This is a genomic window from Gammaproteobacteria bacterium (ex Lamellibrachia satsuma) (assembly GCA_019623805.1).
Taxonomy (GTDB): Bacteria; Pseudomonadota; Gammaproteobacteria; order Chromatiales; family Chromatiaceae; genus QGON01.
Genome location: CP053680.1, coordinates 115,343 through 576,715, shown reverse-complemented (window position 1 = coordinate 576,715; position 461,373 = coordinate 115,343). Strand labels below are relative to the sequence as shown.

At 53.0% G+C, this 461,373-nt stretch carries 407 protein-coding genes, 6 tRNA genes and 8 pseudogenes (1 of these 421 running past the window's edge); 225 read left to right on the top strand and 196 right to left on the bottom strand.

What is annotated here, in order from left to right; genetic code table 11:
• From HPY30_02590 to HPY30_02550, 9 genes are all read right to left on the bottom strand, one after another.
• Positions 1-29, bottom strand: partial view of a 3-oxoacyl-ACP synthase gene (locus HPY30_02590; GenBank protein QYZ64972.1) — the start only. 772 nt of this gene lie to the left of the window's left edge; the window shows 29 of its 801 coding nt (coding positions 1-29); it begins with the start codon at positions 27-29; its stop codon lies beyond the left edge, outside the window.
• On the bottom strand, positions 23-1,210 hold the full coding sequence (locus HPY30_02585) for a beta-ketoacyl-[acyl-carrier-protein] synthase family protein (protein QYZ64971.1): 1,188 nt from the start codon (positions 1,208-1,210) through the stop codon (positions 23-25). Before HPY30_02585 ends, HPY30_02590 begins: the two co-directional genes overlap by 7 nt.
• A 32-nt stretch (positions 1,211-1,242) precedes the next feature.
• Positions 1,243-3,555 (bottom strand): MMPL family transporter, encoded by a 2,313-nt coding sequence (locus tag HPY30_02580; protein QYZ64970.1) that lies wholly within the window; start codon positions 3,553-3,555, stop codon positions 1,243-1,245.
• Positions 3,552-4,460, bottom strand: coding sequence for a lipid A biosynthesis acyltransferase (locus HPY30_02575; protein QYZ64969.1), 909 nt, complete (start codon positions 4,458-4,460; stop codon positions 3,552-3,554). The genes HPY30_02580 and HPY30_02575 overlap by 4 nt, the downstream gene beginning before the upstream one ends.
• Positions 4,457-4,750, bottom strand: coding sequence for a hypothetical protein (locus HPY30_02570; GenBank protein ID QYZ64968.1), 294 nt, complete (start codon positions 4,748-4,750; stop codon positions 4,457-4,459). Before HPY30_02570 ends, HPY30_02575 begins: the two co-directional genes overlap by 4 nt.
• Positions 4,732-6,066, bottom strand: coding sequence for an acyl-CoA synthetase (locus HPY30_02565; protein ID QYZ64967.1), 1,335 nt, complete (start codon positions 6,064-6,066; stop codon positions 4,732-4,734). The genes HPY30_02570 and HPY30_02565 overlap by 19 nt, the downstream gene beginning before the upstream one ends.
• Entirely contained in the window at positions 6,063-6,701 is a 639-nt protein-coding gene (locus tag HPY30_02560) for a ketosynthase (protein QYZ64966.1), read from the bottom strand. Before HPY30_02560 ends, HPY30_02565 begins: the two co-directional genes overlap by 4 nt.
• Entirely contained in the window at positions 6,698-6,946 is a 249-nt protein-coding gene (locus tag HPY30_02555) for an acyl carrier protein (GenBank protein ID QYZ67880.1), read from the bottom strand. The genes HPY30_02560 and HPY30_02555 overlap by 4 nt, the downstream gene beginning before the upstream one ends.
• 104 nt (positions 6,947-7,050) lie before the next feature.
• Positions 7,051-7,704 (bottom strand): YdcF family protein, encoded by a 654-nt coding sequence (locus tag HPY30_02550; protein QYZ64965.1) that lies wholly within the window; start codon positions 7,702-7,704, stop codon positions 7,051-7,053.
• 254 nt (positions 7,705-7,958) lie between these two features.
• On the opposite strand from HPY30_02550, the gene HPY30_02545 reads away from it, so the two are divergent.
• The 3 genes from HPY30_02545 to HPY30_02535 all read left to right on the top strand — a co-directional run bounded on the left by HPY30_02545 (position 7,959) and on the right by HPY30_02535 (position 12,689).
• Entirely contained in the window at positions 7,959-10,439 is a 2,481-nt protein-coding gene (locus HPY30_02545) for a hypothetical protein (GenBank protein ID QYZ64964.1), read from the top strand.
• A 429-nt stretch (positions 10,440-10,868) separates the two neighbouring features.
• Positions 10,869-12,137 carry a foldase gene (locus tag HPY30_02540; protein ID QYZ64963.1) on the top strand — a complete coding sequence of 423 codons (1,269 nt, stop codon included), beginning with the start codon at positions 10,869-10,871 and terminating at the stop codon, positions 12,135-12,137.
• Positions 12,138-12,140: 3 nt separating this feature from the next.
• Positions 12,141-12,689, top strand: a complete 549-nt coding sequence (locus HPY30_02535; protein ID QYZ64962.1) for a redoxin domain-containing protein — start codon at positions 12,141-12,143, stop codon at positions 12,687-12,689.
• A gap of 52 nt (positions 12,690-12,741) precedes the next feature.
• Here the strand turns inward: HPY30_02535 and HPY30_02530 are convergent, their stop codons facing one another.
• On the bottom strand, positions 12,742-14,934 hold the full coding sequence (locus HPY30_02530) for a M1 family peptidase (GenBank protein ID QYZ64961.1): 2,193 nt from the start codon (positions 14,932-14,934) through the stop codon (positions 12,742-12,744).
• A gap of 135 nt (positions 14,935-15,069) precedes the next feature.
• On the opposite strand from HPY30_02530, the gene HPY30_02525 reads away from it, so the two are divergent.
• From HPY30_02525 to HPY30_02475, 11 genes and pseudogenes are all read left to right on the top strand, one after another.
• Positions 15,070-16,149 carry a PDZ domain-containing protein gene (locus tag HPY30_02525; protein QYZ67879.1) on the top strand — a complete coding sequence of 360 codons (1,080 nt, stop codon included), beginning with the start codon at positions 15,070-15,072 and terminating at the stop codon, positions 16,147-16,149.
• A 38-nt stretch (positions 16,150-16,187) separates the two neighbouring features.
• Positions 16,188-17,486, top strand: coding sequence for a tRNA 5-hydroxyuridine modification protein YegQ (locus tag HPY30_02520; GenBank protein QYZ64960.1), 1,299 nt, complete (start codon positions 16,188-16,190; stop codon positions 17,484-17,486).
• A 116-nt stretch (positions 17,487-17,602) separates the two neighbouring features.
• The gene (locus HPY30_02515; GenBank protein QYZ64959.1) at positions 17,603-19,246 is read left to right on the top strand and encodes a phospholipid carrier-dependent glycosyltransferase; all 1,644 of its coding nucleotides are present in this window, start codon (positions 17,603-17,605) and stop codon (positions 19,244-19,246) included.
• A complete protein-coding gene (locus HPY30_02510; protein ID QYZ64958.1) occupies positions 19,243-19,614 on the top strand; it encodes an EamA family transporter in 372 nt (123 codons plus the stop codon). Before HPY30_02515 ends, HPY30_02510 begins: the two co-directional genes overlap by 4 nt.
• Positions 19,615-19,616: 2 nt before the next feature.
• Positions 19,617-20,738 (top strand): DegT/DnrJ/EryC1/StrS aminotransferase family protein, encoded by a 1,122-nt coding sequence (locus HPY30_02505; protein ID QYZ64957.1) that lies wholly within the window; start codon positions 19,617-19,619, stop codon positions 20,736-20,738.
• Positions 20,735-21,715 carry a glycosyltransferase gene (locus HPY30_02500; GenBank protein QYZ64956.1) on the top strand — a complete coding sequence of 327 codons (981 nt, stop codon included), beginning with the start codon at positions 20,735-20,737 and terminating at the stop codon, positions 21,713-21,715. Before HPY30_02505 ends, HPY30_02500 begins: the two co-directional genes overlap by 4 nt.
• Positions 21,716-21,720: 5 nt before the next feature.
• The gene (locus tag HPY30_02495; protein ID QYZ67878.1) at positions 21,721-22,644 is read left to right on the top strand and encodes a formyltransferase; all 924 of its coding nucleotides are present in this window, start codon (positions 21,721-21,723) and stop codon (positions 22,642-22,644) included.
• Between the two features lie 34 nt (positions 22,645-22,678).
• Positions 22,679-23,722 (top strand): bifunctional UDP-4-keto-pentose/UDP-xylose synthase, encoded by a 1,044-nt coding sequence (locus HPY30_02490; protein QYZ64955.1) that lies wholly within the window; start codon positions 22,679-22,681, stop codon positions 23,720-23,722.
• 75 nt (positions 23,723-23,797) lie between these two features.
• Positions 23,798-24,706: a 4-deoxy-4-formamido-L-arabinose-phosphoundecaprenol deformylase gene (locus tag HPY30_02485; GenBank protein QYZ67877.1), complete on the top strand. Its 909-nt coding sequence runs from the start codon at positions 23,798-23,800 to the stop codon at positions 24,704-24,706.
• Positions 24,707-25,350: 644 nt separating this feature from the next.
• A pseudogene (locus HPY30_02480) lies at positions 25,351-26,882 on the top strand (IS1182 family transposase).
• A gap of 222 nt (positions 26,883-27,104) precedes the next feature.
• Positions 27,105-27,449 (top strand): 5-carboxymethyl-2-hydroxymuconate Delta-isomerase, encoded by a 345-nt coding sequence (locus HPY30_02475; protein ID QYZ64954.1) that lies wholly within the window; start codon positions 27,105-27,107, stop codon positions 27,447-27,449.
• 244 nt (positions 27,450-27,693) lie between these two features.
• On the opposite strand, the pseudogene HPY30_02470 reads toward HPY30_02475, so the two are convergent.
• From HPY30_02470 to HPY30_02455, 4 genes and pseudogenes are all read right to left on the bottom strand, one after another.
• Positions 27,694-27,834, bottom strand: a pseudogene (locus HPY30_02470) (transposase).
• A gap of 168 nt (positions 27,835-28,002) precedes the next feature.
• On the bottom strand, positions 28,003-28,371 hold the full coding sequence (locus HPY30_02465) for a hypothetical protein (protein ID QYZ64953.1): 369 nt from the start codon (positions 28,369-28,371) through the stop codon (positions 28,003-28,005).
• 129 nt (positions 28,372-28,500) lie between these two features.
• A complete protein-coding gene (locus HPY30_02460; protein QYZ64952.1) occupies positions 28,501-29,085 on the bottom strand; it encodes a cytochrome C biogenesis protein in 585 nt (194 codons plus the stop codon).
• 516 nt (positions 29,086-29,601) lie between these two features.
• Complete coding sequence (locus tag HPY30_02455) at positions 29,602-31,650, bottom strand: elongation factor G (protein QYZ64951.1); 2,049 nt, start codon at positions 31,648-31,650, stop codon at positions 29,602-29,604.
• A gap of 315 nt (positions 31,651-31,965) precedes the next feature.
• On the opposite strand from HPY30_02455, the gene dinB reads away from it, so the two are divergent.
• From dinB to HPY30_02435, 4 genes are all read left to right on the top strand, one after another.
• Positions 31,966-33,105 carry a DNA polymerase IV gene (dinB, locus tag HPY30_02450; protein ID QYZ67876.1) on the top strand — a complete coding sequence of 380 codons (1,140 nt, stop codon included), beginning with the start codon at positions 31,966-31,968 and terminating at the stop codon, positions 33,103-33,105.
• 71 nt (positions 33,106-33,176) lie between these two features.
• A complete protein-coding gene (locus tag HPY30_02445) occupies positions 33,177-34,274 on the top strand; it encodes a hypothetical protein (protein ID QYZ64950.1) in 1,098 nt (365 codons plus the stop codon).
• Between the two features lie 51 nt (positions 34,275-34,325).
• The gene (locus HPY30_02440) at positions 34,326-34,637 is read left to right on the top strand and encodes a hypothetical protein (protein ID QYZ67875.1); all 312 of its coding nucleotides are present in this window, start codon (positions 34,326-34,328) and stop codon (positions 34,635-34,637) included.
• 156 nt (positions 34,638-34,793) lie between these two features.
• The gene (locus tag HPY30_02435; protein QYZ64949.1) at positions 34,794-36,023 is read left to right on the top strand and encodes a YeeE/YedE family protein; all 1,230 of its coding nucleotides are present in this window, start codon (positions 34,794-34,796) and stop codon (positions 36,021-36,023) included.
• A gap of 72 nt (positions 36,024-36,095) precedes the next feature.
• Here HPY30_02435 and HPY30_02430 read toward each other — a convergent pair whose 3' ends face one another.
• Positions 36,096-36,305 carry a hypothetical protein gene (locus HPY30_02430; protein QYZ64948.1) on the bottom strand — a complete coding sequence of 70 codons (210 nt, stop codon included), beginning with the start codon at positions 36,303-36,305 and terminating at the stop codon, positions 36,096-36,098.
• Positions 36,306-36,546: 241 nt separating this feature from the next.
• Here HPY30_02430 and mazG point away from each other — a divergent pair, with 241 nt between their 5' ends.
• From mazG to HPY30_02415, 3 genes are all read left to right on the top strand, one after another.
• Entirely contained in the window at positions 36,547-37,353 is an 807-nt protein-coding gene (gene mazG, locus HPY30_02425) for a nucleoside triphosphate pyrophosphohydrolase (protein QYZ64947.1), read from the top strand.
• Positions 37,354-37,361: 8 nt separating this feature from the next.
• Positions 37,362-38,225, top strand: a complete 864-nt coding sequence (locus HPY30_02420; GenBank protein ID QYZ67874.1) for a DUF4743 domain-containing protein — start codon at positions 37,362-37,364, stop codon at positions 38,223-38,225.
• A 162-nt stretch (positions 38,226-38,387) separates the two neighbouring features.
• Positions 38,388-40,481 (top strand): carboxy terminal-processing peptidase, encoded by a 2,094-nt coding sequence (locus tag HPY30_02415; protein QYZ64946.1) that lies wholly within the window; start codon positions 38,388-38,390, stop codon positions 40,479-40,481.
• Between the two features lie 33 nt (positions 40,482-40,514).
• Here the strand turns inward: HPY30_02415 and HPY30_02410 are convergent, their stop codons facing one another.
• A complete protein-coding gene (locus HPY30_02410; GenBank protein QYZ64945.1) occupies positions 40,515-41,738 on the bottom strand; it encodes a hypothetical protein in 1,224 nt (407 codons plus the stop codon).
• A 171-nt stretch (positions 41,739-41,909) separates the two neighbouring features.
• Here HPY30_02410 and HPY30_02405 point away from each other — a divergent pair, with 171 nt between their 5' ends.
• From HPY30_02405 to HPY30_02370, 8 genes are all read left to right on the top strand, one after another.
• Positions 41,910-43,484 (top strand): glutamate--cysteine ligase, encoded by a 1,575-nt coding sequence (locus HPY30_02405; GenBank protein QYZ64944.1) that lies wholly within the window; start codon positions 41,910-41,912, stop codon positions 43,482-43,484.
• Between the two features lie 181 nt (positions 43,485-43,665).
• Positions 43,666-44,856, top strand: coding sequence for an O-succinylhomoserine sulfhydrylase (locus HPY30_02400; protein ID QYZ64943.1), 1,191 nt, complete (start codon positions 43,666-43,668; stop codon positions 44,854-44,856).
• Positions 44,856-45,440 carry a methyltransferase domain-containing protein gene (locus HPY30_02395; protein ID QYZ64942.1) on the top strand — a complete coding sequence of 195 codons (585 nt, stop codon included), beginning with the start codon at positions 44,856-44,858 and terminating at the stop codon, positions 45,438-45,440. The genes HPY30_02400 and HPY30_02395 overlap by 1 nt, the downstream gene beginning before the upstream one ends.
• Positions 45,441-45,694: 254 nt before the next feature.
• Positions 45,695-46,228, top strand: a complete 534-nt coding sequence (locus tag HPY30_02390) for a glycine zipper 2TM domain-containing protein (GenBank protein ID QYZ64941.1) — start codon at positions 45,695-45,697, stop codon at positions 46,226-46,228.
• Positions 46,229-46,298: 70 nt separating this feature from the next.
• Positions 46,299-46,592 carry a ribosome biogenesis GTPase RsgA gene (locus HPY30_02385; protein QYZ64940.1) on the top strand — a complete coding sequence of 98 codons (294 nt, stop codon included), beginning with the start codon at positions 46,299-46,301 and terminating at the stop codon, positions 46,590-46,592.
• A 13-nt stretch (positions 46,593-46,605) separates the two neighbouring features.
• Positions 46,606-47,286, top strand: a complete 681-nt coding sequence (locus HPY30_02380) for a response regulator transcription factor (protein ID QYZ67873.1) — start codon at positions 46,606-46,608, stop codon at positions 47,284-47,286.
• Positions 47,283-48,635 (top strand): histidine kinase, encoded by a 1,353-nt coding sequence (locus HPY30_02375; protein QYZ64939.1) that lies wholly within the window; start codon positions 47,283-47,285, stop codon positions 48,633-48,635. Before HPY30_02380 ends, HPY30_02375 begins: the two co-directional genes overlap by 4 nt.
• A gap of 178 nt (positions 48,636-48,813) precedes the next feature.
• Positions 48,814-49,107, top strand: coding sequence for a hypothetical protein (locus HPY30_02370; protein ID QYZ64938.1), 294 nt, complete (start codon positions 48,814-48,816; stop codon positions 49,105-49,107).
• Positions 49,108-49,117: 10 nt separating this feature from the next.
• Here the strand turns inward: HPY30_02370 and rsgA are convergent, their stop codons facing one another.
• The 3 genes from rsgA to HPY30_02355 are packed head-to-tail and all read right to left on the bottom strand — an operon-like array spanning position 49,118 to position 51,664.
• Positions 49,118-50,128 carry a small ribosomal subunit biogenesis GTPase RsgA gene (gene rsgA / locus HPY30_02365; protein QYZ64937.1) on the bottom strand — a complete coding sequence of 337 codons (1,011 nt, stop codon included), beginning with the start codon at positions 50,126-50,128 and terminating at the stop codon, positions 49,118-49,120.
• Positions 50,128-50,406, bottom strand: coding sequence for a cytochrome c (locus HPY30_02360; protein QYZ64936.1), 279 nt, complete (start codon positions 50,404-50,406; stop codon positions 50,128-50,130). The genes rsgA and HPY30_02360 overlap by 1 nt, the downstream gene beginning before the upstream one ends.
• Positions 50,407-50,422: 16 nt before the next feature.
• Positions 50,423-51,664, bottom strand: coding sequence for a M48 family metallopeptidase (locus tag HPY30_02355; GenBank protein QYZ64935.1), 1,242 nt, complete (start codon positions 51,662-51,664; stop codon positions 50,423-50,425).
• 130 nt (positions 51,665-51,794) lie between these two features.
• Here HPY30_02355 and orn point away from each other — a divergent pair, with 130 nt between their 5' ends.
• Entirely contained in the window at positions 51,795-52,343 is a 549-nt protein-coding gene (gene orn / locus HPY30_02350) for an oligoribonuclease (protein QYZ64934.1), read from the top strand.
• Positions 52,344-52,436: 93 nt separating this feature from the next.
• Positions 52,437-53,504, top strand: a complete 1,068-nt coding sequence (locus HPY30_02345) for a VanZ family protein (protein QYZ64933.1) — start codon at positions 52,437-52,439, stop codon at positions 53,502-53,504.
• Here HPY30_02345 and queG read toward each other — a convergent pair.
• Complete coding sequence (queG, locus tag HPY30_02340) at positions 53,493-54,569, bottom strand: tRNA epoxyqueuosine(34) reductase QueG (protein QYZ64932.1); 1,077 nt, start codon at positions 54,567-54,569, stop codon at positions 53,493-53,495. The genes HPY30_02345 and queG overlap by 12 nt on opposite strands.
• Before the next feature lie 100 nt (positions 54,570-54,669).
• Here queG and HPY30_02335 point away from each other — a divergent pair, with 100 nt between their 5' ends.
• The 8 genes from HPY30_02335 (at position 54,670) to HPY30_02300 (ending at position 64,644) form a co-directional block, all read left to right on the top strand.
• The gene (locus HPY30_02335; GenBank protein QYZ67872.1) at positions 54,670-56,178 is read left to right on the top strand and encodes an NAD(P)H-hydrate dehydratase; all 1,509 of its coding nucleotides are present in this window, start codon (positions 54,670-54,672) and stop codon (positions 56,176-56,178) included.
• Positions 56,168-56,623: a tRNA (adenosine(37)-N6)-threonylcarbamoyltransferase complex ATPase subunit type 1 TsaE gene (gene tsaE / locus HPY30_02330; GenBank protein QYZ64931.1), complete on the top strand. Its 456-nt coding sequence runs from the start codon at positions 56,168-56,170 to the stop codon at positions 56,621-56,623. The genes HPY30_02335 and tsaE overlap by 11 nt, the downstream gene beginning before the upstream one ends.
• 111 nt (positions 56,624-56,734) lie before the next feature.
• The gene (locus tag HPY30_02325; GenBank protein QYZ64930.1) at positions 56,735-58,057 is read left to right on the top strand and encodes an AMIN domain-containing protein; all 1,323 of its coding nucleotides are present in this window, start codon (positions 56,735-56,737) and stop codon (positions 58,055-58,057) included.
• Between the two features lie 80 nt (positions 58,058-58,137).
• The gene (gene mutL / locus HPY30_02320; GenBank protein ID QYZ64929.1) at positions 58,138-59,955 is read left to right on the top strand and encodes a DNA mismatch repair endonuclease MutL; all 1,818 of its coding nucleotides are present in this window, start codon (positions 58,138-58,140) and stop codon (positions 59,953-59,955) included.
• On the top strand, positions 59,955-60,899 hold the full coding sequence (gene miaA / locus HPY30_02315) for a tRNA (adenosine(37)-N6)-dimethylallyltransferase MiaA (GenBank protein ID QYZ64928.1): 945 nt from the start codon (positions 59,955-59,957) through the stop codon (positions 60,897-60,899). The genes mutL and miaA overlap by 1 nt, the downstream gene beginning before the upstream one ends.
• A 208-nt stretch (positions 60,900-61,107) precedes the next feature.
• Positions 61,108-61,842 (top strand): hypothetical protein, encoded by a 735-nt coding sequence (locus HPY30_02310; GenBank protein QYZ64927.1) that lies wholly within the window; start codon positions 61,108-61,110, stop codon positions 61,840-61,842.
• Positions 61,843-62,732: 890 nt separating this feature from the next.
• Entirely contained in the window at positions 62,733-63,752 is a 1,020-nt protein-coding gene (locus HPY30_02305) for a hypothetical protein (protein QYZ64926.1), read from the top strand.
• A complete protein-coding gene (locus HPY30_02300; protein ID QYZ64925.1) occupies positions 63,745-64,644 on the top strand; it encodes a DMT family transporter in 900 nt (299 codons plus the stop codon). Before HPY30_02305 ends, HPY30_02300 begins: the two co-directional genes overlap by 8 nt.
• 86 nt (positions 64,645-64,730) lie before the next feature.
• Here HPY30_02300 and HPY30_02295 read toward each other — a convergent pair whose 3' ends face one another.
• Positions 64,731-66,545 (bottom strand): Na/Pi cotransporter family protein, encoded by a 1,815-nt coding sequence (locus tag HPY30_02295; protein QYZ64924.1) that lies wholly within the window; start codon positions 66,543-66,545, stop codon positions 64,731-64,733.
• 1,476 nt (positions 66,546-68,021) lie between these two features.
• Between HPY30_02295 and HPY30_02290 the strand changes: the two genes are divergently transcribed.
• Both HPY30_02290 and HPY30_02285 read left to right on the top strand, forming a co-directional pair.
• Positions 68,022-68,660: a PEP-CTERM sorting domain-containing protein gene (locus HPY30_02290; protein QYZ64923.1), complete on the top strand. Its 639-nt coding sequence runs from the start codon at positions 68,022-68,024 to the stop codon at positions 68,658-68,660.
• 67 nt (positions 68,661-68,727) lie between these two features.
• A complete protein-coding gene (locus HPY30_02285) occupies positions 68,728-68,913 on the top strand; it encodes a carbon storage regulator (GenBank protein ID QYZ64922.1) in 186 nt (61 codons plus the stop codon).
• A 125-nt stretch (positions 68,914-69,038) separates the two neighbouring features.
• Here the strand turns inward: HPY30_02285 and HPY30_02280 are convergent.
• Positions 69,039-69,114 (bottom strand) — tRNA-Val (locus HPY30_02280).
• A 116-nt stretch (positions 69,115-69,230) separates the two neighbouring features.
• Here HPY30_02280 and gltX point away from each other — a divergent pair.
• A complete protein-coding gene (gene gltX / locus HPY30_02275) occupies positions 69,231-70,640 on the top strand; it encodes a glutamate--tRNA ligase (protein ID QYZ64921.1) in 1,410 nt (469 codons plus the stop codon).
• Positions 70,641-70,656: 16 nt separating this feature from the next.
• Complete coding sequence (locus tag HPY30_02270; protein ID QYZ64920.1) at positions 70,657-72,366, top strand: glutamine--tRNA ligase/YqeY domain fusion protein; 1,710 nt, start codon at positions 70,657-70,659, stop codon at positions 72,364-72,366.
• Between the two features lie 20 nt (positions 72,367-72,386).
• On the opposite strand, the gene HPY30_02265 is transcribed toward HPY30_02270, so the two are convergent.
• Positions 72,387-73,634 carry an IS701 family transposase gene (locus HPY30_02265; GenBank protein ID QYZ64919.1) on the bottom strand — a complete coding sequence of 416 codons (1,248 nt, stop codon included), beginning with the start codon at positions 73,632-73,634 and terminating at the stop codon, positions 72,387-72,389.
• 847 nt (positions 73,635-74,481) lie between these two features.
• Here HPY30_02265 and HPY30_02260 point away from each other — a divergent pair.
• The 3 genes from HPY30_02260 to purF all read left to right on the top strand — a co-directional run bounded on the left by HPY30_02260 (position 74,482) and on the right by purF (position 76,807).
• Positions 74,482-74,557 (top strand) — tRNA-Ala (locus HPY30_02260).
• Between the two features lie 162 nt (positions 74,558-74,719).
• The gene (locus HPY30_02255) at positions 74,720-75,208 is read left to right on the top strand and encodes a CvpA family protein (GenBank protein QYZ64918.1); all 489 of its coding nucleotides are present in this window, start codon (positions 74,720-74,722) and stop codon (positions 75,206-75,208) included.
• 84 nt (positions 75,209-75,292) lie between these two features.
• The gene (purF, locus tag HPY30_02250; GenBank protein QYZ64917.1) at positions 75,293-76,807 is read left to right on the top strand and encodes an amidophosphoribosyltransferase; all 1,515 of its coding nucleotides are present in this window, start codon (positions 75,293-75,295) and stop codon (positions 76,805-76,807) included.
• A gap of 189 nt (positions 76,808-76,996) precedes the next feature.
• On the opposite strand, the gene HPY30_02245 is transcribed toward purF, so the two are convergent.
• Positions 76,997-77,845 carry an SDR family oxidoreductase gene (locus HPY30_02245; GenBank protein ID QYZ64916.1) on the bottom strand — a complete coding sequence of 283 codons (849 nt, stop codon included), beginning with the start codon at positions 77,843-77,845 and terminating at the stop codon, positions 76,997-76,999.
• Between the two features lie 232 nt (positions 77,846-78,077).
• Here HPY30_02245 and pomA point away from each other — a divergent pair, with 232 nt between their 5' ends.
• The 8 genes from pomA (at position 78,078) to nudB (ending at position 84,095) form a co-directional block, all read left to right on the top strand.
• Complete coding sequence (gene pomA, locus HPY30_02240) at positions 78,078-78,839, top strand: flagellar motor protein PomA (GenBank protein QYZ64915.1); 762 nt, start codon at positions 78,078-78,080, stop codon at positions 78,837-78,839.
• 14 nt (positions 78,840-78,853) lie between these two features.
• Positions 78,854-79,729 carry a type VI secretion system protein TssL gene (gene tssL / locus HPY30_02235; protein QYZ64914.1) on the top strand — a complete coding sequence of 292 codons (876 nt, stop codon included), beginning with the start codon at positions 78,854-78,856 and terminating at the stop codon, positions 79,727-79,729.
• 79 nt (positions 79,730-79,808) lie between these two features.
• On the top strand, positions 79,809-80,429 hold the full coding sequence (locus HPY30_02230; protein QYZ64913.1) for a PilZ domain-containing protein: 621 nt from the start codon (positions 79,809-79,811) through the stop codon (positions 80,427-80,429).
• On the top strand, positions 80,426-80,701 hold the full coding sequence (locus HPY30_02225) for a hypothetical protein (GenBank protein ID QYZ64912.1): 276 nt from the start codon (positions 80,426-80,428) through the stop codon (positions 80,699-80,701). The genes HPY30_02230 and HPY30_02225 overlap by 4 nt, the downstream gene beginning before the upstream one ends.
• Before the next feature lie 96 nt (positions 80,702-80,797).
• Positions 80,798-81,055: a zinc ribbon domain-containing protein gene (locus tag HPY30_02220; GenBank protein QYZ64911.1), complete on the top strand. Its 258-nt coding sequence runs from the start codon at positions 80,798-80,800 to the stop codon at positions 81,053-81,055.
• An 8-nt stretch (positions 81,056-81,063) separates the two neighbouring features.
• Positions 81,064-81,690, top strand: a complete 627-nt coding sequence (locus HPY30_02215) for a DUF502 domain-containing protein (protein ID QYZ64910.1) — start codon at positions 81,064-81,066, stop codon at positions 81,688-81,690.
• A 94-nt stretch (positions 81,691-81,784) separates the two neighbouring features.
• Positions 81,785-83,572, top strand: coding sequence for an aspartate--tRNA ligase (gene aspS, locus HPY30_02210; GenBank protein QYZ64909.1), 1,788 nt, complete (start codon positions 81,785-81,787; stop codon positions 83,570-83,572).
• A 64-nt stretch (positions 83,573-83,636) separates the two neighbouring features.
• Complete coding sequence (gene nudB, locus HPY30_02205; GenBank protein ID QYZ64908.1) at positions 83,637-84,095, top strand: dihydroneopterin triphosphate diphosphatase; 459 nt, start codon at positions 83,637-83,639, stop codon at positions 84,093-84,095.
• Positions 84,096-84,174: 79 nt separating this feature from the next.
• Here nudB and HPY30_02200 read toward each other — a convergent pair whose 3' ends face one another.
• The 5 genes from HPY30_02200 to HPY30_02180 all read right to left on the bottom strand — a co-directional run bounded on the left by HPY30_02200 (position 84,175) and on the right by HPY30_02180 (position 88,489).
• A complete protein-coding gene (locus tag HPY30_02200; GenBank protein QYZ64907.1) occupies positions 84,175-84,651 on the bottom strand; it encodes a nucleoside deaminase in 477 nt (158 codons plus the stop codon).
• Positions 84,652-84,656: 5 nt separating this feature from the next.
• Positions 84,657-85,655 carry an ABC transporter permease gene (locus tag HPY30_02195; GenBank protein QYZ64906.1) on the bottom strand — a complete coding sequence of 333 codons (999 nt, stop codon included), beginning with the start codon at positions 85,653-85,655 and terminating at the stop codon, positions 84,657-84,659.
• Between the two features lie 3 nt (positions 85,656-85,658).
• Positions 85,659-86,537: an ABC transporter ATP-binding protein gene (locus tag HPY30_02190; protein ID QYZ64905.1), complete on the bottom strand. Its 879-nt coding sequence runs from the start codon at positions 86,535-86,537 to the stop codon at positions 85,659-85,661.
• 12 nt (positions 86,538-86,549) lie between these two features.
• Positions 86,550-87,389, bottom strand: a complete 840-nt coding sequence (locus tag HPY30_02185) for an HDOD domain-containing protein (GenBank protein QYZ64904.1) — start codon at positions 87,387-87,389, stop codon at positions 86,550-86,552.
• A 95-nt stretch (positions 87,390-87,484) separates the two neighbouring features.
• The gene (locus HPY30_02180; GenBank protein QYZ64903.1) at positions 87,485-88,489 is read right to left on the bottom strand and encodes a folate-binding protein YgfZ; all 1,005 of its coding nucleotides are present in this window, start codon (positions 88,487-88,489) and stop codon (positions 87,485-87,487) included.
• Positions 88,490-88,610: 121 nt separating this feature from the next.
• On the opposite strand from HPY30_02180, the gene HPY30_02175 reads away from it, so the two are divergent.
• The 5 genes from HPY30_02175 (at position 88,611) to HPY30_02155 (ending at position 95,326) form a co-directional block, all read left to right on the top strand.
• Complete coding sequence (locus HPY30_02175; GenBank protein QYZ64902.1) at positions 88,611-90,425, top strand: RNB domain-containing ribonuclease; 1,815 nt, start codon at positions 88,611-88,613, stop codon at positions 90,423-90,425.
• A 210-nt stretch (positions 90,426-90,635) separates the two neighbouring features.
• Complete coding sequence (locus tag HPY30_02170) at positions 90,636-91,184, top strand: hypothetical protein (protein QYZ64901.1); 549 nt, start codon at positions 90,636-90,638, stop codon at positions 91,182-91,184.
• A 221-nt stretch (positions 91,185-91,405) separates the two neighbouring features.
• The gene (gene dsrA, locus HPY30_02165; GenBank protein ID QYZ64900.1) at positions 91,406-92,671 is read left to right on the top strand and encodes a dissimilatory-type sulfite reductase subunit alpha; all 1,266 of its coding nucleotides are present in this window, start codon (positions 91,406-91,408) and stop codon (positions 92,669-92,671) included.
• Between the two features lie 45 nt (positions 92,672-92,716).
• Positions 92,717-93,793 (top strand): dissimilatory-type sulfite reductase subunit beta, encoded by a 1,077-nt coding sequence (dsrB, locus tag HPY30_02160; GenBank protein ID QYZ64899.1) that lies wholly within the window; start codon positions 92,717-92,719, stop codon positions 93,791-93,793.
• Between the two features lie 285 nt (positions 93,794-94,078).
• Positions 94,079-95,326, top strand: a complete 1,248-nt coding sequence (locus tag HPY30_02155; protein QYZ64898.1) for an IS701 family transposase — start codon at positions 94,079-94,081, stop codon at positions 95,324-95,326.
• Positions 95,327-95,564: 238 nt separating this feature from the next.
• Here HPY30_02155 and putA read toward each other — a convergent pair whose 3' ends face one another.
• The 5 genes from putA to HPY30_02130 all read right to left on the bottom strand — a co-directional run bounded on the left by putA (position 95,565) and on the right by HPY30_02130 (position 103,857).
• Positions 95,565-98,708 (bottom strand): bifunctional proline dehydrogenase/L-glutamate gamma-semialdehyde dehydrogenase PutA, encoded by a 3,144-nt coding sequence (gene putA, locus HPY30_02150; GenBank protein QYZ64897.1) that lies wholly within the window; start codon positions 98,706-98,708, stop codon positions 95,565-95,567.
• 98 nt (positions 98,709-98,806) lie between these two features.
• The gene (locus HPY30_02145) at positions 98,807-99,985 is read right to left on the bottom strand and encodes a hypothetical protein (GenBank protein ID QYZ64896.1); all 1,179 of its coding nucleotides are present in this window, start codon (positions 99,983-99,985) and stop codon (positions 98,807-98,809) included.
• A 171-nt stretch (positions 99,986-100,156) separates the two neighbouring features.
• Complete coding sequence (locus tag HPY30_02140; GenBank protein ID QYZ64895.1) at positions 100,157-100,936, bottom strand: outer membrane lipoprotein-sorting protein; 780 nt, start codon at positions 100,934-100,936, stop codon at positions 100,157-100,159.
• A complete protein-coding gene (locus tag HPY30_02135; protein QYZ64894.1) occupies positions 100,933-103,215 on the bottom strand; it encodes an MMPL family transporter in 2,283 nt (760 codons plus the stop codon). Before HPY30_02135 ends, HPY30_02140 begins: the two co-directional genes overlap by 4 nt.
• A gap of 48 nt (positions 103,216-103,263) precedes the next feature.
• Complete coding sequence (locus HPY30_02130) at positions 103,264-103,857, bottom strand: TetR/AcrR family transcriptional regulator (protein QYZ64893.1); 594 nt, start codon at positions 103,855-103,857, stop codon at positions 103,264-103,266.
• Positions 103,858-104,006: 149 nt separating this feature from the next.
• Between HPY30_02130 and HPY30_02125 the strand changes: the two genes are divergently transcribed.
• The 4 genes from HPY30_02125 (at position 104,007) to hrpB (ending at position 109,243) form a co-directional block, all read left to right on the top strand.
• Entirely contained in the window at positions 104,007-104,204 is a 198-nt protein-coding gene (locus HPY30_02125; GenBank protein ID QYZ64892.1) for a nodulation protein E, read from the top strand.
• Positions 104,201-106,063 carry an AAA family ATPase gene (locus tag HPY30_02120; protein QYZ67871.1) on the top strand — a complete coding sequence of 621 codons (1,863 nt, stop codon included), beginning with the start codon at positions 104,201-104,203 and terminating at the stop codon, positions 106,061-106,063. Before HPY30_02125 ends, HPY30_02120 begins: the two co-directional genes overlap by 4 nt.
• 154 nt (positions 106,064-106,217) lie before the next feature.
• Positions 106,218-106,721 (top strand): DUF1269 domain-containing protein, encoded by a 504-nt coding sequence (locus tag HPY30_02115; GenBank protein QYZ64891.1) that lies wholly within the window; start codon positions 106,218-106,220, stop codon positions 106,719-106,721.
• Positions 106,718-109,243: an ATP-dependent helicase HrpB gene (gene hrpB, locus HPY30_02110; protein ID QYZ64890.1), complete on the top strand. Its 2,526-nt coding sequence runs from the start codon at positions 106,718-106,720 to the stop codon at positions 109,241-109,243. The genes HPY30_02115 and hrpB overlap by 4 nt, the downstream gene beginning before the upstream one ends.
• 23 nt (positions 109,244-109,266) lie before the next feature.
• Here hrpB and mobA read toward each other — a convergent pair whose 3' ends face one another.
• On the bottom strand, positions 109,267-109,875 hold the full coding sequence (gene mobA / locus HPY30_02105; GenBank protein QYZ64889.1) for a molybdenum cofactor guanylyltransferase: 609 nt from the start codon (positions 109,873-109,875) through the stop codon (positions 109,267-109,269).
• Between the two features lie 336 nt (positions 109,876-110,211).
• Between mobA and HPY30_02100 the strand changes: the two genes are divergently transcribed.
• The gene (locus HPY30_02100; GenBank protein ID QYZ67870.1) at positions 110,212-111,108 is read left to right on the top strand and encodes a crotonase/enoyl-CoA hydratase family protein; all 897 of its coding nucleotides are present in this window, start codon (positions 110,212-110,214) and stop codon (positions 111,106-111,108) included.
• Here HPY30_02100 and HPY30_02095 read toward each other — a convergent pair.
• Positions 111,093-113,654, bottom strand: coding sequence for a response regulator (locus HPY30_02095; GenBank protein ID QYZ64888.1), 2,562 nt, complete (start codon positions 113,652-113,654; stop codon positions 111,093-111,095). The two genes, HPY30_02100 and HPY30_02095, sit on opposite strands and share 16 nt — an antisense overlap.
• 357 nt (positions 113,655-114,011) lie before the next feature.
• On the opposite strand from HPY30_02095, the gene HPY30_02090 reads away from it, so the two are divergent.
• Together HPY30_02090 and HPY30_02085 are read left to right on the top strand one after the other, a co-directional pair.
• Positions 114,012-114,254 carry an acyl carrier protein gene (locus HPY30_02090; GenBank protein QYZ64887.1) on the top strand — a complete coding sequence of 81 codons (243 nt, stop codon included), beginning with the start codon at positions 114,012-114,014 and terminating at the stop codon, positions 114,252-114,254.
• A gap of 5 nt (positions 114,255-114,259) precedes the next feature.
• On the top strand, positions 114,260-115,468 hold the full coding sequence (locus tag HPY30_02085) for a beta-ketoacyl-[acyl-carrier-protein] synthase family protein (GenBank protein QYZ64886.1): 1,209 nt from the start codon (positions 114,260-114,262) through the stop codon (positions 115,466-115,468).
• A gap of 19 nt (positions 115,469-115,487) precedes the next feature.
• Here the strand turns inward: HPY30_02085 and HPY30_02080 are convergent, their stop codons facing one another.
• The 4 genes from HPY30_02080 to HPY30_02065 form a co-directional block, all read right to left on the bottom strand.
• On the bottom strand, positions 115,488-116,348 hold the full coding sequence (locus HPY30_02080) for a methyltransferase domain-containing protein (GenBank protein QYZ67869.1): 861 nt from the start codon (positions 116,346-116,348) through the stop codon (positions 115,488-115,490).
• A gap of 207 nt (positions 116,349-116,555) precedes the next feature.
• On the bottom strand, positions 116,556-118,514 hold the full coding sequence (locus tag HPY30_02075) for a response regulator (GenBank protein ID QYZ64885.1): 1,959 nt from the start codon (positions 118,512-118,514) through the stop codon (positions 116,556-116,558).
• Between the two features lie 231 nt (positions 118,515-118,745).
• Positions 118,746-119,819, bottom strand: a complete 1,074-nt coding sequence (locus tag HPY30_02070) for a response regulator (GenBank protein ID QYZ64884.1) — start codon at positions 119,817-119,819, stop codon at positions 118,746-118,748.
• Between the two features lie 284 nt (positions 119,820-120,103).
• Entirely contained in the window at positions 120,104-120,910 is an 807-nt protein-coding gene (locus HPY30_02065; GenBank protein ID QYZ64883.1) for a response regulator, read from the bottom strand.
• A 196-nt stretch (positions 120,911-121,106) separates the two neighbouring features.
• Here HPY30_02065 and HPY30_02060 point away from each other — a divergent pair, with 196 nt between their 5' ends.
• Both HPY30_02060 and HPY30_02055 read left to right on the top strand, forming a co-directional pair.
• Positions 121,107-121,961, top strand: coding sequence for an ATPase (locus tag HPY30_02060; protein QYZ64882.1), 855 nt, complete (start codon positions 121,107-121,109; stop codon positions 121,959-121,961).
• A gap of 10 nt (positions 121,962-121,971) precedes the next feature.
• Positions 121,972-123,042, top strand: coding sequence for a homoserine O-succinyltransferase (locus tag HPY30_02055; protein ID QYZ64881.1), 1,071 nt, complete (start codon positions 121,972-121,974; stop codon positions 123,040-123,042).
• Positions 123,043-123,096: 54 nt separating this feature from the next.
• Here HPY30_02055 and HPY30_02050 read toward each other — a convergent pair.
• Positions 123,097-123,173: transfer RNA gene (locus HPY30_02050), tRNA-Asp, on the bottom strand.
• A gap of 180 nt (positions 123,174-123,353) precedes the next feature.
• On the opposite strand from HPY30_02050, the gene HPY30_02045 reads away from it, so the two are divergent.
• Positions 123,354-123,896: a hypothetical protein gene (locus HPY30_02045; GenBank protein QYZ64880.1), complete on the top strand. Its 543-nt coding sequence runs from the start codon at positions 123,354-123,356 to the stop codon at positions 123,894-123,896.
• Here HPY30_02045 and HPY30_02040 read toward each other — a convergent pair.
• Both HPY30_02040 and HPY30_02035 read right to left on the bottom strand, forming a co-directional pair.
• Positions 123,893-125,461 (bottom strand): inorganic phosphate transporter, encoded by a 1,569-nt coding sequence (locus tag HPY30_02040; protein ID QYZ64879.1) that lies wholly within the window; start codon positions 125,459-125,461, stop codon positions 123,893-123,895. The two genes, HPY30_02045 and HPY30_02040, sit on opposite strands and share 4 nt — an antisense overlap.
• Positions 125,462-125,520: 59 nt before the next feature.
• A complete protein-coding gene (locus HPY30_02035) occupies positions 125,521-126,090 on the bottom strand; it encodes a DUF2959 domain-containing protein (protein QYZ67868.1) in 570 nt (189 codons plus the stop codon).
• 251 nt (positions 126,091-126,341) lie between these two features.
• Between HPY30_02035 and HPY30_02030 the strand changes: the two genes are divergently transcribed.
• Together HPY30_02030 and dgt are read left to right on the top strand one after the other, a co-directional pair.
• Positions 126,342-126,782 carry a glycine zipper family protein gene (locus HPY30_02030; protein QYZ64878.1) on the top strand — a complete coding sequence of 147 codons (441 nt, stop codon included), beginning with the start codon at positions 126,342-126,344 and terminating at the stop codon, positions 126,780-126,782.
• 14 nt (positions 126,783-126,796) lie between these two features.
• On the top strand, positions 126,797-128,152 hold the full coding sequence (gene dgt / locus HPY30_02025) for a dNTP triphosphohydrolase (protein ID QYZ67867.1): 1,356 nt from the start codon (positions 126,797-126,799) through the stop codon (positions 128,150-128,152).
• Positions 128,153-128,165: 13 nt separating this feature from the next.
• On the opposite strand, the gene HPY30_02020 is transcribed toward dgt, so the two are convergent.
• The gene (locus HPY30_02020) at positions 128,166-131,267 is read right to left on the bottom strand and encodes an EAL domain-containing protein (protein QYZ64877.1); all 3,102 of its coding nucleotides are present in this window, start codon (positions 131,265-131,267) and stop codon (positions 128,166-128,168) included.
• A 458-nt stretch (positions 131,268-131,725) separates the two neighbouring features.
• On the opposite strand from HPY30_02020, the gene HPY30_02015 reads away from it, so the two are divergent.
• Entirely contained in the window at positions 131,726-132,973 is a 1,248-nt protein-coding gene (locus tag HPY30_02015) for an IS701 family transposase (protein QYZ64876.1), read from the top strand.
• A gap of 62 nt (positions 132,974-133,035) precedes the next feature.
• Here HPY30_02015 and HPY30_02010 read toward each other — a convergent pair whose 3' ends face one another.
• Positions 133,036-133,404, bottom strand: coding sequence for a hypothetical protein (locus HPY30_02010; protein ID QYZ64875.1), 369 nt, complete (start codon positions 133,402-133,404; stop codon positions 133,036-133,038).
• A 136-nt stretch (positions 133,405-133,540) separates the two neighbouring features.
• Between HPY30_02010 and tcdA the strand changes: the two genes are divergently transcribed.
• Positions 133,541-134,320, top strand: coding sequence for a tRNA cyclic N6-threonylcarbamoyladenosine(37) synthase TcdA (gene tcdA, locus HPY30_02005; GenBank protein ID QYZ64874.1), 780 nt, complete (start codon positions 133,541-133,543; stop codon positions 134,318-134,320).
• On the opposite strand, the gene HPY30_02000 is transcribed toward tcdA, so the two are convergent.
• From HPY30_02000 to HPY30_01990, 3 genes are read right to left on the bottom strand one after another with little or no spacing between them, the layout of a single operon-like run.
• Positions 134,317-134,910: a methyltransferase gene (locus HPY30_02000; protein QYZ64873.1), complete on the bottom strand. Its 594-nt coding sequence runs from the start codon at positions 134,908-134,910 to the stop codon at positions 134,317-134,319. The genes tcdA and HPY30_02000 overlap by 4 nt on opposite strands.
• 33 nt (positions 134,911-134,943) lie before the next feature.
• Positions 134,944-135,576, bottom strand: coding sequence for a DsbA family protein (locus tag HPY30_01995; GenBank protein QYZ64872.1), 633 nt, complete (start codon positions 135,574-135,576; stop codon positions 134,944-134,946).
• Complete coding sequence (locus HPY30_01990; GenBank protein ID QYZ64871.1) at positions 135,566-137,548, bottom strand: potassium transporter; 1,983 nt, start codon at positions 137,546-137,548, stop codon at positions 135,566-135,568. Before HPY30_01990 ends, HPY30_01995 begins: the two co-directional genes overlap by 11 nt.
• Before the next feature lie 128 nt (positions 137,549-137,676).
• Here HPY30_01990 and rnr point away from each other — a divergent pair, with 128 nt between their 5' ends.
• From rnr to HPY30_01950, 8 genes are all read left to right on the top strand, one after another.
• The gene (gene rnr, locus HPY30_01985) at positions 137,677-140,004 is read left to right on the top strand and encodes a ribonuclease R (protein QYZ64870.1); all 2,328 of its coding nucleotides are present in this window, start codon (positions 137,677-137,679) and stop codon (positions 140,002-140,004) included.
• A 2-nt stretch (positions 140,005-140,006) separates the two neighbouring features.
• Positions 140,007-140,750, top strand: a complete 744-nt coding sequence (rlmB, locus tag HPY30_01980; protein ID QYZ64869.1) for a 23S rRNA (guanosine(2251)-2'-O)-methyltransferase RlmB — start codon at positions 140,007-140,009, stop codon at positions 140,748-140,750.
• A 146-nt stretch (positions 140,751-140,896) separates the two neighbouring features.
• Complete coding sequence (locus HPY30_01975; protein ID QYZ64868.1) at positions 140,897-141,364, top strand: Rrf2 family transcriptional regulator; 468 nt, start codon at positions 140,897-140,899, stop codon at positions 141,362-141,364.
• A 198-nt stretch (positions 141,365-141,562) separates the two neighbouring features.
• Positions 141,563-142,456 (top strand): 50S ribosomal protein L3 N(5)-glutamine methyltransferase, encoded by an 894-nt coding sequence (prmB, locus tag HPY30_01970; protein ID QYZ64867.1) that lies wholly within the window; start codon positions 141,563-141,565, stop codon positions 142,454-142,456.
• 23 nt (positions 142,457-142,479) lie between these two features.
• Complete coding sequence (locus HPY30_01965; GenBank protein ID QYZ64866.1) at positions 142,480-142,803, top strand: general secretion pathway protein GspF; 324 nt, start codon at positions 142,480-142,482, stop codon at positions 142,801-142,803.
• Positions 142,804-142,833: 30 nt separating this feature from the next.
• A complete protein-coding gene (hemN, locus tag HPY30_01960; GenBank protein ID QYZ64865.1) occupies positions 142,834-144,219 on the top strand; it encodes an oxygen-independent coproporphyrinogen III oxidase in 1,386 nt (461 codons plus the stop codon).
• A gap of 289 nt (positions 144,220-144,508) precedes the next feature.
• Positions 144,509-145,924 carry a sugar transferase gene (locus tag HPY30_01955; GenBank protein ID QYZ64864.1) on the top strand — a complete coding sequence of 472 codons (1,416 nt, stop codon included), beginning with the start codon at positions 144,509-144,511 and terminating at the stop codon, positions 145,922-145,924.
• A gap of 106 nt (positions 145,925-146,030) precedes the next feature.
• Complete coding sequence (locus HPY30_01950) at positions 146,031-146,777, top strand: WecB/TagA/CpsF family glycosyltransferase (GenBank protein ID QYZ64863.1); 747 nt, start codon at positions 146,031-146,033, stop codon at positions 146,775-146,777.
• A 93-nt stretch (positions 146,778-146,870) separates the two neighbouring features.
• On the opposite strand, the gene HPY30_01945 is transcribed toward HPY30_01950, so the two are convergent.
• A complete protein-coding gene (locus tag HPY30_01945; GenBank protein QYZ64862.1) occupies positions 146,871-147,149 on the bottom strand; it encodes a hypothetical protein in 279 nt (92 codons plus the stop codon).
• 75 nt (positions 147,150-147,224) lie between these two features.
• Here HPY30_01945 and HPY30_01940 point away from each other — a divergent pair, with 75 nt between their 5' ends.
• The 7 genes from HPY30_01940 to HPY30_01910 all read left to right on the top strand — a co-directional run bounded on the left by HPY30_01940 (position 147,225) and on the right by HPY30_01910 (position 155,072).
• The gene (locus HPY30_01940; protein QYZ64861.1) at positions 147,225-148,682 is read left to right on the top strand and encodes an O-antigen ligase family protein; all 1,458 of its coding nucleotides are present in this window, start codon (positions 147,225-147,227) and stop codon (positions 148,680-148,682) included.
• Positions 148,679-149,662 (top strand): hypothetical protein, encoded by a 984-nt coding sequence (locus HPY30_01935; GenBank protein ID QYZ64860.1) that lies wholly within the window; start codon positions 148,679-148,681, stop codon positions 149,660-149,662. The genes HPY30_01940 and HPY30_01935 overlap by 4 nt, the downstream gene beginning before the upstream one ends.
• A complete protein-coding gene (locus HPY30_01930) occupies positions 149,628-150,953 on the top strand; it encodes a glycosyltransferase family 4 protein (GenBank protein QYZ64859.1) in 1,326 nt (441 codons plus the stop codon). Before HPY30_01935 ends, HPY30_01930 begins: the two co-directional genes overlap by 35 nt.
• Positions 150,954-151,072: 119 nt before the next feature.
• A complete protein-coding gene (locus HPY30_01925) occupies positions 151,073-152,185 on the top strand; it encodes a hypothetical protein (protein ID QYZ64858.1) in 1,113 nt (370 codons plus the stop codon).
• Between the two features lie 473 nt (positions 152,186-152,658).
• The gene (locus HPY30_01920; protein ID QYZ64857.1) at positions 152,659-154,506 is read left to right on the top strand and encodes a carbamoyltransferase; all 1,848 of its coding nucleotides are present in this window, start codon (positions 152,659-152,661) and stop codon (positions 154,504-154,506) included.
• Between the two features lie 9 nt (positions 154,507-154,515).
• Positions 154,516-154,920 (top strand): sxtJ, encoded by a 405-nt coding sequence (locus tag HPY30_01915; GenBank protein ID QYZ64856.1) that lies wholly within the window; start codon positions 154,516-154,518, stop codon positions 154,918-154,920.
• Positions 154,920-155,072, top strand: coding sequence for a hypothetical protein (locus HPY30_01910; GenBank protein ID QYZ64855.1), 153 nt, complete (start codon positions 154,920-154,922; stop codon positions 155,070-155,072). Before HPY30_01915 ends, HPY30_01910 begins: the two co-directional genes overlap by 1 nt.
• A 55-nt stretch (positions 155,073-155,127) precedes the next feature.
• Here the strand turns inward: HPY30_01910 and HPY30_01905 are convergent, their stop codons facing one another.
• Positions 155,128-156,375 carry an IS256 family transposase gene (locus tag HPY30_01905; GenBank protein ID QYZ64854.1) on the bottom strand — a complete coding sequence of 416 codons (1,248 nt, stop codon included), beginning with the start codon at positions 156,373-156,375 and terminating at the stop codon, positions 155,128-155,130.
• A 645-nt stretch (positions 156,376-157,020) separates the two neighbouring features.
• Between HPY30_01905 and HPY30_01900 the strand changes: the two genes are divergently transcribed.
• On the top strand, positions 157,021-158,664 hold the full coding sequence (locus HPY30_01900; protein ID QYZ64853.1) for a hypothetical protein: 1,644 nt from the start codon (positions 157,021-157,023) through the stop codon (positions 158,662-158,664).
• 299 nt (positions 158,665-158,963) lie between these two features.
• Here HPY30_01900 and HPY30_01895 read toward each other — a convergent pair whose 3' ends face one another.
• The 4 genes from HPY30_01895 to HPY30_01880 form a co-directional block, all read right to left on the bottom strand.
• A complete protein-coding gene (locus tag HPY30_01895) occupies positions 158,964-160,112 on the bottom strand; it encodes a glycosyltransferase (protein QYZ64852.1) in 1,149 nt (382 codons plus the stop codon).
• 169 nt (positions 160,113-160,281) lie between these two features.
• Positions 160,282-160,357: transfer RNA gene (locus HPY30_01890), tRNA-Lys, on the bottom strand.
• A gap of 100 nt (positions 160,358-160,457) precedes the next feature.
• Positions 160,458-161,096 (bottom strand): DUF971 domain-containing protein, encoded by a 639-nt coding sequence (locus HPY30_01885; GenBank protein QYZ64851.1) that lies wholly within the window; start codon positions 161,094-161,096, stop codon positions 160,458-160,460.
• An 81-nt stretch (positions 161,097-161,177) separates the two neighbouring features.
• A complete protein-coding gene (locus HPY30_01880; protein ID QYZ64850.1) occupies positions 161,178-162,062 on the bottom strand; it encodes a taurine catabolism dioxygenase TauD in 885 nt (294 codons plus the stop codon).
• A 112-nt stretch (positions 162,063-162,174) separates the two neighbouring features.
• Between HPY30_01880 and HPY30_01875 the strand changes: the two genes are divergently transcribed.
• Positions 162,175-162,657, top strand: coding sequence for a sterol-binding protein (locus HPY30_01875; protein ID QYZ64849.1), 483 nt, complete (start codon positions 162,175-162,177; stop codon positions 162,655-162,657).
• A gap of 62 nt (positions 162,658-162,719) precedes the next feature.
• Here HPY30_01875 and HPY30_01870 read toward each other — a convergent pair whose 3' ends face one another.
• The 6 genes from HPY30_01870 to HPY30_01845 all read right to left on the bottom strand — a co-directional run bounded on the left by HPY30_01870 (position 162,720) and on the right by HPY30_01845 (position 168,560).
• Positions 162,720-163,517: a glutamate racemase gene (locus HPY30_01870; GenBank protein ID QYZ64848.1), complete on the bottom strand. Its 798-nt coding sequence runs from the start codon at positions 163,515-163,517 to the stop codon at positions 162,720-162,722.
• A 112-nt stretch (positions 163,518-163,629) separates the two neighbouring features.
• A complete protein-coding gene (locus tag HPY30_01865; GenBank protein ID QYZ64847.1) occupies positions 163,630-164,520 on the bottom strand; it encodes a U32 family peptidase in 891 nt (296 codons plus the stop codon).
• 5 nt (positions 164,521-164,525) lie between these two features.
• Positions 164,526-165,521 (bottom strand): U32 family peptidase, encoded by a 996-nt coding sequence (locus tag HPY30_01860; protein ID QYZ64846.1) that lies wholly within the window; start codon positions 165,519-165,521, stop codon positions 164,526-164,528.
• A 27-nt stretch (positions 165,522-165,548) separates the two neighbouring features.
• A complete protein-coding gene (locus HPY30_01855; protein QYZ64845.1) occupies positions 165,549-166,463 on the bottom strand; it encodes a TIGR01212 family radical SAM protein in 915 nt (304 codons plus the stop codon).
• A gap of 4 nt (positions 166,464-166,467) precedes the next feature.
• Entirely contained in the window at positions 166,468-167,067 is a 600-nt protein-coding gene (locus tag HPY30_01850) for a radical SAM protein (protein QYZ64844.1), read from the bottom strand.
• A 77-nt stretch (positions 167,068-167,144) separates the two neighbouring features.
• Positions 167,145-168,560, bottom strand: coding sequence for an HDOD domain-containing protein (locus tag HPY30_01845; protein ID QYZ64843.1), 1,416 nt, complete (start codon positions 168,558-168,560; stop codon positions 167,145-167,147).
• A gap of 229 nt (positions 168,561-168,789) precedes the next feature.
• On the opposite strand from HPY30_01845, the gene rpsF reads away from it, so the two are divergent.
• The 7 genes from rpsF (at position 168,790) to radA (ending at position 174,908) form a co-directional block, all read left to right on the top strand.
• On the top strand, positions 168,790-169,227 hold the full coding sequence (gene rpsF, locus HPY30_01840; protein QYZ64842.1) for a 30S ribosomal protein S6: 438 nt from the start codon (positions 168,790-168,792) through the stop codon (positions 169,225-169,227).
• A gap of 29 nt (positions 169,228-169,256) precedes the next feature.
• The gene (rpsR, locus tag HPY30_01835; GenBank protein ID QYZ64841.1) at positions 169,257-169,481 is read left to right on the top strand and encodes a 30S ribosomal protein S18; all 225 of its coding nucleotides are present in this window, start codon (positions 169,257-169,259) and stop codon (positions 169,479-169,481) included.
• A 32-nt stretch (positions 169,482-169,513) separates the two neighbouring features.
• Positions 169,514-170,416: a DUF2232 domain-containing protein gene (locus HPY30_01830; GenBank protein QYZ64840.1), complete on the top strand. Its 903-nt coding sequence runs from the start codon at positions 169,514-169,516 to the stop codon at positions 170,414-170,416.
• 45 nt (positions 170,417-170,461) lie between these two features.
• The gene (gene rplI / locus HPY30_01825) at positions 170,462-170,911 is read left to right on the top strand and encodes a 50S ribosomal protein L9 (protein QYZ64839.1); all 450 of its coding nucleotides are present in this window, start codon (positions 170,462-170,464) and stop codon (positions 170,909-170,911) included.
• Positions 170,912-171,040: 129 nt separating this feature from the next.
• Positions 171,041-172,447 carry a replicative DNA helicase gene (gene dnaB, locus HPY30_01820; GenBank protein QYZ64838.1) on the top strand — a complete coding sequence of 469 codons (1,407 nt, stop codon included), beginning with the start codon at positions 171,041-171,043 and terminating at the stop codon, positions 172,445-172,447.
• Positions 172,447-173,529, top strand: coding sequence for an alanine racemase (alr, locus tag HPY30_01815; protein ID QYZ64837.1), 1,083 nt, complete (start codon positions 172,447-172,449; stop codon positions 173,527-173,529). The genes dnaB and alr overlap by 1 nt, the downstream gene beginning before the upstream one ends.
• A gap of 2 nt (positions 173,530-173,531) precedes the next feature.
• Positions 173,532-174,908 carry a DNA repair protein RadA gene (gene radA / locus HPY30_01810; GenBank protein QYZ64836.1) on the top strand — a complete coding sequence of 459 codons (1,377 nt, stop codon included), beginning with the start codon at positions 173,532-173,534 and terminating at the stop codon, positions 174,906-174,908.
• A gap of 124 nt (positions 174,909-175,032) precedes the next feature.
• Here the strand turns inward: radA and HPY30_01805 are convergent, their stop codons facing one another.
• Positions 175,033-175,404: a PilZ domain-containing protein gene (locus tag HPY30_01805; GenBank protein QYZ64835.1), complete on the bottom strand. Its 372-nt coding sequence runs from the start codon at positions 175,402-175,404 to the stop codon at positions 175,033-175,035.
• Entirely contained in the window at positions 175,401-176,093 is a 693-nt protein-coding gene (locus tag HPY30_01800; protein ID QYZ64834.1) for an FHA domain-containing protein, read from the bottom strand. The genes HPY30_01805 and HPY30_01800 overlap by 4 nt, the downstream gene beginning before the upstream one ends.
• A gap of 556 nt (positions 176,094-176,649) precedes the next feature.
• Between HPY30_01800 and HPY30_01795 the strand changes: the two genes are divergently transcribed.
• The 9 genes from HPY30_01795 (at position 176,650) to fliJ (ending at position 186,523) form a co-directional block, all read left to right on the top strand.
• Complete coding sequence (locus HPY30_01795; GenBank protein QYZ64833.1) at positions 176,650-178,125, top strand: sigma-54-dependent Fis family transcriptional regulator; 1,476 nt, start codon at positions 176,650-176,652, stop codon at positions 178,123-178,125.
• Between the two features lie 122 nt (positions 178,126-178,247).
• A complete protein-coding gene (locus HPY30_01790; protein QYZ67866.1) occupies positions 178,248-179,477 on the top strand; it encodes a PAS domain-containing protein in 1,230 nt (409 codons plus the stop codon).
• Entirely contained in the window at positions 179,474-180,826 is a 1,353-nt protein-coding gene (locus HPY30_01785) for a sigma-54-dependent Fis family transcriptional regulator (GenBank protein QYZ64832.1), read from the top strand. The genes HPY30_01790 and HPY30_01785 overlap by 4 nt, the downstream gene beginning before the upstream one ends.
• A 53-nt stretch (positions 180,827-180,879) precedes the next feature.
• Positions 180,880-181,197 (top strand): flagellar hook-basal body complex protein FliE, encoded by a 318-nt coding sequence (gene fliE / locus HPY30_01780; GenBank protein ID QYZ64831.1) that lies wholly within the window; start codon positions 180,880-180,882, stop codon positions 181,195-181,197.
• Between the two features lie 65 nt (positions 181,198-181,262).
• A complete protein-coding gene (gene fliF, locus HPY30_01775; GenBank protein QYZ64830.1) occupies positions 181,263-182,942 on the top strand; it encodes a flagellar M-ring protein FliF in 1,680 nt (559 codons plus the stop codon).
• Entirely contained in the window at positions 182,932-183,981 is a 1,050-nt protein-coding gene (gene fliG / locus HPY30_01770; GenBank protein QYZ64829.1) for a flagellar motor switch protein FliG, read from the top strand. The genes fliF and fliG overlap by 11 nt, the downstream gene beginning before the upstream one ends.
• Positions 183,935-184,654 (top strand): flagellar assembly protein FliH, encoded by a 720-nt coding sequence (locus tag HPY30_01765; protein QYZ64828.1) that lies wholly within the window; start codon positions 183,935-183,937, stop codon positions 184,652-184,654. The genes fliG and HPY30_01765 overlap by 47 nt, the downstream gene beginning before the upstream one ends.
• Entirely contained in the window at positions 184,655-186,064 is a 1,410-nt protein-coding gene (gene fliI, locus HPY30_01760; protein ID QYZ64827.1) for a flagellar protein export ATPase FliI, read from the top strand.
• Between the two features lie 27 nt (positions 186,065-186,091).
• Positions 186,092-186,523, top strand: coding sequence for a flagellar export protein FliJ (gene fliJ / locus HPY30_01755; GenBank protein QYZ64826.1), 432 nt, complete (start codon positions 186,092-186,094; stop codon positions 186,521-186,523).
• A gap of 59 nt (positions 186,524-186,582) precedes the next feature.
• On the opposite strand, the gene HPY30_01750 is transcribed toward fliJ, so the two are convergent.
• A complete protein-coding gene (locus HPY30_01750) occupies positions 186,583-186,867 on the bottom strand; it encodes a flagellar protein FhlB (protein ID QYZ64825.1) in 285 nt (94 codons plus the stop codon).
• Entirely contained in the window at positions 186,864-187,997 is a 1,134-nt protein-coding gene (locus HPY30_01745) for a flagellar hook-length control protein FliK (GenBank protein ID QYZ64824.1), read from the bottom strand. The genes HPY30_01750 and HPY30_01745 overlap by 4 nt, the downstream gene beginning before the upstream one ends.
• Before the next feature lie 127 nt (positions 187,998-188,124).
• Here HPY30_01745 and HPY30_01740 point away from each other — a divergent pair, with 127 nt between their 5' ends.
• On the top strand, positions 188,125-188,907 hold the full coding sequence (locus HPY30_01740) for a pentapeptide repeat-containing protein (GenBank protein QYZ64823.1): 783 nt from the start codon (positions 188,125-188,127) through the stop codon (positions 188,905-188,907).
• Positions 188,908-188,994: 87 nt separating this feature from the next.
• Here the strand turns inward: HPY30_01740 and amrA are convergent, their stop codons facing one another.
• The gene (gene amrA / locus HPY30_01735) at positions 188,995-189,573 is read right to left on the bottom strand and encodes an AmmeMemoRadiSam system protein A (protein ID QYZ64822.1); all 579 of its coding nucleotides are present in this window, start codon (positions 189,571-189,573) and stop codon (positions 188,995-188,997) included.
• A 137-nt stretch (positions 189,574-189,710) separates the two neighbouring features.
• Here amrA and rdgC point away from each other — a divergent pair, with 137 nt between their 5' ends.
• Positions 189,711-190,622 (top strand): recombination-associated protein RdgC, encoded by a 912-nt coding sequence (gene rdgC, locus HPY30_01730; protein QYZ64821.1) that lies wholly within the window; start codon positions 189,711-189,713, stop codon positions 190,620-190,622.
• 298 nt (positions 190,623-190,920) lie between these two features.
• Here rdgC and HPY30_01725 read toward each other — a convergent pair whose 3' ends face one another.
• The 10 genes and pseudogenes from HPY30_01725 to HPY30_01680 form a co-directional block, all read right to left on the bottom strand.
• On the bottom strand, positions 190,921-191,928 hold the full coding sequence (locus HPY30_01725; protein ID QYZ64820.1) for an NAD-dependent epimerase: 1,008 nt from the start codon (positions 191,926-191,928) through the stop codon (positions 190,921-190,923).
• Positions 191,929-191,967: 39 nt separating this feature from the next.
• Complete coding sequence (gene tviB / locus HPY30_01720) at positions 191,968-193,245, bottom strand: Vi polysaccharide biosynthesis UDP-N-acetylglucosamine C-6 dehydrogenase TviB (GenBank protein ID QYZ64819.1); 1,278 nt, start codon at positions 193,243-193,245, stop codon at positions 191,968-191,970.
• A gap of 187 nt (positions 193,246-193,432) precedes the next feature.
• Entirely contained in the window at positions 193,433-194,236 is an 804-nt protein-coding gene (locus HPY30_01715) for a lytic transglycosylase domain-containing protein (protein ID QYZ64818.1), read from the bottom strand.
• On the bottom strand, positions 194,220-194,729 hold the full coding sequence (locus HPY30_01710) for a transglycosylase (GenBank protein QYZ64817.1): 510 nt from the start codon (positions 194,727-194,729) through the stop codon (positions 194,220-194,222). Before HPY30_01710 ends, HPY30_01715 begins: the two co-directional genes overlap by 17 nt.
• Positions 194,730-194,743: 14 nt before the next feature.
• The gene (locus tag HPY30_01705; GenBank protein ID QYZ64816.1) at positions 194,744-195,577 is read right to left on the bottom strand and encodes a hypothetical protein; all 834 of its coding nucleotides are present in this window, start codon (positions 195,575-195,577) and stop codon (positions 194,744-194,746) included.
• Positions 195,502-196,269, bottom strand: a complete 768-nt coding sequence (locus HPY30_01700) for a hypothetical protein (GenBank protein QYZ64815.1) — start codon at positions 196,267-196,269, stop codon at positions 195,502-195,504. The genes HPY30_01705 and HPY30_01700 overlap by 76 nt, the downstream gene beginning before the upstream one ends.
• Positions 196,262-197,107 (bottom strand): hypothetical protein, encoded by an 846-nt coding sequence (locus HPY30_01695; GenBank protein QYZ64814.1) that lies wholly within the window; start codon positions 197,105-197,107, stop codon positions 196,262-196,264. The genes HPY30_01700 and HPY30_01695 overlap by 8 nt, the downstream gene beginning before the upstream one ends.
• Complete coding sequence (locus HPY30_01690) at positions 197,073-197,750, bottom strand: hypothetical protein (protein ID QYZ64813.1); 678 nt, start codon at positions 197,748-197,750, stop codon at positions 197,073-197,075. Before HPY30_01690 ends, HPY30_01695 begins: the two co-directional genes overlap by 35 nt.
• A 16-nt stretch (positions 197,751-197,766) precedes the next feature.
• A complete protein-coding gene (locus HPY30_01685; protein ID QYZ64812.1) occupies positions 197,767-198,312 on the bottom strand; it encodes a hypothetical protein in 546 nt (181 codons plus the stop codon).
• Positions 198,313-198,324: 12 nt separating this feature from the next.
• Positions 198,325-199,098: pseudogene (locus HPY30_01680) on the bottom strand (hypothetical protein).
• Positions 199,099-199,315: 217 nt separating this feature from the next.
• Here HPY30_01680 and HPY30_01675 point away from each other — a divergent pair.
• Positions 199,316-201,040 (top strand): DUF4080 domain-containing protein, encoded by a 1,725-nt coding sequence (locus HPY30_01675; protein ID QYZ67865.1) that lies wholly within the window; start codon positions 199,316-199,318, stop codon positions 201,038-201,040.
• Positions 201,041-201,067: 27 nt separating this feature from the next.
• On the opposite strand, the gene HPY30_01670 is transcribed toward HPY30_01675, so the two are convergent.
• From HPY30_01670 to HPY30_01630, 9 genes are all read right to left on the bottom strand, one after another.
• Positions 201,068-201,421, bottom strand: coding sequence for a VOC family protein (locus HPY30_01670; GenBank protein ID QYZ64811.1), 354 nt, complete (start codon positions 201,419-201,421; stop codon positions 201,068-201,070).
• A 76-nt stretch (positions 201,422-201,497) separates the two neighbouring features.
• Positions 201,498-202,007, bottom strand: a complete 510-nt coding sequence (locus tag HPY30_01665) for an SRPBCC family protein (protein ID QYZ64810.1) — start codon at positions 202,005-202,007, stop codon at positions 201,498-201,500.
• Positions 202,008-202,041: 34 nt separating this feature from the next.
• Entirely contained in the window at positions 202,042-202,968 is a 927-nt protein-coding gene (locus HPY30_01660) for a hypothetical protein (protein ID QYZ64809.1), read from the bottom strand.
• A 243-nt stretch (positions 202,969-203,211) separates the two neighbouring features.
• Positions 203,212-203,436 carry a transposase gene (locus HPY30_01655; protein ID QYZ64808.1) on the bottom strand — a complete coding sequence of 75 codons (225 nt, stop codon included), beginning with the start codon at positions 203,434-203,436 and terminating at the stop codon, positions 203,212-203,214.
• An 8-nt stretch (positions 203,437-203,444) separates the two neighbouring features.
• Entirely contained in the window at positions 203,445-203,807 is a 363-nt protein-coding gene (locus HPY30_01650) for a DDE-type integrase/transposase/recombinase (protein QYZ64807.1), read from the bottom strand.
• 95 nt (positions 203,808-203,902) lie between these two features.
• Positions 203,903-204,400: a cupin domain-containing protein gene (locus tag HPY30_01645; protein QYZ64806.1), complete on the bottom strand. Its 498-nt coding sequence runs from the start codon at positions 204,398-204,400 to the stop codon at positions 203,903-203,905.
• Between the two features lie 82 nt (positions 204,401-204,482).
• Positions 204,483-204,857, bottom strand: a complete 375-nt coding sequence (locus HPY30_01640; GenBank protein QYZ64805.1) for a hypothetical protein — start codon at positions 204,855-204,857, stop codon at positions 204,483-204,485.
• Positions 204,858-205,286 carry a DNA polymerase III subunit chi gene (locus tag HPY30_01635; protein QYZ64804.1) on the bottom strand — a complete coding sequence of 143 codons (429 nt, stop codon included), beginning with the start codon at positions 205,284-205,286 and terminating at the stop codon, positions 204,858-204,860.
• Positions 205,287-205,395: 109 nt separating this feature from the next.
• The gene (locus HPY30_01630) at positions 205,396-206,895 is read right to left on the bottom strand and encodes a leucyl aminopeptidase (GenBank protein QYZ64803.1); all 1,500 of its coding nucleotides are present in this window, start codon (positions 206,893-206,895) and stop codon (positions 205,396-205,398) included.
• Between the two features lie 117 nt (positions 206,896-207,012).
• Between HPY30_01630 and lptF the strand changes: the two genes are divergently transcribed.
• Positions 207,013-208,119, top strand: coding sequence for an LPS export ABC transporter permease LptF (lptF, locus tag HPY30_01625; GenBank protein QYZ64802.1), 1,107 nt, complete (start codon positions 207,013-207,015; stop codon positions 208,117-208,119).
• Positions 208,116-209,183, top strand: a complete 1,068-nt coding sequence (lptG, locus tag HPY30_01620; GenBank protein ID QYZ64801.1) for an LPS export ABC transporter permease LptG — start codon at positions 208,116-208,118, stop codon at positions 209,181-209,183. Before lptF ends, lptG begins: the two co-directional genes overlap by 4 nt.
• A 175-nt stretch (positions 209,184-209,358) precedes the next feature.
• Here lptG and HPY30_01615 read toward each other — a convergent pair whose 3' ends face one another.
• On the bottom strand, positions 209,359-209,808 hold the full coding sequence (locus HPY30_01615) for an RDD family protein (GenBank protein ID QYZ64800.1): 450 nt from the start codon (positions 209,806-209,808) through the stop codon (positions 209,359-209,361).
• Between the two features lie 165 nt (positions 209,809-209,973).
• On the opposite strand from HPY30_01615, the gene HPY30_01610 reads away from it, so the two are divergent.
• From HPY30_01610 to HPY30_01595, 4 genes are all read left to right on the top strand, one after another.
• Positions 209,974-210,333 carry a PilZ domain-containing protein gene (locus tag HPY30_01610; GenBank protein ID QYZ64799.1) on the top strand — a complete coding sequence of 120 codons (360 nt, stop codon included), beginning with the start codon at positions 209,974-209,976 and terminating at the stop codon, positions 210,331-210,333.
• Positions 210,334-210,608: 275 nt separating this feature from the next.
• A complete protein-coding gene (locus HPY30_01605; GenBank protein ID QYZ64798.1) occupies positions 210,609-213,161 on the top strand; it encodes a PAS domain S-box protein in 2,553 nt (850 codons plus the stop codon).
• 4 nt (positions 213,162-213,165) lie between these two features.
• A complete protein-coding gene (locus HPY30_01600) occupies positions 213,166-213,801 on the top strand; it encodes a response regulator transcription factor (protein QYZ64797.1) in 636 nt (211 codons plus the stop codon).
• 6 nt (positions 213,802-213,807) lie between these two features.
• Complete coding sequence (locus HPY30_01595) at positions 213,808-215,079, top strand: MFS transporter (GenBank protein ID QYZ64796.1); 1,272 nt, start codon at positions 213,808-213,810, stop codon at positions 215,077-215,079.
• Here the strand turns inward: HPY30_01595 and HPY30_01590 are convergent.
• Positions 215,076-215,360 carry a hypothetical protein gene (locus HPY30_01590; protein QYZ64795.1) on the bottom strand — a complete coding sequence of 95 codons (285 nt, stop codon included), beginning with the start codon at positions 215,358-215,360 and terminating at the stop codon, positions 215,076-215,078. The genes HPY30_01595 and HPY30_01590 overlap by 4 nt on opposite strands.
• Positions 215,361-215,623: 263 nt before the next feature.
• Here HPY30_01590 and cmoA point away from each other — a divergent pair, with 263 nt between their 5' ends.
• From cmoA to HPY30_01575, 3 genes are all read left to right on the top strand, one after another.
• Positions 215,624-216,349 carry a carboxy-S-adenosyl-L-methionine synthase CmoA gene (gene cmoA, locus HPY30_01585; GenBank protein ID QYZ64794.1) on the top strand — a complete coding sequence of 242 codons (726 nt, stop codon included), beginning with the start codon at positions 215,624-215,626 and terminating at the stop codon, positions 216,347-216,349.
• Positions 216,313-217,320: a tRNA 5-methoxyuridine(34)/uridine 5-oxyacetic acid(34) synthase CmoB gene (cmoB, locus tag HPY30_01580; protein QYZ64793.1), complete on the top strand. Its 1,008-nt coding sequence runs from the start codon at positions 216,313-216,315 to the stop codon at positions 217,318-217,320. The genes cmoA and cmoB overlap by 37 nt, the downstream gene beginning before the upstream one ends.
• 68 nt (positions 217,321-217,388) lie before the next feature.
• On the top strand, positions 217,389-218,393 hold the full coding sequence (locus HPY30_01575; protein ID QYZ64792.1) for a hypothetical protein: 1,005 nt from the start codon (positions 217,389-217,391) through the stop codon (positions 218,391-218,393).
• Between the two features lie 85 nt (positions 218,394-218,478).
• On the opposite strand, the gene HPY30_01570 is transcribed toward HPY30_01575, so the two are convergent.
• The 33 genes from HPY30_01570 to HPY30_01410 form a co-directional block, all read right to left on the bottom strand.
• Positions 218,479-219,888 carry a dihydrolipoyl dehydrogenase gene (locus HPY30_01570; protein QYZ64791.1) on the bottom strand — a complete coding sequence of 470 codons (1,410 nt, stop codon included), beginning with the start codon at positions 219,886-219,888 and terminating at the stop codon, positions 218,479-218,481.
• 43 nt (positions 219,889-219,931) lie between these two features.
• Positions 219,932-220,243 carry a hypothetical protein gene (locus HPY30_01565; GenBank protein QYZ64790.1) on the bottom strand — a complete coding sequence of 104 codons (312 nt, stop codon included), beginning with the start codon at positions 220,241-220,243 and terminating at the stop codon, positions 219,932-219,934.
• Positions 220,244-220,394: 151 nt separating this feature from the next.
• Entirely contained in the window at positions 220,395-220,925 is a 531-nt protein-coding gene (locus HPY30_01560) for a hypothetical protein (GenBank protein QYZ67864.1), read from the bottom strand.
• A gap of 38 nt (positions 220,926-220,963) precedes the next feature.
• Entirely contained in the window at positions 220,964-221,569 is a 606-nt protein-coding gene (locus HPY30_01555) for a YbhB/YbcL family Raf kinase inhibitor-like protein (protein ID QYZ64789.1), read from the bottom strand.
• A 63-nt stretch (positions 221,570-221,632) separates the two neighbouring features.
• On the bottom strand, positions 221,633-223,144 hold the full coding sequence (locus HPY30_01550) for an NADH-quinone oxidoreductase subunit M (GenBank protein ID QYZ64788.1): 1,512 nt from the start codon (positions 223,142-223,144) through the stop codon (positions 221,633-221,635).
• A 48-nt stretch (positions 223,145-223,192) separates the two neighbouring features.
• Entirely contained in the window at positions 223,193-224,710 is a 1,518-nt protein-coding gene (locus HPY30_01545) for an NADH-quinone oxidoreductase subunit M (protein ID QYZ64787.1), read from the bottom strand.
• Between the two features lie 13 nt (positions 224,711-224,723).
• Positions 224,724-226,316, bottom strand: a complete 1,593-nt coding sequence (locus HPY30_01540) for a hypothetical protein (GenBank protein ID QYZ64786.1) — start codon at positions 226,314-226,316, stop codon at positions 224,724-224,726.
• The gene (locus HPY30_01535) at positions 226,309-229,605 is read right to left on the bottom strand and encodes a DUF2309 domain-containing protein (protein QYZ64785.1); all 3,297 of its coding nucleotides are present in this window, start codon (positions 229,603-229,605) and stop codon (positions 226,309-226,311) included. Before HPY30_01535 ends, HPY30_01540 begins: the two co-directional genes overlap by 8 nt.
• 18 nt (positions 229,606-229,623) lie before the next feature.
• On the bottom strand, positions 229,624-231,090 hold the full coding sequence (locus HPY30_01530) for an NADH-quinone oxidoreductase subunit M (protein QYZ64784.1): 1,467 nt from the start codon (positions 231,088-231,090) through the stop codon (positions 229,624-229,626).
• 296 nt (positions 231,091-231,386) lie between these two features.
• Positions 231,387-231,926 carry a GTP-binding protein gene (locus HPY30_01525; protein QYZ64783.1) on the bottom strand — a complete coding sequence of 180 codons (540 nt, stop codon included), beginning with the start codon at positions 231,924-231,926 and terminating at the stop codon, positions 231,387-231,389.
• Positions 231,923-233,125, bottom strand: a complete 1,203-nt coding sequence (locus tag HPY30_01520; protein QYZ64782.1) for a hypothetical protein — start codon at positions 233,123-233,125, stop codon at positions 231,923-231,925. The genes HPY30_01525 and HPY30_01520 overlap by 4 nt, the downstream gene beginning before the upstream one ends.
• A 201-nt stretch (positions 233,126-233,326) precedes the next feature.
• The gene (locus HPY30_01515; protein QYZ64781.1) at positions 233,327-233,944 is read right to left on the bottom strand and encodes a riboflavin synthase subunit alpha; all 618 of its coding nucleotides are present in this window, start codon (positions 233,942-233,944) and stop codon (positions 233,327-233,329) included.
• Positions 233,945-233,962: 18 nt separating this feature from the next.
• Positions 233,963-234,988: an amino acid ABC transporter substrate-binding protein gene (locus tag HPY30_01510; GenBank protein ID QYZ64780.1), complete on the bottom strand. Its 1,026-nt coding sequence runs from the start codon at positions 234,986-234,988 to the stop codon at positions 233,963-233,965.
• 49 nt (positions 234,989-235,037) lie between these two features.
• Positions 235,038-235,241: a DUF2782 domain-containing protein gene (locus HPY30_01505; GenBank protein ID QYZ67863.1), complete on the bottom strand. Its 204-nt coding sequence runs from the start codon at positions 235,239-235,241 to the stop codon at positions 235,038-235,040.
• Positions 235,242-235,567: 326 nt separating this feature from the next.
• On the bottom strand, positions 235,568-237,376 hold the full coding sequence (locus HPY30_01500) for an ABC transporter ATP-binding protein (protein ID QYZ64779.1): 1,809 nt from the start codon (positions 237,374-237,376) through the stop codon (positions 235,568-235,570).
• Positions 237,376-237,774 (bottom strand): hypothetical protein, encoded by a 399-nt coding sequence (locus tag HPY30_01495; protein ID QYZ64778.1) that lies wholly within the window; start codon positions 237,772-237,774, stop codon positions 237,376-237,378. The genes HPY30_01500 and HPY30_01495 overlap by 1 nt, the downstream gene beginning before the upstream one ends.
• Before the next feature lie 97 nt (positions 237,775-237,871).
• Positions 237,872-240,328 (bottom strand): EAL domain-containing protein, encoded by a 2,457-nt coding sequence (locus HPY30_01490; GenBank protein ID QYZ64777.1) that lies wholly within the window; start codon positions 240,326-240,328, stop codon positions 237,872-237,874.
• A gap of 143 nt (positions 240,329-240,471) precedes the next feature.
• Positions 240,472-241,095 carry a V-type ATP synthase subunit D gene (locus HPY30_01485; protein ID QYZ64776.1) on the bottom strand — a complete coding sequence of 208 codons (624 nt, stop codon included), beginning with the start codon at positions 241,093-241,095 and terminating at the stop codon, positions 240,472-240,474.
• Positions 241,092-242,510 (bottom strand): V-type ATP synthase subunit B, encoded by a 1,419-nt coding sequence (locus HPY30_01480; protein QYZ64775.1) that lies wholly within the window; start codon positions 242,508-242,510, stop codon positions 241,092-241,094. The genes HPY30_01485 and HPY30_01480 overlap by 4 nt, the downstream gene beginning before the upstream one ends.
• Positions 242,507-244,297: a V-type ATP synthase subunit A gene (locus HPY30_01475; GenBank protein ID QYZ64774.1), complete on the bottom strand. Its 1,791-nt coding sequence runs from the start codon at positions 244,295-244,297 to the stop codon at positions 242,507-242,509. The genes HPY30_01480 and HPY30_01475 overlap by 4 nt, the downstream gene beginning before the upstream one ends.
• Positions 244,298-244,324: 27 nt before the next feature.
• Entirely contained in the window at positions 244,325-244,957 is a 633-nt protein-coding gene (locus tag HPY30_01470; GenBank protein QYZ64773.1) for a hypothetical protein, read from the bottom strand.
• On the bottom strand, positions 244,954-245,301 hold the full coding sequence (locus HPY30_01465) for an ATPase (protein ID QYZ64772.1): 348 nt from the start codon (positions 245,299-245,301) through the stop codon (positions 244,954-244,956). Before HPY30_01465 ends, HPY30_01470 begins: the two co-directional genes overlap by 4 nt.
• Before the next feature lie 7 nt (positions 245,302-245,308).
• Complete coding sequence (locus tag HPY30_01460) at positions 245,309-245,746, bottom strand: ATPase (protein QYZ64771.1); 438 nt, start codon at positions 245,744-245,746, stop codon at positions 245,309-245,311.
• Between the two features lie 41 nt (positions 245,747-245,787).
• Entirely contained in the window at positions 245,788-247,665 is a 1,878-nt protein-coding gene (locus tag HPY30_01455) for a V-type ATP synthase subunit I (GenBank protein QYZ64770.1), read from the bottom strand.
• Between the two features lie 24 nt (positions 247,666-247,689).
• Positions 247,690-248,727 (bottom strand): V-type ATPase subunit, encoded by a 1,038-nt coding sequence (locus HPY30_01450; protein ID QYZ64769.1) that lies wholly within the window; start codon positions 248,725-248,727, stop codon positions 247,690-247,692.
• 7 nt (positions 248,728-248,734) lie between these two features.
• Positions 248,735-249,058 carry an ATPase gene (locus tag HPY30_01445; protein ID QYZ64768.1) on the bottom strand — a complete coding sequence of 108 codons (324 nt, stop codon included), beginning with the start codon at positions 249,056-249,058 and terminating at the stop codon, positions 248,735-248,737.
• Between the two features lie 213 nt (positions 249,059-249,271).
• Positions 249,272-249,685: a SirB2 family protein gene (locus tag HPY30_01440; protein QYZ64767.1), complete on the bottom strand. Its 414-nt coding sequence runs from the start codon at positions 249,683-249,685 to the stop codon at positions 249,272-249,274.
• A 75-nt stretch (positions 249,686-249,760) separates the two neighbouring features.
• Positions 249,761-250,483: a tRNA (N6-threonylcarbamoyladenosine(37)-N6)-methyltransferase TrmO gene (gene tsaA, locus HPY30_01435; protein ID QYZ64766.1), complete on the bottom strand. Its 723-nt coding sequence runs from the start codon at positions 250,481-250,483 to the stop codon at positions 249,761-249,763.
• Positions 250,484-250,505: 22 nt separating this feature from the next.
• Positions 250,506-251,219, bottom strand: a complete 714-nt coding sequence (locus tag HPY30_01430; protein QYZ64765.1) for an SDR family oxidoreductase — start codon at positions 251,217-251,219, stop codon at positions 250,506-250,508.
• Positions 251,220-251,383: 164 nt separating this feature from the next.
• Complete coding sequence (locus tag HPY30_01425; protein ID QYZ64764.1) at positions 251,384-251,974, bottom strand: hypothetical protein; 591 nt, start codon at positions 251,972-251,974, stop codon at positions 251,384-251,386.
• Positions 251,971-252,810 (bottom strand): glycosyltransferase, encoded by an 840-nt coding sequence (locus tag HPY30_01420; protein ID QYZ64763.1) that lies wholly within the window; start codon positions 252,808-252,810, stop codon positions 251,971-251,973. Before HPY30_01420 ends, HPY30_01425 begins: the two co-directional genes overlap by 4 nt.
• Before the next feature lie 70 nt (positions 252,811-252,880).
• Positions 252,881-254,869 carry a response regulator gene (locus HPY30_01415; GenBank protein QYZ64762.1) on the bottom strand — a complete coding sequence of 663 codons (1,989 nt, stop codon included), beginning with the start codon at positions 254,867-254,869 and terminating at the stop codon, positions 252,881-252,883.
• Positions 254,870-254,910: 41 nt separating this feature from the next.
• Positions 254,911-255,927, bottom strand: coding sequence for a PAS domain-containing protein (locus HPY30_01410; protein ID QYZ64761.1), 1,017 nt, complete (start codon positions 255,925-255,927; stop codon positions 254,911-254,913).
• A 342-nt stretch (positions 255,928-256,269) separates the two neighbouring features.
• Here HPY30_01410 and HPY30_01405 point away from each other — a divergent pair, with 342 nt between their 5' ends.
• The 4 genes from HPY30_01405 (at position 256,270) to lysS (ending at position 261,258) form a co-directional block, all read left to right on the top strand.
• The gene (locus tag HPY30_01405) at positions 256,270-257,067 is read left to right on the top strand and encodes a sigma-70 family RNA polymerase sigma factor (protein ID QYZ64760.1); all 798 of its coding nucleotides are present in this window, start codon (positions 256,270-256,272) and stop codon (positions 257,065-257,067) included.
• Positions 257,068-257,613: 546 nt separating this feature from the next.
• Positions 257,614-258,423, top strand: coding sequence for a hypothetical protein (locus tag HPY30_01400; GenBank protein ID QYZ64759.1), 810 nt, complete (start codon positions 257,614-257,616; stop codon positions 258,421-258,423).
• Positions 258,424-258,511: 88 nt separating this feature from the next.
• Positions 258,512-259,610, top strand: a protein-coding gene (gene prfB, locus HPY30_01395) for a peptide chain release factor 2 (protein QYZ64758.1) whose coding sequence is annotated in 2 segments (ribosomal slippage) — positions 258,512-258,586 and positions 258,588-259,610 — 1,098 coding nt in all. Because the reading frame shifts where the segments join, the coding sequence is not laid out codon by codon here.
• A gap of 151 nt (positions 259,611-259,761) precedes the next feature.
• Positions 259,762-261,258: a lysine--tRNA ligase gene (gene lysS, locus HPY30_01390; GenBank protein ID QYZ64757.1), complete on the top strand. Its 1,497-nt coding sequence runs from the start codon at positions 259,762-259,764 to the stop codon at positions 261,256-261,258.
• 345 nt (positions 261,259-261,603) lie between these two features.
• Here the strand turns inward: lysS and HPY30_01385 are convergent, their stop codons facing one another.
• From HPY30_01385 to HPY30_01370, 4 genes are all read right to left on the bottom strand, one after another.
• Positions 261,604-262,641 carry an SO_0444 family Cu/Zn efflux transporter gene (locus HPY30_01385; protein ID QYZ64756.1) on the bottom strand — a complete coding sequence of 346 codons (1,038 nt, stop codon included), beginning with the start codon at positions 262,639-262,641 and terminating at the stop codon, positions 261,604-261,606.
• Between the two features lie 30 nt (positions 262,642-262,671).
• The gene (locus tag HPY30_01380) at positions 262,672-265,872 is read right to left on the bottom strand and encodes an efflux RND transporter permease subunit (protein ID QYZ64755.1); all 3,201 of its coding nucleotides are present in this window, start codon (positions 265,870-265,872) and stop codon (positions 262,672-262,674) included.
• A 10-nt stretch (positions 265,873-265,882) separates the two neighbouring features.
• Complete coding sequence (locus HPY30_01375; protein ID QYZ67862.1) at positions 265,883-266,851, bottom strand: efflux RND transporter periplasmic adaptor subunit; 969 nt, start codon at positions 266,849-266,851, stop codon at positions 265,883-265,885.
• A 213-nt stretch (positions 266,852-267,064) separates the two neighbouring features.
• The gene (locus HPY30_01370) at positions 267,065-268,330 is read right to left on the bottom strand and encodes a TolC family protein (GenBank protein ID QYZ64754.1); all 1,266 of its coding nucleotides are present in this window, start codon (positions 268,328-268,330) and stop codon (positions 267,065-267,067) included.
• 229 nt (positions 268,331-268,559) lie between these two features.
• Here HPY30_01370 and HPY30_01365 point away from each other — a divergent pair, with 229 nt between their 5' ends.
• Complete coding sequence (locus tag HPY30_01365; protein QYZ64753.1) at positions 268,560-268,730, top strand: hypothetical protein; 171 nt, start codon at positions 268,560-268,562, stop codon at positions 268,728-268,730.
• Between the two features lie 121 nt (positions 268,731-268,851).
• Here HPY30_01365 and HPY30_01360 read toward each other — a convergent pair whose 3' ends face one another.
• From HPY30_01360 to HPY30_01345, 4 genes are all read right to left on the bottom strand, one after another.
• On the bottom strand, positions 268,852-269,169 hold the full coding sequence (locus tag HPY30_01360) for a hypothetical protein (GenBank protein QYZ64752.1): 318 nt from the start codon (positions 269,167-269,169) through the stop codon (positions 268,852-268,854).
• A gap of 170 nt (positions 269,170-269,339) precedes the next feature.
• Positions 269,340-269,867 carry an NADH-quinone oxidoreductase subunit F gene (locus HPY30_01355; protein ID QYZ67861.1) on the bottom strand — a complete coding sequence of 176 codons (528 nt, stop codon included), beginning with the start codon at positions 269,865-269,867 and terminating at the stop codon, positions 269,340-269,342.
• A gap of 98 nt (positions 269,868-269,965) precedes the next feature.
• Positions 269,966-270,196: a sulfurtransferase TusA family protein gene (locus HPY30_01350; GenBank protein QYZ64751.1), complete on the bottom strand. Its 231-nt coding sequence runs from the start codon at positions 270,194-270,196 to the stop codon at positions 269,966-269,968.
• A 77-nt stretch (positions 270,197-270,273) separates the two neighbouring features.
• A complete protein-coding gene (locus HPY30_01345) occupies positions 270,274-270,882 on the bottom strand; it encodes a TetR/AcrR family transcriptional regulator (GenBank protein QYZ64750.1) in 609 nt (202 codons plus the stop codon).
• 399 nt (positions 270,883-271,281) lie between these two features.
• On the opposite strand from HPY30_01345, the gene HPY30_01340 reads away from it, so the two are divergent.
• Entirely contained in the window at positions 271,282-271,989 is a 708-nt protein-coding gene (locus tag HPY30_01340) for a DUF2202 domain-containing protein (protein QYZ64749.1), read from the top strand.
• 96 nt (positions 271,990-272,085) lie between these two features.
• A complete protein-coding gene (locus HPY30_01335) occupies positions 272,086-272,529 on the top strand; it encodes a hypothetical protein (protein QYZ64748.1) in 444 nt (147 codons plus the stop codon).
• 196 nt (positions 272,530-272,725) lie between these two features.
• On the opposite strand, the pseudogene HPY30_01330 reads toward HPY30_01335, so the two are convergent.
• Positions 272,726-272,968 (bottom strand): annotated as a pseudogene (locus HPY30_01330) (IS630 family transposase).
• A gap of 63 nt (positions 272,969-273,031) precedes the next feature.
• On the opposite strand from HPY30_01330, the gene HPY30_01325 reads away from it, so the two are divergent.
• Positions 273,032-274,197 (top strand): IS3 family transposase gene (locus HPY30_01325; protein ID QYZ64747.1). Its coding sequence is split into 2 segments (ribosomal slippage): positions 273,032-273,293 and positions 273,293-274,197, totalling 1,167 coding nucleotides; the frame shifts between segments, so codons are not numbered across the junction.
• A 149-nt stretch (positions 274,198-274,346) separates the two neighbouring features.
• Here HPY30_01325 and HPY30_01320 read toward each other — a convergent pair.
• Both HPY30_01320 and HPY30_01315 read right to left on the bottom strand, forming a co-directional pair.
• The gene (locus tag HPY30_01320) at positions 274,347-275,144 is read right to left on the bottom strand and encodes an IS630 family transposase (GenBank protein ID QYZ64746.1); all 798 of its coding nucleotides are present in this window, start codon (positions 275,142-275,144) and stop codon (positions 274,347-274,349) included.
• A 198-nt stretch (positions 275,145-275,342) separates the two neighbouring features.
• A protein-coding gene (locus tag HPY30_01315; protein ID QYZ64745.1) for an IS3 family transposase occupies positions 275,343-276,508 on the bottom strand; the annotation gives its coding sequence in 2 pieces (ribosomal slippage) (positions 275,343-276,247 and positions 276,247-276,508; 1,167 coding nt in all).
• A gap of 271 nt (positions 276,509-276,779) precedes the next feature.
• Between HPY30_01315 and HPY30_01310 the strand changes: the two genes are divergently transcribed.
• Positions 276,780-277,922, top strand: coding sequence for an outer membrane beta-barrel protein (locus HPY30_01310; protein ID QYZ64744.1), 1,143 nt, complete (start codon positions 276,780-276,782; stop codon positions 277,920-277,922).
• A gap of 23 nt (positions 277,923-277,945) precedes the next feature.
• On the opposite strand, the gene HPY30_01305 is transcribed toward HPY30_01310, so the two are convergent.
• Both HPY30_01305 and HPY30_01300 read right to left on the bottom strand, forming a co-directional pair.
• Positions 277,946-279,271, bottom strand: a complete 1,326-nt coding sequence (locus tag HPY30_01305; GenBank protein ID QYZ64743.1) for a HAMP domain-containing protein — start codon at positions 279,269-279,271, stop codon at positions 277,946-277,948.
• A complete protein-coding gene (locus HPY30_01300) occupies positions 279,268-280,005 on the bottom strand; it encodes a response regulator (protein ID QYZ64742.1) in 738 nt (245 codons plus the stop codon). The genes HPY30_01305 and HPY30_01300 overlap by 4 nt, the downstream gene beginning before the upstream one ends.
• Positions 280,006-280,259: 254 nt before the next feature.
• Here HPY30_01300 and HPY30_01295 point away from each other — a divergent pair, with 254 nt between their 5' ends.
• Positions 280,260-280,580 carry a hypothetical protein gene (locus HPY30_01295; protein ID QYZ64741.1) on the top strand — a complete coding sequence of 107 codons (321 nt, stop codon included), beginning with the start codon at positions 280,260-280,262 and terminating at the stop codon, positions 280,578-280,580.
• A gap of 72 nt (positions 280,581-280,652) precedes the next feature.
• Here the strand turns inward: HPY30_01295 and HPY30_01290 are convergent, their stop codons facing one another.
• Together HPY30_01290 and HPY30_01285 are read right to left on the bottom strand one after the other, a co-directional pair.
• Positions 280,653-282,353, bottom strand: coding sequence for a bifunctional protein-serine/threonine kinase/phosphatase (locus HPY30_01290; protein ID QYZ64740.1), 1,701 nt, complete (start codon positions 282,351-282,353; stop codon positions 280,653-280,655).
• A gap of 81 nt (positions 282,354-282,434) precedes the next feature.
• A complete protein-coding gene (locus HPY30_01285; GenBank protein ID QYZ64739.1) occupies positions 282,435-283,901 on the bottom strand; it encodes a NarK family nitrate/nitrite MFS transporter in 1,467 nt (488 codons plus the stop codon).
• 485 nt (positions 283,902-284,386) lie between these two features.
• On the opposite strand from HPY30_01285, the gene HPY30_01280 reads away from it, so the two are divergent.
• The 4 genes from HPY30_01280 to HPY30_01265 all read left to right on the top strand — a co-directional run bounded on the left by HPY30_01280 (position 284,387) and on the right by HPY30_01265 (position 291,386).
• Entirely contained in the window at positions 284,387-286,825 is a 2,439-nt protein-coding gene (locus HPY30_01280) for an NAD(P)/FAD-dependent oxidoreductase (GenBank protein QYZ64738.1), read from the top strand.
• An 11-nt stretch (positions 286,826-286,836) separates the two neighbouring features.
• The gene (nirD, locus tag HPY30_01275; GenBank protein ID QYZ64737.1) at positions 286,837-287,166 is read left to right on the top strand and encodes a nitrite reductase small subunit NirD; all 330 of its coding nucleotides are present in this window, start codon (positions 286,837-286,839) and stop codon (positions 287,164-287,166) included.
• 61 nt (positions 287,167-287,227) lie between these two features.
• Positions 287,228-289,432, top strand: a complete 2,205-nt coding sequence (locus tag HPY30_01270; protein QYZ64736.1) for a molybdopterin-dependent oxidoreductase — start codon at positions 287,228-287,230, stop codon at positions 289,430-289,432.
• 64 nt (positions 289,433-289,496) lie between these two features.
• Positions 289,497-291,386 (top strand): dimethyl sulfoxide reductase anchor subunit, encoded by a 1,890-nt coding sequence (locus tag HPY30_01265; protein ID QYZ64735.1) that lies wholly within the window; start codon positions 289,497-289,499, stop codon positions 291,384-291,386.
• Positions 291,387-291,760: 374 nt separating this feature from the next.
• Here HPY30_01265 and HPY30_01260 read toward each other — a convergent pair whose 3' ends face one another.
• From HPY30_01260 to HPY30_01215, 10 genes are all read right to left on the bottom strand, one after another.
• Complete coding sequence (locus HPY30_01260; GenBank protein QYZ64734.1) at positions 291,761-293,365, bottom strand: ABC-F family ATPase; 1,605 nt, start codon at positions 293,363-293,365, stop codon at positions 291,761-291,763.
• 300 nt (positions 293,366-293,665) lie between these two features.
• Positions 293,666-294,355 (bottom strand): DUF2461 domain-containing protein, encoded by a 690-nt coding sequence (locus tag HPY30_01255; protein QYZ64733.1) that lies wholly within the window; start codon positions 294,353-294,355, stop codon positions 293,666-293,668.
• A 65-nt stretch (positions 294,356-294,420) separates the two neighbouring features.
• The gene (gene hemF / locus HPY30_01250; protein ID QYZ64732.1) at positions 294,421-295,347 is read right to left on the bottom strand and encodes an oxygen-dependent coproporphyrinogen oxidase; all 927 of its coding nucleotides are present in this window, start codon (positions 295,345-295,347) and stop codon (positions 294,421-294,423) included.
• Positions 295,348-295,507: 160 nt separating this feature from the next.
• Positions 295,508-295,831, bottom strand: a complete 324-nt coding sequence (locus HPY30_01245) for a hypothetical protein (GenBank protein ID QYZ64731.1) — start codon at positions 295,829-295,831, stop codon at positions 295,508-295,510.
• A gap of 111 nt (positions 295,832-295,942) precedes the next feature.
• Positions 295,943-296,602 carry an FHA domain-containing protein gene (locus HPY30_01240; protein ID QYZ64730.1) on the bottom strand — a complete coding sequence of 220 codons (660 nt, stop codon included), beginning with the start codon at positions 296,600-296,602 and terminating at the stop codon, positions 295,943-295,945.
• A 60-nt stretch (positions 296,603-296,662) separates the two neighbouring features.
• Entirely contained in the window at positions 296,663-297,394 is a 732-nt protein-coding gene (locus tag HPY30_01235; GenBank protein QYZ67860.1) for a serine/threonine-protein phosphatase, read from the bottom strand.
• A gap of 189 nt (positions 297,395-297,583) precedes the next feature.
• The gene (locus HPY30_01230) at positions 297,584-298,345 is read right to left on the bottom strand and encodes a DsbC family protein (GenBank protein QYZ64729.1); all 762 of its coding nucleotides are present in this window, start codon (positions 298,343-298,345) and stop codon (positions 297,584-297,586) included.
• Between the two features lie 3 nt (positions 298,346-298,348).
• Entirely contained in the window at positions 298,349-298,831 is a 483-nt protein-coding gene (locus HPY30_01225) for a YajQ family cyclic di-GMP-binding protein (GenBank protein ID QYZ64728.1), read from the bottom strand.
• A 100-nt stretch (positions 298,832-298,931) separates the two neighbouring features.
• A complete protein-coding gene (gene xerD, locus HPY30_01220) occupies positions 298,932-299,837 on the bottom strand; it encodes a site-specific tyrosine recombinase XerD (protein QYZ64727.1) in 906 nt (301 codons plus the stop codon).
• Positions 299,837-300,325, bottom strand: coding sequence for a methylated-DNA--[protein]-cysteine S-methyltransferase (locus tag HPY30_01215; protein ID QYZ64726.1), 489 nt, complete (start codon positions 300,323-300,325; stop codon positions 299,837-299,839). The genes xerD and HPY30_01215 overlap by 1 nt, the downstream gene beginning before the upstream one ends.
• Positions 300,326-300,876: 551 nt before the next feature.
• Here HPY30_01215 and HPY30_01210 point away from each other — a divergent pair.
• The 4 genes from HPY30_01210 (at position 300,877) to HPY30_01195 (ending at position 305,040) form a co-directional block, all read left to right on the top strand.
• On the top strand, positions 300,877-301,323 hold the full coding sequence (locus tag HPY30_01210) for a YcgN family cysteine cluster protein (GenBank protein QYZ67859.1): 447 nt from the start codon (positions 300,877-300,879) through the stop codon (positions 301,321-301,323).
• Positions 301,320-302,384: a DUF3549 family protein gene (locus HPY30_01205; GenBank protein ID QYZ64725.1), complete on the top strand. Its 1,065-nt coding sequence runs from the start codon at positions 301,320-301,322 to the stop codon at positions 302,382-302,384. Before HPY30_01210 ends, HPY30_01205 begins: the two co-directional genes overlap by 4 nt.
• A 283-nt stretch (positions 302,385-302,667) precedes the next feature.
• Positions 302,668-303,846 (top strand): Hsp70 family protein, encoded by a 1,179-nt coding sequence (locus tag HPY30_01200; protein ID QYZ64724.1) that lies wholly within the window; start codon positions 302,668-302,670, stop codon positions 303,844-303,846.
• A gap of 28 nt (positions 303,847-303,874) precedes the next feature.
• A protein-coding gene (locus tag HPY30_01195; GenBank protein QYZ64723.1) for an IS3 family transposase occupies positions 303,875-305,040 on the top strand; the annotation gives its coding sequence in 2 pieces (ribosomal slippage) (positions 303,875-304,136 and positions 304,136-305,040; 1,167 coding nt in all).
• Here HPY30_01195 and HPY30_01190 read toward each other — a convergent pair.
• Positions 305,037-305,270 carry a hypothetical protein gene (locus tag HPY30_01190; protein ID QYZ64722.1) on the bottom strand — a complete coding sequence of 78 codons (234 nt, stop codon included), beginning with the start codon at positions 305,268-305,270 and terminating at the stop codon, positions 305,037-305,039. The genes HPY30_01195 and HPY30_01190 overlap by 4 nt on opposite strands.
• An 87-nt stretch (positions 305,271-305,357) precedes the next feature.
• Here HPY30_01190 and HPY30_01185 point away from each other — a divergent pair, with 87 nt between their 5' ends.
• The 6 genes from HPY30_01185 (at position 305,358) to HPY30_01160 (ending at position 313,507) form a co-directional block, all read left to right on the top strand.
• The gene (locus tag HPY30_01185; GenBank protein ID QYZ64721.1) at positions 305,358-307,136 is read left to right on the top strand and encodes a right-handed parallel beta-helix repeat-containing protein; all 1,779 of its coding nucleotides are present in this window, start codon (positions 305,358-305,360) and stop codon (positions 307,134-307,136) included.
• Positions 307,137-307,195: 59 nt separating this feature from the next.
• Positions 307,196-308,158 (top strand): hypothetical protein, encoded by a 963-nt coding sequence (locus HPY30_01180; protein ID QYZ64720.1) that lies wholly within the window; start codon positions 307,196-307,198, stop codon positions 308,156-308,158.
• A gap of 92 nt (positions 308,159-308,250) precedes the next feature.
• On the top strand, positions 308,251-309,216 hold the full coding sequence (locus HPY30_01175) for a hypothetical protein (protein QYZ64719.1): 966 nt from the start codon (positions 308,251-308,253) through the stop codon (positions 309,214-309,216).
• A 53-nt stretch (positions 309,217-309,269) separates the two neighbouring features.
• Entirely contained in the window at positions 309,270-309,863 is a 594-nt protein-coding gene (locus HPY30_01170; protein ID QYZ64718.1) for a hypothetical protein, read from the top strand.
• 64 nt (positions 309,864-309,927) lie between these two features.
• Entirely contained in the window at positions 309,928-311,940 is a 2,013-nt protein-coding gene (locus HPY30_01165) for a dynamin (protein ID QYZ64717.1), read from the top strand.
• The gene (locus HPY30_01160; GenBank protein ID QYZ64716.1) at positions 311,891-313,507 is read left to right on the top strand and encodes a GTP-binding protein HSR1; all 1,617 of its coding nucleotides are present in this window, start codon (positions 311,891-311,893) and stop codon (positions 313,505-313,507) included. Before HPY30_01165 ends, HPY30_01160 begins: the two co-directional genes overlap by 50 nt.
• Positions 313,508-313,538: 31 nt before the next feature.
• Here the strand turns inward: HPY30_01160 and HPY30_01155 are convergent, their stop codons facing one another.
• Entirely contained in the window at positions 313,539-313,667 is a 129-nt protein-coding gene (locus HPY30_01155; GenBank protein QYZ64715.1) for a hypothetical protein, read from the bottom strand.
• Positions 313,668-313,828: 161 nt separating this feature from the next.
• Here HPY30_01155 and HPY30_01150 point away from each other — a divergent pair, with 161 nt between their 5' ends.
• The gene (locus tag HPY30_01150) at positions 313,829-317,401 is read left to right on the top strand and encodes a hypothetical protein (GenBank protein ID QYZ64714.1); all 3,573 of its coding nucleotides are present in this window, start codon (positions 313,829-313,831) and stop codon (positions 317,399-317,401) included.
• Positions 317,402-317,406: 5 nt separating this feature from the next.
• Here HPY30_01150 and HPY30_01145 read toward each other — a convergent pair whose 3' ends face one another.
• The 6 genes from HPY30_01145 to HPY30_01120 form a co-directional block, all read right to left on the bottom strand.
• Complete coding sequence (locus HPY30_01145; GenBank protein QYZ64713.1) at positions 317,407-318,333, bottom strand: hypothetical protein; 927 nt, start codon at positions 318,331-318,333, stop codon at positions 317,407-317,409.
• 21 nt (positions 318,334-318,354) lie between these two features.
• Positions 318,355-319,293 carry a hypothetical protein gene (locus HPY30_01140; GenBank protein ID QYZ64712.1) on the bottom strand — a complete coding sequence of 313 codons (939 nt, stop codon included), beginning with the start codon at positions 319,291-319,293 and terminating at the stop codon, positions 318,355-318,357.
• Between the two features lie 367 nt (positions 319,294-319,660).
• Positions 319,661-320,053, bottom strand: coding sequence for a hypothetical protein (locus HPY30_01135; GenBank protein QYZ64711.1), 393 nt, complete (start codon positions 320,051-320,053; stop codon positions 319,661-319,663).
• Between the two features lie 216 nt (positions 320,054-320,269).
• A complete protein-coding gene (locus HPY30_01130; protein ID QYZ64710.1) occupies positions 320,270-320,479 on the bottom strand; it encodes a dodecin domain-containing protein in 210 nt (69 codons plus the stop codon).
• A 218-nt stretch (positions 320,480-320,697) separates the two neighbouring features.
• Positions 320,698-323,262, bottom strand: coding sequence for a DNA mismatch repair protein MutS (mutS, locus tag HPY30_01125; GenBank protein ID QYZ64709.1), 2,565 nt, complete (start codon positions 323,260-323,262; stop codon positions 320,698-320,700).
• A 222-nt stretch (positions 323,263-323,484) separates the two neighbouring features.
• Entirely contained in the window at positions 323,485-323,766 is a 282-nt protein-coding gene (locus tag HPY30_01120; GenBank protein QYZ64708.1) for a cupin domain-containing protein, read from the bottom strand.
• Between the two features lie 162 nt (positions 323,767-323,928).
• Here HPY30_01120 and HPY30_01115 point away from each other — a divergent pair, with 162 nt between their 5' ends.
• On the top strand, positions 323,929-324,465 hold the full coding sequence (locus HPY30_01115; GenBank protein QYZ64707.1) for a hypothetical protein: 537 nt from the start codon (positions 323,929-323,931) through the stop codon (positions 324,463-324,465).
• A 38-nt stretch (positions 324,466-324,503) separates the two neighbouring features.
• Here the strand turns inward: HPY30_01115 and HPY30_01110 are convergent, their stop codons facing one another.
• On the bottom strand, positions 324,504-325,175 hold the full coding sequence (locus HPY30_01110; protein QYZ64706.1) for a class I SAM-dependent methyltransferase: 672 nt from the start codon (positions 325,173-325,175) through the stop codon (positions 324,504-324,506).
• Positions 325,176-325,337: 162 nt separating this feature from the next.
• On the opposite strand from HPY30_01110, the gene pncC reads away from it, so the two are divergent.
• From pncC to HPY30_01065, 9 genes are all read left to right on the top strand, one after another.
• Positions 325,338-325,844 (top strand): nicotinamide-nucleotide amidase, encoded by a 507-nt coding sequence (gene pncC, locus HPY30_01105; GenBank protein QYZ64705.1) that lies wholly within the window; start codon positions 325,338-325,340, stop codon positions 325,842-325,844.
• Positions 325,837-326,382: an RNA 2',3'-cyclic phosphodiesterase gene (gene thpR, locus HPY30_01100; GenBank protein QYZ64704.1), complete on the top strand. Its 546-nt coding sequence runs from the start codon at positions 325,837-325,839 to the stop codon at positions 326,380-326,382. Before pncC ends, thpR begins: the two co-directional genes overlap by 8 nt.
• Before the next feature lie 165 nt (positions 326,383-326,547).
• A complete protein-coding gene (gene recA / locus HPY30_01095; protein QYZ64703.1) occupies positions 326,548-327,579 on the top strand; it encodes a recombinase RecA in 1,032 nt (343 codons plus the stop codon).
• Positions 327,580-327,623: 44 nt separating this feature from the next.
• Positions 327,624-328,031, top strand: coding sequence for a regulatory protein RecX (locus tag HPY30_01090; GenBank protein ID QYZ67858.1), 408 nt, complete (start codon positions 327,624-327,626; stop codon positions 328,029-328,031).
• 437 nt (positions 328,032-328,468) lie between these two features.
• A complete protein-coding gene (alaS, locus tag HPY30_01085; protein QYZ67857.1) occupies positions 328,469-331,096 on the top strand; it encodes an alanine--tRNA ligase in 2,628 nt (875 codons plus the stop codon).
• Between the two features lie 105 nt (positions 331,097-331,201).
• Entirely contained in the window at positions 331,202-332,431 is a 1,230-nt protein-coding gene (locus HPY30_01080; protein ID QYZ64702.1) for an aspartate kinase, read from the top strand.
• 195 nt (positions 332,432-332,626) lie between these two features.
• Positions 332,627-332,821 carry a carbon storage regulator CsrA gene (gene csrA / locus HPY30_01075; protein QYZ64701.1) on the top strand — a complete coding sequence of 65 codons (195 nt, stop codon included), beginning with the start codon at positions 332,627-332,629 and terminating at the stop codon, positions 332,819-332,821.
• 208 nt (positions 332,822-333,029) lie between these two features.
• Positions 333,030-333,122 (top strand) — tRNA-Ser (locus tag HPY30_01070).
• 83 nt (positions 333,123-333,205) lie between these two features.
• Positions 333,206-333,282: transfer RNA gene (locus tag HPY30_01065), tRNA-Arg, on the top strand.
• A 30-nt stretch (positions 333,283-333,312) separates the two neighbouring features.
• On the opposite strand, the gene HPY30_01060 is transcribed toward HPY30_01065, so the two are convergent.
• Both HPY30_01060 and HPY30_01055 read right to left on the bottom strand, forming a co-directional pair.
• Positions 333,313-334,473 carry a tyrosine-type recombinase/integrase gene (locus tag HPY30_01060; protein QYZ64700.1) on the bottom strand — a complete coding sequence of 387 codons (1,161 nt, stop codon included), beginning with the start codon at positions 334,471-334,473 and terminating at the stop codon, positions 333,313-333,315.
• A 341-nt stretch (positions 334,474-334,814) separates the two neighbouring features.
• Entirely contained in the window at positions 334,815-335,015 is a 201-nt protein-coding gene (locus HPY30_01055) for a hypothetical protein (GenBank protein ID QYZ64699.1), read from the bottom strand.
• Between the two features lie 375 nt (positions 335,016-335,390).
• On the opposite strand from HPY30_01055, the gene HPY30_01050 reads away from it, so the two are divergent.
• The 5 genes from HPY30_01050 to HPY30_01030 all read left to right on the top strand — a co-directional run bounded on the left by HPY30_01050 (position 335,391) and on the right by HPY30_01030 (position 339,571).
• Positions 335,391-335,606, top strand: coding sequence for a hypothetical protein (locus HPY30_01050; protein QYZ67856.1), 216 nt, complete (start codon positions 335,391-335,393; stop codon positions 335,604-335,606).
• 42 nt (positions 335,607-335,648) lie between these two features.
• Complete coding sequence (locus HPY30_01045) at positions 335,649-335,882, top strand: hypothetical protein (protein QYZ64698.1); 234 nt, start codon at positions 335,649-335,651, stop codon at positions 335,880-335,882.
• 52 nt (positions 335,883-335,934) lie between these two features.
• The gene (locus HPY30_01040; protein ID QYZ64697.1) at positions 335,935-337,155 is read left to right on the top strand and encodes a site-specific integrase; all 1,221 of its coding nucleotides are present in this window, start codon (positions 335,935-335,937) and stop codon (positions 337,153-337,155) included.
• Positions 337,156-337,571: 416 nt separating this feature from the next.
• Positions 337,572-337,763, top strand: coding sequence for a type II toxin-antitoxin system Phd/YefM family antitoxin (locus HPY30_01035; protein ID QYZ64696.1), 192 nt, complete (start codon positions 337,572-337,574; stop codon positions 337,761-337,763).
• Positions 337,764-337,792: 29 nt separating this feature from the next.
• On the top strand, positions 337,793-339,571 hold the full coding sequence (locus HPY30_01030; protein ID QYZ64695.1) for a DEAD/DEAH box helicase family protein: 1,779 nt from the start codon (positions 337,793-337,795) through the stop codon (positions 339,569-339,571).
• Positions 339,572-339,618: 47 nt separating this feature from the next.
• On the opposite strand, the gene HPY30_01025 is transcribed toward HPY30_01030, so the two are convergent.
• Together HPY30_01025 and HPY30_01020 are read right to left on the bottom strand one after the other, a co-directional pair.
• Positions 339,619-340,356 (bottom strand): ATP-binding protein, encoded by a 738-nt coding sequence (locus tag HPY30_01025; protein QYZ67855.1) that lies wholly within the window; start codon positions 340,354-340,356, stop codon positions 339,619-339,621.
• A 14-nt stretch (positions 340,357-340,370) separates the two neighbouring features.
• Positions 340,371-341,915 (bottom strand): IS21 family transposase, encoded by a 1,545-nt coding sequence (locus HPY30_01020; GenBank protein ID QYZ64694.1) that lies wholly within the window; start codon positions 341,913-341,915, stop codon positions 340,371-340,373.
• A 195-nt stretch (positions 341,916-342,110) separates the two neighbouring features.
• Between HPY30_01020 and HPY30_01015 the strand changes: the two are divergent.
• The 4 genes and pseudogenes from HPY30_01015 (at position 342,111) to HPY30_01000 (ending at position 347,262) form a co-directional block, all read left to right on the top strand.
• A pseudogene (locus HPY30_01015) lies at positions 342,111-343,445 on the top strand (restriction endonuclease).
• A pseudogene (locus tag HPY30_01010) lies at positions 343,445-344,461 on the top strand (site-specific DNA-methyltransferase). The pseudogenes HPY30_01015 and HPY30_01010 overlap by 1 nt, the downstream one beginning before the upstream one ends.
• A gap of 219 nt (positions 344,462-344,680) precedes the next feature.
• Complete coding sequence (locus HPY30_01005) at positions 344,681-345,754, top strand: IS630 family transposase (GenBank protein ID QYZ64693.1); 1,074 nt, start codon at positions 344,681-344,683, stop codon at positions 345,752-345,754.
• A 155-nt stretch (positions 345,755-345,909) separates the two neighbouring features.
• Positions 345,910-347,262, top strand: a complete 1,353-nt coding sequence (locus HPY30_01000; protein QYZ64692.1) for a hypothetical protein — start codon at positions 345,910-345,912, stop codon at positions 347,260-347,262.
• Between the two features lie 114 nt (positions 347,263-347,376).
• On the opposite strand, the gene HPY30_00995 is transcribed toward HPY30_01000, so the two are convergent.
• On the bottom strand, positions 347,377-348,729 hold the full coding sequence (locus HPY30_00995; protein ID QYZ64691.1) for an IS1182 family transposase: 1,353 nt from the start codon (positions 348,727-348,729) through the stop codon (positions 347,377-347,379).
• 344 nt (positions 348,730-349,073) lie between these two features.
• On the opposite strand from HPY30_00995, the gene HPY30_00990 reads away from it, so the two are divergent.
• From HPY30_00990 to HPY30_00980, 3 genes are read left to right on the top strand one after another with little or no spacing between them, the layout of a single operon-like run.
• Entirely contained in the window at positions 349,074-351,179 is a 2,106-nt protein-coding gene (locus HPY30_00990; protein ID QYZ64690.1) for a UvrD-helicase domain-containing protein, read from the top strand.
• Positions 351,180-351,181: 2 nt separating this feature from the next.
• Positions 351,182-353,251 carry an ATP-dependent endonuclease gene (locus HPY30_00985; protein QYZ64689.1) on the top strand — a complete coding sequence of 690 codons (2,070 nt, stop codon included), beginning with the start codon at positions 351,182-351,184 and terminating at the stop codon, positions 353,249-353,251.
• Entirely contained in the window at positions 353,244-354,992 is a 1,749-nt protein-coding gene (locus HPY30_00980) for an ATP-dependent helicase (GenBank protein QYZ64688.1), read from the top strand. Before HPY30_00985 ends, HPY30_00980 begins: the two co-directional genes overlap by 8 nt.
• Positions 354,993-355,137: 145 nt before the next feature.
• Here HPY30_00980 and HPY30_00975 read toward each other — a convergent pair whose 3' ends face one another.
• From HPY30_00975 to HPY30_00965, 3 genes are all read right to left on the bottom strand, one after another.
• A complete protein-coding gene (locus tag HPY30_00975; protein ID QYZ64687.1) occupies positions 355,138-356,280 on the bottom strand; it encodes a hypothetical protein in 1,143 nt (380 codons plus the stop codon).
• A 37-nt stretch (positions 356,281-356,317) separates the two neighbouring features.
• The gene (locus HPY30_00970) at positions 356,318-357,565 is read right to left on the bottom strand and encodes an IS701 family transposase (GenBank protein QYZ64686.1); all 1,248 of its coding nucleotides are present in this window, start codon (positions 357,563-357,565) and stop codon (positions 356,318-356,320) included.
• 753 nt (positions 357,566-358,318) lie between these two features.
• Positions 358,319-359,371 carry a Fic family protein gene (locus HPY30_00965; protein QYZ64685.1) on the bottom strand — a complete coding sequence of 351 codons (1,053 nt, stop codon included), beginning with the start codon at positions 359,369-359,371 and terminating at the stop codon, positions 358,319-358,321.
• Positions 359,372-359,756: 385 nt separating this feature from the next.
• On the opposite strand from HPY30_00965, the gene HPY30_00960 reads away from it, so the two are divergent.
• On the top strand, positions 359,757-360,242 hold the full coding sequence (locus HPY30_00960) for a hypothetical protein (protein ID QYZ64684.1): 486 nt from the start codon (positions 359,757-359,759) through the stop codon (positions 360,240-360,242).
• Between the two features lie 91 nt (positions 360,243-360,333).
• Here HPY30_00960 and HPY30_00955 read toward each other — a convergent pair.
• Positions 360,334-361,146, bottom strand: a pseudogene (locus HPY30_00955) (DUF429 domain-containing protein).
• 302 nt (positions 361,147-361,448) lie between these two features.
• On the opposite strand from HPY30_00955, the gene HPY30_00950 reads away from it, so the two are divergent.
• The 3 genes from HPY30_00950 (at position 361,449) to HPY30_00940 (ending at position 363,862) form a co-directional block, all read left to right on the top strand.
• Positions 361,449-362,360 (top strand): DUF1738 domain-containing protein, encoded by a 912-nt coding sequence (locus HPY30_00950; GenBank protein ID QYZ64683.1) that lies wholly within the window; start codon positions 361,449-361,451, stop codon positions 362,358-362,360.
• 135 nt (positions 362,361-362,495) lie between these two features.
• On the top strand, positions 362,496-363,209 hold the full coding sequence (locus HPY30_00945) for a hypothetical protein (GenBank protein ID QYZ67854.1): 714 nt from the start codon (positions 362,496-362,498) through the stop codon (positions 363,207-363,209).
• Complete coding sequence (locus tag HPY30_00940; protein QYZ64682.1) at positions 363,209-363,862, top strand: hypothetical protein; 654 nt, start codon at positions 363,209-363,211, stop codon at positions 363,860-363,862. The genes HPY30_00945 and HPY30_00940 overlap by 1 nt, the downstream gene beginning before the upstream one ends.
• 32 nt (positions 363,863-363,894) lie before the next feature.
• On the opposite strand, the gene HPY30_00935 is transcribed toward HPY30_00940, so the two are convergent.
• The 6 genes from HPY30_00935 to HPY30_00910 all read right to left on the bottom strand — a co-directional run bounded on the left by HPY30_00935 (position 363,895) and on the right by HPY30_00910 (position 368,422).
• Positions 363,895-364,485 carry a mobile mystery protein B gene (locus HPY30_00935; GenBank protein QYZ64681.1) on the bottom strand — a complete coding sequence of 197 codons (591 nt, stop codon included), beginning with the start codon at positions 364,483-364,485 and terminating at the stop codon, positions 363,895-363,897.
• Positions 364,482-364,949: a mobile mystery protein A gene (locus HPY30_00930; GenBank protein QYZ64680.1), complete on the bottom strand. Its 468-nt coding sequence runs from the start codon at positions 364,947-364,949 to the stop codon at positions 364,482-364,484. The genes HPY30_00935 and HPY30_00930 overlap by 4 nt, the downstream gene beginning before the upstream one ends.
• A 219-nt stretch (positions 364,950-365,168) precedes the next feature.
• A complete protein-coding gene (locus HPY30_00925) occupies positions 365,169-366,014 on the bottom strand; it encodes a hypothetical protein (GenBank protein ID QYZ64679.1) in 846 nt (281 codons plus the stop codon).
• The gene (locus tag HPY30_00920) at positions 366,001-367,308 is read right to left on the bottom strand and encodes a hypothetical protein (protein ID QYZ64678.1); all 1,308 of its coding nucleotides are present in this window, start codon (positions 367,306-367,308) and stop codon (positions 366,001-366,003) included. The genes HPY30_00925 and HPY30_00920 overlap by 14 nt, the downstream gene beginning before the upstream one ends.
• A gap of 22 nt (positions 367,309-367,330) precedes the next feature.
• The gene (locus tag HPY30_00915; GenBank protein QYZ64677.1) at positions 367,331-367,726 is read right to left on the bottom strand and encodes a hypothetical protein; all 396 of its coding nucleotides are present in this window, start codon (positions 367,724-367,726) and stop codon (positions 367,331-367,333) included.
• A 12-nt stretch (positions 367,727-367,738) separates the two neighbouring features.
• Positions 367,739-368,422 (bottom strand): hypothetical protein, encoded by a 684-nt coding sequence (locus HPY30_00910; protein ID QYZ64676.1) that lies wholly within the window; start codon positions 368,420-368,422, stop codon positions 367,739-367,741.
• 183 nt (positions 368,423-368,605) lie between these two features.
• Between HPY30_00910 and HPY30_00905 the strand changes: the two genes are divergently transcribed.
• The 3 genes from HPY30_00905 to HPY30_00895 all read left to right on the top strand — a co-directional run bounded on the left by HPY30_00905 (position 368,606) and on the right by HPY30_00895 (position 371,761).
• Positions 368,606-369,466: a hypothetical protein gene (locus HPY30_00905; protein QYZ64675.1), complete on the top strand. Its 861-nt coding sequence runs from the start codon at positions 368,606-368,608 to the stop codon at positions 369,464-369,466.
• Entirely contained in the window at positions 369,456-370,112 is a 657-nt protein-coding gene (locus HPY30_00900) for a hypothetical protein (GenBank protein QYZ64674.1), read from the top strand. Before HPY30_00905 ends, HPY30_00900 begins: the two co-directional genes overlap by 11 nt.
• A 95-nt stretch (positions 370,113-370,207) precedes the next feature.
• Entirely contained in the window at positions 370,208-371,761 is a 1,554-nt protein-coding gene (locus HPY30_00895; GenBank protein ID QYZ64673.1) for a hypothetical protein, read from the top strand.
• Between the two features lie 98 nt (positions 371,762-371,859).
• On the opposite strand, the gene HPY30_00890 is transcribed toward HPY30_00895, so the two are convergent.
• The 3 genes from HPY30_00890 to HPY30_00880 form a co-directional block, all read right to left on the bottom strand.
• Positions 371,860-373,383, bottom strand: coding sequence for a type IV secretory system conjugative DNA transfer family protein (locus HPY30_00890; protein QYZ64672.1), 1,524 nt, complete (start codon positions 373,381-373,383; stop codon positions 371,860-371,862).
• Positions 373,384-373,483: 100 nt separating this feature from the next.
• Positions 373,484-373,765 (bottom strand): hypothetical protein, encoded by a 282-nt coding sequence (locus tag HPY30_00885; protein ID QYZ64671.1) that lies wholly within the window; start codon positions 373,763-373,765, stop codon positions 373,484-373,486.
• Between the two features lie 43 nt (positions 373,766-373,808).
• Complete coding sequence (locus tag HPY30_00880; protein QYZ64670.1) at positions 373,809-374,105, bottom strand: hypothetical protein; 297 nt, start codon at positions 374,103-374,105, stop codon at positions 373,809-373,811.
• 454 nt (positions 374,106-374,559) lie between these two features.
• Here HPY30_00880 and HPY30_00875 point away from each other — a divergent pair, with 454 nt between their 5' ends.
• Complete coding sequence (locus HPY30_00875; protein QYZ64669.1) at positions 374,560-374,790, top strand: hypothetical protein; 231 nt, start codon at positions 374,560-374,562, stop codon at positions 374,788-374,790.
• Between the two features lie 171 nt (positions 374,791-374,961).
• On the opposite strand, the gene HPY30_00870 is transcribed toward HPY30_00875, so the two are convergent.
• Positions 374,962-375,654, bottom strand: a complete 693-nt coding sequence (locus HPY30_00870; protein ID QYZ64668.1) for a sprT domain-containing protein — start codon at positions 375,652-375,654, stop codon at positions 374,962-374,964.
• 707 nt (positions 375,655-376,361) lie between these two features.
• Between HPY30_00870 and HPY30_00865 the strand changes: the two genes are divergently transcribed.
• Positions 376,362-376,709 (top strand): hypothetical protein, encoded by a 348-nt coding sequence (locus HPY30_00865; GenBank protein QYZ67853.1) that lies wholly within the window; start codon positions 376,362-376,364, stop codon positions 376,707-376,709.
• Positions 376,706-377,710: a relaxase/mobilization nuclease domain-containing protein gene (locus tag HPY30_00860; protein QYZ64667.1), complete on the top strand. Its 1,005-nt coding sequence runs from the start codon at positions 376,706-376,708 to the stop codon at positions 377,708-377,710. Before HPY30_00865 ends, HPY30_00860 begins: the two co-directional genes overlap by 4 nt.
• Here the strand turns inward: HPY30_00860 and HPY30_00855 are convergent.
• Positions 377,707-378,872 (bottom strand): IS3 family transposase gene (locus HPY30_00855; protein QYZ64666.1). Its coding sequence is split into 2 segments (ribosomal slippage): positions 377,707-378,611 and positions 378,611-378,872, totalling 1,167 coding nucleotides; the frame shifts between segments, so codons are not numbered across the junction. The genes HPY30_00860 and HPY30_00855 overlap by 4 nt on opposite strands.
• Positions 378,873-379,129: 257 nt before the next feature.
• Complete coding sequence (locus HPY30_00850; protein QYZ64665.1) at positions 379,130-381,994, bottom strand: toll/interleukin-1 receptor domain-containing protein; 2,865 nt, start codon at positions 381,992-381,994, stop codon at positions 379,130-379,132.
• Positions 381,995-382,442: 448 nt separating this feature from the next.
• Between HPY30_00850 and HPY30_00845 the strand changes: the two genes are divergently transcribed.
• The 6 genes from HPY30_00845 (at position 382,443) to HPY30_00820 (ending at position 391,009) form a co-directional block, all read left to right on the top strand.
• Complete coding sequence (locus HPY30_00845; GenBank protein QYZ64664.1) at positions 382,443-383,690, top strand: IS701 family transposase; 1,248 nt, start codon at positions 382,443-382,445, stop codon at positions 383,688-383,690.
• Between the two features lie 167 nt (positions 383,691-383,857).
• The gene (locus HPY30_00840; protein ID QYZ64663.1) at positions 383,858-387,070 is read left to right on the top strand and encodes an AAA family ATPase; all 3,213 of its coding nucleotides are present in this window, start codon (positions 383,858-383,860) and stop codon (positions 387,068-387,070) included.
• A protein-coding gene (locus tag HPY30_00835) for an IS3 family transposase (protein ID QYZ64662.1) occupies positions 387,067-388,232 on the top strand; the annotation gives its coding sequence in 2 pieces (ribosomal slippage) (positions 387,067-387,328 and positions 387,328-388,232; 1,167 coding nt in all). The genes HPY30_00840 and HPY30_00835 overlap by 4 nt, the downstream gene beginning before the upstream one ends.
• A 37-nt stretch (positions 388,233-388,269) precedes the next feature.
• A complete protein-coding gene (locus tag HPY30_00830; GenBank protein QYZ64661.1) occupies positions 388,270-388,674 on the top strand; it encodes a hypothetical protein in 405 nt (134 codons plus the stop codon).
• Positions 388,671-390,707: an AAA family ATPase gene (locus HPY30_00825; GenBank protein QYZ64660.1), complete on the top strand. Its 2,037-nt coding sequence runs from the start codon at positions 388,671-388,673 to the stop codon at positions 390,705-390,707. The genes HPY30_00830 and HPY30_00825 overlap by 4 nt, the downstream gene beginning before the upstream one ends.
• A gap of 50 nt (positions 390,708-390,757) precedes the next feature.
• Entirely contained in the window at positions 390,758-391,009 is a 252-nt protein-coding gene (locus HPY30_00820; GenBank protein QYZ64659.1) for a hypothetical protein, read from the top strand.
• A gap of 69 nt (positions 391,010-391,078) precedes the next feature.
• On the opposite strand, the gene HPY30_00815 is transcribed toward HPY30_00820, so the two are convergent.
• Both HPY30_00815 and HPY30_00810 read right to left on the bottom strand, forming a co-directional pair.
• Positions 391,079-391,408 (bottom strand): hypothetical protein, encoded by a 330-nt coding sequence (locus tag HPY30_00815; GenBank protein ID QYZ64658.1) that lies wholly within the window; start codon positions 391,406-391,408, stop codon positions 391,079-391,081.
• A gap of 41 nt (positions 391,409-391,449) precedes the next feature.
• On the bottom strand, positions 391,450-393,069 hold the full coding sequence (locus tag HPY30_00810) for a hypothetical protein (GenBank protein ID QYZ64657.1): 1,620 nt from the start codon (positions 393,067-393,069) through the stop codon (positions 391,450-391,452).
• A 394-nt stretch (positions 393,070-393,463) separates the two neighbouring features.
• On the opposite strand from HPY30_00810, the gene HPY30_00805 reads away from it, so the two are divergent.
• From HPY30_00805 to HPY30_00760, 10 genes are all read left to right on the top strand, one after another.
• Positions 393,464-395,152: an HDOD domain-containing protein gene (locus HPY30_00805; protein QYZ64656.1), complete on the top strand. Its 1,689-nt coding sequence runs from the start codon at positions 393,464-393,466 to the stop codon at positions 395,150-395,152.
• 61 nt (positions 395,153-395,213) lie between these two features.
• Positions 395,214-395,573, top strand: coding sequence for an ATP-binding protein (locus HPY30_00800; GenBank protein QYZ67852.1), 360 nt, complete (start codon positions 395,214-395,216; stop codon positions 395,571-395,573).
• Between the two features lie 11 nt (positions 395,574-395,584).
• On the top strand, positions 395,585-395,917 hold the full coding sequence (locus HPY30_00795) for an STAS domain-containing protein (protein ID QYZ64655.1): 333 nt from the start codon (positions 395,585-395,587) through the stop codon (positions 395,915-395,917).
• Between the two features lie 9 nt (positions 395,918-395,926).
• Positions 395,927-396,721 (top strand): ABC transporter permease, encoded by a 795-nt coding sequence (locus HPY30_00790; GenBank protein ID QYZ64654.1) that lies wholly within the window; start codon positions 395,927-395,929, stop codon positions 396,719-396,721.
• Positions 396,722-396,742: 21 nt separating this feature from the next.
• Positions 396,743-397,567, top strand: a complete 825-nt coding sequence (locus HPY30_00785; protein ID QYZ64653.1) for an ABC transporter ATP-binding protein — start codon at positions 396,743-396,745, stop codon at positions 397,565-397,567.
• The gene (locus HPY30_00780; GenBank protein QYZ64652.1) at positions 397,564-398,553 is read left to right on the top strand and encodes an MCE family protein; all 990 of its coding nucleotides are present in this window, start codon (positions 397,564-397,566) and stop codon (positions 398,551-398,553) included. The genes HPY30_00785 and HPY30_00780 overlap by 4 nt, the downstream gene beginning before the upstream one ends.
• Complete coding sequence (locus HPY30_00775; protein ID QYZ64651.1) at positions 398,546-399,175, top strand: hypothetical protein; 630 nt, start codon at positions 398,546-398,548, stop codon at positions 399,173-399,175. The genes HPY30_00780 and HPY30_00775 overlap by 8 nt, the downstream gene beginning before the upstream one ends.
• 191 nt (positions 399,176-399,366) lie before the next feature.
• A complete protein-coding gene (locus tag HPY30_00770) occupies positions 399,367-400,080 on the top strand; it encodes a protein-L-isoaspartate(D-aspartate) O-methyltransferase (GenBank protein QYZ67851.1) in 714 nt (237 codons plus the stop codon).
• A 14-nt stretch (positions 400,081-400,094) separates the two neighbouring features.
• The gene (locus tag HPY30_00765; protein QYZ64650.1) at positions 400,095-402,539 is read left to right on the top strand and encodes an SAM-dependent methyltransferase; all 2,445 of its coding nucleotides are present in this window, start codon (positions 400,095-400,097) and stop codon (positions 402,537-402,539) included.
• A gap of 236 nt (positions 402,540-402,775) precedes the next feature.
• On the top strand, positions 402,776-405,379 hold the full coding sequence (locus HPY30_00760; protein QYZ64649.1) for a hypothetical protein: 2,604 nt from the start codon (positions 402,776-402,778) through the stop codon (positions 405,377-405,379).
• Positions 405,380-405,473: 94 nt separating this feature from the next.
• Here the strand turns inward: HPY30_00760 and HPY30_00755 are convergent, their stop codons facing one another.
• A complete protein-coding gene (locus HPY30_00755; GenBank protein QYZ64648.1) occupies positions 405,474-406,142 on the bottom strand; it encodes a DUF2459 domain-containing protein in 669 nt (222 codons plus the stop codon).
• Positions 406,143-406,364: 222 nt separating this feature from the next.
• Here HPY30_00755 and glgC point away from each other — a divergent pair, with 222 nt between their 5' ends.
• Entirely contained in the window at positions 406,365-407,609 is a 1,245-nt protein-coding gene (gene glgC / locus HPY30_00750; GenBank protein ID QYZ64647.1) for a glucose-1-phosphate adenylyltransferase, read from the top strand.
• A gap of 153 nt (positions 407,610-407,762) precedes the next feature.
• Here glgC and HPY30_00745 read toward each other — a convergent pair whose 3' ends face one another.
• The 9 genes from HPY30_00745 to HPY30_00705 form a co-directional block, all read right to left on the bottom strand.
• Complete coding sequence (locus tag HPY30_00745; GenBank protein QYZ64646.1) at positions 407,763-408,041, bottom strand: amphi-Trp domain-containing protein; 279 nt, start codon at positions 408,039-408,041, stop codon at positions 407,763-407,765.
• Positions 408,038-409,435, bottom strand: coding sequence for a metallophosphoesterase (locus tag HPY30_00740; protein QYZ64645.1), 1,398 nt, complete (start codon positions 409,433-409,435; stop codon positions 408,038-408,040). Before HPY30_00740 ends, HPY30_00745 begins: the two co-directional genes overlap by 4 nt.
• A 24-nt stretch (positions 409,436-409,459) precedes the next feature.
• Positions 409,460-410,149: a histidine phosphatase family protein gene (locus HPY30_00735; GenBank protein ID QYZ64644.1), complete on the bottom strand. Its 690-nt coding sequence runs from the start codon at positions 410,147-410,149 to the stop codon at positions 409,460-409,462.
• Positions 410,146-411,123 carry an NUDIX domain-containing protein gene (locus tag HPY30_00730; GenBank protein QYZ64643.1) on the bottom strand — a complete coding sequence of 326 codons (978 nt, stop codon included), beginning with the start codon at positions 411,121-411,123 and terminating at the stop codon, positions 410,146-410,148. The genes HPY30_00735 and HPY30_00730 overlap by 4 nt, the downstream gene beginning before the upstream one ends.
• Positions 411,124-411,148: 25 nt before the next feature.
• Positions 411,149-412,252 carry an HprK-related kinase B gene (locus HPY30_00725; GenBank protein QYZ64642.1) on the bottom strand — a complete coding sequence of 368 codons (1,104 nt, stop codon included), beginning with the start codon at positions 412,250-412,252 and terminating at the stop codon, positions 411,149-411,151.
• A complete protein-coding gene (locus HPY30_00720; protein ID QYZ64641.1) occupies positions 412,249-413,136 on the bottom strand; it encodes a GAK system ATP-grasp enzyme in 888 nt (295 codons plus the stop codon). The genes HPY30_00725 and HPY30_00720 overlap by 4 nt, the downstream gene beginning before the upstream one ends.
• Positions 413,129-413,998, bottom strand: coding sequence for a phosphotransferase (locus HPY30_00715; protein QYZ64640.1), 870 nt, complete (start codon positions 413,996-413,998; stop codon positions 413,129-413,131). The genes HPY30_00720 and HPY30_00715 overlap by 8 nt, the downstream gene beginning before the upstream one ends.
• Positions 413,999-414,094: 96 nt before the next feature.
• Positions 414,095-414,769, bottom strand: a complete 675-nt coding sequence (locus HPY30_00710; GenBank protein ID QYZ64639.1) for a hypothetical protein — start codon at positions 414,767-414,769, stop codon at positions 414,095-414,097.
• An 11-nt stretch (positions 414,770-414,780) separates the two neighbouring features.
• Positions 414,781-415,251, bottom strand: coding sequence for an NUDIX domain-containing protein (locus HPY30_00705; protein QYZ64638.1), 471 nt, complete (start codon positions 415,249-415,251; stop codon positions 414,781-414,783).
• 91 nt (positions 415,252-415,342) lie between these two features.
• Here HPY30_00705 and HPY30_00700 point away from each other — a divergent pair, with 91 nt between their 5' ends.
• The 3 genes from HPY30_00700 (at position 415,343) to HPY30_00690 (ending at position 419,431) form a co-directional block, all read left to right on the top strand.
• Positions 415,343-416,536 (top strand): GAK system CofD-like protein, encoded by a 1,194-nt coding sequence (locus HPY30_00700; GenBank protein ID QYZ64637.1) that lies wholly within the window; start codon positions 415,343-415,345, stop codon positions 416,534-416,536.
• 142 nt (positions 416,537-416,678) lie between these two features.
• On the top strand, positions 416,679-418,169 hold the full coding sequence (locus tag HPY30_00695) for an HlyC/CorC family transporter (protein ID QYZ64636.1): 1,491 nt from the start codon (positions 416,679-416,681) through the stop codon (positions 418,167-418,169).
• Positions 418,169-419,431, top strand: a complete 1,263-nt coding sequence (locus HPY30_00690; GenBank protein QYZ64635.1) for an HlyC/CorC family transporter — start codon at positions 418,169-418,171, stop codon at positions 419,429-419,431. The genes HPY30_00695 and HPY30_00690 overlap by 1 nt, the downstream gene beginning before the upstream one ends.
• A 73-nt stretch (positions 419,432-419,504) precedes the next feature.
• Here HPY30_00690 and HPY30_00685 read toward each other — a convergent pair whose 3' ends face one another.
• Positions 419,505-420,752, bottom strand: coding sequence for an IS701 family transposase (locus HPY30_00685; GenBank protein ID QYZ64634.1), 1,248 nt, complete (start codon positions 420,750-420,752; stop codon positions 419,505-419,507).
• Positions 420,753-421,022: 270 nt separating this feature from the next.
• Here HPY30_00685 and HPY30_00680 point away from each other — a divergent pair, with 270 nt between their 5' ends.
• The 10 genes and pseudogenes from HPY30_00680 (at position 421,023) to HPY30_00635 (ending at position 430,966) form a co-directional block, all read left to right on the top strand.
• The gene (locus HPY30_00680; protein ID QYZ64633.1) at positions 421,023-421,568 is read left to right on the top strand and encodes a CBS domain-containing protein; all 546 of its coding nucleotides are present in this window, start codon (positions 421,023-421,025) and stop codon (positions 421,566-421,568) included.
• Positions 421,569-421,570: 2 nt separating this feature from the next.
• The gene (locus HPY30_00675; protein QYZ64632.1) at positions 421,571-422,914 is read left to right on the top strand and encodes an ArsB/NhaD family transporter; all 1,344 of its coding nucleotides are present in this window, start codon (positions 421,571-421,573) and stop codon (positions 422,912-422,914) included.
• Positions 422,915-422,949: 35 nt separating this feature from the next.
• The gene (locus HPY30_00670) at positions 422,950-423,420 is read left to right on the top strand and encodes a CBS domain-containing protein (GenBank protein QYZ64631.1); all 471 of its coding nucleotides are present in this window, start codon (positions 422,950-422,952) and stop codon (positions 423,418-423,420) included.
• Positions 423,421-423,486: 66 nt separating this feature from the next.
• Positions 423,487-423,948, top strand: a complete 462-nt coding sequence (locus tag HPY30_00665; protein QYZ64630.1) for a universal stress protein — start codon at positions 423,487-423,489, stop codon at positions 423,946-423,948.
• 21 nt (positions 423,949-423,969) lie between these two features.
• Positions 423,970-425,765: pseudogene (locus HPY30_00660) on the top strand (Na/Pi cotransporter family protein).
• A gap of 85 nt (positions 425,766-425,850) precedes the next feature.
• Positions 425,851-426,105: a hypothetical protein gene (locus HPY30_00655; GenBank protein ID QYZ64629.1), complete on the top strand. Its 255-nt coding sequence runs from the start codon at positions 425,851-425,853 to the stop codon at positions 426,103-426,105.
• 125 nt (positions 426,106-426,230) lie between these two features.
• The gene (locus HPY30_00650) at positions 426,231-426,704 is read left to right on the top strand and encodes a carbohydrate-binding protein (GenBank protein QYZ64628.1); all 474 of its coding nucleotides are present in this window, start codon (positions 426,231-426,233) and stop codon (positions 426,702-426,704) included.
• A 39-nt stretch (positions 426,705-426,743) separates the two neighbouring features.
• Entirely contained in the window at positions 426,744-427,082 is a 339-nt protein-coding gene (locus tag HPY30_00645) for a TraR/DksA family transcriptional regulator (protein ID QYZ64627.1), read from the top strand.
• 842 nt (positions 427,083-427,924) lie between these two features.
• Positions 427,925-429,493 carry a chain length-determining protein gene (locus tag HPY30_00640; GenBank protein ID QYZ64626.1) on the top strand — a complete coding sequence of 523 codons (1,569 nt, stop codon included), beginning with the start codon at positions 427,925-427,927 and terminating at the stop codon, positions 429,491-429,493.
• Between the two features lie 354 nt (positions 429,494-429,847).
• Positions 429,848-430,966, top strand: coding sequence for a glycosyltransferase (locus HPY30_00635; GenBank protein QYZ64625.1), 1,119 nt, complete (start codon positions 429,848-429,850; stop codon positions 430,964-430,966).
• A gap of 60 nt (positions 430,967-431,026) precedes the next feature.
• Here the strand turns inward: HPY30_00635 and HPY30_00630 are convergent, their stop codons facing one another.
• A complete protein-coding gene (locus HPY30_00630) occupies positions 431,027-431,806 on the bottom strand; it encodes a hypothetical protein (protein ID QYZ64624.1) in 780 nt (259 codons plus the stop codon).
• A 225-nt stretch (positions 431,807-432,031) separates the two neighbouring features.
• On the opposite strand from HPY30_00630, the gene HPY30_00625 reads away from it, so the two are divergent.
• From HPY30_00625 to nusB, 7 genes are all read left to right on the top strand, one after another.
• A complete protein-coding gene (locus HPY30_00625; GenBank protein QYZ64623.1) occupies positions 432,032-433,285 on the top strand; it encodes a serine hydroxymethyltransferase in 1,254 nt (417 codons plus the stop codon).
• A 103-nt stretch (positions 433,286-433,388) separates the two neighbouring features.
• Positions 433,389-433,901: a transcriptional regulator NrdR gene (nrdR, locus tag HPY30_00620; GenBank protein QYZ64622.1), complete on the top strand. Its 513-nt coding sequence runs from the start codon at positions 433,389-433,391 to the stop codon at positions 433,899-433,901.
• Positions 433,898-435,019, top strand: a complete 1,122-nt coding sequence (gene ribD / locus HPY30_00615; GenBank protein ID QYZ64621.1) for a bifunctional diaminohydroxyphosphoribosylaminopyrimidine deaminase/5-amino-6-(5-phosphoribosylamino)uracil reductase RibD — start codon at positions 433,898-433,900, stop codon at positions 435,017-435,019. Before nrdR ends, ribD begins: the two co-directional genes overlap by 4 nt.
• Positions 435,020-435,234: 215 nt before the next feature.
• Positions 435,235-435,894 carry a riboflavin synthase gene (locus tag HPY30_00610; GenBank protein ID QYZ64620.1) on the top strand — a complete coding sequence of 220 codons (660 nt, stop codon included), beginning with the start codon at positions 435,235-435,237 and terminating at the stop codon, positions 435,892-435,894.
• An 89-nt stretch (positions 435,895-435,983) separates the two neighbouring features.
• The gene (gene ribB, locus HPY30_00605; protein ID QYZ64619.1) at positions 435,984-437,099 is read left to right on the top strand and encodes a 3,4-dihydroxy-2-butanone-4-phosphate synthase; all 1,116 of its coding nucleotides are present in this window, start codon (positions 435,984-435,986) and stop codon (positions 437,097-437,099) included.
• Positions 437,100-437,161: 62 nt separating this feature from the next.
• Positions 437,162-437,635 carry a 6,7-dimethyl-8-ribityllumazine synthase gene (gene ribE / locus HPY30_00600; protein ID QYZ64618.1) on the top strand — a complete coding sequence of 158 codons (474 nt, stop codon included), beginning with the start codon at positions 437,162-437,164 and terminating at the stop codon, positions 437,633-437,635.
• Positions 437,632-438,063 carry a transcription antitermination factor NusB gene (nusB, locus tag HPY30_00595; GenBank protein ID QYZ64617.1) on the top strand — a complete coding sequence of 144 codons (432 nt, stop codon included), beginning with the start codon at positions 437,632-437,634 and terminating at the stop codon, positions 438,061-438,063. The genes ribE and nusB overlap by 4 nt, the downstream gene beginning before the upstream one ends.
• 139 nt (positions 438,064-438,202) lie before the next feature.
• Here the strand turns inward: nusB and HPY30_00590 are convergent, their stop codons facing one another.
• The gene (locus HPY30_00590) at positions 438,203-439,555 is read right to left on the bottom strand and encodes an IS1182 family transposase (protein ID QYZ64616.1); all 1,353 of its coding nucleotides are present in this window, start codon (positions 439,553-439,555) and stop codon (positions 438,203-438,205) included.
• An 81-nt stretch (positions 439,556-439,636) separates the two neighbouring features.
• Positions 439,637-440,050, bottom strand: a complete 414-nt coding sequence (locus HPY30_00585; GenBank protein ID QYZ64615.1) for a phosphate-starvation-inducible protein PsiE — start codon at positions 440,048-440,050, stop codon at positions 439,637-439,639.
• A gap of 89 nt (positions 440,051-440,139) precedes the next feature.
• Between HPY30_00585 and thiL the strand changes: the two genes are divergently transcribed.
• From thiL to HPY30_00570, 3 genes are all read left to right on the top strand, one after another.
• The gene (thiL, locus tag HPY30_00580; protein ID QYZ64614.1) at positions 440,140-441,114 is read left to right on the top strand and encodes a thiamine-phosphate kinase; all 975 of its coding nucleotides are present in this window, start codon (positions 440,140-440,142) and stop codon (positions 441,112-441,114) included.
• A complete protein-coding gene (locus tag HPY30_00575) occupies positions 441,107-441,595 on the top strand; it encodes a phosphatidylglycerophosphatase A (protein QYZ64613.1) in 489 nt (162 codons plus the stop codon). The genes thiL and HPY30_00575 overlap by 8 nt, the downstream gene beginning before the upstream one ends.
• Before the next feature lie 101 nt (positions 441,596-441,696).
• Positions 441,697-442,239, top strand: a complete 543-nt coding sequence (locus HPY30_00570; protein QYZ67850.1) for a TIGR02281 family clan AA aspartic protease — start codon at positions 441,697-441,699, stop codon at positions 442,237-442,239.
• 73 nt (positions 442,240-442,312) lie between these two features.
• Here the strand turns inward: HPY30_00570 and HPY30_00565 are convergent, their stop codons facing one another.
• The 3 genes from HPY30_00565 to HPY30_00555 all read right to left on the bottom strand — a co-directional run bounded on the left by HPY30_00565 (position 442,313) and on the right by HPY30_00555 (position 444,439).
• Complete coding sequence (locus tag HPY30_00565) at positions 442,313-443,125, bottom strand: GTP cyclohydrolase I FolE2 (GenBank protein ID QYZ64612.1); 813 nt, start codon at positions 443,123-443,125, stop codon at positions 442,313-442,315.
• Positions 443,126-443,310: 185 nt separating this feature from the next.
• On the bottom strand, positions 443,311-444,183 hold the full coding sequence (gene ispA, locus HPY30_00560; protein ID QYZ67849.1) for a (2E,6E)-farnesyl diphosphate synthase: 873 nt from the start codon (positions 444,181-444,183) through the stop codon (positions 443,311-443,313).
• A 19-nt stretch (positions 444,184-444,202) separates the two neighbouring features.
• A complete protein-coding gene (locus HPY30_00555) occupies positions 444,203-444,439 on the bottom strand; it encodes an exodeoxyribonuclease VII small subunit (protein ID QYZ64611.1) in 237 nt (78 codons plus the stop codon).
• 176 nt (positions 444,440-444,615) lie between these two features.
• Between HPY30_00555 and parE the strand changes: the two genes are divergently transcribed.
• From parE to HPY30_00540, 3 genes are read left to right on the top strand one after another with little or no spacing between them, the layout of a single operon-like run.
• Complete coding sequence (gene parE, locus HPY30_00550; GenBank protein QYZ64610.1) at positions 444,616-446,502, top strand: DNA topoisomerase IV subunit B; 1,887 nt, start codon at positions 444,616-444,618, stop codon at positions 446,500-446,502.
• Between the two features lie 55 nt (positions 446,503-446,557).
• Complete coding sequence (locus HPY30_00545) at positions 446,558-447,112, top strand: hypothetical protein (protein QYZ64609.1); 555 nt, start codon at positions 446,558-446,560, stop codon at positions 447,110-447,112.
• A 49-nt stretch (positions 447,113-447,161) separates the two neighbouring features.
• Positions 447,162-447,785, top strand: a complete 624-nt coding sequence (locus HPY30_00540) for an SCO family protein (GenBank protein QYZ64608.1) — start codon at positions 447,162-447,164, stop codon at positions 447,783-447,785.
• Between the two features lie 91 nt (positions 447,786-447,876).
• On the opposite strand, the gene ppx is transcribed toward HPY30_00540, so the two are convergent.
• Entirely contained in the window at positions 447,877-449,391 is a 1,515-nt protein-coding gene (gene ppx, locus HPY30_00535) for an exopolyphosphatase (protein QYZ64607.1), read from the bottom strand.
• A 282-nt stretch (positions 449,392-449,673) separates the two neighbouring features.
• Between ppx and HPY30_00530 the strand changes: the two genes are divergently transcribed.
• Positions 449,674-450,243, top strand: coding sequence for an NUDIX hydrolase (locus HPY30_00530; GenBank protein QYZ64606.1), 570 nt, complete (start codon positions 449,674-449,676; stop codon positions 450,241-450,243).
• A gap of 16 nt (positions 450,244-450,259) precedes the next feature.
• On the opposite strand, the gene HPY30_00525 is transcribed toward HPY30_00530, so the two are convergent.
• Positions 450,260-451,099, bottom strand: a complete 840-nt coding sequence (locus HPY30_00525; GenBank protein ID QYZ64605.1) for an NYN domain-containing protein — start codon at positions 451,097-451,099, stop codon at positions 450,260-450,262.
• Positions 451,100-451,471: 372 nt separating this feature from the next.
• Here HPY30_00525 and HPY30_00520 point away from each other — a divergent pair, with 372 nt between their 5' ends.
• The 4 genes from HPY30_00520 to pgl all read left to right on the top strand — a co-directional run bounded on the left by HPY30_00520 (position 451,472) and on the right by pgl (position 456,193).
• Entirely contained in the window at positions 451,472-452,326 is an 855-nt protein-coding gene (locus HPY30_00520; GenBank protein QYZ67848.1) for a sulfite exporter TauE/SafE family protein, read from the top strand.
• Between the two features lie 71 nt (positions 452,327-452,397).
• Positions 452,398-453,930 carry a tryptophan 7-halogenase gene (locus HPY30_00515; protein ID QYZ64604.1) on the top strand — a complete coding sequence of 511 codons (1,533 nt, stop codon included), beginning with the start codon at positions 452,398-452,400 and terminating at the stop codon, positions 453,928-453,930.
• A 55-nt stretch (positions 453,931-453,985) separates the two neighbouring features.
• Positions 453,986-455,521, top strand: coding sequence for a glucose-6-phosphate dehydrogenase (gene zwf / locus HPY30_00510; protein ID QYZ67847.1), 1,536 nt, complete (start codon positions 453,986-453,988; stop codon positions 455,519-455,521).
• Positions 455,522-456,193 carry a 6-phosphogluconolactonase gene (gene pgl, locus HPY30_00505; GenBank protein ID QYZ64603.1) on the top strand — a complete coding sequence of 224 codons (672 nt, stop codon included), beginning with the start codon at positions 455,522-455,524 and terminating at the stop codon, positions 456,191-456,193.
• Positions 456,194-456,280: 87 nt separating this feature from the next.
• Here pgl and HPY30_00500 read toward each other — a convergent pair whose 3' ends face one another.
• Positions 456,281-456,658: a hypothetical protein gene (locus HPY30_00500; protein QYZ64602.1), complete on the bottom strand. Its 378-nt coding sequence runs from the start codon at positions 456,656-456,658 to the stop codon at positions 456,281-456,283.
• Between the two features lie 487 nt (positions 456,659-457,145).
• On the opposite strand from HPY30_00500, the gene HPY30_00495 reads away from it, so the two are divergent.
• Entirely contained in the window at positions 457,146-458,165 is a 1,020-nt protein-coding gene (locus HPY30_00495) for an efflux RND transporter periplasmic adaptor subunit (protein QYZ67846.1), read from the top strand.
• A gap of 31 nt (positions 458,166-458,196) precedes the next feature.
• Positions 458,197-461,247 (top strand): efflux RND transporter permease subunit, encoded by a 3,051-nt coding sequence (locus HPY30_00490; protein QYZ64601.1) that lies wholly within the window; start codon positions 458,197-458,199, stop codon positions 461,245-461,247.
• The last annotated feature ends 126 nt before the right edge of the window (positions 461,248-461,373 follow it).

Sequence of the window (461,373 nt, the reverse complement as noted above, 5' to 3'; positions counted from 1 at the left end):
GCGGGGGCCTCCAGATAGAAACTCAACATGAGGTTCGCCCGAAGAGAAGACTGCAGTTACTGCCGCCAAAGCCGAAGGAGTTACTCAATACCCGGGTTACAGGCTCTGTTTTAGTCGAGCACTGTATGTTGAGTCCAAGGGTTGGGTCCGGTGATTGGGTGTTGAGGGTGCCGGGTATAAAACCCGCTTCAATCGTCAGGCAGGCGATGATCGATTCGGTGATCCCCGCCGCACCAAGCGTGTGTCCGGTCCAGCCTTTGGTGGAACTGCACGGGGTTGATGACGGAAAGAGCCGATTGATCGAGTTGGCCTCAGCCCGGTCATTGCTGGGTGTCGCGGTGCCATGCAGATTGATGTAGTCGATCTCATCAACTGTCAGTTCTGCCCGGTTCAGGGCTTGCTTCATGGCGAGTCCGGCACCGGCGCCATCCGGTCTCGGGGTGGAGATATGGTAGGCATCGCTGCTTTCGCCATAGCCGAGCAGTGCGACGCCTGATTCGGTCGTGCAATTTTTTTCCAGAATCATAAATCCTGCCGCCTCTCCGATGGAGATGCCGTCGCGGTTCTGGTCGAAGGGACGGCAAGGCTGCCCGGAGACCAGTTCCAGTGAGTTGAAGCCGAAAAGTGTCGTGAGACAAAGTGAGTCGACACCGCCGACGATAGCGGCATCACAGAGTCCGGTGGAGATGAACCGGTGGGCGTCACAGAAGACCTTGGCACTGGATGAACAAGCGGTGGAAACTGAGAATGCGGGGCCTTTCAGACCCAGTTTCTGCCGCACAAATTGGGTTGCCGAGAAGAGGTCGTGGCTGCCTTTGAAGTGATACCCGGCAGGCCAGCGTCCACTCTTGCGCAGCTCCAGATAGGCCTGCTCGGTGCTTAGGATGCCCGAGGTGCTGGTGCCGAGGAAGAGTCCAATGCGGGTTGGATCAACGCGGGATTTGAGGGACTCGACTGCGGTAAGAAAGCCGTCCTGCTGGAGTGCCATCAGGGCCAGGCGGTTGTTGCGGCACTCGGACTGCCGGTCGCCCTCATCCAATGGCCGGTTTTCCAGATCGGCCACGCGCCCGATCCAGGTATCGAGAGGGGCATGGCCGAAGTCGTTGGGCTGGAGTCCCCCTTTGCCTTCGAGCAGAGCGCTTCGTAGTGCCTCTCTTCCATCTCCAGCAGCACTGACGGTGGTGTATGCAGTTATCTGGAGTGGATCCATCAACGATTCAAATGGCGCTTATTGGCATTGGACTATGGATGCGTCTCATTATGCACCATCGATACACTGAAAATAAGGCTGAAAACAGCGCCTGTGAGGACCGTGAGACCAATGGCGCTCAGAACAGGCACGCTGGTTGCCGCCAGTAATCCAAAAACCAGCAGGGTCGACAGATTGCAGATCAGCAGTGAACTCAAGGTGGCGGGGAATGCCGGGTCGGAGGTCGGCGTGTACGCCACGAAGAGCGCATAGTCGAGACCGATTCCCAAGACCAGCAACAGGGCGGCGATGTGGAAGAGGGAGAGCTGCTCTCCCAGAAGTGCCAGCAGGGCGGCAGTGGTGAGAACTGCGGTGGCCACCGGGAGCGTCACCCGGACAAGCTGAGACAGATTGCGCAGCGCGAAGAGCAGTACAAACAGGATAACCACACCACCCATGCCTGCGAGGTGCAGGGCCTCGTCCCGGTAACTGCCCACCAGATCCGAGGTGTCCCGGTGCAGGTTGAGATAGGCGATAGAGATGCCTGCATGCGCTACCAACTGTTCCAGAGCGGGTTCGTCACTCACGCCGGTCAGGGGGATAAGCCCCCGCCATTTGCCATCCGGTTTCCGTTGCAGTTGGGCGGAGAGACGCAGGCCCAGTGGAGAGGATTCCAGTTGCTCGAAGCTGAGGGGGGTACGCTTGCGAGCCTTGGCCACGTCATCCAGAAAAGGGGTAAAAAGCCCGGCTTTGAAGGGCATGCCCGCTGCTGCCTGGGCCAGATCTTTTTGCAGTGAGTGACGATCAGGTAGTCGATTTCTATTTTCAAGCTGGATGCGGTGGCTCGGCAGCAGTCGGGAGGGTAGATCGAATCGGCTCAATAGCCCCTTCTTGACGGCATGCTCAAGCAAACTCTCCAACTGCTCACTCTGCTGCAGGACATCATCGGCGGATGTGCCGGAAATGATCAGCAGGCGGCCGGTATCCGCCTCTCCCAACTGCTGTCGCAGTTGTTGGTCCTGTTCCCGTGTCTCGGCTGAAATTGGACTGAGTCGCCTCAGGTCATGCTCCCAGAGTTGTTCGCCCGAGAGGAAAACCGTGAGGCCGGACAACACCAGTATAACCAGAGGGATGGCCGACCTGTGGCGGGTGGATGATTGGGCAGAAAAGAGTCTTCTGACAGGTCGTTCAAAGGGGTTGGTCTGTACATTTTCCGGCGTCAGTGTGGGCAGCAGATATCGGGTCGCCAGGGCCGCCGCCAACAGACCGGCCACCGCAAAGGCGCCGAGTTGAGCCAGTCCGCCGAAATCGGTCAGCAGCAGGGCGCTGAATCCCAATGCGGTGGTGATCAGTCCGAGTCTGAGGATGGGCCAGACTCTTTGCATGGCTTCCTCTCCACATTCGCCATGGCGCAGATGGGTGAAGAGGTGAATTGGGTAGTCCACCGCTACACCGATCAAGGTGATGCCGAAGGCCAGGGTGATGGCGTGCATGCTGTTGAAAGTGAGTAAAACCGTTGCGGTTCCGGCCAGCACACCACTGGCAAGTGGCAGTGCCGCCAGCAGCAGCAGCCGCAATGAACGGAAGGAGAAGAGCAACAGCAGGGCGACACCGATAGAGGCGTAGAGTGACATCGACCGCGCTTCCTGGCGGATGATGCGGCGTGACTCCACCCCAAAATAGGGGGGGCCTGTAATGGTCAGGTTTAGCCTTCCATGGTCGGGCAGGGTGTCGAATGCACGCCTGATACTTTCGGTCGCAGCCGCCTGTTGCTCAAGTGCCGTTGCAGGATAGTGACTCTGCAGCATCAACAAAATCTGAGAATTGTCTGGTGAACGCCAGATTCCTCGGGTCTCTACAGCCCCATTGTTGGATGTCCACCGAGCCAAGATCTTCCGGGAAACGGCGGTGGGATCGTTGGATAGATAACGTCTGCCTGGCATACCTACTGGAGAGGTGAGTTCCCTCAACCGTTTCAGCAGGGCGTTGTGCAGGGTTTCCTGGGTGATCTCTGTTTTTATCAGCAGATAACGATAGTCTAAAAGTAGTTGGCGGGTTTTTTCGTCGATCAGGGATTCGCCGTTCAATACTTGCTGGAAATGGCTGGTATTTGACAGTTTCTGTTTCAGTGTGCGGCTTGTTTCGTCCAGATGAGCCGGTTCCCCACCCGAGACTGCCAGCAGGAAAAGACGTGATCCTGTCCCCTGGCTGATCTCATCCAGCATCAGTGCCTGCTGAGGTGTTACCGCACTGGGCAGAAACTGACCCATATCGTTTTCCAGTGGAGGGGCAGTGACAATGATCCAGATCGAGGCGATCACCAGCAGCAGCCAGATCAGGCTGTTTTGTTTCGCCGCCGGGTTCACTTTGGTCTATCCCCTGATTCATCCCAGAAATCGTAGAAATTGAACCAGTTGAAGGGTGCTTGTCGGGTGTGGTACTCCAGCCGGTTTGCGTAACGCTGTGTCCATTCGGTGATCTGTTGCGAACGCTGCTCACGGTCGAGATGAAAACCTTCGGTAAGCCGTTCAAAGTGAATCTGGTAGTCTCGACCTCCTCGGTGGAGGCCGAAAAACAGCACCACCGGAATCTTCAGCAAGCCTGCAATCAGCATGGGTCCGGCGGGGAAACGGCATGTCTGATCGAAGAAACGAACCTTGACCTGTTTGTCGTCCAGGGCGATGCGGTCGCCGAGGATACCGATGATCTCGCCCCGTTCGATGGCCTCCTGAACCTGAAACAGGCTGTCCGGCCTGCCGATAGGGATGATCATGTCGGCGATCTTCGGATTCAGTGTCTGTATGACCTGATTGATCTTCTCCGCATTCTCTTCATACATCAGTGCCTTTACTGAAATATCCGGATGAGTTGCCGCCAGACTGCGCAGCAGTTCGAAGCTGCCCAGATGGGAACCCAGCAACATACAGCCCCGGCCATCTTTCAACTGCTCAAGAAGCAACGTTTCACCTCTGATATCGATGTTGAAATAGACCTGTCTGCCGGAGAGCAGATAGACCCGGTCGAGGATGGTGGCGGCAAAGGTGTGGTAATGACGGAAGATGTGACGCATGCCGATGGGTTGTGGCACCACCCGTTTAAGATAATTCCGGGAAGCGTTACGCGCCTTACCGGAGAAGAGAACGAAGTAGAGCGTGATGGGGTAGAGCAGCAGCCGACCTACCGGGCGACCAAGGAGCAGGGTGATGCGCGCGATCAAACGGATCAGAAACAGGCTGCCGCGTTCGGATTGTTTCAGCCACTGGCGACTCACGAAAAGTGGTCCGGGCAGTCCAATGTGCCGTGAGCGAGGGTGTCGCCCGCAGACAGAACACGAAATTCACACTCCTCTTTCGACAGGGTGATCTCAATCTCGAAAGGGGTTTCAGCCCGCAAGGGGGCGATGAACTTTGTACGGCTGATACCGGTTACTTCCAGCCCCTTTTTTCTGGCCTTCTGCAACACATAATCCAGAATCACCACGCCGGGAATCAGGGGGTTACCCGGGAAGTGGCCAGCCAGGGCAGGGTGGTTTGTGGGGATGATCATTGCTTTGTCCCGCATTGTTTGAACAGGGTAACCAATGTACTCTGAGGGAGTTTGCCGGTTGCGTTTCTCGGCAATCGGTCGACTTTAAACAGCGGGCGGGGCAGGAACGCCGGGTCAAGCTGTTCACGCAACGCCAGGGCAATCTCCTGCTCGTCCAAACTATTTGAGACAACAAAAGCGGTGAGCCGGGGAACCGAAGCTGATCTCTGGTCGGGAAGGAAAAAGACGCCATCCTCTACACCATCGAGAGATTGAAGCCGCAGGTTGAGATCCTCAAGGGAAGCACGTTTGCCTGCGATTTTTACCATGTCGCTATCCCGGCCAAGCAGAAGAAAGCAGTGTTCCGACGTTTTTTTCAGCCGGTCGCTGAGCAGTATCGATTTCGGGAGATGGGTGGCTGTTACCCACCACGCTTTCGTTTCCTGATTCAGGGTTATGCCCGGTAACAGTGACCAGTCCGATTCCAGAGCTGGCCGGCGGGTGGCGATTGCGCCGGTTTCAGTGGAACCGTAGATTTCGAGCACCTGGGTATCGAACAGTATCTCAGCCCGGGCTGCCAGTGTAGGGGAGAGGGTTGATGTGGCCGACAGAATGAAGGCGGTTTGCGGTAACTTGATCCCTTCCTCGACACAGTTACGCAGATGGAGTGGGGTGGTGATGAGGATGCGTGGTGCTGGCAGTTTTTCCAGCGATGCAACGATGTCAGCGGCAAACAGTGGCTGTTCGGATGAGGCTGAAAGCCCCCACCGCAGCGGCAGCAGGATGGATGCCTCCAGTCCGAACATATGCTGCGGTGGGACGGTGGCGAGTACTGCCGCCTGGGTCAGATGGTCGAGACCCAGCCGTTCACCGGTCAGCCGGGCGCCTTCCCAGAGGGTGCCCCAGCTTTTTTGGTGGGGCGTGGCTTTGCCGGTGCTGCCGGATGTGAAGAGTTCAATGAGCGGTTTGGCTGAGGGTACCACGGGTATCGCTTGTTCAATCGGGTTACTACAGACGGGATCGACGTAGCGGTGAATCTCTATGTCACCCTGCCGTGTATTTGTGTCGGTCAGGCAATAGATCGATTCGTAACGCTGCTGCAGGCGTTTGAGATCTTCATTTGCCCGTCCTGGCGGCAGCACGATTTTCTGTCCCTTCAGAATGCCGGCAATCAGACCAACGAGAAATCGGTAGCGGTTTTCGCAGAGGTTGATCAGGCAGGATCGATCCGGCAACTGCCCGTCCAGGGTTCTTGCATCCATCAGCAGTCGAGACAGGCTGCGGGGTTCATTGTTACACCAGACGACGATTCTTTCCGGATCGGCTGGAGTTGTCAGAGGCAGGTGGTTCAATCTCGCACTATCCGTTGCAGGTTTCTCTCCCGCAGTATGCGTCTGACCGCGCTGAGAGAGGGTGGTCGGCGGAAATAGATGACCCGGAAGACCAGATAATCCAGCAGGAATAATACCAGGATCAAGAGGTAGTTGATGAAATTGGTGAAGAGGGACCAGATTTCAATGGTCGCGAACAGCGCCAGTAGTACGGACTCGATGAGAATAGCTGCAAAGAAAAGCGTCCAGACCCAGGTAAGTACCTGTGTGTAGCGGCGATGAGGCAGATCATTGTCGCCCATTTTGCGGGCGATACGGGTGATGAGGGGGTCCTGTCCGGGTAACAGGGTCCGGCCAAAAAGATAGAGCAGTAGAGTGGAGATTAGAACCGGCGGCAGATAGAGGGCGGTCTCGACCTTCAACAGCAGACAGATGACTGCCAGTGCTGCAACGAATGGTGGGAACAGGTCGGTCAGTTTGCGTTTCGACGAATTCAATATAAGAAGAGAGTGTGCCACTGCAATCGCCAACAGTATCCAGACGGCCAGTTGCAGAAAACCATTGATAATAGCGAGGTGTAGCGTTATTGGATAACTGAGGGTCATCATCATGACGAGCGGCCGCAGGCCCCGGACATGGGAGGTGCCGACGCTCACGTCGTGCGGCAGGATTCGATGTGTTTGCTCAGGGAACTGAGTGAGGCAAAGATGTTGGTGTTGTTCTCGTCATTGGAACGGAGTTGAAAGCCGTATTTTTTCGAGATCGACATGGCGAGTTCAAGCGCATCGATAGAGTCCAGCCCGAGTCCTTCGTTGAACAGGGGAGCCTGGGGGTCGATGGATGAAGGGTCGACCCTCAGGTTGAGGGTATCGATAATCAGCGTGGCGACTTCGTTTTCCAGCATTTCGGGTATGGCTCAATAGCAAAAAAGTAACGGGATGAGTGACATCCCCCATTGAATGGGCGGATATTCTCTTTTCTGGGGTGGTGACTGTCAACAAAAGATCAGCTGATCCGCTCCAGGCTTTTTCTGTTTTGGGTCAATCTGGACCAGAATTTCCCCACCTGGTACCAATGTAGATAGAAGGCCTCCATCAGACATAAAAAAATGAGTGAGGGTCTGAATACCAGCTTCTCCTCCGCCGCGCAGAGCTGGTGTGGCAGCCCCAGACCATTGGCCATGGCTGCGCATCTGGCCAGATGGAAACGGCTTGTGATGAAAACGGGAACCCGCTGGCTTTGATCTATCAGGTCGCGTGCATGTTTCAGATTTTCCAGGGTATTTCGTGAGCGCATCTCCATTTGGATATCATTGCTGCTGACTCCTTCAGACTCCAGCCACTCGTGTCCACGTTCTGCTTCGCTGAAGAGGTTATGGCTTGTGATACCGCCCAGGATCATTATTGGCCTGGGTGGCGCCTGCCTGTACAAGTTCAATGCTCGCTGCAGCCGCGTAATAAAGCGCGCAGAGACAGCATCTTGCTCAAGGCGCGCGCCCAGCACGATAAGCAGTGCTTTGGCGGGAGCGGTCGAGGGAGTCTTTCTTGCAGTCAGACAGACTGTGCGGAGTGATGGTATCAGGCTCAATCCCAACGATAGCAGGACAATCAGCGTTGAGAGAAAGAAGGTTGTCAGCCCATCCCAGCCCATCATCTTCATTCTGAAAATTAATCCTGACGACATGTTGGTATCTCTAATGGTTTGTTGCAGGCTACAGCCAGACTACGATGACAATCATTATATTCTAAATTAATAACCTATTGATTTCACTTGGAAATTGTGGGTTTCCCTTGTGATTGCTATAGTTTTCCTAGCTCCAGATGATAATAAGTAGCATTCGGTTTTTTCATTTAATACCATCCCATTCAATTGGGTTTTCCTCAGTAGAAAATAGAAACCAAAGGGGGTTCCTAATGGGTAGAAATACCTTTGTGCTCACGGCTCTCACTGTCGCGGTGGCTGTTGGTTGTACCACCCAGCAGCCTGCTGGAGACACAGCGGAAGCCAGGGGACAGGCTGCAATGGCTCACGAAACCGCAGCGCCCAGCGGAATGAAGCGTTATGCGGGACCATTGGTTGCCGCAGATCCCAACAAACCGAAGAACGATTACAACATCACCATCAACTACGAGCTGGGCATGCACTGTACCGGCTTCGATTTTACCTACTGCTGCGTGTTGCCGCCATACAACTCGATTCAGTCTCAGGTTATCAAGACGGCAACCGGTAGAAAGAAATACCCGGAGATGCTGGAAGCGGATGAAAATGATCCGACGGTTGTTGTTGACGGCAAAAAACGCTTCAAACTCAACTATGGACACATCGACAACAACTTCTCAGAAGGCAACAAGCTGAAGTATTGGGATGTTCCCTATGACGTCAATGAGGACGGCAAGTACGGTCCCAACGAGAACGTTGCCAATGCCTACTGGCCCCATCTTTATGTCTATAAAGATCTGAAAGGGAGCAACCCCAAGGGAACCAGTAAGGAAAGCGAGAAGCTGCGTGTAGGACTGCAAGTGCCTGTGCCGAAGGACAATGGTCCTGCCGGTGCGGCAGCCCCCAGCCCGATGCAGGGTGGACACCTTCACTACACTGGAGAGGTGGGCACTATCGTCTACACTCAGTCTCCCGTGTTGGAGAATGTGCCGATCATGCTGACTCATCCAGGTATCTGGGATGCACTCGGTCTGGCTCTGACCCCATTTACCGACAGCGTGGCCGCAAAAGATCCGTTGACCCTGGTGGAGTCTGATATTCAGCCATTCCAGGAAGCCTGGGTAAGTATGGTTGATGCCGATTCCGGTGAACCTGTTCTGGATAGCCACAGCGGCAAGCCGATTACCTTCGTGGGCACCAACCCTGTTGATGTTCCCAACTGCTCCAACTGCCACTCGAATGAGACCGGGAATGGTGACAAGTACACCCTCTACAAGCAAGAGAAGGCCTTCTGGAAGGCTCTTGGTGCATCTGACTGGATTGCCAATCTGAAGGCGACATCTGTCTCCATCCTGGAGATGCATGACGACAACAACGGCACCGACTTCATGAAGGACTACAAGCCGGGCAGTCGCGCCACCATGAACCGTCTTGGTCGCGATCCGGTACTCTGTCAGAAGTGTCATGCTGATAATGTCATCGGTGTGTTGAACTCCAAAACCTTCAAAGATCCGAAGTCCGGTAAAGAGAAGGTGATCATGTCTCTGACCGAGGCTATTCATGGCGTTCATCTGAAAGCTACCCCAATGCCTGATTCCCAGGGCCGTACCGGTGCTTGTCAGGGCTGTCACCCTGTCCATCGTCAGGACGGCAGCATGGAGGGTTATCCGATTACGCAGGACGGCAAGAACACCTATGCGGCTACCGATAATCGCGATGCTGCCGGCGGCTGTTTCGTCGGTCGTGACGTTCACTCCAATCCCGGCAAGGATACCGACGGTGTAGAGACACCTGAGCATCTGAATGCAATCGGTAACTGGCTGCAGGAGAATGTCTCCCAGATCGGTAATGGCGGGAACGGCAAGGGCCTCTGGTGCACCAACTGTCACACTCAGCTCTCCCGTGAGTTGTATCAGCGTGATGCACTGACCAATGCGTTCAAACAGGAAGGCAAGACGCTGCGTAACAAGTCTTTGTCTGAGATCGCCAAGGGTATTGGTGTCAGCATGAAAGAGCTGGAAGAGATGATGGATCCGAAAGTCATCCTAGACGGCAAAGGCCATGACACCCCCGGCAAATCCCGCATCCTGGAGACCTGGTCGCAGAAGCGTCTGGTTCCTGACATAGCGGTCATTGCCCTGAAGGGTGATGGTCCGATGATCAACAAGGACGAAGATGGTAACGTCAGCGTGGTTCCGCTCTCCGCGAATCCGACAATCGATATCGCTTCTCTGAAGCTGCCAGAAGGCGCAACCGGTGCTACCGCAGTGCCTTACGATGCTGCAACCCATGGCCGTGACTACTGGCTGGCCCCTGGCGTTCCTCACTGTGCAAACTGCCACGAGGCGCCTTACGTCGAAGGTCAGGGTGGTGTTGCCTTCCCGATCACCCAGCCGGGTAAGTACGCCAACGTGCGTTACTCCAAGGGTCATGCGGGTCTGGCTTGCCAGGCATGTCATCAGTCCATCCACGGTCTCTATCCGGTGACACCGCGTACCGATCTGACAACCTACCGTCAGGCGCCGCAGTACAACCCGGATGGTTCCCACGGTCCTTTCAAATGCGCCGCCTGTCATGAGGTCAACGAAGAGGGTGTTCCCTTCCTCGCTACCGATGAGGACGATTACAACTGGAACGGCAAGGGCATCATGAATGACTACGATGCGTCTGTATCCTGGATGCACGCCAATGCCCTGGATCAGGGTGGTAAGATCCCGGATGAAGACGAAGAGTGATGGCCATCACTTGACCTGCCGCGACAGGGATGTCCGGCGGGATTGACCCTAACAGGAAAGATCGGGGGGCTTGACCCTCCCCGTTTTTTCGACTGGTTGACCATTTTATTTCTGCTGTTTTTCAGCAGCGCATTGATGTAAAAATGGAGTGTGTTTTTGAGAATAGTGGGTAATTACTGAATACTTACTTAAGGAAGCTCTGATTAATTGGGTCACTGTCATCTCGACCATGGGGAGAGATCTCAAACTACAAGGCGCATAGCCAGGTTTCGGGGTATGAGATTTCTCACTGCGTTCGAGTAGTGCTACACGGATGTAGCGTTTACGAACCTAAGGATGGAAATGACGATTAATCAGAGCTTCCCTATATTAAAGAGCGGGTATCAACCTGCCAAGTCAAATAAACCTCATACCACCAGGAAATGATCTATGAAGTTGCTGTCTGTTATTCAGCGCAGTCTGTTGCTCGCCACCATCCTTGCTGCGCCACAAAGTTACGCCATCGCAGAGTCCCAAGTCCTTGCAACTGCAGGTGAAATGAGCGTCACAGCAGATGATCTTAAATCAGCCATGGCCAGCTCTCCGTTTGCAACCCAGTTCCCGTCAATGGATCGGGAAGACCAGGCATTGGTTCGTGGTTCGTTGTTGCAGCGATTGGTCGCCTCAAAGCTGCTCCACCAGGAGGCAAAGCGGTTGGAAATTGATAAAACCGAGGCTTTCCAACAGGACGTTGAGACGTTTCGTCTTGGTCTGCTCTACAGGCACTTTATGGATAAGCTGCGTGAAGGTATCAGTGTGCCGGAGGATGTGACAGCAAGTATCAAGCAACAGTATCCGAATGATACAAATGGCGCAGCCGCTGCAAGGGCTGCCTACCTGTCTGATTGCTATCGCGCCATGCGTTATCTCACCATCAAGAACCTGCGCAACAAATATAACATCAAGGTCTATGAGTCGCGGATTCAGCCACATCAGATGAGCGATGATACGGTATTGCTTGAGGGTGACGGGATTCTCATTACCTATAAGCATGCAGTGGGTAATCAGGTCAATCCATCACAGAACAAGACCTGGCTCATGGAGCGACTCTACCAACGTGCTGAATTGTTGGTGATTGCCAAGGCGGCGGATGGCGAAGGTGTTGATCTGAGTGACAGACTCAACAGTTACCGTGATGAGCGTCTTCCGGCAATGATGATTGAACAGAAACAGAGAGAGTGGATCTCAGGAAAGGATACCCTGAAAAACTACTACGATGCCCATCCTGAATTCAGTCGCACTATGGAGCGTTGGCATATCGGCCAGGTCGTACTTTCAAGCCATGAAGATGCAGAAGCTGTAAGCCTACGCATCAAAGCGGGTGAGAGCCTGTTTCTCCTTGCCGGTGAATTGAGCATTGATCCTTACGGCAAACGCATGCGAGGCGACATGGGTTGGGTCAAAGAGGGGGCAGGTCACCCTGATATTGAGAAGGCCATCAGCGGTCTTGAAGATAATCAGCTGAGTGAGATTGTACAGACCCCTGCAGGGTTTCACCTTGTGATGATCCTTGAGCGCAGTCCCAGCCTCAAACGTACATTTGCGAGTATGCGTGACAAGGTTGCACAGAGCCTGATTTCAGAAAAGTCTGCTGACTATTTCAATGGACTCAGTGAACGCTACAAGGTGGTCTGGAATCTGATTGGAGAGAAGCACTAGTCCATGAATAGACAGAAATGGGTCACTCTGCTGGGGGCGGTATTAATTACTGCGGCTGCCAGCAGTTTTGCCGGGCCAGATTCGGCGACGGGCAGTGGAGCGGAGTCAAAGGAAAAGCAGGCTCCCAGCCTGCCCGATTACAGTTATAAAGGGCTGGACGGGGAAATGCACTCACTAACCGAATGGAATGGGAAGGTTGTTTTGCTCAATTTCTGGGCCAGTTGGTGTGCGCCCTGTCTGAATGAAATCAAGGAGTTTGTTCGCTACCAGGAACAGTATGGAAAGCAAGGTTTGCAGATTATCGGCCTGGGTCTGGATGAGGCACGTAAGCTGAAGAATGTTGCGCGCACTCTTGGAATCAACTATCCAGTGCTGGTGGCGGAGCCTAACAGTAACCGCAAACTGCTTGCCAAGTGGGGTAACTCCAGCGGTTTGATTCCCTATACGGTTTTCTTCGACAAATCCGGAAGACTGTCTGGAGCACATAAGGGGGTCATTGATGACCAGACCTTTGAACAGAAAATCCTGCCTATGCTGGAAGACCCCGAATAGCTGCTGGGGTTGTAGGCCTGATCAAGCGTAGCAGATCAGACACCTACAGCATTTACATCTTCAATTTTTGCAAGGTTGACTCGGTCACTTCGGCACTCGGGTGCGGTAGATTGTCCAGGGCATCCAATAAGGATGCAGGAGGGGTGATACGATCAACGGGTCCGCTGTGGAACTGTCGTTGCAGCGGAGATCGGCTCGCATCCCACTGGCCTTTGGCGCGGTTATCGGGTCGCTCTCCTTCGAACACCAAGTAGCTGTACTTTCCATAATGGGGCAGTTTGCGCGCCAGTCCCGGCAGACTTGCCGGGTCGTCGCTGGTCAACCAGGCGATGGTGTTTCCTGATTCGGATCGTCCGGCAAGGGCAAAGCTGTGAGCAGATCGGGGAAAGGTTTTATGTTTTATAGAAACAGTCTCATCTGAAAAGTAATAATCCTTGTTATTCAATGTCTTATTTAATATTTCCAGAAATTGGTTCTCCCTGCCCATCAGCCAGATCTGTCGATCTTCCGGTAGCTGGCTCAAGTCTTTGTCAAGTCTGATTTCTATATTGTTGTTGCCGGATGCCCACTGGTTTGCGAGTTGCCCGTAACCTTCAAGCAGTGGTTCCCGGGCATCTGCCGGGAGTACGATGAGCAACTGCTCCGCGCCGAACAGTTTGCTGAAGACTGGGGGAACCTCGTCCGGGTGCAGTTCACGAAAGAGGTCGAGCCAGGGATCGATTTCGAGACGCAGGGGTTTTCCCGCCAGGGTGAAATTGAGGTCCAATGAATGTTCTCGCATCGGCAGGATCATTCGTAACGGGGGTGCATCTGCCAGATAGATGATAATGGGGATGTCGAGTTCAAAGGGGGCTGCCGCCTGAGTCTGACGTAGCTTGCCGGATAGCCGGTAACCATCGGCTTGTGCTGCCACTTTGAGTTCGCTGAGCTCCAGTCTTGGCGCTCCCTTTCGCTCCGTCCATTGTTGGAAAAAGGCTCTCAGGTCGCTGCCACTAACCTGCTCGAACGCGCTGCGCAGTTCAGCGTAACCGGCCTGCTTAAACTGGTTGTCGCGATAGAAGCTACGCAGCCCCTGGACGAACTGCTCGTCACCGAGTTTGCGGCGCAGCATGTGAAACATCATCAATGCCTTATCATAACCTACCGATTGGCTGGCGCTGGTGTGGCGGCTGCGGAAGGCGGTGAGGGGAAAGTCGTTGCTGTCGCGGACGAAATCCCCATAGCGCTGCAGGGCGGAACGCCGGTACGCCATCCCCTGGCCCCGCTGCTCTTTCAGAAGGTGATCCGCCAGATAGCTGGTCAGCCCTTCGCTCCAGTTGCCGTGCGCATAATCGACATAGACACCGTTGCCCCACCAGTTGTGCAGAATCTCGTGAGGATAGGAGGTGTATATGATGAAAGGCAGTCGGATCACCCGTGAGCCCAGAAGGGTGAATGAAGGCATGCCGTAGCCGGTCTCCCAGAAGTTCTCCACCAGTGCGAACTTGGCGTAGGGGTAGGGGCCGATCAGTTTTTCATAGAGTGTCAGATAGCGGCTGGTGGCCTGCAGGTACCGCTCCGCCAGGTTTGGATCCTTCTGGCGCAGAAAAACCTGTGCTTCGGTGTTTCCCTGTTGTTTCGAGTAGAAGTGGAAAGGTGCAGCGATGAGGTAGATGTCGTCCTGGGGCAGATTGGCGGACCAAACGGTTGTCTTGCTGTCCTGCGCTTTTACGGGGCCACTGCCCTGACTGACCACCAGCCAGCCGTCGGGCAGATCGACACTGAGCGAAAAGGTTTTCAGGGAGCCGCTGAACCGGGGGTACCAGGCAACGCCGGCATCGAGAAATACTCCCTCGGATGAGATGGTACCTGCGAGTCTCTGTCGGCTGCGGCCGGTACTTTCGTGGGTGGTGGTGAAGCCGTGTTTGATCTTCCCTGTATACTCCAGGGTGAATTGTTTCACGCCTTGGGGCAGGCTGACGCGATAGCCTTGCAGCGGAATCTCCCGGTTTGCGCGACTCGTTTGGGAGAGTTGCACGCCGGGGGTTAGAATGCGTGCCTTGAGTCCCGCATGAAGGGTGAACCCGGTATTGCCGTTGTCTGGCAGGGTGACGGTATCCTTGACGGTGAGACTCCCTGTCTCGGGATCAATGCTCACCTCGATCCGGTGATCGACTACAGGCTGCGCCAAGAGGGTGTGGGAGGCCAGTAGTAAGATCATCGGCAGGATGAAACGTAATAGGCGATTGTTGGTCGTATTGTTCATGGATTTCTATTCTACGGCATCACAACCTGATCGGAAGCGGTTTTATACAAGGGGAATAAATTGGCGAAGTCACTCATCAATAGTGTTTTATTGCTGGTTTTTGGCGTGGTTGGCTTGTTTGGCACCACGGTTGTTATGGCAGATGAGAAGTCAGCTCATGGTTCGCAGCAACAGGCTACCGTAGTGGCGCTCTCTGAACTGATGAATGTTGAACGGTTGATGGAACAGATTGAAGATCGGCAGGCGGTCTTTGTCGGCGAGACCCATGATCGTTACGAACATCACCTGAATCAGTTGGCGATTATCCAGGGAATGTACAAAAAGCATCCGGATATGGTGATCGGCCTGGAATTTTTTCAGCAACCGTTTCAGCCGGTGCTGGATCGTTACATCAGCGGTGAGATCGACGAAAACGCACTGCTCCGTGAGTCGGAATATTTCGATCGCTGGCGCTATGACTACCGGCTCTACCGACCGATCTTTCGTTACGCCAAAGAAAAGGGCATCCCCCTGATCGCCCTGAATCTTGAAAAGGAGATTACGGGTCAGGCTTCTGCCGGGGGTATAGATAGTATTGAAAAAACGCTGAAGCTGCGCATCCCGGAAGAGATAGATCGCAGTGATACAGCTTATCGGCAGCGGCTCGAAGCCGTCTTTCAGATGCATCCTCATCCGGAGAAGCGGAATTTCGATCACTTTATGGATGTGCAGCTGCTCTGGGATGAAGGTATGGCGGAGCGGGCAGCGGTTTGGTTCCGCGAAAATCCGCAGGGGCATATGGTGATTCTGGCTGGCGGCGGCCACATCGCCTATGGTTCCGGGATCCCCAATCGGCTCAAGCGCCGGGTGCCGGTTACCACCGCGATTGTGATCAACGCCTCCACAGCCAGCGAACTCGAACCTGCAATGGGTGATTTCGTGATGATGACGAAACCCAACCGACTGCATCCCACCGGTAAGCTGGGCGTCTTTCTGGATGTTGAAGAGTCACCTGTTAAGGTGAGCGGTTTCAGTCCTCATAGTGGCGCCGAGAAGGTGGGCGTGCGGAAGGGCGACAGAATTCTCCAAGTTGGCGAACATGAAATCACAAGCTATGCAGATGTGCGTATTGCGTTGATGGATAGCCTGCCTGGCGAAAAAGTGGATGTGGTAGTGCGGCGGACCTGGCCGGTCCTCGGCAGTGCAAATCACACAATAGAGGTTGAACTGCGGTAGTTTCGTCCGCCCCCTCAACCTCACTCCAAAAATCGACAATGAAGAAACCCGAACTGCTTTCACCTGCCGGTACCCTGAGGAATGCCCGCTACGCCTTTGCCTATGGCGCGGACGCCGTCTATGCCGGCCTGCCCCGTTACAGTCTGCGGGTGCGCAATAATGACTTTCTTCCGGAAAATCTGGCTATCGGTATCGATGAGGCCCATCGGCAGGGCAAGCATTTCTACCTGGCCACCAACATCATGCCCCACGGGGCCAAGTTGAAGACCTTTATCGACGATATGGCACCGGTGGTGGAGATGGGGCCGGATGCGCTGATCATGTCAGACCCCGGCCTGATTTTGATGGTGCGGGAGCGCTGGCCCGATATGCCGGTGCATCTCTCGGTACAGGCCAATACCACGAATGCCGCCGCAGTCCGTTTCTGGCAGCAGCAGGGGCTGACACGGGTGATACTTTCCCGTGAGCTCTCTTTGGATGAGGTCGAGACCATTCGCCAGACCTGTCCCGATATGGAATTGGAGGTCTTCGTGCATGGAGCGCTCTGCATCGCCTATTCCGGGCGATGCCTGCTCTCGGGTTATTTCAACCACCGGGATGCAAACCAGGGGAGCTGTACCAACGCCTGTCGCTGGGAGTACAAGGTCAGCCAACCGGTAGCAGGGCCGGATGAACCCCTCGATGTGGCCGAGATGACCCACCAGCCGGAAGCCGATGCGATTCACTATCTGGAGGAGAAGGGCCGTCCCGGTGAACTGATGCCTATCTTTGAGGATGAGCACGGAACCTACATCATGAACTCCCGGGATCTGCGCGCGGTGGAACATGTGCAGCGGCTGGTGGAGATCGGTGTCGACTGCCTGAAGATCGAAGGTCGTACCAAGTCTCACTACTACACGGCCCGTACCACTCAGGTCTATCGCCAGGCTATCGACGATGCGGTGGCGGGTCGTGCATTCCAGCCTGAATTGATGGCCGATCTCGAAGGGCTTGCCAACCGTGGCTATACCGATGGCTTCTATCAGCGTCATGAATCCAACGAGTTACAAAACTATCGTATCGGCGCCTCCAGCGCCGACCGGCAGATCTTTGTTGCTGAAGTGACCGGTATCGATGAAGGGAGCGGACTGGTCGATCTGGATATCAAAAACAAGCTGCGGGTGGGTGATCGCCTGGAGCTGATGACCCAGGCAGGCAACACAACTTTTGTCCTTGAAGAGATGCAGGATCGCCAGGGTAATCCGATATCTGAGGCCTTGGGTGGTGGTTATCAGGTGCGGGTAAAACTGCCGGTGGATGAGGTGAATCTGGGGTTGATCTGCCGCTACCTGGATTGATGTTTCAATCCGCATCTGTCGTTTGTCAGCTCATAATCTACTGAATTTCTGGTTTTATTACGCAATCACCGCTATCATGCCCGGTTTTTTCACCTCCAGGTTTCCCTGTCCGATAGATGTCTGATCTCTCTATTACCTCCAGCACCAAATGGATGATCGTGGCGATTGCTGCGGTGATCTGGTTCTCCCTGCTCGGATACCGCGACCTGATGGAGCCGGACGAGGGGCGTTACGCAGAAATCCCCCGTGAGATGGTGGCGACGGGCGACTGGACCACGCCCCGGCTCAACGACCTCAAATATTTTGAAAAGCCCGTTTTCCAGTACTGGATGACGGCGGTTAGCTTCTCTCTGTTTGGAGAGAGCAACGCGACAGCCCGGCTCTGGGTGGCGCTGATCTCTTTTCTGGGCGCGCTATGGGTGATGTTCGTGGCGGGCAGGCTCTGGGGAGAGGCGGCGGGATTCTACGCTTTTCTGGTGTCGATAAGTGGACTGCTCTATGTGGCAATGGGGCATATCATCACGCTGGATATGACCGTCAGTGTGTTTCTCGGCATTGGCGTGGGGGCGCTGCTGATCGCTCAGTCAGACCGGAATAATCCGACCCAGGTGCGTAACTGGATGCTGCTGGGTTGGGCCGCCTTGGGCATCGCTACCCTGACGAAAGGGTTGATCGGCCTGGTGCTGCCGGGTGCGGCAATTGTGCTCTACTCGCTGTGGATGAGGGACTGGGCGCTCTGGAAGCATCTTCATCTGGGCAAGGGGCTGTTGCTCTTCCTGCTGGTGACGGCCCCCTGGTTTATCGCCGTCAGTCTGGCGAATCCGGAATTTCCGGAGTTTTTCTTTATCCACGAACACTTCGACCGTTATACCTCAACGGTTCATATGCGTGACAAACCCTGGTGGTATTTTCTCGCCATTCTGCTGCTGGGCGCAGTGCCCTGGATCAGCGCAGTGACGAAAAATCTGTTTAAACCGGGGTTTTCCTGGTTGCCCTCCAAAACAGCTCTTTTCGATCCCATACGCTTTCTCTGGGTCTTCGTCGTATTTATTTTTGTCTTTTTTTCCATGGGCAGCTCCCAACTTCCCGCCTATCTGCTGCCGATGTTTCCCGCGCTGTCGCTGATGATCGGAAAAACCTTGGCGGACAATCCCCGTCTTGGCCCGGAGATCTGGCTGATGCCGGTTGTGGGTCTGGTGTTTCTGGTTGCTGCCTGGCAGATTGATTTGGTAGCGACCAGTGCACTACCGGCTGAATTACTCCATACCTATCGTCCCTGGTGGCTGGCTGCAACAGGGCTGATGTTCGGTGGTTTCTGGCTTGTGAGGCATTTTGGCGCTGCCGGGCCAAAGGCCATAACTGCGCTGGCGTTGACCGCATTGCTTTCAGTACAACTGCTCTCCTGGGGCTATCAGACCCTGAGCAGTTCCCGTTCCAGTCGGGCGTTGGCTGAGCAGATTCGCCCTTATGTCGATGCCGGTGCCCCGGTTTATACTGTGGAGACCTATCCTCAGTCATTGCCCTTCTATCTCGGAAAACCTGTGCAACTGGCCATTATGCGCAGTGAACTGGATATGGGCATTCGTCAGGAACCCGAGAAATGGATTCCAAGTTTTGCTGCGTTCAAATCGCGCTGGCTGCAGGATGAACAGGCCATAGCTGTTTTTGATGCAGAGAGTTTTTCGAGATTCAACTTGGATGAGATGCCGATGAAGATTATCTACAGAGATCCACGCAAATTAGCGGTGATACGTCGATGAACCTGGTAAGTTTTGCCTTGATTTTGACAGGTGTGCTGCTCAACGCCGTCGCCCAATTGGCACTCAAGGCGAGTGTGAACAGCATGGGGGCCATCGAACTGAAAATGGCCGACTCCGGTGCTGTGGCCCTGCGGTTGATGGGAGAACCCTGGCTCTGGGTCGGGCTCTTCTGTTACGGCATCAGCGTCATCGTATGGATTCTGGCTCTCTCACGAGTGGATGTCTCGATTGCCTATCCGATGCTCTCCATCGGTTATGTGGTGAATGCTTTTGCCGCCTGGGCGTTGTTTGGTGAAGTACTGAGCATTGCGCGTCTCTCTGGTATCGGGGTCATTATCCTCGGCGTGTTTATCCTGGCCAGGAGCTGACTATGTTGCCATTTACCCGTCCTACCATTGGTGAAGAGGAGCAGCAGGCCATAAAGGAAGTGTTGGAGTCCGGCTGGGTCACCACCGGTCCCAAGGTGAAGGCTTTCGAAGCGGCGCTGGAGGCCTATATTGGCGGCGGCGTTTTGGTCCGTGCCTTCAACTCTGGGACCAGCGCCCTGGAAGCCGCGCTCATCGCTTCCGGCGTTGGGTCCGGGGATGAGGTGATCCTCCCCGCCATGAGTTTTACCGCCAGCGCCAATGTCATCGTTCGGGTAGGTGCCACGCCGGTCTTCGTGGATGTGGATCTGGTGAGTCGCAATCTTACGGTGAAAGCTGTTGAAGCTGCGCTGACCCCCCGGACCCGCGCCATCATGCCGGTTCATTTTGCAGGACTGGCGGTGGAGATGCATGCCATCTACGATCTGGCAGAGAGGAACAATCTGCTGGTAATCGAGGATGCCGCTCAGGCGATCGGCACAGGTATTGGCGGCCACAAAGTCGGCGCTTCCGGTAATCCGGTCTGTTTCAGTTTCCACCCGAACAAGAATATCACCACCATTGAAGGGGGCGCGCTGGCCAGTAGTGACCCCCAATTTATCCGCCGCATCGAGCGCATTCGCTTCCACGGGATCGAGCGGGATGACGAGGGCGGTATGGATGTGCCCGAGTGGGGCGGTAAGATGAATATGCCGGATGTGGGGGCTGCCATGGGCCTGGTTCAGCTGCCCAAACTGGATGGTTTCAATCACCGTCGCCGCGAGCTGGCGCTACGCTATATCGAGCGACTGCCTAAGCATCAGGCTTTGGTGATTCCCAAGGATGTGCCGGGGCACAGCTGGCATATGTTCGCCGTCTGTATCGATTATCTTTCCCTCGGCACCTCCCGGAAGGCCTTTCAGGAACAACTGCAGACGATGGGTGTCGGAACCGGTATTCACTATCCTGCGATGCATCTGTTTTCCCTCTATCGGCACTACGGTTATGGAGCAGGTGATTTTCCGATTGCAGAGCGGATCGGTGAGCAGACGCTGACCCTGCCCCTGTTTCCCGCGATGTCCGATGAGGATGTGGATCAGGTATGCGATGCGCTGAAAAAATTACTTAGCGGAGAAGTCACTCCATGACGGAGCAAACCTTGGAAGGGAGTCCCGATCTGTCGGTTGTGATTCCGGTCTATAACGAAGAGGCGGTACTGCCGTCGCTTTTTTCCCGGCTCTATCCGGCACTGGATGCGTTGGGGCGCAGCTATGAAATCATCTTTATCGATGACGGCAGCCGAGATCGTTCAGTAGCGCAGTTGCGCAAGCAGTACCAGGCGCGGCCCGAGGAGACCCGTGTGGTCTGCCTGCGTGCCAACGCCGGCCAGCATGCCGCCATCATCGCGGGATTCGAGCAGTGCCGTGGCCGTTTCGTGGTGACCCTGGATGCTGATCTGCAGAATCCGCCGGAGGAGATCGGCAAGCTGCTGGCCGAACTGGACAAGGGGCACGACTATGTCGGTTCCATCCGCCGCAACCGGCAGGACAGTGCCTGGCGGGATATAGCCTCCAAGGCGATGAACCGGCTGCGCGAGCGTATCACCAACATCCATATGACCGACCAGGGCTGCATGCTGCGTGGTTATGACCGGGAAATTATCAACGCAATTCTGGACTCCAAAGAGTCGAATACCTTTATTCCTGCGCTGGCCTATCTCTACTCTGGTAACCCGGTTGAGGTGGTGGTGGAGCACGAGGAGCGGGCGGCCGGTGAATCAAAATATCCGATCTATCAGCTGATTCATCTCAACTTTGATCTGATGACCGGTTTCTCTCTGATGCCGCTGCAGGTCTTCTCTCTGGTGGGGGTGGGGATATCCATCGTCTCCTTTGCCTTCGTGCTTTTTCTGGTGCTGCGGCGTCTTATCGTCGGGCCGGAAGTGGAAGGTGTGTTCACCCTGTTCGCCATCGTCTTCTTTCTGATCGGTATTCTGCTCTTCGGTATCGGCCTGTTGGGTGAGTATGTAGGACGCATCTATGTGCAGGCCCGTGGACGGCCTCGCTATCTGGTGCGCATGGTACTTGAGAAAAACGGTCAGCCTGAAACCGGGGAAGAGGCTTAGTGACGGTGGCCACTGCGCACAGTGCGGTAGTCTTCGCCTACCACCAGGTGGGTGTGCGTTGCCTCTCGGTGCTGTTGGCTCAGGGGGTGGATGTACGACTGGTGGTGACACACCGGGATAATCCCAACGAGAATATCTGGTGGGAATCTGTCGCCGAACTGGCCGGGCGGGCGGGCATTCCTGTGATCACGCCGGAAGATCCCAACACGCCGGAAGTGGTTGAGCAGATAAGTACCTGTGAGCCGGATCTTTTCTTCTCCTTCTATTACCGGCACATGCTCAAAGCTGATCTGCTGTCGATCCCCCATCAGGGAGCCTACAATATGCACGGTTCCCTGCTGCCCCACTACCGGGGGCGTGTGCCGGTGAACTGGGCGATAGTCCATGGTGAGACCCAGAGCGGCGCCAGTCTGCACCGCATGGAGATCAAGCCCGATGCGGGTGATCTGGTCGACCAGCAGGCGGTGACCATTTTACCCAACGACACAGCATTGGATCTGTTCTTGAAGCTGGTCTGCGCGGCGGAGACGGTCCTGTCCCGCTCACTGCCGGGTCTGATGAAGGACTCGTTCGAAGCAACCCCGATGGATCTTCAGGCTGGCAGTTACTTTGGTGGCCGCAGACCGGAAGACGGCCGGGTGGATTGGAGCCGGAGCGCCTGGCAGATCCACAATCTGATCCGGGCCGTGGCGCCGCCCTACCCAGGGGCTTTCACCCATACGGATGGAAAAAAGCTGCTGTTGATGGGCAGTTACTGGTGCAATGAGACAGGAAAAGGCGATAATACCCGGCTTTACTGGGAGGCTGGCCGCTGTTACGCGGACTGTGCCGATGGAAAACGAATCGAATTGACCCGCTTGGAGCTTGATGGTGAGGTGCTGGACGAATCCGCATTTACCCAACAGTTCGGTAAAGAACTGAAGCTCTGACCTTGAATAAAGTGAAACTGGAGAAGCATCTGTTATGAATATCCTGATTTTGGGCGTAAACGGCTTTATTGGGCACCATCTGTCCCGCCGTATCCTCGAAACCACCGACTGGAATGTCTACGGCATGGATATGCATTCCGAACGGGTGCAGGAGTTCGTTGATCACGAACGTTTCCATTTCTTCGAGGGCGATATCACCATCAACCACGAGTGGGTTGAGTACCACGTCAAAAAGTGCGATGTGATCCTGCCGCTGGTGGCGATCGCAACGCCTGCCACCTATGTCACCAACCCACTGGCGGTTTTTGAGCTCGATTTCGAGGCCAATCTGCCGATCGTGCGGGCCTGTGTCGAATACGGCAAGCGGGTGCTGTTCCCGTCGACCTCCGAGGTCTACGGCATGTCGGCGGACAGTGAATTTCACCCCTATGAGTCCAATCTGGTGCTCGGTCCGCTGACCAAGCCGCGCTGGATCTACTCTTGTGCCAAGCAGTTGATGGATCGGGTTATCAGCGCCTACGGCCAGCAGGAAGGACTTGAGTACACCCTGTTCCGCCCCTTCAACTGGATTGGTCCCGGCCTCGACAGCATCCACACACCGAAAGAGGGCAGCTCGCGGGTGGTTACCCAGTTCCTGGGCCACATAGCGCGCGGCGAGCCGATCCAGTTGGTTGACGGCGGCAGCCAGCGCCGCAGCTTTACCGACTTTAGCGACGGCATCAGCGCGCTGATGAAGATTATAGAGAACAAGGACGACTGTGCCCTTGGCAATATCTATAACATCGGTAACCCAGCTAACGACCTGTCGGTGCGAGAACTGGCGGAGTTGATGGTCGAGATCGCCAAAGAGTTCCCTGAGTATTCGCCTGGCGCCGCGAAGGTCGAACTTTTGGAGGTTTCATCCGGAAAATACTACGGCGAGGGCTATCAGGACATTCAGACCCGCGTGCCCCATATCGGTAATACCAAAGCAGAGCTGGACTGGGCGCCCGAGGTTGAGGTGCGTGACGCACTGCGTAAGATCTTCGAAGCCTACCGTCACGAGGTCGCAGAAGCCAGCGCGTTGCTCGACGATTGATCCGGGTTTGGTAACCTGGATCCGTAGGCCTGATCAAGCGCAGCGGATCAGGCAAAAGGCTAAACATCAAATGGTATTATGGCAGTCGCACTCAAGGTTGATGTAGACACCTATCGCGGCACCCTGGAAGGGGTGCCGGCGTTGTTGCGCCTGTTCGACGAATATCAGGTGCGTGCCACCTTTCTCTTTAGTTTGGGACCGGACCACACCGGCCGCGCCCTGCGGCGCATCTTCCGTCCCGGATTCCTGCAAAAGGTGCGGCGTACCTCAGTGGCCAGCAACTACGGTTTCAAAACCCTGATGTATGGAGTGCTGTTGCCAGGACCGCACATCGGTCGAAAAGCGGGTGATGTGATGCGTTCAGTGGCCGAGGCAGGTCACGAGGTGGGTATCCACTGTTACGATCATGTGCGCTGGCAGGATTATGTTGCCCACAAGGATGAGCAATGGACCAGTCGGGAACTGGATCTGGCGGCAGAGACCTTCCAGGAAGTCTTCGGCCATGCTGCGACTACCCACGGTGCCGCAGGTTGGCAGCTCAATGCCCATACATTGAAATGGGAAGAGGAGGCCGGTTTGAAATACGCCAGTGATGTTCGTGGCAAGAGCGCCTTCTATCCTGTGCTACAGGGCGTCGAATCCAAATGTCCGCAGATTCCCACCACGCTTCCCACCCTTGATGAGTTAATCGGTCGCGACGGCATCACCGAAGAGAATGTACACGAATACATTTACGCGGAGAGTCAGCATATTCTGCCCAATGGCCATGTCTACACGCTACATGCCGAGCTGGAAGGGATGCAGTTGCTGTCGACCATGGAGAAGCTGCTGGTGATGTGGAAAGGCTTCGAAGGCACTGTTCAGGCGGTGGGGGATACCTATGATTCCCTGGATCTTGCCACCTTGCCCAAGCACCAGATCGGCTGGGGCGAACTTGAAGGCCGCTCAGGTCATCTTGCCATGCAGAGTATTGCTGTCGATTAAATCACTGTAGATATAGTTCCCTACAACATGCCGTGAAGAGGCGGTAGGAGCGGCGCCATCGCTGCGATTTACCTATCTGCGGAGTCATCGCGGTGGGCCGCCGCTCTCACAATCTAATACCGCGTCCGCTTGCAGCGGGGTAGTTGAGTGGGTGAGTTCAGTTTCATTTTGATCAAACTGTCCAAACAAATCTATTTGCACCATATTTTGCGCTCGGCCGGCATGCTATTCTGGAATAGGCTGCCGATTAATGAGCTGTCGATTTTTAGCGGAATCAATCTAAGTGCAGGGGAAGCGATCCCACTATTTTTCTGTTATCAATATCGCGCAGTCAGAATGATGTGCGGGATTTTATTTCCACCGCACATAGGCTAGCCTATGGCTACATATAAAATAATAGGCCGCACCATCTATCTTGGAAAATGCTGCGCACAACGGATAAACGCTTAGATGTTATGTGTAAAAGGGAGCCCTAATGAGGGGAAACATAACTTCTTACCTTGAAATGTGTCAGGAAGAAGGTAGTAGTCTTCAAAAAGGCATGAACTACCGAATGAATGGCCGGCACACGGTGATTCTGATGTCAGTTCGAGAAAACTCCCCTTATCAGGCTGAGATTCAAGAAGACGGAACTGTTCTCATCTATGAAGGTCACGGTGAACCGATACGATCAGATGAAAATGATCCCTGTGGCTTTTGATCGTCAGATATTACCTGGCAGTTTTGAATATTCTCTCGCTTGGTTGATCGACCAGGAGCTCAATCTCTCTTCATTTGAGTCCCACTATCATAACGATGACAACGGTCGTCCTGCTTACGATCCCCGCCTCTTACTGAAAATTGTCATCATGGCCCATTCCAAAGGCATTACCAGCAGTCGTCAGATCGAAAAACTCTGCCATGAGAACATCACTTTCATGGCACTTTCGGCAGACACGCGCCCCCATTTCAGCACCATTGCCGATTTCATTTCCCGCTCCCCCGAGGCCATTGCCGATCTCTTCAGCCAGGTCGTACTGATGTGTTATGACCTGGGCCTGATCGGTAAGAAGATGTTTGCCATAGACGGTTGCAAGCTGCCTTCCAATGCCTCCAAGGAGTGGAGCGGTACCCATGCCGAGTTAAAAAAGAAACGGCAGAAGATTGATCGTGCCGTTCGCCGCATGTTACACCGGCATCGAGAAGAGGATATGGCGGAACTGCTACCGGATATACACGCCAGAGAGCAGGCACAGATCAAGAAGCTGCGCGCTGCCTCGCGCAAGATCAAGACCTTTCTTGCATCGGAGAACGAGCGTACAGGCAGCAGCGGCAAAGCGGTGAAGAGTAATATCACTGATAACGAAAGCGCCAAGATGAAAACCTCGCATGGTGTGATCCAGGGCTACACCGGCGTAGCAGCGGCAGACAGTCAATATCAGGTTGTCGTTGAGGCTGAAGCCTTCGGGCAGGGTCAGGAGCATGATCTGCTGAAACCGGCCATTGAGTCGATCCACGATACGTTTAGCCAGACAAATACCAAGACACAAGCCAAGATCAGAGAGACCAAGATCACGGCGGACTCCGGTTACCACAACAGAAAAAGTCTGGAGTACCTGGAGTCGGAAGGGATAGATGATTATCTGGCCGACACCGGTTTTCGATCCCGTGACCCACGTTTCAAGGATCACAAGGAAAAACCTGAGCGTAACCGGCGCAAAGTGCAGGCCCGCTTCACTCAGTCAGATTTTCGTATCGACCGCAAACAACAGACTGCTCACTGCCCGGCAGGTCACGCGATGTGGCTCAAGGCGAAACAGGCTCGTATCGGTCACCATCTGTTCATGCAGTTCCAGGCCTATGAAAAGGATTGCGCAGGTTGCACACTGAAAGTACGCTGCCTAAGGAGCGTCCAACAGATCACACCCCGACAGATCAACGTCACACTGGATATCACACAGGAGCAGAAGGCAGGCATCATCGAACGCATGAAGCGCAAGATCGATAGTGTGGCAGGACGCCATATCTACAGCCAGAGGCTGGGTACCGTGGAGCCGGTGTTTGGTCATATCACAGATGCCATCGGCATCCGGCGGTTCAGTCTTAGAGGCAAACACAAGGTGGATGGTCATGGAAATTGATGATGATGCTACACAACATCCTCAAGATTCACCGTTATGGTTGGGAATGGGGTTAGTGAATGGAAGTGGCGGCGACTACGAGATGGATTCAGACAGAAACTACGCAGTGATTTAAAATACGGATCAAATATTCGACCAATGAAAAAACCTTGTCGGAAATCGACTCTATGCAGGATGCTGTGTGAAGTGTAGGTTTTTCGACAGGCTCGTTAGGCTTAAGCAGGATGAATTTAAAAAAAGCAGCGCCTCAAAGTTAATAATTAATAGAGGAAATACTAGTGCCACATATTATTGTTGAATACCAAGAAGAACTGGCTGATGACGAGAAAGTGGATGTTGTCTTGCGGACAGTACATCAATCTATTGCAGATAGTGGTTTGTTTAAAGCTAATCAAATTAAAACGCGCGCCTATCCGTTCCGAGGGTTTACCAACGCAGGCGGAAGTAATCCTTATATTCATATTCAGGCGCGGATTAAATCTGGCCGGAATGCAGACAACAAAAAGCGTCTTGGGGAGGTAATTTTATCAGGTTTAACTACATTGCATATTCCAGCTTCAGTAATTACGGTCGAAATAATTGATATGGATCGTGATTCTTATGGTAAGTATGAAACAAAATGACATGCAGTAAGCTGACGTGGTCAAGGGTGTTGTTACAACCCAGTTAAGCGCCACACCCACAAGCACGTGCTGACACGTCCTTAGGCCGATAGTAAACCGTTGAGCGATTTAGCGACAGTAACTGGCATTGACGGGTCACGGGCAAAGTATTCTGCCGGTCGATCATACCTTTCCTTTTGGACCGTGAATCCTTTCCAGCCCTTGCTCTAAGACACTATGGTTCCTGTGGCGGCATTGCCTCATCGGCTTCGCGCTTCCATCGACTCAGCAGGTTGGGATTGATTCCGATCTCAAGTGCGACTTGGCGGTAACTCACTCCCGGCTGACGAGTCAATTCGATGGCCTCACGCTTGAACTCGGCGCTGCACTTTTTTCGCTTCGACATAAACACTCCTTGGACGCATTGTGCCTCTTTTCTGAAGTGTCCGTGAAAACAGGGTAAAATCCATAAGCATTTTTTGGCAGTTGGATATGCGGCTTTCAGTTGGCTTTAGCCAAGAACGCGACTTTTAGTCCATAGTGGTTAATTTCCAGGAATATGGATGGCCACTCACTAATTCGGTGCCTCCCATCCCAGTACCTTGCCCTCGTCGAACCAGACATAACTGTGGAGTTTGGAGGTCGGATGGTAGTACCAGGTGGTAAAAATCTGTTCCTCGACCCGGCCAGGCTTGCCTAACAGCTTCAGGGTGTCGTCGCTGCTCATCTCTTTCTTGATCCGTTGCCAGAGAATGGGATCTTTCCAACGGTTTTTTGAACCTGTCTCCTCCATGATTTGCTCAAGCGCAGTAACCCGGTTTTCCAAATCAGAGATGCGCTGCTTCAGTGCATTCTCATCCGCCAGCACCGGGTTGCAGATCAACACAGAGGCAACGGCTACAATCAGTGTTTTCAATGACTTCATGGGTTGCTCGTTACTCATAGGTGAAAATTCATCATGGGAACCCTTGGGTTTTTTAAACAGGAAGATTGGTGCGGGTTCTGAACCCTGCCGGATGCAGGGTTCAGAGGAAAAAGATATGGTGTTTCTGTGCGTACTGGAGGTGCCTTGTTAATGCTTTGTAGTGGTAGGGGGGTGAGCGGCTTCTCCAGTCAATTGTCCGTGCTTTGCTCCCATCACACTCTTTCCTTGATGCGCATCTTCCATATTCAGCGCATCGATTTTTTTCTGGATAGCTACCTTGTACTCCATCGCAAGTTGCTGCTTGGGATCCAGCGTCAATGCCTGGTCCAGCATTGCCATCGCGTATTCGAGGGCGCCTGAATGTTCATAGAGGAAGGCCAGGGAAATGAACAGTTTTGGATCCTCGGGGGAGAGGGTGATCGCATCCTGCATGGTGCGGATCCCATTACTGTAGTCTTGCTTTAACACATAGACTCCCATTAGTTTACGGTGAGCTTCCAGTGATTTGGGATCGTTCGCGATGACTTTTTTCAGGATTGCTGCGGATTGCTCTAGCAGCTCGGCCTTCCTGGGGGAGTCCATATCCAATGGAAGCGCCTGGGAATAGAGCTTGACCGCTTCCGAAATTTCAGCATTGTTATTAGGGTTTTCAGCGGAGGCAGTTGCCGCTTGAGAAAGTGTCAGGGTTAGTGCAAATAGTGTGTGCGCAATGATCCCGTAGATCGTTTTCATTTCTTTCCTCCTATGCGAGCCTCTTTATGATGGGCTTTGGTCGAATCTGAGTGCAGAGTCTATACTAAATTGCCGAGTGGTGTTCTACCAAGATTGCAAATGTACTAACCAGCACATCACAGCCAAATCTGGATTCTGGTTCGTTCAACTACCAATTACAGCCTGCTCCCAGGTAGCCTCAATCCGATTTGCTTCTGTACCTAGTGGGTCATGCGGAAAATATGTTCACAGCTTTCATCCCTTCGCGGCGTCTGCCGTCGTTGCAAGTCGCTTGCTGTAGAATGGCTACAGCGGCGGTCTTGCGCCTTGCCAGGCACCACAAATGAATAAAATCTGTTTCCTTACTTTCCGCATGGCCCACTAGTGTCTTGCTCAGTAGATCGATAGCATGTCGGAGGCGGCAAATGATTTTAAATCCGTAAAATGAGTCACGGGTTCAGAATCGTAACTGCGGACGGTGACACGGCCCTGAACATGATGGTCAGGGCCGTTGATTGCCACAGAAGATCGTGTTGATCAATGGTCAGAGTTGGATTTGCTTTCCTGCTTCAGCTGTTGCTGGATAATCGCAGGTACCGCCTCATAGTGGCTGAACTCGATGCTATAGTTGCCCTCACCGCCGGTGATCGCCTTCAGTTCGGTACCATAGCTCTGTAGTTCCGCGAGCGGTACCTCGCCTTTAATGATGATTTGATTATTTCTGCCGCTGTCGGTGCCGCTGATATGTCCCCTTTTCCCGGACAGATCACCGGACAGATCACCCATGAATGCGCCTGGTGTTGTGATCGAGATATTAACAATAGGCTCCAGAACGACCGGTGTAGCCTGTTCAACCGCAGCGATAAAAGCCTTCTTTCCCGCAGTGGAAAAGGCGATCTCTTTGGAATCCACTGCGTGGTATTTTCCATCATAGACGGTCACCCGGATATCCTGCATGGGAAAACCTGCGATGGCGCCTTCATTGATTGCCTGCTGCACCCCTTTTTCAATTGCAGGAATGAACTGTCCTGGGATGGCGCCGCCAACCACTTTGTTGACAAACTCAAACCCACTGCCTCGCTCCATGGGTTCGATACGCAAAAATACCTCACCGAACTGTCCGGCGCCACCAGTCTGTTTTTTGTGCCGATGCTGACCTTCTGCAGGACGGGTGATGGTTTCCCTGTAGGCAATGCTGGGCAGATGGGTCTCAACGTCCACGTGGTACTGGTTGTGCAGTTTTTCCAGCAATACCTTCAACTGCAGGTCACCGAGTCCCCGCATGATGGTTTCGTTGAGGGATGTATTGTGTTCGACATGAAAGCATGGATCCTCATCCTCCAGTTTGTGCAGGGCGTCACTCAATTTCTGTTCATCCCCACGCTTGGAGGGGCTGATCGCCAAGCCAAACAGCGGCAGGGGACATTCAATTGAGCGGAGGTGGTAATGGTCCTCGTCGTGCGAGTCGTGTATGACTGCATCGAAATGGATATCGTCGACTCTGGCTACAGCACAGATATCACCGGGAATGGCTCTCTCCATCTCACTCTGTTCCTTGCCTTGCAGGCGCAGCAGATGGTTTGCCTTAAAGGGTTTTCTGGCGTTGCCGACGAACAGCTGGCTGTTGGGTTGCAGGGTGCCCTGATGAACCCTGAAGATTCCCAGTTTTCCACGATAGGGATCGTTGATGATTTTGAAAACATGGGCCAGAGCATGTTTCCCCTGGTCCGTTGAAACCTCGACCGGGGCCATGTCTGCGCCTTCACCCTTCATGAATTCTGGTGGATTGCCTTCCGTTGGGTCGGGCATCAGTCTTGCGAAGAACTCCAGCAGTTCATCAATCCCGGCTCCATTTTGTGCTGAGACAAAACAGACCGGGATCAGGTGGTCTTCGCGCAGTGCTTTTTCAAAGGGGTCGTGTAATTGCTCAGGCGCCAACTCTTCGCCCTGTTCGAGATAGAGCTCCATCAACGCCTCGTCGACCTCAACGACCTGGTCGATGATGCGGCTGTGAGCTTCTGCAACAGACGAGAAGTCCGTGGCTTCCCCGCCCGGCTGAAAGAAGCAGTCGATCACCTTGGAACCCTTCTCGGCAGGCAGATTGATAGGCAGGCAGTTGTCGCCGAATGTCTCTGTGAAACTCGCCATCAAGGCTTCAAAATCGACATCATCCTGATCAATTTTATTGACGATGATGATACGGCAGAGATTGCGTCTTTTAGCGGCTTCCATCATGTGCAGGCTGACTGATTCGATACCGCTGCTGCCGTTGATCACGATACCGGCAGTTTCCACTGCAGGCAGGATGCTGATGCTGCGCCCGACAAAATCGGCATATCCCGGAGTGTCAATAATATTGACCTGTTTGCCTGCACTGTTTAAATGGGTGACAGTAATGTCAAGAGAGTGCTGAAATGATTGCTCCTGTTCATCATAGTCACAGACCGTGTCCCCCTGTTCGACACTGCCTGCGCTGCTGATGGCACCGGATTTCAGCAGGAGTGATTCAATAAGTGTTGTTTTTCCGGATCCTGCATGCCCGACAAAAGCGATATTGCGGATGTCATGGGTGGCGTAGTTGGCCATGGTACCTCCTGTCAAAATATTCAAGGGTTTGATCCGACCCCCTATAATGAAAGGAACCTCTGATCTATTCGTGAACTCGTATCTTGAAGCCAAAATCCGCCGCTTTTTCGTTGTTAGTCTTCGCAATAGCCAGCTATTACGTACGATTAACGCCTTAAATCGACGAATTTTGATCTCCAATCTGCTTCGCTCAGAATAGATCAGAGGTTCCTGAAGATTGCAAGAGTATACCAACGGGCCGCATGAGTTGAATTGAGTTCAGGCAGTTAAGTGAGAGATATTCCGGGTATGAACAGAGAGAGTCGCGGCTGGGTAATGCATGTAGACATGGACGCCTTCTTTGCCTCGGTGGAGCAGCGCGATACTCCGGAGCTTCGCCATCGACCTGTGATCGTCGGGGCCTTGCCGGGTGGTCGTGGTGTGGTTGCCACCTGTTCCTACGAGGCTCGTGCTTTCGGCATTCGTTCCGCCATGCCAATCTCGGAGGCCTGGCGCCGCTGTCCCGGTGCGATCTTTCTGCGGCCGGATATGCCACGCTACGTGGAGGCATCCCGGAAGATCATGCAGCTTCTGCAATCCATCTCTCCGGTGGTGGAGCCTGTCTCCATCGATGAGGCCTATCTTGACGCCTCAGGGTTGGAGCGCCTGAACGGAGAGCTGGAGTCGATTGCTTCGCTGACCCGGCAGAAGATTCGCGAGACAGTGGGATTGGGGTGCTCAGTCGGCATCGGTCCCAACAGGCTGATTGCCAAACTGGCTTCGGAGTATCGCAAACCCAATGGTCAGACGGTAGTTCGGCATGAGGAAGTGCTGGCCTTTCTAGACCCCATGCCGGTCTCGAATCTGCGTGGCGTGGGAAAAAAGACCGACAAAATCGTTCAGAAACTGGGTATTCAGACGGTCCACCAACTCAGACAATACTCACTGGAGATCCTCAGCGCTCATTTTGGCCGGAAAGGCGGGCGCCATCTTTATGATCAGGCGCGTGGAATTGCCTCCAGTCGTGTTGGGGGAACGCAAGGGCGTAAGTCAATCTCCAAGGAGACGACTTTCAAGCGTGATGTCACCCGTCCGCGGCAGCTGCGGGAGAAACTGCGGCAACTGTCGGCAGAGGTGGGGCGTAGCGCCCGGCACAAAAGCCTCAAGGGTAGGGTGGTCAACCTGAAGATACGTATTGAAGGCTTTGAGACCCACACCCGTCAGTGCAGGCTGCCCAGGGCGGTAAATGCCGATGGTGAGATCTTTAGACATGTCTGGAAGCTCTATGAGCAGAGTGGTCTGGCGGGGCGTTCGGTACGATTGATTGGCGTCGGAATCAGTGATTTTGGCAGTGAGGAACCAATGTCAGATCTTTTTGAATCGAGCAGGGAGAGAGAGGAAAAGCTCTATTCCACCATGGATGAGATAACAGATAAATATGGTATCAATGTGCTGTCGCGTGGCATACGCAGATAATTCATGGCAAGGATATGAAACAGCAACCGGGGCCAACTCTCCCCCAAAATCCGAAGGCTTCTGTTTGAAATATGTCTGATGAATTGGAGCAGGGAGATGAGATACCTCTGAGAATAGAGGTCTGTGAGCAGATCGATGAGATTGCCGTGCTGCAATGGAATGGGCTCGTCAGGGATAACCACCCTTTTCTGAAGCATGAATTTCTAAGCGCACTGGAGTGCCATAATTGTGTTGGTCCAACCTTTGGTTGGCTGCCTAAACACCTGGTCGCATGGCATGGGGAAGTTTTAGTGGCAGCCATGCCCCTCTATCTGAAACACAACTCCTATGGGGAGTTTGTTTTCGATCATGCGTGGGCCGATGCCTATCAGCGCCATGGCATGAGCTACTATCCCAAGCTGGTCAGCGCTATCCCCTATACACCCGCAACAGGGGAAAGGGTAATGACAGCGGCCGGGATATCGCTTGATCAGATATTGCCGCAATTTTACCAAAGGGCAGTGGAACTCACTGCTGAACTTGATGCCTCCTCGTTGCATCTGCTGTTTGTCACGGAAACAGAGAGCCGCCTGATGGGGTCACTCGGCATGATGGAACGGTTGGGTGTGCAGTTTCACTGGCGTAACCGGGAGTATGACAGTTTTGAGGATTTTCTCGCATCGTTGACGGCTAAACGACGGAAGAATATCCGGCGGGAACGCCGTCTGGTCAGAGAGGCAGGACTTCGTTTTCGGGTGTTGTCCGGTGATGAGGTGACCGCCGAGGAGTGGCGGATTTTCTCCCGTTTTTATGCCAAGACCTTCGAGGAACGTTATAGTCTGGCGACCCTCAATGAAGGGTTCTTTATTGAGATTGGCAGGACCATGGGAAATCATGTGATCCTGGTGTTGGCTTACTATCAGGCCCGTAAATGGAAATCCTGGCATCACCATATGGCCTTGGTCATGATGGCGATGTTATTCATGCTCGAAGAGCGAATTGTGCAAAAAGATGATCACCCCTTACTCAGTTGTTCAGACATCGAATCGCTATTGCGTGCCTTCCTGCCACGGCGAGATATTGAACGCGATGAAATACTACGGCAAATGACGAAACGGCATCGTAAACGACAAGCGGCTATCGACTCCCAATATCGAAAACAGACGCTGGAACAGTCGGTTGCCGGGTGATGGAATCTGACAAAGTAGAACTATGGAGAGCGCTGTGTGGCGGCCTCGTTGATGTATCGCAGCAACACAGTGCTCTACGGACGCCATTGGGGGTGTAGCCATGAGTACGACAGCCTCCATTTTGAGGCCTGCTACTATCAGGGTATCGAATATTGCATAAGAGAGGGATTGCAGTTGTTCGAACCCGGAGCACAGGGAGAACATAAAATCTGGCGGGGTTTTCTTCCCAGTTTTACCCGGTCGCGCCACTGGATTACCCATATGGGTTTCAGGGAGGCAATCGGCGATTTCCTGGGTCGGGAGGGACCCGCTATACAGGACTACAGGGCAAATCTGGAACAGAGTTCTCCCTACAGGCAGTAGTATGAATGGCGGGGAATTCAGGGGAAAGAGTCGGTGGCATCGCCGAATATGATTGTTTGATTGTGCTAACTGGTTGTCTTCAATAAACTTTGCCCAGCGATAGCAGCCGGTTTCCAGGCTGAATTTGATAAATTTTAGCTTTTTCCAGGATAAGCGATGGAACTCAATGTTACGACTCAGGTGATTCTGCTTGGAGGTGTCGTCGCCTCCATCATGGGATTTGTGGCGGCCAAAACCAATTTTTGCACCATGGGAGCAGTCTCCGACTGGATCAACATGGGGGATACCAACCGTCTGCGCACCTGGTTTTTGGCCATGGTGGTCGGCATCGTTGGTGTGATGGTGCTTGAAGGCCTCGGTCTGTTCAGCCTCGATTCCACCCGTCCGCCCTATCGCAGCAGCATGTTCCCTCTGGTCGACTACGTACTGGGCGGATTGATGTTTGGCGTCGGTATGACGCTGGCCAGTGGTTGTGGTAACAAAACGCTACTGCGTATCGGTGGCGGTAATCTCAAATCGATTATTGTCTTTTTGATTGCGGGTACCATGGCCTACTTCATGACTCATACGCTCTCTGCCGAGACGGATAAAACGCTCTACTCTATCCTTTTCTTTCCCTGGACCCGCCATTTTACGCTGGATTTGCCTGCCAACCAGGATTTGGGCAGCCTGCTGGCTGCCATTACCGGCGCAGATGCCGGCATGCTGCGTCTGGTGATGGGGGGATTGCTGGCCACCATTATCTCTTTTGTCATCTTCCGTTCCGCTGATTTCAGACGCAGTGGGGAGATACTCCTGAGCGGTTTGGTCATAGGTATCTGTGTTCTGTTTGCCTGGTATATCACCGGCAGTCTGCTGTTTGGGGAGGAGGGTACCTGGCTGGAGGCAACAGAGTGGTTGGAGGGTGATGAGCGCCCGGTGGGGATCGGTGTTCAATCCTTTACTTTTATCAACCCGATGGGAGAGACGCTTGCCTACATGGCTAATCCCGGCAATAGTCTACTGATCACCTTCGGGGTTGGCGCCTTGGTGGGTGTGTTGCTTGGAAGTTTTGCCTATGCGCTGGTGAGCCGAAGTTTTCGTATCGAGTGGTTTTATGATCTGCGTGATTTCATCAATCACGCCATCGGTGCCGTGTTGATGGGGGTGGGGGGCGTGTTGGCAGTTGGTTGCACTATCGGCCAGGGAATCTCCGGTGTTTCAACCCTTTCCCTTGGATCGATGTTGGCGTTGGCCTCTATTATTCTTGGCAGTGCACTGACCATGAAGGTTCAATACTACAAACTGGTTTATGAAGATGAGGCGACTTTCCCTGCAGCGCTGCTGAGCGGAATGGTTGATCTGAAGTTGCTGCCGGAGAAGTTGAGAAAACTCGAGGCGATTTGATCGCCGCAGCAGAAATCCTTCAGATGATGAAGATCGTCAGTCGGATCGGGTGATGGGTGATTCGATAAGATGTCAGGAGAGGTTCAACTGCTCTCGACACTCCCGAAGCAGATAGCGATAGGTTTCAATCAGGTTGCGCTCAAGAGGTGTCAATGCGGGTGTGAGACGCGTGATCTCATGTTCGTAATAGCGAATTTTATCAACAGGCGCCAGATCCATTGGGTGGACAGGCGTCTCTTCGGCAGTGTATGCCAGTGCTGTTAGCGCCATTGAAGGGCTCATACCTAAATCCCCTACTACTTCATGTACTGTGTATTGTGAACTGGCTCACAATCTAAGGCAAGAGTCGCAAGCTGGTTATATGAATAAATATCCTGTCAATTTTCTCTGAAATTCATACTGGCGGCTGTAAAAATTTGTGTCGGTGGTTAGCAAGCCGCTGAACAAGTCATGAACTCGTATTTTGCGTTCAGACTTACTTCAGTGGCCCCTTAGTTGGCTATTTTTCTTGGCAGAGGTGCGAATGTCGGCTTCATTGGAACGCTTGATCGAGATAATGGCCAGGCTTCGCGACCCGGAGAAGGGGTGTCCCTGGGATCGCGAACAGACCTTCGAAACCGTGGTTCCCTATACCATCGAAGAGGCCTATGAGGTTGAGGACGTCATACAGCAGGGAGATATGCCTGGGCTCTGTGAAGAGTTGGGGGATCTGCTGTTCCAGGTAGTCTTTCACGCCAGAATGGCCGAAGAGGCAGGCGAATTTGTCTTCGATGACGTTGTCTGTGCGATAAATGACAAAATGGTTCGGCGTCATCCCCATGTCTTTGCAGAAGAGAAGCCAGGGGATCGGCACCAGCAACGCCAGGCTTGGGAGGGCCACAAGTCTCAGGAACGTAAGAAAAAAGCCGGATATAGTGGCTCAGGGACATTACATAGCGTTGCCTCAGCCTTGCCGGCGCTGATGCGTGCGGAGAAATTGCAAAAGCGAGCGGCCAGAGTCGGTTTCGACTGGCAGGATATAGCCGGTGCCAGCCAGAAGATCGATGAAGCGCTGGCGGAGTGCCAAGCCGCACTTCAAAGCGGTGTGAAACAGGAGATCGAAGAAGAGGTTGGCGATCTGCTGTTCAGCTGCGTTAATCTTGCCCGTCATGCTGGCGTGGATGCAGAGAGTGCCTTGCGGCGTGCCAATCGCAAGTTTTCCAGCTGTTTCACCTACATGGAGGACCGACTTGGAGAGCAGGCGAAAACCCTTCGGCAGCTTTCAACGGAGGAACTCGACCAGCTGTGGGAAGAAGCCAAATTGACAGGCGCAGGACAGAGAACAACATGAAAAAAGAGATGAAGGAAGCAGAGGGATACCTGCGGCATATCAGGGACTGCAATCACTGGAATCCGGAGAATTTCCGGCCACTCTTTATCGATGACAAGTGTGTCGGCAGGTTGAAGCCGAAGATGGTGAAAGCGCTCGCTCAGTGGCCGAATCTATTTTCTATAAGTGAAAATCGTGTCAATTTCACTCGCGAAATCAGTGAGATGGATGATCGTACTCAGGCGCTGGACGAAATAGTGAATGCACTCGTGGAGCAGGGGGTCATCTCCCATAGTCATGGGGAACGATACCCCGTTACTGCGTCTGGCCGGGAGGATGCCTTCGCAACTATTGACCGGACAGCGGCCCCCTATTTTGGTCTCCGTGCCTACGGCCAGCACCTGAATGGTTATGTGCGGAGTGGGGAAGGCATCAAACTCTGGATTGCCCGGCGAGCCTCGGATCGCAAGATCTATCCAGGTAAACTGGACAATATGGTGGCTGGCGGCCTGCCACAGAGCCTGGGTTTTGCGGAGAATCTGCAAAAGGAGTGTTGGGAAGAAGCTGCGGTACCCTGTGAACTGGCTCTCAGCGCGATTCCTGTTGGCGCACTAACCTATTGTCGGGAAACGGAAACAGGATTAAAACCGGATACGCTATACTGCTATGATCTGGAGCTGCCTGAGGATTTCGTGCCGCAAAACACAGACGGTGAGGTTGAGGCTTTCTACCTCATGAATCTGGAAGAGGTAGCGCGGATCGTGAGGCAAACCGATGAGTTCAAATTGAACTGTAACCTGGTCGTTATCGATTTTATGATCAGGCACGGTTTTTTGTCCCCCGGTGCGCCGGACTATCTGGAGATCGTTGAGGGATTGCATGAAAAGTTGTAACACTTTTCGAAAAGCGTCTTGATTCCTCCGTAGAGTGGCACAAGATTTTATGAAGCCAACAATAGACTCTCAGGAACCTGCACTGCAGGATTGAGGTCGAACGTAAAGTTGATATGTTTTTTTCAGCGGCCTGCTGAATTTAGATCCCATACAGGTGGATGAATGATATTTATTAGGAAGAGTGTCTACACCCTGCTTGCGTTGTTCCTCGTGTCTTCTCAGGCGTGGGGAGAAAGGCGTGTCCTGCCACTCGATGAGCTCGAGCCAACTCAGCAACACCGTCAGTCCACCATGATCATTCTGAAGGTGATAGACAAGTATCACTACAAGAAAGCGAAACTGGACGATGAGATGTCGGGGCAGCTTCTGGATCGTTACCTCGACTCGCTCGACCCCAATCGATCATTTTTTACTGCCAAAGATATCGAAGGGATCTCCCTGTATCAGGATAAACTTGATAACTATCTGCTAAATGCCAGGCTGGAACCGGCATTTGCGATATTCCGCATCTACCGGAAGCGGGTCGATGAGGCGGTCGAAACTGCTCTCAAACTGGTTGATACCGGCTTCGATTTCTCGATTGATGAGGTCTACCAGTTCGACAGGGAAGATGCGCCATGGGCTCAAACCCGAACCGAATTGGAGGATATATGGCGGAAACGGGTCAAAAACGACTTTCTAAATCTGCGTTTGACCGGAAAGGAAGACGACGAGATTCGTAAAACCCTGAAAGAACGCTATGAAGGACTTCAACGCAGGATCAGCCAGTTTGATTCAAACGACATCTACCAGGCTTTCATCAATGCCTACACCTTGAGTCTTGAACCTCATACCAGCTATATGTCACCCAGCACCTCAGAGAACTTCGATATCAGTATGCGCCTCTCTCTAGAAGGCATAGGTGCCGTATTGCGCATGGATGACGAGTTCACTGTGGTACAGAAAACAGTGGCCGGAGGCCCCGCGAAATTTAGCGGAGATGTGCATGCCGGTGACAGGATTGTCGGTGTTGGCCAGGGGCTTGAGGGTGACATCCTCGACATTATTGGCTGGCGCCTGCAGGATGTGGTGGAAAAGATTCGTGGACCCAAGGGTACGGTCGTACGACTGCGGATTCTGCCGAAAGATGCCGGTTCCGGCGGCAAAACCCAATTGGTGACACTGGTTCGCAACAAGATCAAGCTGGAGGAACAGGCCGCAAAGAGTTCGGTGATCGAAGGTTTGGAGGGGATGGGAAAGCTGCGCATCGGCGTGATTGAGGTGCCGACATTCTATCGGGATTTTGCGGCGGAAGGGCGAGGCGATGAGAGTTTTCGCAGTACCACGAGAGACGTGCGTAAGCTGGTTACCGAGTTGAAAAAAACCGCTGTGGATGGCGTCGTTATCGATCTGCGCCAGAATGGCGGTGGCTCCCTTTCGGAGGCGACCGAACTGACGGGAATCTTTATCGACACAGGCCCCGTGGTTCAGATCAAGGACGCTTTCGGGAAGGTCGAAGTGGAGCGGGATCCCGATACAGGTATTGCATACGATGGTCCGCTGGCGGTTTTGGTGGACCGCAACAGTGCGTCAGCCTCTGAAATCTTTGCCGGTGCCATCCAGGACTACCAGCGGGGTATTGTCATCGGCGAGCCGACTTTTGGAAAGGGTACAGTGCAGACGTTGGTGGATCTGGGGCGTTTTGTACCGAGCAATGAGGATGACCTCGGCAGACTAAGGTTGACTATGGCGCAATTTTTCCGCATCAACGGCGGCAGTACCCAGCACCGTGGTGTGGTTCCGGATATCCTCTTTCCAATGGCCAGCTACTCGGCCAAACATGGCGAGCGCTCTCTGGATAATGCGCTACCTTGGGCGCAGATCAAGGCAGCCCGCTACGCCCCAAAAGGGGGTAATGCAGTCTCCCACCTGTTGGATCGCCATAAGGGCCGAATCTCTAAAGATGCCGGCTTCCAGATGCTGCTTGAACAGGAGAAGCGTATCCAGGAGATTGAAGACCGTACCGAAATCACCTTACTGGAGAGTCAACGCAAACTAGAGTGGGATCAGCGTGAAAAGGCGCGGATGGACCATAAAAACCGTTTCCGTATCGCAAGCGGAATGGCGTCCATCAAAACGGACCGTGACCGGGAAGACCACGATGACGAAGCCGATAAAGTAGAGAGCGAAGCTGCCAGCCTGATCCAACTCAATGAAACCGCAAGAATTTTAGCGGATTCGATTCATTTGCAGGCACCAAGAGCCGTGATGCGCTAAATGGTCGATGCGGTCCGTTCCCCGGCAACTGCTCTAAAACAGCTGCACCTCACCCTCATCCACTGAACTCTGGGTGATTGCTGTCTCATCCATGTCGCCGAAATGTCTGTCGGCGGTGGAGAGCAGTGCCTGCAACTGTTGAGCCCGATGCTGGAAGACCGCTGCATCCAGATCCCCTGACGGGCGTTGAATTGTGATCACGTCGTGCAGATAGCGCTCCATCTTCCGGGAACGGTCTGCTATCTGGATCAGCAGTTGATTGACGATGTCTTCGAACTGCAGGGAGATGATACCCTCGCTAACGAGATGATGAATATTCTCGGAAATTCCCGCAATCGATTGTGATTGATGTGTGGCCTTGTTGTTGAGCCCCTGGATCTCATCCCACATTGACGCAACACTCTCCTGAGATTTGGCAGCAACACTGAGATCGGTGCTGGTCGCTTTTTCCACCGAAGCGTCGACGGTTTTGATCGATATTTCAATTTCCGACAATAGTGAGCGAATCTGTTCACTGAATTGGCTGGTTCGCTGCGCCAGACTGCGGACTTCATCTGCCACCACTGCGAACCCACGGCCTGCTTCGCCCGCTCGGGCTGCCTCGATTGCGGCGTTGAGGGCCAGCAGATCGGTCTGTGCGGTGATGGTATTCACGTCGTTCAGAAGGTTGCCAACCCCCTCAACCTGCTGGTTCATTCTGCCAAACTCGACTGCGATCTGGTCACTGGCGCTCTTGAGGTCAGTCACGGTAGTGACGAAACGGCCGATGAGCTGTTCCGTCTCGATGGTGAATTTCTGTATACCTTCGGTCTGCTCTTTCTGATCATCGCTCGAAACCAGCACCAGGAGTTCATCCACCATCTCCTGTAACTTCTCACGTTGACCAGTGGACTCGTGCTCCAGTCCGGCCAGACTGCCGGAGAGACGCTGGGTAGCGTTAGTCATGATATTTCCAGCCTGATCAATGGAATCCCGCAATGTATTGAATTGCTGTGAACTTTTCCCCATTACCTGGTTGGAGTTGACTTCATAGTCCCGGATGGCGGCTGTCAGAGACTCGTGGGCCAATCGTCTCATGCGTTTGTATCGAGCCCTGATGCGTTGTCCCCAGAGGATTGCAAACACAAGCAGAGGCATGCTGATCAATAGCAGCCAGCGTGTTGTAGTCGAATCGGGTGAAAGAAAGGCCGTGGCAGTTGCGATAATGAGCAGGGTTATCGCCGCCCAAACCAGTATTCTGTCAATATTATTTTTCATGCTGAAACCTTTTTTGTCTTATTATCGTAATACTATCGGCCAAAGAGGAATAAACTTCAGTTTATTATTTTATTCAGCGTGGTGGTGACCGGAAAAAAATATCAGTGTTTGATAATAAACTGCGAGTTATAATCCCCGGTCTTTTAAAACACCCTGAGGCTTGCGCGGGTCTTGTACGAAAAACTGGAACAGCGGCTGCTTCGACTAGTGCGGGACCGATCGACAGATCTCCTGCGTGGGGGGTTCGTAGGCCTGGAAAAGGAGAGTTTGAGGGTTTCCAGTAGCGGGGGTATCTCCCAGGCAGCGCATCCACTGAATCTTGGTTCTCCCCTGTGCCATTCTTATATCACCACGGACTATTCTGAGGCGTTGACTGAGTTCATTACGCCGCCTTTTGCCGACAGAAAACAGCCCCTCGCTTTTCTTCGTGATGCCCAGAAATTCGTCTACGATCATCTGGATAATGAACTGCTCTGGGCCACCAGCATGCCCTGCGTGGTCGAAGGAGGGGAACGCATTCCGCTGGCTCGCTATGGAACCTCTAATGCGGGCACCATGAAAACGGTCTATCGACGGGGGCTGGGACATCGTTATGGGCGTGTGATGCAGGTTATCGCCGGTGTGCATTTCAACTACTCGTTGCCTGAGCGTTTCTGGCCCCTGTTTCAGGAACAGGAGGGGGATCAGAGGGATCTGCAACGATTTATCACTGAATCCTATTTCGGCATGCTGCGAAATCTGCAGCGTTTCGGCTGGCTGATTCCCTATCTGTTCGGCGCCTCTCCCGCTGTCTGTAAATCATTTCTGGGCGGCCGGGCGACCAATCTCAAACCCTTCGATAAATATACCTACTACTATCCCTATGCCACCTCCCTGCGTATGGGGGATATCGGTTACCAGAACAGCAAGGAGCAGGGAACGGGTATCAAGGCCTGCTACGATTGTCTGGACGCCTATGTCGAGACCCTGGGACGGGCCACCGAGACAGCCTGCCCAATCTACCGGATGATCGGGGTCAAAGTGGATGGCCGTTACGAACAGTTAAACGCCAATATTCTGCAGATCGAGAACGAGTATTACAGTACCGTTCGTCCAAAGCAGATTCCGGACGGCCTGGAGAAACCTATTCTCGCCCTGCAGCGCCGAGGGGTGCGATATGTCGAACTCAGGTCTTTGGATGTCAATGCCTTCGACCCACTGGGCATAGATGAGCAGCAGGTCTATTTTCTGGAAGCATTCATGCTGTTTTGTCAGCTGCTCGACAGCCCGTCGATCAATGTCTTCGAGCAACGGGAGATAGATCGCAATGAAGGGGCATCTGCTCACCGAGGGAGAGATCCTGAACTTTTTCTGCAGCGGAATGGTCGGGAGATACGCTTGCGTGACTGGGCGCTTGAGATCTGTGAATCGATGCAGGCAGTATGTGAAATCCTGGATCAAGGAACAGGTGCACGAACCTACAGCAGGGCGCTTGAACAGCTTAGTGAGCGGGCGCGTTATCCTGAGTTGACGCCCTCTGCCAGGATGCTGGCGGAGATGCGGGAAAACGGAGAGAGCTTTTTTGAATTTGCCCAGCGAATCTCCCACGACCATCAGGACTATTTTTTAAAGCAACAGCTTTCTGCTGAACGGCAGCGGGTATTCACCGAAGAGGCGGAGCGTTCCTGGGAACAGCAGGGTGTTATCGAGTCGGCGGATAAGATCTCTTTCGATCAATTTCTCGCAGATTACTTCTCCCAGCAGTGATTGACACACATTGATGCCGGGGCTAACCTTTCCGGAGCGCCGATTTTTCTCAAATTGCGGGCGCTTGATAAATACCGCTAAAGCGAGGGTACCTGCTTTAGCCGCCATTGGGCGGTTTTTTTGTTTAGGTCTTTTAGATCCGGCAGCACCCTTGTTGATCGCATTACGACAGGAGTAAAAGATGCCGATAGATGACCCAACTCTCTGGGAGTTTGCCACCCAGGCAATTCGTACAGGACACGCAAGAACAGCAGAAGGGGAGCATAGCGAACCCATCTTTCCCACCTCCAGTTTTGTTTTCAGCAGTGCCGCGGAGGCGGCGGCAAGATTCAGCGGAGATGAGCCGGGTAATATCTACGCACGCTTTACCAATCCTACAGTGCGCACCTTTGAAGAGCGCTTGGCGGCGCTGGAAGGGGGCGAATCCTGTGTCGCCACCGCTTCCGGTATGGCGGCAATTCTTGCCACCTGCATGGGCCTGCTCGAAGCGGGGGATCATATCGTCTCTTCACGCAGCGTTTTCGGAACCACCACGGTACTTTTCAATAAATACCTGAGCAGGTTCGGCATAAAAACTAGCTTTGTTGAACTCAGTGACCTGGGCGCATGGGAACAGGCCATTCGTTCGGAGACAAGGCTGCTGTTTCTTGAAACCCCGTCAAATCCACTGACCGAGATTGTTGATTTGCAGGCGCTTGCGGCATTGGCGCACGCGCATGATTGTCTGCTCGTGGTGGATAACTGTTTCTGTACCCCCGCGCTGCAACGGCCGTTGGGACTGGGCGCTGATATCGTGGTGCATTCGGCTACCAAGTACCTGGACGGACAGGGCCGTTGCGTTGGCGGTGCGGTAGTTGGTGACAGCAAACTTGTTGGAGAAGAAGTGTTTGGCGTGCTGCGTACCGCCGGTCCAACCATGAGTCCTTTCAACGCCTGGGTGTTTCTGAAGGGCCTGGAGACGTTGCAACTGCGTATGTTGGCCCATTCGCAGAGTGCTCAGGTTTTGGCCGAGTGGCTTGAGTTGCATCCGCAGGTCGCCCGGGTCCACTATCCGGGACTGACTTCCCATCCCCAACATGAGATAGCATTGCAACAACAGCAGGCAGCGGGGGGGATTCTCTCCTTTGAGCTCAAGGGCGGCCAAACGGCGGCCTGGTCTGTGATCGATGCGACTAACATGCTTTCGATCACAGCCAACCTTGGAGACACCAAGACGACTATCACGCATCCTGCCACCACCACTCACGGGCGCCTCTCCGATGAGGAGAAAGCAGCCTCTGGTATTTCTACCGGGTTGTTGAGGATCGCCGTGGGACTGGAGAGCGTTGCCGATATCCAGGCCGACCTGGCTCGCGGCCTGGATGCCCTCTGATGGAGAAGGCCACAGCCGAACTCAAGATGATGTGGGATCAGCGCCACGCTGATCCCGACAAGCAGCCATCGGCAGCTGAAGTGCTGTTGGAGAACCTTCATCTGCTGCCTGAAACAGGAAATGCGCTGGATCTGGCCTGCGGGCTGGGTGGCAATGCAATGGAACTGGCCAGATTCGGATTGGAGGTTAGCGCATGGGACATATCCAGCGTTGCTGTTGAACGGTTACAACATCTGGCGGCTTCAGAGGGGTTGGTTCTCAATGCGGAGCAGCGGGATGTGGAACAGGACCTGCTGACTGAGAACGCCTTTGATGTGATTGTGGTGAGCTACTTTCTCAATCGTGACTTGATGCCGGCCCTGATTACTGCCCTAAAGCCAGGCGGGTTGATTTTCTACCAGACCTTTACCCGCATTGCTGTATCTGACACCGGCCCGTCAAATTCTGCTTACCGACTTGGCGACAATGAACTCATCGCCCTCCTGTCACCCCTTTCGCTCCGTTTCTACCGGGAGGAGAACCGCCTGGGGGATCTCAGGAAAGGCTTTCGGGATGTTGCCATGATTGTGGCGCAGAAGGTTTGATGCTGAACGCCTGGTTTGAGTAGACTGGTTCAAGCGCAGGGGAACCGGCAACCCTTTGGTAACCATCACTTTCAGTTTGCCCGATCCGCTATGCTTGATCGGGCCTACGTTTGTCTCCAGTAGCCCTCGCTGAAGCGTACCGGGCGATCATTTTCTCGGTTAAGGCTCGGTTCAGTTTGCAGGGCGTAGTCTGTAATCAAAGGATGAGCCAAAGGTCTCGTCCAAATGGTTAAGACATCGTTTAGGAGAGAACCATGAAAAAGATCGCCATCACACTCGGAACCGTTTTGTTGGCAGCCTCCATGAGTGCAACTGCCGGCCGCGGGCACGGTCACAACTACCGGGACACCGCCAAGGTTGTCGATGTTGACCCTATCTACAAGACCATTGAGATCTCACGTCCTGAAAAGCACTGTTGGGATGAGCAGGTCACGCACTATCAGCCAAGACGTAAATCCTATACCGGCACCGTGCTCGGTGGCATCATCGGCGGCGTGGTTGGTAATCAGTTCGGTCAGGGTCGCGGACGCGATGCCTCGACCGTCGCCGGTACCCTTCTGGGTGCCTCGATTGGCAATGATATTTCCCGGAACCAACGTGGAGGGCACTATACCACTACCACGGAACGGCAGTGCGAGGTTGAAACTTATACCGAGTATGAAGAACAGTTGGTCGGCTATCGTGTAAAGTATCGTTATAAAGGTAAGGTGTTCACCACTCGCACCAAACACCATCCGGGCAAGCGAATTCGTGTTCGGGTTGGTGTCACCCCAGTGGATGATATTTAATTCGCGGCTGGAAGATCGAGGTAATGCGCAGGCAGTACGGTTTTCCTCCCAAGGCACAGGTTGAACCGAAATGCGTCTGACTCGAAAGCTGAACGTTATGTGGCTGCTGTTGATACTGCTTGGGGCTGATGCCTCGCTGGCTGGCAATCGTATAAGCCTGGATCAGGCGGTTGAGAGTGCCCGCCTCGACAGTGACGGCAGAGTGATCTCGGCCGAGACCCGTGAGTGGGAAGGCCGGGAGATCTACGATATCCGCATCCTTGATAAACAGGGGCGGGTAAAACGGATGCAGATCGACGGTAGAAGTGGGCAGCAGCTTCCCAGGGGGCGTAAGCATGCGCCTGCGGGCAATCGCCGCAGATAGAGGGAACAAAATCGTGCGTGTTTTGTTGGTAGAAGATGAAGCGGAGTTGAGAGAGCCGCTGACCGAACGGTTGAGCCGCGAAGGTTTTACCGTGGATGCCGGTGCGGATGGCCGCGAAGGGCTCTTCCTGGGACGGGAATATGCCATTGACGTAGGGATCGTGGATATCGGTCTGCCGGAGATGTCAGGTATCGAGGTGATCCGCGAATTACGGAAATTGGGTAAACATTTTCCGATCCTGATCCTTACCGCACGGGGCAACTGGCAGGACAAGGTTGAAGGTCTTGAAGCAGGTGCAGACGACTATCTGGTCAAACCCTTTCATGTCGAAGAATTGCTGGCGAGGTTGAATGCTCTCCTGCGGCGGGCGGCAGGCTGGTCCCAGCCGGTGTTGGCATGTGGTCCGGTGGAGCTGGATACCCGCAGCCAGAGCGTCAAGCTCGACGACAACCCCATCGATCTCACCGCATACGAATACAAAGTGCTTGAATATATGATGATGCACGCCGGCGAGGTGGTCTCGAAGAGCGAATTGACCGAGCATCTCTACGATCAGGATTGGGATCGTGACAGCAATGTAATCGAGGTCTTTGTCCGTCGGTTGCGTAAAAAACTTGATCCCGAAGAGCATTACAAACCGATCGAGACCCTGCGGGGCAGGGGATACCGTTTTGTACTTGCCAGATCGGGATGAATCTATCGATTCACATCCGACTGCTGCTGGCTGCAAGCCTGGTGCTGACTGCCTTCCTGGGTTTGACCGGGATGGCCTTGGACAAGGCCTTTCGATCCAGTGCAGAGAAAGCGCTGAGGGAGAGTTTGCAGGCCAGCGTCTATGCACTGTTGGCAGCGGCGGGTGAGGATGATCAGGGCCGACTGACGATGCCGGAAATACTCTCTGACCCCCGTTTCAACCTGCCGGATTCCGGATTCTATGCAGAGGTCCATAGTCCCGATATTTCGTTCGACTGGCGTTCTGCATCAGCAGTGGGGCGCCATCTGAATATTGGGGAACCGTCGGTGGAGCCTGGAGAGCGGCGTTTCAGTCAGGTCCGCTCCGGTAATGGCGGCGAAGTGGTTGCCCTGAGCTTCGGTGTGTCCTGGGAGGATTTTGACGGTGTCGAAACCCAATATGTGCTTTCGGTCGTGGAAGACATGCAGCCGCATCAGGTTCAGATTACCACCTTCCGTAATACGCTTTTCTACTGGCTGGGTGGTGCGGCACTGGTGTTGTTACTGGCGCAGGGGGGAGTGCTGCGTTGGGGGTTGTTCCCTCTGCGCAAGGTATCCGACGAGCTGAGTGATATTGAATCCGGGGGGTCGGATCAACTCAAAGGGGTCTATCCGCAGGAGTTGACTGGGCTGACAGATAACATTAATTCTCTGATTCGCCAGGCTCAGTCCAGACAGCAGCGATACCGGGACAGTCTGGGTGATCTGGCTCATAGTCTCAAAACCCCCCTGGCAATCCTGCAAGGCATGGCCGAGCGGCCAGAAACAGGTGATCGGAATGAAAGTCGTCAACTCGCAGAGCAGGTCGACCGCATGAACCAGATCGTCAGTCACCAGTTGCAGCGTGCTGCGGCATCCGGACGTTCCACTTTAGCCCTCAGTACTCCGGTGAGGGTAGCAGTGGAAAGGATTGCCATAACGCTCAGTAAGGTCTACCTGGAAAAGGGGATCCGATGGGAGCTGGATCTGCCGGACGATCTCGGGTTTCCAGGTGATGAGGGTGATCTGATGGAATTTATGGGTAATCTGATGGACAACGCCTGGAAATATGGCAGTCAGCAAGTGCGGGTATCCGGCCTTGCTACCGGCGATGGCATCGAACTGCACGTTGAGGATGACGGAGCCGGTATCCCACAAGCCCAGGCTGAAAGTGTCTTGCAGCGAGGCAGGCGCATGGATGAGCAGCAGCCGGGACAGGGCATAGGGTTGGCGGTGGTGAGCGATATCATCAGTGCTTATGGAGGCGAGTTGATTGTCGGGAAGTCGGTGCTTGGTGGGGCTGATCTGATTGCTTTGATACCAAATCATTAGTGAAAACCAAGCCGTTTTTTTTACCATTGGTTACAAGCAGAAAATGTGAACTTCGGGACACAAATATGGTAATTGGCTCAATAATTCAGTATGTTGGCCGAGCAGAAATAGAGTCCTGCTGTGCTTAAAACAGTCGGAAGATGAATGCGGATTTTGAACAAAATCGGGAGTGGGACAAGTGAAACGATTGACCAGGATAATGATCATCGGACTGCTGGTTTTTTTCATTCCCAGCGCTTTTTCCGGTCAGGCCGGAGACCCGACAGCGTCTCCCGACTATTTTGGCCAGGGTGATTTTTCGGATGAAGGCGGAGACGGAATCTACGGTGATGACAGCCGGGCTTTCACCGAGATGTTGATCTCCCCAGACAACATCGGAAAAGGCAAGGGCGGTGGCACCAGATTTGGTGACGACCCGTCGACTATCCAGGTTATGGATGCCCCAAGTAAGCCCTCTGCCGGTCAGAAGTAGCCTCCAGCGCTCAACTCTGTCCGGAAGTGATGGATTGTGCCAGATGGAGGAAGTTATCCAATCTCTGGGGGGAGACTTCCCCCGCCTCAATTGCCTGCCTGATTGCGCATCCGGGTTCATGCAGATGCGAGCAGTTATTGAAACGGCAGTGGCCGAGAAAAGGGCGGAACTCGGGAAATCCCTGTTCCAGCTGCCCTCTGCTTAACTTGGTCAGTCGAAAACTGCGCACGCCGGGAGAATCGATCAACTCTCCCCCTTCCTGCAGGTTATAGTAGGTTGCAGTCGATGTAGTATGTCGTCCCAACCCTGAAGCTTCCGAGAGTCTGCCGGTTTCGATCTCCAGATTTGGCAGCAGTGCGTTGATCAGAGAGGATTTTCCCACCCCCGATTGCCCCACCAGGATGCTGGTTTCCCCCGCAAGGTGTTGAATGAGGCTGTCCAGACCGTGGGCCAGTTTTGCACTCACCTCCACCAACTCATATCCAATTCTGCGATAGAGATCGTAAGCAGAGAGAAAGCGCTGTTTGCCCTCATTTTCAAGCAGATCGATCTTGTTGATAGCGATCAATGGCCGAATCCCAATGGTCTCGGCGGTGATCAGGTATTGGTCGAGCAGATAACCGCTGGGTTCAGGACGAGGGGCGAGTACCACGACCAGTTGGGTGATGTTGGCGGCCAGAGGTTTCTCGCGGCCGCCGTAGTCGGGGCGGCTGAGCACACTCGTTCTTGGTTGGAGGGCGGTGACCACACCGCTATGATCGTCCACCGGCTGCCAGACTACCCGGTCGCCGCAAACAGGGTGTCCGATGTTCTGGCGGATCAGGCATTGAAAGACCTGGCCGTTCTCATCCACGACGCCGAGGGTGGCGCCATGGCGGATTACCACCTTGCCTTCCTGTGATGGGGTTTCACTGGCATCAGAGAGGCTCTGCTCAGCACGTTCAGCGAGTTTTGTTCGTCGCCGTTCCTGGATACTCTCTATCCTGGCCCGTTGCTGCTGGGTGAGGCGGCGCCGGGACACTACTTCAGTTTGTAGAACTGTTCGTTGAGATGGGCGGCCGCATTGTCGACATCTTCGTCAAACCAGGTCAGTCCCAGCATCTGTTCGCAACGGCGCACCTGTTTGTGCAGACCCGGCAGCGTAGTGACCATTCTGTCTTTCCGTGTGTAGACTTCTGCGCCGTGGCAGCGGACGCAGTTATTGTCGACCAGCTCTTTGCCCGCCTTGACGTCAGCTGCCTGTATGGTAGCGCTGAATGCAGCTGAGATCGAAGCGATCATTATCAGTATTCTAAGCATCAAGTTATCCTCTTTCTTAAGATTGTTCTGTTATGTGGGCGATGCGTACCGGCGCCGGCGGATGACTGTCGTGAAACATGGAGTAGAGTGGGTCCGGTGTCAGGGTGCTCGCATTATCCTGATAGAGTTTGACAAGTGCCTGCACCAAATATTCCCCTTTGGTTTGTGCGATAGCATAGTCGTCTGCCTCAAACTCATGCCGGCGCGAGATATAGCTGCCGATAGGGGAGAAGAATAGGGTGAAGACAGGTGCTGCCAGCATGAACAACAGCAGTGCTGCCGCGTTGGAAGGTTGAGTCATACCCAGATCCGTGTAGAACCAGGTCTGTTGCGACAACCAACCCAGCAGCGCCAGACCGGCGAGAGAGATCAGCGCCATCATTACCATCTGCTTGAGAATATGTTTGCGGCTAAAATGGCCCAGTTCGTGGGCCAGCACCGCCTCCATCTCGTCCGGCGTGAGGGCCTCGATCAGGGTATCGAAAAAGACGATCCGCTTGTGCTTGCCGAATCCGGTGAAGTAGGCGTTACCGTGGCTGGAGCGCTTGGAGCCATCCATCACGAAGATGCCGTCGCTGGTGAAACCACAGCGTCTGAGCAGACCCTGAATCCGATCGCGCATCTCGCCTGCTTCCAACGGGGTGAATTTGTTGAACAGGGGGGCGATGATGCGGGGATAGGCCCAGGTAAGGATCAGGGTGAAACTGATCCATACAGCCCAGGCCGCCAGCCACCAGTAGATACCCGCCGAGTCCATGAGCCAGAGAATGCCCCACAATAAGGGTGCGCCTATCGCCAATCCTATAGCCGCACCCAGCAGACGGTCTTTGAAAAAACCACCCAGGGTGGAACGGTTGAAGCCAAAAGCTGCCTCGATTTTGAAGGTGCGCCAGAGTGAAAAAGGCAGATCCAGTAAACTGGAGATAAAAAATACCGAAAAGATAAAAGCGACGCCGGTCAGGAGAGCATCGAAACCCAGGCTATTCCAGAAACGGCTGAACAGTTCGAGGCCACCACCCAGTGTCCAGACCAGCAGAAGCAGAGTGCTGAAGATAACCTCAAGCCGCGCAATACCTGCTTTGGCCCCGGTGTAATCGGCAGCTTTCTGATGATCGTCGAGTTCTACCTTGCCGGAAAACTCCTCGGGCACTTTCTCCCGGTGGTCAACAACATGGCGCGTCTGACGGGCCAGCAGCCAGAGTTGCAGAATCGTGCCTGCGGCCAGGGCGAGCAGGAAGAGTTGAGTGAAAAACGGCATCAAGTAATGGACTCCTTCAGCTTGGAATGGGTCGTTCGGATCAGGTCAATGGAGGAAGAATACAGTCTGCGCCCGCTTCCTGCTAGAATTCGCGCATCGTGGTAACCCCTATCTGTATGAGGATTCGTGCATGACTCAAGACCCCAACAACCTGATTTGGCTCGACCTGGAGATGACGGGGCTGGATACAGTCAATGATGAGATCATCGAGATCGCAACCATTGTTACCGATGCCGACCTCAATATTCTGGCTGAAGGGCCTGTAATCGCGGTACGGCAATCAGAAGCCCTGCTCGATGGCATGGATGAGTGGAATCAGAAACAGCATGGTGGCTCCGGTCTTATCGCAAGGGTCCGTGAAAGCGAACATGATGAAGCGACGGCGGAAGCGGAGACGCTGGCGTTTCTACAGCAATACGTGCCTGCCGGAGCCTCCCCGATGTGTGGCAACAGTATCTGCCAGGACCGTCGATTCATGTCCCGTACCATGCCGAAACTGGAAGATTATTTCCATTACCGCAATCTTGATGTCAGTACGCTGAAGGAGCTTGCGAAGCGCTGGGCGCCAGATATGGCCGATGGTTTTACCAAAGAGTCGAAGCATCTGGCGATCGATGATATTCGCGACTCTATCGCCGAGCTGAAATTCTACCGTGATAATTTCCTGCGTCTTTCCTGATAGTGATGCAGGCCGGTTCAAGCGCAGCGGAACCGGCAAACACCATTTGTTGATCCGACTCAATTGCCTCATCCACTGCGCTTGATCTGGTCCGTGAACTGGATTGTGCTGCTGCTTGCGGCACTGACGCTGCTTTTTTTTACTTCGATTTCACCAGTCAAACCCGTCGGTCCAGAGCTGTTGAATAACCCCCTGTTCGAGCAGGGCCTGAAGGGTTGGAAACAAGGCCCGGGCAAGAGCGAGGTATCAACGCCAGCCCTATTGGCTGAACTGCGTGTCGACAATGCGCCGGAAAGTGAATCGAACAGCGTGATCCAAAAGCTGGATGTCAAAAGAATGCCCAAGCAACTTCTGTTGCAGGGAGAGGTCAGGACGTCCGGTGTCGAGAGCGGCAGACGCAGTTGGCATGAGGCGAGGGTGGAGTTGATTGCTTATGACAGCTTCGGGCAAGGGTTCTACCATATACCTTATATCCTCACCGGCCTGATTGGCGATAATGAGTGGCGAGATTATTCGCTGCTTGTCACTGTGCCTGAAGAGGCCGTTGAATTGCGTCTTGAGATCGGTCTCTACCATGTGCCGGGCAGGATCTGGGTCAGGGGGCTTGCACTGCATCAGGCGGAGTCTCAGGCGCTTTTCAGTGCCGGGAAATTACTGCTGGCAGTCCTATGGCTGGCCACTGGCCTGTGGGCTCTGCGACTGCTGCTGCAGCGTTATTGGTCTACCCCCCAAGGCTGGATGATTGCGCTGCTGTTGCTGCTGATCGCGGCGGGTATCCTGCAGCCTCAGGAGGTTAAGCAGGCTATCGAAGTGCAAATCCAGCAGTTTGGGCAGTGGGTGGGTATACATCTTGAGATAGGCCGCTACCACCATGGCTTTGAACCGTTGGCGTTCTGGCCTGTGAGTTGGGACATCTCCAAACTGGGACATCTGCTCGGTTTTTTGCTGCTCTCCGCTGGACTGTTTCTTGACTCACGGGCGCGTCTGCCCAGTGTGCTTATTGGATTGCTGTTGTTGGCAGTGTCGACAGAAGTCTTGCAGTTTTTTGTGCCCGGGCGAACGCCTCGGCTGAGTGATGTGGTGGTGGATATGCTGGGTGTCCTTGCCGGATTGTTGTCGGCACGGATTATAATGGCGGTGCAGATCCGCTTAACCCGGTGATTTGCTGCGCTGCCTGGCCAAAGCCCAGCGGACATGCTCTCTCACCAGTTCTGCCGGGTCATGTTCGCGCACCTTGAGTACGGCCTCGATATTCTCTGAATGCGGTGCATTGCCCAGTGCCACTGCAATATTGCGCAGCCAGGATTGGTGGCCGATGCGGCGTATTGCAGACCCTTCGGTACGTTTCAGAAAGTTTGTCTCATCCCATGCAAAGAGCGCTGTCAGCGTGGCGCTGTTGAGGCCGTTGCGCGGGGCAAAGTCCTGCTCAGGTCCGAGTTTTGCAAAGCGGTTCCAGGGACAGACCTGCTGACAATCATCGCAGCCGTAGATGCGGTTGCCGATACTGCTTCTCAGCGATTCTGGGATTGAACCCTGTTGTTCGATAGTCAGATAGGAGATGCAACGGCGGGCATCCACGACATAGGGTTCGACAATGGCCTGGGTCGGACAGATATTGAGACAGGCGCGGCAACTGCCGCAGTGGTTGGATGCAGGCTGGTCGATAGGGAGCGGCAAGTCGGTATAGATCTCGCCAAGAAAGAACCAGGAGCCGGCCTTGCAATTGATCAGATTGCTGTGTTTGCCGATCCAGCCAAGACCGGCTTTTTCCGCCAGCGGTTTCTCCAAAACCGGGGCGGAGTCGACATAGACCCGGTAGCCGAAGTTACCGATTTCTCTGCTGATCCTTTTGGCCAGTTGCTGCAGACGCTTGCGCATCAACTTGTGGTAGTCCCGGCCCAAGGCATATCGTGAGATGAATGCCTGCGTGGGAGATTCCAGTATCTCCCGGCTCTTCTGCGTGGGTTCAGGCAGGTAGTCCAAACGTACCGAGATTATCCGCCGGGTGCCGGGTTCCAGTTCTGCGGGACGGCTGCGCTTGTTGCCGTGGCGGGCCATATAGGACATCTCTCCGTGAAAGCCCTTTTGCAACCAATCGTTGAATCGTGCCTCCGCCAGTGAGAGTTCAGTGTCGGTGATGCCAACCTGCTGGAAACCCAGCTCTGCCCCCCAAATCTTGATGTTTGCGGCGAGTTGTTGGTGATTGGGAATAGGCGCTTGATCCATAAACCCGAACTATACCCCGATCGGCGATTAAACTGGTATCCGGGACCGGCTTCGCGGTATGGTTTTCGTTAATATCAAAGGACGTTTTTTTATGCGAGTCATGCCCTACACGGAATCGCTGCCCTATGCACTCTATCGCGCCGATCAGGTGCGGGCGTTCGACCGGATCGCCATCGAAGAGTATGAGATTCCCGGTGCCGATCTGATGGAACGGGCGGGTTCCTGCATCTTCCAGCTTCTGCAGGCAAGCTGGCCTGCGGCCCGCCACATCACAGTTATATGCGGTACGGGCAACAACGGTGGCGATGGATTTGTGGTGGCACGCCTGGCGAGGCAAGCCGGACTGGAGGTGTTGTTGCTGCAGCTTGGTGATTCAGCGCGTATCCGTGGTGATGCTCTGACAATGGTGCAGAAGTGGGAAGAGGTCGGTGGCGAGACAGCCCCGTTTCCTAGTCTGCCGCGGAAGACTGACCTCATTATCGATGCCCTGTTGGGCACTGGTCTGGAGAGAGATGTGACTGGTGCCTGGGCCGAAATGATCGAGTCGATCAATCGTCATCAGGCTCCTGTCCTCGCTGTGGATATCCCCTCCGGCCTCAATTCAGACACAGGCCAGCTCATGGGGATTGCCACACGAGCGGATGCGACCCTTAGCTTTATTGGGCTTAAACAGGGGATGTTTACCGGCGCAGGACCGGACTGTTGTGGGCGTATCCATTTTGATGCTCTGGAGTTGCCCGCCCGAATCTACAGCAGGCAGATTCTGTCAGCCCGCCGTATCGATTGGAATAAACAGGCTCAACTGCTGGCGCCCAGAAGACGTACCGCCCACAAAGGGGATTTTGGCCACCTGCTGCTCATTGGGGGTGACCGGGGGTTCTCCGGTGCAATCCGCCTGGCGGCGGAAGCCGCTGTACGCACCGGCACCGGATTGGTTTCCGTGGCGACCCATCCCGACAATGCGTCGTTGCTCAATATCGGCCGTCCCGAGCTGATGTGCCACCCCGTGACGAACGGTGTGTCTCTTGCTCCGCTGATCGAAAGGGCGGATGCCATTGCCCTGGGTCCCGGCTTGGGCCAGGGAGAATGGGGCAGATCACTCTATCAACAGGCACTTGCCTCCGGTCTGCCTCTGGTGGTGGATGCAGATGCCCTCAATCTATTGGCGCAGGAACCGATAAAAAGACCGAATTGGATATTGACGCCTCATCCTGGTGAGGCGGGGCGACTGCTGGGAGAAAAAACCAGCAAAATTCAGGCAGACCGGTTTGAGGCATTGAGGTTGCTGCAGGAGAGATTTGGCGGTACCCAGGTACTCAAGGGTGCCGGGACATTGATTGCTGACGGCAGCAGTCGCCCGCCGGCACTCTGCAGTGACGGGAATCCAGGCATGGCGACCGGTGGTAGCGGTGACATACTCACAGGTATTATCGCTGCATTGCTGGTGCAGGGTTTTGAGCCCGGATTGGCTGCTGAACTGGGCGTCGCACTACATGCTGCAGCTGGAGACAGGGCTGCCGTGCAGGGCGAACGGGGTATGTTGGCTGGTGATCTTTTGCTGGAGCTGCGGCCGTTGCTCAATCTGGAGTGTGGCAGTTATGAGGCTTGAACTGCATAGTGAGGCGGAGCAGGAATCCTTCGGCGCCAGTCTTGCCAAGCGATGTAAACCGCCGCTTACCGTCTATCTGGAAGGGAATCTGGGCACGGGAAAAACAACCCTTGCACGAGGTTTTATCCGCGCATTGGGTTTTCAGGGCGCGGTAAAGAGTCCCACCTACACACTGCTTGAACCCTACGAACTGGAGGGGGCGGCGTGTTACCATTTCGACCTCTATCGGCTGGCAGACCCGGAGGAGCTGGAGTATCTCGGCATCCAGGATCTGATGGATGAGAAGGCTATACTGCTGGTGGAGTGGCCAGATCGGGGTAAAGGTGTATTGCCTTCGGCTGATCTGCGGATCAGACTTGAATATCAGGAAACGGGCAGAGTGCTCAAGCTCTCGTCCAGCTCTGAGAAAGGAAAGCAACTTATCAAGGATTTACAAAGGGTTTAATGGGAACATTGAACTTATGGCGAGGAAGTCAGGCTATCTGACCGAAAAGGTTGGAAAAAATGGAAGTCCGTGCTATTTTTAGTCATAGGCCTAACAGGGTCATCTGGGAACATGAAAAAAATTATCACAATTCTGATTCTGGCCCTCTTCTGGAGTCTGCCGCTCTATGCGGGGCAGTCTGATGTTCGCAACCTGCGCATCTGGTCTGCGCCCGATCACGTTCGGTTGGTTTTTGATACCAACTCCCTGGTTGAACACAAAATCTTCACACTGGACAAGCCGGACCGGCTGGTTCTGGACCTTAAAAATACCCGGCTCTCCACGAAACTGCCTCAGCCTGAATCCAACAACAGGTTCATCAAGCGGCTGCGCAGTGCGGAACGCAACAAGCGCGATGTGCGAGTGGTATTCGACCTCAACATGGCGGTCAAGGAAAAAAGTTTTCTGCTTGAGCCAAATCGCCAGTATGGCTACCGGCTGGTTGTTGATCTCTACGACAAAAAGGAGAGCAGCAAGCGCCGCACCACCCCGGTGAAAACGGCAAAGAAGCCGGGGAAAAGAGACGTGGTGATTGCGGTCGATCCCGGTCACGGTGGAGAAGATCCCGGTGCCAGGGGGAAACGCGGTACCTATGAGAAAGATGTGGTGCTGGCGATTGGTCGCAAACTGGTAAAACTGATTAATCGGAAGCCGGGTATGCGCGGGGTGCTGATCAGGGATGGTGACTACTATCTCGGCTTGCGCAAACGGATGTCGAAGGCGCGCAAGCACCATGCAGATCTGTTTATATCAATCCATGCAGACGCCTTTAAGGATTCAAGAGTAAGAGGCTCATCCGTCTACACCCTCTCCCGCAGAGGGGCGTCCAACGAGGCGGCAAAATGGCTGGCGGAGCGGGAAAACAGTGCAGATCTTGTTGGCGGCGTTTTATTTGAGGGCAAGGGCAAGGGCGAGGATTTGTTCACGGTCCTGCTTGATCTCTCGCAAACTGGTACCCAGCAGGCGAGTTCCACCGCGGCGGACAGGGTCTTTCGCCAGCTGAAAAAACTGGGCAAGACACATAAAAAGCGTGTGCAACAAGCTGGATTCATGGTGCTGAAGTCTCCGGATATTCCTTCACTGCTGGTGGAGACCGCATTTATCTCCAATCCTGATGAAGAGCGTCGTCTGAAAGATCCGGCCCACCAGAGAAAGGTAGCCAAAGCCTTGCTGGCAGGTATTTCCGACTATTTTAACTATCAGCCGCCTCCCGGTACCTGGTTGGCAGCGAAACAGGAGAAAGAGGCTCCCCGCCGACATACAATTTCTCGTGGCGAGACATTGATCGCAATCGCAAGACAATACGCCGTCAGCCTCAATCGCCTGCGTAGAACCAACGAACTCAAGAACGACACCATTCGCATCGGCCAGGTGCTGCAGATCCCCGGCGGTTGATTCTTCCCGATAGATAGCTGCTTACTCGAACGTGTGGTGGCACAATAGCCGTCACTATCCACGACGGCCACGTTCTCTCCATGCACATTCAACAACTCCCCCCACAACTGGTCAATCAGATTGCTGCCGGCGAGGTGGTGGAGCGTCCGGCTTCGGTGGTCAAGGAGTTGATTGAAAACAGCCTTGATGCCGGCGCCAATCGTATTGAGATCGATGTGGAGCAGGGCGGCGTCAAATTGATGCGGGTTCGCGATAACGGTGTTGGGGTCGTTGAGGATGAACTGGCTTTGGCGCTCTCTCGTCATGCCACCAGCAAAGTCAGCAGTCTCGAAGACCTGGAAGCAATCCAGAGCATGGGGTTCCGTGGTGAAGCGCTGCCCAGCATCAGCTCCGTATCACGTTTGAAAATGACCTCGCGAAATCAGGAGAGTGACTCCGCCTGGGAGGTCAGTGGGGACGGCAGTGAATCAGAGATGACGCCTCGGCCTGCAGCCCATCCTCAGGGCACGACGGTTGAAGTCCGCGATCTCTTTTTCAATACGCCTGCCCGGCGCAAGTTTTTGCGCACGGAAAAGACGGAGTTCGGTCATATCGAGACGCTGGTTCGAAGGTTGGCACTGGCCCGCTTTGATGTGGGTTTTTCACTGCAGCACAATCGTCGGCAGATCCTCTCCCTGCCTCCCTGTACCCAGCAGATCGACAGAGAACGCCGCATTGCCGACCTGCTGGGAGCGGTTTTTCTCGAGAACGCACTCTTTGTGGAGCATGAGGCGGTGGGTTTGAAACTTTATGGTTGGGTGGCCCGTCCCACTTTCTCCCGTTCCCAGGCAGATATGCAGTTTTTCTATGTCAATCAGCGAATGGTGCGGGACAGACTGGTAACCCACGCAGTGCGGCAAGCGTATCAGGATGTGCTTTATCATGGACGTCATCCCGCATATCTGTTGTTTCTGGAGCTGGATCCCCGGAAGGTCGATGTGAACGTCCATCCCACCAAGCACGAAGTGCGTTTCAGGGATGGTCGCCTGGTACACGATTTTCTTTTTCGTGGCCTGCACAGCGCACTGGCGGAGACACGCCCGCAAACGGCGGGTGAGTCCGATATAGCTGCACCTTCAGGGGGGGCATTCACAGGCAGTCTTGACGCTTCCGGTAGTGGCTCTCCCCAATCTGGTGAACCGATTGAGGGAGCGTCTCCTGGCGTGCAGCACACCATGGATTGGCGGGTTGCCGAACGCCCTTCATCCTATCGTGCGGCTTTTCATGCGCAGAAACCTTCTGCATCGCCACTGCCGCAGAGTGAGGATGAAGCCCTGCCACCACTGGGCTATGCACTTGGGCAGCTGCAAGGCGTCTATGTCCTGGCGCAAAATCAGGATGGGTTGGTACTGGTCGACATGCATGCCGCTCATGAACGCATCATCTACGAGCGTTTCAAACAGACTTACAACGATGTGGGCATTACCCGGCAGCCGCTGCTGGTGCCGGTGACGGTGCGGGTGAATAGCCGTGAGGCAGATCTTGCGGAGAATCAGTCATCGATATTGGAGAGTGTTGGCCTTGAGGTCTCGCGACTTGGTGCAGATGCCCTGGCAGTACGGGCCATTCCGGCAATCCTGCAGGGAGCGGATGCCGAGCGGCTGTTGCGTGATGTGCTTTCCGATCTGGCGGAGTTTGGTGAGAGTAGCCGAATCAAAGAGGAGATCGACAAGGTACTTGCCACCATGGCGTGTCACGGCTCAGTGAGGGCAAACCGTCGTCTCACCCTGGATGAGATGAACGCACTGCTGCGGGACATGGAACGTACCGAACGTGCAGACCAGTGTAACCATGGCCGTCCGACCTGGGTTCAACTCTCCATGACCGAATTGGATAAGCTGTTTCTACGGGGTCGTTGATGGCGGAACAGAAACTACCCCCCGCTGTTTTTCTGATGGGGCCCACCGCATCCGGCAAGACGGAGCTGGCAGTGGAACTTGTACAGAGACTGCCGATGGAGATCATCAGTGTCGATTCGGCGCTGGTTTACCGGGGGATGGATATCGGAAGCGCCAAGCCGGCACCCGAGGTGCTTGCAAAGGCGCCGCATCGTCTGATCGATATTCGGGATCCGGCTGATGCTTACTCTGCTGCTGCGTTTCGGAGGGATGCCATGGACGCGATGGCTGAGATCACAGCTGCAGGAAAAGTGCCTCTGCTGGTAGGTGGCACCATGCTCTATTTTCGAGCGTTGGAGAAGGGACTTTCGAATTTGCCGGAAGCCGATCCTGCCATTCGAAAGCGGCTTGAGATGGAACGGCAGTACCTTGGATTGGAGTTGTTGCATCAACGCCTGGCGGAACTCGATCCAGTTGCCGCTGATCGCATCCACCCCAATGACGCGCAGCGTATTCTTCGTGCCCTCGAAGTGATCGAGATTACCGGTCGCCCCATGACTCAGCTGCAACAAAATGGCAGTGGAGTCTCTTTGCCCTATCGGATACTTAAACTCGTCCGTTCACCGAAAGATCGAAAAATCCTGCACGAACGTATCGAAAAGCGTTTCCATCAAATGCTGGCGTCAGGTTTTGAAGAAGAGGTACAGGCTTTGCAGCTCCGGGGAGATCTGAGTCCGGATCTGCCATCTATGCGGGCTGTCGGTTATCGGCAGATGTTGAAATACCTGTTAGGTGAATACAGCGGGGAAGAGATGATTGAAAGAGGCATTATCACTACCCGGCAACTGGCCAAGAGACAGTTCACCTGGTTGAATGCCGATAAGGAAAATCATTGGTTGGATGAAGAGGGCGACGATGTATTTGAAGAGGCGTATCAGCTGATTGTTCAACTGATGAGTCAATGATTCCGTTAACAATTATTAACATCCAACCGTAAATAACGGACTAATTGTCAACAAGCATGGCATGAATGTGAAGTTGTTTTTCGGCATTGTGAGAAGTTGTTAAAAGACCTGATTATAAAGATACGGAGCAATCACCTTGCTCTAAGATCGACACGGTGTTTTCGAGCAGTGCTGCGCGATAGTGCAGCTGCGATAAGGTGTCCGCGTTATGAAAATCGTATTGACTTTCCTTCTGGTTTTTTTTCTACCGTTTTACATGGTGGGGTGTAACGAGCAGCTCCAGGAGCCCATTGACATTCAGAAGCCTGTGGTCGAAGCATCGGTCATGTCGTCGGAAATATCTGAATTACTGGTTAAGGGCGGGTCAGGCCAACAGGATTTACAGATGCTGGATAGCTGGCAGTTGTGGTGGTCAAGTTGGCGTAGCCTCTATACCTCAACCCTGATAGTGGACTTGATCAATCCTGAATGGGCAACGGAGGAGACGCCACTTGAACAGATCTTTCCTGTTATCCACTCCCTGTATGATATGGCACCGGAGTCGCTTTTTGATGCTGCACCCGCGTCACTCTTTCCCGACATCGTGCCGGAGTTTGGAATTCAGAGTGTCAATTTGCCGTCCATGGGCAATGGTGTCCACGTGCAGCAGAAACCCATGATCGAAAAAATAACGTCACATGAGAGCAGTCTCTATCTGGATATTGAAAGAAGTGCTGGCGAAAAGCGTACGCGGGGTCAGAGCAGCGTGACGGGTCGAAGCGATTATCCCCATGTTGAAATGGGCTCGTATTATGTGCAACCCGCGTCCAAGGAAGAGGAGCAATCGAAACAGGCGAGTGAGACTCAATTGAATCTTATCAAAGAGATACCGACTACGGCCACCGTTGGGTTATTTATTGTCATATTGTTGACGGGGGTGGGTGTCTGGGGGATGCGGGTTTAAAGCGGTTTCTCCAGTCCGATCTATCGCATACCCAAGTCTGCATGGGGCGGTTAGGGTAACCGGTGGACCTACCATTGTTTGAGATGCCAGCGGTAGGAATTAAGTTTGCTGTTTTGCTCGGAAATGTTCATAGTGACCAGCTTGTTTTATATGCCAATGTGAGCAGTTAACAAGGCCGGGTGCGGAAATCAACAGGCTTGCCCAGCCTATGTTTCAATCTCCCGTTAATCTAGTGCTCAAAACTTCTTCTCTCACCCTAAAAAGATTGGCCGCACTGGTTTGGTATATTGGTGTTGTGGTCCTCCTGACTAAAAGTTCTGGCTTGTTCCTTGATGCGGGCAGGAGCGGGGCTGATCCGCTTTGGATTATGTTGGCTATTGTAAGTGGATTGGTGATTGGATGGGTTAAGGCAAAATACCTGTTCATCAATGTGTGTAACAGGAATCTAAAGCGCATCAATGCGTTGAAGCAGCCTATGCTATGGCAGTTTTACCGGCCCAGATTCTTTGTCTTTCTAGGTCTTATGGTTTCACTTGGTGCTTACTTGTCCAGGGTGGTTCAAGGTGACTATCTAATGCTTATCGCTTTAGCGGTAGTGGAACTTTCAGTCGCTACTGCTCTGCTTGTAAGTAGCCATTGTTTTTGGAGGGGATAGAAGCGTTTATTGCGATCTACCGAAGCCTCAGTGGTTGAGTCAAAATTCCTGACACGCAGATTATTTTCCGTGCAACAAAAAGGGATAGTGATGGCCCGGGTGGGCTATAATCACTTCGCTGCCGGGGAAACCACTCTACAGTACAAGAATACCTGACCGGTCTTTCGGTGCGCCGGATTAGGGTACAACTTTCCAGTACCGTTCGACAGGGAAACTGGGGCCCTGAAACCAGTATATGTCGACAAAAAACGGTCACGACAATCCAACTGAAGCGGATATCACAGATGCCGCAGTTCTTGGCCGGTATCTTAGCCAGGGTGATCCTGTGGTTTGGATCGGGAAGCGTACCCTCCTGCTGGCGATAGTTGCCTGTGCTCTTTACCTCTTGCTTGCTGTCGCCATACCCAGTAGTCCCGGGGCTTGGTATCCATACGTAGCCTGGGCATTTCCTGACTTGGCTGCGTTTGAGGCGTATATCCAGGAGTTTCTTGTCGTCGACCTCGCTACCCGCCTCAATCGCCTGATGCTGATCACCTATATGGCGCTATTTACTGCGATGTGGTGGGTATATTTCCAGTCAAAGCTGCAAGTCAGCAACGGTCAGTCGCATCCCTATCCGCAGTTGGAGGTGCAGACGCTACGCCGACTGCTGGGTTTTACCAGCGTCCATTGGGACGAGAGTGCAGTCAACAATGCTGAACTGGTCGCCAGCTACCGCAACAAAGGTACGGCAGGTATGCAGGTTCTGGCTATACTCATCGCTGTATCGTTGCTGATCTTCGATGAGATTGGTGACATATGGAGTTCAGACAAGGCGACATCTCTGTGGCAGCACGGCATTCTCTGGGCCGGTATGCTCGCTGCGGCCATGGCCTTCGTCTGTTTCGTACTGTGTGTCGATGCCTTCGATACCATGTTCAATCAATTCCGTACCCATAATGTGCGAAACGTCCTGGTCAATTATTTCTATCGATACACCATCAATCCACGCTATATCGCCACCGCCAGCCTGCTGGTTTCAATGGTACTGCTGCTCGCGTTCTACAGTGAGGTACTGTCCGCCTTCGCCATAGGCTGCATCGTCATATTCGGCTACGGTTTCTGGTTCCCGGATATCCGCGCCGCCTGCCAACCGTTTTTTGACACACCGCCTGGCAAACCGCGCTACAGGCACCGTGGCAAGCTTGCGACAGCCATTCTGCTCGCGCCCTTTGTCTGGCAGATTGTGGTCATCGCCTGGAGCGCGCATGCCTGACTATCTGTATGCGGTGGCCAGTGCCCTGCTGTGGGCAATCTCGGCCCCGATAATCAACTCCGGCATACGCAATCCATCCTGCGGAGATGCACGCACGCAGGTGCTGGCCGGGCTAATGACCTCGATGACAGCCGGAGTCTGCGTACTCGGCGGCATAGTCCTGTGGCTGGATGAGAGGGTGGTGTTCAGCACTGATCTCGTGCTGGCAGGTATTTTCACGTTTCCGCTGGCGACCGGTGTGTACTATTTCTCAGGTGTTGCTTTCAGCGGACGTGCAGATATAGCTTCTCTGTTCAGCAAGGTCAAACCTCTGTTCTCATTCGGCCTGGCTGCGCTGGCTCTGCATGAACCGGTAACCCGGGGAAGCATGGGCAGCGTGTCACTTATTGCACTTGGCACCCTGCTGTTGCTGGTTGGTTCGGGATTGCGCAAAATTGATTTCGGGGGTGTGCTCCTGGGGTTGTCCACCGCCGCGTTATGGGCACTGGGTGAGTTCTTCATGGCGACAGGCGTGCGTACCACGCATCCGGTCGCGGCCAATCTGTCAGCGTTGATGACCGGTGCACTGCTTTTCGTGCCTTTCGCCATTGCACCACTGCGGCGAGTTGCCAGCAGTCCACGCGGGCTAGCTTCACTGACACCGTTCCTTTTCCACGGCATTATCAGTTTTGGCATCGCCTACTCGTTGTTCTTCTTCTCTATAGAGCGCATCGGTTTGGGCCACAGCGTACTGATCAACGCCTTTTGGCCGGTGCTTGGCATTCTCATAACCAGCGTGCTGCGTAGGCTGCGGGGACAACCCTTCTCCCTGCCGGTGATTGTGCTTGTCGCCGCGGGTATCCTGCTGTCAGGCAGTCTGCTGCAGGCGCTCGCTCTCATTGCCTCTTCCTAGACTATTCGACGGCTATCTGCGGCCCTGGAGAGTTCCCAGGTGCTACCCGGCAGTTGTCCTCTGAGCCTATGCGCCCCCAGTCAGGGTCAATCGCGTTGCGCAAGCACCTGTGGCAGAGCAACCTTTGCGGTGCGTTTTGCCAGGGTGTAGATACGTCGCAGCTGGTCTATAAACGACATCTCCAGCCGCACCAGCGTCAAATAATCCGGATCGTCCGCCGTCAGACGCGACGCCTTCCGGGACAACAAGAGTTCCGACTGATCCCGTATCTTCTCCTTCATCATCAACACGGATTCCGCCGCCCGCTGGTCGTTGTCACGAATCGCCTTCACCGTGAGTTCCACGGACTCGACAATCGTAGTATAGAATTCCACCAACATCTTGCGGGTCTCCTCTCCCGACTCGGAATCCAGATCGACCGCTTTGCGGGCCAGAGAGACGACGTCGATCCCAACAACATCCGCCAGGCTCTGCAGGTTATCTGACGCCATCATCAGTCCCTGAAACTCCAGACTCTCCTGTTCTGTCAGCGTGCCCCCGCGAATCTTGCCCAGATAATTGAGTATCTCCTGGTCCAGTATATCGACTTGATCGTTGCGGCGGACGATATCATCGAGGCGGTCCCGATCTCCATCTCTCAGGGCCGGCACGATGTCCTGCAGCATGTTGAGCGTAATCGCTCCAACCCGCCCCAGTTCCAGCCGCACCTGCTGCAACGCCACGGAGGGCGCCCTCAGTACCCCTTCGTCCAGAAATTTGGGTTCTATGATAATGCCTTCCGCAGGCTTGCGCTCCGGTACGATGCGCTCCGCCAGCTTCGCGAACCAGCCGGTAAAACCGATAAAAATAAGCGTGTTGATGACGTTGAACAGTGTATTGGCGTTGGCGATCTGGCGCGGCACTTCCGCCGCTGCCTGAGCCATGCCCTCGAACTCCGGACTGGATGGGGAAATCCAGACTGCCATATCCACCAGCAGCCAGATGAAGGGAAGCCATATCAGGGTACCCAGAATGTTGAATATTACATGCACTGCCGATGCTCGCACTGCTTCGGTGGACTTGGCGCTGAGGATGCCCATCAGTGCCGTCGTGGCGGCTGTGCCGATGTTGGCTCCCAGCGCCAGGGCGATGCCCGCAGGCAGGGCCAGCAGTCCTTCGCTCGCCATCGCGATGGCGATGCCGACCGTTGCTGCGGAGGACTGTACGATGGCAGTGAATGCCGCACCAGCGAGAATGCCCGCCATCGGGTTTTCCAAAGCCTTGAGTATTTCCAGGAAGGGCTCGTAGCTGCGTAGGGGTGTCATTGCCTCGCTCATCAGGCCCATGCCGTAAAACACCAGACCTATGCCCATGATCATCATGCCGTAGTACTTCACCTTCTCCTGCTTGGTGGTAAAGAGCATGAAAAAACCGATGGCGACGGGACCGAGAGAGTAAGCTGCAAGATCGAAAGCCAGCAACTGGGCGGTCACAGTGCTGCCGATGTTGGCTCCCATGATCACCCCGACCGACTGGGTGAGGGTCATCATGCCACCGCTTATGAAACCAACGACCAGCAGTGTGGTTACCGTCGAAGAGTTGAGCACGCCGGTAATAAAGGCACCGGTGAGCGCGCCCTTCAAGCGGTTGGTGGTGAGCTTTGCCAGTACTGTTTTCAATGTCTGGCCGGCGGATTTTGTCATCCCATCCGACAATAGTTGTAATCCACCGAGAAACAGGGCCAAGCCGCCGAACAGGCCGAGGAACAGCTGCAGCCAGTCCGGAGATTCGATCGCGCCGCCCGACTCTGCGGCGAAGGCGAAAAAGGCAATCGCCAGTAATACCACTACGAGGGTCGTCCTCAGCAGATGGTTGAGGATATTCGGGGACGATTGGTGTTCAGGTCGAGACGATCTCATCATTACCCTTTGCTCGGACGCAGTGGTTGGAAAAAGGAATACGGTACTACTTGAAGGTATGCTGAATTCGGAGAATACCTATGTCCGATTGGTGTGACAATAGATTGGTCCGGCCGATTACAGCCTGACTGTGGATAAGGTTACAGGGGTTGGGGGAGGGGTCTGATGAATAGGCTGGGTGGAATACCGGGAGCATGAATACATCCAGAACACCGAATGGGCTGACAATTCACCAGCTCGGCTTTAGCCGGCACGTTCTCAGGAGCGCTGTATACGTATCAGCATGTTTGACAAAGGTAGCTGACAAGATAACCGGTTTGCCAAACGGGTCAGGCAAAGCATCATGTTGATGTTGCCGACAGTGGAACATTGCCATGGAGGCTGTCCCCGTAATCTTTCATTGAGTAAGTCTGGTCATGAAGGAGTTGAAAATAAAGCCGCTCTTGGTGGTGTGTTCTTTTTTCTACGTCCGCTTGTATCGAAGTGATTTTATATATTGTAGCTGCTGAATAACCCCCGTCCGTCGTACAGACGACTGAGATTTCTGAAAATGCCTCGACTCTATTTTTTGGTCACCCTCCGGGCATGCGCCGTCAGTAAATGTAGTTGCACCGTTTGCATTTTTACAAACATTCACATTTCCAGCATACGAGGAGAAAGACACGAATAGCAGAACCAAAAGGGTTAACCTGATTTTCATAGTCACGCTCATTATATTTATCGTTTTCGCTAATTCAATTACAGCAATATACGCGCCAACAACAATATGTCCTGTTTTTTCAACGAGTTAAGCGTGAATTCCAAAGTCTTCTTTCTGAATGTGCAAAATATCCCGACAGAATCTAGGAATATTATTCACAGCATGAAGCTGTCCAGTGACTGGAATTTATAGCCTAAGAACTGAATTGCCTTTAGTTTCAATCAATTGGGGAGGTTTAACAGTAAAAAAATACCAATTGGCACTGCTGTAAAGAAATCCGACAGTGACTTATTGGCAAACATAACGCTTGAGGGTGAAGACTGAAGCGCTCCGCTTTGAGTCGGAAAAAATTCGACCCTGTATACCTGCGAAATGGGTTTGTACCAACTTCAATCTTCAGAATATTTGCAGCAACCATCACCCACTGATTGGTCGTGATTCTGTTCCGGGGTGCCGCTTCTGACGCCTGCTGGCAGTGGGAGACACGAGGATTTCATTCCTGTCGGTTTTTTTTACATCCCCTTTCAGGTGGCTTATAAGCACATCACTCACGCTAAGGCCCTGTTTTTATTGGGCTAAAAGGTGTCAATGCTCGTTACTCTATGGAGGATAGGGGCTAAAAGGGATAATTCACCTACTTTAATTGTCGGTATTTTTTACATGTTGTGCAATTTTCACGTGTGAAGATTTGTAGGCCATTGATATCAATGTGAATTATATTCGTGGCACAGATAATGCTGCGGTTTATTTGGTGCCAGATCATAATGTGGGGTGTTGATATGAATAATCGAACCTTGGCTCAACTCAGGCGGAAAAACCTGGGTCTCAAAATCGCAGCCGCACTGGCGGTCCTGCTCGCGTTGCTGCAGGTACAATCGGTCCAAGCAACTCCCATCCTCGAGTGGAACCCCATAAACAATAAGCTGATCGGTGCCCGGAATGTCGACGTTGGTGGCTGGCTATACGATGTTTGGTTTATTGACAGTTCTTGTGAAGCTCTTTGGTCTGGTTGTGACCGAAATAAGTTTCTTTTCAAAGACGAAGTAGCTGCAAGGCTTGCGAGTCATGCGTTGCTCGATCAGGTCTTGCTAAACTTCGCGCCCCACATCCCCCTCGATACCAACCCCTGGATGGTGAATGGAATCGAAGACACCAAGGTCGCCCGAATCCTGACCCCCTATGAAAGAGAGCCTGGAAGCCCTGAAGTTATCGTAATGGCGGCCTTTAACAGTGACGATCGCCCTGGCACTTTCGACTTTGTGCCTGACAGTCCGGCTGCGGACCTGGTAACTTGGAACACAACCGGTTATCCCAGGAATGTATGGGCCTACTGGACTGTACCTGAACCCACCTCAATCACATTATTGGGTATCGCTCTGGTCGGACTCGGCCTCTCCAGTCGTTGCAAGAAAACATAACTCCCCATTTTAATTGAAAAGGAGGCTTCTGCTTCCCTTTCTCTTTAGCTAACGCGGAGCAAAGGACATGTTGACACTCGAACGCAAGGAGGGTGAATCTCTCATTCTCATCACCTCTGCCGGCCAGATGATCCGCGTCGTCCTAACCCGCGCTAGTACCTACAAGGCCAAAATCTCCATAGAAGCACCCGACGACGTTCAGATCATCAGGGAGGAGTTGATCGAAGTGGTGGTGGAGCAGCCCGTTACATGAACCCCGCCCACATCATCGCCATGGCTGCCCCAAGTCGTCCCAGTTACCACTGGGTTACCATGCACCATTAATTCCTTGCGCGGCTATTTTGCGTAGCTGGAAAGTGCTTATAAAACAGTAGGAAATGGTGGGCGTAACAGGGATCGAACCTGTGACCTCTGCAATGTGACTGCAGCGCTCTCCCAGCTGAGCTATACGCCCCTTCAGTAAGGAGCGGCCATTCTAGAGATCGGAAGTTGTTCCGTCAATCCACTCTGCCCATTGGCGCCGGGTCTGTTAGAATTCCCTTTTTTCCCGTCAGCCAAGACAGAGCAATAATGACCGTTCGCACCCGTTTCGCCCCCAGCCCTACCGGCTATCTCCATGTCGGCGGTGCCCGTACCGCCCTTTTCTCCTGGCTCTATGCCCGCAAGCACGGAGGTAAATTCGTGCTGCGCATCGAGGATACGGATCTGGAGCGTTCCACAGAGGCATCGGTGAATGCGATTTTGGAGGGAATGACCTGGCTCGGGCTTGAGTATGATGAGGGCCCCTTCTACCAGACCCACCGCTTCGAGCGTTATAACGAGGTGATAGGGGAGTTGATGGAGAAGGGGTTGGCTTACCGCTGCAACTGTTCACGTGAGCGTCTTGACGACCTTCGAGAGCAGGCGATGAAGCGAAAGGAGAAACCCCGTTACGATGGGCATTGCAAGAGTCTGCATGTCGATCCGGATGAGCCCCATGTGATTCGTTTCCGCAATCCTGAGAGTGGTACTGTTGTGGTAGACGACCTGATCCGCGGCCGGGTTGCCTTCAACAACGAAGAGTTGGATGACCTGATTATCCGCCGCACCGACGGATCCCCAACCTATAATCTTACCGTCGTGGTAGACGATATGGATATGGAGATAACCCATGTCATCCGGGGCGACGACCATCTCAATAATACCCCCCGCCAGATCAATATTCTGCGGGCGTTGGGTAAGAAGCCGCCGATATATGGACATGTGCCGATGATTTTGGGAGATGACGGTGCCCGGCTTTCCAAGCGCCACGGTGCCGTCAGTGTCATGCAGTATCGGGAGGAGGGCTTTCTGCCGGAGGCGTTGCTCAACTACCTGGTGCGCCTTGGCTGGTCCCACGGTGATCAGGAGATATTCTCCATAGATGAAATGATCGAACTGTTTGATATCGACCAGGTCAATAAGGCTGCCTCCAGCTTTAATACAGAAAAGCTGCTTTGGCTCAATCAGCACTATATTAAAGTGGACGACCCCAAGCGGATCGCCCATCTGTTGAGTCCGCACATGGGTAACCTGGGTATCGACCCAGCAGAGGGGCCGGATCTGGCCGATGTTGCCAAAGCACAGCAGGAGCGGGCCAAGACGCTGGTGGAGATGGCGGATATCAGCGCCTTCTGCTATCTGGACTACAAAACGTTTGATGAGAAGGCCGCAAAAAAGCACCTGCGGCCCGCTGCCCGGGAACCATTGGAAAAGATGCGTGAAGCACTGGAGGGGGTGCAGGATTGGACTCCGGAGGCTCTGCATGAGCAGGTGCAACGGGTATCCGAGACCCTTGAAGTGAAGATGGGTAAGGTCGCCCAGCCGCTGAGAGTTGCTGTCGTCGGCCGGGCCGCATCGCCGGGGATCGACGTAACCCTGCAGCTGGCTGGAAAAGCCGCGACCCTGCGGCGTATCGATATGGCGCTGGAGTATATTCGGCGGCGTGAGGCTCAGGCCTGAGAGAATTAGAGAGATTATGAGTAGTTCAGAGACGACAACCCCCAGTAACTTCATTCGTCAGATCATTGAGCAGGATCTGGCTCAGGGAAAAAACGAGGGCAGGGTACATACCCGCTTTCCACCGGAGCCCAATGGATATCTGCATATCGGCCATGCCAAATCGATTGTGATCAACTTCGGTATTGCCAAGGACTATCCTGGCGGCCTGTGTAATCTGCGTTTTGACGATACCAATCCCCATAAGGAGAACATCGAGTTCGTGGAGAGCATCCAGGACGATGTGCGCTGGCTGGGTTTTGATTGGCAGGATCGACTCTTCTACGCCTCCGATTACTTTGATCGGCTCTCCGGTTTTGCAGTTGAGTTGATTAAAGCGGGCAAGGCTTATGTCTGTGATCTTGATGCCGAAAAGATGCGCGCCTATCGGGGGACCCTCAAAGAAGCAGGACAGGAGAGCCCTTACCGCGCCCGCTCGGTGGAGGAGAATCTGGATCTCTTCTCGCGTATGAAAGCGGGGGAGTTCGCCGACGGCGAGAAGGTGTTGCGCGCGAAGATCGATATGGCCTCGCCCAACATGAACATGCGCGATCCGACGCTCTATCGCATCCGCCACGGTGTGGTACACCACCAGACCGGTGAGGCCTGGTGTCTCTACCCCATGTATGACTTTACCCACCCGATCTCCGATGCGCTTGAAGGGATTACCCATTCACTCTGTACCCTGGAGTTCGAGGATCACCGCCCACTCTACGATTGGGTGCTGGAAAATATCACCATCTCAAATCAGCCGCAGCAGATCGAGTTCTCCCGTCTCAACCTGGAATATACGGTGATGAGCAAGCGGAAACTGACTCAACTGGCGGATGAAGGGTATGTGGAGGGCTGGAACGATCCGCGGATGCCAACGATTGCCGGGCTACGGCGGCGAGGATATACCGCCGCCTCGATTCGGGATTTCTGCGCACGCATCGGTGTTACCAAGTCAGACAATCTGGTCGAAATGGGGGTGTTGGAGAACTGTATCCGCGAGGATCTGGACAAAAATGCTCCGCGTCGCATGGCGGTGATGCATCCTCTGAAGATGGTGATCGAGAACTTTCCCGAAGGAGAAGAGGAGGCGCTGCAGGCGGCCAATCACCCCAAGGATGAGAGTAAGGGAACCCGCACCATCCATTTCACCCGCGAGGTATACATAGACCAGGCGGATTTTCGCGAGTCTGCCAACAAGAAGTACAAGCGACTGGTGACTGGCGGCGAGGTGCGGCTGCGTAACGCCTATGTCGTTAAATGCGAAGAGGTGATCAAGAACAATCAGGGCGACATCATTGAGTTACGTTGCAGCTACGACTCGGAGACGCTTGGTAAGAATCCGGAGGGACGCAAGGTCCGGGGCGTGGTCCACTGGGTATCCGCCACTCTGGGTGTCAAGGGCGAGGTGCGTCTCTACGACAGACTTTTTTCCAAGCCCAATCCTGATTCAGTGGAGGAGGGCGGCTCATTCACCGATAATCTCAATCCCGACTCCTTGCGGACCCTGACCGACTGCTATCTTGAGCCGCTCCTGGGAGAAGCCAAGCCTGGAGAACGCTTTCAGTTTGAGCGCGAGGGTTACTTCTGCATGGATAACGGAGACTCAACAGTTGACAAGCCGGTGTTCAATCGGACCGTTACCCTCCGCGATTCCTGGGCGAAGATTGAACAGCTGGCAAAAGCAGGGAAGCCCTAGTTCTACTTTGTCAGATTCCATCACCCGGCAACCGACTGTTCCAGCGTCTGTTTTCGATATTGGGAGTCGATAGCCGCTTGTCGTTTACGATGCCGTTTCGTCATTTGCCGTAGTATTTCATCGCGTTCAATATCTCGCCGTGGCAGGAAGGCACGCAATAGCGATTCGATGTCTGAACAACTGAGTAAGGGGTGATCATCTTTTTGCACAATTCGCTCTTCGAGCATGAATAACATCGCCATCATGACCAAGGCCATATGGTGATGCCAGGATTTCCATTTACGGGCCTGATAATCAGCAAGACCTGATTCACTCTTACCATCCTGGAACGAACGCTCAACCCAGAACCGCTGCGCCTGCATCTTTGCAAGACAATGGGATGGCGTTTCTTCCGGTGCATTCGACAAGGTGTATTTAATCGTCTCCGGTGAATTGACCTCTCGTCGTACAATCAGGTGCCATTGATGTGCCTGGGCTTCTTTTCCATCCCAAAGCCAAACCCGATGATGCAGGATCTCGACGCGCAGTTTGCCCTTGCTGCTATCCCGTAATACCACTTGCTGCCACTCGCTGTCCCGTTGCTCATTGAGCCACTGGTCAACGCGCAGACGGGCTGCCTGGGCTTGCAGACGACTTCGACGACGACCGCGCGTTGTCGTGCTCTCCGGTATGAACGGCTGTGGATCTTCCAGGTAGACCTGTTGGTCTTTGTGGATGTCCACCACAAAGGTTTCACCCATCGCCTCCAAACCCCTCAGAAAAGCCGGATCCTTCCCGTATCCCCCATCTGCACCCACCCAGGCAAAACGCAGGCCAAGCGTCCTCTGATGACGCACCATCTCCAGCGCCAACTCTGACTTGCTTTGATGTTTCCGTTCAACTTCCGGGATACCCACCTTGCGACAGCGAGCCGGGTTCGATACCCACTCTTTGGGTAGATAGAGACGTTCATCTATCAGCGTGGACAAGTGCCCTTTACCCAGTGCTGCGAATACACCAACCTGGCAGTTATCCACCTTGCCCTGGCGGCCATTCCATTGGCGTTTAACCCCCACTGAATGTTTACCCTTCTTGGCAAGGCCACTCTCATCGAGCAACAGACAGGTATCCGCGGTTCCACCCAGCCATTGATCGGCTTCCAGCGCCACTTGGTCTAACACCGCACGATGATCCCACGGGGACTCGGTGAGCATATGCTGGAGACGCTGATCATCTGCGCCTGCAACCACCTCTTCCATGCGTTCCATGTTCTTTCTCTGCGCTTGCATCAGGCCTTTGAGATAGTGTGTGACCGGTTGAAACACCGACCTCGTCTTGCTTCGAAAATGGGATTCAAAGCGGTACTGGAAACGTTGGAATCGCTCCGCTATGCGATCGATTCTACTTATGCGCGTATCAGGTAATTCAAATGACCTTGGTGCTTGTCATTTGATGCTCTTCCTTACGATGATTGCCAAGAAATTCACAGCATATATTTTATATTATTCAGTGAGTTACTTATAGATCTAATCTGACAAAGTAGAACTAGAAAGAGTGGTTATTATAGTCTCCGTTTACCGGCACTCATCGCGCCCCGGTGATCTCTGTGCTTAACAGGGGTGTTTCCATGTGGTCTCTAGGTAGTTTCCCTGACGCCCCTAAGTAATTGTCAGATAAAAAGAAATACAAAAAAGAAATACCTGCATCTTCATCCTTGTAACCATTATGTGATTCTGCTATTTACTCTATGCAAGTGGGAGCAGTAACAAAATCTTTTGCAGCCTGACTGCAAACAGCTCCTCGTTTTTGAATGCTGATTTTTTACAGCGACGGGAAATCTGTTTCGCTGTTTACATCAAAGATTCCTGGAGGATAGTCATGAGTGAAAAAAGCTTGCAGTTATTTGGTAATATTTGTACATCCTGTATCACAGTCGCCTTGGTGGTAATGGCGGCCGTGAGTGCGGCCACATTATTGTGGGTGATGTACCTGCAGTAAAACTTTTCCGACCGCAATAAAGTTAGAGCGTTCTCGATCTCCTTCGGTCATCGATTCGGTGGATGACTTGAAATAGCAGATCGGAATAAAAAACCGGTGGACAAACCTTAATGCTTGTCCTAACATGCGCCTCTCTTCGGGGCCATAGCTCAGCTGGGAGAGCGCAACACTGGCAGTGTTGAGGTCGGCGGTTCGATCCCGCCTGGCTCCACCAGATCAAACCCTGCTGCATTGTTGCAGCAGGGTTTTTTCGTTCTGGCAAGTGACGATTTTGTGAGAGGCGGCCACTTTTCGTGGGCTTTTGAATAATTCGCAACTGCCCCATGCTTGTTGTAAAATTCGATGAATTTCCGGCGCCTCTGACCCTTTCTTGCCTATGTCCTGGATCGATATCCTCATCATCGGAATCATACTCCTCTCGTCCATCATCAGTTTGGTCCGTGGTTTTATAAGCGAGGCACTCTCTCTTGTGACCTGGGTGGCAGGATTCTGGGTGGCTTGGTTCTTTTTTCGGCCAGTTGCCGAGTATTTAGTGCCCTGGATAGATCTCCCCTCGATTCGTCTGGGTGTCTCCTATGGTTTGCTGTTGTTGGCCACCCTGATAGTCGGTGGTCTGGTCAACCGTTTTATGGGTCTGTTGGTCGACAGTACCGGGTTAACCGGTACAGATCGTCTGATCGGCGTCTTTTTCGGTGCGGCGAGGGGTGTTGTAGTAGTAGCCATTTTGGTGCTGCTTGCCGGATTGACACCTATGCCGAATGACCCCTGGTGGCGTGAATCACACCTGATCCCCTATTTCCAAGAGATTGCGCTCTGGTTGAGAGAGTTTCTGCCCAGCGACATCGCAAGTAATTTTCGCTATTGAAGATGTGTCCCGCATGAATAAAGGCGTATCGATACACTTTTCTCCTCACCTGTTCGAGCAGATTAAGCCTTTGGAGACCCGGAAATGTGCGGCATAGTTGGACTTGTCTGCAAAACGGCGGTTAACCAGTCACTCTACGATGCTTTGATGGTGTTGCAGCATCGAGGTCAGGATGCCGCCGGTATAGTGACCTGCGAGGGCGGTAAACTGCACCTGCGCAAGGGTAATGGCTTGGCGAGCGATGTCTTTCGCACGAGTCACATGATCAAATTGCGGGGTAATATGGGTCTGGGCCATGTTCGCTATCCAACCGCTGGGTGTTCATCATCTGCTGAAGCGCAGCCTTTTTATGTCAACTCTCCCTACGGCATCACTCTGGCCCATAACGGTAATTTGACTAATGCGGAAGAGTTGAAGCAAGACCTGTTTCGTGAGGATCTGCGCCACATCAATACCTCCTCCGATTCTGAGATTTTACTCAACATCTTTGCCCATGAGTTACAGGCGCAGAACAAACTGCGCATCGCTCCGGAAGATGTTTTCCGTGCGGTAGCTGGTGTGCATCGTCGCTGTCGTGGCGGGTATGCCGGTGTCGCGATGATACCTGGATTTGGCATCATCGCTTTCCGTGACCCTTATGGTATCCGTCCGGTTGTCTATGGACGTCGCGAGTCCGACTGGGGAACGGAATATATGGTTGCCTCTGAGAGTGTCGCACTGGATTCACTGGGTTTTGAAAGGGTGCGGGATCTGGATCCAGGTGAGGCGATTTTTATCAGTCATGACGGTCAGCTCTACTCACAGCAGTGTGCCGGCAATCCCATGCGTTCACCCTGTATCTTCGAGTTTGTCTATTTCGCCCGGCCTGATTCGATCATCGACAATGTCTTTGTGCACAAGGCCCGTTCAAGGATGGGACAAAAGCTAGCAAAGAAGATAGAGCGGGAGTGGCCCGATCACGATATCGATGTAGTGATTCCGATTCCTGACACCAGCCGTACTGCGGCGCTCTCCCTGGCAGGAAAGCTCAATGTTCGCTACACCGAGGGGTTTATCAAGAACCGATACATCGGCCGGACCTTCATCATGCCGGGGCAGACCGTACGCAAAAAATCGGTGCGGCAGAAACTCAACGCCATCGATCTGGAGTTCAAGGGCAAAAATGTCCTGCTGGTGGACGACTCAATCGTTCGCGGAACGACTTCGCAGCAGATCGTGCTGATGGCAAGGGAGGCCGGTGCTAACAAGGTCTATTTTGCCTCTGCAGCTCCGCCAGTACGTTTTCCCAATGTCTACGGTATCGACATGCCTTCAGCTACCGAACTGGTGGCTCACGGCAGGACGGAGGAGGATGTGCGTGAATATATTGGTGCCGACAGGCTGATTTTTCAGGATCTCAGTGATCTCATCAATGCCGTGCAGAAGAAGGGCAAGACTGATATCACTCGCTTCGATACCTCGGTTTTCAACGGTGATTATGTTACCGGTGATGTCAGCGAGACTTATCTGGATCAGCTGGAACTGCTGCGTAGTGACAATGCAAAAAGTGAAGAGGATGCAGCGGGCCGCTCCATTCTAGACCTGCACAACAACGCATGACCGTCCTTCGGACGGTAGATAACGGGTAACAGGTTTCAGATTGTTTTGATTCCCCCTCTCTTTCTCTCCCCACAGGGGAGGGGACCATTCTGCAGGAGGGGGAGTGAAAATTATGGTAATTGCTACTTGACCCTAATAATGCTCCCGCAATAATCCTGCTGTCACCTGTCACCTGTCACCTGTCACCTGTCACCTGTCACCGCCGCCGGAGACTTTCCCCATCACCCAATCCATCCCGCGTGTGCTTAACAACCGTTTGAGTGTGCCAAATAGGTAAGTGGGGAAGGTGACATAGTAACGGGCTCTGGGTCTGGGGGATTCGAGCGCATGGACCACCTTTTTCAATACGGCTTCCGGCGGTAGGGTAAACGGCACGACAGGGCCTTCTTTCTCCAGCCTTGCTGCCATGGCGAGGTAATTCGCCTTGTGGACTGAATGCTCGCTGTCGATATTCCTCTTCCACATCCTGTGGGCATTCGCCCGGAAGCGGCTCTCCACTGGGCCTGGTTCGATCAGGGAGACGTGAATACCGCTGCCTTGCAGTTCCATGCGCAGGGTATCGGTGAGTCCCTCGAGGGCGTATTTGCTGGCATTGTAGGCCCCCCGATAGGGCAATGCGACCAGCCCAAGTACCGAGCTGTTTTGGATGATCCTTCCCTCTTTCCAGCGGCGCATGACCGGCAACAGTCGACAAGTCAGTTCATGCCAGCCGAAAAGGTTGGTTTCAAATTGGGCGCGCAGAACATCCCGGGTCAGGTCTTCCACCGCGCCCGGCTGTCCATAGGCCCCATTATTGAACAGGGCGAAGAGTCTACCGTCACAGAGTTTCAGTGATTGCTCAACCGCCTGCGCAATACTCTCAGAGTCGTCCAGGTCCAGTTGCAGCGTCTCCAGTCCATGTTCCCTCAATTGTTCCACATCCTCCTCTTTTCGGGCGGTGGCGATTACACGATATCCCCGCGACTTCAGGCCGAGGGCCACGCAGTGTCCGATACCACTGGAACAGCCGGTAATCAGTATGTTTTTCTTTTCTGACATCTTTTTAACCTAAGTCCTGAGGTGGATTTGCGCAAAATGGAGCAAAAATGCGGGCGGAATTTTTTTCTTTGGGAAATTAAAGTTTCCCAGGCATTGACCGCTACCTTTAGCGAGTCGGAATTTGATCATGGAATATGCGCCTGAACAATCAAAAATGATGACAATCAGGTCAAGCACAATCATACAAATACAGATGCACTGGCGCAGTGTTGGAACGTGGAGAGTAGATTAGGTGGATATTGCAACGCTGGTAGGTTTACTTGGAGGACTTGGCATAATCATCGTGGCAATCGCTACGGGCGGTGATGTGATGCTGTTTGTCAACGTCCCATCAATCCTTATCGTTGTGGGTGGCACCTTCATGGTGACGTTGATGCAGGTCTCTCTGGGTGATTTTCTGGGCTCTTTCGGAATTGGCATGAAGGCCTTTTTCTACAAAACAGATGATCCCAAAAAACTGATCGAAGAGGCAGTGGAACTGGCTGATATCGCACGAAAAAACGGTTTATTGGCACTGGAGGGCCAGGAGATCAGCAACGATTTTTTAAAGCGGGGTGTTGGATTATGCGTCGATGGCCACGATCCCGTGCTGGTCAATAAGTTGCTCTCCAAAGATATCAACCTGACCATCGAACGTCACGAAGTTGGACAGACCATGTTTAAAAATATGGCGATCATGGCCCCGGCGATGGGCATGATTGGTACGCTTATCGGTTTGGTGCAGATGCTGGCGAATATGTCGGATCCGGCCAGTATCGGCCCGGCCATGGCAGTGGCTCTGTTGACTACGCTCTATGGCGCAGTCATTGCCAACGCCTTCGCCCAGCCGATGGCAGACAAACTGGCTCGTTCCAGTTCCATGGAGAAGACCAACAAATCCCTGATCATCGAAACGATTTCCGGTATTCAGGAGGGCATGAATCCCCGGGTGTTGGAACAACTGCTCAGTACCTATCTGCCTACCGGCAAACGTCCAACCGGCGATAGTGATTAGCGGGGGCAACCAGGATGGCTGACGATTGCCCAAAATGTGAAACGGGTCTTCCCGCCTGGCTGGCAACCTTTGCCGACCTGATGTCCCTGTTGATGTGCTTCTTTGTCCTGCTGCTCTCTTTTGCGGAGCTGGACGCTATCCGTTTCAAAAAGATGGCCGAGTCGATGAAGGATGCTTTTGGTGTGCAGACGGAGATTCCCGCCAATGAGATTGTGAAAGGTACCAGTGTCATCAAGCAGGAGTTCAGTCCCGGCAAGCCGGAAGAGACGCTCATGGAGGAGATCCGGCAGCAGACGACGGATGACACCAAGGATAACCTTGACGTTCACGACGGCAAGCAGAGTGCCGATGAGATCGAGGTGGATGAAGCGATGAAAGCCGCGATGCAGGCGCAGCTTGAGGCGGAGGTCGAGCAGCAGGCTGAAGAGTTGGCAGAGATGCTGGAGGAGGAGATTGAGGAGGGCATGCTTGAAGTCGAGACCGAGCAGACCAAGATCATCATCCGGATTCGGGAGAAGGGGTCATTTCCCTCTGGTAGAGCAAGCCTGGACCCCGGCTTTTTCGATGTTGTCACACGAATCACAGATGTCGTGGCAGAGACCCCTGGGAATATCGTAGTGGCTGGACATACTGACAACATACCTATCTCCACCCAGCGCTTCCGTTCAAACTGGGAACTCTCATCGGCGCGTGCGGTGACCGTGGTCCATGCTATGTTGAGTAATTCAGACCTGGATCCAGCCCGCGTACTGATTGAGGGACATGCGGATTCCAATCCGCTGGCACCCAATGATTCCAGGGAAAATCGTGCGAAGAACCGGCGTGTTGAGTTGGTTATTGAACGTGGGCAGGATGAGGAGAGTGGAGAGGTTCTCAATGTCTCAGAATGATAGCGTAACTGAACCGACTTCTATACGGAGTCCTGTAGCCAAGATTAGGGGCCGGCGCAGCCCTGGGGAAACATGACCAATGGCCATTGAAGACCAAGCAGGTGATCAGGCGGATCGCCGTGAATTTTTTCGTATCGATGACTCGGTTCAGTTGAGTTACCGTGTTGTAGACAGTGTCGAGTTATCGTTGCGGTTGGAGAAACTCGACAGCAGTGTCAACGGTAGCTTTACAGTAATGACGCGTTTGCAGGCGTTAAGCCAGCACCTTTCGGCATCTTTGCATCGTATCGAGCAGAAAGATCCTGACGTGGCCGATTACCTCAAGGCGCTGGATAAAAAAGTCGAACTGCTGGGACAGACTTTTCTGGCGGATGAGATCGATCTGACGGAACAGCCTGCAAAACCGGTCAATCTCAGTGCGGGTGGTATGTCTTTGTGCACTACCGAGTCCCTCGAAATCGGTACTCAGCTTGAGATCAAGATGCTGCTATTGCCGTCGTTTACCGGTGTCCTTATCTATGGTGAGGTGGTGGGAAGTGAAGCGGCGCCGGATGATGCCGATTTTCCGTGGAACCTGCGAGTCAATTTTTCTCATATTCGCGATGCTGACAGAGATGCCCTGATCAGGCATATCCTGCGTCGTCAGGCTGCAGTGTTGCGCCAACAACGGGAGGATCGGGAACTGCTGGAGGATGAGTGAAAAGACCCAATAACGAGGATATCTCCCTGGCCCTGGATGCTGCCCATGGACTGCTTGGTGGGGAAGATACTGGTGATGCTGTCGGCAGATGCCTGCTACATCTGGAACACCGCAATGAGCAGTTGGAACGGTTGGCTGAGTTGGCGGAACGCTACTTCCGCTTTGGCCAACCGGAAGAGGATCATGCCCGCATAGTGCGTCTGCTGGAGTCCATCCGGGAGGAGACACGGGATGAGGAAGAGACTGATAATGGCGAATTTGGGCTGGAATAAGCGGCTGTTTTTATAAGATGTGGTAGAATCCCTCCGCAATTAAATGCCGCCTGCTGACTGCCGGACGGTAGACACGAGATTACGAGGACACCTGCCATGCCGATTTACGAATATCGCTGTGATTCCTGTGGGCACGAATTTGAAGCGCTGCAAAAGATGAGCGATGAACCGTTGACTGTGTGCAGCGAGTGTAATAAACAGGATCTGAAAAAACTGATCTCTGCTGCAGGTTTCCGTCTCAAGGGCGGCGGTTGGTATGAAACCGACTTCAAGAGCGGCAAGAAGAAAAATGTTCACGATACCGGCAAGAAGGATTCCAAACCCTCCTGTGGCGGTGGTTCCTGCTGTAACTGACCCCTCACATGGTACTACTAAGGCGCTATCTGGTTGCCGGGCTGCTGGTCTGGTTACCGCTGGGCGCCACTTTCTTTGTTGTCAGACTGTTGGTCCGCTGGATGGACAACAGCCTGCTGTTGGTGCCTCAGGCATATCGGCCTGAAAATCTGCTTGGTTTTGCCGTTCCCGGCCTGGGGGTGGTGCTCACACTGATCATCCTGCTGCTCACCGGACTGGTGGCGGCCAATCTGTTTGGCCGCAAACTGGTCAGTCTGTGGGAACGGCTGTTGGCGCGGATTCCCCTGGTGCGTTCTGTCTACTCTGCGGTGAAGCAACTGGTGGAGACCATGTTTTCCGATGGGGGACAGTCGTTTCGCAAGGTGCTATTGGTCGAATTTCCCCGTCGTGGTCTCTGGACACTGGCTTTCCAGACCGGCACCGATCAGGGTGAAGCCCAGGAGAAGACCGGGCGTGACGTGATCAACGTCTATATCCCTACCACACCCAATCCCACCGGTGGTTACTTTGTTTTGGTGCCTCGGGAGGATGTGCAGGAACTTGATATGAGCGTTGATGACGGCCTTAAAATGCTGCTCTCCATGGGGGCAGTGGTGCCGGACCACCCACAAACGGAAGCTCCAGAGTCTGCCTAGGGCCTGCCTGGAGACTTCCGGGTTGCACAGGCCCGAATCAGGCCGTAACATTCCCGCTTTTTACCGGGCGATTTTTTCACAGGACAATCCTCCCATGCGCAGCCAATATTGCGGACAGCTCAACAGCTCTCATATCGATCAGGAAGTGGAACTTTGCGGTTGGGTTCACCGCCGTCGGGATCATGGTGGGGTAATCTTCATCGACCTGCGTGACCGCGAGGGGTTGGTGCAGGTGGTCTACGATCCAGACCTGCCGGAGGTTTTTTCCGCTGCGGAACATGTGCGCAATGAGTTCGTGCTGCGGGTGAAAGGCCGTGTGCGTGCCCGGCCGGAAGGTACCGTCAATCCGGACATGCCCACCGGTGAGGTGGAAGTGCTGGGACTGGAACTAGAGGTGCTGAACAAGGCCGATACTCCTCCGTTTCAACTTGATGAGCACGAAAAGGCCTCTGAAGAGATTCGCCTGCGCTATCGCTACATCGATCTGCGCCGTCCCGAGATGCAGGAGAAGATCCGCATCCGGGCCAGGACGACCCAGTTGCTGCGCCGTTTTCTCGATGATCGGGGGTTTCTTGATATAGAGACCCCGATGCTGACCAAAGCGACCCCTGAAGGTGCACGGGACTACTTGGTGCCCAGCCGGACCCATCCCGGTGAGTTCTTTGCGCTGCCCCAGTCACCCCAGCTCTTCAAACAGCTGTTGATGATGTCAGGGATGGACCGTTACTACCAGATCGTGCGCTGCTTCCGCGACGAAGACCTGCGTGCCGACCGCCAGCCAGAATTTACCCAGCTCGATATCGAGACCTCATTTTTGGACGAGAATGAGATCATGGAACTGAACGAGGAGATGATCCGCCAGCTCTATAAAGAGATCCTCGACGTCGATCTGCCGAGCCCCTTCCCGTGCATGACCTACGATGAGGCGATGGACCGTTACGGCTCCGACCGTCCCGACCTGCGGGTTCCCCTGGAGCTGGTCGATCTGCAGGACCTGATGCAGGAGGTGGAGTTCAAGGTCTTCTCCGGACCGGCGAAGGATCCTCACGGCCGTGTCGCCGCGCTGCATGTGCCTGGTGGCAGCTCCCTGAGCCGCAAGAAGATCGACGGATATACCAAATTTGTCGGTATCTATGGCGCCAAAGGCCTTGCCTATATCAAGGTCAATGAACTGGCCAAGGGGCGCGATGGACTGCAGTCACCGATTCTGAAGTTTCTACCGGACAGCGCGGTGGATGGCATCCTGGAACGTACCGGTGCCAAAGATGGCGACCTGATCTTCTTTGGCGCCGACAAGACGCATGTGGTCAATGAGGCCCTGGGGGCCCTGCGCGTCAAGGTTGGCGAGGATCTGGATCTGATGGAGGACGCCTGGCGGCCTCTGTGGGTGGTGGATTTCCCCATGTTCGAGTGGGACGATCAGCACAACCGCTGGAATCCGCTGCATCACCCCTTTACCTCGCCGAAGGACGACCAGGTCGATCTGCTGGAGAGTGATCCCGGCAAATGCAAGTCCCGCGCTTACGACATGGTGGTCAATGGGACGGAGCTGGGCGGCGGTTCGATTCGTATCCACAGCGAGGAGCTGCAGCAGAAGATCTTCAAACTGCTGGAGATCGGCGAAGAGGAGGCACAGGAGAAGTTCGGCTTCCTGCTCGATGCGTTGAAATATGGTTGCCCGCCCCACGGTGGACTCGCTTTCGGTCTCGACCGGCTGGTGATGTTGCTGACCGGTTCGAAATCGATCCGCGACGTGATGGCCTTCCCCAAGACCCAGTCTGCTGCCTGCCAGTTGACCTCCGCGCCTTCGGAAGTGAGTATGACGCAACTGCGTGAACTCTCAATCCGGGTGCGCAAACCACAGAGTGAAGAGGCCTCCTGAGCAGGTTAATCAAGTGCATTGTCGGATTACGCTGCGCTAATCCGACCTACGGATTTGAATCCAGATGACCAACAGGCGATACAAACGCCCCGAGTCAGTGCTGGTGGTGGTCTACACCTTCGCCGGCGAAGTACTGATGCTGCGCCGCAAAAGCCCCAATGATTTCTGGCAGTCGGTTACCGGCAGCCTGCGCTGGGGCGAATCCCCTTTGCAGGCGGCGCGCAGGGAACTCTACGAGGAGACCGGGATGATGCCGGGTTGTGGGTTGATCGACCTGCATCACCAGGTGGAGTTTTCGATCATCTCCCCCTGGCGCGCCCGCTATGCACCTAGCGCCAGGACCAACCGTGAGCACTGGTTTGCGCTGCCCCTCAATTCACGCCGTATCCCTCATCTGAATCCGGTGGAACATACGACTTATCGGTGGTTGTCCACGCTGGAGAAGGGGGCACAATTGGCCACTTCCTGGACTAATCGGGAAGCGATTCGCCTGTTGGCGGGGCGCCCGATCCGCTATGCTTGATCGGGCGTACCTCTGGTTGATCCCATGACATGTGACAAGGGTGCAATCTACGCACCATGATTGCTACCAGATGAGATCCTCAATATTTGAAACGCTGCTCATCTTTTTTCCACAGTTGGAAGACAGCAAGACTCTCCTCCCTTAACAGCTGTCGGGACTGGATCTTCCTCTCTTCAGGGGGACCTTGCAGCTCCTGACAAATAAACTGGTCGGAGAAGCCGATCCCGGCTGCATCATTGGCATCTGCCGCATAGACGATGGTTTGAATGTGGGCCCAGTAGGCGGCACTCAGGCACATTGGACAGGGTTCACAGCTGGCATAGAGTGTGGCTCCGTTGAGATGCATGCTCTCCTGCTGTCCACAGGCTTCGCGGATGGCATTGATCTCAGCATGGGCAGTGGGATCGTTGTTATTGACCACCTGATTCCAGCCACGGCCGATGATCCGTCCATCCAGCACAACGACTGCGCCGAAAGGGCCGCCGTGATGCAGCTCCACACCCCGGCGCGCCAGAGCTATCGCCTCCTGCATGAACGCCTTCTCGTCCTGACCCATGGTGACTACTCCCAACGGAAGGTTTTGACCCCAATCCAGATAAAGATAACACTAAAGCCGGTGAGTGCGGTGAGCTGGGGCCAGATCTCTGCCGGACCTAGGCCGTCTATCATGATCGCCCTGGCGGCGTCGACCATATGGGTCAGGGGCAGGGCAAGGGCTAACTGCTGCACCAGTGGATGAGAGCCTTCCAGGGAGAACCAGACACCGGAGAGCAGCATCATTGGCCAGCTGATCAGATTCAACAGGCCATTGGCAGCCTCCTCGCTGGTCATGCGTGCCGCGATCAACAGGCCGACGCTGATCATGCTCAGTCCGCCCAGGATGAGAACCGCTAGAAGTAGCCAGTAGGAGCCATACATGCGGAATCCGATGAGCAGATCGGTGCCGATATAGACCAGGGTAGTAAATGCGACGATCATCAACAGCCGGGAGACGATCTGCGCCAGGAGGAATTCAAATGCTGTCAGTGGTGTGGCGCTGAGTCTTTTCAGGACGCCGTTCTTGCGGTACCGCACGATCACATAACCGACTCCGAAGAGGGAGCTGAACATGATGTTCATTCCCAGAACGCCGGGGATCACCCAGTCCACGTAGCGGATCTCCTTGCCGCTTACCGACTCTTTCTGCAGTTCGCTGGTGTCCAGCAGTCGTTCCAGGATATACCCCTTGGCTGAGCTGTTGTTAATCCAGTAGCGGTTGCCTGGGATGTCTATCAGCATATCCAGCTGATGACGGTCCACCTTGGTGATGGCATCTGTCTGTGATTCGACGGGAATAAACTGGATATGGCGGGTTGTAAGAAAGGTTTCCAGTCTGCTGTTATCCGCTGTTTCTCCCTGGACGCCTACCTTGTAGAGATCCTGATCTTCGGAACCAAAGGCAAAGGCGAAGCCGATGACGATAAGCACCGGCATGATGATGTTCCAGCCAAGCGCCGTGCGATCCCGCAGAAACTCCTGATTGCGGGCCTTGAGAAGGGCAAGAAAACGGTGTGGTGACATAGTTCAGGATCGCAGAGAGTGGCCGGTTAATTCAAGGAACAGGTCTTCCAGGGTGGGGGAGCGCACCAGCAAGTGGGTCAGTGAAACCTGGTGTTTGATCAGATGCTCGACGCTGGTGTTCACCTCCTTGGAAAGGATCTCCACCCGGTCCCCCCGTGGAAGGAGGCTGGATCCCGGGTCAGGTTTGAAACCTGCCGGAAGCGCATCTGCGGGAAGGGTGAGAATCGAATTTTTGTAGTGTTCGGCAAGCAGTTCCCTGGGTACGCCACGGGCGATGATCTTGCCGTGATCCATGATCAGGATCTCATCGCAGAGTTCATAGGCCTCTTCCATATAGTGAGTGGTGAGTACCAGGGTCTTGTTCTCCCCTTTGATCCGCCTGACCTGATCCCAGAGGTTGCGCCGTGACTGGGGGTCCAGTCCGGTCGTGGGTTCATCGAGGAAGACGACCTCGGGGTTATTGATCAGGGCAATCGCCAGCAATAGTCGCTGGCGTTGACCGCCGGAGAGTTTGCGGGTGTCCCGTTCGAGAAACTCACCCAATGCGCAGATCTCAATCAACTCATCCAGAGATCGGGTATGGGGATAGAACTGCTGGAAGAGCTTCAGCACCTCACGGACCGTGATGTGCTCCTGCAAGGCAGTATGCTGAAACATGATGCCCGCTTCGTTACGGAACTCAACGCCCAAGGGAGCGCCCTTGTAGAGAATGGTGCCGGAGGAGGGGCGCAGAATGCCTTCCAGCATCTCTACCGTGGTAGTCTTTCCTGCGCCGTTAGGGCCTAGCAGACCGAGGCAGATGCCCCGGGGAATAGTGAAGCTGATGCCATCCACCGCCTTGAGGCCGGCATAGTGTTTGGATAGGTCTTTTACCTCGATCATCTTTGTGGGGTATTAGGACAGAAACATCACTTCGACCTCTTTCACCTCTTCTTCTACCCCCTCGATATCCACGACATTGATCTCAGGTTCCAGGCCCACCTTTGCGAAGGCAGGGATGATGCCCCAGTCCTCATTGGTAAGAGAATGGTCGTTACCCAAGGCGGTCTGCATGCGGGCGACAAGAACGACGTCGACATAGTCCGCTTGTGTACCCCCATCATAACCAAGATCCTGAAAGTGTGCTGGCACCTTGATCAGGGATTCCGGAAAATCCCAGTCTTCGAGAATGCGTTTTCCGATCCTGGGGCTCAGGGCCTCGATAACCCGGTCAAGCTCTTCCTGATCACTGATCAATTCCGGAGAGTGTTCCGCCATGGTCAGCACAGGAAGGGCGCCGATATTGTGGATCAGCCCGGCAAGCATCGCTTGTTCTCTATCCAGGTGTTTGAGATTCTGTGCCAACACTCTGCTGATGGCGGCAATCTGCACACTCTCTTCCCAGAGCTGCCGAAAACGTTTGTCCAGGATATCGCAGGTGGCCTGGAAGATCTGCTGCATGATCAGGCTGACCACCAGGCTGCGTACCAACCGTGTACCCAGCCTGGCTACCGCCATCTGCAGATTGTCGATAGGGTTGCTTCCACGATAGAGCGGGCTGTTGGCGACCTGTAGGAGGCGGGCGGAGAGCGCGGCGTCGGTGGCGACGATTTTGGCGATCTGTTGGGCCGTGGAGTCTTCGCTTTCGACCGCATCCCTGACCCGTAATGCAACCTCCGGCAGCGTCGGCAGGGTCAGTTTATGTTCGTCGATGGCTTTGAAGATAGAGTCTAGAAAGGCGTTTTCGTCAATCATATCCGTGTCTTGTTATTCCCGGTGGTTATTGCGGATCAATGTGTTGCCGCATGGCCGCATGGTGACATGGTCGGTTCCTCTCTTTAGCGGCAGGGTTACTCGGATTCTGAAGTAAATTCATAAGGCAGATTGCGAATCTCCAATGCCGGCCCGGTTTCGCCCAATGTGATCTTTTCATTTTCCGCGTTGGCGACCTCGATAACCACCAGCAGGTCGAATCCACCATCAGCGGCTTGTGCGTCCACGACCTTGCCGGCGCCTTGGCCCGACTGACTGCCGGCCGCGTATAGTGCGTCACCCGGCTTCGGTGCAATATCTCCCGAAGCATGGGCCAGGTACATGCGGCGCTTGAGTTTGCCCAGATAATGCATGCGCGCCACCACCTCCTGGCCGGTATAGCATCCTTTGGTGAAACTGACGCCATCGACAAGCTGCATGTTGGTCATCTGGGGAACGAATGCTTCTGCGGTCTCCGGAAAGATAGTTGGAATTCCGGCCCGGATATTCTGCAGCGCCCAATAATGATCATCACCCGTTGTGGTCCCTGACTCCAGGGCCTCCCAGAGACTGATCGACTCATCCACCGGACCGATGATCTCAAAGCGGGGTACCTCACCAGACAGGCGGATCAGGATGAGGTTGTTCTGCTCCACCACGCTGTTTATCTCATCGGGCAGGCCGGTGAAATGGGGTTGCAGAAGCGCCTCCGCACAGTTTCCGGTGAGTCCGAAACGAACTAGCTCATCACTCGCATCAGTGACAGTGACCTTGGATCTCATAACAAACATTTGCAGTCGTTTGAGGCTTGCTGCCATATTGCCGGCAGGTGTTTGCAGGAGAAAGTCGTCACCCTGGCGCAGTGCTCGGTAACTTGCCAGCATGCGGCCTTTGACTGTACACCAGCCGCAGAGATTGCTGTGTCCGGCGGTGACTTCGCGCATGTCGTTCGTCATCTGACCCTGAAGAAAACCTTCTGCATCCTCTCCGCTGACCCGCAACAGGCCAAAGTGGGAGAGATCGTTCAAAATACAGGCCTCTGCGGTGGGTTGTACCGCTGAAGCCGGGCGTGACTGCATGAATGCTGACCACTGTGTGTTCATGGTGTGGACGGACTCCTGGGTTTGCTCCTATTCTGTGCGTATCATACCCCATCATTTGAGGTACGAAACGTCCATTGTGGTGTGGTTTCGTGCTGCTCCTTCAAACACTATTGGAATCCGCATGAGTAGTCCCGCCGCAGGCAATCTGGTCCTGTATAAAATACGTCCCGCAAAAGTGGTTGAAGTCAGCGACAAGATCACTATCGAGTTTGAGGGGGGCAAAACCAAGCGTGTCAGAACCAAGGATATCGTTCTGCTGCATCCCGGTCCTCTTGCCAGTCTGAAGGATCTCACTCCGCAGACGGGAGAGATCGAGGAGAATTGGGAGTTACTGGAGGAGAGCACCACCGAGATTCAGGAGTTTAGTGAACTTCTGTTTGATGCTTACACGCCGGCGACTGCCTGGGCTGCCTGGGAGGTGGTGGCGGATGGTCTCTATTTTGCGGGAGAGCCTCAGGCCATCACCCCCAGACCTGCGTCAGAAGTGCACGCAGAGCGGGAACGGCGCGAGGCCAAAGAGGCAGCGGAGACGGCCTGGACCGCCTTTGTCGACCGGGTCAACCGTGGCGAACTGGTGGATGAGGACCACAAGCCGCTGGGCGAAGTGGAGGCCCTCGCCCTGGGAAGACGTAGCAACAGCCGGATTCTCAAGGAGTTGGGCTTTCAGGAGACACCGGTCAATGCACATCGGTTGCTGGTGAAGACCGGTTATTGGACTGGAAATGAGAACCCCTATCCACGCCGTTTCGGCATCAATCCGGAGACCCCGGAATATGAGATACCCACGCTGGCGGATGAGTCCCGTCTCGATCTGACCCACCTGCCCGCGTACGCCATCGATGATGAGGGTAATCAGGATCCGGATGATGCCGTCAGTCTTGACGGCGAGCGTATCTGGGTACATGTGGCGGATGTTGCCGCACTGGTGCCCCCCGATAGCGAGATGGATCTGGATGCACGTAACCGCGGTGCAAATCTCTATGTCCCGGAACAGGTCATATCCATGTTGCCTCCCGGCTTGACCCATCGACTGGGGCTCGGACTGGAGGATGAGTCACCTGCACTGTCGATCGGTTTCTCGCTTTCCGATGCGGGAGAGATCGATGATATAGAGATTCAGACCACCCGTCTGAAAGTGACCCGAATAAGCTATCAGGATGCTGATCAGCGTTTGCTTGAGGCGCCTTTTGCCGAATTGCAGCGCAAGGCACAGATCTACCGCAAGCGTCGTGCAGCAGCAGGCGCCGCCTTCATTAATCTGCCAGAGGTGAAGATCAGGGTTGAAAACGCAGGCGTTCGGGTGACCCCGCTGCCCCCACTGGCCAGCCGTGAGATGGTGACGGACCTGATGCTGATGGCGGGGGAGGCAGTGGGCATATACTGTATCGATAAAGATATCCCAGTACCTTTTGCCACCCAGGCGCCACCTGATGAGCCGTCGACACCTGAGGGGATGGCAGCCATGTTCGCCTACCGGAGGAAGTTCAAACCCAGCCAGATCAAGACGCAACCTGAGCCCCATTCAGGTCTTGGTCTGGCGTTTTATATCCGGGCGACCAGCCCCTTGAGACGCTATTCTGATCTGCTGACCCATCAGCAGCTCAGGGCTCACCTGCGGGGTGAGGATCCACTCGATATTCACGCTGTATCGGAGCGAATAGGGGTGGCAGAGGTTGGCAGTGCTGCAATCCGCAAGTCGGAACGGCTCTCCAACAGTCATTGGCGTTTGGTTTTTTTGCGTGACAATCCGGATTGGCAGGGTGAAGCGGTAGTCGTTGCCAGAGAGGGTGAGCGGGCAACGGTAATGATTCCTGAACTTGGCATGGACACCAAGGTCAGGGTGAAAAGTGCACCTGAACTCAATGAGACGATCCGTCTCAAACCGAGGGAGATCGATCTGCCGGATCTGGCCTGCTATTTCAGTGTGCTGGGCTAAAGTTGATTCAGTCCATTAGGGAGCCTCTGAACAAGTCATGAACTCGTATCTTGCGTCCAGAATGCCCAGCTTTTTCGTTGCAAATATTCGCAATAGCCAGCTATTACGTGCGATTTGCGCCTCAAATCTGAACATTCTGAATCGCAATCTACTTCGTCCAGACTTATTCAGAGGCTCCTTAGGCTACACTGGGTTGGTAGAGAGGTTTGAATGAAAACGTTACTTGCCATAGCTACACTGCTATTGCTGACGGGCTGTGCGGGTTTCGACAGGGTAAGCGGTGGTGAATCGGATGTTTATGCAATGCCCCCGGTGGGAACCACGATTGTTCTCAACGAGTCCCTGTTTGTGCCTGCCGGGCAGACCCGTGTCTATCTGCAGGGTGGTGCTGTAGTGAGTAAGTCGAAGATGGATCGTTATGTCCCCAACTGCAATTTTGAGATTCTAACGCTCTCGGAGGATGCGCAGGAGATTAGACCTGAATCGTTCGTCGTCAGTCGGCTACAGCGGGAGATGGCGCAGGTCGTCATGTTAGATGCCCCCTTGATGGTGGCGGGTCTTAATCTGACTGGTCTCGACGGCGGCGTACCGATGGTTTTCCGTGGCGTACACCTGTGGATCAGTTCCGACATCCAGCCTGAGGTCATGCGCCTGACTTGCCGAGGTGTGTTGGAGGATATGATCTGGGCGCGGCCGCCATCGATCCAGGAGATGCGGATGGCCATGGGAGATAAGGCCGATCTCATTTTTCCAGAGTAATCCGCATATTGATAAACAATGGGATAAAGGGAGACTGAACCTGAAATCCTGATGATATGTTCAAATTAATATGGCTAACTTGCTGTAAGCAAACCTCCTCTAGAGCAAGGTCAATCTCCCCCTCGCTATCCCATTGGTTATATAAAACCCTCCATCAAACCTGCTAGCCTGGTAATAAGAGTGATTTGCATTCTTATTGCCCGTCAAGTGTGAGGCTTTTGATGAAGATCCATGACACGCCGATGATTGATCAGCTTGAAGAGGGGGAGTGGCCAAGTTTCGTCAAGGGAATCAAGCGGTTGCGGGATAAGCATCCGGATAAGCGGATCAATGAGATGACGAATGATCTGCTGGGTCAACTTGAGCACTCCTATGAAACCCGCAAAGGCTACTGGAAGGGCGGCACCGTCAGCGTCTACGGTTACGGTGGAGGTATTATTCCCCGCTTCTCCGAGGTGGGGGATTTATATCCGAAGTCCAAGGAGTTTCACACCCTGCGGGTTCAACCGCCGGCAGGCAACTACTACACCACCGAAATTCTGCTGAAACTGGCGGATAGTTGGGAAAAATACGGGTCAGGCCTGGTGACCTTCCACGGCCAGACCGGGAATATCATGTTTATCGGTGCCACCACGGAGAACACCCAACGCTTCTTCAACGAGATCAATGAGTATGGATTTGACCTGGGTGGCGCAGGTCCCTGTATGCGTACCGCGCAATCCTGCGTAGGCTCAGGCCGCTGTGAACAATCCTGTGCCAATGAGCATAAGATCCATCGGTTACTGATAAACAACTTTATCGATGAGATGCATCGGCCGGCCCTGCCATACAAGTTCAAATTCAAGGTTTCAGGCTGTCCAAATGACTGCGTGAACGCCATCGAACGCTCCGATTTCGCTGTCATCGGCACCTGGCGTGACGATATGAAGGTGGATCAGTTGGAGGTTAAGAACTACGTCGCCAGGAAGGGACGCAAATATCTCAACGACCATGTCATCTCCCGCTGTCCCACCCATGCGCTCTCCCTCGATTCGGACGATGCACTGCTAGTGGACAACAAGAACTGTGTCCGCTGCATGCACTGCCTGAACGTGATGCCAAAAGCGCTGTCTCCGGGGGATGACAAAGGCGTCACTATCCTGATCGGCGGAAAACGTACTTTGAAGATCGGTGACCTGTTTGGGTCCGTCGTGGTGCCGTTCATGAAACTGGAGACTGAGGACGACTACCGGAAGCTCCAGCAGCTTGCAGAGGAGACGGTGGATTTTTTTGCTGAGAATGCTCTGGAACATGAGCGCGCCGGGGAGATGATCGAACGTATCGGCCTGGTTAATTTCCTGGAGGGTATTGGCCTGGAGATCGACCCCAATATGGTTGTGCATCCACGGGAAAACTCCTACGTTCGCACTGATCATTGGGATGAAGAGGCGAAAAAATGGCAGGAACGCAAGACCAAGATGGAAAAAACGGTCATAGACGCAGCCTGATAGCGGCGTTCCCCCGATCCTGGAGTGATGAATCCGGAGACAACCATGGCTAAAGTCCACCCCCGCACCCCCATCGAGAGCGGCTGCCCCGACGGCATTCAGTATATGCATCCGGTGATGCGCAGCAATTTCGGCCAGTGGAAATACCATGAGGACCCGCAACCCGGCGTACTGCGCCATGTCGCAAAGTGGGGCGATGAAATCTGGACCGTGCGGGCCGGCACTCAGCGTATTCTTGATCTCTTCACTCTGCGCAAGCTCTGTGAGATTGGTGACCGTTATGCCGACGGCTATGTGCGTTTTACCATCCGCAGCAATATAGAATATATGGTGGCGGACGGTGCCAAAATCGCGCCCCTCATCCAGGCATTGGAGAGTGAAGGATTCGTAGTGGGTGGTACCCGCAACTCTGTCACCTCCATCTCACACACCCAGGGTTGGTTGCACTGCGACATCCCCGCCACAGACGCCTCTGGGGTGGCCAAATCGATGATGGATGAACTGGTGGAAGAGTTCAAAAGCTGGCAGATGCCAAACCGGGTGCATATCACAACTTCCTGCTGCCAGATCAACTGCGGTGGCCAGGGCGATATCGCAATCAATATTCAACACACCAAACCACCCAGAATTGACCATAGTAAGGTCGCCAACATCTGTGAACGGCCTTTGGTTGTCGCTCGCTGTCCCGTGGCTGCCATAAGGCCTGCGATGGTAAACGGCAAACCCTCACTAGAAGTGGATGAACGAAAATGCATCTGCTGCGGCGCCTGTTACCCACCTTGTCCACCCATGCAGATCAACGATCCCGAACACTCCAAGCTCGCTATTTGGGTAGGGGGTAACCATTCGAACGCCCGCAGTCGGCCAACTTTTCAAAAGCTGGTAGTGGCGGGAGTCCCCAACAATCCACCTCGCTGGCCGGAGGTCACGGCTATCGTAAAGCGTATTCTTGCGGCCTATAAAAACAGCGCACAGGATTGGGAGCGGATCAGTGACTGGATCGATCGCATCGGCTGGAAGCAGTTTTTTGAATTAACAGATCTCCCGTTCACCAAATATCATATCGACGATTGGCGTTATGCTCGGAAGAGTCTGAACTCATCGAGTTATATCAATTTTTGAACAGGTCTCCCTGAATGGTACTGACTTAATTCTACTTTGTCAGATTAGATCTATAAGTAACTCACTGAATAATATAAAATATATGCTGTGAATTTCTTGGCAATCATCGTAAGGAAGAGCATCAAATGACAAGCACCAAGGTCATTTGAATTACCTGATACGCGCATAAGTAGAATCGATCGCATAGCGGAGCGATTCCAACGTTTCCAGTACCGCTTTGAATCCCATTTTCGAAGCAAGACGAGGTCGGTGTTTCAACCGGTCACACACTATCTCAAAGGCCTGATGCAAGCGCAGAGAAAGAACATGGAACGCATGGAAGAGGTGGTTGCAGGCGCAGATGATCAGCGTCTCCAGCATATGCTCACCGAGTCCCCGTGGGATCATCGTGCGGTGTTAGACCAAGTGGCGCTGGAAGCCGATCAATGGCTGGGTGGAACCGCGGATACCTGTCTGTTGCTCGATGAGAGTGGCCTTGCCAAGAAGGGTAAACATTCAGTGGGGGTTAAACGCCAATGGAATGGCCGCCAGGGCAAGGTGGATAACTGCCAGGTTGGTGTATTCGCAGCACTGGGTAAAGGGCACTTGTCCACGCTGATAGATGAACGTCTCTATCTACCCAAAGAGTGGGTATCGAACCCGGCTCGCTGTCGCAAGGCGGGTATCCCGGAAGTTGAACGGAAACATCAAAGCAAGTCAGAGTTGGCGCTGGAGATGGTGCGTCATCAGAGGACGCTTGGCCTGCGTTTTGCCTGGGTGGGTGCAGATGGGGGATACGGGAAGGATCCGGCTTTTCTGAGGGGTTTGGAGGCGATGGGTGAAACCTTTGTGGTGGACATCCACAAAGACCAACAGGTCTACCTGGAAGATCCACAGCCGTTCATACCGGAGAGCACGACAACGCGCGGTCGTCGTCGAAGTCGTCTGCAAGCCCAGGCAGCCCGTCTGCGCGTTGACCAGTGGCTCAATGAGCAACGGGACAGCGAGTGGCAGCAAGTGGTATTACGGGATAGCAGCAAGGGCAAACTGCGCGTCGAGATCCTGCATCATCGGGTTTGGCTTTGGGATGGAAAAGAAGCCCAGGCACATCAATGGCACCTGATTGTACGACGAGAGGTCAATTCACCGGAGACGATTAAATACACCTTGTCGAATGCACCGGAAGAAACGCCATCCCATTGTCTTGCAAAGATGCAGGCGCAGCGGTTCTGGGTTGAGCGTTCGTTCCAGGATGGTAAGAGTGAATCAGGTCTTGCTGATTATCAGGCCCGTAAATGGAAATCCTGGCATCACCATATGGCCTTGGTCATGATGGCGATGTTATTCATGCTCGAAGAGCGAATTGTGCAAAAAGATGATCACCCCTTACTCAGTTGTTCAGACATCGAATCGCTATTGCGTGCCTTCCTGCCACGGCGAGATATTGAACGCGATGAAATACTACGGCAAATGACGAAACGGCATCGTAAACGACAAGCGGCTATCGACTCCCAATATCGAAAACAGACGCTGGAACAGTCGGTTGCCGGGTGATGGAATCTGACAAAGTAGAATTAAGGCACCAAAAGAATTTTCGTAATATCACTGACTGCCAAATACCTTAAAAAACAGTAGGTCATGTTAGCGTAGCGTAACCCGACAATAATGGCGCTTATTGTTGGGTTACGGCCAAAAAGACGGCCTAGCCCAAACAACTCAAGTAGTTGATTATTGTGCTTTAAGTCAGTGTCATTTCAGGCATACCCCTAATTTTTTCATAGGCGGAAAGGTATCAGTCGTCAAGGGACAACAGCCGGGCATTACCGCCCACTGCAGCCGTGTTCACCGTAACGCTCCGTTCCGTTGAGTAGCGGAAAAGGGTGTAGGGACCACCCGCCTTGGGGCCGGTCCCGGAGAGTCCCTCACCACCAAAGGGTTGCACCCCTACCACTGCACCGATCATGTTGCGGTTGACGTAGGTGTTGCCGATGGGCAACTGTTGCTGGATATAGCGCACCGTCTCATCGATACGGCTGTGAATACCCAGTGTCAGGCCATAACCGGTTTGCCGGATTGAGGCCAACACCTGATCCAGTGAATTCGCCGGGTAGCGAATGACATGCAGAATGGGGCCAAAGACCTCTTGGGGCAGTTGCGACAGGGCATCAATTTCGTAGAGATGAGGTGCAAAAAAGCTCCCCTGCTGGTGTTTGGCTGTGAGCGGCAACGCGTACAACCGGCGCCCTTCAATATCCATTCGATTGACATGCGCCTGGAGCACTTTACAGGTCTGCTGGTCAATCACGGGGCCCACATCCGTGGAGAAAAGGCTCGGATCTCCCATCGACAACTCCTCCATTGCGCCTGACAGCATTGGCAGAATTCTGGGGGCAATCTCTTCTTGCAGAAAGAGCACACGCAGTGCAGAACAACGCTGCCCTGCACTGTTGAAAGCGGATTGAATAACATCTGAAACCGTCTGCTCCGGTAGTGCTGAACTATCAACGATCATTGCGTTTTGCCCACCGGTTTCAGCAATCAACGGGACAATGGGTCCTGGGCGGTTAGCCAATATCTGATTGATCTGCCGTGCCGTCTCTGTGGAGCCGGTAAACGCCACCCCGGCAACCCGCTGATCCTTTAGCAGCAGTGCACCCAAATCAGCACCCCTGCCAGGGAGAAGCTGTACCACTTCTGGTGGTATGCCCGCAGCATGCAGCAGTTCGACAATGCGCATTGCCGTCAGTGGTGTCTGACTGGCTGGCTTGGCGATCACTGTATTGCCAGCAGCCAGCGCTGCCGCAATCTGTCCACTGAAGATGGCAATAGGGAAATTCCAGGGGCTGATGCAGACAAAGAGTCCACGGCCGTGCAGACTCATCCGGTTCTCTTCTCCCGTGGGTCCGGGGAGTATTCTTGGCTGGGAAAATTCACTCCGTAGCTGCGCGGCATAGTAGCGAAAAAAATCGATCGCCTCCCGCACCTCAGAGAGGGCGTCAGTGATGGTTCGGCCACCCTCTCGAATGGAGAGCGTCGCCAGTTCCAACTGGTTTGTTTGCAGCTGTTCAGCGGCCTTATCAAGCAGGTTTGCTCTCTGCTGGGGAACCGTCTTTGCCCAAGAGTCAGCGGCTGATTCAGCTGCTTGCAACGCTCGCTCAACAGAGGCTGGAGAGGATTCAACGACACTGCCGATGACAGATTGGTCGGCAGGGTTGAAGACGTCCCTCGTTTCACCCTCCAGCCTTCTGCCGGCGACGAGGGGCATGGCTTGCCAGTCGGCTGTCTGACATATTTCAAGCGCTTGATTCACTTTTTTACTGACAGCGTTATCGTCCAGATTAAGCCCCAGGGAGTTTTCGCGTTCAGCGCCGTAGAGTGCAGGTGGTATCGGAATGGCCGGGTGCCTGATCTGTTCATAACCATCAAGCTTCTTTAGGGGATCGGCGATGAACGCCTCAACTGGCACGGCCTGATCCTCAATACGATTGACAAAAGATGAATTGGCGCCATTCTCCAGCAGACGTCTAACCAGATAGGGCAGCAGCTCTTCATGATTGCCTACCGGTGCGTAGAGGCGGCACGGAACCTGATGATCCTCATCTTCATTGATGCAATCAAAAAGCGCATTCCCCATGCCGTGCAGTCGCTGCAATTCATACTCACCCTCTCCTTCAGCCATTATCTGCAGGCTGGCAATGGTATGGGCATTGTGACTGGCGAACTGAGGATAAAAACAGTCACCCGCTGCAAACAGTTGCCGTGCGCAGACCAGATAGGAGAGATCAGTTGCCGACTTACGCGTGAAGGCCGGATAGTCTTGCAGTCCCAGCTGCTGTGCCCGCTTAATCTCACTATCCCAGTAGGCGCCTTTGGCCAGGCGTACAGGGATGCGTCTGCCCACATCACGGGCCAAAGTCTGCAGCCACTTAATCACCGCCGGTGCACGTTTTTGGTAGGCTTGGACCGCAAGCCCAAACCCCTCCCAATTCTCCAGTCTGTCATCTCTGTAGACGGCTGAAAACAGCTCTAATGAGAGGTTGAGACGGTCTGCCTCTTCGGCATCCACGGTTAATGTCAGACCCGCCTGCGAAGCCTGCACCGCCAGTTCAGTAAGGCGCGGCGTCAGCTCTCTGATGACCCGTGACCACTGACAGAACTCATAACGGGGGTGTAGTGCAGAGAGCTTGACGGAGACGCCATCGGCAGTGGCATTCCCCCGGGAATCTGCCGGTGTCTGTTGGTCTAACAGGCTGATAGCATTTTTGTAGGCGCTGAAGTAGCGGTCGGCGTCAGCCTGGGTCAGGGCGGCCTCACCCAGCATGTCAAAGGAGTAGCGGTAATTTGGGGGATAGTGATTCCGTCCCCGTTCCACCGCCTCTTCGATTGAACGGCCGAGCACAAACTGCTGGGCGATGATCCGCATGCCTTGCTTGATGGCAGTTCGGACCAGGGGCTCACCACTGCGTTTGGCCAGGGCATGCAGCGTTGCCTGGGCGTCACCCAGGGTCTCCGGCAACTTCACCAGCCTGCCGGTCAACATCAGTCCCCAGGTTGAGGCGTTGACAAACAGGGAGTGGCTCTGTCCCAGGTGTCCCTTCCAGTTTGCGCGGGTCAGCTTGTCCCGGATCAGGCGATCGACTGTGTCGCTATCTGGAATCCTCAGTAGCGCTTCAGCCAGACACATCAATACCACTCCCTCATCGGATGAGAGATCGTACTCATGCATAAAGGCTTCAATGCCGCCCTTGGCTGCCTGCTCGCGGCGCACGGCCAGCACCAGTTTCTGGGCTCGTTGCTGGATTCTCTGCTGCTGCCCTGCAGTCAGTTTTAAAGCTGACCGCAGAGATCGTACACACGCCTCCTCATCAGCGAGATAGGCTAGGTCGATAGCCTCTAGCAGGGGTCCATAGGCAAACTCGGAATGTCTGGAAGCCATCAGATTTCACCTTGTAAATACCCGTTTACAGATCGATTTCTGTAGCAAGCAAAGCTTTACACAGTTAGCCCCGATACAGGTTTCCGAACAGATACCAGTTAGAAGTATCGGGCAAGATTGAACTCAATATAGTCATCCTGACTGGTAGTGTAGAGCGGGTCGTCTGCTGGCACATCAATCCAGAGGCGGATTTGAGCGGATGCCTTCCAGGTATCACCGATGCGGCGGCTCGCCTCCAAGTTATATAACCAGGCGCTTGAATCCATGTCCTTGATGACGCCGGTCAGCAGTTCACTGCTTTGCTCGTCGTTGGCAGTCAGCCGCAGACCGAGAAAAGTGTCGTTCTCGAAAGCGATGGGTGCATTGTCGCCCCGTTCGTCATACATGTACTCGGTCAGCACCCCAAGGTCCATATCGCTATCGCCCAGACCGATGAAGGTGTATTCAAAACCACCGGTGTAGGAGAAGACATCCTCCCTATCGGATGTGCTGTAGAGCGCCTCAAGTTTCCACAGCCAGTCTCCTTTGGTTGCCTGCAGGTCGAGACTGGTCTGGTGAATGAGTTCGTAATAGGGTGCCAATACGGTCTCATTGGCGCTGTTCAGGATGGGTTGCAGGAGAGGATTGCGGTTGGTGCCATAGAAGTGGGCAAGTCCGATATCCCAATCGCCGAGCGAGTGGGACCAGCGCAGGGCCAGATCGACGCGCTTGTTGCCGGCGCTGGATTCATAGCTTGCCAGATCGTTGTCAACTCTGGGATGTGAGCGCAGACGACCCTTCTCACCAGGAAAAGTTCGCTCCCGGAAGCCGGGCAGGGCGTATATATCCAGTACCCCCCAAGTCCTTTCGAATGAGAGCTTGATCATGGGTTGGCCGAGCTTCTGCTCGCCGTCCGGGTTTTCCACCAGGTCAGTCTGGTTGATGACATCCACCAGATGACGTGCCTCGGTGACACCCCAGAAGACCTTGCCGATTCCCGCCTGAACCTCCCACTCGTCGCCGACATGGGTCCAGAGCAGTTCGCGGATGTCGGCATGGGTGCGGCTGTTATCCTGGGAATCCCAGCGCAGGAAGGGACGAAAGATGAAACTTTGGCGGTCGTCGTCCCAGGCGTGGTAATATTCGGGTTCGAATGCCAGGGAGAGTGAGCCGTCACTCTGTGCCGGATCGAGTGCCTCCTGGGTGAAGTAGCGCCCCTGGCCTTCGATATAACCTGTCCATTCGCCGGCGCCGGCCAATGATGGGATGAGGCAGAGGGCTTTGATCCAGTGTTTCATTTTTATGCTGCTTGGTCTTTGATCGTTGTTTCCGGCGTAGGCCGGTTCAAGCGGAGCGGAACCGGCAAAACTGCAGAAGCCTTTTTGCTTTGAAATGCCCGATCTGCTGCGCTTGGCCGGGACCGCATACTGGGTGGTTATTAAAGATATTTGCAATTTTTCTGTTGGAAATTAACGGGCTCGCTTGAGACTGTTCTTGCCGAAGTTGGAGGATTTCAGGCCAGCGCGGAACTTGTAATCCTCCCAGGTGAGCAAGGTGCTCTTCCCGGTCTGCTGGTTCTGCATGAACATTTCACTGGCCCGCCAGTAACGATCGAGATACTGCTTGTAACCCTTGAATTCCAGGGTTTTCAGCAGAGCTTTTTTCCGATCATAGAACTCGATCTTCAACGGGATGTATTCTGCCTTGTCGATCCATACCACCTGACGGGTGTAGCCGGAGTTGGGATCCACGGGATAGCGTTCCTGAACCAGGACATCTTTGCCGTTGAGCTGTTCATCGCGGATATATTTGTAGGTGTACTTCTCCACCTCTTGTGACGACAGATCCTCGTAGGCGAACTCACTGCCCATGAAGGGACCGGATTTGTTGCGAGAGGCGATGCGCTTCACCCGTTTGAGCGCCGGGAGGTAGAGCCACTGGTCGTCCGAGCCTGTCTTGTGGGAGTAACTCAGCAGGGCGGTGCCTTTTACATCCCGTGGGCGATCAAAGATGATCAGCGTCTTGTCACCATCATTCTCAACCTCCAGGGCGTTGGTGCGCATGTGGCGGAGGCTCTCCTCCCCGTGTTTGTTGCGCAGCAGCATGGTCATGGTGGCTTTGAAGTCGTGGAAGCCGGTATCGCGGCGATCCACCTCCCTGGCGATCTCCAGGCCCTGCTCTTCCGGTGTCATGGCGTTACCGGTAAGCGGCAGCAAGCTGCAGAGAACGATGAGCAGCAGTCGTTTCATTTTGTTCGGCCTCCGAAGAGCATCAACAAGGGTGGTAGGAAAAGGAAGTCGGCCAGCAGGGCCAATCCAATAGTAATCGATGTCAGCAGACCCATGCCGGCATTCAATTGGAAGTGGGAGAGGGCGAGGATGGCAAAACCCAGCATTAGCACAAACGAGGTGACCCATAGTGCCGTACCGACGGTGGAGAAAGCGTAGCGCACGGCATCTTCGGCATTCATACCCTGCTCCCGGCGGGCGCGCAGAAACTTGCTGAGAAAGTGCACCGTGTCATCCACCACGATGCCCAAGGTCATGCCGCTGACCACCGAGAGGGCAAGCCCAACCTCTCCTACGAGGAGCCCCCATAGACCAAAGGCCGTACCGATGGGGACCAGATTCGGTAGCAGGCTCAGTCCACCGATGCGCAGAGAGCGGAAGGCGAGGATAAGGATTGCAGAGATCATCACCAGCGCCAGAGTGGTGCCCTTTAGCATGGAGCGGATATTCCTGTTGCCGATGTGGGCAAACATGATACTGGGGCTGGCCCCATCGGCTTTCATGCCGGGCGCGTTTGTTGCCAGCCATTGTTGCGCGCTTTCCTCGATGGCCAGCATCTGCTGGGTGGAGATGCTTTCCAACGTGACAATGAAGCGTGTGGCCGATTTCCTGACGTTGATCTGGTTGTTCAGATCCAGTCCGAAGGGAAGCGAGAATTCATAGAGCAGCAGGTACTGCGCTGACAGGTCACGTTTATCCGGCAGGCGATACCACTCGTCGTCGTCCGCATGCATGTTCCGATTGAGCCGTTTCATGATATCCGTAAGTGTGTTGACGTGCAGGACGTTGGGTTGCTGCCGGTACCACTGGGCAAATGCTTCGACATTGCGGAGAAATTCTGGATTGCTGACCCCGCCTGCCTCTCCGGAATCGAGAGAGTATTCGATCAAATAGATGCCGGTCAGATTGTCCGTCGCAAAATCAGTGGCGGTTCTGAATTCATTGGTTTCATCAAAATATTTGACGAACTGGTCGTCCAGCCGGTTGTTGGGAATCTGTGCTATCAGGAACAGAATTGAGCCACCTACCACCCAAAGCAGCTTGATTTTATGCCGGATCACGAACTCCGCAAGGTGCATCATCGCTCTGCTTCCGCGTGAATCAGCATTCATAGCCTTGACCGGCAGGATCATCATCATCGCCGGCAGCAGAGTGACCGAGAGGATGAATGCCAGGACGACACCCATTGCAGCCATATTACCGAGATCCCGGAACGGTGGGGCATCGCTGAAGTTCAGACTCAAGAATCCGATAGCAGTGGTGATCGTGGTGAGAAAGATCGGCTGCAGATTGATGCGCAGGCTCTCCAGCAACGCATCCCGTTTGGCCAAACCAACGCGCATCCCATGCAGGAAATTGACCAGGACATGGACACAGTCGGCTATTGCCAGGGTCATGATGACGATGGGTACGGTGGTGGTTGGGGGAGAGAGTTTAATGTTAAGCCAACCGGTGATTCCCATGGTGCCGAGTATCATCAGGATGATGACTATCAGGGTTGAAAAAGTACCGGGGATTGAACGTAACATCAGCGCGAGGGTGATCAATACCGCGGCGAACATGGCCGGGTAGAGCGTTTTCATATCTTTTACCGATGCTGCCGGGAATGCATTGTTCATCATCACCATGCCGGTGAGGTAGATTTTGATATGGGGATATTTCTGCTCGATCTGCTGTGCCAGTTGTTGGGCTGCCTCGGCAACTTCAGGTACCTCGGTGAGCTTTTTTTCCGCCAGCTGTATCGTTACGTTAACGCCCGTGACATGTGCCTTGGGGGAGATGAGACGATGCACCAGGAGCGGGTCTTTTACCGCAATCTCCTGAATTCGTTGCAGATCCTCATCCGGCAGGTTGGCAGCATTGCGGGCCAGGTCGTCAACCACCAGATCATCGCCTTCGGCATAGGTATGTTGAAAGTTGGTGACGGAATCGACGCGCAGAGAGTAGGGAATCTGCCAGGCTGCCTTGGTCAGCTCTTCAACGGCGCTCAAGGTTTTACGACTGAATACCTTGCCGTCTTCCGGCGCGAGCACAAACAGCACGTTGTCGTTTTTGGCATAAGTATTCTGCAACTGCTCAAAAGCGGTCAGCTGCGGATTCTCTTCGCTGAAGAACATCCGGTAGTCGTTGCTGAACTGCAGGTTTTTCATCCCGGCAGCCAGGATGAACGTTATGATGAAGGCCAATAGGATGACCAGATACTTCCTGTCCAGAATGAAACGAAAAAAACGTTCTTTCATTTTGTTTCCGTTGATTGTGATTATTGTTCGATTTATCTGTTTATTGGGTCAGGTTCCCAGACTGTCCAGATAATTTAAAACACCTTTCCCGCACTGCAACAGCACTGTTTTGTCTTGGGCATTTTTTGCCATGCTCATGCAGCCTTCCAGTGCCGCTACGATAAAAAGTGCGGTCTCCTCCGGATCGACCTCCTTCCTTACCTTACCAAGCTGTTGACCGTTTTGCAGTGCAGAAGAGATGGTCTGTAACCAGAGTTTATACATAACGTCGGTTCGTTCCCTGAACCCTTGATCAATGGGAGACATCTCCTGGGCCAGATTGTTCAAGGGGCAGCCAAGCCGAATGTCCTTCTCATTCAGCTGTTCGCCAGCTTTGATCAGACAACCCTTTAATTGTGAAACCGGGTCACCCGTTGCCTCAGCCAACGGCTCGAGCCAGAGGGTACGCAAATGGTCACTGATTATCTCTTCCAGAACAGCATAGCCCAGCTCTCTTTTGCTGCCGAAGTAGTGATAGAGTGCACCTTTGGTAACCCCAGCATTGTCGAGTATTGCCGTCAGACTGGCGGACTGGAAGCCCTTGCGGTGGATCTCATGAAATGCAGCGTTCAGCAGTACTTGGCGTGTCGTATCAGGTTGCAATCTTCAAAATCCACTGTTTAGAACAGGAACATACCAACCAGTATGTATCTCGATTGGAGAATTGTCAAAAATTGGCCGCAGTGAGGTGATGACCTGTCCGCAAATTCTCCCTATACTCTAGCCGGAGATATAACAAGCTGGAGATTTTCATGTCTTTGCCCGACCAGACAGAGATTACAAAGGCCGAGGGAACTGGAGTTTCGGCCCGGGAATTCATTAATTATTGCGAGGCGGAACGAGATCGTCGTCGAAACTCAGGAGATGAGTTCGATGAAGAGAGTTTTGAAGTCGCGATGGAGAGAGTGCTGCGTAAACTCAAGGTACTCGAAGACGAGGGATGGTCATGATAATTCACCGCATCCTTGCGAAAAATGTCCTGAAATATTCCAGTCTCAGGCTCGAGAATCTGCCGGAAAATGGTCTGATCGGCATTACCGGCCCCAACGAATCGGGTAAGAGCACCATCGGTGAAACCGTCTGTTTTGCGCTCTTCGGGCGCAGTTTTTCCCTCGGCGACGATGACCTCGAAAAGATTATTCTGTGGGGAGAGACACACTGTTCCGTGGAACTGGATTTCACCGCAAGCGACCGCAAGCGATATCACCTGGAGCGTTTTCTCGATGATGCGGGAAACCACAGCGCCATGCTCTCAACCCTGGAGGACATTGCCGGTGATGAGCCATTGGCTCGTGGCGTGGAAGCGGTTGCAGACAAGCTCTATGACTTGATTGGCTACGAGTTCGACGAATTCGTTGAATCCTTCTATCTGGCACAGCGTGAAATCACTACGCCGCACCCCCACAGCTACGTGGTCAAAACCATGGCAGGGGTGGTGACGCTCGAATATTGCGCTGCAGCCAATCAGGAGGATATCGCCGAAGCTGAAGGCGTTATTGAAGAGACGGATCGGGAAATCTCTGATTTGAATGAACAGATCGATGAGATCGGCATCGATTCCGGATATCTTCACTTGCTCGAGGATGAGCGGGCCCAGTTCAACAGGCAGATTGGCGACCATGATCGCCAGGTTGAAACGATTGACGAAGCGTCCAACGCCTATCAGGACGCGCTGCCAGTGCGCAAGGCAGCACTCGGCGGCCGGTGGCGCGCGGCAATATTACGTTTCATCATGTTGATCCTGGCACTGGCTACGGCTGGACTCTGGGGCCTGCTGGTGAGGATGCCTGAGCATGAATTTGCGATTAAGGCCTCCGACTGGCTGGCCGGGCATGTGCCGCAGTGGCAGGTGGAGATGCTGCTCATCGCAGTCGCGGTCCTTGCTGCGCTCTTCATCTTTTTCTGGATCCGTCGTGGCGTGTTCAATCGCCGTGCCGCCAGTCTTGAAACGGTAGCGCAGACATTGGTTGCCGAGCTGGATGGCCTTGAAAATCCAGTCGAAGTGACGAAGGAATCAGACAGTCCTGAAACTGAAGCGGAAGCTACCGGTGACACGGATGATGAGCCTCAATCAATCGTAACTGTCGTAGTGGATAAGGCGGCCAGAGAACGTCTGGCCCAGCGTGTGGCTGGATTTATTGCGGATGCCCCTGAGGTTCGGGATGGGGTCGGCAACGAGCAAAATCTGCTGCGCCATGCAATCGAAAAGGCTCAGGAGCGGGTTGGAGAGCTGGATGAAGCGATCCGGCAGGAGCAGAACAGGATTAACAAGGCGGACGGCCTGATCACCATCCGCGACAGCCTGAAAAACAAAGCGGCTGAACAGATGCAGCAGATTGCAACCTGTGAACTTGCCGGAGAATTGATTCAGGGCGCTATCCGCGAAGTCTCAAACAAGTTCAACATCAAGCTAAAATCTCTGGTAAGCAAGATGCTACCGCTGTTTACCGAACACCGATATGAACATTTGCAGATTGCCGATGATCTTAGTGTGCGGGCTTTTTCCAGTGAAAAACGCGATTTCATGGATCTGGACGAGATCTCCAGCGGTACCCAACGGCAGATCATGCTGGCAGTGCGACTGGCGCTCTCCCAGGAACTGATCAAGCGTACCGTCGATGCCGAGCAGTTTCTCTTCCTCGATGAACCATTCGCCTTTTTTGACCAAAGACGTACTCGCAGTTCACTCACGGTATTGCCGACGCTGAGTGATGAGCTGACGCAAATCTGGATCATTGGCCAGGAGTTTCCAGATGATGTTCATTTCGATCTGCACATTGAATGTGACAGGGATATGGACAGCATTTGATTTTTTGTGGTTTAACTCCCCCGCAGCTTGCTGCAATGAGTTCGTAGGAACGGCGCTCTCGCCGTTCCTACAATTTAATTGTGTACTTCGTCCGCTTCGTGGTTATAACCGTGTTTCCGGACGAGGGAATTAAGTAGTCGAAGGAGATCTGATTATGCGCCGTCTCTTTTTTCTTATGCCTGATGTAGAGTCCTGTCAATCCGTGGTTGCGGAATTGGAGGAGACAGGTATCCCCGAGCGACACCTGCATGCCGTGGCAGGCATAGAGCAGAGCCTGGATGGTCTGCCAGAGGCCGGTATTCTGCAAAAGACCGAGTTGACCCACGGTCTGGAGTGGGGCGCCGGGCTGGGCGGTGTTGCCGGAGGATTAGGGGGATTGCTGGCAATGGCGTTCCCCCCTGCAGGTATCATATTGGGCGGTGGGGCGCTGTTGACCGCTGCCGTTGCCGGCGCGGGTTTTGGGGCGGTGGTCTCTGCGCTGCTCTCCAGTCACGAACACAACCACGATCTCGATGCTTTTCAGCGTGCCATAGAAGCGGGGGAAGTGCTCCTGATGGTGGATATACCCAGAGGTGATGTGGCCAAGACGCAGAAGATGATCCTCAGCCACCATCCTGAGGCGCATATCGGTGTGGCAAAACTTCCGCAAGCGAATTGAATGACCTGCCGGTTACCGCCGTACTGCCCACGCTGCGGCGAGTTCTGACCAGTCGTCAAAGCGCCGTTCTGGCATCACCGACAGGATCCGGCAAAACCACACTGGTTCCCCTTGAACTCCTCCATGAACCCTGGTTGCAGGGGCGTAAAATCCTTTTGCTTGAACCGAGACGCCTGGCTGCCCGGGCCGCTGCGGCCCGCATGGCGGAACAGTTGGGCGAACGGGTGGGTGAGCAGGTCGGATACCGTATTCGCCTCGATAACAAGGTTTCCCGGCGGACCCGCATTGAAGTCTTGACTGAGGGTATCCTCAGCCGACGATTGCAGCATGATCCCGAACTACAGGGGGTTGGGCTGGTGATCTTTGATGAATTCCACGAACGCAGTTTGCATGCGGATCTTGCGCTAGCGTTCTGTCTCGACGTAATGGCCGGACTGAGAGAGGATCTGCGTATCCTGGTGATGTCGGCAACCCTGGACACCGGTGCAGTGTCGGATCTGCTGGAGGGGGCACCCGTGGTGGAGGGCAAAGGGCGCAGCTATCCTGTCGAACTCCACTATCTTGGTGACCCGCCTGCAATGAGACGTCTGCCCGACTCGGTGACATCTGCCGTGCTTCAGGTCTTGCAGGAACAGCAGGGAGATCTGCTGGTGTTCCTGCCGGGCGTTGGAGAGATAAAGCAGACGGTGGAGCGCCTGGAACGTCTTCTCCCCTGCAATGAACCCCCATTGATCTGTCCGCTCTATGGTGACCTTGGGCGGGAGGCACAGGATCGTGCCATTCGCCCTGATCCCGGCGGGCGGCGCAGGATTGTGCTTGCCACATCCATCGCTGAGACCAGCCTTACCATCGAGGGGGTGACCTGTGTCGTGGACAGTGGTTGGTCTCGAATGCCCCGTTTTCTGCCCGGTATCGGTTTGACGCGTCTGGAGACTGTTCCGGTTTCACGTGCGGCGTCCGATCAGCGTGCCGGCAGGGCAGGGCGGCTCGGTCCCGGACACTGTTACCGTCTCTGGAGCGAACATCGGCAGGATCGGCTTCCAGCCCAACATCCGCTTGAAATCCAGGAGGCTGATCTGGCGCCTCTGGCATTGGATCTGGCCCAGTGGGGGGTTAACGATCCGGCTCAACTACGTTGGCTGGATGCCCCTCCTGCTGGAGCGTTCTCCCAGGCCCGTGAATTGCTGGAATCCATCGATGCCCTGGACCGGCAGGGTCGGATAACTAAGACCGGTCAACAGATCGCAGGACTGCCCCTGCATCCCAGGCTTGGGCATATGCTGTTGGTGGGCATGGAACACGGCGAGAGTGCGATGGCTGCAGATATTGCTGCGTTGCTGAGTGAGCAGGATATCTTCAGGCGTGGCTCCAGGGAAACCTGGAGTGTTGATGTGGAACTCCGCCTGACCGCATTGAACCACTGGCGCGAGCAGGGTGGCCGGCAGTCGTCCGAACAGAATCTGGACAGAGCGGGGTGTCACCGGGTGGACAAAGTAAGCCGTCAGTGGCGGCAATTGTCAAAAAAAGAGGAGATGAGTGCTGCTGGCAAGGTTTTTTCCCCGGGTGGTCTGTTGGCGATGGCCTACCCGGACAGGATAGCCAAACAGCGTAGTCACGGCAGTTATCTGTTGGCTTCCGGCAGAGGGGCGGTACTGGCCGTGAATGATGTACTGGCTGGAGAGCGATATATAGTCGTTGCGAAAATGGATGCAGGACGTACCGAGGGACGTATACAGCTTGCAGCAGCCTTGAATAAGGATGAAATCAGGGCGTTGCCGGGTCTGCGGTTGCGACGGGTTGCGCGAATCGAATGGGATGCAGCAAGGCACCGGGTGGTAGCCAGGGATGAAGAGCGGCTGGATGCTCTGATGCTGGCCAGTTTTCCCTTGGAAACTCCGGATCCGGAAACGCTTAAGCAGACAATGCTGCAGGGTATCGAACAGATGGGACTAGAATCGCTGTCCTGGACAGATAAATTGCGCCAGTGGCAGACACGTGTTGTCTGTATGCGGGAATGGATGCCTGAAAGCAACTGGCCGGACCTATCGGATCGTTGGCTCTCTGAGTGTCTGGGTGAGTGGCTTGGGCCATGGCTTGATGGTGTCACCAGGCGGGAGCACCTGCAGCGCTTGAATCTGGCGGATATTCTTCAGAATTTGCTCTCCTGGGAGCAGCGGAAAGTGCTTGATGAAACATTGCCCACTCACTTGACGGTACCCAGTGGCTCCCGTAAGGCGCTGACTTACGAAGTGGGAAAAGCGCCCGTGCTGGCGGTGCGGCTGCAGGAGATGTTCGGGTTGGCAGATACCCCAAGGATCTGCCACAACCGGATTCAGATCATGCTACATTTACTGTCACCCGCCCAGCGGCCGATTCAGGTCACCCAGGACCTGCGTGGTTTCTGGGATCGCACCTACAGCGAAGTTAAAAAAGAGCTCAAAGGGCGGTATCCAAAACACCACTGGCCGGACGATCCCTGGCAGGCTCAAGCGACTGCCAGGGCTAAACCACGAAGAAGATGAGTTGTAGGGCCTGTTAACAGGCCCTAGTTCCTTGCCTGTTCCTGCATCAGCTTTTCGATTCGTTCCAACTCACCGGGCGTGTTTATGTTGGTGAACAGTTCGGGATCAGAAGAGAAATCGGCGAGTGCCAGCCGCTGTTGTTTGAACCAGCGATGGACAGCCCGTCCGCCGGCATCAATGTAGGCAGCAAGTTCAGTTGTCAATTCACGTCGGATCAGTGAAAACACGGGGTGCATTCTTTCTCCATCGTAAACGCAGCAGACATCGGCATTCTCATTTGCCAATGTCGTGAAAAGCCGTTCCCGTAGGTTTGTGGGTACCCAGGGGCTGTCACAGGGGACCGTAAGCAGCAGATCAGCTGTAGTATGTTGCAGCGCGGACAGCATGCCCGCCAGAGGGCCGGGAAAACCATCGACCGGATCTGGAATTACCGTAAATCCAAAATTTCCGTATCGGTCAAAATTTCGGTTGGCGCTGATGAGTAGATGGTCTGTCTGAGGTTTTACCGCCTCGATCACATACTCGATCAGAAGTTGTCCATTGAGAGGAATGAGGCCTTTATCCCCTCCCCCCATCCTGCTTGCCTGTCCCCCGGCGAGAATGACGCCGGCAATGGAAACGTTATCTATCATGTTTGGGGCTGGCTTTATTGTGGACAAGTGAGTAAAAAGAAGCAGGTTCGGGTAAAAAGCCGACAGCAAAAATGCGTGTTGGGTCAATATTTCTCGAATTTTAGCATCAAATAGTGATATCCAGGATGGATAATTCACTTTACATTATTATTAATCTGCAACCTTTTTTCACAAAATGATAGGGTTTCTAGGGTCAGTAAACATGAAAGCAGTGCTGGGCAGTAGTGTTGAAATCATGTGGTCTGTGATTTTTCAGCATTTCGAGAGGGATTTCAATTTGGGCGGCGACTTGGAACAAATACTCTACTCGACAATATTTATAGGGGATGAACGATGATGAATAAACTGAAATCTCAAATCCGTCTTAACAACTCATTTGATCACGTTGAAGTTAAATATGAGCCTGAGTACAGCGCGGTTTGGGCGAAATTACAATACCCAGGGCGTCCCTGCATGAGTAAGGGGTTACTGGATGATGTTGCCAAGGCACAGCAGCTGATTCGTGAATATGCCAGCTACGGACATAATACCGGTGATGAAAATCGTTTGCGGTATCAGGTATTGAGTTCGGCGACTCCAGGGGTTTTCAATTTGGGGGGTGACTTGGCTCATTTTATCGACCTGATTGAGCGTAAAGACCGTGACTCCCTGATGTCATATGCAAAGTCCTGCATCGATATTCTCTATCCTTCATCGATTGGTTATGGCCTGCCATTTACGACTATTTCCCTGGTGCAGGGAGAGGCGCTGGGAGGTGGCTTTGAGGCTGCGCTTTCCACCAACGTGTTGATTGCAGAAGAGAGCGCAACTTTTGGTTTTCCGGAAACAGTTTTCGGCCTCTTTCCGGGGATGGGTGCCTTTAGTTTTCTCGCCAGACGCATGTCGCCTGCGTTGGCAAAACGTGTTATTGCTTCCGGCAAAGTCTACACGGCGGGGGAGCTGTATGAGATGGGGCTTGTTGATGTGATTGCCCCAGATGGCAAGGGTGAGGAGGCGGTTAATAACTATATTAAGCACCAGCAGAATCGCTCAGCCGGATTTGTCTGTCTTGATAAGATCATGGACCAGTTTAATCCGGTTACCTATGAAGAGTTGATGAAGATCACCACGATGTGGGTCGATGCGGCGATGGGGCTGAGCAAGAAAAACCTGCGACTCATGGATTATCTGCTACGCGCCCAAGAGCGGCGTTGGGGAGTAAAAGAAGATCTGATGTGTCAGGCTGTGGGCTGAGAACGTTTATCTCCAGCTACTGAGCGTGTTATCAGTTCCTGTTTCAGGATTGATTCTGCGCGGCTGAATGCCGTTTCAATGGACGTCAGCGTATGCGCTCCCCTGTTGTTGAGCGCCAAGTCGTCCACTTGATTTGCATCAGTTGAAGCACTGGTGAGTTCTTGTAGGCCAAGATAGGCAGCGGTTCCCTTCATGGCGTGGGCCGAGTCTTTGAAATCGGTGGGGTTGTTGGCGGAGAGTGCTTTGTTCATTGCACTGATCAGTTGCTGGCCGTCGTGTAGAAAGTTGTCTACCAGACGTTCAAGAAAGTCGTTGTCCTGACCCAGGTTGATGACCTCATCAAGCACCCTGCGATCGATGATCGCGGGCACGGCGTTTATCGCTTGAGGCTGTTTAATCGAACTCAACTCAATGGGGGCTGCTTTTTCTGGCCCTGTATGAGTAGCTTGCGCAATGGTGTCCAGGAGTTTCGATGAAGAAACGGGTTTTGTCAGGAAAAATTGAATACCGGCGTCTTCACACTCCTGCCTGGCTTCCAGTGTGGCGTTGGCGGTTAGCATGACAAATGGGACGTTTGCATCCACACCATTGGCGAATCGGTACATTTTGAAGGTGTCGAGTCCACCGAGAACCGGCATCTGCATATCGACAATGACAAGATCGAACGGCGCGCTTTCCAAGGCATCCAGTACCTCCTGACCGTTTTCGACTAGTTTGAATTGGTGTCCTGCTAGTTCGAGCATTCTTCCCACCACCATGCGATTTGTCGAGTTATCCTCGCCGACAAGAATGCGCTGCTTTGTTAAGTCGTCCTGGCTGTTGACGGTTTTCGCCTTCAAGTCTACTACATGCTCTTGTTCAGCCCGGTTTGCATAGGCGGCATGCAGTGCGTTGAAGAGCATGGATTTGTCAACGGGAGAAGGGAGAGTTGAGATACGGCTGGTAACCTCGTCCAATGGGAACGTCGGCACACCATCGGGCAGTATGGCCAAAATGTCGAAACTGTCCATTGCAAGTTCGTCACGGAAGGATTCAAGCAGTTCCTGCATCTGCTCGTCTACTGGGACTTGATCGATAATTAATAATTGATAGGGTGCCTGCTGACGATTTTCTCCGAGTATGAGCCGAAACATATCTCGCGAGTTCTGGACATCCTGAAAGGAGACTCCCCACTCTCGAAGGTACTTTCCGGTTATCGTCTTTATGCCGGTCTTTTCGCAAAGCCGGATTACCCGGCAGTTTTCCAATTGCGTGTCTATGCCGGCTTTGGCTGGGGGTGAACTGGATTTGAATTCGATATCAAACCAGAATGTCGTGCCGACATCAGGTGTACTTTCCAGCCCAATTTGTCCACCCATCAATTCGACCAGTTGCTTGGCGATGGCAGTTCCGAGGCCACTACCACCAAAACGCCGGGTGGTGCTTTCATCAGCCTGGTTGAACTTATCGAAGATGGTCGTCTGTTTCTCTTGTTGAATACCAATTCCACTGTCTATGACCTCGAAATGGATCAAAGCCTGTTTTTCAATGAGGTGAATTAAATGGCAGCGTATCTCGACGGTTCCCGTAAGTGTGAATTTTATCGCATTGCCGATCAGGTTGATCAAAATCTGACGCAAATGTAAAGGGTCGCCTATGAGCAGGTGAGGAATTTCAAGGCTGACATTATTGATTAAACGTATATCTTTCTGTTGCGCCTGCGGAGATAGCATGCGCATGGTGTGAGTAATCAGTTCATGCAGATCAAATTGTGTCTGTTCGAGGATGAGTTTTCCTGCTTCAATCTTTGAAAAGTCAAGTATGTCCTCAATGAGCATGAAAAGCGTTTGGCCTGAATTGGCGATGGCATTGGCATATTCACGTTCTTCCGTGGGAAGATCGGAGCACTTCAATAGCTCACTGATACCAATAATTCCGTTTAGAGGGGTTCTGATTTCATGGCTCATACGGGCGAGAAAATCACTTTTTGCCCGGTTAGCGTCCTCAGCGCGTTTGCGTTCTTTATGAATGCGTCTGATGAGTACGGCGGCGTACCCAGGTAATACCAGAAAAGATGCAAGCAGCCCCAACCCCAGGCTTATGTGGGAATGCCAGAATTCGTTGGTGGCAATGACGATGCTGAAACCGATAACGGAAAGGGCTGTGGAAAAATGGAGGTACCTCTCTCCGTAGCGAAACCCGTTGCCGAATGTCACCCATAGATAAAGCCAGACCCAAGGTGCAAGGAGGTCGTTGGTAAAGCTCGATACGATACTGAAACCAGCAATATCCGACACAATGCTGATGATACGACGTGGATGGGATACTCCCCGCCAAATTAACGTGGTAATGAAAATTCCAATGGAAAAAAAGAGAAAACTGGATATCAGGATCGTGGTCAGCGTCCGGGGGTGCTGCAGGGGCAGGTTGGTCGGCCCTGAAAATAACAGATAGAAAAGCACTGCGGATGACAGGATGATGCGAACAAGCGCCTGTTCCTGCTCAGAGTTTTCTCTGTCTACAAATATGCGTTTTAGAAATTGATAAATGTCTTTAATAGACTGCATAACTTGTATAATATCGTTGTGCGCGACTTGGTCGGATAGCGTTGGTCAATAGGTCGATAGTCTTGAGTTTAGGAAATCGTTCCTATATTTTGAGTGTCTGATGATGGTATGCGTGTTTCCGCCTTTTGGGGTTGAAGGATCGCGTATAAGCATATTCCAAGTCTATGCCAGAGAATGTGAAGAAACACTGATATTATAACGAACAACAATATTTATTCTGCATTTCGATGTGAAATATTTAATTCATATTTGTTTTGCATTTCTTCGAAGTGGTGTTTCAGGACACGATATTGAGGCATTTTTCGATCATGGCCTCTAATTCGCATATGGTTGGTAATAGTAAAGGTTATCAGAAAGATGAGTCTGGATATTGAAACGGTCGTAATATCGGCGATCGCCACTCAAAAGCAGCTGAATACAGCCAGCATAAAACGTGAATCACGTCTTCAGGATTTAGGTGTCTCCTCACTGGATGCAATCACGATTGTCTATGAGGTCGAGGAGGCCTTCGACGTCGAGATACCTAATGCTGAACTTGAAAAACTGGAAACGGTTGGCGACATCGTGGACGGCATCAGCAGCCTGCTCGCGGATAAGTAAGTCCCGTGGGCGAACGTATTGTTATTACCGGATTGGGATCTGTTTCCGCGCTTGGTGTGGGCGTTGAGCCGTTTCGTTCGGCATTGCTTGCGGGAACTGCCGGGATTCGTAATCTCGAAAAAATAGACTGCAGTGGTTTGCGGGTGGTTATTGGTGCCCAAGTACCCCATTTTAATGCGGCCGACTATCTCGATGAGGCACTATTGCCCTATCTCGATCGTTTTTCGCAGTTTGCCTTGATTGCAACAAAAGAAGCCTTGAATGATTCTGGGTTAACCGCCGGGCAATATGAGAATGCTGCTGCGATTATCGGTACAGGTTGCGGTGGAAAGGAGACGGATGAGGCCACCTATTCCCAGCTCTATCGTGATGGGCGATCACGGGTACATCCACTGACGATACCGAGAGGGATGCCGAGTGCGGCAGCAAGCCAAGTCAGTCTGCAAATGAAGATCAAAGGGCCAGTGTTTTCCGTAACAAGCGCCTGTTCCTCGTCTGGACATGCAATTGCTCAGGCAGCGTTGATGATACGGCATGGTTTGGTTGATGTTGCAATCGCGGGTGGCACTGATGCGCCATTTACCTGTGGGCTGTTAAAGTCCTGGGATATGCTGCGGGTGATGTCAAAAGATACATGCAGACCATTTTCCAAGGACAGATCCGGCATGGTGCTCGGGGAAGGGGCAGGTATCCTTGTTCTTGAATCAGAACGTCACGCAAAGGCAAGAGATGCAGACATCTATGCTGAATTAGCGGGTTTTGGCATGTCATCGGATGCGGGGCATATTACTGACCCTTCCGTGGATGGAGCGGCAAGAACTATCGGGTTGTGCCTGCAGGATGCGCAATTGAGTCCGGCGGATGTGCAATACATCAATGCCCACGGTACTGCGACCCAGGCAAATGATGTTACGGAAACGGCAGCGATCAGCAAGGTCTTCAAGGAAAACGCCGCTTCTTTAGCAGTGAGTTCAACGAAATCGATGCATGGACATGCGCTGGGTGCTGCGGGTGGGATTGAATTGGTGGCGACAGTATTATCTGTGAAGGAGGGGTTCATACCACCAACAGTAAATTTTACTGAAGCAGGTGATGGATGCGATCTGGATTATGTGCCCAATGAAGTGAGGTTTGGGTCCATTGATGCAGCACTCAGCAACTCTTTCGCTTTTGGTGGGTTGAACGCGGTGTTGGCAGTGCGTGTCTTTCAGTAACAAATGATGCAGGTGCGTCTCAGGTCTTCTTGAAGAGAAACTGGCCATTGCCGAATACTTCACCTTCCATCGGGGCAAAGCAGGCTTTGCAAAGGGAGAAGTAGTTGTTCCAGTACAGGATATCGTCCGTTGAAAGCTCATCTTGGCTGACGCTATCCATGTTTTTCCAGAAACGTTCGTGCCACTGATTCAGCGTGCGCCAGTAGTTCATCCCATTGACAAACCAGCCCTGTTCCAGGGAGAAACCACTTTCTTGTTTGGCTATCAGGTCGTAAGGCCAGATTCTCCCCCCTGGAAAATAGTCTCCAATCAGTGTTTTTTCTGGGGTAAGGAAACGGGGGATAGGGATGCGGGACGCAATCAGATGGTGGAACGCGTAGCCGCCAGGTTTGGTCAGAATAGCTATTTTTTTAAATAACTCCGCGAGATTTCTTGCATGTTCAAGAACACCAATGGAGAAAACCCTGTCAAATTTTCCAATCCCAAGCGTCTCTTCGGTGAGATCTGCGAAATCACCCGTGATGAGTTTGAAACGTTTTGATGAAAGGGGATGTGCAGGATTGTTTCTTGCATTGTTGATATAGCTGCTCTGTGTTGTGCTGGCTGTGATCGATGTAATCTGAAGTTGCGGATAGTTTTCTATCAGGTAACGCTCGAAAGAGCCGAATCCGCAGCCGATGTTCAGAATCTGTTCATCACCCTGGAGTCCTGCTCGTTTGCAGATGGCTTTGAATTTACTTCTCTGCGCCTCTTCCAATGATATTTCTATCGTCGCGGCTGTAGCGCCGTTTTCGCTGTAGAACGCCATGGAATAGGCCAGGTATTCGCTATCCAGAAAACTGCGAAAAAAAGCTTCTGACGCGTCGTAATGCTGTGCCATCAGATGACTTGTGGTTTCCCACATGGGGCCATGAGAGGCGATTTGGATTAATTTCTCGGAGATTTTTTCAGGATTCTCCAACTGTTCCTGATACTCACGGGTAAAAAAACGGTTGAGTCTTTTTTCTGTCAGTTTCAGTGCGTCCGAACCAAATGGCTGAACTTTTGGGTCAATCTGTCGTTTTGGCATTAATCAGCGACCGAAGGGTTAGCTGAGATAGGAGCTGGTTTCATCGTCCTTGGAGAGAAATCTCATGAGTGCGTCACTGGTGCGGGTGAAGGTGGCGCGCATCTCCTGCAGGATGTTGGCACCATGGGCGTCGAATTCAGAAGGCAGTATACGTGATGCGCTGAGGCTGTATTCATAGAGTGCGAATGCCCCCAGGTGTCCTGCGCTGTCTACGAACAGATGAGCGAGGTCTTTAAAGAGTTCACTGTCGTTATCGGCAAGGGCCTGATCCATCTGTTGCAGGGTTCTTTCGCTATCGAGAGTGAAGGTTGTAATCAAATTGGAGATGAACTGCGGATCGTTCCCGAGTATTTCGAGATTTTTCAGAACGCTGACATCCAGTGTGTCAGCATTGTGGAAACGGGTGGTGACGCCGTCTTCAGGTGTCACAGTTGTACTTTCTCTGGTTTTTTCCTGATCAGACGAGATAACTGCAGTAACTGTTTTAACCAACTCGTTTTGTTGAATGGGTTTGAAGATGCAGGCATCGGCTTCAGCACTTTCGCACTCTCTGATTGTTGCGGGGGAATTCTCGTCTGTTATTACTACAAACGGCATCCATCTGCGCATGGAGTGGGTGAAATGGTGGAGTTTAATGACCTGAATGCCGCTCATGACCGGCATGGAGAGATTGACAATCGCAAGATCGAAATGGTGGCTCTCGAGTGCATCCAGCGCCTGTTCACCATTTTCTACCGCGTAGACCCGATGGCCCTCCTGCTTTAACGCGCGTTCGATGCTGCTCCGGTCGACTGGATTATTTTCGGCAACCAGGATCTCTTGCGGGGGGAGAGAGCAGGCTTTGAGATTAAGTCGACTGATCAGGCTGACAACGCTCTTTTCACTATCCTGAATTTCCGGGTTGGCACGCAGGGCCGCGAACAGAATGGATTTATTGAGTGGTGTCTCAAGGATCTGTGAGTAGCCAGCCTGGAGAAGTTGTTGGCGATATTGCTCAGGCTGTTTTGGGCCAAGGAAAAACAGTGAAGTATTGGCCAGCGCTGGCTCTTCGGAAATGGCCGCAGCAATTTGTAGGGGATCCATTTCCAACTGACGATGATCAACCAACAGGATATCAAAGGGTTGATCGTCTTGGGTGTCGGCGTTCACCATCAATCGGTTGAAGGCCTGCATGCTGTTCTGACTCGTCTCGAACGCATGATTCCAGTCTTTGAGATAGGTGCTGAGGTGCTCCGCATTGGTCGGATTCCTGGAAAGCAGTAGTACCTTGCGATTATTGCTGTGTGCACCTGATTCCGCTTCCAATGCGGATTCTGTGAAAGGGAATGCCAGATCCACGGCATCCTGGGCACTCTCGATGCCTGTATCTTGTGGAGTCTCCGGAAGTACTTCTTTCGTGGTGATCTCTTCAGAATCCAATGGACCCCAGCTATCGCTTCCCACAGCCTTAATGATAGATGCGAGGTAGAGAGAGACGCCAGTTATTCCAGCTAAAGCGCCCATTCCCTGTAACAGATGCTGAGACCAGAAGGTGCTCGTAATCAGTGCGGCACCGAGACCGAGAATACTGACTGAGAGGGTGAAGTAGAGATAGGAGGCGCCAAACCGAAATCCATTGCTACTGATGAGCAGTGGATAGAGAAATAGCAGAAACAGACCATTTTTGCCGCTGAAAAAAGTGAGGCAGGAGAGAAAGGCAACATCGGCAATGATGCCGGCAATCCGCCGGGAAGACGAGGGGTGTGGGTCGTTAATAATAAAGAGCAACATGGTGGCGGCAAAAACAACGTAACCAGTTGCAAGAATTAACGGTGGAGACAGTTCGGAACCTGTGTGGCTGAGGTAGGTTTGAATAACCAGCCAGGAGAAAATCGGTAGGGCGACCAGCAGGCGAATGCCTGAATGCTCGATTTCAAAATCGGGGAATTGATTGAAACCGAAAGGACGTCTGCCGTGGAAGGTGGGCTGATTTTGCATATTGCTTTCCTTGGCGCTAAGGAGCTGCTGAACGAGGTATGGACGGCAGTCTTGTGGCCCAAAAAACGGTCGGGAGCCGTTTCTCATGCCAGCCTCGAAGGGCAGAGGTGCATGGAATCATTGAATTAATTCCCATCTGCTGCGTTAATAATTTGGGTAATAGGCCGCCTATTGCCCGTAATTTCCGCCTCGCATCGTAAAATTGTGTCTCACAACTCTGCATACCCAGTCTCATTCAGAGGCTCCTAAGCCTGTGGCCTGTTTTGGAGCATCGTCGAGTGAGTCGTGAATCTCAATGACTCTCCCAAAGCGTGTGAGAAATGCCCCCAGACAGTCTGGGTCGAAATGGCGGCCTTTCTCCTGCTTCAGATAGGCCAATGCCTCGTTTACGCTCCATGCCCGCTTGTAAGGTCTTTCCGAAATCAAGGCATCGAAAACATCGGCAACAGCTACGATGCGTGCCTCTATTGGGATTTTATCTCCTTTTTTTCCGTATGGATAGCCGCTACCATCGAAATGCTCATGATGATGGAGGGCTATAATTGCGCCCATCTGCAGATATTTGGAAGGGCTCTCACATAAGATATCATGCCCTGCCTGTGAGTGGCTCTGCATGATCTGCCACTCATCGGCTGCCAAAGTGCCTGTCTTGCGCAGGATCGCGTCCGGGATGGCGATTTTTCCGATATCGTGCATGGGTGCGGCGTGCCGGATCAGATGACACTCATCCTTGGACATGCCGATCTCTTCGGCAATGATCTCGCTGTATTGAGACATTCTCAGTACATGATTCCCGGTTTCCTGATCGCGGAACTCCCCTGCTTTCGCCAAACGCAGTAGAGTCTCCTGCTCGCGCAGATGCAACTCCTCGGTGGTATCCCTGATCTCCCGTTCCAGCCAGGAGGCGCGATCCTTGATAATCTGCTGTTGACGACGAATTGTCAGCAGATTGTGGCACCTGGCTCTGCATTCGGTATGGTCAATCGGCTTTGTAAGAAAGTCGGTTGCGCCTGACTCGAGTGCACGATATCGCACCGACTTATCTTCGACGCAGGTGATGATCACAACGGGGATATCACTGCAGGAGGGGATTTTTCTCAGCCACTGGATAAACTCCACGCCATCCATCTGCGGCATTTTGAAATCGGTAATGACAAGATCGAACTCGTTGTGTTTGGCCCACTCCAGCGCAGAGACGGGGTCGGCAAAGGATTGTGTGGTGACATCCGGTTCGATTGAGCGGGTGAGCTCCTCCAGAATCATCCGGCTGATGGATTGATCATCGATGATTAGAACCTGGGGCATATCTTAGTCTAACCTCATTGCCAACTCATTGAAAAGTAGTGCAAACCCAACTCTACCTGATGGGCGGTTTCAGGCAATACCCTATCAGAATTAAAGTCACAAATCAGGTGTTGGCCATGTGACCTTTTCACAATCAAACAACGATACTGTGACTTTCTGTTAATGGAAGGCTGGATTCAGGGTAAATTTCACTTGTTACAAAAATAACATTTGCAGGAAGGAACAGGTGGATGATCTCATATTTATATTATTTTACAATGCCTTAGCAGAATTCCCCGCAATTTTCAGTTATTATCATCTGCCAGCGTTTTCTCCAGATAGCGTTTGAGAATGACGGGTTCGAAAGGTTTGTCGCAGATGGCGGAAACGCCTGATTGCTGCACCGCAGCAAGACGGCTCTGGTTCGACTCGCTCGTGATCATTAAAATGGGAATGGTCGGCTGTAAGCTGTTGTTTCGGATATAGTCGATAAACTCCTGTCCATTCATCTCCGGCATATTGTAGTCGGTGATGACGAGGTCGAAATAGTGGTCATTGACCAGTTGTGCTCCCTCGGAACCATTCTCCGCCTCGGTGATCTGCTCCATGCCCATGGCTTCCAACAGCCTGCGAATATGGTTTCGCGCCATCTGGCTGTCATCCACCACTAAAATTCTTAACGATTCGGTATCGATATTGTCGAGATGGATTTCGGGTGTTTCGATATAGTCGACAGTGGATTTCAAGGCAATATTCAGGTCATCTTCCGAAAAGGGCTTGGGAAGAATGGCGATTGCGCCTGCCTGGCGAATCGGGTCCAGAAAGCGGAACCGGGTTTCGCTGGAGATCAGGATATAGGCTGTATCCACGAGTAGTGGTTCGCTACGCATCGTGGTGACAAGGTCAGTCCCTGTCATATCGGGCAGGTAGAGCGTGCTGATGACAAGGTCTGGCGGGGTGCGGCGCATGGCCTCCAGAGCTGCTTCACCGGATTCTAAGGTTTCAATCTTGGAGATGCCCAAGTCAGAAAGATAGCCATCGATGATATGCCTCTGGGTCAACGAAGGCTCGACAAGGATGACGCTGAGGTCACTTAACTCCAATTGGCTCATGTGAAATCCTGTTGCGGTCAAATTTGTAGTAAACGGCCGGATGATCGAGGTTGAAACGGGGTAATCGGGTTTCTCAGGCGAAAATATAAGGCACAGTGAAGCGTTCTCAGCTTGGCACCCTTCGTCTACCCTCGTAGAATCGATCGACTAGCTGGGTATCGGCATCAAGCCGGATTTCTTTAGGAGTGTGGTAGCAGTGAAACTGAGTGTAGGTGACTTCCGGGCATGGGAGCACAAGTGCGTGACGCTGATGGGGATGTCAGGCGTTGGAAAGACGCGTCTGTCCAACATCCTGCGTGACAGTGACTGGTTTCACTATTCGGGAGATTACCGGATTGGCACCCATTATCTGGATGAGCCGATCCTCGATCATATCAAGGAGCAGGCGATGCAGGTGCCTGTGTTGCGGGATCTGCTTCGTTCCGACTCTATCTATATTCGCAATAATATCACTGTCGATCATCTCAAACCGGTTTCGATCTTTCTGGGTATGCTGGGTAACCCTGAACTTGGCGGTATGCCGCTGCGTGAATTCAAACGGCGGCAGAATCTGCATCGCGAGGCGGAGATTGCGGCCATGAGGGATGTGCCAGGGTTTATCCGCAAGGCACAACGGATTTATGGGTATCGCCATTTCATCAACGATGTAGGGGGCAGCCTGTGTGAGTTGGATGAACCTGGCATCATTGAACTGCTCTCCGAGCATACGATGATACTCTACATTCGGGCCTCGGAGCGTGACGAGACAGCGCTGATCGAGCGGGCTGTGCGTGATCCCAAGCCACTTTACTATCGGGAGAACTTTCTCGATGAGCAGCTCGATCTCTACTTGCAGGAACAGGATCTGCCCTACGTGGCGATGATCGAACCCATTAAATTCGTTCGCTGGGTCTTTCCCAAACTGTTTCGTAGCCGCATTCCCCGGTATGAGGCGATTGCACAGGGTTATGGCTACACAGTAACCACGGACGAGCTTGCTCAGGTCCAGAATGTCGATGATTTTTTGGTCATGCTTGAAAGTGTGATTGAACGAAATCCACCCAGTGTTTGAGGAGTCCTTCATGCCATTGGTCGCACACTCATCACTGCCAACCTTCCAGCGCCTGCAGCAGGAAGGCCAGACGGTTTTACCCCCCGAACGCGCGGCGAAACAGTACATCCGGGAACTGCACATCGGCCTGCTCAATATGATGCCGGATGCAGCGCTTGGTGCCACTGAACGGCAGTTTTTTCGTCTCGTTGGAGAGGCGAATCAGATTGCGCAGTTCTATATTCATCCCTTTACACTGGAAGGATTGCCCCGGGATGAAAAGGCCCGTGAACATATCGGGCAGTACTATGAATCTTTCGAGCAGCTAAAGGAAGATGGGTTGGATGCCCTGATTATTACCGGAGCCAACGTCACTCATCCCAACCTCTCTCAGGAGCCGTTCTGGAAGCCGTTGATTGAGGTGGTCGACTGGGCTCACGAAAATGTCACATCCATGCTCTGTTCATGTCTGGCAACCCATGCGGTGATGGAGTTTCGTCATGGTCAGAAACGGCGGCATATGGGAGACAAGCTTTGGGGCGTGTATGGCCACAAGGTGGTCGACCGCACTCATCCGTTGGTCAACGACGTCAACACCCTGTTCGATGTCCCTCACTCCCGCTTCAATGAGATAACCCGCGATCAGTTCGATGCGTCTGGTTTGAAAGTGCTTGTAGAGAGTGATGAAGGTGGGGTGCATCTCGCTGTCAGTGAGGATGGCTTTCGCGTGGTCTATTTTCAGGGTCATCCCGAGTATGACACCATCAGCCTTTTTAAAGAGTACAAGCGTGAAGTGAAGCACTTTATTGCTGGTGAAAGGGTGGATTTCCCCCCCTTTCCCGACAACTATCTACATGCTAGAGACAAGGCGATTCTCTGCGAATATCATGACCGCCTGTTGACTGCACTCGGCGAGGGAGGCGAGCTACCTGAGTTTCCGGAATCGTTGATCAGCGATTCCATCCACAATACCTGGCACGATACTGCTGAGGCAGTCTTGGGTAACTGGATCGGCAAGGTTTACCAGGTCACTCATCAGGAGCGGAAATACCCGTTCATGGAAGGTATAAATCCTAATGATCCACTTGGCTTGGCGGAGTGATTTTGGGAATTGGTTTTTATCGGGCTTCAGTTGGCTTAACCCGGAGAGGGAAAATGGCGGAGCGGACGGGACTCGAACCCGCGACCCCCGGCGTGACAGGCCGGTATTCTAACCAACTGAACTACCGCTCCGAAGAAGAAGCGCGGTAGTTTAAGGGTTTTTGGAGGCAGGTCAATAGGCTTTTTGCGAAAAGCGGCAAACGTGCCTGGCGAACAGTCGCAGGTTGCGTAATATCAACGACGATACTTGTGTCATCATGCAGAATTCATCTTGTTTCCTGTCTGGAACACCCGGTAAATCTGAGAGGGCTTATGCTGTTCGAGATCGATGAGTCTGTTCGTAAGCGGGCCAAAAACCCCCATGATATTTTCATGCTGAACCTGGCTGGAATTCATCTGCTGGCTGCTCCCGCTTCATTTGTCTTCATGGGCAAACCGGGATTGCTGATACCGCTCTCGGTTTCACTGCTGATTATCGTGTTTTTCTGGATTCGTGCGAGCAGGGCGGAGAAGCAAGATCCCTGGTTCGTGGCTGCTCATTGGCGGCTGGCGGCGAGCCGCACCAAAATTCTATTGGTCGGATATGTGGTTACCGGCGCCATCATCGGTTTGACCGCAATGGCAACTTCCGGGGACAGTAAAGGTGCGATCATGGCGGACGCCTTCTTTCGTGTCGCAATCGTACCTGCCCTGCTCACAGTGATGGTCTGCTTTGTGTTGGAGTCCAGTGGCATATTCATGGCTGCCAGGGCTGAGCTGCCCAACGGATTGGTGAAAAGATTTCCCCCGCCGGATGACGTGGTGGAAAAAGCAGACCCGACGGCTGTTGATTTCGGAGATGGGTCGAACAATTAAGGAAGCATAAAGCCCCTGATAGCGTAGAAGAGTGCGGCGGCCAACAAGCCGGATACCGGCACGGTAATCAACCAGGCTGCGAGGATCTTTAACAGGGCTGATCGTTTGACAAGTTGCTGACGATAGATCTTGCGCAGGCCTTTTCGCTCTTTCTTGGTGAGGTCGGCTTCGGCGGAGTGTGCCTTGAGCTGTGCCAGCATCTCTCCCTTGCGGTTGGTCGAGGCGCGGCTGAATTCATCAAGAAACGCCTCAACGACCACTTGGTCCTGTCCATCGTGATGGCTCATGATCTCTTCCATCGTACGGGCATAGGTGGCCTTCAGAAACTCTCGTAGAAAGCCGACGCCGAATACCGCACCGACGGCAATATGGGTAGAACTCACCGGCAGACCAAACTGGGTGGCGATGATGACCGTGATGGCGGCCGCCATGGCGATGCAGAAGGCCCGCATCTGGTCCAGTTCTGTGATTTCGGAACCCACTGTCTTGATCAGCCTAGGGCCATAGAGCGCCAGTCCCAAGGCGATACCGAAAGCGCCTACCATCATTACCCAGAGAGGAACTGCAGCCTTTTGGACAATTCTGGATCCGGAAATTGCCTCGTTGATGGCTGCAAGCGGCCCAACTGCATTGGCAACATCATTGGCGCCGTGGGCGAAGCTGAGCAGGGCGGCAGCGAAGATCAGAGGGGCTGTGAATAGACTGTTAACGCCGACTTTGCTGTTAGGCAGGCGGTCTGCGGTTTTTTCGATGACAGGACGGACAAGCAGATAGATCGCAGTCGCAAAGAAAAGACCAGTCATCGCGGCCGTCTGGAAATCAATCCTCCAGACTTTCTTCAACCCTTTGAGTATGAGATAGGTTGAGAAGGCCATCACCATAAGTGCGACCAGCAGTGGCACCATTCTTTTGGCGGCACGGGCCATATCGCTCTGGTAGGTTATCGTACGTTTGATGAGGTAGAGGAAACCAGCGGCGATCAGGCCACCCAGAACCGGGGAGATGACCCAGCTGGCGGAGATGGCTGCCACCTTGTTCCAGTTGGCGATATCGATCCCGCCAGCGGCAATGCCCGCACCCAGTACGCCGCCGACGATGGAGTGGGTGGTGGAGACAGGTGCACCCATTGCAGTGGCGATGTTGAGCCAGACTGCTCCGGCCAGCAGAGCCGCCATCATAATCCAGATGAAGGTGTCCCTGTCGGCAATCAGGGAGGGGTCGATAATGCCCTTCCTGATCGTGTCCACCACATCGCCGCCGGCGATCAGTGCCCCTGCTCCCTCGAAGATTACGGCAAGTAAGATAGCGCCGGTCAGTGTCAGCGCCTTTGAACCCACCGCCGGCCCGACATTGTTGGCAACGTCGTTGGCTCCGATGTTCATCGCCATATAACCGCCGATCATCGCTGCCACGATCAACATGGTATTGTCGGTGGTATTACCAAAGCGGAAATCGGTAAAGAGCATCACACCTGCGATGAATATGATGCCGATGCCGAGACGGAAGATTTCGGGACGGCCGAAACGGGTGGCGTCTTCAATCTGCTTGATGTTTGAGAGTTCCATTATGGCCGAACTCCGTTGTTGATGAAGAGAAGGTGTTTAGAAACCTGCGAACTTGGGCGTTAAGGCTGCTGAAGTGACTCGATGAAACTGTTCGAGCGCGCTATGGATTGGTTCATCCGCTTGATAAGCTTTCCGATATCGGACTTCAGATTGCTGAACTCGCCACGCAGGGCTCCGATGGCCTGTGCATTCAGGTTGTGTTTGAGAAAAAGCACGTTGTCTTGAAAGCTGTCGAGGATTGGCTGCATGGTCTTTTCGGCCTGAAGCATCGATTTGAGCATCTGGCCGTAGCGCTTTTTGGTGGCCCGCATTTTTTTGGCGCTGGCGGCTTTGAGGTTTTTATTCTGATAGAGATCCAGCTCCTCCTGCCACTCTTCGAAGAGGGCGTCTGCCACCGACTCGACTTTATCGATACGACTGGAGACGTCATCTGCGGCGGACTGGCTCTCTTCGAATTCGTCATTCAGTTTTTCATAGGCTGATTTGAGGTCGGTCTCTTCAACTTTGATGACAGAGGCGAACTGTTCCAGGGCCGATTTGAACTGCTCCTGGGCCTCAGTCTGGGCATCGCGGGCTGACTCCACCCGGTCTACGAGAATGTCACGTTTGTGGACGCCCACTTTTTCCATGGTGTCGTAGTAGACGGTGGAGCAACCCGCGCTCAGCAAAAGGGATAACAGCAGAAATTTCGTGCGAACGGAGTTCATGAGAGAGTCACTCGTTGTTGGATAAATTCTGCGGCATTGTGCCATATTCCAGTTCTCCTGACACAGCCGGTGAGAAGCCGGATAGAATCTGCATTGATGGCGACTTGTGCCGTGTTCCAGTATATTTCACTATCTCCTTGAATTTTCCTGACCCCCCATAGGGACCTGCTCTGATGAGAAGAATGCAATCATTTCGGCCAGCAATGCTTGCCATGTCTGTTGTCCTTGTTTTGATGCTGGCCGGATGTGCATCGGGACCAAAACGTCCGGTCTTCTATCCCAATGATCACATGAAAACTGTGGGAAAGAGTCAGTCGGAACAGGATGCCGAGGCCTGCATGGCTTTGGCCCGGGATTCCGGCGTGAGTGAGAACCAGGATGGTGAGGTTGGAAAGAAGGCTGCCAAAGGCGCTGCTGTCGGCGGTATTGCTTCTGGTGTGTGGGGGCTGTTTCGCGGTGATGCGGGAGAGCGGGCAGTCGCGGGCGCGGCAGCAGGTGCGGCAACGGGAGCTGTCGGCGGAGCCTTTCAGTCGGCGGAACTCAATCCCACCTTCAAGCGCTTTGTGCAGCGTTGCCTGAGTGAGCGTGGTTACGAAGTCATTGGCTGGGAATAGAGGCTAGAATGGCGATGAACTGGCCGCAACTGCTCTCCCGCAAACGCCTGGGATCAGACGATGAGCCCTCCGAGACGACTGCCCGCACCGACTATCAGCGGGACCTCGATCGGATTGTTTTCTCCTCCGCCTTCCGGCGTATGCAGGACAAAACGCAGATCTTTCCGCTGTCGAAGATTGACTATGTCAGGACCCGTCTGACTCATAGTCTGGAATCTTCCAGTGTGGGCCGTTCTCTGGGAACTTTGGTTGGCGAGCAGATTATAACCCGTCATGATTTGGCCTCTGCCGAGGCTTCCGATTTTGGTGATATATGCGCTGCGGCCTGTCTGGCCCATGATATCGGCAATCCGCCTTTCGGCCACTCAGGCGAGGATGCGATCCGTCTGTGGGCCGAGACGGCGGATTACGGCAAAGGGCGGGTTGGGGTACTGCATGGCAGTCAGCGGGAGGATTTCCTCAACTTTGAAGGTAATGCCCAGGGTTTTCGTGTGCTTTCACGTTTACAGAACCGTGACAATCCCGGTGGCCTGCAGTTGACGAGCGCCACCTTGGCGGCATTCAGTAAATATCCCCGTGAATCCTGTATCGGCAAAGGACGCTTTGATGGGGTCAGTGCCAAAAAACCGGGTTTTACCGCCGCGGATCGGGTACTGTTTGAAACCGTGGTGGAGAATACAGGGCTGATAAGACGGGATCCCATATTGGCGATCTGGCACCGCCATCCACTGGCTTTTCTGGTGGAAGCGGCGGACGACATCTGCTATCGGGTGATCGATATTGAAGATGGTTACCGTTTGGGACACCTTACCTTTGATGAGGCACTGGGGCTTTTCCTGCAGGTGCTTTCTGAACCTGAGCGGCAGGAGAAACGGCTGCGTGGCATCAGTGGAAACAAGGAGAAAATTGAGTTTCTGCGCGCCAAGGTGATCAATCAGGCGATCGGTCAGTCGATGAGCTGTTTTCTGGATTCTGAAGATGACATCCTGGCCGGCAGATTCGACCAGCCCCTCCTGAGTCTTATACCCAAGCGGGAGGAGATGAACCAGTTGATCGAGGTGGCGATTGAGAAGATCTACAACGCGCCAGAGGTGATTGAGATTGAGGTTGCGGGTTTTCAGGTGATCAGCGAATTGCTGGAGCGCTTTATTCAGGTAGTGGATGATGTTGCCGAGCATGGCCTGCAGGCGAGTTCCCGTAGCAAGATGATGATTCTTCTGGTGCCGGATCAGTTTATCGGCCCCGATAGAAAGCCGGCGGAAGATGCTTACACCCGGCTGCTGCGTTTGACTGATTTCGTCGGCGGCATGACCGATTCATATGCCGTTTCACTCTATAAAAAGGTGACGGGCATCTCTCTGCCGGGCTGATGATTTTTGTCGTTCAGTTTTCGTCGAGTATGGTCAGTGGCTGAGGTTTTGCAATGCCAAAACCCTGAGCGTAGTCGACGCCGATGCTGCTCAGGATCTTCCGGATGGTGTCGTTCTCCACATATTCCCCGATGGTTTCGAGCCCCATCAGGTGGCCGATCTCGCTGATGGATTCCACCATCGCCCGGTCTATCGGGTCATCCGCAATATCCTTGACGAAGCTGCCGTCGATCTTGAGATAGTCCACCGGCATGTTTTTCAGATAGGCGAATGAGGACATGCCAGTGCCGAAATCATCCAGCGCAAAACGGCAGCCGATGTGTTTCAGATGGGTGATAAAATGGATGGCTTGGTCCAAACGGCTGACGGCGGCCGTCTCGGTCACCTCAAAACAGATGGTGTTGGCATCCAGGTTGTAGTGGCTGAGTCTGTCAGTGATATATCCAGGGAGGCTGTCGTCTCCCAGCGACTGCCCGGAGAGGTTTATGGCGCAGAGCTCAATATCTGCTATCCGGGTTGGATTATCAGCCAGCCACTGGAAGGTTGTATCGATTACCCAGCGATCCAGAGTCGGCATCAGGTTGTATCTTTCTGCTGCGGGAATAAAGGCACCAGGAGGCACCATCCGGCCGTCTTCATCTGTCATTCGCAGCAGAATCTCGAAATGTTGCCCGGCCTCTTCATCGTCATCAAGAGGAACGATGGGTTGTTGGTAGAGGCAGAGCCGCTTCTCTTCGATTGCGCGCTGAATTCTGGAGACCCACTGCATCTCTCCCTGTCTGCGAATGGTTTCATCATCATGGCTTCTATGCACATGCACCCGGTTTCGTCCCAGATCTTTGGCGACATAGCAGGCGGCATCCGCTGCACTCAGAGCGCTTTCCGGACCCTCGCTTTCATGATTGATGCTGACGATGCCGATGCTCATGCCGATGGTGAATGTCTTGTCCTGCCATGAGAAACGGAAATCCTTTACGTTTTCACAGATTTTGTTGGCCAGTCGAATAGCTTGTTCCATCGGGCAGTCCTCAAGCAGCAGGCCAAACTCATCGCCGCCGAGCCGTGACAGAATATCACTGTGCCTGATGGTTTGTTGCAGCAGGCGTGAGACCATCTGTAGCAGTGCGTCACCGGCGACATGCCCGCAGGTGTCATTAACCACCTTGAACTGGTCAAGGTCCATGTAACAGAGCGCATAATCCACGTCACCGCTTTGCGCATTGTTGAAGGCCAGGCTGAGATGTTTTTCAAACGAGTAACGATTCAGCAGGTTGGTGAGGGTATCGTGGGTTGCCAGAAAATTCATCTGCTGGGCGATTGCATGGCTTTCGGTGACATCGCGAAAGACGGTTACGGCGCCTTTGACCTCTCCCCCTTCATTGATCGGATAGGCCGAATACTCGACAGGGAAGGAGGTGCCGTTCTTGCGCCAGAAAACCTCGTTGTTGATCTGGCAGGATAGGCCGGTGCGGAATGCTTCATGGATTGAGCACTCCCCGATGGGGAGAGTCGTGCCGTCCGCATAAGTGTGGTGTGTCAATGCGTGAATATCACCTCCCAACAACTCTTCTCGTGAGAATCCAAGCATTTTGAGCGCGGACTGGTTGACGAAGGTGACGTTTCCCTTGGTGTCAATGCCGTATATCCCTTCGCCTGTCGACTCCAGCAACAGACGCATCTGGCTGTTTATTTTTTCAAGTTCAGCAGAGGACTCCGAAAGTTTTTTATGGGCCTGTTCGTGCTCCTTAGCCTGCTTATAGTTACCAATGGCAAAGGAGATGTCGGAGGTCATCTCCTGCAGGAGGTCAACAATATCGGCATTGAAGAATTCGCTCTCCCCGGAATAGACACAGAAGGTGCCTATCACTTTCTTATTCATCGTGATGGGAAAGATGGCGGCTGAATGGATATGCGCTTTCTGGGCCAGATCCTGCCATGGAGCGGTTATGGTGCTTTCATGCAGATTGTTGATAATCACATGCCGTCGCTCATTGATCGAAATGGAGAGAGGTCCGCTTCCCTTGGTGTGATCGGGGTCCAGGGAAAACTCGGTTTGTGCGAGGCATGAAACATCATCGCCGGCGCTTGCGATGGGTTCCACCGAGCTGGTGCGAATGTTTACCAGACCAATCCAGGCGAATTTCAGGCCACCAAGCTCTACTGCAATACGGCAGACTTTTTCGAACAGTTGTTCAGGTGAGTGGAGCCGTATGATGGTTTTGTTGGTCTGTGAAAGTGCGGCATACATGGATTTTTGGGTGGTCAGCGCGCGTTCCCGCAGACCAATCTTTTCAGCCATCTCGTTGAATGCCGCTGCAACATGGGAGATCTCATCCTCTCCTGGCATGGATGCGGATACTGCATAGTTTCCCTGTGCCAGTTGCAGGGCGGCATTTTTCAGCTTGCCGATCCGTTTGATGATGGTCTGCCTGAGTAACCATGAGAGGATCAGGAATGTGAGGATGAATCCGATGGAGTGGCTGATGATATTCTGGCGTGTTTGGGCGGCCACCCGCTCTTCGACAATCGTTCCGGGCAGTTTGATGCTCATTACACCCCGCAGATCACCGAGTTCGTAATCGTAAGCCAAGCCGTACTTCTCTCTGATACTGGGGGGGGCTTCCTCTTGTTTGCCGTGGCATTTCAAACAGTGGGGCTTGACCCAGATCGGTTGGGAAAAATGGTAGAAGGGTTCACCGTTGGGTCCGTCATAGGGAACCATCCTCTCTTTTTCCTCCGGGTTGTCCTGAAAGTGGCGGATAGCCTCCATCTCAATCATATCCGCCTTGTTATTGGGGTTTCTCGGGCGATCAGAGACATTGTTGAAGGTCAGGCCGGAGTCCACCCATTTTTTGAACTCTTTGGAAATTCGGCTGATAGAGTGGGCCGGGAGAAACCCCAGGGTTTTTTCATCAATGGGGATATTGTGGGTAAGAAAATGCCTTTGGTAGACATTTCGCAAAGACATCAGCATGCCGCGAATGGTCCGGGCGTGGTCGCGGATATTTTCGACGACTTGAGACTCAACCTGCCGGTGACCCATATACTCCACGGTCACAAAATGGCCTAAAAAGACGATTGCAGTAACAGCCAGGACTTTGGTTTGTAACTGCATTGTCAGGTTGTTTCCTTCAAGCTTTCTATCTGATGTGGCATCTCTCGATGCAAAACAGAGGGGCTGTTCCCTTTAGTTCAATTGCCTGGTTTCCATACCTTGCCTCTGTTGGTTATAACGCGACAGCTATCAGTTAGATAGCTATCAAAACTATATTCGACCACTACGCGAAAAACTTTAATTCCGGTAATGGCCAGACTAATTCTACTTTGTCAGATTAGATCTATAAGTAACTCACTGAATAATATAAAATATATGCTGTGAATTTCTTGGCAATCATCGTAAGGAAGAGCATCAAATGACAAGCACCAAGGTCATTTGAATTACCTGATACGCGCATAAGTAGAATCGATCGCATAGCGGAGCGATTCCAACGTTTCCAGTACCGCTTTGAATCCCATTTTCGAAGCAAGACGAGGTCGGTGTTTCAACCGGTCACACACTATCTCAAAGGCCTGATGCAAGCGCAGAGAAAGAACATGGAACGCATGGAAGAGGTGGTTGCAGGCGCAGATGATCAGCGTCTCCAGCATATGCTCACCGAGTCCCCGTGGGATCATCGTGCGGTGTTAGACCAAGTGGCGCTGGAAGCCGATCAATGGCTGGGTGGAACCGCGGATACCTGTCTGTTGCTCGATGAGAGTGGCCTTGCCAAGAAGGGTAAACATTCAGTGGGGGTTAAACGCCAATGGAATGGCCGCCAGGGCAAGGTGGATAACTGCCAGGTTGGTGTATTCGCAGCACTGGGTAAAGGGCACTTGTCCACGCTGATAGATGAACGTCTCTATCTACCCAAAGAGTGGGTATCGAACCCGGCTCGCTGTCGCAAGGCGGGTATCCCGGAAGTTGAACGGAAACATCAAAGCAAGTCAGAGTTGGCGCTGGAGATGGTGCGTCATCAGAGGACGCTTGGCCTGCGTTTTGCCTGGGTGGGTGCAGATGGGGGATACGGGAAGGATCCGGCTTTTCTGAGGGGTTTGGAGGCGATGGGTGAAACCTTTGTGGTGGACATCCACAAAGACCAACAGGTCTACCTGGAAGATCCACAGCCGTTCATACCGGAGAGCACGACAACGCGCGGTCGTCGTCGAAGTCGTCTGCAAGCCCAGGCAGCCCGTCTGCGCGTTGACCAGTGGCTCAATGAGCAACGGGACAGCGAGTGGCAGCAAGTGGTATTACGGGATAGCAGCAAGGGCAAACTGCGCGTCGAGATCCTGCATCATCGGGTTTGGCTTTGGGATGGAAAAGAAGCCCAGGCACATCAATGGCACCTGATTGTACGACGAGAGGTCAATTCACCGGAGACGATTAAATACACCTTGTCGAATGCACCGGAAGAAACGCCATCCCATTGTCTTGCAAAGATGCAGGCGCAGCGGTTCTGGGTTGAGCGTTCGTTCCAGGATGGTAAGAGTGAATCAGGTCTTGCTGATTATCAGGCCCGTAAATGGAAATCCTGGCATCACCATATGGCCTTGGTCATGATGGCGATGTTATTCATGCTCGAAGAGCGAATTGTGCAAAAAGATGATCACCCCTTACTCAGTTGTTCAGACATCGAATCGCTATTGCGTGCCTTCCTGCCACGGCGAGATATTGAACGCGATGAAATACTACGGCAAATGACGAAACGGCATCGTAAACGACAAGCGGCTATCGACTCCCAATATCGAAAACAGACGCTGGAACAGTCGGTTGCCGGGTGATGGAATCTGACAAAGTAGAACTAATAACATGGAAAATTCCTTGTCAGCCTCATCCTATTGACTTAACGCGAGATTTTCCATGTGCCGTCGGCTTGTCGGCAGAAGGTGAATCTTGAAGTGCCGCTGCGTTTTCCGGCTTGGTTGGTGATTTCTGCTTCACGGCAGGTGGTGCCGCCTTTTTCCATGGTTGACAGAGCCTTCAAGCTGCCTTGGTTCCCTGATTCCGGGTTTTCCCATGCCGCACTGTCACCATCCTTTCCACTGTTGAACAGCTCTCGGGCCGTCTCTTTCATCATGTCCCAGTCCTTGTCGGTAAAGTAGCGTACGGGAGAGTATTGAAGCCAACGCAACTCCAGTGCCTGGGCAGGCTGACAGATGCTGCCGAGAAGGATGCAGAGTGTTATGGTGGGACGGAGAAAACTGAATTGCATCTGTGCCTCCAGTGCAGTGATTGCAGGGAGCTAAACAGTGCGTGTAAGCGACAGTGATGTCAATCTGTGCTCGAACCCGCTTCAGCATTTATGAGAAAATGCCCAGGAATAGGTTGTTCGAATCCTGGAGGTTCGTTTGGATCATTCGCGCCGTTTCGGTGGTATTGGCAGGCTCTATGGTCAGTTGGTCCTGGAAAATTATTCTGCGGCTCATGTTTGCGTGATTGGTATCGGCGGCGTAGGCTCCTGGGCTGTGGAGGCGCTTGCCCGCAGTGGTATTGGCGCCATTACCCTGGTCGATCTCGACCATATTGCGGAATCCAATATCAATCGCCAACTCCATGCGCTGGATACCACGCTGGGGATGGCTAAGGTCGAAGCCATGGCGGAGCGGGTCTCTGAGATCAACCCTGACTGCCGGGTTTCCATCATCGAGTCCTACATTGAGGCGGATAATCTCGAACTGATAACGGACGGCGACTTCGATTATGTCATCGACTGTATCGACAGCTTTCGGGTCAAAGCGGCGCTGATTGTTGCATGCCGCCGCCAGCGGGTGGGATTGATTACAATCGGTGGTGCAGGTGGACAGACCGATCCAACCCGTATCTGCCTTGCTGACCTGAGTCGCACCAGGCAGGATCCGCTGCTCGCCAAGACCCGCAAATTGTTGCGGCGGGAATACGGCTATCCGGCTGCTGAGTCAAAACGCCGTTTCCATGTGCCAAGTGTCTACTCCACTGAAAACCTGACATACCCCGATGAGACTGGAGGTGTCTGCGATACCAAGCCGGGTAGGGGGGAGGGTTCGCTCAACTGTGGTGGTTATGGTTCGGCCATGACGGTGACCGCCACTTTCGGTTTGGTGGCGGTGTCCCATGTCCTTAAAGTGCTGGCGGCAGGCAAACGGGCTTAACCTTCCTTTCGGGCAAAAGCCACGGTATAGGACTTACCCTGTTTGAGTTTCTTATAGTTACCAAAAACCTCGCTCAAATTGCGCTTCATAAACTGGCGCAGGCCGTTGATGGTGACCAGATAGAGGCGGCCGCCGGGATTCATCCTTGCCAGGGCGTCATGAAGATAGAGGCTGAGCATCTCCTTGCCCACCTTTGCCGGGATGTTCGATGCGATAACGTCAAAACGCAGATTGGGGTCGACCTGATTGAAGCCGTTGCTGAGTTTGGCTCTGGCATTGTCCAGGCCGTTTCTTTCGGCATTGCCGTTGCTGTAGTCCACGGCGATAAAATCCTTGTCCACCATCAGCGTCTGACCCTGTGGGGCAAGGCGGGCCATCAGCAGACCGATGGGGCCATAACCGCAACCGAGGTCGAAGCAGTTATCCGTCGCCTCGATCTCCAGCCGGTCCACCAGCAAGCGGGTGCCTTCGTCTATATCGCGAGGGGAGAAGAGTCCCCAGGTAGTGTGGAAGACAAAGGGCAAATCCCGCAGACGGGCATCGAAGACAATGTCCCTGCGGTACTTTTCTAGTGTTTCTCGATCCAGCATGACGGCGGAGTTTTATCCTCTTCGGCGGGAAAGTCAATCAAGTACCATATCCAGGGTTTCCAGGATAGGTTCCACACTATGGTAGTCGACAGGTATGGGCCAGAATCCCATGCCTTGCTGCAGGATCAGGGCCGGGAAACTGCGAACCCCCATTGAACGGCTGCTTTCGATCTCCTCTTCCAGCAGTCGATGGGTGGCCGGTGATTCCAGCGCCTCTGAGAACTGCTGTTCATCCAGCCCGATGTTGCCGGCAAGTTGGATCAGCGTTTTGTTGTCGGAGGGGTTTTGTGCATAAAGATAGTAGGCTTCCTGGATGGCCAAAATCATCGCTTCGGAGAAAGTCGCGCCCTGCAATCCTGCGGCAATCACCGCCCGACAGGCCGGGTAGGTGGAGCGGCGGGGTTTACACTGCTGCCAGAAATCGAAGTTGAAGCGGGTCTCCGGCAGCTTCTCCTGAATTCGCTTCCAGGTGGCCTGAAGGTTCTGCTGCATCTCTTCCGGCATCGGGTCATCGCTGTCCGGAGCCAGACCGCCCAGTATTTTTTGCAGTTTTACACCAGGTGGCAGCTGTTCACCCAGCTGTGCGAGCACAGGTCGAAACGCCCAGCACCAGCTGCACATCGGGTCGTGGATATAGAAGAGGGTGGAGTCTGTTTCAATGTCCATAGAGCAACAGCCCCTCTGCACGTTCCAGATGCTTGGGCGTACCCGCCAGCACCAGCACATCGCCACTTTGCAGACGGGTTTCGGGCGCGGGAGTCTCTCCACGAATGCCACCACGCCTGACGGCGGTCACACTGACCTCCCAGTCCCAGAGGTGGAGGTCTTCGATAGTGTGATCCACGGCAAAGGCCTTTTTCGGCAGGGTCACTGTATGCAGGCGCTCCTGGAACGCCTCATCGTGTTCCATATCCAGAGGCTCTTCCCCATGGAAGAAGTCACGCAGCAGTTTGTAGTGGTTCTCTCGAATCTCACGCATGATTTTGAAGATGCGGGAGCCGGGAACCTTGAGCAGCAGCAACAGTTGTCCCCCCATCATCAGGCTGGCCTCGACCGCTTCCGGCATCACCTCGGTGGCACCGGCGGCCTCCAGTTCATCCATGTGAGTATCATCGCGGGTGCGCACCAGCACCGGGAGTTCCGGACGGAATTCCTGTAACCGGTGCAGGATCTTCATCGCTGAGGCGTGGTCTTCGAAGCTGAGTACCACCACGCTGGCGCGGCTGAGACCGGCGGCATCGAGGATTTCACTGCGTGACGCATCACCAAAATGGACCGGGTCACCGGCTTCATGCGCCTCTCTGACGATAGTTGGGTCGAGATCGAGCGCCACGTAGGGGAAACCTTCGTGGTCGAGAAGACGCCCAAGGTTCTGCCCGATACGGCCATATCCACAGATGATGACGTGCTGCTCCATCTGTTCTGTCTCTTCCGCCAGGTCGCCGATGATCTGAACCTCATCGCTGAAATTGCGCAGGGTGCAAAATTGTTTTGCCAGGCGGCCGTTGTTTCGGATCAGGAAGGGTGATGCCGTCATGCTGACAATGATCGAGGCAAAAAGTATCTGCCCGACAGGGCCGGGCAGCAGGGAGGACTCCAGGGAGAGATCCAGCAGCACGAAACCGAACTCTCCGCCTTGCGCCAGCAGAACGCCGGTGCGAAATGCAGGAGACATCGAATTGCCAGTGGCGCGGACCAGACCAAGGATGATTACGCCTTTAACCAAAATAAGCGCGGCGGCGAGCAGCAGCACCCAATGCAGGATGGGAAGCAGTGAGAGCAGATCGACGCGCATACCAACTGTCACAAAGAAGAGGCCGAGAAAGACGTCCTGGAAGGGACGTATGTCGGCCTCGATCTGATGGCGGAATTCTGTCTCTCCCAGCATCATGCCAGCCAGGAAGGCGCCAAGGGCCAGCGACAGGCCAGCTTCATGGGTGAGCCAGGCGGCTGCCAGGGTTACAAGCAGTACGGTGAGGGTGAAGAGTTCGGCAGAGCGGGCCCTGGCGATCTCATGAAACAGTGGCCGCAACAGCCAGTGACCGGCCGCCATGATGACCACGAAGACTAAGGCTGCTTTGAGCAGGGCCAACAACAGCGGCACCGCCATGCCCTGGTCACCGGTTCCGGCCAGGATTGGGATCACCACCAGCAGCGGGATGACCGCCAGATCCTGAAACAGCAGGATGCTGACGCCAAGTCGACCGTGCTCCGAATTGAGTTCCAGCTGTTCCGACAACTGTTTTGTGACGATGGCGGTGGATGACAGGGCCAGAATGGCGCCAACGATGATTGCGGCGTTGAGATCGATGCCCAATGCCCAAGCAATGCCGGTGGCCAGTGCGCCGGTCGCCAGGACCTGGCTACCGCCCAAACCGAACACCGAGCCCTTCATGGCGATCATCTGCGGCAGGGAAAATTCCAGGCCGATGGTAAACAGCAGAAACACCACCCCAAACTCTGCCAGAAAGCGGGTATCTTCAGTGGATGCCACCCAACCGATGCCGAAAGGTCCAACCAGAATACCGACGATCAGGTATCCGAGAATCGGCGGCAGGTGGAAGCGCCGGAAAAGGGTCACTGTGATCACCGCAATGGCGAGCAGCAGCAGGATGATCTGTAGGGTATGGATGTTCATTCAGGGTTTCTTTTCGATTTTTCTGCCACAAGGATACTTTAAATAAACAACCGATTGATATTACCCGTAGGGTTTGCCTGCCATATGCTGTTAAAATGCCTTTTTTTAGTCAGTAAAGAAACGAGATAGTGGCCAGACGCAAACCTAATAAGTCCGCCGGTAAGATGGATCCCCATCAAGCTAGGGAAGCCAGCAAGTACGATAATCCTATTCCCAGCCGTGAGTTCATCATGGAGACCATGGAGGAACATGGCGTCCCCATGAATCTTCCCGATGTCGCCAAGAAGCTTGATCTGCAGGGTGAGGATCAGCTGGAGGCGTTACGCCGCCGCCTGCGTGCCATGGAACGGGATGGTCAGCTGGTGCGAAACCGCAAGGAAAACTACTGCATCGTCAACAACCGCGACCTTATCGCAGGCCGGGTGATCGGACATGCAGATGGATTCGGTTTCTTCAAGCCGGATGATGGTGGCGAGGATCTCTATATCTCGTTCAGAGAGATGCGTTCCCTGTTCCACGATGACCGCGCCGTAGTGCGGGTGACAGGTCTGGATCGGCGAGGACGTTTGGAAGCTTCCGTGGTGGAGGTGCTGGAACGCAATACCCACAGCGTAGTGGGGCGTCTCTACCAGGAGACCGGGGTGGGTTTTGTGGTGCCGGACAATAAACGTCTGAGCAAGGATGTGATCATTCCCCGCACCGAACTCAGTGGTGCTGCCCAGGGTCAGATGGTGGTGGCTGAGATCCTCGATCAACCCACCAAGCGCACTCAGCCCATTGGCCGCATCTCCGAGATTCTTGGCGACCACATGGCGCCGGGCATGGAGACGGATATTGCCATCCGTGCCCACGAGATACCCGTCGCCTGGCCGGATGACGTGGAGGCGCAGATCGCCGGACTCTCCGGCGAGGTGCTGGAGGCGGAAAAGAAAGGCCGCACCGACCTGCGCAAATTGCCGTTGGTCACCATCGATGGTGCTGACGCCCGCGACTTTGACGATGCGGTCTATTGCGAACGTAAGCCGAAAGGGTGGAAACTGCTGGTCTCTATCGCCGACGTCTCTCACTATGTGAGTCCGGGCAGTGCTCTGGATGTCGAGGGTCGTGAGCGCGGCAACTCCGCCTACTTCCCTGATCGGGTGATTCCGATGCTGCCGGAGGTGCTCTCCAACGGCCTCTGCTCTCTTAATCCCAAAGTTGATCGGCTCTGCATGACCTGCGAGCTCTATGTTGACGATAGTGGAAAGATTACCCGTTCCAAGTTCTATCCGGCTGTGATGCACTCCCATGCGCGTCTTACCTATGACCAGGTGGCCGCAATGCTCGACGGGGATGAGGCGCTTTGCGGACAATACGCTGACCTGCTGCCCCATATCCACGAATTGCACCAACTATTCAAAGCTTTGAATGCAGGACGGCGGGAGCGGGGTGCGATCGATTTCGATACCACCGAGACCAAGATTGAGTTTAATGAGAAGAGCCGGGTTGAGTGCATTGTGCCGGTCTACCGAAATGATGCCCACCGCATGATCGAAGAGTGCATGCTGGCGGCAAATGTGGCGTCAGCCCGTTTGTTGTTGCGCAAGAAGTTGCAGGCGCTCTACCGTATCCACGAGGTGCCTGCGGAAGAGAAACTCACCGATCTGCGGGAGTTCCTGGGGGAACTGGGCCTGAGTCTGCCGGGCGGCAACAAGCCGACGGCGGCTGACTACGCCAAGCTGCTGGATGGCATCAAGGGACGTGAAGATGCTCACCTGATCCAGACCGTGCTGTTGCGCTCCATGCGGCAGGCGGTCTACAGCTCTGATAACGTGGGCCACTTCGGCCTTTCGTTTCCCGCTTATACGCACTTCACATCGCCGATCCGTCGCTATCCGGACCTGGTGATACACCGGGCACTCAAGCACTTGGGGGAGAAGGGCTCGGCGGATAACTTTCTCTACACCAAATCCGAATTGCAGAGTATAGCCGAGCACTGCTCCAGCACTGAGCGCCGTGCCGATGAAGCGACCCGTGATGCCACTGACTGGTTGAAGTGCGAATTCATGATGGACAAGGTGGGAGAGTCCTTCGACGGTATTATCACCAGCGTCAACTCTTTTGGTGTGTTCGTGGAGCTCAAGGATATCTATGTGGATGGCCTTGTTCACATCACTGCTCTGGATAATGATTACTACCATTATGACCCGGTAGGGCATCGACTTTCCGGCGAACGAACGGGCAAGGTGATTCGTCTGGGTGATCCCTTGCGCATCCAGGTGGCGAAGGTCAATCTGGATGATCGTAAGATCGACTTCGTCTTGGCGCCGGAAGAAGAAGCACCGCAAAAGTCAGCGAAAAAATCTCGCCGCAAGAGCAATAAGTCTCAGAATAAGCCGACCCAGCCAGTTGAAGAGAAAACTGAGAAGAGCACGAAGAAACGTCGGCGTAGACCCCGTAAAAGGGCTAATAGCTGACTGTGTCTCAATCCCAGCTGATCATCGGCCTGCACGCAGTGCGAACCGCGCTCAAGCATGGCGATGCGGTTACCGGGGTTCGGGTCGAGGCGCGTCGCAGAGACGGCAGAATAAAAGAGATCCTGGGCCTTGCACGGCAGGGCGGGGTTGGTGTCGTACAGGTTGAACGCGCCGAACTCGATGCGCTCTCCCGTGGTGAAAACCACCAGGGTGTGGTTGCCTTTACCCAAGCACCGGCGGTGCGGGATGAAGGTTATCTCAAACGTCTGCTGGAGGATCTTGATAGTGCCCCTTTTCTGCTGGTGCTTGATGGTGTCCAGGATCCGCATAACCTTGGTGCATGCCTGCGCACCGCTGATGCTGCCGGGATAGATGCCGTGATAACCCCCAGAGATCGTTCTGTCGGCTTGACGCCGGTGGCCTGCAAGGTAGCCAGCGGCGCGGCTGAAACGGTTCCCTTTGTCCAGGTCACTAATCTTGTGCGCACCTTAAAGTGGCTGCAGGAGCAGGGGGTCTGGCTTGTCGGTACTGCGGGTGAGGCGGAAGCCGGACTCTACCAGGCGGATCTCAAAGGGCCTTTGGCTATTGTTATGGGTGGCGAAGGCAAGGGTATGCGTCGACTGACCCGCGAGCAGTGTGATGCCCTGGTTCATTTGCCCATGTTGGGGGCTGTAGAGAGCCTCAATGTCTCGGTTGCCACCGGGGTTTGTCTCTTCGAAGCCCTCCGGCAGCGTATTTCTGAATAGCTTTTTTCCCTGTTTTTAATCGATTTGGGATTTATCTCTCTAAAAAGTGTGGTTTAAAAGTTGACTAAATTACTTGGTTACTGCTAATCTTATTACCAAGTAAATTAGTAGGAAATGTGTTTGCGCATTTTAGGAGCGAGATAAAGATGAGATTGTCAACAAAAGGTCGATATGCAGTTACCGCCATGTTGGATCTGGCACTGAATGGTGCAGATGGTCCGGTGACTCTGGCTGAAATTTCTGAAAATCAGGGTATTTCACTATCCTATCTGGAGCAGTTGTTTGCCTCTTTGCGTGCAAAAGAGCTCGTACGAGGTGTTCGCGGTCCTGGTGGCGGGTACTATCTCGGCCGCAATGCCGATGATATATCAATTGCAAATATCATTTGCGCTGTTGATGAGTGGGTGGAATTTACCCGCTGCGGCGGTCGTAAGAACTGCAGTGGAGGTGAGCGCTGTCTGACCCACTCCCTATGGGATGACTTGAGTAGCGAAATCTTCGATTTTCTGACCAAAATCTCCCTCGGCGATCTGATCCGGCGTGGGGAACATAAGAAAGCCGACAAAGCGGCACACTTGAGCGTCGTCAACGATGAGGGTTCCCGCGCGGCCTGATCTATTCCTGAGTACTCATAGCCCTGACAGATTGTCAGGGATAGTGGCTAGCGGGCTGTTGAAACCTCCGGTTTCGGCAGCCCGTTTCTGTTTGTGGAAAATAATTCAAAATTCAGATTGCCCAAAAATCTAAATCTTGGTGAGAAATCCGGGTTAATGGGCTATGATTCACGCATTTTTCCAGGCACTGCCACTCGAATGCAATCTTTGCAGACCATAGCCGACTTCATCCGTTGGGGCGCAAGTCGTTTCAATGAAGCGGATCTGTTTTTCGGGCATGGTACGGACAATGCGATTGATGAAGCTGCAGTGCTTGTGTTGCATGCGCTTCATCTGCCTCCCGATTTTCCCGGCAGCTGGTTTCAGAGTCGCCTCACCCAGGCGGAACAGACAGATGTCACCCTGCTGCTGCTGCGTCGCATAGATGAGCGTCTCCCAGCTGCCTATCTGACCGGTGAAGCCTGGTTTGCCGGGCTGCGGTTCATCGTCAACGAGCATGTACTGGTGCCCCGTTCTCCGGTTGCTGAATTGGTGGAGCATGAATTTGAACCCTGGATCGAGGCGGGTCGCATCTCCCGGGTACTCGATCTCTGCTGTGGTAGCGGCTGTATCGGCATTGCTGCAGCGGTCTATCTGCCGGATGCAATGGTGGATCTGGCGGATATTTCCGACCAGGCACTACAGGTGGTGGCGGACAATGTCGCGGAACATGACTTGGGTGATCGGGTCGAAGTCGTACAGTCTGACCTTTTTTCCGCCCTGGACGGCCGTCAGTACGACGTGATCGTATGCAATCCGCCTTATGTGAGTGAGTCAGAGATGAATCAGTTGCCGGAGGAGTATCACCGGGAACCCCGACTCGGATTGACGGCTGACGAGGAAGGGCTGGCGCTGGTCGCCCGGATTCTGCGGGAGGCCTCCAGTCATCTGACGTCCTGGGGTATCATAGTGATTGAAGTGGGAAGCAGCGCGGAGACGCTGATGGCACGCTATCCTGAGATTCCGTTTACCTGGCTCGAATTCGAGCGTGGTGGAGACGGTGTTTTTCTGTTTACAGCCGAAGAATTGGTCAGATATCGCGAGACGTTTTGACGGCTTGCGAGGGAGTATAATCGATGAGTTTGCAGCGCGCCCGAAGTGCTGAAGAGTATGTGGAGTGGATCAGGCAAGCCGTGTTTGAGGTGCAGGATCTTCGCAGCTGTATGGAGTACGAGCTGGAGGAGATGGAACGCTTCCCCGCCTTTCTGGCTCACTTGGAGGAGGGGATCACGACGATCCAGCAGAGCATGGTCGATGGCGAATACCATTTTGGACGGGAAGATCTGCCTTTCATGGATATGGTAAACCGGCACGCTGACGACATTCCCTTCGCCGTGCTGTTGCGGCAGATAAATGAAACGCATCGCAAGGGGATCGATGTGAATGCATCCAACGACTGAAAAGCCTCAGGCTGAAAACGAGAAACAACTATGGATCAATCAATTGTCTTCGATCTTGACCTGATCGCAAAATATGATCAGAGCGGGCCGCGTTACACCTCCTATCCTACAGCCGTACAGTTTCACGAGGGTTTTGGAGAAGCCGACTACCGGCGGGTTGCCCAGGAGAGCAATGCTTCCGGTGATCCGCTATCGCTCTATTTCCACATTCCGTTTTGCGACACGGTATGTTTCTATTGCGCCTGCAACAAGGTGGCGACTAAGGATCGAAGCCTTGCAGACAAGTACCTGCAGCGGGTTTACAAAGAAATGGAGATGCAGGGGGCACTTTTTGACCGCTCCCGCAAGGTTGAGCAGCTGCATTGGGGTGGCGGAACCCCCACCTTTATCAGTCATGATGAGATGCGTGAGCTGGTACGGCAGACGCGCAAACACTTTACGCTGCTCGATGATGACAGTGGTGAGTACTCCATAGAAATAGATCCCCGGGAGGCCTTGGGCGATACCATCAAGGTGTTGCGTGAGCTGGGTTTTAACCGTATGAGCCTGGGAGTGCAGGATTTCGAGGAGAGTGTGCAAAAGGCGGTCAACCGTATCCAGTCTAAAGAGGATACGCTGAGTGTCCTGCAGTCGGCCAGGGATGAGGGTTTTCGGTCGATCAGCATTGATTTGATCTATGGCCTGCCGTTTCAGAGCCTCGGCAGTTTTGAAGGGACTTTGGATCAGATTCTGGAAGTCGACCCTGACCGGCTCTCCGTTTTCAACTATGCGCACCTGCCGGAACGCTTCAAGCCCCAGCGGCGCATCAATGAGGCTGAGCTTCCAAGCCCACAGGAGAAGCTCGATATCCTCCAGATGACCATCGAAAAGCTCACTGGGGCAGGTTATGTCTATGTCGGCATGGATCATTTCGCCAAGCCTGATGATGAGTTGGTCATTGCCCAACGGAACGGTACGCTCTATCGAAACTTTCAGGGCTACTCCACCCATGCGGATTGTGATCTGGTGGCGTTAGGCGCAACATCCATCGGCATGGTCGGGCCGACCTATGCACAAAATAAACGCACACTGGATGAATATTATGATCGCATCGACCAGGGAAAACTCGCGGTTTTTCGCGGGGTGGAGCTGAATCGGGACGATCAGATTCGCCGGGATGTCATTACTCGCCTGATCTGCCATTTCACCCTCAATTTCGCTGCCGTCAACGCCCAATGGGAAATCGATTTCCAGAGTTATTTTGCCACAGAGCTCGAAAACCTGAGTGGGATGGCAGAAGACGGGCTGGTGGATCTCACAGAGAGAGGCATCGATGTCCTGCCGAGAGGAAGACTCTTGATAAGAAATATCTGTATGCAGTTTGACGCCTACCTGAATTCCAAGGAGTCAAAAGGCAGTTTTTCTAAAGTAATTTGATTTCAGGTCGCTGAAGGAGTGCGGGTCTTTGAAGTTGGGATGCTCTGTAACACTATTTTACCAATAGTCACTCCGAGTGACTGAATGGGAGATCGTCTTCTCAATATTGCCGCTGGTTAAGGAATACAATTCGCCACTATTGCTTACCCCGATGAAGTTGATGTTCTGCGGGTGTACATGGGATTATTAACAGCTTGATCATTGCCCGCGCGCGCAGGGTGAGGTTGTCGATTCAATATCGATCAATTGATTGGCTGGCATGGAATAAGGTGCTGAAAAGAGACTTTAAATGTTTGACGAAAAATCAAGGGAAATAAGTAGGTTATTGTACCTTCTTGATATTCTGCTAACGCTATTGGTGTTTCTGCTGGCATATCGTCTGCGTCAGATATTCATTCCTGGCGCCAGTGCCGATCTGATATCCCATTTTGCCTTGGTGCCACTCGTTTGGGTGCCCTTGGGGTATTTCCTCTCTCGTTTTGGCGCCTACAGGGGACTACGGATTGTCTCCATTCCATCTTATGCCTGGATGGTGGTTAAGGCTTTGGGGATCAGTCTTGCAATACTTATCGGATTGCTTTTTTTGCTCAAGGTGCAGTTTGTCAGCCGTCCCCTGGTGGCAATATTTGCCATGTTCGATATTGTTGTTCTTGTCGGCGTTCGTGCGGGTCTCAAATGGTGGTATTTCAGACGCTCGATTCAAAAGGGCGAAAATTTTCTGAAGGTACTGATTATCGGTGTGGGTGAGAGGGCCCAGCGTCTGACGGAAATGTTGAATCGCCATAGCGAGTGGGGCATTGATATTGTGGGTTACCTCGATACCGATCCAAAGCATGTCGGTGATGAAGTGATGGGTGCAAAAGTGCTCGCCACCGCAGATAAAATACAGGAGATCCTGACCAGCCAGGTAATCGATGAGGTGATTTTGGCAGTGCCTCGCAGCCGCTTGAGTCACATGGAGGAGATTGTCAGTGCCTGCGAAGAGCAGGGTGTTCGTTTCCGATTTATGGCAGATGTCTTTGAGCTGGAAGTTGCCCGCACGCAGCTGGTGGACCTCGATGGCATCCCGCTGTTGACATTTGACCCTGTCGCGCAGAATGAAGGCATGCTACTCGCTAAACGCCTGATGGATCTGATAATTGTGCTGACTGCCATGCCTGTCATTCTGCCTGTAATGGGATTAATTGCGCTTGCCATCAAACTAGATGATGGTGGCCCGGTTTTTTTCGTCCAACATCGGGTGGGCTTGCGTAAGCGCCTGTTCCCCATGCTCAAATTCCGCTCGATGGTAGTGGATGCTGAGGCCAAGATGAAAGAGATAGAACATCTGAACGAGGCGGAGGGACCGATTTTTAAAATAGAAAGGGATCCTAGGGTAACTCGTGTGGGTGAATTTATCCGCAAGACGAGTCTTGACGAATTCCCGCAATTGCTGAATGTAATACGCGGCCATATGAGCTTGGTAGGTCCCCGCCCAATGTCGCAGCGTGATGTTGAATTATTCGACACAGGTATCCAACGCAAGCGGTTCAGCGTGAAACCCGGATTGACCTGTATCTGGCAAATTTCAGGTCGGAGTAACCTGCCTTTCGAAAAATGGCTGGAACTGGATCTGAAATATATCGATGGATGGTCGCTCTGGCTTGACCTGAAAATTCTCTTATTAACCATACCGATTGTTCTCAAGGGAAGTGGTGCTGTCTAGGGCTGTCAATGCTGAGAAAATTCCTGCGTTGCTGCCTGTACCAGGCCTGACGTTGTATCTGCTTAATATCCGCCTCATTGTTTAATTATTACGAAATGGCCTGAAGATGACCTCACTTGCAAAGATAAACCTGTTTGGTATCCCTGTAGAATCCATGGGCATGGAAGAGGCGCTCGATACTGTCCACCATGCAATTATTCAACATGAACCATTGCAGATTGGTGTGGTGAATGCTGCTAAGGTCGTAAACATGCATCGTGACCCCGCGCTGCGTGAAGATGTGCTCTCATCCGACATCATTTTTGCTGACGGAGCAGCTGTGGTGTTGGCAAGCAAAATGTTGGGTCAGTCACTACCTGAGCGTGTCACCGGGATTGATCTGATGTTTGGCATGTTCGAAAGAGGTAAGGCACATGGTTATCGTGTCTACTGCCTCGGGGCTACCGAAGAGGTCTCCAAAAAGGTCGAGGAAAATATCGCACGTGACTATCCGGGTTTGATACTGGCCGGCAGACACCACGGCTATTATTCAGAGGAGGAGCAGCAGACAATTGCGGATGATATCAAGAATTCAAAGGCCGATATTCTTTTGGTAGCGATGACCTCACCTAAGAAAGAGCAGTTTTTAGCCAAGTGGATGGACTACATGGGTGTCTCAGTCTGTCATGGAGTCGGTGGTTCATTCGATGTCTATTCGGGTAAGGTTGAGCGCGCCCCCGAACGTTGGCAGAAACTGGGTCTTGAGTGGCTGTATCGGGTTAAGCAAGAGCCAAGGCGCCTTTGGAAGCGTTATTTATTTACAAACATTGCCTTCATTCGCTTGCTGATAAAAGAAAAAATTAGCCGTGATTAATGATGCAAGTCTGGTATGAATAAAAAAGTATATTTAAAGTCTAGATTATAGAGTATTTCTGACAAACTTTAGGATGATGGGATAGAGATTCTTCTATCTGAAATTCAAACAAAACTCATACTCTATCGAGTATAGATAGAACAAATGCTTATTCATACCACGAAAATTAGTGGGCTTGGCTTTGACGAAACTCCAAAAGCTTTTAATCCTGTTGATATGAGTTTTCCCGCGAGCATCGTCTTCTCGCCTGTGCTTGACCTGAAGATGATTGACAGAGCCAGTATAAAGCAAGCTATTGTAGACGTGCCGGGCATTGGAATAGATGACACTATCAATTTTGACACATACCCATGATTCATGTGCGGATTGCATGCCTGTTTTTTCTCGTTACGAGGGTTGGTTAGCTCCATTTGACTAATGCTTAATTAGTCTTGGCCCAGATTATATATGATCAGATTAACTTTACTCTATCTGCTAATAACATTCTTGTGCCTCTATGCATTTAAAGATTGGTACAAGTCGTTATGTGGCTTGATCGCGCTTATGGCTGTTATGCAGCATCCCGATATGCCGAAAAGCCTTTTTGATATCCAGGGGCTTAACGTCTGGAATGTAACCGTATTGTTTGTATTGTTGGGTTGGGTGTCGAGTCGCAGGCGCGAGAATTTATTGTGGGATATGCCGGGCAAGATCACTGCCTTCCTTGTATTGTATATAGCCGTTATGTTAATTGGTTTTTTTCGACTCTATTTTGATAGCGAAGGAATACTGCAATACGCCATTGCTATCGGTGGAGAAATTCCTACCGAGATGCAGTTGATCTCTGAATACCTGATAAATACACTGAAATGGCTAGTCCCGGCGATTTTACTTTATGACGGATGTAATAGTAAAAGCAGGGCCCTTTGGGCGTTAACCGCGATTCTGCTCGTGTACTTTGTGTTGGCTTTGCAAGTAATACAGCATATGCCACTCTCGCAAATCGCAGATGCCGAGGCCTTAGAGCACCGAAGCCAGAAAGTGCTTTCTAAAGATGTAGGTTTTCATCGGGTTAACCTTTCTATGATGCTTGCTGGTGCATCCTGGGCGATTTTTTCCATGCGCATAGTCATGGCTTCAAAGTCAAGATCTCTATTGGTTTGGGGTTTAAGTCTTATCGTATTCATTGCTGATGCACTTACGGGTGGAAGAACAGGATATGCGACTTGGGGTCTGATTGGACTTATTCTTAGTATCCTGAAATGGCGGAAACTTTTATTGGTTGGTCCGCTTGTCTTGGTACTGATCATTGCTCTTATACCCCAGGCTAGAGACAGAATGTTGCAGGGATTTACTGCCGAGACTCATGATACGAATGTGATTTTGGAAGAGGAGGGGTTGGCTGGATATGATGCGTCTGGTGGAATCAGTTGGTATACGGTTACATCGGGGCGAAGTGTTGCCTGGCCCTTTGTTATCGATGAAATCATAAATGCGCCATGGATCGGTTATGGGAGAGAAGCGATGCAAAATATCGGCATCTCCGAACACTTGATGGTTAACTTCCAGGAAAGTTTTCCCCACCCGCATAACGCATACTTTCAATGGGCTTTGGACAACGGTATTATTTCATTGTTGGTTATGGCGGCATTCTTTGTGGCGATTTTGAAAATTTCGATAAGTTTATTTCGTGAAACAAGAAGTAACTTTATTGTAGCTGTAGGTGGTGTTTCGCTTTCCTTGTTACTTGCACTACTGATAGCATCGTTGGGAAGCCAAACATTTTATCCAAGAGAAGGATCTGTCGGGATGTGGTGCGCCATCTTTCTAGCGCTCAGAGTATATGTTCAGCGCAAGAAAATGGATAAAAAATACCCCGATATAAAGTTAGAGAGCGAAGTTGATAGCAGGCTATGGTTGAAATGAGCAGAAAAATAACACTTGTATATCTAATGGCCGCCAGCCATTCGGGATCCACGCTTACAGCGATGCTGCTTAACTCGCATTCCGATGTCTATACTGCTGGTGAGTTAAAAGTTACTTCATTGGGGAATGTGGATAAGTACCGATGCTCATGCCGGACTTTACTGAAAGAGTGCGTTTTTTGGGAAAAAGTAAATCACAGCATGAAGACTAAGGGCTATGATTTCAAAATAGCTGAAGCGGGTACGGACTTTAAGGAGATAGGTGGATATTTTGTCAGGAAATTACTTGGGCCACTCTATCGAGGGATATGGCTCGAATGGGTGAGAGATGCTGCTTTATGGCTCAGTCCCTCTTGGAGACGAGTGTATCCAAAAAAATTAAAGATAAATGAAGATCTTATTCATTCAGTTTCAGAAGTCGCCGGAACTGACAAGATTGTAGATTCCTCTAAGATTGGTTTGAGGTACAAGTTTATTAAGCGGATCAAATCAATTGAAATAAAGGTTATCAGGATTGTGCGAGATGGCAGAGCTGTGGCGTTAACGTATATTGACCCGGAAAATTTTGCTGATGCGGAAAATGCAGAAATGCGTTGTGGGGGCATGGGAGGAAACAGAGATCATGAGAAGAAACAGATGCATGAGGCAGCAAGGGAATGGTTGAGAAGCAATGAGGAAGCTGAGGCAGTCATTAGAACTTTGAACGATGATCAATGGATACAGATAAGATATGAAGATTTGTGCACTAATCCAGATGAAATTTTGAATAAGATTTTTCGTTTTATTGGAGTGGATCCATCAAAAAGAATTGAGAATTTTCGCAATGTTGAGCACCATGTGATTGGGAATGGGATGAGGCTGGATAAGACGAATGAAGTTGTTTTGGACGAACGATGGAAAACAAGCTTGAGCGAGAAGGATTTAAAATTATTTTCTGAAATAGCCGGTGAAAAAAACCGAGAACTGGGATACTTGGATTGACAGGCTTACCTGGAATTTTACGTCTTGCAGAGATTGTTTGATTTTATTTTTTGTGACCACAATAAATATACCAGTAGGAATAATGAAAACGTTTGGATTGACTGTATATCGTTTTTTTCTCAGACTAACTATGTTGGTTTATATGATGTTGATGTATGCCGCCGAAAAGTTGGGTAAAAAAACGAGATATCCATTGAATGGGAAAAATGTAATTCTCATTACTGGTACATTTTATTCTGATCACTGGCTTTCGACGCATCTTGTACCAATGGCGTTAGCAAAAAACTGCCAAAAAGTAATAATGGTTGCCACATCCGAAGTTCCTCAAATGGAAAATGTGGAGGCTATCTACCCCCCCCCATTGCTGAAAAAAACAATTGGAACCGTGCCTTCACGTTTGTTGATGTTTGCTTGGGTGGCCATCAAAACCCGACCTGAGGTTGTGGCAGGATTTCATATCCTGATCAATGGATTGGTTGTGGCGTTACTAGGCAAGATAATCGGTGCAAGGTCAATATATATTTGTGGCGGTGGGCCTCGGGAAGTGCTGGGTGGCGGCTATAAGACCGAAAATAGGATTTTCAACAGAATTCACCACCCTGATGAGCGTATTGAGAGATACTTGTTGAAGGCTGTGGATAAATTTTATCTTGTGATAACTATGGGAAAAACTGCTGTTCATTACTTCCAGGAAAATGGTGTCAAGACTAGATTCGAAATAGTCCCCGGTGGCTTTGACGGCGCTGTTTTTGCTCCATCATCATCTGTGCCTGAATATGATTTAGTGCTTATAGGACGACTCTCTGAGGTTAAACGAGTTGATTTACTACTGGAAGCTGTAAAAGAACTTAAATCCACCTATCCATATATTTCCGCTGTCATAGTGGGAGATGGGCCAATTAGAAGTGCACTTGAAACATTGGCAGATGAGTTGGGCGTAAAAGAAAATGTTCATTTTGCAGGTTGGCAGAGCCACGTCGATCAATGGCTAAAAAAATCTAAAGTATTCACTCTTACTTCGGATTCAGAGGGGCTTTCTCAGGCTATGATTCAGGCAATGTTGTGCGGTTTACCTGTGGTTGTTTCTGATGTCGGGGATTTGGGAGACATGGTTGTTGATGGCGAGAATGGTTTTTTAGTACAAGAGCGCACGGCAAAAGCTTTTGCTGAAAAAATATCGCACTTGTTGGGTGATGAGTCATATTACGCACAAGCTTCTGAATCTGCAAGACGTGTCTCTGAAAAGCTCGAAGTTGCAAATGTAAGTAAGGTGTGGGAACAGATACTATGAGTGCATTGATTGGCCGACCTGATGCTCGAACTTGTTAACACTGTTCGACTAGCGCTGGGCATCCAGATAGCGTTAACAGCCCCTTTGGGAAATAGTCAGTCAGAATTAGTGGAGATGATATGAACAGTGTTAACAAGAATAACGTGAAAGGACGATTGCGTGACAATATTCTGCTTTTTATTGTATCAGTAACAGTCGTATTGCTTATTAGCGAATTTGGGGTCAGATTATTATTCGGTGATAAAATCGTATTGTTTAATAGATATCATACCGAGGCAAAATATGGTGAGTATACGATTCGTAAGCTGAGACCAAATACCGAGTTTTGGCATACTAGTGTTGACGGGAGTTGGCGATTTAACATTAATAATAATGGTTTTAGAAATGATAGCGACTTTGATTATAAGAAGGATGATGGAAAGGTTCGTGTAATAACACTTGGAGACTCCCATACTCAAGGATTCGAGGTTCGCCAAGACAAAACATACGCTAAAGTTATTGAGGATTACCTGGAAACTGTTTCGATAGACGCCGAAGTTATAAATGCCGGGGTTTCAGGATTTAGTACCGCAGAGGCGCTTGTGTTCCTTGAAAACGAAGGGATCAAGTATAAGCCTGATTATGTGGTTTTAGGATTCTATGCCAACGATTTTGAAGACAACATAAAATCAGGCCTTTTCAAGATAAAGAATGATGAATTGGTAGAGGCAAAAAAAGAACACATACCGGGTGTGAAAATTTTAAATGTAATTAATGAAATAGCGCCATTGAGATGGCTTTCTGAAAATTCATATTTATATGCATTTGCAATGAATAGTGCTTGGGAAATAGGAAAGCGTCTTTTGTATAGTAAAGCAACATCGGAACTAAAGACCGAGTATGCCGTTCCTGTCCAAGGTGTGTTAGATAGCTATTCAACAGAATTATCATTAAAACTCATTGAACGTATGCACGACTTCACCTCTCAGAATGGAATTAAGTTTATTTTATTGGATATACCAAAACGTCCACAAGTCCATCAATTTTCCAGTTCGATTCCGAGGGAACTAAAAGGACAAATTACCAAGCTGTCCGATTTCTATATAGACAGTGAGGATGTATTGGGAGAATATCGAGGACTTGTTGATTTTCATGTCCTTCATGGCCATCTTCATATCTCGGAATTTAGTCATTTAATGCTTGGTATTGAAGCGGGAAGGTTTATTAAGACTGATGTAAGAAAATATAAGTAACTCTTGCGCCTCTTTGGGATCGTTTCCCACAATCTGCTACTAAGCGACAGTAGGAACGGCGCCTCTCGCGTGGGAGGGCAGGGTAACTGACGTTCCTACTGCGAGACGCCAAACTTCAAAGCCAAGGTGGCTGTGGCAGTCTTGAAGGGTGATAAACTCTGGTGAGTTGGCTGAACAGTATGAAGTGGTCTCATGGGTTTGTACGCCATTTCCCACTCGATCATGGGGAAGAGTCCTATTGATAAGTGCTATGCCCCGCAATTCTGGGCAAGTGGTGTTGACTGAAGTCGCTTGTAAGGGTACTCTCCCACTCCAAAATGGCGTAGGTAGAATCTTAATGCCTGTGATCGTCGGCTTACGGCCTGTGCATGATAGTAATATTATCGTAGGGTGGGCTGCCGTATCAGACATTTTATCCATGAAGCAAAAAAGCTTTACCTTTAATATATCTCTCAGGAAGGATTATTTCGAGGATGATGATACTTGGTATTTCTGCCTTTTATCACGACAGTGCAGCGGCCCTACTCCAAGACGGTAAAATCGTCGCAGCCGCCCAGGAAGAGCGTTTCTCGCGCAAGAAGCATGACGAGCGTTTCCCGCAGCATGCGGTTCGCTTCTGTCTTGACCATGCGGGCCTCTCCCTCGACGATGTCGATCACGTGGTCTTCTACGACAAACCTCTGATTAAGTTCGAGCGTCTGCTCGAGACCTATCTCGCATACGCCCCCAGCGGTTTTAGCTCTTTCGCCGCGGCTATGCCCGTCTGGCTGCGAGAAAAACTCTTTCTCAAGGATCTTCTCAAGAAGGAGCTAGCGAAGATTGGGGAGTGCAAGCCCACTGAGATCCCCAGTCTGCTGTTCACCCAGCACCACCAGTCCCACGCCGCTTCCGCTTTTTATCCCAGCCCTTTCGAAAAGGCCGCTGTCATGTGTCTGGATGGCGTCGGCGAATGGGCCACTTCAACGGTCTGGCTCGGTGACGGCAAGAAACTTACGCCTCAGTGGGAGATCGATTTCCCTCACTCTCTCGGTCTGCTCTACTCCGCCTTCACCTATTTCACCGGCTTCAGGGTTAACTCCGGCGAATATAAGCTGATGGGACTGGCCCCCTACGGTGAGCCCGTCTATGTCGACCTGATCCTCGACAACTTGCTCGATGTGAAGGAAGACGGCACCTTCCGCATGGACATGAAGTATTTCAACTATGCCAACGGCCTGACCATGACCAACGAAAACATGGACAAGCTGTTTGGCGGGCCTCCGCGCACCCCGGAGACCCCGGTGACCCAGCGCGAGATGGATATCGCCCGTTCCATCCAGGTGGTCACCGAGGAGATCGTGCTCAAACTCGCCAAGACAGCGCACAAAGAGTTGCAAACCGATTACCTCTGTCTGGCGGGCGGCGTGGCTCTCAACTGCGTCTCCAATGGCCGTCTGCTGCGAGAGGGTCCGTTCAAGGATATCTGGATCCAACCGGCAGCTGGCGATGCCGGCGGTGCCTTGGGTGCCGCCATGTCTGTCTGGCACGAGTATCTGGGCAACGAGCGCACGGTCGATAAGCATGACAGCATGCAGGGCTCCTATCTGGGTCCCCGTTACGCAGATGATGAGATTGCCGCCTATCTTGATTCAGTGGGCGCCAAGTATGAACGTCTGGATGACAGCGAGCTGATGCCAAAACTGGCCGGGATACTGGACAGCGAAAATGTGGTCGGCTGGATGCAGGGTCGCATGGAGTTCGGCCCCCGCGCCCTCGGCGGCCGCTCTATCATAGGAGACCCCCGCAGCAAGAAGATGCAGTCGGTGATGAATCTCAAGATTAAATATCGGGAGTCATTCCGACCTTTTGCTCCTTCGGTGGCCCACGACCGCGTCTCGGAGTTTTTTGAGTTCGACAGCGACAAACACGTCAGTCCCTATATGTTGATCGTGGCACCGGTGCACGAGGATAAGCGCATCCCGATGAGCGAGGAACAGCAGCAGCTGTTCGGTATTAAAAAACTCAACGTGCCGCGCTCTGAGATCCCCTCCATTACCCATGTGGATTATTCCGCACGCCTGCAGACCGTGCATCCGGAGACCAATCCGCGCTATTACGACCTGATCAAGAGCTTCGAGTCGAAGACCGATTGCCCGATAGTCATCAACACATCGTTCAATGTCCGTGGCGAACCCATCGTCTGCACACCGGAGGATGCATACCGCTGTTTTATGCGCACCGAAATGGACTATCTGGTGATTGAAAATCACTTGATGGCCAAGTCGGAACAGCCCAAGTGGGAAAAAGACGACTCCTGGAAAGACGAATTCGAACTGGATTGATCTGTAACAATGGAACACACAATACCTGAACTCGACAAAAAAGGACTGCGGGAATTCGGCCTGGTAACGGGCGGCATCATCGCGGTTATTTTTGGGCTCTTCTTCCCCTGGCTGCTGGATTTTAATATCCCGCTTTGGCCCTGGGTTCTGGCTGGCTTATTGGCCGTCTGGGCGCTGGTAGCTCCGAACTCGCTAGGCCCCGTCTACAAGGTGTGGATGAAGTTCGGTCTGATGATGAGCAAGATCACCACTCCACTGATTCTCGGACTGGTTTTTTTCCTGGTTTTCTTCCCGGCAGGCCTGGTCATGCGGCTGTTCAATGACCCCATGCGGCGCAAGTACGATGCGGATGCCAAATCCTACCGGATCGACAGTCACACGCCCGACAAAAAGAGCTTGGAGAACCCCTACTAATGATCGACCTTATCAAAGACCTCTTCGGTTTTATGAAGGAACGCAAGAAGTTCTGGCTTGCGCCCATCATCATCATCATGCTGCTGCTTGGCGCTCTGGTAGTGCTATCCCAGGGTTCCGCCGTCGCGCCTTTTATTTATACCCTGTTTTAACGGCTCTTCCCCTGATCGAGGAGTTATTGTCAAAAGTGGTGTTTGCCAACCTGAATCAAGCGGCAGCCTGGCCGATTTCTGTCACTTCGACACCATCTTTAAATTTTATTCCGGTTATCACCTTCGCCAGGTAATCGAAACCACGTAGGCGCCTCCATCTCTTCTCGGCACACTGTCCAAGTTTGAACATCATATGCAGCATGCCGTCCCGAGACAGGCAACCCTTTGAACGCTTGGTCCGGTGACGGATCGTGCCGAACGTTGATTCAATCGGATTGCTGGTCCGTATGCTCTGCCAGTGCTGTGCAGGGAAATCATAGAATGCCATCAGTTCATCGCGATCTTTTTGCAAACAGATTGCGGCCTTCGGATATTTTGGCTCATAGGTCTTGAGGAACAGATCAAAGGCTTTCTCGGCATCTGCTTTGGTCTCCGCCTGCCAAATCGCATGCAGTGCCTGTTTTGCCTTCGCCTGAGCTGATTTTGGCAGACAATTTAGCACGTTCATGGTCTTGTGCATCCAGCAGCGTTGTTGGCGTGTCTCACTGTAGACCTCTTCGAGTGCCGCCCAAAACCCCATGGCACCATCACCAATCGCTAACTCCGGCACATTCATTCCCCGTGATTTCAATTTCAGCAATACTTCACGCCAGCTCTGTGTTGATTCGCGTACACCGTCCTCAATCGCCAGGAAACGCTTCTCGCCGCGCTCATTCACGCCGATCACCACCAGCGAACACAGCTTGGTCTGTTCCGATCTTAATCCACTGTAAACGCCATCTGCCCAGACATACACCCAAGCATCCTTATCCAACCGCTCATCGCACCAGGCCCGATACTCCTGAGCCCAGACTTGCTTCAACCGTGACACAGTGCTCGCTGACAGCCCCTGTGCTTCTGGCCCCACCAGAACCTTCAGGGCCTCTCCCATCTCACCACTGGATACTCCTTTCAGATACAACCAGGGAATCGCTGCCTCCAGTGACTTCGTTTTCCGCACATAGGGAGGTACCAGTGAAGAGCGGAAGGTCAGCGGCTTGCCCGTCTTGGCGCGAACCTTGGGTATCCGGACTGTTACAGGCCCCATGCCTGTCTGCAGTTCTCGCTCAGGCAGGTAGCCGTTGCGCACGACACCGGCCCTGCCATCCTCTGTGCGTCGTCCTGAGTAGTCTTCAAGCATCTCTTGCAGTTCAACCTCGACTGCCTGCTGGATCAACTGTCGTGCCCCTGCCTTGAGCATCTCTGTCAGCGGGTCAGCAATCGTATCTCGACCTGCCAGGCCAACAACGGTATTCTTCTTCATGGTGGCGTATCTCCTCAGGTTGTTTGTCGTGTCGCAACTACAAATCAACCAGATACGCCGCCTTTTTTCAAATCAGTCAAACACCAGATTCAGTTATAACTCCTGATCGAGTGGGGTAAGGTTCGCCTAACCACTCCTTCCGGGTAAAGGCTTAAGCCACCAAGGTGGAAGTATATTGCATTGGCAAATCGCTCCTTGTTACGGAGGCCTCTGCTGTGAACCTTGATCATCTTGACCCTGCTGTTGAGGCCTTCTGCGGGCCATTACTTACATTCTCAATTCTACTGATGCTGCGGCACTCTACACGGTGGTTAACGTCCTGGCTCTACTGAACCGGCGAACGCACAACCAACATCCCCGCAATACGCACAGAGCCTGAGCATTGGCAAATACGTTGAATGGTTGTTGTAAAGTGTGAACTGTTGAACGATCAATTGTTGACAATATCTGCTATTTTACAGGTAACAGGATATATTGAATCTTGTCTCTGTGGAATTTAATTCACTATAAACGTGGATAGTGGCACTAAATATTTTGTTTGAGTTGCCGACTATAGAATGTATACGGATGAATACTTAATCTCGACAGGTTTGTACAAGATACATATCACATATTGAAGCAGTAAGATTACTTAGAGGTACCTAGATGAATACTTTATTTTCCAAAGCAATGCTCTTTGTGGCATTTCTTTTAATTGGGACTGCATATGCATATGAACCACCAATAGGCATTCCTAACCCTTCGTTTGGCATTGATCAAACAATTGAAAGTGTTTATGGGTCACCTGATTATTATACACATTTTATCGATAATGCCCATCCTAACGCTACAGATAGCGATAATCCGTTTGGTTCTCCTGAACTACCTAGAATGTCAATACCCCAACAATTTCAGGCCGGCGACGTCGTTCAGATTCATGGTGGACCCTATCTTCAAAATGGACCAGGCAGGTTTTATTTTGATGGTCACGGCACTGTCGATAGGCCAATAATAATTTCTGGGTTGCAGGCAGAACAACTACCTGTATTTCAGCGGTTTATTCATATACGTAACGCCTCCTATATGATTATAGAAGGCATAAAAGTGCAATCACCATTTGATGCCGTATCAATTAGGCCATTAAGTGAGAATACACCTAATCACCATATATCAATACGTGATTTAGAAGTAGATGGCATGGGAATCCTGAGAGGCAACCAATCAATTTCAGCAAGTTCTCCCTATGCATCATCACCAGTCACTGATGTTGTTTTCTATAGAAATTATAGCCATGACATCGGTGCGCGAGATTCTGCTGATGAAGATGATTCCAATAGTTTTGGTATCCTCCATAACGTTTCATATGCTTGGATATTAGATAATAGGAGTACGCGTTGTTCAGGCGACTCGATTGGTATGGGGCATGCAGTTAATTTTACGTCTCATCATATTTTTGTAGGAAGGAATGACTTTTCCGACAATCGAGAAAATGCCATTGACATCAAAGAAATCAATGATGTGGTTCTATCTCAGAATAAGATGTATAACTTTACTGCAAGCTCTTCGTCTGCTGGCGCAGCAGTGGTTATTCACTATGGACCTGAACGTATCTGGATGCTGTATAACGAAGTCTACAATAGTGATCTAGGACTTGTAACTACCGAGAGCACGGAAACATGGATGATTGGAAACGTGATATATGATATTCATGGTTCATCGCCGGATCCAGATTCAGGATATTCAAGTGGTGCTGCAATTCATTTTCGAGGCGCTTCGTCAGGTGGTGTGGTCAATAATACACTCTATGACTATGACACCGGCATTCAATTAACTGCGGGTAGCGATTATTTAGTAGAAAATAATATATTTGCCGGAAGGAATCTGCCACTAGGAGGCTATGACATCCGCATAGGCACTAGCTCAATTGCAGATTCCACTGATTTGAATTATAACCTGTTCGATTCTGCAAATGTTTACTGGAATGGTACTCGCTACAATAGCCTAGACAGTCTGAAGACTAACGAATTAGTTTGTCAATACTGTCTGCAAGATACCTCTTTGGACTTTCTAGATAAAGCGAATAATAATTTTAAAGTTTCTGACACTTCACAAGCGGTAGATAAAGGAAATATGTCTATTGTGTATTCTAGATACAAAAACCTTTATGGCGTTGACATTGTGGCGGATATTGAGGGCAGGACTAGGCCTATTGGTAACGCCATAGATATTGGAGCATATGAAACTGATGGAGTAGCGAATACAAACCAGCCCCCCCCACCGCCATACAATGTGACTGCCACAAAGATTTAGTACCCATACAAAATCTGGCAGATGGTTTCTGGAGGTGGTCTAACTGTTTTGTGCACCCCAAGGTAAACATAATGTGACTTTACTGAGGTAAAGAAATGACCAAGGGATTGTCTGGGAAATTAAAGCATAGTAATTAATCATTAGGTAGACCCCCGGCTATGCCGGGGGGGCTCGCATCGGTTTGACCGATACCAAGGTCTGGGTGACCTTCAAATTTTGGCCATGAAATGAGAAGGAGAAACCTATGCCAGACTACAAAAGTCTGACTCACAACTCGTTGGGACTGCAAATACCAAGCACTAGCTATTGAGACAGTCTCTGTATATGGATTCAGTTTTTTCCGCCAGACGTTTGGTCGAAAACTCCTTCAGCATCCAATTCCTGGCATCTTCTTTCATCCGCTGCAACAGTTCCCTGTCTTCAATAAACCGATTGATACGCTCTGCGAGTGTCTCATCATCACCCAAGTTGATGATGAAACCAGCTTTTCCATCTGGAATCACATAACTGTTGTCTGAAACGTCAGTTGCGATGACGGGTATACCGCATGCCATTGATTCAATCGCGACATTAGGTGTGCCTTCAAACAGAGAGGGGAGGACCGTTATGTCGCAGGCATTATAGAGTTTCTCGACATCATTTCTATTTCCAAGGAAAAGGCATTGTTTGCGGATCCCAAGTTCATCCACCAGCTTTTCAATCGATGTTTTATAGTCTGAAGAGCCGTGCATGCCCGCATAGAGCTGATCTCCAATAAAGACGAAGCGGGTATCCGGGTGTTTGTGCAGGACATGAGTTGCAGCGGCAAACAGGAGTGGGTGGTTTTTCTGCTCTTTGAAACTGCCAAACATGCCAACGCAGAAGGATTCTTTGGGTATGCCTAACTCATTTCTGGTTGCAGAATTATCATGTGGAGAGAAACGGGTTGTGTTGACGCCGTTGTGCACCACCCGGTATTTATTGCGAGGCTGATTGAGTGTTCTGCTGTTGAAGTCAGCGCCAGCATTTGAGTTTGCAATGCATACGTCAAACAGATTCTTTGTCAGACGATAAGCTGTGAGCTGAATCTTCTTCAGTCTATAGTTAGTGTTTCTTTCAGAACTGATGATGACGGGGGTTCCGGCAAGCTTTCCAGCCAAGCGCACTGCAATTTCAGCGTCAAACAGGTAGCTTTGAACGATGTCGGCTTTTACTTGACGGAGAAGTTTGTAAAGTTTCCAGACGACTTTCATATCAAACTTATACTCTTTGTGGATGATATGTAGTCTGTCCTCATGGCAGTGCAGAGTCTCACCAAGTGGGACATAGTCAGATAACGAACAGACATGGACATCGAATTCTGATGGGTCCAGGTTGTTTGCGAGTTCTACTACCTGCCGCTGGGCGCCGCCATACTCAAGGTTGCTGATTACAAGTACCACAACGATTGGTTTGGTTGTTTTTTTCATTGGATATGCTTCGATCGATTATATTATGAGGTGGCTGAACCCGGGATTGGATAGACTTATCCGGAATTAGTTGAAAAATGTTGAGTGAATTTTGGCGGAACCCCTCTAAGGCTGGTGAAGCGAGATCGCCAAGGGGAAAAGGTTATTCATGATGATAACCCTTGCTATATGGTGGGTCGTGCAGGGATCGAACCTGCGACCACCTGATTAAAAGTCAGATGCTCTACCAACTGAGCTAACGACCCGCAATTTGGGAGGGGGAATATTACCCTAACTTGCTATTGGAGTGAAGAGCCAATAACTTATTTTTTGGTGAAACTTTTTCTGGTGATTCTGCAGGTGGAATCAGGCGTTTGGCGTTGCCGGTGGTGTCGGGGAAGTGGGAATCAGCGCCACTTCATCTCCATCTTCAAGCCGGGTAAATGACTCGGAAAACTGTTTATTGACGGTGGTTCGGATCAGTTTGTCCTCGAATATGGCGGCATATTCAGATTTACGCACGCGCAATAGTTTGAGAAGCGACTCAATATTGGTGATTGAGGGGGGGAGAATCATCTCTTCGGTCTGTTTGCCCAATTTGTTGACCAGCCAGGAGAAGTAGAAGATTTTGATGCGGCGCTCGGTAGATGGATCGGTATTCCGCTCATAACCAACCGCTTTCAGTCGAGCAAGGTAGTCTTGCCAATTCTGCAGATGATTCTTTCCCAGATCGTAGAGAGTCTCCCATGAGAAAATGCCCGTGTCGTGCCCATCGTCGAAGATCGGACGAATGGCGTACTGACCCTGGGGTTCAATCTTCTCGATATTCACATCTTCCTTTCCAGTGACTGGCGCCGGATCAGCTTTTACCTCGGCCGCAGTGGAAAAAACCCGCAAATATTCACAAGGCAGTTCAAAGTTTGCCCCGTCGGAAAAACGTAATGCCAGCAGGCGTGATTTTTTGTGAAGACTGATTTCAACGGGATAGGGGGATTCTTTACTCATGATTCTGCCCGGTACGGGATATGTGTTGCAGGGGTGGCGGATGTTGGCACAGATTGGTCGTTCTCTTCAACCTGCCTCTGTTCAGGTTTCCCTGATTCGGTCAAAATACCTGGCGCGGTAGAGTAGACGCTGTTGCCCATGATCCTCGAATCCACTCCGGGTGTGCAGTACATTATTACTGACAAGTCCCTGACCTGCTTGTAGTTTTCCCCGGTAGTGCCAAGCTGTGCTGGTTCTAAGGGTCTGTTTGAGAAAATCCACGGCTTCATCCAGCAAGGGAATCTCTCCCCATTCGATACTGCGGGTACGGTCTGTGTAGCGCATGTGCAGGTGGCCATCCGGGTAGACTGCGAAAACCGGGCCGCTGCGGGCTGGGCGCAACTCTTTCCCTTCTGCAATATTGGCTGGAATCGTCATCGCCTTGGGATGCATCAGGGCGCGAATGAAGTCGGGATTCTTATCACGGACCAGCAGATAGACGATTTCGTGATCCAGCAGATCATTTTCACCACCTTCCTCTGCTGGATTGACACAGTGCAGCAGCAGGCCGTGGATCTGATGATCCAGCTGATTGTAGTATCCATCAGTGTGCCAGGCGATTGGGCGGGTAGTGTAGGGGATATATCCCTGGTGCAGTGCATCAGACTGAACAGTAAGCGAGGTGATTGCGTCTTCATCCGCGCACATATTGTGGTCCAGGTGCTCCAATCCGAAACGGCGGCCCAAGTCACGAATTATATTCTTGTCAGAGTCGTGCCCGGAGAGGCCGGCCCAGATGGCCATATTAGCCTTGCGGCAGAGACGGTGGATCTCCTGATATTCAGATTCGCTCAGGTTTCGTGGATCCTTTATCTCCACTACCAGATCCCCAAGGGACTCAGGGTAATCCTTGAGTTTTGCCTCCCGCCAGGCCTTGTAAGTGCTCTCCTGATCCAGATCGAATGGATTTTCCGCTGCTATGTTCATAAAAAGCGATTCTCGCAGATTGCACTGACTATTGGTATGATCTGAATGATTGACATCTCCACACCTTCAGTTTGTAGGAAAGCGTAATTATCACATTGAATGAGCACTACTCATGACGCAAACTATAGCGAAACGCCCGCGTCTGCCAAGACCTCTCTCCTTACCGCTTCGTCTGGTACCTGAGCGTGCGCACAGCCTGGTTTTGGGCAAGATGCTGAATTATCTCTTTGCCACTGAACGCGCAGAGGGTGAATTGGACTTCCTGGAAGACCGGACTGTACGAATCCAGGTGACCGATGCGAGGCTGAGTTATGCCCTCTCTCTTCAGGACGGCCTCATCGCTGGTGTGAACGGAGGTGAGCCTGCCAATCTCACTATCAGTGGGACTGTTTACGACTATATGCTGCTGATTACCGGTCGTGAGGACCCTGACACGCTCTTTTTTCAGCGGCATCTGTTGATGGAAGGAGACACCGACCTCGGGGTGCATCTGAAGAATATGCTGGCCGCCGTGGATCTGGATGCGCTTCCTGTTCCACAGGCATTTCGGCCGATGATGGACCAATGTCTCTCATTCTATGAAAGGTTGGCCTGACGGTCTTCCCGTCTTGCTAGGTGCGTAGGTTTAATGGTGCGCATGGCGCACCCTATGTAGAATCAAACGGGTAGTGGATTGACCCGGTTGGGATCACCCCAGAGTCGGGAGATCAATCTTCCGGTTTGTTCCGGTGGGCCGCTGGTCCAAAATTGTGTGTTGCCTCCGGTTTTCGCCATTCCAAGCAGGTTTTTTGACCGGAGACGTCGCCTGAGTTCCTGGGCAACGGCCAGTCCCGTATCTATGACCTGGGTCTCTTTGCCGGCATAAGTTCCGATAGTCTCTCTGAGGAAGGGGTAATGGGTGCAGCCCAGAACCAGGGTGTCGGCTCCCCGCTTGAGTAGCGGTTCGATCTGGTTTGCCACCATCTGCCGGGTTTCGGGGCTATCGTGCTCCCCGTGCTCGACCTGTTCCACCCAGCCGTTGCAGGGCTGGACGATAACTTCTGCCCCATTTCCGTGTTGTTCCAGTAACGACTGGAATTTTTCGCTGCCCAGAGTGCCCTCTGTAGCCAGAATTGCTACCACACCGCTTCGGCTCTCTTTGATACCGGGTTTTACCCCCGGTTCCATACCGATGATTGGGATGGGGAATTCGCTCCTCAGGAGAGAGACTGCGGCAGCGGTTGCTGTGTTGCAGGCGATGACGATCGCCTTTGCTCCCTGCTGCTCTACCAGAAAACGGGTGATGGCAATTGCCCGTTGCACTACGTATTCGCTGGTTTTTGAGCCGTATGGGAGATGCTCGCTGTCCGCGACATAGAGCAGATCTTCCGTCGGCATCAGTTCGTGGATATGGCTGAGCACAGAGAGGCCGCCGACGCCTGAGTCGAAGATACCGATGGGTTGCGAGGATGTCATGGTTTACAAAGAAGGCTAAAGGTTTCCACAGTAAGTTTTTGAAAAACAAGTAATATTACCCCGGCCCCGACAAGAACGACAGAGTTTGGCCTATCCGGTGGTACAGTCACCTTTATCCTTTTAATCTCTCCATCCCCGCGCCTCCATGCCAGTACCCGTCGCAGGTTCCCAGGGGAACATAGCGGTCGAGCGGGGGTGGTGTTTCGTCCTGCAATGCTTGGTAGAATGCCTCGACGATGCGTCCGGTATGTTGAGATTGCGGGCTGATTCGCAGGACGTCCACGTCAAGCCGTTTCATCTCCGCAGTTTCCGGCAACAGGTTGCAGGTGAGGGAGGAGACGGTCTGGATGCCGTTCAGGGCGAGGAACGGCTTTTTCTCCTGGGTGGAGAGGAGACGACCGTCGGGGTAATCCAGGCATTTGTACTGGCAGTCATCCTTTGGGAGATTATGTGAGCGAGCGGTAAAACAGCGAGCTGAAAGCGTCAGCGGCATCCGTCCAAAGGCAAAGATTTCAGTTTCCACCCCCTCGGGTCGTTCGGCCTGCATCTCCGCGAGCGTCTCCTTGGAGAGTTCAATCGGCATTACCCATCGCTTCAGGCCTTTGTTTGCCAATACCTGCAGGGTAGCCGGATTGTAGATATTGACTGTCGGTCCGGTGACAAAGGGAACGCCCTGCTTGATGAGCAGCTGTACCGCTCCCATGTCGTTGGCCTCGACCATAAACCGGTCATTTTCGCAGAGACGGCGCAGGGTCAGCATCTCAGACTCCGCCTCCAGCAGGGACAGGGTGGAAAGCACCACCTCTTTTCCTGCACTGTTCAGCTGATCAGCCAGATCAAACCAGTCTTCGGTGCGCAGGCTGCGGCGCTTTGAACAGACTGTTTCACCGAGATAGACGATGTCCACCGGCATCTCCGCCACTTCAGCATAGAAGTTGAAGATATCGTCACGGGACCAGTAAAAGAGATTGGGACCGAGGGAGAGTCGTGGGTTGCTGCTCATAGTTTTTACTGCCAGGGACGATAGTAGGGGCCGAGGGTGGTGGTGGCGCCTTCCGACACCTTGCCCAATTCACGATTCCATTCGGCCCGGGCGGAGAATCTGTCAGGATTCTGCTTACAGGCATCGATTGCCTGACGCCAGACTCGCGTGACCTGCGCCACATAGGCAGGACTGCGCTGCCGTCCTTCGATCTTGATTGCCTCTATGCCGGCCGCTTGCAGTTCTGGTAGCAGCTCCAGCGTATTGAGAGAGGTGGGTTCCTCGATAGCGTAGAAAGTATTCTCGCCAACATCAAAACGCCCCTTACAGATGGTCGGGTAGCCTGCCTGCTCGTTTTTACCATAACGATCGGTCAGGACATCGCCCAGGCGGGACTCCATGCCCTGAGGGGTCTCTTTGTAGGTGACGAATTTTGCTGGAGAGCAGGCCCCGCAGGTGTTGGGGGATTCTCCGGTGACATAGGATGAGAGAATGCAGCGACCTTCTACCATCACGCAGAGGCTGCCAAAACCGAAAATCTCGATGCCGACAGGACTGTTCTCCACCACGTTTTTCACCTGGCTGAGGGAGAGCACCCGAGGCAGCACGGCGCGTTTGATGCCGAAGTTCTCCTGATAGAAACGCAGTGCCTCGTAATTTGTACTTGAAGCCTGAACCGATAGGTGCAGGTTGAGATCGGGCCAGCGGTTACTGGCGTAGTCGAGAACACCTATATCCGCGCAGATCAGCGCATCCACACCGAGACTGGCGGCGGTGTCTACCGCGGCTTGCCAGCGTTCCCAGCCATCCGGGCGTGGATAGGTGTTGATTGCCAAAAAGACACGAACGCCTTTGCGACGCGCATAGACGATACCGTCGGTAGCCCGCTTCTCGTTGAAGTTCAGGCCCGGGAAATGTCGGGCATTGGTATCGTCCCGCAGGCCGATATAGACTGCGTCGGCGCCGTTGTTCACGGCAGCTTTGAGTGAAGGCAGGTTGCCGGCAGGGCAGACCAGTTCCATATTCGATTCCTCAGAGTGAAATATTTGCTATGCGACTTGTCGACCACTGGAGCGGCGCTGACGCAGTTCCTGTTCGATTGCGTTCAGCACGCGCCATTTTTTCGCGCACCATGCGGGAGCCAGCAGGATATCTCTGGTGGCAGTGCCGGTAAGACGGTGCCAGACAACGTCCGGGGGCGTCATCTCCACAAAGTCTGCTGCAATACGTACATACTCATCCATAGCCATCGGCTGATAGCCGCCTGCTCTCCAGGTGTTGGCTAATTGAGTGCCTTTTACCACATGCAGCGGATGCAGTTTGAGTCCATCGGTGCCCAGTTCGAGCACGCGGTGTAGCGATTCATGGCAGTGGTGTGCAGACTCGCCGGGAAGTCCGGCAATCAGGTGGGTGCAAACCTTGATGCCGAGCTGCCGGGCAGCGAGAAGGGTTTTACTGTACTCCGCAAAACCATGCCCCCTGTTGACCCGTTGCAGAGTATCGTCAAAAGCGGATTGCAGCCCCAATTCCAGCCAGACCTCGGCGCCTTCAGCCTGGTATCCCGCAAGTAACTCAAGCACGGCTGTCGGCACACAGTCCGGGCGGGTGCCTATGGAGAGTCCGACTACATCCGCCTCTGCCAGCGCATCGTCATACAGCCGTTTGAGTCGGCTGATTTCGTCATAGGTGTTGGTGTACGCCTGGAAATAGGCGATGTATTTCCGTGCACCGGTGCGCTTTCGGATAATCTTGCGACCGGCTTCTATCTGTGTGGCGATAGGCTTGGTTTGGCGGCCATTAGGGCTGAAGGAGACGTTGTTACAAAAGGTACAGCCGCCGATGCCCTTGGTACCGTCGCGGTTGGGGCAGGTGAAGGCGGCATCGATGGCGATCTTGTGCACTCGCTCACCGTAGCGGTGCAGCAAATACTGACCGAATGTGTTGACTTGATCGGCTAATGTCATCGCCTCAGCCGACCTGGTCCAGAACACGCCGACGGAAATTGACACCAAGTTCCCTGGCAAGTGTTTCACAGGCCTCTATATCCACACCCTCCAGCCCATCGATGGCAGTGGCGGTAACATCGGAGATGAAGCGTGGTGCTGCTTTCAGAAAATCCAACATCGCCTCATATGAACCCGGCAGATTGGGGCAGCAGTGAAAATCATAGACTGCCTTGTTTTGTGCGTTCATCGAGACCGAAAGGGCATCGACGCACTCACCCAGAGCCGGCAGGGTGTCGTGTTTATGCACAAGGTTGGATAGTCCGTCTGTATTGACCCGCACGCGCGTTCCCCGGCCTTTGACTGCATGAGCTACTTCCAGCAACACATTCAGCCGCAGGGTGGGCTCGCCGAAGCCGCAGAAGACAACCTCATCGTACTGTTCCGGGGCGCCGATGGCGTCGATTATCTCCTGTGCGTCAGGACGGTGGTTCATGGTGAGATCGAACTCATGCACCCGCATGCTGCCCTGAGTTTTAGGGCAGAAGGTGCACTCCAGGGTGCAACGGTCATTGATGCTGACGTAACGGCTGTTGCCGATTGTATAGGCGATCTGTTGTGTCACGGGTGGATAAGTTGTTTACGCTAAACCGATACATCCTATCGGCTCGTCCGGGCTGGACAATGATCTGAATCAAGCATTTAGCGGGTCAGTTCCTGCATGGCACGACGGCATCTGGCTTTGAAATTATTGAACTGATCCGTATTCAGGCTCCCGCCAGTGCAGCCCGCGTCAGCATAGAATACACCAATTGGCTTGTCTTTGATGAAGACGGATATGATGAAAAAGCCACTGCTGCAGACGACTCGAACGACCGATTCCGGGATCGAAGGCAGGTATTTTACCAGGTTGTCCGGGTTCAGCCACATGGCTTGGGGTTTCTTTATCAGTATTGAAAAGAGATTGGGGGAGTGCAGGTCGACCTCGAAGGTTTGTAATGAAGCGCCGTTGTTTTTGTCCACGACAAATCGTGCCTTCAGTGTTTTTCTGTCTGGGGAGAGCATGGCGAACATAGCCCTCTCCAGACCGTGCTCATCACACAGGGCATGTAGGGTGCGGGTCAGAAGCGCCTGTAAAGGATTGGTTTTTGGTTTTGCCTGCGGTGATTTGCCGCTAGCGGGAGGAGGCTCCACTGCCGGACGGTTTCCCAGGGGGTGCTCAATCTTTACCACTGGCGCGAGGGGTTTTACTTTCCTTGTCATCCCGGTCTGGAGCAGCCTGAAGGCGGGTAGCGGCAGGGGAAGTGACTGCAACTGGTTGGCTGCAGTAACGGCCAGTTGATGCAGGTAGGTGGATGCCTGTGCTTCACTGATCCCGATGAATTCAGCTAACAGCTCCAGTTTGTCACTGGCATCATGGCTGTTCCAGTCCGACGCCGTGGTTTTGGCAACAGCAGCAGCCATCATCACTGTCAGAGGGCGCGGCTGATAGCTGTTGAAGAGGCCCTGGGACTCTTGTAGCAGTTCCGGAAGTTCCCAGCGGTTGCCCAGTCCCAAGTTCAACTCTTCCAGGGTGAATCCCAGTACCTCCAGCGCGGCATCTTCGTGTCCGTCACCCTGCTTGATGCGCGCCTGCATATTTTTCATGGTGTCGGGTTCCGCGACCCAGAGTGCCATTTCGCCAATATCGTGCAGCAGCGCTGCATTGGCGAATGCTTCCGGATGGTGATGTCCCAAGCGTTCTGCGAGATTTGCAGCATAGATGGCTGCATGTGCGGCTCTGCTGTAGCAATCGAGGAGCCCACGTCTCGGGGAGCCCTTGAGCAGATCTTCAAGAACCGGCAACTCACGGGCCATGCGTTCGATGGTGTCCATGCCGAGCAGAGGGATGGCATTGGCGATTTTTGTAACCGGCTCGCGTGATTTGCTGGGTAAGGTCCTGAGTTGTCTGAAGATGGCGAGACTGAATCCGGGATCGCGTTCTACCAGTTTACTGATAGCAGCGTGACTGCCTGAAACACTGTTCAGTACTTCTCTGACCTGCTTTAGAGTCCGGTGCAGTGCCGGTAGCGGATCAGTGTGGAGACGGCGCACCCAGTCATTGACAGAATCGGACATCGTGCTTGAGGTTCCTGCTGTTGGAGTTGTTTGCATTCTATTTGGAGCGGCGGAGGAGGGGAAATCTTTATGCTTTATTCTCCTGCTTCGTAACCTGCAGAAACTGCATTGGTTGCGGAGAATCCCCCCTCTATGTAAAATGCGCGGTTTTCCCGGTGCCCGATATCCGGGTGCCACTCCTTGCTTCACCGCAAATGCGGGAGGCTGCCTATGACCGAAAGGAGAAACAATGAGGCACTATGAAGTTGTGTTTCTGGTCCATCCAGACCAGAGTGAGCAGGTCCCTGCCATGATCGAGCGTTATCGCGCTGGTATCGAAGCCACAGAGGGTGTGATTCACCGTTTGGAGGACTGGGGGCGTCGCCAGATGGCCTATCCCATCAACAAAATCCACAAAGCGCACTACGTGATGATGAACATCGAGTGCGGCAGAGAAGCGCTTAATGAGCTTGAGAGCGCATTTCGTTTCAATGACGCGGTATTGCGTAACATGATTATCTGTCGCGATGAAGCCATCACTGAGTCCTCGCACCTGGCCAAGTCTCAGGATGAAGACGAGTCAGCGGGTGATAAGCGCAGAGAGCCTGCCGGTGATAAGCCTAGAGAGTCTGCGGGTAATGAGCCTGCGGGCGAGAAGCCCGAAGACGCTTCTGCGGACGCCGAATAACTCACAGGATTATCAAGAGGATATAGACTATGGCGCGTTATTTTCGTCGTAAAAAGTACTGCCGTTTTACTGCTGAAGGCATCACAGAGATCGATTATAAGGATCTCAATCTGTTGAAGGCCTACGTCAGCGAAAGCGGCAAGATTGTGCCGAGCCGGATTACCGGGACCAAGGCTAAGTATCAGCGTCAGCTGGCCACCGCCATCAAGCGGGCCCGCTTCCTGGCGTTGCTGCCATACACTGACACGCACTGAGGGTATCTGACCAACCAGCAGGAGAAGTCTGAATGAAGGGGTTGGCATCCTTTGTGATGCGGGGGCCTTCCCAGGCGGTGATGGTAACCACCGTGCTGGCGATGCTCTCTTTGATACTGCCCCTGCTTGGGATTTTGAGTGCGGCGGCCGTGGGCCTCGTTACTCTGCGTCAAGGGGCGGGTGCCGGACTGAAAATCAGTCTGTTTGCGACCATCGCTTGCGGAGTCATGATGGGGATTGCCTTTGGTAATCCATTGCCGTCATTGGGTTTTCTGTTACTCCAGTGGTTACCGCTCTGTCTGCTGGGGGTGATGCTGAGAAGCAATCGCTCTTTAAGCCTGACGACCCAGACTGCACTGGCTTTCGGAGTGCTGGCCATTGTGGCGCAGTACCTGATGTTCGGCGACCCCGTGGCTCAGTGGAAAGAACAGCTTCAGCCGCTGGCTGAGCAGTTTGAGCAAGCTGGTCTGTTTGACTCGACCCAGAGTGGGGAAGTGGTCGAACGCATGGCGGGATGGATGGCCGGAGTGATTGCGGCCGGCATCTTCCTGCAACTGGCGTTCAGTCTCTTTCTGGCGCGATGGTGGCAGGCTCTGCTGTTCAATCCGGGAGGCTTCCGGGAGGAGTTTCACAGCTTTCGGCTGCAGAAGGCTTTTGCTGTGCTTGGTATCCCCGTATTGGTGGTGCTGCTGGTGCCTGCGGAACAGACGCCTGAGCTGGCGCGCTACCTGGGATTGCTGTTGATGGCAATTCTGTTTCTGCAGGGACTGGCGGTGGCACATGGCAGTCTGGCTGGGCGATCTTCGGGGCAGCTCTGGCTGGTTGGTTTGTATTTTTTGTTGATTGTTTTGATGCCACAGTTCGTGATGGTTCTGACGACCATTGGATTGATGGACATCTGGGTAGATTTTCGTGTTCGGTTTGCAAAGAAATGAAAACCGGCTGAGAAAGACATTTGACCTTATTTAAGGGTGAGAACAATGGAAATTATTCTGTTGCAGAAAGTTGATAACCTGGGAAACCTGGGTGAAAAAGTAAACGTGAAGTCAGGCTTTGGTCGGAACTTCCTTATACCTTCCGGCCGTGCCGTACCGGCTACTGCCGATAATCTGTCGGCTTTCGAGGCGCGTCGTGCCGAGCTGGAAAAGGATGCAGCCGAAAAGCTGGCGTCAGCCGAATCCCGCAAAGAGAAGCTGGAGACGCTCTCCATCAGCATCAGCCACAAGGCGGGTGATGAGGGCAAGCTCTTTGGTTCCGTCGGTACTGCCGATATTACAGCCGCTGTCGAGGCTGCAGGCGGCGAGATTTCGAAGCAGGAAGTCCGTCTGCCGAATGGCCCCTATCGTGTTGCTGGCGAATATGAGGTGGACATCCACCTGCATGCCGACGTCAACGCGGTTATCAAACTGACGATCGTTCCCGAAGAGTAAGTTCTTTCGGCGTTCTATCATTGCCCCGGCCGGTCATGCACTCGCCGGGGCATTCGTGTTTGTGGCGTACTGAAAATCGATCGCTTTGGATGGTAATATGTCAGCCCGATCACAGCCTGCTTGAGACAAATGTCTGAACCCGACTATCCACAAGAGATTGCCGATTACCCGGATCATGCCGCTGAAGCCCTGAAGGTTCCGCCTCATTCGATTCAGGGTGAACAGTCGGTATTGGGGGCGCTGATGCTCGATAATGCCACCTGGGATCAGGTGGCAGATCTGGTGGTGCAGGATGATTACTACCGCAAGGAGCACCGACTGATCTTTGGGTCTATTGCCTCGCTGGCAGAGAATAGCCAGCCTTTTGACGTAGTTACCCTGGCCGAGACTTTGGAGCAACAGGGGGCCTTGGAGGATGCGGGCGGCCTGCCCTATCTGGTTCGGCTGGTTGAAGAGACTCCCAGCGCAGCCAATATCAAGTCTTACGCCGGTATCGTGCGTGAATATTCTGTGATGCGGCATTTGATCTCCGTCGGTACGGAGATTTCAGATAGTGCTTTTCATCCACAGGGCCGGGACTCGGCTGAGTTGCTCGATAACGCCGAGCGCAAGGTTTTCGAGATTGCAGAGCAGCGTTCCAAAGGTGGCGGGGGATTCAGTCCGATAAAGTCGCTGCTGACCAAGGCGGTAGACCGGATCGAGGCGTTGTTTCAGCAGGACGAGCCGATTACTGGTGAAAGTACAGGGTTCAGTGATTTTGACGCAATGACCTCAGGTCTGCAGCCTGCAGACCTGATTATCGTTGCCGGTCGGCCGTCCATGGGCAAGACCACTTTTGCCATGAATGTTGCAGAGAATGTGGCGATCAAGGGACAAAAAGCGGTTGCTGTCTTCAGCATGGAGATGCCGGGAGACTCGCTGGCGATGCGCATGATGTCCTCCCTGGGACACATCGATCAGCTGCGGGTTCGTACCGGCAAGCTGGAGGATGACGAGTGGCCCCGCCTGACATCCGCAGTCAGTATGTTGGCGGAGACCAAGCTGTTTATTGATGATACGCCTGCCATGTCGCCAACCGAGGTGCGAGCCCGCGCCAGGCGTCTCAAGCGGGAAAATCCCGACTTGGGCTTGATCGTGCTCGACTATCTGCAGCTGATGCAGGCGCCGGGTGAGGGGGATAACCGCACCAACGAGATATCTGCGATCTCCCGTTCCCTCAAGGCATTGGCCAAAGAGTTGTCGGTGCCTGTCATGGCGCTGTCACAGCTCAATCGAAGTCTGGAGTCTCGCACCAATAAACGTCCCATCATGTCAGACCTGCGTGAATCTGGAGCCATCGAGCAGGATGCGGACCTGATCGTCTTCATCTATCGGGATGAGGTCTACAATGAAGACAGTCCGGACAAGGGTTTGGCTGAGATCATTATCGGCAAACAGCGTAACGGTCCCATTGGGACCACGCGTCTCACTTTCCTCGGAAAATATACGAAGTTTGAAAACTACATCGATGATGGTTATGGCGACGAGGGTTATTGATGGCCTTTGTTCCGCAGGCAACGATAGACCATCGGGCGCTGCGGCATAATCTGCAAAGGGTTCGCGAGACTGCGCCGGAGAGCCGCGTTTGGGCGGTGATCAAAGCCAATGCTTATGGTCATGGCATGGAGCGAGTCGCTGCAACGCTGCAGGCTGCGGATGGTTTTGCCGTGGCCCGCATCGAAGAGGCACAGCGGCTGAGGCAGACCGATGTGAAAAAGCCGATCCTGATCCTGGAAGGTGTCTTTACACCGGAGGATGTCCAGTCCGCATCAGAGAACGGTTTCCAACTGACTGTCCACCACTTCCGTCAGGTTGAGCTGCTTGAAACGACGCGACTCAACTTTCCTGTTGCATGTTGGCTCAAAGTGGATACTGGCATGCACCGCCTCGGATTTTCTCCGAGTCAGCTTAGTGAAGCTGCTTTGAGACTGCAGAAGGTTAATGGGGTGAGTGATCTGCACCTCATGACCCACTTGGCGAACGCGGATGACCGGAATGATCCGGCCAGCCTGAAACAGTGCGAACGCTTCGACAGGCTTACACTCTCTTCCTACACTGATCTTTCGATCGCCAACTCAGCAGGCCTGCTAGCCTTTGAAGCGACACATCGTGACTGGGTCCGGCCAGGCATCATGCTCTACGGTGTCTCTCCCTTTCAGCACTCCATAGGATCGAATGAAGGCTTGCAACCTGTGATGACCTTCAGTAGTCGGGTATTAGCGCTGAATCACTACAATGCCGGTGACCGTGTCGGCTATGGCGGCACCTTTGAGTGCCCTGAGTCTATGCCCGTAGCGGTGGTTGGTGTGGGTTATGGCGATGGCTATCCTCGCCATGCGAAGCCGGGGACGCCGGTCTTGATCCGCAATCAACGACTGCCCCTGATCGGTCGGGTTTCAATGGATATGATCTGCGTTGATGCCAGGGCCTTGCCGGATCTGCAGATTGGAGAGGTGGCAGTGCTTTGGGGCGCAGGATTACCGGTGGAGTTGATTGCGCAATCGTCTGAAACCATTGCCTATGAGTTGCTGTGCGGTATTACCGGTCGTGTTGACTTCATCGATGTGGAAAAGGATTAGTTGTGGCACAGGGAATAAAGAAGAACAGTAAATCGGTCTACGTTTGTAGCGCTTGTGGAGGTTCTTTTCCCAAATGGGCAGGGCAGTGTCCCGACTGCAAGGCATGGAATGTTCTGGAAGAGATGGCAGTAGCGCCAAAAGGGCCGGGCAGTGGCCGTTTTGCAGGTTATTCCGGCGAAGTGAGTCCTGAGATATACACCCTTGCCGCAGTGCAGGCGAACCAGGAGATCCGTGTCCCTTCAGGCAGCAAAGAGCTGGACCGGGTGCTTGGCGGAGGATTGGTTTACGGCTCGGTGATACTGCTGGGGGGAGACCCGGGTATCGGTAAATCCACGCTCCTTATCCAGACCCTGGCGCAGCTCTCGGTCTCCATGCAGACGCTCTATGTTTCCGGGGAGGAATCGCCTCGTCAGATCGCCCTGCGGGCGCAGCGTCTGGGGCTGCCGGTGGATGAACTTCGCCTGCTGCCGGAGACCTGCGTGGAACGGATTGTCGCCTCTGCGGAAAAAGAGAAACCGGCAGTTTTGGTGGTCGACTCGATTCAGACCATGTTTACTGAACAGTTGCAGTCCGCTCCGGGTTCGGTTTCCCAGGTCAGAGAAGCAACCGCGCAACTGGTCCATTTCGCCAAGCGAAGCGGCACTGCGGTTTTTCTGGTCGGACATGTCACCAAGGAAGGCAATCTGGCGGGTCCCAGGGTACTGGAGCACATGGTGGATACCGTGCTCTATTTTGAAGGTGAAGCGGGCAGTCAGTTCCGCCTCATCCGTACGATCAAAAACCGTTTCGGCGCGGTCAACGAACTGGGTGTGTTTGCGATGACCGAGCGGGGTCTGAAAGAGGTGAGCAATCCCTCGGCGATCTTCCTCTCCCGACATACCGAAGCGGTGCCCGGGAGTGTGATTCTGGTGACCCGGGAAGGTACCCGGCCGTTGCTGGTGGAGGCTCAGGCATTGGTGGATGAGAGTCCGCTGGCCAATCCCCGGCGAGTTACCCTGGGCCTGGAACAGAACCGTCTCTCCATGTTGCTTGCGGTGCTGCATCGGCACTGCGGTATCAGCATGTTTGATCAGGATGTCTATGTGAACGTGGTTGGTGGAGTGCGTATCACCGAGACGGCGGCGGATCTGGCGGTATTGCTGGCGGTGCTTTCCAGTTTTCGCGGCAATTCATTGGAGACAGGTCTGGTGACCTTTGGTGAAGTCGGTTTGACTGGTGAGATCCGGCCGGTGCCAAATGGTCAGGAGCGCCTGCGGGAAGCGGCCAAGCACGGCTTCAAAAGAGCAATCGTACCCAAAGCCAATGTACCGAAACAGACGGTCAAGGGGATTGAAGTCGTACCGGTGGAGCGTCTTTCTGAAGTGCTTGATGCAATCTGACTATTGCCAGTCCAGAAATACATGATTCATCGAGATGACTGCGAAGAGTACAAAGATAACTACTTGATTAACAAGTTTTTATAGTGTGTTTTGTGTTCTTCGTGGTGACAATGATGTTTGATATCTAAGCCAGCGCCTCCAATTCCCTTTCGAGCAGCTCTGCATCGCCGGTGTTAAGTTCGACCAGGCGCCGCAGGTGAGTGATGCTCTCCATATCGATGGTGTTGCAATGAAAACCGATCGCGCCTTCCCCAATGTGAGCAACACTGGCCTGCATTTTGATTCGTGTCTCCGTATCACCTAGCTTGATATCCAACTCAACGGACTGATCCGGTTGGCCGCTCCAGTCAGCTGGGCAGACAGCCAGGGCACCTTTTAACGACAGGTCCAGCAACGTCGTTTCAAATGATTTTTCACCCTCTGATATGCGCATTGGCGCATCGAAAAGGACGCGTCTGAAGCGGCGGCGCTCTTCCGGTTTTCCTGAAGTGGTCATTGTGTCTGGCTCCCTATTAGATGAAATTGCATTTCGGTCCCGCCGACATGGATGAGATCGCCATCCTGTAGCAAACGTGATTCTTCTCCAATCTTTTCGTCATTAACGCTGGGTGATACGGGGCCTTCAAGATGGGAGAGGAAATAGCCGTCGTTGCGGAGAGCAATAATGGCGCAATCGCTACCGGCACGCCCGATACGGGTGAGATTATGATTCAATGGAATGATCCGGCCAATATGGTCGCCGCTCATGATCTGCAGCATGCCTTCCTGTGGTAACGAGGTATCGGTAGCGGTAGCCGGGTCGATATTTTGAAAGATGCTCCAGCTTTCCTCCTCCCCACCAGTCTCCTCCTTTACGATGTTTGCTGCTTCGGTATACAGTTTCCCACCCGGCTCGAGAGCGTCTTCAGCATAGGAGAGGGTATGTTTGCCGATCTGAATGACATCCCCATGCACAAGATCGGTTGATTCAACGACCTTGTGGTTGATGAGAACCGGGTGATTATTATCTTGCGCTATGAGATGCGAGCCGGCTTCATCCAATTTGATGAGTATCTGTTTTGGTGCCACTGCCAGGCTATCGATGAAAAGCGTGCAGTCGGTATCCCTGCCGATAAGCGTGTCGCCTTGAGCAAGATGGTGGACATCGATGATACGGCCTTTGAAAGAAAGGGTTAGCTTGGGCATGGAATAACTCACTGCAATATACTGCGCTGGGGGATAGTAAAGAGTATTTTTCGGACGGTATCAACTACCTGAACTACTGTTAATCAGCGCCATTGGCTTTTGATCTGCCCAGCATGCCTTTGTAGGGGGCACAGACGTACCTGATTTCGTGAATTAAAGTTTCGGCGTTCGTGGCGACGGTTGGCATGGGGTGTGGCTTCTCTAATATGTGACAACATAGAAAGCAACTTGCGTACCATGATTACGGATCCCCGCTGGATTTTTGTCGGTCGCCTTCCTTTCGAACTTACACTTCGCCAACTATTGGATGATACTGTTAGTTGGAGAATTGCACTTTAAAATTAATGAGATAAACCTTTATCCTAGTGATATTTCTTAGTGTGACATAATTTTGACATTCTACTGATTTGCTGCTTAACTCTGCGTCAAAGGTTGGCATCAAATTAAATTTGTGCCCGAATAATCGATAGTCTGAATATTTTTGTATCTGGTGACCAGTGATTTTCTGGCGGCAATTCAATAATTCATCAATTCATCTTAATGGAGTCGGAGTGTAATGGGTGAAGCGGCGGAAAAACTAGCTCCTGCGTTTCCTCGACTCTGTGTCTATCTTGTTGATGAGGATCCCGAGAGGCGGAAATATCTGGAGCATATTCTCAGTTTTCTGGACGGGAATGTTCTGTTCGCCAGTAACCCGGAGGATATCCATCAACATATCAAATCGGCAACCGAGGCCTGCTCAGCTGTTTTGGTCGGTCCGGATCTGGATCGGGATACCCTCAGTAATTTTGCGAGCAAGCTGAACGAATTGCATCCCGAGATACCTCTCTTTCAGACTATTTTGAATGGGGGTGAGTTGTGGCGGGGATTCGAGGGTTGTGAAAACGTTATTGGTTCGCTGAGTCTGCCCACGCAATATGACAGCCTGATGGGCTTGATCCACAAGGCCCAGGTCTATCAGGAAGCGCACAAACAGGGTGAAGTCGTTGCGCGGCCGGTAGAACTGTTTCGAAGCCTATCCGGCAGCAGCCGTGCGACACGGCAGGTCAACCGCATGATCGAGCAAGTGGCCGATTCTGATGCGACTGTCTTGATATTGGGTGAGTCAGGGACAGGTAAAGAGGTGGTGGCGCGAAAGCTTCATTTTCACTCCCATCGCCGGGGCAAGGCCTTTGTGCCTGTGAATTGCGGTGCGATTCCTGCCGATCTGCTGGAGAGCGAACTTTTCGGTCATGAAAAAGGAGCCTTTACCGGGGCAATCAGTGCCCGCAAGGGTCGCTTTGAAATGGCCGAAAACGGTACCCTGTTTCTTGATGAGATCGGTGACATGAGTATGCCGATGCAGGTCAAACTGTTGCGTGTTTTGCAGGAACGCACTTTCGAGCGTGTCGGCAGCAATAAGACACTGCACTCGAATGTCCGCATCATTGCGGCGACCCATCGCAATCTTGAGGTAGCGATTGATGAGGGCAGATTCCGTGAAGATCTTTTCTATCGTCTGAATGTATTTCCCATAGAAATGCCACCATTGCGGGATCGGGTGGAGGATATTCCGGTACTGGTCAACGATCTGATTCATCGCATAGAGAATGAGAAGCGAGGGTCGGTACGTTTGACTCCCGCTGCCGTTGCGGCCTTGAGTCACTATCGATGGCCCGGTAATGTCAGGGAACTGGCGAATCTGATAGAACGGTTGGCAATTCTCTATCCCTATGGGGTAGTTGACGTGGGCGATCTGCCCGACAAATTCCGGCCTGCTGGTGGATTGCTCGATACGGTGCAGCTGCCCGAAGTGACAATCCCTGGTGATGAGCCAGACACCACGCTGCATGCCCCACGACTGCCCAACGACGGCATCGATCTCAAGGCCCATCTTGGCAGTCTGGAGCAGAGCCTGATCCAGCAAGCCCTCGAAGAGTCGGGCGGCGTTGTCGCGCATGCAGCCAAACGGCTCCACATGCGTCGCACGACATTGGTGGAAAAACTGCGTAAATATGGTCTTCAACGCCAGCATGAGTCGACGGGAATTTGACGTTTCCTGATACTTGAATATGCAAGTCATTGGAATATAACAAATAATAAAATAGGCACGGTTGTTGCTCTGTATCTTGGGTGTCAAGATGACATTCAACTGCAGAGACATAAAACGTGCCGATGAACCGCTCAACGCCCGAACGCCAACAATCCCTTGAAGCGGCGTTCAATCTGTTCAATCAATTATCTGAAGAGCTGACCGGCTCATACCAGCAGTTACAGCATCAGGTATTACAGTTGAGTAGCGAACTGGCCGCTGCGCGTAGCGAACGCATCCTTCAACTGGCAGAAAAAGAGCGTATTGCCGACCGGTTGGAACGCCTGCTCGAAACGCTTCCAGCGGCTGTGATCGTGCTTGATGGCGAAGAGTGCGTGCAGGAGTTCAACCCGGCGGCTCGGCGTCTGCTGGGTTCCATCAACGAAGGGGATGACTGGCGGGAGTTGCGCCGGCAATTGTTTCAGATCCCGCAACATTCAGGGGACGACCTGCGTCTCTGCAATGGCCGTATTCTCAGTATCTCATCCTGTGACCTTGAGCAGACGCCTGGACGTATTCTGGTCATGCTCGATGTCACCGAAACCCGTAAGTTGCAGGAACGCCTGAACCGTCAGGAGAGACTGGGGGCTATGGGAGAGATGTCCGCACAGCTTGCCCATCAGATGCGCACCCCCCTCAGTTCCGCCTTGCTCTACACCTCACACCTCTCACGCGATGATCTGACATCCGGTCAACGTCAGCGATTTACCGGTAAGCTGCGTTCCCGGTTGCAGCATATGGAACGCCAAATTCGCGATATTTTGATGTTTGCCCGAGGCTCATCGGAAGGTGAAGAACTCATCTCCCTGTCGGAGCTGTTGGGTGAGTTTGCAGAGGGTATCAGGCCAGAACTGAACGATGTGACGGTGACACTCAAGATAGAAGATCTCAGTGCTGGGGCTGCCGTGATTAAAGGCCGCCGCGATGCACTGCTCGGCGTATTGAGCAACCTGACGGATAACGCATTGCAGCAAGGTGCAAATTGCATCACGTTGCTGCTGAGAGTTACAGATGACGCGGAATTACTGTTCAGTGATAACGGCTCCGGTGTCCCGGCCGAAATCCGGGAACAGATTTTTGACCCTTTCTTTACCAATCGGGCAGGCGGAACCGGCCTGGGTCTGGCTGTAGTACAGAACCTGGTACTCAGTCATCATGGTGAGATCCGCCTGACCGGTAGCCTGAATGGCGGCGCTTGCTTCCAATTGGCATTTCCTCTGGTTTCTCTCCAAAAAACAGAACAACAGATAGCCGTTAAATTACCGGTGTTAGGTGCCGGAAGTCCTCTCATTGAGGCGAGGAGATTGTCATGAGTCAGGCAACCGTTCTCATCGTGGAAGATGATCCAGCTCTGCGTGAAGCACTGAGCGATACCCTCGAACTTGCCGGTTACCCGGTAAGAGCCGCGGAAGGAGGCAGTGCGGCATTGGAGATATTACGTCAGGAACCGGTGGGCATAGTGGTGAGTGATGTGCAGATGCGACCGATGGACGGGCATCGCCTGTTACGTCGAATCAAGGCGGGATATCCTAATCTGCCAGTATTGCTGATGACCGCTTTCGGAACGATCGAAAAGGCGGTACATGCGATGCGTGATGGCGCCGTGGATTATCTGATCAAGCCCTTCGAGGCGGAGGTGCTGGTAAGTAAAGTTGCCGGGAATATTCTGGCAGCCGTGGATAAATTACAGAGTGGCCTGATTGTTGAGGACCTGCGCAGTCGTGAGGTGCTGGAGCTTGCCCGTCGTGTCTCTCACAGTGAAGCGACGGTATTGATCAACGGGGAGAGCGGCACAGGTAAAGAGGTGTTCGCCCGCTATATCCACCAGACTTCTGAGCGGCGCGATGGCCCATTCATTGCCATCAACTGTGCGGCTATTCCGGAGAATATGCTGGAAGCCGTCCTGTTTGGTTACGAAAAAGGCGCCTTTACAGGTGCATACCAGTCCGCCGCCGGTAAATTCGAGCAGGCTCAGGGTGGTACCCTGCTGCTTGATGAGATCTCTGAGATGAGTATGCCGCTGCAGGCAAAACTGCTGCGCGTATTGCAGGAAAGAGAAGTTGAACGCCTTGGCGGACGCAAGATGATCGAACTCGATGTGCGGGTACTGGCCACCACCAATCGCAAGCTGCGTGAGGAGGTTTCCGCCGGTCGTTTTCGAGAGGATCTCTTCTATCGGCTCAATGTTTTTCCTCTGACCCTGCCGCCGTTGCGGGAGCGCAAACGGGACATTATTCCCCTGGCCAGGCATCTTATTTCCCAGCACCTGCTGCCGGGGCAGTCGGTGCCGCCATTCAGTGAAGTGGCTCAGGTTCAGCTCTTATCCCACGATTGGGCCGGAAATGTGCGTGAACTGGAGAATCTGATACAGCGTGCTCTGATCCTCTACAACGGCGAACAGATAGAGGCTGAAGACCTTGCGTTTGAGAGTGCAGATGACATTGAAGCACCCAGCGTATCCCCGGCAGCCGAAACTTCAGCAGGGAGACTGCCGGAAGATCTGCGTTCAGTGGAGGAGCAGATGATCATGGATGCCCTACATGAAGGTGATGGAAGCCGCAAGCAGGCGGCGGAGCGCTTGGGCATCAGTCAGCGCACGTTGCGTTACAAGATTGCCCGCATGCGCAATGCCGGCATGGCGATTCCCGGCCGGGCCGGCTGATTGGTGCGGAATCTGCATATTACAGATAGATCGATTTGAGTGGGGAGTGAACGATGAGCAACATGGATATCAACCAGGTTCTGGCACAGATGCGGGTGATGGCCGCCCAGGCCGAAAATGCCCCAAAGCAGGTTGAAGAGGAGGGGCAGAGCAACTTTGGCGACCTGCTGAAAAATTCCATTGATCAGGTCAATGAGACCCAGCACGAGGCGAAGGCGCTTACCACTGCGTTTGAAACCGGCGAAGGGGATGTGGATCTTGCCCAAGTGATGATCGCAGTACAGAAGTCGAGCCTATCCTTCGATGCAATGGTGCAGGTGAGAAACAAGCTGGTCGAAGCCTATAAAGACGTAATGAATATGCCTATCTAGCTGTTACAGCACAAATAATACGCAACTGAAAGAAAAGTCAGATTAATCAAGCCGGAATCGCAATCATGGCACTTGCAACAACTGATGAATCGGGTAAGGCACTGGAAGTCAACCAGCGCCTTCAGGACAACCCCATCTTCCGCCAAATCGCCGTTATGGTCGGCATTGCCGCCAGTGTAGCGTTGGGTGTGGCAGTGGTGCTCTGGTCGCAGGCACCGAACTACAGTCTGCTCTACGGCAATCTGGCGCAGAAAGATGCAATGGAGATTGTTCAGGCGCTGCAGCAGATAGGCATCGAGTATCAGGTGGATCAATCCACCGGTGCTGTGATGGTGCCATCTGCCGATCTGCAGGAGGCGCGGATGAAACTTGCCGGAGAGGGGTTGCCGCATAGTGATTCTCTCGGTTTTGAACTATTGCAGCAGGATGCCGGTTTCAACACCAGCCGGATGGTTGAGGCTGCTCGCTATCAGCGTGCGATGGAGGGTGAACTGGCCCGCTCCATTGCCACACTGGCGAATATCGAGACGGCCCGCGTCCACCTGGCCACACCCAAACAGTCAGTGTTTGTGCGGCAGCGTAAGGTGCCCAGCGCCTCGGTGGTAATCAAACTCTATTCGGGACGGACGCTTGAGAAGGGGCAGGTGGAGGCGATCTCTCATCTGGTGGCGTCCAGCGTACCCGAACTGGATGTAGCCCAAGTCACTGTAGTGGATCACAAAGGGAAGCTGCTCAGTGGTGCGGACAAATCCGCGCAGATGGCTATGTCCACCAGCCAGTTTGAATATACCCGCGAGTTGGAGGCACATTACAAGCAGCGTATTGAAGATATTCTGTCGCCCCTGTTGGGACAGGATAATCTGCGGGCCGAGGTCGCGGCCGAAGTCGATTTTACAGTGATTGAACAGACCCAGGAGAGCTATGATCCGGATATGAGTGCGCTGCGTTCCGAGCAGGTCAATGAACAGCAGAGTCGATTGAGCGAAATACAGGGAGTTCCTGGTGCACTGACGAATCAGCCTCCCGCTGCAGGCAATGCGCCAGAGCAGGCAGGTGGACAAGGGGGTGAAGGAGAGGCTGCGACCCCGATTAATACCAGCAAGCGCGCCACCCGTAACTTTGAGTTGGACAAAACCATCAGTCATACCCGGTTGCCCAGCAATAGCCTGCGTCGGCTTTCGGTGGCAGTGGTGGTCAACGACAGGGTCGCGTTGGGTGAGGACGGGGTGCCGCAACGGATTCAGCGGACACCGGAAGAGATCACCCGCATCACCAATCTGGTAAAGGAGACGGTTGGTTTCACTATTCAGCGTGGCGACAGCGTGCAAGTGCTCAATGAGTCTTTCTTTATCCCCGCCCCCCCTGAACCACTGCCTGAACTGGCGATTTGGGAAGAGGCCTGGTTCTGGGATGCTGTACGGCAGGCGGGTGGTGTGTTGCTCGTACTGTTGTTGATCTTTGGTGTACTGAAGCCCACGATGAAACGTCTCACCGCACAGGTTGTGACGACGGGGGTGGAAGGTGAAGGTGTTGCCGGTGGTGGCGTGGCAGGTGAAGGGGGGCTCGAAGGCACCCTGGAGGGCGCCGGGGGTGAGGGTCTCGCCCTGGAAGGGGATGAAGCAGTAAAGCTGCCTGGCCCTGGCAGTTATGAAAAAACCATCGATGCCGCGCGCGGTATGATCGAAAATGATCCCAAGCGTGTGGCACAGGTTGTGAAGAAGTGGATTGCAGAAGATGCCGGATAAAAAGATAACGCCCGCTGCGGTCCCAGTGGAAGAGTCGGATGCGATTGCCAAGATCGGCGGCGTACAGCGCTCCGCAATTTTGCTGCTGGCACTGGGTGAAAAGGATGCCGCCGAACTGCTGAAACATATGGGGCCGAAAGAGGTGCAGGATGTCGGTATGGCGATGGCGAGTCTGACGAACGTCTCTACCGACCAGATGGAAGCAGTGATGCGCCATTTCGTCTCCACCCTCGAGACACAGACCGCCCTTGGATTGGGTTCCGACGACTATATCCGCAACATGCTCACCAACGCTCTCGGTGAAGATAAAGCGGGTGGCGTGATCGACCGGATTTTACTGGGCCGAAACAGCAAAGGCCTGGAACAGCTGAAATGGATGGATCCCCGTTCCATCGCTGAATTGATCCGACTGGAGCACCCGCAGATTATCGCCATCGTGCTCTCATTTTTGGATGCCGACCAGGCGGCACAGGTGTTGAGCCAGTTTCAGGAGAAGGTAAGAACTGATGTCATTATGCGCATTGCGTCTCTGGATGGTATCCAACCCGCCGCACTTCAGGAATTGGATGAGATACTGGAGAAGCAGTTTTCAGGTGCCTCCAATGTCAAGTCCTCCAACCTTGGCGGTGTCAAAACCGCTGCAGAGATTCTGAATCTGCTGGATGGCGCGGTGGAGAGCAAAGTCATGGAGCAGATCATGGATGCTGATACCGATCTGGGTCAGGAACTCCAGGACAACATGTTTGTTTTTGATAATTTGATCGATGTCGACGACAGGGGTATTCAGACTCTGCTGCGCGAAGTGGCTTCAGAACAGTTACTGCTCGCGTTGCGAGGTGCGGAAGAGGGCCTCAAAGACAAGATCTTCAAGAATATGTCCAAGCGGGCGGCTGAAATGCTCAAGGATGATCTGGAAGCAGCAGCACCCGCTAAACTCAGTGATGTGGAAGGCTCGCAAAAAGAGATTTTGCAGGTAGCGCGTCGCCTGGCCGATGCGGGTGAGATTATGCTTGGAGGTGGTGGTGAAGAGTTCCTCTAAGATTTTGTCCGACAAAGAGACGGAGACGGTTCGCCAATGGTTACCACCCGACGTGGGGGGAGGGGGCAGCTCACAGACGTTTCAAAAATCGATTCAGCCACCGGATGCGCCGCCCACAGCTGCTGAACTGGAGGCAGTTCAACAGCAAGCTTACGAAGAGGGTTTTGAAAAGGGCAAAGAAGAGGGCTTTGAATTCGGTCACAGAGAGGGACTGGAGCAAGGCCGGGACCAACTGCGGGAATATGCCATGCAGATGGATCGTCTGCTATCCACTTTGGATCAGCCGCTACGGAATCTTGACAACAAGGTCGAAGACGAACTGGTGACTCTGGTGATCTCAATGGTCAGGCAGTTGGTACGCCGCGAGGTGAACAGCGATCCCGGCCAGATAGTGGGCGTGGTGCGCGAGGCCCTTGCCCTGTTGCCGGTCTCTTCACGCAATGTGCGTCTTCAGCTCCACCCTGAAGATGCCGAGTTGGTTCGGGATATCTATTCGCTGGGCGAGAGCGATCTTGGCTGGAAAATCATCGAGGATCCGGTGATCAATCGCGGCGGCTGCAAAGTGGTGACTGAGACGTCCCAGATCGATGCAACCCTGGAGTCGCGACTCGCCAACCTGATTGCCCCGCTACTGGCGGGTACGCGCACTATCGATGAAGAGGAGGTGGAATAGATGTCTTCACATACTCCCAAAGCTGATCGGAGTGATATCTGGGTCAGCAGACTTCGTGACCATGCCAAACGGATGGGTGAAGGACGCGGCCTGGTGGTCGAAGGCCGCCTGACACGTATGGTGGGACTGACCCTTGAATCCGTTGGTTGCCGGGCGGCAATCGGTGGGCAGTGCGATGTGGTCAGCTCAAACGGCACACATATTGAGGCCGAGGTGGTGGGGTTCGGTGAAGAGAGCCTCTATCTGATGCCGACTGGCGATATTCGGGGACTTGAGCAGGGTGCGAGAGTTATTCCTACAGGAAGCGTATGTGAAGCGGTGGTGGGTGACCATCTACTGGGCCGGGTCATTGATGGCGCAGGTCGTCCGTTAGATGGAAAAGGGGGGTTGCATGCCGATGAGCGACGTCCCCTCACCGGGCAGACCTTTAATCCCCTGGCGCGAACGCCAATTCGTGAACCCCTGGATGTTGGCGTAAGGGCGATCAATGCGTTACTGAGTGTGGGACGGGGTCAACGGCTCGGTCTCTTCGCAGGATCAGGTGTCGGCAAGAGTGTGCTGCTCGGCATGATGACCCGCTATACCAACGCGGATGTGACCGTTGTGGGTCTGATCGGAGAACGGGGCCGCGAGGTAAAAGAGTTTGTTGAAAACAGCTTGGGTGAAGAGGGGCTCAAACGGGCAGTTGTGGTGGCTGTACCGGCGGACAATCCGCCGCTGCGCCGCATGCACGGTGCCATGCTGGCCACCAGCATCGCCGAATATTTCCGGGAGCAGGGCAAGCACGTCCTGTTGCTGATGGACTCTCTCACCCGTTTTGCCCAGGCACAACGGGAGATCGCCCTGGCGATCCATGAGCCACCTGCCACCAAAGGCTATCCCCCTTCGGTATTTGCCAAGCTGCCGCAACTGGTGGAACGTGCAGGTAACGGTGATAAAGGGGGAGGTTCAATCACTGCATTCTATACCGTGCTGGCGGAGGGTGACGATCAGAATGACCCTATTGCAGATGCGGCACGGGCGATACTGGATGGGCATATCGTGCTCTCCAGACGGCTGGCGGAAGCGGGACACTACCCTGCTATCGACATTGAGGCGTCCATCAGCCGGGCGATGAATGAGATCACCACCTATGGTCATCAGGATGCGGCCCGCTCATTCAAGCACCTCTACTCCCTCTATCAACAGAACCGCGACCTCATCAGTGTGGGGGCTTATGAACAGGGCAGTGACGAACAGATCGATATCGCCATTGCCGCGATGCCGGCCCTGACAGAGTTCCTGCGCCAGGATATGCGTACCCCCGTTAACCTGCGTGAGAGTCTCGATATGCTGGAGGCGCTTTTTCCTTCTGAACCGGAAGTGGAGATGCCAGGAGACCTGCCCCTGCAACCGGCAGGTCATGTTTAGAGAAAAGGACTTAGGGAAAAATAAAAAATGTCACCATCAAAACGTTTGAAGCCTGTTCAAAGAGTCGCCAAATCGCGGGAGCAGACTGCCGCGCGCCAACTTGGAAGATCGAAAAAGTCACTGCACGAAGAGGAGACAAAGCTGACGCAGTTGAGGCAGTATCACCAGGAGTATCTGACGCGTTTTGAACAGGCGGCCAGCAAGGGCATTACTGCCGTTCATCTGCAGGAGTATCGTACCTTTATTGCCAAACTCGATGAGGCGATCAAACAGCAGGAATCGGTTGTGTCTGCCAGCAAGCAGAACCACTCGGTGAAAAAGAATACCTGGCGCAGTAAACATACTCGCACCGAAGCACTTTCCAAGGTTGTCGATCGCTATGAGCGGGCTGAAAAAAAAGAGGAGGAACGTTCAGAACAGAAAGAGAGCGATGATCGAAGTCAGAGACGACCTGATTGATTCGTGCCCGTCCTGAAAGCGACTCCTGTAGCATGGTTTCTCTGAGCCATCGAAAAAGTTTACTCATAACCGGGTGGCCGCTTTCCCGACAGGATATAGGCGAAGGCGATTACCTCTGCAATAGCGCGATATAGGGCCTCAGGAATCTCATCACCCAATGGGATTTGGGACAGCAGGGCGGCCAGTTCTGCATCTTCGTGAAGCGGCACATCGTTTTCCTCCGCCAGTGCCAGAATGCGCTCAGCCAGCTCACCACGTCCCTTAGCAGTAAGTTTTGGGGCATTCTCTCCATCGTAATTTAGGGCAATGGCCAGGTTGGGTTTGCTGTTTCTCTCTTCATTCATGCTTTTTCATCCAGCAAGGAGAGACCGTGCGACAGTTGCTCATCGCCGTCACTTTTGCCTTGGTATGCTTCCAGTTTTGTGACATCCAAACCGGCTTTTTCCAAGGCGGAGCGAAGTTTTTCCAGATTGTTTTGAATCAGCGAGGTTGTTTCCGCCTGCTCAGCCCAGAGTACGCTTGAGATTGCCTCTCCCTGCAGGCGAAGCTGTACACGCATGGGGCCCAGTGGTTCCAGGTTCATGCGCAGGGTCAGGCTCCAGACTGCATCCTCTTTTTCGCCGCTCTTTCCAGGTTCCTTCTGTAACAGGATCCGAAAAACATCCAGTTGTTCATTATGTCGGATAGGTAGTTCAAACTGCCAGGTCTGTCGTGTCGGGTCATCTTGCGGCAGAGAGGCGAGTTGATTGGATTGGATACGGGCCAGACTGCCGTCGAGTTGTTTCAGCAGATCCAGCAGAAACCGAAGTGGGGAATCGGGTGGTATTGGGGTGCCGCTACTATTGGAAGCGGCTAGTGCTGCTGCGGTGGATTGCTGGGGATTCAGGCCCTTCCCAGGTAGCAGAGTGTTGATCAGTTCAAATAGTCTGAGCAGGTTGAGTTTGAGGTCAGCGGGGTTGCCGCTGCCCTGCAACAGATGGGCTTCAGTAAAGAGGCCGCTGTTTTGCAAAGCTGTGCGCAATTGCTGCTGGAATTGAGGCTGGTCGGTGGAGAGCAGGCGGCCGACCAATCCTTCAATTGCCTGGCGTACATTTCCTGGTGCCGGGTTGCTGCTGGAATTCGACAGTTGGATGGCAAGTTTGTCAAAGAGTTGAGCCAGTGGCTGCTGGCGGGGGAGAAGCATCTTCAATGCATTGGCCTGCAGCTGTTCCCGGCTGAGGGTTGTGAGCAGGCGTAACTCTGGAAACTCACCGCCCTTTTCAACGCTGAGCGTAAGTTGCTGTCCGCTTTTTATCGCCACCTGGGTTTGGGCGATCAAGCGGGTGATGCCGATCTGTAGTTTGAGCTGGCTGTTCTGAGTGTCGCTAAGTGCCGTCGCCTGCAGTACCTGTCCTGGTTTGAGGTTCTGTATCGGGTTCTCCCGTGGCAGTGCGTTGGGTAGCGGCAGGACAATGTTGGAACCGGGTATGCGCATTTGTGATTCTGCTGAAAGCGTCGTTGGGAAAAGTATATGCCACACGAATGTTTCTGGCAGTGAAAACTATTCAACTCATCAGGATTGTTGCCGATAATCCTACGAGATACCCGGAAAATTGGACGATATGACCGAACAGACAGTAGACAATACCCGCCTCTGGTTTCTGCGCAGTGAGGGTATCAAGCGAGGTCCCTACCCGAGCGGGCGTATCCGACGCATGCTGCTTCAGGAAGAGATCGGGTTGGATGTGGAGATCAGTGCGGACCGCCGCAACTGGAAACCCATAGGTGGGGTTCCGGAGGTGGTTCCCCTGCAACTTCGGGCAGCAAGCGGTGATGCCTCTGCGCAAAAAACACTGGAAGTGCGTGATCAAACCGATGTTTTATCTGCAGACAGATCGACACGAAAATTTCCCTTATTGGCTATGATTGTCAGTCTGCTGGTCTTGGGAGTTGTTGTCGGCCTGTCACTCTGGTCCGGGATGCCCAGGGGGATGGATGATCCCCAGTGTGATTCACCAGCCGCGCCAGAGGTCAACTGGCGTAGTTGCCTCTTGTTGGCTGTGGACGTTGGATCGGCCAGCCTGAGAGGGGCGACGTTGAACAGTGCGGTGTTGCGACAGGCCAAACTGACTGCTACGGATCTCCGTGAGGCCGATATGCGTTATGCCGATCTTCGTCATGCGGATCTCAGTTATGCGCTGATGGAGAGAGTCTCTCTGATCGGCGCAAATCTTCAGGGTGCAGACCTGACAGAGGCAGACCTCGTCAACGCGGATCTGCGTTATGCCGATCTGCGTGGCGTCCGAATGCAGGGCGCGGCACTGGAAGGTGCCAGGCTTGATGAAACGATTTGGGTCGATGGGGTGGCCTGTGGCGCCGGTTCTGTCGGCAAGTGTCTACGCTAGGGCTTGATTAAGCTTGCGGATCGGGCAATCCGGGATTGCAACGAAGAAGTGAGCCACCGGTTCCACAAACTTGAAGCGGCCTATGCTTTAATCAGGAAACACCTCGGTTTCGTAGCGATGGATCTCCAACGTCTCCGACCAATGGTTTTCGGGCAGACCGGCCTTGCGTTTCAGATGCCGAAGAAAATCCTCGGCTTTCGGTAGCGACTCCCAGACAGAAGGAAGAAAGGTGCCTCTGGCCATCCCGTCCACCAGGATGAGTCCGTCGATCCCAGGGCGCAGCTGCTGAATCAGGTCGCTCTCGGATTCAAAGGGGAGGGGTACAGCGGGTGTGAGCACAGAGAGGTGAATGTCGAGTTCGTCATATTCATGGGGCGACAGCGGCGGAAATCGGGGATCACGAAAGGCGGCAGAATAGGCATTTTCCGCCACATCCTCGATCAGTGGCTTGATTGCTTCCAGGTGGCCAATGCAACCGCGCAGTCGACCGCGCTTGTTTAATGTCACAAAGCTGGCGCGAATTGCCTGCAACTCTGTACTGTAATCCGCAGCCTCTACAGGCACTGACCTGCCTTTCTCCAAACCGTTTCGGATCGATGCGCGGGCGACCTCCATCAGCGTTTCCCAGGAATTTTCGCTGAGGTTTTTTTTCGGTTCGATAGACATTCCGGCTTTCCAAATAGTGTGATTTTCTCTGATTCCTATTAGAACCATGGGTCGATTTTTTTCAAAAAGCAAGGCTGGATAAGCCTGAGAACATCCGCCATAATCCGCCTCCCCATTCACCAGTCTGGCATGCTTATATGTGGTTCAAAAATCTTCGTATCTACCAACTTCTTAAACCTTTCACGTTGTCGGAAGAAGAGCTGCAGATACAATTGGCGGAACGGGAGTTTCGAAGTTGCGGCAGCATGGAGCCTGCTACACTCGGCTGGACATCACCGCTGGGCAGGCGATCGGATCGCCTGGCCCATGAAGTGAACGCCAGCATCATGCTCTGCCTGCGACAGGAGGAGAAGGTACTGCCCGCGTCGGTGGTTCGGGAGATGGTTGAAGAGAAAGCTGTATTGATAGAAGAGGCGGAAGCACGCCAAGTCTCCCGGCGGGAGAAGGGTGAGATTCGGGATGAGATCATCCAGGGTTTGATGCCCAGGGCGTTCACCAAATCGGCAAGGATCTACGCCATGATTGATCGGACCAGCGGCTGGATTCTGGTTGACGCGGCCTCGGCCAACAAGGCGGAGGCTTTGCTGGGACTGCTCCGGGAGACCTTGGGGAGCCTGCCGGTTCGCCCTTTGGATGTTGCAGTCGCTCCGCCCTCTGTGATGACTGAGTGGGTGCGCCGCCCGGAACAGTATGGAGATTTTGTGCTGCAGGACAGCTGTGAACTCCAGGATACTTCAGACGAGAAGGCCATTGTTCGCTGCAAGGGACATGACCTGGGTGCACAGGAAGTGCTCAACCACCTGGATGCGGGAAAACAGGTGGTAAAATTGGCGGTGGAGTGGAATGAGCGGCTCTCCTGCATGATTGAACCAGATTTTGCGCTAAAGCGGATAAAGTTCCTGGATATCATCCAGGAGGAAGCCGCTGATAGTGTGGCAGAGGATGATATTGCGCGGTTTGATGTCGACTTTTCCCTGATGGCCCTGGAGTTTCGCCGTTTTCTGCCCCGTCTGCTGGAGCTCTTCGGCGGCGTGCAGGATGAAAATTAAGGGATTTTGATGGTGTTTCGTCTAGATTAATTCCTTAGTGAAATGCAGGGTTTATTGATCTGCGTCATATTGGAGTCAATTAAGAATGGCTAATATTGCCTCCAGCTACACGCGGATTGGTCGTTTCCGTGGATAAGCGCTAGTCTGCGGGTGAGCAAACTCGATCCTTTCAGCCTCCTGGATCGGTTCTCACCCGCTTTTTTTTGCGCATAAAAAACGGAACCCGCATAACTGCCAGATTCCGCTCCTTAGTAGGCCTGATCAAGCGTAGCGGATCAGGCAAGTTCTGCGTCAGATCCTAGTGACCGTAGTACTCCTTGAACCACTTGGCGAAAGCCGCTACACCATCTTCAAGCTTGGTGTCAGGTTTGTAGCCTGTGTCCTTAATAAGGCTGTCCACATCGGCATAGGTGGCAACCACGTCGCCGTCCTGTAGTGGCAACATGTTCAGTTCGGCTTTCTTGCCAAGACTCTCTTCCAGCAGTTCAATGTAGCGCATCAGCTCTGTCGGGTTATTGCTGCCGATGTTGTAGAGACGATAGGGCGCTTTACTGCTGGCGGTGTCCGGGTGATCGCTGTTCCAGTCGGGATTTGGCTGGGCCGGACGATCCAGCACCTGAATCACGCCTTCAACGATATCGTCGATGTAGGTGAAATCCCGTTGGTGCTTGCCATAGTTGAAGACATCGATGGGTTCGCCCTTCATGATCTTTTGGGCAAATTTGAGCATTGCCATGTCGGGACGGCTCCAGGGTCCGTAGACCGTGAAGAAGCGCAAGCCGGTGGTGGGCAGGCGATAGAGATGGCTGTAGGTGTGAGCCATCAACTCATTGGCCTTTTTGGTGGCTGCATAGAGACTCACCGGGTGATTCACATTGTCGTGAACCGAAAAGGGCATGGAGGTATTGGCGCCGTAGACAGAGCTGCTGGAGGCGTAGACCAGGTGTTCGACGCCGTTATGACGGCACCCTTCGAGAATATGCCCGAAGCCCATCAGGTTTGAATCAACATAGGCCAGCGGATTTTCGATGGAGTAGCGAACTCCCGCCTGGGCTGCCAGATTGACTACGCCGTTGGGTTTGTATTTGGCGAAACAGTCTGCAATGCTCTGGCGATCTTCCAGTTCAAGCCGCAGATCAGTGTAGTTCGGGTGATCCAGGGTACGGGCCAGACGCGCCTTTTTCAGTTCAACATCGTAATAGTCGTTGAGGCAGTCGATGCCGATGACCTCGTCACCACGATCCAGCAGCCGCAGTGCCAGCGCTGAACCGATGAAACCGGCGCTGCCGGTAATTAAAACCTTCATAATAGATTCCTAAAAATCCTGTTTTGACCCATATCCCTGTTAGAGACGTCCATCAACGCTGTCCGGCGGCAGGATGTCTTTCACGTCGTACAGAATACCGCTGGGCTTGCAGAGTGCGCGGATCTTTTCAGCGCCCATCTCAATGAATTCATTGTGGGAGACAGCAAGTATTACGGCGTCATATGTGCCGTTTTCGAGATTGGGAATCGGACGAATTGCATACTCCTTTTCAGCCTCGTCCGGGTTGATCCAGGGGTCGTAAACGTCCACCGATGTACCGTAGTCCTTGAACTCTGCGACAATGTCCACAACGCGGGTATTGCGCAGGTCGGGACAGTTCTCCTTGAAGGTCAGGCCCAGGATGAGCACTCGGCTGTTTCCTGAGATGACACCCCGTTTTAGCATCAGCTTGATAACCGTATAGACCACATACGCGCCCATGCTGTCACTCAAGCGTCGACAGGCAAGAATGATTTCAGGTTGGTAGCCAGTGGCCTGTGCCTTGTGGGCGATATAGTAGGGGTCTACACCGATACAGTGACCCCCGACAAGTCCAGGCTTGAAGGGTAAAAAGTTCCATTTACTGCCGGCAGCCTCAAGGACTTCCTTAGTGTCTATACCCAAACGGTTGAAAATCAGGGCCAGTTCATTGATCAAGGCGATATTGACATCCCGCTGGGTGTTTTCAATCACCTTGGAGGCCTCTGCGATCTTGATGCTGCTGGCTTTATGGGTGCCTGCCTCGATTATCGTATTGTAGAGATCGTCAACGAAATCGGCTACTTCCGGCGTGGAACCGGAGGTCACCTTTTTGATTGTGACCAAGCGGTGTTCCTTGTCGCCAGGATTGATGCGCTCGGGGCTGTAGCCGACAAAGAAGTCCTTATTGAAAGTCAGGCCGGAGTCCGCTTCCATGATCGGTACGCAATCCTCTTCGGTGGCACCTGGATAGACAGTGGACTCAAAAATGGCGATATCGCCGGGTTTGAGCACCTTGCCCAGTGCATGGCTGGCACCAACCAGTGGGGAAAGATCAGGCTGTTTATGCTCATTGATCGGGGTGGGAACCGTGACGATATAGACGTTGCACTCCTTGAGGTCGTCAAGGTTGCTGGTATAGGTGAGATGAGGCACCTTTGCCAGCTCTTCAGGTTCCACTTCCAGAGAGCTGTCCTGGCCCTTTTTCAATTCCTGGATCCGTGCCTCGTTGATGTCGAGACCAATGGTAGGATATTTTTTACCGAACTCCACTGCCAGTGGCAGCCCTACATAACCGAGGCCAAGCACGCCGATACGTGTCTTCCTGAGGTCGAACATGTTGAATCCCTATGATTTAAGCTGTTGAAAACAAAGAGTGATTTAGTAATTTTATTAGTGTTTCAAGCGCACAACAAAACAGCTGGATCATAGCGCGAGAAATCGGGAAACGCGAGTGTTTTGTCCGGGATTTTCAAAACTGTTAACAACTCTCACTCTTCCTCACGGATTTGGCTTCTCTAATTGGTCACTCGGAGATTATTCCTGAGTGTCGCAGCTGCGAGAGTGTCTTAGTCTGCTCGCTCTCATCTGCATAGAGGACAACGACCCTGAAACGCTGTTCGGGCAGTTTAAACCAGTCAAACCGCAGGTCGGGAAAACGCTTCTGCAGTGAGCTTACATAGGCCTCGACCCGGTAGGGACGGTTGAATTCGATGAGTGCCCGTCTCTTTTCCGCTGAATAGGGCTGTTGTGGTTCGGTGGATCCGCGGTGGCTGATATCCGTCACATAGGTGAGGTGACGATAGATATAGCGGCTGTACCACTCTGCGCCGTCTGGTATGTCCCCCCCGGTTTTGGATATCCGGCCGGGACCATAATTGTAGGCAGCCAGTGCCAGGTGCAGGTCGTTGTTATATCGAGCAAGCAGTTCTTTGAGATATCGGGTGCCCGCATCCACATTTCTACAGGGATTGTAGAGGTCTGCAATCCTGTTGATTCCCAGATGTTTCGCGGTGCCTGGCCATTGGATCTGCATCAGACCATGGGCATTTGCGTGGGAACGGGCCGCAGGATCGAAATCGCTTTCACCCCGTGAGACCGCCAACAGCAGGGTCAATGGCAGATCGTGAGTTGCTGCAGCCCGGCGGAAGCAGTGCAGATAGGGGAAGTGTTTGCTCGGTTCTGTGCTGTCTGCTGAAGACAGGTAGTTTTTCCAGGTCTCTGAAAGGGTTGTTGTCCTGTTATCCGCCGCGCTACTGGCGAGCTGGGAAAAGATCATTCCAGCCAGCAGGCAGAACAGGAGAGTTCTATTTCTATTTGTCCGGGTCATGGGATGCCTGCTCTATTTCGAGGCCGCTTGCGGCAGCAATTTGTGTGAGGGCGATGGAGCGGTCTGTTTCACCCCAATGCGAAAAAACAACCTGATATCTGCCCGATTCTTCCTCTTGGACACGCATTTGGCGTCCCGTCAGACGTTCAATACGAGCGGCAAATCCGCTGGCGGAGCGTTCACTGTGGAATGGGCTCCAGAACGGCTGCCACTGTTGTTCGATTGTCTGAAGTTCGATATTGGACACGGGTGGCTCTTCATCCGTGGTTTTGTCGGCCGGGATTGGCGGGTCTTCCAATAGGCGGTCGTCTGCCGTTGAGGTGGTGTGTGATACCTCGACCGGTTGGGTGGGTGTTGCCGGAACGCTCTGTGATGGCATTTGAGTGGGTTGGGGAGTACTGGAGTCCCGCTGAATCGGTGTCGGGTTAAAAACCATGCCAAGGAGGAAAACAGCCACCCCGAAACCTGCAATAACTCCGATGAATTTTGTCATGATAGTCCTCATTACTAATAAATATTAATCAATGAGTTATTAGCATTACTTAATATAATATCTCTTGATGTCCATGCCACATTTGAAGCGTGCTCCAACATCAATTGATCAAGTTTTTGCAACCAACTCATCAGTTCTTCAGCATTGAGTTGTGGATCTTCGTAACCGTGGCAACTCTCCGGCAGGAGGGCGAGATGGGCGGCGACAACCCCTGCGCTGCGATCATCATTGGTGATTATCGCGTAGTAGGTCTCCCGTCCGGAATGGTCATCACTATGCAATACGCCCTCCACGCCTCGCCGGTGCCGTGAAGGTAGACGCAGGGTCTTTCCATTGGAATTCCGGGAAGACCTCACTCCGAGATGCCGGCACTCTGACGGGGCGAGACGAAACAGCGCGCCGTCGCCACGCTTTTTGAAGAAGAACCCCCGGCTCTCTGTGGGTGCAGCTATCTCCAGGGCAAAGCACCCCTGCTTGGGAATGGCCGCCTGCCCGTTGAGTACGCGCTCTCCGGAGCGCCAGGGATGGCGTGTGCCGCAGAGCGAGGGTTTTCTCGGTGTGATGATCTGGAGAACGCCGGCGCTTTTTGCCACTCTCACCGGCCTCTCTTTCTGAGCAGGGACAGCCCCGGTGGCTGTGGCCTGTGCCGGGCCAGATAGAAGATAGATGCTGACACTGATATCCGGCAATGCCGAAGCAGCCTCGGCAGGTTGAACCAGAATCCAGAACTGTTGCAGATTTCCAGAGATCCGGTGAGTTTTTCCTTTTATCGTCAGATCGGCATCTGTCTGTTTTTTTTCAATGAGAACATCGCCGAAACGGGCGAGATAGTGGGTGAGCAGTGCCATGGTTGTACGGGCCTGTGCTTCATCACTCTCATAAGACTGAATATAAAGTTTTGGGTTTTGAACAGGCAACTGTTTAAGACGGCAGTAGAGGTCATCAGCCAGTTGTCTGGCCATAAGATCCGGCTGGCCTTGAACAAAAGGCAGCATTCTAGGCCTCGAAGTGACTCATCCAGATGCACAGTACGCAGCAATTCCGCCTGCTGACGGGATGCCACTCCCTGCCATTGCCGGCTGAATCCCGAGACCCAACTGTTCTGTTGCAGGTCCAATGCCCTGAGGGTCAGATTCAACTGCCGACTGCTGTCGAGTCTGAGATCCAGGCCGATGAAATAGTGGATCGGCTGTTCACCATCGCAAGGTTTAGTGGGTCTATCCCGATGACTCCAGTGTTTGTCCCGTTGCTGTCGGGCCAGGTGAATACCCGGAGTCGCCAGTAGTTCGGCGTTGATTTTATCGCGTATGTCCCGTGTCAGCTGATCCATTTTTGGTTGAATCGCACCGTCGTTTAGTCTACCCAGCAGTACGGGTTCTCCCTGGAAACGGGGATGTTGGCTGAGTTGTGTTTTGAGATAGGGGATAAGATCCTGCTCGACCCACTGTTCAAGCGTGGATTGTGATGCGGGTCTGGTCTGTTGGGTGACACAGCCACTCAGGCCTATCAGAAGCAGAGTAAGACAGATTGATCTAAACACTCCCTTGTCTCCTTTCCAGTTTGACATGGCCCAGGGCATCGATAATAAGCAGACCGCCACTGGACTCCTGCATCAATCGTTGAATTTTTTCCTGCAACAGATGGGGTAGTTCCACACCCCAGACGACCGGTGTGCCTGATGTCGTGACTGGCTGTTGTTGAAAGGCCTGTAGAACATCACCGGGTACTGTTTCAGGCGTCATTTCATGGTAACGCCGGGGAGAGGGTGTAACATGAAACACCGTTTTTCCATTGGTAAATGTAAGTTTCAAGGTTGCCTCAGAGCCTAGCGCATAGAGTTGAATCCTCTTGTTTTGAACAAGGTGTTTCAAGGCTTGATCTGAAGAGAACCTGAGTTCAAATCCTGGTTCTTCATCTTTAGCGGCGTTTGTCTCCCGTGCCTCGACAGGAGTGACAGTTTGAGGTTTTTTCTTTAACTGCTGATCCAAGGCGGACAGATCTTTCTGGCGCTGTTTGATCTTTAAATTCAATGCAGAGAGTTGCTGCTGTTTCTGTTGAGACTGTGTCGTCAGCGCTTTCTGTTCGTCAGTAATCCTGCGTTGCTTTTGCTGCTGTTGCTCGAGATCTGCATTGAGGTGCTCCAGAGAGGCGATGAGGGTCTGCTGTTCCTGTTCCAATCGGCTGTTGTCGGTTTTCTCTTCAACGACTTTGGGCTCTTTCGAAGCGGCCTGCGGCAGTGACTGCACCAAGGCAAAGATCGCCATCAGACAAAAGCCGAGAATTGCCATAAAGCGCATGACATCGGTCTGCAGTTCATCCGTGCCGCCGGATCCTGCATGGGGGTCAGCGCTGTAAATTTGTGAGTGCCAGAGGTTCATCCCGATTCTCTTGGTGGTGACTGATTTGTTGCAGGTGGCTGTCGATGCGATCCAATGAGGACTGTACTGCCGTGTTGTGCTGCTCGGCCAGATGGCTGTAGTAGCGCTGTAGTTCACCACCAACGGCAACTGCCTTGATGACACGCATCAGATAGCCGCCAATGCCGCCGAATATTGTGGTGGAGAGCGCGAGCAGGATCCCTCCATCGACCAACCGTTGCAGAATGACAAAGGCACCGAGTTGTGCTGCGGTCTCAGGGTCGCCCAGAGCGAAGAGTAGGGCGCTGCGCATTCCGATGGCGGTCCAGATCACGCCAATGCCGAAAAAGAGCCCGATCCAGATATCGGTCAGGTGTGCGGCCTGGACGATCCTGTCGATGGGTTGTCCTGCGGTAATGCGTTGCCGCAGGGTGCGCAGACTTAGCAGAAACAGCAGCAATACGAGGGTGAAGGGCCAAACGGCCATGCCCATATTGCGGCTGCTCCAGCTAAGCAGGTTTTGCAGGCCCGCCACAGATTCGACTGAGATTGTCACCAGATTCTGGGCCGACAACAGCCACAATAGCAGGCCGCCAATACTCAGAGTGATAGACATACCCAGCAGAAATCCCTTCAGAAAGCGACTGAGATATCCCCTTTTCATCGCTTTTCTTCCCGCGCTAATTGGCACCACAAGCGGTGCAGGTGGCTTCCAGCACAAGTTCCGTCTCTTTCAACAGTCGGTCCGCACGCTGATAACTACCGGTATCCCGACTGATTTTTACCAGGCCGCGCTCTTTGTCGAGTAGCTCCTGTTCCATGTTTGCCAGCACCTCCTGCTGTTTTGGACAGGTCAGACTGCAGTTGTTGTAGTCCCCCATCAGGGAGACATATTTGACGTTGAAATAGCGGTTGTAGATCGATTTAGCCTGCTGTTTGCTCAACAGACCTGCCTGATTTGACCAGAGTAGGAATTCGCTGAACTTCTCTTTGTTTGCCGGTTTTGGATCGCTCTCGGCAATAGCCATCAGACGCTCAAGGTAGGCATTGAACTGGAAGCTGCAAACATCACTCAAATCACTCTTCGACTGGCTCACAGCGACATCCAGATCGTGACCCTGTGGTGGGATGCAGGCGTTGGCCTTGACCGGCTGAGTGTCGCAACCGGCGGCGAATGAAACGGTGGCAAAAAGTGCCGCTGAGATAAGTGCTTTCGTGCTATTCATGATGTATCTCCCTTAGAGGCTGAGTGGACTCTGGTACGCTGTGCTGTCAGCAGTGGTTGGAGGCGCCGCAAGGGGCATTTCACTCTCTGGATCACCAAACAGGATGCCCTTGACTCCGCTTACCACCTCCTGCATCTCAGGCGTGATAGTGCCGAAGGACTGGTTGAGCTGGCCCATGAGGGTGGCCCGGCTGATCTCCTGTCGGGTGCGGGCGATCAGATCTGAGGTCTCTTCCATGTCCAGATAGATGTCAGAGGCGATGACCGCCATGGAGGAACCCTGTGACGAAGAGCTGTTGGAGACCAGGTTGTAATACTGGCTGAAGCGGTCGCTGAGCCGCATGCCGGAGCGCCCACGCAGGTTGGGCCGGGTCTGTGATGCCTGCTTGCCGGACTGTCCGCCGAGCAGGTTTTCCTGCAGGGTCCAGGGTGTCATGCCATTCCCCAACTCCTTGCGAAGACGTTTCGCGAGGCTCTTGCGGGTCGTCTCAACCGCCTGTTCCATAGTGGGCAGGTTGCTCTCCATAATGTTAAGCATTTCGAGATAGGTTGCTCCAAGTTGCTTGTTCAACTGGGCACAGCCGGGATCGTCATCCGCCTCTTCGCATTTACTGTCGATGATCAATTGCTGCTGTTGATCCAGGCGGGATATCACCTCCTGCAACCCGCTCTCCATCTCCTTGGCGACGCTGCCGGTGTGGCGAATGTCCTCAAGTACCGTGGTGGGGAAGAGCTTGAGGGTAGGCGTGTTGGCCGCCTGGGTCGGGATGGCAAACAGCAGCATCCAGGCGAAAACAAGTGCCGAAAATGGCTGCAAGCCGGTTGAATCTGATAAGTTGAATTTGCTTGGGGTGCTCATGGTTTTATCCCTCCTGATTGAGCGGTGACCCTTGCCATCCTCGAATGGCGATTTAGGATCTCTGTTGGAGATTGTGGAGGCTGTTAACTGAACGGAGCCTGAACGGTGTTCAGAAATGGCGCGGTCACGTATATTTCAACGCACTATGCCAAACCCGGAAATCACAACCCGATCCGAGACGTCAGCGATTGCACTGGTGACCCTGCATGCAGGCTACAGCCACTCCTCATTGGCGCTGCAGTCGATTGCCGCTTACTGTCGCGACGAGCCTTTCTACGACGAGATCCACATCTTCGAGTCTCTGGTTAATGTGAATCACCACCAGCTGATCGAATCACAGGTGGCGTTGGCGCCGGCAGTGATCGGATTCTCAACCTATCTTTGGAATATCCAGGCATCCCTTAGACTGACACGGTTATTGAAGCAGCTTCTGCCAGAGTCGCTTTTTGTTTTCGGTGGTCCCGAGGCGGGACCGCGAGGCGCTGAATTGCTGGGCAGAGTGGATGCAATCGATTTCATTGTGGACGGGGAGGGCGAAGCCGCTTTTTGTGATCTGGTGCGGTGGCGTCTTTACGGTGAAGGTGATCTTTCAGATACATCGGGGCTGATCTGGCGCAAAGACGGAACGATAGTGATCAATCCGATTCGGATGCTGCCGGTGGAGGAGGTTCCCTCACCGATTACCCTGGGTTTGACTGATTTCACCAAGACACTGGTCTACTGGGAGACCTCCCGTGGTTGTCCCTATCGCTGTACCTTCTGTACCAGTGCCACCGACCGGCTGCGTGCATTTCCTGTGAAGAAGGTGGAAACCGAACTCCAGATACTGGAGGGGCTAGAGGCCAAAACAGTGAAACTGCTCGATCGCAGTTTCCATCTAGGAAAAAAGCGCTCAGTAGAGCTTCTGCAGCGATTCGCCCATACGCCGGAGAGTCTGCGTTTCCATCTGGAACTGAATCCGGACCGGATCTCCCCCGAGGCAATGGCGGTATTTCGCAAGGCAGTACCAGGGAAGTTCCAGTTTGAGATCGGACTGCAGACCCTGAACGAGCCGGTGCTCGATGCCATCGACAGGCAGATGGATATCCCCAAGGCACTGGCGAATATTCGTGAGTTGGTCGAACTGAAAAAACACCCGGTTCATCTCGACCTGATCATCGGGTTGCCGGGAGAGGATGCAGCACAATGCAGTGACTCCCTGAACCGTGTATTTCGACTCCATCCTGGCCATCTTCAGGTAGGCACCTTGAAAATGCTGCCTGGTACACCCCTGCAGATGCAGGCGGGGCCACTGGGTTATCGTTGGGACAGGGGGCCGCCCTATGAAGTGCTCTCACATCCAATGCTTACTTTTCAGGAACTATCGCGATTTAAGCTCTATGCGGAATTGCTGGAGCGTCTCTGGAACAGCGACTATCTGGTCCATACTATGATGTGGCTGGTACCGCGTTATTTTGACGATGAGATCGTCGCCTGTTTCAATGCATTGTTAACCGCGACTGGTGAGCGACTGGCACGTGAAAATATGCAGCCCGACCGGTTATTCAGCCTGATCGCAGATTTCCTCCAACCCATGCTTGCAGGAGACCCGCTGTTGCGGGAGTTACTGCTCTGGGACTACAGCCGATTCAGTCTGGTTAATGGCAAGACACCAACCTGGATCGCTGAGCATCTGCATGAGTGTGGAAAGTTCGTGGTGCAGGGCAGTCGCCGCCAGCTGCCGATACTGTCACTCTCCAGCGAGGCGGCAGAGATCATCAGCCGCCGTGCCCTGGAGCCGATTGCAGTCGGTCGTTATGCAGTCTGGCCGCGACAGCACAAAAAAGGCAAGCCGGTGGAAATCTTTGAGGTGAAGAAGATTGATGGTTAGGCGCGAAGGAAACAAACCCAATCCATTTTATGTATCTGACCAAACAGCATATTCATTACCACTAGGGTCGCAAAAATGAAAACGACGACCGCCTGGAAATGAAAAGATCGGTTTTACCACGGTGCCTCCAGCCTCCTGTATTTTCGCTTGAGTTTTCTCTATCTCATTACTATAGAAAACGACAAGGGCACTACCATTTTCAGTAGAAGAGGATAGATTTGATTTGAAAAAACCACCATCAATTCCTTCATCAGAGAAGGCTGTATATTCAGGGCCATAGTCGACAAACGACCAATTAAAAACAGTGACGAAAAACTGTTTTGTTGCTTCTATGTTCTTTGCAGGAAATTCAACGTAATTTATCTTTTCATGCTTATTCATGATGATGAGCTCACTAATTATTCTGTTCCTACCCACAAAATGCGCTAGCCTTTTATGAGTCCGCGCTAATTTGCATTCAGACGATTGTTTGTGCGCGACTTTTTCCGCCGGAAATCAGCCAACGCAAAAATTTAACCCACAAAGTCCATTCTGAGACTGTCGGTGTAAGATTTAACCGCAGTTCAGCAAAACTGAGTGAGTCTTCGATTAAAGCATCATGCAAAGGACAAAAGATCAGTGGCCACGATAGACGTGCCATTCCATGGGTTTTCATTTTTAGTGTTTCGCGTAGCTCGGTTTTATTATTTTCGAGTTCAACTACATCGTAACCATGAAAACCATCAAATCCATTTGGTCCAGTAAAGTGGAAAACAATACGCTTACCAGTCACATACTCTTCCACAAAGTAGCGGATTGGACCGTGTCCGCCATTTGCAGATAGGGACAGTGGCTTATCGAATTTCATTCGAGGCCAAAGTTTATGGGGCCACAGTAAATCATTGGTTGAGGATAACGTATCCACTAAGGCACCAATTTTGTCTGATGACACTGGATATGTGCGACTATGAATATTGGTTACTCTCATCACTTTCTTCTTTTACAGTTGTATTCAGTGTGATTTACATGGAAACGATGTGTATAGACTGTTCTTTTTTCTTACATTGTGCTTGCTGATAGCCCTTTTTTGCATCACTCACTGTTACAAGCTGATCTGTTGCAATCCAGGAAACACCTTCTATATTGCAATAAATAACATTTCCATTCACATTCTTTGGAAACCTGTAAACCACTCCATCATCAACAACTTTCCAGTTTTTTAGATCTAATCCTACAACAAAAATAGCAGACGATTCTTGCGAAGTGATTGCCAACATATTATCACCATTGATATCTATTCCAGAATAATCAATAAATTCCAATGTTCGCGGTAACCTTATAGATGCAACATATTCCCATTTTTTTCGTTTCTTCTCGAAAACCTTGATTCTGCCCGCTCCATGAATCTTACTTGCGGACCCTGCATCACAGTCATTGCCTTCGCATAAGGCGAGAATATATATATTCTTGTTCTTAACCAGAGTAGCAATGCCTTCGAATCCTTTATTATTTTTCTGGAAATTATATTTAAGCCACTTTTTCTTTTCTAATGAAAACTCATTATTTGTAATGTTTATTCGTGCATTCAACGCCCCGTTATTATCATTTGATTCCTCAATCAGATAAAACTTACTGTTTACATTATCGTAAGTTATCCCTTCATAACCGATCCCCTTTGTTGCTGTGCCTAAGAGTTTTGCCTTGTGGAGGTCAGTGTCAATTCGAGCAACCCTGCTATGGCTATCAAAAACAATATAGAATGAATTATTTGCAAATAATACGCCACTTGACTCATGTTTTTTTTCTTTGCTTTTATTTACCAGAAGTTCATGTAAATTCCTTTCATTCATAACATTCAATACGCTGCTTCTGATCGTATATTCTTCTGCGAAACAGCCAAATGTCGTCAAAATGCTCAACAAGAATACTATAAATCTTTCTATCGTCATCTCTGCTTGCCTCATATTGATTGGCTGAATTTGTTTCTTATTGATGCTCTATGAGTATGTAGAAATATATGGTGAAGAAAAACGCTTTAATTTTTTAGTATGCAACCGTCTGAAAGTTATGGATTTACCAGGGAGGTTCGTATCCATGTGAAATTGCCTTTATAAAAGTAATAATATAAATTCCTTAGAGAGAAATGGCCCCCAATTTTCGGACAGCGGCTTAAGCGTATTCTGCCTCTCTGATTATGCTGCTTCCGGCAACACGATTTCTCCAAAATGCGCCTGATATGGTGTTTTTCCAAGACCTTGGTGTTTTCGCTCAGAATTATAGAAATCCAAATAGTCCCCAATCTTGGAACGTGCCTCATTCACGGACTCGTAGGTCCGCAGGTAGACCTCTTCATACTTGATACTGCGCCAAAGCCGCTCAACAAAGACATTGTCTACCCAGCGACCTTTACCGTCCATGCTGATTTTTATCCCGATGCTTTCAGTACAGCCGTAAATGCCTCACTGGTAAACTGGGCGCCTTGATCCGTATTAAATATCTCCTGGGCACCAGCGCGGCGGATAGCCTCCTCCAATGCATCCACACAGAAGTCACTCTCCATCGTATTGGAAAGACGCGAGCTTAGTACTTTGCAACTAAGCCAGTCCATAATCACCACCAGATAGACAAAGCCCCGGGCCATCGGAATATAGGTGATGTCGCTACAGTAAACCTGGCCCGGACGATTGATCTTCAGTCCCTTCAGCAGGTAAGGATAGATCTTGTGCCCCTTGCCCGGCTGGCTGGTACCCTGCTTGGGATATAGAGCCGTTATCCCTATTTGGCGCATCAGCCGTTGTACACGCTTGCGGTTGATGTCGTAACTGATAATATTAGCCTAACTGAAACTGCCTATGTGTAGGGGAATGGCGATTCGTGGATGGTTTAGTCCTGAACTGATTTGATCAGTCGATCTAACTCATCCAAGTTTTTTGGAAACAGGCGCTGGATCTCTTCTCTGGTAGCAATCGTCATATCCGCATAATCAAATCCTGGGCAAACCGCTTCACTTACCAATCCGTATTCGCCTGTGGTAAGTTCCGTCGCCTTCCAGCAACCGCCTTTGACGATGAGCTGCAGTTTTTGCCCTGCCGCCAGATCTTTCCCCAATACGACTCGTTCAACTTTCCCGTCGGGATGGATGATGTGATAAGTCAGGTGAGATCCGGAATGGAAGTAATGGATGATGTCGGAACGGTTTTTATGCAGATAGCCGATGGGGCTGTCGTCGGTCAGCAGGTAATAGATCGACGATAGAAGAGGGCGTGCCTCCCCAATATCAGAGGATGTTGTCCGCTGTTCTGACTGGTAGGTTCGGTGAAAAAATCCACCCTCGACATGGGGTTTCAGGGAGAGATGAGTGATGATCTGATTTTTTTTCATGGGATCAGTCCCAATGAAAAGAGGTCGTGGAGAAACCACTACCTCTTGTTTGCAATCTACGCTTTGAATCACGCATGTTTATCTATTGCTGCGAAAGGTCTCCAAATTTTTCATCAAGCGCTCGCTCGACAAGTTGTTTTATGCGCCGTTCAAGGGAGCTGGTCACCTCGTCCCCGATAACCTGTTTCAGTTGGGTGGTGGCTTGAGTGACTGCCTGCTCAACAGCCTGTTGAACGATGGAGGAGAGTTCGTGATTGAGCTGATCCTGCAAACCCTCTCGAACTATGCTGATGATAGCGTCGTGATCGGGTATAGGCTGGAAATCTGCTTGCTCGTCGATACTTTCCTTTGACGGCTCACTTGTTGGAGAGATGAGTGTCTCGGATTGGACGACATCATCAAGCAGAGGGATATCCAGCTCATTCAGATCAATATTTTCAGGATCGGTCGGGTTCATCTAGCTGATCTCATGGGTTTTGAGTGGGTAGCCCCGATCGCGATAGAAACGGAATCGTTCGCGACCGGCAGTCTTGAGTTCAGACTCTTTGTCTATCACTTCTGCCACCCTTTCAAAGCGACTGAAAAAGTTTGGCACATCTGTGGTGAGGTTGATCAGCACATCGCTCTCTTCCACAGCATCTCCACCACAGCCGATAATAACAGGCGTGACGGCACTGTTCGCATCCTGTAGCTGTGCATGGGGCACGAAGCTGCCCTGACGGAAGGTCCAGAGCAGACGGTCCATATGCCTGGCCTCCTCATTGGAAACCGTGTGGATAAAGACCCTTCGTCCCTGATGATAGATCTTCTCCACCAGTCGACAGGCGAGCATATAACGGTTGGCTCTGGCCTGCTCTTTTAGGATATAGAAGTCGACTTGGGTCATCCTGCTGTCCTGTAGGGTGCGCCATGCGCACCAAAACAAGCCGTAATCATGGTGCGCACGGCACACCCAACATCCTGGCTGAATTCACAATTATTACCTTGATAGCGCACTAGTCACTCTGTCCACTGCGTTTCAGCAGGAACTGGGTCAGCAATGGCACCGGGCGGCCGGTAGCGCCCTTTGCTCCGCCGGAAAGCCAAGCGGTGCCGGCAATATCCAGATGGGCCCACTTGAACTTTTTCGTGTAACGGGAGAGGAAACAGGCGGCGGTAATGGTTCCAGCACCCTTGCCGCCGATATTTCCCATATCGGCAAAGTTGCTGTCGAGTTGCGACTGATAATCCTCCCAAAGCGGCAGACGCCAGGCCCGGTCGCCGCTGTGGCTGCCGGCGTTGAGGACTTCATCGGCGAGTGTGTCATTATTGGCCATCAGACCAGAGGCGTGTTTTCCCAGGGCGACGATGCAGGCGCCGGTAAGGGTGGCGATATCGATGACGGCTGCCGGCTCGAAACGTTCGCTGTAGGTGAGGGCATCGCAGAGGATCAGGCGGCCTTCCGCGTCGGTGTTGAGTATCTCAATGGTCTGGCCGGACATGCTGGTGACAATGTCGCCGGGTTTGTTGGCATTGCCGTCCGGCAGATTCTCGGATGAGGGCACCACACCGATGACATTCAGCGACAGTTCCATCTCAGCGCAGGCCTGCAGGGTGCCGATGACGCTGGCGCCGCCGCACATATCGTATTTCATCTCATCCATTCCCGCCGAGGGTTTGAGGGAGATGCCGCCTGCGTCGAAGGTCAATCCCTTGCCGACCAGTACGACGGGTTTGGTGTCGGGTTTGCCGCCTTTGTACTCCATGATGATCAGTTTGGCGGGTTGGCGGCTGCCGCGGGAGACGGAGAGCAGGGCGCCCATGCCCAGTTTCTCCATCTGTTTTTCATCCAGTACCTGCACCTTGAGGCGGCGGGATTTTCTGCTGAGTTTGCGGGCCTGATCAGCAAGGTAGGTCGGGGTGCAGATATTGCCCGGCAGATTGGAGAGGTCCTTGGCCAGGTTCATGCCGTTGGCGATGCCCTGACCATGGCTCACTGCCTTTTGCGCGGTTTTCAACCGGCGGCGGTCACCGAGAAAAAGGGTCAGGCGCTTCAGTGGACGCTTGGGTGTTTTACGCTCACTCTTCAGTTCGTCTGCGCGGTATACCGCCTCCTCTGCGGAGATGACCGTGTCGCGCACTGTCTGATAGAGGTTGCCGTCCTGAAGTTCCAGGTCATTCAGACAACAAACGGCTTCAGCAGCGTGGCTCTTGTCCAGACTTTTTACAATGGATGAGAGGGTCTTGCGGTACTGCTTAAGGGTAAACTCCCGGGCTTTTCCCAGGCCGACCAGCAGCACCCTGTCTGCCAGGCTACCAGGTACGTCGTACAGCATCACCTGCTCACCGGACTCACCATTTATATCGCCGCGCTTCAGAATCTTGGCGAGGTATCCCTTGCTGGCCTTGTCCACTTGTAGCGCAATGGGCGAAAGCCGACGATGGGAGTAGACGCCAAGCACCAGGCAGGCGGTGCGTTGTTTGGTGGGATCCCCAGACTTGATGCTGAATTCCATGTATTACCGATCCTCGATATTTTGGTGGAGATGATGCCTATCCAGGCTGCAATTCTTGATAGGATAGGGTTCCGAAACCATTGTAGTCTACCGAAACAGCAACGATTTACCATTGCCGTGATCTCTCTCATTGACCGTTATCTGCTGCAGGAAGTGTTCAAGGCGCTGTTTGCGATCCTCTTGATACTGCTGCTGGTATTGGTCAGCCATAGTTTTATCGGTTTTTTACAGCAGGTGGCGGTGGGAGAGGTGAGCGCGGATGTGCTCTTCCAGCTGCTGGGGCTGCAGATTTTTCGCTATCTTGCCCGCCTGATTCCGCCCGCTTTCTTCTTCGCTGTGCTCTACGCTGTCGGCCGGATGTACCGGGATAGTGAGATGATCGCCCTGGAATCCTGTGGTGTAGGCAGCCTGCGTATCTTTCGGAGCATCCTACTGGCGGGATTGCCGGTTTCCCTGCTCGTGGCCTGGCTCTCCATGGGGGTGCAGCCCTGGTCGAGTCAGCTGATTGCGCGGATCATCAGCGGACAGACGGGCCAGTCGGTGGAGCTGGCAGGTGTGAGTCCGGGGCGGTTCAACGAATACAGCAAGGGCGACCTGGTCTTCTATGTGGAGTCGATCTCTGAGAGTGACCATCGTATGCACAATATCTTTGTGCAGACCCGGCAGGGAGACGATTTGGGTTTGGTGACTGCCTCTACCGGTTTTCAGCGGGTGGATCCGGAGACGGGTGACCGGTTTCTGGTTTTGGAGGATGGGTTCCGCTACAAAGGTCAGCCCGGTCGGGCGGATTATGTGGTGAGTGAATTTGGTGCCTATGCCCTGCGCATAGGAGAAGCCGTGCCCACTGTGGGCAATCGTCCCCGTAACAGCCTGCCGACCCATGTCCTGCTGGCATCGCAGGACATCTACGACCGCTCCGAATTTCAATACCGTCTGTCACCCGCACTGGGAGTACTGGCCTTTGCTTTGCTGAGTCTGCCGCTGAGCCGTTCACTGCCGCGTCAGGGACCCTTTGGTCGTCTGGCCCTGGCGTTTCTGATCTACACCATCTATCTCAGTCTTCAGGGCGTATCCGAGAACTGGATGAAGGATCAGGTAACTCCTGCCTGGTTGGGGATGTGGTGGGTACACCTTTCGATGGGGGGGCTGGCACTGGTTATGCTGTTACCTGACCGGGTTTGGTATCGCCGCTGGCGTCGTCGTCTGCGTTGGACTCGGGCATGACAAACCTGCTGGATCGCTATATCGGCCGTTCCGTGGCACTGGGGATGTTGATGGTCCTGGCACTGTTGTTGGTGCTGCTGGGTTTCTTCTCTGTGCTGGGAGAACTGGAAGAGGTGGGCAAAGGGAGTTACACCACGGTCAAAGCCTTTACTTATGTACTCCTGATTCTGCCCCGCTATACCTATGAGATCTTCCCCGTCGCCACCTTGCTGGGCAGTCTGATCGGCCTGGGGGCGCTTGCGAACAACTCCGAACTGATTGCCATGCGTGCTGCGGGGGTGTCGATATCCCGCATCGTGGGCGCTGTCCTGAAGACCGGCTTTGTCATGCTGCTGGTTATTCTGGCTGTCGGGGAGCTGTTGGCGCCGGTAACGGAACAGCGTGCCCAGCGTATGAAGATGGACGCGCTGTCTGACCAGGTAACGTTGCAGACAAAGTACGGTTTCTGGGCGAGGGACGGCGATACCTTCATTAATATCCGCCGTATCCTGCCCGACTCGACGCTGGCTGATATCTCGATTTACGAGTATGGCGCGGGGAGAGAACTGCTGCGGGCCACCCATGCCGACACTGCTCGATATGCCGATCCTGAATGGGAACTGGATGGTGTTGAGCAGAGCGAATTTGGTGCCGGACGGATCGCTACGAAACAGCTGGAGCGCCTGCGGTGGTCAACCCTGCTGGAACCTGCATTGCTGGATGTGGTGACGGTTCAGCCCCACATGCTGCCGGCCTGGGATCTCTGGAGCTATATCCGCTATCTGACTGAAAATGGGCAGGATGCCGCGACCTATGAGGTGGCTTTCTGGGGAAAGGTGGTGTCGCCCCTGGTGACATTGGTCATGCTGTTTCTGAGCGTGCCCTTTGTGTTCGGCGCCCTGCGTAGCGTCAGTATTGGCCAGCGTATCTTTACCGGTGCGGTTATTGGTACGGTTTTCTACCTGGTGAATCGTGCCTTCTCCTATCTGGCGGTGGTCTACGATATCAACCCGCTGTTCGCGGCATCCTTCCCGACACTGTTCTGCCTGTTATTGGCTTTCTGGTTCTTTCGGCGGGTGCATTAGCTTGAGGGGGCGGAGTCGAGAGTGAATATGTTGGGAAGTGGCATGAGGCGAGATAAATGCGGTGCGAGTGATGTGACTTCGTAACTGGATCGACTCTGACCCCTGGAACTACCAACAATCAACCACTTGGGTAGGTTGGGTTAGGCCGTCTTTTTGGCCGTAACCCAACAATAGGCTAATGCGACTTGGCAACGATCACCAGCCGGGTACCTGACATCCGGTCGTGCCAGGCCAGTTTTTCCGGGTCGAACAATATCCACAAAAAACCCAGGCCAAAGACCAGCCAGGAGAAGATGGCGGCCAGATGGCGTTTCAGGGCATCGCCCCAGGTGGGTTTGCCGCCATCGGTGCGCACCAGACGCAGTCGCCAGGCCCGCATGCCCAGAGTCTGGCCACCCCAGGCCCAAAACCCGGTGAAAAATGCCAAGGGTATGATTTCGAATAGAAAAAGTTGGTAGACGACGAGTAAGCTGCCGCTTGGCATCTCCAACGGTAGCGTAATCAGTGTCGTGGCCACTGCCATCAATGCCACCAGGAGCAGACTGTCGTAGAGCATTGCAGCAATCCGGCGAAAAAAACCCGGGGATACCGCCTCTTCAAGGTTTACAGGATATTGTTCATGCATCCTGAGATTCTACCGGAGCACTAGTGGTTTTTGATAGGGAAAATCCCTTGCTCAGACAGGCAAAGCCCCGGCCTTGCCAATTCTAATCAGTGAACTACGCTTACCACTCCCTGGTGCAGATTTTTGCAATTTATTAGGACAGAGACAGTGGAACACCGTTGTGCCGTGCGAAAACCTATCGCGCTTAACGTAACGCTCAATTACCGTGGGCTCGGTTTGATCAGCGGGAAAACCCAGGATGTAGGATTGGGTGGTATGTTCATCAATGTCGGGCGTGTTCAGTTGGCAATTAATGCCTTGGTGGAGATCACTTTTCCAGTCAAATGCCCCACGAAAAGCGTGCAGTGTAAAGCCAAGGCACTGGTGGTTCACCATAGGGCGGATGGTGTTGGCCTCATGTTCAGTGAATTGGACACAAATGTCCGTCAGATGCTCAGGCGAATCCTGAATGGGCAGGCTGATACAACGATGACAAGACCTGGACCGGTGTCTGGTTCAAGTCCCGGCAGGGCAATCGCAATTTGACTTAAATCCAGGTCAGATAGATTTCATATTTGGCCGATACTTTTTTCCATCCGGGATACATCTGGAATCTTCGAATGAGGCGCAAACAGCGCCTCTTTTTTTTGGAAAAGAGATCGGTTTTGCTTTCGGGGGTTGATTTTGGTGCCTCGGTAGAGGGGGGCAATATGAGATCAAAATCCCTTTGGACTATCCAGCGGCCCGTGAAAGTCCTATGATCAGTCTCATGATGGTTTCGTATATCATTGAAATCACAGGATTGATCATTTGGGTATTTGATGGCGCATACGGGCAGAGGCAGGTTTTTTCGCTGGTTTGAGCGCATTCCGTTGCAGTGGATATCTGTCCTTGTGGGTGTGCTCTGTGGAGTGCTGGTCTGGTTGGTGCTGGACCCCATACAAAGCCGGGCACTGGGCGAAATTTTTCAGAGCGAACTCGAACTGCAGCTGGATCGACGCGCGCGTGACACCCGCTACCGGTTCGAACAGTATCTGCGGCAGTGGCAGATTGCTGCGCATGGTTTGTCGCAGCATTGGCGTCTGGTTAATCATGTTCAATCGCCTGATTGGGAAAGTCGCCAGCTATACCCTAAAACCTATATAGAATCGCAACCCGCATGGCTGGAGAAGGGGCATCCAATGGTTGGTTCTGTGGCACCCAGTCAGGTGGTGCTGCTGGATGCCAAAGATAGGGTGCGGGAGGTCTTCCATCAGCAGGACACACCTTTTCCGGTCGCGAAAGCGGCAAAGGGTTATTCAGGCAGGGATGGCGCTGTGGTGACAAATGTCTGGCAAGCTCCCTACCTGATTGCCTGGTCAGCCATTGACGATCCACATGGGCGGAAAAAGGCGGTATTGATGCTGGTCATCCCTATCGACGAACGCTTCCTGCTTCAATCCCAACAGGTCGTGGCCGGTGACGGCAGCGTGGTCGGCCTGTTGGATGCGGATCGCCAGGTATTGCTCTCCAGTAGTGACGAGAAACAGATTCTGCGCAATTCCAAACTAAGCCAATGGGAAGACGATTATCTCGTCACTTCCCAGTCTTTCACGGTTTATGAGGGGTCGGATCAGAATATCCAGTTTGCCACCCTGATATCCCGTAAACGGGTGGAGCAGACCAGCCAGCGAATTCTTGCAAGTGAGCGGCGTGAGCGGTTGCTTGAAGCCGCTGCTTTTGTGGCGGTGTTCTCTCTGCTGTTTTTCTTTGTTTCTGCCCGACTCAATCACTTTCTTCATCGAATATCCAACCTTGGCCGGCGAGCATTGAACATCGAACAGCCAGTGCAGGATCGGGGCAACCAGCTATTGGTGCTGGAAGCCTGGATTCGGGACTATTTTCAGCGTGTCGGCGCGGCGCAGGATGAGGTGCAACGCGAACATGAGACGCAGATTCACGATTCCGAGGTGTTGAAAAGCACACTCTTGGATACTGCGCTGGACTCAATTATTACAGTGGACTCGACAGCAACAGTGGTCGAGGTGAATGTAACTGCAGAACGGACCTTTGGTTTTGAACGTGACCATCTGTTAGGACAATCCATCACACAGCAGTTGATCCATACGAACGACAGGACACGTTTCAGTAATCTGCTGGCAGCTTGTCGCAACCTGCCGGAAGGGGCGAGCGCCTGCGCCCCAGAGGGTTTTTTGACGACGGATGTCAATGGTGCCGAAACACCTGTCGAGTGTTCAGCGGTTCCAATCTACATGCATGATCAGACGCTTTTCACCCTTTATCTACGGGATGTCAGTGAACGGCGCAAGGCAGAACGGGAGATTCAGAGCCTGGCAAAGTTTACCAGTGAAAACCCAAGTCCGGTGTTGCGCATAAACAACCGTGGCGTGATCACCTATGCCAATGCGGCAAGCGAACCCCTGCTTGACTATTGGGGGTGTGAACTGGCCCAGACGCTGCCGTTGTATTGGCGCAATCTGGTGTTGGAGACACTGGATGTGGGTCATAATAGGGAGTATGAACTTGCCAGTGAAGAGCAGATTTTCTCCCTGCTGCTCGCGCCAATTGTTGAATTGGGTTACGTCAATATTTACGGCAGGGATATTACCCAGGTGCGAAGCGCTGAGCAGCAAAGCCGTCAGCACCAGTCGGAACTGGTACATGTTTGCCGGGTCAGTACCATGGGTGAGATGGCTACCGGACTGGCGCATGAGTTGAACCAGCCGCTTGCCGCCATTGTTAATTTTGCAAGTGGCTGCGTACGCCGTCTACAGGCGGGGATCGGCGGTGAGGCGGAGTTGGTGGGTGCGATGGCCCAGATCACCGTTCAGGCGGAACGGGCAGGAGAGATCATCAAACGTCTGCGCAGTCTGGTGGGTAAGAAGCCCCATGAGCAGATATTGGTCAACCTGAATGAGTTGGTTATTGAAGTTGCTTCGTTTGTGGAGTACGAAGCAAACAAGCGATCTGTCGAAATTATTATCGACCTCGCTTGTGAAGGTCTGCCGGTGAAGGTCGATCTGGTGCAGATCGAACAGGTGCTGCTCAACCTGGTGCGCAACGCCATTCAAGTACTCCAACAGGTAGAGGTGAGCCAGAGAAGACTGACGCTGGTTACCTGCAAACTGGATGAAAGGCGGGTGGAGATACAGGTTCGGGATTCCGGACCCGGTATTTCACCTGATATCATGGAACACTTGTTCGACGCCTTCTTCTCGACCAAGGAGAGTGGGATGGGCATGGGGTTGGCCATCAGCCGCAAGATTATCGAGGATCACCAGGGTGATATTTTCGTGACATCCGAGCTGGGACATGGCACTGAGTTTACGGTTATATTACCGACCGATCCAAAGCTGGAACTACCGGGATACTGAATCTATGAGCAATAAACCGACGGTATTTGTTGTTGACGACGACCAGGCCATGCGGAACTCCCTGAAGTGGCTGATCGAGTCTGTAGCCATGCAGGTGGAGACCTTCGACTCTGCGAGTGCTTTTATCTCAAGCTACTACCCGGGACGTTCAGGCTGCCTGTTACTCGATGTGCGCATGCCGGGCATGAGCGGGCTGGAGCTGCAGGAGTACCTGATGAATCATCAGATTGCGATTCCGGTCATCATCATTACCGGACATGGCGACGTGCCGATGGCGGTACGGGCGATGAAAGCGGGTGCTGTGGATTTCATCGAAAAACCCTTCAATGATGAACTGTTGCTGGAGAGCATCCGGCATGCGCTGTCACTTGATGAGCAGCAGCGTGATTATCAGTCTCAACGCGCTGAGATTGCCGCCCGTCTTGCCCGGCTTACGCCCAGGGAACATGAGGTCATGGAGATGGTGACCAGCGGCAAGGCCAACAAAGAGATTGCTACCACCCTCGGTGTCAGTGCAAAGACGGTTGAGGCTCATCGTGCCCGGGTGATGGAGAAGATGGAAGCGGGATCGCTGGCCAAGTTGGTGCGCATGGCGGTACTGGCCAATATGATCAAGGAACATGTGAAAGAGGAAGAGTAGACATTCATGCGGAAGATTCGTGGAGGCGCGCTCGCCTGGGTCTTCTATGACTGGGCGAATTCAGCCTTCGCCACAACGGTGATGGCCGGGTTTTTTCCGCTTTTCTTCAAGCAGTATTGGAGTGCAGGCGTCGAGGCCACGGAGAGTACCTTCCACCTGGGTATGACCAATTCTCTGGCAAGCCTCATCATCGTCTGTCTTGCGCCCCTGCTGGGATCGATCGCAGATCAGGCCGGTGCAAAAAAAGGTTTCCTGCTCTTCTTCACCTCAATGGGCATAGTCATGACCGGTGCCCTCTATCTGGTAGGGCAGGGCAGCTGGATGATGGCGCTGACACTCTACGGACTGGGGATTCTGGGTTTTTCCGGGGGTGTGATCTTCTATGACTCCCTGTTGGTGTCGGTGGCGGAGGAGAAGGATTACGACCGGCTCTCCGCGCTGGGTTTTGGCGTAGGCTATCTGGGGGGAGGATTGCTTTTTGCCTTCGATGTGGTGATGACGCTCTATCCGGAGTTTTTCGGCCTCAGCGGTACTGCCGAGGCGGTCAGGCTCTCATTTATCACGGTCGCCCTCTGGTGGGGCCTGTTCTCGATTCCGGTCTTTCTGTTCGTTAAGGAGCCCCCAAAAAAATGTGGTGAGGGCAGTCATCTGCTGGCCGGTTTTCGGCAGCTGCGATCGACGCTTCGCAAGCTGCGGCAGTTGCGCATGACCTTCCTCTTCCTGTTGGCCTACTGGCTCTACATCGATGGGGTCGACACCATCGTGCGCATGGCGGTGGATTACGGGCTCTCTATCGGCTTTGATGCCAACAATCTGATGACAGCCCTGTTGATCACCCAGTTTGTCGGTTTCCCAGCGGCCATTCTGTTCGGTCGGCTGGGTGCAAGAAGAGGTCCCAGGCAAGGGATTATGTTGGCAATCTTCGTCTATCTAATGATTCTTCTTTGGGCCTACCGTATGGACTCGGTCTGGGAGTTCTACGCACTGGCTGTGGCTATCGGATTGGTGCAGGGGGGGATTCAGTCGCTCTCCCGCTCACTCTATGCTCGTTTGATACCGCGGGATCAGGCTGCGGAGTTTTTTGGTTTCTACAATATGCTGGGTAAGTTTGCAGTGGTATTTGGTCCCCTCTTGATGGGCTGGGTTGGCGTGATTACCGGGGATGCACGCATAGCCATTCTCTCGGTGGCAATACTGTTTGTAGCGGGAGCACTGCTATTGAGCCGGGTCGATGTAGCCGAGGGAGAGGCGGCAGCTCGTTCATTTGCAGCGGGCTAAATGTGACACATACAGTTGTAAGGCAGTTTTTTTCCGACCTCCGCGATGGTGCGGATCATCTCTGTTTCATCATTGCCGAATAATTTCGTCTGTCCATCCCGATTCTCTACCAGCGTCCTGACATAGTCCTCAGTCTGCTCCCGGAATGCTTCATGATTTGGTGCTTTCGTGACATCCCGGCAAATTGGGCATTCAACGAAGATGCCTGTTTTCAGGCCTATCCCAGTGGCGATCTTGTCGCGTTTCATCTGGTTGGTCAAAAGGAAGTCAAACAGGCCCATGGGTTACTCCTTCTACTGTTATAGGCATTCTATTCGAATGCATCACTCAAGTGGAAATCAGCGTAAAATGTAGGTCTGAAAATTTTCAGAGACCTCAGAATAATGTCATTTTGACTGTAGGGAGAAATCTCCTGATAGTCACTCGTTGATAGCAGGATAGTTTGAGATCTCTTCCTGCGGTCGGGATGACAACGGCACAATGACTCTGGTTGTCCCAAAGATGCCTCTGGAAAGTGAGTGTATCGGTTGAATATAAGACAGAAATGGCTAAGGATAAAATCTACGCAACTCCCCAGGCACTGGTCACCGACTTTGTTTTCGATGAGATGGTGGCAGGTGTCTTCCCGGACATGATTCAGCGTTCGGTACCGGGATATGCAACCATCATCAATATGATCGCCACCCTGGCGGCTCGGAGTGTGCAGTCTGAAAGCCGCTGTTATGACTTAGGCTGTTCTTTGGGCGCCGCTGCCTTAGCCATGCGTTCAGGCATCGGTGACAGGGATTGCCGTGTCATTGCGGTGGATAACTCTCCTGCCATGCTGACACGGGCCAGAGAGTTTCTTGAAGCCGATACCGGAAAGGCGCCTGTGGATTTTGTGTGTGCCGATATTCAGGATATCAGGGTGCGGAAAGCCTCCATGGTAGTGCTCAATTTTACGCTCCAGTTCGTGCCGCCGGAGCGGCGATCCGGACTGTTGCAGCATATCTTTGACGGTATGCTGCCGAGTGGAATTTTGGTGTTGTCGGAAAAGATTGCCTTGGGAAAGCCTCAGGCGCAGGCCCTTTTTACCGACATGCACCATGCTTTCAAAAAAGGCCAGGGTTACTCGGATCTGGAGATCAGCCAGAAGCGTACCGCCCTGGAGAATGTGCTGCTTCCCGAAACCCTGGCTACCCACCAGGACAGATTGTTTCAAGCTGGTTTCAATATCGTGGAAGTCTGGTTTCAATGTTTCAATTTCGTCTCCCTGCTGGCCATCAAATGAACGGTGATTGGCAGTGGATGGTGCCGCTGATGAGAACGCCCCTGGGACATTGGCTGGACCAGTTGCCGGAACAGATTGAGTCTGTCTGGCGGGAGCGGTCCCACGGCGATATGCAGAAGTGGTCCGAGGCGATCGCCGCACTGCCTTCCGTCGAACCATCACAGATTGATCTTACTTCCAGTGCAGTGACTATCAGGACAGAGCAGGTCTGTGGCGACACAGTCCGGCAGGAGATCGCGGGTCTGTTGAAACAGCTCCATCCCTGGCGCAAGGGCCCCTTTGATATCTTCGGTATTCACTTGGATACAGAGTGGCGTTCAGACTGGAAATGGGCGCGCCTGCAAGGCCACATCCAACCTTTGCGGGATCGGTTGGTGCTGGATGTGGGTTGTGGTAACGGCTACCACTGCTGGCGCATGGTTGGGGAGGGTGCCAGACAGGTGATCGGCATCGATCCCACACAGCTTTTCGTCAAACAGTTCGAGGCGATCCGTTACTTCCTGGGGCGGCAACTCCCGGTGGAGGTGCTGCCCCTGGGTATCGAGGATCTGCCCCCCAATCTACAGGCTTTTGATACGGTTTTTTCCATGGGGGTTCTCTACCATCGCCGCTCCCCATTTGCGCATCTGTCGGAACTGAAAGGCTGTCTGCGCAAGGGGGGGGAGCTGGTGCTGGAGACCTTGGTCATAGAAGGGGGGCTGGGGGAGGTGCTGGTGCCGGAGGGACGCTACGCCAAGATGCGCAACGTCTGGTTTCTGCCCTCGCCTGCAACCCTAAAGAGTTGGCTGCGGCGGGCGGGATTCAGCAATATCCGTCTGATCGATGTGGGCCGAACTTCTGTGGAGGAGCAGCGTTCGACAGAGTGGATGCAGTTTGAGTCCCTGGCGGACTACCTCGACCCTCAGGATGCCTCACAGACAGTTGAAGGCCTGCCGGCACCGCGCCGGGCGATATTCCTGGCAGAAGCGTAACAAAAATTTGCCATGGGACCGGTAAGTTTTGCGATAATGACCGATTTGGTTGGAACGGATAGTTTTTGATGGGCACGCGTCTGCTTATTACCCTGGATTATGAGCTCTTCTTTGGTCGGGAAGTGGGCAGTGTCCACAATTGCATGATCCATCCCATCGATGAATTGGCAAAACTGGTCGATCGTTTTGGTGCCAAGCTTACGCTTTTTGTGGATGCCGGTTATCTGGACAAGCTGAAGCGTGCTGCGTCTGATAATGATGATTTGCAGCAGGATTACGCTGTTATCAGCGAGCAGCTTCAGCGGCTTACGAAGGGTGGTCATGATGTGCAGCTGCATATCCACCCCCACTGGGAGGATACGGAGTACGTGGATGGCGGCTGGCGAATCGACACGAGTCGCTACCGTCTGCATGACTATGCACCCGAGGCGGTCGAAGAGATCGTCGCACGTTATAAAAAAGCGCTGACCGATATCGTGGGCGACTCAATTTTTTCCTACCGTGCCGGTGGCTGGTGCATGCAGCCCTTCGATTCTATTGGCGACGCGCTCCATAATCAGGGTATCTGGCTCGACAGCACGGTCTACGATGAGGGTATGTCGCCGGACGATATACGCGGTTTCGACTTTCGTGGCGCACCGAAAAAGTCTCTCTGGCGATTCGAAAGTGATCCGGTCAAAGAAGTGGAGCCTGGACGTTTCCTGGAGATTCCCATCACCGCCTGCAGGGTCTGGCCCTCTTTTTACTGGAAAATGGTATTTATCAAAAAGTTTGCGCGGGGGGATTTCAAACCCTATGGCGATGGTGCTGCCATGGTGGCCAATGCCGCCTACTACCGGGAGCTTCTGACCAAGGTCACCAATACCGTAACCTCCATTGATGGCGCCAAGGCCGGTCTGCTGGAGAAGTCCTATAGGAGCCTGCTGGCCTCCGGGCGCGAGCCGATCTTCAACGTGATGGGACACCCCAAGGCGATGAGCCCCTATTCACTGAAAAAACTCGAAGCGTTTCTGCAGGCGCACCCGGAGATCGAACCGGTGACCTTTCAGGACTACAAAGAGATGCGGCCCTAGTCAGAGGCTGAGTAGGAGCGGCGCCCCGCCGCGATGGCTCCGAACCGCGGCGGGGCGCCGCTCCTACAAGTTTGTTGGATGGGTATTAATCCAGCGGAATCAACTCCTTGATGGGTCCTTCATTCTTGCTCTCGACCTTGGAATAGAGGTTGTTGAGCGCCGCCTGCAATGCCTCTTCGATCACGGGGTGATAGAAGGGCATGCGCAGCAGGTCTCCGACGCTCAACTCCTGGGTAATCGCCCAATTCAGCAAGTGTCCCAGGTTTTCTCCCCGCACACTGATCATCTCTACCCCCAGCATCCGGCCGGTCACCTTGTCGCCGTAGACCCGGATAATGCCTCGATTCTGCCCCATGATCATGGCGCGGCCAACTGGATTCAGGCGCACCTCGCCGATTGCGGTGGTTTCCATATCCAGCTCAGAGTAACGGGTGCCCGCCAGGCAGATGTTGGGATCTGAAAAGGTGATAGCCAGGGGAACCTTCCGTTTGAAACCCTGCACCGTGTCATTGGCCGCGTTGTAACCGGCGATCTTTCCCTCGTCGCCGGCTTCGTGCAGGATTTGACGGTCACCGTTCATGTCACCGGCGATAAAGATATGGGAGTCGCCAATCTGCATGGTGTTGGGGTTGTAGTGGGGCACACCACGTTCATCCAGTTCGATACCGGCATTTTCCAGTGCCAGATTGTCCACGTTGGGTATTCGGCCCATGCTGATCAGTACCTTGTCCACCATCACCGATATGTCACCGGCAGTGACCTGCAGTTTGTCACCCTCTTCACTAATCTCCACGGCCTTGCCGAGGTGAATGGGGAACTCCCGGCTCATGATCTCCAGGGCGACCTTGCTGACTTCCGGGTCGGTGATACCGCCGATCTGTTCAGCAAGATCGAAACCAGTGAGATCGACACCAAGGCGACTGATTGACTGGCCCAATTCGAGGCCGATCACACCAAGTCCCACGATGGCCATGGATTCGGGCAAATTCTCCAATTCGAAGAAACTGTCGGTGGTCAACACTTTACTGCCGAATGCCTTCCAGGCTTCGGGCAAAACCGGACGTGAGCCGCTGGCGAGAACGATCTTTTCGGCATGGATGCGGTCGCCGTTATCGAGTTCCAGCGTATTGGGGTCGACGAATTTAGCATAGGCATCGATAAACTTTTCGCCCATGTTGTCGGTGCTGTTGGAGAGCACCCGGTCGACGAAGTTGTCCCGCAGGTCCTGTACATGCTCCATGGCTTCGGGAATGTCGATGGTCAACTCTTCGTGACCATCCACCCCGTAGCGGCCAAGATGGGTGCGTCGGTGGTAATCCTCCGCCACTTGGATCAGTGCCTTCGAGGGCATGCAGCCGACCCGTGCGCAGGTGGTGCCCGGCTCTCCGCCGTTGATCAGTACAAAACTCTTGCCGGCAGGACCGACCTTACTGGTTGCGTTCAGACCGGCGGTGCCGGAACCGATGATGGCAACATCCACACTCTTTTCTGCCACGGAAAACTCCTGGAATGTATTTCTGAAAAATGATCGTCAGATTTTAATGGTTGAGGCGGGGGATTTTAGCCTGTTCGTTAGTGCGGTTTCTACCAAGCGCTCGAAAGCGATAGCCATTGATGATCTCCACCTCCTGTTCGACGGTTTTTTGTACCGGGCGGATCGGGGGTGGCTGAGGATCACTCTCCAGCGGATAGCTCGGACTATGGGGAACTGGTGGAAAATAGGCAGGAGGTAACCATACCCTCTGCCTAGAATATCGCTCTCCGCCACTCCCACTGAAGGTGAAGCAGAAAAATGCATAGGTCTGATGAGACCAGAGTGTCAGCAGCAAGGCGGCCAGCAGGATTTTCAAAAGGTTATCTCACTTAAGGAGCCTCTGAACGAACCATGGTCGAGTGCCTTGCCGCCATAATGCGTCACTTTTTCGTTCCAAATCTTCGCAATAGCCTGCTATTACGTGCGATTTGGGCCTCAAATTGACGCATTCTGATCGTCAATGCATCTCACCCAGATTCATTCAGAGGCTCCTTATCGACACTTACCACCAACTTTAGTGGATTTTTGCACTTTCGACAGTAGTAGCGCTGACCAGCCAGACTTCGTCTGTGCCGGATACTGGTCAACAGATGTTCGCTGCAGTGACAAGCGTAGCGGAATCGACGGAGCTTTCTGGTCGAGGAACGGCTGATGTCGTAACTGTGGCAGCGGCTCGGCTCGGCATTGAAAAAGCCCATCACCGACTGCCACTCGGCACCGTGAGGACGGATTTTTCCGCCGTGATATGTACGGGCGATGACATGGGCCACCTCATGTGGAACGGTCCGTTTGAGAAAATCCTCGGCATTTTCAGTCAGGAGAACGGCGTTATATCGGATTTGCGCTTTTCCCGAGGCGGGAAAACGAACCATTCCCGCAGCTTGTCCTTTCAGTTCGAAATTGATAGCCACAGAGGGGACAGGTCGACCAAAGTGGTGCCCAGCCTGTTTCAGCAGGGCTTTGGTGCGGACCAGCGCGGTTTGCTGCAATTCGTCGATTGTCTTGTCGGTTGCCGGCTCCGATTGTTTGAATCGACTCATTTCACGCTGAAATTTGACGGTGGTGAGAGTGGGACTGAACGTTCATAGATCGCTTCGATCTCTGCCGTGCCCAGCTGATGGGCATTGATATAGTAGCCAGCCAGTGCTCCACTGCTGTCGGGGCCGATGTCGAGCCTTTCAACATCCAGGGCATGAACCTTGAACTGGTAACGGTGTTTGCCATGGCCTTTCGGAGGGCAGGCGCCACCATATCCCGCACTGCCGAAGTCAGTGCGACTCTGGACGCTGTTTTCCGGTGCCAGATGGGATGTTGGGTTACCCGCATTGCGGGCCAGCCCAACGGCATTGGCGGGAATATTGAAAATCACCCAGTGCCACCAGCCACTGCCGGTCGGCGCATCTGGGTCAAAAACCGTTACGGCGAAACTCTTTGTCTTCTTCGGCGCGCCTGACCAGTTGAGCTGGGGAGAGATATTGCCGCCGGTACAACCAAATCCATTGAAAACCTGTGTTTTGTTCAACAGGGTCCCGGATTTGATATCGGGGCTTGTCAGTTGAAACGACTGATCCGCCTGGGCAGTAGATGCCAAAAGCAAAAGGGTAAGGGTACTGGTAATGGTAATGGTGGAAACAGTTCGCATGCTCTCCTCCGAATGAGTTTATCTCCGGACGATTCTAACATCGTTGAAAGAGCATGGATTAGATTACTTCACTCCTGCCACCCATTGCTCGCTCGCCACCCGAGTCAGGTCGAGCACTGCATTCGGGTAGAGTCCTGCTGTGAGGATAAGCAGCCCCATAACGCTTACCAGCAAAAGTTCACGATGGCGTAGATCCTGGACTTCATCAACCACGGGAGAGGTGATGGGGCCAAGAAAGCTGCGTCGATAGATCGACAGGAAGTAACCTGCGCTCAGCACGACCCCAAAGAGTGCTGCCAGACCGGCCCCGGTGTGGGTTTCAAGGGCACTGACCAGTACCAGAAACTCTGCAGGAAAACCGTTGGTACCCGGAACCCCCATGCTGGCTAGACCAAAGAGGAAGAAGAACGCGGTTAACAGCGGCATCCGCTGGGCAACACCCCCCAGGCTGATGATGTCGGTGGAACCGGTGCGGTGGTGCAGAAAACCGGTCAGGATGAAAAGGCCGCCAGCCACGATGGTGAAGTTCAACAGGTGGAACAGCGCGCCCTGGATGCCCTGGATATTCAATGAGGCGATACCCAATATTACAAGCCCTACGTGACTGATGCTTGAGTAGGCGAGCATGCGCCGCAGGTTTGTCTGGGCAATGGCCATCACTGCACCGTAGAGGATGCCGATGACACCAAGACCTGCAAGCAGCCAGTGAAAATCCTGTGCAGCAGCCGGTGCCATGGGCACAACAAAGCGGATGATGCCATAAGCGCCGAGTTTAAGACCGGTCATCAGGGCTGCGATGGCTATGGGGCCTTCCATGGCTACCACCGGCAGCCAGGTGTGGAAGGGAAATATCGGCGTCTTGAAGGCAAAACCTGCCAGCAGCAACAGGAAGATGAGGGTCTGCATTTCAGCGGGTAGCGCTTGGCTGAGCAGGGCTTCCATGTCGAAGACCAAACCGCCGGGCAGAGTGGCTCCGGCAAGTTCGGCATGATTGAAGGCGAGTAACACGAACCCGAACAGCAGCGGCACGCCGCCAGCCATCATGAAGAGAGTATATTTTACCGCAGCATAACGCCGGTTTGCGCCGGTTCCCCAGAAACTGATGAGGAAATAGAGCGGGATCAGCGTCAGTTCCCAGAAAAGGAAAAAGAGTATGGTGTCGAGGGAGACAAAAATGCCCAAGGTCGCGCTTTCCAGCAGCAACAGCAGTGTGTAGTAGAGTCGGGGCAGGGTGCGCACGCTGGTCCATGAGCTGAGAATCACGCCAAGGAAGAGCAGCACGGTTAAAGGCAGGAACAGCACAGAAACTCCGTCCACGCCCACTTTGTAGTGGATATTGAGAGACGGTATCCAACTCGCTGTTTCGACAAACTGAAAGCCGCTCTGTGTTGCGTCAAAACCCAGAAGTATCAGGGTGGCGAGCACCAGGTCGATAAGCGCGGTCGTCAGTACCACCCAACGAGATCTTTCACTACCGGGAACCAGCCAGACCAAAGCTGCGCCGATCGGTAGCGAGAGGATCAGCAGGCTGATCAACGGAACGCCGTTTGTCAGTGCCTGGATTGTTTCAACCATCGTTTCTCGATTCCAGTGTTGAGTGACTGATAGCCACCGATGAACAGTCTAAACGTGAGGCGTCATGTAGAGCGCGCTCAGCCCATCCAGAGATTTCTCGATCAGATCGAGCCAGAGTTCGGAGTAAAATCCGGCACCCAGCAGAACCAGAATCATTACGCCCGAGATGAGCAGTTCCGTCCATGTAGTTGGATCCACCTTACGTACAGGCTGGGACTCATCCTGGGGCGCAAGAAAAGCACGCTGGAATGCCCAGAGCAGGAAACCTGCGGCCACCACATTGCCCAAGGCGGCGGCAATGGTGATCAGTGCGCCATAGCGGTGAATGGCACCCTCAAGCATCAGATGGGCCGCATCAAAGCCTGGGGTTCCCGGCATGCCGACAATGGAGAGTCCTGCTATGAGAAATGTAATGCCGATTACCGGTATGCTGTCGAAGAGTCCGCCCAGGCGTGCCATCAACAGTGTGTGGGTACGTCGATAGACGAAACCTTGCATAAACAGCAGCGTTGTGATCGCCAGACCAAAATTGATCGACAGCATGACCGCACCTTCGAAAGCCATCTGATTGAGACTGAACAGTCCGATCACCAGCACACTGGTATGGGAGACCACCGCAAAGGCCAGCAGCCGGCGCAGGTTGACCTGCAACATCGCCAGCAGTGCAGCATAGAAGATGCCGGCCACGGCGAAGGCAACGATGTACTGGTGCCAATGCATGACAGCCTCGGGCATCAGTGGCAGGATAAACCTCAACATGCCGTAGATGCCGATCTTGAGGCCGATAAGAAATACCGGTGCGGCTGCCACTGTACCGTGTTCGGCGACCAGTGGCAGCCATCCATGCAGGGGAAAGAGCGGAATACGCACCGCCAGGCCATAGAAGAAGAGGAAGAAGGCTACCGACTGAAAGCCGGGAGAGACAGGCGTCTGAGCGAGCTTGATCAGGTCGAATGTCCAGTCCCCTCCGGCTGCATCTGCATGGTTCCAGCCCAGAATGATGATGCCAATCAGCAACAGCAGGATGCTGGTGCTCATGAACTGGTAGTAGCGGGTTTGGGCAAGTTCTGATTCAGGGGAGGTCGACCACCGGGCGAGCAGAATACCCACCAGTCCCAGCTCCACAACGGATACCAGTACGAACCAGAGCAGATCGACGGTGGTGAACATGCTCATCAGGGCGGCTTCTACCGCGAACACCAGTGCCAGGAACCAAGCGTGGGGCAGCAGTTGTCGCACCTGCCCGTAAATCACCATCAACAACGTGATCAGCGCCGTGAGCAGGATAAACAACACACTGACGCCGTCCACCGAGGCATGGTAGGCAAGGGGGCCAAACAGCTCAACCCGTTCGGCAAACTGCATGGCGCCCTGATGGGAGTCGTAGTTAAGCCAGAGGTTGATGGCCAAAAGCAGTTCTACTACCGCACCGCCTATGCCGATCAAAGGCACCAGCCGGTTCTCTCGCATGGCCAGGATCGCCATCAGCACGACCAGCGGCAACAACTGCAACGTGGTGAGAATCGGGTAGGCCGACTGGGCGGTCCAATGGATTTCGGTAATCATCGTTCAGGATTCCTCAGATAATCACCGCAAAGGTGGCCATGATCAGCAGTAATAGGTAACGAGGATGACTCAACAGCTCTTCGATCTTCTGCAGCTGGCCACCGACACGTTGAATCGTATTGATCAGTCCCTCCCCTCCGCCCTTCAGCACCAGGTGCTCCTCGAACCAGTGCAGGAGAGAGGCGATACCTTCCATCAATTTTCCTGCAAGGCCGTGTCCCATTCCCACGTCACCTTCAGCTGAAGGATGGTGCCCGCCTCTCTTGTGTTCCCATTGCGCCAGCGAACTGATCGCGTCTGCCTGACTCGGCAAGCCAACCAGCGGAATGATGACCTTGTCATCGAAATTTTGCGTGTCCTGGGCCAATGTCTTGGTGGGGCGCGTCAGCAGCCAATCGCCGATAGCGTCGAGCCAGAAGCGATTAATCGCAGCGGTATAGAGCCAGCGGCGTCTGCCCAGGCATGCAGGTACCGGTCGGGTGGGGCGTGACATCAGGTGCATATGGGCGGGGGAGCTGAGGAACTGATACGCGCGCCAGATAGCGTGGGCGGCCAGGTGCCAGGCGGCCAGGTCAAACAGGCCGAGGCCGCACTCCACGAACATCAGGCCCACTTGGGCGATGGTGGAGAAGATCAGCATGCTCTTTACATCTGTTTGCACCAGTCCCGACAGATAGCCATAGAGCGCAGTCGTTACTCCAAAAATGACGAGAAAGATCATCATCAGCGGGGTCTGTTCAAAGACCGGCTGCAGCCGGATTACCAAGAACACGCCAGCATGTACCATCAGGCTGCCGTAAAACACTGCACTGGAAGGGGTAGGGCCTTCCAGCGCGCGGGCGATCCAGGGCGAAAACGGTACTTGAGCTGATTTCACCAGGGCGGCGAGCAGAAATCCAAAGGCCAGAAGGCCGGCAGTCAGGGTCGACATTCCTGAGACACCCGAGAGGATGCCTGGCCACTCGACATCACCAATCCACGTTAACGCAAGGAAGATCGCCAGAATGAAACCTGCATCGCCGATACGGTTGGTGACGAAGGCGCGAGTGGCGTTGTTGGTGGCGGTGGGGCGGTCGAGTGAATAACCGATCAGCAGGTAGGAACTCACGCCCGCTAACTCCCAACCAATAAATGCCATGACTGCACTGCCGCTTATCACGATCAACAGCATTGCCGACATGAAGAGGCAGAGGATCATAAAGAAGCGCTGGAATCCCGCTTCGCGATGCAGGTAGTTGACCGAGAAACGCAGAGTGATGAACGAGATAACTGCCACGAGGGTGGCCATGGAGAGCCCCAGGGCATCTAGCGTGAAACTGATATTGATCTGGTAGTCGCCGCTGTTGAGCCACTCCATTATCCGCACCTGCCCCGGGGCATGCCCGGTGAGCAGGGCATAGAGATCGACTAACAGCAGACAGAGCAGTGAGAGGAAAGCGGCACCAACTGCCACCCGTGCAGTGATTTTCTCGCCGGACTCACCGCGGTTGCCTTCATAAGCGTAAGAGAGGCCAATCCAGCCGGCCGCCAACAGGGGCAGCAGCGGTATCATCGGAATTAGTGCGAAGAGCGGGGCATACCAGACGGAGTGGCTGAATTCAGGCATGACGGGTCTCTCCGGGTTGTTCCAGCAATACTGGCGTCAGTGGCTCCATGTGCCCCGCGTACCAGTCGGCGGAGTTTTTCACTGTCGGCAGTTCGTTGATCTGGCCCTCCCAACGCACCCAGCCTCGATCGGGATAGAAGACATCGATTCGGTCGCTGTCCGGGTCTTTGGCGCTGAGTAGCAACCAACCTTTACCCACCAACTCCTGTAGCGGAGGTTGTCGCATATAGATCTCAGTCAACAGGTCGATCTTCTGCTCCACGATGACCTGCAGACGCATCGCCTCGTGGATTTCGATCATCTGCCGTGGCAGGCCGGTGCGCAGGTCGGAGCTGGCCCCCTCCATGACGCCGAAGAGGCCGGTGATGTTGTGGGTTATCTTGGAACCACAGCCGTATTCGTCGTTGTTCACGGTGGAGAAGTAATACTCCAGGCTGATACCCGCGCCCACCGGACCGTTGGCCAACAGCAGACGTTCGATGATCTCCCCACTGGGATCGATGGTGGGATCATAGGAGATGAGAAAGGCCCGGCGGTCGAAGAAGGCACCCTGGGTAATGGAACGGCGACCGATGACGGCGCAGGCGTTGGTGGCGTGGCCCAGTTCGGGGCGTGCCTGGCTGAAATCGTTACCACGTCCCTGGATATGGGCAAGCGCCTGCTTCAGGTTGGGTTGTTTCGGGGCGGAGAAAAATTTACGGCAGCGTTCATGAGCCGAATGATGGCACGCTTCATCCACATTCCTCTGGATAACGGAGAGAATCTGCTGGTGGGATTTCGGCACCTTATCCATATCGAACCAGTCGATGTTCTCATCGCAGGTGTTGTGGAAGGCGCCGATGAACCAGCTGTTCTTGTGAATGTCGATTCCCCGTTGACGCAGGATCTCTCTGATCTCCGGGCGATTGGCGATGGCGGCGAGAATACGCGCATTGGGACCGGAGTGACGGCCGCTGCAGGCGCCGCAGTCGTAAGCGGCGCGGTGCGGATTGTTCTCGCTGCTGGAGCCGTGACCCATGATGATGGGCAGCGGTGAGAAGCCATCCACCAAGCCGATGTTTTGCAGAAATACCTCTACCCGGTCGGCCTGTTCCTCATCCGAGAAACCGAGACGGTTGTGTTCGATCGTGCCTTCGGGTGCATCTGGCGCGGCGGTGACTGCAATGTCAGTCTGCACGGCGGTTTCGTAAGTATCACGCAGTTTGGCAGAGAGTTTGCCAACCTTTAGCGGCGCCAATACCTTGGCTATCAGAATGCCGAGAGTGGCGGGGGCGGCCAGAGCGATCAGTACGGTCGAACCAAGCAGGTTGCGGCGGGTCTCCTGATGCAGGAGATCTTTCAGTCGAAGCCGCTTCTTGTGCCGCTTGCTGAGTTGTCTTGCCTGCTCTTCCATACCGGGATGCGCTCTCTCCCTGATTTCGTGCGCCGGTACCATGACCACGGGACAGAGTCCGGAAATCTTCTCGTCGGTGAGCCCCCGCCAATTGTGCGGGACGTTGTAGTGGGCAGCAGCACCGAAGGTTTCAATGGCGGGATTGATGACTTCCAAGTGGCGGCGGATTCCCTCTTCGCGATCGTCCATGCACCAGACGATTTGCGCGGCGGGTGTGCTTCCGCGACTCTTCCAGTGTCCCCGTCCCTCATTGTTGACGACCGCGTTGAAGATCTGCTCGCGATAGTTGCGCTCGTAGGCCTGCAGCCAGAGGAAACTTTGGGTATCGGGAGTGAGGCGGTGCAGGCAATCAAAGAGTTTTCTTACGCCCTGTTCGCCGAGGTTAGCGATATCCTGTCCGATGAGCCCCAGATGCTGGCTCAGACGAAAGAGCTGCCAGGCACTGCCGTAGACCGAATGTCCTGCTGGGCGGTCGGAGGCGGGGCTTTGACGCCATGTCCAGATCATGTCAGCCAGCTGACGCCACTGGGGATAGTCATCGCTGGGTGTGGGTGTCTGCAGTTCCAGCTGTTGCGCACGGACAATGAGATACTCCGGCAGCCGGTTGTTGTGCAGACTGTGGCGCACCATGAACTCGGAGCGGCGTCTTCGGAAGTACCAGCGCAGCATGTCCAGGTTGGGCGCAATCTGCCACTGTTGATCGCACAGCCGCTGGGCGAAAAGGCGTTCCATCACCAATCGTACCGCGAGGTAATCCAGCATCTCCACGGAGACATCGTGAGAGCCTTCGTAGCCGGGGTGATTGTGGCGATAGAGAAACATGCCGGACCAGCCGGGCAGCTCCAGGGCGAGTCTTTCCAGATAAGATTCCCAGTACGTCTCCGGAAGCCCCATGCGCTGCAGTTCAGAGATCACTGCCTCCATCGGGTCCTCGTCGAGCACTGCGATCTCGTCCTGCCACTCCGGCATCTCGTTGAAGAAGCCGGTTAGAGAGACGGCGACGCTGCGTCGCCAGGTGGTGTAAAAGCCTGTATCGCGCTCGGGGGCTTGCCAAGCCGCTTGGCCCTGGTCAAGAAAACTGGCGATGAAACGGATGAGCAGTGGACGAATCTCATCAAGCAGATCCTTGCCGGTCAATTCAAGCAATAGGCCGTGCAGAGTGATTTCCTGTCCGATCCGCGATATTGTCCGGTCAAGTTGCTTGGCGGACTCTTTTCGCACCCGGTAGTGAACGCTACTGAAGCTGTCGTCCTCAATGGTCAGGGTGTGTAGCATGCGCTCCGCCTGCTCCGGAGAGAGATCAACCAACTCCTCCGGGTGCATACAGAAATGCTCCAGGCCGAGGGTTTCGAGGCATATGGTCCAGAGATCGGAGATGGCAGCCTTTTCGTCGCTCAGACCTTGCTCGGCGGCAGCTTCGAGAAAATGTTGGCGAGTGTTATTGTCGACGTCGGACTGAAAACGGCGCAGGAGATCCAACTCTTCGATCTGCCAGTTGAACTGACAGGCAGTGACTGTCTTCAGAGGGTGGAGCAAAGCCGCAATGGTGATATCACGGTAGGTCAGTGCGCCGTCGATATTCTCCAGCAGGACCTCGTCGGGCTCCAGTGCTGGGGTCTCATCGATGACGGCCCGCAGATCTTCCAGGGTGATGCGCCCCTCAGCGTAGAACTCCCGGAAACGGTCATCCGGCAGGTAGCCCCTTGCACCGTTAATGCGCTCCGCCTCTGCCAGTGCCTCGGTGAATTCCAGATGCTGGAAGCCGTGCAGCGTGTTGTGGTGGACGAAGTCCTTGATCGGCGCCTGTCCTGGCAGTACATGCTCGAAGTGCTCGATAACATGATGCAGGCGGCTGCGGATATCGACGGAATCTGTCTCATGGCTGGCGGCGGACAAAGTTTTCTCCTCGCTTGATTACAGATGGGCCGCGAAGGTGGCGCTCAACTGGGTGATGGAGGCGGACACAAGCTCCAGTGCCGGAGCCGGGAAGATGCCCAATAAGACAATGCCGCCAGTCAACACGATGGCGGCTGCCATCTCGCTGGGCCGCAGGTCAGCGATATCCTGCATCTCCTTTCGAACGGGCCCGGTGAAGAGACGGCCGATAGTGCGTATCGCATAGGCAGCGCTGATCAATACGCCTAGGGTTAGTAGTACCACCAACCAGCCCCAACGTTCGAAACCGCCAATCAGGACGTGTAGTTCGGCGATAAAACCAAAAGTGCCGGGCAGGCCAACGGCGCCGATAAATGCAATCGTGGTGAAGAAGGCAAAGCGTGGTGCTACCCGAAGCAGGGAGCTGTAGTCATTGATGTTGCGCGTGTGGGTGCGTTCATAGAGCAGTCCGATCAGCAGGAAAGTGGCGCCCGCCACCAATCCGTGTGCCATCATCTGCATAACCGCTCCGGTCAGACCGGCGAAATTTAGGGTTGCGATGCCCAGCAACACCACACCCATGTGGCTGACCGAAGAGTAGGCGATCATCCGTTTCAGATCCCATTGCCGCCAAGCCAATAGACCACCATAGACCAGACTTACCAACGCGAGGGCAACCAGTACCCCCTGCAGGGAGATGACGGCATCGGGCAGGGTCTGTGCGGCACGGATCAGACCGTAGGATCCCATTTTCAACAGGATGCCGGAGAGCAGGATGCTGATAGGACTCGGTGCCTCGACGTGGGCCAGCGGCAGCCAGCCGTGGATAGGGAAGATCGGCATCTTGACCCCGAAACCGATGAGAAAACCCAAAAAGATCAGGACCTGTTTCTGTTCGGAAATCAGGTGCGCGCCGGCGCGCATCTGATCCATGGCAAAGGAGTGGCCCGGCAGGGTGTCGAAAAGCACCAGCAGGCTAAGCAGCATAAAAACCGACCCGCCCATGGTGTAGAGCACGAAATTGAGTGCTGCACCCTGACGATTTTTCCCTCCCCAGCGATCAATGAGGAAGAAGAGCGGGATCAGGGTCAGTTCCCAGAAGACATAGAATAGCGACCAGTCCTGGGCCATGAATACCCCGAGCATGGCGGATTCCAGCACCAACACCAGTATGTAGTAGCCTTTCACCTGCTTGGTGATGCTGGCCGAAGCGGCCAGGGCGACCAGACTGAGCAGGGTTGCCAGCAGGATCATGGAGAGGGAGATACCATCGATGCCGACGGCATAAGATGTGCCGAGGCGCGGGTTCCAGGGCACAACCTCCATGAATTGCAGATCTGCAAGGGAGTTATCAAAGCCGGCGAATAATCGCCAGGAGAGCAGCAAGGCGATGGCGGAGCCGAAGAGTGCGACTCCCCGGATCAGACGTTGATTCTGTCCAGGAAGCAGGGCGATAAGCACTGCTGTGGCGACAGGTGTAATCAATAGTTGAGTGAGCGAACCCATCACGACCCAATCAGGAAGGTGAAAATATCAGGCACGCCGGGCTTCCCTAGAAACCGGTGTGCCTCTTGGTCTGACAAAATGCGTGCTGACGGGTGCCGATACGCGATGAATCTGACCTTAAAACCGATGCGGGAAAATAGCACGAGACGGCGCAAAAGTCATCGATATTTTCTAATATGGTAATCAATGAATGGAGGCGTAGGCCTGATCAAGCGCAGCGGATCGGGCATTTCTGGAGTGACAAAGGCGTTGCCGGGATGCAGGTTCCGCTGCACTTGAGCGAGCCTAAACTCCGGTTATTCGCGCTTCTGATGATCCAGAGAATGAAGCAACGACTGCACCAGGATGGATACGTCCTGTCTGACTCTGGCATCCACTTCGAAAAGTGGGATTTTTCGCGTCTGCTCATTCAATAATGACTGGTATTCGTTCAGTCTGGGTGTACTGGAGACATCCATTCGGGTAACACCGATAGCGACTCGGGTGCGCTGGATGAAGTCCCCGAATCGCTGCAGAAAAAACTGCATGTCTTCCAGCGGGTCGGGGCGGGCATTATCCACCAGCAGGACCAGGCCCATGCCACCCTGAATCAGGATGTCCCACATGAAGTCGAAACGTTCTTGACCAGGTGTCCCGTAGAGATGCACCCGCTTGCTGTCCACCATGTTGATGATGCCGTAATCCATTGCGACTGTGGTGGTGTTTTTACGATAGCGGAGCTCGTCCGTGGAGGATTCATTGGTGGACACGGTATCAGTATCACTGATGGCGTTGATCGCAGTGGTTTTGCCTGCCCCCACCGGCCCGGTAAAGATGATTTTGAGGTCTTTTTTCATCCGTTTTTACTGCGGAAAAATGGTATCCAGTTGCTGAGCCAGCTGGCAGAGGCCGGCTGTTTTTCCCCTGTATCGGCAGCAATCGGGACATAGTCGAGGGTCTTCATTGTCTCTCCTGTATTTGCCAGCCCCAAGGCAAAAACTGCGCTGTAGAAACCGAAAACATAGCGCTGCGGGATTTTTAGCTTTGCAGCAGTTTCGATGAGCGAGTGAGGTTGCTCCGCCCAGAGTGCGGCAATCTCAAGGGTGTTGGGTAATAACAACAGACGCGTCAGGTTTGGCCAGCGATCCAGGGCAACCGGTTTATGGAGATCGGTTTCGTAGGGGATACGGCCCCGCGAGGCCCAAAGTGCTGTTTTCCACATGAGAGCATCGAGGTGCATAAATGAATCCGCAGCCCCATCATCCGGTGAGAAGAGATCATCGCAAAAAGTGAATGAGAGACCACCTGGTGATATGGGGGCAGCGGAGAGAGCCCCTAACCTGGATTCGCTCATATTAATCTGAGCCATCTCTTCGTCGGGGTAGAGGATAATGAACTCTTCATTGGAAAACTGCAGTCGCACCGCCTGCCCCTTTTGTTTCATCATGGCAGTGATTTGGCTCAGTTTTCCCTGGAAAAAACTATCCGGGTCGTAGCGGATATTGGCCAGTTGCTGGGCACTATTAGTATCAATATCTGGGGTTGACCCCAGAAATGCCTGGATATCCTTTTCCGCAAGGTGGCGGGCGATCTGATAGCCTGTGCTGGTGGGAGGCATTCCCGCCATGACGACATCTTCACCACTCTCTTCAGCAGGCGCGACCGGCGTTGATGCAATTTGCAGGCTGGGCAGGGTTGATGAGGAATTCTGTGGGTCTTTCGCTTGCGCTTCAGCCCGTAACAGTGCTTTTGCAAGACTGCGTTTTTTCAGTGGTTTGAGCAGGCTTATGAGGCTGCCTGTCTCCCGTGGATCCTGGGAGATTACTATGACCGGTGTGGATGGATGAAGCTGTCGCTGCTCCTGTGCCAGTCGTATCCCTTTTTTATGGTCGAGATCGATGATGACGGCGTCTGCTGCCTCCTCTTCCACCAGCTGAAATCGATCCTTGCAGGATTCGTGGAAAAATAGGCGCAGGCTGTTCCTTATGCGATCGTCGACGCCTAAGGCTGCGACGCGAACGGGTGGAGCCTCTATGGTTGTTTCACTTGCCTGCATCAAAGTACTTATCTGGAATCGAAGACGAAGACGACTTGGTTGCGGAGATTACCTGTCGTTTCAGATAGGCAATATTTTGCGTCACAAATCGATGAATGAACAGGGCCAAGTGAAGCTGGAGCGGTATTTAGGATGATTATTCGTGCGTGATTTTACAATCGTTTCCTCTTCCCGGAACCTGCTTCCTCAAAAACAACCGGGTTAGGAAGGAGAGGGTGTTTTTGCTAAAACCCGTTCCACGGTATCAACGATAGCTTGGGTTTGCGGATCGATCTCGATGTTGATCCGGTCTCCGGGTTTGCGACTGCCGATGTTGGTGCGAGCCAGGGTTTCGGGGATCAGGTTGACCTCGAATTCGTTGCCGGATACCTCACCGATGGTCAGGCTGATACCGTCGATGCCGATATATCCCTTGGTAAAGAGGTATTTCATCCACTCATCCGGCAGTCTGAAACGAACCTGATGATTGTTTTCTGTTGCGACCACATTGACCACAATCGCTGTGCAGAGGATATGGCCGGACATTTGATGGCCGCCGATCTCATCCTCGAAGCGGGCGGCCCGTTCCACATTCACTCGGTCACCAGCTTCCACCTCGCCGAGATTGGTAACCCGCAGGGTCTCCTGCATCAGGTCGAAACTGACCAGATCATCCTCGATTCCGGTAACCGTCAGACAACAACCGTTGTGAGCTACGGAGGCGCCGGGTTCCAGCCCATCCAGAAGCTTGCCTGGCAGAAGGACCTTGTGGGTGCGAAAGTCACTTTTTTCGATGATCTCGACGACCTCTACTGTCCCCTGAACGATACCCGTGAACATTGCTGGCCTCCTGATTAATTACCGCACGGGAGGCGCGTAGAGCAGGCCGCCATTTTGCCAGGTTGAATTGAAACCACGTTTCATTTTAAGCGGAGTCTGTTTTCCCAGATTGCGCTCGAAAACCTCACCGTAATTTCCGACCTTGCGGATGATTTGATAGGACCAGTCGTTTTCCAGGCCTAGAGATTTGCCGGAAGCGCCCGTCTTGCCCAGCAGACGCAGAACCTCGGGGGTGTGCGCGATCTCCAGAACGCGGTCGACGTTGTTGGAGCTGACCCCCATCTCCTCGGCGTTGATCAGGGTAAACAGCGTCCACTGGACGATGTCGCGCCAGTTATCGTCACCTTCACGCACCACCGGGCCGAGTGGCTCCTTGGAGATGGGTTCCGGCAGCACCTTATAGTCGCCAGGGTTTTTTGTGCTGGTGCGCAGGGAATAGAGCTGTGACAGATCGCTGGTGAGGACCTTGCAAGTGCCTTGCTCAAAATTCTTCAGTGCATCCACTGAGGTATCAGAGCTCACCAGACGAAGTTTCATCTGATGCCTGATGAAATACTCTTTTACGTTGGCTTCACTCGTGGTTCCACCGATAACGCAGATGCTGCTTCCATTCAGGGCGAGGGCGCTGCGTACTTTCATATCCTTGCGAACCATGAAACCCTGACCATCAAAATAGTAGATACCGGCAAAGTCGAGACCCGTGCCGAGATCACGGCTCATGGTCCAGGTGACGTTGTGCGCCAGTAGATCGATGTTGCCGTTCTGCAATGCCTGCAGACGTGTTTTGGTTGTGTGGGGAATGAATTCAACTTTTTCGGCATCGCCGAAGACCGCAGCTGCCACTGCGCGACAGAAATCGGCGTCCATGCCTTCCCAGCGACCTGCACTACTCTTCAGGGCAAATCCAGGCAAGCCAGTGTTGACTCCGCAGCGTAGTGTTCCGTGTTTTTTGACGGTTTCGAGCGTACTCGCAAGTGCGGTTGTGCTGACTGCTGCCAACAGGAGCCCGGTCAGTATCCATCGCATGATTCTATTACTGTTCATGGTGTTCTCGTTTGATTGGCTCATGTGCCGGTTTTTGGGGTGCGTTGAGTTACCAACTGAAAAGTGTCCATTTAGGCACATTGACATCGGCTGGGCCGCGTTTCATCTCCATTTCGCCGCTGCCGTCCGGATCAACCATATAATATGAGGGGCCGATATTCGGGGTCACTTTGATCATATAGAGATTATTGTTGACGCGGTACTCCTCCACCGTGCGGTTGTGGTGTTTCTCCAATGTGACGGCGGGCTCCATGTCGGGTAGGGAGAGGTCCAGTCCCGATGGCAGGGGCAGGGGATCATTCGCGAACACCAATGAACTGCAGCAGAGAATAATTAACACTGGCCACAATCCCGTTAAATTCGGAATCGTCGATGCGCAGTTTTGTTGTGAAGAGAGTGCCTGGTTGAACATTATCGCTCTTATCTCGTCCGTGGCTGGTCCCGGGTGATTGTCGCACTCGTCTGTATCTGTCTTCAACTTTAACTTTTTCATGGTGGTGTACTTGCAGGGGACAAACCGGACGGGGCTTCTGGCGAGTAAAACCGAATAGTGCTGTTTGACTCCGACCTCTTATGGATTTACTGCTGTCGGCCGTATAGGGAGGAGTAGAGGCCATTGTTTGCAATCAGCTCATCATGTCTTCCCTGTTCCACAATTCTGCCGTCTTCGAATACCAGAACCCTGTCGGCCTGTTTCACCGCGCTCAACCGATGGGCGATGATGATAGTGGTGCGGCCAGCCAAAAACTGTTGCAACGCCGAGTGGAGATTTCCCTCGGTTGTAGTGTCGAGGGCGGAGGTGGCTTCATCAAGGATGACCACGCTTGGGTTGGTCAAAACCATACGGGCAATTGCCAGCCGTTGTCGCTGGCCGCCGGAGAGACGCACGCCGAAACGGCCGATCAGCGTCTCCAGTCCCTGATCCATTCGCTCTATGGTTGCATCGAGCTGCGCGATTTTCAGCGCCTGCCAGAGTTCTGTTTCAGGGACATCGCGGCCAAGTGTGAGATTGATCCGCACACTGTCGTTTAGCAGCGCAGGGTGTTGCAGCACGGTTGCCACATGATCTCTTACCACGTCCATGCCGATTCTGTTGACCGGTACACCATCGAACAGCACCTGTCCCGAAGCGGGAGGGTAGAGTCCGAGCAGAATCTGCACCAGGGTGGTTTTTCCTCCGCCGCTCGCACCCACCAGTGCCACTTTTTCTCCGGCGGAAATTTGTAATGAAATATCCTTGAGCACGGAAGGTCCTTCACCATAGGCAAAATGGATATCGTTAAGCTCGACGGAGACGGTTGTTTTGTCTTTGAACGGGTTTTCCTGATGGGGATAGACGGGTTCCAGGTCGACCCGCATCAGCTGATTGATCCGGCTCAGTGCCGCCTGCGCGCTCTGGTAGGCGTACTGTACGTTCAATACCTCCTGCACTGGTCCCATCATGAACCAGAGGTAGGCAAAGACCCCCAGCATCTCGCCGATCGTGAGGTCGGAATAGAGCACCATGAACATGCTCACAGCGCGGAAAATATCGAAGCCGAAAAGAAAGATGACAAAGGAGAGTCGTCCGGCGGCATCACTCTTCCATGTGAAGGCGGCGGAGTGGTGGCGAATACTCTCCGCCTTGTCGATGATGCGCTGAATGTAGTGACGTTCCCGATTGCTGGCGCGGATCTGCTGGATCGCATCGAGGGTCTCTTCCAGAGACTCCTGAAACAACTGGAAGGCGGAGTTCTCCTCTCTTTTCAGGCGCTTTACCCGCCGGCCGAAAACCGTCGTGAAATAGATGACAATTGGGTTCAGCAGCAGGATGAACAGGGCAAGTGGCCAGTTTATCCAGAGTAGCACCAGGGCTGTGCCGGTTATGGTGAGCACCGCCACAAGAAATTTGCTGGTAGTCGTGCTGACAAAGTTGTCCACGGCAGCCAGGTCGGTTACCAGGTGGGATGCCACCGTACCGCTGCCGAGGGTCTCATAGGCGGACATGGAGATGTGCTCAAGGCGTTGCAGCAGGTCCCGCCGGATTAGAAAGATGACATCCTTGGCGATGCAGGTGAATTGGCGGGTTTGCCAGACACCGAGGATAAGGGTGATCAGACGTAATATCAGGGTAAGACCCAAAACTGCGAGAATATAGAGCGTCGGCCCCTGCCAACTTGCTGGGAAGAGGCTGTCGATAGTGGCTATTGCACGACCCGGCTGATTGAGCAGCACTTCGTCAACGAGTAGAGGGATCAACAGGGGGACGGGTACCGCAGCAATGGCGCCGAAGATGGCGATGATATTCGCAGCAATCAGCTCCCGCCGGTGCTGCAGGATCATGCCGGTCAGCTCATTCCAGGAGTAGTCCTGGTTGCGGACTGCCGTTTGAACACTGTTTGTAGCCATTAATCTTCGTAGCAGCGGCGATAGGCTTTGATCTGACGTAAAACCGCGATGCGGCGACGTGCTTCAAGAATACGGGCGTGCTCGGTATATTCCGCTGCACCCGAATAAGCGAGATAGCCATAGGCGGGGGGAAAGTAGAGAGTTCCGGCCCAGATGGCGCCGCCGTGAAGGGGGTCTTCATAGAACTGCGGTTTGTAGGAGTATGTGCGACGCTCAAGCATGGCAATCTCTTTGTCCAGATCCAGACAGGTTTTCGCATCGTCCCCCTCGTTAATAACAAAACGGTCGGGATGAGGGTAGAGCGGAAAAGTCGGCTGGGCCGCAGAGAGATTACCGGCCACGATTCCGAAAAACAGTACGCAGAGCAGTGAAATCGCTTTTGGGTATAAAGTAAACATTTCGATAACAGCTTCTCTACTGAAATAGTTGTTGTTTGAAGCGTAGGCCCGATCAAGCGAAGCGGATCGGGCCTACGCTATAGGCATATGTGCGAGTCTATTGCAGAACAGATTCGTCGAAATCGTAGATCAGGTTGTTTTCCGGCCGTTGTACAAAATTGCCCTGCACGAAATCGGCGCCGCTGCTCCAGAGTTTGGCGATGCTACTGGGGTTCTCCACCTGGGGTGCAATAACTTTGATGCCCAGACTATGGGCAGTAGTAATCAACTCTTTCAGATCACTGTTGTCCCGGTTCAACAGCGCAAGATCAATTTTGATGAAGCGAAGCGCCAGATGTTTGAGTGTCCGTAAGTCGTCAGACGTATTGGAAACACCGGTCAACAAGGTGCCTATGCCCATTTTCTGCAGTGTTTCGAAACAGGTTTTGGCAGATTTCAGGTGGTGAATTATATCGGAAAGGCGGAATTCAAAGGTAAGTTCACCCTCCTGAATGCGGCCGGTCCTGTGTTGTTCCTGCAGCCATGACATACGCTCCAAATCGTTCAGCAGGGCGGAGGATTGGGAGACGAAAAGGCGCACCTCCTGAGATTTTCCTCTGTTTTCAGAGATAATCGAAATTGCCTGCATCGAGGTCCATTGGTCCAGCTTGCCGATGACGCCCAGCTCTTCGGCAACTGAAATGAATGTGGCGGCAGTCAACAGCTGTCCGTTTGGAGATTTCAGACGCAGCAGTGTTTGATAGTGGGCATTGGCGGTACCCTGCAGAGACACCATAGGCTGAAAATAGATCTGGAAGAGGTTTTTCTGCATCGCCTCCTGTACCAGATTGGCCAGCCATAGATTATCTTCCTCATCTCCCTTTTCAACCTTTGGCGGGTTGTAGAGATAGGCTTGGTTGCCGCCGGCATTGTGCGCCATGCGACTTCCCCATTGTCCTTTGGAAACAATGCTGCCGGCATCCTGATTACTTCCATCGACAATACAGATACCGACGCTGACCGTTATGCTGATCGTGTTGCGTTCCAATTCAATGATTTTGTCTGCGACAGTTTCACAGAGTTGCTCCGCCAGTTCGGCCAGATCCTCATTTTTGTCCCGACAGGCGAGCAAGCCGAGGCTGCTGTCTCCAAAACGGGCCAGTACATCCTGGGGTTGCAGTAATCCGGAAATGATATTACCGGTCTCGGAAAGTATGACATCCATCCCGCCGATGCCGGCTACGTCAAGCGCCTTCTCCGGATTATCGATTTCGATGTAGAGCACTGCGGGAATATCTGCGACATGGGTATCCGTGCTGAGCGTCATCTCCACCCGTTCCAGCAGGTAGTGACGTGCAAACAGTCCAGTGGCTTTATCAAGACGGTCGGGAATGCCGAGCCTGTGGTGAATCTCCTTGGCCCGGTGGATTCGGTTTGTCACGGTGGAGATCAGGTGCTTTGGTCCAATGGGCTTGGAGAGAAAGTCCTCGCCGCCGAAGCTGAGGGCCTTGAGTTGCTTGTCCAGATCCTGCTCTCCCGAAAGAAAGACGATCGGGGTATCGACGAACTCATTTTGCTCCCGGATTACCGCAGTCAACTCTGCTCCGCTGGCGCCGGGCATATAGAGATCCATGAGGATCAGGTCCGGTTTGAAATCGTGTAGAACCTCCATTACCTGCAGAGGGTCAGTCACCGAGTGGGTTTCAAATCCCGCTTTATTGAGGATGGACGTAGCGAAAACGGCCTGAGCCGGATCATCCTCCACGACCAGTACACGGTATGGGACATGGCGTTGCTGTGACGTCAGCTCAACCATCCGTTGGGCAACAGTATAGGCATCGATCGGTTTGGCCCAGAAGGCGCTGGCATTGGTGCGCATTGCCTGCAAACGTGTCTGCAGATCGCTGGAGTCGGCGATGAATGCGACAGGCATGCCGGTGTTGCTGCCCTCTTTTTCGCGCCAGAGCCCCCCCTGCCTGGATTCAGGAAAGAGTTCAGGTAACCAGCGGATATGACTGATGAGGGCGCAGGTTTGAGAGGTGCCTCCCGCTGCTTTTTCCAGCAGGTCCGAGGGGTTGGCAAACGTGCCGATCTCGTATTGCATGGCCGCCAGATGTTTGCGTAGTCCTGGGATCTGCGAGTCATCAATGCCGAGGAGGTAGATCCTGCATGCCTCGGTGGATGCGGGGGCGGCAGGTTGCTCTCTCTCCGTTGGCGGTTTCGCCGGCAGCTGCTTGCATGAGTCGAGGGCCGCGTCCTTGAACGCGTGTACCAACCCGTCAAGGGTAACGATCTCGTCATGCACCGGTTTTTTCATTGTCCCGGTGTGTTGTGACAGATGTGCCTGTAGAGATTGGGCGCTGTTTTCTATCTGTTTGACGCCAAACTTGTCAGCAGCCTCCGCAATGGTGCTGATGCGCTCGCGCAGCTTGGCGAAAATCTCCGAATCCCAGTCACTCTGCACCAGTCGATGCCAGTTCTCCAGGATTGCGGCAATCCGTCCCGGAACCTGCTGCATAAAGGCATGCAACAGTTCTGCCTTGCGGATGCCAACGTCTGTGTTGTCACTACTCATATCGAATGGGGTACTCTGAGTCACCGGGTTTGAAGCCGGCTCGGAATAGTAGATTCACCTTGAAGATATCGTCCATGAGAATGGTTGTTATCCCGACGAATGATAACGGTTTATCAGACGGTTCGGAAGGGTGATGGGGGTAATCAGATGCGCTGCTGTTCCCTGAGAATCTTTACCTGAAAGAGGGTGTTACGTTCCTCCTCCTCAAGGGAGTTTTCAATGAAGCGGATAGTGTTCTTATATCGTGGAATAATGTTGTATTTCAAGGCGTTAACCCGCTTTTGTGCCTTGCGTTGTTCTGAAATCAGACGCCCCAGACTCATTTCTGCCTCCCCCAGTTTGGCCAATAGAAGGGCGGTTTCGGCAAAATGTAACCGGGTTTCGTCAAAACTGGGATCGGTGCCGAGCAGGCCGACGGGCTTCAGTGGGCGCAGTTTCGCAGTGACGGATGGGAATTCCACGCCGAGATTGCGTCTCGGCAGGATCTTCATCTCCAGCACCGGTTCGATACCCAACGCGGCCTGGAGCAGTGCGCGATTGCCCATACGAAGTTGCGCCAGGCTCAGCCAGTGATAAGCCAGTTTGATAGCGCCGTGTGCCTGGGCACGGAGTTTTCTGTATTCGGTCAGGCGTGAATAGACCAGTCGGGTCAGCAACTCACGCTTGCGCTCCAGCAGGCTATGCCCCTCATCCAGAAAGCGCAGCTGCCGTTTCAGGTTGAGGAGCGTGTTTTTGGTCGGTGGGGCCTTGATAAGTTGGGCCGTCATGCCAAGGGTTCCTTCTGCTCAGGCTGCTGGAGTTCGCTGCCGGCATGACGGTGGTATTTGGCCATCTCGGTCTCGGTGACACGGGTCAGGGCTGTCGTCGGCAGCAGGGAGAGTAACTCCCAGGCCAGGTTCAGGGTCTCCACAATGCTGCGGTCTTCATCTTCGTCCTGAGCCACGAAACGTTTCTCGAATGCGTCGGCAAATTCGAGATAACGCTGGTCTCTGGCAGAGAGTTCATCCGCACCGATGATTGAGGCCAGGTTGCGGGTCTCCAATGCCCTGGCATAGAGGGCATAGAGCTGATTCGAGACATGGGGATGATCCTCCCGGGTGAAGTCCTTGCCGATGCCGTCCTTCATCAGGCGGGAGAGCGAGGGTGAGATATGTACCGGCGGATAGACCCCCTGATTGTGCAGTTCCCGGCTCAACACGATCTGCCCTTCGGTGATGTAACCGGTGAGGTCGGGAATCGGATGAGTGATGTCGTCGCTGGGCATCGACAGCACCGGCACCAGGGTGATCGATCCGTGGCGGTCCTTGATCCGGCCGGAACGCTCGTAGATCTCCGCCAGGTCGGAATAGAGATAGCCGGGATAGCCCTTGCGTGCAGGTACGTCGCCTTTGGCGGTGGCCACTTCCCGTAATGCTTCCGCGTAGTGGGTCATGTCTGTCATGACAACCAGCACATGGCGGTCGAGGTCGAAGGCCAGGTACTCTGCGGCGGTGAGCGCCATGCGTGGAAGAGTGAGCCGTTCAACCGGCGGGTCATCCGCCATATTGATGAACATCACCACGTTGCCGAGCACACCGGAGGAGGCGAACTCCTCCTGGAAGAAACGTGCGTCGGAGTAGGAGACGCCCATCGCCGCGAAAACGATGGAGAAGCGACTCTCTTCATCCGGTAGTTTGGCTTGCCGCACGATCTGGGCGGCAAGTCTGTTATGGGGCAATCCCGAGGCGGAGAAGATCGGCAGTTTCTGCCCCCGCACCAGGGAATTAAGGCCGTCGATGGTGGAAATGCCGGTCTGGATGAACTCGCGGGGGTAGGTGCGCGCCGCCGGATTGAAGGCGTTGGCATTGATGCCCCGATGCAGACGGGAGACCACTGGCGGACGACCGTCTTTGGGTTCCCCCAGTCCGTCGAAGACGCGCCCCAGGATCTCAGGAGAGAGGCTGATCTCCAGTGGAGTGTCCAGAAAACGCACCCATGTGTTCTCCAGATCGAGGTGGTCGGTTCCCTCGAAAACCTGTATCAATACCTCAATGCCTGAACTTCGAATAACCTGACCATTGCGCCTCCTGCCCTGACTGTCCCGGATCTCCACCCGGTCGCCGAAAGCGATTCCCGGAACCTGACTGACGGTCAGTAGTCCTCCCCGGGCAGAGGAGACGGTGCGGTACTCCTTGGCACTCATGATGTCTGCTCCCCACGCTGAGCGTATTCGGACCGGATGGATTCAAAGCTTTTGATGGCCTGTTCGCGGAATACCCGCAGCTGATCTAGCTGGTCGGAGTCGTAGACCTCCTTGCAGCGTCGCAACTTGGCCAGAATCGGCAGATCCCTCAACTCCTGCACCGGCACACCCAGTTCGATCAGGTCGGCGCCCTGATCATAGATTGTGAGAAGTGTATCCAGCAGGAGGAACTGTTTCTCTGGAGAGGAGAAGGTATCCACAGGATCGAGCGCGCTCTGCTGCAGCACCCCCTCTTTGATCAGGGCGGCGCCCTCCAATATCCAGCGCTGGGCGGAAGAGAGCGCCTCCGGTCCCACCAGATTGACGATGCGGGAGAGCTCCGCATCCCTGGCGAGCATGCCCAGGGCCTGCCCCCTGCGCTTTTCCCAATCCCTGTCGACCTGTTCGTGCCACCAGGTGGCGGCGGTAGAGACATCTGCGGAGAAGCTGTCGACCCAGTCGATTGCCGGATAGTGGCGGGCGTCCGCCAGCTCCTTGGAGAGCGCCCAGAAGGTCTGGATGATCTCTTTGGTGTGGCTGGTGACCGGCTCTGAAAAGTCGCCTCCGGGTGGCGACACCGCACCGATCAGGCTCACTGAACCCTTGCCGCAGTCGTGGGTTTCGACCCGTCCCGCCCGTTCATAGAACGCGGAGAGGCGGGAGGCGAGATAGGCCGGGTAACCCTCTTCGACGGGCATCTGCCCCAAACGTCCAGAGACCTCCCGCAGGGCCTCGGCCCAACGGCTGGTGGAGTCTGCCAGCATCACCACGTCATGCCCCTGGTCACGATAGTATTCGGCAATAGTGATGCCGACGTAGATGGACGCTTCGCGGGCCACTACCGGCATGTTGGAGGTATTTGCCACCAACAGGGTGCGTTCCATCAGGGATCGCCCGGTGTAAGGGTCTTTGAGCTTGGGGAAGCTGTCGAGTACATCGACCAGTTCGTTACCACGCTCGCCGCAACCGACATAGATGACGATATCCGCATTTGACCAGCGTGCCACCTGGTGCTGCACCATGGTTTTGCCGGCGCCGAAGGGGCCGGGCACAGCGCCCTTGCCGCCTTTCAGGAGGGGGAAGAAAGTGTCGAGGATGCGCTGGCCGGTAATCAGGGGGTCGGAGCTGTGATCCCGGTGCAGATAGGGGCGGGGTTGGCGCACCGGCCAGCGATGAAAGAGTTGGAGTCTGCGTATCTTACCATCCGCTGTTTTTACCCGGGCAATGGTCTGATCGAGGCTATAGTCTCCCTCGGGAGCAATCTCAATCAGTTCGCCGCTGACATCCGGCGGCACCAGGATACGATGCAGCACCGACTCGGTCTCCTGCACACTGCCCAGCTGGATGCCACCACTGACTTGCGTGTTGGGTTCCAGGGATTCCGTCGGCGTGAAGGTCCATTGAGACTCCCGGTCCAGCGCGTCCGGACTCAGTCCTCTTGGAATCTGATCACCCGCCTGCAGAAACATCTTTTCAAGTGGACGCTGCACCCCGTCAAAGATACCGCCCATCAGGCCGGGTCCAAGTTCCACTGAGAGGGGATGGCTCAGCCCCTCTACCGGCTCGCCGGGACGCACCATCTCCGTGGATTCATAGATCTGTACCAATGCTTCGCTGCCCTGTAGGGAGATCACTTCGCCATAGAGACCCAACTCTCCGATCTTGACCTGTTCCCCGTTGGCTACACCGGGGAGGGTGATGGTCACGATGGGACCGTTGATATCTTTGATTATGCCCTGTTTTGTCATCTCTTTATTCCGCGATGGGCCTGGGGACTACAGCGACGCGCCGCTACGGGGTGGGGGCAGCAGGCGTTCAACGATGGCCTGATAAAGCCGATCTTCGAGCCGTTCCAGACGCCCTTCGAAGGTCTGATCCAATCTGATTCGATTGTCTTGGGTTCGAAGACAGAGTCCTCCAATGGTCTGAATAGGCTCTTCGGCCAGAAGGAGTTGTTTGCCCGGCACAGCGGCACCGGCAAATTCATCCCAGTTATTCTGTAGTCGCCGCTGATCGTTTGCGTTTAGCTCGACGACCAGTGTGTCGGCCTCGATCATCTTCGCGCCCCTGCTGAGGTAGGCTTGTAAAAGGGTGAAATAGCGGTTTTTATCCTGGGTCAACTCCGTCATGCGGACAGGTAGCCGTTCGATTACAGTCTGTACCAGATTCCAGCGCAGATGATCCATACGGCTGTGAAGTTTGAGTTCGTCGGCCTGTACCTTGCGCCGATAGGTACGATCCGCCATCGCCTTGGCCAGTAACGTCTCCTTCTCCTCCCGCAGTTGCAGTCGTTCGCTGGCATCACGCAGGATCACGTCACGACCCACCCTGGCTCGGTCGTGGCACTCATCGGCCATTGATTCTGCACGCATGAGGATCGAATGAGCCAGTTCGTCAACCTGATTCATAATTGGGTTCCTTCGTCACTGTCATCACCAATCAGCATGGCGAGTTGTGGGTCGATGCTGCATTGATAGCAGTTGGGATCATCCAGTGAGGGTACTTCTGAAAGTACGATTCTTCCGCCCTCGTTGCGTATCTGCCGGATGAGTTTTGAATCGAGCTTTTCCAGTGAGTGGTCGATGACGATGAAGGCGTGCTGCCGTTCGCTCAGTAATTCGCTGAACAGTTGCTCGATCTCCTGCAGATCCGGATCGGGCCGGGTTTCGAAACCGATGAGCCTGAAACCGTTGGCGAGCGAGGTGCTGCCCATAAATATCAGACGCGTCTGTTGCTGGGTTTCACTGGACATGGAAAACTTAAAGCTTGTCCAGCAGCAGGATACTTACGACCAGACCGTAGATGGCGATACCTTCGGCCAGACCCAGGTAGATCAGCGTGCGGCCGAATATCTCGGGTTTTTCCGCCAGCACCGCCAGGGAGGCTGCGCCAATGGGACCTACTGCTATGCCTGCACCGATGGTACTCAATGCGGTCGGGATACCTACACCGATGATACCCAGTCCCAAGCCGACGGAGATCTCACCGCCACTCTCAGCTACCGCAGGAGCGGCCATGACTTCCTGAACGCCAAAAAGGAGCAGTGTGGCCTGACCGGCGATGAAAAACAGCAGATTGAGACCAACAGTCGGCTTGAACCAGCGTTTGTTGATGGCAGCAGGTTTGATTTCCATCACTACGCCGGTAGCGATGATGCCCACAATGCCCAGGGTCATCAGGGTGATCAGCCAGTACATGTCGTGCTCCTTAGGTTTGAGTAGTGGAAGCGTTGCAGGTCCTACAGTGTCAATGGCTTAAAGGCCTTACCGTCTCCTGCGAAGAACCGGGAGAAGCCTTCGTAGTATTCCAGTCTCAAAACCTGGATGGTTACAATCAGACCTTCCAGGATGAGAATGAACAGATTGCCCAGTACCACGGTGATCCAATAACCGGTCTCCTCCATCATTCCCGCCAGGGTAAACACTGCAACGGCGAGGGCCACATGGTTGAGACTGAACGCAGCGACACGCAGGAAGGAGAGGGTGTTTGAAGCGTAGCCGGTAACGGTTTCAAGGGTCTCGATGGCGGCGACCAGAATCCGCTCCCCCGGAGGGGATGCCGTTCCCATCAGTTTGTAGGCGAAGAGAGCCACCAGACTGGATAGCGCCACGACAGCCGCCCCCACGCCAAAGGCGCCATCCTGATAGATGTTAAAGGTACCCCACAGGAGTCCGCCATAGAGTAACAGGCTGAGTATGCCGTTTTCACCGAACAGTGCGCCGCTGGGATCGTTCTGCTGCAGATGGTTGATGATGTTGAGCAGGGTGATGAGCACCAGAAAACCCACGCCCCAAATGAGTGCCATGGAGAGCATGTAGAGCGGATCCGACATGGGCGAAATCCAGATAGCGTGGATCACATGCTCATAGCCGAAGATACTGCCGTAAAGCAGACCGAAGACCATGGATGAGATGCCTGCGGCAACGGCAAACAGGGTAAATGAACCGAGTTTTCGGTGGGCTAGAATGCCGGAGATCAGAATTATTGCGCCATGTCCTACATCGCCAAACATCATGCCGAACATCAGGATATAGCTGACCGCGAACAGCAGAGTGGGGTTGACCTCCCCATAGCGGGGGATGCCGTACTGTTTGACCAGCAGAGAGAAAGGTTTGAGCAGACGGCTGCGGCTGATGAACGATGGCACGATCGGCCGTTCGTCCTCAGTGGGGTTGCGGCTTTCGAGGACCAGGGGGTTGTGCAACTTCTGCCGCAATCCCGCTTCGGCATTCACTACCTCCCGTGCCGGTATCCAGCCCTGTATCGCAGAGAGGCTCCCCTGGTTTCTTGCGGCATTTTGAACCTGGAAGTAGGGGGCTGCCTGGCGCAGGGTCTGGGCGGCTGCTGAGAGATGTCTCGCGATTGAAGTACGCCAGGCAGCGCTGCGTGACTCCAGTTGTTGTTGCCGTTGTTGTAGATCCGTCTGTTGCTTCCGCAGGCTCGTTTTTGCCTTCTCCGGTTCGCTGTGGAGGGCTTCGGGTACCTGTAGTGGGCGGAAACCGGCGGTGTCCAACACAGACTTCAGTTCTGCGGACTCACCATCCAGTGCACCGATGATAATAACGTGGGTTCGCGCCTCACGTTCGAGGAAGCGGTAAAGCAGATAGCCTGCCAGCCCCACGGCCTCTTCCAGTTGCTTGACTTGGGTGCGTGCAACCATGCCGATATGGATCTCGAGAAAACGGCTCTTCTGTTGCAGTCGCCCCAGATCGATATTCAGGTTACTGAAATTATCCAGGGTCTGCTCGAGTTCGTCGATGGCGTGGAGTTGATCTCGCAGGCGGTGCCGTTCCTCTTCAAATTCAGAACAGTCACTCCAAACCTCACCCAGCCAGTCGTTGGTCAGCTGCAAATCCGCCTCACTGACAGCGTGGACTTCCTTGTTATCCAGTGTGTCCGTATAGGCTACGTGACGGGCGATCTTGTCAAATCTCGATCGGGCCTGGGTGTAGAGATGACGGTAACCCTCCCCTGGGATCGAAGGCAGCTCTGCTTCCAGAATTGGCCGGGGGTCCGGTGCAAACACCCCCAGTTCCGCAAGTATCAGTGAAGCTTCCGGAAGATCACAGGTAAGCAGTTGGATCCGCAGATGTTTCATCGGCAGAGTGCTAAACATGATAGGGATCACTCTGACGTTGTTTCATGCGGCTTCCTGGAGCGCAGGGGGTATGAGTGCCTCATGAACCAGTTCACTATCCAAACCGAGCAGTTTCCCCTGGAGCAGAGCGTTAAGGCGTTTCAGATCGGTATCCCGGGCAACGAGATAGGCAAGTGCACGGGTGGCCGGTGACGGACTGAAGCGGATCAGGCGCCGCATTTCACGACTGAGAGAGAAGTCCAGGCGCTGTCTTGCCTGCATTGCATTTGTGGTGCCGCTGACGATTCGACTCAGCTTTGGTGGCAGTTTTTCGAGTACGGACTGAAAACTGTCGAGGTTGACAAGCTCCATCAAGCGGTTGCGATCGAGATATTTTCCGAACGGAACGAGCAGATAGTAGGTCTCACTGGAGGAGAGCTGGTACATGAAACGGTAGCGCAACAGCCAAAGCAGGTTTTGCCGGTCGGTGAGCATGCCGATCAGCTCTTTCAGTTCCCCCCGGTCAATCTGGCTGTTGCTGTATTTCACCATGCCCTGGAAGTAACTGCGGTCGATGGCGGCGTCCAGGGAGAAGGGTTCATTCTTCTCCTCATAGACCTGTCTTGCCTGACGGGCTATCGATTGATAGGGCCCATGTTCGAGCAGGTGTAGCATCTCCAGTATGTTCTCCGCCTGCAGCAGTTTTTCATGGGGCAGTCGGATGATGTCCGGCAGATGGTGTAGATAGCTACTGATCTCGTCAAGACTGAGTTCGTTCAGCTTGCAACGGATCAGAGTCTTCAGGTTGAAAAGGGCGAATTTTCGGGACCAGTAGATCAACAGTACCCGGGAAGTGCCATCCAGTGGGCGCAGGAGTACCGAGAGGTCCGACATCAGGGAGTGAAGCAGTGACTGTTCCAGTGCATGGTTCAGTTTTTGAGGAGAGAGTGGGGATTCAATGATTCCAGTCAGGCCAAATGTGCCGCTCAGCTCTTCCAGAGGCATGTCCAACAGTTCAAGAATTCGGTTGTCTGTGAATAGCTGCGTGGCGAAGATATTGACCCGGGTTTTGAGATAGGTTTGGGATGCGCTGCTGTTCATTGTTTGATCAGTCGTCAGCAGCCGGATCCGTCAATAGCTGGAATGCGGCATCCAGTGCATCATCCTCCCTTGTCTCAGCATACTCTCTTAGTTGAGTGTGGTGCTCGTCGAAACGCCGTTTTAGCTCGGCGATCGTCTGGTCGGACCGGCTATTGGCTTTGTCGAGAAACGATGCATGCAGTTCAGGAATCCGGTTTTCAAACCGGGTCTCCTGCACGCGGACTTCCTGCAGTGCATCGTGGATGATCCGCTCCCGTTCCTCATTGGCTTGCTGGTGGAGCTGCTCCGCCTGCATCTCGGCGTCGAGCAGTCGCTGTAGATTCTCGTCCATTGCCTTCGGCAGTTCTTGTTAGGTTTACCCAAGTGTAGCCAAAATGGAGCACTTGTGATTGCATTGATCAAACTGCGTTGAGCCAGATCATTATTTGATCTCTTCAGGTTTGGTTTTCCGTAGCCTGCTGCGAAGAGTCTGCAGGAGCGGCGCTTCGCCGCTCCTGCAACTTAATGCCGCGCGTGCGGTAGGGTTATTTGATTATCAGAACTGTCAGTGCAGAAGATTGTAGAGAATCAGCTCAGGCTCCGGAATCGGGCTACGGCTCAGGGCCGTGCCGATGATGTAGAAGTAACAAGCCAATGCCAACAGGCCGGCCCAAGTGCGGATCTGTCGGCTTCGTCCCCGCTTGAGCGCGATGCTGCCGATGATGATATAGGCCAGCAGCGCGACCAACTTCGCGGTGAGCCAGCCGTTTACCAATGGGTATTGCTGGATCATCAGAGCCATGGCCAGTCCACTGAAGAGCAGGAGAGTGTCGTTGACATGCGGGACGACTCTGATCCAGCTCCCTTTCTCCTGCAGTGTATTCGATAACATCCAGAGATAGCGTTGCAAAAACATCATGCCCGTAATAACGACAGTCGTGACGTGAAGGTATTTGATCCAGGGGTAGAGTTCTGTCATCTCGGGGGAATCGTTTGCTTGGTCTGATAAATTGGTCAGACTGAAGTATGTAGTTCAAAGTCGCATTGCTTAATGTCAATCTTCTGGGGCTGAAAGGTGTTTTATCTCCGTTATGTTTACCTGGTTATCTTCAACCATCCAGCTTACATTGAAGTCGTAGAGGGTCATGCCAAATTTTCGCTCAGCGCTGCCCGCTTTGAGATAGGCAGGGCGCGGGTCGTTTTCGAATACCTGTCGTAGCAGTCTGCGAATGTGATCGGCCTGTTTTGCCGCTACATTTTCCAGCCAGGCTTCAGCTTGGCTTGAGTAGGATAGTGCGATTGATTGACCCGGTGGATCCGGTGCATAACCGGAATGTGCGTCAGGTATGGAGTCGGTATAAGGGAGGTAGGGCTTGATGTCGAGTACCGGCGTGCCGTCCAGCAGGTCAATGCCGCTCAAATGCAGTTCGACGCCTTTATCACTGCATTTAACCTCGTTCAGCCGAACTACCGAAAGACCAATGGGGTTGGGCCGAAACGGGCTGCGTGAGGCGAATACCCCGACTCGCTGATTTCCACCGAGCCGTGGTGGACGTACCATGGGTTTCCACTGCTCCCTTACTGCCGCATGGAAAACGAAGTTGATCCAGATATGGGAATAGCCTTCAAGTGCTTTGAAGGCTTCCGGTCGGTTGAAAGGCGGAACTATCTCCAGCGTGGCCACGGCCTCTGGGATCAATCCCGGTTGACGGGGGATGCCGAATTTCTCCTTGAAACAGGAGTGTATGATGCCGATAGGCGTGAATTCATACTTCATTGGTTGGATGAAATCATCTAAATTATTTTTTGCTGAAATCCACGACCTTCTTCAGTGGACTGAGATTGATTTCATCGAACACAGTACCAGGATGGGCCTGGATGATCATGACAACAGCCTCTGCGATGTCCTCGGGGCGAATGTGGTTTTCCGGTGCCTCGCCGGGGGAAAAATCCAGATCCTGGAAAAAACCGGTTTTCACCATGCCGGGATTGATCAGACTGACCCGCATTCCACTGGCAGCGCACTCTTGCCGCAGCGATTGGGTCAGGCCCCGCAGCGCGAATTTACAGGCGGAGTAGACTGCGCCTTTGGGACCGCCGCTCAAGGCCGCTTCAGACCCGATAACGACCAAGTCGCCAAAACCCTGTTTCTTGATCCTTGGAATGAATGCCCGCGAAACGAAGATGTGTTGGATCAGATTGACATCCACCATCTCCTGAATCTGGCGGTAGGAGAACTCTTCCAAAGAACCGAAGCGTCCGTAACCGGCATTCAGTATCAGCCCGTCGATATCGGGATGGGCACGGGCGATCTCTCCGAGGCGGTGCGGCAGTCCCTCAAGATCGGCAAGGTCGAGTTCGACCGTCGTGAAATTCTTCGGTGCAGTCTCCCACTCTGAAAAATCCCGGCCAACGCCGATTACTGCTGTATCGGCGGCCAGCAGACGCCGGGCAATCGTCGCCCCAATACCGCGGCTGGCGCCGGTTATAAGAATTGTGCGTGATGCTGTCACTGCGTTCCCCTTGTGGACGAACTTGCCGGCAGGTTATCGAAAATAGTGGAGTAGGCCGGTTCAAGTGTGGCGGAACCGGCAACATCCTTTAGCGTTCTATCAAACCTGGATTGCCCGATCCGCTACGCTTGATCGTGCCTGCGCCCTGAATTGTTACAATTCGACTATTCAGCCGGGCCGGAAAGAAGCTGTTCAATAATGTCTATCTTCGCCTGAATCAAGGCGGAGACCATCTTTCCGCTGATTTGGCGATGTGAGTTGGTTTGATTGTCGGAGACTATTTTTATTATCCGTATCTGTTCCAACCCGGCAAACTGGCTGACGGCGTCAGTAAAGCCAGCTGCCTCCATATCATAGGCCGCAGAACCCGGATAGTCATCCACTGCGGTTTCCACTGTCACCAGATTGCAGCCGGGGGCCGTTGCAACGGGTTGGATGGGTAATATCCAGGTCTTCTTTGTTTTTTGGTCTGCTACTTGCTTGATTGTCAGAAGGGTGCCCAGTGGCAGGTCAGCATGACCGGCGATGCCGAAATTGTACCAGTAGGGATTGGGGTGGCGATTCAGATTTTGTAACAGGTTTACGCTTTCGTGGACGGCCTTTTCTCCTGCTCCAGAGACTACCAGTGCAAGATCACGGCCTGTGTAGACAGGTGGCTTGGTGACGGGTTGCAGGCGCTCAAGTTCAAACGTTCGGATCAGGTGTTTGGCTTCAGGCGGCAGGGCAATCACGATATTGCGGCGGGCATAGATCATGGCTGACAGGTGTACTGCGAACGATAACGTGTCTGTAACTCGCGGTAGAAGTCAGCCCTTGCCTGTTTGCCTCGTTTCTCGGCACCTTTGGCCATTATTTCCGCCTTTTTCAGCAGCATCTCTATCGCGGCGAAGCGATCGCTTTCTTGCAACCTTTTGTCCTGAACAATCTTTTCCAGTGCCTGAATGCGAAAACGGTCCATGCCCCAATGTTTGTGTGACAGTTGATCCGCATGTCCGCCATATTTGGTGATGAGCGGCTCTGGCAGAAACAGTACCGGCTCGGTGGCACAGATGCGCAGCCAGAGGTCATAGTCCTCGCAAGCTGGAAGTTTCTCATCGAACAGCCCTACGCTGTCGAACAGAGACCTGTGCAGAATGACGGAGGAGGGGGAAATTGCACAGAGCGGCAGGCAGCGGTCAAAGATGAAACCGCCACTCTTGGCGTGTTTGTGCATTGCATTGACTCTGACCCCGTTCCTGATCCATATCTCCTCTGTGTGGCAGATAAGGTGGCCTGGCTCGGCCTTCAGGGCCTCAGACTGTAACTGGAGTTTCTGTGGCAGCCAGGTATCATCCGAATCGAGCAGTGCGATCCACTCCCCCTGAGCCACGTGAATTCCCTGATTACGTGCACTGCTGACGCCCTGGTTGGGCTGGTGGAGGTAACGGCATTGCGGGTATCGACGGCTGATCAGCTCGGCTGTTTCGTCGGTAGAGCCGTCATCGATCACAATCACTTCATCTGGTGCAAGGCGCTGGGAGAGGACTGAATCCAGCGCCCTCGGGAGCGTGTCAGCACGGTTGTAGGTGGGAATAATAACGGAAATCTGCATTCCGGGAGCATACCTTTTTCTGCTCCGGGGCGGGAGAGTTCAATCTCTTTTGATCTAATCTCCGCCGCGATTACTGCGTGGAAAGAGAGTGTGATTCCAGTGTACCAAGGGCTTTTTCGAAGTCGAATGCGTCGACATGTTTTTTCAGCTCGAGTGCAGTGCTCACCATCTCTGTGCCGCGAACCATTTCATGCAGTTGTTCGACCAGTTGCAGTGCCTGCAGATCGCCGTTGGCCAACAGTGGTTTCATACTGGAAAGTAGTGTCTGAAGGGTCTGTTGATCCAATGTGCTGACTGGTCGGCTGGTTGCTGATTCAGGCGGTTTGTCCAGGGATTTAAGGCCGTCAAGTACCTGATAGAGCTGATCAATGACCCTGTTGTGGATTTCCGTCAGATCTTCCATATCTGCCTTCAGATGTTTTTCCAGGCTGGCACCTGCAGTGGAGAGGTCCATGGCGCCGATAGTAGCGGAAACGCCTTTCAGCGCATGTGCGAGGTGGAAGGCCTCTTCTCTGTTGTTCTCCAGAATTGCCATGCTGATGCGACCGCTCCAGTGTTCATAATCGGTGCGGAATCGCAGTAGCAGGTCCCGGAACAGGGCCTGGTTTCCTCGCATCCTTTTCAGGCCTGCTTCGATGTCGATGCCGGGCAGATGTTCAGGCAGAAGGATCGCTGACGATGTGTATTCGTCGTTGAAGATGTGGCCTGCCTGGCCGGGCTGGATCCACTTGACCAGCATCGCATAGAGCGCATCGGGTTCTATGGGCTTCGGCAGATAATCATCCATACCGGCCGCGAGGCTCTCTTCCCGGTCGCCGGACATGGCATTTGCAGTCAGGGCGATAATCGGGATTTCGTCGTAGGTTGCGTCCTGGCGGATGATACGGCTTGCTTCATAGCCATCGATATCCGGCATCTGTACATCCATAAGCACCAAGTCAAAGCGTGTCTTTGCCAATGCTTCAATGGCGGCACGCCCATCTTCCGCTATCTTTACTTTTAGTCCGTAGCGTTCCAGTAGTGCTCTGGTAACTTGCTGATTAACAGGGTTGTCTTCCGCAACCAATATATGGGCTCCCAGAATTCCCTGGATATTTCCCACATCCCTGCTGCTGACGGATGTGGCTTCGTGCCTTATGCGCAGGGTGGGACGCCCCAATGCCTTCAGTACGGCATTAAGAAATGCCGTCGGTATGATGGGTTTTGTCAGGAGGGTTGTGTTACGGGTTTCAGATTGGCGGATGGCCTGATCATTATTATATTTACTCATCAGTATAATACGAGGCTTGGGATCGATCAGCGGATCACTCTGGATTGTCCTCAGTAGTTGCAGGCCGTCCATGCCGGGCATGGACCAATCGATAAGTGTGAGTTGATAGGGCTGGGTAGGCTCCTCGCGGCAGCAGCGCTGCAGCTCTTCTATGCAGGTTTCGCCGCATGTCTTTCCGATGGCATTGGCACCGTGGAAGCGAGAGGTTTTTAATATTGTATCCCGCGACTTCGCGAGATCATCCACTACCATTGTGCGGGTCCCATGCAGTTGTAGGTTTTTAGGAGTTTCCCGTTCGGGATCAATCTGCAGAGGAAGGGTGAAATAGAAGTTGCTGCCCTCTCCCTCCGTGCTCTCGACACCAATCTCACCCTCCATCATGCTGATGAGGCTTTTACTGATCGCCAGTCCCAAGCCAGTTCCCCCAAATTTACGGGTAGTGGATGAGTCGGCCTGCGAAAATGAATCAAACAGCACGGCGAGTTTATCTTCGGAGAGCCCAATGCCTGTATCACTAATATCGAACCGAAGCCGGATTTTTCCTTGTTGTGACTCTTCAGCGGTAACCGAAATGACTATCTCACCCTGTTCCGTGAATTTAACGGCGTTGCTGGCAAGATTGGTGAGCACCTGGCCCAATCGCAATGGATCACCGATATATCTGTCCGGCAGTTCGGGGGCAACTGAGTAGACTACTTCCAAAGATTTTTGTTCTGCACTAAAACAGAAGATGGTGCAGACTTGTTCCAATAGTTCACTCAGGGAAAAATCCACCGTCTCCAGAGTCATCTCGCCGGCCTCGATCTTGGAGAAATCGAGGATGTCGTTGATTATGCTGAGCAGGGTTTTGGCGGATGAAATTGAATCTTGGTCAGATACTCATGCTGACGCTGGTCGGTCATTCCCTCGATTGCCAGATGACTCAGCCCGATGATTGCGTTCATCGGGGTGCGGATTTCATGGCTCATATTGGCAAGAAATTCGCTCTTTGCCTGATTGGCGGATTCGGCCCGATGAATGGCGTCCTTGAGCTGCTCCTGGAATATTCTGCGCTCTGTGATATCTGTGCAGATGATGATGTACTGGAAGGGTTCTCCCTGACTGTCCAGAAAAGGGACAATGGTTGCATCGAGCCAGTACGGAGTACCCGTTTTGTTTCTGTTGGCAAATTCACCCTTCCATGTATGTCCATGACGGATGGTGGACCAAATCTTTTTGATGGTGGCAGCTGACTGATCAGTTTGATTAAACTGAGGATGTTTTTTACCAATCAGTTCGTGTCGTTGAAAACCACTGACACGGCAGAATCCTTCGTTGGCGTAGGTGACTTTGCCGCTGGTATCGGTGATGCTGACGATGGCGTGTTGATCGATAGCGGATTTTTGCCTTTCGAGTTCACTGAGTGTGCGTTCGAGTTTGCTTTGCACCTGCTGCCGTTCATTGACCAGGTCACTCATCAGCAGAGAGAGTTTTTCGAGACTTGTCTCATCGTCAGACAGTTCGGGGAGATGGGTGGATCTGAGCAGTTCGTTGGCCGTATGGCGCAGGGACTCTATTATGGCGTGTTGCCGCCGTTCCTTACGACGCAACTTCTCGTTGGCCTGAAGGATCTCTTCGCCGCTGATCTCCAGGCTTTGGTCGCGCAGCGTGATATCGGCTTCGTGCTGTTGATAAGTATTATCCACCTGACCGAGCAGGCGATCGAGGCCCCCCAGAAGATTGCGGGTCTCCTCTTGCAATCCGTCGGAATCTGCAAGTCGCCTGAGTTCCAGCAGCGCAGCAGTCAGCTTCGGCTCATCAGGGATACCGAAAAGCCGTTTTAACTGGCGTGTCAGAAGTGGGTGCATAGACTCAGGTGAATTCAAAGACTCGATGTGGCGCGGTGACTGTCCCTGTTTCGATATGCATTTTTTTCTCCAAGATTACAATATTACGTGCCGCTCCACCTCTTAGCGGCTGATCGCTGGAAATATTGAGGTCGCAGGAGATATCTGGATCGAGTTTACATTTGTTTGCATTAGTCCTTTAATTCTGTGAAGTGGTTCGCGAAAAACAGTGATCTGGAGTGAGCAAAATGAGAAGGGTTACGCAATGGTGACTGACGGGCCGTGTAAAACTCCACATATCAACAGATATCGTGGATTGATACGACTGACTTTGCAGCGGTTACAACCCAAGTGGAGGGGAGTGTGAGTAAACGGAGGTTCGATGTTGAAGCCTTGATGGCGAATTTCATGGAAGGTGATACAGACGCGTTTGAAAGTCTCTATGAGCGGTACAAGGGCAGAATCTATCGGTATGTCGTGCGGCATTGCGGTACTGGTGAACAGGGCAGGCTGCTCTACCAAAAGTTCTGGGCAGGCTTTGTCGAGGCCCGCAGGCTCTCACCCACTCCAAGACATCTCAAGACCAGTCTCTACAGGATATTGCATCGGCAACTGCGTAGCTTCTGTCAGGAGAGTGGAGAAGCAACAGTCTATCCGGCTGGAGAGCTGGTTGCCGGGGATGATGGCGTACAGTGGGGCGTACTACTGATTGACCTGGTGCGTGCGTTGCCATACCGGCAGCGGGAGTCTTTTCTCTTTCGCTATGAAATAGGGCTGAACTGCGCGGCAATCGCGCTGGTGCTCGGAGAGTCAGGTTTTACCATTGAAGAGCGTATCCGGTCGGCAGAACAGGAACTCTCAGTGCGATTGGCGGCTGCGGGCTGTGCTGATACGACAAGGGAGGCTCTGAAGTCTTATTACAGCGAAACCCGAAGGGTGAAACCGCCAGTTACCTGGGATAGGGATATTCTTCAGGTGTTACCACAGTGGCTGGGGGAGAAGGCGCCACAAGAAGAAAGCAATGAGGCCGGCCTGTTGGCGCGTGGATTCAGTGCTGCGCTTCGAAGATTGAAATCGGGCTCTGGTGCCCTAAAAAAGGGTCTTCGTCAGAGTGTGGAGCCTGCTGGGGCGAAGATGCCTTTACCTGCAACCAACCAGTAGCTGCGAAGGCTACTCTTATGGTGGCAGTTTGTGACCACCGCCCCGCCCAGACTTACCCGTCGAAGGAATCATCGCGGCGGGGCGCCGCTCCCACAGCGCAAAATCTTATTTAGTGCCCGTCGGGAAACACTGTTTTCACCACGAAGCGCACGAAGAACACGAAGAAAATTTACTGTTAATCAATCTTTTACCTTCGTACTCTTCGTGTCCTTTGTGGTTAGATGTGGGTTTCCGGATGGACACTATCTAGCTGCCTTCCATCCCTGCTCTCTACGCATTTGACGCCCCAATTCCCGGTATATGTGCCGCTTCATCCCAAAGTGGTCGTTTGCCAGAAATATTGAGGTTGTCGGGTGAAATCAATAACTGTTTACGAAATCCCCCAGTTTCTGCGAAATGGGTCGCGAAACCCAGTGATGCGGTGTGAACAAAATGAGAAGGACTGCCCAATGATGCCAGACATGCCATGTAAGACTTTACACTCAACAGATGTCATGGCTTGAAGCGACGGAATTTGCCGTTGCTACATTGCAAGCGAGGGTGAATGTGGGCAAACGAAGATTCGATATTGAAGACTTGATGGCGAATTTCATGGAGGGTGATGCAGGCGCGTTTGAAAGCCTCTATGAACGGTACAAGGGAAGGATCTATCGGTATGTCGCGCGGCATTGCGGTACTGGTGAGCAGGGCAGGTCGCTCTACCGAAAGGTATGGGCGGGATTTGTCGATGAACGTTCCCGTGCATCCACTCCAAGACGTCTCAAGGCCCAGCTCTACAAGATGCTACATCGCCAACTGCGCGGTTTCTGTCAGAGGAGTGGGGAAACAACGGCCCACCCAATTGGTGATCTTGTCGATGGAGATGATGGTGTGCAGTGGGGAATACTGCTGGTCGATCTGGTGCGTACATTGCCGTATCGCCAGCGGGAGTCGCTCCTATATCGTTACGAAATAGGGCTGAGCTACGCGGCGATTGCGTCGGTGTTGGGAGAGTCTGGTTTTACCATTGAAGAGCGTATCTACTCAGCAGAACAGGAAATTGCGGTACGGTTGGCGGCGGCGGGCTGTGCAGATACGACAAGGGAGGCGCTAAAGTCTTACTACAGCGATACCCGTAGGGTGAAACCGCCCGTCACCTGGGATAGGGATATTATTCAGGCGCTACCCCAGTGGCTGGAAGAAAAAGCGCAGATAGAGAAAAATGACGAGACAGAGATACAACCCGGCCTGCTGTCGCGCGGAGTCAATGCGGTGGTTTGCGGATTAATATCGGAAACCGGGGTGTTTCAGAGAAGTTTCCCGCAGAGGGTGGACCCGGCCGGTGCGGATACGACCTTGTCTGTGACCAGCCAGTAGTTGCAATGACTTGCCTGGCGTTGCCAAAAATGTGACGAGTGCCGCCCGGCTGGTGTAGAATTCCCCGTTTTACCCAGCCGGATGAACCATGCAGGATATCAACCCGATCACCAACCTGATCAACGACCTCAAGGGACGCACCCAGTCCCTGAGGGGGTATCTTTGACTACCCTGAGAAACAGGAACGTCTGACCGAGGTTCTACGGGAACTCGAAGACCCTGCGATCTGGAGCGATCCTGCGAAGGCGCAGACCCTGGGGCGTGAAAGGGCGGCGCTGGAAACCATCGTGCTTACCATCGACGAACTCGAAGGCGGCCTCGGCGATGCAGCCGATCTGCTCGAGATGGCTGTGGAGGAGGGGGACGAAGAGATGGTCTCCTCCGTAGATGCAGATCTCAAATCTTACGAGCAGCAGGTCTCCTCACTGGAGTTCCGGCGCATGTTCTCCGGGGAGATGGACCCTTCCAATGCCTTCCTTGATATCCAGGCCGGCTCGGGTGGCACCGAAGCCCAGGACTGGGCCGAGATGCTGCTGCGCATGTATCTGCGCTGGGGTGAGGCACGGGGCTTCAAAACCGAATTGATGGAAGTCTCCGCCGGTGACGTGGCGGGGATCAAGTCGGCCACCATCAGGTTCGAAGGTGACCACGCCTTTGGCTGGCTGCGTACCGAGATTGGCGTACACCGGCTGGTGCGCAAATCCCCTTTCGATTCCGGCAACCGTCGCCATACTTCTTTTGCGGCGGTGTTTGTCTCCCCTGAGATCGACGACTCCATCGAGGTGGAGATCAATCCGGCAGACTTGCGTATCGACGTCTATAGAGCCAGTGGCGCAGGGGGGCAGCACGTCAACCGCACGGAGTCGGCAGTGCGCATCACCCACAACCCCACGGGAACGGTGGTGCAGTGTCAGAACGACCGCTCCCAGCACAAAAACAAAGATCATGCGATGAAACAGCTGCGGGCCAAGCTCTACGAATTGGAGATCCAGAAGCAGCGCGACTCTCAGGCGGCGGTGGAGGAGACTAAGTCCGACATCGGCTGGGGCAGTCAGATTCGTTCCTACGTGCTCGACCAGTCACGCATCAAGGATCTGCGTACCGGTGTGGAGACGGGCAATACCCAGGCAGTACTTGACGGTGCACTTGACCAGTTCATCGAGGCGAGTCTGAAGAGCGGGTTGTGAGTGACGGTCGCCAAACGCGAATGAATTGTGTCATCCCGAGTGAAACGAGGGATCCCGTTCAGCTGGCAGAGAAGTCAGCGGAAAAAGATTTCTCCCTTCTGTCGAAATGACGGCGGGATGTTTACGGTTAACAGATAATTAGATTAAGCACATGAATGATCAGGTACAGGACGAAAACAAGCTCATCGCCCAGCGGCGTGATAAGTTGAACCAGCTGCGTGAAACCGGCAACGCTTTCCCCAACGATTTCCGGCGTGACTGCATGACGGGCGAATTGCATGCGGAGTACGATGAAAAGCCGGATGAAGAATTGGAAGCCCTCGGACTGCGGGTCTCCATTGCAGGACGCATGATGAGCCGCCGGGTTATGGGCAAGGCAAGCTTCGCGCATTTGCAGGATATGTCGGGCCGTATGCAGCTCTTCGTGCAGCGGGATTCCCTGGAAGAGGGGGTCTACAACACCCAGTTCAAGAAGTGGGATATCGGCGACATCATCGGCGCGGAAGGCGTGCTGTTTAAAACCCGCACCGGCGAACTCTCCGTCAAGGTCGATAGTGTTCGTCTGCTCACCAAGGCGCTGCGTCCACTTCCGGAAAAGTTTCATGGCCTGTCGGATCAGGAACAGCGTTACCGCCAAAGGTACGTGGATCTGATCATGAACGAGGCGACACGGGAGACATTCCGCACCCGTACCCAGGTGGTTCAGTTCATCCGCAACTATCTGAACAGCAAGCAGTTCATGGAGGTGGAAACCCCCATGATGCAGGTCATCCCCGGCGGTGCAACCGCGCGTCCCTTCACCACTAAACATAACGCCTTGGACATGGACCTGTTCCTGCGTATCGCGCCGGAACTCTATCTCAAACGTCTTGTGGTGGGTGGATTTGAGCGGGTTTACGAGATCAATCGCAATTTTCGCAATGAGGGCCTCTCCAGTCGCCACAATCCTGAGTTCACCATGCTGGAGTTCTATGAGGCATATGCGGATTTTAATGATCTGATGAATCTCACGGAGGATATGCTGCGCGCCATGTGTGAGGCGGTGTTGGGTAAGACCACGATCGACTATCAGGGCGAGTCCTACGATTTTGGTGCGCCGTTTCAGCGTATGTCGATAAAAGAGTCAATCCTCCACTTCAATCCCGATATCAGTGAAGCGGAGCTCGATGATCTCGAGAGCGCCCGGGCAATCGCAAAGCGCCTCGAGATTCCCCTGAAAGATATCTATGGTCTGGGCAAGGTGCAGATCGAAATCTTCGAGAAGACGGTTGAGCATCGCTTGATGAACCCGACGTTTATCACCGCCTACCCGACAGAGGTTTCCCCCCTGGCCCGTCGCAACGATGAAAACCCTTTCGTCACCGATCGTTTCGAGTTTTTTGTCGGTGGCCGCGAGATCGCCAACGGTTTTTCGGAGCTCAATGATGCAGAGGATCAGGCAGAGCGTTTCCGCAAACAGGTTGAGGAGAAGGATGCGGGTGATGATGAAGCGATGCATTTTGATGACGACTATGTGCGCGCACTCGAACACGGTATGCCGCCAACTGCCGGTGAGGGTATCGGCATCGACCGGTTGGTGATGTTGCTCACCGATTCTCCCTCCATCCGCGATGTTCTGTTGTTCCCACACATGCGGCCAGAGGTGTAATCTCCTTCGAAATGCCCTTTCACTGAAGGCAGAGCCACTCAGTTTCGCCTCACCATTTCACAATTGGTCTGGCTGATCGTTCATGGTGTCAAAATACCACGGCGAGCTGGGCGGTGATGCTGTCGGTGGCTTCACCGCTGCCCCTTCGCTGGCGGTGTAATCCTCATCGTGGGCGTACTCGAAGGAGAGGACTGTGTTTTCGTAGATCTCCACAGAAGAGTTTGGGGCCAGAGTAACAACACCTGTAGATCTAAACTATTACAAATGAGAATTTTTTCTCTGACCTCAAACTCCTTTGCGGAATCCCAGAGGGTTGGGATTGCTACGGTCAAGGAGAGCGGACAGCTATTTTCGGATGATTCCTAAGGATTGCCGTAGTGGTTTGATGGCCATTATTAGCAACAGAGCGCCGCTGATGAGTGCAACCCATCCAGGCAGGCTTTCACCGCTCATATCGAGCTGAGCCATGATGTCGATGTCGAATATAGTGACAAGATAGTCCGTTACTAACCCGAGTAAAACGCTCGACAGGCTGATGCCCGAAAGATAGGCCACTGTGGTCATTTTCCCCATTTCCCTTGTTATCACGGCAATTGTGGCGATATTTGTTGCGGGTCCTGCCAGCAGGAAGACCAACACGGTGCCGGGGGAGATGCCCGCGAGAAGTAACCCAGCGGCAATGGGAGTGGAGGCGGTAGCGCAAACGTACATCGGTATTCCCACCAACAGCATCAACAGTTTTGCGGATAATCCGCTGCCCCACTCGGCCATCATCAGGGGCGGAACCAGTGTGGCTACCAATGCGGCGAGAACCAGCCCCAGTCCCAGCCACAGTACAAGGTCGTCGAGGATATCATTGAAGGCGTAGCGCAGACCCCGCAAGCTCTTGTTGAGAGGATCCGGAGGGAAGTCCTTTACTTCGGTTTGGCAGCCATTTTCGCAACAAGTGCCTTCATTGCAAGCGACCACCAGGGGGAGAGGTTTCATTTGTTCCTTCGTGGCCAATAGTCCGGTAAACACCGCACTCAGGACAGCGGCGATGGGGCGAACCACCGCCATGAAAGGGCCGAGCAGGGCGTAGGAGACGGCGATAGAGTCAGGGCCTGTCTCTGGTGTGGCGATCATGAAGGAGAGAGTGACGCCTTTGGATGCACCGGCTCGTCGAATGCCCAGTGCAGCAGGCAGTACGCCGCAGGAGCAGAGGGGGAGCGGAGCACCGATCAGGGCGGCCTTGATGACAGGCCAAAGACCCTCTCCGCCCAGCCACTGGTTGAGACGGTCTTCCGGCAGCCAGGCTTTGATCAGTCCGGCGGCAATCAGTCCCAACAGCAGCCAGGGGGCAGCATCCAGGTAGAGGTCAGCAAGGTTTGTCAGAAAGTCCATGGAGGATGATCTGTATCTTTGTTGTTTAGATTAACGGCAAGCATCGGACTGAATCCCTCTTGAAAATACCCGATAGAGGCTGGGCAGGACAAACAGGGTCAGCAGGGTGCTCGATGCCAGTCCTCCGACCACCACGGTGGCCAGGGGGCGCTGTACTTCGGAGCCGACACCCGAGGAGAGCAGCATCGGTATCAAGCCCAATGCGGCAATGGCAGCGGTCATCAGTACCGGACGCAGGCGGGAGAGGGCGCCTTGGAAGACTGCCTCGGAAACGGGGCCACCGGCCTCGATATTCCGGTTGATGGCGTTGACCATTACCACGCCGTTGAGTACCGCTACACCAAACAGTGCGATAAATCCGATGGAGCCGGGTACCGAGAGATACTGGCCGGTCCAGTAGAGGGCGGCGATGCCGCCGATCAGGGCCAACGGTACGTTGAGCATGATCAGTAACGCCTGTCCCACGGAGTGAAAGGCGAAGTAGAGCAGCAGAAAGATCAGGCTGAGAGAGAGGGGTACCACAATCATCAGCCTCTGCTGCGCCCGCTGCTGGTTCTCGAACTGCCCCCCGAAAACCACTGAGTAGCCCGCCGGCAGATCGATCTCATCAGCGATACGCCGGCGTAGTTCGGCCACCAGACTGCCCATGTCACGAGCCTCCACGTTGGACTGGATCACTACCCGGCGCTGCACATCATCACGGCGGATTTGCGGGGGGCCGGACTCGATCACCACATCGGCCACTTCCCCCAACCGCACCCAGGCGCCGCCGGGGGCCTGCAGTACCAACTTTTTCAGTGCCTCTGTATCCTTGCGGAACGCTTTTGCGAGGCGCACAGTGATATCGTATCGCTCGTTGCCCTGAATGACCTGACCCGCCTCGGTGCCCCCGATGCCGTCGGCCACCAGATCCATCACCTGGGAAACCGGGATGCCGTAGCGGGCCAGCAGATCCCGCCTGGGACGTATCGTCAGCTGGGCCTCACCGGCGATCTGTTCCATCTCCACGCCGCGGGTGCCATCGATCTGTCGAGTCAATGTCTCGATGGTTTTGCCTTTTGCAGCCAGTACCTTCAGGTCCGGCCCAAACAGTTTGATCGCCAGTTCTGCCTTGACGCCGGAGAGTAACTCGTCCACTCGCGTGACGATGGGTTGCGAGAAGGTGAGGAGCAGGCCGGGATGCACTGACAGGGCCTCTTCAAATCGTTTCTGCAGCTCGAGGCGGTTTTGCGCGCTGCTCCACTCTTCCACTGGTTTCAATCCCACGTAGATCTCTATGTTGGAGACAGGTTCCGGGTCACCACCGAGCTCAGGCCGGCCGATGCGGCTGGAGGCATAGGTCACCTCGGGGAAGGTCATGAGGCGCTCTTCAAGCTTTGCCGCCACACCCAGTGCGGTATCCAGGCTGGCTGAGGGTGCCAGGGTGACACGGATGTTGATGGTGCCTTCTTCCAGTTCCGGCACGAATTCTGTGCCCAGATGGGGTAGCAGTGTCATGGTGCCGGAGAAAATGCCCAAGACCGTCAACACCACCAGCCATTTCACTTTCAGGGCGAAGCGAAGTGAGTGCCGGTAGAGCCACTCCAGTGGCAGGAAGACCGGGCTGTTGCGATGTTTGACGGCCCGGCGGAAGGCAAAAGTGGCGAGTGCAGGTATGACCACCAACGCCACAACGAGTGAGGTCAACATTGCCAGCACGATGGAAACGGCCATGGGTTGGAACAGTTTGCCCTCAACACCTTCCAGCGCGAATAGTGGGGCAAAGACCACGACGATGATGATCACCGCATAGAACACTGGCCTGCCCACCTCGCGGGCGGCTTCCTGAATGCGCAGGGGGATGCCGTGGTGATCATGGGAAGCGTTATAGGGATCGCTATCGCCGGGGGCAACAGTTTTCCCGACCCTATCCAGATGTTCCTCGCCCGGGCGGGAGAGGTGTTTAAAGATGTTCTCCATCATCACCACCGAACCGTCCACCATCATACCGATGGCGATGGCCAGACCCCCTAATGACATCAGATTGGCTGAGAGTCCCCAGTAGCTCATGGCGGTCAGGGCCAGCCCGACCGATAGTGGCACTGAGATCAGCACCAGCAGGGTGGCACGGATATTGAGCAGAAACAGCAGCAGCACAACCACGATCAGTACGAAGGCCTCCGAAAGCGCCCGACTGACCGTCTCCACCGCCTGCTCCACCAGATCGGCCTGGTCATAGAAGGGTTCGATGGTGACGCCTTCCGGCAGCGCCTGCTGGATTGCAGTCAGTCGCTCTTTGACTGCATCGATGGTCGCCTTGGTATTTGCCCCCAAACGTTTGAGCACGATGCCGACCACCACCTCGCCCAGAGGGTCTGGTTCCCCTTCGGTGTTGCGGCGTGTCATGGTCACCGCGCCCTGGCGAATCTCGCCACCGAATTCCACCTGTGTGATGTCTCCCACCCGCACCACTACACCGTCTTTCTGCTTGAGCGGGATGTTTCTGATGTCTTGAAGACCCTCCTTGCCTGCGCGCAGCCAACCCACACCGCGGATCACCAACTGTTCTGCGCCACGGTCCATATACCAGCCACCGGCGTTGCGGTTATTGGCCTCGATGGCTTCGGCAATCTCGTCGATGCTGATTCCGTAGGCGAGCTGTTTTCCGGGGTCGACCTGTACCTGGTACTGCCGCACTTCACCACCGTAAGAGAGCACATCGGTAATGCCGTCTACGGGTAACAGCAGCAGCTTTACCACCCAGTCGTTGAGGCTGCGCAGGGCGATGGCGCCATCTCTCTGCGGATCGTCGGAGCGCAGTATATATTGATAGATCTGTCCCAGGCCGGAGGTGTTGGGTCCCATCTCCGGTGTGCCGACCCCTAAGGGAATCTGCTCTCTGGCATCCTGCAGGCGCTCAAAGACGAGCTGGCGGGCGAAGTAGATATCGGTGCCCTCTTTGAAGACCACGGTGATGACGGAGAGTCCGGTCTTTGAGATAGAACGGACCTCCTCCACATCGGGCAGGGCGTACATCACTGCTTCGATGGGATAGGTAATGAGCTGCTCCACCTCCTCGGCGGCCAGGCCCTGAGCCTCTGTGTTGATCTGCACCTGGACATTGGTGACATCCGGGAAGGCGTCGAGATTGAGTTTTGGAATCAGTGCGGCAGCAGCACCCAATGCGGCCAATAGGGCGAGTACCACCAGCAGGCGGTTGGCCACCGACCAGTCGATCAGTTTGTTCAACATGGTGTTGCCCTCAATGGTTGTGGACTTCGAAACCGGACTTGGCCAGTTCCGATTGCACAAAGAAGGCACCCTGTGTGACCACGAGGGTTCCAGGTTTCAGTCCACTAATCACAGCCAGACCGGGCAGTTGCCGGAGCAGCTCAATCTCTTTGGGTTCGAACTCGCCGGGTTCCTCTTCTACAAAGACCTGCCAATCCCCATCGGGACTACGCATTACGGCATCCAGTGGCAGGGTGAGGGCGTTCTGCCCTGACTCGCCGGTCTTGATCCTGGCCGTCACGAACTGACCGGGATGGAGCCGGTCTGCCGGATTGGGGATCTCCAGGCGAACCGCCAGAGTGCGGGTGGTCTCATCCAGTGCGTGATGTACCTGGATGACTTTGCCATCTATCCATTCCGTTCCTGCCAGCACACGGGCTGATGCACCCATGTTGATGTGAGGTACTGACTCCGGATTGATCCGGGCCTGAACCCAGAGTCTGGATTCGTCGGTGATTTTGAACAGCAGTTCACCGGGTTCAATCATCTGTCCGATGATGAAATCGTCCTGGATTACTGTACCGGCCTGGGGTGAGAGCAGGGTAAAGCGGCCGTCTGCCTGACGGATCGCGTTTCCTTTGACCAGCCGATCAGTCTGGCCGGTTGTCAGGCCATAAGCCAACAGCTTGGAACGGGCCTGTTGAAAAGCCACCTGAGCCTCCAGATAACGTCTCTCTGAAACCACCTTCTTGCCCAATTTCTTCACTCTTCTCCACTCCTGGGCGGCGACCAGCAGGGCGCCTTGGCCCTCTGCCATAGAGACGCTGGAGAGCGTAACCAGAGGTCCCCCCACAGAAACGGGACTCCCGAGGCGAATATGGCGTTTTATAACCTGGGCCTCGATACGTGGTGTGACCTGACTGGATGCGTAGGCATTGAGCAGGATCTCCCCCGGGGCTTCGATCTCAGTGGGAATGGGGCGAAGGGTTAATTTCTCCACGCGGATACCAGCGCTGCGGCGCTGCTTTTCACTTAGATGGATGCGGTTTTCCTCTTCATGACCGCGCTCATCATGGTCATCTCCATCGTTGTGTCCGGCTTCTGTCGAATTTTCAGCAGGGTCATGGTCATGTTCATCCGCGGAATAGAGGGGATTGGCATAAAGAGAGGCCAGGACAAGCAGGCATTGAATCCATTGTTGAATAGACATGTTTTACTCCTCCTCCGATGTTTTGCTCAACCATGTGTCCAGGGTGCCCGAGGCACTCAACCAATCGACCCAGGTGCTCCACAGATCGCCTTGGAGTCTGACCCCGGCGATCTGTGTATCCAGTGTCTGCTGCACCTGTAACAGGTAGTCAGTGGTGCTCATCTCGCCGGCCTGCCACAGGGCTTCCAGCAAATCGATACGCTGGTGCAGACTGGTGCGCCCATGTGAAACCCACAGGGACCAGGCATCGGCAACCAGCAGATAGCGCTCCCGTGCGCTCCTGAGTCGTGTTATCAGATTCCGGTAGGTCTGCTGTGCCTCCTGTTCCGCTGACAACGCCTCTGCCTGAGCGGCATTCACACTGCTTTGGAAATCGTTTCTGACCTGCAGGGGGATGGAGAAGGTGAGGGCAAGCAGGTTTTCACTCTCTTCGCGTCCCGCTCTCAAGCCGAGTGTGGGGTCGGCTTTACGTTCCTGATCCACGGCATGAATATGCTGCCGGGAAGCTTGCGTCATCAGCTGCGCAACTTGCACCTGGGGATGATTTCGCACGAGTGTTTCTTCATTCAACGTGCTGGAGAGGCCGGCAGGCAGCTGGTCAGGTATCTGGATGTTATTGTCCAGTGTCAGGCCGCTGAGGCTGAAATAGTCGCTTTTTACCTGGATGAATTCGCTGCCGGCTCCGGCATGTAGCATGACGGCCTCTGTAAGTGAAAGGCGTGCCAGTTCCAACTCCACCTGGGGTATGTCTCCGGCTGCATGACGTTGTTCGGCGAGTCGAGAGAAGCGTTCCAGTATCCCGGCGCGGCGCCTGGAGAGTGTGGTGATCTCGTGATGGGTGGCAATCCCACCTATCGCCTTGAGAAGCTCCGCTGACTTCACCAGGTTCAGAGCCGTAACCTGTGCTCGGGCAACATTCAGTTCCGCCCGCACAGCCTGCTCCATGGCATCCTGTTTATTGTACCAGTCGATGGTCTGACTGATGCCGAGGGTGTAGGTGCTGATGTCGGTGCGTTCAGCCTCCACTTCAAGTTCCGGGTTATTCAATGGCAGACCGGCACCTGTCAGCCTTGCCTGTGCGGTGCCCACGGCGGCTTTAGCTGCCTGTATCTCCGGGTTTGAGTCCAGTGCCTGGTTGACGATGGCAGCCAGTTGTTGGAGTTCCACCTCTTGGGGTGGTTGCCCCTTGGAATACACAGCTGGTGTCCAGGCAGTGAAGATAAATAAACAGGCGAACAGGCCTGCATACCTGTAGATGGAGAATGACATAACCTGAGTCTCATAAATTTGTCAACAAAGAGAACCTGTTATAAACACTGATCCGGCAAACAGCAGGCAGGTTTATTGCAGGTATGAGGTGAGACGAAAATCAGGCAGAGATTGGAGGGCGGAAAAGAAACGCAGGGGGAGATGAGACTCTTGAAACAGGATAAGGGGTCCGCAAAATACCCTGAACGGCTGACAGTTTGATCGTTTCGGCCTGGGTTAGTCCAATTAGATGGATGCCCCCGTGACAGCAGTGGTCGCTGTCGCTCGCATCGTCCGCATCGGCAGTATGCGTTGTGTTATCGCCAATCTCGTGAGTGTGGCCCGTCGACTGTTCATTGTGCGCATCAGCAGCCAACGCCATCCCGTAACCGAGGATAGAGACGATAAGCCATGCGATTAATAGACGACGAAGCATTGGTTCCTTCGGGAATCGAGTTATATGGCCAATCTAGAGTGTGAGACCCGGTTAGTCAACCTGAGAACGGTAAGGAGCCGGTGTGTGGCGTCTGGAGAAAAGATGTTCAGCGTAAGCGTGTTTTGGCCGATTTTTCAGCCTCGTAGTATTGTCGGCATTCAGGAAGGTCATGAAATTGCCGTTGGCGATAGCCACCAGCCTGTGTCTTGCCGCCACTGCCGTGATCTTTGTAAAAACGTTCACAATAGTCACGGGTATTGCGTGGCTTGGCCGCACACTCTTCGATCAGTTTTGTTCTTTCTGGAGCAAGTTTTGCCTCGCGAGCGGCCTCACACCGCTGCTTCAGGGTTTCAACATCATTGCCTTGGACGACCGTAGCGGCGCACAAGGCAATCCCCATAAGTACGGTTCTGAAAATCATCATCGGCACTCTCCAAACTCGACGTATCAAATGGTAAGTTGTCTGGAAAGTTTAACCCAATACGAGCAGCATGCAGCGAGTTTTCAATGTGCCCAAGATTTTTGACCATTAAAATATTCAATGGGAAAAGGGCGGATACTTAGGTGACAAAAGGGGGCAATGCCCCCCGCATGTCAGACAAACAGGTTCACATCGGCCTTCAACGCCCGGGGCAGGAAACTGGCGGCTCCAACCCATTCGTGGATTTCCGGGATGAAATCGTCCTGGTCGTGGTCAAAAAGATCAACGGTCATTTGACAGGCGACAAGTTTAACTTCGGCTTCGGCGCATAATTCTCTCAGCTCTTCAACGGGTGCGATGCCTTTCTTGTCCATTGTCTTCTGCATCATAGAAGTTGCCATATTTTCAAAACCCGGAACCAACGTCATGACGGAAGTGGGAACGGGCAGCGCCTTGCCTCTGATCCAGGAAGGTCCCTCCGGAAACTTCATGGGCATGGCGGGGTTGCCCAGCGGGCTTACCTTGAGATCCAGCTGCTTTTTCAACAGGCTCAATCCGTAAAAGGTAAAGAATATTGAAACATCCCATCCCAGTGCAGCCGCCGTTGATGCAAGAATGAAGGGCGGGTAGGCCATGTCCAGGGTTCCCTTGGTGGCGATTATGGTCATGGATGGGATGTGGGCTGCTTCGCGTTCAGCCATCTTCTCGTCGAAGCGCTGGTTGAACCAGGCATTGAGATCTTTCGTCGGCATATCGATAACCGGTGCAATACTGTCCATCGTTTTTTCTCCTTGCTGAATCATGCTTTGCGGATGAGGAAGACAAACCCATCGGCAGCCTCTTCACTGGAGACCATTTCATGGCCGGTCTGGCTGCAGAATGAGTCCAGATCTTTCACTGATCCGGGATCTGTTGCGGTGACTTCCAGGATCTCTCCAGAGGCCAATGCAGCAATCGCCTTCTTGGTCCTGAGAATAGGGAGTGGGCAGTTCAGGCCTCTTGCATCCAATGTGTGTGTTGTTTCTGTCATGATTTTCTCCTTAGTTGCGGATGTAATGACTTCTTAGATGACCGGTCGGTCAATATGGAAGGCAAAAAAATAGCGCGTTAACTTTGGGGAACCATCTCAATACGCAGCGTCTTGATGGCAGGTCCAAGTCTAAGAACCACTTCAGGTTCATTTCGGGTTTTTGCCAGCAGAATGATCCCTTCAAGGAAAGCGAGCATGGCTGCTGCGGTGGCCTCACTGTCGAGGGGGGGGATTTCACCCAGCTCAACTGCCTGATCGAGGGCTTCGTGGAAACGTCTACTGGCTTTATCAAAAACAGCATTGAGTTTGGCCCGCAACACATCGTCGCGGGTGCTGATTTCGAGGGCCAGGTTGCCGAACAGGCAGCCTGGCATGCGACCCTCGATATCCTTGGCCGCCTTCTGCCAGTAGTAAGCGGCGTCGATCATATAGTCGAGGCGTTCAAGCGGAGGAAGATTTTGGTCGAAGGCCTCTGCCACAAAACCATGTGCCCATTCATCGGCCATGTCATCAATGACCGCCATGGCCAGATCCTGCTTGGAAGGGAAAAAATGGTAGAAGCTTCCCTTTTGTACCTTCGCAAGATTGCATATCTCCTTGATGCCCACATCGGCATAACTCCGGCCATGAAAAAGTTCGCGGGCGGTGGAGAGGATACGGGTTCTTGTATCATGCTCAACATTCATGGTGCGAAGTATAATAGACCGGTCGGTCTAGTCAAGTGTTATTTTTTTCATGCTCGAATAATGCAGGGTGTGGCATCATGAATGCCAGCGGTTCCTGTGTTCAGGAAGGATCTGCAACAGAAGACAAATTGCCGTCCAAGGCATGGCTCTCTCATCCTGGCTGCAATAGATCCTCGTTGTACCCATCCACACTGCAGTGTTTCACTATTCGGCGTTTTGAAACATTTGAAACAGATTTTTCGCCGCTCTGTAACCTCCTGAAACTATTTTTTTTCCAATGCAACACCTTGAAACACCTGGGGTTGGTTTTGTTTCCTAGTCTATATGACATCTCTGGCGCGCAGCTGGAATCACAACCAAACAGTCTGGTCCATAAAGACCCTCGAGGAAAAAAACTCTATGAAAAGCCATATTAAAACCGCTATCGTTGCCACCATAGTAGTCGTCCTGTTCTCCACCAATGTTCTTGCAGCAGGTGGCGGCAATGGAAGAAGCGATGGTAACAACAGAAGTGGCGGTTCCACCGGGCTGGACGCCAATGAAGCCTCTCATCTCACCTTCATGCGGGAAGAGGAGAAGTTTGCACGTGATGTCTACCTGAGACTCGGGGAGTGGTATCCCGACCAGGACGTGTTCAACAGGATCGCCACCACCTCCGAGCAGACTCACACCGACACCATGCGTGACAAGCTTGCCCAGTATGGCCTGGAAGATCCCAATCCCGATACCAACAACCTGCCGCAGAGCCTAGGTGTGTTCACCGGTGAGGAGTGGGGCTTGTACTTTGACGAGAAGTTTGCGGCGCTCACCGCTGCAGCTTCCGGCAGTGAGCTGGACGCCCTCTATGTTGGCGCCTATATCGAAGAACTGGATATGCACGATATCGCGGATTGCCCGAAAGTGATGGTAGACGCAGGTTATAACGACCCCTGTGGTCTCAACTACACTGATGAGAGTGGTTTGATCAATGCCTATCGTTTACTGGTTGACGGTTCAGAAAACCATTTGCGCGCCTATGTGGGCCAGATCGAGGCGGTCATTGGTGTGGGCAATTACGAGGCCCAATACTTGAGCCAGGAAGATGTGGATACGATCTTAAGTCGATAACCGGCAAACACTCCAGTCTATCGATAAGTTTGCGATGCGGATTGGGTTTTTAGCACTCCGCATCGTGACCGTCCTGTTCTTCAAAAGAGACCTGACATGAGCAAGAAACCCTTTGGCACATTGCTGCTGCTTGCCGCATTCGTTGCGGGAAGTGCTAGTGCCGTTGAACCCGATAGCGACCATGACGGAGTGGTTGACGCCTTGGATCGTTGCCCGAATACTGCCCAGTTGAAAAAATTACCGGCAGATTTCAAATACGCCACAGCCGTCAATCAGGAACGTTTGAAACCTGGCGCACGGGCCTATCCGGTGGATGCCCATGGTTGTGAACCTGACAACGACGGTGACGGCGTCGTCAACAGTCGGGACTACTGTCCGGAAGACACACCCCAAACGCTCAGCATGGGAATCGCTCCCAATGGTTGTCCGAAACACAGCGACCTCGACGGCACCCCTGATTATCGTGACAAGTGCCCCAATACCCCTCGTGGCGTCAAGACCGATGCATTTGGATGTCCGCTGGAAAATACCGATTCCTGATCTCTTTGAAATAAATCCCCTTGATGTATTCTGACGAGTCCGCTCAGATGCATGCCTGTCGACGGTAATCCAGCCCAAAAATGCGTAAGATGCAGGTACTGCTGCTGGCTGACGAACTCACTGCCTGGTGAGTTGCTGTCTCGTTAAAGAACCCCTGATTAATTGAGTTATTAACCCGGCATCATAATAAGCCATATTAAGCGGCGTATTGAATACGCGGATGCTCAAAATACTTCCTAACCCTAGCCGGTTTCTTTTGCAGCATTTGCATATGACTCCTGACCTTGCTCTTTAACTGTTCCTTTGATCGGGTTGGCAGCCCACTGTGCACCCCATGCTTAAGATCACAGTTCAGATATTCATCTGGATTCATCTCAGGCGAATATGCAGGTAGATAAAAAACTTCAATCTGTTTTCCTTTGTCCTGCAGCCATTCCTGTGACGTGGTCCAATGGACAGGTACACCCCAGTTAAGCATCATTGACTTAACTGAGGTAGAAAAATGAAAGAACGAAAGAAATATTCGAAGGAATTCAAGCTAGACGCGGTCAGTCTGGTTCTTGAGCAGGAATATACTCGAAGGGAAGCAGCAAACAGTCTGGGCATCAATGCCCAAATGCTGGGGCGCTGGGTGAAAGAACATCAGGCAGAAGATGGGCAGGCATTTCGAGGCAATGGCAAGTTGAGTTCTGAACAGGAAGAAATCAGGAAGCTCAAGGCTCAGGTTAAACGCCTTGAGATGGAGAAAGAAATCTTAAAAAAAGCAACGGTATTCTTTGCAGCAGAAACGAAGTGAAATATTCGTTCATCACCCAGCATAAGAATGCCTATCCAATCAGCTTGCAATGTCAGGTTTTGGGTGTGAGTCGTAATGGTTACTACCAGTATCAAAGGGGCTTGGGTAACAGGCCAGACCGAATACATCAGGAGATGCTGGAGTGGGTTGAGGATATCGCCAAGAGTTCAGACTACACTTATGGCAGTCGCAGAATGAAAAAAGCCTTGAATGTCCTGGGCTATCCGGTGAGTCGGAATAAGGCAAGGAAGTTAATGCGTGAAGCCAATGTACAGGCGCGTCAGCGCAGGAAATATAAGGTTACGACAAACAGTAACCACCAGCAGTCGGTTTTTAACAACCTGCTCAAGCGAGAGTTTGCTGTGGCCCAGCCCGATCATGTCTATGCGGCGGACGTGACTTATGTATGGACCCAGGAAGGCTGGTTATACCTGGCGGTAGTGATAGACCTGTATTCACGTAAAGTGGTCGGCTGGAGCATGAGTTCCCGGATGAAGGCAAAGCTGGTCTGTGATGCATTGCAAATGGCGATCTGGCGACGTCGACCGAAGGGCGGATTGATTCACCACTCAGATCGTGGTTCTCAATATGCCAGCAAGGCTTTTCGGCGGTTACTCAAAGCCCATGATATCAATGGCAGTATGAGCAGGAAGGGTGACTGCTGGGATAATGCTGTAGTGGAAAGCTTCTTTGGCAGCCTCAAGCAGGAACGGGTGCATTGGAGAAGCTACCAGACACGTTACGAAGCCCAGCAGGACATATTGGAATATATTTCCATGTTTTATAATAGTACGCGGCTGCATTCATACCTGGATTATATGAGTCCGAATGATTTTGAGCAGCAAATGATGGCGCAGAAAAAAGCGGCTTAACTGGGTGTAACAAAATCCTTGACCACGTCATTTATAATAGTACGCGGCTGCATTCATACCTGGATTATATGAGTCCGAATGATTTTGAGCAGCAAATGATGGCGCAGAAAAAAGCGGCTTAACTGGGTGTAACAAAATCCTTGACCACGTCACTTGACAACCTTGGCATGATGGACACGTAGATTGTCTAGTATAAGGAAGACTTTTCTCTTGGCTGCTTTGATCAGTCGCTTCATGAAATCGATCAGGATATCCGCATTCATGTTGCCTTCAAATATCTTGAAACGCACCTTACCCTGGTTGGTAATGGCAGAAAGCATATTGGTTGATGCTCGCTTGGCATTGAGATGGATAATGGGCGTTTTTCCCTTGGGTGCATAACCCCGTTCGTGCTGGCTATCATTGCGCATCCCAGTTTCGTCTCCCCAATAGATTTCCGCCTTCTCTGCCTTAGCCTGTGCTTTGATCTCAGGATAGGTCTCGTCCAGCCAGTGGGCAACTTTCTTGGGGTTTTGCTCATAGGCCCGCTTCAAGGGCTTCTGTGGGGTGAAGCCCCACAAAGACAGATATTTTCCTACCGTCCTAATTGCCAGTTTGATCTTGAATTCCTGAGCTATCAGTTCCTTCACGGCTTCTCTGGTCCACAGTGCATAAGCCATCTTGAGTTGATCAGGTGTCTTGTCAGAGATGAGCTTTTGGATCTGTTTTTCTTGCTCTGGCGTTAGGCATCTTCCCGCTCCCATCGGCCGGCCCTGCTTCTTTGCCTTCAGAGCCTTATCACCTTGGGTTTCATAAGTGCGGATCCAGCGGATCACAGTGCGCTCATGGACCCTTACTGATTCCCCTATCGCTTTGTAGGTCTGGCCTTGCTTGCGCATCCGTACTGCTTGTTTGCGTTTTTCTTCCTGGGCTAGTGCAGGAAGGCTTCTGGCATCTTCTTTGTTCATGACGGCAGTATATCATGATCTATTAACATGCCGGGTTAATACTGTCATCTCGACCTCAGGAATAGATCTCAAGCCACCTTGTTCTCAATAGGCTATTATGGTTAAGATTTTTCGCTATGTTTGAGTAGTGCTACATGGATGTAGTGTTTACGAGCCTAAGGGCGGAAGTGACGTGGTCAAGGATTTTGTTACACCCAGTTAAGCCGCTTTTTTCTGCGCCATCATTTGCTGCTCAAAATCATTCGGACTCATATAATCCAGGTATGAATGCAGCCGCGTACTATTATAAAACATGGAAATATATTCCAATATGTCCTGCTGGGCTTCGTAACGTGTCTGGTAGCTTCTCCAATGCACCCGTTCCTGCTTGAGGCTGCCAAAGAAGCTTTCCACTACAGCATTATCCCAGCAGTCACCCTTCCTGCTCATACTGCCATTGATATCATGGGCTTTGAGTAACCGCCGAAAAGCCTTGCTGGCATATTGAGAACCACGATCTGAGTGGTGAATCAATCCGCCCTTCGGTCGACGTCGCCAGATCGCCATTTGCAATGCATCACAGACCAGCTTTGCCTTCATCCGGGAACTCATGCTCCAGCCGACCACTTTACGTGAATACAGGTCTATCACTACCGCCAGGTATAACCAGCCTTCCTGGGTCCATACATAAGTCACGTCCGCCGCATAGACATGATCGGGCTGGGCCACAGCAAACTCTCGCTTGAGCAGGTTGTTAAAAACCGACTGCTGGTGGTTACTGTTTGTCGTAACCTTATATTTCCTGCGCTGACGCGCCTGTACATTGGCTTCACGCATTAACTTCCTTGCCTTATTCCGACTCACCGGATAGCCCAGGACATTCAAGGCTTTTTTCATTCTGCGACTGCCATAAGTGTAGTCTGAACTCTTGGCGATATCCTCAACCCACTCCAGCATCTCCTGATGTATTCGGTCTGGCCTGTTACCCAAGCCCCTTTGATACTGGTAGTAACCATTACGACTCACACCCAAAACCTGACATTGCAAGCTGATTGGATAGGCATTCTTATGCTGGGTGATGAACGAATATTTCACTTCGTTTCTGCTGCAAAGAATACCGTTGCTTTTTTTAAGATTTCTTTCTCCATCTCAAGGCGTTTAACCTGAGCCTTGAGCTTCCTGATTTCTTCCTGTTCAGAACTCAACTTGCCATTGCCTCGAAATGCCTGCCCATCTTCTGCCTGATGTTCTTTCACCCAGCGCCCCAGCATTTGGGCATTGATGCCCAGACTGTTTGCTGCTTCCCTTCGAGTATATTCCTGCTCAAGAACCAGACTGACCGCGTCTAGCTTGAATTCCTTCGAATATTTCTTTCGTTCTTTCATTTTTCTACCTCAGTTAAGTCAATGATGCTTAACTGGGGTGTACCTGTCCATTGGACCACGTCAAAGTTATTTTTAATCAGAGATTCCCGAAGATTGTTTCTGGCCGGTTTCTTTCATAAGGCGTTTTGTTTCAATATGTTTCCATTCGGCACGGCCCCTGAATAAATAGATGAATAAACGACTCTTCAGCGCTAATCGGACACCCTGGATTCGGTTAAGCTTGTTGCTCTGTGTACTATCTTTTCGTGTTTACGCGAGCGAAGCACCTTCGATGCCGAAGGAGAGCGATAAACTTAACCTCTCTTTTTCGCTCGAGCTTGAAGAAAGGTATAACGATAATATTTATGCGGATGACTCTTTCGCCGTTTCCGACTGGGCTGCCTTCATCGCACCGGCTCTCGCCGTAGAATTCGACATGGATGCCACACGTCTCTCTCTGGATCTTGGTGTCGAGTCGGCTCTCTACCGGACTAATTCCCTTGAAGACTATACGGATGGCTGGTTGAAACTCGGTGCGTTAGTCGCTGCCGACAGCACTACTCACTTGATGTTGGCAACCGGGTACCATTTGAAACACGAAGAGCGAACTTCTCCGAACGACACTCGACGAACCTTAAGCCCCATTGTCTACGATATTAAGGATGTAAGTATTGGTCTTCTTCACCAGCGTGGAGATTACCAACTGCGTGCCGGCGTAATTCAGGAGACTTGGCGTTATGAAGATGGCGAAAGCCTGGAAGGGCCGGTTTACAATGGCGACCGTGATAGGGATATCAGGAGCATTGCTCTTCGACTGGAACGGCGACACACAAAAGATTTTTCCTGGTTTCTCCAGGCATCCGGTGAACAGCGGATCTATCAACAAGCTACTGATGACGCGGGTTTACAACGCGATTCCGATGGTTTCCGCAGTGCGGTGGGAATACACTTGAAACAGGGTGATACCTTCGATTTTGAGGCCTATCTGGGTTGGTTGGGACAAGAGTATAAAGACCCGGAATTCAGTAGGCTCAGCGCCGTTGACTTCGCGCTCAACTTATACTGGCAACCCAGAGAGAAGTGGCAGCTGTCACTCTCAAGTGACAGAACGCTCAACGAGACGACCCTCATTGATGCTTCCGGATATTTGGAATCCGCTCTTGACTTGGATATCTCCTATCAATTGACTTCCAACACCCATCTTACTCTATTTTCCGGGCTCGCCCTGTTCGACTACCTCGATACCACCAGGAAAGATAAAACAAACCTGGCAGGTGTGGCAGCCAGCTATCAGATTGGGAAATACGCCACGCTTCGGACGCAGGCAGACTGGTCGAAGAACCGGACGGATGGAGGTGGGAGCCCGATTGGTGAAGTAGGCTCCAACGACTATACGATGAAGCGGATTTTACTAAGTCTTAACATCATTCTTTGATTTTTCTGGGAGATGCGGCAGGGCTACCCTTCTGTTGAGAGCGGCAGACGTAATGTAACTTCAAGGCCGCTGTAGATTACCGATTCACCCAGTTCTATTTCCCAGCCATTCGCATCACTTAGCTGTTTGACCACCGCCAATCCCAGGCCGCTGCCCCCGGTGTCCGGATTACGGGATGACTCCATTCGCCAGAAAGGGTCGAAGGCGACTCGTCGAAATGCCTCCGGTATTCCCGGTCCCCGGTCGGCAAAGCGGATAATTATACTGCCGGCGTCGGATTCACACGACAGTTCCACCGGTTGCTCATGGCTATATCTGACTGCGTTATCCAGCAGATTCGTGGTGACTCTGCGCAGAGCGTTTGATGACAGCTCCCCCACACAACCTGACTCGGCGGTCAATCTCACAGCATGGCCGCCCCGCGCATATTCCCCAACGATCTCCAATAACAGTGCGCCGACATCGACTGTCATCTCCTTGCTGGAGCCTAAACTTCTGGCAAACTCCATCGCCTGGCCGATCAGATTGTCCATCTCCTCCAGGTCGTCGAGAATTCCCTGCTCCAGCTCCGATTTCTGTTCAGACGGCAGTAACTCCACCGCGAGACGAACACGGGCAATGGGGGTCCGCAGATCGTGGGAAACTCCGGCTAGCAGTGTGGTGCGGTTAGCCAGAAGCTCCCTTACCTGTGTATCCATGCGATTGAAACCTTTTGCCAGATCAGCAAGTTCGCTCGGCCCCACTTCTGGAACCTGCACATGGTCCTGGGCCTGCCCCAGCGTCTTTGTTGCTTCCGCCAGTCGTGCCAGGGGTTTCGTAATTCGCCGCACCAACACCAGAGAGACCAGAGTGACGATCAAGGTCCCCATGACAACGATCAATACCAGGGCCAGGGGGATCTGAACCTCCATCCTCTCCGCTTCAAACCCGATCCTGAGTACCCGGTTTGCAATCGGGATATCGACCCATAGCCAATCATCGCTAAAATCCATTTTACGCAGTGGCACCGGCTTGCCGATCCGGTTCTCCAATGAGTCAACCAACGCTATTAGATAAGCTTTGTCATTTTCATATTCTGCGATTTCGTTTTCGGCCTCGTAGATTCGCAACTGGTGGCTCTTGCGCATTTCACGTTCAAAATCGGTACGGGTGTCCGGAGGCAGCTCAACCCAGGTTTTTGTCGATAATTCTATCAGTGCAGCAAGGTCATCCGCTGCCTGCCGTTCGATGGGTCTGAGAATCAGTGTTGCATTCACCAGCACGGCAAAAAGGGAAAAAACCAGAAATGCCAAAGTGATCGTCAATCCGGTGCGACCAAATAGCGTTTGAGTGTATTTGGCCAGACTCACGAGCTTGGTGCGTTACCCTTTGGCGTAAAGATATAGCCCTTACCCCATATGGTACGGATATATCTTGGATTGGTGGGGTCCGCTTCGATTTTCTTGCGCAGGCGTGTTACGCGCACATCGATGCTTCGATCATAGGGCAGGCGCTCGTACCCCTTCAGCGTTTCCACCAGGTAGTCTCGTGTCAGCACCCTGTTCGGACTCCTGGCCAGAGCTTCAAGCAGCGTATACTCGCCACCGGTGAGGGGTATCTCATCTCCACCTTTGCTAAAGACATGAGTCTGGAAGTCGATGGTAAAGTCCCCAAAACTGAACGACTCTGTTGTCTCTGCAGCTTGACTGGACTGTCCAGGTAATTGCCGGCGTCTCAAAACCGCGCGGATCCTGGCCAGTAGTTCCCGTGGATTGAAAGGTTTTGGCAGGTAGTCATCGGCACCCATTTCCAGCCCAATGATTCTGTCGATGTCCTCCCCTCGTGCCGTCAACATGATGATCGGGATCTCGCCGTTACTTCTCAGACGACGTGCTATCGACAGGCCGTCTTCTCCTGGCATCATCAGATCAAGAATGATCAGGTCAACCTGACTTCTCTCAAGATACTCATCCATCGCCACACTACCTTCCACTCCGTGGACGGCGAAATCTTCCTGACCCAGATAACGAATGAGAAGTTCCCTTAACCTCCGGTCGTCATCCACCACCAACAGACGAGGGTTGGCTTCAATGGAATTATTCATTTAGCGGTTCCTGAAATTACTGTGAGATTGATTGCAATGAAACAACCTGTAACAAATTTCGCCCGTAGAGAAATGAAGGAGATACAAGCATTGGTTATTATATCCCTATATAGAGAGGCCATTAAGATATCGGTTTACTGTGGTAAATTATAGGTGAACATCACAGGTCATACGCATTCATTTTCGATTGTAGGCGTAGGCAGGTTTACCTGGAAATGGTTTTGAGATATATCTGATGCGGTATGGATTCGGCAATGCTTCGATTGACTAACAGACGGGTTTGTTTGCTGGCGCTAATGATGGCGACCAACGCCTATGCGCAAGAGAGTGGTGACGTTTTGATGGAAGACGAGGCTGGCACACTCAAAGCTGTTACTGCGCAAGAGGGTTTGAAAATGCCGGAGAAGGGCGCTTCCTGGACTTGGTTTGGTATGGGGTATGAGTCCCGCAGGGCAGCCCGTGAGCATGCCTCCCATTCAAAGACAGGTGGTGCTGCAGCCAATTTAAGACAGCAATCAGAAGGCAGGCAAATGCTTCAGCAAAGTAATGGTCGTGGAAAAGGGCGTGACCGCTAAAGCGCTTCTGGTCAATTCAACGGTTCTTTAACCATTCAGTTATTACTATTATCAAATCGAGAAGAAACAGAATCAGGTCTTGAATATCAGAAACAGATTAAGCAGAAACAACAGGCCGCAGAGAATCTGCCAGAAACGCAGCGGGTTTCGCTCCAGAAGAGGTAGCTGAGCGAGATTGCCAAATGCCGGATTGGGGTGTTCCAGGTCGTATTGAAACTCGGACAAAGACTGATAGCGTTTTGCAGGCTGAGGGTGCACCGCTTTCTCCAGTGCCCCATCAACCCAGGTGGGAATCTCCGGATTATAGAGGCGTGCTGGCCGGTAGTTCAGGCGTTTTTTCGGGTTTGGCGCATCGCTCTCCCCATAGGGGAGTTTTTTTGTCAGCATCTCGTAGAGGATGACGCCGACTGAATAGAGGTCTGATGCGTGGGTGCAGGCCTCCCCCCGGAGGCATTCCGGCGCCGCATAATCCAGGGTTCCCTGGGGTGCAGTATGGTCGATTTCACTGTCGATTTCGTCCATGCCGGCAACCCGGATTGAGCCAAAATCGATCAATTTTACAGTGCCGTGATTGTCTATCAGTATGTTGTCGGGCTTCAGGTCCTGATGAAACATCTCCATCCGGTGTAGAGCCCTCAGACCACTGATGATCTGTTCCGCCAGAGTGCGGGTCTGGTGTAGATCAGCGGGGCCATTGTCCTGGATCCACTGACCCAGGCTGCGTCCTTCCACGTATTCGGCGATGTTGTAGAGAAAGTGACGACGTCTGGGTTCGAGAATACGCAGGATATGGGCATTGCGGATACGCCGTCCCACCCACTCTTCGTGTAGAAAACCTTCAAGATAGTCTGCATCATCCCGGTAGTTGACCGAAGGGGTCTTCAGTACCACTTTTTCGTCAGATTCGAGATCCAGCGCCAGAAACACCTCGCTACGTTTGCCAGCGTGCATCTCACGCAGGATTTCGTAGCCGTCAATCTTCATTCCAGGTTGGAGGTCGGGGGGGAAGGGCAGGTCGGATACCCGCTGGAATATATCGGCCTCGGTCTCCTGCGGGAGTTTCAATACCTGAATGATCTGGCAACTGGCATTGTCGTTGCTGCCGTTTTCCAGAGCCGTCTCTACCAGCGCATTGGCGCAGGCCTGCAGGTTGGAGTCATGGCAGTCGAAAATTTTCAATAATTCCCGGCGGGTGAAAAAGTCGTGCACACCGTCGGTGGTAAAGATAAAGTTATCGTTCTCTTCCACGGCTACGGCATGGTAGTCGATGTCGATGTGAGGGTCGGCTCCCATGGCGCGGGAAAGAAACTCCTTCTCCTTGGAAACCCAGACCCGATGGTCGCGGGTGATCTGTTCCAGGTCGCCATTGCGATAACGGTAGATACGCGAGTCACCGATATGCACGATATGGGCGGTGGTCGATTTGAGGATCAAGCCGCTGAAGGTAGTGAGCATACCCCGTGCAGAGTCGTATTCTGACTGTCCCTGACCACAAAGCCAGCGGTTCAGAGCACCCAGCACCTTGCCGGCTGCAGTCTTGACGGTCCAGGATTCAGGCGTACTGAAATAGTCGGAGAGAAACCCCGATACACAGATCCGACTGGCCCGTCCTCCACCTTCGCTGGAACTGACCCCGTCTGCGATGGCCGCAGCCACGCCTTTGGTCAGGAGTAGGTTGTCCTCAGGGACGCAGACGTTGCAGGTGTCGTCATTGTCCTGTTTGACACCCGCCTCGCTGCGAAAGGCATAATCAATTTCGAGTTTTGTGCGCATTCTTTTTCGTATGCTGCCTAAGATCATGCAGGTCGGGTTAACGCTTACGCTAACCTAACCTGCAGACTCAGTCGAATCGGCTTAACTCACCTCGATCATCTGCACACTGCCATCTTCCATCACCTCTGCGGTATGGCCCTCAGGCTCATCCAGAAACTGAACGGCGACCAGGCAGACGATTGCCGCGCCAGCGATCACCAGAAAGAAGATCTGAGGTGATACAAAGGAGAAGACGGTAAGGAAGGTAACTGCGCCCACGTTGCCGTAAGCGCCAGCCATACCGGCCACCTGACCGGTCATGCGTCGCTTGACCAGGGGCACCATGGCAAATACTGCGCCTTCACCCGCCTGTACAAAGAAAGAGCAGGCCATGGTGGCGATCACAGCCAGAGCAAGCGGCCAGCCAGAGGTGATCTGGGCCAGGATGAAATAACCAATAGCCAGACCGGCGATGAGCAGGCTGAGCATCTTGCGGCGACCGAATTTATCGCTGAAGAGTCCGCCACTGGGGCGGGCCACCAGGTTCATAAAGGCAAAACCCGATGCCAACAGACCCGCCTGCACAATGCTCAGGTCGAAGGTATCTTTGAAGAAGAGAGGAAGCATTGAAACCACGGCCAGCTCGGAGCCGAAAGTTACAAAGTAGGCGAGATCGAGGATCGCCACCTGCTTGAACTTATAGCGGTGGATCTCCGGTACCTCTTCCTTAAAGACATGTTTATTGATGCGCCATACCTGTGATGTCTGATAGGCATAGAGCACAGCAAGGCCGATATAGATGGCATTGGCAGCAGTGGCACCCAGGATCTTCAGATTTTCAGGACCCAGTTTCCAGGTTAGAACGGCCAGCGCTGCATACATGGGGATGTTCATCACCAGGTAGAAGAAGAAGTCTCCCTTGCTGGTCACTTCCATGGCGCCTGTTTTCTTCGGTTTGAAGTAGGTGGAACCCTTCGGCGTGTTGCGTGCCAGCTTGTAGTAGATGAAGGAGTAGACCAGGGTGATCACGCCGGTGGAAGCGACAGCATAGCGCCAGCCATCATCTCCGCCGAATATCAGCGCAACAGTGGGCAGGCTCATTACAGCAGCGGCGGAGCCGAAGTTGCCCCAGCCACCATAGATGCCTTCGGCGACGCCCACCTGCTTGGCGGGAAACCATTCACCGATCATGCGGATGCCGATGACAAAGCCTGCGCCGACGAAGCCCAAGGCAAAACGGCTTGCCAGCAGTGCGGTATAAGAGTCTGCAATAGCAAACAAAAAGCAGATGAAGCTGGAGGAGAATAGCAGGGATGAAAAAACAATCCTCGGTCCGAAGCGGTCCACCAACATACCGATGATGATACGTGCCGGAATGGTCAAGGCCACATTGATGATCAGCAGCGCCTTCACCTCCTGACTGCTCAGATTGAATGCCTCCTGGATCGAAGCCATCAGTGGCGCATGGTTGAACCAGACCACAAAGCTCAGGAAAAAGGCGAACCAGGTGAGGTGAAGTGTCTTTATCTTTCCTGTGAATGACAAAAGACCGAGTTTGTTTTCCGACATGCGTTACTCCTTGTGGAAAATGAAATATTTCCAAGTCATAAGCGATATCCGTGCCAAGTTTGTATCATGTTGTTTTTAAGAACGAATTCTGAATATCAACCTATTCAGACATCATGGGGTGGCCCAAAGCCGGTGCATGTCAGGGCCAGCTTCGTTCGATTTTGGAGCAGCGTGCAATTCTCGGTTTCCCGAGCGTGCATTAAGTGATCTAACAGCTTCTCAAGGCACTGTTAGCGAGATGGTTGGGCAGGAGATACCGCCCATAATTAGAGTAGGGTTTATTGAGGGGCGAATGAGTGGATAGATGCACCAAAATAGAGCGTAGCTGCTTATTATCGCTTTTGGTTAGCCGACTTTGTGTAAATAAGGATTACGCATAAACAAAGGGATAGCCCGATATTTTTTCTTTTTGGCATAGCCTTTGCTTTAAGGATCCAAAACAGAGCGGCGAAACTCCGCTGCAGGATCAGATGTAGAGGGTAACCATGAAAGAGAAGTTGGTACTAATCGGTAACGGCATGGCCGGTATCCGCACCCTGGAAGAGCTGTTCAAGCTCGAAGAGGCGGACAAATACGAAATAACTGTTTTCGGCGATGAACCCCATCCCAACTACAATCGCATCATGCTCTCACCGGTGTTAGCTGGCGAAAAGACCATCGACGACATTATCCTCAACAGCCATGAGTGGTATGCCGAAAATTGCATTACCCTGCACACCGGAGACCCGGTGGTGGAGATCGATCGGGTTGGACGGCAGGTCAAGAGCGCAGCTGGTAAGTCGGTGGCCTATGACCGACTGTTGATCGCCACCGGCTCCACCCCTTTCATTATCCCAGTGCCCGGCTCTGACCTGGATGGCGTTATTGGATTCCGCGACATCAAGGATGTGGAGATCATGCTGGAGACCGCCTCCAATTATAAGAAGGCGGTGGTGATCGGTGGTGGCTTGCTCGGCCTTGAAGCGGCAAACGGCCTGATGAAGAACGGTATGGATGTCACCGTGGTGCATCTGATGGACATCCTCATGGAACGCCAGCTCGACAAACCTGCAGCCAATCTACTGAAGGCATCCCTTGAGCAGAAAGGTATGAATTTTTTGATGGAGGCGCAGACCGCCTCCATCGTTGGAGAAAAACGTGTCACTGGCGTGAAGTTCGCCGGCGGCTCCAATATCGATGCTGACCTGGTGGTGATGGCCGTAGGCATTCGCCCCAGTTTCGCCTTGGCGGAGCAGGCGGGTATCCACTGCGAACGCGGCATCGTGGTCAACGATACTATGCAGACCTTCGACCCAAAGATCTACGCTGTGGGCGAGTGCGTACAGCACCGGGGCAACTGTTACGGTCTGGTGGCGCCTCTCTTCGAGCAGGCCAAGGTCTGCGCCAACCATCTGGCTCATCTCGGTTATGGACGCTATGAAGGCTCAGTCACCTCAACCAAGCTGAAGGTGACCGGCATCGATCTCTTCTCCGCCGGAGAGTTCAATGAGGAGGAGGGCGACGAGACCCTGGTGATGCAGGATCCGGCACAGGGTGTCTATAAAAAGCTGGTGATCCGCGATAACCAAATCAAAGGTGCGGTGATGTATGGCGACACTATGGACGGCACCTGGTATTTCCAATTGCTGCGTGAGGGTACGGATATCTCGGGTTTCCGCAGCACGATTCTCTTTGGTCAACACGACCTCGGTGATGCCGGTCACGGTGACGGTGCACGGGTTGCCAATCTCTCAGACGATGCCGAGATCTGCGGCTGTAACGGCGTTTGTAAGGGCGATATCGTCAATGCCATAACCACCAAGGGGCTTTTTACCCTGGATGAGGTGCGCGCACACACCAAGGCTTCCGCCTCCTGCGGCTCCTGTACCGGTCTGGTGGAGTCGATCCTGGCGAGCACAGTGGGCGAAGGCTACTCTGCCGCGCCGAGCAAAAAACCTATGTGCGGTTGCACCGAGCACAGCCATGATGAGGTGATCGAGGCGATACAAAATGAAGAGCTCAAGTCGATGCGTCAGCTGTTCGACTACCTCAACTGGAAGACCCCGGATGGCTGCGCCAGCTGCCGCCCAGCATTGAATTATTACTTGCTGGCGCGTTGGCCGGAAGAGTATCAGGATGATGCCCAGTCACGTTTCATCAACGAGCGTGCCCACGGCAACATCCAGAAAGATGGCACCTACTCGGTGGTGCCGCGTATGTTTGGTGGTCTCTGCACCCCCAAGGATTTGCGCGCCATTGCCGATGTCTGTGACAAGTTCGACGTACCGGAGATGAAGGTTACCGGCGGCCAGCGTATCGACCTCTTTGGTGTAAAAAAAGAGGACCTGCCTCCGATGTGGAAGGATCTCTCTGCTGCCGGTTTTGTCTCCGGTCACGCCTACGGTAAGGCGATGCGTACAGTCAAAACCTGTGCGGGCAAGACTTGGTGCCGCTTCGGTACACAGAACTCCACGGGTTTAGGTGTGCAACTTGAGGAACTCACTTGGGGCTCCTGGATGCCCCACAAGTTCAAGCTGGCAGTTTCCGGTTGTCCGCGTAACTGTGCCGAGGCGACCATCAAGGACTTCGGCGTGGTCTGTGTCGACTCGGGTTATGAATTACACGTTGGCGGTAACGGCGGTATCAAGGTGCGTGTTACCGACCTGCTCTGCCGGGTGGAGACCGAAGAGGAGGTGCTGGAGTACTGCGGCGCCTTCACCCAGCTTTACCGCGAAGAGGCCCACTATCTGGAACGCACCGCTCCTTGGGTGGAACGTGTGGGACTGAACCATATCAAAGCGTGCATCCTGGAAGACGAAGCAGGGCGCAAGGCGCTGCATGAACGCTTCAAGCTTGGTCAGAAGTATGCCCAGATCGACCCCTGGAAAGCACGGGCAGATGGTGCCGAGGCAAATGAATTCACCCCAATCGAATTGGCAGTGTGAGGAGTAAGAGAATGAGTGAATGGATTGAAGTAGTAGAATTAACGCAGATTCCGGTTCTTGGCTCCCGCGTGATCAAGACCCGCGACATGGATATTGCGGTATTCCGGGGTTCAGACGATCAGGTCTATGCGATACGTGATGCTTGCCCACATAAGAACGGCCCCCTGTCGCAGGGCATCATGCATGGTTCTTCGGTAACCTGTCCGCTGCATAATTGGAAGATTGACCTGAACAGTGGTGAGGCGCTGGGGCCGGATGAGGGCTGTGCCAATGTCTTTCCTGCAAGAGTGGAGGGCGGCAAGGTGCTGCTGCAGTTGCCGCAGGTTGAAGCGGTGGCTTAAGTGATTGATGCGGTGAGCCTGTGAACCGCATCGTCTATTCTGATCTGTTGAGAGATGCTCCATGTTATTTGGACGTTCAAAAAAGAACCCCATCAAGATTGCGGACAAAGGCGTGAAAGAGTGGAAGTACGCTGCCTGCGGCTACTGTTCCACCGGTTGTTCCATCGAAGTGGGGCTGAATTCCGAGGGCAAGGCAGTGACGTCTCGTGGCGTGGCCGAAGCCGATGTCAATCGCGGCAAGCTCTGCCTGAAGGGCATCTTCGAACACGAACTGTTTGATTCCGCCGGTCGCGGCCTGGAGCCAAAGGTTCGTGAGCATTGGCATCAGCCCTGGCAGCCCACCGACTGGGATAAGGCCCTGGATAAGACGCACGACGAGATTCGGCGTATCCAGGAGAAGTATGGCCGCGATGCTTTCGCCATCATCTCCACCGGGCAGATGCTTACCGAGGAGTTCTATACCCTGGGCAAGCTTACCCGTGGGCTGATCGGCACCAACAACTACGACGGTAACACCACGCTCTGCATGGCCTCGGCGGTCTCCGGCTACAAACGCTCTTTCGGCTCCGACGGTCCCCCCGGCTGTTACGACGACTTCGAGCACACCGACTGCCTGATCGCCTGGGGCTCCAACCTGCCGGAGCAACACCCGATCATCTACTGGCGCATGAAAGAGGCGCAGGAGAAACGCGGTTTTCCACTGATCGTGGTTGACCCCCGTGTCACCATGCTGGCTCAGAACGCCCACATGCATCTGCCGATCACTCCGGGAACGGACGTGGTGCTACAGAACGCCCTGATGCATGTGATCCTCGACGAGGGTCTGGAAGATGCGTCCTACATTGAGACCAATACCAAGGGTATCGATGAACTGCGGGCCGAGGTCGCCAACTATGATCCCGTGACCGCCTCCAAGATCTGCGGCATTGATGAAGACACCATCCGCCATGTGGCGCGTCTTTTTGCAAATGCAGGTGCTGCAATGCAGATCTGGACCATGGGCATCAACCAGTCCACCCATGGCTCTGACGGTGTGGTGGGTATCAACAATCTGGCGCTGCTTACCGGCAACATCGGCAAGCCAGGCGGTACCAGCCTTTCGATTACCGGGCAGTGTAACGCCATGGGTACACGCGAGTGGTCCTCCTGCTCCGGTCTGCCCAATTATCGTTACCTGGAGAACCCGGAAGACAGGGAAGAGATCGCCAGGGCCTGGAACGTCGATCCCGAATTCTTTCCCAAGAAGCGCGGTATGTTCCAGACCGATATCTATCACGCCATCGAGTCGGGCCAGATAAAGGGATTGTGGCTGATTGCCACTAATCCCATGTCTTCTCTACCCAACACCTCACGTGTTCGCAAGGCGATGGAGAAGCTGGAGTTCTGCGTGGTGCAGGACTGTTATGAAGATTCAGAGAGCACCCAGTATGCTCACGCCTACCTGCCCGCTGGTACTTGGGCGGAGAAGGAGGGCGTGATGACGAATACAGAGCGGCGGATCAATCTGATCAACCCCATCAGTCGCCCTCCGGGCCAGGCAAAGCCCGATCTGTGGATCTTCAATCGTATGGCAGAACGCTTTAATCGCGATGGCAAGGTCGAGTTTCCGGAGCGTGCTCCCGACATTTTTCTGGAGATGGGTAAGCTATCCAAAGGTCGATTGTCAGACATCTCCGGCATGAATCACGAGCTGATCGAAAAAAACCGTGGTATCCAGTGGCCCTACACCCAGGAACAGGTGGAGATGGGTGAGGCACCGCCCAAAGGTGGCAAGCGCCTGTATACCGAAGATGCGACATTCCGTTATGCCGACGGCAAGGCAAAGCTGATCCCGCTGCCCTTTATCGACAACAACGAGGTGCCTGATGAGAAATTCCCCATCTGGCTCAATACCGGACGTCTGATAGAGCATTGGCACGGCCGCACCAAGACAGGAAAGATCGGCAACAACAACAAATACAGCCCAATCCCGTTCATCGAGATCAGCCCGGATCTTTGTGCCGAGTTGGGTATCCAACGGGGTGAGTATGTACGTTTGGTATCGCGCCGTTCCGACGCGGTGGTTATGGCCCAGCCTACCCAGCGGGTGGCGAAGAACATGGTCTTTCTGCCGTTCCATTTTCATGATTGTGCGAACCGGCTAACACTTGGGTTGCTAGATCCCCATTCGCGCCAACCTGCCTATAAGCAGTCTGCGATACGTATCGAGAAGATCACCGACCAGAAGGCCGCGGCCAGGTTGAGTATGGAAATGCGCAAGTTTTAAGCATTCACATAAGTAGGTTGGGTTAGCGCAGCGTAACCCAACAAATTGCCCCAAAGGTTTAGTAATGTTTCAAGTACGCGAAAACGAACCCGACTACGCTCGGCTCAATGACTCGACCTGTCAGAGTCAGAATCGTTATGGCAAGTCCATTGAAACCGTAAGCGAAGATGACCCTCGTCATGGTGTGAGCCTCAACATCAACGATGACGACGACATTGGTGAGAATCCCAACCGCTACAAGCAGCACGGTTTCTATTTCAATGCCGACAACTGCATCGCCTGCCACGCTTGCGAGGCGGCCTGTAGTGAGAAGAACGACAACCCGGCCCATATCGCCTTTCGCTCGGTGGGTTTTGTGGAGGGCGGTACCTATCCTGCCTACCAGCGTCTCAATATCTCAATGGCCTGTAACCATTGCGACGATCCTGTCTGTCTCAAGGGTTGCCCGACCCGCGCCTATACCAAGTTTTCAGAGTACGGCGCCGTGCTGCAGGATCCGGACATCTGCTTCGGCTGCGGCTACTGTACCTGGGTCTGCCCCTATAATGCGCCTCAGCTTGATCCGGTAAAGGGTCAGGTGACCAAGTGCAATATGTGCGTGGACCGGCTAGAAGTAGGCCTCAAACCCGCCTGTGTCTCAGCCTGTCTGGGCAAGGCGCTGGACTTTGGTGTTATCGAAAACATCCCCGAGGGACGCACTCAGGCGAAGAGTGAGATTCCCGGTTTTCCACGCACTGATATCACCCATCCCAACATCCGCTTCCAGCAGACCCGCACCACCCAGCGGGATATGGCACGTGTCGATAGCACTGCGCTGAAATACCATCGCGATGACGTTGATGGGAGTTTTCGTCCAGCACTCGATCCCAAGCACGGTTTCAAGCGGGAGTGGAATCTGGGAAAGTTGCTTGGTTCCCACGAGAACGCCCACATCGCCTTTACACTCAGCATACAGATGGTGATGGGTGCCTTCGCTTTGCTGACCATCGGTTCCTGGTCCGGACTGGATGCAGTGAGTGGTTTCACTGCCAGCGACGCTTTCCTGCCCGCCCTGCTGATCATGTTGCTATTCACAACCATCGGCCTGTTCAAACTCAATATGCACCTGGGTAAACCGCATCGCTTCTACAGGGGATTCTACAACCTGCGCCTCTCCCCGGTCAGCCGTGAAATCGCTGGTGTTTCAGCCTTTTTTGGTGGACTGGCGGGTTTCACTCTGACCAGCTTTTTTGACGGCACGCTGGCTTCGATCCTGCAGACTATCTTCGCCGTGCTCGGCCTGTTGGGTATAGGGTTTGGCGGTTACTTTATGTACAAGCTCTATCGCATCGAGGCCCGCCCCTTCTGGAATCACTGGCATACCGGAGCAAGCTTCTCAGGTACCGGCCTGAGTCTTGGATCACTTCTGATAGCGCTGATTGCCCTGGTATTCGGTTCGCTGACTTCTCAGCTTGCACAGGTTTTGCTGATTACAGCCACAGCAGGACTGGCACTGGAAGGATTCGGCTTGCTGGCCCATGCTCACGACCTGAAAGCGAAAGAGAGCGAAGGTGCTGTCTCCTTCTATGAACAGACAACCACCTATGGCTACTCTTACTGGCTGAGAAATGGTGCACTGGCAATCGCACTGCTGCTGGCCGCGGGCGTGGCAGTAACTGGCATCTCCAGTGCCTGGGTATTCGGGCCGCTGATACTGCTGGCTCTGACCAGCTCAGTCATAGGTAGGGCACTCTTCTATGTAGTGGTGATTCCCACCACCATGCCCGGAGCCTTCTTCTGGAAGAACAAAGGCTTTGTCGAGCACGCCCGTGAATCAGGGCTGGCTGATATGCCGCAGATGGGCGTGGCCTATGAGCAGCATCACTTTTTCAAACTCGGTGAGTTGCTTGAGACGATCCGCTCGACGTCTCTGAGTGAGAAGATCGCTCAAGCCCGGCGCATCGTGACAGGATAAGACGTAGGCCCGATCAAGCGTAGCGGATCGGGCGTTTAGGTTGGCAGAAAGATAAGGCTGCCGGTTCCGCTGTGCTTGAACCGGCCTACACCAGCTCGACCATTCATGGTCGAGTGATGCGCATATCAAAGGCGAGCTGGATAGTTACGCACACTGTTTTAATATAGGGGCCAGCCACAGATCTCTATTTTGATTCAGAGCATTTTCAGGTGACACAAAATCCAATGCCCGGTTTCTGCTCAACTTCAAGAAACACCATCCTGCCTGGCAACTGTTGGTGGCATATCGGACCACTGGTCATCAGTTCGCGCAAAAAGCTTTTTTTGACGACAGTCTGAACGGTATAGATTTCGACAGTGCTTTCTTGAGAGACGTCAAACCACGTCCTGGTTGCTCAGGTACTCCTCGTAATTGCCATTGAAGGTGACTATACCCTCGGGGGTGAGTTCGATAATTCGGGTGGCCAGTGAGGAGACGATCTCCCGGTCATGGCTGACGAAGATCAGGGTGCCGGGGTAGTTCTCCAGCGCCGTGTTGAGTGACTCGATGGATTCCATATCCAGGTGATTGGTCGGCTCGTCCATTACCAATACGTTGGGTTTGTGCATCATGATCTTGCCGAAGAGCATGCGCCCCTGTTCTCCACCAGAGATCACCTTTACGGATTTTTCGATCTCCTTCTGAGAGAAGAGCATGCGGCCGAGGTAGCTGCGTACCACCTGTTCATCGTCGCCCTCCTGCTGCCACTGGCTCATCCATTCCAGCAGGTTTATATCATCCTCAAAGTCGACGGCGTGGTCCTGGGCGTAGTAGCCGATAGTGACATTCTCCGACCATTTTACCGTGCCACTGTCGGGACTCAGGCCTCTGTGCCCGGTGCCGACCAGGGTGCGAAGCAGTGTGGTTTTACCTATGCCGTTAGGGCCGATGATGGCGACGCGTTCGCCAACCTCGACCATCAGATCCAGACCGTTGAACAGTGGTTTTTCATCATAGCCTTTGCTGAGTCCCTCAACCTCCAGGGCCAGGCGGTAGAGTTTTTTCTCCTGGTCGAAGCGGATGAAAGGGTTCTGACGGCTGGAGGGTTTGATCTCATCAAGCTGGATCTTGTCGATCTGCCTGGCGCGTGAGGTGGCCTGCTTGGCTTTTGAGGCGTTGGCGGAGAAGCGGCTGACAAAGGTTTGCAGCTCGGCGATCTGCGCCTGTTTCTTTGCATTGTTGGCCAACTGACGTTCACGAACCTGGCTGGCAGCCATCATGTACTCATCGTAGTTGCCCGGATAGACACGCAGCTCGCCGTAATCCAGGTCGGCCATGTGGGTGCAGACGCTGTTCAGAAAGTGACGGTCATGGGAGATGATGATCATAGTGGAGTTGCGTTCGTTGAGCACATCCTCCAGCCAGCGGATGGTGTTGATATCGAGATTGTTGGTGGGCTCATCGAGTAGCATGATATCGGGTTCGGCGAACAGCGCCTGGGCCAGCAGGACACGCAGTTTCCAGCCTGGGGCCACTGCACTCATCGGGCCGTTGTGTTGCTCCAGCGGGATATCCAGGCCCAGCAACAATTCACCGGCACGCGACTCTGCGGTGTAGCCGTCGAACTCGGCAAATTCCACCTCCAGTTCGGCCACCTGCATCCCTTCATCTTCGCTCATCTCCGGCAGCGCATAGATACGGTCTCGTTCCTGCTTCACCTTCCACAGCTCGGCGTGTCCCATGATCACTGTGTCGAGCACCGTCTGCGTTTCATAGGCGAACTGATTCTGGCGCAGCTTGCCCAACCGTTCATTGGGGTCGACGGCGACGTTGCCAGCAGTCGGCTCCAGATCTCCGCCGAGGATTTTCATCAGGGTTGACTTGCCGCAACCGTTGGCGCCGATCAGGCCGTAGCGGTTGCCGCTGCCGAACTTGACCGAGATGTTTTCAAACAGGGGCTTTGCCCCGAACTGCATGGTGATATTGGCTGTTGAGATCAAAATGGTTTCCGGAAAAAATAGTGAGAGGCTTGTGGACGACTGGATAGATGCGAAGGTGCAGGCAGGAAGACGTTAAGCACAAAAGCGGCGCATTATGGCACAGCTTGGTGTGGGGCGCAGTACCTGGATCAAAACAGGCCTGGAGAGGCATCCCGGAAACCATTAACAGCTCAGGTTTCGGAGTTCGTGGTGATGGTTGGTTTCGGGAGAGGCTGACGAGCGTAGGGTGCGCGCGGCGCACCTTACCAGAAATGCTTGCCGCCCTTCATCTTTTCAGGATGCTAGAAGACTGAAATATGATTAATAGTTCACATTCACTGCGTTGCACAGGTAGCGCATGAACGGATCTGCCTGTTTGAAGCTGTTGGTCACAAACTGGGCAAAGGATGGTGCTGTAATCTTTCCGCTATCGAAGTATTTACAGGCGATGAAGTCCTTGCGTTTGAGATCGTCCATCAACTCATGATCAGGGGGAAAACCCCGGGGAGGACGTTTGAGTGAATCACCCTCAAGCGTGAAATGCCTGCGGAAGGTTTTGTCATCCCTGGCGGCTTTCCATGATGCCGGATTGTCCACGATGAAATCACGAATCTTTCCAAGAAGGGGGTTCTCCGGATGCCAGATGCCGGCGCCGACAAAGCAGAGTTCCGGCTCAATGTGAACATAAAAACCCGGTGCATGGACATCCTTTCCCAGTTCGTGTCGGAATTGGATGCCGATGTTAGTTTTGTAGGGCGTTTTGTCTTTCGAGAAACGGGTGTCCCGGTAGACCCGCATCAGGGAGCCGCCGGTTTTTTTTGCGATGGCGCGGAATCGTGGGGAGATCTTCTGCAGCCTGGGCTGCATATGCTCGATGAATGCCAGCGCAGGTTCACGTATCTGCTGTTCGTAAGCAGTTTTATTCTCGCTAAACCAGGCTCTGTTATTGTTGTTTGACAATGTCTCCAGAAAAGGGAGACAGGCCTCGGGAAACCCTTTGAAAGCACTCATGATTTCCTCCGTTCATCGTTATCAGGTTTATCTTGATGGTAGGCCAAAACCTCAAGGATTCAATCTTACGTGCTGGCCCACACCCGTGGCTTGAGATATTTCTCATAGAGTTCGGCCTCTGCCGAACCCGGTTCAGGATGCCAATCGTAGCGCCAGCTTACCAACGGCGGCATGGACATCAGGATAGATTCGGTTCGTCCACCTGACTGCAGGCCGAAGAGGGTGCCGCGATCATAGACCAGGTTGAATTCAACATAACGCCCACGCCGATAGAGTTGAAACTCCCGCTCTCTTGCTCCATAAGCAACGGTTTTGCGTCGTGAGACGATAGGTAGATAGGCCTCCAGATAGTGGTCACCCACGCTGCGCATGAAGTTGAAACTCTTTTCGAAACCCCACTCGTTCAGGTCATCGAAAAAGAGGCCGCCGATACCTCTTGGTTCCTCTCTGTGTTTGAGATAGAAATAGTCATCGCACCACTGTTTGAATTTGGGGTGAACTTGCTCGCCGAAGGGTAGGCATGCAGCCTTTGAGATGTCGTGCCAGTGGCGGCAGTCCTGCTCATTTCCGTAGTAGGGCGTCAGATCGAAACCACCACCGAACCACCAGACGGGATCGCTCCCCTCTTTTTCGGCAATGAAAAAACGTACATTTGCATGGGAGGTTGGTACATAGGGGTTGTGGGGGTGGATCACCAGTGATACGCCCATCGCCTCGAATGCACGTCCAGCAAGTTCCGGCCTGTGTGCTGTCGCGGAAGGCGGCATCTTGCTGCCGGTGACATGTGAGAAGTTGACGCCGGCCTGCTCGAAGACCGCTCCGTCCCGCAGTACGCAACTGATACCGCCACCGCCGAGTTTGTCGGTTTCATCCCGCTGCCAGGCATCCCGGATAAACCGGCCTTCACCATCCGCATCTTCGAGTCCGGAACAGATCTGTTCCTGCAGGCTCAACAGATAGCGCTTTACAGCATTTTTATCCGGTGTGGTCATTAAGTCGTTGTCCCAGATCGATTTGGAGGCGAGTAGGCCTAGTGTGGATAGACCGTCATGATTCTTTCTGGGATGTTGTATATGAGAACGGCAGAGATCGCAATGCATCTCTGCCGTTAATAACCGCGTGAGTTACGGTGGAAGGGGGCTGGATATCAGTTCAGCGATTGACGTCCAGATAACCACGCTCGATGGCCGTTTCCAGCGCTTGTGCGCCCTTGACCAGTTCCTCGAAGTTCTCCCGCAGCTTCTTCAATCGTCCTATCTGATCCTGGGATGGCATTATATCTCCTGCAATCTCAGTGACCTCAAACAGCTCTTTCAGATAGAGCCCTCTTGCACGGGCGACCAATTCCATGACCGGGCAGAGATCATTCAGGGTGAGCTCAGGTATCATGGGATTGATGGTGTTACGGTTGAGATCACGGATCGTGCGGTCGATCTCCAGCAGCATGCGGTTGTGATCAAGTGATTCTGTTGTCATAAACTGTTACTCCTTAACGGCTTGTCTTGTGCTTGACGTCAATGATCGGGAATCTATTGATTGATGCGGCAGAGAATGAGGGAACTTTAATCGACTTCCCACGAATGCGGATCAACTTCCTGTAAGGAACTCTAACTGGCGTTCACCAAATACGATTTGATCACCATGTGTGAGCTCGACGCCTCCTGCGCGCACAGAGTTGCCGTTAACCGAAGGGATTGTGTGTCCACCAAGCTTCAGCAGATAGTAACCTTGATGACGCTTGGTGATCAGTGCAAGATCGCCGCCTGTCTCCCCGATAGTGAAGAAGGCGCGGTTGAGTTTTGCTTCCTGACCTTTCTCCGGTCCTGCCAGATAGTGGATAAAGGCCAAGTCAGGCTTGGTGGTTAGCGGTTTTTTTGGCGGTTTTGCCGGTGGCACACGTTGTGGGGCTGACGGAAGTATGACGACCGTTTTATCGAGGTCGTTGTCGTCGCTCTTCTCCTGTTGTTTCTTGAATTTAAGCCGATACTTTCCGATCTCGATGACATCGCCGTTTTTTAGCATATGCTTTTTGATATCCTGGCCATTCAGCCGGGTACCATTGGTGCTGCGATGGTCTTCCAGATAGTACTCGGTGTAGATTCGCACCAGACTGGCGTGATGGCGACTGACTGACTGGTCACCAAGACAGAGGTCGTTGGCTGGATCCCGCCCCAGTTCAACGCGTTTCTGCTCTAAAGGAAACTCCTGAAGCGTATCGTTGCTGTTTAAAACGACGAGTTTTTCCATGATTCAACTACCCCAATACAGAACTAAATCTTTGCATTCATAACCCAGTCGGATCTTCACTCAAGCCGCCTTATCAATGCTTACCAGCACAATAGAAATATTATCGGTACCGCCATTGTTGCAGGCGTTTTCAATTAGATCATCGACCTGTTTAATCAAATTCTTGTCTGTGCTGAGCAACTCATCCTCTATTTTCTCATTGGAAACCATGCTGGTCAGCCCGTCAGAACAGAACAGATAGATATCCCCTGCCATGATATCGGTCTTGGCGATCTCAGCTTTGACATCCGGTGCGGTGCCGAAGGCCTTGGATAGGATGTTGCGTGGTACACCGGCTTCAATAGCTTCCAGTGGTGAGGAGAATACTTGCTTATCAATCATATCCTCGATCAGACTATGATCACGGGTCAGAGGGGTCAGCTTGCCGTTACGCAGACGGTAGAGTCGGGAGTCTCCAACGTGTGCGTAGCGTAGATGGTTCTCATCGAACATGCCCAATACCAGCGTGGTGCCCATTCCTTGTAGTTCCGGCATTTGCTCTGCAGCTTCCAGGATTGCATTGTTGACTACCGAAAGGCTCTCCTGGAGTTCGCGGTCGGATTCAGTGGCTGGGTTACGTTCATCGTCAGCGAAATATTGCATCAACAGATCAACTGCCAGTTGACTGGCGATCTCACCGCCATTAGCGCCACCCATGCCGTCAGCAACGATTACGATACCGGCAGCTTCATTTGTGCCGATCGTATCCTGGTTACTCTTGCGCACGGGCCCCGTTTCGGAGCGATATGCCAGATCCAGTTTATGGGCCTGCACAATCTGTTCCTCTAATGTCTAATGTTGCTTGAGAAGGCTAGCGGCAGTTGTTCCAATTTATTGACTCATTGAACTCGCAATTATGCTGATTGTGAGTCGTATCACGAAAATCAGGCAAAAAAATGGGGAGCAGAAGCTCCCCGTTTGCTGTTTCTCAAGATGGTTGAACTATTGGTCGCCCCGTCCACTCAGGTAGGCAGACATCTTGGCCGCAGGAACATAACCAGGCAGGTTTTCCCCATCAGAAAGGAAGACCGATGGGGTTCCCGTAACGCCGAGCAGTTCACCCAGTTTCATGTGATCCACGATTGGATTGTCGCACAGCTTCTCATCGATGGGCTTGCCGGACTTGGAAAGGGTCATGGCGGCTTTCTGGTCATCGGCGCACCAGACAGAAACGGCCTTTGTGTAGGAGGCGCTACCGACGCCGGCGCGTGGATACATCATATAGCGGACTCGGATGCCGAGATCGTTGTATTGCGTGATCTCACTGTGCAGTTTGCGGCAATACCCGCAGTCGATGTCGGTAAAAACAGTGATGGTATGTTTGGAATCTTCGGGACCAAAGATGACCATGTTATCCTCACCAACCTTGGTGATGGCATCCGCCTTGGCTAGGGAGATCTTAGGCGTTGAGAGGTCCTCTCTTGTTGCGATCTCAAAAAGTTTTCCGTTGAAGAGATACTTTCCATCACCGCTGACATAGAACAGACGTGGTCCGATCATCACTTCGTACAGGCCTGGGACCATCGATTCTGCGATGCTGTCAGGCGTCTCTCCGGGAATCAGCTTGGCGATCCCATCCTGGACTCGTTTGATCGTTGCGGCATCTTCAGCAGCCTGGCTGTTGCCGAAAGAGAGCAGGGCAACTAAGGCTGCCGCTGAAAGGATGCCTGCTTGTTTACGGCGGATATTAAAATTTTTCTTCATTAATCAATCCCGAAAATTCTGATATTGCAGTGGCAGGCCGTAGTCAGCCTCCCGTAACATGGCGATGATCTGCTGCAGATCATCCCGTTTCTTGCCGGTTACCCGAACCTGTTCACCCTGGATCTGGGCTTGAACCTTAATCTTGCTTGCCTTGGTCGCCTTGACCATCTTCCGTGCGGTATCGGTATCTATACCCTGTTTAATGATGACCTGCTGCCGTGCGGCGCTGAGCGTGGTTTCCGGATTCTTGATATCCATACAGGCGATATCGACTTTTCGTTTGACAAGTTTTTGCCGCAAAATATCCATCATCTGCTGCAGTTGGAACTCTTGTTCGGCGCGCAGGGTGATTTCGCTCTCATTCTGTTCGAATTTAGCGTCCACACCTTTGAAGTCAAAGCGGGTGCCGATCTCACGGTTCGCCTGATCCGCGGCGTTTCTCACCTCCTGGATGTCGACTTCTGACACGATATCGAATGACGGCATTAAAAACTCCTGATTTGCCCGGTCAACCTGAAACTGCCCGGAATGTAGCACAATGTGAGGTTGGCTTCATAACTCGCAAAGCCGGGATGACAAACTATTCTCAACCTCTGGGATGGTGGGTGGCGTGCAGGTTTTTCAGCCGTTCCCTCGCCACATGGGTATAGATCTGGGTGGTGGACAGGTCGCTATGACCGAGTAACAGTTGTACAACCCGCAGGTCTGCTCCGTGGTTCAGCAGGTGAGTGGCAAAGGCGTGTCGCAGGGTGTGTGGAGAGAGATGCTTGCTGATACCTGCAGTGACCGCATGCTTTTTGATCAGATACCAGAAGGCCTGACGGGTCATTCCGCTGCCACGGCGTGTGGGGAAGAGCTCCGGGCAGAGCCGGGCGCCCAGAATCTCTTGCCGGGGACCTTTCAGGAAACGTATCAGCCAGGTTTGAGCCTCATCACCCAGCGGCACCAGCCGCTCTTTACCGCCTTTGCCGATGACCCGTACCACGCCTTGGGTCAGGCTGATCTGCTCCGGACGCAGGCTGATCAGTTCCGAGACCCGCAGGCCGGAGGCATAGAGCACTTCCAGCATGGTTCGATCCCGAAACCCTTGTGCATCCGTCAGATCCGGGGCATCGAGCAGGGCCTCGACCTCCGCTTCGGTCAGGGCGCCGGGCAGGGGGCGTCCGATCTTGGGCGCGTCGATGAGGGCGCTGGGATCGTGTTCGACCCAGCCTTCACGCAGGGCATATTGATAGAATTGGCGCAGGCAGGAGAGCCTTCGTGCGGTTGATCGGGGTTTGAGACCCTGCCGGGCAAGCTCGGCCAGATAGAGCAACAGATCGCTGCGGTCAGCATTCAGCAGGTCGGTTTCCCGTTGCTGCAGCAGCCAGATCGAAACCTTGTTTAGATCGCTTTGGTAGGCACTGAGGGTATTGCGGCTCAGTCCCCGCTCCATCCAAAGGGCGTCGGCAAAGCTTTCGATGCGTCCCTGAACCTCCGCCGGCAACGCCATCAGTTGCAACCGGACCAGCCTTCGTGATTCAGCAACCAGCGCTTGATTGCCAGCGGCCCCCCCTCCCGCTTACCCGAAAAGCCACCGATGCCATTGGCACCTACGACTCTGTGGCAGGGCACTACGACAGGACAGGGATTGGCGCGACAGGCATTGCCGACGGCACGGGGGCTACTGTTGAGTCGTTTGGCAACCTCTCCGTATGTGCGAACCTCGCCGGACGGTATTGTTCGAAGCTCTGCCCAGACTCTCTGCTGGAAATCGGTTCCATGCAGTTGCAGTGGCAGAGTGAACTGGCGCTTACCATCGACCAGATAGTGTTGTATCTGGGACACTACGTCTCTGGTTACATCATCTGACGGGGTTTTGGATGAAGTATTCTGGGGCAGAAAGTCGATCTGATGCAGTATTTCACCCCGCATTACAACTCCTAACGCACCAAATGGAACGGGGAAAATTGCCTGAAATTCTTTGTGTTGCTGACTCATTATCTATATTTGTCAGTGCGCATGGATCCCACTGTCCAAGTTACTCCTTTACCTTACCTCTGCGGAGCTTTGCTGAATACCCCGATAAGCGTGTATTGCGAAAAAGAGACTCGCTGACGGTCGTTAGATCATTCAGCACTGGAAAACGCAGTTGAAGGCTGGTTGATTGGTATCTTTCAACACTGAAATCTTTCCACAGATCCTGTGGATAACTTTGTGGGTAAGGTGATTAAGTTTGTCCCCAGCCCTTGCTGTTCCAGCATGGCCATTAAATTGTTTAATTTTTGCACAATACAATTTAATGTATATTTATCAAAAAGATAGAGTGTGTTTAATATGTATATTCACAAGAATAAAATGTAACCCAATAACCTGGAGCCTTCGTTTCACAAATGTGCATAAAGAGATTGACAAGCAGCTTCTCTAATGTCTTGTGCCGGATTTGGAAAAAAACTTAGTATGAGTAGGGGGATAGAGTTTTTCGTGAGAAATTTTCATTGCCTGATTAGCGCTGAAACCGGAGAATTGCACGGATGAAGAAAGAGGAACCAATGGTTGAGAAAAATAGAAAATTCTGGCGGGAAGTAAAACTGACGGAGATGAGCACGTTACAGTGGGAATCTCTCTGCGATGGCTGTGCCAAATGCTGTCTGCAAAAACTGGAAGACGAAGATACCCGTGAGATCTATTTCACCAATGTGGTCTGTGATCTACTGGACCTCGAAGATTGCCGCTGCACCTGCTATACAGATCGATCCGTGCTGGTTCCCACCTGCATCACATTGACACCGAAGGATCTGAAGGAGCTCTACTGGCTTCCCGCCACCTGCGCCTATCGTTTGCTGGCGGAAGACAAGGACCTGCCGGAGTGGCACCCACTGGTTTCCGGAAGGCAGGAGACGGTGGAGGAGAGTGGTAACTCGATTCAGGGTCGTGTGGTTTGCGAAGCGGAGGCCGATGACTTGGTTTTTCACTTGATCGATTGGGTCGAAACATGAGCGAGATAGCCAGCCTGACGGAGTTTCTCGAAACGGCCGGTGGACGTCTGCGTTTCTTCGACATGGGACGCCGTGTCAGCAAAATCCCCCACGATGATTTTCTCAAGTTCGAAAGAACCGAGCTTCCCTACCCACAGCCACTGCAGCAGCAGGCCTGGTTTGCCCTGGTCATGCATGACCATGAAAGTCAGGATGAACCTTTTATATGGTTCCTGCGTTTCCCACTGGACGAGCAGGGCAAGCTGGTGCTGGCCGCGCGGGACGATTTCATGCATCGACTGGTGGAGAGCCTGGGGGAAAAACTCAAGGCGGAAAGCAATGGAGAACAGTTCCAGGCTGCGTTGGAGGATAACCCCTACGTCTTTCAACCAAAACAGGAACGCTTGGCTGTGCTGCACGCCAAGCTTACCCTGCTGTTGAAACAGCCTGCTTCCCGCTACTATGATCATGCGGTCGGCTATTTTCAGGGTAAGCTCGGCTGGGATCAGTGGTCTTTTCTTGGCTATCAGGGCATTGCTGATCTGGCTGCCCGCTGCGCCGAGCCGGAGATGGCCAGGCAAATCGCCGAGGCGATTCCACATCTACCCCCATCCCCGTTGGAGGCGCTCTGTCATTGTCTGGAAAATGAAGCGGTGCCGGTGGCGATTGCCAAAGCGCTCTGTAAAAGGGTGGAAGTGACTCTTGCAGAGGACGAATCTGATCCCCAAATTATCACTGCCGGGATTCGTGGCATCTCTAACAGCATCTCCCTGACCTTTAGGGATCAGCTTATCGTCAGTGTGCTGAATCATCCGATTGCCTCCCGCAGCGATGTGCTCACGGCGATTGGAGGCCGGGCCTGGGAGACGCTGGAGGACGAAGGCATTCGCTGCCGCTATCTTGAATGTCTGGCGGCATCTGATGAGTCGCAGGATTTTTTCAACCGGGTGCTGGCCGATCTGCTTTTTCTTCCCGGTACCCGCAGTTTCATGTTGGCCAGTCTGCGTGATCCCAAACGATCCGAGACACTGTCGGCAGCCATCGGTGAGTTTTTTTCCAGCATTCGGTCGCCAGTAACCTGAAAGCTGCGTTAGAATTCCGGGAACGGAGACAATCCGGTCCGCCAAGTGTTGTTTAACTATCCGCTATTGCACGGATTGAAATCGACCCCTCATGTGCGCTTGCGAAAACCAATCCGGAACTCCCCCCAGTGCGCGCTCCAGGTATTCCGATTGTTAGGCGCTATACTGTATTTGAGAGGAGGATCACAACGCAAAATTGATGTCTGGCGATGCGGCGTTTCCCCAAGCCTTACATTACCTACCTGTGATCAAGCTGTAACCTCGTTGAAGATGGATCAGGGCCATGCGCCTGGGTATTGATTTCGGTACTTGTTATTCCAGTTCCGCGTTTCTGTTGCGGGATGACCTTGTATTGGTCAAGGAACCTCTCTCCCATACTTTTTCATTCCCATCGAGTCTCTATATAACTCAGCAGGGCGAAGTCCTGGTTGGACAAGCGGCCGAAAACCAGCGTTTGCGAGCCTTGTTCCGCTACCGAAGCGGCTTCAAACGCGATCTGGGTCAACAGGAGCCATTCCAGCTCGGCGAGCGGGCAATGCAGCCGGAGGAACTGGTCGCAGAGGTCCTGAAAAAGCTCAAAACTGAAGCGGAGCAGATGAACGGTGGGACCGCCATCTCCTCAGCGGTTTTGACAGTTCCGGCGATCTACGCCGATTACAAACGCGGACTGATGGCGCACGCCGGAATGATGGCTGGGCTTGAGGTAGCTTTGTTGGATGAGCCGGTGGCAACAGCCATCTACCACACCTGGAAAGCGGGCGCAGAGCAGCGGTCCTCCGGTGGAGAGGTCGTGCTGGTCTACGATCTTGGCGGAGGTACCTTCGACGCGGCTCTGGTACGCAAGACCGAATTCGGCTATGAACTGCTTGCCCTTCCTGTCGGTCTGGAGCAGTGCGGCGGGATGGATCTCGACCGCATGATTTTCGAGCATCTCAAGCGAAATTGCAGTCAGGAGTTGCGCGCTCTGCTCGAACAGCGGGATGAAGATGCGATGCGCCTGCGGGCCATGGTTACAGAGTGGTGCAGGGGGCTCAAGCATCAACTGAGTGAAGCTCAGGAGGCGTTCGTATCTATCCCTGTTCCCGGTGCAACAGCTATGGAGCCATTCAGTCTCGACAGGGATACCTTTAATGAGATGGTCGCTAGTTTGGCAAAGGAGACGGTCCAGCTCTGCCATAAGCTTGTCGAGATGGCAGGGATTGGCTGGGAGTCGGTAGACTACCTGTTGATGGTTGGGGGATGCAGCCGGATACCCTATATCAAGGAGTTGCTGGAAAACGAGTTTCAGTGCCGGGTTGAACGGGTGGACGATCCGGAACTGGCCATATCGCGTGGTGCGGCGATCTATGCCGCCGAACTGGAGCGGCGAGATGATAATCCAGTCGTCTCAGCGAACGGTGGCTGGGGACTCTTCTCGAGCATCTCCGTGACGTGGTCCAATGGACAGGTACACCCCAGTTAAGCATCATTGACTTAACTGAGGTAGAAAAATGAAAGAACGAAAGAAATATTCGAAGGAATTCAAGCTAGACGCGGTCAGTCTGGTTCTTGAGCAGGAATATACTCGAAGGGAAGCAGCAAACAGTCTGGGCATCAATGCCCAAATGCTGGGGCGCTGGGTGAAAGAACATCAGGCAGAAGATGGGCAGGCATTTCGAGGCAATGGCAAGTTGAGTTCTGAACAGGAAGAAATCAGGAAGCTCAAGGCTCAGGTTAAACGCCTTGAGATGGAGAAAGAAATCTTAAAAAAAGCAACGGTATTCTTTGCAGCAGAAACGAAGTGAAATATTCGTTCATCACCCAGCATAAGAATGCCTATCCAATCAGCTTGCAATGTCAGGTTTTGGGTGTGAGTCGTAATGGTTACTACCAGTATCAAAGGGGCTTGGGTAACAGGCCAGACCGAATACATCAGGAGATGCTGGAGTGGGTTGAGGATATCGCCAAGAGTTCAGACTACACTTATGGCAGTCGCAGAATGAAAAAAGCCTTGAATGTCCTGGGCTATCCGGTGAGTCGGAATAAGGCAAGGAAGTTAATGCGTGAAGCCAATGTACAGGCGCGTCAGCGCAGGAAATATAAGGTTACGACAAACAGTAACCACCAGCAGTCGGTTTTTAACAACCTGCTCAAGCGAGAGTTTGCTGTGGCCCAGCCCGATCATGTCTATGCGGCGGACGTGACTTATGTATGGACCCAGGAAGGCTGGTTATACCTGGCGGTAGTGATAGACCTGTATTCACGTAAAGTGGTCGGCTGGAGCATGAGTTCCCGGATGAAGGCAAAGCTGGTCTGTGATGCATTGCAAATGGCGATCTGGCGACGTCGACCGAAGGGCGGATTGATTCACCACTCAGATCGTGGTTCTCAATATGCCAGCAAGGCTTTTCGGCGGTTACTCAAAGCCCATGATATCAATGGCAGTATGAGCAGGAAGGGTGACTGCTGGGATAATGCTGTAGTGGAAAGCTTCTTTGGCAGCCTCAAGCAGGAACGGGTGCATTGGAGAAGCTACCAGACACGTTACGAAGCCCAGCAGGACATATTGGAATATATTTCCATGTTTTATAATAGTACGCGGCTGCATTCATACCTGGATTATATGAGTCCGAATGATTTTGAGCAGCAAATGATGGCGCAGAAAAAAGCGGCTTAACTGGGTGTAACAAAATCCTTGACCACGTCACCGAGGCGATTCAAACGGTTAAGCCTGAAACCTGCATCCAGGTGGAACCCGGGATCTATAGGGAAACCCTGATCATCGATAAACCGGTGGAAATTACCGGTGCGGGTGCGGTCGATCAGATCATTGTTGAATCGGAGACTGGCCCCTGTGTTTCGATGCAGACAGAGTATGCAACTCTGAGAGGGCTTACCCTGCGCCATACTGAGTCCTCGCGAAAGCGTGAGGAATCGGAGAGCCGATCCCGCGATGCGCATTGCGCCGTGTCGATCTCACAAGGAAAACTCACAATGGTCGAATGCCGGGTGACATCTCAAGACGGCCCGTGCATCCTGATTAGCGGCGCACAAACCGATCCGCTGATCCGCAAGTGTCGGATACATCATGGAAAGGACTCAGGAATTGCGATTTCCGAGAACGCTGCTGGAACGCTCGATCATTGCAAAATCGTTGAAAATACAGGTCCTGGAATTTCTGTTTCCACCGGCGCCACTCCCAAGATCGACCACTGTAATATCCGCGGAGGAAAGAGTAACGGTATCCGTTTCAGCGACAATGGAATGGGATCGGTTGAGTATTGTGATATACGCGGCACTGAAAAACCAGGCGTTTCCGTCGATGCCACGAGCGCTCCCACCATCTCCCACAGCAATATCCATTTTGGAAAGCAATCCGGTATGTGGGTCCAGTCCAGTGATGGCTGCATCGTGGAGGGGTGCGATATCCACGATAATCAGGAGGCTGGCTTGGTGATTGGGCCGGGAGGAAACCCTGAAATCCGCTCATGCAGAATTCATGATGGTACGAAAGAGGGTGTGCTTACTGCTGGCGCAGGAAAAGGTACCTTCAAAAATTGCGATATATTTTCCAACTCCGGCCCCGGTGTATTGGTTACCCGGGGCAGTGATCCAAGATTTACCCTCTGCAGAGTGCACAACGGAAAAGATGCCGGAGTGATTTTCGACACCGACGCGGCCGGATCACTGGACCAATGTGGAGTCCATTCCAACAGCAAGGCAAATATCATAAGTATAAAAGGAGCGTCCCCAGATGTGCGGCGATGCACAATCCATGACGGGGAAATGACCGGAGTATCTGTTATTGACAGTGGTAAGGGAGAGTTCTTTGATTGCGACATATTTGCCAACGCTAAATCCAATATAGAAATCAAGCGCAAAGGTGATCCACTGTTCCGTGGCTGTAAAATCCATGACGCAACAGCCTCTGAAATCATCGTATCTGACAAGGGCTTGGGAACATTTGAGAAGTGTGATATTTCGAAGGCGGATGACGGCACTTTCTGGGATGTTACCTGCATGGAGATCACCGGTGGTTCCAGACCCTCAATCCGAGACTGCAAACTGCATGGAAATGCTGCACATGGTTTCCTGATAGAAACTGCTGCGAAGTGCTTGATTTCGGAGTGCGAACTCTTAGATTTCCAGTATGGAATATATATTACCGGTCGGGCTAACCCCATAATCCGCAACTGCATCCTGCACGACACAGAATGTGGAATCTTCTTAGATAGTCAGGCTCAAGGAGTGATTGAGTATTGCGATATCAAAGAGAATTTATTTAGCGGAATTCAAATTTCTGAGCGGGCAAGGCCACAAATACGCGACTGTAAGATACATGAAAACCAAGGTGTTGGCATTTTCGTTTCGGCACAGGGGCGTACAACAATTGAGAACTGCACCATTGAAAAAAATACGGGCGGATCCTGGGAGATAGAACTGCAAAGCGATGTAAACATCGTCTGGTCGCAAGACCCGTATCAAAAACTACGCGAGCTGTTAGCCAAGAGCGGCAGCGGTGTCACAGGCGCAAAACGCGAGACGTTCCGGTTGGTCCGCGAGATAACCGGCCATCAATGCATCGACAAAAAGAGAAAGATGCACGGTGTTCCCTACCAGTTGCTGCGCAACTTGAACGAGGCATGGATACAAGCGGGGCACAGCCCGCTGTCTCAGCAAGCGTGGTTCTCCGAAGACGAAGAGATCACGACGACAGGCTGGTTCAGTGATGAAAGCTGGATGCTGCGAAGACTCCACGAACTGGGACTCTGACTGTGCCTAAAACATCTGGCACACCATGGGTAATCCCACGACCGACATGGGACTGAAGTATGATCGATTTCGATGACTATCTTGAATCGCTCGATGATGATTTCGAGGACACTCATGAAATTGCTGAACAGATGGAGAGTGAATATGGCGGGATAGAAGGTAACGAGTTTGCTGTTCCCGATATTCCAGACGGTGACGCATCTGAGTTTAGTCGGATCATGGCCGCCGAAACCATTGGGGAACCTATTAACATTCTGGATGCGAACTTCCCGACAGAGAGTATTACTTACGGAGAAGGATACTGGGCCACTGAATTGTTCGATGCAAAATCATTAATCACCGCCAACGTTCAGCCTGAAGATGTCATCGGAGACCCATGGGCTCATCTGCAGTACTGGCGAATGCAGCCTGAGCCTGGAGCCGGTGCGACGACTTGTCAGAATTTCATTCTGTCCGAGCAACTTGAGGCGGGGATATCGGACGAACAGCTAAGCGCGGTGGCGACTGACGCGGGGTGGCAGATTGATGGAGCCGGAACCCCGTTTGCTGATATCGGCAATCTACTAGAATTCGGCGGCTTGGAGGTCGAATACGACCAATCCGCCACCCTCGATGACTTGGTCCAACAGTTGGCGGAAGGACGAACGGTTCTCGCGGCCGTGAGTACAACCAAATTGTGGGCCCCGTCCGCCGATGATGACAATCTGGGCGACTATCCGGGTATTCCCGGCCAGCAAGCCTTGGGTGCGGTTCAGGTCATCGGCATCGACCAGGCCGATGCGCAGAACCCGGTTGTCATACTGAACGATCCGGGTTTGCAAAATGGGTCGGGCATCATGATTTCAGCGGATGATTTTATTGATGCATGGAACGAGAGCGATGGTTACATGGTATCGGCGACAGGAGCAGTTGCAGAATCCTCACCCCTGTTGGAGGGCGGCTACAACAAATGGGGATATTGGCAGTATGACGATGGTACTTGGGAGGAAGACTTCAAATGGGGTCATTATTACAATTATTGACGAGCCGGACCGATTCATGAGGAAACAGTTGCGTGGAATGATCGGGTGGATCTGCGCAAGATACAGACCAATATCCTGGTATGGAGAGGATGATGAATGAGCTATTCGATCAGTTTGACGAATTTGAAGACGACCTCTGGGATCCAATTGCTGGCGATGCAGTGGAACCCGTAGCTGATTTATCGGTCGGTTCAGCCTATCAGGCTCCCGTCGAGTGGAATGGCATCCTTACCTCCCCAAGTGAAGAGAATGATGAGTATTTGCCCGATGTTGAGCCTATGGATCTGACTGATCTATCCTCAATCCAGTCACTTGACTCTGGCGAACTGCAGCCGGAAAACAGGTCGGAGTCCTCCTTTATCGAGTATCCCGTTTTTGATCCGGAGAACGCCGATCTGGAGCAAATTGTAGGCGATCCGGCCCAGGACATGGAGAACTGGCACATGCAGGCGACCCAATCATCTTGCGCATTGGTCTCTCAGGAATTTATTCTGGATAAGGTGCTTGGGCGCGATGTCACCGAAGAGGAACTGACCAGTGTTGCAACAGATGCGGGTTGGTACACCCCCGGTGGGGGAACGCCGATGAATGAGATGGGACGCATACTCGAACATTTCGAATGCCAGGTCGACTATGACATTAATTGCAACCTGGATGATCTATCGGCAAAGCTTGAGCAGGGAGAATCGATTTTAGTCGCGTTGGACTCTGATGAAATATGGAACACAGGGGCCGATCTTGACGACATGCTTTCCGAGTATTTCGGCATGCCTGGTCAGGATGCCAACCATGCGGTTCAGGTTATCGGTATCGATTACAGTGATCTGGACAGCCCCAAGGTAATTCTGAATGATCCCGGTTCCCCAGATGGTAGTGGGGTCATGATTCCAGCCGATAAATTTATGGACGCCTGGGAAGACAGTAATCATTTCATGGTGTCCAGTGGTGCATCCCAGGTGTCGGATCAGATGATCGGCAACTACTATGATCGCTATGGAAACTGGTATTACGATGATGGTACGCCAGATAGATATAACTGGGACACGGGCTATTACTGACTTGACCACCGTTTAAATTGCAATCATGAGCTTATTCAGCAGGAGAATCGATCATGTCGCACTTAAGTGAACAGACTCAGGAAACTCATTCGAACAGGTCAACACAGCAGTCGATCCGCAGGACCTCCACGCTACTGGAAAGACTCAGAAAAACCCCCTGGTTTCAGCAACTGATTCCTGCGGAAGCGGGCATAGGATGGCCGATCCCCTTACGCAGGAACGGAAAGGTCTACATACGAATCCCGTTTTTCGGATTCTCGCCCACGAGCGAGAAGGGAAAAAACGCCCTGTTTCCGCCATTTGCCCTGGTTACCCTGGATTGGGCCAGCCTGGTTCCGGTTGAATATGTAAACCTGCAGTTTCGCAATCCTTGGCCTGATGTGGAGTGGGGGAAGCCTGTCGGACATTTTCCTCACGAGTCAGTCGCCTCCCTTGCCGTCGGTGAGTACAAAGAAAAGCGTAAGGAACTGCTTGATCTATACAATGAGCTGTTTGACAAGCTGTCGCAGGGATCTGATTTCTCTGAAGAATGGAATCACAGATTTTCTACAGCACTAAATATGCTGATGGAGCCGTCACTGGAGCCCTACTACAGGACACTCGGCAAAAAGTTTTTTGATCACTATCTCCCGTCGAAAACGCGTTAATGGTTAAGGCAAACATTGTCTGCATTGAGGATTGAAAAAAAACCGAGTTACGAGAGATCATCCCATGCTTGCGTTTACACAATACAAAAACAGCGCACTGCTGTTAATTCGCAGTGCAATCGATCTGGCGCAATCCCAAGGTGAGGGTTCGATAGCCGGGGAGTTGGAAGAAGCCGCCAAGCACCTGACAGAAGAGAAGATATATATCGTCGCATGCGGTGAATTCAAGCAGGGTAAATCATCGTTCATCAATGCACTGCTCGACGAGCCTAATCTGTTTCCTGTCGATATTGACATCACCACGAATCTGGTCTCCACCATCAGTTACGGTTCCCACGAAGTGATTGAGGTGTTGGCTGGTGAGACAGGGAACATAGTCCCCATGGCGATCAGCCGCGACGAAATAGCGACATTCGCTACCGAACAGAAGAACAAGGACAATGTAAGAAATGCACGCTTGTTGACGATCATAAGTCCGAACGAATTGCTGAAAGACGGACTTGTGTTCGTGGACACACCGGGAATTGGCGGCCTGAATGAACGACATACGGAGGTGACCCAGACATTTATCCCGAATGCGGATGCCGCAGTTTTTGTCAGTGATGCTCATGCACCACTAACCACATCCGAGCTGAACTTTATCTCCAACATCGCGCACCACTGTCCCCGTATCATTCAGGTTGTGACAAAGATCGATTCGGTTCAGGATTATACAAAGATCGTCGAAAGCAACCGCGCTAAACTGGCCGATATACTGGGTGACGGCAAAGAGCAGATCGCTGTTGTTCCGGTATCAAGTCTTGCAAAACTGGATTATCTTGAATCCCAGGATGAGGAGGATTTGGCGGACAGCAACTTTGATGTTTTTTGCGAACAGTTGTGGAGACTGATCGGCAATAACAGGGCAGCAACATTGACGCTGCATGCATTGAACAGGCTATCGCTTGCCATGGCAAGACTGAACGAGCCGCTACAGGTTGAACTGAGTGCAATCGAGCAACGCAGTAAACAAAAACTCGAAGCGCTGGAACAGCAGTACCGTGACTCGAGGAGCCGGCTGCAGGAGATGTTGGACAGCAACACCCAGTGGAGGACTATGCTGAGTGATGGACTTCAGGATATACGCATGGAGGTACTGGCGGAATTTCAAGATGGTTTCGTCGGGATAAATCGCCATAACAACGCTAGTCTGGATGATGAAGCCCTGCTGCGAAATCCACAGCAGATCGTGGGTCTTCTTGAGTTGAATATCGACTCCCTCATGACGGATCTGTGGGCGTCACTGAACAAGCGGGCGAGCAACTTGTTCGGACAGATGGAATCGGTCACTGGATTGAGCATGGGGGTAGTTGGCCTGAATAAAGAGGGCATCCTCAAGGCAGAAATCTCTGCAGATGAAATGGAAACGCAGGACTCCGATTGGTTCGCGAAATCCCGTTCCGTGGCGCGTGGCGGGATTTTCAATATCTATGCGGGCAGTGTTGTCGGTGGCGTGTTAGGCCTCGTGGTCGGTGGTGCCCTAGGAGTAGTGACTGGAGGTGCAGGGTTCCTTCCTGGCGTCGAACTCGGGCTTATGGCAGGTGCTGCGCTGGGTGGAGTCGCCGGAATTGCGTCTGGTGCCAAGGAAGGATTGTCGCAGATCACAGAAAAGGACAGGAAAGCAAGAAAGGTCCAGATCGTAAAGATCATCAGACCATATCTCGAAGACAGCCAGCGCCTGTGCCAAAAGAAGCTTACCGAGGCGACTTCAAAACTCGAACGCATTATGCGGGATGAACTCGTCAATCAGCTCAGAGAGGAGAAGCAACGATGCGAGCGCACCCTCGCTTCGATTTCCGACGGTGGCAAACTGTCTCGGAAAGCGAGCGAGGAGAGATCGCTCACAATCAAGCGGGAAATCCAAAGAATTACCCGGATTAGCACAGCAGCACGGGAATCGACGAGAACCATCCTATCTATATTCGCAGCCGAAAGTACCCACACGGGCCGGGATGAGGTGATGAGTCGCATCAAGAATCAAGCAACGCATGATCAGAAGCCGGAAATTGCTGATAAGGGCGGCTGGGCTGACGGATAGCGTGAATATCCAGCAAAATGCCAGAGAACTGTTCGAGTCAGTTCTTGCCCTGACTCAAGGCCACCCCTCCCTACAGGAACTGCATTGTGAACTGCAGTCTCATTACCAGCGGCTTCACCAGCCCATGCAGGTTGCCATTGTCGGGAAAATCAAGGCGGGTAAATCGACCATGATGAATGCGCTGCTCGGTGAGCAGATGGTGGCTACCGGCGCGGAGGAACTCACCTTCAATGTCAACTGGCTGAGATATGCTTCGGAACCGTTTCTGCTGGTCCACTACAAGGATGACCGTCCAGCCGAGGAGAAGTCCCTCGAAGAGCTGGAATCGCTGACCCGACGAAGGGGTTTCGATTTGGAACAATTGAAACAGGTCAAGTATGTCGAAGTCGGTTACCCAAACGATATGCTGAAAAACTTCAACCTTATCGATACCCCCGGCCTTGGGTCTGCCTATCTGGATGACAGCCGCAATACCCTTGATTTTCTCGGTCTGGATGCACACAAGCTCACTGAGCGAACCGAGGCTGAGGCCTCAGGTGCGGACGCTATCCTCTATTTGTTCAGCCAGAGCATAGGCCAGTCGGACAAAAGCATTCTTGAAGAGTTTCAGGGCGCAACCATAGGAGAGGCGTCGCCGATAAACACCATCGGTGTGCTTACACGAATTGACGCCTATTGGCCGACAGAGGACAACCCGTTGGCCGGAGGACAAAATGTCATTAACCGGCTCCGCTCAGAGCATAATGAGGTCAAGGGGGTTTTTTATAATATTTTTCCGGTTTCCGGGCTGTTGGCGTTTGGTGCAAAGACCCTTACCAGGGAAGAACATGGGACGCTTCTGCAATTGGCCAGGTTGCCGCAAACGCGTTTCCAACGACTGATCCGGAACGTCAATCGCTTTGCTCAACGTGAATACGACGACATCGACGTCTCCTCGCAACGTCGGCAATCACTTCTGATGCGGCTGGGGCAATTTGGTATAGGGGAGGCATATTCAGCAATATCTGACGGCATTGGCGAAAAGGATGCTCTGTCTCAGGCGTTGGTCAACCGGAGTGGTCTGCCCCAGCTCACTGATTGTGTCATGTCTCATTTCGGCAACCGCGCTTTTTTGATCAAGCTGAGTACCGGATTGCACAAGACCGCTGCGAGTTGTTTTGTTGCAGAAAGAAGACTCTCCGGATTGGAGCGCGGAATCGTCTCGCAGATCAGGGCGAAGTTCGAGGCCTTTGAAGCACAGCAACATGAATTCACCGAATTGCGAATACTGCGCAGCTACTACGATGGTGGACTGGAGATTTCCCCGGATGAAGCGCAACACTTGCTGCAGATAACCGGCGAGTATGGCGCGTCCATAGGCGAAAGACTGGGGGCTGACCAGCAAGCGGACCCCGCGACTCTCCTTGCTGCCTGCCGTGAGCGAAAGAGGTATTGGTACCAAAGGGCGAATGACGTAATGGGTGCCGGCAGGGCTACTATTTCGGCTGCAAATGCACTCGCACGATCCTACGAGAGGATCGAGTACAATCTTAGTCGAGGCCCCGGATCTGCAGATCGCCAAAATTGAATCGGTCAGCCTGATTGCGGGAGAGCACTTTTTAATGGTCCAGGCGAAAACCGATCTTCACGGTGACCTGCCAGTGAGACACCTTGCGGTTCTCGATATGGCACATGTAGTCGTGGCGTTTCTGTATGGTAATCAGTGAGAGGTATTGGCTTATGGGCATCCGGCGATTAGTAAGTATGCATCGAGAGTGGTTATAATTTATTCAGATGGACAATCACACATGCTGACGGATCAGATTTCCCAATCAGCAACTGGTGGGCCCCCATCGACCGGGGAGTAATACCGGATTTCCCCAAAGTGCTTGATCATTGGGAGTTTGATATGGGCAGCGCTAACAATCGTTTTTCCCCGTCTCTGCATTACTTCGCAGAGGCCTGCATAGTCCTCTGCCTTTTCCTGGGGTATCTCACTCCGACATTCTCTGAAACCGCTATTCAGGATGGTGCCATCCCTATCGACCAGCTGCGTGCTGCCCAGCAGAAGGAACTGGATACTCTGCGTGAGCGTTATCGAAATCAGGCAAATCAAGGGGGTGCCGACCAAGATGCCCTCTTTGACCGCTACCTATCCGATCGAAAGCGGGTCCAGGACAAATACAACCGGCTGGATACCCGTAACCAGCGCGTAGATGAGATGATCAAACAGACCGGCGCCGCCCAGACCGGGAGCAACACCAAGGATGTGCGGGCCGATGTGGATACTGCGGGCAACACGGACCAGATCGATGAGAGGATGGTCGATGAGTTGAAACGCCGCGGTCACGATGTCGATACCAGCAATCCCAGCAAGGTGGTCGATCACACGGATGACCATGTCTACTGGCGCAAGGAGACCGCTGCGGGGAACAAGGCCAAGGAGACCGATTTTGACTCCTTCAAGACCCCCGGTGGGCGCGATGCCACCGGCAACCTCGGGGAGGTGAGGGATGCACGGGGTGAGGGGATCGACCACTCATCCAAATATCACCACGGGCGCGCGGACGGTGACCTGAAGACCATGGGCAAGTCGGTGTCGAAGATGGACAAGGCGTCGGACCGGGTCAGGTATGACGAGAGCAAAGGCGCTTTTGTCAAAGATCAGGGGGAGTTCAGACGTTCGTTGGCACAGCATCCTGATCCGGAGATGAGGGAGTTGGCTAGGATCGAGCCGAAAACCGGAAAATCCCAGGCTGACACGCTGGTCGACCAGGCAAAGGCATTTCAGAAATATGGTGATCCGGTGACCGCAGGCATTGCCGATCTGGGTGATTCGCCCGAGGTTCAGGCGCAAAAGGTGAAAGAGTGGCAAAAGAGATCCAACAAGTACATGGATGCAGCGGAGCAGAGGGCTAATCGTCGTGGAGATGTTCGGGATAAGGTGAGGGAAAACTTCGACCAGTCCTATCGCAACGCAAACAGTGCCGATCCGGCAGAAAGGGAGTGGAACAGAAACGCTGCTGATAACATCGATAACGATCGGCGGCGTGTACGGGAGGGCAACGAGGTCGGCGATAGATTTCTCAGTGGCGAGAAACGCAGGAAGACAGCTGATGAGACCTACAGTGGCGGCTGGAAAGATCGGGGAGAGCCGGCCAAGGGCGCGATCCCGGACGAGGAGTTGAAACAGCGACTCGGAGAAGCGGAACAGCGGGCCCGCTCCGATACGGCAGAAGCGGGTAAGAACAAAACAGCAACCCAGACCAGCGGCTCGGAACTGGAGAACGGAGCCACCGGCAAGGCACGGACAGCCACCCCGGAGGCGGATCTTCCGTCCTCCGGAAAGCGCCCCACCTGGGCTGATGGCCCGAACGATGTGGCTGTTGTGGGCAAGGGTGGCAAAGCCAAGGTGACCGGTATCGACGGGCGGGTGCCCAAACCCAAGTCCAATATTGCCGGTGCTGCTGGCGCGGGCCTAGAAGCCGGTCTGCAAGTGGGCGACGCGACAGCCAGGAAACTCGGTGAAGTGCTGGATCGGGACGATCAGACCGTCACCGGGAAAGACCTGGTGGATATCACCAAAGAGGGCTCGGGATATGAACCGATGCGCAAGGTGGTGGAAGATACCCGGATGCGCCAACGCATCAAAAAGATCGAGCTGGAAAACAAAATTCGTGATCTGGAGAAGAAACCTGGGCCGTTAACCGCTGCTGAACAGCGTGAACTGGGTCGGTTGAAACAGCAGGCCGCCAATACCGATACGACCACCTCAAATTTGCAGGACCTGGGACAACAGATGCTGGTCGATCCCAACAAGGAGATCGTCAGCCGCCGTATGAAAGAGATGGAGGCACAAGCCAGGGCGGAGGGGCGCAAGCCGGAGTTCCTGAAGGACGGCCTGCCGGCCATGGCGAAGATAGGGGCCGAAGGGTTTGGCAATGCCACCGGCCTCGGGGCGGCCGCCAGCATGAAGGCCGAGATGGATACCTACAATGAACGCTCAGACTGGTCGGCCCAGAAGAATTACATGCGCCAACATCTCGAAACCAAGGCACGAAAGGCGAACCAGCGTACCCGAATCGCGGTTGCGGAACTGGAGGGCATTCTCTTCTCGGGTAACCCGGACAGCCCGGAGAACCTTCAGCGCATCGAGCAACTGCTGGCCGCAATCGCCGCTAACAAGGCCGAGATGGACAAGATTGTCGCCATCGCCAACGGCAACCTGAGCGAAGTCGACCCGAAAAAGCTCGCCGTCATCAGAGGGCTGGCAGGCAGCCACCCCGATCCCAACGCCATGCGTGACTACGCGCGTCAGATGACAGAAGGCGCACGACAGAAAGCGAACGAGGAAAAGGCCAGACTCGCCGAAGAGGAGAACAAGAAGAGCGGGGAGGCCGATGACGGCTGGGGAACCGCCGAGAGCGGTTACGGCGATGAGGCGCCAATGAGAGCCGCCTCAAGCGAAGAGGCACTCACTGACAAGATCACCGAGATCATGCTCACCGAGCCGGACCCTGAACGCCGAAAGGAACTTATCCGCCAGGCCATCCGGGAACACTCCGGTGGTGGCCGACAGGATGGCGGCTGGGGCAGCGGCGCCTCTGACGATGGTGAATGGGGTGATGGTGGCTACGAGCAGGCCAGCCCGGCTGAACAGTATGTCAGCGCTATCATGGCGGCTAATGCCAGCTGCGACTTTCAGCGCGCACTGGATCTGGCCAACCAGGCACGCGTGGCTGACCCGAACCATGTCTGGCTGAATCAGAACTATGACGTGATTCAGTCCCTGGCGAACCGTCAACAGGCCTATCGGCACGCCCTCCAGGCTGCCATCGGCTCTCTGGAACACGGTAAATCCGCTGAAAGCATTGGCTCACTCAAGACGGCGATGCAGAATGCTTCGACCCAGTGCGGTCAGGATCAGACGGTTCGCTCCCTGCTGGAAGACGCCAAACGAATTGCCAGGATGGAGCGTGAAGAGGCGATTGAACGGGCTCGTCTGGAAGGGGAGAGGAGTGCCTACGAGCGTGAGCGTTCGCAGGCACGTTACCAAAGGGAACAGGAGGACCGAAGACGTTCCGCGGAAGCCTTGAGGGGGGCATTGATGGGTGTTCTGGGGGCGGTCAGTCAGGCAAAGACGGTACGCAACACCAGCACTTCAATCCCGACTCCCTATTCCGACGACATCATCCAGCGCAAGGTGCGTGAGAACGAACGCAAATATGGCGACCTGATGAAAAAGTACGAGCAGAGCCACAGGGAAAATCTCCACACTGCGCCCAAGACATCCAGGCTGCGAAGCTCCAACAGCTCAGCCGGCACGAATTCAAGCTGGGGAGGCACTTCCAGCGTACCTCAAACCCGTTCGCCATCGAGCCGGGGGGGACCACTACCGCCCGCGGGAGGATTACTTGGCCCCGCAACTGGTGGTTATGAGTGCAGCGGACCGAAGGAGTGGTGCGACAAGAACCGACCCTGAGTCTGTCAGGGTTCGATGGAAAACCTGATCAGCCTGCTGACACATCCGGTCTCGATGCAGACCTCACCTTTGTAGGTGTAGGTGCCGGACTTGGCACCTGACGGAATCTTCTGACGAAAAGCGGAGGTCTGTCGGCCGCTGCTTTTTCGATCGATCTTTTCTTTGGGATAACCTGGCAGCGCCTTGCCGTTGAACAACAGGCTGCGGGTCTCTGTGACTGCTATCGTCTCCCTGTCCCCGCTCTCTACCACATAGTCCAGCATCAGCTTGAGGGTCTCGCCGTGCCTGATACGGGACGGATTCACTACCGCTTCGAATTGCCGGATGGCAGGTTTGGCAACTGTCGCCAAGGCAGGAGTCAGAGTGGGTGATGGCGCAGCTGTCAGTGTCGGCTGCTGGGGAGGTGTCGGTAGTGCGGCCTCCACCTCTTCTGCGACCATGGTACTCCTGTCCAGGAACTGAATGGCTGAGTGGGTCAACTGATCTTCGACCCAGGCAGCCGTTGCGATCTGGTCCGTCAGTTGAGAGCGCTGAATAGTGATGAAACCCCGATTACCCATATTTGACGAGAAATGGATGTGCAGCTTATAGGTATGTTCCGGTTGAACATCAGTAATATGGCCGACGGTGCCGGCACTTGCAAAATAGTCACCTGGATCTTCTGCAGCACGCCTTAAGTATCGACTGGGATTCTTACTGGCTACAATCGCCCTGTGTCCTGTCTTTCCCTCATAGATATGGAAGTATTCGTACCAGTCGGTACGAAAGACAAATTCGCGATCCGCAAATGCCTGACGCAGTTCTGCGTTTCTTTTTTCGCTAAGGAGTGGCGTGCTGGCACAACCACTCAGCAGAAGGCTCAGGCTGATGAGCAACAATAGTGTAAACTGCACGCCGATGATTGGCGTAACGCGCTTTTCTTTGGTTAACATCGGCAGATTCCTTGTCCTGTCTCAGGGTTCGATGGAGAATCTTACCAGTCGGCTGGTGCAGCCGGCAGGAATGCAGACCTCGCCCTTGTAGGTATAGCTGCCGGGTTGGGCCTTGGAGGGTATCTTCTGCCGGAAATTGGTCGAATGCCTGCCGTTGCCACGGGTTTCCTGTCGTTCTTTGGGATAACCCGGCAGGGCCTTGCTGTTGAAGACCAGGTTGCGCGATTCAGTCACCTGCACCGGCTTCCCGTCGGCCGCGTCGATGGTGTAATCGAGTTGCAGTTTCAAGACCTCTCCGTGCCTGACACGGGATGGTGTTGCGGTTACGCTGAGGCGGGAAATAGATGGTTCAGTCATCTGCACCGGGGTAGGTACGGTGGGTGTAGTGGGGGTCAGTTTTGGCTGCATCGGTGGTGCCGGTAGTACAGCAGGGATCTCAGCGGCATCTGTTTCCGTCTTATCAAGGAACTTGATGGTTGCGTTAGTGAGCTGGTTTTCTACCCAGGGCACTGTGGCCATACTATCGGTCATGTCTTCATAGTATTCGCTTCCCCAGGAATCTTTGTTGGGTGACATGATAATGATAGAGCCAGCATCTCCCTGTGAGGACTTGAATGTGAGGAAGAGTCGATAGTTGTAGGAAGGCGCGATATTTATGAAAGTTGCGGTATCGCCGCCACGAGAAACCAGATCACCCAGCTGGTGTTTTCGCTTCTTTACCATGCTGGTCTGGTTATGCATGGTGGCATAGAAGTTGCCCATTGGTTTGCCCTTGTAGATGACCATGCCATGGTGCCAGTCGGTACGAAATACAAATTCCCGTCCAACAAAGGCTTCCTTAAGGTTTTCCACATGACCATCCGTGAGTTTTATTGACGGGGCGCTGCAGCCACTCAATACCAGAACGAAGATGGTAAGCGTCAGGGTGATGGCGTTGGGTTGGGAGACAGTTCCTTTCATTTTCCGTCCTTTCGGCTTGGTCGGTGGTTCTTTTGGATGGATGCACAGGCGATGTTGGGGAAACTATACCATCTGTGGAACGTAACGGCAGGTGGCAGCATCGTCTCCCACTCTATTCTTCAAGAAGCGAAAGATAGTGAAATAGGGTAAGGCGGAGGTCTTGCTTAAGGCGATAATGTTCATATGCCAAAGGCTTGAAATCACCTGCCTTGACAAACAGTAGGTCATGTTAGCGTAGCGTAGCGTAACACGACAATATTGGCGCAAATTGCTGGGTTACGGCCAATAAGACGGCCTAACCCAACCTACTCAAACGTTCGAGTATTGGCACGTTGTTTAAGTGAGTGACACTCATCTCTGCCCTTTTTTAAGTACGGGTCCTGCGACTCAGCACAATCTTTCCGCCAATAGCCGAAAAAACGCCGCACATCAACAGGTATACCAGGCTCATCAACTTCAGATGGCTGTAATCAAGTGAGGTCATCAGAGAGACCAGGCCAGCCAATGTGCAGGCCACTATGGGGTTGATCAGATGTGTGGAGCGGGCGAAAGCGATTGTAATGGCGCCCCCTATCAGCATGGCGACAATGAAAGCCAGTGCCGCACCACCAAGCCAGAGTACCTCCTTGTATTCTGATAGCCACGGCGATTGAAATCCATAGGCACCAATCAGGGCCGCGACCAAAACATAAACCAGTTGTATTACCAGTCCAATAATGACCGTCGAGACAAAACCTACGGTGATGGCTTTCCAGTCCATTTCATCTCCTGTGTTATCTGGAAAAGTGCAGAGGATATTTCGACGTGATTCTCTCCTACCCATTGTTGGCTGTACCTGATCAGGATCAGTTCCTGCGGTATATATGGCCCACTTGTATTGACCAATCCAGCGGTCCTGCCACTCTCTCCGATCCCAATGGGATCGATCCCTTACGTTTTCAGTGACGCTGCAAGACGAGGGCTAAACAGGGTCGTCTCAGTCATCCAGGCGAAAGCCGATCTTCACGGTTACCTGCCAGTGAGCCACCTTGCCGTCCTGAATATGACCACGGGACTCGACCACTTCGAACCAGTTCATGTGGTGGACAGATTTTCCGGCGCGTTCAACTGCATTGCGGATGGCATCGTCGCTGCTGACGGTAGAGGAACCCACCACTTCGATTTTTTTGTAGACATGGTCACTCATTATTTTACTCCTTATATTGAAGGTGTGATGAAATATCCCAGCCGTATTCGGTTTAGGATATCTCTGATTAACAGGGTCTTTGTCATCTCGACCGGAGGGTGCGATCTCAAGCTACACAGCGCATAGCAGATAATGAGGTGTGAGATTTCTCACTACGTTCAAAATGACAGTTGATCAGGGATTGATTCGTAAATAACAGTCCATTTTATAAGTTGAGGCTATTTTTTTTCCAGCTCTTTTTTCAGCAGGTAGAGCTGTTCCAGAGCCTTTCTGGGCGACAGGTCATCGGGATCGATCTCGCGCAACATATCAAGTGCGGGAGACTCCTGAGGCTCCGCCGCAAACAGAGACAGCTGGTTCTGCTGCTGGTCCGCGTGTTGCTGGGCCGCCTGTTCCAACTCCCCTAATCGCTGCCGGGCACGTTTTATCACGCCCTTGGGAACCCCTGCCAGCGCCGCGACCTGCAGACCGTAACTCTGATTTGCGGGACCCTCCCGCACAGCGTGCAGAAAGACGATGGAGTCGCCATGTTCCACCGCATCGAGATGTACATTGGCAATGCCGGGATACTCCTCGGGCAGGGTGGTCAGCTCAAAGTAGTGGGTGGCGAAGAGGGTAAAGGCGTGGATGCGTGTCGCCAACTCGACGCCACAGGCCCAGGCGAGGGAGAGTCCGTCGAAGGTTGAGGTGCCGCGTCCGATCTCATCCATCAACACCAGACTCTGCTCGGAGGCGTTGTGCAGGATATTTGCGGTCTCCTCCATCTCCACCATAAAGGTGGAACGTCCACCGGCAAGATCGTCTGACGCGCCGATGCGGGAGAAGATGCGGTCGATGGGGCCTAGCCTGGCCGCCTTTGCCGGTATGAAACTGCCCGCATAGGCCAGCAGCGTGATGATTGCGATCTGCCGCATGTAGGTCGATTTGCCGCCCATGTTGGGGCCGGTGATGATCAGGATGCGGCGTTTTTCATCGAAGCGCACATTGTTGGCAACGAAAGGTGTGCTACTGACCTGCTCCACAACAGGGTGGCGGCCATCGTGGATCTCAAGGCCAGGCTCCTGGTGCAGCTCAGGTTGGCACAGGTCGAGGGTCTCGGCCCGTTCCGCCAGATTACAAAGAACATCCAGGGCGGCGAGACCCTCTGCACAGTTTTGCAGGGGCTGGAGATGCGCTCCCAGCCGGTCCAACAGTTCATTGTAGAGTGATTTTTCCCGCGCCAGTGAGCGCTCTCTGGCACTGAGTACCTGATCCTCGAATTTCTTTAGTTCCGGGGTGATGAAGCGTTCCGCCCCTTTCAATGTCTGGCGGCGGACGTAGTCCTCCGGTGCCTTGTCCGATTGGAGGCGGCTGATCTCGATGTAGTAACCATGCACCCGGTTGTAGCTGACCTTGAGATTGCTGATGCCGGTGCGTTCCCGCTCCCGCTGTTCCAGGTTGAGCAGAAACTGGTCGGCGTTCTGCGACAGGTTGCGCAGTCTGTCGAGCTCTTCATCATAACCTTCCGCCAGCACGCCGCCGTCGCGGATCAGCATCGGCGGCTGTTCGATGATGGCGCGCTGCAGCAGGTCGTGAACCTCCGGGTGTTTGCCTATCTTATCCGACAGGACGCCAGGCAGGGGCGAGGTGAGCAGTGTCAACTGTTGCTGCAGTTCGGGAAGGGTTCCGAGGGCGTCCCGCAGCACACTGAGATCCCGCGGACGTGCGCTCTTCAGTGCAACCCTGGCAAGGATTCGCTCGATGTCGCCGATGCCTTGCAGCGTCTCCTGCAAGGCGGGGAAAGCACGTTGGTTGAGTAACTCATCAATAGCCGCGTGGCGCTCAGAGACGGCACCGGCGTCGCGCAGGGGTCGGTTGATCCAGCGCCGCAGCATGCGGCTGCCCATCGGCGTGGCGGTGCGGTCCATGATCCCCGCCAAAGTGTGTTGGGGCTGATTCGACAGGGAGTGATCCAGTTCGAGATTTCGGCGGGTGGCGGCATCGATGATGATGGCATCTTCACGCCGTTCTACCCGCAGGCTGCGGATGTGGGGCAGGGCACTGTGCTGGGTCTCCTCCACATACTGCAGCAGGCAACCGGCAGCACCGACTGCAAAGGGCTGATCCTGACAGCCGAAGCCGGTGAGTTCACGGGTGCCGAACTGGCGTGTCAGCAGTTGGGTGGCGGCATCCAGATCGAAATGCCAGACAGGGCGGTGGGTGATGCCACACTGCAGGTCGAGATGCTCTGGCAGGCCGGAGTCCTCATCCAGCAGCAGTTCAGCCGGGCGCAGTCGTTCGAGTTCGCTGGTTAGCGCTTCATCGGTGTCGAGCTGTTGGACTGTGAAACGGCCGCTACCAAGGTCAAGCACTGCGAGGCCAAAACCCTTCTCCGTTTCATAAAGTGCAGCCAGTAGATTTTCCCGCCTATCTTCGAGCAGAGCCTCGTCAGTCACCGTGCCGGGTGTGACGATACGCACTACCTTGCGTTCCACCGGACCTTTGCTGGTTGCCGGGTCGCCGATCTGCTCGCAGATGGCGACTGATTCCCCCAAACGCACCAGCTTCGCCAGATAGCCCTCGGCGGCGTGATAGGGCACCCCGGCCATTGGAATCGGTTTACCTGCGGACTGGCCCCGCTTGGTCAGGGTGATATCGAGCAGGCGTGAGGCCTTCTCCGCATCAGTGAAAAAGAGTTCGTAAAAATCCCCCATGCGATAGAACACCAGCATATTGGGGTGTTCCCCCTTGATGCGAAGATACTGCTGCATCATTGGGGTGTGTTTGGGTGCGTTTTCCGTCATTTGGAGCTGGGTTGGAGCCTTAAATTGTCTTGGGGGATAAGGTTACAGGTTTCGGGTGACAGGTGTCGGGATTGACTGATTCCCCTCCCATGGGAGGAGGTCATTCTGCGAGGACGGAAAAAAAATATGACAGCTTCCTCCTGACCCGAATAGTTACCGCAATAATCTTGCTGTCACCTGTCACCTGTCACCTGTCACCTGTCACCTGTCACCTGTCACCTGTCATCCAAAGCTATAATGCTTCTCCACGTCCTTGAGAATCTGCCAGGTGCACTGCATTCCGGCAGGAAAGGTTACCAGATCACCGCGTCCAAACTCCTGGGGCTCACCGCCCTCCGGCGTTACTATGACCTTGCCGCGCAGGAAATAGCAGGTTTCGCTCTTGTCATAGGTCCACTCGAATGTGGACACCTCTTTTTCCCAAGTTGGCCAGTCAAAAACACCGGTAATTTCCAACTTCATCGCAGAGGGACGGTGTTCATAATGAATTGTGTGTTGTGTCATATTTGGTATCTGTTCGTGATCCAGGTCGGGAGAGTCTAACCTGAATTGAGGGGTGCCGTCAGGTGGCTCCCTCTATTATTCATGCGCCATTTCGTGATGATCTGATTTGATTGGTTTATGATCACCGGAAATGCCAGACCCTCATCCGGCTCGGAAAACACCATGAATGTTTTTATCCTCAATACTGGTCGCTGTGGCTCCACCACCTGGATCGAGGCCTGCAAGTACATCCGCAACTACACTGCGGCCCATGAATCCCGAGGTCATCTTATCGGCGAGCAGCGGCTGGCCTATCCATCCCGGCATATCGAAGCGGACAACCGCCTATCCTGGTATCTGGGTCGACTGGATGCGCTGTATGGGGACGATGCGTTCTATGTACATCTGAGTCGCAATTGGAATGAGACAGCGCAAAGTTTTTCCAGGCGTATCGATTTCGGCATCATGCGCGCCTATCGAGAGGGCATCCTGCAGAACATGGAGCCTGACTATAGTGCCGAAGCATTGGCGCATGATTATATCGAAACGGTGGAGAGCAATATCGCACTATTTCTCAAGGACAAACACAATAAGATAAATGTTCGGCTCGAATCGGCCAAAGCTGATTTCTCTCTCTTCTGGAAAGTCATTGGCGCTGAGGGGGAATTGGAGAAAGCACTGGCGGAATTCGATGTGCGACACAACCCGTCCAGTAGCTGAATGCTGCTGAAGTGGGGCAGCATCCGGCACTGGTAACTCTATCGTTTGTCGATAGACAGCAGGGAGCAGCCACGCTCCGTTTCAATAAAACTGTGCTGGACAGGCGGGTAATCCGCCTGCCACTGAGCGACCAGTTCCCGCTCATCCGCCCGCGCCGCATCGTCCAGATAGACGGTGCAATGGCTATTCAGTCTTTTCATCAACAACGGCAGTGCCGGGTAACGGGAGTGCTTCTGGATAAAGCCTGGAGGGCCGTCGATCACCAGCATATCGATCTCTGGTACGGATAGGTCGGAGAGCATGTACCATTGAAATTCCCGACCACCAATTTTGGTGTCTACCAGTGGTGCGTGCAGAACTGTCGCCATGTTATCCAGGCTGTAGAGGTTCAGGGCAGCTTGCGTGGACTGTGCGTACTCTTCGCCATTTTCAAGGCTCCAGACATGGCCGTTGCCATTTAACTGGCAACAGCGTGCCAGCAGCAGCGTGCTCAAGCCACTGCTGCACTCCAACACGACAGAAGGCTTCTCCCGCAGACAGTGCTCAACGACCAAGTCCAAAAAGTCAGCTCCGGCCGACCAATGTTCCGTGTAGGGTAAGCCTTGATCGAGGCCCAGACGGTCGCACAAGGGTTGATAATCATTCGGGTAAGAAAAAGTGAGTGATGCCTGGGGATGAACCATATTGTCGTCTGCACCTTTCGCGGTCATGCCTGTACCAGCCTTCGTCTGCTGCGCCACTATGTAATCGCATAGTTTACTATTAAACCGGCAATCGAATATCCTGCGTCACTCCATTTTCGACGCATCTGCTCCAAGCAGGTTACGATATATGTGCTGTTGTGATTTAGCGCTAAACCGGCAGAGGGAAATATGACTTCTGAGAATGATCTGAAACTGGCTTTACTTGCCGATGATGTCGGCATGTCCCTCCAGCAGCACGGTTTTACCCTGGTTCTGGCAGAATCTTGCACTGGAGGTTGGGTGGCGAAGGCGCTGACCGATATTCCTGGAAGCAGTGCCTGGTTCGATCGTGGTTTTGTTACTTACAGCAATGCAGCCAAGCAGGAGATGCTTGGCGTCGATGTGTCTACCATCGGACAGTGGGGCGCCGTTAGTGAACAGGTCGCCGCTGCCATGACGAACGGGGCGCTTGTCCATAGCCGCGCAGACGTTGCGATTGCCATCAGTGGTATCGCGGGGCCGAGCGGTGGATCTGCAGAAAAGCCTGTGGGCACTGTCTGTTTCTCCTGGCAACTGCGTTCGCAGGAGCCGGCTGTGAAGCGTGAACACTTTTCCGGGGATCGGGAGGCGGTGCGTCTCCAATCGGTGTTTTATGCCCTTGAACAGTTGATTGAGGTACTTGCGGCGAATGGCTGATCAACGTCTTTTCTTTGGGCTTTGGCCGGATCGAAAGGTGCGGGGCCGGTTGGTACGGGTCGGCCGTCAGTTCGGTGAAGCGGGGGGGCGACAGCACCATCCTGATGACCTGCATATGACCTTGGTATTTTTGGGGAAAGTGACGGAGCAGCAACTGCCTTGTGTAAAATCGGTGGCGGATGCAGTCGATGTCGAGGGCTTCTCCCTGGCGCTGAATCGAATAGGATATTGGTCCCGGCCGCGGATTCTCTGGTGTGGGCCGGAGACGATACCGGATGCTTTGAGTGATCTGGTCGCTGAACTCAAGCAGGGATTACAAACCTGTGGTTTTGAAGCTGAACGGAGAACCTACAGACCTCATGTCACCCTGCTGCGCAAGATGCGCGGTGGCGAGTTAGGCCTGCTTGAGCCAACCATCGAATGGGAGGCGCGGGAGTTTGTGCTGGCGGCATCCGGTAATGGCCCCGATACACCATCCCGTTACCGGATCATCGGACGCTGGCCGATGGGAGCGATAAACTCGGCAGACTCTGGATGAAAGAGTTTATCTCATCTCGATTGCAGAGAGGGATTTAAATCCCTTGAGAGGCACTTATCCCACGGACTCACGATTTGAGCCTGCACCTGTGTGATAATTTTACTTCCAAAAAGTACTGTATGAATGTACAGTACTTACAGAACAACACTACAGAGGTTAATCCGGATGGACGACAATCGCACAAAAGCACTCAGCGCGGCCCTGGGGCAGATCGAGAAACAGTTTGGCAAAGGCTCTGTCATGCGTATGGGGGATGCCAGCGCCATTCGTGATATTGGTGTGATCTCCACGGGTTCGCTCAATCTGGATATTGCACTGGGTGTGGGCGGATTGCCCAAGGGACGTGTAGTCGAGATCTACGGCCCGGAATCCTCCGGCAAGACCACGCTGACCCTGCAGGTGGTGGCGGAGGCCCAGAAACAGGGCGGAACCTGCGCCTTTATTGATGCTGAGCACGCTCTTGATCCAGACTATGCGGGAAAACTGGGCGTCAATGTTGACGAACTGTTGGTTTCCCAGCCAGATACCGGCGAGCAGGCGTTGGAGATCTCAGACATGCTGGTACGCTCCGGCGCCGTCGATGTGGTGGTGGTGGACTCGGTGGCTGCTTTGACGCCGAAGGCTGAGATAGAAGGTGAGATGGGCGATACCCACGTCGGCCTGCAGGCCCGTTTGATGTCACAGGCCCTGCGGAAGCTTACCGCCAATATCAAGCGTACCAACTGTCTGGTGATCTTCATCAACCAGATCCGTATGAAGATCGGTGTCATGTTTGGCAGCCCGGAGACCACCACTGGCGGTAACGCCCTCAAGTTCTACTCGTCTGTGCGTCTCGATATCCGTCGCATCGGCGCCATCAAAAAGGGTGACGAGATAGTCGGTAACGACACCAAGGTCAAGGTGGTGAAAAATAAGGTGGCGCCCCCATTCAAGCTGGCAAATTTCGAGATCCTCTATGGTGAGGGTATCTCCCATGAAGGGGAGATCATCGACCTGGGGGTCAAGCAGAACATTATTGACAAGGCAGGAGCCTGGTATAGCTATAATGGTGACCGCATTGGCCAGGGCAAGGAGAATGTACGCCAGTTTCTGAAGGACAACCCGGACATTGCCGAGCATATTGAGGAACGCATCCGCACCGAGCTGTTGCCGCAAGAGCAGGAAACGGAAATGAAAGTGGTTGAGGCCAAAGCCTGAACGACCCTTCGGACAAGAATGAGATCGAAGCAGTAGCGGCTCGCCTGCTGGCTGCACGAGAGCATTCCCGCCGACAGTTGCGCACTAAACTGCTTGGGCGTGGCTTTGATGTTGACGTTATCGAAGTCGTGCTCGACGGCTTGGAGAGTACCGGGCTGCTGAGTGATGCGCGATTTACTGAGTCCTACATCGAATGGCGTGTCGGCCGAGGCAGTGGACCGGTGCGCATTCGTCGTGAACTGAGGGAGCGTGGCATTGAAGATGCCATGATTGCCGGCTTTTTGGAGATTTATTCCGGTGAGTGGCAGGAACTGCTGAAAGTAGTACACGACCGCAAATATGGTTCTGAGCAGGCTCAGGATCGAAAGGAGCTGTCCCGGCGCGCGCGCTTTCTGGAATACCGGGGTTTTCCAGGTGAGCTGATTCGACAGTTCCTATTTGATTTTGATTGAACTTTGTTGGGATTTTCTGGGTGTCTAAGTTAGCTGGAATTCAGGGGTTTAAGCAATTTAAATTGTAAGAAAATGCATTAATTAATTCTTATAATATATTGATATATAACACTATGATAAATGTGTCATGTGCTATTTTTGAGGCATGAATATCATCGGGATCGTTTGAGGGTATTGCCCTTTCGTAGGGTTCGCCGCACGCACCATCGGCATAATGCGCGTGGTTTATCCTGCGTTGAATGAACTGACGGGGCAGGGCTAAACCGGTTGACTGTACATTAATATCTTCAGTGGCTGCTTCCTTGCGAGTTGCCGTCTGAAGAGTGTCAGCTTTGCTATGTTTTTTAGGAGCAGAAAAAATTTACGGAAGCGGGTGTTTTGGTCTGCTTTCTGGTATCTTGAGGGGCTGTTTTTTCAGGTGATTTTGCTTGTCCGAAATGAAAAGTAGCGCTGATATCCGTAAGGCCTTCCTGGACTATTTTGCTGAACACGGCCACGAGGTGGTAGCCAGCAGTCCATTGGTACCCATGAACGACCCGACCCTGCTTTTTACCAATGCGGGTATGGTGCAGTTCAAAGATGTCTTTCTTGGGCGTGAAAAGCGCAATTATGTTCGTGCTACCAGCTCCCAGCGCTGTGTTCGCGCCGGCGGCAAACACAACGACCTGGAAAATGTCGGTTACACCGCACGTCACCACACCTTCTTCGAGATGCTGGGTAACTTCAGCTTTGGAGACTACTTCAAGCGGGATGCTATCAAATATGCCTGGGAGTTCCTTACGGTAACCCTCGGTCTGCCTGCAGAAAAGCTCTGGGTCACCATCTACGATGAGGATGAAGAGGCGGCGGACATCTGGCTCAATGAGGTCGGTATTAATCCCGCCAGTTTCACCCGTATCGGCGACAAGCCCGGCAAGCGTTACGAAAGCGATAACTTCTGGTCGATGGGGGATACTGGCCCCTGCGGCCCCTGCTCGGAGATCTTCTACGATCACGGGGAGGATGTCTGGGGTGGCCCGCCCGGTACGCCCGAAGAGGACGGCGACCGATATATTGAGATCTGGAACCTGGTATTCATGCAGTACAACCGGGATGCCGATGGCAACATGACTCCGCTCCCTAAGCCGTCCGTGGATACCGGCATGGGACTGGAGCGGCTGGCGGCTGTGCTGCAGCACGTTCACAGCAACTATGAAATTGACCTATTCACCAGCCTGATCAAGGCCGCCGGTGAGGTTACCGACTGCAACGATCTGGAAGAGAAATCCTTGCGGGTGATTGCCGACCATATCCGCTCCTGCGCTTTTTTGGTGGTGGATGGGGTAATGCCCTCCAACGAAGGGCGCGGCTTTGTGGTACGCCGTATCATTCGGCGTGCGATTCGTCATGGTTATATGCTGGGTAAGAACGATCCCTTTTTCTTTCAGCTGGTCGACCCGCTGGTAAAAGAGATGGGCGAGAGCTACCCGGAACTGGTTCAGGCTGCAGATCAGGTAAAACGCGTCCTGAAACAAGAGGAGGAGCGTTTCGCCGAAACCCTTGAGCAAGGCATGAAGATCCTCGAAGAGGTGATTGCCGGGCTCGACAGCACAGTGATTCCCGGCGAGACAGTCTTCAAGCTTTACGATACTTATGGCTTCCCTGCTGATCTTACCGCCGATATTGCCCGAGAGCGGGGTCTGACCCTCGACATGGATGGCTTCAGTCGTGAGATGGAGGCCCAACGGGAGCGCGCCCGGGCCGCCAGCCAGTTCGGAGTTAACCAGGAGTTTAGTCTTAGCCTGGATGCGGAGACTCTCTTCACTGGCTATGGACAACTGGAAGATGAGGGCAGTGTTGTAGCACTGGTGCGCGATGGAGAGCCCGTCGAGTCTCTCGCGCAGGGTGAATCCGGAATGGTCATTCTTGATCAGACCCCATTCTATGCTGAGTCTGGTGGACAGGTGGGAGATCAGGGAGTGCTCGAGGCCAACGGTGTCTTGTTCGAGGTGGATGACACCCGCAAGCAGGCTGGTAGTGTGTTTGCCCACATTGGTAAACTGGAGGAGGGTGAATTGCGTATTGGCGATACCGTCAACGCTCAGGTCAACGATTTTACCCGCCAGGCGACAGCGCTTAACCACTCAGCCACGCACTTGCTGCATTCGGCGCTGCATACCGTACTGGGTGAACATGTTGCACAGAAGGGGTCTCTGGTTGATGCGGAGAGGCTGCGCTTTGACTTCTCCCATTTTGAACCGATCTCCCGCGAGCAGTTGCAGGAGATTGAACAGATGGTCAATGAACAGATCCGCCGTAATCACCCCGTCGAGACGCAGATCATGTCTCTTGATGATGCGCGCGAGAGCGGTGCCAAGGCGCTATTTGGCGAGAAATATACCGACGAGGTTCGGGTACTGAATATGGGGGATTTCTCCACGGAATTGTGTGGCGGCATCCATGCCAACGCGGTGGGTGATATCGGTTTGTGCAAGATTACCTCCGAAAGCGGTATCGCCGCCGGCGTACGACGCATCGAAGGTGTCACCGGTCAGCGTGCGCTCGAATGGATTGAGGCGGATGAGGAGCGGGTTCAGCGTCTGGCCGACTTGGTCAAATCAGGACGCGACGATATCGAAGAAAAGGTCATAAATATCCTGGATCGCAACCGTAAACTGGAGAAAGAGCTGGAGCAGCTCAAGGCCAAGTTGGCGAGTGCAGCTGGTAGTGATCTGGCCTCAGGTGCCATTGAAGTCGGGGGGGTGAAAGTGCTTGCAGCCAAGCTTGAGGGTGCCGATCCAAAGTCCCTGCGTGACACTATGGATCAGCTGAAGAACAAATTGGGTTCAGCTGTTATCGTGCTGGCGACTGTGAGCGGGGTGAAGGTCTCCCTGGTCGCTGGCGTCACAAAGGATCTGACCGGAAAGATGAAGGCTGGTGATCTGATCAGGATGGTAGCAGAGCAGGTTGGTGGCAAGGGCGGAGGGCGTCCCGATATGGCTCAGGCCGGTGGTAATAATCCTGAATCGCTGCCGGATGCATTGGCCCAGGTCGAAAATTGGGTGCGTGAGAAGACTGGCGTTTGATTTCTGTGGGTTTTCACCCAGGGGATTTTCGTGTTTAATTACGCCCTTTCCCGTTGCGGGTACCCCCTGTAACGCCAACTCCACAAAGTATACTCTAGTTAAGATATGGCGCTGATTGTCCAGAAATATGGCGGTACCTCTGTCGGTACAATTGAAAGAATCCAGGCTGTAGCCGGAAAGATTAAGAGCAAAGCTGAGCGCGGTGATCAGATTGTAGTTGTGGTCTCTGCAATGTCTGGAGAAACCAATCGCCTGATTGGTTTGGCAGACGAGATCGAAGAAGCCCCCTCACCCCGCGAGATGGATGTCCTTGTCTCCACTGGTGAACAGGTGACCATCGCACTGCTCTGCATGGCACTGCATAAAGTGGATTGCCGAGCTCGATCCTATACCGGCGGCCAGGTTCAAATCCTTACAGATGAGGCACACAGCAAGGCGCGAATCAAGGATATCGATGGCGCCCGGGTGAAAACTGATCTTGATGCCGGTCACGTGGTTGTGATTGCCGGATTTCAGGGCGTGGATGATCAAGGTAATATCACGACATTGGGTCGTGGTGGGTCCGACACCACCGCAGTTGCGATGGCTGCTGCACTTAAGGCCGATGAGTGCCAGATCTACACTGATGTTGACGGCGTCTATACGACTGATCCAAGAATTGAACCCAAGGCCCGCCGACTGGAACGTATTACTTTCGAAGAGATGCTGGAGATGGCCAGTCTGGGTTCGAAGGTACTGCAGATCCGCGCGGTCGAGTTTGCTGGAAAATACAATGTACCCTTGCGGGTTCTTTCTAGCTTTGAAGAGGGTGAAGGTACCCTGATAACCTTTGAGGAAGATAATGTGGAAGCGGCAAAGATCTCCGGTATTGCGTTTAATCGCGACGAGGCAAAGCTGACGGTTCTGGGCGTGCCCGACCAGCCCGGTGTGGCCCATAAAATACTGGGTCCGATTTCAGATGCCAACATCGAAGTCGATATGATCGTGCAGAATATTGCAGCTGATGAAGCGACAACTGACTTCACATTTACAGTCCACAGAAATGATTTCACTCAGGCCAAAGAGATCCTGCAGGGGGTGGCTGAGTCTTTGAAGGCGCAGGACGTTTTGAACGATGACTCCGTAGTCAAGATTTCACTGGTCGGCGTGGGCATGCGGTCTCACGCAGGTATTGCCAGTGAAATGTTCGGGGCACTGGCTAAAGAGGGTATCAACATACGAATGATCTCTACATCCGAAATCAAGATTTCAGTTGTGATAGACGAGAAATACCTCGAACTTGGGGTAAGGACGCTACATGAGGCATTTGGTTTGGAGTCGGAGGGCGTTGCATAATCACTACATTCCTAAAACCTTCTTGAACTCCAACTATAAGGATCTATTGGACTTTTTTCTGGTCTAACCTATTGTTAGTATAGGTACGTCAGTTACATCATAGTAGCTGGCTTGGTTGGTAAGCGCTGTCGGCAGTTTCGGACACATTTAGGTTAGTCTGGCAGCAGGTAAGAAGGAAAACAGGGAGATTGGATTATGTTGATCTTGACTCGCCGTGTTGGCGAAACTCTTATGATTGGCGATGAAGTAACGGTTACCGTGTTGGGTGTAAAAGGTAACCAGGTTCGTATTGGCGTAAATGCTCCGCGTGATGTGACCGTGCATCGTGAAGAGATATACGAACGGATCAAGCGCGAGCAGGCTGAACAGCAGGGTGCTGCAGAAGAGTAAAGCAGGTTCGCGGGGCGGTTTTAATACCGCACAAAAAAACTTCGGCATTTGCCGAAGTTTTTTTTGTTTGTAGGAAGAGAAATCGGTACAATCCGTTTCGGTTTTATGGGATGCCTAAATGGCACTGACCCGAAGGGGTGGGGGACGTTAGTCCCACACAGCGTGCTCCCTTATGGCCCTAGGGCCACTGAGCAAATGCACGGAATTTGGAGAGATGGCCGAGCGGCTGAAGGCGCTCCCCTGCTAAGGGAGTATGGGGTTTATAGCTCCATCGAGGGTTCAAATCCCTCTCTCTCCGCCATACAGACAAATACTGGCTGAAAAGGCGGTTTTGTGTTGACAAAAGAGCGCGGATTCAGCAGAATTCGCGCTCCAAAAAGCTACGCGCCCGTAGCTCAGCTGGATAGAGTACCTGGCTACGAACCAGGTGGTCGGAGGTTCGAATCCTTCCGGGCGCGCCATATTCCTTCGGGAAATCAAAGGGTTAGCGGTTAAACAACTGCTGACCCTTTTTCTTTTTCCGACAGTTTTCCGACAAGCTCCTTTTTCCGTCTGACCACTGTTAGGGTCGGGGTTTGAGAGATGCCGCGATCAACGATCTTTTCGACAGCATTTAGCAGCTCGCTCAGCTCCGCCGCTGAGTAATGGGTTGTGATATCCCCATTGGCATGCCCCAAAAGGGCCTTGCGTGTCTCTAGCGGCACACCAGCCCCTCTGAGACGCCGCCCGAAGGTATGGCGCAAGTTATGCACCCCCTTCAGGATGCCTTTTTCCAGCGGCAGTCCTGTGGCTTTCCATGCCCGATTCCATGCACTTGAGTGAAGCTTTCTTACCGGGCTTCCCTTGTATGTGAACACATAGTCCGGGTGTATCCCGCGCCGGGCCTCAATAACCCGGCTTGCCACTGTGTTTAGCACCACGACCCGCTCTGTGCTGGTTTTGGTGATCGTGTCCGGCAGAATGAAGACAGAGGTCTTCAAATCTGGAACGGCCACTTCCCATTCCCAGCGGAGCTGGCAGACTTCCTGTTCCCGGCATCCCGTATTGACGGCATACAGCGCCGCATCAGCGAGATGACGAGGCAGGGCCTTGAACAGCTTGTCCTGTTCCGTCCAAGAGAGCGGATAGGGACTGGACTGCCGACCTTTTGTCGGCAACCGGCTAAGTCTAGGGGGAGCCTGCCTTAGCCAGGGCGTTCCATTCTCATCCCGCCAAACCCGTGCTGCGCGGTTCAACACAGCAGACACCACGCCAATCGCATTGTTGATCGATTTCGGGGCTTTACCCCGTTTCGTTTCATGATCAACAAAGCGTTTCAGCGTGCCGTCATGGACCTGTTCCAACACATTCGATCCAATGAATGGAAAGAGCTGATCCAGGTGCATCGCCATAGTGTCGGCAGATGGCTTTTGAGCAATTTCCTCGAGGTAGCGCATGGCTGCTTCCTCAAAGGTGTAAATGCCCTCTACCTTCCGCCGGGCTTCTCCTTCAATATCCGCCAATCGGCGGATCAGGTACTTCTCTGCCTCAGAGCGGCTAGCCGCTCCCGTGCTTTCACGGAGCCAGCCGCCTTGGCAGTACTCACAACGCTTTTCGATGTGCCAGATTTCGCCTTTGAGGCGGAGCCCCGGCATACGGTTACGTTTCGACATAGGTCGTCCTCCAGTTCAGAGGCCTTCGGACGACGCCCGTTGCGGTTCTTAAAATCGTCTGCCCAGGCATCAAGATCAAGTCGGTCAAAGGCAATGGACTGGGTTCCCAGCGGAATTTCAGTGATGTAGGGGCGCACTTCCGCATTGAATCGGCTCCGGTCCATGCCCAGATAGGTCGGAGCGTCGCGCATCCGGATAAATCGGGGTAAAAGGCGTGCGTGCGTGTCCATGCTGATTACAATCGCACATGCTTAGCTCGGCGCTCCTCTCGCCTTCCTCGCAGGTAGGCAGAAAAAGAAGCCGGTCCCGGATATGAGACCGGCTTCAGTAAGGGCTCCAACCTAAAAGCCGGGTGGCTTGGGTCGAAGTGTTTGGCGGCATGCCCGCGCGCGCTGGATGTTTTCCAGACTGGCGAGAGCGTTGCGCCGCTCAGCTGAGCCTGCTTTTGTGCCGGTCAGGTCTTGTGAGACTTTTCGGAACAGTGCTGACAGCTCATTTTCGTTTTTGGTGTGAAGTTCTGATGGCGTAATGACTTTGCGCATCTTTTTCCTCCTTGTTTAGTTCAAAGAGGCCCCGCCCATCGGAGCCTTTCCGTTGGCTCCCGGATTCACGCTCGCATGGACGGCAAAGGTCCGCGTGGGCGAAAGGGGTGATATGGCAAAAACAAGGAGGATGGTGCGCTTGCCAGAAGAATGGCTGAACGCTTGTGAAAATTGAGGGGGGATGGACTGATCGAGGGGGCGATGCTGACCGCAGGGGCAGGCTGCCTGAGATGTTCACGGCATTTTATCGATTCTTAGGAAAGTATTAAGTGCTACGGCCTTAAGATAAATACAGGACGTATCGAAACGTCTCGCTGGCTCCCGGTAAGTGGAAAGGAGCGGTCCAATACCATGCAAATCAAAATCCGAGGTGAGATGACGATCCTGGAAATTTGCCAGGCTATCGTCGAAAAACTTAATGAAGTCGAAGCGGAATATGCTGTTCGTCATACACGTGGCGCAACACTTTATATCAATCCAACCAATGGGTTCGGCGATGATGTTGAACCGGTGGATCGGTCAGGACGACGCATTGACAAGGTTTACAGTGATGGCCCCTACAAATCGGCGGCTATGGACTACAAGCTGTAGGAATGTTCCCCAAACCATATCTGAAAGGAGGTGAATAACTCCTTGAAAATACCTTGCTATATCAATTTGGAACAGGCCCGTCAGGTACTGGGGGAAATGGGTGTAGAACTCTCTCCCCGTCAGATCAAACGGGCATCCGAGATGGATGCTCAGGGGAAACGTAAATTGCCTTTCTTTGTCGATCCCATTGAGAAGAAGCTCAAGATCGAGAAGGGCACGTTGGTCGATATTTACCGACAACTTCAGGTCGATGCGGAAAATAGTGTGAAACGTTAGATTCCGGAAAATTTTTATTGATTGGAAGGGAGTAATTGCTCTATAGATAGTTATGGCAGACATTAGGAAACGGGTAGGAAAAAAGGGAACCACATATCAGGTTCGATACCCAAGTAACTCAAATAAATCATGCTACTCATTCGCTACCTTCAATACGCTCAAGGAGGCGCGGGCGTTTACCGAAAACCTTGGAGCCCTTCAGGGTAAGGTATCTACAGAAATTACGAGTGTGTCAGCGGCAGTTCAATTATGGCTGGATATCTGTGAGAAAATTGGCCGGGATGGCCGTGAGAAAGTTGAGCCGGAAACCCTCAAAGAATATCATCATCGCGGTCGTATTATGCAGGAATATGATTGGCCGAAGTCTCTTCAGGAATTGGGGTCTGCGGATATCGTACATTTTCGAAACTGGCTTCTCCAAAATAAAACACGTGATCAGGCAAGGCGTACGTTGTCATCACTCCATTCTGTTCTTATTGAAATGAAGCACCAGGGGCATATTCTGAATGATCCTGCAGCAGGTATCAGCATCAAAAGTGGGGGACGCTATGAGGCTGATGATGGTGAAGTAGAAATCCCATCCGATCAGGAGATGCGCGATATTTTTGCTGCTGCCGACGTCATGGGTAATAAAAATGATTTCATGGAAAAGTGCTGGGCTCGTTATCGCCCCATGATTTATCTGGCCGGATTCACTGGTATGAGACCGTCAGAGTATCGTGGACTTCCATGGAATAGCCTATTTGAGGATCGTGTCGAAGTACGCCAGCGGGCAGACAAGACCGGGATAATCGGACCAGTAAAGTCGAGGGCAGGCCGACGTACTATCTTTCTGCCAAAATTAGTTACGGAGATGATTTTTGATTGGCACCAGAGGTGTCCATCCTCCAAGCTTGGTCTAGTTTTCCCAACAGAGACAGGCAAGCCGCTTAATCTTGGTAACTTTCGGGCCGGGGCCTGGTTGCCTCTATTGAAGGAAGCTGACCTGATGAAATCGACGATGGTCAATGGACAGGAAGTCTCCCGTCCGAAATACACACCTTATGTTCTAAGACACTATTTCGCATCCAAGCTCATCGAGAAAGGCAAAGACCTAAAGTTTATTCAAGACACGATGGGGCATTCAAAGATTGAGGTGACTTTGAATGTTTACGGCCATTTCTTAAAGGGGCGAGAGGAAGAGAAAAAACTGATCGCAGAAGAGCTTGCAGCTGATATGCTCAATATTTCTTGTGGCAAATTTGTGGCAAATTCTCTGCAAGCCGCAGAATAACTGGGATAAAAAGTAGCCTTCCAAGCTAGTTATGACGGTTCGATCCCGTTCACCCGCTCCATCAATTAAAACAATCACTTAGCAATATGTTACGACAAGAAACGGCCTTTTGGAGCCGTTTTTGCCACAAATAGCTAGCCCTTTGTAACCAGCAGGAATCCGCGATTGTCTGAATCGGTCTGGCTCAGCTTGTGGCAACTTTGTGGCAAGAAGGGCTTCGTGAAATATCGCAGGTGTCCCAATGAGTCTATGAAAAGGGATTTGAGGTTATTTGCCACAAGTTCCAGCCTTTCAGGTTCCTAGGCTCGTCCTCTGAGCCAGCTCCTAAGAGATAATTGCACATACTCGCTTTAGCCGTTGCGTCACGCTCTAATTTTGGCCATTATGGCTCAAATGGCTACTTTAGAGTGTGCGCTATGAAATCCATGTCTGCGAAAGACGCCAAAAACGGATTTGGGCGGCTCCTTGATACGGCTCGGGCTGAACCAGTCACTGTCGAAAAGCATGGTCGGGCAGTCGTGGTTGTCATGAGTGTTGAAGAGTACGAACGGCTGCTGGCAACAAAGAAGAGCATGGCTGAGGCGAACGTAAACGCGAAGCGTTTATAATAAAGAAAGCAAAAGGGAGGCTACATCAAATGGCGGGGACGTTTTACGAACAGCCGATACTGAATTCGCCCTATGAGGAACCAGCCTTGCACCATGCGCTGGATGAAGATGGCCAGCCCACAGACAATCCCCCGATTTCCGGTCGCCGAAGGTCGGAGCTGATTACGCCAGTTCCAAAACCCAAAAAGCGCCGAAACAAATCCATTTCTAAACAGACGACATTGGACTTGCATTCTGACGACGGTATTTCTACCAAAGAACAAGAATACAATCCAACGCCGATCATCAATGAAATACGCTCACGCGTGGCGGATTGGCGCAGATTGCCGAGTCAGACAGACTGGGGTGTGACACCAGCTACTGCACGTCTTCTGCAACATTGGCGACACCATGATTTTCAAGGTATTCGCCCATTTTTCTGCCAGATTGAGGCGGTTGAGACGGTCATTTGGCTCACCGAAGTTGCTCGAAAACAAAAAACATACAAGCACTTCTGGAACCATATTCAGGGAGCTAACGAGCAGGCCAATCCGGAGCTGATCCGACTCGCTTTGAAGATGGCGACCGGTGCGGGCAAGACAACAGTTATGGCTATGCTCATGGCATGGCAGACGGTGAATGCGGTTCGCTCTCCTACAAGCAAGCTGTTTACTCGTGGATTTCTAATCGTTTCCCCAGGCATCACGATTAAGGATCGTCTTCGTGTTTTGCAACCCAACGACCCGAATAGTTATTACAAATCACATGAGCTTGTTCCAGCAGACATGCTGGAAGATATCAACAAGGCAAAGATTGTCATTACCAACTATCACGCCTTTCAGCTTCGGGAGATGATGGATACCAATAAGGTAGGAAAATCTTTGCTACAAGGGCGTGGTGATGCGCTTCAAACCAAAGAGTCCGAAGGGCAAATGGTCAGGCGTGTAGCCGAAGAACTGATGGGGTTCAAAAATGTCGTTGTTATCAATGATGAGGCTCATCATTGTTACCGGGAAAAACCGGAAAATGAAGATATTGAAGATCTCAAGGGTGATGAGAAAAAAGAGGCAAAAAAGGAAAATGAGTCAGCTCGTGTCTGGATCAATGGGATTGAAGCCTTCAAACGCAAGCTTGGCGTTCGAGCTGTTTATGACCTATCGGCCACACCATTTTTCCTGAGTGGGTCAGGCTGGGCTGAAGGAACACTCTTTCCATGGACGGTCAGCGACTTCTCTCTAATAGACGCTATTGAATGTGGCATCGTCAAGCTTCCGCGTGTGCCGGTGGCCGACAACATTCCCGGTGCGGACGTGCCGATTTTTCGAAACTTGTGGGAACACATCGGCAAGGAAATGCCCAAAAAGGCAAAGCTGGTTGCTGATCCACTAGGTATCCCTGACAAGCTTAAAACAGCTCTGCACGCACTCTATAAGCACTACGAAGAAACTTACGAGAAGTGGGAGCGTGCAGGTATCGATACCCCGCCCGTATTCATCGTAGTCTGCAACAACACATCCACGTCAAAGCTTGTCTATGAATACATTTCTGGTTGGCAGAGGCCGAACGAAGATGGTGAGGAAATATTCGAACACAATGGTCATTTGAAATTGTTTCGTAACTTTGATGAGCATGGAAATCCTTTTCCGCGCCCCAATACTCTCTTGATTGATAGCCAACAGATCGAATCCGGAGAACTTGATAAGAATTTTCGTGCTATGGCCGCAGCGGAAATTGAGCAGTTTAAGCGAGAGATGAAGCAACGTTCAGGTGCTGTGCGTATTCTGGCGAACGTGAACGCTGATTCTGGTGATCGTGAACACCCAACCTAACCACACATAGGGCTCGGTGTATTTTTACTTCAAGTGTTCACGATCAGTCAAGTTATGGCTTGCCGCTTCCGTAAAGATTCGCCTTTCAGCGTGATCCGGTGGGCGTTATGCATGAGCCGATCCAGAATGGCATCAGCCAACGTATTATCACCGATGGACTGATACCATTGATTCGTTGGCAACTGGCTGAGGATGGCCGTTGATGTGCTGCCATTTCGGTCATCCATTATTTCCATGAGATCATTTCGCTGTGCAGCGTTGAGCGGCTCCAGTCCCCAGTCATCAAGGATGAGCAAGTCGAGCCTGGCCAGTGTTTGCAGTGCTTTGCTGTAACTGCCATCGGCTTTTGTTTGTGCGAGTTCCAGCAGCAACCGGGATAGTCGATAGTATTTGACCCGGTAACCTTTCATGCAGGCAGCATAAGCCAGCGCACAGGCAATGTAAGTCTTTCCGCTGCCACAAGGACCGGTCAGCAGCAGATTTTGGTTTTTATTGATCCAGTCACATTGCAGTAGACTGGCCACCAGGGATTTCTTCAGCCCTCTGGGATGCTGGTAATCAACGTCTTGAGGGTTGGCTGCTATTTTGAGCTTGGCCGCTTTTAATAAACGCTGTTGCTTGCGATGCTCCCGGTCATTGAGTTCATTATCTGCCAGTATTTGCAGGCGCTCCTCGAAGGACAGGCCCTCGTAAGTGCCAGGCTGCTCCTGCTGAGTTACCAGTGCGTTGGCCATGCCACTGAGCTTGAGTTGTCGTAACTGTGTAATGGTTTGATCTAACATTATGGTTTCCTTTGGGTTTAGTGGAAGCTCTTCGGGCCACGGATGTTTTCATGTGACTGGGGTAATAAAGAGAGCTGCTCTTTTGATGCCGGCAGCAGTTGATCCTGATTGCTTTGCAGGATGGATTTGATCTGCTTTAAGCGATAAAGCTGGTGATGATTGGCAATCGCACATGCTTTATTCAGCCGGTCAGGTTCGTATTTTCTGGATAGATTCAGCAGACCCAGGCAGACACGGTATGCCTGCTGCTCATGTTGCTTTTGAGCCAGTATGCTTTTTACCCAGATGAGAACCTCATCACCCAGATCCTTGGCCCAGTTCATCAACCGTCCAGCAGACCATTGATGATGTTTCTCATGTTTTTTGGGCATGTGGTCAGGAACGGTGGTCATGCCATGGCAGTATTTTCGTACATGGCTGGTCACCCGCTTGTTGTGGAAGAAGATCTCTACCAGTTTGTCTTTGGTATGGATTTCCAACTGCTCACCAACCAGCTGATGGGGCACAGAGTACAGATGCTTTTCATACTGCACATGGTAATCCACGTTGACCTTCACCTTTTTAATATAGGTATATTCATAGGTGTGCTTCGGCAATGGAGACAGAGCAGTCTTGTCGATTGACTGGAACCATTCCTGACGTGAACCTTCCAGTTGTTTAAAAGGTTTTTTGTTAACGTCAGCCAACAAGGCAACGATACATTGGTTCAACTCGGCCAGGGAGAAGAAGGTATGGTGGCGTAAGCGAGCCAGTATCCAGCGTTCGATGATTTGCACACCCACTTCTGCCTTGGCTTTATCCTGTGGCTTTCTGGGGCGAGCCGGCATAATGGCGGTACCGTAATGTGCACCCAGTTGTTCGTAACTGGGGTTGAGGTCCGGATCGTGACGGCAGGCTTTGGTAACGCCGCTTTTTAAGTTATCCGGAACCACTAATTTTGGAACACCACCGATAAAAGCGAATGCTCTTGCATGACTGGCCAGCCAGTCTGGCAAGCCCTGTGTCCAGGTAGCTTCTGCAAAGGTGTAATTGGAGGCGCCTAGTACCGCGACAAAGATCTGGGCAAAGCGCACTTCACCGGTATCACCTTGAACAATTGGTACGGTCTGGCCTGCATAATCCACGAACAGTTTGTCACCGGCCTTATGGGTCTGGCGCATGGAGCGTTTTTGTTTTTTTAGCCACTCACTGTATAAGTGGCAATACTGCGGATAGCTGTAACTGCGGTTGGGGTATTGCTGGGCATATTCTTCCCAGAGCAGGTGCTTGGTGACATGTTTAAAATGCAGTTCCTTATAAACATCTTTCCAGTCTGGCAACTGTAACGATCCAGAGGTTCGTGTGTCTGATTCAGGATAAATGGCATTGGCTAACTGGCGATCATCCAGTTTTTCGATAGCCTCCCAGTCCAATCCCAGTTCATGAGCTTTGCAGGTGATTTTTTGCACTGCACCCAGGCTGAGGCGCAGACTGTCCCGGATTTGCCGCATGCTGAGCTGGGCAGACAACCGGAGTCTTAATATCTCTCTTAATTTACGCATTGATAGTCTCTTTGTTGGCATCGCCTTCCCCGGTCAAAACGGGCAAGGTTAGCAAGGCTTTATCAATGTGTGGAAAGGGTTTCTGGCATCGTGAACGGTGATTCTGGTGAAATGCCAAAAGCGTTCACGTTCGTCCAGAATAGGTGTTCACGATGGATCAGAATCAGTGTTCATGATGGGCCAGAATCAGTGTTCATGATGGGCCAGAATATGCATGCTGGCGATGTGGGAGAAATATCGGATGCAGAACTCCTGCGGGAGGTTATGAACACAGTCGGTAAAAAAGACCGATTGGGTGAACAGGTGCGCTGTGTTGTCTCCGTCTCCATGCTGACAGAAGGCTGGGACACTAACACGGTCACGCATATCCTCGGCATTCGAGCTTTCGGCACCCAACTCCTCTGTGAGCAGGTCGTCGGGCGAGGGTTGCGCCGCTATTCTTATGAGTTGAACAGCGAGGGTCTGTTCAATGTGGAATATGCCGACATCATGGGTATTCCCTTCGACTTTACGGCTAAGCCACAAGTCGCTCCGGTTAAACCGCCCAAGAAGACGACTCGTGTTGCAGCTGTCAAGGAACGGGCCTCACTTGAAATCATCTTCCCTCGTGTTACCGGTTATCGTGTCGATCTCCCGGAAGAGCGACTATCTGCGAATTTTACCGACGATTCAACATTTGTACTTACCCCGGACTTGGTCGGTCCTGGCCAGACACTGATGGAAGGTATTGTCGGTGAAGGTGTGATGATTTCCGCCGCAGACGCACAGGCCAAGCGACCCAGCACCATTGCCTTCGATCTCGCCAAGCTCCTCCTTTATAAATACTTCAAGGATGAAGACGGTGAACCAAAATTGCATCTTTTCGGCCAAGTGAAACGCATCGCTCGCCAATGGATCGATGAAGGTTATCTGGATTGCAAGGGCGATACCGGACGGTGGATGCTGGAATATCTTGATATCGGCAATCAGGCGGCTGAACGCATCTACAACGCCATTGTCAATTCCATTGGTGATAAACGGAAGGTGAAGGCCGTTCTTGATCCTTACAATCAAAAATCATCCACGGCTAACGTAGGTTTCTCAACGACCAAAGATTTATGGACGACAGCAGCTAATAAGTGCCATATCAATTACGTAGTTTTGGGTAGTGACTGGGAGGCGGAGTTCGCACGCGTCGCTGAGCAGCATCCAAACGTCATATCCTATGTGAAGAATCAGGGCTTAGGGTTAGAAATTCCCTATAAAGATGGATCTATGGCCCGTATCTACGTACCCGATTTCATTGTCCAGATTGATGATGGCCATGGTCCAGATGATCCACTTCATCTCATCGTTGAGGTAAAGGGCTATCGCCATGAAAATGTGAAGTTGAAATCGGAGACCATGCGTACACAGTGGATACCCGGCGTCAATAATCTGGGTTCATTTGGTCGTTGGACTTTTGAAGAGTTCAATGATGTCTTTGAAATGGATAAAGAATTCAAAGCGCTGATAGACAAGGTGCTGAAAGAGTATAGCGAAGAAGCAAAACAAGAAGCGGGAGTAGTCTGATGGCAAGGAGAACAAAAAAGGGGGCAAAACAGGTTGAAACGCTGACCCATGATGAGGCTACACGGAAGAATATCCCGACGGCAGAATTGCAATCCGCGGCACAGCGTGCGGAGGAGATCAATCCTTTTGAGCCAGTGACCTATCTGCGTGAAGACCCGTTGCCTGAAGGTGAAACCCGCCCTCGTGATGAAGATCTGGACCCACAGATTATTTGGAAAGGAGCAACCCTACGGCTGAGTCCAGAACAGATTGAGCAGCTTACCGATACTGGAAAGCTTGAAATCGGCGATGCGCAGCTCGTGTGGCGCGGCAAGGATCAGCAGGACTGGTCCGACCTCGTGGTGCATGCCCCGCCCCTTTACATACAGGAAAAAGTTCACCCCAAGGCCATTATTGATGACCTGAAAAGGCAGACGAAGGAACGAAAGGATGAGCAGTCCGGCACCTTCGACCTATTCGGCGATTTTAACGGCATCGATGCGGAAGCCAAGACCGAGTTCTACCAGCACGACCAGCACTGGTCGAACCGTATGATTCTGGGTGATAGCCTGCTAGTAATGGCAAGCCTTGCTGAACGTGAAGGTCTGCGGGGCAAGGTCCAGTGTATCTTTTTCGATCCACCATACGGAATTAAATTTAATTCAAACTGGCAGGTCTCCACTCGCTCGCGCGACGTTAAAGATGGGAAGCTGGAGCAAATTACACGGGAACCGGAACAGGTCAAAGCTTTTCGCGACACATGGGCTGACGGCATCCATTCATACCTCACCTATCTACGTGATCGTCTCACTGGCATGCGCGATTTGCTAACTGAGAGCGGCTCTATCTTCGTCCAGATCAGTGATGAGAATGTACATCGTGTTCGTGCCCTGATGGATGAAATATTTGGTGAAGAGAATTTTGTTAATACGATAATTTTTAAGAAAAAGAGTTCAACTACACCTACGGATGCAGTGAATGACTATTTACTTTGGTATTCTAAAAAGCGAGAACAATTAAAAATTCGTCAACTTTTTTCACCAAGAAGAGAACCTGGCAGCGGTTCAAAGATGACAGCTCTTTTATGGAGGACTGGTAAGTTTCTACAGAAGTCTAACTATAGTGAGGCAGATGTAGGTTCATTATTAGAAAAAGGAGCAGAATGGGGACGGGTCGATTATCCAATAGTAAGCCAGCACCCTAGTGGGCCATGCGTAAAATAATGTAACTAAAACGTTAACGGTGTAAAATATGGAATGCGTTTACCTAAGACATTTCAGATTACTGATAAAGCCGCTGGGATTTTAAAAGAGTGGTGCCGATCAACAACCCTTCCTCATGGCCAGATCATGAGAGCCAAGATTATTTTACAACTCAGTGAAGGGATGACACCGATGGAAGTTGCAACTGCCCAAAGGACATCAGCGAAGACAGTGCACCGCTGGCGAAATCGATTTGAGGCCGAAGGCGTTGATGGACTACTTGAAAGAGTCCGTTGCGGACGTCCTACGGTCATAGACAAGGCGACTGTCGACAAAGTTCTATTTCTGACCACAAAAAGAATTCCACAGGAATCTACACATTGGAGCATCGAGTTAATGTCTCGATACGCAGAAGTGACACCTTGGCAGGTTCGTCAGATCTGGAAGGCTGCAGATCTGCGTCCACACCGGCTGAAAACGTTTAAGATCAGTAATGATCCTGAGTTCGCTGATAAAGTCATTGATATTGTCGGTCTGTATATGAATCCTCCTGAGAATGCAGTTATTCTCAGCGTGGATGAGAAGACGCAGATTCAGGCATTGGATCGTACCCAACCTGGACTACCATTGAATCCGAGCCGGATCGGCAGTCGCACTCATGATTACAAAAGACACGGCACCACCAGTCTTTATGCTGCATTTAACACACTGACTGGAAAAGTGATTGGCAAAGTTTCGGATCGAACGAACAGCAAAAAATTTCTATCTTTTCTGAAACTACTTGATAGACGCACGCGTGCAGACCGAGAATTGCACATCATTATGGATAATCTGAGTGCTCACAAGACAGAGGCTGTTCGAGAATGGGTGGCCTCCCGACCGCGCATCCACCTTCATTTTACGCCAACCAGTTCATCATGGCTCAATGCCGTGGAAGGCTGGTTCTCGCAACTTGAGCGACGTGCGTTATACCGAGGGGTGTTCACCAGCGTTCCAGAACTAAAGACTGAGTTGGAGCGGTTCATCAAGGTTCATAACAGGGAGAGCGCAAAACCCTTTAAATGGACTAAACCTGCCAGCCACATTCTGGCGGCTGTTGGGCGTGCAAAGAAATCATTACAGAATTAACCGCATGTCCCACTAGTAAGACTAGAAGTCAGGACTATATTTTCCGCGGTCAAGCTAAAATTTGTGGCGCTAACAAACAGTGGCGCTTTGGATTAAAGGATGGGCTTCCTAGATTACAGAAAGCCAATCGTCTTTTTGATGGAAAGGGAAAGTCCATGGGAGGGGTAGTCTATTGGAATGACTGGAACTACGAAAGTTTTTCAAATATATGGATTGATATGCACAGCGAAAACCATCCTGTTTATGTAGTGCAAACAAGCCCACGGGTGATAGAACGTTGCTTAATGATGACCACTGATCCTGGTGACTTAGTATTTGACCCTACCTGTGGTTCAGGCACCACGGCTTATGTTGCGGAACAATGGGGAAGGAGATGGATTACACTTGATACATCGCGTGTAGCGCTTGCACTGGCGCGGTCACGTCTTATGGGTGCCCGGTATTCATACTATTATCTTTTAGATAGCATGGAAGGGCGTGAAAAAGAGCAATATATTACAGGTAAGATTCAACCAAATACACCTACACACGGTGATATTCGTCAAGGTTTTGTTTATAAGCGTGCCCCGCATATCACGCATAAGTCTATTGCGAGCAATGCCGAAATAGACGTTATTTGGGAGGATTATCAGGAAAAACTGGAACCTCTGCGCACGAAGTTGAATAAGGCTGTTGGCGAGAAATGGGAAGAATGGGAAATTCCTCGTGATACCGGCGAGGATTGGCCTGACTCCGCCACAAATGCCCATGCAGAATGGTGGAAACTGCGAATTGCACGCCAGAAAGAAATCGATAAATCTATTGCACAAAAGGCGGATGTAAAACTCCTTTATGACCAGCCCTACGAGGATACGTCCAAAGTCCGTGTAGCCGGTCCCTTTACTGTTGAAAGTTTATCCCCGCACCGCGTTGTTCCTGCGGATGATGAAGAGTTGATCAACGTTGCTGAAGGTAGGCGGGAGCGTGAAGATGCTCCGCTCAATGACTTCACGCAAATGGTAATCGAAAATCTGAAATCGGCTGGTGTTCATCAGGCCGCCAAGGATGATCGGATCACCTTCACCGGCATCGATGGTTGGCCTGGCAGTTTCATTGCCGCCGAAGGCCGGTTCATGGAGGGCGAAACAGAAAAAAGGTCAGCCATCTTCATCGGCCCTGAATTTGGAACCGTGACTCGTGCTGACCTGACGGCAGCAGCACGTGAAGCCCTGGATGCCCGGTTCGATGCATTGATCGCCTGTGGCTTCAACTTTGATGCCCATACATCGGAACTGACCAAACTAGGCCCGCTACCTATCTTGAAGGCCAAGATGAATCCCGATCTGCACATGTCGGAGGAATTGAAAAACACAGGTGCAGGCAATCTGTTTGTTGTTTTTGGCGAGCCCGATATCAAATGGGATTTCGATTGCGACGGCAACATCGTCGTCGAAGTGTTGGGGGTTGACGTATTCGACCCAAAAACTGGCGAGGTACACGCTAGGAGTCTGTCGGGTTTGATCCATTGAGCCAGGGATATTTTCCGGCCCACCGTGTTTTTCCCATAATCGCTGCCTCTGTAGGAATATAAGCCCTATGTAGGGCAGTGAATTATGAAAGACTGACCTATCCTTGTCGATATCTCAGCCTGCCAGCGCATGCATCCGCTTCAGGTTCCATGCCGTACATACCAGATTCCATTCACCTTGCGCTGAATCACTCCCTCGAAGGTGAAATTGCCGAAATCCCATTACTTCTTTGATAATGCCGAAGACGGTCTCAACTGTCGATTTCCGTGTGGCATACACGGCCTTGCCTTCCGGTGTACTGAGTCGATGCCTCATTCGGGTTAACATATCGGCATCTTCCGGGCAGGGCGGCACCTGTTTCAGCCGCTCTTCCAGCGGCAGGTTGTGCTGTTCGCGGCTATCGGAGAGGTAGGGGGTGATCTCCTGTGCTTCACAACGATTGACATTCTCTTCACTGAAGTAACCCGTATCCGCCAACAGACCTTGTGGTTTTCCCAGCTGCTCTTCTGCTGCCTTCAGTTGTGCAAGTGCAGGTTCTATTTCCTGTTTGTCATTGGGTTGCTGGGTAATATGGTTCTCCACGATCAGGTGGGTACCGGTATCAACTGCCGCTTGGGCGTTATAGGCCTGAACAAACCCTTCCGATGAGGGCATGATGCGTGACTCCTCATCCGTGAAATTGACTTGGTCTTTTTCCTGTGGACCTTCTTCTGGCGGCTTTGGCACTCTACCTCTGGCCTTCTTCCCTGTCTTTTCCTCTCGTTCCTTACGCCGCTTCACCTTCTCTTCGTATTCCGCCCGTTCTTTTTCAAAGCGCTCACGCGCTCTTCGTTCGATCTCTTTCTTAGCCTTGGCTATCGCAGCAAGCCGGTCCTCACGACGTTTGAGTTCCTCTGGAATATCCAGTTCCGGCTCTTCTTCTGCATCGGCCTGTTCGGCCTTTTTCAGCAACAGCTCGACTTCACGATGAAGCTGCTCTTCAAGCTTGTTGGCATACCCCCAACTCATCGCCTTGTGTTTGCTGGCATTGGCCTTGACCTTTGTCCCATCCAAACTCACATTGCCTATCTTCAAAAGACTCATCGCCTTGGCTATCACTAATATCTGGACAAAGAATCCCTTCAACTCCTTGAGAAAGCGTTTGCGAAAGGTGGCGATGGTGTCATGGTCTGGATGGCTGTCTGCCGTAATGAACCGGAAGGCCACGGAGTCGTAGGTGGCTTGCTCCAACTTTCGGCTGGAGAATACGCCGGTTGCGTAACCGTAGAACAGCAGTGAAAGCAAAATGGCTGGATGGTAGGGCGCTTTTCCTCCGCCACCGTATTGAGATTCCAGCTCTTTCAGATCCAGCTGTTCTACGATGTCCACGATAAATCGCGCCAAATGGTTCTCTGGTAGCCAGTCCTGTAATGAGGGCGGCAACAGATAGGGGGTGTCTCGATTAATCGTGCGGAATTTATCTGACATACTGACTTCGGTTCGTTATTCTTTGGCTTACAGTATTTTATCAAATGGGACTGGTTAAATCCGACAGACTCCTAGCGGCAAGAACGATATCGCCGCATGGTTTATCGATACTGATTATAACGAGGAAAGTTTCTTTGTTCGCCACGCCTATTTTATGGGTGCGAACGATCCCTACAAATCGTTAAAGACGAGCCTGAAGGCAGAGATAGACAAGGAAGCCTGGGAAACACTCTATCGCGAAAAATCACGACCATTTGGACGACCATCAACCGGTCGATTCGCTGTCAAAGTCATCAACCATTTTGGTGACGAAGTCATGAAAGTGTTTGGGGTGTAGGGGAGCTATGCAATTTCGGATCGCAGATAGTTTCACTAAAGCATTGGGCAAGTTGAATGCCCAGGAACAGTCCGCTACAAAAATCACTGTATTTGATTTGCAGCAGGACTCATCAGCACCTGGACTGAAGTTCCATCGTATCGACAAATCGAAAGATCCGAATTTCTGGTCAGTCCGTTCGAATCGCGACATTCGTGTGATTGTTCATAAGACTGCCGCAAGTTTCCTGATTTGCTACGTTGATCACCACGATGACGCCTATAAATGGGCAGAACGTCGCCGGATTGAGACGCATCCTAAGACCGGTGCAGCTCAGATCGTTGAAGTACGTGAACGGGTTGAAGAGATTGCAGCCCCCGTTTATGTGATACCTGAGCCGCAAGTAGTTACTACCAACAGCATTCCTCCTGAAATACCTCAGTTACCTCTGTTTAGCGATCTTTCAGAAAAAGATTTGCTTGGCGTTGGTGTACCACAAGACTGGGTTACAGATGTTCTTCAATCGTCAGAGGACTTATTTTTTGAGCTGACAGATCACATACCAGCGGAAGCTGCAGAGGCCTTGCTCGATTATGTGACGACGGGAGTGCTGCGCCAGCCTGAAGTGGCTATTGTTGGTGAAAGTCCTTTTGATCATCCTGATGCTCAGCGTCGTTTCCGTGTGTTGGAGGATGTGGAAGAGTTGGAGCGGGCGCTCGAATATCCATGGGATCAATGGGCGATATTTTTGCATCCTTCTCAACGGCGTGTGGTGGAACAGGAATTCAGTGGCCCGGCCCGTGTGTCAGGTTCGGCGGGAACCGGGAAAACGGTTGTGGCACTCCATCGTGCCGCCGCTATTCTGAAGAAGGACAAGCAAGCCAAAGTCCTACTGACAACATTTTCTTCACCATTGGCCAATGCGCTTGAGCATAAACTTCAGATGTTAACTGGCAAAAGTGGGTCTGATGGTTCACTGGTAACGATCTTGCCCTTTGAAGGTGTGGCTTATGATCTGTTTACACTTGCTTTTGGCCATACACCACGTGCAGCAACGAGGAAGCATGTCAGAGGGGCACTTGAGACAGCAGTAAAGGAACTGGGGCTTTCAGGTTTCACTCTGCGGTTTCTCGTTTCAGAATGGAATAATGTCATCGATGCGTGGCAAATCGACACTTTGGATGCATATCGCGACGTGCCGCGCCTGGGTCGCAAGAATCGTATGGGTTCAAAGCAAAGAGAGCGTGTCTGGCCAGTATTTGTACGAGTGCGAGAACTGCTAGAGGCTCAGGGTCTTAATTCATGGTCTGGAATCTTCGGTAAAGTTACGGCTCATTATGCGGTGCGTGAACACAAACCTTTTACCCATATCATCGTCGATGAAGCGCAGGATTTGGGTGTGCCAGAATTACGTTTGCTTGCGGCTATTGCCGACCAAAGTCCTGCAGCGTTGTTTTTTGCTGGCGATCTTGGACAGCAGATATTTCAGGAACCCTTCTCTTGGAAGGGGCTTGGTGTTGATATTCGTGGGCGATCCCAAACCCTTACTGTAAATTACCGTACATCACATCAAATTCGCCAAACCGTGGACAGACTATTGCCGCCACTCGTGCGGGATGTGGATGGTATCGAAGAAGACAGAAGAGGGACTGTTTCTGTGTTCAATGGTCCTGACCCGGATGTAAAGATATCTGATGATAGCAATCAGGAAAATAAAGGGGTTGTCCTTTGGATTGACGCGGTCATTGATGAGGGAATTGAACCAGAAGAAATCGGTATTTTCGTGCGCAGTAACAATGAGCTGCACCGGGCTCGTGCTGTAGTGAAACTGGCCGGGCAAACGCCATTGGAACTATCCGACCGCGTGGAGAGTCGTGATGGGCGAGTCTCCATAGGCACCATGCATCTTGCCAAAGGCCTTGAATTCAAAGCTGTAGTGGTCATGGCATGTGATGATGACATTCTGCCATTACAGAAGCGTATCGAAAATGTCGCCGATGAATCTGAGCTGGATGATGTGTACGAGACAGAACGCCATTTGTTCTATGTGGCTTGTACCCGCGCAAGAGATCGGCTTTTAGTGACGGGCGTGGGTCCCGCTTCCGAGTTTTTTGAGGATATTAAGGAGAGCTAGATTTGTATTTAGAACGGGTATTGCTCAAGAATTTTCGACTGCTAAGAGATGTTGATCTCGCGCTCGAAAACAATGTCACACTTGTTGTTGGACGCAACAACAGCGGGAAAACATCCCTTTCTGAAGTGATAAGACGCTTTACTTCCGACAAAAATGCATCCTTCCAAATCCAGGATTTCTCTGTCGCCAGCTACGATGATTTTTGCAAAGCGGTTAAAGCGAAGTATGAAGGGAAAGAAGAGCATGAAGTTCGTGCCTTGATTCCATACATTGAGTTACGAATTGTCTTTCAATATGATCCAACCCACCCACAATTTGGACAACTAGGTGAGTTTGTTATCGATCTGGACATGGAGTGCAATGAAGCCCTAGCCGTGATGCGGTATGAGCTGCGCGACGGTGCTATTGAACAGTTGTTTGAGGGCTATCTGGACGATGAATTGGCGCAAGAGAGACGCCCTCAGTTCTTTCATGATCTCGGGGAGCGAATTCCAAAGCTGTATACCGTAGATGTTTGGGCTGAGGACCCCAATGACGGGGAGAACCGTAAATCAAGCAGTCAGGCAGCGGTGAAGGCGCTACTAAAGACAGGATTTATCAATGCTCAACGAGGTCTAGATGATGAAACAATCAAAGAAAGCGACGTGCTGGCAAAGATTCTGGAAGCATTGTTCAGCAACGCATCTTTGGAGACTGCAAATGATGAAGAACGAGTTATAGCGGCAGAGCTTGAAGCGGCTGTAAAATCAATCCAGGAAGATATTGATGGCGATTTTCGGGACAAGCTGGAGAAGCTTCTCCCGACCTTAAACACCCTTGGATATCCTGGGTTGAGTGGGCCTGAGCTGACAACCGAGACAACACTGAATGTTCAAAGGCTATTAACCAACCATACGAAGGTTCGATATCAAGGTCATAGCGGGGTCCTACTACCTGAGTCCTACAACGGGCTAGGGATGCGAAATCTGATATTTATCCTTCTTCAGATTTATCGCTTCTATCGAGATTTTCGTGCCCAACCAGAGGCACCAGGCGTCCATTTAGTGTTTATCGAGGAACCAGAGGCGCACCTTCATCCGCAAATGCAGGAAGTCTTTATTCGTCAGTTAGATGAGATTGTTAAGCAACTCAATGCGCAGCATTCTAAAGAGTCCCCATGGCCGGTACAATTCGTCGTGTCCACGCACGCTTCGCACATCGCTAATGAGGCGAACTTCGAAACCATTCGGTACTTCCTGCCGACCGCCGTTAATGAGTCGGCGGGAGTCTGGAAAACCACGATCAAGGACTTGCGGAGGGGATTGGTCAAGACGACAGATGAGGACAAAAAGTTCCTGCATCAATACCTTACCCTGACCCGATGCGACCTGTTCTTCTCTGATAAGGCTGTCTTGATTGAAGGTACCAGCGAAAGACTGCTTTTGCCCATCATGATTGCCAAGCGAGACGAGGCAGATACTGATGAGCATAAATTGCGGAGTCAGTATATGACAGTCATGGAAGTTGGTGGTGCATATGCCCATAAGTTTTTTGGGCTCCTAGAATTTTTGGAACTTCAAAGTCTGGTCATCACGGACTTGGACCCCGTCGAGAAAAGCGGTGGAAAAAAGTGCTTGGTGCATGAAGCAAAGGCAACAAGCAACGCTTGCATCAAAGATTGGTTTGACGGTGAAGCATGCATCCCGAATGATCTGATATTGAAAAGCGAAGACGATAAAACCAAAGGCCGTGTTCGAATCGCGTACCAAAGCCCCGAGGCTGACGGGGACCCTTGCGGTCGCACTCTTGAAGACGCGTTTATGCTTGCTAATCCAGAAAAATTTAGCGTTACGGGCGAAACCAAGGAAGAGCAGGAGAGAGATGCGAGAGAAAAAGCCGAGCAGCATAAGAAGTCTGAGTTTGCCCTGACACATGCCATTGATCAAACAGATTGGGTAACGCCAGCTTATATCCGGGAAGGATTAAATTGGCTCGCAACAATGCAAGCCTCTCCGCCTGATTTGCCTGGAACACCTGCGGATAGTGATGCCACAGAGGATTCTGTAGCAGCTGAGGGCGTTCCTCATGAATGATGTTGTTGTCCCCTCACAAAACCCAGCGGAGGAAGCAAGCGAGCGTGCTTTAGCGGACGTGCGTGAATGCATTGAGCATGGACAGAGCTTTAAACTAGAAGCCGGTGCGGGCGCAGGAAAGACGTACTCTTTAGTGAAGGCGCTCCAGTACTTGATTGAGCGGGAGGGCAAGCGACTTCCAAAACGCAATCAGCGGATCGCTTGCATTACCTTTACCAATGTCGCAAAGGACGAAATTGAATCTCGGACTGACAGGAGTCCTGTCATCCATTGCGACACAATCCACGCTTTTTGTTGGTCTTTTATTTCTGGTTTTCAGAGTCAACTGAGGGCCTCATTGCCCGAAATTGACAAATGGGGGGAACGCATTGAAGAGGTTGGTGGTGCGGGTTCGCGTCGCGTCGAGTACACTCTTGGACATCGCGGCATCACAGATAGCGCCATTTCTATCCATCATGACGATGTCTTGGTGTTGACGATCAAGCTGATGTCCTTTGAAAAATTTCGACGCATTCTCGTCCATCAATATCCAATCGTTCTCATTGATGAATATCAGGATACGGATGCCGAATGGATGGAGACCATCAAAACTCATTTTCTTGGACAAGCCGACGCGCCGTTATTGGGCCTTTTTGGTGATCACTGGCAAAAAATATATGGAAATGGTTGTGGTGAGGTAACACACTCTACCCTGAGGGAAATCGGGAAAGAAGCCAATTTTCGATCCGTCCCAGCAATAGTCGACTGTTTGAACCGGATGCGCCCCTCGCTTCCCCAGTTCGTTGTTGATCCGGAAGCCGAAGGAGAAGTTCATGTGTTCCATACGAACGCTTGGGAAGGAGAACGCCAAAAGGGCGCTCACTATGGAGGCGATCTGCCCCCTGAAGTGGCGAGCGCTGCGCTGTTATCGGTGAAAGAGCAACTGACTCGAGCAGGATGTGATTTAGATGCATCGAAAACGAAGATACTCATGCTTACGCACAGAGGCTTAGCAACACAGCAAGGTTACGACAATCTTCTCAAAGTCTTTCGTTATAACGATTCACTGACCAAGAAAGAAAATGACCATATTGCGTTCTTTGCGAATCACCTGGAGCCTGCCTGTGAAGCATTCCATCATAAACGTTATGGCGAGATGTTCACTGCGCTAGGCGCTAATAAAAAATACGTATTCAAACTCGCCGACAAGGCAAGCTGGGCGCAATCGATGGAAAAACTCTTGGAGTTGCGGGAGAGCGGTACGGTTCGTGATGTGATCGTCCATCTACGCGAAACACGGTTACCTCAGTTGCCCGATGCGGTAGAGCGTTTGGAGCAAAAGCTAGAAGAATTTGACCACGATGGAGAAGAGGAGACGCCTCGCTCCCTAAAAGAACTCGCAGCGCTACAACAGGTTCCATACCAGGAAATTGTCTTGGCATCGAGATATCTTGAAGGCCACACCCCTTTTGAGACAAAACATGGCGTCAAGGGTGCGGAATTTGAGAACGTCCTTGTAGTCATGGGGCGGGGGTGGAACAGGTACAATTTCGATCAGATGCTATCCAATGCTCGCGACGAAACTAAAATGGCAGAGAAAGACAGAAAAAGATTTGAGGATAACCGGAATCTTTTTTACGTTGTTTGCTCTCGCCCGCAAAAAAGATTGGCGGCGCTTTTTACCCAACAACTTTCAGATGACGCTCTGCAGACCGTGCAGAATTGGTTTGGCACAGAAAACATCCAGTCGTTAGCCCTTTAATCCGGTGTCATATAATAATTAGGTGTAGGACCTGTCTCGCTGATCCGTTTTCTGTTTCCAGTCAGAAGCAAAAACTATATATCGCTGTATTTATGGGGTAGATACAGTGGTGGTGATACTGCGAGTGTCTATGAGTTATCGGACGTCAGATTGATACGCCGATTGCAGACAAGATACGTTTTGTCTCGACATAAAGATACAGCTCGTCATCCTGTGTGATAAGCCGTGCGTGCATTGTGCATATCCTGATCGGGTAGAGCCGCTGGAAGGATTCCTGCACAAAACTTTGGCGCAGAAAAATTGGTTTGAACAAGGTTTCCCAATTGTCCTTTCGTGTAATGATCGGGACATAGTCTGTGAAATCCGCATAGGCGATCAGCGGATGTGCGGGTTCGGCATTGTCCGTGGCTTTCTGTTGTTTTTCGCGCCATGCCTGCCAGATATTCCCCGGCACCCGGTGCTTGATCCAGTTTTCTCCGAATGAGGCCTTCATCTTTTCGTCGATAAATTTTCGAATATGTATCTCAAAGCGTTGTAATCGATCATGCGCAGTATTCGTGCGCTCGAATGCTTCGTTCTCTTCAGTCTCCTCTCGCTCTGGCTGCGGCGTGTACGCTCGAATGACTGGAGGCGGGGTTCCGCGCAGTCCGGCGATGTCGATGCTTTGCTCGAAAGCAGCGATCGGAAATGTGGTGAGGGAAGGATCGAGGCCGCGTTCTTTGTAGAAGGAACTGCGAAGCAGCGGATCAGTGAAAATGTTTGCTGGCCAATCAATCTTTTCACGCCAATCACCAAGATCAATACGAAGCGCCTCGGTAAGCTGCGCATCAAATGTCGGAACCGTGTCGAGGGCAAAACCGATAGTCTGAAGTTCTGCAAACCCCTTCATGGAGCCCAGCTTGTTCTCGATATCGAGCCACGGGCTGCGCATGGATTCAATGGCCTTCTGCAGTGACGCAGATGGTTCGGCAAAACGTGCTAGTGCAAGCGATGTTGAATCATTACGGTAATGTCCAATAAGTTTTGTGGTTTCGCCAATCTTTGGGAGCCGAAATTGCAGTTCTAACTTCTTGGCGATTTTCTGCATTCCTTCGATCTCAGCTGCAAGCTTAGGGGACGGGTCAAATAGAGCTGATCGTTGCAGGTCATCTAAAGGCCCCTTTGCAGCTCGCATCAGGTCTTGATCACGTTTGAGAATTTTCTGTATCTGTCCGAAAGCAGAGTTTTGTTCAAGAGATTTAAAAGCGTCGGAAATTGGAGTGACCTGGCGGCGAAGCTGCTCCTGCAATTCTTCAATGTTCTTAGTTCTACTTTGTCAGATTCCATCACCCGGCAACCGACTGTTCCAGCGTCTGTTTTCGATATTGGGAGTCGATAGCCGCTTGTCGTTTACGATGCCGTTTCGTCATTTGCCGTAGTATTTCATCGCGTTCAATATCTCGCCGTGGCAGGAAGGCACGCAATAGCGATTCGATGTCTGAACAACTGAGTAAGGGGTGATCATCTTTTTGCACAATTCGCTCTTCGAGCATGAATAACATCGCCATCATGACCAAGGCCATATGGTGATGCCAGGATTTCCATTTACGGGCCTGATAATCAGCAAGACCTGATTCACTCTTACCATCCTGGAACGAACGCTCAACCCAGAACCGCTGCGCCTGCATCTTTGCAAGACAATGGGATGGCGTTTCTTCCGGTGCATTCGACAAGGTGTATTTAATCGTCTCCGGTGAATTGACCTCTCGTCGTACAATCAGGTGCCATTGATGTGCCTGGGCTTCTTTTCCATCCCAAAGCCAAACCCGATGATGCAGGATCTCGACGCGCAGTTTGCCCTTGCTGCTATCCCGTAATACCACTTGCTGCCACTCGCTGTCCCGTTGCTCATTGAGCCACTGGTCAACGCGCAGACGGGCTGCCTGGGCTTGCAGACGACTTCGACGACGACCGCGCGTTGTCGTGCTCTCCGGTATGAACGGCTGTGGATCTTCCAGGTAGACCTGTTGGTCTTTGTGGATGTCCACCACAAAGGTTTCACCCATCGCCTCCAAACCCCTCAGAAAAGCCGGATCCTTCCCGTATCCCCCATCTGCACCCACCCAGGCAAAACGCAGGCCAAGCGTCCTCTGATGACGCACCATCTCCAGCGCCAACTCTGACTTGCTTTGATGTTTCCGTTCAACTTCCGGGATACCCGCCTTGCGACAGCGAGCCGGGTTCGATACCCACTCTTTGGGTAGATAGAGACGTTCATCTATCAGCGTGGACAAGTGCCCTTTACCCAGTGCTGCGAATACACCAACCTGGCAGTTATCCACCTTGCCCTGGCGGCCATTCCATTGGCGTTTAACCCCCACTGAATGTTTACCCTTCTTGGCAAGGCCACTCTCATCGAGCAACAGACAGGTATCCGCGGTTCCACCCAGCCATTGATCGGCTTCCAGCGCCACTTGGTCTAACACCGCACGATGATCCCACGGGGACTCGGTGAGCATATGCTGGAGACGCTGATCATCTGCGCCTGCAACCACCTCTTCCATGCGTTCCATGTTCTTTCTCTGCGCTTGCATCAGGCCTTTGAGATAGTGTGTGACCGGTTGAAACACCGACCTCGTCTTGCTTCGAAAATGGGATTCAAAGCGGTACTGGAAACGTTGGAATCGCTCCGCTATGCGATCGATTCTACTTATGCGCGTATCAGGTAATTCAAATGACCTTGGTGCTTGTCATTTGATGCTCTTCCTTACGATGATTGCCAAGAAATTCACAGCATATATTTTATATTATTCAGTGAGTTACTTATAGATCTAATCTGACAAAGTAGAATTAGTCGTGTCATCGTTCATGGCGGATCTTTCTGCAAATATGTCAATTTACTTTGGTGTGGCATACAGACGAAGGCCATATATCCTTTGCCAGCGTTATTGTACTACCGCAGCCGCTTTTGTTTGCTAGCATTTGACAGCTTACCGAAAGCTTCTTTGGGACGCAGGAAGGTCAGCCCCCGCTGCCAGCCATGGAGAGCGAAGCGAGGGCTGGTAGTCCCCGGTAGCCGTGAGGCCGCACTGCTTACCCGTCGTGCGTTAGCGCCAGAGGGGAAGCAAAGTAGGCATCCGAACACGGCGTCAAGTCATTGTGAGCTGACTGTGGAGTGGTAACGAGCTTGCGATGTTGTCACGTAGCGGTCAGTGACCAGGACGTCCGGGGCACCAATAGGTTGTCGAAGGCCGAGTCGATTTTGGGGACTTGGATGTCCCAAAATCTATCACGAGGTCAAAGACTCGCTTGAGTGCTGTGCACTGCCCCTGAATCCCACCGGGCAGCTAAACTCGCCCGTACCACGTTCCCTTGCCTTTACCGTGTTGAGCCAAGTGCTGGGTTGACACAAGTGATTGCAGGTGTTTCTTTACTGTATTGCGGTTGGCTCCTGTGATCTGGACGATCTGGCTGACCGTCAATCGTCCATGTTCTTTGACGAGTTCAAGGATTTTGACGGAGAGCTCTGGCAGCGCTTCAACAAGAATTTTCTCACGTTGAATCTTTGTTTCTAGCCGCGCTTTTTGCTTTTGCAGTGCCCGCAAAAAATACACCACCCACGGCTGCCAATCGGGGGAGTCGGTGCGAATGGTGCCTTGGGTATTGCGAAGCGCCAGGTAATAACCTTCTTTGGTTTGCTCTATCACACTTTCCAATGAGCTGTATGGAACATAGGCGTATCCGCAACGCAGAAGCAGTAATGTAGTCAATACGCGCGATAGGCGACCGTTACCATCCTGGAAGGGATGGACCTCAAGAAATACGACTGTAAAGATGGCGATGATCAAAAGCGGATGAAGCTGCTTTTGGTTCAGAGCGTCGCGCACCCATTCTGTGAGCTCAGCCATTAGGCGCGGCGTATCGAAAGGGGTAGCGGTTTCAAAGACGATGCCGATCTCTTGGCCCTCGGCATCGAAGGCGCTTACATTGTTGGGATTGGTCTTGTAGCTTCCGCGATGACGTTCATCCTTGTTGCTGTAGACCAGCAGGTCGCGGTGCAGTTGCTTGATGTGGTTTTCTGTGAGATCGATGGCATCCGCATGGGTGAAGACCGTTTCCATCACTTCTGCGTAACCTGCCACTTCCTGTTTATCGCGCGTATCGAACTTCTTGATTTCGATGTTGGCGAGGAGCTGGCTAACCTCTTGATCTGACAGCTTGCTACCCTCAATCCGGGTAGATGAGCCAATACTCTCGATTGTTGCTACCCGGCGTAGGGCTGATAGGCGCTCCGGGGCCAGAGTGCCCAGAGCCCTCCATGCGCCCTTGAATTCATCCAACTCGGCAATCAGCGAGAGGATTTCTGGGGAGATCTGCAGGGTATCGGTATTCATGCTCATACCCATATAGATATCCAAAAATATCCATAAAGGCAAGGTTTAATCGGCAGTATCCAGAAAAATACCCGTAAATATCCAAAAATTTCGACTTTTGAGCATGCTGTTGGGCTGCTGCGACGGATATGGGGTTTCAGGCTGACAATTAATCCGGAATGTCGAGAGAGGCTGGCGATGTCTTTGGTCAGTGGTCTCCGGCTTTTGTGAAATTTATTGTGGCAACCTTAGCGCGGTCGTCGTCACTTCAAGCCTTCCCTAACGGCTCCAACCATCACCGTGTCCTCGCGTGCGCTGCGGGCCGCATCATGATGGTTTTCGGGCTTTCCGTTCCTCCTGTTTGCCGCGCTTGTCGTGAAGCCACGATTTCACAGCAAGCAGGAGACGAACAATGACTGAATTCTACGCACAACCTTACTCCCTGGATCACACCGGCTTTTACTTCGATAGTATCGAAACCTTTGAAACCGGCATGAAGTGCCTCAAGAAACAAGGTTGTGATGAAGTCGAAATCCAGTTTATAGACGGCGAAGATCATCTGGCAGATCTGGCCAAGGCAGCCAATATTTCTCAGGTAAATATCTACAGTTGGTTTGAAGAGCTTGATGATCTCGATGATACTGCCACCCAACCAATCTGCTTTCTTCTCGATCTCGGCTACGCAGTCAGCGAGGTTTTAGGGCGCTACGAAGATGTCTGTCTCTTTGAGGGCAGCGCCAGCGATTACGCCTACGATCTCATCAACGAAACCACGGAAGTGCCCGAGCACCTTCGCTACTACATCGACTACAAAGCCATAGTGCGCGATATGAAGATCAATGGCGAGATCGTTGAAATCTCCCGCGAACTCATCGTCACAAACGCCCAGGAGTTCTAGCAGGACTGCTGATAGAGTTAGCACAGGTTGCCGGTTCGGCAGCCTGTTTTCGGCTTGTCAGCCCCGGTGCTATGGCACCGTTTATGAATCCCTACCTGAGCGTTGGATCGGCGATCCAGCCTTCCAGCGGATCGGTCGCGTTTGGCACCCCAAACTGGCGGTCGCGCTGTGTCCATGCCCAAGCAGCCTGGATGGCACAAAGCAATGCATCGAGATGATCTGCACCCGGATCATCGGCGAGTTTTTCCGGTGCATGGATACGGATGCCGTGGGATGCCAGCACGCCGTCATTATTTATCTTTCGGAGTATGTCCCTTCTTGCTTCGTATTGTTCTTGTGTCTGCTTGCTCTTCGTGTCCTGCTTGTAGCTGCGACGGCCAATTAGATGACGTGCTAGCACGCCCGGTTAGGCCTCGACAACAATTCTGTTTGGATCGCCCTGCTGTAGTCCTGGAATGGTCACACCGGCATCAAGCAGTCGCGGTGCACCTTCGAAGAACATCAGTCCGACCGGAGTCCCATAGAGTTTTTGCGGGCTGATGGAGCCTGCTGCGATATCCGTTTTTCGGCGGTGTTCTTTGTCGCCTGCGAGTCGGTTAGCCCGATAGTTGTCTAGCTCGTCACGGAAGCCTTTGCGATCAAGCGTCTTTACATAGCCGACGTAACCCTGCCATGTCATGGGCCAGCCGATATTCTCAATGAAAGTCCGCGATTGTCCGAACGGGAAGTCGATTCCGGCAATCCACGGCCCAGGCCTTTCTAATGCGACTTCAAATGCTTCGAAATTCTGCCACTCGGACAGATCACCTATGCGCAGTCTATTGCCTTCTAATACACAGGTGAGACAGGTAATGGGTTTGTTGCGTCTGGGCCTGCTCGTAAAGTCAATGCCGTAGATTTTCATGCGCTCACCTTGGCACGCAATTCAGCATTATTCCAGCCGTTCGTAGGGTCATTCGCCTTTTGTGTTGCGTAGTCCGTCCTCGCCAGGTTGCTCCTTGGTCATTAATTTCTCCGTCTCCTGTTAGCGGTTTTCCTCAATTAGCTACACGTTTCTAGCCGGGATCGCCGGACCGGCAACGGTCTGCCCGCTCCGTTCGCGTTGCTCCCGTGTGGACCGTTTCCCTGACGGTGCCTGTCCGGCTTTCCCCCGTCTTCGATGTTTCGCGTCAATCGGACAAACCGCGAAAGCAAAGGAGACGAACCATGACCAAGAAAAGCACACCCCGGCAGGATGTTTATACCCGCGTCACTAACAAGATCATTGCCGACCTTGAACAAGGCGTCCGCCCCTGGATGAAACCCTGGAACGCAGAGCACGCAGCAGGGCGCATTACCAAACCCCTTCGGCATAACGGCCAACCCTATAACGGCATCAACATCCTGATGCTCTGGTCAGCTGCCGTAACAGAAGGCTACAGTGCATCGATCTGGATGACCTTCCGTCAGACCAAAGCGCTCGGTGCCAACGTTCGCAAAGGCGAGAAAGGCGAACTGGTCGTATATGCCAATACCATCACCCGCACCGAGGAAAATGCCGACGGTGAGGAGGTCGATCACGCCATCCCCTTTATGAAGGGATACACAGTCTTTAATGTCGAACAGGTAGAAGGGCTTCCATCCCACTACTATCAACTTGCCGAGCCGGTTCTTGATCCGGTGCAGCGCATTGATCAGGCGGAAAGTTTCTTTGGCGCGACTGGTGCTGATATTCGCCACGGGGGCAATCAGGCCTACTACGCGGTTCAGGCCGATCGTATTCAGCTTCCGCCCTTTGAAAGCTTCCGTGATGCCGAGAGCTACTATGCCACCCTGGCCCACGAGACCACGCATTGGACACGCCACCCCTCCCGGCTGGATCGCGATTTTGGTCGCAAGCGCTGGGGCGATGAAGGCTATGCCCGTGAGGAACTGGTTGCCGAGCTGGGATCTGCTTTCTTGGCCGCCGAGCTGGGATTGACCCCGGAAGTGCGGGATGATCACAGCGCTTATATTGAGAGCTGGTTGAAAGTCCTACAAAAAGACAAGCGGGCGATCTTTCAGGCGGCAGCCCACGCCCAGCGGGCGGTGGATTACCTGCACAGCTTGCAGAAATCTAAAGGAGAGGTCGCCGCATAGGCCTTCGCCACAGGCTCCTGCCTTCAAGCCGAGGACAGGGGCTTTTTTCAAACGACCGATGCTGGTTTGTAAATATCCTTGGCAGTAAAATGGTAAGTTGCGACTGACTATAAAGGACTGCGGTATGGGTGGATGATGAGTGCATCAAATCAAGAACGGCTCAGCGATCTAATACGCTTCTATTCAATTCTTGAAAAGCTTTCGAAAAAGACAAAAGGACCGCGCCATTTATCCGCTTGTTCTGGTCGTATGGATTGGCCGGGGCGTGGCGTGTATTTTTTTCAGGAGCATGGTGAAGAAAGGCGTGATAGTGGATCAGGCTTGCGAGTAGTTCGCGTGGGCACCCACGCACTGAAGGCGGGATCAAAAACAACCCTTTGGAAGCGACTGTCCCAGCATAAAGGCCCTGTAAAATCTGGCGGTGGCAATCACAGGGGTTCAATCTTCCGTCTTATTGTTGGCACAGCTCTAATGGAGCGTGAACGTCTTGTTTACCCCACTTGGGGAAAGGGCAGTTCCGCACCAAGAGAGATAAGGCAAGGGGAGCACTCCCTCGAAAAACGTGTAAGTGAGGTGATTGGGGATATGCCTTTCTTGTGGCTGAAGATAGACGATGAATCTGGGCCAGATACTTTGCGGGGCTATATCGAGCGTAATGTGATTGCCTTACTCAGCAATCACAATAAGCCAGCTATAGATTCCCCCTCCGGTAAATGGCTGGGCCACCTGTGTAATAGGGAGAAAGTGCGTAGCTCCGGTCTTTGGAATCAAAATCACGTGGATGAAGATTATGATCCTGTGTTCTTGAAAGTATTTGAGCGACTGGTCTCTGAAATGGACGAGAGATAATGAAAATAGTCATTCAGTGTGCCGCTAAAAAACATCCAGACGCTGGGTATATGATGGCAAAGGATGGAAAGCGCATTGTGTTTGTTGCCGATCCTGAAAATGCTCCAGCCAGTGATGAATTCCGATTTGCGCGGCCAGATGGTATTGCGGCCGGTGAGAAGACATGGCGAGAGCTGCTTCTAGAATGCAACCAACAGCCAGACAATAACCCGCTTCATTTACTTCCGGCCTATCGGCTCTATATGAATGGTACTTATGAAGCGCTGGTCAATGCCTATGGCAGGGGTAATATCTATATTCTGTCAGCCGGATGGGGGCTGATTGGTGCGGAATTTCTGACACCAAAATATGACATCACATTCTCTCCAAGCGCAGACTTGTACAAGCGCCGTAAAAAACGCGATCAATATAACGATTTTTGCATGTTGCCAAAGGATTGTGACGAAGAGCTGGTTTTCTTTGGCGGTAAAGACTATCTGCCGCTATTTAGTGATCTGAGTAAAGATTATAGAGGTAAAAGGATAGTCTTTTATAACTCTATAATTGAGCCGAAGGCTCAGGGGTGCAATCTGATACGGTTTGAGACAACCACGAGAACGAATTGGCACTACGGATGTGCAAAGGCCTTTCTCAAAGGGGATATCAAGGCGTAATGCATGGGCATTCCCTCTGAGTTCCGGTCGATCTAGGAACGAACAAAGGCGAGGAGCGGTTCGTAGTCGTGCTGGTCGCCAGCGCGTAGCGCATCTACATAGGCCTGGCGGGTTTCATTGGCATCGACCAGATTTTCACGGCCCCAGGTAAAGCGCAGCTGTCCGAGGGCAACGAGCAGCAAGTCGGTCGCCGTGCGGGCATGACGGCCATTGCCGTTGGGAAACAGGTGTATCCAGACGAGTTTGTGGTGGAAACGCGTGGCGATTTCATCAGACGGAAAGGTGCCGTTTTCTATCCAGAAACGGACATCATCGAGCAGTTGTCTTAGGTCCAAGGGAATGCGGTAGGCATCGACGCCGATGTTTTTGCCGGTCCTGCGATATTTCCCGGCCCATTTCCAGACACGACCAAACATGCGTTTGTGAAGATCGTTTAAGAACTTTTCCGAAAGTACGTCACGCTTTCGATTGAAAGCCCATTCCTCTGCTTCAAGAATATTGGCCTGTTCTGCCTCGTTGAGTTCAGAACGCAGAGTGATGTATGAAGGGATGAGGCCCTCCAGCTCTTCAGGTGAGAGGGGGGTGGATGCATCATCCTGCTCGATTAGAGGATCTTCACTCATACGTCCTCCCACAGTTTGGAGCCACCTTGTGCAATGATTTTATTGACCAGGTTTTTTAGCTGTTCGCTTTCATCCGTTGCATCAACGCCCTGGGCTTCCAGTTTCATACTGTGGCCGGTTGATTCCAGCCGTTTTTTCGCGAGAAGGTGGGCGCGCTCTTCAATGAGCTTTTCGAGCGGTTTTCTGGGAACGAGGGAGTAGACCAAGCGACAGTCGAGGGCTTGGGCGGCACGCTCCAGTGAGTCGAGCGTTATCGATCCTGTGCTTTCTGCTTTTTCGATGGCGACGGCACGGGGCTGGCTGACACCCAGGCGCTTGCCGAGCTGGGCCGTTGTCATACCCAACGCTTCACGAATGGCTTTAATCCAACCGCGTGGCGGGCGTACAAGGCTATCAGCGCTTGGCAGAAGGCTCAGGCGTTTGTCTAGCTGGCGGCGGGCTGTGGCACGATCTTGAGAGCGCATGGTAATAACCTATAAGTTATCGTGGTACACATAATAAATAACGAATAGATTATATAAAGTCAACACTAAAATATCTTAAATGTTATTAATAACGAATACATAATAATATATATGTTATCTAACTTGCGCTAGAAATCACAAGAAAGGACGGCGCTAACCCTTGGTGCTCGGGTTTCGCGCCGTCCCTTCGATTGCCCCAGATGCGGAAGGAAGTGAGAGCTACCTGATGTCGGTGAGCAACATTGGCTCGCCAAAACCCTCCAGTTTGCCACCAGAGGCGGCGAAGAACCGTTCCCAGAAGCGGCGCATGGCCTTGAGCCTACGGGCATCCTGATAGAGGCTGCCGTCTTCCAGCCAGCCACCACCGATGATGTAGACCTTGATGCCGGAAAGGTCCGGGATCATTCCAACTTTCTTGATCTTGGCCATCTCGGCTTTGGGCTTGATCAGACGCACTTCACCTTTCCTGAAGAAGGTAGTCATATGGGAATTTTCAAACATATCGGACAGAAGCAGCAAAGAACGCTCCTTTGCATCAGATTTGCCGATCAGATCCTTCGCAAGCGTGTTCAGCGTGCCAATCAGCTCCGTATGCGAGAAATCATACGCATCTCCTTCTGAGGTGATCGCCTCGATGATCCTGCGGGCAATCAGCGTGCGCTTGCCCCACTGGGTTTTTAGGCAGTGCTCGAACGAGCGGGTTTTGCGGATTGGCACGGCTTTGAAGGTTGCCTTGGGAAAAGAGCGCTCGAATGTTCCCGTAAAGACCAACTCCGTATAGTGCTTTTTGGCATAGGCTGAGAACGAGACCACCGAGATTCGGTCGCCTTTGCGGAGGTAGCCCAGCGTTTTCCTGATCAGCTCTCGTTTCAGTTCAGCGTCCGGTTTCATGGTCTGATCAATCAGCACGAACAGCTCGCGGTCAGGGCGCTGGAATGCCGTCGTATCGACGTGGGAGGCTATGGCCCCATAGCAGTTGCCCAGATCGTCACGGGCCATTGCAGAGTTGGCAAATCCTGCCAGGGCAATGGCCGTAGCCAGCAAGGTGGTTTTAAAGGTTTTCATAGTTGCGGATCTCCTGTTCATGTTTTTTGGCCTGGATATAGGCCAGGAAGGTACGTTCGCTGGAGCGCTTGGCGGCGGCAAAGGCCTCCGCATCCACGCCCTCGGCAGACAATTTTTCGATGATGGCCTGCTGCAACCGGTTGAGTTCGGTTTGTGCAGAGTTCTGAATTTCGATCTGCCGGGCCTGCTTGGTGTTGAGGTATGCCTCACGGGTCGCGAAGGATTTGATGATCTGGTAGGCCTTGCGGGCCTCCTTTCCAGCAAAGCCGAAGGTTTTTCCCAGATAGATCGACAGAGCCTGGATGCCTGCGAACAGCAAAGAGAAGATCATTAGGGTGGAGACCTTGCCGGTGGCCAGCCAGCCACCACCGGAATCATCGTCATTGCCCAGGCCGAGTTCTCCCGCAAGACCGAGGTCGTCAAGTTCAGCCGAGAACAGAGGCTCTGCCGCGTAGGCTGTTTCCACCAGATCGGTGACACTGAGCCGAGCCAGGAAGGCCAATACCAACAGGCCAGTGATGAACATGAGCGTGAATTGCATTCCACGCCAATCTGGCGTCAAGTTGTAGTTGGCATTGATCCGGTTCAGCAGTTGCTGGGCGGGTGACAGGCCATCATCTTCCCCGTCATTGGCCAGTGAGACCTTGGTGTTGCGGGTCAGATCGGAGGCCCCGGTGGTCTGTCCGTTGCGGAGGAGTTCGCGAGCCATCTTGCCCACCTTGTCGATGAGCTCGTTGTTGTGCCACTCAGTCCCCGCGAAATGGGTCATGAGCATCAACACGGTGGCCAGAGTCAGGCCGATCAGTCCGGCAATTGTGGGCTGCATCTCAGGCGTGATGCTGTCCATGCCCAACTCGGCCACAACCATGCCGAACACCACTGACTCTGCCAGCGTCAGGCCGCCAACTACGAGCTTGGCCCAAAGCGGGGCAGGTGCTCTACCCAGCTCGTGGCACTTCCTGAGATAACTCTGTGCCTTGTCGTAGAGCGACAGGTCGGTGCGCGCCAGCATGTAGCGATGGTAGTATTTGGCGCACAATTCCAGCTCAGCTTGAAACCAGCCGTTCTGATCCGGTATCAAGTGCTTGGGGAGCTTGATTTTCCGCGCCTTGTGCTGGGTGACCCACAGCCGTAGGCGGTGAAACAGCTTCTTGCCCCACTTCTTCAGTCCGTAGGCCGTTGCGGCAAAGGCCACGGCGAAAAGCATGACCTCTTCATTGGTCTGCATGAATTCGAGGAAGGTCTGAATGACTTCCTGAAGCCGGTCAAAATCAAATGGAGCATCGTGATGCATGGTGAATCTCCTTACATTGCGTTCAGAAAGTGAGTGGGGGAATCCAACGCAGCCAGCTCTTGGCTACGGCATAAGTAAAAAGCCCAAAAAACCCGTACAGATAAGTGCGCCACAGGCCGGGGGGCGGCATCTGTGCATCAAAGGTCCAGAGCAACCCATCAAGCAGGTGGGGCGTGGCGAGGTAGGCAATCAGGGCCGCCAGTGCGATACGCGGCAGCCGGGGAAACTCCCGGATCAGACGAGCCAGGGCGATGAAACCGCAGACCCAGTGCAGGGCGGTATCGAATCGCTTATCCCAGGGGATCGCGTTCACCCCGATCAGGTTCCAGAAGATCCAGTAAATGGCATCCACCAGATAACCGGACAGGAGCCGGGCCAAGGGGACTGCGATAATGAAACGTAAAACGAACGTGCTCATAAGCATTCTCCTTCAGTCATCGGGCAGATCGCCCGGCTGGGGCGTGGAAGATTGCTGGGGGCTCAGATGAGTGCCACCGTTTATGCCCGCATGGGCATCAAGTACGCCATCACAGAGCTGCAGCCTGGATTGCAGCGCCAATGCCATCTTCTTTCCGTAGATGGCTGTGATATCGATCCGCTGTCCGGCATGGATGAAACACAGGTGCACCGCCTCCCCGAAATACTCAGGTGGCTGGATGACTTCCCCTTCTGCTTGCGCAAGCCGTGTGCGGAATTCGTTGTGTCGTGCTTCGGCTTTTGTCTTGTCGTGGGGCAGTAAGGCGTAGCCATGGGGCAACGTGCGGTCAAAATGCTTCCAGCCACGCCAGGTTTTGAAGGAAAATGTAGTGAGGTCGAGCGTTATCCTGATTTTCTTCTTAAGAAGAAAACGCCAGCCGGATTTGAAAAGCGGGTAAGTGAGGAGCGATCCGGCTACAAGAGTGGCTTCTTCCGCGCCGATGGCCCCCGGTTGATTCTGGAGGTAGACTAAAGCGCCAGCCGCAACGGAAATTGTGGTGGTGAGGGATAGAATATCCGCCGCTTTGGTCCGCCTCGGCGTAGGGCAGCGGGCCATGATGGCAATAATCGGATCGCCGTGATCATTGCTGCTTTTCCTAGTTGATGGGAATCCGCCGAAAACTGATTTTTTTGCCATGTTTGTACCTCGTTGGAAGGCATCAGAATTACATGATCGTTATAATCTCGAACTTTCTGCCTATGACTCCCTCTTCCCTTCCTCGTTTTTCCATGTGGTAGTCATCTGGTTGGTTATCGATATGATGTTTGAACTGGATTTGGGTGATCGGAATGGTTCTGGATTAGACGTGGAGATATGTGGATGACGAAAGCCAGGCAGCAATATTCAAAGGAGCAAAAAGAACTTCTTAGAACGGGATTGCAGCGCTTCTATCAGTTCGCACAGAAAGATAAAGCTGATGATTATTCGTGGATCATGATTGCTGCGGACATTGAAGGAACGAGGACTCGTTTGGGAAAAGCCTACTTGAATATCGATGGGGAGGCCTTGCGAAGGCATGCGGAGGGACAACCGAAAGGAGTTAGTTTTCCCACATCAAGGAGAAATGAGTTCTGGGAAGCAATCGAGGATTACCTTGTAGACCCAGAAAATCCTTATTCATCAACAACAAAGCTACATGTGGAAGCAAAAAGACCGGATATAATGGCAGGGCTGTGTTTATTCGAGTATTTTTATAAGTCTGTTGATGAGAAACCGTTTCTTTCTTCAGTCAATTTGTGTGGGGAGTTTGCGGCAACATATGAAGATGCTAGTGGCAAGGGGATCTGTTGTCTTTCTTTCGGTGAAACCTCAGAGCAAGGCGTATTGTCTGTTGGCCTAAAATGTACTTCTTCAATGAGCGAGCAACGTTTCTCCGGATGGGCAGTTATCACTCCAGAAGATAATTTGATATGTCTTGCCAAGGATATTGTGACAGGGGAAAACAGAATCTACCTTACTTTGGCCGTTGATCCAGGCATTTATGAAGGGGAGAACCCAGAGCACGTTATCTTGCTTGATTACCAACATCCCATTGAGCTGAGCACTATTTTTAGAATTGATGATTATTTTGAGTATTTCATGTCTGAACTGAAATCAGCGGGAAATAACATATTGATATTCAATAGAAATGTTAATTTTTCTTGCAATGATTCAGATGGAGGTGCTACCAATGTCGATTAGAGAAAATCAGAAGCGATGGGCTATTTACAAGAAACAGCTCAGTGACGGAGAAGTGGAGCCATTATCTTCGAAAATGGCACGAAATATGGGTCAAGGCTTCGGCCTGTTAGGTAGTTCAGGTGAACAGTTAAAAGGGTCACTGATGAACGATGTGATTGATGAGGTTATTAAGCAACTTAAGAATGAAGAGCAAGAGTTAGAAAGGTTAACAATGAAGGCCATGGAAAGCCAAGGGATCAAAAAAACAAAAAAACAACTGGCAGTTTTCAAAGGGAAGTATCCAGATATGGAGAATAAGCTCTTTGAGTTGGGAATGATATTTTTAGACGCAGCCAGGAGAGGCAATGCGGACAAGGTTAAAGAAATTGAAAAAACTGGCTTCCCGGTAAATTTCAAGGACCCCATACATGGAATGACCGCATTGCATTATGCTGCCTCAAGTTCTGCAAAAGAGGTAGTAAGAGAATTGGTTAATTCGAAAAAGTGTGACTATCTCCTTCGTGATCAAAAAGGACGTACGGCACTTGATCTATCGTATGAGTTCGGGCGGCATCGTTCCGTTGAAAGGCTCCTTCTAAATAAAACTATCGGTCAAGCGAAACAACACGGAATGTCTATAAGTGATCTTGCGTGCGGTAATTATTGAGATGCCTTCTTTTTGGAGCGCAACATTGCACTATAATCAGGAAGGACTTCACTGTCTGGCGTCAATGGTCGCTGCTGAATACAAAATATCCCTATATGTCAGACAATAGTTATGTGCTAGATGCTGTAGTAAAAATAATAAAAAGGCGTCAAATTGAGAGCGAATGCAGTGCCAGTGGCGGGCGAGATATAACGCAAAGACTGATGCAGCGTGAGAGGTTTCACGCGTTATTGGTAGATAAGTCTGTTTCCACTGGTGAAATAGAGAAGTATCTATCTGAAAATGAATACACCACGTTTGCAATCGACCTGTCTGAAGAAGAAATAGAAAAAACGCGATCGGCAATTGACAAATGGGGCCTTGTTTTCTCGCCATATGAACCAGCCGATACTGTCTACTATATAAGTCATTCGGTTAACTTGGTCTTGGAGGGTATGGCTGAGCATGATGGCGTTAAAAAAGATATGCTTTTTTTTGCAACGGATTGCAGTTACAGACCACACGGTAAAATATCCCTAGTAGGGACAAATATCTATTTAATTGAATTAGGGCGTTACTTGCTCCTCGATTTGGCTTTGATCGCTTTTACATTGGGTGATCTGATTCGCTCTTGTCAACAAGAAACTGGCAGACCACATTTCATAGAGCATCTATCAACTGAGCATTTTCAGAATGTGTTTTCTCGCTCATGGCATCGGATGCAACTGCCTTACTTGATGGCATCATTGTCAGAAGGAGAGAAGTATCGTATCGGGACGAGTTTTCAATTTGAAGAAGATGAATTAAAAAAGATCACTCATCTACATATGCTAATGACAACTTTCCTTGTTTCGCATGAGATCGCTCATGTGCGTGCAGGTCATCTTTCAGAAAATTCTTCGGATATAAGAAGCGTCATTTATGAAGCGTGTTTTGATCCGAATGGTTATTTATATTCATTTACTGATACAGATATTGATGAGGAGCAGATTGAAAAGTATCGAACAAAATATTTGCCACTGCATTCTTTGGAAATTGCTGCAGATGCCTTCGCTCTTGGCTCCACAATAAGTGCCGCTGTCGATATATTAGGAAGTAGATATGTGGGTGTCGTGGCTGGAGTTGTTGTCTTATCCGTTATTGCTTTGCTAGATCGTGCCGCCTTCTTAAGGGGGCAGGAAATTGATCCGGCTGTCTATATGGGCTTAGATAGCTATAACAGAGATTATGCTTCTATCGATGTGCTTTTTCCTAATGAGGCGCATCCATGGGGAAAAACAAGGTTAGGAATGCTATCGTTGACGATGCAGATTTTAATGAGAGGAGAAGCTAATCAGGATAAAAACGAGCACGAGTTTGTTTACCGCCTGATACAAGGAGCAGCTGCACCTTTTGCTATGGTTTCAGGTGAATCTATGGCACTTATTCACTATATAAATAATATGCCTGGCGAGTTTTTTGTGTTTCTTAACAACAGGGGTTTGTGGACAAAGCATTTTCAGATAGATAGCGAAATGCAGCACCGGCCAAGTGAAATTCATAGTGATACTCTTCTACAAGAATTTGATTTCTCTGACCCATTCGATTTGTATGGCATGCGCCAGTATGTAAAAAACCCAGAAGACAAGGTCGTTTGGGATGCGCTTAGGCGCTATTTTATGGATGGATAAAATACGACAGGACCTACAAGCCCGTAAATTCAAGCTTGTTGATCACGAATCTTAAATAATTTCCGTTGTGATAATGCGTGAATCAACTTAAACAAGTATCAGAAATAGGGGGATAGCGCGTCCTCCTGATCAAAATACTCCACCCGCTGCAGGATCATCGGGTGATATCCCGCCCAGAAGACCAGCTGGCGCTTGAGGCGGTCACTGCGAGCAAACAGGTGGCTGATTTCCTCCGGGGTTAGTAGGTCATGCAACTCAATGGTGTTTGAACGCCCCGTCATCCCCATCTCCTGCTGTTGTGTTCCAACTTCACCCAACCGGGAGACTTCCACCGGCGTCTTGCCGAGTTTCTTGGAAATATACTCCGTGGTGGTCAGATCATTATTGCCGAAAAACTGCATGATACCGGCATTGCCCACAAAGCTCTCCCAACGCTCTTTGTAGAGGGCTTTTCCCTGATTCCAATCCTGAAGGATGAACCAGAGCTTTACGTGGAAGGATGCGATCTGACCGATGGCGCTTTCCAGTTGGCGCATATAGCCCAATACCGGAAACTCATCCAAGCAGGCCAATACCGGTGCTGCGGGAACTGTTTTCTCACGCTCCATGGCATCTAATAGCTGATTGATAAACATTCGTAGCCAACGGTTACTGATTTCGCTCCGGGTGGCCGGAAAGCAGAGATAAACCGTCACACCTTTCGGGTCACGCTTCAGATCCGCCAGATCGAAATCATGATCCTTCAGGATTTTTCGCATGGCAGTGTAGTCCAGAAACTTGGTATGTCGCCGAACCGTGGAGAGCACACTATCCCGTTCCCGGTCGCTCTTATCGTAAAAATCCCGCGCTGATCCTTCAATGGTCCCACCCAGATCAGCCGTGCCCTCGAATTTCTGCAGATGCCGGGCACTATCCAGCATGCCCTCTTCGAGGATGTAGTAGGGCTCTTCATCCGCTTCCGGGCTGGGAGCCAATAACATCGCCTGCTTGATCAGTTCTCTGACGGTCACCAGATTGCGCCCCCCTTCAAATTGAGGATCAGAAGCGACATACAGGATGATGCCCTCAATGAAATTCTTGGCGCTCTCATCCCAGTGCAGGTCCTTTTGACCGATGGCTTGTACGACCATCGCTTCAGCAATTAGTGAGGCGTCTTCGATGATTGTGGGGCTGTCGAGACTCAGGACAGCCATCGGGTTATAGGAGGCGAGAAAGCCTGCGACTTTCTCATCTGTGTAGCCAAAGGGATCAAGGATATAGATCTTCTGGCCGAGCCTCGCGCGCTTCAGCGCCGTGAGATTGGCCAGCTCCGCCTTGGGGTCAGTGGCCAGTACGCTGCCCTGATAGAAAAAGAGATTGGCGATCAGCATTAGCGATTTGCCAGCACGGGACCCGGCAATCGTCCCGATGTGACGATCATCGGCAATGCCGATCAGTGCTTTGCCGATGGCCCCGACCAGTATCTTCTTTCCCGGTCTGTCGGGATCGTAGGCCAAGGCCTTGCTCTTGAGGATGGTCTCTGGTGTTTGCCACTTAGCTTGAGGAATACTCTGCTGTTTAAGATAGCGTGTGGAGACACCACGCGGGACATCGTGCATGAAGTCTTCATTGAAAGCGGCCATAAGTCTTCCTCAAGAGAAAAATCATGGGCGTTAGTATGAAGTGGGGAGGGAAGTGGTCTCCTCGTAGTTTCCTCTCAAGCTCTGGCCATGAATGGCCTGATTATCGGTCTATACCCATCCGCTTACGGATTTCACGTTCCAGGTGACCAATCGTGTCAAAGTAGGCCTCTTCATACGGCTTGCCGGTTTCCTTCACGTAAATTTGGGCGATTTCAGAGACCTCCGCTTCAGTGATGTCGGTGAATTCGTCAAGAAAATCTTTGGCTGACCATGTGAGCTTGAACTCACGGGCCGGGCGGCGCGTGCCATCCGGCATCAGCATCTCCCTGACTTCCTGCTCCAGCCAGTCTTCAGTCTCTTTCTCTGTAATGAAAAATGTCATGCATTCAACATAGGATGAAATTCGTTAGCAAAACACTAATTTTTTAGCGTGAGCGGTCAAAATCCTTTCGTGCCCGACTTTTCATACGGCGTAGACGGCGCTGGGCGTGTTCAATCCGGTCTTCCCGATGCCGGTTGATGTGGCTGGATGCATACTGCGTTGCACCGCCAGGTGCGAGCGTACGGCTTGTGTTCGGTTTTTCACGCTGGTTTTCAAGCCTGTTGAGTTCGGCCTTGCTTACCGACCCATCGCGCTGTCTTGTTTCAGGGGCTTTATCAGCTTCTGCCTTGTTGAAGGCCTTTCGGGCTGGCGGTGCTTTTGGCTTCCAGTCGGTCGTCATGGGTGCTGGCTCCTGCATTGAAATCAGATATTTCTCCTGATTGTCGCTCAACAGGTGAGGCCATAGCCTCTCGCCTTCCTCGTCATCGTAATCAGCCCCCCTTATCTCTGTATCTCGGCAACATCATCAATTCGTGGCGTCATCCCTGCCGATGTGGTTGGCAGGTAGGGATAAGAGACCAGATTGGCTGGCGTGCGGTTTCCCTATGGTTAGAGATCAACTGGCTGTCATCTCTCCTTATGCAGATCCCGGCCCTGTCAAATTCCAGCTCATACCCGGATTGCCGTAGCAAACGGCCCAAGGGAATGCCTTCGGCGGCGTGTCAAGGGTCTGCCCGCTCCATTCGGCCCTGGTGGGCCTCCCGTGTTGACAATGACACGTTCCCGGTCCGTTTGGCTGAACGGCGGGTAAGGCTGGAATAGACCAGCCGGTTAAAACTCAAAGGAGAAAGATCATGACCACTCAATTCAACCAACAATCAACGGACAACACTCAAGCCAAAGGCAATCAACCCACCCATGTGGCCAAAGTTCGCCACGGACACGGCAAAGGCGCGACCTATGAAAGGATCGGTGTGGCCTGGGTCAATGAAGAGGGGGCGGTTTACGTGAAGCTCCACGGTACGCAGATCGTCAGCGCCTTCACGCTCTACGAGCTGCCACAAGCTGAAATAACAGATGAATAAACTCAATGCAGAAGCGGCGTGAACCTAACGGTTTGCGTCGCTTTTTTTGCCGATGGGATGGATATAGGGGAGCGCACCATCGTAGTCAGCCCCGGTACGCCAGGCGCACCGCCCCTGATTCCCACCCTGGGTAGTGGGAAAAGGTCTGAGAATGTTGGAAGAGTGGGGGAGCTACTGTGCGGGCACCATGGCTACTACATGATCGCCGCACATCAGGTGCGCATCATGCTTTGCCCAGGCCTTGAGTTCACAGGCCTCATGGGTACAGACATATTTGATACGCTTGCCACTTTTGCTCTCTTTGGCGGGCGTTTCATCCTTGCCTGCCTTATCTGAAGAGGCGGCGGGCGTCAGCCGGGGCCGCTCGATCCAGGTGATGGAAAAGCCGCCTGCAATCAGTTTTTCCGACACCCGATCAAAGCGGCCTTTCGGGACAACGATGTGGTGCACGCTATCCCCGGTCTCTTTGCCGCCTTCTTCACCGGTATCGGTGGGCTGAAGACCAATGATTTTCATTTGGTCAGCCCACTCACGATTGTGGTAGCGGCCCCGGCCAGGTTTACCGAAATGGTGTTGCCACAAATGCACCATCTCATGGGCAAGGGTGGCCAAGATTTCCTTGAGAAGTCGATCCCGAAAATGGGCCGGGTTGAGGGCGATTTCATCGGTGGTTCGGCCATCGTCCCGACCAAACCGATCGCCGCAAAAGTAGCCATAGCTACGTTTGCGACGTTGCAGCGTGATCAGGCAATCAGGCAGGGTGTCGCCAAACAGATGTTTGTTGAAGACATCATAGGCGAGCTGGAGCCGCCCGTAGGTCTCTTTGGTCGGTTTGAGGGGGACTTCAGAATGCTGGTCTGCCATTGAAATGTACACTCCAATTTTGGCCCGGTTGGGTTTTGGGATGTACATTCCAAATGCGTATGACATCCCCATTGGTGTATTCATTAAGACACAGCTAATGACTACGGCTCCTCGCGTCTTCCTCTTGCTTAGTTCGAGATCAATAAATGGCATGTTCATTACAAACATGCTGCGCAGCACAACAAATGCGTTAAGGCTTGGTTAACGATTTCCATAATACAATTGAAAGTAGTGGCGAAACTGCGATTACAGATTTGTACAAGGTATGTGACGTAGTACCATTTCATGGTCTCCACCGCGCTTACCTTGCGGGGGGATATCCATCCCCCGCGTACCCCCCAGGAACTCACTAAGCGCACACGATTTTATGATCGTCTTTGCTAAGTGAGTTTGGCTTGTCCTTCGCGTTCTTTAGCGCTTCGGACTTCGCCAGAACGTTTCGCCGTTTCATCACGACCAAGGGAGACTTCGCTCTCCCTGGACCCATCGAGTCAGAGGTCTTCGTACCCCTGACAACCCAGACCAGGGATTTGCCCCTGGAGACAAGCAAAGGGACTTCGCTCCCCTTGCAACCCTCGATCCAGGGAGCCTTCGGCGCTCCCTTGGATATCCCATCGACCGGGGAGAACCCCGGCCCCCCCAATGTCTGCTCGGACGAGGAAAGCGAGAGGCGGGCCCGTTGCGAAAGGGATTACGCTTTATTGATCATGCCGGAGAAACAGAAAGACAAACGTTCAGCCCCGATTTCCTATCGCCCCCCAGCGGCGTTGCGGGAGGAGTTCAAGCTGCGCGTGGAAAAGTCTGGTCTGTCTACTTCTGCCTTTATCACAAAGGCCGTGTTTGATGCACGCCCCCCTCGCCAGTCTCGCCGTCCGGCTTTGGAGCAAAAGCTCCTTGCACGGTTGCTTGGTGAGGCGGCTAAGATCCGGTCCGAGCTTCATGAAATTGCGCTCAGTGGAGGCAGCAATGGTTCTACCTTGTTGATAGATCGGGCGGTGGATGAGCTTACTGAAATCCGGGCTGCACTGCTCAAAGCGATGGGGCGCAAGCCATGATCCCATTTTCCTCTCAGAGAGCCCTTGGTCAGGATCTAGCGATGCACCTGCTAAATGAACATGATAACGAGTACATGGAAGTGGCCGATGTGCGGGGAGCGGTAGCCGATGATCTGCACGGTGCGTTTGCTGAATGGGAGGCCCAGGCTCATGCCCTGACCAAATGTGAGAATTATCTCTACTCTCTTTCTATCAATCCTGACCCGCAGCAAGGCCAACTAAGCCGAGATCAGTACCTCGATTACATCGACCAAGCGGAAGAAAAGCTGGGGCTGTCCGGCCAGCCCCGTGCCGTGGTGTTTCATATCAAACATGATCGTGAACATTGCCACGTGGTCTGGTCACGCATTGATCTGGAAAACGAAAAAGCCATCCCGATGTCCTTCGATCGGGACAAACTGATGATGGTCACCCGTCTGTTTGCCAAGGAACATGATCTGGAACTGCCCAAGGGGTATTTCAAGGGTAAAGAGGAAGAGAGAGGCCAACAGCTCTCTCTTTATGAAATGCACCAGCAGAAGACGACAGGGCTTTCTAAGGCGCAGCACCAGGAACAGGTCACCGATGTCTGGCGGGCCAGTGACTCTGCCAAGGCGTTTGTACATGGACTGGCAGATCGAGGCTATCTCCTGGCAACAGGGAAACGCCCCTATGTGCTGGTCGATCTCTATGGCGGCATGCATGCCTTGCCGAAAATGATCGCCGACAAAACGGTGCGTACCAAAGATATTCGGAAATTCCTGGAAAAAGGCTACCCGCCGGAGTCTCTACCCACTGTGGATGAGGCGCGGGAACTGGTTGCCCAGCACCGAAAGGCGATGGAAACCCAGTTCAAGGCTGAACAGCAGGCCGATAAATTGGCCATGCTCAAGCAGATGCAAGCGCGCAGACGTGAAAAGCGGGAAGGGGAACAGGTCTCGCTCAAGCAGAAACAACATCAGGCCCGGCTTGATCTGGCACAGCAACATGACGTGGTCAAGGATTTTGTTACACCCAGTTAAGCCGCTTTTTTCTGCGCCATCATTTGCTGCTCAAAATCATTCGGACTCATATAATCCAGGTATGAATGCAGCCGCGTACTATTATAAAACATGGAAATATATTCCAATATGTCCTGCTGGGCTTCGTAACGTGTCTGGTAGCTTCTCCAATGCACCCGTTCCTGCTTGAGGCTGCCAAAGAAGCTTTCCACTACAGCATTATCCCAGCAGTCACCCTTCCTGCTCATACTGCCATTGATATCATGGGCTTTGAGTAACCGCCGAAAAGCCTTGCTGGCATATTGAGAACCACGATCTGAGTGGTGAATCAATCCGCCCTTCGGTCGACGTCGCCAGATCGCCATTTGCAATGCATCACAGACCAGCTTTGCCTTCATCCGGGAACTCATGCTCCAGCCGACCACTTTACGTGAATACAGGTCTATCACTACCGCCAGGTATAACCAGCCTTCCTGGGTCCATACATAAGTCACGTCCGCCGCATAGACATGATCGGGCTGGGCCACAGCAAACTCTCGCTTGAGCAGGTTGTTAAAAACCGACTGCTGGTGGTTACTGTTTGTCGTAACCTTATATTTCCTGCGCTGACGCGCCTGTACATTGGCTTCACGCATTAACTTCCTTGCCTTATTCCGACTCACCGGATAGCCCAGGACATTCAAGGCTTTTTTCATTCTGCGACTGCCATAAGTGTAGTCTGAACTCTTGGCGATATCCTCAACCCACTCCAGCATCTCCTGATGTATTCGGTCTGGCCTGTTACCCAAGCCCCTTTGATACTGGTAGTAACCATTACGACTCACACCCAAAACCTGACATTGCAAGCTGATTGGATAGGCATTCTTATGCTGGGTGATGAACGAATATTTCACTTCGTTTCTGCTGCAAAGAATACCGTTGCTTTTTTTAAGATTTCTTTCTCCATCTCAAGGCGTTTAACCTGAGCCTTGAGCTTCCTGATTTCTTCCTGTTCAGAACTCAACTTGCCATTGCCTCGAAATGCCTGCCCATCTTCTGCCTGATGTTCTTTCACCCAGCGCCCCAGCATTTGGGCATTGATGCCCAGACTGTTTGCTGCTTCCCTTCGAGTATATTCCTGCTCAAGAACCAGACTGACCGCGTCTAGCTTGAATTCCTTCGAATATTTCTTTCGTTCTTTCATTTTTCTACCTCAGTTAAGTCAATGATGCTTAACTGGGGTGTACCTGTCCATTGGACCACGTCAAGCCAGTCAGAGAGCGGCTATTCTGAGTAAACCTGACATGCTTGGATCCTCCTTTTAGATACCTCTGGAAGCTATCATAATTTAGTAATATTTATCTGTGAACCAGGTTCCTGATTACGAACGTTTGGCGGTGTGACAGGGTCTGGTATAAGTTTTGGGGAAGGTCAGCCGGCACCATGGAGGATCCGCCCGGATTAAAGCTTGGTAATACCATAACGGCGCAACTCTGATTCACTCAGTTCAGGCCCCCGCTGGGTTGCCATTGCCAACAGATCATCTACTTTCCATAGTTGCCAGATACGAATCAGCCCATCTGTTGTACCACTCACTACAGATTCACCATCACCGGTGAAACACACGGCGGTGACCGCAATCCTTGGCAGGTCCAGCCGTCGCAGTTCAGCGCCATTGCGTGAATCCCAGACTCGAAGTGCTCCATCCTGTGCGCCACTGACCAGACGCTCGCCTTTAGGGCAGAATGCTATTGAGAACACTCTTGCACGATGGCCCAGCAGTTCGATGGGAGGCGTGGTGCCATTTGCGTCGATCACTGTGATGGATTCATTGTGGGCCACGGCATAACGGTCATCATGAGGTGACCAGGTACCCAGGTGGCAGCTACTTCCAGCGATGGGAGGGGTCTTTATGTGTTGCCCTGTATCCACATGCCACAAGCTGTAGCCTCTCTCATCATCAGCCCGCAGCAGGTGGCTACCATCTGATGATAGGGCCAAAAGACCATTTCCAGGTATCTCCAGGAGTTGAGTGAGTGGGTCGAGTGCCCAAACCTGTGTCGCAACTGACCACCCGCCAACGTCGACGGCAATGCGGTGTCCGTCGGCTGATGTTGCCAAACCTGTATAGATACCTTCATCCATGAGTCGCTCTGTATCTTGAATGCCGAAGTCTTCAAGGGTGAGAAAGCCATCATCCTTCTCCTGCTCAACCCTGCGACTGAGGAGTGATTCATATTCATAGCCGTCGTCACAAGGCGTGTAATGGAATACAGATTGGCGTTCATGGAACGGGATGCCTACAAGGGTACTATCTGCAAGCCAGGCGAGATGTCGCTCTTCGGGGGCAGGGGGAGGATAGAGGTCGATGTGTTTAGGCGGATCATCCAGCGCCCAAACACATGCCAGTAGAGGATCCGCCGTAGCAAACAGACGGCTGCCGTCGGGGGAAACGTCCATTTGGGCAAGGGGCCGCACTCCTGTGTCGCGGTACACCACGACTCCTGCCTCTGCGCAATCGTGCATATCCAGGCTTTTCTGCTCACCATTTCCACGCAAATCCCATAGACGAGCCGTGTCATGGAGTAGGCCTGTGATCAGCAATTCATTCCCCGAGAAGCACGGTGCTACTGCGGTGAGAAAGTCGTGGCCGCCGAGTAGCGCCAATGTGTCATAGGTTTTATCAAAATCGAAGATGCGTACATAGCCATCTTGCCCAACAGCTGCCCCCAAACTGCCGTCCGGGGAGGCCACGAGTGCACCTGGTATATCGCTCAGGTCTCCCAGCAGACTTATAGCTTTACCTTTTGGGAGGGGTTTTAGGTAGCCCTGATTTTCGCAGATGAACAATAATTGGTGTTGGTCCCCACGAAAGTGAAGGGAGGTTACATGCTGTTCGGAACGGCGTTGCCAAACCTGTCGGCCCGTGCGGGTATTATGGACTGTAACCAGATATTTGAATTCCTGATCAAGGTAACGACCCACCGCCGCATATTGGCCGTCGCTGCTGAGCGCTGCTGTTACGGGTTCTGCACCAGATGGCCCGTGAGGTCTCAGACCCTTATCTTTCGCTATCTCCGGGCTACGTGGGGAGCGCAAGTTTTTTATCTTTGTGGACCACCTCCCGTTTTCATCGGGGGGCACGAGTTCCTGTACCGGCTTTTGCTTATCCATGTCCCAAAGCCAACTGTGGCCGCGGTGATCAGCGGTCAACAGCCAACGCTCGCTGTGGTCAAAGTCCGCTGCCGCCAGATCATACGGGAGAAAGTAATCCAGGTGTTTCGCCGTTTTTGTGAAGGGGTCTACTCGCAGGCATTTGCCACCGTCCTCGAGGATTACTACCCCAGCGTCACTTACTGCACGGATAGTACGTCCTGAGCCATCCGGCGACCATCGAGCAAGGATTTCGCCATCATTCAAGTGTATAACCCAGGCATCTCCATCCTGGTAGCCAATAAACAGCTGATCTTCCTGCTCCAGAAAGCGAAGACACGCGATCTCTCCGGTGGGGCCGACAGGCCCCAAGCTGCGCGATACACGTAATGTTCGATCCAGAGCCAATACGGCATGTTCACTGGGAAAGTTGGCCGTGATGTTTGCTGCTGCCAATGGGATTGAGAGGTCCGGGTTGTAGAAGCCTGCCAGAACCCGATCCGCCAGCCGGTCGGCCCGTTCAGCCCGGCCTCGCTCCAAGGCTTCTTCGCTGGCACGGATGTAAGCGAGTTGCAGTTCATTCGGTGGTGCGCTTCCCGCAGGCATACTGTTCGACCAATCAAGAGCCGAGTCCAGGTCCATGTCGGAAAGCAATGCTCCTTTTTTGGCACTCCAGTGGCTTGCGCGGTTTAATAACTCTTCTGAGTATTGGCGCCACTTGTGATCCTGACGCACGGCTCCCAATACCTGATCAAGTGCCTTTGCCAGGGAGTCCTTCCTGCGAGCATCAATGAGTTGACGTTCGGCCAGCCACACCGGTAATTGCGCAGAATCGATGGGGGCAAGTACGGTTTCTAATGATTGATCAACACTATCGGCCTTGTCACTCTCAGGCAGGGAGAGGATTAAGGGAACCAGTGGTTTGCCACAGTTATTCCCATGCTGAGCCTCTTGGGCCACTTCTGAAGAAGCCAAGGCGTCTGGAGTAACAATTACGATTAGGCAGCCTGCTGCTTCAATAGCACGCTTCAGTTCCACTCTCCAGCGATTGCCGGGTGGAATACGATCATCGGTGTCCCGCCAGGATGTCAGTCCGTTGAGTCGCAAGTGTTCGACTACGAGGTCAGCCTTGGCTGCATCCTTACGGGAGTAGGAGATGAAAGCATCAGCCATGATCAGAGTGTGGCTTATATGGCTTTGACAGGATTTTATTATACTACGGTATTGATTGTCTCAACATATTCTGTGTCATATCTCATGCTCATAATTAAAAGTGGGTTAATAAATGATTATGATCAGCACGAGATAACAATTCGCCACAAACAGGATGCATTACATATGGCATCGCAGTTTCTTTCATCCTAATTCTACTTTGTCAGATTAGATCTATAAGTAACTCACTGAATAATATAAAATATATGCTGTGAATTTCTTGGCAATCATCGTAAGGAAGAGCATCAAATGACAAGCACCAAGGTCATTTGAATTACCTGATACGCGCATAAGTAGAATCGATCGCATAGCGGAGCGATTCCAACGTTTCCAGTACCGCTTTGAATCCCATTTTCGAAGCAAGACGAGGTCGGTGTTTCAACCGGTCACACACTATCTCAAAGGCCTGATGCAAGCGCAGAGAAAGAACATGGAACGCATGGAAGAGGTGGTTGCAGGCGCAGATGATCAGCGTCTCCAGCATATGCTCACCGAGTCCCCGTGGGATCATCGTGCGGTGTTAGACCAAGTGGCGCTGGAAGCCGATCAATGGCTGGGTGGAACCGCGGATACCTGTCTGTTGCTCGATGAGAGTGGCCTTGCCAAGAAGGGTAAACATTCAGTGGGGGTTAAACGCCAATGGAATGGCCGCCAGGGCAAGGTGGATAACTGCCAGGTTGGTGTATTCGCAGCACTGGGTAAAGGGCACTTGTCCACGCTGATAGATGAACGTCTCTATCTACCCAAAGAGTGGGTATCGAACCCGGCTCGCTGTCGCAAGGTGGGTATCCCGGAAGTTGAACGGAAACATCAAAGCAAGTCAGAGTTGGCGCTGGAGATGGTGCGTCATCAGAGGACGCTTGGCCTGCGTTTTGCCTGGGTGGGTGCAGATGGGGGATACGGGAAGGATCCGGCTTTTCTGAGGGGTTTGGAGGCGATGGGTGAAACCTTTGTGGTGGACATCCACAAAGACCAACAGGTCTACCTGGAAGATCCACAGCCGTTCATACCGGAGAGCACGACAACGCGCGGTCGTCGTCGAAGTCGTCTGCAAGCCCAGGCAGCCCGTCTGCGCGTTGACCAGTGGCTCAATGAGCAACGGGACAGCGAGTGGCAGCAAGTGGTATTACGGGATAGCAGCAAGGGCAAACTGCGCGTCGAGATCCTGCATCATCGGGTTTGGCTTTGGGATGGAAAAGAAGCCCAGGCACATCAATGGCACCTGATTGTACGACGAGAGGTCAATTCACCGGAGACGATTAAATACACCTTGTCGAATGCACCGGAAGAAACGCCATCCCATTGTCTTGCAAAGATGCAGGCGCAGCGGTTCTGGGTTGAGCGTTCGTTCCAGGATGGTAAGAGTGAATCAGGTCTTGCTGATTATCAGGCCCGTAAATGGAAATCCTGGCATCACCATATGGCCTTGGTCATGATGGCGATGTTATTCATGCTCGAAGAGCGAATTGTGCAAAAAGATGATCACCCCTTACTCAGTTGTTCAGACATCGAATCGCTATTGCGTGCCTTCCTGCCACGGCGAGATATTGAACGCGATGAAATACTACGGCAAATGACGAAACGGCATCGTAAACGACAAGCGGCTATCGACTCCCAATATCGAAAACAGACGCTGGAACAGTCGGTTGCCGGGTGATGGAATCTGACAAAGTAGAACTAAGGAAGCGCCGATTTATTCATCAGAACGTAGGGTGCGCTGTGCGCACCATGATTGCTTGGTCGCGAAAGTTATTTTTGCCTCCTATGCAAAACTTCACTACTATCAGTTTACGGAAAGAGTAAATAATAAAATCAAATACTTGCATGGCTTACTGGACTACTTACAAACGGAATCCACTTTTGCTCGAGTCGCCGGGAGAGTGGGAGACCGTCACAGATGAGGATGCGCAGGCCGTGTGGTCCAGGATCCCGCAGCTCCAGCGGAACGCGTTACCGCAGATCGAAAGCCTTGACTACCGTGTGCTCAGGATTCCGCTGCCTTTTTATCCCGGTCACCATCTCTACGAATTTGTCATTCCCGAACTGACGCCTGTGTTGCCCTGTTACGCACTGGTCGGGCCAGATGATATGCAGGTGCTTGATTGGTCTGATTCCACGATTTTGAAGATCGGTCTGCTTGGCAGCTTCCGCATCAACGAAGAAACTGTACTTGATTACGTGCGTTTCTTCTGTGCACATGTGGCCGGATGTGCACATGAGGCCGGGCGCTACGGACGCTTTCTGCTGCTGGAAACCTCGGATATTCCAAATGGGTTCACCGACAAACAGCTTGAACTGCTGAACAGACATTTTATACCGTTGACCACTGCGGAGCTGACCAGGGGAAGGGAGGATGATACCTTTAATTTTCCGGTCATGATTCGCTCCCAGCGTAGTATCGCTAAGTCAAAGGTGAGCGTGACACTGACAGGTCAGGTGAATATCGAGCTGGATGAATTTGTAGCAGGCATGTTTCCCCTGGTCGAGGGCCGGCCAACCAATGCAGATTATCCGGGTAAACCAACGTTCGACTTCAATGATGGATGGCAACCATTGGGCAGCATGGATGCAACGCTTCGTAAACAGTTGGATGGCTTCGACAGCATCAGTGCATCACCATACGGTGATGCACTGACATATCAGAAATTATCCTTTATCAAGGACACCGTCCTGTTGCGTATTCTTGCAGAACAACCCGGAATAGGGTTTGGCATGTATGCGCTTTGGTCTGCACAGGGACTGTTTCCGCTCAACGGCCGTTCGGCGCCGATTTACGAAGCTATCGAACGCGAACAGTTCGTGCCTGATAATAGTACCGCGGTCGATTATATGCAGTTTTTCTGCACCTTTGTACATGCAGAACAGGGGCCATTCCGTGTGGTGAACCGAATGGATGAGCTCAATGTCATTGAGCAACAGGACGACAAAGAAGTGTCGATCTCCGTTGATGACAATATGGAGAGTCTGCTGTATCCGGTCGCCTGGTATGGTGATCCGGAAAAACCACAGTGGCATTTTAGTGCATTCAATCAGTATGGCGGTGACCTGTTTCGCAACACTTTTAAACTGAAACCGAGCGGCGAGTTGGAGATGACCGACGATGTATCTGTCGTCACGGACATACCGCACGACCCAAAACGTAACGAGATACAGCAGATAAGCGGCACGATCCCAGTTACGGGAGCTGGTGGCATCAAGCCTGCTGATATGGCTGCGTTGATCAGAAAAACCAGCCAAATGGGCAAGTGGCCCGGTTATCTTAACGAGCGCGAACTCGAAGCATCCATCCTGAGTGAATGCGTGCGACTGCAGTTGCTGCATGTGTTGCGGGCCGGGCAGGCGGCGCCTCTATTCGAAGCCGACCTGGAAGCTGATAATGAGAGCTTGCTGCAGGCATTCACCGATTTTGTTTGCCGCCTGTATCCTGTCATGGTGCTGGAGTCCTCGATACCCTTTATCGAAAGGATCGTCGGCGACTTACTGGAGAAGCGTTCCAGCAGTGTGCGATTTCGTTCGAAAGTGGATGCCGCACCAGGCAACGAGCTAAAGTGCGTTATCCCTGATCTGGACGACAATTCCCTGCTGGTGTTATCCATGCATCACTACAGGGCTATCGTGCGCCCTGAGGCTGTGGTATATCAGCTTGGAGTAACGGATGCGGGACTGCTAATCGGCTGCGATGCAACATCCATCATTCCAACCGCACTGCAACGGGTCACGGACGTGGTCCTGACGCTTGGCGCCATCGAGCCGGGGCAATTCAGGACACTGTTCTGCACGCTGTTCGATTGCGAATGGCCTGCCGATGCCGAGGAAAATCCATTATGGCAACACTACGTAACACCCGGTGACTTTTACCAGCCGGTACGCGAAATGCTGCAACGGCGTTACAACACGACTGCTACCCATGAAGAGGCCGGACCGTTCTGGTCAGTAGCGGATGCGCTGGCGGCAATCGAGGCGCGGGTAATCGGACGACTGTCCGAGGTTGATAGTGATGAGAGCCTCGGACTTGATGAATTGCATGGTCTGGGTGAGGCGAAGGCCATCCTCAAGGATCTGCTTGTCGATATTCGCGCCGCAGCAGCCGGCGAGATGGCTTGGTCGGATATGGATCGCGGTATGCTGCTTACCGGCGAACCCGGTACCGGCAAGACGCTACTTGCGCGCGCCCTGGCGCGTGATTGCGGAGTACGGTTTATCCAGTCGAGCGCAGCACGCTGGATCGCCGGCACGGATGACCTCAGTGGACATCTGCGCGCTATGCAGGCGAGCTTCGCGGAAGCGCGTCGCAACGCTCCCTGTATCCTGTTTATCGACGAACTCGATTCCATCGGAAACCGTGAGCTATTCGAGGGCCGCAATCGTGATTACTGCACCCAGGTGGTGGACGCACTGTTGCAGGAACTGCAGGGAGCTGTTGACCGTGAGGGTGTTTTTGTCATCGGTGTGACTAACCATGTTCGCAATGTCGACCCTGCACTGACTCGTGCCGGGCGTCTCGATCAGATTGTGTACGTACCACGTCCTGATCGCCATGCCCTGACCGAAATTATCCGTTTATACCTCAAGCCACATGCTGAGGAAAACAATCTTGACAGCGATGTTGATGAAAAGGCTCTGGCCGGGATGGCATTAGGGGCCACCGGTGCAGATATCGAATTTTTTGTACGTGACGCCGCCCGCCGTGCGCGCAAGGAAGGCACATCCATTAGCCATCGCCACTTGGCCGCAGCCATTACCCGCGCACCACGCAGCATGGGCACTACCTGTATCGTTTCCCCGCAGGAACAGGCACGTACTGCGGTACATGAGGCCGGCCATGTCATCGCGATGCTGTTGTGCAAACACTACCCTGTGCGCATCAATATGGTCTCGATCATTCCGCGCAGTAATGGCAGCCTGGGTTTTACCGGGGCCATGCCGGAGGATCGTCATTATCTGACCCGCAGTGCCTGCCTGGAATACCTTGACGTGGTCCAATGGACAGGTACACCCCAGTTAAGCATCATTGACTTAACTGAGGTAGAAAAATGAAAGAACGAAAGAAATATTCGAAGGAATTCAAGCTAGACGCGGTCAGTCTGGTTCTTGAGCAGGAATATACTCGAAGGGAAGCAGCAAACAGTCTGGGCATCAATGCCCAAATGCTGGGGCGCTGGGTGAAAGAACATCAGGCAGAAGATGGGCAGGCATTTCGAGGCAATGGCAAGTTGAGTTCTGAACAGGAAGAAATCAGGAAGCTCAAGGCTCAGGTTAAACGCCTTGAGATGGAGAAAGAAATCTTAAAAAAAGCAACGGTATTCTTTGCAGCAGAAACGAAGTGAAATATTCGTTCATCACCCAGCATAAGAATGCCTATCCAATCAGCTTGCAATGTCAGGTTTTGGGTGTGAGTCGTAATGGTTACTACCAGTATCAAAGGGGCTTGGGTAACAGGCCAGACCGAATACATCAGGAGATGCTGGAGTGGGTTGAGGATATCGCCAAGAGTTCAGACTACACTTATGGCAGTCGCAGAATGAAAAAAGCCTTGAATGTCCTGGGCTATCCGGTGAGTCGGAATAAGGCAAGGAAGTTAATGCGTGAAGCCAATGTACAGGCGCGTCAGCGCAGGAAATATAAGGTTACGACAAACAGTAACCACCAGCAGTCGGTTTTTAACAACCTGCTCAAGCGAGAGTTTGCTGTGGCCCAGCCCGATCATGTCTATGCGGCGGACGTGACTTATGTATGGACCCAGGAAGGCTGGTTATACCTGGCGGTAGTGATAGACCTGTATTCACGTAAAGTGGTCGGCTGGAGCATGAGTTCCCGGATGAAGGCAAAGCTGGTCTGTGATGCATTGCAAATGGCGATCTGGCGACGTCGACCGAAGGGCGGATTGATTCACCACTCAGATCGTGGTTCTCAATATGCCAGCAAGGCTTTTCGGCGGTTACTCAAAGCCCATGATATCAATGGCAGTATGAGCAGGAAGGGTGACTGCTGGGATAATGCTGTAGTGGAAAGCTTCTTTGGCAGCCTCAAGCAGGAACGGGTGCATTGGAGAAGCTACCAGACACGTTACGAAGCCCAGCAGGACATATTGGAATATATTTCCATGTTTTATAATAGTACGCGGCTGCATTCATACCTGGATTATATGAGTCCGAATGATTTTGAGCAGCAAATGATGGCGCAGAAAAAAGCGGCTTAACTGGGTGTAACAAAATCCTTGACCACGTCACCTCGAGGTGTTGCTTGCAGGACGTGCTGCTGAAGAGTTGGTGTATGGCAAAGCGGGAATTTCAGGCGGTGCGGGCGGTTCAAATGAACACTCGGATCTGGCTATCGCCGTGCGCTGGACTGAAAATATGGCCTGCAGGCTTGGTTTTGGTCCTGCGGGCCAATTACGCTGGCAACAGCGCCCTGGGTCGGAGAAGTGCATCGGAGAAATCCAGGAGCTGCTTGAACAGACCTATCTGCAAATCCAGAAGAAGCTGGCTCACCACGAGATGATGTTGCATACACTGCGCGATGAATTGCTGGACAAGCATGAGTTGTTTGAAGCAGAGCTGAAACAACTGGCTGCGGCGCACGGACTACAGGCTGATAACAGGCCCGGCGTGCAAGCATCACGGCGGGAGGGAATGGCATGACGGTGGCCGGAAAGAATCTGGCCAAGGTCGATCACCGTGTCTACAAGACCTGGCTCAAGGTACTGTTTCGTACCGCGCTCACCCATAACACCGAGTGGCAGCAACGCATGCGGATCAAACCCGGTGTGGACATCATCGAGCACTTTGCAAAATATATCGAACGCGTTGTCCCGGTGATCGCAATCGAATCCTCTTTGCCTTACGCGGAGCACCTGCTGATTGAATTGATAGGGGAACATGTCAAATTCAATCGACCGGTATTTATGCCCTCGCTGTTGTCCGGCAATTGGCAGACCAGCCACGGCAAGCCATTTGATGCGCGTACCCCACTGGTACTTTCATTTCATGAATCCCAGAACGTGGAAAACAGTCTGATGTTGGTGCATGGTATCGAAACCTCAGATAATCCGGTGCTGATCGGTTGCAACCGCCTCAGCCAGGTGCCATTGGAGTTCCACCGTCTGATCGATATTACTTTGTCTCTGCCCGTGGCCTCTGCACAGCACTTCGAACAGACCTTCGAAGAGCTGTTCGAAGAACAACTTCCATCGGATTCGGCGGATGATGGACGCTGGCACAATTTCGTGTTGCCTACCGATATGCAACCACCACTGCGCCTGGGGCATAGTGCCAGTGATGCGGCCGGTTACATTCACGCACGGGTCACGACACGCCTGTCACGGTTGGATGCGGAGGACGCCCCCTCGCTGGAAGAACTGCACGGCCTGGGCGCAGCGCTCGAAATCGCCCTCGACATGAAACGGGATATACAGCTTGCACTGGACGATCACATTGACTGGAATGATGTTGATCGAGGCATACTGCTGGCAGGTCCACCCGGTACCGGCAAGACGACACTGGCCATGGCGATTGCAAAGGACTGCGGTATAAAATTTATTGCGGCCAGTGCATCCAAATGGCAATCAGGCAGTGGTCTCGGTGAGCATTTGGCACTGATCCGCGAGTCCTTTGAAGAGGCCAGACGTTTTGCACCGTCGATCCTGTTCATTGATGAGATTGATTCGATCGGCAATCGTGAGAATCTGGACAGTCACGGCTTAACCTACCAGGCCACGGTCATCAATTATCTGCTGGAGCAACTCGACGGTTTTTCGGGTCGTGGCGATATCATCGTCATTGGTGCAACTAATTATGCAGACAATATTGACCCGGCACTCAGACGGGCCGGGCGGCTCGACCAGGTAGTGGACGTCGGTTATCCGACGGTGCGGGCACTGGTTGGGATCTATAATTACCACCTGAAAGAACTAAAAACAGACGGCAAACTTGCCACAGATGTCAATTGCGATGCGCTGGCGCGGGTATCATTCGGCCTGACCGGTGCCGATGTCGAATTTTTCGTACGCGGCGCTGCCCGGCGGGCTCGCAAGCGCAAGGATATTATTCGGCAGGATGACCTGCTGGCAGAGATCATGCGTCGCCCTCGTAGCGAAGGGTTATCCGAGCCGTTTGACAATAAAACTATCCAGCGCCTGGCCGTACACGAAGCCGGTCACGTCGTTATGCGGCTGCTGGGTAAAAACAAGGGTAAAGAAATCAATTATGTATCCATCGCACCTCGAAGTGACGGACGCATTGGCTATACTGCGGCATTTGACGATGAACGCGTGTCCATGACAAGTGAAGATTACCTGCACGAGATACGGATCCTGCTTGCGGGACGAGCCGCAGAGGAGGTGATATTCGGCACAAACGATGTATCGGATATGGCAGGCAAATATGATTCGAAAAGTGATCTGTCTCAAGCCGTAAGCATGCTGCACTACATCAGCAAGTACTCCGGACTGGGTGAGCTGAAAGACATTGTATTCCGTTTCGATCTTACACAGGAAGCTGCGCAGGAACACGAGCAGCACATTGACAGGAAAGTCATGGATCTTTACTCGGATCTGCTCGATGAAATGGGTCGCTCGAAGCCGCTAATCAAACGGATTGCCGACAGGTTGGCGGATGAACAGGTGCTGGACGGGGCTGAAATCGAAAGGTTGGCACAGGATAGCGGCGGGGCCTGACGCAGGCTGGATGAGGATCAGGACCGGCAATCGGTGTGAGGTTAGAAGGCATGATGATGGAAATCAATGCAAACTCAGTGTCGGATTTCCTGTCACAACATGAGGTGGCGGAGCCAATCATGATCAAACGGCAAGGTATACCGCACGCTGTGATGATCCCCTATGAAATCTTCCAGGTGATGCATCGAGACAGCCGCCGTGCGTTGCGTGTCGAAGAGCTGACCGACGAAGATTTGGAAGCCATATCCAATAGTCGGCCACCAACTGAACACAACCAATACAATGATGAGTCTGAAGACTGAGTTGTCCTTCCCGGTAATTCGTACTGCTTGAAATTCTCGACCTTTTTCACGAGCCACACCCGCTATCGCTCAGGGCTCCATCATCCCCTTCGCGAGCTGGCTCATGCGTTGGAACCTCTTTACGGCTGCATCGTCGTCATTGGCGCGGGCGAGTTCCGCGTTCTTGTCAATCCACTCAAGAAGCGTCTGGTCGACGATTGCCGGCACCATCGACATGATGTCGATCCACTTGTCTTTCTGGGCCAGCTGGAGCAGATTGATGAGCTTCGATTGCGGACTGAGGCGGCGAAGCGACTCTTTTTTAACCTCGTGGGTTCCCACGAAGTTCGTCGGTGTAGACGCGATGTCCATGAGCTGGTCCAGAATTTGGTTCGCCTCTTCCACGGTTTGTATCATCACGCTTCCCTCAAGTTTGGACGTCCGTCCAGAGTCTACCTGGATTAAAAGCTCCGATTCAAGCGGTGATCCCAGAGCTGGATTTGTGCACGAACAGCGGACAGAATCTGCTCGAGCAGAAGAGCGGCTTCCTCTTCCTCGTTGAGCCGCCTTAGGGCGAGTTTCTTCTTAAGGTGGCTGATCAGTTCGTCATCGACCAGCGCCGGCACCAGGTCTGGGATTTGAAGCCAGAGTTGGGGTTCGCCCAGGGTTTCCAGAAGCAGGATGAGCTTGGAGCGCGGGCTTGGTGTTTGCAGGGCAGGCGCCAGGACCCTGTCCTGCTCGAGCAGCAAGTTCAGGAAGTCGTCTACGATGTGCTCGGCTTCCTCTTCGGTCTGCTCATTCCGTCGCGATTTGGTGCGCTCCCAGTCATCTATACTGTAGGCTTGCTGGGCGGCCTTGCGGCCCTCGATGTCCTCGGGCGGCACAGTAATCTTGGGCGGAGTGATCCACGCCGTTGGATTCATCTCCATGGCCTGCGCCAGAAGTCGTGCGCACTGTCGCCAGCTCTCCACCCTATCAAGTTCCACCGTCCATTCGCGATCAAGGCTTAGAGACGGGTTTGTGTCGAGGTACTCAGCGAGACGTGCCGCCGTATGATCGCCGAGTGCGACCGTGACGATGGGTTTATGCGCATTGGTTCCGATCTCCTGGCTGACGACGGGTCGGCCGATGCTGTTTGGTGTTGCGATGTAGAGCAGTGCTTTCGAATGACGCGCATCCTTGAAGAAGTAGTTCGCATCCTCCTCCGCGTGCTGGACGTCGTCCGGATCCGAGATGGAGAGCCTCGTGTCCGGCCAGGTCTGCCTTATCCAGGATGCTATGCGATGTGCAGCGTCGGCATCGAGATGACAGTAGGATATGAAGAGGTCGTGACGAGGCTCGGTCTCCTTAAGAGAGGCGGGGCTCTTTCGGTCGATCAGGCGGCCGTTGTCGACGCACAGCGCACGAATACTTGCCCCGCTGAACAGCAGCGATCGGTTAGACGGAATGATGCTCGGAATAGGAAACTTGATCGCGTAGCAGAAGATCTCCCGATAGGTGTCCTCGGCCGCTCGAAGCCTCGGACCATCGTGCGTAAGGTTGTAGTCGCTCAGGAAAGAGACAACCTCGTTGATCTCGGAAATTCGTTCGCGCTGCTCCCGCCCTATTGGTACGCGCCGGGCGAGAACCACGTGCCCATTCCTGTCGAATACGACGAGTCCGCAGGTACGGCTCTTCTCGCCAAAACTACATAGGATCTCGCGTGACTGCTCTGCTTGCGCGCGCGATGCCGGATCGACCGCCTTGTGTTCGTTGATCGGAAACAGGCTCAGGAAGATCGTTTCCCACCGCGCCTCTTCGTCGTCCCAGAGCACGGGGATGACGCAGCCGAAGATTTCTGTCAGGTTTAGTACCGAGACGATGTCCACAATCACGGTGCATGGGGTTGACTCGTCGATGGGAGCCGAGAAATCTAGCGGGCGCTGCAGGAAGACAACAGGGAGAACAGAGTTGCCATCGCGGACAAGCTCGATATGCGTGTCGGCATGGCCTTTCAGGCCTTCGCGCTGGACGTCCTCCCACGTCGGGAGAGCGCTATGGTCGATCTCCCCCTCAGGGTGGGGTGTCTCCTTATCTTTCATGTAAGCCCGTTTGGTAAAAAAACAGTCGTATTGAGATATCAACATCCTAACATCTGTTGAACACGTCACAATGCCTTTGTGTATTGCCTCGAATGAGGCATACAATTGACTGGAATAATTCTAGTTGCCAGTGGGGATTACCATGGGTTGCGCGTGCATATTGGCTTATATCACCGGGGCGGTGGATCAGGAACTCCTTTTACGGAATGAGAGTCTTGCTGCCGAAAACCGGATTCTGATTGGACCGCCTATATCCGCGCGCACATGCCTGTTCTTGCGGGAACTGACTTTTTTTCGTTGGAAGTACTTGCGACCTATTGGAACTAAATATGCGAGTGCAGGTTGAGATCGTTTCCTGGGAACTAATGTTCTGACAAATTGAAAGGGCTCTGTATTGGATCTGATATCCCTGGATGGTTTAGACATAACGGAACTCCCCATGCCGCCTCAGGGTGTACTGGCTGTCGTCCATGCTTGTGCCCGGAACGAGATGGATGCAACACGCATTAGTGAACTGGTTACTCAGGTTCCATCGCTTTCTGCAGAACTTCTGCGCCTTTCAAATACTGCTTACTTTGGCTTTTCAGGGGAAGTGACCTCTATTGCCAGGGCAGTGACGCTCATTGGGCATAGAGTGCTCAGAAATATTGCCCTGTGCATTGCCATGAAGGCGACGCTGAAACCTGATCAATTACCTGCATTTCCTGTGGCTGAGTTCTGGGAGGCGGCTCTGCGGCGTGGGGTATGCGCCCGTATTTTGGCAGCAGAAGCGGCTCAAGACAAAGAGGCAGGATTTACCGTTGGATTGCTGCAGGACTTTGGGTTGCTGGTTATGTTCTATCTGAACCCGAAGTTAACGAATGAATGGAGTCGTTTGTCCGAGTTAACCCCTGAAACCCGATATGACCTGGAACAACAGCTGTTTAACACCACCCATGATCGGGTGGGCCTCCAGCTTGCTCAAGCCTGGTCATTGCCTGAAGATTTCACGATTGCAATGGGCTACCATCACCGGGGAACTCCAGCTGAAATTGATAAGTCATCGGTGGAGCTCTGTAAACTGGCCCGGTGTGCGGACTGGATGTCTGCTGTATTTACATCTGATAACAGGAGAGAGGCAGTAAAACAGAGCCGTTCACTCCTGTTGGATTACTACGGAATCTCTTCAGAACAGAGCAATGAGCTCATGGCGCAGGTAGCTGAGGGTATGAATGAAGCTGCCGGTGCTTTTAGATTTGATCTAGGTGAACAGGTTGATTATGAGGATTTGATCGGGGAAGCAAATTTGCACTTGGTTGAAGAGAACCTGAGTTTCCAACAGATGAATTGGCACCTGGAACACACGCTTAAGGAACGAGACAAGATTGCTTCTGAACTGAACAAGGAACTCGATTTGGCCAGGGAAGTTCAGCGCAGCCTGTTGCCAGGTGAATCGGATCAGTTGGAGGGAGTTGCTGGCCTCAATGTCTCTGCAAAAGTAGTTTCAGGAGATTTCTATGACTTTTACAAGCTTCGCAATGGAAAGGTGGCTTTTTGTATAGCTGATGTCTCTGGAAAAGGAATGAATGCAGCTCTGCTTATGGCAAAAGCAAGCAGCCTGTTTCACTGTCTGGGTAAGAGTATTCATGACCCTTCAAAGTTACTGGCCATGCTTAACAGGGAGATTCTTGAGACTTCCATTCACGGTATGTTTGTCACCATGCTGGCCGGGATTTTTGATCCTGTATCACGTGTGGTAAAAATCGCGAATGCCGGCCATCTCCCTGCAATTCTGATGCGGGGGAGTACGTTTGATTCTGAATACCCCGCGATGGCACCTCCTCTGGGTGTCATTCCAGAGACCAGATTTCCACTCGATGAGTTACGCTTGACCTCCAATATGCATCTTTATCTCTATACAGATGGATTATTGGAGGCGAAGGTCAATGGAGAACAGAGGCTGGAACGAGAGGGGTTACTTCAGCTATTTTCCCGCTATTCAGATATACCACCTGCAATGCGCTTGCTGCATATTGTTACAGATATCCGCTCCAGTGGAGGCAGGGTGGACGATGATATGACTATCCTTCTACTGAAGGGTTAATGCTGTAATGGATGCTTCTGAAACAGTGGTGGATATCCGGGTACTTTCTGAACCAAACCAGTTGAAGGTGTTACGTCAACGGGTAAAGGAGGTAGTTGCATCTGCCGGGTTTTCCAGCAAAGAGCAACAGGAACTGGTACTTGCGGTGGATGAGGCGTGTTCAAATATAATTAAACATGCCTATCATTTTAAATCGGACAGAGAGATCCATCTTATAATCCTGAAAACTGATGAGGCTCTGATATTCCAGTTGCGCGATGATGCCAATCAGGTAGATACCTCAAAATTCAAGCCCAGAGAGTGGGATCAAATCAGACCAGGCGGATTGGGGCTGCATTTTATTCAGGAGGTTATGGATAAAGTGGCGTTTATCGAAGCTGAAACCATGGGTAACACCCTGGAGATGGTCAAATATTTCTAGCGGTAAAGAGAATGACTTATCTAATAGAGGAAAAAAACGACTATTTGGTGGTGCGCCTGGAAGGGGAAGTTGACCTTAGCTGCTCACCAGAAGCACGAAGAGTGATACTGGATTGCCTGCAAAAGCAACGTCATTTACTGGTTGACCTCTCTGGGGTCAGCTATATTGACAGTTCAGGGGTGGCCAGCCTGGTGGAGGGCTATCAAGTCTCCCGTAGCAAAAATCTCAATTTTGCCTTGGTGGGCGTCAGTGACAATGCTTTGAATGTCTTGAAACTGGCCCGGCTTGATCAGGTATTTCCCATCTATACTTCAATTGAGACGCTACTTCAGGATGGATCGTAAAATCCTTAAATGAATACCCGAAAATTTATAGAGAGGATTGGGGAAAAAACCATTGATGCGATTGAAGAGGTTGGTTACCACTTTTCGCTTCTGGTTGAGAGCTTCTATTGGCTGCTTGTCGGGCGCTTCGTCAAGCAACCGGTGCGGTTGCGTAATATATTTTCAGAGATGATGAAAATTGGTGTCCTGGCGATCCCGGTGGTTATTCTGCTCTCTTTCTCCAATGGGGTAATGATGGCGATACAGGGCATAGTAACTTTGCAGGAGTTTGATGCAGAATCTCAAGTCGTTCCAGGAATTGCATATTCAGTAACGCGGGAATTTGGAGTGTTGATTACGGCGATTGTGGTTGCTGGGCGTTCTGGTTCTGCCATTGCAGCCAGGATCGGCTCCATGCAGATGTCACAGGAAGTTGATGCACTGCGGGTGATGGGAATTGAACCGGTCCGACATCTGGTCGCACCGATCATTTTTTCCATGCTAGTGATGATGCCGATACTCACCATTATGGCGGACTCTGCTGCACTGATTGGCGGAGGGGTCTATACCGGTATCGTGTTGGAACTCAGTTTAGGGACTTTTATTGATCGCTGCTTTGATGTTTTGGTCGTCTATGATGTGATGCAGGGATTGTATAAAAGTCTGATATTTGGTGTGTTGATCGCACTGGTGGCATGCAGCAATGGCTTTTCCGTCAGCGGTGGTGCAGAGGGTTTGGGAAAAGCTACGACGCGGTCGGTTGTGATGTCAATTGCACTGATTGTAATGGCAGATATGATCTTTACCTATTTCCTCAGCAGATGAATAAAGAAATGAGTAAAAAACATGGTAGTGGAATCTGAATCCACCAAAGATGAGTCGGTCATCGATGTTCAGGATCTTGTGACCTATTACGGCACACGTAAAATACTTGATCAGGTAAACCTTCAGGTTCTGGCCGGTGAAATAATGGTCATCATGGGGGGAAGCGGCTCAGGAAAATCAACACTACTGCGCCATATGCTGGCATTGAACAAACCTGCTGCAGGCGCTATTCGTTTGTTTGGAAAAGACCCGAACAAGCTCTCTGCCCCGCAACTGCATGCCATACGTCAGCGCATGGGGGTTTCGTTTCAGAATGGTGCACTTTTTAACTCTTTGAACGTGGAAGAAAACGTTGCTTTTCCGCTGCGTGAACATACCCGATTGGATGAGAATACCATCAGGATAATGGCACGCATGAAACTGGAGGTGGTTAATCTGGCCGGGTTTGAAAAATTGATGCCTTCACAACTTTCTGGAGGCATGGTCAAGCGAGCGGCACTGGCCCGCGCGATTGTTATGGATCCGAGCTTACTGTTTTTCGATGAACCGTCTGCTGGACTCGACCCTGTGGTCTCAGCCGATCTTGACGAGTTGATACTGCGGTTGCGTGATGCCATGAAGGTTACTATTGTCGTCGTAACCCATGAATTGGACAGTGCATTTCGTATTGCTGACAGAATACTGGTATTGGATAAAGGAAAGGTACTCATTCTCGGCACCGTGGATGAGGTGAAAAGCAGTGATAATCAACGGGTGCAGAATCTGCTGAATCGCAAATCAGAAGATGTCATCGTCAACCCGGATGAGTATTTACAAAGACTAACGGATGATCTGGCTGGATTATGAAACGGGATAACGTGAACTACCTGATGGTGGGCTCAGTTGTATTGGTTGGGTTTACGCTAATGCTCTATGCACTTTATCGATTGACGGGAGGCGTGGGGGAGAATGACCATTATTATACTAACTATCTTAACGTCAGTGGGTTGAATGAAGGTACTCCGGTCACTTACCAAGGCTATAAACTTGGGTCGGTTTCTAAAATCGAGCCTTATAAGCAGGAAGGCAAAACTCACTATCGCGTCACCATTATGATTCGGGACGGTTGGAAAATTCCGACAAATAGTGTCGCCAGAATATACTCCGAAGGGCTGTTGGCAGAAACCGTAATCAATATTGAGGAGGGTGATAGCAACCAATACCTGGCCACCGGTTCTGAATTACAGGGGCTCCAGGAGGTCGATGTCTTCAAGGCCATAAATAGTGTTGCAAGTGAGACAAGTGGCTTGATATCGGGCAGTGTGAAACCCCTGCTTGAAAATATTAATTCCCTTGTATCTGCAATGGGTGATCAGGTCGACAGTAATCTTCCGCAGATATTTGATGATCTTAGTCGGCTTGTTGAGACACTTCAGACAGGGGCCGATCGAATTCCTCGAATTTTGAATGAAAATGTAGAGATGAAGGTAACCAGGGCGGTTGAGAATGGCGAGGAGATGACAGCCAATCTTCTGGAACTTTCCCAAGGACTGTTGCAAACCAGGAAAGCAGTGGATGTCTTGCTTGAACAGTCCAGTGAAACAGTTAAGTCGGTGGATTCATTGATGGAAGAGTCTCAGGATTCTGTTTCTGAAAACCGAGTCGACCTTCGAAAATCTGTGCTTGCTCTTAAAGCTTCGCTGGAAACTGTCGCTGATTATACCGAAACGATATTACACAACCTTGAGGCTTCCTCCCGTCACATGAATGAATTCAGTCGTGAAATAAGAGATAACCCGGGACTGCTTCTGGGGAGTAAACCACCGCGTGAGGTTGGATCAAGCAATGAATAGGTTACTTCTAACCTGGGGGTGCTGCATCATTGCCCTCATCGCTGCTGGGTGTGCTTCTACAAAACCAGTGCCGGAAAACCACTTTTACCGTCTTGTAGAATCGAAGCCACAACATCAATTTGATGAGCTACAGATATTTGGCTCGTTAATTGTGGATCGGATTAAGGCATCTGGCATCTTAAGTGAGCGGGCATTATTGTATAGCTATGAAGTCTCTCCAGAAGCCCTGATGCAGCACCACTATCATCACTGGACGGACTCGCCGGCTTCTCTGATCCGTGAGCAATTTGTCACCTACCTTAGGAAGGTTAATCTCGCCCAGCATGTAGCAACCGACATGAGGTCTACATTTGGTGACTACCATTTGCGTGTTGAATTAAAAAAGTTCGAACGTATGTTGCTTGAAAATGGTGGGGTGGAGGTACGCGTGACACTTCGGATGGAGATAATTTCTGATGGTGATAGGCGGCCTCTGTTCATCCATGACTATTCAGAAATAAACCAGCCTGATAATACCTCTGTGCTCGCCTCGGTCCGTACCATGAATGAGGTTTTATCAAAAATCTATTCCAGGATTGTGGTGGATCTGATAAATACTATTTCCAAGCCGGGCGAAAATTGAAATATTCAACTTATCACCTATCAATAACCTAATCTAATGACAGTGTTGAGAGACTGGTCCTGTCCATGGCGAATTGTTACTTCACGAAGTACTCCCGATAAATAGATTACGACTATAATTTATGTGTAGCCCTATTCTCTACCAAGGCGTGGTGGGAAATGCTTACTGGAAAGAGATCTGCCCGTTTGTGGATGATGAGTATCCTGCTAATCACCTGCTCGGGTGTTGTCGATTCCGGGGAAAAGGACTATCCCACCCAGCGACAGGCTATGGTGGAGGTTATTGAGGCATCTGCTTTAAGAACTGCTGATTATATAGATAAAGAGGCGTTGGACCCGCGTGTGATGGAAGCAATGGGCACTGTCCCGCGTCATGAGTTTGTGCCGGATGCGGTAAAATCGTCAGCCTATGAAGACCGTCCATTACCGATCGGGCAGGGACAGACGATCTCTCAGCCTTATATCGTAGCCTTGATGACTGACCTCATGCATCCGGATCCGGAGCAGAAGGTACTTGAGGTAGGTACGGGTTCCGGTTATCAGGCTGCAGTACTCGCCGAATTGATTGACAAGGTCTATACCATAGAGATCATCGAGGAGCTTGGCGAGCAGGCGGCAGACCGCTTTCACCGGCTGGGTTATGACAATATAACGCCACGGGTGGGAGATGGATACTATGGATGGGAGGAGCATGCTCCTTTTGATGCCATTCTGGTTACCGCTGCTTCCAGTCATATTCCACCTCCCCTCATCAGGCAGCTGAAATCCGGCGGGCGCATGGTGATCCCGGTGGGAGGCCATTTTATGGTTCAGCAGTTGGTGCTGATTGAGAAGACGGAACAGGGGAAAATAATCACTCACCAGATCCTACCAGTGCGTTTCGTGCCGCTGACGGGGGATCACTGACTTTTCAGGGTTCTATGTTGCGCCCCAGGCCGCCCTATTTTTCAGTCTTCATCATCTCAGCTGCTGCGCTGGCCTATGAAGTGCTGCTGATGCGGCTTTTTTCGATTATTCAGTGGCATCATTTTGCCTACATGGTGATCAGCATGGCGCTGCTGGGTTATGGCGCAAGTGGCACCTTTCTTTTTCTTACACGTCAGCGGTTGATGCCCAGATTCGCGGACGCATTCGTTGCCAATACCACCTTTTTTGGACTCAGCAGCATCGGTTGCTACCTGCTGGCCCAACTGATCCCCTTTAATACTCTTGAGATAATCTGGGACCCTGGCCAGTGGCTGTTTCTGTTATTGAACTATCTGTTACTGCTCATTCCATTTTTTTTCGCAGCCAATGCAATCTGCCTCAGTTTTATCAAGTTCAATCAACAGATTCCTAAGATTTATGCGTTTGACCTGTTGGGGGCCGGATTTGGTGCGTTGGGTGTGATCATTGCGCTCTATCTGCTGAAACCGTCCGATGTTCTGCAACTGATTGCGGTTGCTGGTCTGTTGGCATCAGTCGTTGCCGCGTTTGAGAGCCGGTTAGCGCAGCGCAAGCGGGTGGCTGTCCTGCTGCTGGCTTTCCTGTTTCTGCCGGAGCAGTGGCTAGTACCGAATATGTCGGAATACAAAGCTCTCAAACAGACACTGCTAATCAGCGGCACCATGGTGAAGGAGGAACACAGCAGTCCGCTTGGTCTGGTGACGCTGTTGGAGAGCCGGGAAACCCCGCTACGCCTGGCCCCTGGGATGAGTCTGAACAGCAGCGTTGAACCCCCTCCACAGTTCGGCCTGTTTGTCGATGGTGATGGCCCCGGTGCCATCACCCGCTACGACGGTAACAGGGAGTCACTGGTTTATCTCGATTACCTGGGTTCGGCCCTGCCTTATCACCTCAGAGAGATAGAAAAGGTTCTGATCGTGGGTATGGGGGGTGGCAGTGACATATTGCAGGCTGAATTCTTTGGCGCTGATCAAATAGATGCCGTGGAGGTGAATCCACAAATTGCCAGCTTGTTTCAACACGCCTATGGCGGCTTCTCCGGATGGTCTTTGTTGCAGGAGAAAATCCGGATCCATATCTCAGATGCACGGGGATTCGTTGCCGGCAGCCGGGAGAAGTACGACCTCATTCAACTCTCACTTCTGGATTCTGCTGCCGCCTCATCCGCTGGTCTCTATGCGCTCAATGAAAACTATCTCTATACCCGGGAGGGGATAAAGGCGTATCTGGATCACTTGCGGGAGGGTGGCCTGCTTTCGATTACCCGTTGGGTCAAATTGCCACCCAAGGGTGGATTGAAACTCTTTGCCACAGCTGTCGAAGCACTGCGTCTGTCCGGTGTTTCAAACCCAGGTGATCAGCTGGTTATGATCAGGGGATGGAACACATCGGTGCTGGTGATCAAAAATGGCCCATTTACTGAACAGGAGATTCGCCAGTTGATCTCATTTTGTGATGCCCGGTCATTTGATCTGGTTTTCTATCCAGGCATTACTCCGGAGCAGATCAACACATATAATATTTTGCAGGAACCGTACTACTATCAAGGCGTCACAGCACTGCTTGGAGATGACCCGGCACGTTTTATTTCCGACTATAAATTTGACATCCGCCCAGCCACCGATGATCGGCCCTATTTTTTTCATTTCTTCAAATGGTCGACTCTCTCAGAGATCCTGCCGCTGTACAGACAAGGTGGGGTAACCTTACTGGATCTTGGCTATCCGGTGCTTATTCTTACTCTGTTGCAGGCGCTTTTCGCCAGTCTCGTTTTGATACTGTTGCCGCTCTGGTTTCTGAAGAGAGAGAAGAGAAAAATTGAGAAGAACTATCCATGGAAGGTAGTGATCTATTTTACGGCTATCGGCCTCGCCTTCCTGTTTATTGAGATCGCCTTTATTCAGAAATTCATGCTCTTTCTCGCAAACCCTATTTACGCTGTTGCCGTTGTTCTTTGTGGTTTTCTGATCTTTTCAGGCATTGGCAGCCAGTATGCGGGACATCTGCTCAAGCAGGGAAGAAACAGACCGCTTCCGCCAGTTATCCTGACTCTTGGGGTAATCGCTCTGGGCTACCTGTGGCTGCTGCCACCCCTGTTCATCTGGCTGGCAGTCCTGCCGGATGTGGCAAAAGTGGTGATAACCCTGGTACTGATAGCACCCTTGGCATTCTGCATGGGGATGCCATTCCCTCTGGGATTGGCTCATGTTGCCGGATATGCCCCCCATCTGCTGCCCTGGGCATGGGGTGTCAATGGCTGCGCTTCTCTAATAAGTGCCATTCTGGCAACCTTGCTGGCGATTCATCTGGGCTTTACCTGGGTGATTCTGCTTGCCGTATTGCTCTATAGCCTTGCGGCATTTCTGGAGTTGCGCATCGTTCCTTGGGGACAGACCATTATCAGGCGCAAAGTCAACTAAGTTCTAAGCGAGAAGTAAGAATTCACCAGAGACGTCCCTAAACGGTCCATCCCTGTACCACTCCTCGTGGTGGTGGGGAGCTTGATTGCAATGGAACTGTGGGCCAATAGCTCTGAATTTTAGGAAAAAGGGCGTTTATTCTTCCCAATTCCCCATATTCCATAAATATTCTCATTAATCCCTTTATTTCTAATTGGTTAGCAGTCATTATTAAGAAATCATCTAATATTTAGCTTATGGCCCTGAAGAAAACATCAAAAAAGGATCTCCAGACAAGGCTTGACCAGCTCAAGGAGAAGGTCGAGACGATAACCATGCGTCTCGACCGGCAGTCCTATGCCCACAGTAAACTCAAGGGCAAGGTCAAGTACCTTTGGCGCGACGCCAGCGATCTGTTGGGGGTAAGGGCCAGCCTGCAGTCTCAATTGCAGGGACTCGCTGATGCGAATGAAGGATTGCCGTACAAGTGTCGGCTATTGCAAGAGGCGGATGATCGGCTCGAACAACAGCAAACCGACCTTGCCAAAACCCTCTCATCTGTTCAACAACAACTGGATGTGCTGCAGCGGGATAATGACCTGGGGGGTGAATTGGCATCCCAGGGGCAACGCCAGCAGGAACTGGTACAGGTCACCGAAAGCCTGGCCGCCAAACTACAGGATCTGGAGGTGAGCACCTCGCTGGTGGAGCGTGCCGGTGATGAGCTGACGACGCGTGTCAACACCCTGGAGAGCAGTGCCTCCGAGATCCTCAAACGACAGCAGGAACTGGACGAACTCGCCCATGGTCTGAATGATCATGTGGAGGTTTTGCCCGCTCTGCAGGAGCACCTGGAAAAACTGACTTCTGACCTCAATACTCTGTGGGACAATGCAGATGGCATGGGTGTCAGCCTGAAGCAACAGACCCACATCACCACACTACTGGGTCAGTCTCGCGATGATTTGGCCGACCGTACCGGGGTATTGGAAAACGAGCTCCGCACGTTAGCAGAGCAGCAGTCACAGCATCTCAGTCCGCTATCAGACAAGATGGCCGGGTTTCAGAAGGCACTGGATCACCTCTCCAACCAATCCCAAGACTTGCCGGCCAATGGTAATGACACCCGGCTGCACGACTTGGAAGAGACCACTTCACGGGTGGAACGTGCCGGGGATGAGATCCAGGCACGCACCGAGACACTGGAAAGCAGTGCCGTCGAGTTATCCAGCCAGCTGCAGGCCATGGAACGGCAGTTATCAGAACTGGTGGGAGGAGCCGACGGCCCTAAGTCGGACAAGGTGGAACTGGGCGATCTGTGTCGCTCCCTTGAGCGGCAACTCAACGGATTAAAGTCCAAACAGTCGGCCAACCATTCCCTCCTCGAAGATTTTCTCAGCCGCACCGGCGGCTTGGAGAAGGCCGCGGTTACCCAGACGGAACATACCGACACCTTCTCCAACAGGCTCGCCACACTGACCGAAGAGTTGCATGGGCTGCTGGCTTTGAAAACAGATCGTCGGCTCGACGATCTGGAGCTGCGGAACAACTCCCTTGAGCAGTCCCTGCAAGGAGAACGGGGACGCATCAGCGAGCTTGAGCAAGTCGGTGTGTCGCTCAACGAGCAGCTTAACTCGGCCGTCACAGATACCGGAGCTTTAGAAGAACGGGTCAACACACTGGGTACTGGCAGCGAACGGCTCAACAACGAGATTGACCGTCTGGATGGTGAGTTTCAGGCGCTCAACAGAAGCATGCAAGAACAACTGCATGCCCACGACGCCCGGCTGCTGGAACAACATCAGCAGCTTGACGGGGTTGTTGACGGCCAAAGGGAAATCACCGACGCGTTACGCAGCCGACTTGACGAGCTGAAGGTTGAGCTTCAGGAGACAAACAGAAGTACTCAGGAACAACAGCAGGACCAGGATACCCGGCTGCTGGAACTGCAGCAGCAGCTTGACGACGTCGTTGTCCTCTACAGCGAACCGACTGACAATATAAATAACCGGCTGGATGGTCTGGACAACGTGCATCAGGCACTGCAGGAGAAGACTGAAACCCTGCAGGTGCAACAGGCGCAGCAGAATGATGAGACCCAAGGCCTGAAGCAGAGATCGCTGTTACTGATGATGTTGCTGCTGCTGATCACCGCTACCCTCGGGTTTCTGTTGTTCTGGGATTCCACGACCCCTGAGGAGCCACAGCAGGTCGATAAGGCTGAACCGGCCGTTATCAGTGAACCTGCCATTGATTCGACAAAGCTTGAAAACGAGGTGGCCGAGTTGCGACAGGGGCTGTCCCAACTGGGGGATTCCGTAGCGCAGGTTACCCATTCGGTGGATGAGATCAAGGCCAGCGTGGATCCAGAGCTGCCCGGCAAGATTAATCGACTGTCGGATAATCTGGAGACCCTGAGCCAGGAAAACCTGCAGAAACAGCAGGAGAGCGCCAGGCTGAAAACATCTCAGCAGCAGGTGCAGGCAGAGCTAGATAAAATAACCGGCAAGGTAAAGGCCCTGGAACGGACCACCCCAAACCTGATGGTTATTGCCGCTGCCCAGACGCCGGAGGGCCGACAGTGGATAAAGGCTCAGCAACTGGGCCAGTATACCCTGCAGGTGGTTGGGGTTCACAAGCGGGAATCCCTGGCGCGATTCGTCAGGCAGCAAGGTATCGAGGCCGACAGCGCTATCTACCACACCGAGCACCAGGGACAAAAATGGTACGTCTTATTCTATGGAAACTATGAAACCCTGGAACAGGCGAAGGCAGCCACCAGGCAGTTACCCGCAGACCTCGCTGCTTACAAGCCCTGGATTCGCCGGATTCCTGAGACCGGTGGACTCTTTCCGTTTTGAATGATGTTAGGGCCGGCTTGCTGGCGAATTATTCGCGGTAGAGTTAAAGGTGCGAATCAAGTCGTGAAATTGGTACTCACCCACGGCTTTGGCTTCACTCCGACGGTTCCGGCCCCGCTTGCACTACCATTCCAAACTTTCGCGCTTGGGACATGAGACTTTCCACGGTAATGGTGCTTGCTGGGGTGATGGGAAGGCCGGAGGCGTGCAGCGTCCGGGCGGTCCAGACGTTGCAGGTGTTGAACAAATGGTAAACCTCTTTGGATAGATAGAAGCGGCTGTTTCCGTAGAGGCCGGGACCCAGTGACACGGCGTTACCTGCCTCGTCCCTGGCGAAACTTTCCGCAATAGTGCGTGAGAGATGCTCTAAACCGGCAGAGGATAGCTCGATCTTAATGATCTCGCTAAAAGGGAAATAGGCAGGCACAGTGCCATTGAAACCAACAATATGCAGGACGCTGGCGGTAGGCAACAGGCCCGCCTTGAGGATGATTCCCATGTGGGAATCCGGTGTCTGGTAGTAATCCTTATCTCCCCAGCCCACCTCTAGATATTGTGCATCGGGAAAATCCTCAGGTGCTGGCCAGACGCTGTCGGGGATGTCGGTGCGCCGCAACACAATTCCGGCGTGCCAGCCGTGGCTCACCAGAAAAATCGTATGGCTCGGCTCGCTTTCACTCGGCGTGGGTGCATCCTTGGCCGGCGCTGCACAGGCGCAGCAGCTGACAGCGAGGAACAGGATCCAGATCCGAATCCTGCTCATTCCAGCAGTGTCATAACAGTCGCGACTTTGCTCATTGCAGGCGCTTACTCAATACTCCGTTCATGTTGGCCACCCAGGCGAGGGACGATCGATTTGACGGGACTTTTTTGCGAAGCCAGAAGCGTCCGGATAACTCCTTTGAAAAGCTTCTATACTTTAAGGGCTTCTGATCTGTTCTATATCCCGGGTGCAGCGAAAATTCGGGATCCATGAGTGAGTATAATGCATATCAACACACTGGCCATGGTGCTGGCCGGCGGTGTGGGTACCCGGCTCTATCCACTGACTCGGGACCGGGTAAAACCGGCAGTGCCTTTCGGGGGTATCTACCGTCTCATAGACTTTGTCCTGAGCAATTGCCTCAACTCCAATATTCGCCGGGTCTGTGTGCTTACCCAGTACAAGTCTCTCTCGCTGGAGCGGCACATTCGCTACGGCTGGTCCTTTCTTCCTCATACCCTGGAGGAGCATATTCAAATCCTGTCGCCCCAGCAGCGGGTCGACAGTTCCTGGTACCAGGGAACCGCCGATGCGGTTTACCAGAACGTCTATTCTATAGACCAGTCCGATCCGGATCGTGTTCTTATCCTCTCCGGGGATCATATCTATAAGATGAACTACAGCCGGATGATCAGGGCCCATATTGAGAATAAGGCGGAAGTTACTGTGGGAACGGTCGCCGTACCTCTGGAACAGGCCAGTGCCTTTGGTGTCATGGAGGTCAGCAAGAAGGGGTGTATCGTCTCTTTCGAAGAGAAACCCGAACAGCCAAAGCCCCTCCCGGGGCAACCCGGTTTTGCCCTTGCGTCCATGGGTATCTATGTGTTCGAGACCCGTCTGCTGAAGAAGGTGCTGAAGGCGGATAACCGCAACTCAAAGAGCAGCCATGATTTTGGCAAGGATATCCTGCCGGATCTGATCCGGAAGGTTCCTGTCTATAGCTACCGGTTTGTGGATGAGAATCGGAAGAAGGTGCTCTATTGGAGAGATGTTGGAACCATCGATGCTTATTGGGAGGCGAGTATGGATCTGGTGGACGTGGATCCCATATTCAATCTCTACGACCGAAAGTGGCCGATCAACACCTACATTGAACCGGCACCCCCGGCCAAGTTTGTATTTGCGGATATGAAATGTGAGGAGCGTGGTGGCCGGGTGGGACTTGCCCTGGATTCACTCATAAGCAGTGGTGTTATCCTGGCGGGAGGACAGGTGATCCGATCGATACTCTCCCCCCAGGTCCGGGTCAATGAAGAGGCAAGGGTGGAGGAGTGCGTGCTCTTCGATGGGGTTAAGGTGGGCGCCGGCAGTCGACTCTATCGTACCATTGTCGACAAGGGTGTTACCCTTCCACCCGGAACGGTGGTGGGGCTGGACCATAAGAAAGATGCGAAGCGTTTTACCGTCAGTCCAGGTGGGGTGGTTGTGATTCCCCGGCGCATGAAGATAAAGAAAGGCAAACCATAAAAATGGGTGGCCCATTAGCCGACTCCGTGCAAGGGTATGCAGGGAATATTGAGAAGTTACGCAGGAATCCAGCAAGTCATTGAATTCTCTGGATCCCAACCTGCGCCGGGATGACGTGGTTTCACTAAAACGTATATTCCTGGATGCTACTGCTTAACGGCGTGAACGTACTGCCAGGGATTTTTCCTTCTTCTCCGATGATTCATCCACCTGCCAACTGATACGCATGTTGATCCGGTGCCGGCCTTGCCGCTTGGCTGCGGTCAGTTTGAACTGCAACAGACCCTCCGGTTCCATCACGATCTCGCCATCTGCATCGCTGAAGCTGAGGCGCCCCTCTTTGAGACCCTGGCTAATGGACTTGAGCAGGTCACGGATGGCTTTTGTGTCCTGCAGTGATTCGTGCCTGAAGCTTTTTCCATCGGTTCTCATGCGGTTCGATTTCCTCGTATAGACTTGTGACGCTTGCCAGCGGCTTTGCGTGCCTTGCGTCTTTTTTTCACCAAGGCCTGTGGCTCGAAGACTTTGATGTTTGGGTAGTCGTTGCTGATGCCCAGTACCTGGCCTCCTGGGTGGAAGATGGTCACTGAAGCACCGTGTCCTGTCAGGCCTTCCTTGCTGCGCGTGTTGCGATCCAGGGAAGTGTCGCATTCAAAGTTGATCATACCCTTGCGCAGCATAATCCGCTGGCCATGCAGCAGGTTGCGGTGACCGTGTACGATGGCGTGGATACCCTTGCGGTGCATCAGACCCACGCCGTAGGGCGTGAACGGCATATCCACCGGTCTGTACTTGGTGCGCAGGGTGTTCGCCAGCGAGCCGTAGTAGAAGGCAAAGGGATCGCTCCAGGCCTCTCGGCAGAACTGACGGTTCAGGTAATCAATGCCGTGATTGGCGATCAGGCGGCAGATACGGTCATTCAATCCTGCATGGATGAAGAGGAAAGCACCTTCGCGATGGGCCAGGCGCAGTTTGCGGTAGAACCAGGTAAATTCGCCCTTGGGATGCAGAAAAATTTCCTGGAACTTGAGTGTCGCTGCATAGGCAGTGCGCAGTGACAGGCCGATCTCCTCACACCCCTGGGTGAACTGCTGTACCTTCTCTTTCAGGCGGTGCAGTTCTTTGGCGATGCCAGGCTCCGGCATCATCCATTCGGCCCGCATGGGGAAATCATCGAACCATTTTTTTGAGGGGAACAGTCGTTGCCTGCATTCCCGTGTTCTGGGTATCCCGCGTAGCCGGTTCGAGCCCTTGAGGTACTCTTCGGCGATCTCCTTAAGCAGTGGTATGGCCTTGGGACCCATGCGCACGAAAAAGTGTTCGATACGTGGGTCGTTGCTTCCATCCACTGCGCGCATGCCGATCATTGTCCGGATGTCGTGGTTGCCGGCCAGTACCGAGACCCTGGCTCCCCGCTTCTTCAGCCTATGGATGTTACGCAGCAGGCGTAGCACGCTGGGACCTTTGTCGAAACAGTCGCCACCGATCAGGATGCAGCCCTTACGAGCTGCTTTGGTGAGTTTGTAGTCCTTGTCTCGTGTGCCGGTTTTCCTAATCAGCCCGGATGCCACAAGTGATGCGTGGAATGCATCGCTATCGGCATGCAGATCGCAGATAAAATATAGTGGCCGTTTTGGCCATTTCCATGGCGCCTGCTCGATCAGTTGGCCCAGCACCTCGATGCGAGCGGCTTGTTTGGGGGTTTCTTTCGCGAGGGAATGGTGTTTGCCGAGCAGCCAGGATTCACCCTGGGCTGGTAACTTTGGTTGCAACCAGCGTTGGCCCTGGTAATCGGGTATGTGTTTGGTAGTTGTGCGCTGTTTCATGTCCGGAGTTAGTTATTGTTGTTTTTAGTCGGTATAGGCATCGCCGCCGCGTACTTTCCAATCACCGGCTATCTGCTGCCAGCTTCCATCCGGCAGGTTCTCCAGAAACACTGGTCGACCATGATACATGCTGAGTGCAGCGATCTGTTCGAAGGCCAGCACGCCCAGATGATGGGCGGCGTGGCGGAATGCAGCACCGTGGCCGACGAATAGTTTGAGCTGGTCGACGCTAACATTCGCTGGCAATCCAGCCATGCGTTCACGCAGGTGATTTGCCACCCGTTCTCCGGCTTGCATGAGCGATTCGGCTCCCTGCAGGGGCAGGCAGTAGTGGCTGTTGGACTTCCAGTCCGATGGCGCCTCTGGGTAACGTGGATCCTGCTGCAGGATTTTTTCGATCTCGGTCACGCTGAGGTTGGCCAGGCAACCCATGCCTCGCTCAGCCAAGGCGTCGAAGGAATCCACAGATGCTTCCGGGGTGACCAGCGTCTCAGCGATAATCTGTGCAGTCTGCCAGCCGCGCAGCATTCGGGAACTGTCGATGACAGGTGCCAGCTGCCAGTTGTGTTGCAGCAGCGTAGCCTGCACCTCCTTGGCTGCCTGGTGGGCGTGTTCCCTGCCAGCCGTGTTCAGCGGATAGGGTTGGTGGGCGCTGGGGGCTCCCGATCGCTGGTGATAATCACCGTGCCGGATGAGTGCGGCGATTCGCCTCATGTCTCGGACAAGGCTCCTAGCTGCTTGGCCAGTGCCTTCACCAGTGGCGCCAGCGCTGCTTGCTTGAGACGCTTGGCCGCCTGTTTCGGTGTTACCCACTGGCGGCCCCGGTGGCTCTCTTCCCACTCATGCTCCGGGATCTCACGGGTTACGCGCATGGGGTAGACCTTCACGGTGCAGGTCGCACCCCATTTCTGATAACGGTAGCTGCCCAAGGCGGTGTCGCCAACTTCACCCTCCACACCCGCTTCCTCCCAGGCCTCTTGGGCTGCGGATTCACGTGCTGAGAGGCCAGGCTCTTTGATGCCTTTGGGTACTACAAAGTGTTTTTTCTTGCTGGACAGGATAACCAGTATCTGCGGTTTACCTTTATGCATGCGGTAGGGAATCACCGAGGACTGGCTATAGTAGTAGGCAGGTCGGTCGCGCAATTCATCGCCGTGGGGTGCAGGGTAGGGGAACTTCTCCTGCAGGCTGCCGGGACGGGTGATTGAGATGACTTCGGCGCAGCCTTTTTGTAGCTGGCTCCAGTCATCCGGTATGGTCAGGCGGGCCAGAGTGGCGGTGGGCAACAGCTTGCCGTCTGCCGGGTTATCGATAGGTTTGTTGCTGAGGTGCAGCAGCAGCATTTCCAATCCGGGGTTATGACCTACCAGCATGACCCGTCTGGCTTGGGCAGGGCTTTCATGCAGTACGTTCAACAGGTCGCTGAGGCCTGCCTCGTAGATCCGCCGGTCCTTATGGATAGTCTTGGGATCCATGCCCATGGCCTTGCAGGTCTTTTGAGTGGTGACCAGAGCCCGCTCCGCCGGTGAACTGATGATGTGGTCCGGTAACAGATTCTGCTGCCAGAGCCATACGCCCATGCGTTGGGCACCACGCTTGCCCCGGTCCGTGATGGGCCGAGAGAAATCGGCCTCACCCAGATTCCAGTCGGATTTGCCGTGTCGCAGGATCAGCAGTTCAGTCGTCATGGTCAGTTATGTCTCGAATGCGTTTTCAGCCCATCAACTGTTGCAGACAGATATCAGTAAGGGCCTCGAAGTCGATGCCGCCCCGTGCCTCGTATACGGGCACATCCTTCAGCACCTTCGGATAGGGTGCCTGATCCAGTTCGGTAGTATCGCTGAAGAAGCTACCGTCGGGATACTGGTAGAAGGGCCCAGGAGATTTCATGATGGCACCGGTCAGCAGGTCCCGGCGTTGCTCCAGGTCCACGCGTTCTACGGTGGTTGCCTCGTTGGAATCGCGTCGCCAGTTGAGTATCAGAAAGGCGGATAAGGGTGCCTCGGGGGTGATGCGGTCCGGTCCGTAAACCTGCTCCACAAGCACGTCATATTTGTCTTCCAGGTGCCAGAGTTCGTCTTGGGGCAGCGCCAGGAAGGACTCACGCTGTTCGCTGGAAATCAGGCTGTGCAGGCGTGAATTGTGCACGATGGTGCCGGGGTTGACCCTTGGCAGCTTGGGGATCCCCACGGCACCTGTGCCGCCATTCTGACTGCGGATGAACAAGCGGTCATTGGTCAGGTAGGATACCTCGTCGTGATCCATCAGGTGCAGCATCAGAGTGGACTTGCCGCCGCCGGAGAAGCCGGCGATGCCCAGGCAGCCGCCTTTGTATACCAGCCCCGAGGCGTGACAGATCAACCAGTCTCTATGCTGCAACCAGTTCATGTACTGGGCATTGATGAAATTGATCACCTGGTTGTCGTATTGCAGGCAGGGGCCGGCTGCGATGCACGGGCCGCTGCTCTGCAGGAACACCATGCCGGTGCGTACCTTCAACACCAGGCGGGCGTCAGGCAGATCCAGATAGGCGTCTTTGCGGCCTGTCTTGCCGGGTTCCCGCTTCCAGTCGGTGAATGCTACGCCCAGGTCCGGGATATCCCGTTCGATGGCGATAACCTCAAGATCCACGTTATCTGATGGCCCGGTTGCCACATGGGTGAAGTAGACGGCAAGCTTTGCCAGCAGCTCGGCGGAGTTGGAACGCAGCCGCAACGAGCACTCCCCAAGCGTGAGATTTAGTGATCCATCGACCAGGCCGGCACCATCTTGCAGGGCTGCGGCGGCGGATTCCATGGTCAGATTATCATTGTTCATTTTGCGCTGATTTCCCTTATGACGTGTTCACTGTAGAGCCCGGCGGCATCGATGCCGATTCCTTCCTTGGCACCGCGGAAGCCGCCAAAGGCGGAGACCTCGAATACGATGGGGCCGGCATCGGTTTCGGCCACATCGACGGTGGTGAAATCCATCTCGAACGGTGCCTGAGCGCGGCGTGCCAGTTCGATGATGTCGTCAGGTGGAAGGTGATTCTCGTAGCGCCCGCCGCTGTGGATGGTGGTGTTCCAGGTGTCGCTTTGGGAGACCCGTGCATAGGTGCCCAGGTATTTGCCAGCCAGAAATACCATACCCAGATCCCTGCCCGGCAGGGCCACCTTTTTCTGGATATACATCATGGGGTTCTCTGCCTGGAAAGCTTGGATCTGGGTCTGCATGTCGCTGTCGGACAGCGCTGCGTCGATCACGCACATGCCGCGCGCCTTGGTGGAGTAGAGGGGTTTGAACACAGCGCTGCCGAATTCGCGCACCGTGGTCATGGCTGCCGCCACGTTCTCGGTGACTCGGGTCTCGGGCATGGGGATATCCGTGTTGCGCAGGGTGACCGTGCAGCTTAGGCGGTCGACCAGGCGCAGGATGTTCAGGGGGCGGCTGAAGATACGTACCCCGGCGTGTTCCGCCACCCGTAACAGTTCCAGGCGATCCAGGGTGTTGGGACTGTAGCTGGCGCTGATCTTTTTAATGATCAGGCCGTCGAGGCTGCACAGATCCGTGTCGCCGTGCAGCAGCCGTTTGCCGGCGAGGTCCAGTTCCACCTCGCCCATGTCGATGATCCGGCGGTAGCCGGTGCGGGATTCTACGGCATCGGCCAGGGTCTCTGTGGACCACTTGCCGGGGATGCCGATGATGCCAATTTTAAGCAATGAACAGCTCCTTTATAGGAAGTTGGAAATTAGCGGCCTGCTTCGGATCTGTCTCCAATACGCGCTCCAACAGGTAGCGGGCACGCAGCATCATGGCTCGGGCCAGGGACTTGTCGAGGATGAAACGGGTAGAGGTGGCGAAGGAACGGGCCAGTCCCAGGGCCAGGCGCAGCTCGAAGGTCTCGTCGCCGGCTTTTTTTGCATACTTGCGTGCGAAGCGGTAAAAGCTCTGCACCGTTTGCATGATGCGACGGCGCAAAGGTGCATCCAGTACCTGTAGGCGGTAATTGGAGACCATGAACACCGAAACGTCCTGCACATAGTCCATGTAGCGGGAGCGGTGCAGGTCGATGAAGTTGATACGTTTGGCCAGTGGGTCGTAAATGATATTGTCGACGTTGAAATCGCCGTGGATATACACCGAGAACGGTGCCTTGAGCCTGGTCTCATAGGCGCGGGTACGCTTGAGCAGTGATTCAAAGCTGGCTAACTCCCGACCGCACACTTGGCTGTCACTCTGGCGAAACTCGGGGTGGATCTCGTAGACATCCGGCAGGCGCCTGGCCAGTTGGTCCATGTAGTTGGCGCTGATTTTCTTCTTACTGCGGGTTTCACGCCATACCGATTCCAGGGTGGCGCACAGACGTCCCATGGTTTTGTTGAGCAGTGGCTGGGATTCACGCAGCAGGACATGTTCAAAGGTCATGCCGGCCAAGTGCTCAATCAGCAGCGAGGCGGACTGGCCGCGCTTGTGGTAGGAGAGGATCTTGGGCGCCAGTCCGGGGTAGATCTCGTGCCAGCTCTCTACCCCTTCCCGCTCTTCTTTCAGTTTGCGCTTTTTTCCATCCTTGAAAATGGCCACATAACCATCGTTCTTTTTCTTTGGATTGCTGATGCCCGAGATAGCGCTTCCAGAGCGGGTTTCAGCGACTGGTTTGATGGTCAGACTGTTGAGGTTTTATTCGGCCTCGAGGCGGCCGATGGATTCCATCAGATGGTAGTAACGGTCGATGTTGATAGGCTGGCCCAGATTGGCGGAGATGATGGCCTCACTGATATTGAGCAGTGCGTCGCCCATCTGCTCGATGCTGTGGGCTACAAACAGGGCGGCAATCAAATCTTCGGTATGTCGCTTTTTTTTCAGTAGTTTTGTGTTGTGTTTCAGAAGTTTGCGGTAGTCCTGGTCCAATTGATGCTCGATCTGCCCAAGCTTCAGGGCCAAGCCGGTATCTTTGTTCTGGATGGCGGGTTGCACCATCTGCAGACCGAAGATGACCTGGTCGAGCAGCAGTGCGTAATCGGTTGGTCGCAGGCAGCTTTTCTTCTTCAGATAGGCCATGTGATGAATGCAGTCCCTGCACAATTCGGCGATACGTTCCAGATCGGTGGCGATGGACTCTGCGGCACGCAGGGTTTGAGTTTGGGTATCGTTGCCTTTGTGGCGCACGATCTGTCCCAAACAGCTGTTGTGGATGCGCATCTTGAGGTTATAGGCATAGCCGCTGCGATCGACAATGCGCTGTGCCTGGGGAGACGAGGAGGTATCTATGTAGGCATGCAGGTTACCAACCTGAGAGCTGACCTCGGCGATCAGAAAATGCAGGTTGTCCCGGATGTTTTTGGAAAGGCGCATGCAGTGAGTTCTCAGTCCAGCGTTCCCAGGTAGACTTGTTTTCCGCTCTCCGGGTAATCCATCAGGTAACCGGTCAGTGCCTGTGGCAGGAGTTGGATATCCTGCAGTTCACCCAGTCCCTTCCACACAACATCCACCTGGTGCTTGTCGGGCCGGTGCCCGTTTCGTGGCTGGTAGTTTTCGGGTACGGTGCAGTCGAACAGAAATTCCACCCGTTGGCGGGTGCTGGGTGGAATGGTGTCGCGCGGTTTGAACCAGTCGGCCACATGCAGCAGGTCACGTATCACAACCTCGGTGTTGATCTCCTCGAGGCATTCCCGGTTAAGGGCTGCCGGTAAGGTCTCTCCGGCTTCCTGGGCTCCGCCAGGCAGAGCATAGCGCTCCCCGAGTTCATCATCTTCTTTGCGAAGCAACAACAGATGTCCATCGCGCACGATCAGCGCGCGGGCCGCGTTGCGAATGCCGGGGGTCAGATTTCCCATGGTGTTTACTGCGAGTATTTCCAGTTTGTAATTCCCTTCATATTAGCCTAGTTTCAAGAAGAAAGTACCACAACCTGAAGTATGATTTGATATGGCGACTGTTAAAGTTACGCGCTCGGCGAAGATTCCCGATCTGGTGCGCATAAACCGCTATAGCCGAGCACCGGAACTTGGTCCCCGCATACTGTTTTTCAGCGGTGGATCTGCCCTGACCGGGGTCAGTCAGGTATTGAAGCAATATACCCATAATTCAACTCACCTGGTTACTCCATTTGATTCCGGCGGTAGTTCGGCAACACTGCGCAAAGCCTTTGATATGCCATCCATCGGTGACCTGCGAAGTCGTTTGATCGCCCTGGTTGATGACAGCGTGACCGGTAATCCTGAGATATATAGCCTCTTTGCCCATCGTTTTCCACAGGAAGCAAAGAATCGCGATCTGCTGCGTCAGTTGGACAATATGATCTTGGGTCGGGATCGGATGGTAGAACCTATCTCCAATCCCATGCGGCGCCTGATCCGCCACCAGCTCGGTTATTTTCGTGAGGCCATGCCCAAGCGTTTTGATTTGCGTGGCGCCAGTATCGGCAATCTGATCCTGGCCGGCGGCTATCTGAATAACCATCAGCATCTGGACCCGATTATTTTCCTCTTCTCAAAGCTGGTGGAGGTGCGCGGTACGGTGCGCGCGGTGGTCAACGATCATCTTCATTTGGGGGCGAAGTTGGAGGATGGCAGCCAGGTTATCGGTCAGCACCGATTGACCGGTAAGGAAGTGACGCCACTGACCTCACCCATAAAAAGGTTGTTTCTGTCCACTCGGCTGGACAAGGCGGTACCTGCCGAGGCAATCCTGCGCAAGAAGAATCGCAAGTTGATCCAGCGGTCGGAGCTGATCTGCTACCCGCCCGGGAGTTTCTACACCAGCCTGTTGGCCAATCTGCTGCCCCGTGGTGTGGGGCGGGCCATTGTCGAAACTGACTGTCCCAAGGTGTATATTCCCAACCTGGGGCAGGATCCTGAGCAGATCGGCATGACCTCTGATCGTATGGTGCAGGCTCTGCTGGCACAGTTGCGCGCCGATGCGCCTGATGCTTCTGACGATAATCGGTTGCTGAATTATGTGCTGATGGACGACCGCAAAGGGGCGTACCCATCTTCTTTGTCCAATGGATTGATGAAGGAGCTGGGGGTGCAGGTTGTGCAGACGCCGCTGGTCAGCAAGCGTAGCGCACCCTATTACGATGCAGAGCTGCTGGTGGCAGCGCTGTTGTCAATGACCTGATGAGTTTACTGCCTGGTACCGCAGGGAACGACTTGGCAGGATTTTTTTATACTAATTGGCATTTGTTGTCCTCAGATCAACGCGGTGAGAGATGAATTGAGTTAGATTACTCCGATTGGCAAGATAACGATGAAAACAAAAAATGGATGAGATAAAAGCATTTTTTGATGCGCTTAATTTTAATATCGAAAATGGGGAGCTGTTTGTTCGCATCCTGTTTCAGGTGGTGCTATTGGTTGGATCCGCCGTGTTTTCAGGATCAGAAACGGCATTATTTTCTCTCAGCCGCATAGATCTGCAAAAGCTTCGGCAATCGCGCCACAGCGATTCTGAGAGTATTCACGCGATGCTGGATGAGCCGCGTCGTTTGATCATCTCGATCCTGTGTGGCAATGAACTGGTCAACATTGCCTCGGCCGTGAATATGACGGCAATTCTGCTGCTGCTTTACAGCGAACAGGATGTGGGCTGGATGAACATAGTGATCATGGTGCCTCTGCTGTTGTTGATTGGTGAGGTGACCCCAAAGACTATTGCAGTCAGTTATCCCATCAAATTTGTCACCCGTATCACCGCACGGATTCTGCCGCGCTGGATGGTTTTCATAACACCATTGCGTGAGGCTGTGCGTGTGGTCGCTGACTGGATCACCACCCTGGTGGTGGGGGATGCCGTTGACAGGGAAAATATCCTGCAGCCCGATGAACTCAGAACCCTTCTGGAGGAGGGTGAGCAGACCGGTATTATCGATGCGACAGAAAGGGTGCTGATCGATAACGTATTGGAGGCATCGGAAACCGATATTTCGCGCATCATGACACCGGGCCCCCGCATATGCTTTCTTGATGCGGACCTTCCTGTTCCAGAATTGATCGAGCAGTTCCGCCGCTATCGCCATCCCCGCATACCCGTCTACCAGGGGCACTGGGACAATGTGATCGGTTTCATCCATTCCGAAGATATATTGAAACTTGTCAGAGGCGTGGATGATCTCTCTACGATTACTCTGGATATGATCCTGAAGCCAGCACATTATGTGCCACCCACCAAGAAGGTGGATGAGATGTTCGATTATTTCCAGATGCACAATACTCGTGTTGCCATCATTCTGGGTGAATATGGTGAGGTGTTGGGTATTGTCACCATGAAGGATGTGCTGACCTTCATTTTCGGTGAAATCTCCGGAAAGATGGAGGGACAGGAGTATTACAAGGAGGATGATGAGAACAGCTATGTCGTACCCGGCGATATGCGCCTGGCAGATTTTTATAACCTCACCAATTTTGCTATTGAAGATGCGGTGATGTCCACTATCGGTGGTGTCGCCTTCCGCTTGTTTGACAGGCTGCCCGAACCGGGTGAGCAGGTAACTCACGAGGGATTTCGCTTTATCGTCAAGCAGCGGAGCGGGTTGAGGATCAGTGAGCTCCAGGTTCAGAAAATATCTGCATCTAATGTACAGCAGATTGATACGGCTGATGACGATACTGCTGTCGACACTGAGACTGAATCGGAGTCGGTTAATGAAGGCAACGATAAAAAGGCATTGCCCGAGATGATATCTGATGGAAAAACCTCTGAGATAGCATCCGATAAGGTGTCTGACGACACGCAGTCGTCGGGAGAGAAGTGATGGACTGGGCTGTAGAACTCTTTCTGATTATCGCCTTTTTGTTACTGAAAGGTTTTTTCTCCGGCTCTGAAATTGCCATGGTTAATTCGGATAAAGTCAAGTTGCGTCACCAGGCAAAGATAGGAAATCGTGGTGCGGCATTGGTACTCAAAATGTTTCGCTCCCCAGACGTCATCCTGGGAACCACCCTGGTGGGGACCAACCTGGCAACTGTCACCGTATCCACCTTAGGTGCGCTGATATTTATTGATCTGTTTGGCTCGGTGGGTGATCTGGTATCGGTTCTCGTGCTTACCCCGGTGTTGCTGATCATGGGAGAGGTTGTACCCAAGAGTATCTTTCAGCAAAAGGCGGATACGATTTCTGGTCGGCTTATCTATGCCCTGCGTTTTTTCTCCTATCTCTTCTATCCGGTGATCTTCATCTTCAGTCGGATAGCACGTTTCATCACCCGCATCGTGGGGGATGGGACCATTCCGCAGAACATGTTCATCACCCGCGAGGAGCTGCGGGTGTTGCTGGATGTATCGGACTCTGCTGCCAACCCATCGACGATTGATCGCAAGCGTATTCGGCGGATCATCCGTTTTGGCGATACCACGGTGGGTGAGGCGATGATTCCCTTGGCGGATGTGGTCGGCTTGAATGAGGCCCGTTCCATGAAGGAGACGACGCGCCTGGTGATGAAATACGGTTTTAACCGCTTGCCTGTCTATAGGGGTAATATTACCAATATCAAGAAAGTCCTGACCCTGAATTCATGGGATTTGATGGACCCGGACATCATGGAGAAGTCTGTCGCTGACTATATGAAACCGGTGCTGTTTCTTTCGCCAAAGCAGACGATTGATCGAGCGCTTCCCCAGTTGCAGGCCCGTGAAGATCACATGGCGGTGGTGGTGGATGAGTTTGGCTCTGCGGTGGGGATTCTCACCATGGAAGATGTTTTTGAAGAGGTCGTGGGCGAGATCGATGTGGGATATGACTTTGATGAATATCATCCAAAGAAGCGGGCCTATATCGAACATGAGGATGAAAATAGCCACCTGATGAGCGGCAGAATGCCCATCTCCGAGGTCAATGATACCCTGTATGTACACTTTCCTGTGGAGGAAGCACATACTATCGGGGGATTGATCATCAGTCGCCTGCGCCACATTCCCTCTCCAGGTGACGCCATCGAAGAGCAGGGTTATCGCCTGAGCGTGTTGGAGGCGGATGAGCGCTCGGTCATTAAGGTACGGGTAGAACGGCTGTTGTAGATAGAAGAAAAAAGTGTGCACTGCTTGAATTAACACGGTATTTGATACGCTAATTCTACTTTGTCAGATTCCATCACCCGGCAACCGACTGTTCCAGCGTCTGTTTTCGATATTGGGAGTCGATAGCCGCTTGTCGTTTACGATGCCGTTTCGTCATTTGCCGTAGTATTTCATCGCGTTCAATATCTCGCCGTGGCAGGAAGGCACGCAATAGCGATTCGATGTCTGAACAACTGAGTAAGGGGTGATCATCTTTTTGCACAATTCGCTCTTCGAGCATGAATAACATCGCCATCATGACCAAGGCCATATGGTGATGCCAGGATTTCCATTTACGGGCCTGATAATCAGCAAGACCTGATTCACTCTTACCATCCTGGAACGAACGCTCAACCCAGAACCGCTGCGCCTGCATCTTTGCAAGACAATGGGATGGCGTTTCTTCCGGTGCATTCGACAAGGTGTATTTAATCGTCTCCGGTGAATTGACCTCTCGTCGTACAATCAGGTGCCATTGATGTGCCTGGGCTTCTTTTCCATCCCAAAGCCAAACCCGATGATGCAGGATCTCGACGCGCAGTTTGCCCTTGCTGCTATCCCGTAATACCACTTGCTGCCACTCGCTGTCCCGTTGCTCATTGAGCCACTGGTCAACGCGCAGACGGGCTGCCTGGGCTTGCAGACGACTTCGACGACGACCGCGCGTTGTCGTGCTCTCCGGTATGAACGGCTGTGGATCTTCCAGGTAGACCTGTTGGTCTTTGTGGATGTCCACCACAAAGGTTTCACCCATCGCCTCCAAACCCCTCAGAAAAGCCGGATCCTTCCCGTATCCCCCATCTGCACCCACCCAGGCAAAACGCAGGCCAAGCGTCCTCTGATGACGCACCATCTCCAGCGCCAACTCTGACTTGCTTTGATGTTTCCGTTCAACTTCCGGGATACCCGCCTTGCGACAGCGAGCCGGGTTCGATACCCACTCTTTGGGTAGATAGAGACGTTCATCTATCAGCGTGGACAAGTGCCCTTTACCCAGTGCTGCGAATACACCAACCTGGCAGTTATCCACCTTGCCCTGGCGGCCATTCCATTGGCGTTTAACCCCCACTGAATGTTTACCCTTCTTGGCAAGGCCACTCTCATCGAGCAACAGACAGGTATCCGCGGTTCCACCCAGCCATTGATCGGCTTCCAGCGCCACTTGGTCTAACACCGCACGATGATCCCACGGGGACTCGGTGAGCATATGCTGGAGACGCTGATCATCTGCGCCTGCAACCACCTCTTCCATGCGTTCCATGTTCTTTCTCTGCGCTTGCATCAGGCCTTTGAGATAGTGTGTGACCGGTTGAAACACCGACCTCGTCTTGCTTCGAAAATGGGATTCAAAGCGGTACTGGAAACGTTGGAATCGCTCCGCTATGCGATCGATTCTACTTATGCGCGTATCAGGTAATTCAAATGACCTTGGTGCTTGTCATTTGATGCTCTTCCTTACGATGATTGCCAAGAAATTCACAGCATATATTTTATATTATTCAGTGAGTTACTTATAGATCTAATCTGACAAAGTAGAACTAAGGAGAATCTTATGACTGCTGAATCTATCATGAGCTTTCGGCTGGTGAAGTTGAAGCCGACGGATAGGGTGTGTGACGCGTTACGGGTGATGCATGTCCAACAGATCCGTAACCTGCCGGTAGTGGATGAAAACGATCAGTTCGTGGGGCTGTTCGGGATTCGTCGCCTGACCAGGTTACTGCTGCCCAAAGCGGCACAGATGAATCTTGGATTGCAGGATCTGAGTTTCATGCCGGATGAGATGAGTGAGATGTCGGAACGGATAAAGGAGGTGAGTCAGCGCCCGGTCGCTGATTTCCTGGAGAAGAAGAAACGCCTGATGTTCTGCAAGCCTAGCACTGGCTTTCCTGAGGTACTGGAACTGCTGGATCAGAGCGTGGACACCAGCCTGCCGGTAATTGTTCTCAAAGGGAAAAAGAAGAAGCTGGTGGGGATGGTTTCGGCCTGGGATGTGGTGGAGAAGCTGCTGGTGAACATGTGTAAAATGGAAACCGCTTCTGTCGTGGGGGTTGATGACCCGGAGCCTGGCGAGAGCGAAGAAGAGAAGGCGTCCTGATTATGCATGGCGAGACAGCAACCCTCTCTCACGTAATTTTCGGCTGGGACCCGCTACTGGTCTCCGCTATCCTGTTTGTCGCCACCTATGCGGTGATTGTCAGTGAGAAGATCAACCGCGCTATCGTGGCTGGTCTCGGGGCGGGACTGATGATAACCCTGGGTGTGCTCAATCAGGAGCAGGCGATCGCCGGAGTGGACTTCAATACTCTGGGACTGCTCACCGGGATGATGGTGATCGTGGCCATTACTCGACGCTGTGGTGTGTTTCAGTTCGTTGCGGTCTGGTCGGCCAAGAAGGTGGAGGCGCGGCCTTGGGGTATTCTGCTCATGCTGTCTCTGGTTACGGCGGTTCTTTCGGCATTGCTGGATAATGTAACCACTGTTTTGCTGATCGCTCCGGTGACTCTGCTCATTACCGAGGAGCTGAAGGTCAATCCCTATCCCTATCTGTTCAGCGAGATCTTCGCCTCTAATATCGGTGGTACCGCGACCCTGATCGGTGATCCACCCAATATTATGATCGGTTCGGCGGTGGGGATGTCGTTCAACGATTTTCTGCTCAATACCGCGCCGATCACTCCCCTTATCATGTTGGTGACGCTGCTGGTGATTTACTTTGTTTGGGGTAGAAGTCTGGAGACGAGCGATGAGGCCCGGCAGCGGGTAATGCAGTTTCGGGAACGGGATGCGATCACAGACGTGAGGCTGCTCAAGCAGTCTCTGTTGGTACTGTCCCTGGTGATCATCGGTTTTGTTTTTGCCCATCCGCTGCACCTGGAGCCGGCTACCATCGCCATGTTCGGGGCCGGCCTGCTGTTGCTGCTGAACAACATTGGTGAGAATGCTGAGGATCAGACCGAAGACGTGCATCACTCCTTCGCTGAAGTGGAATGGGTGACCATCTTCTTTTTTGTCGGCCTGTTCATCGTGGTGAGCGGCATCGAGCATGCAGGTCTGTTGCAGATGCTGGGCGACTGGGTGATAGGTCTGACCGGGGGTGATATGGCAGTGACCGCGATCGCCATCCTTTGGGTCTCCGCCGTTGCCTCGGCGGTGGTGGATAATATCCCCTTCGTCGCCACTATGATCCCAATGATTGAATCCATGGCCCCTACCTTTGGTGGTGCGGAGAACCTGATGCCGATCTGGTGGTCGCTGGCGTTGGGCGCCTGTCTCGGCGGCAATGGTTCCCTGATCGGGGCCAGTGCCAATTTGATCGTGGCAGGCTTCGCCGAGCGCGCAGGCCACCGCATCGGCTTTCTCTCCTTTATGATGACAGCCTTCCCGTTGATGCTGTTGAGCATTGCGATCGCAACAGTTTATGTCTATTTGCGCTATCTTTGAGTGAACGGCAGCCCAGAGCCGACAGAGGATTCACCATGCTGGTTAAAGACTGCATCATCGAGACTGGAGTCATTCGAAGTGGTATGTTGGTTCGCGAGGTATTTTCCGAGTGTGGTAGGACGCATGTTCAGGCTCTGCCTTGTGTCAACGAGAAAGGGAAGATAACCGGCCGGCTCACTCTAAAAAACATCATGAAATTCTCCTGCCTGCCAGAATACATGGTGGAGTTGGCACCGCTACTGGGTGGTTTTCTTTCCTGTGTGGACAATGCGGAGGAAAAGATCAACCAGGTGCTGTGCAGTCAAGTGGATTCCTATGTGCGCAAGGCAGGCGTTTTTACCCGCTCTGATGCGCCGGCAATCAAGGCTCTGGCGATGATGGAGAAGAACGATACCAGTTACCTTTTCGTGGTGGACGAAGGGGAGTACCGTGGAATCATTACTATTCAGGGGATTGCGGCAAAGATGTCGGAGATCGTGGTCTGTGCGGTTGATCGAGGTGGCTGAAAGCGTGCCGGCGAGTGGTGTTGGCGGTATGCCGAATAATTACAAAATTGATGATGGAGAAGAAAATTGCCTAACAAATCACACAAACATCCCATTCTTGTCCCTGTGGACTTTTCACATCATTCGGAAGCTGCCTTGATCAAGGCCTGTGAAATGGCTCAGTGCATGAAATTGCCGATCATTGCCCTCCACGTGGTTCATGATCCCGGGGACATGCCTGGTTATTACGCCGGCATCAATAAGAAAAACAGTCTTGTCAGAATAGAAGACCTGGCACTGGATATGTTTGAAGACTTCATGAAGGCGGTTAAAAAGCGGCACCCGAAAACAGGCGCACTGCGCAAAGCTAAGACCATGCTCGTGGTGGGGCTGCCGGTGACGAAAATCCTTCAGGTTAGCGAAAAACTGAATGCCTCAATGGTTGTGATGGGGAGCCAGGGCCGTACCGGCCTGGATCACATGCTATTGGGTTCAAAAGCAGAGCAGGTGGTCCGGATGTCACCGGTACCTGTAACCATCGTCAAATAATAACCCACCGAGGTGTACAACATGTATACAAAAAGCAGACTCTGGTTTGAGGCTTATTTAACAAGAGGGACGCTGGTTTTGCTCGCAGGGCTGGCGGCTGCATTCATGGTTTACCCGGTATTCGCCGCCTCAGGCGCTGCAGCAGAGATGAAATGGGGCACCATGGGCATGCAGCTGTTCGGTGGGCTGGCGCTCTTTCTGTTTGGCATGGAGCAGATGTCGGAGGCCCTCAAGGCAGTCGCCGGCGAACGCATGAAATTGATCTTGGCCAAGTTGACCACCAATCGCTTCATGGGTGCCACGACGGGCGCGTTCGTGACCGCGATCATTCAATCCTCTTCCGTTACCACTGTCCTGGTGGTTGGATTTATCACTGCGGGTCTGATGTCCATGTCGCAATCTGTCGGGGTGATCATGGGCGCCAATATTGGCACCACGATCACGGCGCAGATTGTCGCATTCAAAGTGACCAAGGCCGCTTTGCTGATGGTCGGCGTCGGATTCAGCATGCTGTTCATCTCCAAACAGGACAAAATAAAGCAGTATGGCACCATGCTCATGGGATTGGGGCTGGTATTTTTTGGCATGAGCGTCATGAGTAATGCCATGCAGCCACTGCGTACCTATCAGCCTTTTCTTGATCTGATGATTCAGATGGAAAATCCCCTGGTCGGTATCTTGGTGGCGGCGGCCTTTACCGGGCTGATACAGTCCTCATCTGCTACCACCGGTATTGTTATCGTCATGGCCAGCCAGGGGTTTATAACGCTCCCGGCAGGTATCGCCCTAGCGTTTGGTGCGAATATCGGAACCTGCATTACAGCCATGCTGGCCTCCATTGGCAAACCCAGAGAGGCAGTCCGTGCAGCCGTAGTGCATGTCCTGTTCAATATTGCAGGCGTACTGATATGGGTGCTGTTTATAGACCATCTCGCCAATTGGGTCACCGCGTTGTCGCCGGTTCATCCGGAACTCTCCGGTGTGGATCGTCTCGGTGCGGAAACGCCTCGTCAGATCGCCAATGCTCATACCATTTTTAATATTGCCAATACACTGATCTTTATCGGCTTTACCACCCAGATTGCCCGTCTGGTCGAGTGGCTGATTCCAGACAGCACGCTGGAGGAGGAGGATCTGCTGGTCAGCGCCAAATACCTTGATGAAGAATTGCTGACAACGCCTTCACTCGCCCTGGGCCGGGTTCGTTTGGAAGTGCTGCACATGGGAGAGCGCGTAGAAGAGATGCTGGACAGCATCATGCCGGCCATCCTCACTGGCAACAAGGAATCATTGTCCGCTGTCCGCGACCTGGATGACCAGGTGGATATCCTCTACGAGCAAATCATCGATTACATGGGGCGTATCAGCAAGCGTTCACTATCGGATCAGCAGACCGAGGAGTTTCTCCGGCTCATGGAGGCAGTGAGCGATCTAGAAAACATAGGTGATACGATTGAAACCAATCTGGTGGGTTTGGGCTTCGACCGGATAAATGCTGGATTTTCAATCAGTGAACCGACCCGCGAGGTTCTTTTGGGTTTTCATGAAGTGGTTACCAAGGCTTTCAAAACAGCGGTACAGGCAGTTTCCCAGAATAGTGAGGAAGCCGCACAGATTGTGACAGCCATGAAAGAGGAGATCACCAAATGACTGACTCAGCGGCCGCTCATCAGGCTGAACGACTGGTGGCCGAAGAGCCCAATCGTATTCCGGCTTACACCATTGAAGTCGATATCATCGAAAAACAGAAGCGCATCTACTATTTCGCCAAACGGATGGCCAAGAGTGTAACTGCACTTGAAGCGATAGAGGCGTAAACAGACTGTAATAATTCAAGGGTATCATTGCGCAGAATGTGGAAGATATAGCCTTTATAGAGAATCTAACAATGGGAGATATGAGATGGGTATCGAAAAGCTACTGGACAGTTTAAATGGCTACTTGAAGAAGGCGGAAAAGAAGAAAACCGCCCAGTGTGACGAAATAGACGTTCTGTTGAAAAAACTGAAGGAGAAAAAGAAAAAATTAGAGAAAAAACAGAGTAACGAAAAGAATCCGACAAAAAAGAAGCGATTATCAACTGAATTGAAAATCATCACACTTCAATTGAAGAAAGGCTCCAAGCGGCGTAATGAATTGAAGAAAAAGTGCGAGTAATTCTGCGGTACCCGCTTCTCTCTCAATTTGGGAATAGAGCGGAAAAGGTGTTTAAACGGCGCAGAATTTAATCTACAGATCAGCCGGTTATGGCGTGCAGCAGCTCGAGATCAGAAGGCATGACGATGCGCAAACGAATTATTACCCCGGTTCAGCAAGGAACTTTACCTCCTGACCAGAATTGGTTGGATTTGGAAGGGCTCGCGGAGGTGGAGATTACCTCAGAGGACGCCTCACATCCCATTGAGTCGGCATTGCTGCCCGGACGGAATTCTGGATGGCGTGCTGCAGATTCAGGAGAGCAGACGATCCGGCTTCTCTTCGCCAATCCCCAGCGGCTCAGGCAGATTTGGTTGCACTTTGTGGAGACCCGCAGTGAGCGAACGCAAGAGTACGTCTTGCGTTGGTCGCCGGATGGCGGGCAGTCGTTTCGGGAAATCGTACGGCAACAGTGGAACTTCAGTCCCCAGGCTGCAACCAGCGAGACGGAAGACCATCATGTCGAGCTACCGGCGGTTACTGTGCTCGAACTGACCATCATTCCGGACATAAGTGGGGGAGATGCGATCGCCTCTTTGGCGCAGTTGCGGCTTGCCTGACCAGTGCGTCAGCAGCAATAACAATTGTAGTGGTAACCAATGACTGAAGAAGAGATGGCACAAATCAGACAACAACTTCTTCTTCTGAGATCGGAGCTCCAGGAACTGGAGGAAACATTCAAGGAGACAAACAAACCCTTGGAACTTGATCAGGCGAGAGTTGGCAGGCTTTCTCGCATGGATGCCATGCAGGCACAGCAAATGGCACTGGAATCATCCAGGCGACGTCAGTCTCAGCTCTTGAAGGTCGAAGGTGCCTTGCGTCGCATTAAATCAGGCGAGTACGGATACTGTTTTGTGTGTGGCGAAGAGATAGGCATTCGTCGACTTTCCGTTGACCCGGCGAATACGCGCTGCATGGAATGCGCCGAGAAGTGAATCTGTTGGACGCAGCGAATCTGCCGAGAGAGGATCTCTATCCTTCACCCCCTCACGAAGTTCGAGTGCGCAAGACCCCCCGCAATTTCTACTATGCTTTTTGAGCCAACGGAGAATTGCCTATCCGGGCCTAGGCGAAGTCCGCCGAGCACGCATGGAAAAAATGTCTTTCTCTCATAAATTCAGGATGTTATTTCTGGACATCTTTAGAATATTGCCTATCTTTGGATCTCGCTCCAAACTCTTTGAAAAACTCACAAAGCGGTGAGTTAATCCCATGGACGTGGGGGGGGAGCCGTATTTGTCCAAATGCCTAAAGTATTTCCTTTTTACTGCCGATGACTTGGGTATCCATCACAGACAATAAGGTACTCAATGTCATTATGAAAAGCTTAAGCAGCTGCCCTGAGCGTGAGTAACCGGACAATTTAAATCCTGCTCAAATGAAAATGGTAGTCGGTGGCGATTACACCGTTTCCGTGTCGGTCAAAGTCTAAAGACTTGGCCACCTTTGGATTAAGGTATCTCTATGATATCGAGCAGAAAAACGCATAAGCATACGCTGATATGCTCTTTCTGCATTGACTGTCACCTTTCTTTACAGGCGCATTGGTAACTGGGTCGATGCATCTGTATCATATAGCGGCTTGATGGGCAGGGCTGTGCCGGTAGCTGGCGAAAGAAACCGGCTGTTACAGAATGCTAATAATGGCTGGTCATCCAACCCCGTGATTACCTATGGAACCGGGTTGCGTTCTATAAATCATGCATGGAAAAATTTTCCTGCACCGATGAACGGAATCTGAAAATTAGGATATTAGAGACCTCTAGATACTCATGTCATGAAAGATTTAATCAATATCATCAAGAATCAGATTCGCTCCGCATGGCGTTATCGCTGGTATGCGATGATCGCAGCCTGGTTGATTGCTATTGTCGGCTGGGCCGCAGTTTTTGTCATGCCCGACAAGTTCGAGTCGAATGCCAGGGTTTTTGTGGATACAGAAACGGTTCTGCGCCCACTATTGAAAGGGTTGGCTGTACAGACCAACCTCGCACAACGGCTTCAGTTGATGACCCGTACGCTCTTGAGCCGGAAAAACCTTGAAAAGGTGATGCGCGAAACGGACATGGATCATGATGCTACAACCGTGGCAGAGAAAGAGCGCCTGCTTGAAAAGCTTAAAAGTGAGATATCGATTGAGACTCAAAAGCGACAGAATTTCTACACCATAGCCTACACTGCGAAGGACCCCTATGTTACGAAAAAAGTGGTGGAGACACTGCTGAATATCTTTGTGGAGTCGGCACTGGGCGATACGCGGGTTGAGTCGGATACGGCACAAAGGTTTCTGGAACAACAGATCAGGGAGTATGAATCCCGGCTTATTGAGGCTGAGAATCGGCTGACGGGTTTCAAAAGAAAGTATATCGATACCTTGCCTGGCCAGGGTGGCGATGTTTTTGCGAGACTGCAAGAGGTGCGGGCTACGTTGCAGGATCTCAATTTGGAGCTGAAAGAGGCAGGGATTCGACGTGACGAGTTGAGGCGTCAATACGAGGCCGCCGAGAGGGATGAGAGACAACGCCAGGCGGCAGAGGGACGTTTGGCAGTGGTTGCGACCCCAGGTGAACAGCGTATTCTGGCCATGGAAAAGAGGCTCGACGACCTTCTTCTGAGATACACTGAAGCCCATCCGGATGTTAGGGAGGCAAGGCAGACGATAGATGAGCTGAAGAAGCAAGAGAGGGAAATCCAGGAGAGCCAAGCTGCTGGCAATTCCGATGTTAATGTAACCTCGATCGCGGTGGAGGAGTTGAAATTGGCTTACCGCCAATCAGAAGTTAGCTTAACGGGGATTCGCGTCAGAACAAACGAATATAAAAAGAGAATTGAAGTGCTGAGGGAGAAGCTGGATACCTTGCCACAGGTGGAGGCTGAACTTAAAAAGCTCAATCGAGATTACAGCATCAACCAAGAGACCTATGGGCAGTTGGTGCAGCGTCTGGAATCTGCCCGTATGTCGAAACAGGCAGACGAGGCGGGTGACAATGTAAAGTTCCGGGTAATTGATCCACCAAAGATTCCGCTGGTTCCTACTGGCCCCAAGCGGGTGATTTTCAGCGTGGTCATCCTGGTGTTGGCTCTCATTGCTGGTGGGGGACTGGCATTTCTTATCGCGCAGTTCAAACCAGTCTATTACGATACGACTTTGCTCAGGAAAGGGACGGAAATACCTGTGCTTGGCCAGGTGTCCAGGGTCTGGACCAGTAGTGTGGCGATGAAGCGCAGGCTTGAAGTCAGTGCCTTTGTGACGGTCGGGGCGATGCTCGTGACTGTGTTCGGCGCTATCTTGGTTATTTATAGTATTGGTTTGCGTGGCGAGATTATTGCCCTCATAAATAGTTGACAGCGGTTAAGGAAGGTTTTTCCCAGGGAATTCCCCTTAAATACTTCGCCTATCAGTCTGAATCCTGAGGTTCGTGTGAGTACCTTGTGCTCCTTCAACGTGATAATTACGGATTCAGCGCTCCCGTGGTGTTTCGCAGCAAGGCGCAGTGTGCAGGGAATGGCTATTCCCTTTCCAAACGCTAAAACGTGGCTGCGGGACACCACGGGAGCGCCCTCCGGGTGAGCTTGTCTGCGTCCATGGACTGCGTTGTGCCTCTTGACAAGGAAGCGGCCATTGCCTGCGAGGCGCGCCTTGCCATGAACGCAGACAAGCTCACTGAGCCCGCAATTACCACATTGAAGGAACACTAGAATGACAATAAAAATTTCTCTCGTGGCGCACAATGCCTATGGCGCTATATCAGGCGGGAGTGCCGGGCATGTGGGTGGCGTTGAGCGTCAGACCAGCATGATGGCTTTCTGGCTGCAGAAGAAGGGTTTCGACGTCTCGATCATTACTTGGGATGAGGGTCAGGAACAGGACTTTGTCATTGATGGTGTTAGGCTCATCAAGCTGTGTCGTAAGGACGAGGGCCTTCCAGGGCTTCGTTTTTTCCACCCGCGTTGGAGCAGTCTCAATGCTGCACTCAAACGTGCTGATGCCGATGTCTACTATCAAAATGGCGCCGAGTATGTAACTGGCCAGGTTGCCTTGTGGTGTAAGCGGAACCATAAGAAATTCATCTTCTCCTCCGCCAGTGACGCTGATTGTCAGCTAAATCTACCCTGCCTGGATTCCTTCAGAGAGAAGTACCTCTACAAGAAAGGATTGGAGTTGGCGGATCATTTGATTGTGCAGACTGAAAAACAGGGTGTGGCCTTGTTGGATGCTTTTGGCATGACGTCAACCGTGTTGCCTATGCCCTGTCCCGACCTGTTGCCGGCGGAACAATCGGCGCCCAAGGATTTTCATGAACGCAAAGGGGTGATCTGGGTTGGCCGGATTAGTGAGGAGAAACGCCTGGAGCTCCTGCTTGAAGTGGCAGCCAAGACTCCGGAAATCACCTACGATGTTCTGGGAAAACCCAACAAAGGCTCCGAATATGCGCGTAGCGTGCTCGATGCTGCGGAGCAGGCCGAGAACGTCAATATTCGCGGCATGGTCGAGCGGGACAGAATTCGGGATTTCTACGCGAATGCCAGAATTCTATGTTGTACCTCCTCCTTTGAAGGTTTTCCCAATACCTTTATCGAGGCTTGGAGCGAGGGACTGCCTATCGTCACAACCTTCGATCCTGATGGTCTCGTGCAACGGAAGCAGTTGGGTTTTGCCGGTTCGGATATCTCAGATCTTGCCGAGAAAACAGCTCATCTGCACAGTAATGAGAATGAGTGGACGCAGATGTCCCGGAATTCCCGGCAGTATTTCGTGGAAAATCACGAACTGGATGCAGCGATGGAGAGATTTTCTTCTCTCTTCAGGGACATTTGATTTTCTGTAGAGCGAGGCGCTCTGGCCCACCCACCGGGGCAGATCAATCCGGTTTTATACCTACATCAATGCCGCATACATGCCGGTAATCTTATTCATTGCGACGAGAATCTTATCCAGTGAACGGGTGACCAGAGAGGGAACAAAATTGCCGTTCTCCAGGTTGTTGCCAAGGCTGAATAAATCCCATTGCTCCTTTACCCCCGTCAGTGCCTGATCTATCTCGGGTGTGTTCTCGGGAGCCGTCCTTAACTGCTGCAGTGCGCTGTCGAAATCTGCTACCGCCTTTTTGTAATCGGATTCGTAGAGGGGTTGTTGGAATTTCCAGCTGCGCAGCATATATAGGTTGGCCATGCGCTGGGATAGCATGCGCTGGCGTCCGGCCATATTGACCAATTTTCCGGTGGACGTACCGGAGGCGGTTTCGAGCAACACAACAACCCGGTGTGATGCATTTAGCAGCTCCTCCCCGGCCTGGCGTATTGCTTCGGCAGAGGTGCGATTGGGCTTGCCTGCCGCGAGCTGGCGAAAAGGGGTCCAAAGTGTGGAGACCTTCGTTAAAGCTTGGGTGACGCTGCTGTTCACCTTGAATTTTTTCAACTCGGCAAGTTGCGCAGCAAAGAGATCAAGTGAAGCTTTGCGCTGTTTTTTGGCGATGCGATATCGGATATCCTGCCCCATCTGACAATAGGTCTTAATGATCCGTTGGGTCAGCATGCGCTGTCGGCCAGCCTTGTTGATCGCCTCGCCCATGCTCAATTCGACGGCGGGCACCTGAGCCGGGATGAAGAGCAGCGCCAACAGAAAGAGCAGAATGGTCTTTGCCGATACACGACGCATGAAGAATACCCCTTAAGTTTCACTTCAAAAAGTGCCAAGCTGATGAATGTAATTATTATCCTCGTTAAAATAACGGCTTGGGCGACAGCCGTAAAGGGAAAAACAGCGATTTTGCATGGAGAGTGAAAATCTTTTTCTGTGTTTCGAGCAGGTGAACTGGTTTAGAGACCGGTTAGCTTTTTTTTGCTATATTAATTCGTTTTTTATTGGCGGGGAAATGGCCTGATGTTTAACAAAAACATGCAAATCCAAGGGTATGACGATGAGTTGTGGTCGGCAATGCAGGCCGAAGAGACGCGCCAGGAAGAGCATATCGAGCTGATCGCCTCTGAAAACTATACCAGTCCTCGCGTAATGCAGGCTCAGGGCAGTGTGCTGACGAACAAATATGCAGAGGGCTATCCCTACAAACGCTACTATGGCGGCTGTGAGAATGTCGATGTTGCCGAGCAGTTGGCCATTGATCGCGCCAAGGCGCTGTTTGATGCGGACTTCGCGAATGTCCAGCCTCACTCAGGTTCTCAAGCCAATGCAGCGGTTTATATGGCGCTCTGCCAGCCTGGCGACACCGTACTTGGCATGAGCCTGGCGCATGGTGGCCATCTGACTCACGGCGCCAAGCCCAATTTCTCCGGCAAGCTTTACCATGCCGTTCAGTATGGTCTCAATCCCGAGACCGGTGAAATCGACTATGAAGAGGTCGAGCGCCTTGCCCGTGAGCACAAGCCAAAAATGATCGTCGCCGGCTTTTCCGCGTACTCCCGTATTGTGGATTGGCAGCGTTTCCGTGATATTTCCGATGAGGTGGGTGCCTATTTGTTCGTTGATATGGCGCATGTGGCGGGCCTGATTGCAGCTGGTCACTACCCGAGTCCGGTAAATATTGCCGATGTGACCACTACCACCACGCACAAAACCCTGCGCGGCCCGCGTGGCGGCCTGATTTTGGCGAAGGCCAGCGAAGAGATCGAAAAGAAACTGAATTCACTGGTCTTTCCCGGCACTCAGGGTGGCCCCCTGATGCATGTGATTGCCGCCAAGGCCGTAGCCTTCAAGGAAGCGATGGAGCCCGAATTCAAGGCCTACCAGGGCCTGGTGATTAAAAATGCCCAGGCGATGGCCCGGATTTTTATGGATCGCGGCTACGACGTGGTCTCCAAGGGTACCGATGACCATCTGTTTCTGGTCAGCTTCATTGAGGCAGGTCTGACCGGTAAGGATGTGGATGCCTGGCTGGGTGCTGCCAATATCACCGTCAACAAGAATGCAGTGCCGAACGATCCTCAATCCCCCTTCGTGACTTCGGGTATCAGGGTCGGCACACCGGCCATCACCACCCGGGGTTTCGATGAGGCCGATGCCGCTGAACTTGCGGGCTGGATGTGCGACGTAATCGATAGCCGTGGAGATCAGGCGGTGATTGATGGGGTTAAGGAGAAGGCTCTGGCCATCTGCGCCAAATATCCGGTCTACGCTTGAATAATAGGGTCAAGGGTTTGGGGCCGGGGGCCAAGGTTTGAAGAAGATGACATTGCGCAATCTATTCCCTCGGCCCTTGGCCCTTGGCCCTCGGCCCTAGCCGATGCGCTGTCCTTTTTGCGGAGCACAGGATACCAAGGTCATCGACTCCCGCCTTGCGGGAGAGGGCGATCAGATTCGACGTCGTCGCCAGTGTGCAGTCTGCCAGGAACGGTTCACTACTTATGAAACCGCTGAGCTGAATCTGCCCAGAGTCGTCAAGCACGACGGCAGTCGCACGCCCTTCGATGGCCGTAAACTGCGTTCAGGCATGATGCGGGCGCTGGAGAAGCGCCCGGTCAGTACCGAACAGGTGGAGGCGGCAATCAACCATATCACCCGCAAGTTAACGGCCAGTGGAGATCGAGAGATCGCGTCGCTGCAAATTGGGGAGATGGTCATGGATGAACTGAAGACGCTGGACCAGGTTGCCTATGTGCGCTTCGCGTCCGTCTACCGTAAATTTGAGGATGTTAACGCCTTCCGGGAAGAGATTGACCGCCTGGAGAGGCAGCCCGGTCCCGAGGCGCGCAGACAGCAGATGGATCTTCTAAGTCGCGATAAAAAGGACAAATGAGTAGCGGCGGCGACCATGTCTATATGGCCAGGGCGATTCGTCTGGCGGAGCGGGGACGTTATACCACCCATCCCAATCCCCGGGTTGGCTGTGTGTTGGTGAAGGGGGATGAGATTGTCGGTGAAGGCTACCATCGCCGCGCCGGAGAACCCCATGCCGAACGCAATGCCATCGCCATAGCGGGTGCGCGGGCCGAGGGATCGACGGCTTATGTCACACTGGAACCCTGCTGCCACCACGGGCGTACCCCACCCTGTACAGAAGGACTGATCGCAGCGGATGTCACGCGTGTTGTGGCAGCAATGGAAGACCCCAACCCCCAAGTGGCCGGGAAGGGGCTTGCGCAGTTGCAGCAGGCCGGAATAGCTGTTGAGGCGGGGCTGATGCAGCGCCAGGCCGAGGCGTTGAATCCGGGTTTTATCAAGCGAATGCGTCAGGGCAAACCCTACGTGCGCTGTAAGCTGGCCATGAGTCTGGATGGGCGTACGGCGATGGCCAGTGGTGAGAGCAAGTGGATCACCTCGTCTGCGGCTCGCCATGATGTGCATCTGTTGCGCGCCCGCAGTAGCGCGATTCTGACCGGCATCTCCACGGTGCTTGCCGACGATGCTTCGATGAATGTTCGGCTGACTTCACAAGAGCTGGGGTTGGATGAGGGGCTGCAGACGCCGCATCCGGTGAGGGTCGTTTTGGACCCACAGTTGGAGATGTCACCCAATGCCAAGATGCTGGCCCTGCCGGGGAAAACACTGGTACTGGGTAGTGATGAGCATCCCCGGCAGACAGCTGCCCTGGAGGCTGCTGGTGCAGAGGTGGTGCTGGTGCCTCCCAGGGAAGATGTGTTGGACCTGACTGCGGTGATGGCGCAGCTCACAGCGCGTGAACTGCATGAGGTGATGCTTGAATCAGGCGCAGTGCTGGCCGGAGCAATGCTGGAACAGCAGCTGATCGACGAACTGGTGATCTATGTGGCGCCCCATATCATGGGTGATGGGGCCAGGGGGCTCTTCCATCTGCCGGGACTGGAGAAGATGGAGGATCGTTTAGGACTCGATATCACCGACCTGCGCCAGGTGGGCAAAGAGATCCGTATCACTGCCCGGCCGTTATATCAGTAGAAAACGACGTAGGTTGGGTTAGATGCGCAACAGCACCATGCTTTCTGCTTATCGACACTGTTTGAGCACATCGTAACCCAACGGCTGAGCTTGAATTACGCGGAAAATGTTGGATTACGGCGCGCACTTGGCCTTGGCGGAAATAATAAATCTAGCGGTAATGTGCACCTAATCCACGCTCTGGCTGAGTATTGGTGTTAACCAGGAAAGTCATTATGTTTACAGGCATCATTCAATCGATCGGCACGCTTGCTGGCCAGGAGACTAAAGGCGGAGACGTACGTCTATACATCCGCACCGGGCGGCTGGACCTGGCTGACGTTGCCCTTGGCGATAGTATCGCCGCCAACGGTGTTTGTCTGACAGTAGTCGAGTTGACTGGGGATGGCTTTCGGGCGGATGTTTCCCGTGAGACACTTTCCTTGACTACGCTCCATAATCTCAAGCCGGGCAGCCCGTTGAACCTGGAGAAGGCCTTGACTCTGAACTCCCGTCTCGGCGGCCACCTGGTGAGCGGACATGTGGATGGTGTTGGGAGGGTGGTGGGTCGCCGGGAGGATGCCCGATCCATCCGTTTTGACATTGAGGCACCCAAAGCGCTGGCAAAATATATCGCCCACAAGGGCTCCATCTGCGTTGATGGCGCCAGCTTGACGGTGAACGGCATCGACGGAAATCGCTTCGATCTCAATATCGTTCCTCATACCCTGAAGGAGACAACCCTCGAAGGGATTCAGGTGGGGCAAGAAGTGAACCTGGAGGTCGACCTGATCGCCCGCTACCTCGAACGGCTGGTGCTCGGGGAGAAGGCGTCTGAATCAGCGGTATCGGGTGTTACCGAAGCGTTGTTGCTGGAGCGGGGTTTTATCCGCTAAAGGCTTAAACTTGGCCTGGCAACGTTTTTTGTTAATCCCGCCTCTGTTACAATTACCGGTTCGCTTTGCCAATAATCAAGACTGGATATATGTCCCTTAATACTACAGAAGAAATCATTGCCGACCTGAAACAGGGGAAGATGGTTGTCATCATGGATGATGAGGATCGTGAGAACGAGGGAGATCTCATTATGGCTGCCGAGATTGTGACCCCGGATGCGGTCAATTTTATGGCCCGTTACGGCCGTGGCCTGATCTGTCTTACGCTCACCAAAGAGCGCTGCAGCCAGTTACGCCTGCCCCTGATGGTGCCCACTGACGATGAGCTGGCGGCGACCAATTTCACAGTCTCTATCGAGGCCGCCGAAGGAGTGACCACCGGTATCTCAGCCGCTGATCGGGCTACAACCATTTTGGCTGCTGTGGCAGAGGACGCACAACCTCAGGATATTGAGCAACCGGGACATATCTTTCCCTTGATGGCGCAGCCCGGTGGTGTGCTGGTACGCGCCGGTCATACCGAAGCGGGGTGTGATTTGGCCCGCATGGCGGGTTTTCGCGCCGCTTCCGTCATCGTGGAGATTCTCAACGACGACGGGACCATGGCGCGTCGGTCGGATCTTGAGAAGTTTGCTCAAGAGCACGATCTGAAAATCGGCACCATCGCCGACCTGATCCAGTATCGGGTGAAAAATGAGCATACGGTGGAGCGGGTCAGCGAATGTGCATTTCCCACCAAGCACGGGAATTTCCGCCTGGTTGCCTATCAGGATATGGTGGATAACGAGCTGCATTTGGCGCTGGTGATGGGGCATCCGAAGCCGGATAAGGCGACACTGGTTCGCGTTCACATGCAGAACAGCTTGTGTGATTTGTTCAGTTCAACCGGTGGTGATTGTGGTTGGCCACTTGAAAATGCCATGAAGCAGGTGGGTAAAGCGGGGCAGGGCGTGATCGTGGTGCTGCGCAATCACGATACCGCCCGGGAGATCGTGCAGCGCATGATGGAACTGCAGCTGCAGAGGCCGGAAGGCGAGTCGTTCGTTAAACAGGATAATAGTAAAGAGCTACGCACCTACGGTGTCGGTGCGCAGATTCTCTCTGATCTGGGCGTGCGTAAGATGCGCGTGCTCAGTGCGCCGAAGAGTATCCACGGCCTCTCCGGCTTCGGTATGGAAGTGGTTGAATACGTCGATTGTAAATAACCAATAGCTGGAACGCGAGCGCGCGTTTTTGATAATAGATCTATTTTTTCAGGGTAAAGAACATGACCATCAAAACCATTGAAGGCGCACTGACGATTGAGAATGCGCGGTTCTGTGTAGTGGCTGCACGTTTCAACAGCTTTGTTGTGGAGAGTCTGGTGGACGGGGCGATTGACACCCTGAAACGCCACGGCGCGTCCGAGGATGATATTACGCTTGTCAGACTGCCCGGCGCCTTTGAGATGCCGGTATTACTGGAGAAGATCGCCGCAAAGGGCGAATATGATGCCATCATCGCGCTGGGCGCAGTGATTCGAGGTGGCACCCCCCATTTTGATTATGTGGCCGGAGAGTGTGTGAAAGGGATGTCTCAGGTCAGCCTGAAACACGGCGTTCCCATCGCTTTTGGAGTTTTGACGGTCGACACCATCGAGCAGGCCATCGAGAGAGCCGGAACCAAGGCCGGTAACAAGGGTGCCGAAGCGACGCTCTCAGCTATCGAGATGGTGAATCTGTTTCGTCAGATCGGGGCATGAGCCGCAAACGCAGTCAGGCACGCCGGCATGCGGTTCAGGCCGTCTACCAGTGGCAGATGGCCGGTCAGGATATTGGCTCCATCGTCGATCAGTTTTTGGCGGAGCAGGATATCAAAAGCTTTGAAGTGCCCTATTTTCAGGATCTGCTGCACGGTGTCCCCAGACACCTGACTGAGCTGGACGAACTGCTGAAGCCTGCCCTCGATCGCGCTATCGAAAGCGTCGATCCGGTGGAGCGGGCGGTGCTGCGGCTTGGTGTCTATGAATTAAATTTTCACCCGGAGGTGCCCTATCGGGTGGTGATCAATGAATCGGTGGAATTGGCCAAGGTGTTTGGGGCGGAGCAGGGCCACAGGTTCGTCAATGGTGTATTGGATAAAGTGGCCAAAGAGATCCGCAAGGTGGAGATGAAGGCTAAAAAGGCCTAGGAGTCTGTCGGGTTTGATCCATTGAGCCAGGGATATTTTCCGGCCCACCGTGTTTTTCCCATAATCGCTGCCTCTGTAGGAATATAAGCCCTATGTAGGGCAGTGAATTATGAAAGACTGACCTATCCTTGTCGATATCTCAGCCTGCCAGCGCATGCATCCGCTTCAGGTTCCATGCCGTACATACCAGATTCCATTCACCTTGCGCTGAATCACTCCCTCGAAGGTGAAATTGCCGAAATCCCATTACTTCTTTGATAATGCCGAAGACGGTCTCAACTGTCGATTTCCGTGTGGCATACACGGCCTTGCCTTCCGGTGTACTGAGTCGATGCCTCATTCGGGTTAACATATCGGCATCTTCCGGGCAGGGCGGCACCTGTTTCAGCCGCTCTTCCAGCGGCAGGTTGTGCTGTTCGCGGCTATCGGAGAGGTAGGGGGTGATCTCCTGTGCTTCACAACGATTGACATTCTCTTCACTGAAGTAACCCGTATCCGCCAACAGACCTTGTGGTTTTCCCAGCTGCTCTTCTGCTGCCTTCAGTTGTGCAAGTGCAGGTTCTATTTCCTGTTTGTCATTGGGTTGCTGGGTAATATGGTTCTCCACGATCAGGTGGGTACCGGTATCAACTGCCGCTTGGGCGTTATAGGCCTGAACAAACCCTTCCGATGAGGGCATGATGCGTGACTCCTCATCCGTGAAATTGACTTGGTCTTTTTCCTGTGGACCTTCTTCTGGCGGCTTTGGCACTCTACCTCTGGCCTTCTTCCCTGTCTTTTCCTCTCGTTCCTTACGCCGCTTCACCTTCTCTTCGTATTCCGCCCGTTCTTTTTCAAAGCGCTCACGCGCTCTTCGTTCGATCTCTTTCTTAGCCTTGGCTATCGCAGCAAGCCGGTCCTCACGACGTTTGAGTTCCTCTGGAATATCCAGTTCCGGCTCTTCTTCTGCATCGGCCTGTTCGGCCTTTTTCAGCAACAGCTCGACTTCACGATGAAGCTGCTCTTCAAGCTTGTTGGCATACCCCCAACTCATCGCCTTGTGTTTGCTGGCATTGGCCTTGACCTTTGTCCCATCCAAACTCACATTGCCTATCTTCAAAAGACTCATCGCCTTGGCTATCACTAATATCTGGACAAAGAATCCCTTCAACTCCTTGAGAAAGCGTTTGCGAAAGGTGGCGATGGTGTCATGGTCTGGATGGCTGTCTGCCGTAATGAACCGGAAGGCCACGGAGTCGTAGGTGGCTTGCTCCAACTTTCGGCTGGAGAATACGCCGGTTGCGTAACCGTAGAACAGCAGTGAAAGCAAAATGGCTGGATGGTAGGGCGCTTTTCCTCCGCCACCGTATTGAGATTCCAGCTCTTTCAGATCCAGCTGTTCTACGATGTCCACGATAAATCGCGCCAAATGGTTCTCTGGTAGCCAGTCCTGTAATGAGGGCGGCAACAGATAGGGGGTGTCTCGATTAATCGTGCGGAATTTATCTGACATACTGACTTCGGTTCGTTATTCTTTGGCTTACAGTATTTTATCAAATGGGACTGGTTAAATCCGACAGACTCCTAGGGTTCCTTAGAACTCATCCTGTTTGCTGCTGAGTCTGGAAGTGCCATACCTCAGTACCAGGATGGCAAATGTCAGCATCAATATAGCGCCGGTCAGGGTGAGAATGGTCTCGTTTGACATGGCCTTGATGTCGATGGTCAACAGGCGCGTAAGCGCTGTGACGGCGATATAGATCAGGAACTGCACCGGCATGCGGCGGGTCTTGAAATAGATGCCGACCATTGCGCCCAGTTCCAGATAGATGAATAGCAGCAGGATATCCTTCAGGGTGGCGTGGCCGTGAGCGATCATCTCCAGATAGACGGTTACACTGGACCAGATCACAGTGGCACCGATCACGAACAGACCGACAGTGTGGAACACCTCGACCATGAGGTCTCCCGCCTTCTCTATCTTGTTAAAATGTTCGTTTTCGCTCATCTTTGGTACCTGTCACCGTAATCTGCACAAGCTACACTGAAGTTATCCCAATAGGCAAGCCTTCTTTCGATATAAACCATTGATTAATCATGGCCTTATCCGAGTTTGATCTGATTCGACGCTATTTTTCCGAACCTGCGGTCATCCGTGATGACGTGGTGCTCGGCATCGGTGATGACAGTGCCCTGTTGCGATTGCCTCCGGGTCATGATCTGGCAGTCACTGTAGATACTCTGGTGTCCGGCGTGCATTTTTTCCCCGATGTGGATCCGGAAGCGTTAGGTCATAAGGTGTTGGCGGTCAATCTTAGTGATTTGGCGGCGATGGGGGCGCAACCCGCCTGGGTGACATTGGCCCTGACTCTGCCCGCAGCAGACAGCAACTGGCTGGCGGCATTCAGCAAGGGGTTTTCAGCGTTGGCGAAACGCTATGGTGTGCAACTTATCGGCGGAGACACTACCCGCGGGCCGCTCTCCATCACGGTTCAGGCCCAGGGTTTTTTGCCTTCCGGCAGTGCATTGACCCGATCTGGCGCTCATCCGGATGACCTGATCTGCGTCACCGGCAAGCTTGGAGATGCCGGACTCGCACTCTCCGCAAAGCAGGGACACAGGTTGCTGAAAACCTTTGACTTGCGTGATGTCTTACAACGGCTGGAACGTCCGGAACCTCGCGTTGGGATGGGGCTTGAGCTGCGTGGGCTCGCGACCGCCGCCATCGATATCTCCGACGGACTCCTGGCCGACCTCGGGCATATCCTGCAGGCTAGCGGAGTGGGTGGCAGATTGAATCTGTCGCAGCTCCCTCTGTCGCCGCCGGTAGCAGAGGTTGTAGCTGAAACGGATGGATGGTCACTGCCGCTGACTGCTGGGGATGACTATGAACTCTGCTTCACCCTGCCTTCCGAGAAGCTGCATGAGGTGGAGGTGATCAGTGGCCGCCTGGATTTGCCGATAGCAGTGGTCGGCCGTATAGAAGCGGGCACCGGACTGCGCTGTGAGCGGGAGAATGGTACCCTTTGGCAATCACAATCCGCTGGATTTGACCATTTTTCTGATGTCTGACTCTACCACCAACCCCGCCCCCAATCTGCGTAACCCGGTACATCTGCTGGCTTTCGGTTTTGGTAGCGGTGCCATGCCCTTTGCGCCAGGTACTTTCGGTACCCTGGTCGCGGTCCCTATCTATCTGCTGATGGCCCCACTGGCACTGACCGCCTATTTGGTCGCTGTATCGCTGATGTTCGTGGTGGGGATCTGGCTCTGCGAGCGAACCTCCCGTGACCTCGGTGTACACGATCATGGCGGTATCGTCTGGGATGAGATTGTCGGATATCTGATTACCATGATTATGGCGCCCGCAGGCTGGTTGTGGCTGCTGCTCGGGTTTGTTCTGTTTCGCCTCTTCGATATTTTCAAGCCCTGGCCCATCAACTCCATCGACCGCAAGGTGGGTGGGGGACTGGGCATCATGCTGGATGATGTGGTGGCAGGTCTCTTCTCGCTGTTGGTGATGCAGTTGATCCGAATTTCAGGGCTTGTCTGATGCTGAGACGGCTGGCCTTCCTGCTGATTGCCATACTGTTTCCTGTGGCAGCCATCGCGGTTGACAGGATTACTATCGAGGCGCTCTTTTCCAATAAGGCAATGGTCACCATTGATGGGGTTCGTCGTCTGCTGAAGCTCGATCAGCCCTCGCCGGAGGGCGTGGTCCTGATCGATGCGGACAGCCGTGAGGCGGTGATAGAGGTGGACGGAGAGCGGCAGATATACCGACTCGGCAGTCATGTTTCCAGCCAATTCAGCAAACCGGAAAAGACCACTGCCAGGATCCAGCGGGATCTGAACAACAGTTACTCGACGGTAGGTAGTATCAACGGCCGCAATGTGCAAGTCCTGGTCGATACAGGGGCGTCGGCGGTGGCCATGAATTCAGGAATTGCCAAGCGCCTGGGGGTCTCATATAAGCTGGATGGCAAACGTATTTCGGTCAGTACGGCGTCCGGCATAACACCTGCCTATGAAGTGATACTCGATCGGGTGCAGGTGGGGGATATCAGGCTGAACCAGGTGCGCGGGTTTGTTATCGAAGGGGAGAGTCCGCGCCGGGTATTGTTAGGTATGAGTTTCCTCAGTCGAGTGAAGATGGAGGATCAGGGGGCGGTACTGCTGTTGCACAGCAAGTATTGATAACTCAAATTTGTAGGGTGCGCTGTGCGCACCAGAATAAGCAATCATGGTGCGCACAGCGCACTCTACGTGGTTATTCAGCTGTTTTATCCCGCTCGATCAGTGCATAGGCCGAGTGGTTGTGGATTGATTCGAAGTTCTCGGATTCAACGACATAGGCACCGATGCGATCCTCATTGTTGAGGCGCACTGCCACGTCCCTAACCATGTCCTCGACGAACTTTGGATTGTCGTAGGCGCGTTCGGTGACATGCTTCTCATCCGGTCGCTTGAGCAGTCCGAAGAGTTCGCATGATGCCTCCTGCTCAACTATGTCGATGATCTCCTCAATCCAGATAAATCCTCTGGTACGTGCCTGTATCGTGACGTGAGAACGCTGGTTGTGAGCACCACGATCGGAAATCTTTTTCGAGCAGGGACAGAGGCTGGTGACCGGCACTACTACCTTGATGTCGATGTTGGGAACACCGCTGTGGATCTCTCCTATCAGGGTGACATCGTAGTCAAGAAGGCTCTGTACATTGGAAACCGGCGCGGTCTTATTGATGAAGAAAGGGAAGTTCATCTCGATGTGGCCCGACTCGGCTTCCAGACGCTCCGCCATCTCCTTCAGCATGTCCTTGAAGGATTCAACGGTGATCTCGTAGTCGTGGCTGTTGAGGATCTCCACGAAACGGGACATGTGCGTGCCCTTGAAGTTGTGGGGCAGGTTGACGTACATATTGAAGTTGGCAATGGTGTGCTGTTCGCCCTCACTACGATCTTTGATGCGTACCGGGTGGCGGATATCCTTGATGCCCACCTTATCGATGGCGATCCTGCGGGTATCTTCGCTGTTTTGGACATCCGCAATCTGGGTGCCGGTGTGAGGGGTGTTTTCTGCCATGTCTGGGATCCTGCTTCGCCAACCTAGTGCGAAGTCATGCAAATACTGAGTCGGGAAGTCGGAGGATAGTCTGCCGCCCGTTCAGGGACAACTGACAGAACCTCTGGTTTTTCCGTATCCTCCCCATTGGGAAGACGGCCAGCGTGAAACAGACAATTATCCCAAGCAGAAGGGAGAGGTGCAAGTTAATGATTTCGGCCGATGATGTAATCGGCGATCCAGCGTAACGGTGCTGCCTCTTCGCCAAAACCCTCCAGACTCTGTAAGGCATTCTGTCGGAACTCCTCCGCTTTCTCGCGTGCGCCTGTGAGGCCGAGTAGAGAAGGGTAGGTGGATTTGTTCTGGGCCTGGTCCTTGCCTTGGGTTTTTCCCAGGGTCTCGGTGTCGCCCTCTACATCCAGGATATCGTCCCGGATCTGAAATGCCAGCCCGATACATTTTGCAAAGTGGCTGAGTTTGCGGGCTATTTCAGAATCGAGATTGGGATTCAATAGCGTGCCCATGCGGACGCTGGCGCAGATCAGCGCACCCGTTTTGTGGATATGCAGATTTTCCAGTTCGGTAAGGTTCAGCTCGTGTCCGGTCGCACTCAGGTCCAGCGCCTGACCACCGGCCATGCCTCTGGAACCGCTTGCACGGGCAAGTGTCTCCACCATCTTCAGCCGGGTTTCGGTATTTGCTTCCAGCGTGTTATCGGTGCAAAGGGTCTGGAAGGCCAGAGTCTGCAGTGCGTCGCCGACCAGGATAGCAGTGGCCTCGTCGAATGCTTTGTGGCAGGTGGGGCGCCCACGGCGCAGGTCATCGTCATCCATTGCCGGCAAATCGTCATGCACAAGTGAGTATGCGTGGACCATCTCGATCGCACAGGCAGCGGCATCCAGTCGCTCCATCTTGACGCCGGTGGCCTGTCCCGCAGCATAGACGAGTACCGGCCGGACTCGTTTACCTCCTCCCAGGGTGGCATAGCGCATCGCTTCGTGCAGTAGAGTGGGCGTGGTGCCGGTCGTCGGCAAAGTGCGATCGAGGGCGTGCTCCACCCGTGCCTGGCAGAACTGCATGAAGTCCTTAAGATGGGTTTCACTCGTCACGCTGGAAAGGCTCCAATACAGCGTCATTGGAATCGCCGGTCAATAGACGAACTTTCTGTTCCGCCGCCTCCAGCGCCTTCTGGCAGGTACGTGTCAGTTCCACCCCCCGTTCGAAAGATTTCAGTGACTCATCAAGGGATAAGTCACCCTGTTCCAGGGTCTCGACCAGGGATTCCAGCTCGCTCAGCGCCTCTTCCAGGGGCGGGCTCTTCTTTTTTCTCGGCACGGTTTGACTCTATATACGGATGTTTGTGTGGATTGAATACCAACTATTAGACCACACGGTAAAGAGATAAAGCCAACCCATACGGGATTGAAACCTCGCCACGGGCTACCAGGATGTGTAAACTTCCCGGCTTCATATATTTCCAAGTTTAAACTTGATTTGCCCCAAAATATTTTATGACAGGTAGCTACGACGCCTCCGATATTGAGGTTCTCAGCGGGCTAGAACCGGTGCGCAAGCGCCCGGGAATGTATACCGATACCAGCCGTCCCAATCATCTGGCGCAGGAAGTCATCGATAACAGTGTCGATGAGGCGATTGCCGGTTTTTCCAAGTCAATCGAGATCACGCTGTTCAAAGACGGTTCCCTGCAAGTGCAGGATGATGGACGTGGCATGCCGGTTGATCTACATCCGCAGCAAGGGTTGCCCGGTGTCGAAGTGATCCTGACCAAGCTGCACGCGGGCGGTAAGTTTTCCAATAAAAACTACCAGTTCTCAGGCGGTCTGCATGGAGTTGGTGTGTCGGTCGTGAACGCACTCTCCCGACACCTTGAGATCTGGGTGAAGCGCGATGGCCAGGAGTACAACATGGCCTTTGCGGGGGGCACCAAGGTCTCTGATTTGGAACCAGTGGGTAAGGTTGGGCGCAACAATACCGGTACCCGTTTGCGTTTCTGGCCCGATGCCAAGTATTTTGACAGTCCACGCTTTTCTGTGCGCCAGCTGCGCCATGTGCTGCGTGCCAAGGCGGTGCTCTGCCCCGGTCTCCATGTTCGGTTCATCGATGAGAAGAGTGGTGAGCAGGAGGAGTGGTGCTATGAGGACGGTTTGCGGGATTACCTGCTGGATGCGCTTCTTGGTCAGACGCTGATTCCCAGCGAGGCCTTTGTCGGCAACATGGAGGCCAACACTGAAGCGGTTGCATGGGCCGTGGTCTGGCTGCCGGAAGGCGGTGAAGCGGTGACTGAGAGTTATGTCAATCTGATCCCCACCGCCCAGGGTGGCACCCACGTGAACGGTCTGCGCAGTGGTTTGACGGATGCGGTCCGGGAGTTCTGCGAGTTCCGTAATCTGCTGCCAAGAGGTGTCAAGCTGACGCCAGATGATGTCTGGGCACGGGTCAGTTATGTGCTGTCAGCCAAACTGCTGGAACCACAGTTTTCCGGGCAAACCAAAGAACGTCTCTCCTCCAGGGAGTGTGCTGCTTTTGTTTCCGGTGTGGTGAAGGATGCCTTCAGCCTCTGGCTGAATCAGCATACCGATCTTGGCGAAAGTATCGCTGAACTTGCGATCAACTCTGCACAGAGCCGGATGCGCGCCGGGCGCAAGGTGACCCGTAAGAAGGTGACTCAGGGACCGGCGCTGCCGGGGAAACTGGCAGATTGCAGTACTGTCGACCCTTCCCGCAGTGAACTCTTTCTGGTGGAGGGTGATTCAGCTGGTGGCTCCGCCAAACAGGCGAGGGATCGGGAATTCCAGGCGATCATGCCGTTACGCGGAAAGATATTGAACACCTGGGAAGTTGATCCGGCGGAGGTTCTGGCCTCACAGGAAGTACACGATATCTCCGTGGCGATCGGAGTGGAGCCCGGTAGCGAGGATCTTTCCAAGCTCCGCTTTGACAAAGTCTGCATTCTTGCGGATGCGGACTCCGATGGTTTGCATATCGCCACACTGTTGTGCGCGCTGTTTCTGCGTCATTTCAGAAAGCTGGTTCAGGAGGGGCACGTCTACGTGGCCATGCCTCCGCTCTATCGTATCGATGTTGGCAAAAAAGTCTATTATGCGTTGGACGATGACGAGAAGCAGGGCGTGCTCGACAGGATCGAGGCGGAGAAGATACGCGGCAAGGTCAACGTGCAGCGCTTCAAAGGATTAGGTGAGATGAACCCCTTGCAGCTGCGGGAGACCACGATTCATCCGGATACCCGACGTCTCGTGCGCCTGACCATTGAGTCAGGGGATAATACCAACAGCGTCATGGATATGATGCTGGCAAAGAAACGCGCGCCTGATCGTAAGCGCTGGTTGCAGGAGAAAGGGGACTTGGCTGAAGTCTGAGTGACTCGGGTTTTGTTGGATTTTGAACTGTTTGAGGGTGCTCCCCGGATTGAATATGTATAAACAGGGTCTTTTACTGATTGTCTTGGCAGTTGCTCTGATGTCGCCGGTCGTTATTGCCGCGCCGGCAGACAATGAGCCTTTCTCCAGCAATGGTGGAACGAAAACAAAGTTGCTTGATACGGCCGATTTGCGCCAGCTGCAGAGTCAGCTGGATCAAGTGAGGAAACTGGCCCCGTCAATACGGGTTCAGCTACGAAATCTGCGTCATCAGGCAGGTCTCAGGCAATTTGATTCTTTTGAATTCGAACGTCATATGAGCCGCGCCCAGAGCGACATTGAACGTCTGCTTCGTCTCCACCAACGCCCGACAGTCTCCTCCACGCAACGCCATTTTATCGCGGTGGACCTGCAGCGGCAGTCTGTGGGACTGACACGTCAGCTGGAAAAAGTGGAAATAGTGATTGACAGGATTGATGAGTCGCTGGATGAAGATATCACGCAGGAGAATGTGATCATTGAAAGGAATGAGAAGTTTCTGGATATGCTCACTTTGTTTACCGAAACTGTCCAGACTGCCTCTAAGCTGATCGGGCAAAGAAGCGAATAGTGTCTAATTCGTATTAGCCACTTAATCTATACCAAAATCGGAAGTCATCATGCAGCGTATCTTCCTACTGGGCGTTATTGTGTTGTTGAGCGGTTTACTGATATGGGTGGTGCTGTTCTGGGCCCCTCAGTCAGACAGCGTACCCAGTCACGAACAACTCTCCATCTCCGCAACACCCGTTGGTGGCAATTTTGCGCTTGACTCGCATCTGGGGCCTGTGTCGCTGAACGATTATCAGGGTAAGGTCGTCATCCTCTATTTTGGCTATACCTGGTGCCCGGATATCTGCCCGACGAGTCTGGGTTTTCTCAGCATGGCCCTGAACGAACTGACTGAGGATGAGCTTGCCGGGGTACAGCCGCTGTTCATCAGCGTCGATCCCAATCGCGATTCACTGGAGCGGCTCAGGGTGTATGGGGAGTACTTCCATCCAAGCATTTTAGGTGTCACGGGTTTGTCGGAAGCTGTGAAGGAGGTCGCAGAGAAATATGGCGCAGCCTATAGCATCGTAGAGCAGCACTCTGAGACCAACTATGTCGTGGATCACTCGGCGGATACTTACTTTATCGACCGGGGGGGGAAGCTGGCGAAAGTGATGCCTCATGGTACACCACCCGAAGAGATGTTGACCCTGATGAGAAAATTGTTGTCAGACGTTGTTGTGGTGAAGTAATTTCCAGCGACCGTTTGTCCTGGTAATAACGGCCGCAGCCTGACCGGCTACGCTTGATCAGGTCTCCCAATGTGTTGTTGGGTTGGGCTTGCTATTCGAAAGAGAGTCCGAAACCAGTGGCCTCGAGATAGTCCGCTTCCTGTTTTAACTCGGCATGGGTGAGTGGATGAGACTCCAGCCAGCCTTTCGGAAACTCCAACAGCAGGTGGTTTCCCTCGACCTCCAACAGGGCGTGCGGCTTGGTTACTGCTGAGCGGCTGCGATGCAACAGCACTGCAAGACGCAGCAGAACGCAAAGTTGTTTTGTACAGAGCACCACCCCCCTGGGAAGAGCTTCGAAGGTGGAAGTGGGGAATTTGCGCCTGTGTCCCCGTACCAGTGCGGCAATCACGCACTGATCCTGCCGGGTAAATCCCGACATGTCGGAGTTTTCCAACAGATAGGCGCCGTGCTTATTGAACTGGCTGTGGGAGACCGTGAGACCGATCTCATGCACAAGCGCGGCCCAACTCAGCATGCTGGAATAGCGGGGGTCGCCCATCTTCCAGACTTTGATGACTTGGTTGAAGAGGGCCAGGGCAGTGGCTTCGACACGCACCGCCTGATCGGCGTCGATATTGTAGCGTTTGGATAGAGATTTGATGGTGCGATCGCGGGTGTCCTCGTGGCGGCTGCGGCCAACCATGTCGTAGATCAATCCTTCTCGCAGCGCCTCGTCGGAGACCTGCATCTGCTCGATGCCGATATGGCGAAAGACTGCAAGGAGGACCGCGACGCCACCAGAGAAGACAGGTTTCCGTTCTGATGTCAGTCCTTTCAGGTTGAGCGCTTCTACACTGCCCGCAGCAATCATTGCCTTTTGCAGTTTTTCCAGAGATCTTAGAGTGATGCCCTGTTCACTCCAACCCTCTTCCTGAACCACTTTTTGGATCGCCTTGATGGTGCCGGAACTGCCGATGGCGAGGCTCCAGTTGCCGTCGCGAAACCAGGAGCGTACAGGACGGATCTGGATGGCACAGGCAAGCTCCGCCTTTTTCATCGCCTTGGCGGTGATATTGCCGTCTTTGAAAAACCCCCTGCTTATGCTCACGCAGCCCATGTGCAGGCTCTCGCGCTGGCAGGTGGTGAAGCCTTCGCCGATGATGAGTTCAGTACTGCCGCCGCCGATATCCACCACCAGGCGGCGTTCATCTCCTGCGGCAAGGCCGTAAGCCACGCCGAGATAGACCAGGCGAGCCTCTTCGCGGCCGGCAATGACCTCGATGGGATGCCCCAGCGCCTGCTGGGCGGTCGCCAGAAAATTGTCTGCTGAACTTACCTGACGCAGGGTGTTGGTGCCGACGGTGCGAACATTTGCAGAAGGGATAGAGCCCAATCGCTGACCGAATCGCTCAAGACAGGTGATGGCCCTTTCTGCCACCTCGGGTTTAAGCTGCTTGGTTTTGGTCAATCCTTCGCCCAGCCTCACCATCTCCCGCAATTTGTCGATGACCTGCAGGTTGCCGTCGGTAACGCGGGCGACAATCATGTGGAAGCTATTGGAGCCCAAATCGATGGCAGCAACAGTCTCCTGGAGGTCTGTGGTTTGTGGTGTATTGTCCTGCATGATCTGACCATCTCCGGTGTGAAGTCCGGATGATTTTACCGGGAGCTATGGCGATTATCTAACCTTCGCTTTCTTTATCGGTTTGTGGCCGCTGATTGTTGCTTTTGCCGGTTCGTGCAAAACTGATGCAGTCTAGGGATTGCATATCTTACTATTAGTATTTGTATGGAAAATCGCAGTGGTTGGGATCATTAGGTGATAATAGAAGGTGCCATTGGCACTAAATGGTTTGAAAAATTGGCCGAAGGTGTGTTGGAGCAGGAGAAATATGAGAGTTGATCGATGAAGTATTGCAGCCAGTGTGGAGCTGAAGTGGAAGTCAAAGTACCGGATGGAGACAATCGCCCCAGGCACATCTGCGCTGAGTGTCTGACGGTCCACTATCAGAATCCCAAGATGGTGGTGGGTTGTATTCCGATGTGGGAGGACAAAGTGCTGCTCTGCCGTCGTGCGATCGAACCCCGTTACGGACTATGGACGCTGCCTGCGGGTTTTATGGAAAATGGCGAGACCAGCCAGGAGGGTGCAGCCAGGGAGACCCTGGAGGAGGCGAATGCCAGAGTGGAGGTGGAAGCGTTGTATACTCTCTTCAATCTTCCTCACATCAGCCAGGTTTATTTGTTGTTCAAAAGCCGCCTGATGGATCTTGACTTTGGACCGGGCAGTGAGAGTCTGGAGGTCGCGCTGTTCGCTGAGCAGGAGATTCCCTGGGATGAGATTGCCTTCCCTGTGGTCCATGAAACACTGCGGCTTTTTTTCGAGGATGCCAGGCGTAACCACTACGAATTGCGCAGCGGGACAATTGTCCGTCTGCCAGACAATCCCCGCCGCTACCACACCCAACTGCTGTAGATTCAGTAGGTGTAAGTCATAGACCATGATTTCCGTAAGAGGGCACAAGACGAACATTGTTGGCAACCATGCCGTCGCCTTTATCACTCTTCTCGATATAGAATTCGAGCACAGTCTCCCGGTTTGACAGGAGTTCGTCAGTGACACCGTCGGCCAACTCATTGGCATGGCAGAATACGCTCTCATAGGGGGATTCCGGATCACGTGGATCCGTAATCCACAGGTTCGGATCGATATGCCTGATGAAGCGCAGAAAGCCATATCCTTTGTCGGGAAACCATTTCGAGCAGATGCCACGGACGCAGGAGCCGGGGGAGCCCCACTCATTACGTGGTTCATAGGAGATCGGTAACAGGTCGGGAATCAGAAAACCGGAAAAATAGTCGTCGACCTGCCGTTGCAGTTCCCTGGAGACGTTGCGGAAACCGAGCAGTTCTACACGGCAGCCCCGGTCCTGCAGGGCTGTCACCACCTGCAGAAAATCGCCGTCTCCGGTGACCAGCAGCACCAGATCGAGTTTTTCCGATTGCAGCATGGCATCAACTGCAAGATCGAGATCCGCATTGGCTTTGGTTGTTACATTGCCCTCTTCATCGGTATAGCGGCGCACATATTTTACGATGATCTTCCAGCCGTAATCCCGTACCATCTGCTGGTACGAACGTGCCCGTTTGGCGTATTCGTAATCATCCTTTGCCCGCTCCTGATCAAAGGCGATATAGGTGTTCATGCGTAATAAATTGCCGCCAAAACGCGCGGCAAAGCGGCGTAGAATATCGTATCGAAGTTGGTAGCCGCCGTTGTAGCGGATATTTTCGGCGTCCACGAAAACGCCTATCTTGAGGTTGTTGTTCAATGTGGCTCTCTAAATAAAAAATGAATGGTGTAGATCCGGTAATATAAATACGTGACTTAATTAACAGTGGATTAGGTTCCCATTTGCAGTCTTTTTATAACGATATTTAATGATTGTTAAACAGGCCTTGCTTTGAAGTGAGACTATAGAATTGCAGGGTAACTCAAATTCGAAAAGGTTTCGAATGACAATATCCGTGTCCAGTTGTTATTAACCCTATTGTTAATAGGATAATCCAGGCCATTGATCTCCAGACGAGCTCTTTTGTTTCATAGTGTGATGGCGATTGCCATCTGGTCTGCATGGTATTTGATTGCTGGGGGAGATGTGATTGTTGCCGCCATGAAGGATCATTGGCAAGTGACCCTGACTATGGCGTTCGGTTCTTTTATTGCAGGGGCCACCAGCGAAGGTGGCGGTGCGATAGCTTTCCCGATCTTTACCAAGGTGCTGCAGATCGACCCTGCAAGCGCAAAGATTTTTTCTCTCGCTATTCAAAGTGTGGGAATGAGTGCTGCATCCCTGATGATTATAGCGATGGGCGTGCGTGTTGAGTGGCGGGTAATCCGTTGGGCCGGAATTGCTGGGATTCCCGGGATGATTATAGGTGCGATTGTGGTGGCACCATTGCTGACATCGGCAATGATCAAAATGAGCTTTACTTTCATGGTGACGAGTTTTGCGGTTACGCTATTCATGCTGAACCGCCGCATGCGACTCTGCCACGACCGGCTGCCGGATGAGAGTGGGTACGAGTCTTGGATTATCGCTCTTGCAGGTTTCGTTGGCGGTGTGATGTCTGGTCTGGTGGGTAACGGCATCGACATCATTACCTTCTCTGTCATGGTGCTGTTATTCAGGGTGAGTGAAAAAATTTCAACACCCACCTCAGTGATTCTGATGGCATCGAATTCGATTGTCGGTTTTCTGCTGCATATTTTTGTGATCGATGGTTTTACGCCAGAGATCAGAGAGTGGTGGCTTGCCGCCATACCTGTCGTAGTGGTTGGTGCGCCTATGGGAGCGATGCTCTGTAGTCTGCTGGATCGTCAGGTTATCGCGAAAGGATTGATTTTACTGATCCTGATTGAATTTATCAGCTCACTCTGGCTGATTCCCATGACACCGTCTGTTGTACTGGTCAGCTTGCTTATGCTGGTGGTATTTTCACTGCTCTACTATGGTATGTACAGTGTAAGACGTTACGAACCCATGGGATCAGATTGACCTGAGTTTGATTGAGTCTAAGACTCATCAATCAAAAGCACATAATGGTAAAGAAAAGCGGGGACCGAGAGATGAACGAGAGGATAGATGATATCACCATCGTGGGTGGCGGTTCGGCAGGCTGGTTGATGGGCCTGTTTCTGACCACGATGCTGAACAAGGGTGAGTCCAAGGTCAAGGTGACCCTGATTGAGTCGCCAAATATTCCTACCATCGGTGTTGGCGAAGGGACGGTGACGGGTTTTCCCCGCATGCTCCAGCAACTGGGTATCAAGGAGAGCGAGTTCCTGCGTAATTCCGATGCCACCTTCAAATGCGCAGGAAAATTTGTAGGCTGGAATCTGGATGCCAAAGGCAAGCCGACTACCTTCTATAATCCCTTTAACGTGGGTGGATACGTCGGTGGTTTTGAAACAGGTTATTACTACCAAAAATATGGCAACGCACCAGGTGCGAGCAGTTTTGTAGATAGCATCATGCCGACTCAGATGGTGGTGGAAAACCTGCTTGGTCCAAAATTGATGGGCGCAAAGGACTACGAGAGCCCCGTACCCTATACCTACCATCTGCACGCCCACGACTTTTCCAGGCAGGTCGCAAATATTGCGAAAAAAAGAGGGGTTGTGCATATCCTGGACGAGATGGTGGACGTGGAACAGGATGAGAACGGCTATATCACGGCACTTAACCTGAAAGAGAAGGGGCGTGTGCCGGTAAAACTGGTGATCGATTGTACCGGTTTCAGTGGGCGTATATTGCAACAGGTGTTGAAAGAGCCCTATAACGAATTTGGTAACCACTTGCTGTGTGACAGAGCCATCCCCATCCCGCATCCCCATGAAGATCCTAAGAGACTTTCTCCCTGCACCACCGCAACGGCGATGAAGGCGGGTTGGACTTTCGATGTGCCACTCTACAGCAGAATGGGCACGGGTTATGTTTACTCAAGCCGTTTCATCTCCGATGATGAGGCATTGGATGAACTTATCAGACACATAGGCGATGAATCTCTGCGGGAAAGAACACCACCTGTGATCAAGATGCGGGTAGGCCGTGTACGCAATACTTGGGTTAAAAACTGTATCGCCACCGGTCTCTCCGCCGGTTTTGTGGAACCGTTGGAGGCATCCGCGATCTATACTATCGAGATGACGGCGCGCATGCTGTTGACCTATTATCCCGAGCAGGGCATCGAGCAGAAGACAGTAGACCGCTTCAATGAAGTCATGAACCGGATGTATAATGAGATCCTCTCTTTCATCGTCATGACCTACTACACTTCCAACCGTACCGAGCCTTTCTGGGTAGCCGCCCGTGAGGATATCGATCTGCCAGATAAACTGCGGGAAAATCTTGAGATGTGGCAATCATTTATGCCGTCGCCTCATGATGTCGAGGGAAAATTTCTTTTCAGCCACTGGAACTATATTTATGTCCTGCTTGGTAAAGGTTATTTCGAGGGACGCCATTTTCCGGCTGAACGTTTCCTTGTAAAAAGTGACTGGATGCGTTTTTCCAATCATATTGCAGAGGTCAAACGCCAGCTGAAACAGAAACTGCCTTCGCATTATGATCTGCTTACAGCGATTCGGAGTTGGCGGTAACGGTCCTGCATACTTAAAACAGTCTGCTTTTACAGAGTAATCAGATAGAGGAAACATATCGGTGTTACCCGTTGACTATGCAATACGGCCGGAGGCCGGGGAACCTTTTCTACAGGCGGATAGATCAACTCCCTGTCTTCTGGTCATCTTCGGTGCGGCTGGAGATCTGACTCGCCGTAAACTGATACCAGCGCTCTACAATCTCCTTTGTGAACGCGTGATTGATGAACAGTTTGCGGTCATCGGCTACAGCCGGACCGAGCAGAAGAGTGAAGAGTTTCGGGCAATATTGGAGAGCGCGGTCAGGGAATACTCCCGTACGCAGCCCGTCGATCCGCTGGTCTGGCAGAGCTTTGAGAAACGCATAGAATATGTGCGTGGGTCGTTTGAGGATCCTGAAGGCTACAATGCATTGCGGGAACGAATCGATGTTCTGGAGCAGAGTTTTGGTACAGGTGGCAACCGGCTCTTCTATCTGGCTACACCACCCGCGGCGGCACCGCAGATACTGCATCGTCTTCAGGAGACGGGACTGCTTTACGATAGTAGTGATGAAACCCCCTGGTCACGGGTGATCATGGAGAAGCCCTACGGCAGGGATTTGACCTCGGCTCAGGAGCTCAACCGTATTGTTGGCGAAGTGCTGGATGAGAGTCAGGTCTACCGTATCGATCATTATCTCGGTAAGGAGACAGTGCAGAATATCCTGGTGACCCGTTTCGGCAACACCATCTTCGAACCTCTCTGGAACCGAAAATATATCGACCATATCCAGATTACTGCGGCGGAGTCGATTGGTGTCGAGGGAAGGGGACGCTTCTATGACCAGACCGGGGTGGTTCGAGATATGGTACAGAGCCATCTGTTGCAGGTGCTGTCGCTCTGTGTCATGGAGACGCCGATCTCTTTTGCGGCGGACGATATTCGTGATAAACGGGTTGAGGTACTGCGTTCCCTGCGTCGCATGTCCGGTGATGATATTGAAAAATATGTCGTGTTTGGTCAGTACCGGGGTTACCGTGATGAGGATAATGTCGACAAGGATTCCCGCACCCCCACCTATGTAGCGCTCAAGTGTTTTATCGACAATTGGCGCTGGCAGGGGGTGCCCTTCATGTTACGGGTCGGGAAGCATCTCAAAGCGAGGATGACTGAGATATCTGTCGTTTTCCGTCCTGTGCCACACTGTCTTTTCGGGCGTGACGATGTCTGCCAGACGCTCGACTCCAATGTGTTGACGATCCGTATCCAGCCGGATGAGGGGATCGATCTCAAAATCATAAGTAAACAGCCGGGGGATTCACTGCAGGTGGGTACAGTGGAGATGGATTTCAGCTACTCAGATGCCTATAACCATCCGATCAAAGATGCCTATGAGCGCTTGCTGCTTGATGCCATGCGCGGCGATGCCACTCTGTTTGCCCGCCGTGACGAGGTGGAGCATGCTTGGCGATTCGTAACACCGATTCTGCAGGCCTGGGAACGGGCGACAGATCGCTATCCGGCCTTCTATGCTGAAGGCAGCGCGGGCCCAGTAGAGGCCGATAAACTTATGCACCGATACCAACGAAAATGGCGGGAGATCGTTTAGGTGGCGGGAGAGAGAATCATTGTTGACGGTGCGCGTTTTGTTCTTACTGCATCACAGTGGATTCTGGATACCATTCAAACCGTGTTACAGCATAACGAACGTTGTCATCTGATGCTGGCAGGGGGTGGAACACCGCTGCCGGTTTATCGAAAACTTTCTCAGCAGGAGATTCCCTGGGAGAAGATAACGATCTTCTTCGGCGATGAACGCTGTGTGCCCCCAACCCATGAGGCAAGCAACTATCGTATGGCGGTTGAGGCACTCTTTCCCCATGGCCTGCCGGATGACCTGATACTACATCGCATGCATGGCGAGGATGATCCTGAAACCGCTGCCGAAGCATACGAGGCGATTCTGCCGGAACAGATCGACATCCTGCTGTTGGGCTTGGGAGAGGATGGACATACGGCCTCTCTGTTTCCCGATTCGGATTCGCTGGAAGAGTGGCAGCGGCGGATCATTCCGGTGGTCGGCAGTAAACCGCCACCGCAACGCTTGACCATTTCCCCTGCCGTTGTCAGGTCGGCAAAACAGACTTTGATGATGGTGGAGGGTGACGGTAAAGCTGATGCGGTGCGGCGGGCGCTTGAAGTTGGTGATGTACCGGCTACCCTGGCCGACGAAGCTACCTGGTTGATGGATAGGGCAGCTGCATTGGCTCTTTCTGACTAGCGTCTTTTGGAGAATGTTTCTTGAGCCAGATGGGTAGGTCGGGCCAGCGCAGCGTAACCCGACAGGCGTAGTATTCTGCGGCAATTGCTAGTTGAGATTAATGCTTCCGTCGGCCTGATATTGGATGTAATCGAGGTTGCTCTGCAAGCCCAGATGATCTCCACTGTTGAGGAACCTGCTCAACACAATGTCGCTGCTGCCGAGATCGCCTTGTGCGCCATCCACTTCGATGAAGACGATGCAGCCCTCTTCCCAGTTTCCCGTATCGTTACAGGTTTCCCCGTCGCCCGATGCGCAGACAGTGACAGGAAGCCCACGGCGAATCGCTTCCTGATGTGCGAACTGAAGGTGGTCTGTCATGGAACCGGCCTCTTTAGCCGTGGTTTCATTTTCGTTCAGCTGACTAAAAGCCGGGACACCGGCAACGAACAAAAAAAGAAATACTGCAGCTGCCATCAGCAGCATTGTGGATCCTGTGCCATTACATCGACTGATTCTATCAATACCCATTACGCTACTGACTCCAAAATTGACCTTGTTTCTCATTATCGGAAAGTCGTGCGATTTCTTCATGCGAAAATGGAATCTAGTTCACTGAATGACAGGGATTAACCCAGAAAACCTTAATCTGAGTAATAGAAATCCCAACCTGGGGAACGGTTTTCCGATTCCACGCCAGTTTCTGTTTTGTTGCTGACAGACATTTGTCTGCATCATTCTGAACAGCAGAGGGTGGGGGATTACCGCTGCACCGGTATGAATTGTGGTATATGCTAAGATTTATTATCCCACCGCCAGTTATTACGCAATAAATATGGACATCAATAAGATGAAAAAAAATACGCTGCGATTGCCTGTAACCTTGCTTGCTGCGGTTACGTTGATCTCTCTATCTGCTTGCGCGGAGAAGGAGCCCCCTCCGGCAGAGGTAACCGCACGGCCGGTCAAGTCAATGTTAGTGGCGGCACCGGCACAGGGGGGGGTGCGAAACTTTCCCGGGCGGATCGATGCGGAACACAAGGCGGAACTCTCGTTTCGGGTGCCCGGTAAAGTGGTCAAGCTGGAGGTTACAGAGGGCGAGCAGGTCAAGAAGGGACAACTGCTGGCGAAACTCGATGCCACGGACTATCAAGTGGTCGTGAAGGATCGCCAAGCGACTTATGACAATACGAAAAAAGATTTCGATCGTGCCAAGGATCTGGTGGACAAGGGACATATTTCCCGGCGCGACTACGATAAGATTGAAGCGTCATTCAAAAGCGCCTCGGCTGCTCTGGAAAAAGCCCGACTTGATCTGCGCTACACGCAGTTGAAGGCGCCTTTTGATGGCAGCGTCGCCAGACGTTATATACAGCAGTTTGAGGAGGTGCAGGCCAAACAGACAGTCTTTTCCCTGATGGATAATACTCAACTGGAGGTCAAGTTCGACGTGCCGGAAAACCTGATCTTGCGACTTACCCCTGCCAAAACAGATGCAGAGAAGGGTGGCAAGGTATCTGTCTGGGCCGCTTTCGATACGGTGCCGGATAAACGCTTCGATCTGGTATTTAAGGAAATCGCTACCAAGGCGGATGCAAAAACCCAGACTTTTCAGGTGACTTACACTATGCCGGCACCGGCCGGACTGGTGGTATTGCCGGGCATGACGGCCAATGTTACTGCCGATCTTTCCAGGGCACTGGAAGAGAGAGTGGTCCACTTCGTGCCCGTCAAGGCGGTTTCCGCTAATGGCAAGCTCGATTCCAGGGTCTGGGTTGTGGATGAGGCCTCGATGACGGTAGCGGCGCGGAAGGTATCGCTGGGACGTATGAAGGGTGCCTCGATCGAAGTGACGGAAGGCATAGAACCGGGGATGCGGATTGTCACAGCCGGTTCCGCCTATCTTGCCGAAAACATGAATGTGACGCTGATGAAACAGACCGAGCAGGCTGAGCCCAGGGCGGAGGATATTCCCGTCATGGACAAACAGTAGCAGCGGCCCCACGGACTGACAGGAATCAGCAATGAACATCGGTGAATATTCGATAGAGAAGAAGGTCGTCTCCTGGCTGCTGGTCATCATCATGGTGGCGGGTGGCTTTTACGGCTTCGAGAAGATGGGCAAACTGGAAGATCCCAACTTCACCATCAAACAGGCCAAGATCATCACCTTCTACCCTGGCGCCACCGCCCAGGAGGTGCAGGATGAGGTGACCTACCATATAGAAGAGGCACTTCAGCTGATGGGGCAGCTGAAGCGCATCAAGATGTCTATTGCGCGCCCGGGCATGTCCGATCTTAATGTCGAGTTCAAGGACGAGTATAAGGCGAAGGATTTTCCCGACATCTACGATGAGCTGCGGCGCAAGATCGCCGACATGAAACACAAACTTCCGCCGGGGGTCCAGGGTCCGATCATCGTCGATGATTTCGGTGATGTCTATGGTATCTACCTTGCCCTGCAGGGAGAGGGTTATACCTATCGCGACCTCAAGGACGTGGCGGATGATCTCAAGAAACAGCTTGTGCTGGTGGAGGGAGTCAAAAAGATCGTCATCGGCGGTGAGCAGCCGGAAGTGGTCTATGTGGAGATCTCCCGCACCCGTATGGGTGAATTGGGTATCTCCCTGGAACAGATCGGCAATGTCCTGCAGTCCCAGAATGTGGTCGAGGATGCGGGCAAGGTGCGGGTGGGTCCCGACTATATTCGCATCCATCCGACGGGTGAGTTTGACTCAGTGCAGGCGATCGGCGATCTGCTCATCAGCTCGGATAACAGGAAACTGATCTATCTGAAGGATATCGCCTCTATACATCGTGCCTACGAGGAAGTCCCCGGTAAACTGATCTATTTCAATGGAAAGCCTGCGCTCACCATGGGTATCTCCATGCGCGGTGGCGAAAATGTCGTTGCGGTGGGTGAGACGCTGGTGCAACGCTTCCATGAGCTGCAATCGATTATTCCTGTCGGCATGGATCTGAATATTATCTATGATCAGCCCACCGAAGTTAACAATTCCGTCAACGGTTTTATCGTCAGTGTGGGCCAGGCAATCGGCATAGTGATTGCAGTCCTGCTGCTTTTCATGGGACTGACATCGGGGCTGATAATTGGAGCAGTACTTCTGATCACCGTTGCGGGCACGCTGCTTGTGATGGAGTTGTACGGTATCGAACTGCAGAGAATCTCACTGGGTGCACTGGTTATCGCGCTGGGTATGTTGGTGGATAATGCTATTGTGGTGGCGGAGGGTATGCTGGTTCGCATTCAGTCGGGTATGTCGGCTACCCAATCGGCTAAAGAAGCGGTGGGAAAGACTATCTGGGCGCTGTTGGGCGGCACCATTATCGGTATTCTTGCATTTTCCGCGATAGGCCTCTCCAGCGATAACACCGGTGAATTTGCCAGTTCCCTTTTTTACGTGATTCTGATCTCCCTGACGCTCTCCTGGGTTACGGCAATCAGTACGACGCCGCTCTTGTGCGCCCTCTTCATGCGTCCGAAAAAAGGTGGAGATGGTGCTGCGGACAATCCTTATGATAAAGGTTTCTTCAAGCTCTTCAGAAACCTTCTGAAGGCGGTCATCAAGGCGCGATGGCTGGCGATTATTGTCGTGATCGGCCTATTTGTGAGTGCCGTGCTGGGGTTCGGCTATATCAAAAACGCTTTTTTTCCCAGTGCCAATACACCGATGTTTTTTGTCGATGTCTGGGAACCTGAGGGAACCGATATTCGGGAGACTCGCGATGATGCCCTGAAGATAGCTGAATTTCTTCGCAGTCAGGCAGGTGTCGTCAAGACAACCACGCTGGTGGGTGGGGGCGATGCCCGGTTTGCGTTGACCTACGAGCCCAAAGAGGCAAGTCCGGCCTATGCCCAGATCATCGTGCAGACAGAAGAACTGGAGCAGATCTCCCAAGTCTGGCCGGCTGTCACAGCCTATATGCGCGACAATTTTCCTCAGCTCGATCCCATTATCAAACCCTTCCGCATCGGCCCTGGCAGGGACGGCAAAATCGAGGCGCGTTTCCACGGAGCGGATGCGGCAGTCCTGCGTGACTTGGCCGAACAGGCCAAGGCTATCATGCGGCAGGATGCGGAGGCCAAGGAGATCAACGACGATTGGCGCCAGCCGGTGGAGCTCATCCGTCCGCTCTTCAATGAAAAAGTGGGTCGGCAGTTGGGCATCACCCGCCATGACCTTGCCATTGCACTAAAATCTGCGTTTGAAGGTAAAAGTGTGGGTGTCTATCGGGACGGTATCCGGATGTTGCCGATCAAGCTTCGACCACCGGCTGATGAGCGTGCGGATGTGGCCAATATTCAGGACATCCGGGTCTGGAGTCCAGCGTTGCAGAAGGCGGTGCCTGTGGCACAGGTCGTGAATGGATTCGAGACTGTTTTTGAGAACACAGTAATCCGGGGGCGCAACCGGATTCAGACCATCATTGCGGCCTGTAATCCAACGGGTGAATTGGCGACGCCGCTGTTCAACCGTCTGCGGACGAAGATCGAAGCGATTGAATTGCCGTCGGGTTACGAACTCTCCTGGGGTGGTGAATATGAAGACTCCAGCAATGCCCAGGCGGGACTCTCCAAAGTGCTGCCGGCAGGTTTTATCGTGATGATTCTGGTCAGTATCCTGCTGTTTGCCAAGGTGCGTCAGCCGTTGATCATCTGGTTGACCGTGCCTCTGGCCATTGTCGGCATTACAGCCGGACTGCTTGGCTTCGACGGTGCCTTTGACTTCATGTCTCTGCTCGGTGCATTGAGTCTCATCGGCCTGTTGATCAAAAATGCCATTGTGCTGATTGATGAGATCGACCAGCAGATCGATGATGGCAAAGAGCATTTGGCGGCGATTCTGGATGCAACGGTAAGTCGGTTGCGCCCAGTATTGATGGCGGCTACTACCACGATTTTAGGATTGATCCCGCTGCTCTCTGATGTCTTCTTCGTCAACATGTCGATTACCATCATGGCGGGACTGGGTTTTGCGACGCTGCTGACACTGCTCTTTGTCCCGGTTCTGTATGCGGTTTTCTTCCGGGTGCCTTATTCCAAGGATGCTTGATGCGTCCTTGTGTGGCAAGTGCGCCTTCAACAAATAAAAATAGGATGTGTATAGGGTGTGCCATGCGCACCAAAACAAGCCGTAATCATGGTGCGACCGGCGCACACTACACATGATCCGCTGCGC

Bases quoted from the DNA above. Each gene is read 5' to 3' on its own strand.
- HPY30_02585 (QYZ64971.1), bottom strand. From the start codon at position 1,210: ATGGATCCACTCCAGATAACTGCATACACCACCGTCAGTGCTGCTGGA.
- HPY30_02570 (QYZ64968.1), bottom strand. From the start codon at position 4,750: ATGCGGGACAAAGCAATGATCATCCCCACAAACCACCCTGCCCTGGCT.
- HPY30_02550 (QYZ64965.1), bottom strand. From the start codon at position 7,704: ATGAAGATGATGGGCTGGGATGGGCTGACAACCTTCTTTCTCTCAACG.
- HPY30_02545 (QYZ64964.1), top strand. From the start codon at position 7,959: ATGGGTAGAAATACCTTTGTGCTCACGGCTCTCACTGTCGCGGTGGCT.
- HPY30_02540 (QYZ64963.1), top strand. From the start codon at position 10,869: ATGAAGTTGCTGTCTGTTATTCAGCGCAGTCTGTTGCTCGCCACCATC.
- HPY30_02535 (QYZ64962.1), top strand. From the start codon at position 12,141: ATGAATAGACAGAAATGGGTCACTCTGCTGGGGGCGGTATTAATTACT.
- HPY30_02530 (QYZ64961.1), bottom strand. From the start codon at position 14,934: ATGAACAATACGACCAACAATCGCCTATTACGTTTCATCCTGCCGATG.
- HPY30_02525 (QYZ67879.1), top strand. From the start codon at position 15,070: ATGGCAGATGAGAAGTCAGCTCATGGTTCGCAGCAACAGGCTACCGTA.
- HPY30_02520 (QYZ64960.1), top strand. From the start codon at position 16,188: ATGAAGAAACCCGAACTGCTTTCACCTGCCGGTACCCTGAGGAATGCC.
- HPY30_02515 (QYZ64959.1), top strand. From the start codon at position 17,603: ATGTCTGATCTCTCTATTACCTCCAGCACCAAATGGATGATCGTGGCG.
- HPY30_02510 (QYZ64958.1), top strand. From the start codon at position 19,243: ATGAACCTGGTAAGTTTTGCCTTGATTTTGACAGGTGTGCTGCTCAAC.
- HPY30_02505 (QYZ64957.1), top strand. From the start codon at position 19,617: ATGTTGCCATTTACCCGTCCTACCATTGGTGAAGAGGAGCAGCAGGCC.
- HPY30_02500 (QYZ64956.1), top strand. From the start codon at position 20,735: ATGACGGAGCAAACCTTGGAAGGGAGTCCCGATCTGTCGGTTGTGATT.
- HPY30_02490 (QYZ64955.1), top strand. From the start codon at position 22,679: ATGAATATCCTGATTTTGGGCGTAAACGGCTTTATTGGGCACCATCTG.
- HPY30_02465 (QYZ64953.1), bottom strand. From the start codon at position 28,371: ATGAGTAACGAGCAACCCATGAAGTCATTGAAAACACTGATTGTAGCC.
- HPY30_02460 (QYZ64952.1), bottom strand. From the start codon at position 29,085: ATGAAAACGATCTACGGGATCATTGCGCACACACTATTTGCACTAACC.
- HPY30_02455 (QYZ64951.1), bottom strand. From the start codon at position 31,650: ATGGCCAACTACGCCACCCATGACATCCGCAATATCGCTTTTGTCGGG.
- dinB (QYZ67876.1), top strand. From the start codon at position 31,966: ATGCATGTAGACATGGACGCCTTCTTTGCCTCGGTGGAGCAGCGCGAT.
- HPY30_02445 (QYZ64950.1), top strand. From the start codon at position 33,177: ATGTCTGATGAATTGGAGCAGGGAGATGAGATACCTCTGAGAATAGAG.
- HPY30_02440 (QYZ67875.1), top strand. From the start codon at position 34,326: ATGTATCGCAGCAACACAGTGCTCTACGGACGCCATTGGGGGTGTAGC.
- HPY30_02435 (QYZ64949.1), top strand. From the start codon at position 34,794: ATGGAACTCAATGTTACGACTCAGGTGATTCTGCTTGGAGGTGTCGTC.
- HPY30_02430 (QYZ64948.1), bottom strand. From the start codon at position 36,305: ATGAGCCCTTCAATGGCGCTAACAGCACTGGCATACACTGCCGAAGAG.
- mazG (QYZ64947.1), top strand. From the start codon at position 36,547: ATGTCGGCTTCATTGGAACGCTTGATCGAGATAATGGCCAGGCTTCGC.
- HPY30_02420 (QYZ67874.1), top strand. From the start codon at position 37,362: ATGAAGGAAGCAGAGGGATACCTGCGGCATATCAGGGACTGCAATCAC.
- HPY30_02415 (QYZ64946.1), top strand. From the start codon at position 38,388: ATGATATTTATTAGGAAGAGTGTCTACACCCTGCTTGCGTTGTTCCTC.
- HPY30_02410 (QYZ64945.1), bottom strand. From the start codon at position 41,738: ATGAAAAATAATATTGACAGAATACTGGTTTGGGCGGCGATAACCCTG.
- HPY30_02400 (QYZ64943.1), top strand. From the start codon at position 43,666: ATGCCGATAGATGACCCAACTCTCTGGGAGTTTGCCACCCAGGCAATT.
- HPY30_02395 (QYZ64942.1), top strand. From the start codon at position 44,856: ATGGAGAAGGCCACAGCCGAACTCAAGATGATGTGGGATCAGCGCCAC.
- HPY30_02390 (QYZ64941.1), top strand. From the start codon at position 45,695: ATGAAAAAGATCGCCATCACACTCGGAACCGTTTTGTTGGCAGCCTCC.
- HPY30_02385 (QYZ64940.1), top strand. From the start codon at position 46,299: ATGCGTCTGACTCGAAAGCTGAACGTTATGTGGCTGCTGTTGATACTG.
- HPY30_02375 (QYZ64939.1), top strand. From the start codon at position 47,283: ATGAATCTATCGATTCACATCCGACTGCTGCTGGCTGCAAGCCTGGTG.
- HPY30_02360 (QYZ64936.1), bottom strand. From the start codon at position 50,406: ATGCTTAGAATACTGATAATGATCGCTTCGATCTCAGCTGCATTCAGC.
- HPY30_02355 (QYZ64935.1), bottom strand. From the start codon at position 51,664: ATGCCGTTTTTCACTCAACTCTTCCTGCTCGCCCTGGCCGCAGGCACG.
- orn (QYZ64934.1), top strand. From the start codon at position 51,795: ATGACTCAAGACCCCAACAACCTGATTTGGCTCGACCTGGAGATGACG.
- queG (QYZ64932.1), bottom strand. From the start codon at position 54,569: ATGGATCAAGCGCCTATTCCCAATCACCAACAACTCGCCGCAAACATC.
- HPY30_02335 (QYZ67872.1), top strand. From the start codon at position 54,670: ATGCCCTACACGGAATCGCTGCCCTATGCACTCTATCGCGCCGATCAG.
- tsaE (QYZ64931.1), top strand. From the start codon at position 56,168: ATGAGGCTTGAACTGCATAGTGAGGCGGAGCAGGAATCCTTCGGCGCC.
- HPY30_02325 (QYZ64930.1), top strand. From the start codon at position 56,735: ATGAAAAAAATTATCACAATTCTGATTCTGGCCCTCTTCTGGAGTCTG.
- mutL (QYZ64929.1), top strand. From the start codon at position 58,138: ATGCACATTCAACAACTCCCCCCACAACTGGTCAATCAGATTGCTGCC.
- miaA (QYZ64928.1), top strand. From the start codon at position 59,955: ATGGCGGAACAGAAACTACCCCCCGCTGTTTTTCTGATGGGGCCCACC.
- HPY30_02310 (QYZ64927.1), top strand. From the start codon at position 61,108: ATGAAAATCGTATTGACTTTCCTTCTGGTTTTTTTTCTACCGTTTTAC.
- HPY30_02305 (QYZ64926.1), top strand. From the start codon at position 62,733: ATGTCGACAAAAAACGGTCACGACAATCCAACTGAAGCGGATATCACA.
- HPY30_02300 (QYZ64925.1), top strand. From the start codon at position 63,745: ATGCCTGACTATCTGTATGCGGTGGCCAGTGCCCTGCTGTGGGCAATC.
- HPY30_02295 (QYZ64924.1), bottom strand. From the start codon at position 66,545: ATGATGAGATCGTCTCGACCTGAACACCAATCGTCCCCGAATATCCTC.
- HPY30_02290 (QYZ64923.1), top strand. From the start codon at position 68,022: ATGAATAATCGAACCTTGGCTCAACTCAGGCGGAAAAACCTGGGTCTC.
- HPY30_02285 (QYZ64922.1), top strand. From the start codon at position 68,728: ATGTTGACACTCGAACGCAAGGAGGGTGAATCTCTCATTCTCATCACC.
- gltX (QYZ64921.1), top strand. From the start codon at position 69,231: ATGACCGTTCGCACCCGTTTCGCCCCCAGCCCTACCGGCTATCTCCAT.
- HPY30_02270 (QYZ64920.1), top strand. From the start codon at position 70,657: ATGAGTAGTTCAGAGACGACAACCCCCAGTAACTTCATTCGTCAGATC.
- HPY30_02265 (QYZ64919.1), bottom strand. From the start codon at position 73,634: ATGCAAGCGCAGAGAAAGAACATGGAACGCATGGAAGAGGTGGTTGCA.
- HPY30_02255 (QYZ64918.1), top strand. From the start codon at position 74,720: ATGTCCTGGATCGATATCCTCATCATCGGAATCATACTCCTCTCGTCC.
- purF (QYZ64917.1), top strand. From the start codon at position 75,293: ATGTGCGGCATAGTTGGACTTGTCTGCAAAACGGCGGTTAACCAGTCA.
- HPY30_02245 (QYZ64916.1), bottom strand. From the start codon at position 77,845: ATGTCAGAAAAGAAAAACATACTGATTACCGGCTGTTCCAGTGGTATC.
- tssL (QYZ64914.1), top strand. From the start codon at position 78,854: ATGGCTGACGATTGCCCAAAATGTGAAACGGGTCTTCCCGCCTGGCTG.
- HPY30_02230 (QYZ64913.1), top strand. From the start codon at position 79,809: ATGGCCATTGAAGACCAAGCAGGTGATCAGGCGGATCGCCGTGAATTT.
- HPY30_02220 (QYZ64911.1), top strand. From the start codon at position 80,798: ATGCCGATTTACGAATATCGCTGTGATTCCTGTGGGCACGAATTTGAA.
- HPY30_02215 (QYZ64910.1), top strand. From the start codon at position 81,064: ATGGTACTACTAAGGCGCTATCTGGTTGCCGGGCTGCTGGTCTGGTTA.
- aspS (QYZ64909.1), top strand. From the start codon at position 81,785: ATGCGCAGCCAATATTGCGGACAGCTCAACAGCTCTCATATCGATCAG.
- nudB (QYZ64908.1), top strand. From the start codon at position 83,637: ATGACCAACAGGCGATACAAACGCCCCGAGTCAGTGCTGGTGGTGGTC.
- HPY30_02200 (QYZ64907.1), bottom strand. From the start codon at position 84,651: ATGGGTCAGGACGAGAAGGCGTTCATGCAGGAGGCGATAGCTCTGGCG.
- HPY30_02195 (QYZ64906.1), bottom strand. From the start codon at position 85,655: ATGTCACCACACCGTTTTCTTGCCCTTCTCAAGGCCCGCAATCAGGAG.
- HPY30_02190 (QYZ64905.1), bottom strand. From the start codon at position 86,537: ATGATCGAGGTAAAAGACCTATCCAAACACTATGCCGGCCTCAAGGCG.
- HPY30_02185 (QYZ64904.1), bottom strand. From the start codon at position 87,389: ATGATTGACGAAAACGCCTTTCTAGACTCTATCTTCAAAGCCATCGAC.
- HPY30_02180 (QYZ64903.1), bottom strand. From the start codon at position 88,489: ATGAACACACAGTGGTCAGCATTCATGCAGTCACGCCCGGCTTCAGCG.
- HPY30_02175 (QYZ64902.1), top strand. From the start codon at position 88,611: ATGAGTAGTCCCGCCGCAGGCAATCTGGTCCTGTATAAAATACGTCCC.
- HPY30_02170 (QYZ64901.1), top strand. From the start codon at position 90,636: ATGAAAACGTTACTTGCCATAGCTACACTGCTATTGCTGACGGGCTGT.
- dsrA (QYZ64900.1), top strand. From the start codon at position 91,406: ATGAAGATCCATGACACGCCGATGATTGATCAGCTTGAAGAGGGGGAG.
- dsrB (QYZ64899.1), top strand. From the start codon at position 92,717: ATGGCTAAAGTCCACCCCCGCACCCCCATCGAGAGCGGCTGCCCCGAC.
- HPY30_02155 (QYZ64898.1), top strand. From the start codon at position 94,079: ATGCAAGCGCAGAGAAAGAACATGGAACGCATGGAAGAGGTGGTTGCA.
- putA (QYZ64897.1), bottom strand. From the start codon at position 98,708: ATGGCTTCCAGACATTCCGAGTTTGCCTATGGACCCCTGCTAGAGGCT.
- HPY30_02145 (QYZ64896.1), bottom strand. From the start codon at position 99,985: ATGAAACACTGGATCAAAGCCCTCTGCCTCATCCCATCATTGGCCGGC.
- HPY30_02140 (QYZ64895.1), bottom strand. From the start codon at position 100,936: ATGAAACGACTGCTGCTCATCGTTCTCTGCAGCTTGCTGCCGCTTACC.
- HPY30_02135 (QYZ64894.1), bottom strand. From the start codon at position 103,215: ATGAAAGAACGTTTTTTTCGTTTCATTCTGGACAGGAAGTATCTGGTC.
- HPY30_02125 (QYZ64892.1), top strand. From the start codon at position 104,007: ATGTCTTTGCCCGACCAGACAGAGATTACAAAGGCCGAGGGAACTGGA.
- HPY30_02120 (QYZ67871.1), top strand. From the start codon at position 104,201: ATGATAATTCACCGCATCCTTGCGAAAAATGTCCTGAAATATTCCAGT.
- HPY30_02115 (QYZ64891.1), top strand. From the start codon at position 106,218: ATGCGCCGTCTCTTTTTTCTTATGCCTGATGTAGAGTCCTGTCAATCC.
- mobA (QYZ64889.1), bottom strand. From the start codon at position 109,875: ATGATAGATAACGTTTCCATTGCCGGCGTCATTCTCGCCGGGGGACAG.
- HPY30_02100 (QYZ67870.1), top strand. From the start codon at position 110,212: ATGAATAAACTGAAATCTCAAATCCGTCTTAACAACTCATTTGATCAC.
- HPY30_02095 (QYZ64888.1), bottom strand. From the start codon at position 113,654: ATGCAGTCTATTAAAGACATTTATCAATTTCTAAAACGCATATTTGTA.
- HPY30_02090 (QYZ64887.1), top strand. From the start codon at position 114,012: ATGAGTCTGGATATTGAAACGGTCGTAATATCGGCGATCGCCACTCAA.
- HPY30_02080 (QYZ67869.1), bottom strand. From the start codon at position 116,348: ATGGCACAGCATTACGACGCGTCAGAAGCTTTTTTTCGCAGTTTTCTG.
- HPY30_02075 (QYZ64885.1), bottom strand. From the start codon at position 118,514: ATGCAAAATCAGCCCACCTTCCACGGCAGACGTCCTTTCGGTTTCAAT.
- HPY30_02070 (QYZ64884.1), bottom strand. From the start codon at position 119,819: ATGCCCCAGGTTCTAATCATCGATGATCAATCCATCAGCCGGATGATT.
- HPY30_02065 (QYZ64883.1), bottom strand. From the start codon at position 120,910: ATGAGCCAATTGGAGTTAAGTGACCTCAGCGTCATCCTTGTCGAGCCT.
- HPY30_02055 (QYZ64881.1), top strand. From the start codon at position 121,972: ATGCCATTGGTCGCACACTCATCACTGCCAACCTTCCAGCGCCTGCAG.
- HPY30_02045 (QYZ64880.1), top strand. From the start codon at position 123,354: ATGCTGTTCGAGATCGATGAGTCTGTTCGTAAGCGGGCCAAAAACCCC.
- HPY30_02040 (QYZ64879.1), bottom strand. From the start codon at position 125,461: ATGGAACTCTCAAACATCAAGCAGATTGAAGACGCCACCCGTTTCGGC.
- HPY30_02035 (QYZ67868.1), bottom strand. From the start codon at position 126,090: ATGGAAAAAGTGGGCGTCCACAAACGTGACATTCTCGTAGACCGGGTG.
- HPY30_02030 (QYZ64878.1), top strand. From the start codon at position 126,342: ATGAGAAGAATGCAATCATTTCGGCCAGCAATGCTTGCCATGTCTGTT.
- dgt (QYZ67867.1), top strand. From the start codon at position 126,797: ATGAACTGGCCGCAACTGCTCTCCCGCAAACGCCTGGGATCAGACGAT.
- HPY30_02020 (QYZ64877.1), bottom strand. From the start codon at position 131,267: ATGCAGTTACAAACCAAAGTCCTGGCTGTTACTGCAATCGTCTTTTTA.
- HPY30_02015 (QYZ64876.1), top strand. From the start codon at position 131,726: ATGCAAGCGCAGAGAAAGAACATGGAACGCATGGAAGAGGTGGTTGCA.
- HPY30_02010 (QYZ64875.1), bottom strand. From the start codon at position 133,404: ATGCAATTCAGTTTTCTCCGTCCCACCATAACACTCTGCATCCTTCTC.
- HPY30_02000 (QYZ64873.1), bottom strand. From the start codon at position 134,910: ATGCTGGATCGAGAAACACTAGAAAAGTACCGCAGGGACATTGTCTTC.
- HPY30_01995 (QYZ64872.1), bottom strand. From the start codon at position 135,576: ATGGACATTGAAACAGACTCCACCCTCTTCTATATCCACGACCCGATG.
- HPY30_01990 (QYZ64871.1), bottom strand. From the start codon at position 137,548: ATGAACATCCATACCCTACAGATCATCCTGCTGCTGCTCGCCATTGCG.
- HPY30_01975 (QYZ64868.1), top strand. From the start codon at position 140,897: ATGAGATTGTCAACAAAAGGTCGATATGCAGTTACCGCCATGTTGGAT.
- prmB (QYZ64867.1), top strand. From the start codon at position 141,563: ATGCAATCTTTGCAGACCATAGCCGACTTCATCCGTTGGGGCGCAAGT.
- HPY30_01965 (QYZ64866.1), top strand. From the start codon at position 142,480: ATGAGTTTGCAGCGCGCCCGAAGTGCTGAAGAGTATGTGGAGTGGATC.
- hemN (QYZ64865.1), top strand. From the start codon at position 142,834: ATGGATCAATCAATTGTCTTCGATCTTGACCTGATCGCAAAATATGAT.
- HPY30_01955 (QYZ64864.1), top strand. From the start codon at position 144,509: ATGTTTGACGAAAAATCAAGGGAAATAAGTAGGTTATTGTACCTTCTT.
- HPY30_01950 (QYZ64863.1), top strand. From the start codon at position 146,031: ATGACCTCACTTGCAAAGATAAACCTGTTTGGTATCCCTGTAGAATCC.
- HPY30_01945 (QYZ64862.1), bottom strand. From the start codon at position 147,149: ATGCAATCCGCACATGAATCATGGGTATGTGTCAAAATTGATAGTGTC.
- HPY30_01940 (QYZ64861.1), top strand. From the start codon at position 147,225: ATGATCAGATTAACTTTACTCTATCTGCTAATAACATTCTTGTGCCTC.
- HPY30_01935 (QYZ64860.1), top strand. From the start codon at position 148,679: ATGAGCAGAAAAATAACACTTGTATATCTAATGGCCGCCAGCCATTCG.
- HPY30_01925 (QYZ64858.1), top strand. From the start codon at position 151,073: ATGAACAGTGTTAACAAGAATAACGTGAAAGGACGATTGCGTGACAAT.
- HPY30_01920 (QYZ64857.1), top strand. From the start codon at position 152,659: ATGATGATACTTGGTATTTCTGCCTTTTATCACGACAGTGCAGCGGCC.
- HPY30_01915 (QYZ64856.1), top strand. From the start codon at position 154,516: ATGGAACACACAATACCTGAACTCGACAAAAAAGGACTGCGGGAATTC.
- HPY30_01910 (QYZ64855.1), top strand. From the start codon at position 154,920: ATGATCGACCTTATCAAAGACCTCTTCGGTTTTATGAAGGAACGCAAG.
- HPY30_01905 (QYZ64854.1), bottom strand. From the start codon at position 156,375: ATGAAGAAGAATACCGTTGTTGGCCTGGCAGGTCGAGATACGATTGCT.
- HPY30_01900 (QYZ64853.1), top strand. From the start codon at position 157,021: ATGAATACTTTATTTTCCAAAGCAATGCTCTTTGTGGCATTTCTTTTA.
- HPY30_01895 (QYZ64852.1), bottom strand. From the start codon at position 160,112: ATGAAAAAAACAACCAAACCAATCGTTGTGGTACTTGTAATCAGCAAC.
- HPY30_01885 (QYZ64851.1), bottom strand. From the start codon at position 161,096: ATGAGTAAAGAATCCCCCTATCCCGTTGAAATCAGTCTTCACAAAAAA.
- HPY30_01880 (QYZ64850.1), bottom strand. From the start codon at position 162,062: ATGAACATAGCAGCGGAAAATCCATTCGATCTGGATCAGGAGAGCACT.
- HPY30_01875 (QYZ64849.1), top strand. From the start codon at position 162,175: ATGACGCAAACTATAGCGAAACGCCCGCGTCTGCCAAGACCTCTCTCC.
- HPY30_01870 (QYZ64848.1), bottom strand. From the start codon at position 163,517: ATGACATCCTCGCAACCCATCGGTATCTTCGACTCAGGCGTCGGCGGC.
- HPY30_01865 (QYZ64847.1), bottom strand. From the start codon at position 164,520: ATGAGCAGCAACCCACGACTCTCCCTCGGTCCCAATCTCTTTTACTGG.
- HPY30_01860 (QYZ64846.1), bottom strand. From the start codon at position 165,521: ATGGAACTGGTCTGCCCTGCCGGCAACCTGCCTTCACTCAAAGCTGCC.
- HPY30_01855 (QYZ64845.1), bottom strand. From the start codon at position 166,463: ATGACATTAGCCGATCAAGTCAACACATTCGGTCAGTATTTGCTGCAC.
- HPY30_01845 (QYZ64843.1), bottom strand. From the start codon at position 168,560: ATGTCCGATTCTGTCAATGACTGGGTGCGCCGTCTCCACACTGATCCG.
- rpsF (QYZ64842.1), top strand. From the start codon at position 168,790: ATGAGGCACTATGAAGTTGTGTTTCTGGTCCATCCAGACCAGAGTGAG.
- rpsR (QYZ64841.1), top strand. From the start codon at position 169,257: ATGGCGCGTTATTTTCGTCGTAAAAAGTACTGCCGTTTTACTGCTGAA.
- HPY30_01830 (QYZ64840.1), top strand. From the start codon at position 169,514: ATGAAGGGGTTGGCATCCTTTGTGATGCGGGGGCCTTCCCAGGCGGTG.
- rplI (QYZ64839.1), top strand. From the start codon at position 170,462: ATGGAAATTATTCTGTTGCAGAAAGTTGATAACCTGGGAAACCTGGGT.
- dnaB (QYZ64838.1), top strand. From the start codon at position 171,041: ATGTCTGAACCCGACTATCCACAAGAGATTGCCGATTACCCGGATCAT.
- alr (QYZ64837.1), top strand. From the start codon at position 172,447: ATGGCCTTTGTTCCGCAGGCAACGATAGACCATCGGGCGCTGCGGCAT.
- HPY30_01805 (QYZ64835.1), bottom strand. From the start codon at position 175,404: ATGACCACTTCAGGAAAACCGGAAGAGCGCCGCCGCTTCAGACGCGTC.
- HPY30_01800 (QYZ64834.1), bottom strand. From the start codon at position 176,093: ATGCCCAAGCTAACCCTTTCTTTCAAAGGCCGTATCATCGATGTCCAC.
- HPY30_01795 (QYZ64833.1), top strand. From the start codon at position 176,650: ATGGGTGAAGCGGCGGAAAAACTAGCTCCTGCGTTTCCTCGACTCTGT.
- HPY30_01790 (QYZ67866.1), top strand. From the start codon at position 178,248: ATGAACCGCTCAACGCCCGAACGCCAACAATCCCTTGAAGCGGCGTTC.
- HPY30_01785 (QYZ64832.1), top strand. From the start codon at position 179,474: ATGAGTCAGGCAACCGTTCTCATCGTGGAAGATGATCCAGCTCTGCGT.
- fliE (QYZ64831.1), top strand. From the start codon at position 180,880: ATGAGCAACATGGATATCAACCAGGTTCTGGCACAGATGCGGGTGATG.
- fliF (QYZ64830.1), top strand. From the start codon at position 181,263: ATGGCACTTGCAACAACTGATGAATCGGGTAAGGCACTGGAAGTCAAC.
- fliG (QYZ64829.1), top strand. From the start codon at position 182,932: ATGCCGGATAAAAAGATAACGCCCGCTGCGGTCCCAGTGGAAGAGTCG.
- HPY30_01765 (QYZ64828.1), top strand. From the start codon at position 183,935: ATGCGGGTGAGATTATGCTTGGAGGTGGTGGTGAAGAGTTCCTCTAAG.
- fliI (QYZ64827.1), top strand. From the start codon at position 184,655: ATGTCTTCACATACTCCCAAAGCTGATCGGAGTGATATCTGGGTCAGC.
- fliJ (QYZ64826.1), top strand. From the start codon at position 186,092: ATGTCACCATCAAAACGTTTGAAGCCTGTTCAAAGAGTCGCCAAATCG.
- HPY30_01750 (QYZ64825.1), bottom strand. From the start codon at position 186,867: ATGAATGAAGAGAGAAACAGCAAACCCAACCTGGCCATTGCCCTAAAT.
- HPY30_01745 (QYZ64824.1), bottom strand. From the start codon at position 187,997: ATGCGCATACCCGGTTCCAACATTGTCCTGCCGCTACCCAACGCACTG.
- HPY30_01740 (QYZ64823.1), top strand. From the start codon at position 188,125: ATGACCGAACAGACAGTAGACAATACCCGCCTCTGGTTTCTGCGCAGT.
- amrA (QYZ64822.1), bottom strand. From the start codon at position 189,573: ATGTCTATCGAACCGAAAAAAAACCTCAGCGAAAATTCCTGGGAAACG.
- rdgC (QYZ64821.1), top strand. From the start codon at position 189,711: ATGTGGTTCAAAAATCTTCGTATCTACCAACTTCTTAAACCTTTCACG.
- HPY30_01725 (QYZ64820.1), bottom strand. From the start codon at position 191,928: ATGAAGGTTTTAATTACCGGCAGCGCCGGTTTCATCGGTTCAGCGCTG.
- tviB (QYZ64819.1), bottom strand. From the start codon at position 193,245: ATGTTCGACCTCAGGAAGACACGTATCGGCGTGCTTGGCCTCGGTTAT.
- HPY30_01715 (QYZ64818.1), bottom strand. From the start codon at position 194,236: ATGACCCGGACAAATAGAAATAGAACTCTCCTGTTCTGCCTGCTGGCT.
- HPY30_01710 (QYZ64817.1), bottom strand. From the start codon at position 194,729: ATGACAAAATTCATCGGAGTTATTGCAGGTTTCGGGGTGGCTGTTTTC.
- HPY30_01705 (QYZ64816.1), bottom strand. From the start codon at position 195,577: ATGGCACTGCTCACCCACTATCTCGCCCGTTTCGGCGATGTTCTCATT.
- HPY30_01695 (QYZ64814.1), bottom strand. From the start codon at position 197,107: ATGAACCTCTGGCACTCACAAATTTACAGCGCTGACCCCCATGCAGGA.
- HPY30_01690 (QYZ64813.1), bottom strand. From the start codon at position 197,750: ATGAAAAGGGGATATCTCAGTCGCTTTCTGAAGGGATTTCTGCTGGGT.
- HPY30_01685 (QYZ64812.1), bottom strand. From the start codon at position 198,312: ATGAATAGCACGAAAGCACTTATCTCAGCGGCACTTTTTGCCACCGTT.
- HPY30_01675 (QYZ67865.1), top strand. From the start codon at position 199,316: ATGCCAAACCCGGAAATCACAACCCGATCCGAGACGTCAGCGATTGCA.
- HPY30_01670 (QYZ64811.1), bottom strand. From the start codon at position 201,421: ATGAATAAGCATGAAAAGATAAATTACGTTGAATTTCCTGCAAAGAAC.
- HPY30_01665 (QYZ64810.1), bottom strand. From the start codon at position 202,007: ATGAGAGTAACCAATATTCATAGTCGCACATATCCAGTGTCATCAGAC.
- HPY30_01660 (QYZ64809.1), bottom strand. From the start codon at position 202,968: ATGACGATAGAAAGATTTATAGTATTCTTGTTGAGCATTTTGACGACA.
- HPY30_01655 (QYZ64808.1), bottom strand. From the start codon at position 203,436: ATGGACGGTAAAGGTCGCTGGGTAGACAATGTCTTTGTTGAGCGGCTT.
- HPY30_01650 (QYZ64807.1), bottom strand. From the start codon at position 203,807: ATGCGCCAAATAGGGATAACGGCTCTATATCCCAAGCAGGGTACCAGC.
- HPY30_01645 (QYZ64806.1), bottom strand. From the start codon at position 204,400: ATGAAAAAAAATCAGATCATCACTCATCTCTCCCTGAAACCCCATGTC.
- HPY30_01640 (QYZ64805.1), bottom strand. From the start codon at position 204,857: ATGAACCCGACCGATCCTGAAAATATTGATCTGAATGAGCTGGATATC.
- HPY30_01635 (QYZ64804.1), bottom strand. From the start codon at position 205,286: ATGACCCAAGTCGACTTCTATATCCTAAAAGAGCAGGCCAGAGCCAAC.
- HPY30_01630 (QYZ64803.1), bottom strand. From the start codon at position 206,895: ATGGAATTCAGCATCAAGTCTGGGGATCCCACCAAACAACGCACCGCC.
- lptG (QYZ64801.1), top strand. From the start codon at position 208,116: ATGACAAACCTGCTGGATCGCTATATCGGCCGTTCCGTGGCACTGGGG.
- HPY30_01615 (QYZ64800.1), bottom strand. From the start codon at position 209,808: ATGCATGAACAATATCCTGTAAACCTTGAAGAGGCGGTATCCCCGGGT.
- HPY30_01605 (QYZ64798.1), top strand. From the start codon at position 210,609: ATGGCGCATACGGGCAGAGGCAGGTTTTTTCGCTGGTTTGAGCGCATT.
- HPY30_01600 (QYZ64797.1), top strand. From the start codon at position 213,166: ATGAGCAATAAACCGACGGTATTTGTTGTTGACGACGACCAGGCCATG.
- HPY30_01595 (QYZ64796.1), top strand. From the start codon at position 213,808: ATGCGGAAGATTCGTGGAGGCGCGCTCGCCTGGGTCTTCTATGACTGG.
- HPY30_01590 (QYZ64795.1), bottom strand. From the start codon at position 215,360: ATGGGCCTGTTTGACTTCCTTTTGACCAACCAGATGAAACGCGACAAG.
- cmoA (QYZ64794.1), top strand. From the start codon at position 215,624: ATGGCTAAGGATAAAATCTACGCAACTCCCCAGGCACTGGTCACCGAC.
- cmoB (QYZ64793.1), top strand. From the start codon at position 216,313: ATGTTTCAATTTCGTCTCCCTGCTGGCCATCAAATGAACGGTGATTGG.
- HPY30_01575 (QYZ64792.1), top strand. From the start codon at position 217,389: ATGGGCACGCGTCTGCTTATTACCCTGGATTATGAGCTCTTCTTTGGT.
- HPY30_01555 (QYZ64789.1), bottom strand. From the start codon at position 221,569: ATGCGAACTGTTTCCACCATTACCATTACCAGTACCCTTACCCTTTTG.
- HPY30_01550 (QYZ64788.1), bottom strand. From the start codon at position 223,144: ATGGTTGAAACAATCCAGGCACTGACAAACGGCGTTCCGTTGATCAGC.
- HPY30_01545 (QYZ64787.1), bottom strand. From the start codon at position 224,710: ATGATTACCGAAATCCATTGGACCGCCCAGTCGGCCTACCCGATTCTC.
- HPY30_01540 (QYZ64786.1), bottom strand. From the start codon at position 226,316: ATGCCTGAATTCAGCCACTCCGTCTGGTATGCCCCGCTCTTCGCACTA.
- HPY30_01530 (QYZ64784.1), bottom strand. From the start codon at position 231,090: ATGGGTTCGCTCACTCAACTATTGATTACACCTGTCGCCACAGCAGTG.
- HPY30_01525 (QYZ64783.1), bottom strand. From the start codon at position 231,926: ATGAAAAAAGACCTCAAAATCATCTTTACCGGGCCGGTGGGGGCAGGC.
- HPY30_01520 (QYZ64782.1), bottom strand. From the start codon at position 233,125: ATGCAGGCAAGTGAAACAACCATAGAGGCTCCACCCGTTCGCGTCGCA.
- HPY30_01515 (QYZ64781.1), bottom strand. From the start codon at position 233,944: ATGTTCACGGGTATCGTTCAGGGGACAGTAGAGGTCGTCGAGATCATC.
- HPY30_01510 (QYZ64780.1), bottom strand. From the start codon at position 234,988: ATGAACAGTAATAGAATCATGCGATGGATACTGACCGGGCTCCTGTTG.
- HPY30_01505 (QYZ67863.1), bottom strand. From the start codon at position 235,241: ATGGAGCCCGCCGTCACATTGGAGAAACACCACAACCGCACGGTGGAG.
- HPY30_01500 (QYZ64779.1), bottom strand. From the start codon at position 237,376: ATGGCTACAAACAGTGTTCAAACGGCAGTCCGCAACCAGGACTACTCC.
- HPY30_01495 (QYZ64778.1), bottom strand. From the start codon at position 237,774: ATGTTTACTTTATACCCAAAAGCGATTTCACTGCTCTGCGTACTGTTT.
- HPY30_01490 (QYZ64777.1), bottom strand. From the start codon at position 240,328: ATGAGTAGTGACAACACAGACGTTGGCATCCGCAAGGCAGAACTGTTG.
- HPY30_01485 (QYZ64776.1), bottom strand. From the start codon at position 241,095: ATGACGGCCCAACTTATCAAGGCCCCACCGACCAAAAACACGCTCCTC.
- HPY30_01480 (QYZ64775.1), bottom strand. From the start codon at position 242,510: ATGAGTGCCAAGGAGTACCGCACCGTCTCCTCTGCCCGGGGAGGACTA.
- HPY30_01475 (QYZ64774.1), bottom strand. From the start codon at position 244,297: ATGACAAAACAGGGCATAATCAAAGATATCAACGGTCCCATCGTGACC.
- HPY30_01470 (QYZ64773.1), bottom strand. From the start codon at position 244,957: ATGAATCAGGTTGACGAACTGGCTCATTCGATCCTCATGCGTGCAGAA.
- HPY30_01465 (QYZ64772.1), bottom strand. From the start codon at position 245,301: ATGTCCAGTGAAACCCAGCAACAGACGCGTCTGATATTTATGGGCAGC.
- HPY30_01460 (QYZ64771.1), bottom strand. From the start codon at position 245,746: ATGTACTGGCTGATCACCCTGATGACCCTGGGCATTGTGGGCATCATC.
- HPY30_01455 (QYZ64770.1), bottom strand. From the start codon at position 247,665: ATGTTTAGCACTCTGCCGATGAAACATCTGCGGATCCAACTGCTTACC.
- HPY30_01450 (QYZ64769.1), bottom strand. From the start codon at position 248,727: ATGAACAGCAGCGCATCCCAAACCTATCTCAAAACCCGGGTCAATATC.
- HPY30_01445 (QYZ64768.1), bottom strand. From the start codon at position 249,058: ATGGACGAGAATCTACAGCGACTGCTCGACGCCGAGATGCAGGCGGAG.
- HPY30_01440 (QYZ64767.1), bottom strand. From the start codon at position 249,685: ATGACAGAACTCTACCCCTGGATCAAATACCTTCACGTCACGACTGTC.
- tsaA (QYZ64766.1), bottom strand. From the start codon at position 250,483: ATGAAGTATGAATTCACGCCTATCGGCATCATACACTCCTGTTTCAAG.
- HPY30_01425 (QYZ64764.1), bottom strand. From the start codon at position 251,974: ATGATCTATGCCCGCCGCAATATCGTGATTGCCCTGCCGCCTGAAGCC.
- HPY30_01420 (QYZ64763.1), bottom strand. From the start codon at position 252,810: ATGCAGATTTCCGTTATTATTCCCACCTACAACCGTGCTGACACGCTC.
- HPY30_01415 (QYZ64762.1), bottom strand. From the start codon at position 254,869: ATGACTCTGGAGACGGTGGATTTTTCCCTGAGTGAACTATTGGAACAA.
- HPY30_01410 (QYZ64761.1), bottom strand. From the start codon at position 255,927: ATGCACCCACTTCTGACACGCCAGTTAAAACGGCTTTTCGGTATCCCT.
- lysS (QYZ64757.1), top strand. From the start codon at position 259,762: ATGAATGATCAGGTACAGGACGAAAACAAGCTCATCGCCCAGCGGCGT.
- HPY30_01385 (QYZ64756.1), bottom strand. From the start codon at position 262,641: ATGGACTTTCTGACAAACCTTGCTGACCTCTACCTGGATGCTGCCCCC.
- HPY30_01380 (QYZ64755.1), bottom strand. From the start codon at position 265,872: ATGTTGAACAAACTGATCGACTGGTCGGTGGCCAACCGCCTGCTGGTG.
- HPY30_01370 (QYZ64754.1), bottom strand. From the start codon at position 268,330: ATGTCATTCTCCATCTACAGGTATGCAGGCCTGTTCGCCTGTTTATTT.
- HPY30_01365 (QYZ64753.1), top strand. From the start codon at position 268,560: ATGGATGCCCCCGTGACAGCAGTGGTCGCTGTCGCTCGCATCGTCCGC.
- HPY30_01360 (QYZ64752.1), bottom strand. From the start codon at position 269,169: ATGATGATTTTCAGAACCGTACTTATGGGGATTGCCTTGTGCGCCGCT.
- HPY30_01355 (QYZ67861.1), bottom strand. From the start codon at position 269,867: ATGGCTGAACGCGAAGCAGCCCACATCCCATCCATGACCATAATCGCC.
- HPY30_01350 (QYZ64751.1), bottom strand. From the start codon at position 270,196: ATGACAGAAACAACACACACATTGGATGCAAGAGGCCTGAACTGCCCA.
- HPY30_01345 (QYZ64750.1), bottom strand. From the start codon at position 270,882: ATGAATGTTGAGCATGATACAAGAACCCGTATCCTCTCCACCGCCCGC.
- HPY30_01340 (QYZ64749.1), top strand. From the start codon at position 271,282: ATGAAAAGCCATATTAAAACCGCTATCGTTGCCACCATAGTAGTCGTC.
- HPY30_01335 (QYZ64748.1), top strand. From the start codon at position 272,086: ATGAGCAAGAAACCCTTTGGCACATTGCTGCTGCTTGCCGCATTCGTT.
- HPY30_01320 (QYZ64746.1), bottom strand. From the start codon at position 275,144: ATGAACAAAGAAGATGCCAGAAGCCTTCCTGCACTAGCCCAGGAAGAA.
- HPY30_01310 (QYZ64744.1), top strand. From the start codon at position 276,780: ATGCCGAAGGAGAGCGATAAACTTAACCTCTCTTTTTCGCTCGAGCTT.
- HPY30_01300 (QYZ64742.1), bottom strand. From the start codon at position 280,005: ATGAATAATTCCATTGAAGCCAACCCTCGTCTGTTGGTGGTGGATGAC.
- HPY30_01295 (QYZ64741.1), top strand. From the start codon at position 280,260: ATGCTTCGATTGACTAACAGACGGGTTTGTTTGCTGGCGCTAATGATG.
- HPY30_01290 (QYZ64740.1), bottom strand. From the start codon at position 282,353: ATGCGCACAAAACTCGAAATTGATTATGCCTTTCGCAGCGAGGCGGGT.
- HPY30_01285 (QYZ64739.1), bottom strand. From the start codon at position 283,901: ATGTCGGAAAACAAACTCGGTCTTTTGTCATTCACAGGAAAGATAAAG.
- HPY30_01280 (QYZ64738.1), top strand. From the start codon at position 284,387: ATGAAAGAGAAGTTGGTACTAATCGGTAACGGCATGGCCGGTATCCGC.
- nirD (QYZ64737.1), top strand. From the start codon at position 286,837: ATGAGTGAATGGATTGAAGTAGTAGAATTAACGCAGATTCCGGTTCTT.
- HPY30_01270 (QYZ64736.1), top strand. From the start codon at position 287,228: ATGTTATTTGGACGTTCAAAAAAGAACCCCATCAAGATTGCGGACAAA.
- HPY30_01265 (QYZ64735.1), top strand. From the start codon at position 289,497: ATGTTTCAAGTACGCGAAAACGAACCCGACTACGCTCGGCTCAATGAC.
- HPY30_01255 (QYZ64733.1), bottom strand. From the start codon at position 294,355: ATGAGTGCTTTCAAAGGGTTTCCCGAGGCCTGTCTCCCTTTTCTGGAG.
- hemF (QYZ64732.1), bottom strand. From the start codon at position 295,347: ATGACCACACCGGATAAAAATGCTGTAAAGCGCTATCTGTTGAGCCTG.
- HPY30_01245 (QYZ64731.1), bottom strand. From the start codon at position 295,831: ATGACAACAGAATCACTTGATCACAACCGCATGCTGCTGGAGATCGAC.
- HPY30_01240 (QYZ64730.1), bottom strand. From the start codon at position 296,602: ATGGAAAAACTCGTCGTTTTAAACAGCAACGATACGCTTCAGGAGTTT.
- HPY30_01230 (QYZ64729.1), bottom strand. From the start codon at position 298,345: ATGAAGAAAAATTTTAATATCCGCCGTAAACAAGCAGGCATCCTTTCA.
- HPY30_01225 (QYZ64728.1), bottom strand. From the start codon at position 298,831: ATGCCGTCATTCGATATCGTGTCAGAAGTCGACATCCAGGAGGTGAGA.
- xerD (QYZ64727.1), bottom strand. From the start codon at position 299,837: ATGGCGTTGCCGGCGGAGGTTCAGGGACGCATCGAAAGCTTTGCCGAC.
- HPY30_01215 (QYZ64726.1), bottom strand. From the start codon at position 300,325: ATGAGTCAGCAACACAAAGAATTTCAGGCAATTTTCCCCGTTCCATTT.
- HPY30_01210 (QYZ67859.1), top strand. From the start codon at position 300,877: ATGGTTGAGAAAAATAGAAAATTCTGGCGGGAAGTAAAACTGACGGAG.
- HPY30_01205 (QYZ64725.1), top strand. From the start codon at position 301,320: ATGAGCGAGATAGCCAGCCTGACGGAGTTTCTCGAAACGGCCGGTGGA.
- HPY30_01200 (QYZ64724.1), top strand. From the start codon at position 302,668: ATGCGCCTGGGTATTGATTTCGGTACTTGTTATTCCAGTTCCGCGTTT.
- HPY30_01190 (QYZ64722.1), bottom strand. From the start codon at position 305,270: ATGGCGCAGGGTAAGCCCTCTCAGAGTTGCATACTCTGTCTGCATCGA.
- HPY30_01185 (QYZ64721.1), top strand. From the start codon at position 305,358: ATGGTCGAATGCCGGGTGACATCTCAAGACGGCCCGTGCATCCTGATT.
- HPY30_01180 (QYZ64720.1), top strand. From the start codon at position 307,196: ATGATCGATTTCGATGACTATCTTGAATCGCTCGATGATGATTTCGAG.
- HPY30_01175 (QYZ64719.1), top strand. From the start codon at position 308,251: ATGAATGAGCTATTCGATCAGTTTGACGAATTTGAAGACGACCTCTGG.
- HPY30_01170 (QYZ64718.1), top strand. From the start codon at position 309,270: ATGTCGCACTTAAGTGAACAGACTCAGGAAACTCATTCGAACAGGTCA.
- HPY30_01165 (QYZ64717.1), top strand. From the start codon at position 309,928: ATGCTTGCGTTTACACAATACAAAAACAGCGCACTGCTGTTAATTCGC.
- HPY30_01160 (QYZ64716.1), top strand. From the start codon at position 311,891: ATGATCAGAAGCCGGAAATTGCTGATAAGGGCGGCTGGGCTGACGGAT.
- HPY30_01155 (QYZ64715.1), bottom strand. From the start codon at position 313,667: ATGCCCATAAGCCAATACCTCTCACTGATTACCATACAGAAACGCCAC.
- HPY30_01150 (QYZ64714.1), top strand. From the start codon at position 313,829: ATGGGCAGCGCTAACAATCGTTTTTCCCCGTCTCTGCATTACTTCGCA.
- HPY30_01145 (QYZ64713.1), bottom strand. From the start codon at position 318,333: ATGTTAACCAAAGAAAAGCGCGTTACGCCAATCATCGGCGTGCAGTTT.
- HPY30_01140 (QYZ64712.1), bottom strand. From the start codon at position 319,293: ATGAAAGGAACTGTCTCCCAACCCAACGCCATCACCCTGACGCTTACC.
- HPY30_01135 (QYZ64711.1), bottom strand. From the start codon at position 320,053: ATGGACTGGAAAGCCATCACCGTAGGTTTTGTCTCGACGGTCATTATT.
- HPY30_01130 (QYZ64710.1), bottom strand. From the start codon at position 320,479: ATGAGTGACCATGTCTACAAAAAAATCGAAGTGGTGGGTTCCTCTACC.
- mutS (QYZ64709.1), bottom strand. From the start codon at position 323,262: ATGACGGAAAACGCACCCAAACACACCCCAATGATGCAGCAGTATCTT.
- HPY30_01120 (QYZ64708.1), bottom strand. From the start codon at position 323,766: ATGACACAACACACAATTCATTATGAACACCGTCCCTCTGCGATGAAG.
- HPY30_01115 (QYZ64707.1), top strand. From the start codon at position 323,929: ATGAATGTTTTTATCCTCAATACTGGTCGCTGTGGCTCCACCACCTGG.
- HPY30_01110 (QYZ64706.1), bottom strand. From the start codon at position 325,175: ATGACCGCGAAAGGTGCAGACGACAATATGGTTCATCCCCAGGCATCA.
- pncC (QYZ64705.1), top strand. From the start codon at position 325,338: ATGACTTCTGAGAATGATCTGAAACTGGCTTTACTTGCCGATGATGTC.
- thpR (QYZ64704.1), top strand. From the start codon at position 325,837: ATGGCTGATCAACGTCTTTTCTTTGGGCTTTGGCCGGATCGAAAGGTG.
- recA (QYZ64703.1), top strand. From the start codon at position 326,548: ATGGACGACAATCGCACAAAAGCACTCAGCGCGGCCCTGGGGCAGATC.
- alaS (QYZ67857.1), top strand. From the start codon at position 328,469: ATGAAAAGTAGCGCTGATATCCGTAAGGCCTTCCTGGACTATTTTGCT.
- HPY30_01080 (QYZ64702.1), top strand. From the start codon at position 331,202: ATGGCGCTGATTGTCCAGAAATATGGCGGTACCTCTGTCGGTACAATT.
- csrA (QYZ64701.1), top strand. From the start codon at position 332,627: ATGTTGATCTTGACTCGCCGTGTTGGCGAAACTCTTATGATTGGCGAT.
- HPY30_01060 (QYZ64700.1), bottom strand. From the start codon at position 334,473: ATGTCGAAACGTAACCGTATGCCGGGGCTCCGCCTCAAAGGCGAAATC.
- HPY30_01055 (QYZ64699.1), bottom strand. From the start codon at position 335,015: ATGCGCAAAGTCATTACGCCATCAGAACTTCACACCAAAAACGAAAAT.
- HPY30_01050 (QYZ67856.1), top strand. From the start codon at position 335,391: ATGACGATCCTGGAAATTTGCCAGGCTATCGTCGAAAAACTTAATGAA.
- HPY30_01040 (QYZ64697.1), top strand. From the start codon at position 335,935: ATGGCAGACATTAGGAAACGGGTAGGAAAAAAGGGAACCACATATCAG.
- HPY30_01035 (QYZ64696.1), top strand. From the start codon at position 337,572: ATGAAATCCATGTCTGCGAAAGACGCCAAAAACGGATTTGGGCGGCTC.
- HPY30_01030 (QYZ64695.1), top strand. From the start codon at position 337,793: ATGGCGGGGACGTTTTACGAACAGCCGATACTGAATTCGCCCTATGAG.
- HPY30_01020 (QYZ64694.1), bottom strand. From the start codon at position 341,915: ATGCCAACAAAGAGACTATCAATGCGTAAATTAAGAGAGATATTAAGA.
- HPY30_01005 (QYZ64693.1), top strand. From the start codon at position 344,681: ATGCGTTTACCTAAGACATTTCAGATTACTGATAAAGCCGCTGGGATT.
- HPY30_01000 (QYZ64692.1), top strand. From the start codon at position 345,910: ATGGGAGGGGTAGTCTATTGGAATGACTGGAACTACGAAAGTTTTTCA.
- HPY30_00995 (QYZ64691.1), bottom strand. From the start codon at position 348,729: ATGTCAGATAAATTCCGCACGATTAATCGAGACACCCCCTATCTGTTG.
- HPY30_00990 (QYZ64690.1), top strand. From the start codon at position 349,074: ATGCAATTTCGGATCGCAGATAGTTTCACTAAAGCATTGGGCAAGTTG.
- HPY30_00980 (QYZ64688.1), top strand. From the start codon at position 353,244: ATGAATGATGTTGTTGTCCCCTCACAAAACCCAGCGGAGGAAGCAAGC.
- HPY30_00970 (QYZ64686.1), bottom strand. From the start codon at position 357,565: ATGCAAGCGCAGAGAAAGAACATGGAACGCATGGAAGAGGTGGTTGCA.
- HPY30_00965 (QYZ64685.1), bottom strand. From the start codon at position 359,371: ATGAGCATGAATACCGATACCCTGCAGATCTCCCCAGAAATCCTCTCG.
- HPY30_00960 (QYZ64684.1), top strand. From the start codon at position 359,757: ATGACTGAATTCTACGCACAACCTTACTCCCTGGATCACACCGGCTTT.
- HPY30_00950 (QYZ64683.1), top strand. From the start codon at position 361,449: ATGACCAAGAAAAGCACACCCCGGCAGGATGTTTATACCCGCGTCACT.
- HPY30_00945 (QYZ67854.1), top strand. From the start codon at position 362,496: ATGAGTGCATCAAATCAAGAACGGCTCAGCGATCTAATACGCTTCTAT.
- HPY30_00940 (QYZ64682.1), top strand. From the start codon at position 363,209: ATGAAAATAGTCATTCAGTGTGCCGCTAAAAAACATCCAGACGCTGGG.
- HPY30_00935 (QYZ64681.1), bottom strand. From the start codon at position 364,485: ATGAGTGAAGATCCTCTAATCGAGCAGGATGATGCATCCACCCCCCTC.
- HPY30_00930 (QYZ64680.1), bottom strand. From the start codon at position 364,949: ATGCGCTCTCAAGATCGTGCCACAGCCCGCCGCCAGCTAGACAAACGC.
- HPY30_00925 (QYZ64679.1), bottom strand. From the start codon at position 366,014: ATGAAAACCTTTAAAACCACCTTGCTGGCTACGGCCATTGCCCTGGCA.
- HPY30_00920 (QYZ64678.1), bottom strand. From the start codon at position 367,308: ATGCATCACGATGCTCCATTTGATTTTGACCGGCTTCAGGAAGTCATT.
- HPY30_00915 (QYZ64677.1), bottom strand. From the start codon at position 367,726: ATGAGCACGTTCGTTTTACGTTTCATTATCGCAGTCCCCTTGGCCCGG.
- HPY30_00910 (QYZ64676.1), bottom strand. From the start codon at position 368,422: ATGGCAAAAAAATCAGTTTTCGGCGGATTCCCATCAACTAGGAAAAGC.
- HPY30_00905 (QYZ64675.1), top strand. From the start codon at position 368,606: ATGACGAAAGCCAGGCAGCAATATTCAAAGGAGCAAAAAGAACTTCTT.
- HPY30_00900 (QYZ64674.1), top strand. From the start codon at position 369,456: ATGTCGATTAGAGAAAATCAGAAGCGATGGGCTATTTACAAGAAACAG.
- HPY30_00895 (QYZ64673.1), top strand. From the start codon at position 370,208: ATGTCAGACAATAGTTATGTGCTAGATGCTGTAGTAAAAATAATAAAA.
- HPY30_00890 (QYZ64672.1), bottom strand. From the start codon at position 373,383: ATGGCCGCTTTCAATGAAGACTTCATGCACGATGTCCCGCGTGGTGTC.
- HPY30_00885 (QYZ64671.1), bottom strand. From the start codon at position 373,765: ATGACATTTTTCATTACAGAGAAAGAGACTGAAGACTGGCTGGAGCAG.
- HPY30_00880 (QYZ64670.1), bottom strand. From the start codon at position 374,105: ATGACGACCGACTGGAAGCCAAAAGCACCGCCAGCCCGAAAGGCCTTC.
- HPY30_00875 (QYZ64669.1), top strand. From the start codon at position 374,560: ATGACCACTCAATTCAACCAACAATCAACGGACAACACTCAAGCCAAA.
- HPY30_00870 (QYZ64668.1), bottom strand. From the start codon at position 375,654: ATGGCAGACCAGCATTCTGAAGTCCCCCTCAAACCGACCAAAGAGACC.
- HPY30_00865 (QYZ67853.1), top strand. From the start codon at position 376,362: ATGCCGGAGAAACAGAAAGACAAACGTTCAGCCCCGATTTCCTATCGC.
- HPY30_00860 (QYZ64667.1), top strand. From the start codon at position 376,706: ATGATCCCATTTTCCTCTCAGAGAGCCCTTGGTCAGGATCTAGCGATG.
- HPY30_00850 (QYZ64665.1), bottom strand. From the start codon at position 381,994: ATGGCTGATGCTTTCATCTCCTACTCCCGTAAGGATGCAGCCAAGGCT.
- HPY30_00845 (QYZ64664.1), top strand. From the start codon at position 382,443: ATGCAAGCGCAGAGAAAGAACATGGAACGCATGGAAGAGGTGGTTGCA.
- HPY30_00840 (QYZ64663.1), top strand. From the start codon at position 383,858: ATGGCTTACTGGACTACTTACAAACGGAATCCACTTTTGCTCGAGTCG.
- HPY30_00825 (QYZ64660.1), top strand. From the start codon at position 388,671: ATGACGGTGGCCGGAAAGAATCTGGCCAAGGTCGATCACCGTGTCTAC.
- HPY30_00820 (QYZ64659.1), top strand. From the start codon at position 390,758: ATGATGATGGAAATCAATGCAAACTCAGTGTCGGATTTCCTGTCACAA.
- HPY30_00810 (QYZ64657.1), bottom strand. From the start codon at position 393,069: ATGAAAGATAAGGAGACACCCCACCCTGAGGGGGAGATCGACCATAGC.
- HPY30_00795 (QYZ64655.1), top strand. From the start codon at position 395,585: ATGACTTATCTAATAGAGGAAAAAAACGACTATTTGGTGGTGCGCCTG.
- HPY30_00790 (QYZ64654.1), top strand. From the start codon at position 395,927: ATGAATACCCGAAAATTTATAGAGAGGATTGGGGAAAAAACCATTGAT.
- HPY30_00785 (QYZ64653.1), top strand. From the start codon at position 396,743: ATGGTAGTGGAATCTGAATCCACCAAAGATGAGTCGGTCATCGATGTT.
- HPY30_00780 (QYZ64652.1), top strand. From the start codon at position 397,564: ATGAAACGGGATAACGTGAACTACCTGATGGTGGGCTCAGTTGTATTG.
- HPY30_00775 (QYZ64651.1), top strand. From the start codon at position 398,546: ATGAATAGGTTACTTCTAACCTGGGGGTGCTGCATCATTGCCCTCATC.
- HPY30_00770 (QYZ67851.1), top strand. From the start codon at position 399,367: ATGATGAGTATCCTGCTAATCACCTGCTCGGGTGTTGTCGATTCCGGG.
- HPY30_00765 (QYZ64650.1), top strand. From the start codon at position 400,095: ATGTTGCGCCCCAGGCCGCCCTATTTTTCAGTCTTCATCATCTCAGCT.
- HPY30_00760 (QYZ64649.1), top strand. From the start codon at position 402,776: ATGGCCCTGAAGAAAACATCAAAAAAGGATCTCCAGACAAGGCTTGAC.
- HPY30_00755 (QYZ64648.1), bottom strand. From the start codon at position 406,142: ATGAGCAGGATTCGGATCTGGATCCTGTTCCTCGCTGTCAGCTGCTGC.
- glgC (QYZ64647.1), top strand. From the start codon at position 406,365: ATGCATATCAACACACTGGCCATGGTGCTGGCCGGCGGTGTGGGTACC.
- HPY30_00745 (QYZ64646.1), bottom strand. From the start codon at position 408,041: ATGAGAACCGATGGAAAAAGCTTCAGGCACGAATCACTGCAGGACACA.
- HPY30_00740 (QYZ64645.1), bottom strand. From the start codon at position 409,435: ATGAAACAGCGCACAACTACCAAACACATACCCGATTACCAGGGCCAA.
- HPY30_00735 (QYZ64644.1), bottom strand. From the start codon at position 410,149: ATGAGGCGAATCGCCGCACTCATCCGGCACGGTGATTATCACCAGCGA.
- HPY30_00730 (QYZ64643.1), bottom strand. From the start codon at position 411,123: ATGACGACTGAACTGCTGATCCTGCGACACGGCAAATCCGACTGGAAT.
- HPY30_00725 (QYZ64642.1), bottom strand. From the start codon at position 412,252: ATGAACAATGATAATCTGACCATGGAATCCGCCGCCGCAGCCCTGCAA.
- HPY30_00710 (QYZ64639.1), bottom strand. From the start codon at position 414,769: ATGCGCCTTTCCAAAAACATCCGGGACAACCTGCATTTTCTGATCGCC.
- HPY30_00705 (QYZ64638.1), bottom strand. From the start codon at position 415,251: ATGGGAAATCTGACCCCCGGCATTCGCAACGCGGCCCGCGCGCTGATC.
- HPY30_00700 (QYZ64637.1), top strand. From the start codon at position 415,343: ATGGCGACTGTTAAAGTTACGCGCTCGGCGAAGATTCCCGATCTGGTG.
- HPY30_00695 (QYZ64636.1), top strand. From the start codon at position 416,679: ATGGATGAGATAAAAGCATTTTTTGATGCGCTTAATTTTAATATCGAA.
- HPY30_00690 (QYZ64635.1), top strand. From the start codon at position 418,169: ATGGACTGGGCTGTAGAACTCTTTCTGATTATCGCCTTTTTGTTACTG.
- HPY30_00685 (QYZ64634.1), bottom strand. From the start codon at position 420,752: ATGCAAGCGCAGAGAAAGAACATGGAACGCATGGAAGAGGTGGTTGCA.
- HPY30_00680 (QYZ64633.1), top strand. From the start codon at position 421,023: ATGACTGCTGAATCTATCATGAGCTTTCGGCTGGTGAAGTTGAAGCCG.
- HPY30_00675 (QYZ64632.1), top strand. From the start codon at position 421,571: ATGCATGGCGAGACAGCAACCCTCTCTCACGTAATTTTCGGCTGGGAC.
- HPY30_00670 (QYZ64631.1), top strand. From the start codon at position 422,950: ATGCTGGTTAAAGACTGCATCATCGAGACTGGAGTCATTCGAAGTGGT.
- HPY30_00655 (QYZ64629.1), top strand. From the start codon at position 425,851: ATGGGTATCGAAAAGCTACTGGACAGTTTAAATGGCTACTTGAAGAAG.
- HPY30_00650 (QYZ64628.1), top strand. From the start codon at position 426,231: ATGCGCAAACGAATTATTACCCCGGTTCAGCAAGGAACTTTACCTCCT.
- HPY30_00645 (QYZ64627.1), top strand. From the start codon at position 426,744: ATGACTGAAGAAGAGATGGCACAAATCAGACAACAACTTCTTCTTCTG.
- HPY30_00640 (QYZ64626.1), top strand. From the start codon at position 427,925: ATGAAAGATTTAATCAATATCATCAAGAATCAGATTCGCTCCGCATGG.
- HPY30_00635 (QYZ64625.1), top strand. From the start codon at position 429,848: ATGACAATAAAAATTTCTCTCGTGGCGCACAATGCCTATGGCGCTATA.
- HPY30_00630 (QYZ64624.1), bottom strand. From the start codon at position 431,806: ATGCGTCGTGTATCGGCAAAGACCATTCTGCTCTTTCTGTTGGCGCTG.
- HPY30_00625 (QYZ64623.1), top strand. From the start codon at position 432,032: ATGTTTAACAAAAACATGCAAATCCAAGGGTATGACGATGAGTTGTGG.
- nrdR (QYZ64622.1), top strand. From the start codon at position 433,389: ATGCGCTGTCCTTTTTGCGGAGCACAGGATACCAAGGTCATCGACTCC.
- ribD (QYZ64621.1), top strand. From the start codon at position 433,898: ATGAGTAGCGGCGGCGACCATGTCTATATGGCCAGGGCGATTCGTCTG.
- HPY30_00610 (QYZ64620.1), top strand. From the start codon at position 435,235: ATGTTTACAGGCATCATTCAATCGATCGGCACGCTTGCTGGCCAGGAG.
- ribB (QYZ64619.1), top strand. From the start codon at position 435,984: ATGTCCCTTAATACTACAGAAGAAATCATTGCCGACCTGAAACAGGGG.
- ribE (QYZ64618.1), top strand. From the start codon at position 437,162: ATGACCATCAAAACCATTGAAGGCGCACTGACGATTGAGAATGCGCGG.
- nusB (QYZ64617.1), top strand. From the start codon at position 437,632: ATGAGCCGCAAACGCAGTCAGGCACGCCGGCATGCGGTTCAGGCCGTC.
- HPY30_00590 (QYZ64616.1), bottom strand. From the start codon at position 439,555: ATGTCAGATAAATTCCGCACGATTAATCGAGACACCCCCTATCTGTTG.
- HPY30_00585 (QYZ64615.1), bottom strand. From the start codon at position 440,050: ATGAGCGAAAACGAACATTTTAACAAGATAGAGAAGGCGGGAGACCTC.
- thiL (QYZ64614.1), top strand. From the start codon at position 440,140: ATGGCCTTATCCGAGTTTGATCTGATTCGACGCTATTTTTCCGAACCT.
- HPY30_00575 (QYZ64613.1), top strand. From the start codon at position 441,107: ATGTCTGACTCTACCACCAACCCCGCCCCCAATCTGCGTAACCCGGTA.
- HPY30_00570 (QYZ67850.1), top strand. From the start codon at position 441,697: ATGGTCACCATTGATGGGGTTCGTCGTCTGCTGAAGCTCGATCAGCCC.
- HPY30_00565 (QYZ64612.1), bottom strand. From the start codon at position 443,125: ATGGCAGAAAACACCCCTCACACCGGCACCCAGATTGCGGATGTCCAA.
- ispA (QYZ67849.1), bottom strand. From the start codon at position 444,183: ATGCAGTTCTGCCAGGCACGGGTGGAGCACGCCCTCGATCGCACTTTG.
- parE (QYZ64610.1), top strand. From the start codon at position 444,616: ATGACAGGTAGCTACGACGCCTCCGATATTGAGGTTCTCAGCGGGCTA.
- HPY30_00545 (QYZ64609.1), top strand. From the start codon at position 446,558: ATGTATAAACAGGGTCTTTTACTGATTGTCTTGGCAGTTGCTCTGATG.
- HPY30_00540 (QYZ64608.1), top strand. From the start codon at position 447,162: ATGCAGCGTATCTTCCTACTGGGCGTTATTGTGTTGTTGAGCGGTTTA.
- ppx (QYZ64607.1), bottom strand. From the start codon at position 449,391: ATGCAGGACAATACACCACAAACCACAGACCTCCAGGAGACTGTTGCT.
- HPY30_00530 (QYZ64606.1), top strand. From the start codon at position 449,674: ATGAAGTATTGCAGCCAGTGTGGAGCTGAAGTGGAAGTCAAAGTACCG.
- HPY30_00520 (QYZ67848.1), top strand. From the start codon at position 451,472: ATGGCGTTCGGTTCTTTTATTGCAGGGGCCACCAGCGAAGGTGGCGGT.
- HPY30_00515 (QYZ64604.1), top strand. From the start codon at position 452,398: ATGAACGAGAGGATAGATGATATCACCATCGTGGGTGGCGGTTCGGCA.
- HPY30_00500 (QYZ64602.1), bottom strand. From the start codon at position 456,658: ATGCTGCTGATGGCAGCTGCAGTATTTCTTTTTTTGTTCGTTGCCGGT.
- HPY30_00495 (QYZ67846.1), top strand. From the start codon at position 457,146: ATGTTAGTGGCGGCACCGGCACAGGGGGGGGTGCGAAACTTTCCCGGG.
- HPY30_00490 (QYZ64601.1), top strand. From the start codon at position 458,197: ATGAACATCGGTGAATATTCGATAGAGAAGAAGGTCGTCTCCTGGCTG.